Source organism: Chelatococcus sp. XZ-Ab1, from assembly GCF_029309855.1.
Classification (GTDB): domain Bacteria; phylum Pseudomonadota; class Alphaproteobacteria; order Rhizobiales; family Beijerinckiaceae; genus Chelatococcus_A; species Chelatococcus_A sambhunathii.
In genome coordinates, this window is sequence record NZ_JARKII010000006.1 from 1 (window position 1) to 365,193 (window position 365,193).

366 protein-coding genes, 4 tRNA genes, 3 pseudogenes and 2 riboswitches are annotated in these 365,193 nt (G+C 68.6%); of the genes and pseudogenes, 156 read left to right on the plus strand and 217 right to left on the minus strand.

Annotation, left to right across the window (positions count from 1 at the left end):
* Positions 1 to 93, minus strand: a pseudogene (locus P2T65_RS09610) (IS5/IS1182 family transposase); the annotation flags it as partial.
* A 787-nt stretch (positions 94 to 880) separates the two neighbouring features.
* Here P2T65_RS09610 and P2T65_RS09615 point away from each other — a divergent pair.
* The 3 genes from P2T65_RS09615 (at position 881) to P2T65_RS09625 (ending at position 4,858) form a co-directional block, all read left to right on the plus strand.
* Positions 881 to 1,741, plus strand: a complete 861-nt coding sequence (locus P2T65_RS09615; RefSeq protein ID WP_276199671.1) for a pyocin knob domain-containing protein — start codon at positions 881 to 883, stop codon at positions 1,739 to 1,741.
* Positions 1,738 to 2,280 carry a hypothetical protein gene (locus P2T65_RS09620; RefSeq protein ID WP_276199672.1) on the plus strand — a complete coding sequence of 181 codons (543 nt, stop codon included), beginning with the start codon at positions 1,738 to 1,740 and terminating at the stop codon, positions 2,278 to 2,280. Before P2T65_RS09615 ends, P2T65_RS09620 begins: the two co-directional genes overlap by 4 nt.
* Positions 2,281 to 2,638: 358 nt before the next feature.
* A complete protein-coding gene (locus P2T65_RS09625; RefSeq protein WP_276199673.1) occupies positions 2,639 to 4,858 on the plus strand; it encodes a phage tail tape measure protein in 2,220 nt (739 codons plus the stop codon).
* A gap of 765 nt (positions 4,859 to 5,623) precedes the next feature.
* On the opposite strand, the gene P2T65_RS09630 is transcribed toward P2T65_RS09625, so the two are convergent.
* The 18 genes from P2T65_RS09630 to P2T65_RS09715 form a co-directional block, all read right to left on the minus strand.
* On the minus strand, positions 5,624 to 5,818 hold the full coding sequence (locus P2T65_RS09630; RefSeq protein WP_276199674.1) for a hypothetical protein: 195 nt from the start codon (positions 5,816 to 5,818) through the stop codon (positions 5,624 to 5,626).
* A complete protein-coding gene (locus P2T65_RS09635) occupies positions 5,805 to 6,275 on the minus strand; it encodes a hypothetical protein (protein ID WP_276199675.1) in 471 nt (156 codons plus the stop codon). The genes P2T65_RS09630 and P2T65_RS09635 overlap by 14 nt, the downstream gene beginning before the upstream one ends.
* Before the next feature lie 177 nt (positions 6,276 to 6,452).
* Positions 6,453 to 6,947 carry a hypothetical protein gene (locus P2T65_RS09640; protein ID WP_276199676.1) on the minus strand — a complete coding sequence of 165 codons (495 nt, stop codon included), beginning with the start codon at positions 6,945 to 6,947 and terminating at the stop codon, positions 6,453 to 6,455.
* A gap of 14 nt (positions 6,948 to 6,961) precedes the next feature.
* Entirely contained in the window at positions 6,962 to 7,378 is a 417-nt protein-coding gene (locus P2T65_RS09645; protein ID WP_276199678.1) for a hypothetical protein, read from the minus strand.
* Positions 7,375 to 8,487 (minus strand): AAA family ATPase, encoded by a 1,113-nt coding sequence (locus P2T65_RS09650; RefSeq protein WP_276199679.1) that lies wholly within the window; start codon positions 8,485 to 8,487, stop codon positions 7,375 to 7,377. Before P2T65_RS09650 ends, P2T65_RS09645 begins: the two co-directional genes overlap by 4 nt.
* Positions 8,484 to 8,726 carry a hypothetical protein gene (locus tag P2T65_RS09655; RefSeq protein ID WP_276199680.1) on the minus strand — a complete coding sequence of 81 codons (243 nt, stop codon included), beginning with the start codon at positions 8,724 to 8,726 and terminating at the stop codon, positions 8,484 to 8,486. The genes P2T65_RS09650 and P2T65_RS09655 overlap by 4 nt, the downstream gene beginning before the upstream one ends.
* Positions 8,727 to 8,776: 50 nt before the next feature.
* Positions 8,777 to 9,322 (minus strand): hypothetical protein, encoded by a 546-nt coding sequence (locus tag P2T65_RS09660; RefSeq protein WP_276199681.1) that lies wholly within the window; start codon positions 9,320 to 9,322, stop codon positions 8,777 to 8,779.
* 15 nt (positions 9,323 to 9,337) lie between these two features.
* Complete coding sequence (locus P2T65_RS09665; RefSeq protein WP_276199682.1) at positions 9,338 to 9,526, minus strand: helix-turn-helix domain-containing protein; 189 nt, start codon at positions 9,524 to 9,526, stop codon at positions 9,338 to 9,340.
* 100 nt (positions 9,527 to 9,626) lie between these two features.
* The gene (locus P2T65_RS09670) at positions 9,627 to 10,043 is read right to left on the minus strand and encodes a hypothetical protein (protein WP_276199683.1); all 417 of its coding nucleotides are present in this window, start codon (positions 10,041 to 10,043) and stop codon (positions 9,627 to 9,629) included.
* Positions 10,044 to 10,192: 149 nt separating this feature from the next.
* Complete coding sequence (locus P2T65_RS09675; protein ID WP_276199684.1) at positions 10,193 to 11,437, minus strand: integrase arm-type DNA-binding domain-containing protein; 1,245 nt, start codon at positions 11,435 to 11,437, stop codon at positions 10,193 to 10,195.
* A gap of 163 nt (positions 11,438 to 11,600) precedes the next feature.
* Positions 11,601 to 11,676: transfer RNA gene (locus tag P2T65_RS09680), tRNA-Phe, on the minus strand.
* A gap of 271 nt (positions 11,677 to 11,947) precedes the next feature.
* Positions 11,948 to 12,202, minus strand: coding sequence for a DNA gyrase inhibitor YacG (yacG, locus tag P2T65_RS09685; RefSeq protein WP_276199685.1), 255 nt, complete (start codon positions 12,200 to 12,202; stop codon positions 11,948 to 11,950).
* 10 nt (positions 12,203 to 12,212) lie between these two features.
* Positions 12,213 to 12,854: a Maf-like protein gene (locus P2T65_RS09690; protein WP_186438055.1), complete on the minus strand. Its 642-nt coding sequence runs from the start codon at positions 12,852 to 12,854 to the stop codon at positions 12,213 to 12,215.
* A gap of 55 nt (positions 12,855 to 12,909) precedes the next feature.
* Positions 12,910 to 13,128 carry a translation initiation factor IF-1 gene (infA, locus tag P2T65_RS09695; protein ID WP_026014757.1) on the minus strand — a complete coding sequence of 73 codons (219 nt, stop codon included), beginning with the start codon at positions 13,126 to 13,128 and terminating at the stop codon, positions 12,910 to 12,912.
* An 81-nt stretch (positions 13,129 to 13,209) separates the two neighbouring features.
* The gene (gene pssA / locus P2T65_RS09700; RefSeq protein WP_055458994.1) at positions 13,210 to 14,085 is read right to left on the minus strand and encodes a CDP-diacylglycerol--serine O-phosphatidyltransferase; all 876 of its coding nucleotides are present in this window, start codon (positions 14,083 to 14,085) and stop codon (positions 13,210 to 13,212) included.
* A 39-nt stretch (positions 14,086 to 14,124) separates the two neighbouring features.
* Positions 14,125 to 14,838, minus strand: a complete 714-nt coding sequence (locus P2T65_RS09705) for a phosphatidylserine decarboxylase (RefSeq protein ID WP_276199686.1) — start codon at positions 14,836 to 14,838, stop codon at positions 14,125 to 14,127.
* Between the two features lie 190 nt (positions 14,839 to 15,028).
* Positions 15,029 to 16,954 (minus strand): ABC transporter ATP-binding protein/permease, encoded by a 1,926-nt coding sequence (locus P2T65_RS09710; RefSeq protein WP_276199687.1) that lies wholly within the window; start codon positions 16,952 to 16,954, stop codon positions 15,029 to 15,031.
* 122 nt (positions 16,955 to 17,076) lie between these two features.
* Positions 17,077 to 18,534: a LysM peptidoglycan-binding domain-containing protein gene (locus tag P2T65_RS09715; RefSeq protein ID WP_276199688.1), complete on the minus strand. Its 1,458-nt coding sequence runs from the start codon at positions 18,532 to 18,534 to the stop codon at positions 17,077 to 17,079.
* A 195-nt stretch (positions 18,535 to 18,729) separates the two neighbouring features.
* Between P2T65_RS09715 and P2T65_RS09720 the strand changes: the two genes are divergently transcribed.
* Positions 18,730 to 19,335: a TIGR00730 family Rossman fold protein gene (locus P2T65_RS09720; protein ID WP_055458998.1), complete on the plus strand. Its 606-nt coding sequence runs from the start codon at positions 18,730 to 18,732 to the stop codon at positions 19,333 to 19,335.
* 118 nt (positions 19,336 to 19,453) lie between these two features.
* Here P2T65_RS09720 and cimA read toward each other — a convergent pair whose 3' ends face one another.
* Genes cimA through cysS form a run of 3 tightly spaced genes read right to left on the minus strand, consistent with a single transcriptional unit; the run spans position 19,454 to position 23,114 of the window.
* Complete coding sequence (gene cimA, locus P2T65_RS09725) at positions 19,454 to 21,055, minus strand: citramalate synthase (protein ID WP_055458999.1); 1,602 nt, start codon at positions 21,053 to 21,055, stop codon at positions 19,454 to 19,456.
* Positions 21,052 to 21,564, minus strand: a complete 513-nt coding sequence (locus P2T65_RS09730) for a GNAT family N-acetyltransferase (RefSeq protein WP_055459000.1) — start codon at positions 21,562 to 21,564, stop codon at positions 21,052 to 21,054. The genes cimA and P2T65_RS09730 overlap by 4 nt, the downstream gene beginning before the upstream one ends.
* A complete protein-coding gene (cysS, locus tag P2T65_RS09735) occupies positions 21,561 to 23,114 on the minus strand; it encodes a cysteine--tRNA ligase (RefSeq protein WP_276199689.1) in 1,554 nt (517 codons plus the stop codon). The genes P2T65_RS09730 and cysS overlap by 4 nt, the downstream gene beginning before the upstream one ends.
* Positions 23,115 to 23,429: 315 nt before the next feature.
* Here cysS and P2T65_RS09740 point away from each other — a divergent pair, with 315 nt between their 5' ends.
* Positions 23,430 to 23,762, plus strand: coding sequence for a hypothetical protein (locus P2T65_RS09740; protein WP_055459002.1), 333 nt, complete (start codon positions 23,430 to 23,432; stop codon positions 23,760 to 23,762).
* A gap of 36 nt (positions 23,763 to 23,798) precedes the next feature.
* Here P2T65_RS09740 and P2T65_RS09745 read toward each other — a convergent pair whose 3' ends face one another.
* From P2T65_RS09745 to P2T65_RS09755, 3 genes are all read right to left on the minus strand, one after another.
* Positions 23,799 to 24,320, minus strand: coding sequence for a CreA family protein (locus P2T65_RS09745; protein ID WP_055459003.1), 522 nt, complete (start codon positions 24,318 to 24,320; stop codon positions 23,799 to 23,801).
* A 390-nt stretch (positions 24,321 to 24,710) separates the two neighbouring features.
* The gene (locus P2T65_RS09750) at positions 24,711 to 25,103 is read right to left on the minus strand and encodes a VOC family protein (protein ID WP_055459004.1); all 393 of its coding nucleotides are present in this window, start codon (positions 25,101 to 25,103) and stop codon (positions 24,711 to 24,713) included.
* A 194-nt stretch (positions 25,104 to 25,297) separates the two neighbouring features.
* Positions 25,298 to 26,308, minus strand: coding sequence for a fumarylacetoacetate hydrolase family protein (locus P2T65_RS09755; protein WP_276199690.1), 1,011 nt, complete (start codon positions 26,306 to 26,308; stop codon positions 25,298 to 25,300).
* A gap of 256 nt (positions 26,309 to 26,564) precedes the next feature.
* Between P2T65_RS09755 and P2T65_RS09760 the strand changes: the two genes are divergently transcribed.
* From P2T65_RS09760 to P2T65_RS09775, 4 genes are all read left to right on the plus strand, one after another.
* Positions 26,565 to 27,077 (plus strand): MarR family transcriptional regulator, encoded by a 513-nt coding sequence (locus P2T65_RS09760; RefSeq protein WP_055459006.1) that lies wholly within the window; start codon positions 26,565 to 26,567, stop codon positions 27,075 to 27,077.
* A 141-nt stretch (positions 27,078 to 27,218) separates the two neighbouring features.
* The gene (locus P2T65_RS09765; protein WP_055459007.1) at positions 27,219 to 28,373 is read left to right on the plus strand and encodes a DUF2865 domain-containing protein; all 1,155 of its coding nucleotides are present in this window, start codon (positions 27,219 to 27,221) and stop codon (positions 28,371 to 28,373) included.
* 226 nt (positions 28,374 to 28,599) lie between these two features.
* Complete coding sequence (locus P2T65_RS09770; RefSeq protein ID WP_055459008.1) at positions 28,600 to 28,965, plus strand: metalloregulator ArsR/SmtB family transcription factor; 366 nt, start codon at positions 28,600 to 28,602, stop codon at positions 28,963 to 28,965.
* A complete protein-coding gene (locus P2T65_RS09775; protein WP_055459009.1) occupies positions 28,962 to 29,495 on the plus strand; it encodes an SRPBCC family protein in 534 nt (177 codons plus the stop codon). Before P2T65_RS09770 ends, P2T65_RS09775 begins: the two co-directional genes overlap by 4 nt.
* 56 nt (positions 29,496 to 29,551) lie before the next feature.
* Here P2T65_RS09775 and gltX read toward each other — a convergent pair whose 3' ends face one another.
* The 6 genes from gltX to P2T65_RS09805 all read right to left on the minus strand — a co-directional run bounded on the left by gltX (position 29,552) and on the right by P2T65_RS09805 (position 37,280).
* Positions 29,552 to 30,895: a glutamate--tRNA ligase gene (gene gltX, locus P2T65_RS09780; RefSeq protein ID WP_198300561.1), complete on the minus strand. Its 1,344-nt coding sequence runs from the start codon at positions 30,893 to 30,895 to the stop codon at positions 29,552 to 29,554.
* Between the two features lie 424 nt (positions 30,896 to 31,319).
* Positions 31,320 to 33,062, minus strand: a complete 1,743-nt coding sequence (locus P2T65_RS09785) for an NAD+ synthase (protein ID WP_276199691.1) — start codon at positions 33,060 to 33,062, stop codon at positions 31,320 to 31,322.
* A 96-nt stretch (positions 33,063 to 33,158) separates the two neighbouring features.
* Positions 33,159 to 33,953, minus strand: coding sequence for a class III extradiol ring-cleavage dioxygenase (locus tag P2T65_RS09790; RefSeq protein ID WP_210165987.1), 795 nt, complete (start codon positions 33,951 to 33,953; stop codon positions 33,159 to 33,161).
* Positions 33,954 to 34,194: 241 nt separating this feature from the next.
* A complete protein-coding gene (locus P2T65_RS09795) occupies positions 34,195 to 34,539 on the minus strand; it encodes a diacylglycerol kinase (protein ID WP_245280513.1) in 345 nt (114 codons plus the stop codon).
* Between the two features lie 313 nt (positions 34,540 to 34,852).
* Positions 34,853 to 36,238 carry a 3-deoxy-7-phosphoheptulonate synthase class II gene (locus P2T65_RS09800; protein WP_276199692.1) on the minus strand — a complete coding sequence of 462 codons (1,386 nt, stop codon included), beginning with the start codon at positions 36,236 to 36,238 and terminating at the stop codon, positions 34,853 to 34,855.
* 70 nt (positions 36,239 to 36,308) lie between these two features.
* Positions 36,309 to 37,280 carry a DMT family transporter gene (locus tag P2T65_RS09805; protein ID WP_071924422.1) on the minus strand — a complete coding sequence of 324 codons (972 nt, stop codon included), beginning with the start codon at positions 37,278 to 37,280 and terminating at the stop codon, positions 36,309 to 36,311.
* A gap of 351 nt (positions 37,281 to 37,631) precedes the next feature.
* Between P2T65_RS09805 and P2T65_RS09810 the strand changes: the two genes are divergently transcribed.
* The gene (locus P2T65_RS09810; RefSeq protein ID WP_063185650.1) at positions 37,632 to 38,834 is read left to right on the plus strand and encodes an MFS transporter; all 1,203 of its coding nucleotides are present in this window, start codon (positions 37,632 to 37,634) and stop codon (positions 38,832 to 38,834) included.
* 67 nt (positions 38,835 to 38,901) lie between these two features.
* Here the strand turns inward: P2T65_RS09810 and P2T65_RS09815 are convergent, their stop codons facing one another.
* The 3 genes from P2T65_RS09815 to P2T65_RS09825 form a co-directional block, all read right to left on the minus strand.
* The gene (locus P2T65_RS09815; RefSeq protein WP_145979739.1) at positions 38,902 to 39,840 is read right to left on the minus strand and encodes a hypothetical protein; all 939 of its coding nucleotides are present in this window, start codon (positions 39,838 to 39,840) and stop codon (positions 38,902 to 38,904) included.
* 275 nt (positions 39,841 to 40,115) lie between these two features.
* Positions 40,116 to 41,477, minus strand: a complete 1,362-nt coding sequence (gene gor, locus P2T65_RS09820) for a glutathione-disulfide reductase (protein ID WP_276199693.1) — start codon at positions 41,475 to 41,477, stop codon at positions 40,116 to 40,118.
* On the minus strand, positions 41,470 to 42,735 hold the full coding sequence (locus P2T65_RS09825) for an O-antigen ligase family protein (protein ID WP_276199694.1): 1,266 nt from the start codon (positions 42,733 to 42,735) through the stop codon (positions 41,470 to 41,472). The genes gor and P2T65_RS09825 overlap by 8 nt, the downstream gene beginning before the upstream one ends.
* A 187-nt stretch (positions 42,736 to 42,922) precedes the next feature.
* Between P2T65_RS09825 and P2T65_RS09830 the strand changes: the two genes are divergently transcribed.
* From P2T65_RS09830 to P2T65_RS09840, 3 genes are all read left to right on the plus strand, one after another.
* Positions 42,923 to 43,891 carry a tripartite tricarboxylate transporter substrate binding protein gene (locus P2T65_RS09830; RefSeq protein WP_055459019.1) on the plus strand — a complete coding sequence of 323 codons (969 nt, stop codon included), beginning with the start codon at positions 42,923 to 42,925 and terminating at the stop codon, positions 43,889 to 43,891.
* A gap of 82 nt (positions 43,892 to 43,973) precedes the next feature.
* On the plus strand, positions 43,974 to 44,453 hold the full coding sequence (locus P2T65_RS09835; protein ID WP_055459020.1) for a tripartite tricarboxylate transporter TctB family protein: 480 nt from the start codon (positions 43,974 to 43,976) through the stop codon (positions 44,451 to 44,453).
* 12 nt (positions 44,454 to 44,465) lie between these two features.
* The gene (locus P2T65_RS09840) at positions 44,466 to 45,968 is read left to right on the plus strand and encodes a tripartite tricarboxylate transporter permease (protein WP_276199695.1); all 1,503 of its coding nucleotides are present in this window, start codon (positions 44,466 to 44,468) and stop codon (positions 45,966 to 45,968) included.
* Between the two features lie 75 nt (positions 45,969 to 46,043).
* Here P2T65_RS09840 and P2T65_RS09845 read toward each other — a convergent pair whose 3' ends face one another.
* The 3 genes from P2T65_RS09845 to P2T65_RS09855 all read right to left on the minus strand — a co-directional run bounded on the left by P2T65_RS09845 (position 46,044) and on the right by P2T65_RS09855 (position 47,953).
* Entirely contained in the window at positions 46,044 to 46,547 is a 504-nt protein-coding gene (locus P2T65_RS09845) for a DUF2059 domain-containing protein (protein WP_276199696.1), read from the minus strand.
* Between the two features lie 102 nt (positions 46,548 to 46,649).
* Positions 46,650 to 47,351 (minus strand): ribose-5-phosphate isomerase RpiA, encoded by a 702-nt coding sequence (gene rpiA / locus P2T65_RS09850; protein ID WP_071923601.1) that lies wholly within the window; start codon positions 47,349 to 47,351, stop codon positions 46,650 to 46,652.
* A 125-nt stretch (positions 47,352 to 47,476) separates the two neighbouring features.
* Entirely contained in the window at positions 47,477 to 47,953 is a 477-nt protein-coding gene (locus P2T65_RS09855) for a hypothetical protein (protein WP_055459024.1), read from the minus strand.
* Positions 47,954 to 48,046: 93 nt separating this feature from the next.
* Here P2T65_RS09855 and gph point away from each other — a divergent pair, with 93 nt between their 5' ends.
* The gene (gene gph / locus P2T65_RS09860) at positions 48,047 to 48,742 is read left to right on the plus strand and encodes a phosphoglycolate phosphatase (RefSeq protein ID WP_055459025.1); all 696 of its coding nucleotides are present in this window, start codon (positions 48,047 to 48,049) and stop codon (positions 48,740 to 48,742) included.
* Between the two features lie 5 nt (positions 48,743 to 48,747).
* Here gph and P2T65_RS09865 read toward each other — a convergent pair whose 3' ends face one another.
* From P2T65_RS09865 to P2T65_RS09875, 3 genes are all read right to left on the minus strand, one after another.
* Entirely contained in the window at positions 48,748 to 49,353 is a 606-nt protein-coding gene (locus P2T65_RS09865; RefSeq protein ID WP_055459026.1) for an SCO family protein, read from the minus strand.
* 11 nt (positions 49,354 to 49,364) lie between these two features.
* A complete protein-coding gene (locus tag P2T65_RS09870; RefSeq protein WP_055459361.1) occupies positions 49,365 to 49,916 on the minus strand; it encodes a copper chaperone PCu(A)C in 552 nt (183 codons plus the stop codon).
* Positions 49,917 to 50,012: 96 nt separating this feature from the next.
* Positions 50,013 to 50,393 carry a DUF2946 family protein gene (locus P2T65_RS09875; protein WP_276199697.1) on the minus strand — a complete coding sequence of 127 codons (381 nt, stop codon included), beginning with the start codon at positions 50,391 to 50,393 and terminating at the stop codon, positions 50,013 to 50,015.
* Between the two features lie 150 nt (positions 50,394 to 50,543).
* On the opposite strand from P2T65_RS09875, the gene P2T65_RS09880 reads away from it, so the two are divergent.
* Positions 50,544 to 50,618, plus strand: a tRNA-Val gene (locus P2T65_RS09880).
* A gap of 339 nt (positions 50,619 to 50,957) precedes the next feature.
* Here P2T65_RS09880 and P2T65_RS09885 read toward each other — a convergent pair.
* The gene (locus P2T65_RS09885; RefSeq protein ID WP_276199698.1) at positions 50,958 to 51,407 is read right to left on the minus strand and encodes a hypothetical protein; all 450 of its coding nucleotides are present in this window, start codon (positions 51,405 to 51,407) and stop codon (positions 50,958 to 50,960) included.
* Positions 51,408 to 51,691: 284 nt separating this feature from the next.
* Between P2T65_RS09885 and P2T65_RS09890 the strand changes: the two genes are divergently transcribed.
* Positions 51,692 to 52,261, plus strand: a complete 570-nt coding sequence (locus P2T65_RS09890) for a L,D-transpeptidase (RefSeq protein WP_055459029.1) — start codon at positions 51,692 to 51,694, stop codon at positions 52,259 to 52,261.
* A 98-nt stretch (positions 52,262 to 52,359) separates the two neighbouring features.
* On the opposite strand, the gene P2T65_RS09895 is transcribed toward P2T65_RS09890, so the two are convergent.
* Positions 52,360 to 52,734, minus strand: a complete 375-nt coding sequence (locus tag P2T65_RS09895) for a DUF971 domain-containing protein (RefSeq protein WP_055459030.1) — start codon at positions 52,732 to 52,734, stop codon at positions 52,360 to 52,362.
* 143 nt (positions 52,735 to 52,877) lie between these two features.
* Between P2T65_RS09895 and moaA the strand changes: the two genes are divergently transcribed.
* From moaA to P2T65_RS09925, 6 genes are all read left to right on the plus strand, one after another.
* Entirely contained in the window at positions 52,878 to 53,918 is a 1,041-nt protein-coding gene (gene moaA / locus P2T65_RS09900) for a GTP 3',8-cyclase MoaA (protein ID WP_276199699.1), read from the plus strand.
* A gap of 73 nt (positions 53,919 to 53,991) precedes the next feature.
* Entirely contained in the window at positions 53,992 to 55,137 is a 1,146-nt protein-coding gene (gene solA, locus P2T65_RS09905; RefSeq protein ID WP_276199700.1) for an N-methyl-L-tryptophan oxidase, read from the plus strand.
* Between the two features lie 30 nt (positions 55,138 to 55,167).
* Positions 55,168 to 56,100 (plus strand): DMT family transporter, encoded by a 933-nt coding sequence (locus tag P2T65_RS09910; RefSeq protein WP_276199701.1) that lies wholly within the window; start codon positions 55,168 to 55,170, stop codon positions 56,098 to 56,100.
* Positions 56,097 to 57,302, plus strand: coding sequence for a multidrug effflux MFS transporter (locus P2T65_RS09915; RefSeq protein WP_055459034.1), 1,206 nt, complete (start codon positions 56,097 to 56,099; stop codon positions 57,300 to 57,302). The genes P2T65_RS09910 and P2T65_RS09915 overlap by 4 nt, the downstream gene beginning before the upstream one ends.
* Positions 57,303 to 57,557: 255 nt before the next feature.
* Positions 57,558 to 58,160, plus strand: coding sequence for a TRAP transporter small permease subunit (locus P2T65_RS09920; RefSeq protein ID WP_055459035.1), 603 nt, complete (start codon positions 57,558 to 57,560; stop codon positions 58,158 to 58,160).
* A gap of 29 nt (positions 58,161 to 58,189) precedes the next feature.
* Positions 58,190 to 59,857 carry a TRAP transporter large permease subunit gene (locus P2T65_RS09925; protein WP_276199702.1) on the plus strand — a complete coding sequence of 556 codons (1,668 nt, stop codon included), beginning with the start codon at positions 58,190 to 58,192 and terminating at the stop codon, positions 59,855 to 59,857.
* 70 nt (positions 59,858 to 59,927) lie between these two features.
* On the opposite strand, the gene P2T65_RS09930 is transcribed toward P2T65_RS09925, so the two are convergent.
* The 4 genes from P2T65_RS09930 to apbC all read right to left on the minus strand — a co-directional run bounded on the left by P2T65_RS09930 (position 59,928) and on the right by apbC (position 64,910).
* Positions 59,928 to 61,016, minus strand: coding sequence for a TRAP transporter substrate-binding protein (locus P2T65_RS09930; RefSeq protein WP_055459037.1), 1,089 nt, complete (start codon positions 61,014 to 61,016; stop codon positions 59,928 to 59,930).
* Between the two features lie 185 nt (positions 61,017 to 61,201).
* Entirely contained in the window at positions 61,202 to 62,290 is a 1,089-nt protein-coding gene (locus tag P2T65_RS09935; RefSeq protein WP_055459038.1) for a TRAP transporter substrate-binding protein, read from the minus strand.
* 250 nt (positions 62,291 to 62,540) lie between these two features.
* Entirely contained in the window at positions 62,541 to 63,629 is a 1,089-nt protein-coding gene (locus tag P2T65_RS09940) for a TRAP transporter substrate-binding protein (RefSeq protein ID WP_055459039.1), read from the minus strand.
* Between the two features lie 162 nt (positions 63,630 to 63,791).
* Complete coding sequence (apbC, locus tag P2T65_RS09945; protein ID WP_055459040.1) at positions 63,792 to 64,910, minus strand: iron-sulfur cluster carrier protein ApbC; 1,119 nt, start codon at positions 64,908 to 64,910, stop codon at positions 63,792 to 63,794.
* A gap of 215 nt (positions 64,911 to 65,125) precedes the next feature.
* Between apbC and P2T65_RS09950 the strand changes: the two genes are divergently transcribed.
* From P2T65_RS09950 to P2T65_RS09965, 4 genes and pseudogenes are all read left to right on the plus strand, one after another.
* The gene (locus tag P2T65_RS09950; protein ID WP_082464778.1) at positions 65,126 to 65,902 is read left to right on the plus strand and encodes an ABC transporter substrate-binding protein; all 777 of its coding nucleotides are present in this window, start codon (positions 65,126 to 65,128) and stop codon (positions 65,900 to 65,902) included.
* 233 nt (positions 65,903 to 66,135) lie between these two features.
* Complete coding sequence (locus P2T65_RS09955) at positions 66,136 to 66,855, plus strand: ABC transporter permease (protein WP_055459042.1); 720 nt, start codon at positions 66,136 to 66,138, stop codon at positions 66,853 to 66,855.
* On the plus strand, positions 66,852 to 67,562 hold the full coding sequence (locus tag P2T65_RS09960; RefSeq protein ID WP_276199703.1) for an ABC transporter permease: 711 nt from the start codon (positions 66,852 to 66,854) through the stop codon (positions 67,560 to 67,562). The genes P2T65_RS09955 and P2T65_RS09960 overlap by 4 nt, the downstream gene beginning before the upstream one ends.
* A gap of 34 nt (positions 67,563 to 67,596) precedes the next feature.
* Positions 67,597 to 68,484, plus strand: a pseudogene (locus tag P2T65_RS09965) (NAD(P)-dependent oxidoreductase); the annotation flags it as partial.
* 54 nt (positions 68,485 to 68,538) lie between these two features.
* On the opposite strand, the gene P2T65_RS09970 reads toward P2T65_RS09965, so the two are convergent.
* Complete coding sequence (locus P2T65_RS09970) at positions 68,539 to 69,282, minus strand: MBL fold metallo-hydrolase (RefSeq protein ID WP_276199704.1); 744 nt, start codon at positions 69,280 to 69,282, stop codon at positions 68,539 to 68,541.
* Positions 69,283 to 69,595: 313 nt separating this feature from the next.
* Entirely contained in the window at positions 69,596 to 70,129 is a 534-nt protein-coding gene (locus tag P2T65_RS09975; RefSeq protein ID WP_082831640.1) for a thermonuclease family protein, read from the minus strand.
* 392 nt (positions 70,130 to 70,521) lie between these two features.
* Here P2T65_RS09975 and P2T65_RS09980 point away from each other — a divergent pair, with 392 nt between their 5' ends.
* Entirely contained in the window at positions 70,522 to 71,460 is a 939-nt protein-coding gene (locus P2T65_RS09980; protein ID WP_071923591.1) for a LysR family transcriptional regulator, read from the plus strand.
* 16 nt (positions 71,461 to 71,476) lie between these two features.
* Here the strand turns inward: P2T65_RS09980 and cobT are convergent, their stop codons facing one another.
* Positions 71,477 to 72,529 (minus strand): nicotinate-nucleotide--dimethylbenzimidazole phosphoribosyltransferase, encoded by a 1,053-nt coding sequence (cobT, locus tag P2T65_RS09985; RefSeq protein ID WP_276199705.1) that lies wholly within the window; start codon positions 72,527 to 72,529, stop codon positions 71,477 to 71,479.
* A 105-nt stretch (positions 72,530 to 72,634) separates the two neighbouring features.
* Between cobT and P2T65_RS09990 the strand changes: the two genes are divergently transcribed.
* Together P2T65_RS09990 and P2T65_RS09995 are read left to right on the plus strand one after the other, a co-directional pair.
* Entirely contained in the window at positions 72,635 to 73,477 is an 843-nt protein-coding gene (locus P2T65_RS09990) for an adenosylcobinamide-GDP ribazoletransferase (RefSeq protein WP_063187912.1), read from the plus strand.
* 10 nt (positions 73,478 to 73,487) lie between these two features.
* Positions 73,488 to 74,186, plus strand: a complete 699-nt coding sequence (locus tag P2T65_RS09995) for a TIGR02281 family clan AA aspartic protease (protein ID WP_055459049.1) — start codon at positions 73,488 to 73,490, stop codon at positions 74,184 to 74,186.
* A 3-nt stretch (positions 74,187 to 74,189) separates the two neighbouring features.
* On the opposite strand, the gene P2T65_RS10000 is transcribed toward P2T65_RS09995, so the two are convergent.
* From P2T65_RS10000 to dusA, 3 genes are all read right to left on the minus strand, one after another.
* Positions 74,190 to 75,044 carry a sulfite exporter TauE/SafE family protein gene (locus P2T65_RS10000; protein WP_276199706.1) on the minus strand — a complete coding sequence of 285 codons (855 nt, stop codon included), beginning with the start codon at positions 75,042 to 75,044 and terminating at the stop codon, positions 74,190 to 74,192.
* A gap of 86 nt (positions 75,045 to 75,130) precedes the next feature.
* Positions 75,131 to 75,580: a PaaI family thioesterase gene (locus P2T65_RS10005; protein WP_055459051.1), complete on the minus strand. Its 450-nt coding sequence runs from the start codon at positions 75,578 to 75,580 to the stop codon at positions 75,131 to 75,133.
* A gap of 90 nt (positions 75,581 to 75,670) precedes the next feature.
* Entirely contained in the window at positions 75,671 to 76,651 is a 981-nt protein-coding gene (gene dusA, locus P2T65_RS10010; protein ID WP_276199707.1) for a tRNA dihydrouridine(20/20a) synthase DusA, read from the minus strand.
* Between the two features lie 304 nt (positions 76,652 to 76,955).
* Here dusA and P2T65_RS10015 point away from each other — a divergent pair, with 304 nt between their 5' ends.
* The 3 genes from P2T65_RS10015 (at position 76,956) to P2T65_RS10025 (ending at position 78,570) form a co-directional block, all read left to right on the plus strand.
* Positions 76,956 to 77,288, plus strand: coding sequence for a hypothetical protein (locus P2T65_RS10015; protein ID WP_055459053.1), 333 nt, complete (start codon positions 76,956 to 76,958; stop codon positions 77,286 to 77,288).
* A gap of 587 nt (positions 77,289 to 77,875) precedes the next feature.
* Positions 77,876 to 78,184, plus strand: coding sequence for an I78 family peptidase inhibitor (locus tag P2T65_RS10020; protein ID WP_055459054.1), 309 nt, complete (start codon positions 77,876 to 77,878; stop codon positions 78,182 to 78,184).
* Positions 78,185 to 78,204: 20 nt separating this feature from the next.
* Positions 78,205 to 78,570 carry a hypothetical protein gene (locus P2T65_RS10025; RefSeq protein WP_276199708.1) on the plus strand — a complete coding sequence of 122 codons (366 nt, stop codon included), beginning with the start codon at positions 78,205 to 78,207 and terminating at the stop codon, positions 78,568 to 78,570.
* A gap of 161 nt (positions 78,571 to 78,731) precedes the next feature.
* On the opposite strand, the gene P2T65_RS10030 is transcribed toward P2T65_RS10025, so the two are convergent.
* Entirely contained in the window at positions 78,732 to 79,559 is an 828-nt protein-coding gene (locus P2T65_RS10030; RefSeq protein WP_063187846.1) for a deaminated glutathione amidase, read from the minus strand.
* 106 nt (positions 79,560 to 79,665) lie between these two features.
* A complete protein-coding gene (locus P2T65_RS10035; protein ID WP_276199709.1) occupies positions 79,666 to 80,286 on the minus strand; it encodes an FMN-dependent NADH-azoreductase in 621 nt (206 codons plus the stop codon).
* Positions 80,287 to 80,397: 111 nt separating this feature from the next.
* Here P2T65_RS10035 and P2T65_RS10040 point away from each other — a divergent pair, with 111 nt between their 5' ends.
* A complete protein-coding gene (locus P2T65_RS10040; protein WP_055459057.1) occupies positions 80,398 to 81,366 on the plus strand; it encodes a LysR family transcriptional regulator in 969 nt (322 codons plus the stop codon).
* Positions 81,367 to 81,384: 18 nt separating this feature from the next.
* Here the strand turns inward: P2T65_RS10040 and P2T65_RS10045 are convergent, their stop codons facing one another.
* Positions 81,385 to 82,098 (minus strand): NAD(P)H-dependent oxidoreductase, encoded by a 714-nt coding sequence (locus P2T65_RS10045; protein ID WP_055459364.1) that lies wholly within the window; start codon positions 82,096 to 82,098, stop codon positions 81,385 to 81,387.
* Positions 82,099 to 82,227: 129 nt separating this feature from the next.
* On the opposite strand from P2T65_RS10045, the gene P2T65_RS10050 reads away from it, so the two are divergent.
* On the plus strand, positions 82,228 to 83,151 hold the full coding sequence (locus tag P2T65_RS10050) for a LysR substrate-binding domain-containing protein (RefSeq protein ID WP_276199710.1): 924 nt from the start codon (positions 82,228 to 82,230) through the stop codon (positions 83,149 to 83,151).
* A gap of 45 nt (positions 83,152 to 83,196) precedes the next feature.
* On the opposite strand, the gene P2T65_RS10055 is transcribed toward P2T65_RS10050, so the two are convergent.
* Genes P2T65_RS10055 through P2T65_RS10075 form a run of 5 tightly spaced genes read right to left on the minus strand, consistent with a single transcriptional unit; the run spans position 83,197 to position 88,990 of the window.
* Positions 83,197 to 84,150 carry an ABC transporter substrate-binding protein gene (locus tag P2T65_RS10055; RefSeq protein WP_198300610.1) on the minus strand — a complete coding sequence of 318 codons (954 nt, stop codon included), beginning with the start codon at positions 84,148 to 84,150 and terminating at the stop codon, positions 83,197 to 83,199.
* A gap of 53 nt (positions 84,151 to 84,203) precedes the next feature.
* Positions 84,204 to 85,211 (minus strand): ABC transporter permease, encoded by a 1,008-nt coding sequence (locus P2T65_RS10060; protein WP_063187855.1) that lies wholly within the window; start codon positions 85,209 to 85,211, stop codon positions 84,204 to 84,206.
* Positions 85,204 to 86,754, minus strand: coding sequence for a sugar ABC transporter ATP-binding protein (locus tag P2T65_RS10065; protein ID WP_276199711.1), 1,551 nt, complete (start codon positions 86,752 to 86,754; stop codon positions 85,204 to 85,206). Before P2T65_RS10065 ends, P2T65_RS10060 begins: the two co-directional genes overlap by 8 nt.
* A gap of 4 nt (positions 86,755 to 86,758) precedes the next feature.
* Positions 86,759 to 87,928 carry a Gfo/Idh/MocA family oxidoreductase gene (locus tag P2T65_RS10070; RefSeq protein WP_071923585.1) on the minus strand — a complete coding sequence of 390 codons (1,170 nt, stop codon included), beginning with the start codon at positions 87,926 to 87,928 and terminating at the stop codon, positions 86,759 to 86,761.
* Between the two features lie 3 nt (positions 87,929 to 87,931).
* Entirely contained in the window at positions 87,932 to 88,990 is a 1,059-nt protein-coding gene (locus P2T65_RS10075; protein ID WP_055459063.1) for a sugar phosphate isomerase/epimerase, read from the minus strand.
* A 185-nt stretch (positions 88,991 to 89,175) separates the two neighbouring features.
* On the opposite strand from P2T65_RS10075, the gene P2T65_RS10080 reads away from it, so the two are divergent.
* The gene (locus P2T65_RS10080) at positions 89,176 to 90,219 is read left to right on the plus strand and encodes a LacI family DNA-binding transcriptional regulator (protein WP_055459064.1); all 1,044 of its coding nucleotides are present in this window, start codon (positions 89,176 to 89,178) and stop codon (positions 90,217 to 90,219) included.
* Positions 90,220 to 90,452: 233 nt separating this feature from the next.
* On the opposite strand, the gene P2T65_RS10085 is transcribed toward P2T65_RS10080, so the two are convergent.
* Complete coding sequence (locus tag P2T65_RS10085) at positions 90,453 to 90,887, minus strand: VOC family protein (protein ID WP_055459065.1); 435 nt, start codon at positions 90,885 to 90,887, stop codon at positions 90,453 to 90,455.
* Between the two features lie 153 nt (positions 90,888 to 91,040).
* Between P2T65_RS10085 and P2T65_RS10090 the strand changes: the two genes are divergently transcribed.
* On the plus strand, positions 91,041 to 91,502 hold the full coding sequence (locus P2T65_RS10090) for a MarR family winged helix-turn-helix transcriptional regulator (RefSeq protein WP_055459066.1): 462 nt from the start codon (positions 91,041 to 91,043) through the stop codon (positions 91,500 to 91,502).
* A 102-nt stretch (positions 91,503 to 91,604) separates the two neighbouring features.
* Here P2T65_RS10090 and otnI read toward each other — a convergent pair whose 3' ends face one another.
* Both otnI and ltnD read right to left on the minus strand, forming a co-directional pair.
* Positions 91,605 to 92,387, minus strand: a complete 783-nt coding sequence (gene otnI / locus P2T65_RS10095) for a 2-oxo-tetronate isomerase (protein ID WP_276199712.1) — start codon at positions 92,385 to 92,387, stop codon at positions 91,605 to 91,607.
* Positions 92,388 to 92,417: 30 nt separating this feature from the next.
* Positions 92,418 to 93,338 carry an L-threonate dehydrogenase gene (ltnD, locus tag P2T65_RS10100; protein ID WP_055459068.1) on the minus strand — a complete coding sequence of 307 codons (921 nt, stop codon included), beginning with the start codon at positions 93,336 to 93,338 and terminating at the stop codon, positions 92,418 to 92,420.
* Positions 93,339 to 93,463: 125 nt separating this feature from the next.
* Between ltnD and P2T65_RS10105 the strand changes: the two genes are divergently transcribed.
* The 3 genes from P2T65_RS10105 to P2T65_RS10115 are packed head-to-tail and all read left to right on the plus strand — an operon-like array spanning position 93,464 to position 96,519.
* Positions 93,464 to 94,507: a LacI family DNA-binding transcriptional regulator gene (locus P2T65_RS10105; RefSeq protein ID WP_276199713.1), complete on the plus strand. Its 1,044-nt coding sequence runs from the start codon at positions 93,464 to 93,466 to the stop codon at positions 94,505 to 94,507.
* Between the two features lie 33 nt (positions 94,508 to 94,540).
* On the plus strand, positions 94,541 to 95,845 hold the full coding sequence (gene otnK, locus P2T65_RS10110; RefSeq protein WP_276199714.1) for a 3-oxo-tetronate kinase: 1,305 nt from the start codon (positions 94,541 to 94,543) through the stop codon (positions 95,843 to 95,845).
* A complete protein-coding gene (locus tag P2T65_RS10115; RefSeq protein ID WP_276199715.1) occupies positions 95,842 to 96,519 on the plus strand; it encodes an aldolase in 678 nt (225 codons plus the stop codon). The genes otnK and P2T65_RS10115 overlap by 4 nt, the downstream gene beginning before the upstream one ends.
* 6 nt (positions 96,520 to 96,525) lie before the next feature.
* On the opposite strand, the gene P2T65_RS10120 is transcribed toward P2T65_RS10115, so the two are convergent.
* A complete protein-coding gene (locus tag P2T65_RS10120; protein WP_276199716.1) occupies positions 96,526 to 97,365 on the minus strand; it encodes an IclR family transcriptional regulator in 840 nt (279 codons plus the stop codon).
* Between the two features lie 221 nt (positions 97,366 to 97,586).
* Between P2T65_RS10120 and P2T65_RS10125 the strand changes: the two genes are divergently transcribed.
* A complete protein-coding gene (locus P2T65_RS10125; RefSeq protein ID WP_055459073.1) occupies positions 97,587 to 97,907 on the plus strand; it encodes a cytochrome c in 321 nt (106 codons plus the stop codon).
* A gap of 1 nt (position 97,908) precedes the next feature.
* Here the strand turns inward: P2T65_RS10125 and P2T65_RS10130 are convergent, their stop codons facing one another.
* From P2T65_RS10130 to P2T65_RS10160, 7 genes are all read right to left on the minus strand, one after another.
* Complete coding sequence (locus P2T65_RS10130; protein ID WP_055459074.1) at positions 97,909 to 98,697, minus strand: enoyl-CoA hydratase-related protein; 789 nt, start codon at positions 98,695 to 98,697, stop codon at positions 97,909 to 97,911.
* 76 nt (positions 98,698 to 98,773) lie between these two features.
* Positions 98,774 to 99,169 carry a cytochrome c family protein gene (locus P2T65_RS10135; protein ID WP_055459075.1) on the minus strand — a complete coding sequence of 132 codons (396 nt, stop codon included), beginning with the start codon at positions 99,167 to 99,169 and terminating at the stop codon, positions 98,774 to 98,776.
* A gap of 81 nt (positions 99,170 to 99,250) precedes the next feature.
* Entirely contained in the window at positions 99,251 to 100,174 is a 924-nt protein-coding gene (locus P2T65_RS10140) for a sugar kinase (RefSeq protein WP_055459076.1), read from the minus strand.
* A 70-nt stretch (positions 100,175 to 100,244) separates the two neighbouring features.
* Positions 100,245 to 101,162, minus strand: coding sequence for a xanthine dehydrogenase accessory protein XdhC (xdhC, locus tag P2T65_RS10145; RefSeq protein WP_055459077.1), 918 nt, complete (start codon positions 101,160 to 101,162; stop codon positions 100,245 to 100,247).
* A 6-nt stretch (positions 101,163 to 101,168) separates the two neighbouring features.
* A complete protein-coding gene (xdhB, locus tag P2T65_RS10150; RefSeq protein ID WP_276199717.1) occupies positions 101,169 to 103,475 on the minus strand; it encodes a xanthine dehydrogenase molybdopterin binding subunit in 2,307 nt (768 codons plus the stop codon).
* 190 nt (positions 103,476 to 103,665) lie between these two features.
* A complete protein-coding gene (gene xdhA / locus P2T65_RS10155; protein WP_276199718.1) occupies positions 103,666 to 105,141 on the minus strand; it encodes a xanthine dehydrogenase small subunit in 1,476 nt (491 codons plus the stop codon).
* Between the two features lie 216 nt (positions 105,142 to 105,357).
* A complete protein-coding gene (locus P2T65_RS10160) occupies positions 105,358 to 106,413 on the minus strand; it encodes an aldose epimerase family protein (protein ID WP_276199719.1) in 1,056 nt (351 codons plus the stop codon).
* Positions 106,414 to 106,605: 192 nt separating this feature from the next.
* On the opposite strand from P2T65_RS10160, the gene P2T65_RS10165 reads away from it, so the two are divergent.
* The gene (locus P2T65_RS10165) at positions 106,606 to 106,761 is read left to right on the plus strand and encodes a hypothetical protein (RefSeq protein ID WP_156332756.1); all 156 of its coding nucleotides are present in this window, start codon (positions 106,606 to 106,608) and stop codon (positions 106,759 to 106,761) included.
* Positions 106,762 to 106,984: 223 nt separating this feature from the next.
* Here P2T65_RS10165 and P2T65_RS10170 read toward each other — a convergent pair whose 3' ends face one another.
* Positions 106,985 to 107,425 (minus strand): VOC family protein, encoded by a 441-nt coding sequence (locus P2T65_RS10170; RefSeq protein ID WP_055459080.1) that lies wholly within the window; start codon positions 107,423 to 107,425, stop codon positions 106,985 to 106,987.
* A 76-nt stretch (positions 107,426 to 107,501) separates the two neighbouring features.
* Between P2T65_RS10170 and P2T65_RS10175 the strand changes: the two genes are divergently transcribed.
* The 4 genes from P2T65_RS10175 (at position 107,502) to P2T65_RS10190 (ending at position 114,919) form a co-directional block, all read left to right on the plus strand.
* Positions 107,502 to 108,953 carry a cation diffusion facilitator family transporter gene (locus P2T65_RS10175; protein ID WP_276199720.1) on the plus strand — a complete coding sequence of 484 codons (1,452 nt, stop codon included), beginning with the start codon at positions 107,502 to 107,504 and terminating at the stop codon, positions 108,951 to 108,953.
* Between the two features lie 23 nt (positions 108,954 to 108,976).
* The gene (gene pepN, locus P2T65_RS10180) at positions 108,977 to 111,613 is read left to right on the plus strand and encodes an aminopeptidase N (protein ID WP_071923574.1); all 2,637 of its coding nucleotides are present in this window, start codon (positions 108,977 to 108,979) and stop codon (positions 111,611 to 111,613) included.
* 196 nt (positions 111,614 to 111,809) lie between these two features.
* Positions 111,810 to 114,113, plus strand: a complete 2,304-nt coding sequence (locus tag P2T65_RS10185) for a PAS domain-containing sensor histidine kinase (protein ID WP_276199721.1) — start codon at positions 111,810 to 111,812, stop codon at positions 114,111 to 114,113.
* A gap of 518 nt (positions 114,114 to 114,631) precedes the next feature.
* A complete protein-coding gene (locus P2T65_RS10190) occupies positions 114,632 to 114,919 on the plus strand; it encodes a GIY-YIG nuclease family protein (RefSeq protein ID WP_055459366.1) in 288 nt (95 codons plus the stop codon).
* Between the two features lie 177 nt (positions 114,920 to 115,096).
* Here P2T65_RS10190 and P2T65_RS10195 read toward each other — a convergent pair whose 3' ends face one another.
* From P2T65_RS10195 to P2T65_RS10310, 24 genes are all read right to left on the minus strand, one after another.
* Positions 115,097 to 118,072 carry a bifunctional [glutamine synthetase] adenylyltransferase/[glutamine synthetase]-adenylyl-L-tyrosine phosphorylase gene (locus tag P2T65_RS10195; protein ID WP_276199722.1) on the minus strand — a complete coding sequence of 992 codons (2,976 nt, stop codon included), beginning with the start codon at positions 118,070 to 118,072 and terminating at the stop codon, positions 115,097 to 115,099.
* A 133-nt stretch (positions 118,073 to 118,205) separates the two neighbouring features.
* Entirely contained in the window at positions 118,206 to 119,597 is a 1,392-nt protein-coding gene (locus P2T65_RS10200) for an ATP-binding protein (protein ID WP_276199723.1), read from the minus strand.
* A complete protein-coding gene (locus tag P2T65_RS10205) occupies positions 119,581 to 120,264 on the minus strand; it encodes a response regulator transcription factor (protein WP_063187890.1) in 684 nt (227 codons plus the stop codon). Before P2T65_RS10205 ends, P2T65_RS10200 begins: the two co-directional genes overlap by 17 nt.
* 124 nt (positions 120,265 to 120,388) lie before the next feature.
* Positions 120,389 to 121,918 carry a Do family serine endopeptidase gene (locus P2T65_RS10210; RefSeq protein WP_245282609.1) on the minus strand — a complete coding sequence of 510 codons (1,530 nt, stop codon included), beginning with the start codon at positions 121,916 to 121,918 and terminating at the stop codon, positions 120,389 to 120,391.
* 118 nt (positions 121,919 to 122,036) lie between these two features.
* Positions 122,037 to 123,209 carry a M20 family metallopeptidase gene (locus tag P2T65_RS10215; RefSeq protein ID WP_055459088.1) on the minus strand — a complete coding sequence of 391 codons (1,173 nt, stop codon included), beginning with the start codon at positions 123,207 to 123,209 and terminating at the stop codon, positions 122,037 to 122,039.
* Between the two features lie 156 nt (positions 123,210 to 123,365).
* Positions 123,366 to 123,839 (minus strand): cytochrome c-type biogenesis protein, encoded by a 474-nt coding sequence (locus P2T65_RS10220; RefSeq protein ID WP_055459089.1) that lies wholly within the window; start codon positions 123,837 to 123,839, stop codon positions 123,366 to 123,368.
* A 4-nt stretch (positions 123,840 to 123,843) separates the two neighbouring features.
* Positions 123,844 to 125,817, minus strand: coding sequence for a heme lyase CcmF/NrfE family subunit (locus P2T65_RS10225; RefSeq protein ID WP_276199724.1), 1,974 nt, complete (start codon positions 125,815 to 125,817; stop codon positions 123,844 to 123,846).
* A gap of 6 nt (positions 125,818 to 125,823) precedes the next feature.
* Positions 125,824 to 126,303: a cytochrome c maturation protein CcmE gene (gene ccmE / locus P2T65_RS10230; RefSeq protein ID WP_276199725.1), complete on the minus strand. Its 480-nt coding sequence runs from the start codon at positions 126,301 to 126,303 to the stop codon at positions 125,824 to 125,826.
* Positions 126,300 to 127,406, minus strand: coding sequence for a c-type cytochrome biogenesis protein CcmI (gene ccmI / locus P2T65_RS10235; RefSeq protein WP_276199726.1), 1,107 nt, complete (start codon positions 127,404 to 127,406; stop codon positions 126,300 to 126,302). The genes ccmE and ccmI overlap by 4 nt, the downstream gene beginning before the upstream one ends.
* A gap of 87 nt (positions 127,407 to 127,493) precedes the next feature.
* The gene (locus P2T65_RS10240; protein WP_063187904.1) at positions 127,494 to 128,876 is read right to left on the minus strand and encodes an ATP-binding protein; all 1,383 of its coding nucleotides are present in this window, start codon (positions 128,874 to 128,876) and stop codon (positions 127,494 to 127,496) included.
* A gap of 7 nt (positions 128,877 to 128,883) precedes the next feature.
* Positions 128,884 to 129,549 carry a response regulator transcription factor gene (locus P2T65_RS10245; RefSeq protein ID WP_276199727.1) on the minus strand — a complete coding sequence of 222 codons (666 nt, stop codon included), beginning with the start codon at positions 129,547 to 129,549 and terminating at the stop codon, positions 128,884 to 128,886.
* Positions 129,550 to 129,581: 32 nt separating this feature from the next.
* Positions 129,582 to 129,782, minus strand: coding sequence for a PepSY domain-containing protein (locus P2T65_RS10250; RefSeq protein ID WP_141659673.1), 201 nt, complete (start codon positions 129,780 to 129,782; stop codon positions 129,582 to 129,584).
* A 194-nt stretch (positions 129,783 to 129,976) separates the two neighbouring features.
* Positions 129,977 to 130,756 carry a glycosyl hydrolase 108 family protein gene (locus P2T65_RS10255; protein WP_063187909.1) on the minus strand — a complete coding sequence of 260 codons (780 nt, stop codon included), beginning with the start codon at positions 130,754 to 130,756 and terminating at the stop codon, positions 129,977 to 129,979.
* 34 nt (positions 130,757 to 130,790) lie between these two features.
* On the minus strand, positions 130,791 to 134,720 hold the full coding sequence (locus P2T65_RS10260) for a glycoside hydrolase/phage tail family protein (RefSeq protein WP_276199728.1): 3,930 nt from the start codon (positions 134,718 to 134,720) through the stop codon (positions 130,791 to 130,793).
* A complete protein-coding gene (locus P2T65_RS10265) occupies positions 134,720 to 135,163 on the minus strand; it encodes an NlpC/P60 family protein (protein ID WP_055459098.1) in 444 nt (147 codons plus the stop codon). Before P2T65_RS10265 ends, P2T65_RS10260 begins: the two co-directional genes overlap by 1 nt.
* The gene (locus tag P2T65_RS10270; protein ID WP_276199729.1) at positions 135,160 to 136,053 is read right to left on the minus strand and encodes a DUF2163 domain-containing protein; all 894 of its coding nucleotides are present in this window, start codon (positions 136,051 to 136,053) and stop codon (positions 135,160 to 135,162) included. Before P2T65_RS10270 ends, P2T65_RS10265 begins: the two co-directional genes overlap by 4 nt.
* A 22-nt stretch (positions 136,054 to 136,075) precedes the next feature.
* Positions 136,076 to 136,717: a DUF2460 domain-containing protein gene (locus P2T65_RS10275; protein ID WP_055459100.1), complete on the minus strand. Its 642-nt coding sequence runs from the start codon at positions 136,715 to 136,717 to the stop codon at positions 136,076 to 136,078.
* A gap of 10 nt (positions 136,718 to 136,727) precedes the next feature.
* Positions 136,728 to 137,300, minus strand: a complete 573-nt coding sequence (locus P2T65_RS10280) for a phage tail tape measure protein (RefSeq protein WP_055459101.1) — start codon at positions 137,298 to 137,300, stop codon at positions 136,728 to 136,730.
* Positions 137,297 to 137,515: a rcc01693 family protein gene (locus P2T65_RS10285; RefSeq protein WP_276199730.1), complete on the minus strand. Its 219-nt coding sequence runs from the start codon at positions 137,513 to 137,515 to the stop codon at positions 137,297 to 137,299. Before P2T65_RS10285 ends, P2T65_RS10280 begins: the two co-directional genes overlap by 4 nt.
* A 23-nt stretch (positions 137,516 to 137,538) precedes the next feature.
* Positions 137,539 to 137,871: a gene transfer agent family protein gene (locus tag P2T65_RS10290; RefSeq protein WP_276199731.1), complete on the minus strand. Its 333-nt coding sequence runs from the start codon at positions 137,869 to 137,871 to the stop codon at positions 137,539 to 137,541.
* 7 nt (positions 137,872 to 137,878) lie between these two features.
* Positions 137,879 to 138,286: a phage major tail protein, TP901-1 family gene (locus P2T65_RS10295; RefSeq protein ID WP_276199732.1), complete on the minus strand. Its 408-nt coding sequence runs from the start codon at positions 138,284 to 138,286 to the stop codon at positions 137,879 to 137,881.
* A gap of 35 nt (positions 138,287 to 138,321) precedes the next feature.
* Positions 138,322 to 138,738 (minus strand): DUF3168 domain-containing protein, encoded by a 417-nt coding sequence (locus P2T65_RS10300; protein WP_063187547.1) that lies wholly within the window; start codon positions 138,736 to 138,738, stop codon positions 138,322 to 138,324.
* On the minus strand, positions 138,735 to 139,070 hold the full coding sequence (locus P2T65_RS10305) for a phage head closure protein (RefSeq protein WP_071923561.1): 336 nt from the start codon (positions 139,068 to 139,070) through the stop codon (positions 138,735 to 138,737). The genes P2T65_RS10300 and P2T65_RS10305 overlap by 4 nt, the downstream gene beginning before the upstream one ends.
* Before the next feature lies 1 nt (position 139,071).
* Positions 139,072 to 139,626 (minus strand): hypothetical protein, encoded by a 555-nt coding sequence (locus P2T65_RS10310; protein ID WP_276199733.1) that lies wholly within the window; start codon positions 139,624 to 139,626, stop codon positions 139,072 to 139,074.
* Between the two features lie 123 nt (positions 139,627 to 139,749).
* Between P2T65_RS10310 and P2T65_RS10315 the strand changes: the two genes are divergently transcribed.
* Positions 139,750 to 140,493, plus strand: coding sequence for a trypsin-like serine protease (locus P2T65_RS10315; RefSeq protein WP_276199734.1), 744 nt, complete (start codon positions 139,750 to 139,752; stop codon positions 140,491 to 140,493).
* A 196-nt stretch (positions 140,494 to 140,689) separates the two neighbouring features.
* Here P2T65_RS10315 and P2T65_RS10320 read toward each other — a convergent pair whose 3' ends face one another.
* The 8 genes from P2T65_RS10320 to P2T65_RS10355 all read right to left on the minus strand — a co-directional run bounded on the left by P2T65_RS10320 (position 140,690) and on the right by P2T65_RS10355 (position 146,323).
* Positions 140,690 to 141,118: a type II toxin-antitoxin system PemK/MazF family toxin gene (locus P2T65_RS10320; RefSeq protein ID WP_082831630.1), complete on the minus strand. Its 429-nt coding sequence runs from the start codon at positions 141,116 to 141,118 to the stop codon at positions 140,690 to 140,692.
* A gap of 176 nt (positions 141,119 to 141,294) precedes the next feature.
* On the minus strand, positions 141,295 to 142,533 hold the full coding sequence (locus P2T65_RS10325; protein ID WP_276199735.1) for a phage major capsid protein: 1,239 nt from the start codon (positions 142,531 to 142,533) through the stop codon (positions 141,295 to 141,297).
* Complete coding sequence (locus P2T65_RS10330; protein ID WP_245280517.1) at positions 142,530 to 143,090, minus strand: HK97 family phage prohead protease; 561 nt, start codon at positions 143,088 to 143,090, stop codon at positions 142,530 to 142,532. Before P2T65_RS10330 ends, P2T65_RS10325 begins: the two co-directional genes overlap by 4 nt.
* On the minus strand, positions 143,087 to 143,266 hold the full coding sequence (locus tag P2T65_RS10335) for a hypothetical protein (protein ID WP_055459109.1): 180 nt from the start codon (positions 143,264 to 143,266) through the stop codon (positions 143,087 to 143,089). Before P2T65_RS10335 ends, P2T65_RS10330 begins: the two co-directional genes overlap by 4 nt.
* Positions 143,263 to 143,454: a hypothetical protein gene (locus P2T65_RS10340; protein WP_055459110.1), complete on the minus strand. Its 192-nt coding sequence runs from the start codon at positions 143,452 to 143,454 to the stop codon at positions 143,263 to 143,265. The genes P2T65_RS10335 and P2T65_RS10340 overlap by 4 nt, the downstream gene beginning before the upstream one ends.
* 8 nt (positions 143,455 to 143,462) lie before the next feature.
* Entirely contained in the window at positions 143,463 to 144,674 is a 1,212-nt protein-coding gene (locus tag P2T65_RS10345; protein WP_276199736.1) for a phage portal protein, read from the minus strand.
* A gap of 22 nt (positions 144,675 to 144,696) precedes the next feature.
* Entirely contained in the window at positions 144,697 to 145,989 is a 1,293-nt protein-coding gene (locus P2T65_RS10350) for a terminase family protein (RefSeq protein ID WP_276199812.1), read from the minus strand.
* Positions 145,937 to 146,323, minus strand: a complete 387-nt coding sequence (locus P2T65_RS10355; RefSeq protein ID WP_276199737.1) for a hypothetical protein — start codon at positions 146,321 to 146,323, stop codon at positions 145,937 to 145,939. Before P2T65_RS10355 ends, P2T65_RS10350 begins: the two co-directional genes overlap by 53 nt.
* Positions 146,324 to 146,767: 444 nt before the next feature.
* Here P2T65_RS10355 and P2T65_RS10360 point away from each other — a divergent pair, with 444 nt between their 5' ends.
* Entirely contained in the window at positions 146,768 to 147,544 is a 777-nt protein-coding gene (locus tag P2T65_RS10360) for a L,D-transpeptidase (protein WP_276199738.1), read from the plus strand.
* A gap of 56 nt (positions 147,545 to 147,600) precedes the next feature.
* Complete coding sequence (locus tag P2T65_RS10365) at positions 147,601 to 148,059, plus strand: GFA family protein (RefSeq protein WP_055459114.1); 459 nt, start codon at positions 147,601 to 147,603, stop codon at positions 148,057 to 148,059.
* A 57-nt stretch (positions 148,060 to 148,116) separates the two neighbouring features.
* On the opposite strand, the gene P2T65_RS10370 is transcribed toward P2T65_RS10365, so the two are convergent.
* The gene (locus tag P2T65_RS10370; RefSeq protein WP_276199739.1) at positions 148,117 to 148,605 is read right to left on the minus strand and encodes a YcgN family cysteine cluster protein; all 489 of its coding nucleotides are present in this window, start codon (positions 148,603 to 148,605) and stop codon (positions 148,117 to 148,119) included.
* A 192-nt stretch (positions 148,606 to 148,797) separates the two neighbouring features.
* On the opposite strand from P2T65_RS10370, the gene P2T65_RS10375 reads away from it, so the two are divergent.
* The 3 genes from P2T65_RS10375 to P2T65_RS10385 all read left to right on the plus strand — a co-directional run bounded on the left by P2T65_RS10375 (position 148,798) and on the right by P2T65_RS10385 (position 152,221).
* Positions 148,798 to 150,978, plus strand: coding sequence for a PBP1A family penicillin-binding protein (locus tag P2T65_RS10375; protein ID WP_245316332.1), 2,181 nt, complete (start codon positions 148,798 to 148,800; stop codon positions 150,976 to 150,978).
* 116 nt (positions 150,979 to 151,094) lie between these two features.
* Entirely contained in the window at positions 151,095 to 151,664 is a 570-nt protein-coding gene (locus P2T65_RS10380) for a DUF1214 domain-containing protein (protein WP_055459117.1), read from the plus strand.
* Entirely contained in the window at positions 151,661 to 152,221 is a 561-nt protein-coding gene (locus P2T65_RS10385) for a hypothetical protein (RefSeq protein WP_141659674.1), read from the plus strand. Before P2T65_RS10380 ends, P2T65_RS10385 begins: the two co-directional genes overlap by 4 nt.
* A 116-nt stretch (positions 152,222 to 152,337) precedes the next feature.
* Here P2T65_RS10385 and P2T65_RS10390 read toward each other — a convergent pair whose 3' ends face one another.
* Positions 152,338 to 152,568, minus strand: a complete 231-nt coding sequence (locus P2T65_RS10390; RefSeq protein ID WP_055459119.1) for a hypothetical protein — start codon at positions 152,566 to 152,568, stop codon at positions 152,338 to 152,340.
* Between the two features lie 178 nt (positions 152,569 to 152,746).
* On the opposite strand from P2T65_RS10390, the gene P2T65_RS10395 reads away from it, so the two are divergent.
* Positions 152,747 to 153,871: a DUF2336 domain-containing protein gene (locus P2T65_RS10395; RefSeq protein WP_276199740.1), complete on the plus strand. Its 1,125-nt coding sequence runs from the start codon at positions 152,747 to 152,749 to the stop codon at positions 153,869 to 153,871.
* 27 nt (positions 153,872 to 153,898) lie between these two features.
* Here P2T65_RS10395 and P2T65_RS10400 read toward each other — a convergent pair whose 3' ends face one another.
* The 3 genes from P2T65_RS10400 to P2T65_RS10410 are packed head-to-tail and all read right to left on the minus strand — an operon-like array spanning position 153,899 to position 156,733.
* A complete protein-coding gene (locus P2T65_RS10400) occupies positions 153,899 to 154,243 on the minus strand; it encodes a DUF1491 family protein (RefSeq protein ID WP_055459368.1) in 345 nt (114 codons plus the stop codon).
* A 5-nt stretch (positions 154,244 to 154,248) separates the two neighbouring features.
* Positions 154,249 to 154,935, minus strand: coding sequence for a peptidoglycan-binding domain-containing protein (locus P2T65_RS10405; RefSeq protein WP_276199741.1), 687 nt, complete (start codon positions 154,933 to 154,935; stop codon positions 154,249 to 154,251).
* A complete protein-coding gene (locus tag P2T65_RS10410; protein WP_276199742.1) occupies positions 154,928 to 156,733 on the minus strand; it encodes a PAS domain-containing sensor histidine kinase in 1,806 nt (601 codons plus the stop codon). The genes P2T65_RS10405 and P2T65_RS10410 overlap by 8 nt, the downstream gene beginning before the upstream one ends.
* Before the next feature lie 383 nt (positions 156,734 to 157,116).
* On the opposite strand from P2T65_RS10410, the gene P2T65_RS10415 reads away from it, so the two are divergent.
* Both P2T65_RS10415 and P2T65_RS10420 read left to right on the plus strand, forming a co-directional pair.
* Positions 157,117 to 157,461, plus strand: coding sequence for a hypothetical protein (locus tag P2T65_RS10415; RefSeq protein ID WP_276199743.1), 345 nt, complete (start codon positions 157,117 to 157,119; stop codon positions 157,459 to 157,461).
* A 118-nt stretch (positions 157,462 to 157,579) separates the two neighbouring features.
* Positions 157,580 to 158,011: a SufE family protein gene (locus P2T65_RS10420; protein WP_055459124.1), complete on the plus strand. Its 432-nt coding sequence runs from the start codon at positions 157,580 to 157,582 to the stop codon at positions 158,009 to 158,011.
* A gap of 21 nt (positions 158,012 to 158,032) precedes the next feature.
* Here P2T65_RS10420 and P2T65_RS10425 read toward each other — a convergent pair whose 3' ends face one another.
* Positions 158,033 to 158,890, minus strand: a complete 858-nt coding sequence (locus P2T65_RS10425) for a DUF6456 domain-containing protein (RefSeq protein WP_276199744.1) — start codon at positions 158,888 to 158,890, stop codon at positions 158,033 to 158,035.
* A gap of 389 nt (positions 158,891 to 159,279) precedes the next feature.
* Here P2T65_RS10425 and P2T65_RS10430 point away from each other — a divergent pair, with 389 nt between their 5' ends.
* On the plus strand, positions 159,280 to 160,548 hold the full coding sequence (locus P2T65_RS10430; RefSeq protein ID WP_276199745.1) for a GGDEF domain-containing protein: 1,269 nt from the start codon (positions 159,280 to 159,282) through the stop codon (positions 160,546 to 160,548).
* A gap of 139 nt (positions 160,549 to 160,687) precedes the next feature.
* Here P2T65_RS10430 and P2T65_RS10435 read toward each other — a convergent pair whose 3' ends face one another.
* A complete protein-coding gene (locus tag P2T65_RS10435; RefSeq protein WP_055459126.1) occupies positions 160,688 to 161,119 on the minus strand; it encodes a MucR family transcriptional regulator in 432 nt (143 codons plus the stop codon).
* Positions 161,120 to 161,200: 81 nt separating this feature from the next.
* Positions 161,201 to 161,503 (minus strand): hypothetical protein, encoded by a 303-nt coding sequence (locus tag P2T65_RS10440; protein ID WP_141659675.1) that lies wholly within the window; start codon positions 161,501 to 161,503, stop codon positions 161,201 to 161,203.
* On the opposite strand from P2T65_RS10440, the gene msrB reads away from it, so the two are divergent.
* Together msrB and P2T65_RS10450 are read left to right on the plus strand one after the other, a co-directional pair.
* Positions 161,502 to 161,954 carry a peptide-methionine (R)-S-oxide reductase MsrB gene (gene msrB, locus P2T65_RS10445; RefSeq protein WP_055459370.1) on the plus strand — a complete coding sequence of 151 codons (453 nt, stop codon included), beginning with the start codon at positions 161,502 to 161,504 and terminating at the stop codon, positions 161,952 to 161,954. The two genes, P2T65_RS10440 and msrB, sit on opposite strands and share 2 nt — an antisense overlap.
* On the plus strand, positions 161,951 to 164,047 hold the full coding sequence (locus P2T65_RS10450) for a S9 family peptidase (RefSeq protein WP_276199746.1): 2,097 nt from the start codon (positions 161,951 to 161,953) through the stop codon (positions 164,045 to 164,047). The genes msrB and P2T65_RS10450 overlap by 4 nt, the downstream gene beginning before the upstream one ends.
* 121 nt (positions 164,048 to 164,168) lie before the next feature.
* On the opposite strand, the gene P2T65_RS10455 is transcribed toward P2T65_RS10450, so the two are convergent.
* Positions 164,169 to 164,245: transfer RNA gene (locus P2T65_RS10455), tRNA-Pro, on the minus strand.
* Between the two features lie 264 nt (positions 164,246 to 164,509).
* Between P2T65_RS10455 and P2T65_RS10460 the strand changes: the two genes are divergently transcribed.
* Positions 164,510 to 164,584 (plus strand) — tRNA-Gln (locus P2T65_RS10460).
* Between the two features lie 63 nt (positions 164,585 to 164,647).
* Here P2T65_RS10460 and P2T65_RS10465 read toward each other — a convergent pair.
* Both P2T65_RS10465 and P2T65_RS10470 read right to left on the minus strand, forming a co-directional pair.
* Positions 164,648 to 166,072 (minus strand): HTH domain-containing protein, encoded by a 1,425-nt coding sequence (locus P2T65_RS10465; protein WP_346348316.1) that lies wholly within the window; start codon positions 166,070 to 166,072, stop codon positions 164,648 to 164,650.
* A 28-nt stretch (positions 166,073 to 166,100) separates the two neighbouring features.
* A complete protein-coding gene (locus P2T65_RS10470) occupies positions 166,101 to 167,219 on the minus strand; it encodes a Gfo/Idh/MocA family oxidoreductase (protein WP_276199748.1) in 1,119 nt (372 codons plus the stop codon).
* An 86-nt stretch (positions 167,220 to 167,305) separates the two neighbouring features.
* Between P2T65_RS10470 and P2T65_RS10475 the strand changes: the two genes are divergently transcribed.
* From P2T65_RS10475 to P2T65_RS10535, 13 genes are all read left to right on the plus strand, one after another.
* Positions 167,306 to 168,124 carry a MurR/RpiR family transcriptional regulator gene (locus P2T65_RS10475; protein WP_055459130.1) on the plus strand — a complete coding sequence of 273 codons (819 nt, stop codon included), beginning with the start codon at positions 167,306 to 167,308 and terminating at the stop codon, positions 168,122 to 168,124.
* Between the two features lie 190 nt (positions 168,125 to 168,314).
* The gene (locus P2T65_RS10480; protein WP_055459131.1) at positions 168,315 to 169,259 is read left to right on the plus strand and encodes a sugar ABC transporter substrate-binding protein; all 945 of its coding nucleotides are present in this window, start codon (positions 168,315 to 168,317) and stop codon (positions 169,257 to 169,259) included.
* Positions 169,260 to 169,407: 148 nt separating this feature from the next.
* A complete protein-coding gene (locus tag P2T65_RS10485; protein WP_055459132.1) occupies positions 169,408 to 170,505 on the plus strand; it encodes an ABC transporter permease in 1,098 nt (365 codons plus the stop codon).
* The gene (locus P2T65_RS10490) at positions 170,505 to 171,284 is read left to right on the plus strand and encodes an ATP-binding cassette domain-containing protein (RefSeq protein ID WP_055459133.1); all 780 of its coding nucleotides are present in this window, start codon (positions 170,505 to 170,507) and stop codon (positions 171,282 to 171,284) included. Before P2T65_RS10485 ends, P2T65_RS10490 begins: the two co-directional genes overlap by 1 nt.
* Entirely contained in the window at positions 171,284 to 173,197 is a 1,914-nt protein-coding gene (iolC, locus tag P2T65_RS10495; protein ID WP_276199749.1) for a 5-dehydro-2-deoxygluconokinase, read from the plus strand. Before P2T65_RS10490 ends, iolC begins: the two co-directional genes overlap by 1 nt.
* On the plus strand, positions 173,194 to 175,023 hold the full coding sequence (gene iolD / locus P2T65_RS10500) for a 3D-(3,5/4)-trihydroxycyclohexane-1,2-dione acylhydrolase (decyclizing) (protein ID WP_063187583.1): 1,830 nt from the start codon (positions 173,194 to 173,196) through the stop codon (positions 175,021 to 175,023). The genes iolC and iolD overlap by 4 nt, the downstream gene beginning before the upstream one ends.
* 279 nt (positions 175,024 to 175,302) lie before the next feature.
* Entirely contained in the window at positions 175,303 to 176,202 is a 900-nt protein-coding gene (gene iolE, locus P2T65_RS10505) for a myo-inosose-2 dehydratase (protein ID WP_276199750.1), read from the plus strand.
* Between the two features lie 40 nt (positions 176,203 to 176,242).
* Positions 176,243 to 177,043 carry a 5-deoxy-glucuronate isomerase gene (gene iolB, locus P2T65_RS10510; protein WP_055459137.1) on the plus strand — a complete coding sequence of 267 codons (801 nt, stop codon included), beginning with the start codon at positions 176,243 to 176,245 and terminating at the stop codon, positions 177,041 to 177,043.
* Positions 177,044 to 177,167: 124 nt separating this feature from the next.
* Complete coding sequence (gene iolG / locus P2T65_RS10515; protein ID WP_276199751.1) at positions 177,168 to 178,154, plus strand: inositol 2-dehydrogenase; 987 nt, start codon at positions 177,168 to 177,170, stop codon at positions 178,152 to 178,154.
* A gap of 112 nt (positions 178,155 to 178,266) precedes the next feature.
* Positions 178,267 to 179,805 carry a PAS domain S-box protein gene (locus P2T65_RS10520; RefSeq protein WP_055459139.1) on the plus strand — a complete coding sequence of 513 codons (1,539 nt, stop codon included), beginning with the start codon at positions 178,267 to 178,269 and terminating at the stop codon, positions 179,803 to 179,805.
* Positions 179,795 to 180,424, plus strand: coding sequence for a response regulator FixJ (gene fixJ, locus P2T65_RS10525; protein WP_063187593.1), 630 nt, complete (start codon positions 179,795 to 179,797; stop codon positions 180,422 to 180,424). Before P2T65_RS10520 ends, fixJ begins: the two co-directional genes overlap by 11 nt.
* A gap of 136 nt (positions 180,425 to 180,560) precedes the next feature.
* The gene (locus P2T65_RS10530; RefSeq protein WP_019402424.1) at positions 180,561 to 180,938 is read left to right on the plus strand and encodes a response regulator; all 378 of its coding nucleotides are present in this window, start codon (positions 180,561 to 180,563) and stop codon (positions 180,936 to 180,938) included.
* Between the two features lie 178 nt (positions 180,939 to 181,116).
* The gene (locus tag P2T65_RS10535; protein WP_071924411.1) at positions 181,117 to 181,794 is read left to right on the plus strand and encodes a helix-turn-helix domain-containing protein; all 678 of its coding nucleotides are present in this window, start codon (positions 181,117 to 181,119) and stop codon (positions 181,792 to 181,794) included.
* A 365-nt stretch (positions 181,795 to 182,159) separates the two neighbouring features.
* On the opposite strand, the gene hemN is transcribed toward P2T65_RS10535, so the two are convergent.
* Both hemN and P2T65_RS10545 read right to left on the minus strand, forming a co-directional pair.
* Positions 182,160 to 183,509 (minus strand): oxygen-independent coproporphyrinogen III oxidase, encoded by a 1,350-nt coding sequence (gene hemN / locus P2T65_RS10540; protein ID WP_055459143.1) that lies wholly within the window; start codon positions 183,507 to 183,509, stop codon positions 182,160 to 182,162.
* A gap of 87 nt (positions 183,510 to 183,596) precedes the next feature.
* Entirely contained in the window at positions 183,597 to 184,559 is a 963-nt protein-coding gene (locus P2T65_RS10545) for a LysR family transcriptional regulator (RefSeq protein WP_055459144.1), read from the minus strand.
* 263 nt (positions 184,560 to 184,822) lie between these two features.
* Here P2T65_RS10545 and P2T65_RS10550 point away from each other — a divergent pair, with 263 nt between their 5' ends.
* The 7 genes from P2T65_RS10550 (at position 184,823) to P2T65_RS10580 (ending at position 193,225) form a co-directional block, all read left to right on the plus strand.
* A complete protein-coding gene (locus tag P2T65_RS10550) occupies positions 184,823 to 186,346 on the plus strand; it encodes an ABC transporter substrate-binding protein (protein ID WP_276199752.1) in 1,524 nt (507 codons plus the stop codon).
* Between the two features lie 206 nt (positions 186,347 to 186,552).
* A complete protein-coding gene (locus tag P2T65_RS10555) occupies positions 186,553 to 187,470 on the plus strand; it encodes an ABC transporter permease (RefSeq protein ID WP_019402429.1) in 918 nt (305 codons plus the stop codon).
* A 1-nt stretch (position 187,471) separates the two neighbouring features.
* Positions 187,472 to 188,368, plus strand: a complete 897-nt coding sequence (locus tag P2T65_RS10560; protein WP_063187604.1) for an ABC transporter permease — start codon at positions 187,472 to 187,474, stop codon at positions 188,366 to 188,368.
* Positions 188,369 to 188,372: 4 nt separating this feature from the next.
* Positions 188,373 to 189,356 carry an ABC transporter ATP-binding protein gene (locus P2T65_RS10565; protein ID WP_055459147.1) on the plus strand — a complete coding sequence of 328 codons (984 nt, stop codon included), beginning with the start codon at positions 188,373 to 188,375 and terminating at the stop codon, positions 189,354 to 189,356.
* The gene (locus P2T65_RS10570; RefSeq protein ID WP_055459148.1) at positions 189,353 to 190,321 is read left to right on the plus strand and encodes an oligopeptide/dipeptide ABC transporter ATP-binding protein; all 969 of its coding nucleotides are present in this window, start codon (positions 189,353 to 189,355) and stop codon (positions 190,319 to 190,321) included. Before P2T65_RS10565 ends, P2T65_RS10570 begins: the two co-directional genes overlap by 4 nt.
* 12 nt (positions 190,322 to 190,333) lie before the next feature.
* Complete coding sequence (locus P2T65_RS10575) at positions 190,334 to 191,800, plus strand: amidase (protein WP_276199753.1); 1,467 nt, start codon at positions 190,334 to 190,336, stop codon at positions 191,798 to 191,800.
* A gap of 36 nt (positions 191,801 to 191,836) precedes the next feature.
* Positions 191,837 to 193,225, plus strand: coding sequence for a M20 family metallopeptidase (locus P2T65_RS10580; RefSeq protein ID WP_071923544.1), 1,389 nt, complete (start codon positions 191,837 to 191,839; stop codon positions 193,223 to 193,225).
* Positions 193,226 to 193,753: 528 nt separating this feature from the next.
* Here P2T65_RS10580 and P2T65_RS10585 read toward each other — a convergent pair.
* The 14 genes from P2T65_RS10585 to P2T65_RS10650 form a co-directional block, all read right to left on the minus strand.
* Positions 193,754 to 195,256 carry a tripartite tricarboxylate transporter permease gene (locus tag P2T65_RS10585; protein WP_055459151.1) on the minus strand — a complete coding sequence of 501 codons (1,503 nt, stop codon included), beginning with the start codon at positions 195,254 to 195,256 and terminating at the stop codon, positions 193,754 to 193,756.
* 7 nt (positions 195,257 to 195,263) lie between these two features.
* Positions 195,264 to 195,740, minus strand: a complete 477-nt coding sequence (locus P2T65_RS10590) for a tripartite tricarboxylate transporter TctB family protein (RefSeq protein WP_055459152.1) — start codon at positions 195,738 to 195,740, stop codon at positions 195,264 to 195,266.
* Between the two features lie 131 nt (positions 195,741 to 195,871).
* Entirely contained in the window at positions 195,872 to 196,846 is a 975-nt protein-coding gene (locus P2T65_RS10595; RefSeq protein ID WP_276199754.1) for a tripartite tricarboxylate transporter substrate binding protein, read from the minus strand.
* 256 nt (positions 196,847 to 197,102) lie between these two features.
* Positions 197,103 to 197,417: a hypothetical protein gene (locus P2T65_RS10600; RefSeq protein WP_055459154.1), complete on the minus strand. Its 315-nt coding sequence runs from the start codon at positions 197,415 to 197,417 to the stop codon at positions 197,103 to 197,105.
* Between the two features lie 287 nt (positions 197,418 to 197,704).
* Complete coding sequence (locus P2T65_RS10605) at positions 197,705 to 198,376, minus strand: orotate phosphoribosyltransferase (RefSeq protein WP_055459155.1); 672 nt, start codon at positions 198,374 to 198,376, stop codon at positions 197,705 to 197,707.
* Positions 198,377 to 198,406: 30 nt separating this feature from the next.
* Complete coding sequence (gene pyrC / locus P2T65_RS10610; protein WP_055459156.1) at positions 198,407 to 199,474, minus strand: dihydroorotase; 1,068 nt, start codon at positions 199,472 to 199,474, stop codon at positions 198,407 to 198,409.
* A gap of 1 nt (position 199,475) precedes the next feature.
* Positions 199,476 to 200,753, minus strand: a complete 1,278-nt coding sequence (locus tag P2T65_RS10615) for a hydantoinase/carbamoylase family amidase (RefSeq protein WP_276199755.1) — start codon at positions 200,751 to 200,753, stop codon at positions 199,476 to 199,478.
* Complete coding sequence (locus P2T65_RS10620) at positions 200,750 to 201,721, minus strand: dihydroorotate dehydrogenase (RefSeq protein WP_245280518.1); 972 nt, start codon at positions 201,719 to 201,721, stop codon at positions 200,750 to 200,752. The genes P2T65_RS10615 and P2T65_RS10620 overlap by 4 nt, the downstream gene beginning before the upstream one ends.
* Positions 201,715 to 202,557 carry a dihydroorotate dehydrogenase electron transfer subunit gene (locus P2T65_RS10625; RefSeq protein ID WP_055459158.1) on the minus strand — a complete coding sequence of 281 codons (843 nt, stop codon included), beginning with the start codon at positions 202,555 to 202,557 and terminating at the stop codon, positions 201,715 to 201,717. The genes P2T65_RS10620 and P2T65_RS10625 overlap by 7 nt, the downstream gene beginning before the upstream one ends.
* Positions 202,558 to 202,582: 25 nt before the next feature.
* Positions 202,583 to 203,863, minus strand: coding sequence for a TRAP transporter large permease (locus P2T65_RS10630; RefSeq protein WP_245316312.1), 1,281 nt, complete (start codon positions 203,861 to 203,863; stop codon positions 202,583 to 202,585).
* 51 nt (positions 203,864 to 203,914) lie between these two features.
* Entirely contained in the window at positions 203,915 to 204,424 is a 510-nt protein-coding gene (locus tag P2T65_RS10635) for a TRAP transporter small permease (RefSeq protein ID WP_055459160.1), read from the minus strand.
* Between the two features lie 31 nt (positions 204,425 to 204,455).
* Positions 204,456 to 205,478: a TRAP transporter substrate-binding protein gene (locus tag P2T65_RS10640; RefSeq protein WP_055459161.1), complete on the minus strand. Its 1,023-nt coding sequence runs from the start codon at positions 205,476 to 205,478 to the stop codon at positions 204,456 to 204,458.
* A 67-nt stretch (positions 205,479 to 205,545) separates the two neighbouring features.
* A complete protein-coding gene (locus tag P2T65_RS10645) occupies positions 205,546 to 206,451 on the minus strand; it encodes a helix-turn-helix transcriptional regulator (RefSeq protein ID WP_055459162.1) in 906 nt (301 codons plus the stop codon).
* A gap of 95 nt (positions 206,452 to 206,546) precedes the next feature.
* Positions 206,547 to 207,404 carry a helix-turn-helix domain-containing protein gene (locus tag P2T65_RS10650; RefSeq protein ID WP_071923538.1) on the minus strand — a complete coding sequence of 286 codons (858 nt, stop codon included), beginning with the start codon at positions 207,402 to 207,404 and terminating at the stop codon, positions 206,547 to 206,549.
* Positions 207,405 to 207,747: 343 nt separating this feature from the next.
* On the opposite strand from P2T65_RS10650, the gene P2T65_RS10655 reads away from it, so the two are divergent.
* Positions 207,748 to 208,659 carry an MBL fold metallo-hydrolase gene (locus P2T65_RS10655; protein WP_055459164.1) on the plus strand — a complete coding sequence of 304 codons (912 nt, stop codon included), beginning with the start codon at positions 207,748 to 207,750 and terminating at the stop codon, positions 208,657 to 208,659.
* Positions 208,660 to 208,662: 3 nt separating this feature from the next.
* Here P2T65_RS10655 and P2T65_RS10660 read toward each other — a convergent pair whose 3' ends face one another.
* Positions 208,663 to 209,445, minus strand: a complete 783-nt coding sequence (locus P2T65_RS10660) for a DUF1499 domain-containing protein (RefSeq protein WP_055459165.1) — start codon at positions 209,443 to 209,445, stop codon at positions 208,663 to 208,665.
* Positions 209,446 to 209,636: 191 nt separating this feature from the next.
* Between P2T65_RS10660 and P2T65_RS10665 the strand changes: the two genes are divergently transcribed.
* From P2T65_RS10665 to P2T65_RS10680, 4 genes are all read left to right on the plus strand, one after another.
* Positions 209,637 to 210,143 carry a MarR family transcriptional regulator gene (locus P2T65_RS10665; protein WP_055459166.1) on the plus strand — a complete coding sequence of 169 codons (507 nt, stop codon included), beginning with the start codon at positions 209,637 to 209,639 and terminating at the stop codon, positions 210,141 to 210,143.
* A gap of 41 nt (positions 210,144 to 210,184) precedes the next feature.
* Positions 210,185 to 211,612: an amidase gene (locus P2T65_RS10670; RefSeq protein ID WP_276199756.1), complete on the plus strand. Its 1,428-nt coding sequence runs from the start codon at positions 210,185 to 210,187 to the stop codon at positions 211,610 to 211,612.
* A 161-nt stretch (positions 211,613 to 211,773) separates the two neighbouring features.
* A complete protein-coding gene (locus tag P2T65_RS10675; protein ID WP_055459168.1) occupies positions 211,774 to 212,070 on the plus strand; it encodes a hypothetical protein in 297 nt (98 codons plus the stop codon).
* 17 nt (positions 212,071 to 212,087) lie between these two features.
* Positions 212,088 to 212,999 carry a metallophosphoesterase gene (locus tag P2T65_RS10680; protein ID WP_055459169.1) on the plus strand — a complete coding sequence of 304 codons (912 nt, stop codon included), beginning with the start codon at positions 212,088 to 212,090 and terminating at the stop codon, positions 212,997 to 212,999.
* A 6-nt stretch (positions 213,000 to 213,005) separates the two neighbouring features.
* Here the strand turns inward: P2T65_RS10680 and P2T65_RS10685 are convergent, their stop codons facing one another.
* Positions 213,006 to 213,593 (minus strand): L,D-transpeptidase, encoded by a 588-nt coding sequence (locus P2T65_RS10685; protein ID WP_055459170.1) that lies wholly within the window; start codon positions 213,591 to 213,593, stop codon positions 213,006 to 213,008.
* A gap of 200 nt (positions 213,594 to 213,793) precedes the next feature.
* Between P2T65_RS10685 and P2T65_RS10690 the strand changes: the two genes are divergently transcribed.
* Positions 213,794 to 214,726, plus strand: coding sequence for a histone deacetylase family protein (locus P2T65_RS10690; protein WP_063187637.1), 933 nt, complete (start codon positions 213,794 to 213,796; stop codon positions 214,724 to 214,726).
* Positions 214,727 to 214,980: 254 nt separating this feature from the next.
* Here P2T65_RS10690 and ribB read toward each other — a convergent pair whose 3' ends face one another.
* The 6 genes from ribB to P2T65_RS10720 all read right to left on the minus strand — a co-directional run bounded on the left by ribB (position 214,981) and on the right by P2T65_RS10720 (position 221,315).
* Complete coding sequence (ribB, locus tag P2T65_RS10695) at positions 214,981 to 216,282, minus strand: 3,4-dihydroxy-2-butanone-4-phosphate synthase (RefSeq protein ID WP_096335352.1); 1,302 nt, start codon at positions 216,280 to 216,282, stop codon at positions 214,981 to 214,983.
* A 311-nt stretch (positions 216,283 to 216,593) separates the two neighbouring features.
* Positions 216,594 to 217,706 carry a chorismate synthase gene (gene aroC, locus P2T65_RS10700; RefSeq protein ID WP_276199757.1) on the minus strand — a complete coding sequence of 371 codons (1,113 nt, stop codon included), beginning with the start codon at positions 217,704 to 217,706 and terminating at the stop codon, positions 216,594 to 216,596.
* Positions 217,707 to 218,051: 345 nt separating this feature from the next.
* A complete protein-coding gene (locus tag P2T65_RS10705; RefSeq protein ID WP_055459173.1) occupies positions 218,052 to 218,645 on the minus strand; it encodes a histidine phosphatase family protein in 594 nt (197 codons plus the stop codon).
* A complete protein-coding gene (gene fabI, locus P2T65_RS10710) occupies positions 218,642 to 219,472 on the minus strand; it encodes an enoyl-ACP reductase FabI (protein WP_063189624.1) in 831 nt (276 codons plus the stop codon). Before fabI ends, P2T65_RS10705 begins: the two co-directional genes overlap by 4 nt.
* 369 nt (positions 219,473 to 219,841) lie before the next feature.
* Positions 219,842 to 220,768, minus strand: a complete 927-nt coding sequence (locus P2T65_RS10715) for a J domain-containing protein (RefSeq protein ID WP_276199758.1) — start codon at positions 220,766 to 220,768, stop codon at positions 219,842 to 219,844.
* 97 nt (positions 220,769 to 220,865) lie between these two features.
* Positions 220,866 to 221,315 (minus strand): RT0821/Lpp0805 family surface protein, encoded by a 450-nt coding sequence (locus P2T65_RS10720; RefSeq protein ID WP_055459176.1) that lies wholly within the window; start codon positions 221,313 to 221,315, stop codon positions 220,866 to 220,868.
* Between the two features lie 89 nt (positions 221,316 to 221,404).
* Between P2T65_RS10720 and pdxH the strand changes: the two genes are divergently transcribed.
* The 7 genes from pdxH (at position 221,405) to P2T65_RS10755 (ending at position 225,733) form a co-directional block, all read left to right on the plus strand.
* On the plus strand, positions 221,405 to 222,019 hold the full coding sequence (pdxH, locus tag P2T65_RS10725) for a pyridoxamine 5'-phosphate oxidase (protein ID WP_055459177.1): 615 nt from the start codon (positions 221,405 to 221,407) through the stop codon (positions 222,017 to 222,019).
* A gap of 46 nt (positions 222,020 to 222,065) precedes the next feature.
* A complete protein-coding gene (locus P2T65_RS10730; RefSeq protein WP_055459178.1) occupies positions 222,066 to 222,821 on the plus strand; it encodes an SDR family oxidoreductase in 756 nt (251 codons plus the stop codon).
* A gap of 10 nt (positions 222,822 to 222,831) precedes the next feature.
* Positions 222,832 to 223,275, plus strand: coding sequence for an NUDIX hydrolase (locus P2T65_RS10735; RefSeq protein ID WP_063189622.1), 444 nt, complete (start codon positions 222,832 to 222,834; stop codon positions 223,273 to 223,275).
* The gene (locus P2T65_RS10740) at positions 223,272 to 223,685 is read left to right on the plus strand and encodes a TIGR02301 family protein (protein ID WP_063189620.1); all 414 of its coding nucleotides are present in this window, start codon (positions 223,272 to 223,274) and stop codon (positions 223,683 to 223,685) included. The genes P2T65_RS10735 and P2T65_RS10740 overlap by 4 nt, the downstream gene beginning before the upstream one ends.
* A gap of 176 nt (positions 223,686 to 223,861) precedes the next feature.
* Positions 223,862 to 224,119 carry a hypothetical protein gene (locus P2T65_RS10745; RefSeq protein WP_019401472.1) on the plus strand — a complete coding sequence of 86 codons (258 nt, stop codon included), beginning with the start codon at positions 223,862 to 223,864 and terminating at the stop codon, positions 224,117 to 224,119.
* Positions 224,120 to 224,210: 91 nt separating this feature from the next.
* Complete coding sequence (locus tag P2T65_RS10750) at positions 224,211 to 225,092, plus strand: folate-binding protein (protein WP_276199759.1); 882 nt, start codon at positions 224,211 to 224,213, stop codon at positions 225,090 to 225,092.
* A 17-nt stretch (positions 225,093 to 225,109) separates the two neighbouring features.
* Positions 225,110 to 225,733, plus strand: a complete 624-nt coding sequence (locus tag P2T65_RS10755) for a DNA-3-methyladenine glycosylase I (RefSeq protein ID WP_055459182.1) — start codon at positions 225,110 to 225,112, stop codon at positions 225,731 to 225,733.
* Between the two features lie 49 nt (positions 225,734 to 225,782).
* On the opposite strand, the gene P2T65_RS10760 is transcribed toward P2T65_RS10755, so the two are convergent.
* Positions 225,783 to 226,499 (minus strand): hypothetical protein, encoded by a 717-nt coding sequence (locus tag P2T65_RS10760; protein WP_276199760.1) that lies wholly within the window; start codon positions 226,497 to 226,499, stop codon positions 225,783 to 225,785.
* Positions 226,500 to 227,217: 718 nt separating this feature from the next.
* On the opposite strand from P2T65_RS10760, the gene P2T65_RS10765 reads away from it, so the two are divergent.
* The 14 genes from P2T65_RS10765 (at position 227,218) to P2T65_RS10830 (ending at position 240,981) form a co-directional block, all read left to right on the plus strand.
* A complete protein-coding gene (locus tag P2T65_RS10765; RefSeq protein ID WP_055459184.1) occupies positions 227,218 to 227,826 on the plus strand; it encodes an HD family hydrolase in 609 nt (202 codons plus the stop codon).
* Between the two features lie 96 nt (positions 227,827 to 227,922).
* Positions 227,923 to 228,438, plus strand: coding sequence for a tyrosine phosphatase family protein (locus tag P2T65_RS10770; protein WP_276199763.1), 516 nt, complete (start codon positions 227,923 to 227,925; stop codon positions 228,436 to 228,438).
* Between the two features lie 6 nt (positions 228,439 to 228,444).
* Positions 228,445 to 229,434 carry a hypothetical protein gene (locus P2T65_RS10775; RefSeq protein ID WP_055459186.1) on the plus strand — a complete coding sequence of 330 codons (990 nt, stop codon included), beginning with the start codon at positions 228,445 to 228,447 and terminating at the stop codon, positions 229,432 to 229,434.
* A 115-nt stretch (positions 229,435 to 229,549) separates the two neighbouring features.
* A complete protein-coding gene (locus P2T65_RS10780) occupies positions 229,550 to 232,435 on the plus strand; it encodes a DUF2339 domain-containing protein (RefSeq protein ID WP_276199764.1) in 2,886 nt (961 codons plus the stop codon).
* A 128-nt stretch (positions 232,436 to 232,563) separates the two neighbouring features.
* Positions 232,564 to 232,815 carry an exodeoxyribonuclease VII small subunit gene (locus P2T65_RS10785; RefSeq protein ID WP_055459188.1) on the plus strand — a complete coding sequence of 84 codons (252 nt, stop codon included), beginning with the start codon at positions 232,564 to 232,566 and terminating at the stop codon, positions 232,813 to 232,815.
* A gap of 22 nt (positions 232,816 to 232,837) precedes the next feature.
* Positions 232,838 to 233,755: a pirin family protein gene (locus tag P2T65_RS10790; protein WP_276199765.1), complete on the plus strand. Its 918-nt coding sequence runs from the start codon at positions 232,838 to 232,840 to the stop codon at positions 233,753 to 233,755.
* Between the two features lie 93 nt (positions 233,756 to 233,848).
* The gene (gene dxs / locus P2T65_RS10795) at positions 233,849 to 235,756 is read left to right on the plus strand and encodes a 1-deoxy-D-xylulose-5-phosphate synthase (RefSeq protein WP_276199766.1); all 1,908 of its coding nucleotides are present in this window, start codon (positions 233,849 to 233,851) and stop codon (positions 235,754 to 235,756) included.
* A 287-nt stretch (positions 235,757 to 236,043) separates the two neighbouring features.
* Positions 236,044 to 236,313, plus strand: a complete 270-nt coding sequence (locus P2T65_RS10800) for a type II toxin-antitoxin system VapB family antitoxin (protein ID WP_019401460.1) — start codon at positions 236,044 to 236,046, stop codon at positions 236,311 to 236,313.
* On the plus strand, positions 236,310 to 236,711 hold the full coding sequence (locus P2T65_RS10805; protein WP_055459191.1) for a type II toxin-antitoxin system VapC family toxin: 402 nt from the start codon (positions 236,310 to 236,312) through the stop codon (positions 236,709 to 236,711). Before P2T65_RS10800 ends, P2T65_RS10805 begins: the two co-directional genes overlap by 4 nt.
* Before the next feature lie 9 nt (positions 236,712 to 236,720).
* On the plus strand, positions 236,721 to 237,446 hold the full coding sequence (locus P2T65_RS10810) for a TlyA family RNA methyltransferase (protein ID WP_276199767.1): 726 nt from the start codon (positions 236,721 to 236,723) through the stop codon (positions 237,444 to 237,446).
* The gene (locus P2T65_RS10815; protein WP_276199768.1) at positions 237,439 to 238,710 is read left to right on the plus strand and encodes an RsmD family RNA methyltransferase; all 1,272 of its coding nucleotides are present in this window, start codon (positions 237,439 to 237,441) and stop codon (positions 238,708 to 238,710) included. The genes P2T65_RS10810 and P2T65_RS10815 overlap by 8 nt, the downstream gene beginning before the upstream one ends.
* Positions 238,707 to 240,125: an FAD-binding oxidoreductase gene (locus P2T65_RS10820; RefSeq protein WP_276199769.1), complete on the plus strand. Its 1,419-nt coding sequence runs from the start codon at positions 238,707 to 238,709 to the stop codon at positions 240,123 to 240,125. Before P2T65_RS10815 ends, P2T65_RS10820 begins: the two co-directional genes overlap by 4 nt.
* Before the next feature lie 23 nt (positions 240,126 to 240,148).
* The gene (locus tag P2T65_RS10825) at positions 240,149 to 240,580 is read left to right on the plus strand and encodes a GNAT family acetyltransferase (protein WP_055459373.1); all 432 of its coding nucleotides are present in this window, start codon (positions 240,149 to 240,151) and stop codon (positions 240,578 to 240,580) included.
* A 101-nt stretch (positions 240,581 to 240,681) separates the two neighbouring features.
* The gene (locus P2T65_RS10830; protein WP_055459195.1) at positions 240,682 to 240,981 is read left to right on the plus strand and encodes a hypothetical protein; all 300 of its coding nucleotides are present in this window, start codon (positions 240,682 to 240,684) and stop codon (positions 240,979 to 240,981) included.
* A 6-nt stretch (positions 240,982 to 240,987) separates the two neighbouring features.
* On the opposite strand, the gene P2T65_RS10835 is transcribed toward P2T65_RS10830, so the two are convergent.
* Positions 240,988 to 241,743, minus strand: a complete 756-nt coding sequence (locus P2T65_RS10835; RefSeq protein WP_276199770.1) for an SOS response-associated peptidase — start codon at positions 241,741 to 241,743, stop codon at positions 240,988 to 240,990.
* Between the two features lie 139 nt (positions 241,744 to 241,882).
* Between P2T65_RS10835 and P2T65_RS10840 the strand changes: the two genes are divergently transcribed.
* Entirely contained in the window at positions 241,883 to 242,380 is a 498-nt protein-coding gene (locus tag P2T65_RS10840) for a hypothetical protein (protein ID WP_276199771.1), read from the plus strand.
* A 25-nt stretch (positions 242,381 to 242,405) separates the two neighbouring features.
* Here P2T65_RS10840 and P2T65_RS10845 read toward each other — a convergent pair whose 3' ends face one another.
* From P2T65_RS10845 to P2T65_RS10860, 4 genes are all read right to left on the minus strand, one after another.
* Complete coding sequence (locus tag P2T65_RS10845; RefSeq protein WP_276199772.1) at positions 242,406 to 243,410, minus strand: magnesium transporter CorA family protein; 1,005 nt, start codon at positions 243,408 to 243,410, stop codon at positions 242,406 to 242,408.
* Positions 243,411 to 243,636: 226 nt separating this feature from the next.
* Positions 243,637 to 244,491 (minus strand): NAD(P)-dependent oxidoreductase, encoded by an 855-nt coding sequence (locus P2T65_RS10850; protein ID WP_055459198.1) that lies wholly within the window; start codon positions 244,489 to 244,491, stop codon positions 243,637 to 243,639.
* 3 nt (positions 244,492 to 244,494) lie between these two features.
* A complete protein-coding gene (locus tag P2T65_RS10855; RefSeq protein WP_063189592.1) occupies positions 244,495 to 245,361 on the minus strand; it encodes an SDR family NAD(P)-dependent oxidoreductase in 867 nt (288 codons plus the stop codon).
* Positions 245,362 to 245,366: 5 nt separating this feature from the next.
* A complete protein-coding gene (locus tag P2T65_RS10860; RefSeq protein WP_071923523.1) occupies positions 245,367 to 247,160 on the minus strand; it encodes an acyl-CoA dehydrogenase in 1,794 nt (597 codons plus the stop codon).
* Positions 247,161 to 247,349: 189 nt separating this feature from the next.
* On the opposite strand from P2T65_RS10860, the gene P2T65_RS10865 reads away from it, so the two are divergent.
* Positions 247,350 to 248,312 carry an L-threonylcarbamoyladenylate synthase gene (locus P2T65_RS10865; protein ID WP_055459375.1) on the plus strand — a complete coding sequence of 321 codons (963 nt, stop codon included), beginning with the start codon at positions 247,350 to 247,352 and terminating at the stop codon, positions 248,310 to 248,312.
* 48 nt (positions 248,313 to 248,360) lie between these two features.
* On the opposite strand, the gene wrbA is transcribed toward P2T65_RS10865, so the two are convergent.
* Together wrbA and P2T65_RS10875 are read right to left on the minus strand one after the other, a co-directional pair.
* Positions 248,361 to 248,960 carry an NAD(P)H:quinone oxidoreductase gene (gene wrbA / locus P2T65_RS10870; protein WP_055459201.1) on the minus strand — a complete coding sequence of 200 codons (600 nt, stop codon included), beginning with the start codon at positions 248,958 to 248,960 and terminating at the stop codon, positions 248,361 to 248,363.
* Between the two features lie 48 nt (positions 248,961 to 249,008).
* Positions 249,009 to 249,437 (minus strand): DoxX family protein, encoded by a 429-nt coding sequence (locus P2T65_RS10875; RefSeq protein ID WP_055459202.1) that lies wholly within the window; start codon positions 249,435 to 249,437, stop codon positions 249,009 to 249,011.
* 115 nt (positions 249,438 to 249,552) lie between these two features.
* Here P2T65_RS10875 and P2T65_RS10880 point away from each other — a divergent pair, with 115 nt between their 5' ends.
* The gene (locus P2T65_RS10880) at positions 249,553 to 250,506 is read left to right on the plus strand and encodes a LysR family transcriptional regulator (RefSeq protein ID WP_063189589.1); all 954 of its coding nucleotides are present in this window, start codon (positions 249,553 to 249,555) and stop codon (positions 250,504 to 250,506) included.
* Positions 250,507 to 250,716: 210 nt separating this feature from the next.
* Here P2T65_RS10880 and P2T65_RS10885 read toward each other — a convergent pair whose 3' ends face one another.
* Complete coding sequence (locus P2T65_RS10885) at positions 250,717 to 251,706, minus strand: MDR family oxidoreductase (protein WP_276199773.1); 990 nt, start codon at positions 251,704 to 251,706, stop codon at positions 250,717 to 250,719.
* A gap of 149 nt (positions 251,707 to 251,855) precedes the next feature.
* Positions 251,856 to 253,100, minus strand: a complete 1,245-nt coding sequence (locus P2T65_RS10890; RefSeq protein WP_055459205.1) for an MFS transporter — start codon at positions 253,098 to 253,100, stop codon at positions 251,856 to 251,858.
* A 112-nt stretch (positions 253,101 to 253,212) separates the two neighbouring features.
* Here P2T65_RS10890 and P2T65_RS10895 point away from each other — a divergent pair, with 112 nt between their 5' ends.
* The 4 genes from P2T65_RS10895 to nadC all read left to right on the plus strand — a co-directional run bounded on the left by P2T65_RS10895 (position 253,213) and on the right by nadC (position 257,856).
* On the plus strand, positions 253,213 to 254,121 hold the full coding sequence (locus tag P2T65_RS10895) for a LysR family transcriptional regulator (protein WP_276199774.1): 909 nt from the start codon (positions 253,213 to 253,215) through the stop codon (positions 254,119 to 254,121).
* 259 nt (positions 254,122 to 254,380) lie between these two features.
* Positions 254,381 to 255,439, plus strand: a complete 1,059-nt coding sequence (gene nadA / locus P2T65_RS10900; protein ID WP_096335285.1) for a quinolinate synthase NadA — start codon at positions 254,381 to 254,383, stop codon at positions 255,437 to 255,439.
* Positions 255,436 to 256,977, plus strand: coding sequence for an L-aspartate oxidase (locus tag P2T65_RS10905; RefSeq protein ID WP_276199775.1), 1,542 nt, complete (start codon positions 255,436 to 255,438; stop codon positions 256,975 to 256,977). Before nadA ends, P2T65_RS10905 begins: the two co-directional genes overlap by 4 nt.
* Before the next feature lie 21 nt (positions 256,978 to 256,998).
* Positions 256,999 to 257,856, plus strand: a complete 858-nt coding sequence (gene nadC, locus P2T65_RS10910) for a carboxylating nicotinate-nucleotide diphosphorylase (RefSeq protein ID WP_276199776.1) — start codon at positions 256,999 to 257,001, stop codon at positions 257,854 to 257,856.
* Between the two features lie 153 nt (positions 257,857 to 258,009).
* Here the strand turns inward: nadC and P2T65_RS10915 are convergent, their stop codons facing one another.
* The 5 genes from P2T65_RS10915 to P2T65_RS10935 all read right to left on the minus strand — a co-directional run bounded on the left by P2T65_RS10915 (position 258,010) and on the right by P2T65_RS10935 (position 264,019).
* The gene (locus tag P2T65_RS10915) at positions 258,010 to 258,282 is read right to left on the minus strand and encodes a hypothetical protein (protein WP_055459209.1); all 273 of its coding nucleotides are present in this window, start codon (positions 258,280 to 258,282) and stop codon (positions 258,010 to 258,012) included.
* A 106-nt stretch (positions 258,283 to 258,388) separates the two neighbouring features.
* The gene (locus tag P2T65_RS10920) at positions 258,389 to 259,600 is read right to left on the minus strand and encodes a cell wall hydrolase (protein WP_276199777.1); all 1,212 of its coding nucleotides are present in this window, start codon (positions 259,598 to 259,600) and stop codon (positions 258,389 to 258,391) included.
* Positions 259,601 to 259,790: 190 nt separating this feature from the next.
* Positions 259,791 to 260,606 (minus strand): potassium channel family protein, encoded by an 816-nt coding sequence (locus tag P2T65_RS10925; RefSeq protein ID WP_245316310.1) that lies wholly within the window; start codon positions 260,604 to 260,606, stop codon positions 259,791 to 259,793.
* Positions 260,607 to 260,661: 55 nt separating this feature from the next.
* Entirely contained in the window at positions 260,662 to 263,340 is a 2,679-nt protein-coding gene (gene ppdK / locus P2T65_RS10930) for a pyruvate, phosphate dikinase (RefSeq protein WP_276199778.1), read from the minus strand.
* 115 nt (positions 263,341 to 263,455) lie between these two features.
* Entirely contained in the window at positions 263,456 to 264,019 is a 564-nt protein-coding gene (locus P2T65_RS10935) for a MarR family transcriptional regulator (RefSeq protein WP_071923518.1), read from the minus strand.
* A 117-nt stretch (positions 264,020 to 264,136) separates the two neighbouring features.
* Between P2T65_RS10935 and P2T65_RS10940 the strand changes: the two genes are divergently transcribed.
* Positions 264,137 to 265,015: a DMT family transporter gene (locus tag P2T65_RS10940; protein WP_055459213.1), complete on the plus strand. Its 879-nt coding sequence runs from the start codon at positions 264,137 to 264,139 to the stop codon at positions 265,013 to 265,015.
* On the opposite strand, the gene P2T65_RS10945 is transcribed toward P2T65_RS10940, so the two are convergent.
* The 5 genes from P2T65_RS10945 to P2T65_RS10965 form a co-directional block, all read right to left on the minus strand.
* Entirely contained in the window at positions 265,016 to 265,162 is a 147-nt protein-coding gene (locus P2T65_RS10945; protein ID WP_019401147.1) for a DUF3096 domain-containing protein, read from the minus strand.
* A gap of 96 nt (positions 265,163 to 265,258) precedes the next feature.
* Positions 265,259 to 265,423, minus strand: a complete 165-nt coding sequence (locus tag P2T65_RS10950; RefSeq protein WP_157672329.1) for a hypothetical protein — start codon at positions 265,421 to 265,423, stop codon at positions 265,259 to 265,261.
* Between the two features lie 7 nt (positions 265,424 to 265,430).
* A complete protein-coding gene (glyS, locus tag P2T65_RS10955; protein ID WP_071923516.1) occupies positions 265,431 to 267,563 on the minus strand; it encodes a glycine--tRNA ligase subunit beta in 2,133 nt (710 codons plus the stop codon).
* Between the two features lie 7 nt (positions 267,564 to 267,570).
* Complete coding sequence (locus P2T65_RS10960; protein WP_071923515.1) at positions 267,571 to 268,269, minus strand: DUF3800 domain-containing protein; 699 nt, start codon at positions 268,267 to 268,269, stop codon at positions 267,571 to 267,573.
* Between the two features lie 110 nt (positions 268,270 to 268,379).
* Positions 268,380 to 269,294, minus strand: coding sequence for a glycine--tRNA ligase subunit alpha (locus tag P2T65_RS10965; RefSeq protein WP_186438029.1), 915 nt, complete (start codon positions 269,292 to 269,294; stop codon positions 268,380 to 268,382).
* Between the two features lie 256 nt (positions 269,295 to 269,550).
* On the opposite strand from P2T65_RS10965, the gene P2T65_RS10970 reads away from it, so the two are divergent.
* Together P2T65_RS10970 and P2T65_RS10975 are read left to right on the plus strand one after the other, a co-directional pair.
* Positions 269,551 to 269,958 carry a hypothetical protein gene (locus tag P2T65_RS10970; protein ID WP_055459215.1) on the plus strand — a complete coding sequence of 136 codons (408 nt, stop codon included), beginning with the start codon at positions 269,551 to 269,553 and terminating at the stop codon, positions 269,956 to 269,958.
* A gap of 25 nt (positions 269,959 to 269,983) precedes the next feature.
* Positions 269,984 to 270,199 (plus strand): hypothetical protein, encoded by a 216-nt coding sequence (locus P2T65_RS10975; protein WP_055459216.1) that lies wholly within the window; start codon positions 269,984 to 269,986, stop codon positions 270,197 to 270,199.
* 7 nt (positions 270,200 to 270,206) lie between these two features.
* On the opposite strand, the gene P2T65_RS10980 is transcribed toward P2T65_RS10975, so the two are convergent.
* Complete coding sequence (locus P2T65_RS10980; RefSeq protein WP_055459217.1) at positions 270,207 to 271,064, minus strand: S49 family peptidase; 858 nt, start codon at positions 271,062 to 271,064, stop codon at positions 270,207 to 270,209.
* Between the two features lie 173 nt (positions 271,065 to 271,237).
* On the opposite strand from P2T65_RS10980, the gene P2T65_RS10985 reads away from it, so the two are divergent.
* Positions 271,238 to 271,552 carry a hypothetical protein gene (locus P2T65_RS10985; RefSeq protein ID WP_276199779.1) on the plus strand — a complete coding sequence of 105 codons (315 nt, stop codon included), beginning with the start codon at positions 271,238 to 271,240 and terminating at the stop codon, positions 271,550 to 271,552.
* A 3-nt stretch (positions 271,553 to 271,555) separates the two neighbouring features.
* On the opposite strand, the gene P2T65_RS10990 is transcribed toward P2T65_RS10985, so the two are convergent.
* Both P2T65_RS10990 and P2T65_RS10995 read right to left on the minus strand, forming a co-directional pair.
* A complete protein-coding gene (locus tag P2T65_RS10990) occupies positions 271,556 to 272,335 on the minus strand; it encodes a methyltransferase (protein WP_055459219.1) in 780 nt (259 codons plus the stop codon).
* Positions 272,328 to 272,552: a DUF2007 domain-containing protein gene (locus P2T65_RS10995; protein WP_055459220.1), complete on the minus strand. Its 225-nt coding sequence runs from the start codon at positions 272,550 to 272,552 to the stop codon at positions 272,328 to 272,330. Before P2T65_RS10995 ends, P2T65_RS10990 begins: the two co-directional genes overlap by 8 nt.
* Positions 272,553 to 272,698: 146 nt before the next feature.
* Between P2T65_RS10995 and P2T65_RS11000 the strand changes: the two genes are divergently transcribed.
* Entirely contained in the window at positions 272,699 to 273,715 is a 1,017-nt protein-coding gene (locus tag P2T65_RS11000; protein WP_055459221.1) for a polyprenyl synthetase family protein, read from the plus strand.
* Between the two features lie 3 nt (positions 273,716 to 273,718).
* On the opposite strand, the gene P2T65_RS11005 is transcribed toward P2T65_RS11000, so the two are convergent.
* The 3 genes from P2T65_RS11005 to P2T65_RS11015 all read right to left on the minus strand — a co-directional run bounded on the left by P2T65_RS11005 (position 273,719) and on the right by P2T65_RS11015 (position 278,389).
* The gene (locus tag P2T65_RS11005) at positions 273,719 to 274,630 is read right to left on the minus strand and encodes a 4-(cytidine 5'-diphospho)-2-C-methyl-D-erythritol kinase (protein ID WP_276199780.1); all 912 of its coding nucleotides are present in this window, start codon (positions 274,628 to 274,630) and stop codon (positions 273,719 to 273,721) included.
* A 123-nt stretch (positions 274,631 to 274,753) separates the two neighbouring features.
* Complete coding sequence (locus P2T65_RS11010; protein WP_055459223.1) at positions 274,754 to 276,538, minus strand: tetratricopeptide repeat protein; 1,785 nt, start codon at positions 276,536 to 276,538, stop codon at positions 274,754 to 274,756.
* 174 nt (positions 276,539 to 276,712) lie between these two features.
* A complete protein-coding gene (locus P2T65_RS11015; RefSeq protein WP_245280521.1) occupies positions 276,713 to 278,389 on the minus strand; it encodes an electron transfer flavoprotein-ubiquinone oxidoreductase in 1,677 nt (558 codons plus the stop codon).
* Between the two features lie 201 nt (positions 278,390 to 278,590).
* Here P2T65_RS11015 and P2T65_RS11020 point away from each other — a divergent pair, with 201 nt between their 5' ends.
* From P2T65_RS11020 to moaB, 5 genes are all read left to right on the plus strand, one after another.
* Positions 278,591 to 279,436, plus strand: coding sequence for a uracil-DNA glycosylase (locus tag P2T65_RS11020; RefSeq protein ID WP_055459224.1), 846 nt, complete (start codon positions 278,591 to 278,593; stop codon positions 279,434 to 279,436).
* Positions 279,437 to 279,544: 108 nt separating this feature from the next.
* Positions 279,545 to 280,942 carry a cytochrome ubiquinol oxidase subunit I gene (locus tag P2T65_RS11025; RefSeq protein WP_276199781.1) on the plus strand — a complete coding sequence of 466 codons (1,398 nt, stop codon included), beginning with the start codon at positions 279,545 to 279,547 and terminating at the stop codon, positions 280,940 to 280,942.
* A gap of 10 nt (positions 280,943 to 280,952) precedes the next feature.
* The gene (gene cydB / locus P2T65_RS11030) at positions 280,953 to 281,957 is read left to right on the plus strand and encodes a cytochrome d ubiquinol oxidase subunit II (RefSeq protein WP_276199782.1); all 1,005 of its coding nucleotides are present in this window, start codon (positions 280,953 to 280,955) and stop codon (positions 281,955 to 281,957) included.
* A gap of 117 nt (positions 281,958 to 282,074) precedes the next feature.
* Positions 282,075 to 282,962 carry a neutral zinc metallopeptidase gene (locus tag P2T65_RS11035; protein WP_071923505.1) on the plus strand — a complete coding sequence of 296 codons (888 nt, stop codon included), beginning with the start codon at positions 282,075 to 282,077 and terminating at the stop codon, positions 282,960 to 282,962.
* A gap of 30 nt (positions 282,963 to 282,992) precedes the next feature.
* On the plus strand, positions 282,993 to 283,544 hold the full coding sequence (moaB, locus tag P2T65_RS11040) for a molybdenum cofactor biosynthesis protein B (protein WP_063189552.1): 552 nt from the start codon (positions 282,993 to 282,995) through the stop codon (positions 283,542 to 283,544).
* A 24-nt stretch (positions 283,545 to 283,568) separates the two neighbouring features.
* Here the strand turns inward: moaB and P2T65_RS11045 are convergent, their stop codons facing one another.
* Positions 283,569 to 284,072, minus strand: a complete 504-nt coding sequence (locus P2T65_RS11045; RefSeq protein WP_276199783.1) for a hypothetical protein — start codon at positions 284,070 to 284,072, stop codon at positions 283,569 to 283,571.
* A 171-nt stretch (positions 284,073 to 284,243) separates the two neighbouring features.
* Positions 284,244 to 284,325, plus strand: a riboswitch (ZMP/ZTP riboswitch).
* Positions 284,326 to 284,346: 21 nt separating this feature from the next.
* On the opposite strand from P2T65_RS11045, the gene P2T65_RS11050 reads away from it, so the two are divergent.
* The 5 genes from P2T65_RS11050 to P2T65_RS11070 all read left to right on the plus strand — a co-directional run bounded on the left by P2T65_RS11050 (position 284,347) and on the right by P2T65_RS11070 (position 287,771).
* A complete protein-coding gene (locus P2T65_RS11050; protein ID WP_055459230.1) occupies positions 284,347 to 284,964 on the plus strand; it encodes a LysE family transporter in 618 nt (205 codons plus the stop codon).
* 86 nt (positions 284,965 to 285,050) lie between these two features.
* A complete protein-coding gene (locus tag P2T65_RS11055; protein WP_055459231.1) occupies positions 285,051 to 285,251 on the plus strand; it encodes a hypothetical protein in 201 nt (66 codons plus the stop codon).
* Positions 285,252 to 285,396: 145 nt separating this feature from the next.
* Positions 285,397 to 286,590, plus strand: a complete 1,194-nt coding sequence (locus tag P2T65_RS11060; protein WP_169790100.1) for a PA0069 family radical SAM protein — start codon at positions 285,397 to 285,399, stop codon at positions 286,588 to 286,590.
* Positions 286,591 to 286,602: 12 nt separating this feature from the next.
* Positions 286,603 to 287,043 (plus strand): VOC family protein, encoded by a 441-nt coding sequence (locus P2T65_RS11065; RefSeq protein ID WP_055459232.1) that lies wholly within the window; start codon positions 286,603 to 286,605, stop codon positions 287,041 to 287,043.
* Between the two features lie 80 nt (positions 287,044 to 287,123).
* Complete coding sequence (locus P2T65_RS11070; protein ID WP_055459233.1) at positions 287,124 to 287,771, plus strand: ribonuclease HII; 648 nt, start codon at positions 287,124 to 287,126, stop codon at positions 287,769 to 287,771.
* A gap of 35 nt (positions 287,772 to 287,806) precedes the next feature.
* On the opposite strand, the gene P2T65_RS11075 is transcribed toward P2T65_RS11070, so the two are convergent.
* On the minus strand, positions 287,807 to 288,292 hold the full coding sequence (locus P2T65_RS11075; RefSeq protein WP_055459234.1) for a peroxiredoxin: 486 nt from the start codon (positions 288,290 to 288,292) through the stop codon (positions 287,807 to 287,809).
* A 47-nt stretch (positions 288,293 to 288,339) separates the two neighbouring features.
* Entirely contained in the window at positions 288,340 to 289,227 is an 888-nt protein-coding gene (locus P2T65_RS11080; RefSeq protein WP_055459235.1) for a protein-disulfide reductase DsbD domain-containing protein, read from the minus strand.
* Positions 289,228 to 289,354: 127 nt separating this feature from the next.
* Here P2T65_RS11080 and P2T65_RS11085 point away from each other — a divergent pair, with 127 nt between their 5' ends.
* Complete coding sequence (locus tag P2T65_RS11085; protein ID WP_055459236.1) at positions 289,355 to 289,963, plus strand: YqgE/AlgH family protein; 609 nt, start codon at positions 289,355 to 289,357, stop codon at positions 289,961 to 289,963.
* Positions 289,964 to 290,227: 264 nt separating this feature from the next.
* Here P2T65_RS11085 and P2T65_RS11090 read toward each other — a convergent pair whose 3' ends face one another.
* The 12 genes from P2T65_RS11090 to coxB form a co-directional block, all read right to left on the minus strand.
* Positions 290,228 to 293,101, minus strand: a complete 2,874-nt coding sequence (locus P2T65_RS11090; RefSeq protein ID WP_276199813.1) for an EAL domain-containing protein — start codon at positions 293,099 to 293,101, stop codon at positions 290,228 to 290,230.
* Between the two features lie 172 nt (positions 293,102 to 293,273).
* Positions 293,274 to 293,861: a GNAT family protein gene (locus P2T65_RS11095; protein ID WP_276199784.1), complete on the minus strand. Its 588-nt coding sequence runs from the start codon at positions 293,859 to 293,861 to the stop codon at positions 293,274 to 293,276.
* 5 nt (positions 293,862 to 293,866) lie between these two features.
* Positions 293,867 to 295,159, minus strand: a complete 1,293-nt coding sequence (locus P2T65_RS11100) for a pitrilysin family protein (RefSeq protein WP_055459238.1) — start codon at positions 295,157 to 295,159, stop codon at positions 293,867 to 293,869.
* Positions 295,156 to 296,571, minus strand: a complete 1,416-nt coding sequence (gene thrC / locus P2T65_RS11105) for a threonine synthase (protein ID WP_055459239.1) — start codon at positions 296,569 to 296,571, stop codon at positions 295,156 to 295,158. Before thrC ends, P2T65_RS11100 begins: the two co-directional genes overlap by 4 nt.
* 152 nt (positions 296,572 to 296,723) lie before the next feature.
* A complete protein-coding gene (locus P2T65_RS11110) occupies positions 296,724 to 297,467 on the minus strand; it encodes an SURF1 family protein (RefSeq protein ID WP_071923498.1) in 744 nt (247 codons plus the stop codon).
* A complete protein-coding gene (locus P2T65_RS11115) occupies positions 297,464 to 297,838 on the minus strand; it encodes a DUF983 domain-containing protein (protein WP_276199785.1) in 375 nt (124 codons plus the stop codon). Before P2T65_RS11115 ends, P2T65_RS11110 begins: the two co-directional genes overlap by 4 nt.
* Positions 297,839 to 297,952: 114 nt before the next feature.
* Positions 297,953 to 298,807, minus strand: coding sequence for a cytochrome c oxidase subunit 3 (locus P2T65_RS11120; protein WP_055459242.1), 855 nt, complete (start codon positions 298,805 to 298,807; stop codon positions 297,953 to 297,955).
* Between the two features lie 52 nt (positions 298,808 to 298,859).
* Entirely contained in the window at positions 298,860 to 299,459 is a 600-nt protein-coding gene (locus tag P2T65_RS11125) for a cytochrome c oxidase assembly protein (protein WP_055459243.1), read from the minus strand.
* Between the two features lie 10 nt (positions 299,460 to 299,469).
* Complete coding sequence (locus tag P2T65_RS11130) at positions 299,470 to 299,664, minus strand: hypothetical protein (RefSeq protein WP_055459383.1); 195 nt, start codon at positions 299,662 to 299,664, stop codon at positions 299,470 to 299,472.
* Complete coding sequence (locus P2T65_RS11135; protein ID WP_276199786.1) at positions 299,664 to 300,638, minus strand: heme o synthase; 975 nt, start codon at positions 300,636 to 300,638, stop codon at positions 299,664 to 299,666. The genes P2T65_RS11130 and P2T65_RS11135 overlap by 1 nt, the downstream gene beginning before the upstream one ends.
* A gap of 140 nt (positions 300,639 to 300,778) precedes the next feature.
* Positions 300,779 to 302,413, minus strand: coding sequence for a cytochrome c oxidase subunit I (gene ctaD, locus P2T65_RS11140; protein ID WP_063189527.1), 1,635 nt, complete (start codon positions 302,411 to 302,413; stop codon positions 300,779 to 300,781).
* 68 nt (positions 302,414 to 302,481) lie between these two features.
* Complete coding sequence (gene coxB / locus P2T65_RS11145) at positions 302,482 to 303,309, minus strand: cytochrome c oxidase subunit II (RefSeq protein ID WP_276199787.1); 828 nt, start codon at positions 303,307 to 303,309, stop codon at positions 302,482 to 302,484.
* A gap of 438 nt (positions 303,310 to 303,747) precedes the next feature.
* On the opposite strand from coxB, the gene P2T65_RS11150 reads away from it, so the two are divergent.
* The 6 genes from P2T65_RS11150 (at position 303,748) to gcvPB (ending at position 309,753) form a co-directional block, all read left to right on the plus strand.
* Positions 303,748 to 304,275, plus strand: a complete 528-nt coding sequence (locus tag P2T65_RS11150; protein WP_063189525.1) for an invasion associated locus B family protein — start codon at positions 303,748 to 303,750, stop codon at positions 304,273 to 304,275.
* 46 nt (positions 304,276 to 304,321) lie between these two features.
* Positions 304,322 to 304,915, plus strand: coding sequence for a hypothetical protein (locus tag P2T65_RS11155; RefSeq protein ID WP_055459247.1), 594 nt, complete (start codon positions 304,322 to 304,324; stop codon positions 304,913 to 304,915).
* Positions 304,916 to 305,006: 91 nt separating this feature from the next.
* Positions 305,007 to 305,106, plus strand: a riboswitch (glycine riboswitch).
* A 148-nt stretch (positions 305,107 to 305,254) separates the two neighbouring features.
* Positions 305,255 to 306,391, plus strand: coding sequence for a glycine cleavage system aminomethyltransferase GcvT (gcvT, locus tag P2T65_RS11160; RefSeq protein WP_055459248.1), 1,137 nt, complete (start codon positions 305,255 to 305,257; stop codon positions 306,389 to 306,391).
* A 49-nt stretch (positions 306,392 to 306,440) separates the two neighbouring features.
* Complete coding sequence (gene gcvH, locus P2T65_RS11165; RefSeq protein WP_055459249.1) at positions 306,441 to 306,815, plus strand: glycine cleavage system protein GcvH; 375 nt, start codon at positions 306,441 to 306,443, stop codon at positions 306,813 to 306,815.
* 29 nt (positions 306,816 to 306,844) lie between these two features.
* A complete protein-coding gene (gene gcvPA / locus P2T65_RS11170) occupies positions 306,845 to 308,185 on the plus strand; it encodes an aminomethyl-transferring glycine dehydrogenase subunit GcvPA (RefSeq protein ID WP_276199788.1) in 1,341 nt (446 codons plus the stop codon).
* Positions 308,185 to 309,753, plus strand: a complete 1,569-nt coding sequence (gene gcvPB / locus P2T65_RS11175) for an aminomethyl-transferring glycine dehydrogenase subunit GcvPB (protein WP_276199789.1) — start codon at positions 308,185 to 308,187, stop codon at positions 309,751 to 309,753. Before gcvPA ends, gcvPB begins: the two co-directional genes overlap by 1 nt.
* A gap of 159 nt (positions 309,754 to 309,912) precedes the next feature.
* Here the strand turns inward: gcvPB and P2T65_RS11180 are convergent, their stop codons facing one another.
* The 9 genes from P2T65_RS11180 to P2T65_RS11220 form a co-directional block, all read right to left on the minus strand.
* Positions 309,913 to 310,251: a porin gene (locus tag P2T65_RS11180; protein ID WP_063189518.1), complete on the minus strand. Its 339-nt coding sequence runs from the start codon at positions 310,249 to 310,251 to the stop codon at positions 309,913 to 309,915.
* A gap of 170 nt (positions 310,252 to 310,421) precedes the next feature.
* Positions 310,422 to 310,907 (minus strand): ATP F0F1 synthase subunit B, encoded by a 486-nt coding sequence (locus tag P2T65_RS11185; RefSeq protein ID WP_055459253.1) that lies wholly within the window; start codon positions 310,905 to 310,907, stop codon positions 310,422 to 310,424.
* Positions 310,908 to 310,917: 10 nt separating this feature from the next.
* Positions 310,918 to 311,463, minus strand: coding sequence for a F0F1 ATP synthase subunit B' (locus P2T65_RS11190; RefSeq protein ID WP_063189517.1), 546 nt, complete (start codon positions 311,461 to 311,463; stop codon positions 310,918 to 310,920).
* Positions 311,464 to 311,539: 76 nt separating this feature from the next.
* A complete protein-coding gene (locus P2T65_RS11195) occupies positions 311,540 to 311,767 on the minus strand; it encodes a F0F1 ATP synthase subunit C (protein WP_019403690.1) in 228 nt (75 codons plus the stop codon).
* A gap of 56 nt (positions 311,768 to 311,823) precedes the next feature.
* A complete protein-coding gene (locus P2T65_RS11200) occupies positions 311,824 to 312,597 on the minus strand; it encodes a F0F1 ATP synthase subunit A (RefSeq protein ID WP_055459255.1) in 774 nt (257 codons plus the stop codon).
* Between the two features lie 61 nt (positions 312,598 to 312,658).
* Positions 312,659 to 313,033 carry an AtpZ/AtpI family protein gene (locus P2T65_RS11205; protein ID WP_063189516.1) on the minus strand — a complete coding sequence of 125 codons (375 nt, stop codon included), beginning with the start codon at positions 313,031 to 313,033 and terminating at the stop codon, positions 312,659 to 312,661.
* Positions 313,034 to 313,219: 186 nt separating this feature from the next.
* A complete protein-coding gene (locus tag P2T65_RS11210; protein WP_276199790.1) occupies positions 313,220 to 316,678 on the minus strand; it encodes an AAA family ATPase in 3,459 nt (1,152 codons plus the stop codon).
* Between the two features lie 63 nt (positions 316,679 to 316,741).
* Positions 316,742 to 317,386 (minus strand): DsbA family protein, encoded by a 645-nt coding sequence (locus P2T65_RS11215; RefSeq protein WP_055459258.1) that lies wholly within the window; start codon positions 317,384 to 317,386, stop codon positions 316,742 to 316,744.
* A gap of 107 nt (positions 317,387 to 317,493) precedes the next feature.
* Positions 317,494 to 317,988, minus strand: coding sequence for a DciA family protein (locus P2T65_RS11220; protein WP_063189512.1), 495 nt, complete (start codon positions 317,986 to 317,988; stop codon positions 317,494 to 317,496).
* 53 nt (positions 317,989 to 318,041) lie between these two features.
* Between P2T65_RS11220 and mutY the strand changes: the two genes are divergently transcribed.
* Complete coding sequence (gene mutY / locus P2T65_RS11225; protein WP_055459260.1) at positions 318,042 to 319,121, plus strand: A/G-specific adenine glycosylase; 1,080 nt, start codon at positions 318,042 to 318,044, stop codon at positions 319,119 to 319,121.
* Positions 319,122 to 319,369: 248 nt separating this feature from the next.
* Here the strand turns inward: mutY and P2T65_RS11230 are convergent, their stop codons facing one another.
* The 6 genes from P2T65_RS11230 to ispH form a co-directional block, all read right to left on the minus strand.
* Positions 319,370 to 319,792, minus strand: coding sequence for a VOC family protein (locus tag P2T65_RS11230; protein WP_276199791.1), 423 nt, complete (start codon positions 319,790 to 319,792; stop codon positions 319,370 to 319,372).
* A 64-nt stretch (positions 319,793 to 319,856) separates the two neighbouring features.
* Positions 319,857 to 321,251, minus strand: coding sequence for an alanine/glycine:cation symporter family protein (locus P2T65_RS11235; RefSeq protein ID WP_055459262.1), 1,395 nt, complete (start codon positions 321,249 to 321,251; stop codon positions 319,857 to 319,859).
* A gap of 182 nt (positions 321,252 to 321,433) precedes the next feature.
* Entirely contained in the window at positions 321,434 to 322,612 is a 1,179-nt protein-coding gene (locus P2T65_RS11240; protein ID WP_276199792.1) for a site-specific DNA-methyltransferase, read from the minus strand.
* Between the two features lie 227 nt (positions 322,613 to 322,839).
* Entirely contained in the window at positions 322,840 to 323,301 is a 462-nt protein-coding gene (gene rnhA / locus P2T65_RS11245; RefSeq protein WP_055459264.1) for a ribonuclease HI, read from the minus strand.
* Positions 323,298 to 324,263: a homoserine kinase gene (locus P2T65_RS11250; protein ID WP_276199793.1), complete on the minus strand. Its 966-nt coding sequence runs from the start codon at positions 324,261 to 324,263 to the stop codon at positions 323,298 to 323,300. The genes rnhA and P2T65_RS11250 overlap by 4 nt, the downstream gene beginning before the upstream one ends.
* A 4-nt stretch (positions 324,264 to 324,267) precedes the next feature.
* Positions 324,268 to 325,236 carry a 4-hydroxy-3-methylbut-2-enyl diphosphate reductase gene (gene ispH, locus P2T65_RS11255; RefSeq protein WP_055459266.1) on the minus strand — a complete coding sequence of 323 codons (969 nt, stop codon included), beginning with the start codon at positions 325,234 to 325,236 and terminating at the stop codon, positions 324,268 to 324,270.
* A 121-nt stretch (positions 325,237 to 325,357) separates the two neighbouring features.
* On the opposite strand from ispH, the gene P2T65_RS11260 reads away from it, so the two are divergent.
* From P2T65_RS11260 to P2T65_RS11280, 5 genes are all read left to right on the plus strand, one after another.
* A complete protein-coding gene (locus P2T65_RS11260) occupies positions 325,358 to 325,972 on the plus strand; it encodes an HAD family phosphatase (RefSeq protein WP_055459267.1) in 615 nt (204 codons plus the stop codon).
* Positions 325,973 to 326,291: 319 nt separating this feature from the next.
* Positions 326,292 to 328,142 (plus strand): monovalent cation:proton antiporter-2 (CPA2) family protein, encoded by a 1,851-nt coding sequence (locus P2T65_RS11265; RefSeq protein WP_055459268.1) that lies wholly within the window; start codon positions 326,292 to 326,294, stop codon positions 328,140 to 328,142.
* Entirely contained in the window at positions 328,139 to 329,542 is a 1,404-nt protein-coding gene (locus P2T65_RS11270; RefSeq protein WP_276199794.1) for an MATE family efflux transporter, read from the plus strand. Before P2T65_RS11265 ends, P2T65_RS11270 begins: the two co-directional genes overlap by 4 nt.
* A 230-nt stretch (positions 329,543 to 329,772) precedes the next feature.
* Positions 329,773 to 330,420 carry a hypothetical protein gene (locus P2T65_RS11275; protein WP_276199795.1) on the plus strand — a complete coding sequence of 216 codons (648 nt, stop codon included), beginning with the start codon at positions 329,773 to 329,775 and terminating at the stop codon, positions 330,418 to 330,420.
* Positions 330,421 to 330,543: 123 nt separating this feature from the next.
* On the plus strand, positions 330,544 to 331,401 hold the full coding sequence (locus P2T65_RS11280; protein ID WP_276199796.1) for a DUF937 domain-containing protein: 858 nt from the start codon (positions 330,544 to 330,546) through the stop codon (positions 331,399 to 331,401).
* Between the two features lie 55 nt (positions 331,402 to 331,456).
* On the opposite strand, the gene P2T65_RS11285 is transcribed toward P2T65_RS11280, so the two are convergent.
* Positions 331,457 to 331,951 carry a DUF1127 domain-containing protein gene (locus P2T65_RS11285; protein ID WP_276199797.1) on the minus strand — a complete coding sequence of 165 codons (495 nt, stop codon included), beginning with the start codon at positions 331,949 to 331,951 and terminating at the stop codon, positions 331,457 to 331,459.
* 228 nt (positions 331,952 to 332,179) lie between these two features.
* Here P2T65_RS11285 and P2T65_RS11290 point away from each other — a divergent pair, with 228 nt between their 5' ends.
* Positions 332,180 to 333,067, plus strand: a complete 888-nt coding sequence (locus tag P2T65_RS11290) for a LysR substrate-binding domain-containing protein (RefSeq protein WP_276199798.1) — start codon at positions 332,180 to 332,182, stop codon at positions 333,065 to 333,067.
* 6 nt (positions 333,068 to 333,073) lie between these two features.
* On the opposite strand, the gene P2T65_RS11295 is transcribed toward P2T65_RS11290, so the two are convergent.
* The 5 genes from P2T65_RS11295 to P2T65_RS11315 all read right to left on the minus strand — a co-directional run bounded on the left by P2T65_RS11295 (position 333,074) and on the right by P2T65_RS11315 (position 337,895).
* A complete protein-coding gene (locus P2T65_RS11295; protein ID WP_245280522.1) occupies positions 333,074 to 333,232 on the minus strand; it encodes a Flp family type IVb pilin in 159 nt (52 codons plus the stop codon).
* 101 nt (positions 333,233 to 333,333) lie between these two features.
* Positions 333,334 to 334,278, minus strand: a complete 945-nt coding sequence (locus tag P2T65_RS11300; RefSeq protein ID WP_245280523.1) for a DMT family transporter — start codon at positions 334,276 to 334,278, stop codon at positions 333,334 to 333,336.
* A 127-nt stretch (positions 334,279 to 334,405) separates the two neighbouring features.
* A complete protein-coding gene (locus P2T65_RS11305; protein WP_276199799.1) occupies positions 334,406 to 335,776 on the minus strand; it encodes a glutamate--cysteine ligase in 1,371 nt (456 codons plus the stop codon).
* 130 nt (positions 335,777 to 335,906) lie between these two features.
* Positions 335,907 to 337,040 (minus strand): carboxylate-amine ligase, encoded by a 1,134-nt coding sequence (locus tag P2T65_RS11310; protein WP_055459276.1) that lies wholly within the window; start codon positions 337,038 to 337,040, stop codon positions 335,907 to 335,909.
* Between the two features lie 105 nt (positions 337,041 to 337,145).
* Positions 337,146 to 337,895, minus strand: a complete 750-nt coding sequence (locus tag P2T65_RS11315) for a 16S rRNA (uracil(1498)-N(3))-methyltransferase (protein ID WP_276199800.1) — start codon at positions 337,893 to 337,895, stop codon at positions 337,146 to 337,148.
* Positions 337,896 to 338,116: 221 nt separating this feature from the next.
* Here P2T65_RS11315 and P2T65_RS11320 point away from each other — a divergent pair, with 221 nt between their 5' ends.
* Entirely contained in the window at positions 338,117 to 338,587 is a 471-nt protein-coding gene (locus P2T65_RS11320; protein WP_063189479.1) for a hypothetical protein, read from the plus strand.
* Positions 338,584 to 339,531 carry a 4-hydroxybenzoate octaprenyltransferase gene (gene ubiA, locus P2T65_RS11325; protein WP_055459279.1) on the plus strand — a complete coding sequence of 316 codons (948 nt, stop codon included), beginning with the start codon at positions 338,584 to 338,586 and terminating at the stop codon, positions 339,529 to 339,531. The genes P2T65_RS11320 and ubiA overlap by 4 nt, the downstream gene beginning before the upstream one ends.
* A gap of 8 nt (positions 339,532 to 339,539) precedes the next feature.
* On the opposite strand, the gene P2T65_RS11330 is transcribed toward ubiA, so the two are convergent.
* Positions 339,540 to 340,040, minus strand: a complete 501-nt coding sequence (locus tag P2T65_RS11330) for a DUF6101 family protein (protein WP_276199801.1) — start codon at positions 340,038 to 340,040, stop codon at positions 339,540 to 339,542.
* Between the two features lie 295 nt (positions 340,041 to 340,335).
* Between P2T65_RS11330 and P2T65_RS11335 the strand changes: the two genes are divergently transcribed.
* The 5 genes from P2T65_RS11335 to lpxK all read left to right on the plus strand — a co-directional run bounded on the left by P2T65_RS11335 (position 340,336) and on the right by lpxK (position 344,729).
* A complete protein-coding gene (locus tag P2T65_RS11335; RefSeq protein WP_063189475.1) occupies positions 340,336 to 341,157 on the plus strand; it encodes a 3'(2'),5'-bisphosphate nucleotidase CysQ in 822 nt (273 codons plus the stop codon).
* Positions 341,158 to 341,207: 50 nt separating this feature from the next.
* Positions 341,208 to 341,453 (plus strand): DUF4170 domain-containing protein, encoded by a 246-nt coding sequence (locus P2T65_RS11340; RefSeq protein WP_063189473.1) that lies wholly within the window; start codon positions 341,208 to 341,210, stop codon positions 341,451 to 341,453.
* A 15-nt stretch (positions 341,454 to 341,468) separates the two neighbouring features.
* The gene (locus P2T65_RS11345) at positions 341,469 to 342,194 is read left to right on the plus strand and encodes a lysophospholipid acyltransferase family protein (RefSeq protein WP_055459283.1); all 726 of its coding nucleotides are present in this window, start codon (positions 341,469 to 341,471) and stop codon (positions 342,192 to 342,194) included.
* Between the two features lie 154 nt (positions 342,195 to 342,348).
* Positions 342,349 to 343,632, plus strand: coding sequence for a 3-deoxy-D-manno-octulosonic acid transferase (locus P2T65_RS11350; RefSeq protein WP_063189831.1), 1,284 nt, complete (start codon positions 342,349 to 342,351; stop codon positions 343,630 to 343,632).
* A 74-nt stretch (positions 343,633 to 343,706) separates the two neighbouring features.
* Complete coding sequence (lpxK, locus tag P2T65_RS11355; RefSeq protein ID WP_055459284.1) at positions 343,707 to 344,729, plus strand: tetraacyldisaccharide 4'-kinase; 1,023 nt, start codon at positions 343,707 to 343,709, stop codon at positions 344,727 to 344,729.
* Between the two features lie 3 nt (positions 344,730 to 344,732).
* On the opposite strand, the gene P2T65_RS11360 is transcribed toward lpxK, so the two are convergent.
* Both P2T65_RS11360 and xseA read right to left on the minus strand, forming a co-directional pair.
* On the minus strand, positions 344,733 to 344,957 hold the full coding sequence (locus P2T65_RS11360) for a DUF2093 domain-containing protein (RefSeq protein WP_019401296.1): 225 nt from the start codon (positions 344,955 to 344,957) through the stop codon (positions 344,733 to 344,735).
* A gap of 90 nt (positions 344,958 to 345,047) precedes the next feature.
* On the minus strand, positions 345,048 to 346,643 hold the full coding sequence (gene xseA / locus P2T65_RS11365; RefSeq protein ID WP_276199802.1) for an exodeoxyribonuclease VII large subunit: 1,596 nt from the start codon (positions 346,641 to 346,643) through the stop codon (positions 345,048 to 345,050).
* 143 nt (positions 346,644 to 346,786) lie between these two features.
* On the opposite strand from xseA, the gene P2T65_RS11370 reads away from it, so the two are divergent.
* The 8 genes from P2T65_RS11370 to P2T65_RS11405 all read left to right on the plus strand — a co-directional run bounded on the left by P2T65_RS11370 (position 346,787) and on the right by P2T65_RS11405 (position 354,810).
* On the plus strand, positions 346,787 to 347,083 hold the full coding sequence (locus P2T65_RS11370) for a SelT/SelW/SelH family protein (RefSeq protein WP_055459285.1): 297 nt from the start codon (positions 346,787 to 346,789) through the stop codon (positions 347,081 to 347,083).
* 119 nt (positions 347,084 to 347,202) lie between these two features.
* A complete protein-coding gene (purD, locus tag P2T65_RS11375; protein WP_071923483.1) occupies positions 347,203 to 348,483 on the plus strand; it encodes a phosphoribosylamine--glycine ligase in 1,281 nt (426 codons plus the stop codon).
* A 97-nt stretch (positions 348,484 to 348,580) separates the two neighbouring features.
* Positions 348,581 to 349,489 carry an alpha/beta hydrolase gene (locus P2T65_RS11380; protein ID WP_276199803.1) on the plus strand — a complete coding sequence of 303 codons (909 nt, stop codon included), beginning with the start codon at positions 348,581 to 348,583 and terminating at the stop codon, positions 349,487 to 349,489.
* Positions 349,486 to 349,944, plus strand: coding sequence for a GNAT family N-acetyltransferase (locus P2T65_RS11385; RefSeq protein ID WP_055459288.1), 459 nt, complete (start codon positions 349,486 to 349,488; stop codon positions 349,942 to 349,944). The genes P2T65_RS11380 and P2T65_RS11385 overlap by 4 nt, the downstream gene beginning before the upstream one ends.
* A 504-nt stretch (positions 349,945 to 350,448) precedes the next feature.
* Positions 350,449 to 351,951: a histidine--tRNA ligase gene (gene hisS, locus P2T65_RS11390; RefSeq protein ID WP_071923481.1), complete on the plus strand. Its 1,503-nt coding sequence runs from the start codon at positions 350,449 to 350,451 to the stop codon at positions 351,949 to 351,951.
* A gap of 100 nt (positions 351,952 to 352,051) precedes the next feature.
* The gene (locus P2T65_RS11395) at positions 352,052 to 353,176 is read left to right on the plus strand and encodes an ATP phosphoribosyltransferase regulatory subunit (RefSeq protein WP_276199804.1); all 1,125 of its coding nucleotides are present in this window, start codon (positions 352,052 to 352,054) and stop codon (positions 353,174 to 353,176) included.
* A complete protein-coding gene (hisG, locus tag P2T65_RS11400; protein ID WP_071923479.1) occupies positions 353,173 to 354,150 on the plus strand; it encodes an ATP phosphoribosyltransferase in 978 nt (325 codons plus the stop codon). The genes P2T65_RS11395 and hisG overlap by 4 nt, the downstream gene beginning before the upstream one ends.
* 168 nt (positions 354,151 to 354,318) lie before the next feature.
* Positions 354,319 to 354,810, plus strand: coding sequence for an META domain-containing protein (locus tag P2T65_RS11405; protein ID WP_245280524.1), 492 nt, complete (start codon positions 354,319 to 354,321; stop codon positions 354,808 to 354,810).
* Positions 354,811 to 355,029: 219 nt separating this feature from the next.
* Here P2T65_RS11405 and P2T65_RS11410 read toward each other — a convergent pair whose 3' ends face one another.
* From P2T65_RS11410 to P2T65_RS11470, 13 genes and pseudogenes are all read right to left on the minus strand, one after another.
* The gene (locus P2T65_RS11410) at positions 355,030 to 357,132 is read right to left on the minus strand and encodes an ABC transporter ATP-binding protein/permease (protein WP_055459387.1); all 2,103 of its coding nucleotides are present in this window, start codon (positions 357,130 to 357,132) and stop codon (positions 355,030 to 355,032) included.
* Between the two features lie 302 nt (positions 357,133 to 357,434).
* Entirely contained in the window at positions 357,435 to 359,072 is a 1,638-nt protein-coding gene (gene groL, locus P2T65_RS11415) for a chaperonin GroEL (protein WP_276199805.1), read from the minus strand.
* A gap of 43 nt (positions 359,073 to 359,115) precedes the next feature.
* Complete coding sequence (groES, locus tag P2T65_RS11420; RefSeq protein WP_055459295.1) at positions 359,116 to 359,403, minus strand: co-chaperone GroES; 288 nt, start codon at positions 359,401 to 359,403, stop codon at positions 359,116 to 359,118.
* 463 nt (positions 359,404 to 359,866) lie between these two features.
* Positions 359,867 to 360,169 carry a hypothetical protein gene (locus P2T65_RS11425; RefSeq protein WP_063189450.1) on the minus strand — a complete coding sequence of 101 codons (303 nt, stop codon included), beginning with the start codon at positions 360,167 to 360,169 and terminating at the stop codon, positions 359,867 to 359,869.
* Positions 360,170 to 360,257: 88 nt separating this feature from the next.
* A complete protein-coding gene (locus P2T65_RS11430) occupies positions 360,258 to 360,539 on the minus strand; it encodes a hypothetical protein (RefSeq protein WP_276199806.1) in 282 nt (93 codons plus the stop codon).
* 297 nt (positions 360,540 to 360,836) lie between these two features.
* On the minus strand, positions 360,837 to 361,001 hold the full coding sequence (locus P2T65_RS11435; protein WP_157672330.1) for a hypothetical protein: 165 nt from the start codon (positions 360,999 to 361,001) through the stop codon (positions 360,837 to 360,839).
* Between the two features lie 187 nt (positions 361,002 to 361,188).
* Positions 361,189 to 362,028: a DMT family transporter gene (locus P2T65_RS11440; RefSeq protein WP_083585911.1), complete on the minus strand. Its 840-nt coding sequence runs from the start codon at positions 362,026 to 362,028 to the stop codon at positions 361,189 to 361,191.
* A gap of 31 nt (positions 362,029 to 362,059) precedes the next feature.
* Positions 362,060 to 362,797 carry a hypothetical protein gene (locus tag P2T65_RS11445; protein ID WP_276199807.1) on the minus strand — a complete coding sequence of 246 codons (738 nt, stop codon included), beginning with the start codon at positions 362,795 to 362,797 and terminating at the stop codon, positions 362,060 to 362,062.
* Between the two features lie 134 nt (positions 362,798 to 362,931).
* Positions 362,932 to 363,330: a hypothetical protein gene (locus tag P2T65_RS11450; RefSeq protein WP_276199808.1), complete on the minus strand. Its 399-nt coding sequence runs from the start codon at positions 363,328 to 363,330 to the stop codon at positions 362,932 to 362,934.
* Between the two features lie 3 nt (positions 363,331 to 363,333).
* Entirely contained in the window at positions 363,334 to 363,555 is a 222-nt protein-coding gene (locus P2T65_RS11455; RefSeq protein WP_276199809.1) for a hypothetical protein, read from the minus strand.
* Positions 363,556 to 363,645: 90 nt separating this feature from the next.
* Positions 363,646 to 363,909 (minus strand): hypothetical protein, encoded by a 264-nt coding sequence (locus tag P2T65_RS11460; protein ID WP_276199810.1) that lies wholly within the window; start codon positions 363,907 to 363,909, stop codon positions 363,646 to 363,648.
* Positions 363,906 to 364,748: a glycoside hydrolase family 19 protein gene (locus P2T65_RS11465; RefSeq protein WP_276199811.1), complete on the minus strand. Its 843-nt coding sequence runs from the start codon at positions 364,746 to 364,748 to the stop codon at positions 363,906 to 363,908. The genes P2T65_RS11460 and P2T65_RS11465 overlap by 4 nt, the downstream gene beginning before the upstream one ends.
* 317 nt (positions 364,749 to 365,065) lie before the next feature.
* A pseudogene (locus tag P2T65_RS11470) lies at positions 365,066 to 365,193 on the minus strand (IS5/IS1182 family transposase); the annotation flags it as partial.

Consider the following 365,193-nt stretch of genomic DNA (forward strand, 5'->3'; position numbering starts at 1 on the left):
CCGGTCATCCACGCGAGGCACGCCCCGCGACTTGTTGGGAAGGTGAGGCCGGATCGCCTCCCATTCGAAATCCGTCAGATCGTAGCGGCCCATCGCAAAGCTCCCGAAAAGGAGCTTGAATCACAATCGCCACCGTCAGGGAACCCAGAGCCGTTTATGGGTTTACGGCCTAGCGGCAGCCATCGAAGTAACCGCCCAAGATGCCGCAACCGTCGTTCTCGAGGGTGTCTGCCTCGGCCTCATCACGCCTCGAGCGCTATGGGGCGGTGCGCTTATAGTCTATGTCGCGCGGTATTCCTTCATCCAGCCAGACACACCGCGATGGGTGGATGATCCGGACCAGGAGTTCGAGCCACGCGACCCGCTCCACGCGTCCGTGCTGGCCTACATCCGAGAGCATCGGCCGTTCGGCCGCGCAAAGATCATCGTCCGGGTTCCGGACTGACGGAGACATCTGACGCGATATTGGTAGCCGTCGGGACGGCGGCAGCGATCCGCCTCAGAAGCAGCGCCCCGTAGTCGCCGACGCGTCCAACCAGACGGCCAAGAGCCGGGCCAAGGCGCGGTCGCAGCGCTGGCTAGCTGGCCTGTTCGCTCTGCCTTGATCATCTCGACAGTGTTCCGATGAACGCCGACCAGGCGCGCGATCTGCGTCGCCCGAAGATCCGTCGCAGCGAAAATCTGCGGCGGCCCGTCGGATAAGCTCAGCATCCACATAGTAATCGATATCTTCGCGACACCATCAAAGAAAGACAAAACCTATATAGTGATAATATTGCAACAAAAGTGCACAATTGCTATAATTTCTTCTTGCATATCACCTCGTATTATGAGCCAATAACTTCATGATTTCGATGCAACCTCGATCATTGAGGTGTCCATGATGTCTCTTGAGAAGCGCATCAGGTTCGGCCAACTCCCGCCTGCCGGCTCCATCAGGGACGCTGACATTGTTGTTGGCGAGCAGGGCGGCGTGGCGGTCCAATACCCGTTTGGCGCCGTCGGGGCGTACCTCGCCCAACTGCTCAGCGACTTCGTCGTCGCGCCCGATGGAACGGATTTCAACTCGCTGGGCAGTCGCTGCACCTACATCCTCACCAGCGAGCTCAACGCTCCCCTCGCGGGCGCCTCCAATCGATGGGTTGTCGAGGTCATCGACGACCCGGCCGACGAGGATCGCCTGTTCCAGCGCGCGACGCTTCTTGTTGGGGGTACGAAGCTCATCTCGGCGAACCGGCGCAGGCTGTCGGGCGGCGCTTGGGAGCCCTGGGGCATCGGCACGGTCCTTGCCGGGGATGTGGGCTGGATTAATCCGTCGTGGTTCGCGGACAAGACGAACGTGGAAGACGTGATCGTCGACATCGGCGGTTGGCTCTACTCGCTGCAGGGCGAAGTCGATGCGCTGCCGATCGACCGGGAGTTCGTCAGCTCCGAGCAGACGATTACGGCGCTCGGCACGATCACGCTGGCACATGGGCTCGGCGTCGAGCCCCGCATCGCCCAGCCTTATCTCATCTGCAAGACGGCGAACGCCGGCTATTCGGTGGGCGACGTGCTGGCGAGCGCTTCCTATGTCCACACCGAGGCGGGCGTCGGGCACTTCGGCGTCACGATCAAGAAGGACGCCACGAACGTCGTGATCAAGATCGCGAACGGGATCAAGGTGGCCAATTTCGCCAACGGCGCCGGCGACGCCATCACGCTGGGCAGTTGGCGTCTTGTCGTGAGGGCACTCGCATGACGGCGGAAGAGCTTCTCCACTTCGTCGATGAGACCGGCCTGTATATCGGCTCGTTTTACGAAGACGACGCACCGGACGGCGCGATCCAGGTGCCCGATTTGCCGCCGGCGGATGCCCGCGTCTGGAACGGCGCGCAGTGGGTGCCGGCTCGCTACTATGTCGACGATGCTGGAACCTATCTCGGGGCCTTCGTCGGGGCGCTCCCGCCAGTTGGGGCAATCGAGGTGGCCGAGCCGCCCGCCGATGCTCGACAGACGTATGATTTCGGCGCGGAGACGTGGCGGTCGCTCGCCGAGGCGATCCCTGACATCACGCGGCGGCAACTGCGTCTCTGGATGTTCGGCGCGGGGCACGATGACGCTGCTATTCGCGCCGCAATCGAAACGCTCGCCGAGCCGGAACGGTCGCAGGCGCTGATCGAGTATGAGGACGCGACGACGTTCCAACGATCGCATCATCTGTTCGACCTGCTTGGGCCGGCCTTCGGTCTGGCCCCGGCCGATATCGACCTAGCGTTTCGAGAGGCTGCCCGGCTGTGACGCCACACATGCGAAGGCCTTCAACGCAACGGAACTGTTCCCGCAGCAATAGGAGCACCTGATGGCGATCATCCTTGAAGCCGAAGCGGTCTTCCGGGCGCGTGATGCCTCGGGCAAGGCGCTCGCCGACATCGCGAACCGCTTTAAGGAGATCAGCAAGGCGGGGAAGACCGTCGGCGAAGCCGTCTCCGGTATCGGCCGGCAGATCGGCGAGATGAAGGGCAAACTCGACCGCATCGAGGGCTTTCGCGGCCTGCAGCGCGGGCTCTCCGAAACCCGGCAGAAGTTCCGCGCTGCGCAGGAGGAAGTCCAGCGCCTCAGCCGCGCGATGCGAGAGGTCGAGCAGCCGACGCGGCAGATGGAGGCGGCCTATCGTCGGGCGCAGGCGGCCGTCTCTTCAGCCGCCGCGGCTTACCGTGATCAGGCTCGCGCCGCCATCGAGGCGAAGCGTGGTCTCGAGCAGGCCGGTATCCCATTGAACAACTTGCGCGGCCAGCAGGACGCGCTGAAGCGGTCGATCGAGGCGGCGAACAACCAGCTGCAGCGCCAGGCTCAGATCATGGCGCGCGGCGGCCCCTGGGGACGTGGTCCCGTCTCTGGATCCGGCGTTCCGCTGACCCCGCAGACGCATCCGGCACAATCGCAGCGCCCCATGGCGCGGGCCGGCTCGGCCGCCGCGACCGTCGCCGGCACCGCGGCGGCTTACGGCGGCGGCATGGCGTTCCGGAGCGCGTATACCCGCATGATCGAGTTCGAGCGGTCCGTGGCCTATTCGCAGGCGCGCGGCGAGCTCACCGATGAGCAGGCGACGCGCCTGCGCCGCAATGCCCGCGAGCTCGGCGCCGCAGGCCTTGGCTTCTCGGCACGCGATGTTTCTGAGTTGCAGCGCGCCTATGTGCAGGCCGGCTACGAAAACGACGCCGATGCGCTGGCGCGCCCGACCATGAACTTCTCGCTGTTCGGCGATGTCGACCCCTATTCGGCGGCCGACTTCACCGTCTCGGCGCTCGCGGCCTACGGCATCAAGCCCAAGAACCGTGAGGAACTGGTGAACGCGGCGACGCGGTACCAGGACATCATCGCGAAGGGCGCGAACGTGACGCGCCTCGGCGTCGACGACTTCGCGCACGGCTTCAAGTATGCGGCTCCTTTTGCCGCGGCTCTCGGCGTGAGCCAAGAGCAACTCGCGGCGATGATCGCGACACAAGGCCAGGCCGGTCTTCGTGGAGACGAGGCGGGCGTTGCGGTCCGCTCTATGCTGACCCGAACGGTGAAGCCCACCGCCGACAGCCGGCAGGCCATGGCCGAAATGGGCATGCGCTTCGAGGACTATGCTCTCGAGACGAAGCCGGTCTCGGTCGACGACCTACTCTCGGGCCTGCGCAATCAGGGCATCGACGCTTCCAAGATCCGGAAGCGCCTGCAGCGCCGGCTCACGAGCACCGAAAGCGAGGGTGGAGACATCGCGGAGGCGATGACGGACGAGGTCATCTCGGGCCTCGGCATCAAGTCGATCATCGACAAGCGCAAGGTCGCCCGGATGGTGTCACGGTACACCGCATCGCTGGGCGAGCGCCTCGACGTCGATCGGCTCCTCGCGGACTTGCGTGAGCGCGGCGTCACACCTGGCCAGATGTCGCGCATCTTCGACCAGCGTCAGGGCGTCCGCATCGGCACGTTGACGTTCAACGATGATTACGAGCGCTTCCTCAAGATCCTGACCGAGCAATCGGCAGGCTCGTCCGAGCGGGGCGCGGAACTGATGCGGCGCGGGCCTCTCGGGGCTCATAACCGCCTCGTGTCGTCGTTTGACAACCTCATCCTCTCGCTGGCCGAGAGCGGGGTGCTCGACACGGTTGCGAAGAGCTTCGACCACTTGGCATCAGGCATCAATTCGCTGGCCGAAGCGAACCCGAAGCTGCTCGAGTTCGCAACCTATGCCGGCATTGCCGCTGGCACACTCTCTTCTGCAGCGCTGGCGCTCGGGCCCGCTATCGCGCTGCTGCGCTTCACGGGCAGTGGCGCGGCCGGCACCGCTGCTCCGGCCGCTGCAGGCCCAGGGGCTCGCAGCTTCATTGGCACGGGCCTTCGGGGCGGTCTGATCGGCGGTGGCCTTTACTTCGGCGGCCGGACACTGATCGGTGCCGGCCTCGACGCGTTGCCCAAGCCGGCATACCCGGCCGGGTACGACCCCGAGGCCGAGATGAACCTCGGCACGTGGGGCCGCATCAAGCGCATCTGGAACGACTTGCCGTCGCTGCCCAGCGGGCCGGCGGTCGATCCCGCCACTATGGAGCGCGCGCGCCGCGCCGCGGACGAGTTCCGCCGCGATCCGGAAGGGGCGCGCGGCCGCGCCATGATGCGCATGGGACCGGCTCAGATGTCAGTGACCGGCGAGGCAACGGTGCGGAACGAGCTAAAGGTCACGGTCGAGCCGTCGCCGATGTTCGAGGTCCGCATGCACGAGATCGCCAAGGACGCGGCGGCACGCATGCCGTTGCAGGGCGGAACCAACGGGCCCGGGTCAACCGGCGTGTCGATGCCGGAAGCGGCGGCGCCAGCTACGGGCGTTCCTTAGAGCCGCTTGGATCGCTCCTCGCAATTGCGCCGGCGGGATTGTCGCTCCCCGTGGCACGTTCTCGCTCAGCACGGAGGACGGCCGCATCATGCCGTGCCCGCGCCGCGTCAATGCGTGCCTGCCGCCGCGCCAGCGCCCTGACCAGTTCGAGAATGGGATCATCCTCTACCGAGGCCGTCATCTTGCTCTCCGGACCGGGAGTTCGACGGGATCGAACCCCCGATGGCCGATCCCGTCAAGCCCGAGCCGATCAGTTCCCTGGCTTAGCTAGCGCCCTCGCCCGTCTCGACATGTGACGGATGTTCGCAGCACTGCGGCGCAGCGCCCCCCGTACATGTGGCGTCAAATCGACGGCGACCTCTCTGCAGACGCTTCGCTCGATGCACTCGGCAACGTCGACCAGGCTGTCGACGTCGTCGGCAAGTTCATCGATCGTCGCCAGGAGAGCGAGCAGATCCTTAGCGACATCGTGGGACTGAGGGAGGGCAGTTTGTGCGGGGGCAGTCGACATGGTCATGGTCCTTCCGATGGACCCGACCGACAGCTCTCATTCTGGCGGCCGGGCAACAGCGGTTTGAGAGACCGGTGGACCACGAGGGACCGGCGCGCACGAGGCGCCCCGCTGCGCCCGACCATAGAAATAGAAAACGCGCTCGAAAGCGAGTTTCGGCGCGTCGGACGCCGTAGTCCTTTGCGGCTCTCACCCCGCACCAGTGCGCTTTCAGCACCGGCAGGAATGACGTTGCCGCGTGCACGGCCTGCTTGTCAAGATCCGATCTCGGGCTCGGTTTCTTCGCCTGCCGCCGCCTTCAGCAACGCCAGCTTCGCTTGGAATTCGATCATAGCCGATGTCAGTCGTCCGCGTTGGAAGGCCTTGATGTCATCGGCCCGCAGTCGCCGCGCGGCCGCTTCGGCCTCGTCTGCCAGGACCTGGCGGTCTGGAACCTCAGGCATTTGCATCTTCGCCGTCCTCGCGGTCGTTAATCTGCGCCTCGAGCTGCCCAACCGCATCCGCGACATCGGTGCGGATGGCGTCAATCGCGTTTTCGATCTTGCTCCGGAGCGCCGGGTCTCGCGTGACCTGCGCCGGAAGACCCTGCATCCGCGAGATCAGCATCCCGACGATCTCTTGCGTGTAGGCCGTGGCCTCCTGCCACGGCACGAGCTCGCGCTGGTCCCGTGCCGTGCGCAGCTCGATCTGCCGCGCCCGCGCCATGCGGACCGCGCTTTCCCCGGCCGCCTTCGTGCTGCGCCTGTCCTCGTCGCGAAGCCAGTCGAGATAGGTCAGGCGGGCAGTGTCGATATCGGCACCTGCTGGGACAATACCGTCCGCGACGAGTGCCCGGACGCGCGCCCTGGAAAGCCCGAAGTGCTTGGCGAGATCGTTCTGGGAGGCCGGTTTGAGGGCCGTCTTCATGGCATGGCACCCGAATTCTCAGTTTCTGAAATATGCGAAAAGCCGGGGCCTTCGCGTCGTGGCCGGCGCCGCAGCCGGGAGACGGTCCCTTTTCGATCGATGCAACCGACCGCGACCGCATCGACCGCGCGGCCTGGCAAGGCGCGGCGGCTGGCCGTATTGAAGCCTCGCCAGTTCTCAGCACCCACTGCGGCGCGCCTGGTACACTGCCGCCGGGTCTATCTCCACCCCTTTGACGCGGACCGGTTCCCTCCTTGAAGCGGCCGAGACCTGCCGCTGGCGCTCGGCATAAACTTCCGCGGGCGAGAGCGCCGATGGCCTGATGGGTTGAAGCGAAGTGGCAGAGGCAACTGCCGACCTTCCCGCCGCCCGCGTGCCAAGACCAACGGACGAAGGGTCAGTTCGGATCAGCCGATCGCGGGCGCCGGCATCGGCGCTCTCAGCTTCGGCTTGAAGGCGATCCGCGAGGCGCCCGAGCTGCAAGGGATCAGCCAGAGCGCCAGGGTGCCGGAATGCAGAACGAATTGCACGTACGCGAGCCATCGTCGGCTCATTTTCCGTCAGGATCAGGCTATACGCGGCGAGGCGACCTATCGCATCGATCAAGCCGGCGGCAGGATCAGCCTTGAGCAGGCGCTCGGCGGCGGTCGGTTCAATACCTGCAACTGTCATCTCTGTTCTCCAATTCAGAACGGGATTTCATCATTGAGAGGGCGGTCATCGAGTTGCTCGAGAGCAGCTCGGGCGCGTGCCTCTTGGGAACCACTGGTGCGCCGGCGAGGTGCCCGAGGCTCAACAGGGCTCGACGTCTCAGGCGGGCGCGCTTCAGGCGCGCCGCCCGCCTGCTGTGGAGGCGAAGATGATGCACCTGGCTGATCAGGAAGCGGCGAGGTCCGGCGCTCGGCCGGGCGCAGGCCGTTCGGCGATGGCTGGACACTCAGGATCCAAGACATGATCCCACCGCGTGCCGGCTCGGCGTCGGGATCGGCGAGGAGCACGAACTTGAGGCCGCCGACGTAACCGGCGAAGTACCGGTTGCCGCGAGCGCTCACAAATTCGGTGAGCCTGATCCACTCATGGCGGGGGGGATGATCGTAGCTCATGCTGGCACCTTTCGCCGCCGCTCGCGTGTCCGATGCTGCGCTTGCTTGGGGCATCGCGCAGCATCCTCTCCTATGTCCGTCACCTCCGTCTCTTCCGTCACCTTCAAGCCTCCGTCACACTCCTTCTCATCTCTGCCACTCGAGAGAGAGGGGGGAACAGAGGTGACGGTGGGGACGGAAGTGACGGTGGTAGCGTAGAGGCCACGCGACAGTTTCACGGCCTCGCCGGCCGCGGTCATGTCCGCCAGGCGCTTCTTGACCACGCCTTGATCCAGCCCAGCGCGCTTGGCGATCTCCGTGGGGCCGAGCGGCTCGGCAGCATCACGAAGAACGGCGAGAATGGCGTTGCGCGTATCTGAACGCCCGACCTCCGCCTTGTCACCCAGCGTGAGCCACTGTCCTCGATGCGGATCGAACTTGAGCGCCAAATCGAACTCCGCCACATCACGCCCTCGTCCGTACAAGGCGACGCCATCGCGGCTCCGATCGAGGATCAAAATGTGATCCGCTGCGCCAGTCAGGCCGGTCGTTGCACTTACCGCGTCGAGCGGATCATCGGCAGCGTCGCCCTTTCTCGCATGAACGATGGCGACGACCGCGCAGCTGAATTTGTCGGCAATGTCTTTCAGCGGGAGCGCCGCAGCGTAGTCGTCGGCATAGAGGCGCGTGTTTTGCTCTCCTTTTGCTCGGATACGCTGAAAGACATCAACGACGATAAGGCGCGGATCTGGGACGCTCGCCGCCCATTCCCGGATCGCTTGGTCGCCGCCGGCGCGGAGTGTGGGGCAGGACGTGGCGAAGGCCAGCCGCGAAGGAGCGGGCCGTCCGTTGAGGATGACGCGGAGGCGGTCCTGCAGGCGGCGAGGACCATCCTCAAGGGCAAGGTGAAGAACGTCACCCGCTACCCCTGCCTCTCGTCCGAGGACGGAACTCCCCTCTGCAGCCGCAATGGAAACGTTGAGCCCGAGCCATGTCTTGCCCAGCTTCGGGCGCCCAGCGAGCAGCGTCAGGCCTGTCGGCAATAGACCGGGGATTACGGACTTCGGCACTGGGAGCTGTTCGCTCATCAGGCGGTCTGCCGAGATCGTTTCGAGCTTGGGAGCGCTCATTGTTCGCCCCCATCCTCATCAGAGGTCAGATCGTCCGGATCCCGGCCGAGGTCGGAAAGGCTCTCGCCGATGACTTTCCGTAGGGAAGCGGCGAGACCGGGCCTGATATCCAGGCTGGCGTACCGCCCTCTGCCGATTTTTAGTATCAGACGGATAGTTGCTCGGCGACCTGATTGACGAGCTCTTGCGGAAGCGCCTTCGTGCCGGCGCACGGCGAATGTTTCGGGTTCGGCGGCCATGTTGGCCTCCTGTCTGAGGTGCGCCGTCCTCCAACCGGCGCGGCCCTGGATTAGGACGAAAAGGCAAGATCGCTTCGGCGGCGGAGCCGCCTGAAGGCTTCAAGCTCGATCGGCGTCTCGGCGAGGGGGCAAGAGGATGGCTCGGCATCTTCGCCCGGGATTGGCAGCGCTGGCAGCCGGACGAGTTGATGCATGCCGTCAACAGCATCCCGAACAGCATTCAGTTTCGCCGCTGCCGCGTGAAGCTCTGCAACTGCGGCTCGGTATCTCCGGGTGGCGGATGCTTCAAGCGCAGCGTGCTCGGCGTGCAACGACACCCTGCAGTTGTTCCAGGCTGCCTTAGCCATCTCGCCGGCAGCCCGCCAAGCAGCTTCCGCGACGGCCACTGCCTCGGCTGCGGCGTCTCGTTCCTTCTCCGCTGCTACGCGCGCCGCGACCGACCTGGGGTCATTTTCGTCCTCGCGTGCAGCACAATCCCGAGCGGCGTGCCTGGCATCGTCGAAGAGCGATCGCGCTTCCTCAAGTTTCGCTTGGGCACGGTCGAGCGCATCGAAAGCAGCCGTCGCGCTGATGATCGGTGAGGGCTTTTTCGTCATGGTCAGGTCCGCCCCTCAACGCTCGCCGCGGGCAATGGCGCGCACGTCTTCGACATTGAAGCGGGTCGCGCGGCCTATCTTGACCGGCTTCAGGCGGCCAGCGCGGACAAGGCGATAGATTGACGTCGCGCCGCAACCGAGTGCCTGACAAGCGTCTCGAACGGTCACGAGCATCGGCTCAAAGGTCTTGTTGGGGGCTTGCATTGCGATCCTCTCGCGGTTGTTCGCGGCAGAGCGCGATTGACTTCGCAAGAGTGCAGCGCTTCGCCTGCATGCGGCGCGGACAAAAAAATCGATCAAAAATTCAGGGCAAGAGGATGGCTCGGCGAGCGTGGTCGATCATGTGGGAGGGCCATCCAATCCCCGCCAAGAGTAACCGCCCAGCTGACCGCAGTACTTGCGTCTCACCGAACCACATCAAGCGTAAGAACGTAGCGCTGTCCGACACGAAGACCAGATCTGCCGAGGTCATGTTGTCGGCACGCTTCATCGTTCGACGCAAGGCCCGCAACGCGCTGTCGAGCGATGGATCGACAGCAGCTTCTTCTGGCGGCAGGTCCGGCCGCATGAGCAATCGCCATGTGCCCCCCTGCCCCCGGTCCGCTTGACGTTTTGCGAAGGAACGCAGCTCCGGATCGCGATCCTTTTTCTCGACAAACCCTATCTCAGCCTCGCGATCAAAGGCCATCGCGGCCAGAAGCCGCGCTTTGTTTTCGCTCATCCCGCTCGTCGCCAAAGTCAGCACGACGATCGCTTGATACCGCCGGGGGTCGCGGCAAAAGGGCAGAACGGTTCCGGCCGGCCTTCCTCGCGGCCGCACTGGCGCGGCGCCTGTGGGCCGCTCCTTCCGCGGACGACCTCTCCCCCGTTTCATGCTGCGCCTCGCCGTTTGAACGGCCGAACATCGCCATCACGGAGCGCATCGAGATGGTCGGCCCACCACTGCATCATTGCGACCCTCTCGTCCCAATACTCAGCGCGGTGGTACGCCCGCCGGACGTCGTTGGCTTCAACATGGGCGAGTTGCCGCTCGATCGCGTCGGGATTGAACCGCCCGCTTTCGTTCAGAAGCGACGACGCCACAGCCCGGAAGCCGTGGCTGCTCATCTCGTCCGAGCCGTACCCCATGCGTCGGAGAGCGGCGTTCAACGTGTTCTCGGAGATGGGACGCGGCTCGACCGGCTTGCCCGCGCTGCTCCCGCGTCCATAGCCGGGCAGGAGCAGCTTGCCATATCCGGTGAGAGGTTGGAGCTCCCGAAGGACGACGAGCGTCTGCCGCGCCAGCGGAACGGCATGCGGCCGCCGCATCTTCGTTCGACCGGCAGGGATGGTCCAAACGCCCTTGCCGAGGTCGAACTCGTCCCAACAAGCCAGGCGCAGCTCGCCCGGACGAACGAAGGTCAGGGAGAGCAATTGCAGGGCGGCGCTCGTCGTAGGCTGCCCATCATATCCCGCGATGGCGCGCAGCAAGCCACCGAAGGCGTTCGGGTCGGTAAGCGCTGCGCGGTGTTTGACCTGGGGCGCCGTGAGGGCGCCGCGCAATGCAAACGTTGGATCGCTTTCCGCCCGGGCGGTCGCGATGGCGTACCGGAAGACCGAGCCAATGGTGCTGCGCAGGCGTCGCGCTGTCTCGTGACGCCCTCGCCCCTCGACCTTGCGCAGGACATCCAGCACCTCGACCGCGGAAATCTGTGCCACGGGCCGCGCCCCAAGAGAGCCTCGAGCAAAGTCCAGCAGCCACGTCGTCTTGTTGATGGTTGCCTCGGCGCGACCTTCCCGGGCCAGCTTGGCGAGGTACTCGTCGGCCAGTGCGTCGAATGTGTTGGCCGCCTGTGTCGCCGCGGTGAGCTTGGCGAGCCGGGTGTGCTGCGCGGGGTCCTCGCCGCGTTTCAGAACCTGCCGGGCCTGATCACGTTTCTGCCGGGCCTCGGCGAGAGCGACATCCGGATATGCGCCAAGAGCGAGCGTCTTCTGTTTTCCAGCGAAGCGATAGCTCCATCGCCAGAGCTTCCCGCCCGCCGTGGAAACGAGCAGATGCAGACCGCCGCCATCGGATATCTTTCGCGGCGTTGGGCCCGGTTTTAGGGCCCGGATCCCGACATCGGTCAGCGGCATGTTGGTATCGCTCCCCGCCCCTGTTGGTATCAGGGCGAAAATGTACCAACAATTTTCTGGGCTGCCCACGCACGAGCGCACGCTTCGGCGCGCGAAACCACAGACAGAAACGCCCGTTTCAATGGGCTTCTGTCAGGACTGCAATCGAAGGGAAAGAGGTAAATGGTGCCCAGAGCTGGAATCGAACCAGCGACACTGCGATTTTCAGTCGCATGCTCTACCAACTGAGCTATCTGGGCCCACGCTCGCCGCGCCTTGCGGCGCCGCTGCGGACGATGCGCTTATAGAGAGTGCGGCGGCGCCTGTCCAGCCGGGTGATGCGGAGTTCCACAGGCAGGTTGATCCGCATGGGAGAACGGCGCCGTCGATGCCGTCACGCCCGGCGCTTATCCAGGCACCCACGTCCTGTGGAAGCCCGCGACATGCTCCAAGGCGTGGATGGCCGGGACAGGCCCGGCCATGACGAGAGGACCCGGACAAGACTGAAAGGACGGTCGTCGCCGGTCGCGGTCAGTCCTCGCCGGTGCGGCGCCGATCGCCCTCGCCCGCCCCGCCGTCGTCGGGCAGGTCGTCGTCCTCGGCGGCGGGGATGGCGTAGCTGCCGCTCAGCCAGCGGTTGAGGTCCACATCGGCGCAGCGCGAGGAACAGAAGGGGCGCCAGCGCTCGACACGCGGCTTGCCGCAGATGGGACACGCCGGGGCCTTTGCCTCGTCGTTGGCCGGCTTCGTCGCGAAATCCTTGATGGTCCGAACTCCCTGAGGCATCGACGTCCCGTCAGACGGCATTGAGCCAGCTGAGGCGCACGGGATAACCCTCGCCCTCCAGGATGGCGACCGTCTCCTGCAGCGGCAAGCCCACCACGGCCGTGTAGGAGCCGACGAGCTTGACGACAAAGCAGCCGGCCAGGCCCTGGATGGCGTAGCCGCCGGCCTTGCCGCGCCATTCGCCGGAGGCGAGATAGCTCTCGAGCTCGTCGCGCGACAGGTTCTTGAAGCGCACGCGCGTCTCCACCACCCGCTCGCGCAGCTTGCCGGCGGGCGTCGCGACGCAGATCCCGGTGTGGACGCGGTGCACGCGGCCGGAGAGCAGGCGCAGGCACTGTGCCGCCTCGTCCACCACCTCCGCCTTGGGCAGGATGCGCCGGCCGACGGAAACCACCGTGTCGGCGGAGACGAGGAAGGCCTCGGCCAGCTCCTCGCGCCCGCGCGCCACGGCGAGCGCAGCTTCCGCCTTCTCGCGCGCGAGGCGGCGGGCATGATCGCGCGGCTTCTCGCCCCGCCGGGGCGTCTCGTCGAGATCGGCCGGCAGGACGGCATCGGGCTCGAGCCCCGCCTGCTGCAGGAGCGCGAGCCGCCGGGGCGAGCCAGATGCCAGTATGAGCCTGGGGCGCCAGCCGCCGGCCGGGTTGGGCTTCAAGGACAAACCTCTCTCCGCATCGAACGTAGGGTCGGCCGCGCGCGGCGCGTCTGCATCACTTGAAGCGGTAGGTGATGCGCCCTTTGGTCAGATCATAGGGTGTCATCTCGACGAGGACACGGTCACCGGCAAGGACACGGATGCGGTTCTTGCGCATCTTGCCCGCCGTATGGGCGATGATTTCGTGATCGTTCTCCAGCTTCACACGAAACATCGCGTTGGGAAGCAATTCGGTGACGACCCCAGGAAACTCGAGCAGCTCTTCTTTCGACATGCTCTGACCAGCTCTGACAGCGAAACGGCGCGGAAACTAATCGAAAGGTGAAGTCTTGTGAACTGGGCCATTGGATGGATTTCAAGCGCCCGCCGGCCCGCGGCGCGGTGCCTCGCCAGCGGTCTCCCCCGGCGCGGCGGCGGCTTCATCGCCCTTCGAGCGGGCAGCGTCCGCGCGCGCCATGCGGCGGTAGCGCATGACGCCCACCGGGATGAGCGCGAGATAGACGATCACGCCGATGGCGAGAACCTGGAAGGTGAAGCTGACGAGCAGCGCCGCGAAAAGAACGACGATCGCAAAGAGCGGCAGCACCTTCTCGCGCGGCACGCGGCTGCCCAGCGTCTTGCCGGCATAGGTCGGGATGCGGCTCACCATGAGGAAGGCGATGCCGACGAGATAGGCGGCGACGAAAGGGGCAGCGATTCCGTCGACCGGCAGGCCGAGCATGTAGAGATAGATCGGGAGAAGGGCACAGATGGCCCCCGCCGGCGCCGCCATGCCGACAAAGTAGTTCTTCTGCCAGTCCGGCCGGGCCGGGTCGTCGATCATGACGTTGAAACGCGCAAGGCGCAGGGCCGCCGCGATGGCAAAGACGAGCGCCGCGATCCAGCCGATCGACCTGAGCTCGTGCAGCACGAAACTGTAGAGGATGAGCGCCGGCGCCACGCCGAAATTGACGAAGTCCGACAGCGAATCGAGCTCGGCGCCGAAGCGCGAGGTGCCCTTGAGCAGGCGCGCCACACGCCCGTCGATACCGTCGAGGATGGCAGCGATGACGATGGCGATCATCGCCGGCTCGAGCCGCTCCTCGATGGCGAGGCGGATAGCGGTGAGACCGAGGCAGAGCGCGAGCAGGGTGATGACGTTCGGCACCAGCACGCGCAGCGGAATCGGCGTGAAGCGCCGGCGGCGCGCCTCCTCCGGATCCGGCGCGAAGGGCGGGAAAAGATCAGTCATCGCGGGTCATTCTCGGGCAAAGGCGCCGCCGGCACAACCTCAGGCGCTGCGGAAGGCGCGCGGCCCCTCCTCCGACCTCAGGTCGGCGATCACTGTCTCGCCGGCGACGGTGAGCTGGCCTAGTCCGACGAGCGGCTGGATGCCCGCCGGCAGATAGACATCGACGCGCGAGCCGAAGCGGATGAGGCCGAAGCGCTCGCCCGCGACGAGCGTGTCGCCCTCGTGCACGAAGCTGACGATGCGCCGGGCGACGAGCCCGGCGATCTGCACCACGCCGATGCGATGGGGGCCGGACTCGATGACGAGGCCATTGCGCTCGTTGTTCTCGCTCGCCTTGTCGAGTTCGGCGTTGATGAACAGGCCGGGCGTGTAGACGATGCGCGCGATGCGGCCGGGCACCGGGGCGCGGTTCACATGGCAGTCGAAGACGTTCATGAAGATGGAGACGCGCGTGTGCGGCTCCTCGCTCAACGCGAGCTCCGGCGGCGGCACCACCGTGGCGATGCCGCTGACGCGCCCGTCCGCCGGAGCGATGACAAGGCCGTCACGCGTCGGCGTCACACGCTCGGGATCGCGGAAGAAATAGCAGATCCAGAGCGTGATGATGAGGCCGATCCAGCCGAAGGGCGCCCACAGGTGCCCGAGGACGAGCGAGGCCACCGCGGCGATGGCGATGAAGGGATAGCCCTCCTTATGGATCGGCGTCAGCGTCTTGCGGATCGATTCGTAGATGGACATCTCTTGCTCTCGCATCGGCACTGTGCCGCCGGGACCCGGACCCTGTCCCCTTGGCGGAAGTCGTCATCCGGCCGGTGGAAGCCGGTTCCGTCATGAAAACGCAAACCCAGCAGGGGCGCGCCGTCGCGACAGCGACGCTGCTCGCAACCCGCGCCCTGCACGGGATCCGCGTGGCGCAGTGGGATGGCAGGCCTTGGACCGCCCGTCAACCCGCCGTCAGGCTCAGGCGCAGGCTTTCGCCCTCCTCCTCGGCGGCGCGCTTCAACTTCTCGCGGGCCTCGTCGGCCTCGCGCTGGCGGTTCCACATGGCGGCGTAGAGGCCGCCTGCCGCCAGCAGCCCGTCATGGGTGCCACGTTCGGCGATCACGCCCTTGTCGAGCACGATGATCTCGTCGGCGCCGACCACGGTGGAAAGGCGGTGGGCGATCACCAGCGTCGTTCGGCCGCGCGACACCCGGTCCAGCGCGTCCTGGATCTCCTTCTCGGTGAAACTATCGAGGGCCGAGGTCGCCTCGTCGAGCACCAGGATGGGCGGGCCCTTCAGGATGGTGCGGGCGATCGCCACCCGCTGTTTCTCGCCTCCCGAGAGCTTGAGGCCGCGCTCACCGACGGGCGTGTCGTAGCCCTCCGGCAACGATCGGATGAAGGTGTCGATCTGCGCGAGGCGCGCGGCCTCTGCGACCTCTTCCTCATCCGCCTCCCAGCGGCCGTAGCGGATGTTGTAGCCGATGGTGTCGTTGAACAGCACCGTGTCCTGCGGGACCATGCCGATCTTCTCGCGCAGGCTGGCCTGCTGCACGGCGGCAATGTCCTGCCCGTCGATCAGAATACGGCCGCCGCTCGGCTCGTAGAAGCGGAACAGCAGGCGCGAGATGGTCGACTTGCCGGCGCCCGAGGGGCCGACGATGGCGACCGTGCGCCCCGCCGGGACCTCGAAGGAGATGCCCTTGAGGATCTCCCGCTCCGGCACGTAGGAGAAGCGCACGTCCTCGAAGCGCACCGTGCCTTCGCCGACGGCGAGTGGCTTGGCACCGGGCCTGTCGCTCACCTCCGGGTGGCGGGCGAGGATCGAGAACATGTCGTCGATGTCGATGAGTGCCTGCTTGATCTCGCGATAGAGCATGCCCATGAAGTTGAGCGGAATGTAGAGCTGGATCAGCATGGCGTTGACCATGACGAAGCCGCCGACCGTGGTGCGGCCGGCCCGCACGTCGAACACCGCCATGACCATGGCCGCCGTCAGGCCGAGCGTGAAGATGATGGCCTGGCCGGCGTTGAGCACGGCGAGCGAGGTGTAGGTCTCGACGCTGGCGCGCTCGTAACGCTCGACCGAGCGGTCGTAACGGCGGATCTCGCGCTCCTCCGCGCCGAAATACTTCACCGTTTCGTAGTTGAGCAGCGAATCGACGGCCTTGGTATTGGCATCGGTGTCCGATTCGTTCATGCGCCGGCGGATGCCGATGCGCCATTCCGTCGCCTGGTAGGTGTAGGCGAGATAGACGACGACCATGGCGAAGACGACCGCGGCGTAGCGCCAGTCGAACTGCAGCCAGAGGACGGCCATCACCAGCAGGAATTCGATGATCGTGGGCACGAGCTGCAGCACCGCAAGGCGCACCAGTTCCTCGATGCCGGTACGGCCGCGCTCGAGGACGCGCGTCAGCCCGCCCGTCTTGCGCTCCAGATGGAAGCGCAGGGAGAGCTGGTGCATGTGCTCGAACGTCTTGAGTGCCAGGCGCCGCACGGCATTCATGGCCACCGAGGCAAAAACGCCGTCGCGCAATTGCGTGAGCGCGGCCATGAGCATGCGGGTGAGGCCGTAGAGCACCGTGAGTGTCACGGCCCCGGCCCACAGTGGCGCCGTGGTCTGCGCGCCGGCACCCCCGAGTTCGCCGGTCAGCGCGTCCGTCGCCCATTTGAAGCTGTAGGGCATCAGGACGGTGACGATCTTCGCCGCCAGAAGGAGGGCGAAGGCGATGTAGATGCGCAGGCGCAGATCCGCCCGGTCGTGCGGCCACAGATAGGGCCACAGCCGCACCATGGTGCCCGCGATGCCCGGCCGGTGCGACGCTGCGGCAGGCCCCTGCGCGGCCGTTTCCGGCGCGGCGAGGCCGGTTGCTTGGTCAGCCATTCAGAAAGATTCCAGACAGAACGCGCCCCTCATATAGGCCCGGCTGGCCGTTTGTGCACCCTGCCGATGACAGGGTGCTGCAGCGCGCCGCGGCGTTTGCGCTCGAAGGGCCGCCCCACCGCTCACCGTCGGGCGTCGCCGTTGGGCAGCACGAAAACCTGGCCGGGATAGATCAGGTCGGGATTGCGGATCTGCTCCTGATTGGCGTCGTATATCACCGTGTAGCGGATGCCGTGGCCATAGATGCGCCGGCTAATCCGCCAGAGGCTGTCGCCGCGGGAGACAACCGCGGTGCGCACCTCGGGCACCACGACGACTGCCTCGCCTCCGGCGGGCCGGGCCGCTTCGGCTGGCGCGACCTCCCCCTGCCCGGCCGGGACGCTCGATACTTCCGGCGAGGCCGGCCCGGTCGGCGCCGCCGCTCCCTGTGCGGCCGGGGCGGTGGAAACAGCCACGGCCGCTTCCGGCCCCGGCATGGTGAAGGGCACCTCGGCGCGCGACAGCACGGCTCCGGTTCCGGGATCCACATCATCGAGGCGCACGCGGTAGTCGCCCGGCGCCACGCCGCGCTCGACGGAGAAGGACAGGCGCCCGTCGGCCGGTACGTCGCCCGCCGCCAGATAGCTGTCGTTGAGATAGAGCCGCACCGTGGCGCCAGGAGCCCCGCGGCCTGACACGAAGAGCCTGCCCCCGCCTTCCACATCGACCGCATCGATGGCGACGCCGACCCGCTCGGTCGCCTGCCCTGCCGCCGGCGAATCCGCCGTCGCGGGAGTACCGGTGCCGGGCGCCGCAGGCGCCGCGCCTGCGGGCGGCTGAACCTGGTCGGCTTCGCCCCCGGCAGGCCGGGCGGGCGGCGTTTCCTGAACGCCCTGCTGAGCGTTCTGCGGCGCGACCGAAGGTGCCTGAGCGACGGTCGTCTCGGGGCGCGACAGCACCTGCGTCGGTGCGTTCGGGGTGGCGAGGGCCACCATGGGCTGCTGCTTCTTGTCGTCGGCGACGACCACCGTCACCGACTGGCCGGAGTGCTGCGTGCGCCCCTCGGCATCGGTCAGACGCAGGGTCAGTTCGAAGGTGCCGGCCGGCAGGGCCGGCGGTGTCATGGCGAACTGGCCCGCTGCATCGGTCGACGCCTCGGCGAAGGGCTCGCCGTTGCGCAGGAGCTCGACCTTGCCGTTGGGCGCGGCGCGGCCGGCGATGACGGCCTCGCCGCTCGGCTCGACGCGGACGATATCGAAGGATGGCACGACGGGCTGCGAGGCTGCCGGCGCCTGCGGCGCTGCCGGCTGCGCTTCGGCATGCTGCTGCGCCTTGCCCGCCTCCGGGTTCTGGACCGCACCACCCCTGGTCGCCTCGCCGTTGGCCGTGTCGTCCTTGGGCTCATCGCCGGAAGGCCTGTCGCCGGTCGTCGTCGGTGCAGCGGGCGCGCCCCGGCCGGGTACATCGGTTGCGACGACGGGCAAATCACGCTGCGCCCGCTGCCCGGCCTCTCGCGGAATGCCGAAAAGATAGACGATGAGTCCCAGGGCGATAACCCCTGCGACCGCAATGGCAACTTGCGAGTTGCGGGACAGGACCATATGCGACGAACCCCCGATTATCCGATTGCCCAAGCTAGCGGCGTTGACATGCGCTCGCCATATCCTTCTGAGCCGGCGGCACGTTTGCGCTCTCCGGCGACAGTGCTTGCCACATCAACCTTGCCTGTGCCGTTCCGGAACATCTCACGCTTCGTGACTTGACCGGAAGCGCCGGGACAAGCAAACCCCTAGGTCATGAGCAAGATTCGATCCATTTGCGTCTACTGCGGTTCGGCGGCCGGGGACGAGCCTGCCCATGCGGCTGCGGCAAAAACACTCGGCGCAGCCATGGCCGAGAAGGGCATCGGCCTCGTCTACGGCGGCGGCAACATCGGCCTCATGGGCACCGTGGCGCGCGCCGTCCTGGATGCAGGCGGGCGCGTGACAGGCATCATTCCCGAATTCCTCAAGAAGCGCGAGGTGATGCTGACGGACGCGCAGGAGACGATCGTCGTCCCCGACATGCATACGCGCAAGCGCATGATGTACGAGCGGGCGGACGCCTTCGTCGCCATGCCGGGCGGCATCGGCACGCTGGAGGAACTCGTCGAACAGCTCACCTGGGCCCAGCTCGGCCAGCATCGCAAGCCGGTCCTGCTGCTCAACACGCGGGACTTCTGGCGCCCGCTGCTGCAGCTGTTCGCCCACATGCGCAACGAAGGCTTCATCCGCCCCGGCTTCGAAGTGTCCTATCTCGTCGCCGAGAAGGTGGGCGACGTGATACCGATGATCGAGCAAGCGGCTGCCCGCGTCAGCGACGAGGAGCGGGAAGCCAAGATGCCGCTCGGCGAGCGGTTCTGAGGAGCCGCTCCACGCGTCATGGCCGGGCTCGTCATGGCCACCCAAATCACTGACAGCATCAAGGTTCCAGAGGCACGGATGCCCGCGACAAGCGCGGGCATGACGGTGGGGCGTGCCCTCACTCCCTCCCCGCGCCGCTCCTGACGAGCTTGTAGACGACCGAATCCGTCAGGGCCTGGAAAGAGGCATCGATGATGTTGGCCGAGACGCCGACGGTGCACCAGCGTTCGCCGGTCTCGTCGCCGGATTCGATGAGCACGCGCGTCACAGCGTCCGAGCCGCCCTGGAAGATGCGCACCTTGTAGTCGACAAGTTCCAGGCCCTCGATGAAGCGCTGGTACTTGCCGAGGTCCTTGCGCAGGGCGAGGTCGAGGGCGTTGACGGGGCCATTGCCCTCGGCGGCGGAAATGAGGATCTCGTCGCCCACCTTCACCTTGACGATGGCCTCGGCCACGGTGACGAGTTCGCCGATGGCATTGTAGCGTCGCTCCACGTTGACGCTGAAGCGCTCCACCATGAAGAACTCCGGCACCTCGCCGAGCACGCGCTTGGCGAGCAGGAAGAAGGATGCGTCCGCCCCTTCGTAGGCATAGCCTTGGGCCTCCTTCTCCTTCACCGCCTCGAGCAGGCGGGAGATGCGCGGGTCGGCACGGTCGACATGGAGCCCGACGCGCTCCAGACCGGCAAGCAGGTTGGACCGGCCGGCCTGATCGGAGACGAGCACCTGCCTGGCGTTGCCGACGCTCTCCGGCGCCACGTGCTCGTAGGTGCGCGGATCCTTCAGCACGGCCGAGGCGTGGATGCCAGCCTTGGTGGCGAAGGCGCTCGCGCCGACATAGGGCGCGTGGCGGTTCGGCGCGCGGTTGAGGATCTCGTCGAGCGCGCGCGAGAGCTGGGTGATACCTGCCAAAGCCTCCTCGTCGACGCCGATCTCGAAGCGGTCGGCGAAGCCCGCCTTCAGCTTCAGCGTCGGGATGAGGCTGATGAGATTGGCGTTGCCGCAGCGCTCGCCGAGACCGTTGAGCGTGCCCTGCACCTGCCGCACCCCGGCGTTCACCGCGGCGAGCGAATTGGCGACGGCGCAGCCCGTGTCGTCGTGGGCGTGGATGCCGAGATGGTCGCCCGGCACGTGGCGCGCCACATCGGCGACGATGGCAGCGACTTCCTCCGGCAAGGTGCCGCCGTTGGTGTCGCACAGCACCACCCAGCGCGCGCCGGCCTCATAGGCCGCCTTGGCGCAGGCGAGCGCATAGTCGCGGTTAGCCTTGTAGCCGTCGAAGAAATGCTCGCAGTCGAGCATCACCTCGCGCCCGGCGGCCCTCGCCGCGGCGACGCTCTCGCGGATGCCGGCGAGGTTCTCCTCGAGGCTCGTCTCCAGCGCCACGGTGACCTGGTAGTCCCAGGACTTGGCGACGAAACAGATGGTGTCGGCCTTCGCCTCCAGCAGCGCCGCCACGCCCGGATCGTTGGCGACGGAGCGGCCGGCGCGCTTCGTCATGCCGAAGGCGGCGAACTTCGCGCGTTCCGTGCGCCTCGCCGCGAAGAACTCGGTATCGAGCGGGTTGGCGCCGGGATAGCCGCCTTCCACATAGTCGATGCCCAGCTTGTCGAGCAGGCCCGCGATGAGGCGCTTGTCCTCCAGCGAGAAGTCGACGCCCGTGGTCTGGGCGCCGTCGCGCAGGGTGGTGTCGTAGAGATAGACGCGCTCTCGCGTTGTCATGAGGCTGGTCCTTCCCCTGCCGCCGGCAGGGCTTTTTCCATGCGGGTGCTGCCGAGCCATTCCTCGCCGCGCATGACCGTGTTGCGGTGCTGCGCGAGATAGCCGCGCCGTTCGAAGAAAGGCCGCGCCGCATCGCTCGCATCCGTCGTCAGGCGCTTCACCGCGCGGGCGCCGGCGAGCTTCTCCAGCGCGTCGCACAGGGCGTTGCCGACACCCTGGCGGGCGAATTCGGGATGCACGTAGATCATGTCGATGTGATCGGCGCCCTTGAGTGCAGCGAAGCCCACCGGCATGCCGCCGATGGTGGCGACGATGGTCAGCATGCCGGCGAGCATGGTGCCGAAGGCCGCCTCGTCGTCGGCGAGCATCATCCACGCTTCCTGCTGCGCCTCGCTGTAATCCTCGCCGGCCAGTTCCTCGATACTGGCGCGGAAGATCAAGGCGAGCTCCGGCACGTCGGCCGGCAGGAAGGGCCGGAGCGCGGGAGCGGGCAGCGCCTGGGCGCTCATCGCTTCACCTCCCAGGTGGTGACGGGCTCGCCGGTCGCGGGGTCCTTGCCGTCCTTCAGCTGGATGCCCAGGGCGGCGAGCTCGTCACGGATGCGGTCGGACTCGGCCCAGTTCCTGGCTTTGCGGGCGGCGAGGCGGGCGGCGATGAGGGTGTCGATCTCCGCCCGCTCCTCCGCCGTCACCTCTCTCGTCTGCAAATCGATACCGAGAATATCCAGGCAGAATTTTGCCCGACCGGCCATTTCCGACCGCTCGCCAGCTGCCGTAAAACCGGAATATCCGTCACCAAAACCGACAGATCCAATCTGATCATCGGCGGGATCATCCAAATTCGCCCAATACCCCCAATTCATTAGCTCGTTAATACGCTTTATAGCTTCTGGCGTATTCAGATCATCTTTGAGAGCCGCCAAGAATTTCTCGTCCGGCACAGGCACTACGGCTTGGTCGTCGGATAACCGGCGCCGCCACCGCTGCAGCGTCTTCTCCTGCTCCTCCAGCGCCCTCACCGTCCAGTCGATCGGCTGGCGGTAATGGGTGCGCAGCATGGCGAGGCGCAGCACCTCACCCGGCCAGGAGCGGCCGCCGAAGCTATCTGTCGCGAGCAACTCGTTGATCGTGACGAAGTTGCCGAGCGACTTCGACATCTTCTCGCCTTCGACCATGAGGAAGCCGTTGTGCAGCCAGAAGTTGGCCATGCGGCCGGTGTCGAAGGCGCAACAGCTCTGGGCGATCTCGTTCTCATGGTGCGGGAAGACGAGATCGATGCCGCCGCCGTGGATGTCGAAGACGTTCTTCATCGGGTCTTCGCAGGCGAGGCCGCCGCCGAAGGGCTCGAGAAGCTTCGCCATGGCCATGGCCGAGCACTCGATGTGCCAGCCCGGCCGGCCCTTCGCCGCGATGCCGCAGGGGCTCTCCCACCCCGGCTCGCCCTCCTTCGAGGGCTTCCACAGGACGAAATCCATCGGGTCGCGCTTGTACGGCGCGACGTCGACGCGCGCGCCCGCCAGCATCTCGTCGAGCGAGCGGCGGGCGAGCGTGCCGTATTTCGGCGCCTTGCCGCGCGCGTCCATGGCGCCCGGGGAGAAGAGCACGTGGTCCTCGGCCACATAGGCGACGCCGCGGGCGACGAGCCGCTCGATGATGGCCTTCATCTCCTCGATGTGGCCCGTAGCGCGCGGCTCCGCGCTCGGCGGAAGGACGCCGAAGGCGGCGATGTCGGCGTGGAACTGCGCCTCGGTCTTCTCCGTGACCTTCGCGATGGCCTCGTTGAGCGGCAGGTCCGGATAGTCGCGGGCGGCGCGGGCGTTGATCTTGTCGTCCACGTCCGTGATGTTGCGGACGTAGGTGACGTGGTTTTCCCCATAAATGTGCCGCAGCAAGCGGAACAGCACGTCGAAGACGATGACGGGCCGTGCGTTGCCGATATGGGCATAGTCGTAGACCGTCGGACCGCACACATACATGCGCACGTTCGCCGGATCGATGGGGCGGAAGTCTTCCTTGGTGCGCGTCAGCGTGTTGTGGAGCCGCAACGTCTCTTGAGACATGGATAATGATCTCCTAGCCGCCGGCAGGGAGGGCAATCCGATCTTTGCGAGAGAACAGGACGGCTCCAGCCAGCGGAAACGCTAGCTGCAAATAATGATCGGGCGAATGATCGCGGTGGCCGTCGTCATGGCCGTGATGTTTGCCTTTTCGGCGAGAATCCGTCAAGAGACCTCCGCCGTGAATGCGCGGCCCGCACTCCGCTGTGCGGCGGCGCACCTCGCCCCACGGAACTTTCAGGCTTTGTTCAGCTTCATCATGGAGAGTGCCTTCGGGCCTCGTCCCAACCCACCGTCGCCGACAACAGACACGTCCCCATGCGCCGCGCCTTCGTCCTGACCGGTCTTGCCGCCCACCTCATCGCGCTCGCCCTCCTCCTGCCCGCCGCCGTGACGGCACAGCCGGCGGACGAGGCGACGTTCATCATCCCGGCGAGCGACGGCTACGGCGTCGCAGAATGCCTCGCCACGGGCGACGATTGCGCGGCCGGCGTGGCGCAGGCCTGGTGCACGGCCCAGGGCTACGCCCGCGCGACGCATTTCGGTGTGGTCGACCGCCGGGAGGCAACCGGTTCGCTGAAGGAAGAGGTGGCCGTGACGAGCCGCCGGGGCGCCCCGTCCGTCTCCATCACCTGCTCGGTCGCGCCCTGAGCGGGACGCCTGCGGTCCTGGCAAGCCGGGCCAGCGTCAGCTCTTCAGCCAGTCGGCGCAGCGCGGCGCCTCGCTGTCGCCCCAGGGCATGATGGGTACGCTCGAGGTGGAGTTCTTCGGCGAACCCTCGATGATCCTGTCGGAATAGACGAGATAGACGAGCACGTTGCGCTTGACGTCGCAGCCGCGAACGATCTGCATGCGCTTGAACACGAGCGAGCGGCGCTCGCTGAAGACGACCTCGCCCTGCTCGAACTTGCCCTTGAAGCTGATCGGGCCCACCTGCCGGCACGACAGGGAGATGTCCGACACCTCCTCGGCGACCCCGAACATGCCCTTGACGCCGCCGCGCTCGGGCAAGGTGTAGTGGCAGGCAACGCCATCGGCCACGGGGTCGTCGATGCCATAGACGGCGAGCTTGTCGTCCGGCGTCAGCATCTTCCACACGGTCGATTTCTTGAAGATGAGGTCGGGGCCGTCCGCCCGCGCTGGCACCGCGGCCGCGACGATCACCGCCGCACCCGCCGCGGCTGCCATGAGAAACCGACGAAACGCCATGCATGCCCTCCTGCAGAACTGCAGGATCATATGGGCAGCGCATCCGCCCCGCACCAGCCTCTGCCGACGCCATCGCAGAATCACATCGGAAAAAATCTAAACTATTGATTTTGTTTGATTTTCTGCCTCAGAGACGCTAGCCCTGCGGACGGGAGGCAGGCAGAATGACCCTCAAGCAGCCAAGGAGCCATGCATGACGGGAACGTTCGAGATCGTATCGCCGCGGCGTGTTGCACGGGCAGAATGGATTCTCTGCCTGGCCGCCAGCGTCATTGCAGCCGCCGGCCTCGCACTCGTGCCGCACCAGCGCTCCGCCGGCCCGCAACTGACGGTGACGCGGCCGCTACCGACCGCCTTCCCCGTCCAGCCGCGCCAGAGGCTCGTCCCGCCTCAGGCGGGTGCGTGGCAGACGCAGCAGATCTTGTGGCCGTCGAGATCGCGGATGTAAGCCCCGTAGTAGTCCGGGTGATAGTGAGGCCGGAGACCGGGTGCTCCTTCGTCGCTCGCGCCCGCCCCGAGAGCCGTGCGGTGGAACGCATCCACCATGACCCGCGAGGACGCGGCGAAAGCAACCGTGACGCCGTTGCCGACGGTGGGCACGCGACCGTCGATCGGCCGGCCGATCCAGAACTGCGGGAGGCTTTCCGGGCCGGCAGCATAGCCGAGCCAGCCGTGCGCGCGCTCGTCGAACTGGCATGCGATGCCGAGCACCGCGAGCACGGTGTCGTAGAAGCCCTTGGCGCGTTCGATATCGGACGTTCCCAGCGTGACGTGGCTCAGCATGTCGTCTCCTCGCTTATGGGTCGGCAGGATGCCGGTGCATGGACGCTCTAGCGCACCGGGCTTGATCGCGGTTGCGGATTTGCGCGCACCGTCGGCGGGACCGGCGGAGTTCGTCCGCCGCCAGTCTCGCGCGCTTTAGCCGATGCAACCGACAGTAACTGTCCCGGAGCCTGCGTTGCACAGCGCCCGAGCGATCAATCCGGCGCGCGGACCTGCTGCTCGATCGCTCCGAAGATGGAATGGCCGGCGGCATCGCGCATCTCGATGCGGACGGTATCGCCGAAGCGCAGGAAGGGCGTATGCGGCTCGCCGCGGAGGATCGTTTCCACCATGCGCTGCTCGGCGATGCAGGAATAGCCGCGCCCGCCGTCCGCGACAGGGCGCCCCGGCCCGCCGTCGCGGTCCCGGTTCGACACCGTGCCAGAGCCGATGATGGTGCCGGCACCGAGGCGCCGCGTCCTTGCGGCATGGGCGATCAGCGTCGGGAAATCGAAGGTCATGTCCTCGCCGGCGTTCGGGCAGCCGAAGGCCTTGCCGTTGACGTAGGAGGACAGGGCAAGATGCAGCCGCCCGCCGTCCCACGCCGGGCCGAGTTCGTCCGGCGTCACGGCCACCGGCGAGAAGGCGGACGAGGGCTTCGACTGGAAGAAGCCGAAGCCTTTGGCGAGTTCCCCGGGCACGAGGGCGCGCAGGGAGACGTCGTTGACGAGCATGACGAGCCGGATGAGCCCGCGCGCCGCCGCCGCATTGCTGCCCATCGGCACGTCGCCCGTGACAACGGCGACCTCCGCCTCGAAGTCGATGCCCGAAGCCTCGTCAGCCGCCACGATAGCCTCGCGCGGGCCAAGAAGTGCATCGGAGCCACCCTGGTACATCAGCGGGTCTTCCCAGAACGACGCCGGCATCTCGGCACCGCGCGCCTGACGCACCAGTGCGACGTGATTGACATAGGCCGAGCCGTCCGCCCACTGGAAGGCGCGCGGCAGCGGCGCCGCGCAATCATGCTCGTGGAAGCGGAAGGCGGGCACCGAGCCGTGCTCGAGCTGCTCGGCGAGATCCGCGAGGGGCGGCGCGGCGCGCTCCCAGTCGTCGAGCGCCGCCTGCAGGGTCGGAGCGATGAAAAAGGCATCGGTGGCGCGGGTGAGATCCTTCGAGACGACGACGAGGCGGCCGTCGCGGCCGTGCTTGAGCGAGGCGAGTTTCATCTGCTTCGTTTCCTCCCCGGCGAGAACCGTCGCCGACGCGGCTTCTTGCGGATGCACAGCTTAACCCGGTTCGGCGCCGTGCGCGCCGTGTCTCTCGTGCTGCACGCCTTGCCGAGCTTTGCAGCGCCCGCCATCTCGGGTATTCGATCAAATCCTCAGATCTTTCGGACTGCGCAAAGAGGCAGCGGACGAACGCTGTATGCTGCGCGCGTGACCAGCGGACGGGCGACCGGCAAGAGGCAACGACCTGTAGCACATGAAAGCGATTTCGACGGATCCGGCGGCCACCGCCTCGCCTGCGAGGCAGGTCAGGCTCGCGCTCTCCACCTTCCTGCCCTACCGGCTCAACGTCGTGGCCCAGCTGGTGGCCGAGGCGCTGGCCGAGAGCTATGCGGAAACCTTCGGGCTCGGCATCCCCGAGTGGCGCGTCATCGCCACGCTCGGCGAGTATGACGAGATGACGGCGCGCGACATCGGTCGCCACAGCCGCATGCACAAGACGAAGGTGTCACGCGCCATCAGCGCGCTGGACGAGCGCGGGCTCATCGACCGGCGCTCCAACGAGGAGGACCGGCGCGAGGCCTTCGTCTCACTGTCGCGCGAGGGCCGGGAAACCTATGCTGCCATCGTGCCGATCGCGCTCGGCTTCGCGGAGCGGCTGACCGACGGCGTCCCGCAGGAGGACCTCGCCGCCTTCGGCCGCGTCATCGAGCACCTCATGCAGCGCTGCGCCGCCCTGCACGAAGAGCCGCCGGCGATTGATCAGTGAGACGCGCTCGGCTAAGCCATTGACGAGTGCCCGCCGCCGTCCGCATGGCTCCAGACGGCGCCGCGACACACTTTGGTCGATGTCTCGTTGTCCTAATTCGCCGGTTCCACGTCCGCTGTCCCGCCGCCCCGAGAAGGATCGATGGTTGCTCGCTCACTGAAGTTCGCTGTTGCGACCGTCGTCTTCGTCGTCGCCGCCACCTCCGCACTCGCGCAATCGCCGGTCTGCGACCGCTACCGGGCCGAACTCGCCTCCCTGCAGGCGGGGCCAGACCCTCGTGCGCGCCAGTACGAGACGGCGGCTCGGCGCCAGCGGCAGGAACTCGACCGCACGCGCGCCTATTTCGACCAGCTCGGCTGCAGCCGGGGCCGCTTCCTGTTCTTCGGCGATGCGCCGCCGCCCGAGTGCAACGGCCTGGCCGGCCGCATCAGACAGATGGAGAACAATCTCGAGCAGCTGCTGGCCACCGCCGACCGTCTCGGCGGCGGGCCGGGCGTCGAGCAGCGTCGCCGACACCTGCAAGGGATGATCGCCCGCGAGTGTCAGCCGGGTGGGCGCCCGCGCGGCTTCTTCGAAAGCCTCTTCGGTGGCGGCCTGCCCCCGGATGAGCCGGTGCCCGAGATGACCGAGGTACCCCTCGACGAGGCTCAGCGCTTCGGTGGCTCGCGCGCCGTCTGCGTGCGCACCTGCGACGGTTATTTTTTCCCGCTCGGAGCGAGCCCCGGCGGGCGCGAGGGCGGACGCAGCATGTGCCAGGCGCTGTGTCCCGGCGCCGCGACCGATCTCTATTTCATGCCGCAGGGCGGCGCCATCGAGCAGGCCGCGAGTTGGTCCGGCCAGCCCTACACGGCGATGCCCAACGCCGGCCGCTACAAGAAGACCTTCGACCCGGCCTGCAGCTGCAAGAGCCAGAACGAGACCTGGGCCGAGGTGCTGCAGCGGGCCGAGCAAATGATCGAGGGCCGCAAGGGCGACATCATCGTCACGGCCGAGAAGGCCGAGGAACTGTCGCGGCCCAAGCAGGAGGCGCCGCAGCGCAGCCGCACGCAAGAGGCCAAGAAGCCGGCGGATGCGGAAGAAGAAGCGGGCGAATCGGCGAGCGCCCTGCCCACGGGCTCGAGCGAATCGTCGGGCATCGATGCCGGCGCCATCGAGGACACCGGGCCGACGGTGGATCAGCACGAGGGTCCCACGCAGGACGTCACCCGCCCCGACGGCGTGCGCACCCGCGTGCGCATCGTTGCCCCGAACGTCGTCGCCGTGCCAAAGGTCGAAGGGCCGGTGCCGAACAGGTAGGACTGCCTACCCTGCCCCTGCCCTTGGGGCATGTATGGCCTTGGGGCAGGCCCGGTTTTGGGGCAGTCCGTTAGGCCCGCGCTCGTCGCGGGCATCGACGCCTTTCAGCTTGCGCGACTTTTCAAGGCACAGACACCAACAAGGGGCACGCATGCTCCAGCGGACCGACGCAATATCATTCAACCTTTCGGTTGACAGTTAATCTACGTACCCTATATTCAACCATATGGTTGAATTAAACGCCCCCCAACTCGACACCGTCTTCCACGCTCTCGGCGATGCTACGCGCCGGCACATGCTGCACGCGCTTGCCGGCGGCGAACGCACGGTCGGCCAGCTCGCCGAGCCTTTCGCCATCTCGCTCGCAGCGGCCTCGAAACATATCAAGGCGCTCGAGAATGCCGGGCTCATCCGGCGCGAGATCAGGGGCCGCACGCATGTGTGCCGCCTCGATCCCGGGCCGCTCGCCAGCGCCCATCACTGGCTGAGCTTCTACGAGCGCTTCTGGACAGGACGTCTCGATGTGCTCGAGATGCTCCTGCGCGCGGAGGACGCCGGCCGCTCCCCCACCCCCGAAGGAGAGGAACAATGACCGAGCAAGCCACCCTCGACGCCTATGGCATGCTGACCGAACCGGCCACGCTCAAAATCCAGCGTCTTCTGCCGGGCCCAGTGGAACGCATCTGGGCCTATCTTACGGAGAGCGACCTCAGGCGCCGCTGGCTCGCGGCCGGAGACATGGAAATGAGGGTCGGCGCGCCCTTCGAGTTCGTCTGGCGCAACGATGAGCTGACGGATCCGCCGGGCCAGCGGCCATCCGGCTATTCGGAAGAGCACCGGATGCAGAGCCGCCTCACGGAGGTCGATCCGCCCCGCCGACTATCCTTCACCTGGAACGGCAGCGGCGATGTCACCTTCGAACTCGAGCCGCAAGGCGAGGCGGTGCTGCTCACCGTCACCCACCGCCGGCTGCCCGACCGCTCGAGCCTGCTCAAGGTCAGCGCCGGCTGGCACATGCATCTCGACATTCTGGTCGCCCGCGCTTCGGGCACGGAACCCACACCGTTCTGGGACAGCTGGCAGCGCCTGCAGCAGGATTACGACCGCCGGCTGCCCGCCTGAAGCCCATCGCGACGAGATGCAATCCGATCGGGGTCCGGGCCCGACAGGAGCCTTCGTCAGGCCGTGCGGCCCTCGAGCCGCGCGGCCGCCTTGTCCCGGCCGATGAGCGGCAGCAGCGCCGCGAGTTCCGGCCCGTGGTCGAGGCCGGTGAGCGCCTGCCTGAGCGGCATGAAGAGTGCCCTGCCCCGGGCACCGGTCTCGGCCTTCACCTGATCCGTCCAGCCCTTCCAAGTCGCCCCGTCCCACGGCTCGTCCGGCAGAAGGGCGCGCGCCTTGGCGACGAGCGCCGCGTCCGTCACGACGGGCGCGATCTCGCCGGCGACCACCTCCCACCACGTCGCCACATCCGCCAGGCGCACGAGGTTGCCGCGCACCGCTTCCCAGAAGGCGGCGCCGCCACCGACCCCGAGCGCCGCCAGACGCGGCCGGGCCTCATCGTAGGGCATCGCGTGCAGCAGCCTGGCATTGAGGCCGTCGAGCTCGGCCTCGTCGAACTTGGCCGGCGCATGCGACAGGCGGCCGAGATCGGCAAGACCGGCGAGTTCGTCGAGAGAGGCGACGGGCCTGACAGACTCCGCCGAGCCGACGAGCACGGCAAGGCTCGCAACAGCCATCGGCTCGAGACCGCCATCCCGCAGACCCTTGAGCGAGAGATGGCCGAGACGCTTCGACAGCCCTTCGCCGCTCGCCGTGGTGAGCAGGTTGTGGTGGCCGAAGGCCGGCACCGTGCCGCCCAGCGCCTCGATGATCTCGATCTGCACCGCGGTGTTGGTCACATGGTCCTCGCCACGCACCACATGCGTGATGCCGAGGTCGAGATCGTCGACGACGGACGGCAAAGTGTAGAGATAGGTGCCGTCCTCGCGCCGCAGCACGGGGTCGGAGAGGGAGGCACAGTCGACGTGACTGTCGCCGCGCACGAGGTCGTTCCAGTGGACGACGCGGTGTTCGAGCAGGAAACGCCAGTGCGGCCGCCGCCCCTCGGCCTCCAGCTTCGCCTTGTCCTCCGCCGTCAGCTTCAGCGCGGCCCGGTCGTAGACCGGCGGCAGGCCACGGCCGAGCTGGCGCTTGCGGCGGCGCTCGAGCTCTTCCGGCGTCTCGTAGCAGGGGTAGAGGCGGCCCGCGGCGATGAGCCTGTCCACCGCCGCATCGTAGAGCGCCGTGCGCTCCGACTGGCGCACGGTGACGTCCGGCACAATGCCGAGCCAGGCGAGGTCCTCGACAATGCCGTCGGCAAATTCCCGCGTCGAGCGCGCGAGATCGGTATCGTCAAGGCGCAGGACGAAACGCCCCCCCTCCCGCCGCGCCAGGAGATAGTTGAGCAGCGCCGTGCGCGCGTTGCCGATGTGCAGGCGACCGGTGGGCGAAGGGGCGAAGCGGACGACGGGAGCGGGCATCAGATGGACCTTATAGGCTTGCCGCCGCAATGCTCGAAGCGAACGGCAGGACAAGTGGCTTATATCAAATATTGGACTTCGCCATCGTCATGCCCGCGCTCGTCGCGGGCATCCACGCCCTGACGTTGCGCAAGGCGGAAAGGCGTGGATGGCCGGGACGAGCCCGGCCATGACGAACGGGGAGGTTGTACCACGCTCTTCACGTTCCATTTGCGTAACTGTCCCCCACCTTCATGCCCGCGCTCGTCGCGGGCATCCACGCCTTGACACGATGCGCGACGTGGGAAGCGTGGATGGCAACAGCAACGCGCAGGCGCGTTGCGTCTCCTTTAGGATCTCGCAAGTCGGGCGAGCCCGACTTGCGATGACGAGCCCGGCCATGACGATCCGAGGCCATGATGCTGCCGGCGCGGACCGTCCCTGCCCCTTAAAAATCGATGGCGTCGGCACGGGCCGCGCCCCTTGCCCGGTCCATGCCCGCTTCCGGCACGTGCGCCGGCGCGCCGGTGTCGCGGAAGTGATTGACGATCGGGTAGCGCCGGTCGCGGCCGAAGTTGCGGCGCGTCACCTTGACGCCCGGGGCCGATTGCCGACGCTTGTATTCGGCGAGGTAGAGCAGGCGCTCCACCTTCTTCACCGTCGCCTCGTCGTGCCCGCGCGCGACGATCTCGGCGACGCGCAGCTCCTCCTCGACGAGCCCGACCAGAATATCGTCGAGGATGTCGTAGGGCGGCAGCGAGTCCTGGTCCTTCTGCCCCTCGCGCAATTCCGCCGTCGGCGCCTTGACGAGGATGTTGGCCGGCACGACCTCGCCGTCCGGCCCCAGGGCGCCAGACGGCTTCCAGCCGTTGCGCAGGGCGGAGAGGCGATAGACCTCGGTCTTGTAGAGGTCCTTGATCGGGTTGAAGCCGCCGTTCATGTCCCCGTAGAGCGTGGCATAACCAGTCGACATTTCCGACTTGTTGCCCGTCGTCACGACCATGGCACCGAACTTGTTGGAGACGGACATGAGCATGGTGCCGCGGGCCCGGCTCTGCAGGTTCTCCTCGGTCACGCCGCGCGGCGTGCCAGCGAAGAGCGGTGCGAGGGCCGCCTCCAGCCCCTCCACCGCGCTGGCGATGGGCAGGATGTCGTAGCGCACGTTGAGCGCCTTCGCGCAGGCTGCGGCGTCATTGAGGCTCTCGCTCGAAGTGTAGCGGTAGGGCAGCATGATGCAGTGGACGCGCTCCGAGCCGAGTGCATCGACGGCCATCGCGGCGCAGAGCGCGGAATCGATGCCGCCCGACAGGCCGAGCACGACACCAGGAAAGCCGCTCTTCTCCACATAGTCGCGCAGGCCGAGCACGCAGGCGGCATAGTCCGCCTGCTCGCCCTCCTCCACCAGCTCGCGCGGAGCCGCGACGCAGCGCCAGCCTCCCGGCTCGCGGCGCCACTCGGTGAGCGCGACGGTCTCGGCAAAGGCCCTGAACTGGCCGGCGAGGCTCGCATCGCCGTTGAGGATAAAGGAGGCGCCGTCGAAGACGAGTTCGTCCTGGCCGCCGACCTGGTTGAGGTATGCCATCGGCAGGCCCGTCTCGGTGACGCGGGCGGCCGCGATGTTGTAACGCTCCAGCATCTTGTCGTGCCAGTAGGGCGAGCCGTTGGGCACGAGCAGGATCTCGCTACCCGTCTCGGCGAGGCACTCGACCACCTCCTCACCCCAGATATCCTCGCAGATCGGCAGGCCGAGGCGCAGGCCACGCAGGCTGACAGGCCCCGGCAGGGGCCCGGCGGCGAAGACGCGCTTCTCGTCGAAGACGCCGTAGTTGGGCAGGTCCACCTTGAAGCGCACGGCGGCGACGGCGCCGGCATCGAGCGCGGCATAGGCGTTGTAGACCTTGCCGTCCTCGTTCCACGGCAGGCCAACGAGGACGGCGGGGCCGCCGTCGGCGGTGTCGCGGGCAAGATCCTCGCAGGCCCGTCTGCAGGCGTCCTGGAAGGCAGGACGGAGCACGAGATCCTCCGCCGGATAGCCGGCAAGGAACAGCTCGGTGAACATCACCACATCCGCCCCCATGGCGGCGGCCTCGGCACGCGCCTTGCGCGCCATGGCGAGATTGGCCGCGATGTCGCCCATGATTGGGTTCAATTGGGCGAGCGCGAGACGGAAGCGATCGATGGGTGTCGTCATGCCTTCGATTTAGCGCGGCCGCGCCTGCCCGGCAACGGCGGCAAGGCGCAACAGGGATGCGCGGTACACGGCGGGGCAGGCCCTCCGGCGCGGCCTTCAGCCAAACCGGTAGGCGTCCATCATGAGGACGCCATACTGCGCGCTCGCGTGCACGCGCTCGCCACGCGCCTCGCCGGCAGCGCCCATGGCGACGAAGAGCGGCAGGAGATGTTCTTCCGTCGGGTGGTTCTCGAGGCCGAAGGGGGCCTTGCGGCGATAGTCGAGGAGATCGTCGGTGCGCCCCTCCTCGATCGCCGCGCGCATCCATTCGCCGAAGGCCGAGACCCAGTCGGGCGCCGGTGCATCGAGCGCGTAGCCGCGCCCGAACAACTCGTGCAGGTTGTGCGTCAGCGCCCCGGAACCGACGACGAGCACGCCCTCCCGGCGCAGCGGCGCGAGCGCGCGGCCCAGGGCGAGGTGATGGGCCGGCCCGGAGCGCGGCTGGACGGACAATTGCACGACCGGAATGTCCGCCGCGGGATAGAGCAGCGTGAGCGGCACCCAGGTGCCGTGATCGAAGCCCCTGCCCGCGACGGTGCCGGCTGCGAGCCCCGCCTCGCCAAGGAGCGCCGCGGCCCGCGCCGCGAGCGCCGGGTCGCCCGGCGCGGGATAGGTCATCCGGAACAGTTCCGGCTCGAAATTGCCGAAGTCGTAGATCGTCTCGGGCCGGGCATCGGCCGTCAGGGTAGGAGCGGACGTCATGAAATGCGCCGTGGCGACCAGGATGGCGCGCGGGCGCGGCAACGCGGCGCCGAAGGCCTTGAGGAAACGGTGCGCCTCGGTGTTGTGCAGCACGAGGTTGGGCGCGCCGTGCGACAGGAAGAGCGTCGGCATCAGGGTGGCATCCGGCATCGGCGGCTCCTTGGGCCTCTTTGTTCTTTGCTAACGGCTTCGGAGAACGACATTCCTCTCTCGTCATGGCCGCGCTCGTCGCGGGCACCCACGCCTTGATAGCCCCGCAACGTCCAGGGCGTGGACGGTCGGCACAAGCCCGGCCATGACGATGGTGCGACCCGACCGTCGGGATTGAATATAGCGCCGTCGGCCACCCCGCGCCGTTGCAGCGGCGCAAGACATGGTTTGCGGGCTGGCCCTACCAGATGCCGAAGACGGCGCGCTCGACCAGCGTCGCGCCCCAGACAAAGGCCGCGAGCAGACGCGTCAGGAACACCGCGGCCGAAGCGAAGTCCTTGGTGCGCTTGATGTCGGGATTGTGCTCGGGGGTGACGTGGTCGGCGAGTTCCTCGATCGCCGTGTTGAGAAGCTCGACGGCGAGCGCCAGCACGACGACGCAGATGAGCGCCGCGGAAACGAGGGGCGAGAAACCCACGACAAGGGACAGCGGCACCGCCGCCAGCAGCGCCGCGACGAGGATGCGCACGTTGCGGTCGTTGCGGAAGGCGACCTTGAGACCGCTCCAGGAATTCTTGAACGCCACGGCATCGCCTCCCAATTGCCCCTGCGTCAACGCCGGCCGTCAGCCGGCAGTTCCCGCGGGGAGCCTCCTCAGGCGGCCGCGTCCAGCTGACCGCGCGTGGCGAGCGGTCTCACCCCCATCGCCATGGGCGCGACGATCAGGCCGAACGCCGGAGGACGCCGCCCGTCCCCTTCGCGGCGATGAACCCGCCCGCCGACTCGACCGGACACGAGCGGGCGCAACCACATGTCTCGCGGCGCTGCGCCACTTCCTTCGTCTCCAAAAAGGCAAGGGCGGCCCCGGGGCCGCCCTTGCCTTTTCTCGTGACTGAGCCTTACTCGGCCGCCTCGACATGCGGCATGATGCGCGCGGCACGCTCGCGCTTCAGCCGCTCGGCGACGAGGAAGGCCACCTCGAGCGCCTGCTCCGCATTGAGGCGCGGGTCGCAATGGGTGTGGTAGCGGTCGTGCAGGTCCTCGTCCGTCAGGGCGCGGGCGCCGCCGGTGCATTCGGTGACGTTCTTGCCCGTCATCTCGAGGTGAATGCCGCCGGCGTGCGTGCCCTCGGCCTGGTGCACGTCGAAGAAGCCCTTGATCTCGCGCATGATGAGGTCGAAGGGCCGGGTCTTGTAGCCGTTGCCGGCCTTGACCGTGTTGCCGTGCATGGGGTCGCACGACCACACGACCGAGCGCCCGCTCTCCTTCACGGCCCGGACGAGGGCTGGCAGGTGCTCCAGCACCTTATCGGCGCCGAAGCGGCAGATCAGCGTGAGCCGGCCCGCCTCGTTGTCCGGGTTGAGCGTGTCGATGAGGCGCAGAAGCTCATCGGCTTTCAGGGACGGGCCGCACTTGAGCCCGATTGGGTTCTTGATGCCGCGGCAGTATTCGACATGCGCATGGTCGGGCTGGCGCGTGCGGTCGCCGATCCATACCATGTGGCCCGACGTCGCGTACCAGTCGCCCGAGGTGGAATCGACGCGCGTCAGCGCCTCCTCGTAGCCGAGCAACAGGGCCTCGTGGCTCGTGTAGAAATCGGTCGAGCGCATCTCGGGATGCGACTCCGGATCGATGCCGCAGGCGCGCATGAAATCGAGCGCCTCGGTGATGCGCCCGGCGAGTTCCTGATAACGGCCCGACGAGGGGCTGTCCTTCACGAAGCCCAGCATCCAGCGGTGGGCGTTCTGCAGGTTGGCATAGCCGCCGCCGGCGAAGGCACGCAGGAGGTTCAGCGTCGCCGCCGACTGGCGGTAGACCATGAGCTGGCGGCGCGCATCCGGCGTGCGGCTTTCTTCCGTGAACTCGATGCCGTTGATGATGTCGCCACGGTAGCTCGGCAGTTCGGTGTCGCCCACCTTCTCGGTCGGCGCCGAGCGCGGCTTGGCGAACTGGCCGGCGACACGGCCGACCTTCACAACCGGTGAGGCGCCGGCAAAGGTGAGCACCACCGCCATCTGAAGGAAGAGGCGGAAGAAGTCGCGGATGTTGTCGGCGGAATGCTCGGCGAAGCTCTCGGCGCAGTCGCCCCCCTGCAGGAGGAAGGCTTCGCCGGCCGCGACCTTGGCGAGGTCGCGCTTCAACCGGCGGGCTTCCCCTGCAAAAACGAGCGGCGGAAAACCGGCAAGCTGCTGCTCGACGCCCGCGAGAGCATCGGCATCCGGATAGACAGGCACCTGCTGGATGGGCATCTTCCTCCAGCTTGCGGGCGTCCACCGCTCGGTCATCTCACCAACTCCCAACAAGTACAGGGAAAGCCGTCAGGCTCCCTCCATCGTGCCACAACAGAGGTGGCGCTTATAGCTGACAGTCCGCGACAAGGCGAGCGTCTTTGCTGCCCTCCTCCGCACGGCGGAAGGCACTCGCCGCCGCGAAGACGCCGAGCATGAGGAGGCCGGCGCCGCCCACCTCCCCGGGCGTCGGCCAGCGGCCCTCAAACAGGAAGCCGTAGACGAGCGCGAAGACCGTCTCCGAGACTATGAGCTGCCCGGCGAACGCCACCGGCAGGCGCCGCGCCGCGATGATCCAGAGCACCGCACCGACCCAGGAGCTGACCATGCCGAGCAGGACCGCCCACAGGACGAGGCGCAGCCCGTCGGCATTGAAGAGGCCGAGCTGCGGCACACTCGACCAACCGTCGACGGTGAGGAGCGGCACGAGCGGCAGCACGCCAACGAGCGAGCCGACGCCCTGAAGGCTCGTCCAGGCATAGACGCCGTCGCCGGCGAGCGCCCGCGAGGTGCGGGCGTTGACGAGGGCGTAGATCGTCCACACGGCGACGGCGCCGAGGGCGCACAGGCAGCCGAGAACGACGTTGGCGCGCGAAGCGGCGCTGTCCGCGCCGGCGAGCGTCGCGATATTGACGAGCGCGAGGCCGGCGAGGATCAGCCCGAGCGGCATGGCGAGCGTCCGCCAGCGCACCGTCCGCTCCCGCCAGTTGCCGACGAGCGCCAGCACCACCGGCAGCGAGCCGATGACGAGCGGCGGGATGGCCGGCCCTGCAAGCTGCACCGCGCCGGCGGCCAGAAGGTAGTAGACGACATAGCCGGTGAGGCCGAGCACGAGCCCGGCGCCCGCATCCCGCCGCGGCACGATGCCCGCCCGGCAGCGGGGCACCGTCAGCATCAGAACGAGCGAGCCGATGCCGAAGGCGAGATAGCGCGCGACCGTGAGGTCGAGGCTGGTATAGGGCATCACCGCCGCCGGACCGACGAAGACGAGCCCCCACACGGCGCCGGCGGCGAGCCCGGCCAGAAGTCCGATGATCATGGTGCGATGCTGCTTCTTTGCGCTGCGGCGCGGCGACGCGGCGCCTGCCAAGACAGGCTTGCCGGCGCCCCTCCGTGCCTTCGGGACGGAAAAATCGCGCATCGGCAAAGCATTTTGCGCAAAATCGACGCCCATCCGCAGCAGGATATGCGGCGCGGCAGGGCCGATCGCCGCCCGTGCGCTGCCACATTCGCGCAGGATGATCGTTCGCCTGTCGCGGCCCGCAAGGCCCGGGACGCCCTGCCCTGGTTGAATGACTGCAGCGTCGACGAAGCACTTTCCTTTCCCGCCTCTCTTGGCGAAGGTTGGAGATGCGCGCCGACGCGCCCCGCCCGAACACCGGACCCGATCGTGCCGACCGCCATCGTTGCCCTGTCCCCGGTTCTCCTCGCCGTTTTCATCCTCATCGCCGGCAACGGCCTCCTAACCACGCTGGTGCCGCTGCGCGGCGTGCTCGAGGGCTTCTCCCCGACGGAGGTCGGCGTCATCGGCTCGGTCTATTTCGGCGGCATGCTCGCCGGCACCTGGGTGACGCCGGCCATCGTGCGGCGGGCCGGGCACATCCGCGCCTTCGCGGCCTTCGCCGCGGTCGCGGCGGTCGCGTGCCTCGGCTTCGCGATCTTCCTCTCGCCGCTTGTGTGGATGGTGCTGCGCGGGCTCGTCGGCTTCTGCTTCGCCGGGCTCTACGCCATCGTCGAGGCCTGGATCAACGCCAAGGCGCACGACGGCAACCGCGGCCGCATGCTCGGCCTCTACAACATCGTCAACTTCGCCGGCTCCGCCGCGGGCCAGCAGCTGCTGCGCCTCGACAGCGCGCGCTCCTTCAGCCTGTTCTCCGGCGCCTCCGCCTTCCTCATGTTGGCACTGGTGCCGCTCGCCATGACGCGGGCCGAGGCTCCGCCGCTGCCGGCCAAGGGGCGGCTGCGCATCCTGGAGCTCTTCCGCACGACGCCGATCGGCGCCGTCGGCATCCTGCTCGTCGGCCTTGCCAACGGCAGCTTCTGGTCTCTCGCCCCCGCCTATGTGGAGCGGCTCGACCTCGGCGCCGGCGTGGTCGCCAGCTTCATGACCGCCATGATCCTCGGCTCGGCCACCGCGCCCTATCCCGTCGGCAAGCTGTCCGATATCGTCGATCGGCGCGGCGTCATCCTCGGCGTCTCGGCCGTCGCCTGCGTGGTCGAGGTGGCGCTCGTCATCGTCGGGCGCGGCGAGACGGCGGTGCTCTACGCGCTCGCCTTCGCCCTCGGCCTCACCACCTCCGTCATCTACCCCCTGATCTCGGCCCATGCCAACGACCGGCGCTCGCAGGAGGGGGCCGTGCACCTGTCGAGTACCCTCCTGTTCCTCTATTGCGTCGGCGGCATCGTCGGGCCCATCGTCGCCGCGACGCTGATGACGCTCTTCGGCGACGTCATGCTCTTCGTGCATAACGCCGCCATCCACGCCATGCTCGTCGGCTTCGTCGCCTGGCGCATGATGCAGCGCCCGCCCTCCGATGCGCAGCTCGTGCTGGAAGCGCCACCCGGAACAGCGGCACACCATCCGGTGCCATAGCGATCCTGGATGATCGGAAGGGCGCCCCGGCCAGAGGCCGGGACGTCCCCCTCTTTCGCCGATCGGCTCAGGTGGAGAGCAACCGCTGCGCCTCGACATCCGGCGCCGCGGAAGCTGCTTCACGCGGCGCCGGTCGTGCAGGCGCGATGTAATCAGCCAGGAGCTGAGCCCCGCCCGAAGCGATGCCGCTCAGGGAACCTCCGCCCCACAGGAAGGCCGATGTGCGCGCATGCCCGACGGCCCCTGCGTCATCCCCGGCATCCGCAGCCCGCTGCGCATATCCACTCTCGACCGCCGCCGCCAGATTGAGACCCGCGGACAGCAGGGCGAAGGCGTCGCGCGTGAGCAGCAGCCCGCCCCGCAGACCCCGCTGGGACAGGTCCTGCGAAACATCCACGCATGCCTTCGCCGCGCCGGACAACGCATTGACGCCCCAGCCGACCGCATAGGCATAGCCGGCTGCCGAGGACAGCGGCGTATTGCCCAGCAATGTGAAGAGCAGCTTTGCGCGCCCCGCTGTCGTGGCAGCGTAGGTACCCCGACCGGCCAACGCGCCGAGCCGCCCGGAAGCGCCGGCCTCTTCGCTCTGCGGAGCTTCGGGCAGCCGGATGGAACCGCGCCACAGCTCGTTGCTCAGGAAATCGCGACCGAGGCTCACCTGTCCTTCGGCTGACGTCGCCCAGTGAGAGGCGCTCGCGGCCGCCAGTTCGAGCGCTGGTGCCACGACCGGACCGGCATACCCGAGGGCGTCACGGCCGCGCGCCACCGCCCGCCGCATCGGGGCCAGCAAGGTTTCCGCCTGTCTCGCATTCCGATCCGGAGTTGCCGACCGGCGCGCAGACACCGGGCCATTCTGGCCAGCCCGGGCCTCGCGCACGCGCTGCCGGACGACGCTCGGCAATACCGGCGCGCCGCCGCCGCTCCGCACATGATCCGAGAACTCCGCCACGACATTGCCGAGGCGCTTCGCTGCCGCGGCATCCATGCCAGCAATACGGTTATTCATGTCAGCCAATCCATTCCAATAAACAAAATATATGCACCGCGCAATTATCGCTGAACAGCAACACCGGATCATAGTCGCTCAAATCGACACGACAATAACTATCAGAAATATATCGCTTGATGGCGTTGTGCATGAACGCAAGCCAACAAAGCTTCAGGCAGGGATCTCCGCGCGGCAACAGGAGAGCGCAGCCCAGCGCCTTCCCGTTGCGGTCGCCGGGCGAGCGCGGGTGTCGTTCCCCGCAGGTGAAGGCGAATCGAGCTTACGGCTTCCGTTCAGGCCACCGGCGTGCGCATGGTCACGAGTTCCTCCGCCGCCGTCGGGTGGACGGCCATGGTGCGGTCGAAGTCGGCCTTGGTAGCGCCCATGGTGACGGCGATGCCGACGAGCTGGATCATCTCGCCGGCGCCGTCCCCCAGGATATGGACGCCGAGCACCCGGTCGGTGTCGCCGTCGACGACGATCTTCATCAGCACCCGGTCCTCGCGCCCCGACAGGGTCGCCTTCATGGCGCGGAAGCTGGACCGGAAGATCCTGACATTGCCATAGCGCTGGCGCGCGTCGGCTTCGCCGAGGCCGACGGTGCCGATCTCGGGCGAGGAGAAGACGGCAGTCGGGATGACGTTGTGGTCCACGCTCGCCGGGCGGTTTCCGAAGACGGTATCGGCGAAGGCATGGCCCTCGCGGATGGCGACGGGGGTGAGATTGACGCGGTCCGTCACGTCGCCGACGGCGTAGATGCTCGGCACGTTGGTCCGCGACATGGCGTCGACCACGATGGCGCCATTGGAGGCGAGCGCCACGCCCGCCTCCTCGAGGCCGAGCTTCTCGGTGTTGGGCACGCGGCCGGTCGCGATCATGACCTGGTCGACGCGCAACTCGCGCCCGTCCGTAAGGGTGATGAGCAGTTCGCCGTCCATCTTCTCGATGCTCGTCAGGCCACATTCGAGGCAGAGCCTGATGCCGCGCTGCGCATAGGCCTCCCCCAGCGCGTCGCGCACATCCTCGTCGAAGCCGCGCAGCAGCTTCTCGCCGCGGTGGATCAGGGTGGTCTCGACGCCAAGGCCGGCGAAGATCCCCGCGAATTCGACGGCGATGTAGCCGCCGCCGACGACGGCGATGCGCTCCGGCAGCCGCTCGAGATGGAAGGCCTCGTTGGAGGTGATCGCGTGCTCGATGCCGGGCACCGCAGGCACCTTCACCACCCGCCCGCCGGTGGCGACGAGGATGACGCGGGCGCGGATACGCGCGCCGGTCTTCAGGACGCGCACCGTGTGGGCATCCTCGATCACGGCGCGGCTGTCGACGATCTCGACGCCGGCCTTGGTGAGGTTGGTGCGATAGATGCCCTCGAGCCGGGCGATTTCCGCATCCTTGTTCTTGATCAGGGTCGGCCAGTCGAACGCCGCCTTGGGCACGCTCCAGCCATAGCCGGCCGCGTCCTCGAAATCGCCAGCGAAGCGGCTGGCGTAGACGAGGAGCTTCTTGGGCACGCAGCCGCGGATGACGCAGGTGCCGCCCATCCGGTCTTCCTCGGCGAGCATGACGCGGGCGCCGTGGCCGGCGGCGATGCGCGCGGCGCGCACGCCACCGGAGCCCCCACCGATCACGAAGAGATCGACGTCGAAATCACTCATGATCCACCCCCTTGGAAGGCACCGCCCTGTCCGGACGGCGCCGGAACCAGACGACCGCGGCGCCCACAGCCGCGATCCACCAGCCCTGCCAGGCCCCGTGCCCGACGAGCATGACGCCGGCGGCGGAGGCCACGAGCGCGAGCGAAGCAGCCAGCCGCAGCCCCCGCAAGTGCGCCAGCGCACGCATCATGGTCGCAATCACGAGCGCAGCCAGCACGGCCCCGACGGCGCCGAGCTCGACCCATATCTGCAGGAAGGCGTCGTGCGGATGCCCGATCGCCAGCATCTCGCGCAGGTTTTCCGGCACCTCCTGCGCGACCGGATCATCGGCAAGGCGCGGGCTTGCGCCGAAGCCGGTGCCGAGAAGCGGCCGGTGCCGGACGACCTCCTCGAAGCTGCGCCACAGCGCGATGCGCTCGACAGCGTGGCCGCGCTGCTGCACGAGCGCGACGAAGGAGTCTGGCAGCTGCATCGTGAGCGAGCCCTTGAAGGGGGCAATGATGAGACAGGCCAGGAGCCCGGCTGTGACGAGGGCGAGGGCGACCCGCCGACTGAGGAGCGCGATGGCGAAAGTGCCGATACCGCACAGGGCGCCCATCAGCGCCGCCCCCGATTCGCCGACGGCCAGCACGAGGAGCAGGGCGGCCAGAGCGGCGCCTGCCAAAATCCGCCGACTGCCCTCCCACCAGAGGAGGCCGAGCGGCCAGGCCAGCATCAGCAGCGTGATGATGCTGCGGTTGAAGACGAAGCCCCCCGTGGCGCGCAGGCCGAGTTTCTGGCGCACGGCAAGGCCGGTGGCGAGATCGCCGATGACAACTAAGCAGGCCGCGACAAAGGCGGCACCCGCCAGCACCGTGACGATGCCCGGCACGCGGCGCGGCAGGAGGATGGCCGCCACGGTCGCGGCGAAGGCGGGCAGCAGCGCCTCGCCAAAGGTGAAGAGCGAGGCGCGGGGAAGGACGCTCCACGCCATGCTCACCGCCGCATAGGCCGCGAAGGCGGAGACGGCGAGGAGCGCCGGCGCACGCGCGATCGCGCGTGAGGCGAGGAAAAGGCGCATCCGGCCCGGCGGCTCCACGAGCGCCGCGAGAATCGCGAGCGCCGCCGCCACGCCGACCACGAGCGGCGAGGAGCGATTGGCGAGCGCCATCGCCAGCGGCAGCAGCGCCAGCGTGACGAGGGACGCCAGCTCCAGCCGGCGGGCATGAACGGAGGGCGCGGCGCGGAGAGCGGGCATGGCGAGAGGCAAGAAGGGCACTCGCTGGATTCGAAGATGCGACGGTCCGGCTTTAGAAGAAGCCCTGCCAAAGGGAAAGCCGCAAAGGCCCGCGACGGAGCTATTGTTCCGATATAATGTGACGCGATGTTCGCTTGATGGGGGAAGAAGCCGCCGATACCGTCTGCGTCCGATCAGCAAGAACAGATCGTAAAATGGGAGGAACCACATGTTCCATTCGTACAAGATGGTTACCGGCGCCGTCGCCGCGCTCCTCGTGGCCGCGGGCCTGTCCACGGGCGCACTCGGCCAGAGTCTCGAGTTGAAGATCATGGCCCCGGCCGCACCGGGCGGCGGTTGGGATCAGACGGCGCGCGCCATGCAGGCGGCCCTGACCGAAAGCGGCGCGGTCAAGAGCGCGCAGGTGGTCAACGTACCGGGCGCCGGCGGCACCGTCGGGCTCGCTCAATTCGTGAATGCGAAGGGCGACGGGTCGCAGCTCATGGTCAACGGCTTCGTCATGGTGGGCGCCATTCTCACCAACAAGGCGCCCGTGACCCTCGCGCAGACGACGCCAATCGCGCGGCTCACCGCCGAGAACCAGGCGATCGTCGTGCCGGCCAATTCGCCGATCAAGAACGCGAAGGACCTCGCCGAGGCACTGAAGGCCGATCCCGCCAAGGTGACCTGGGCCGGCGGCTCGGCGGGCGGCACCGACCACATCATGGTCGGTCTCTTCGCCAAGGCGGTCGGCGTCGATCCGACCAAGATCAACTACGTGCCCTTCTCCGGCGGCGGCGAGGCGCTGGCGGCGATCCTCGGCGGCAAGGTGACGGCAGGCGTCTCCGGCTACGGCGAATTCGAGGGCCAGATCAAGGCCGGCAAGCTGCGCCTCATCGGCATTGCCGCCGAAAAGCCCGTGCCCGGTCTCGATGCGCCGACCCTGAAGGATCAGGGCATCGACCTCGCCATCGTCAACTGGCGCTCGGTCGTGGCGCCTCCCGGCCTCGACGAGGCCCAGACGAAGACGCTACTCGCGGCCATCGACAAGATGGTCAAGTCGAAGCAGTGGCAGGAGACTCTGAAGGCCAAGAATTGGGACGACGCCTATCTCTCGGGTGAGGCCTTCGCGACGTTCCTCCAGAACGAGCAGGTGCGCGTCGCCGAGGTGCTGCAGTCGATCGGTCTCGTCAAGTAGAGAGACCGACCGCCAATGGCAGAGCGGCGGAGAAAGGTCTTCTCCGCTGCCTCGCCTCATCGGAGGCCATCCGGGGAAGGGCATGACGCAACAAAAAGAGGACCGCAGGATCGCACCTGTCGGCTTCGTCATCGCGGCAGGACTTCTGGTCCTTGCGGCTTTCGTCGCCAAGGACGCCGTCGGTATGGGGGCGGTATCGAGCTATGCCGGCATCGGCCCGAGCGCGGCTTCATGGGCCGTGGCGGCCGGCCTCGGCCTGCTCGCTGCCGGCACCCTCGTCAGCACCCTGCGCGGCGAGGTCCCCACGCCGGAGCCGAGTGATCGCGCCGCCGTCCTCACCATCGTTGCCGGCATCGCCGCCATGATCGCGACCATCAGCGCCGGCGGCGGCTTCATTCCCGCCATGGCGCTGCTCTTCGGTCTGACGGCGCGCGGCTTCGGCCGGCGGGCGCTCGCCACCGATCTCGGCATCGGCGTCGTGCTCGGCCTGATCGTCTATCTCGGCTTCACAAAGCTGCTCGCCCTGTCGCTGCCGCAGGGGCCGATCGAGCGGCTCTTCTGAAAGGCCCCTCCGGTGCTCGATTCCGTCTTCGCGCTGGCGCAGGGCTTTTCCGTCGCCTTGGAGCCGACGAAGCTGCTCTTTGCCCTCATTGGCGTTTTCCTCGGCACCGCGGTGGGCGTACTGCCGGGGATCGGCCCGGCACTCACCGTGGCGCTGCTCCTGCCCGTCACCTTCAAGCTCGACCCGACGGGCTCGCTCATCATGTTCGCGGGCATCTATTACGGCGGCATGTATGGCGGTTCGACCACGTCGATCCTCATCAATACGCCCGGCGAGAGCGCCTCGATGATCACGGCGCTCGAGGGCAACAAGATGGCCAAGGCCGGCCGCGGCGGACCGGCGCTCGCCACCTCTGCCGTCGGCTCCTTCGTCGCCGGACTCATCGCTACCATCGGTCTTGCGCTGTTCGCCCCCTGGCTGGTCGAAATCGCCATCCAGTTCGGACCGGCCGACTATTTCGCCCTGATGATCGTGGCCTTCGTCACTGTGTCGGCAACCTTCGGCGATTCGCCGCTGCGCGGCCTCACCAGCCTCTTCATCGGCCTCATGCTCGGTCTCGTCGGCATCGATGCGCTGAGCGGCCAGGCGCGGCTGACCTTCGGCGTGCCGGAGTTGCTCGACGGCGTCGAGGTGACGACGCTCGCCGTCGGGCTCTTCGCCGTGGGCGAAGCACTCTTCGTCGCCTCACGCACGAAGCACGCGCCCGAGACGATCGAGCCGGTGCGCGGCTCCCTGTGGATGACGCGGGAGGATTGGAAGCGCTCGTGGAAGCCGTGGCTGCGCGGCACGGCGCTCGGCTTTCCCATCGGCTCGCTGCCCGCCGGCGGCGCCGAGATACCGACCTTCCTCTCCTATACCATCGAGAAGAGGCTGACCAAGCATCCGGAGGAATTCGGCAAGGGCGCCATCGAGGGTGTCGCCGGCCCGGAGGCGGCGAACAATGCCTCTGCCGCCGGCACCCTGATGCCGCTGCTCACACTCGGCCTGCCAACCTCGGCAACGGCGGCGATCCTGCTCGCAGGCTTCCAGCAATACGGCCTCAATCCCGGCCCGCTGCTGTTTGCCGAACGGCCGGACCTCGTCTGGGGCCTCATCGCCAGCCTTTTCATTGCCAATGCGATGCTGGTGATCCTCAACCTGCCGCTCATCGGCCTGTGGGTGCGGCTGCTCGCCATTCCGCAGCCCTGGCTCTATGCCGGTATCCTCGTCTTCGCCGCCATGGGGACGATTGCCGCCAACCCCTCGCCCGTCGAACTCGTCATGCTCGCGGTCTTCGGCCTCCTCGGCTTCGTCATGCGACGCTACGACTATCCGATCGCGCCGATGGTCGTCGGCCTCATCCTTGGGCCGATGGCGGAGACGCAGTTGCGGCGCGCGCTGCAGATCAGCCTGGGCGACCCGATGGCGCTCATCGAGAGCCCCCTCGCGGCCACGCTGCTCGCCATCGCGGCACTGGCGCTGGTAGCGCCCCTCCTGTTCCGGGGCCTGTCGCGCTTCAAGGCCGACGAAGACTGACGACGCCGAAGGCGGCCACGAAAAAACCGGCGACTGCGGCGCCGCCGGTTTCCTTCGCGCTGGCGCTTGGACACTTCAGAGCTGGTGGCCGCGCTTGGCCATCTCGGCCCGCACCTGAGTCATCGCCTCCTCGAAGACGCGCCCGGTCCAGTCCTGCATGGCGACATAGAGGTCGTCGAGCACGGCGGGCTGCGCCGCGACATAGGCCTTGCCGGCATCGGAACTGAAGAAGGCGGCGGCAGCCTTGAGATCGGTCTCGTTCATGCGGCTGGCGAGGATCTTGGCCGCCGTCTCCACCAGATCGGCCTTCTTGCTCTCGATGGTGGGCTGCAGCTGCGCCAGCACCTCGTCGAGGTCCTTGGTGATCTCGGGGCGGGTGACATAGCTTTGCTTGATGCGCTGGGCGAAGGTTGGCACGAGCGCCTCGAAGGAACGGTCCATGCCCGAGCCAGTCACGATCTGGCGCGCGGCCTCGACCTTGGCCGGCGTGATGCTGCCCGTGTCCTGGGCAAAGACCGGACCGGCGAGGGCGAAGGCGACGGCGGCGGCGGCCGCGACGTGAATGGCTGTACGCTTCATTGATCGGTATCTCCCTGGCGCCTCGCGCGTCATGCGCATGTCGAGCGGATCGCTGCGATCAGAACGATGGAACTGCGCTCGAAGTCAATATCTTGCCGGGCCTCAGCCAAGCTCGCCAAGTTCCACGAGCCCCGCCTCCGTGGCGATAACGGCGCCGGATGCAAGGCCGAGGAAGAGCCCATGCTCGACGACGCCGGGGATGGCGACAAGGTCGCTGGCGAGCGCCTCCGGCTCCTCGATGCGCTGAAGCGCAGCATCGAGGATGAAATGGCCGCCATCGGTGACGAAGGGGTTGCCGTCGCCCCCCCGCCGCAGGGTCAGCGGGGCCGAGGGCCAGCGCTGCGCGAGAACCTGGGCGATGGCCTCCTGCGTCGCGCGCAGCCCGAAGGGGTTGACCTCGATGGGCAGCGGAAAGCGCCCAAGGACGTCCACATGCTTGGAGCCGTCGGCAATGACGACCATGCGCCGGCTGGCGGCTGCAACGATCTTTTCGCGCAGGAGCGCGCCGCCACCACCCTTGATGAGGCGCAGGCTGTCGTCGAGTTCGTCGGCGCCGTCGACCGTGAGGTCGAGGGCTGGCGTCTCGTCGAGCGTCGTGAGGGGAATGCCTTCCGCCTCGGCCTGCAGGCGCGTCGCCTCCGAAGTCGGCACGCAGACGACCTTGAGCCCGGCCCGCACCTTCTCGCCGAGGATGGCAACGAAATGGCGGGCGGTCGAGCCCGTGCCAAGGCCAAGGCGCATGCCGTCCCGCACCAGCTCTGCCGCCCGCGCCGCCGCGGCGCGCTTCATCTCTTCGGCATTCATCCCAAACAATCCGCCCCGAATCCGCCAGCCGGTGCGCCGCATGCCCGATCGGCCGCCGCCCGTGCCGGTCCGCTTGTCCTGAGCCGCTTTACCATGCGCTTCGGGCAGCGGAAAGGCAGGGCAGATCAGCGGGCACCGGAGCCGCGCTGGCCGCTGTCGCCCGCGGCCGGCTGCTCGCCGCCCTCCCCGCCGGCCGGCGCGGCGCTGGTGGCCTGCGGCGTGCACACGACCTGATCGTTGAAGACGTAGCAGACGCTCATCTCCCCGCTACGGTAATTGACGCGGAAGACGCCCGCCTCCTTCTGGTGATGCGAGGCGACGAGACCATATTCCCCGGGTTTCTGCGGTCCGGCCCCCTCGCCCGCGGGATAGCAGAAGGTGACGCCGATGGTGCCTTCCTTGAGGCCGTACTGGCAGGCGCCGACCTCGCCCGTGACCCGATCGATGCGGTAGATGCGGTTGAGGTCTGTCTGCGGGGCGGCCTTGAACTCGAACTGGTTGGCCTGCGCGGGCAGGACGAGGGCGACAAGCAGGGCAGCGGCGGCGGGCAACTTCACGATGGGCGACATGACAACTCCGATGCGGGCGAATCGCGTCGGCATTCTACCATCGCGCCGCCGGCGAGAACGGGGCGACCTGTGGCCCGACGGCTTGCCGGGCTTGCCCGCGCCGGCGGCATCGGCTAGCGCTCTGCCATGTCCGACACCATCGCGACCATCGTCTTCGACCTCGACGGCACCCTGGCCGACACCGCGCCCGACCTCATCGCGACGCTGAACCTGATCCTCGCCGAGGAAGGTCTCGAGCAACTGCCGCTCAGCGAGGCGCGCGACCTCATCGGTGCCGGCGCCCGGGCACTGCTCGAACGGGGCATCGCGGCGAACGGCCGCAGCGTCGCGCCCGCGCATCTCGACCTGCTCTTCGAGCGCTTCCTCTCGATCTATGCGGGACGCATCGCGGTCGAGACGCGGCTCTTTCCTGGTGTTGCGGCCGCCCTCGAGCGATTCCGTGCCGCCGGCTGGCGGCTCGCGGTCTGCACCAACAAGTTCGAGCACCATTCGGTGATGCTGCTCAAGGCGCTCGGCATTGCCGGGCATTTCCATGCCATCTGCGGGCGTGACACCTTCCCGTTCTCGAAGCCCGACCCGCGCCACCTGACGATGACGGTCGCGGCCGCCGGCGGCGTGCCGGAGGCGGCCCTGATGGTCGGCGATTCGCAGACCGACATCGCGACCGCCAGGGCCGCCGGTATCCCGGTCATCGCCGTGCCGTTCGGCTACACCATGACGCCGGTGAGCGAGCTTGGCCCCGACATCATCATCGAGCATTTCGACGCTCTGTGGGATGCCGCGGCGGCGTTATACCGCCGCAGTTCCCTCGCCGATTCCTGAAGCCTTCAGCCCTCGACGAGCCGGCGCAACTTGCGCATCTGCGTGTCCTGCTGCTCGTGATAGTCGAGCGTGCCGGCGAAATGCCCCTGCCGATCCATGAGATAGACCGAGGCTGTGTGATTGACCGTGTAGCCATCCCCCTCGGTCGGTACGCGCTGATAGGTGGCGCGATAGGCCTTCACCACCGCGTCAATCTCCTCCTGGGTGCCGGTGAGGCCGATGATGCGGGGGTCGAACGACTCGAGGTAGGTCGCCATCAGCTCACGCGTATCGCGCTCGGGATCAACCGAGATAAACAGCACGGTGAGCTTGTCCCCGTCCGGGCCAAGCGCCTTCAGATTCTCCGACATCTCGAAGAGTGTCGTCGGGCACACGTCCGGGCAATGGGTGAAGCCGAAGAAAACGGCGAAGGGGCGCCCGGCGAGATCGGCCGACGACAGCTTCTTGCCGTCGTGCGTCGTCAGGGTGAACGGTCCGCCGATATTGGCGACGCCGCTCGTCCGGACACCCCCCTGGGGCGCCACGAGACGGTCGCCGACGATCCACAGGGCGCCCGCGACCAGCGCGATAACGGCGACGAGGCTCCACAGGATGATGCGCAAACGACTCATGGCGCTGCTCCTCAATGGGTGGTGTGGCTCTTGTGCGCGTCGGTCTTGCCGTCGCCGCGGGCGCCGATGCCCTCCACCTTGAACTCGACCGCGACCTTGCCGGCCTTCTCGAAGACGAGCTCGCCCTTGAAGGCCTCGCCCTCCCTCAGCTGCCGCTGCAAGGGCATGAACATGAGATGGTAGCCGCCGGGCGCGAGCTTCACCGTCTCGCCAGCCTTGATGACGAGCCCTTCGGGGAGCGGGCTCATCTTCATGACGTCGCCTTCCATCTTCATCTCATGGATCTCGCCGCGCGGGGAGATCTCGGCGCTGACGGCGACGAGCCGGTCGTCCGTCTCGCCGGTGTTCTCGATGGTCATGAAGCCGCCGGCGACCGGGGCATTGGCCGGCGTCGCGCGCGACCAGGGATGGCCGATCTTGAGGGCACCGGCCTTGTAGCCGTGCGCCGAGGCGGGGCTGACCAGCGCCGCGAGGCCGACAGCGAGGACCGCCGCACCGACGAGGAAGCGGCGACGGGATGGGGTGCGATGCGCGGCGAGGCCGGCGCGGGAAAGCGATGTCATGAACCTGATCTCCGATGGCGGCGGGCGGGCGACGGATCCCATGTCCGTCAATGGCTCCCACGGACGCCGTGAATGCCTGAAAGCGCTTGATCGGGATCAGATCATCGGCGGCGCACGCGGCGCCGGCTTGAGGCGGGAGAGGTCCCGCCGCGACAGGGGCTCGCCCGCAAGGGGGACCGGTCCGTCGGGAAAGGCGCGTGCGACGGGCGCCGCAGAGGGCACGGCCGCCGGCAGGAGCGCCGGCGAAGGCGTGAGCTGGCCACAGGCCAGGATACAGCGCAGGTCGTGGTGCCCGCCGGGCGCCTCGTCCCCGCTCGCGTGATCGCCGCCCCCCGGCATGCACCAGGCGAGTTCGAGGGGCACGCCGGAACGATCCGCCGCCGCAGCGGGCGTGATGCCCACCGCCCCCGCAAGCAGGGCCTGCAGGGCGAGCGCATAGGCAAGCGCCAGAACAGCGAGGAGGCGCGGCAGCCGCATTCATCCCTCTCGATCGCACATGACACGAGCAGTAGCGCGGCCTTTGCACAGGGGCAACGCGACATTGTGCGCTTCCTCGCTTGACGCCGGCGCGCGGTGCTCATAGAAGGCGCCCTACGAGCCCTGCGGCGGCAGGCGATGCTATGGCTCGGGCGTGTAGCTCAGCGGGAGAGCACTCCCTTCACACGGGAGGGGTCACAGGTTCAATCCCTGTCACGCCCACCATCATTTTCCGCAGAAAAATCGATACGTTAGCGCCGTTCCTGACGCTTGGGCCACTGCCCGACATACACGGTTTGCGCACTTTTTTGCGCACCCATGCGTCGATTGACGCCCACCGTTCGGGGCGATCATCAGCGGGATGGAGCCATGGCCGGCGTTGAGCGCCGCGCCTGCACGCCCTTGGCATGACAGGCCTGACCGGGCTTGCCCCGGCCAACGACTGCTTGCAGTTGCCAAACTTCGCGGCGTGGATGCCCGCGACGAGCGCGGGCCTGACGGCGGTGGCGTATACAGGCCGGTCGGTCGGGCACGCGCCGACGGCGCGCTCCCTCTCCTCTTCCGTCAACGCACCTTGTTCGCGCGCAGCCAGGCGGCGATGCGGCGCGCATCGCCCGAGCGGGCCTCGAGGCGCCGGCCCGCAGCCACGGCGCGGGGCGTGGCGCCGACGGGCGCGGATGACGCCTCCGCCTCGCCTTCGCCATCGGCCGCTCGTCGTGCCCTGACCGCGGCGGCGAGCAGCCTGCCGGCGACCGCCGATGCCTCCTCCGCCACCTCGAGCGCGGCCTGCCAGCCGTCTCCTGCCTGATCCGCGCGCTGCGGCACGCCCAGCGGCCAGGCCGCCCTTTCCATGCGGGCCGCCAGCGCGGCGAGACGGCGCGCCGCCTCCGCCGTGCCGCGCCCCTGCCCGCCCGTCTCGGCGCAGACGAGAGCGCTGTCGAGGCCCACGACGGCGAGATTGGTCGCAAGCGTGCGAATGCGCGCTCCGGCCGCATCGGCCTGCGCGCCATGCATTGAATTCGCCGAATCCGCCATGACGTCTGACCCCATTTTAATCACATACGACTAAAATACGGCATCGAGTGTTGAGTATTCATTTACGCCATGCCAGCAACCCGAAGCCACCGGTGTGGCAAGGCCGCCACGCGGCGGGCTGATCACGATGTTTTGGCCGCAGGAGCGCCACACTGTCGTTGCGCGAAGGCCGAGGTTTGGACACATTGGCCAAACGAGGCGGAACCTTCGACAGCCTTTTGCCATTCTTAAGATCATCCCGCACCCACCCATCGAGGCAACCGATGCGCGGCATTCTCATTGCCATAACCGGTCTCGTGGCGCTCGCGGCCACCCCGGCCGGCGCCTATCAGATAGACCCGCTCACACGTCAGCCGCTCTACGAGGCTGAGCAGTATCAGCCCCAGGCGAGCGGCATTACGCGCGAGACGGTGGCCTACAATGGCCGCCACGCCCCCGGCACCATCGTGGTTTCCACGTCGGAGCGGCGGCTCTATTACGTGCTCGGCAACGGTCGCGCCATTCGCTACGGTATCGGCGTCGGCCGCCCCGGCTTCACCTGGGGCGGCGTGAAGACGGTATCGATGAAGCGCGAGTGGCCCGACTGGCGCCCGCCGCCGCAGATGCTGAAGCGCCGGCCCGACCTGCCGCGCTACATGCCCGGCGGCCCGGACAACCCGCTCGGCGCGCGCGCCCTCTATCTCGGCTCCTCGCTCTATCGCATCCACGGCTCCAACGAGCCCGACACCATCGGCCAGGCGGTGTCCTCCGGCTGCATCCGCATGATGAACGAGGATGTGGTCGACCTCTACGACCGCGTGCGCGTCGGCACAAAGGTTGTGGTGATGCGCTGAGCCGCTGGCTCACTGCCGTTTGTGACGAAGCCGGCCGCCGCGCGACCGGCTTTCGTCCATAAGGCATTCACAGACGGGCGTGCCATAGTCTCCTCCCCTCATCGTCTCCTCACCGGCTCCCGCGACAACCCCTTCTCCTCGAGCTCCGCAAGATAGGCCTGCCACTTCGCCTCGAAGTCGTTGCCCAGTTCGTAGAGGTAGTCCCAGGTATAAATGCCCGTGTCGTGCAGGTCGTCGAAGACGAGCTTGACGGCGTAGCGGCCCACGGGCTCGACGCCGATGATCTCGACGTTCTTCTTACCCGACACCGTCTTGCGGTCGCCCGGCCCGTGGCCGCGCACCTCGGCGGAGGGGCTCGACACGCGCAGGTATTCGGCTGCGAGCGCGAACTGACGCCCGTCCTCAAAGGTGACGAGGAGTTGGCGGCGATCCTTCGCCAGGCGGACCTCGCTCGGCCAGTGGATGCTTTCCATGGATCGGGTGCTCCCACGCGCGGGACCGTGATCGGGCTTCATGCGAGATGCGCCGATCCGGGATTGATGCCTTGGCGATGACACTTAAATTGGTACGGTAAAAGACGCCAGAGCGGCAGCGCCGCTGGAGGGAGGGACCGGCATTGGCCGACACGACCGTTCTCGACCGGGGCGAAGCCCGGCCGACCTTGCCGCTCGTCGACCCGTTCGCGCGCGCCATCACCTATCTGCGCGTATCGGTGACGGACCGCTGCGACCTGCGCTGCGTCTATTGCATGGCCGAGGACATGCACTTCCTGCCGAAGCGCGACCTGCTGACGCTGGAGGAGCTGGACCGGCTGTGCAGCGTCTTCATCCGCCGCGGCGTGCGCAAGCTGCGCATCACGGGCGGCGAGCCGCTGGTGCGGCGCGACATCATGCGCCTGTTCGGCTCCCTTTCGCGCCATCTCGACAGCGGCGCGCTGGAGGAGCTGACGCTGACCACCAACGGCACGCAGCTCGCCCGCCACGCGCGCGACCTCGCCGCCTGCGGCATCCGGCGCATCAACGTCTCGCTCGACACGCTGTCGCCCGCCACCTTCCGCACGCTGACGCGCTGGGGCGACCTCGACAAGGTGCTCGCCGGCATCGATGCGGCGCAGGAGGCGGGCCTCGCCGTCAAGATCAACGCCGTGGCGCTCAAGGGCGTCAACGAGAACGAGATCCCCGCGCTGATGGAATGGGCGCACGGGCGCGGCATGGACCTCACGCTCATCGAGGTGATGCCGCTCGGAGAGATCGAGCCGGCGCGGGTCGACCAGTTCCTGCCGCTCTCCCTCGTCAAGGCGCGGCTCACGGAGCGCTACACGCTCGACGAGCTCGACTATCGCACCGGCGGCCCCGCGCGCTACGTCCGCGTGCGGGAGACGGGCGGGCGCCTCGGCTTCATCACGCCGATGACCCATAACTTCTGCGAGAGCTGCAACCGCGTGCGCCTGACCTGCACGGGCACGCTCTACATGTGCCTCGGCCAGGAGGACGCGGCGGACCTGCGCGCGCCGCTGCGCGCCTCGATGAGCGACGGGCCGGTGGAAGAGGCCATCGAGCGCGCCATCGCCCGCAAGCCGCGCGGCCACGACTTCGTCATCGACCGGCGCCGCCGCCAGCCCGCCGTCGGCCGGCACATGAGCGTCACCGGCGGTTGACGCACAGTCCCTTCTTCGCGATCTATCCCCGAGCTGCCGATCTGCGGCGGCCATCTGATTTGCGGAGGCGCCCATGGGTGCGGGTGAGCGTTACGACGTCATCGTCGTCGGCATGGGCGGCATGGGCAGCGCCGCGGCCTACCAGCTCGCGCGGCGCGGCAAGCGCGTGCTCGGGCTCGAGCGCTTCGACATCGGCCATGGCATGGGCTCGTCGCACGGCGTCAACCGCATCATCCGCCTCGCCTATTTCGAGCATCCCGACTACGTGCCGCTGCTGCGCCACGCCTATCGCCTGTGGCGCGAGACGGAACAGGCACACGGCGAGCAGTTGCTTTTCATCACGGGTTCCATCGACGCCGGGCCGCGCGGCAGCCGCGTGGCGGCGGGCTCGCTCGCCTCGTGCATCGAGCATCGGCTCGACCATGAGGAGTTGACGGCGCGGAACCTCGCCGAGCGCTTTCCCGGCTGGCAACTACCGGAAGGCTATGCCGCCGTCTACCAGCCGGAAGGCGGCTTCGTCGCCAGCGAGCGCGCCATCCTCGCCCATGTCTGGCTGGCGCTGCGCCATGGTGCCGAGATCCGGGGGCGCGAGCCGGTACTCGACTGGTCGTCTGGCGGCGAAGGCGTCTCGGTGCGCACGCCGCAGGGCACCTATCACGCCGAGCGGCTCGTGCTGTCCGCCGGCGCCTGGATGGGCGAGATGGTGCCGGCGCTCGCCGGCAAGGCCGTGCCGGAGCGGCAGGTGATCGGCTGGTTCTGGCCGAAGGACCCCGCCTTGTTCGCGCTCGACCGTTTCCCCGTCGGAAATCTCCTCACTGAGCACGGGCACTTCTACGTCTTCCCGCAATGGGGCATGCCCGGCTTCAAGATCGGCCTCTACCACCATCTCAACGAGACGGGGGCGGCGGACGACCTGCCGCGCGAGGCGAACGCACGCGACGAGGAGGCGCTGCGCGCCGGCATCCGCCACTATTTCCCGGCCGCGGACGGGCCGGTGATGTCGCTGCGCGGCTGCCTCTTCACCAACACGCCGGACGAGCATTTCGTCATCGACACGCTGCCGGGCGACCCGCGCGTGATCGTGGCCTCGCCTTGCTCGGGCCACGGCTTCAAATTCGCCAGCGCCATCGGAGATATACTCGCAGATCTGGCCAGCGGTGCACGCCCTGCATTCGATCTCGGCCTGTTCAAGCTCGACCGGCTGGGCAAAGCGGCGTAATCATCGGCTGTTTCGTCCGAGGAGTTCATCTTGGCCACGGCTGCCGACAACCGGCGCGGCATCGTTGCGATGCTGGGCGCCATGGCGCTCTTCTGCGGCAACGACACGCTGGTGAAGCTTGCCACGGGTGCGTATCCCGCAAGCCAGATCCTTGCCGTGCGCGGCCTATTCGCCGTCATCGCGGCGACGGTGCTCGCCTTCGCCCTCGGCCAGGTCGGCAGCTGGCGCGGCCTTCGCAATCCCATGCTCCTCCTGCGCGCCTTCCTCGAGGCGGCGGTCGCCTTTACCTTCATCACCGCGCTCGCCCACATCCCGCTCGGCAACATCACCGCCATCCTGCAGGCGACGCCGATCCTCATGACCATGATCGCCGCCGTCGTCGGCCTCGAAACCGTCGGCTGGCGGCGGTGGTGCGCCGTCTTCGTGGGGTTCTGCGGCGTGGTGCTCATCGTCAAGCCGGACATGGGCGGCTTCGACGCCTGGGCGCTCGTCGCGCTCGGCGCTGCGGCGCTCGCCGCCACGCGCGACCTCGTCACCCGCCAGATCCGGGCAGAAGTCTCGACCGGCCTCGTCACCATCGCCAGCGCCGCCGCCGTGCCGCTCGTCGGCCTCGCCCTGTCGCCGACCCAGGAGTGGCAGCCGATCGACGCCCGGGCCACGGGCTTCCTCGCCGGGGCGGCCGTGCTCGTCTCGCTGGGCAACTATTGCCTCATCGTCGCCTGCCGCGGCACGGACGTGTCGCTCGTCTCGTCCTTCCGCTACAGCGTGGTCGTCTGGGCCGTCATGCTTGGCTTCCTCGTCTGGGGCGAGTTGCCCGACACGCTCGCCATGGCTGGCACCGGCCTCATCGTCGCTGCCGGCGTCTACACCATCCATCGTGAGCGCGTGCGCATGCGTGAGGCCCGCGCCGCGGCCGCGGCGCCGCAGCCGCAGGCCAAGCCCGTGCCGGCGGCGCAGCCGTGAACCGGCCCTTTCCGCCCCAGGCGGTCACGGCGCCGCCGCGGCCGAGCCTTGCCGTCCTCGTGGCGGTCTCGGCCCTGCAGCCATTCGCGCTCAATGTGCTCGCGCCGGCAACACCGGCGCTGGCGCGCACCTTTGCGACAGACTACGCCACCATCCAGCTCACCCTCGGGCTCTATCTGCTCGCCGTCGCCGTCACGCAGGTGGTGATCGGCCCGATCTCCGACCGGTTCGGCCGTCGGCCCTGCGTCATCGGCGGTGTCGCGCTGTTCACCATCGGCTCCTTCGCCGGAGCCTTTGCGTTCGACACCGTGACGCTGCTCGCCGCCCGCGTCGTACAGGCGGCAGGCGGAGGCACCGCCTTCGCCCTGGCGCGCGCCATCGTGCGCGACACGTCGGAAAGGGACGAGGCGGCGAGCCGCATCGGCTATCTCACCATGGTCATGGTGGTGGCGCCGATGGTGGCGCCCTTCGTCGGCGGCGTCATCGATTCCCACCTCGGCTGGCGCGCCATCTTCGGCGTGAAGACGCTCTTCGGCGTGGCGGTGCTCGCCTATGCCTTTGCCGTACTCGGCGAGACGGCGCCGAAGACGCATCTCACCAGCGTCGGCGACATGCTGCGCGCCTTCCCGCTCCTGCTCGGCGACCGGGGTTTTCTCGGCTATGCGCTCGCCATGTCCTTCACGAGCGCGGCCTTCTTCGCCTTCATCGCCGGCGCGCCCTTCGTCGTGGTGGAGAGCATGGGGCGTTCGGCGGATGTCTATGGCGCCTTCTTCGCGCTCACGGCGCTCGGCTACATGGTCGGCAACTTCGTGTCCGGCCGCTATGCCCTGCGCATGGGCACCGATCTCATGGTAACGATCGGCACCGTGCTCTCGCTCGCCGCCATAGGCGCCGAGGTCGTGCTCATCGCCATGATGCCGTGGACGCCGGTGACGCTGTTCCTGCCGCTCGTCGTCAATGCGGTGGGCAACGGCCTCACCATGCCCGGCGCGACCGCCGGGGCGCTGTCAGCCCGGCCGGAGGCGGCGGGCACGGCCGCGGGCGTCGCCGGCGCGCTGCAGCTCGGGCTCGGCGCGCTCGTCTCCTTCATCACGGGGGCGGCAGTGGTCGCGGCGCCGACGGCGCTCATCGCCGTGATGGCAATCTGCATCGTCGCAAGCTTTGCCGCCCATCGCTACGGCCGCTCCGGACGCAGCCGCTAGAGCCTGTGCCTTAATGTTTGAAGACGGATTGACCGATCAGGTTGGAACACCCTGAAGGCATCCGGCTCCAGGATTCAGACCAGCATCCGACAAGCCCGCCATCCGTGCGGAAAGGCGCGAGCGCCCTGCTTGTATGCGACTGAACGATGCGCTACCACCCGTGCCGGGCGGTGGGCGTCAGACCCATCAATGGCCGCCCTCCAGGGGAAAAACCTCCAGACGAGAGGTAGCGGACGGTCCGGGAAGGGAGTCTACGTGTCGATTCTGCTTGCGATTTCAAGGGCCATTGACGCGATCAATGCGCGCATCGGCCGCTGGGTTGCCTGGTTGATCGTGGTCGCGATCGCCATTTCAGCCGTCAATGCCATCATCCGCAAGGCGTTCGACATGTCGTCGAATGCCTGGCTGGAGCTGCAGTGGGTCTTGTTCGGCGCCGTGTTCCTCGTGTGTGCGCCGTGGACGCTGATCGTCAACGAGCACATCCGCATCGACGTGGTGCACGCTCGCCTCTCGCCGCGCGTGCGGAACTGGATCGAGATCTTCGGCACGGTCTTCTTCCTCATGCCGCTGTGCGTCGTGATGCTGCTGACCTCGATCCCCTTCGCCGAGCGGTCCTATGCCATCAACGAGCAATCGCTCAACGCGGGCGGCCTGCCGCAATGGCCGGCGAAGATGCTGGTGCCGCTCGGCTTTGCCCTGCTGCTGGTGCAGGCTGTTTCGGAGCTCATCAAGCGCATCGCGGTGCTGCGCGGCGACATCGACGATCCCCACGCCGACGCTGAACTTCCGCCAGAGGTGGCCGAAGCGGAGCAGATGATCCACAACCTCGGGCCCGACGCCGGCTCTGGCCGGCCCTGACAATCCGCGAACGCTTCAGGAGCCTCTCCATGGTGGAGTTCTTCATCCACAACATGGCGCCGATCATGTTCGCGGCGCTCGTCATCTTCCTGCTTCTCGGCTATCCGGTGGCCTTCGCGCTGGCAGCCAATGGCCTCATCTTCGGCCTCATCGGCATCGAACTCGGCCTGTTCGTGCCCGACTTCCTGCAGGCCCTGCCGGAGCGCGTCTACGGCACGATGAACAACGATGTGCTGCTGGCCATCCCGTTCTTCACCTTCATGGGACTCATCCTCGAGCGATCGGGCATGGCGGAGGATCTGCTCGATACCATCGGCCAGCTGTTCGGCACGGTGCGGGGCGGCGTCGCCTATGCGGTGGTCTTCGTCGGCGCGCTGCTCGCGGCGACCACGGGCGTCGTGGCCGCCTCTGTCATTTCGATGGGCCTCATCTCGCTGCCGATCATGCTGCGCTACGGCTATGACCGGCGCCTCGCCACCGGGATCATCGCCGCCTCGGGCACGCTGGCGCAGATCATCCCGCCCTCGCTCGTGCTGATCGTCATGGCGGACCAGCTCGGCCGCTCCGTCGGCGACATGTATCAGGGCGCCTTCATCCCGGGTGTCGTCCTGACGCTGCTCTATGCGGGCTACGTCTTCGTGGCCAGCATGGCGAGTCCGAAGATGGCGCCCGGCCTGCCGCCGGAAGCGCAGACGCTCAACGATCCCGACGGCCGCGCGCGGCGCCTGTCGCTGCTCGTCGTGACCGTCATCGCCGGCACGGCCGCCTATCTCGTCATGCAGCGCAGCAACGTGCGCAACCTGGCAGACCTCGTGGTGCTCACCATGACGCTCGCGGTGGCCATCGCCTTCGTGCTCGCGCTCCTCAACAAGCTCCTGCGGCTCAAGCTCTTGTCGCGCATGGCGGAGGAGGTCATCTTCGTCATGGTGCCACCGCTCGCGCTCGTCTTCCTCGTGCTCGGCACGATCTTCATCGGCGTCGCCACGCCGACCGAGGGTGGCGCCATGGGGGCGACCGGGGCGGTGCTGCTGGCGCTGTTCAAGCGCCGGCTGACGTTCGACCTCCTGCGGCAGGCAACGTTCTCGACGGCGAAACTGTCCGCCTTCGTGCTTTTCATCCTTCTCGGCGCGCGCGTCTTCGCGCTGACTTTCTACGGGGTCGACGGGCACAAGTGGGTGGAGGAACTGCTGGTCGCCCTGCCGGGCGGCGAGATCGGCTTCCTGCTCTTCGTCAACTTCCTCGTCTTCGTGCTCGGCTGCTTCCTCGACTTCTTCGAGATCGCCTTCATCATCATCCCGCTCCTCGTGCCGGCGGTGGAGCGGCTGGGGATCGACCTCATCTGGTTCGGCGTGATCCTCGCCATCAATCTGCAGACGAGCTTCCTGACGCCGCCGTTCGGTTTCGCGCTGTTCTACCTGCGCTCGGTGGCGCCGCGGCAGGCCTATCGTGACCGGCTGACCGGCAAGACGACGGCGCCGATCCTGACGAGCCAGATCTACTGGGGCGCCCTGCCCTTCATCCTCATCCAGATCCTCATGGTCGCGATTGTCATGCTCTTCCCCCAGATGGTGCTTCACTACAAGTCGGGCCACGTGGAGCTTGACGAGCAGCAGCTCGAGCAGCAGTTGCAGAATCTTGCGCCGCGGCTCGACCAGTTCGCCCCGCCGATGGACCTCGGTCCGCCAAAGTTCGACTGATCGATGAGAGAAAGAAGAAAGGCCCCGGCGATGCCGGGGCCTTTCTTGCTGATAGCCACGGAAGCCTGCGTCACCCACGCGTGCGATTGCGGATCATGAAGTTGTCGTAGGTGTATTCACACACCTGCCACCACAGATATTCGTCGTTACGGAAGCTCTTCATCGAATCGTAGACACGCTTGAACAGCTCGTTCTTGGCGGCAATCTCGTCGAAGATCTCGTTGGTGGCCTTGAGCGAGGCCTCCAGAATCTCCTGCGAGAAGGGGCGCAGCTGCGCGCCGCTGGCCACGAGGCTCTTGAGGGCTGCCGGGTTTCTGGCGTCGTACTTCTCGATCATATCGGCGTTGGTGAAGGCCGCCGCCTGACGCAGGATGGCCTGGTAGTTCTTCGGCAAGCCTTCCCATTTCGCCTTGTTGATGAAGAAGTGAATGGAGGCGCCGCCCTCCCAGAAGCCCGGATAATAATAGTAGGGCGCGACCTTCTGGAAGCCGAGCTTCTCATCGTCATAGGGGCCGGCCCATTCGGCCGCATCGAGGGAGCCCTTCTCGAGCGCCGGGTAGATGTCGCCGCCGGCGATCTGCTGCGGAACGACGCCGAGCTTGGCGAGCACCTGGCCGCCGAGGCCGCCAATGCGCATCTTGAGGCCCTTGAGATCGTCGGTCGTCTTGATCTCCTTGCGGAACCAGCCGCCCATCTGGGCCGTCGTGTTGCCGCCGGGCAGTCCGTAGGTGCCGAACCTGCCGTAGAGCTCGTTGAGCAGCGTCATGCCGTCGGCATGATTGAACCAGGCATTCTGCTGGCGCGTGTTGAGCCCGAAAGGCACGGCCGTGCCGAAGGCGAAGGTCGGATCCTTGCCGATGTAGAAATAGGGCGCCGAGTGGCACATCTCGACCGTACCGTTCTCGACCGCGTCGAGCGCCTGCAGGCCGGGCACGATCTCGCCCGCCGCGAAGACCTGGATCTGGAACTTGCCGTCCGTCGCCTCGGAGACGGCCCTGGCCAGCACCTCGCCGCCGCCGTAGATCGTGTCGAGGGACTTCGGATAGCTCGACGTCAGGCGCCACTTGATCTCGGGCGCCGACTGCGCGATGGCGGGCGCGGCAACCGTGCCGGCGGCAAGGCCGACCCCGGCCGTCCGCAGAAACTGACGACGCTTCATCGTTCGAACTCCTTAGAATCGTGCCTCCCGTCAGGACGGATGCATTGCCGCCCGGCCCCCGCTGGTGCGCTATCTGTGCTGTCCGGCCGGACAAAGAGCAAGGGCGAAACGATGCCTTCCGAAGCTTCCAAACAAAAGGCCCCGCCAAGGCGGGGCCTTCCTTGCCAGGCTTCCGGCGGTACGCATCACCCCCGGGCGCGGGCGCGAATCATGAAGTTGTCGAATGTATATTCGGCCACCTGGAACCAGAGATATTCCTCGTTCCGGAAGGCCATCATGCTGTCGTAGATCTTCTTGAACTCGGCGTTCTTGGCCGATGTCTCGCCGTAGAGCTCGCCGGAGGCCTCGAAACAGGCGTCGAGCACGGGCTGCGGGAAGGGGCGCAACTGGGCGCCGTTCGCCACCAGGCGTTTCAGCGCCGCGGGATTCTTCGCATCGTACTTGGCGAGCATGTCGACATTGGCGATGCCGGCCGCGGCGTTGAACAGGGCCTTGTAGGTGACCGGCAGTTCGTCCCACTTCGCCTTGTTGATCATGAAGTGAAGGGCGGCGCCGCCTTCCCACCAGCCCGGGTAGTAGTAGTACTTGGCGACCTTCTGGAAGCCGAGCTTCTCGTCGTCGTAGGGGCCGACCCATTCGGCAGCATCGATCGTGCCCTTCTCGAGCGCCGGGTAGATGTCGCCGCCGGCGATCTGCTGCGGCACGGCGCCGAGCTTGCTGAGCACCTGGCCGGCGAAGCCACCGATGCGCATCTTGAGGCCCTGGAGATCGTCGGTCGTCTTGATCTCCTTGCGGAACCAGCCGCCCATCTGGCAGCCGGTGTTACCGCCGGGCAGCGCATGGGCATTGTATTTGGCGAAGAACGCATTCAGCAGTTCCATGCCACCGCCGTGGTAGAACCAGGCGTTCTGCTGGCGCGCGTTGAGGCCGAAGGGAATGGCCGTGGCGAATGCGAAGGTCGGGTCCTTGCCGACGTAGTAATAGGGGGCGGTGTGGCACATCTCGACCGTGCCGTTCTGCACCGCGTCGAGCGCCTGCAGGCCGGGCACGATCTCGCCTGCCGAGAACACCTGGATCTGGAACTTGCCGTCGCTCGCCTCGGACACCGCCTTCGCGAAGACCTCGGCCGCGCCGAAGATGGTGTCGAGCGATTTCGGGAAGCTCGAGGTCAGGCGCCACTTGATCTCCGGCATCGACTGCGCGATCGCGGGCCGAGCAAGAGCACCTGCCGCGAGCCCGGCGCTCGCGGCACCCAGAAATTGACGACGCTTCATACATTTCCTCCCAAGGTTGCGCAGTCCCGGAGCGCCCCTCTGTTTTTTCGCGCACCGAAACCATCTGCGACTGAGGCATATTCGCGGCTCAAGCACAACTGGTAAGAAAGTTCAGTGTGGCGAGTTCCCTTCGAGGCCATGGCGCGGGGCGCCGGCAGGAGAGGAATGGAAACAGAACGCAGAAGCGCCCGGCGGACAGCCGCCGGGCGCTTCCATGGCGAGGGCGAACCTCGATAGCGTGCAGCGAACCTCAGCCCCGCGCGCGCGCGCGGATCATGAAGTTGTCGTAGGTGTATTCCGCGACCTGGAACCACAGGTACTCGTCATTGCGGAAGGCGCGCATGTGGTCGTAGATCTTCTTGAAATCGGCGTTCTTGGCCGAGGTTTCCTCGTAGATCTCGTTGGCCGCCTTGTAGCAGGCCTCCATGACCTCCTGCGGGAAGGGCCGAAGCTGGGCGCCGCTCGCCACGAGGCGCTTGACCGCGCCCGGGTTCTTGGCGTCGTAGCTCGCCTGCATGTCGGCATTGGCGCGCGCCGCGGCCGTCGTCAGTACGGAGCGGTAAACCTCCGGCAGTTCGTTCCACTTCGCCTCGTTGAAGAAGAAGTTCAGCGCCGCGCAGCCTTCCCAGAAGCCGGGATAGTAATAGTACTGCGCGACCTTCTGGAAGCCGAGCTTCTCGTCGTCATAGGGGCCGACCCACTCGGCCGCGTCGATCGTGCCCTTCTCCAGCGCCGGATAGATGTCGCCGCCGGCGATCTGCTGCGGCACGGTGCCCAGCTTGGCGAGCACCTGGCCGGCGATGCCGGCGATGCGCATCTTGAGGCCCTTGAGATCGTCGACCGACTTGATCTCCTTGCGGAACCAGCCGCCCATCTGGGTGCCAGTATTGCCGCCCGGCAGCATGTAGACGCCCGACTTCTTGTAGAACTCGTTCAGCACCTCAAGACCGCCGCCATGGAAGAACCAGGCGTTCATCATGCGGGCATTGAGGCCGAAGGGCACGGCGGTGCCGAGCGCGAAGGTCGGATCCTTGCCGACATAGTAGTAGGACGCGGAGTGGCACATCTCGACGGTGTTGTTCTGCACGGCGTCGAGCGCCTGCAGGCCCGGCACCAGTTCGCCGGCCGCGAAGACCTGAATCTGGAACTTGCCGTCCGTCGCCTCCGACACAGCCTTGGAAAACAGCTCGGCGGCGCCGAAGATGGTGTCGAGCGACTTCGGGAAGCTCGACGTCAGACGCCATTTCACTTCCGGCATGGACTGGGCGATGGCGGGCATGGCAACCGCGCCGGCGGCGAGGCCCGTGCCTGCCGCGGTCAAAAACTGGCGACGCTTCATTTCCGTTCGTCTCCTCTGAGCTCTCCCGTTTGGCCCTGGCGGTTCGTTGCCGCGCTCCCTCTGTGGCGTGTCACATGAAGCCAGTCCGTGCACCGTTTCAAGACGGAATCTCGCCTGCGGGCTCTGGATTTTTGCGCACGGGGCGGCCGGCTGTCGACCGCCTCATTCGATCACGATACGCGGCGCGGCGCGGCCGGCGGCTCCGTCTGCAAGACCGGCCGCGATCTTTCGGGCGATGTCGAGATAGGCCCGGGCATGTGGACCGTCGGGCTCGCTGACGACCACGGGCAGGCCCGCATCGGACTTCTCGCGGATCGTCATGTGCAGCGGCACCTCGCCGAGGAAGGGCACGCCGAGGCGCTCGGCCTCGTGGCGCGCGCCGCCGTGACCGAAGATATCGGAGGCGTTGCCGCAATGGGGACAGATGAAGGTGCTCATGTTCTCGACGACACCGAGGATGGGCACGTCGACCCGGCGGAACATGGCGACGCCCCGGCGCGCATCGATGAGCGCCAGGTCCTGCGGCGTCGAGACGATGACGGCGCCGGCAAGCGGCACGGCCTGGGCCATGGTGAGCTGAGCATCGCCCGTGCCCGGCGGCATGTCGACGACGAGCACGTCGAGATCGCCCCAGGCCACCTCACGCAGCATCTGCTGGATGGCGGACATCACCATCGGCCCGCGCCAGATCATGGCCGCCTCCTCTTCGACCAGGAAGCCGATGGACATGACCTTGAGACCGTAGCCCTCGAGCGGCTTCAGCGTGCGGCCGGAGACGACCTGCGGTCGCCCCTTGAGGGCGAAGAGACGCGGCATCGAAGGGCCGTAGATGTCGGCGTCGAGCACGCCGACGGAAAGGCCGGTGCGAGCGAGCGCCAGCGCGAGGTTACAGGCGGTGGTCGACTTGCCGACGCCCCCCTTGCCGCTCGCCACGGCGATGATGTGCCTGACGCCGGCGACGGCGGCCTTCGCCTGCGCCGCAGCAGCGCGCGGCCCGGGCTGGCGCTGAGCCGGAGCGGAGGGGCCGGAACCTGCCGGCCGGTCAGAGGTCAGGGTGACGATGGCCTGGGCGATGCCCGGCACGGAAGCCGCCGCCTCCTCGGCCGCCCGGCGCATCGCCTCAAGCTCCATGGAGCGGGCGGGGTCGATGGCGATGGAGAAATAGACCTTGCCATCCTGGACGACGATCTCGGACAACGTTCCCGACTGCGGCAGAGGCGTCTTGCCGTCGGGCCCCGCCACGCTCGCCAGCCGCTCCAGAATCGTCTCCCGCGTCACCATCTGCTCCTCCTTAGAACGGGCGCACATTGGGACCGGCGGCAGACCCGGTCAACATCCACGGGGGCGCGCCCCGGCGGGCGGACCAGCGCATCGCCTTGCGGCAAATCATCCACATGCCTTGCCCGAAATGTGGCGATCGTGGAAACATCACGCCAGCGCCCGGCCGGCCGAGAGCCGCCAGGACAACAGAAGAATAGCCGATCGAGGGGTTCATCATGCGATTGACCATTGCCGTTGCCGCCATGCTTCTCGCCCTGACGGGCGCGGCCTCCGCCAAGGAATGGAAGGAAATCCGCATCGCCACGGAAGGCGCCTATCCCCCGTTCAACTTCGTCGGCTCCAACGGTGAACTGCAGGGCTTCGACGTCGACATCGCCAAGGCGCTCTGCGACAAGATCGGGGCCAAATGCACCGTCGTGGCGCAGGACTGGGACGGCCTCATCCCGGCCCTCCTCGCCAGCAAATACGACGCCATCGCCGCCTCGATGTCGATCACCGAGGAGCGCAAGCAACAGGTCGACTTCACGGAGCGCTACGCAAGCGCGCCCGTGTCCTTCGTCGCGCCCAAGGATACCAAGCTGACCGGCGTCACCCCGGCCGACCTCAAGGGTAAGATCGTCGGCGCCCAGTCTTCAACCACCCACGCGACGATGCTCGAGGACGTCTATGGGCCCGAGGGCGTCACGGTGAAGCTCTATCCGACGCTCGACGAGGCCAATGCCGATCTCAAGTCCGGCCGCGTCGACACCGTCTTCGCCGACAAGATCGTGCTGCTCGACTGGCTGAAGAAGGATGGAGCCGATTGCTGCAAGATCCTCGGCGACGTCGACGACAAGCAGTACGCGCGGTATTTCGGCGAGGGCATCGGCCTTGCCGTCCGCAAGGGCGACCAAGACCTCAAGGAGCTCCTGAGCAAGGCCATCGCCGATATCCGTGCCGACGGCACCTACGACACGATCGCGAAGAAGTACTTCGACTTCGAGATCTATTGAGTCGAAAGCCCATGGGGGCGACAAGCGATCTCTCTTCCTTCCGAGAGAGGGATCCGGGGCCGGCCTCATGACTCGAAGCCAGGCATGGCGCGCGGCCGACACGTCCCCGTCTCGTCCTCCGCACGCGGCACGGAAGGGACAGCAGCGCCCGCCCCGCGCGCTGACGGCAGCTTCGACAGCCAACCGCAGGCGCGGGCCCGCCGGGGTCCGGATGCGGCACCGGCGGTGAATGAATGAGCTATTATCTCGACCTACTCTCGTTCGGCCCCGACGGCTGGGGGGATGAACTCGCGCAAGGCGCGCTTGTCACCATCGCCCTCGCGGTGCTCACACTGCCCTTCGGACTCATGCTCGGCCTGCTCGTCGCCCTTGGCCAGCGCTCCGCGAACCGCCTCGCCCGCAATGCCGCCATCGCCTTCACCACCGTCTTCCGCGGTCTGCCCGAACTGCTGACGCTGTTCATCGTCTACTACGGCGGCCAACTGCTGCTGCAGAAGCTGGCATCCGTCGTCGGCTACGGGGCGCAGGTCCAGGTCAATTCCTTCCTCGCCGGCTTCGTCGCTCTCGGGCTGGTGCTCGCCGCCTTCTCCAGCGAGGTGTGGGTGGGCGCGCTCAACGCCATCCCGAACGGGCAGCGCGAGGCGGCACGCGCACTCGGCCTCTCCGCCCGACTCAGCTTTCGCCTCGTCGTCCTGCCGCAGCTCGTCCGCGTCGCCCTGCCCGGCCTCGGCAACAACTGGCTGGTGCTGCTGAAGGATACCTCGCTCGTCTCGACCATCGCCCTCGCGGACCTGATGCGCCAGACGAACATCGCCGTCGGCAGCACCAAGGAGCCGCTGTTCTTCTATCTCGTCGCGTGTCTCGTCTATCTCTTCTTCTCCATGCTGTCGGGCGGGGCGCTCGGCTGGCTCGAAGCGCGGACGAGCCGCGGGCAGGCGCGGAGGCCGGCATGAGCGACATCCTCGGCAGCCTCATCAATCTCGACCTCATGGCGCGCTACGGCCCGCGCTTTCTCGACGGCGTTCTCGTGACGCTGCAACTCGTGGGGATCTCCTTCATCCTCGGCGGTCTGCTCGCCGTGCCGGTGGCGCTCGCGCGTCTGTCGAAGAACAGCGTGCCGCGCGCCCTTGCCTATTCCTATGTCTACTTCTTCCGCGGGACGCCGCTGCTCGCCCAGGTCTTCCTCGTCTATTACGGCGCCGGGCAATTGCGCGACGCCTTCGAGGCGGTGGGGCTGTGGACGTTGTTTCGCGACGCATGGTTCTGTGCGCTCCTGACCTTCACCCTCAACACGGCGGCCTACCAGGCGGAGATCCTGCGCGGCGGCATCCGGGCCGTTCCCGGCGGCCAACGGGAGGCCGCCTTCGCCCTCGGCCTGCCGCGCTGGCTGACCTTCGGCAAGGTGGTCCTGCCGCAGGCGCTCGTCACCGCGCTGCGCCCGCTCGGCAACGAGCTCATCCTGATGATCAAGGCGAGCGCCATCGTCTCGCTCATCACCATCTATGACGTCATGGGCGTGACGCGCCTCGCCTTCTCCCGCAGCTTCGATTTCCAGGTGTATCTGTGGGCGGCAACCCTTTACCTCATCCTCGTCGAAGGGGTACGTCGTCTGTGGGCGGTCGCCGAGCGGCGGCTGACACGGCATCTGAAGCCGGCATGATCAACCGGCGCGGGCCCGGTGCGCACCATCGGCCCGCCAATCATCGGGAGCGGAACACATGAAGGTTGCCTTTCTCGGGCTCGGCGTCATGGGCTATCCCATGGCACGCCACCTCAAGGACAAGGGCCACGAGGTCACCGTCTACAACCGCACGGCCGCCAAGGCCGAGAGATGGGTGGCCGAGAACGGCGGGCGCGCGGCCGCCACGCCGAGGGCCGCGGCCGAGGGCCAGGACATCGTCTTTTCCTGCGTCGGCAACGACGACGACCTGCGCGCCGTCACCATCGGCCCGGACGGCGCCTTCGCCGGCATGAAGCCCGGCGCCATCTTCGTCGACCACACCACCGCCTCGGCGGAAGTGGCGCGCGAGCTCCATGCGAAGGCGAAGGAGATGGGGCTCGGCTTCGTCGATGCTCCGGTCTCCGGCGGGCAGGCCGGCGCCGAGAACGGCGTTCTGACCGTGATGTGCGGCGGCGATGCGGCCGACTATGCCAAGGCCGAGCCGGTCATCGCGAGCTTTGCCCGCGCCTGCCGGCTGCTCGGCCCCTCCGGCGCCGGCCAGCTCACCAAGATGGTCAACCAGATCTGCATCGCCGGCCTCGTGCAGGCCCTCTCGGAAGGCATCCATTTCGCCAAGAAGGCAGGGCTCGACGTCGAGGCGGTGATCTCCGTCATCTCCAAGGGCGCCGCGCAGTCCTGGCAGATGGAGAACCGCTGGAAGACCATGAACGAGGACAAGTTCGACTTCGGCTTCGCCGTCGACTGGATGCGCAAGGATCTCGGCATCTGCCTGGCCGAGGCGCGTCACAACGGCGCCCATCTGCCCGTCACGGCGCTCGTCGACCAGTTCTATTCCGAGGTGCAGCGGCTCGGCGGCAATCGGTGGGATACCTCGTCCCTCATCGCGCGTCTCGACCGCTGACGTCTCCGCCGGGCAAGACGGCCGCCCGGTGCCTCCGGGATTGCCGGGATCGGTTCAGATCTCCCGCGTCAGGCCATCCTCGGCGACGAGGAAGCCCGCCGTCGCGGCCTCATGCTGCGCGGCCAGCATGGCCTCGCTCATGTGGGTCAGCATGATGGCGCGGGCCGTCAACCGGTCGCGGTTCGCGATGAGCGTCCTGAGATCGAGGTGGTTGGAGGTACGCCCGGCCGGGCGGTAGCACTCGACGACGAAGAGGTCGGCGTCGCGGGCGATGTCGACGAGCGCATCGGTCCAGGTCGTGTCGCCCGAATAGGCGAGCACGCGCCCGCCGGCCGTGACGCGCACGCCGGTCGACGGCGCGCCGGAGGCGTGGACGACCTCATGGCTCTCCACCCTCGCCTCGCCGAAGGCCCAGGGCGTGCGCAGGGGCATGTCGATGACCTTGAGCGGGAAGCGCCAGTCGTTGCCGACGGCGCCGGGGTAGAACACCTCCAGCGCCGCCTCCAGCCGCTCGCGCGTGCCCGGCGGGCCGGCGATGGTGAGCGGCGTCTTGCGGCTCGAGGCGAACTGCGCATCGAGGAGGAGGAACGGCAGGCCACCGAAATGGTCGCCGTGCAGATGGGTGAGGACGACAGTATCGATGCCGTTGGGCGAGATGCCGCGCTGCTTCAGGGCGACCAGCGAGGTGGCGCCGAAATCGACCGCCATCGTGGTGCGGCCGGCCTCCACCAGAAGGCAGGTGTTGAACCGCCCGCCCGAACCGAAGGCATCGCCGCTGCCGATGAACGTCAGGCGCATCGTTCAGGTCTCCGGACCGGCTGAACCCGGGCGAATCAGCTCCCGCACAACGCCTTCGCGCTTCATCGTTTCCTCCTGCGGGTCGCTTCGCCCGTTTCGGGCAAGTCGACCATCGCCGCCGGCGCCGGTCAATCGCGGCCGCCCGACCGGCGGCCGGCTCCACAAAAAAGAAGGGCGCGGTGTTGAGCCGCGCCCGAGGAGGGGTCAGGGAGGGAGGTCCTTGATGTCGATAACTGTAGCCCTCCACCTTTGTTCCCGATGTGCGCCAGAACACATGGACGATGGCTTGGTGAAAGACAGGGTTAATCGATCCTCAACGCCGCGCGCGCCAGTCCGTCGGCCGCTCGAAGCGGCCCTGCCATAGGCCGAGGCGCCCTTCGCGCGCCTCCGCCTCCTCGGCCTGGTACCGGCCGCTCGCCACCGCCCAGCCGGTCGCGACGAGGCTGGCGTTGATGTCCTCCTCGCCGACGCTGCAACGCCCGAGCAGGCGGCCGTACCGGTCCTTGCCGCCGACGACGCAGGTGACGTTGGCGCCGGCGACGAGGCGAACGAGGGCGCTGCGCGCGGCCCGGCCGCAGGGATAGGGTCCGGACGGCTTGTCGCAGAGCTGGTCGATCTCGGGCGCATCGATGCCCTCGAGGCGCAGCGGCCGCCCATCGGCCAGCCGCAGCGTGTCGCCGTCGACGACATCGACGGGCCCGGCGACGCGCGTCTCCTCACGCCACAGCAGCAGGCCGAGCGCGACCAGCAGCCCGGTGAGGATAGCTGACGCGCGCACGAGGTCGCGCAGCCGCCGCTCCACATGGCGCTGCCCACCTCGCCCTGTCGCAAGCCTGTCCCTTCGCATGGCCGCTTTCTAGCGGAGCTGTCTGATGAGGACCTTAACGGCAGGGGCCACTACGCCGAAAAGGATTGATCGCGGGGAAACCGGGCGGAAACCACGCGGGGGCGGCTGCATCGCCTGCAGCACGATCGGCAATCGCGGCGAGTCGCACGCGAAATTCACCCCCGCGGAGACTTTCAAAGCTGCCACGGGCGGTCAATGCGAGCACGCACAAATAAAGGAAGATAGTTTTTGGCCTCAAATAATAATTCACACGTCATCAGAAAGAAATATATCCGTAAAATTTTACTAAATGCCGATTTTATGCCATCTAAGGAAACATATAATGGATCGTCTAATAATATACGCCATAAGGAAAATTGTTACTTTTCTATGTTGATTGAAGTGAGGATTTCATGGACAGACTTATGATGATGGCGGTATTTGCCCGCGTTGCCTCCAATGGCAGCTTTGCAGAAGCTGCACGGCATTTTCGCATTTCACCGGCGGCGGCCACCAAACATGTGCAGATGCTGGAAGAGTGGCTGGGCGCCCGGCTGCTCAACCGCACCACCCGGCGCGTCAACCTGACCGAGGCCGGGGCGGAGTTTTATGCGCGCTGCGTGCCGATCCTCGAGGAGGTCAACGACCTGCGCCACGGCGTCAGCTCGATCCAGGATCAGGCCAAGGGCACCTTGCGCATCAACGCGCCAATGACCTTCGGCGTCACCTATCTGATGCCGGTGATCGACAGCTTCCTCCGGGACCATCCGGAGGTGCAGGTCGACCTCACGCTCAACGAGATGATCGTCGACATCATCGAGGAGGGCGTCGACCTCGCCATCCGCATCGGGCGCCTCAAGGATTCCTCGCTCATCGCGCGCCGGCTCGCGCCATGCCGCTTCGCCCTGTGCGCCGCCCCCTCCTATCTGGCGGCGCGTGAAGCGCCTCTGCGGCCGGCCGATCTTTCGCAGCACGCCTGCCTCGACTATGCCTACCGGCAAAGCCAGTCGAACTGGACCTTCCAGGGGCCCGACGGGGAAGAGAGCGTGCGCGTGCAGCCGCGCATCATCGTCAACAACAGCCTGATGCTGCGGGAGGCGGCGCTGCGCGGCCTCGGCGTCATCCTGTCGCCGACCTTCGTCGTCGGGCCGGAGATCGCGAGCGGCACGCTCGTGCCGCTGATGCCCGACTACACGCCGACGGAAGCCGGCATCTACGCCGTCTATCCGCAGGCGCGCTACCTGCCGCTGAAGGTGCGGCTCTTCGTCGACCGGCTCGTCAGCCATTTCGCCGGCGAGCCGGCATGGGACCGGTGGCAGGCGGAGCCGCCGCAGCAGCGCAATGTCGCCTGAGACCGCGCCCCTCGCCTCACTGCAGGCGCTCGGGCCGCTCGCCCTCGTCGGCCGTGTCGACCCCCGCCTGGGCGAAGGTCGCCATGTCATTGTGGCAGGCAACCGCGGCCTTGACGATGCCGGCGGCGAGCGCCGCGCCGGTCGCCTCGCCGAGGCGCATGTCGAGGTCGAGCACCGGGGCGAGGCCGAGCCTGTCGAGCACCTCGCCGTGCGCGCCCTCGGCGGAGCGGTGGCCGGCGAGGCAATGGGCGATGGAGCGTGGATCGATGGCATGCAGGATGGCGGCCGCGGCGGTCACGACGTAGCCGTCGAGGATGACCGGGATGCGCTCGAGCCGCGCGGCGAGGATGGCGCCGGCGATGGCGGCGACCTCGCGCCCGCCGAGCCGGCGCAGCACCTCGAGCGCATCGCCGAGATGGCCGGCATGGGTGGCGAGCGCCTGCTCCACGACCGCCGTCTTGCGGGCAAGGCCCGCATCGTCGAGGCCGGTGCCGCGCCCGACCCAGCGCGCCGCTGGCCCCCCATAGAGTGCGGTGTAGATGGCGGCGGCGATGGTGGTGTTGCCGATGCCCATCTCGCCGAGGCACAGGAGGTCGGTGCCGCCGGCGATCGCCTCCATGCCGAAGGCCAGCGTGGCGACGCAGGCCTTCTCGTCGAAGGCCGCCTCGGTGGCGATGTCCCCCGTCGGCAGGTCGAGCGCGAGGTCGAAGACCTTGAAGCCGAGATCGTAAGCGGCGCAGATCTGGTTGATGGCGGCGCCGCCCGCGGCGAAGTTCTCCAGCATCTGGCGGGTGACGCTCTGCGGATAGGGCGAGACGCCATGGCGCACGACGCCGTGGTTGCCGGCAAAGACGCAGACGAGTGGGCGCGCGACGCTGGGTCGCCCCTTGCCCTGCCAGCCGGCCACCCAGGCGGCGATCTCCTCCAGACGGCCGAGGGAGCCCGGCGGCTTCGTCAGTTCCGCGTCGCGGCGGCGCACGGCGGCGATGGCCGCCTCGTCCGCGTCGGGCAGCATGGCGAAAAGCCGCCGCACGTCGTCGAACGGTAGGCCGGTTGCCGTCGCATCCATCGCAATTCTCCACTATGTCGTTATGGCCGGCCCATGGTCGCGGCTGTCGGGCCCGGAGCTAATAGCATGCCACGCGCCGAGGTGAAGATGACGCAGGACAACGAGATGCCGCAGGCCGAGGCCGGCCCCGGGCCGGGCCCGGCGCTCGCCTTTCTCGCCGATGCGGCCGCGTGCCTGCGCTTCTACTCGCGCCTGCCGGTGCCCGTCCTGCCCTTCGAGGCGGCGCCGCATGCCATGCCGGATTTCTCCCGCGCCGTCAGGGCGCTGCCGCTCGCCGGCGCCGCCATCGGCCTCGTCGGCGCGCTCGCCTTCCTCCTCGCGACGGGCCTCGGCTTCGGGCCGTATCTCGCCGCCTGCGCCGCCGTCGCCGCTCTCATCGTCGCGACGGGCGTCTTTCACGAAGACGGTCTCGCCGATACCGCCGACGGGCTGTGGGGCGGCGCGACGCCCGAGCGGCGCCTGACCATCATGCGCGACAGCCGCGTCGGCTCCTACGGCGCGGCGGCGCTCACGCTCGATCTCATGATCCGCGTCGGGCTCATCGCCGCGCTCGCCGGACGCATGCCGGCGCCGGCCACAGCCCTGGCACTCGTCGCGGCCGCGGCGACCTCGCGCACGGTGGGGCTCTTGCCCTTCCTGCTGCTGGCACCCGCCCGCAGTGACGGCGCCGCGCATGCGGCGGGCCGGCCGACGCAGGCCGCCTTCGCCACGGCGGCCGCGGGCTCCGCCGTCATGGCCTTCCTCCTGTTGCTGCCAGCCGGCTTCGGCTTCCTCCCGATCATGCTCGCCCTTGCCCTTGCGGCGAGCGCGGGTGTGGGCCTCTCCCGCATTGCCCGGGCGAAGATCGGCGGGCATACGGGAGACATCGCGGGGGCGGCCCAGCAGGCGGGCGAGATCGCCTTCCTCGCCGGCCTCCTCGCCCTTGCGCCGCTCGCCGGCGCCTCGTGAAGGAAGAGCCATGCGCGGTTTCGTCGCCCTCGCCGTCATCATCGCCGCCATCGCGGTGCTCGTCCTTTTCGGCGGCAACGAGACCATCCTCGGGCTGCGGCCGGACCTCATTGCCTCGCTCGCCTGGCTCGGCGCCGTCGGCATCCTCGCCTTCGGCTGGGTGGTACAGCACTTTCGCGGCCAGTGGACACGCGCCCTCGAGGCCATCGCCTTCTGGATGGCGATGATCGTCATGCTGGTGGCTGTCTACAGCTATCGCTTCGAATTGCAGAGCTTCGCCAACCGGCTGCTCGGGGAGGTGGCGCCGGGCTACACGGTGACGCTCGCCGGCGGCGAGGTGCAGGTCGCCCGCCATGCCGGCGGCAGCTTCGTCATCGACGGCGCCGTCGACGGCGTGCCGACGCGCTTCATTCTCGACACCGGCGCCTCGGCGGTGGTGCTGACGAGCGAGGCCGCCGCCCGGGCCGGCATCGACCCGGCGACGCTCTTCTACACGCAGCCGGTGATGACGGCGAACGGCCGCACCATGGCGGCTTCCACCACGCTTGGCGAGCTCACTGTCGGCAACATCACCGAGCGGCGCGTGCCGGCCCTCGTCGCCCGCGAAGGCAGCCTCTCGCAGAACCTGCTCGGCATGACCTTTCTCGAGCGCCTCGCTTCCTTCGAGGTGCGCGGCGACAGGTTGATCCTGCGCGGGCGCGGCGGGTGATGCTCAAGTCAGGAGGCTCCAGGCGAAGCGGGCGCAGACGGCAAGGAGGAAGAGGCCGAAGGCAATCTCCAGCCGCCGCTTCGACAAGGCGTGCGCGAGGCTCGCGCCCAAGGGGGCCGTGAAGATGCTCGTCGGCACGAAGAGCGCAAAGCCGATGAGCGAGACATAGCCCAGCGCCATGGGGAACTGCAGGGCCGCGACATCCGGATATTCGGCGGCGCGCGGCCAGCCGGCGTAGATATAGCCGATGGCGCCCGGAATGGAGATGAGGACGCCGAGCCCCGAGGAGGTCGCCACCGCCTGGTGGATCGGCCGGCCGTAGAAGGTCATGAACAGGCTCGACAGCTGCCCGCCGCCGATTCCCATCAGCGACGACAGCACGCCGATGACGACGCCGTAGATGCTCATGACGATCTTGCCGGGCACCTCGGTGCCGAGGCGCCAGTTGTCCTTGCCGAAGAGGAGCCGCACGGCCGAGATGCCCGCGACGACGACGAAGACCGCCTTGAACAGGTCCGCCGGGGCATAGCGGGCGATGAAGCTGCCGATCCCCACACCGAGGACGACCGGGATTGCCCAGACGCGCACGATGGACATGTCGACCTTGCCGCGCGCGCGATGGGCATTGAAGGAGCGGATCGAGGTGGGGATGATCACCGCGAGCGAGGTGCCGACGCAGAGCGGCATGCGCACCTCCTCCGGCACGCCCACGACCCGGAAGAGTTCGTAGAGCACCGGGACGACGACAGCACCGCCGCCCACGCCGAAGACACCCGCGAGGATGCCCGTGACGGCGCCGGCCGCAAGCAGCGCCCCGGCGAGCATGACGAGTTCTGATGTGGGAATGGCGGCGAACATGGCGGCTCCTGCAGCAGGAGCCCTCTCGTGCGCGATCTCGGCCGCCAAGGCAAGCGCCGCCGGGGCATGGCCGCCCGGCGCCGCGCTCAGTCGGCGATACCCTCGCGCCCCTCGAGCGTCACGAGCGTCGCCGTCATCACGGCAACGGTCTTGCGCCGCTCGCCGTCGATGGCCTCCACCTCGGCCTGCGCCACGGTGAGCATGCGCCCTGCCCGCACCACGCGCCCGCGCGCCTCGAGCCTGTCGCCGGCGGCGGGGGCGAGCAGGTTGATCTTGAATTCGGCGGTCAATACGCCGGCCCCGGCCGGCATCAGCGACAGGGCAGCATAGCCGCAGGCCGAATCCGCGATGGTGGAGACGATGCCGGCATGGACGAAGCCGTGCTGCTGGCAGATGTGCGGCGCGACCGCGAGCGCGATCGTGGTCGCGCCCGGCGCGACCTCGGTCATGCGCGCGCCGATCGTCTCCATCACGCTCTGCTTGCCGAAGCTGCGGCGCACGCGCGCCTCGAAATCCGGGTCCTGCGGCCTGTGCATCGCGCCCTCCTCCCCGCCTGCATTTCAGGAAAGAGGAAGAGGAGCAGCAAGACACAGTCACGCAAAACGCCCTTGGCCGTTGCGCACGCCTCAGGCGGCCTCGACCTCGCGGCGCGCCATCTCCCGCCGCACATGGGCGACCGCCTCGACGATGACCTCCGGCCCGGCGCCGCGCTTGCAGGCCTCCGAGGCGAGGTGGCGGCGGAACTGGCGCGCGCCCGGCCGCCCGGGGAAGAGGCCGAGGATGTGGCGGGTGAGCTGGTTGAGGCGCACGCCCTCGCCGAGGCGGCGCTCGACATAGGGCAGATAGGCCTCGACGACGGCGAAGGCGTCCGCGAGCGGCGCCGGCGTACCGAAGAACAGCGGATCGACGCCGAGGAGGATCTCCGGGTTCTGATAGGCCGCGCGGCCGAGCATGACGCCGTCGAGCGCCGGCCCGTCCGCCGGATGCATGGCCGCATGGGCCTCCTCGAGCGTCCGGAGGCCGCCGTTGAGGAGGATCGGCACATGAGGCAGGCGCGCCTTGAGGCGGTGCACGCGGCCGTAGTCGAGCGGCGGGATTTCCCGGTTGTCCTTGGGCGAGAGCCCCTGAAGCCAGGCCTTGCGGGCATGGACGATGAGCCTTTCCGCCCCGGCGGCGACGACGGCATCGGCCAGTTGATCGAGCGCCACCTCCGGATCCTGTTCGTCGACGCCGATGCGGCACTTGACCGTCACCGGCACGTCGACCGCGTCCTTCATCGCCGCGACGCAGGCGGCGACCAGTTCCGGCTCCCGCATGAGGCAGGCGCCGAAACGGCCGCTCTGCACCCTGTCCGACGGACAGCCGACATTGAGGTTGATCTCGCGGTAGCCGAAGGCGGCACAGATGCGCGCAGCCGCAGCGAGTTCCCCCGGCTCGCTGCCGCCAAGCTGCACGGCGAGCGGCTGCTCCGCCGCATCGAAGCCGATCAGACGCTCCCGGTCCCCGTGGAGGACCGCGCCGGTCGTCACCATCTCGGTGTAGAGCAGGGCATGGCGCGTCATCAGCCTGTGGAAGACGCGGCAGTCCCGGTCCGTCCAATCCATCATGGGCGCGACGGAAAATCTGTGGGGCGTGAAGTCAGTCACCTGTTATCAGCTTCCAGCGTCATGCTGTCGATGTCGTGCCGCAGCCGACGTGCCCTGCGGATCGCGGGCGAGGCTGGCTTCGCCACCGCAGCTGCGAGCGAGGGTTGGCTCGACGACCTATCTAGCCCGGATCGCGGCCGAATGCGACAACCACCGCAGCACACCACCCTCCGGCAAGCCATAATCGGTAAAATTCTCAGGATCGCAATTCCGCCATGATCATTGCAGCAACTTGCGCAATCAATAACGACGCTGGGGAGCACACATGACGATCGATGAGCCGAGGCACATGGCGCCGGAAGTAAAGGAAGCCATGCTGAAACTCGTGGTTCATCAGGTTGTCGAAGCCTATTCCCACGCTTTCATCCAGGCGATTGCACGCGACTTCGAATCGGACAGGCAGGCTGCATTCGAGACGTTTGCCTCCGCCGCGCAGGAGAGGGCCCTGATCGTCCTCGGAGAACTGGACGTGGCGATCAAGGCCCGGGTCGCCGAGACGAGCCGCGTCATCATCGACCAGTCGCTCGCAACGATCGCCGAGGGAGCCGGCGTACGTCTCAGCGGCACCGCCGTAGCTCGTCCCGCCGTCACGCACTAGAGCCCGGTCGGATCGGATTACACCGCCATCCCATCCGCAGACCGGCCTCGTTCTCGATGTCTGGAAACCGTCCGCGAGCCCGGGCCCGCGACGGGCTCGCGGACAACGGGAATGGTCGGCTTCCGCCCTACTCCTTCGCGCGTTCCGGCGGGCCCGCATCAACTGCCGGTTGCCCGCCCCGCTGCCCCCGTTCATATTCGGCGCGCGGCCCACGGCCATCGGAAGGAAGATGACCATGCGATCGGAGCGGGGCGATCTCATCTTCGGCGAAGAGCGCGTCGACGGCATCGATCGCGCAATCGTCAGGTCGCTGTCGGCTGACAGGGCACCGGCGATACCGCGGCAGGCCGGGCACCTGTCGGCAGGTCATCCTTCGCGCGTGGCACACGGGCGGACGCGCCTGGGAACCAGCATGGCGCCATGCTCGACATAACATCACTGATGCGCGGAACGGCGCTGTCATTGGCCAGAAACCCGGCCAAATCGGCGCCTTCCCGACGTATTGAGCCGGTGCGGCCGTGCGACGGACCGGGTGAACAGTCCGCCCCCGCCCTTGCGGCGCGACCGGGGCCCATTCCGGAGGCATAATGATGATCAAGGAAAGTCTGTTGCCGGCGGTGGCGGCGGCCCTCCTCGGCATGGCGGTGTCCGCCTGCACGCCATCGCCGGCGACCGACTCTGCGGCACTGGCGCCGGGCCCCTGCAGGCCGGAGGCGACAAGCGGGCTCGTCGGCAAGCCGAAACCGGCCGATGACGAGGCGAAGCAGATCACCGGCGCCACTGCGGTACGACAGATCGCGCCGGGCCAACCGGTCACGATGGACTACGCGCCGGCGCGGGTGACGGTCGAGACAGATCCCCGCACGGGCCGCGTCGTGCGCGCGTTCTGCGGATAGACAGTCGGAGGTTCGGCATCATGCGATCCATCCGTTCGACGGCAGCCATCGCTGTCGCGGCCGCCGCTGGCCTCCTGGGACCGGCCGCGCCGGTCGACGCCGCGAGTTGCGAAGCCAGCCAACCCTGCATTGTCGTGCGGCAGGCCCAATACGGCCTGCCGGGCGGCGGCGGCAAGACGTGCTCGGCCTACTCGTCCGTCTCCAACCTCTGCCTCGGCCGGTCCTCCTGCGAGATCAAGGTGAACAACGAGCTGTGCGGCGATCCCGCCCCCGGCATCCGGAAGACACTGTTCGTCAGTTGGCAATGCGATCCCGACAACCGGGAGTATTTCGACAGCGTCCAGGAATACGCCACCATGACAATCGCCTGCGAGGCACCCCGGTAGCGGCCTTCAGCATCAGCATCGCAGGCGGGGCGGAAAGAACCTTGTCCGGCGAGGTAACGGCCCGTCTCGGGCCCAAGCCGGAGCTGTCGCTCGCCACGGGCGCCCGCCGATGCCGAGAGCCAATTAACGCGAGTGTCGCGCAAGCCATTGCGACGGCAGGCTCACCTGTCGCCGGCCAGTTCCGGCGCCTTGAACCTGCGGTTGGCGAGAACCGGCAGGACGCTCCGCGCGTGCGCGATGCGGGCCGGATCGATGTCGGCAAAGAGAAGGGCCGGCACCTCGCCGGCACGGGCGATGGCGACGCCGAGCGGATCCACCACCATGCTCGCGCCGATGTTGCGCTCGCCGCATTCGCCGGTCGCCACGACGTAGCAGGTGTTCTCGAGCGCCCGGGCCGTGACGAGCACCTCCCAATGCGCCTCCTTGCCGGGTCCGCGCAGCCAGGCGGATGGAGCGGTGATCACATCGGCCCCGTCGAGGGCGAGGCGCCGCGCCATCTCCGGAAAGCGCAGGTCGTAGCAGGTCATGGTGCCGACCTTCAGCCCCGCCACCTCGATCAGCGGCGGGATCTCGTCGCCGGGCGCGACATGGGTCGATTCCTTGACGCGGAAGGCGTCGTAGAGGTGCAGCTTGCGATAGGCGCCGATGATGGCGCCGTCGCGCACGGTGATCAGCGTGTTGAAGACCCGGCCGTTGCCGGCCGGCACGTGAATGCAACCCATCACCGCAAGGTCGCTGCCGCGGCTCGCGGCGAGCACCTCCTGCATGAAGGGCCCGTCGAGCGGCTGCGCCGCCTTCAGGACGATGTCGGGATCGGCGATGTCGCGGGCGAGGATGCCCTCGGGCAGGACGAGCAGCCTGGCGCCGGCGGTGCCGGCCTCGCGCATCAGCCGCACCACCGTCGCCGCATTGTCCTGCCACTCACGTCCGACGGCAAACTGCCCGAGCGCCACCTTGACGACCGGGCGCGTGGACGATGGAGGATTCATGCCGGGCTCCCTGCAGGTCTCGCGTTGCGGCGCGGGGGCGCCAGGCGCGCATGGCACCCGCCAGCGCGGCCCGCCGGCCAAATCAGCGACCATGCGGGCCCCGGCGTCAAGCGGCGAGGCGCTCGCCAAGGCGCAAAAGTTCGCCGCGCGCGGCCGCCACGGCCTCTGCGCTCACCTCCGGGCCGAAGCCCTGCTTCTCGGCGCGCACGAAGGTCACGTCGGTGATGCCGATGAAGCCGAGCATCGTGCGCAGGTGCGGCTCCTGCGAATCCATGGCCTGCGCCGGGCCTTCGCTGTAGAGGCCGCCGCGGCTCACGATGACGATGGCGCGCTTGCCCTTGATGAGGCCTTCCGGCCCCTTCTCGCTGTAGCTGAAGGTGACACCGGCGCGCAGCACGTAGTCGAACCACGCCTTCAGCGTGGAGGGAATGCCGAAGTTGTACATCGGCGCACCGATGACGATCACGTCCGCCTCGCGCAGCTCGCCCACCAACCGGTCCGACAGCGCGAGTGCCGCACGCTGCGCCTCGGTCGCCGTCTCGCCCTTGCGCAGGGCGGCCGTCGTCTCGGCCGTCAGATGCGGGATCGGCTCGCTGCCAACATCGCGCGTGATGACGCGATCGGCACCACCGCTCGCCTTCAGGGCTTCGAGCGCATCCGCAACGAGGCGGTTGGAAACGGATTCGGCGCCCGAGGCGCTGCTGGTGATGGCGAGAACCGTGGTCATATTCAGCTTCTCCGAAACGAATGACAAAGGCATTCCGGAAAGCTGGTGGTTCTTTCGCCGCACCGGTATCCTCTTTATTTGCACCAAGCCGTTGCTGGACGAGGAACGCGGATGCCGGACTTCGACGATCTGAAGAGCTTCATCGAGGTGGTGGACAGCGGCGGCTTCGGCCGTGCCGCCAAGCGGCTGGGCATCGCCAAGTCCATCGTCAGCCGCCGCATCGCGCGGCTCGAGGCGGAGCTCGGCACGCGCCTCCTCACCCGCACGACGCGCGGCATCAGCGCGACCGAGGCGGGGCTCGCGTTCAAGACCCGCAGCGAGCGCATCCTCGCCGATCTTGCCGAGGCGAAGGACGCCGTGGCCCAGCACGGCGGCGGCATCGTGGGCACGCTGCGCCTGTCGGCGCCTCTGTCCTTCGGGGTCAAATATGTGACGCCCATCCTCGCCGAGATGGCGAGCGCACATCCGCGGCTCGGCATCGACGTCGCCTACAGCGACCGCGTCGTCGATCTGATGGCGGAGCGCTTCGATGCCGCCATCCGCATCGGCTCCCTGCGCGATTCGACCCTTATCGCCCGCAAGATTGCGCCCGTCTACGGCATCGTCGCGGCGAGCCCGGACTATATCGCCCGGCACGGCCGCCCCGAGACGCCAGACGACCTGACGCGCCACGAATGCCTCGTCTATACCGCGGCGAGCGAACCTGACCTGCGCTTTCGCCATGGCACGCGCTGGACGAGCGTGCGGCCGCGCGGCCGGCTCCTGGCCGACAACGGCGATGCCCTTCTGCAGTGGGCCCGCTCGGGACTCGGCATCGTGGTGGCGCCGACCTTCCTCGCCGCCGAGGATATCGAACGAGGCACGCTCGTTCCACTGCTGTCCGGCTACGAGATGCCGGAGGCCGGCATCCATGTGGTGCGGCCGCCGGGCGCCTACGTGCCGGCCAAGGTCCGGCTGCTCATCGACACGCTCGTCGCCCATTTCGGTGGCGAGCCCTATTGGGATGCCTGTCTCATGCACCGCATGCGGCAGACCCGTGCCCCCGCGCAGGCCGCCGGCGACAGCGTCTCGGCGGCATGAGCCGCGGCGGGAGCAGCCTCAGGCGGCCGCCTCGCTGGCAGGCCCCCGCTCCTCCTCGCCCACGGCCGCCGCCAGGCGCTCGGCCAGTTCGTCGACGGCGCGTTCGGCTGCGGCGATCGAGGCTGCGAGCCGCTCGTCGGCGAATTCGTCGTATTCGACGGCGACGGACGCGACATTGGTGATGCCGATATAGCCGAAGGCGGTGCGGATGCTCGGCTCGACATGGTTCATGTCGGCGATGCGCTCGCCCTCGCCGTAACCGAAATCGCCGCGCGAGGAGAGGATGACGAGCCGCTTGCCCATGCCGGCGAGCAGCGGCCAGTACGGCTCGCCCCGCCGGGTGCGATCGAAGCCGAAGGTGCGCCCCACGCGCACGATGTTGTCGATATAGGCCTTGAACGAAGCCGGAACGCCGAAGTTGTACATCGGCACCCCGGCCACGATGACATCGGCACCGATCAGTTCGTCGATCAGCATGTCGCTTTCCCGCAGGACGCCATCCATCCACGGCGCACGACGCTCTTTGGGTGTGAAGGCGGCGTGGATCCAGGCGGCGGAGACCGGCGCCGGCGGCGTCAGGCCGACGTCCCGGTAGAGCACCGTGTCCCCGGGCCGCTGATGGCGCCAGCGCGCCACGAAGCGCTTGCTGAGACGGCGGGAATGGGAGCCGAAGGTTGCGAGGTCGGAACCAGCCGGACGGGCGCTCGAATCGATATGCAGAACGGTCGCCATGAGTGACATGCCCTCATCTTCAGGTAGGGTCTCAGAGCCGGCAGGTTCCTTCTTCTACAGGATGATGACAAACGCATAGTTCTCAGCCTATAGATGAGAATAGCTCATCCATAGAGTCGCTGCATTGCCATGACCCAGCGACGCACCCGCCGCCAGCTGCCTCCCCTGCCCGCCTTGCGCGCCTTCGAGGCCGCGGCCCGCCACCTCAGCTTCAAGGCGGCCGCCGAGGAACTGGCGGTGACGCCGACAGCCGTCAGCCACCATGTGCGGCAGCTGGAGGATGCGCTCGCTCTCAGGCTGTTCGTACGCCGCCCCCGGCGCGTGGCGCTGACGCCGGAAGGGCGCGTGCTCTATCCGGTGCTGCGCGACGGCTTCGACGCCTTCGAGGAGGCCATCGCGCAGTTGCGCGGCCAACGGCTCAAGCCCGTCGTCACGCTCTCGGCGACGGTCGCCTTCACGGCGCGCTGGCTCGTGCCGCGCGTCGCGGCCTTCCACGCGGCCAATCCCGGGCTCGATCTCAGGCTGCACGCTTCCGACGAGCCGGTCGACCTGATCAGCGGCACCGCCGATGCGGCCGTGCGCTATGGCCGGGCCGTGCCGGCCGGCCTCGTCGGCGACCTTCTGTTCGAGGACATGTTCGCGCCGGTGTGCAGCCCCGCGCTCGGCCTTCACCATCCGGATGAACTCGCGGAGCACACGCTGATCCATTTCGAATGGCGGCGCCCGCACCGGGACAATCCCGTCTGGGAGCGCTGGCTCGCCGAGGCGGGGCTTTCGGGGCTGGTGCCGCGGGCGGAGCTGACGCTGAGCGACGAAAGCCAGGCGGTGCAGGCGTTGGTCGCCGGCCAGGGTGTCGCCCTCGCCGGGCTCGTCCTGGTGGCGGACGAGATCGCGGCCGGCCGCCTCATCGTGCCCTTCGGACCGCGGCTGCGCGGGTATGACTATCGCCTCCTCTACCCGGCCGAGCCGCCGCATCCCGAACGGATCGCGGCCCTGCGCAACTGGATCCGGCAGGAGGCGGCCGGCGGCCTTGGCCTGCCCGGGCGGACATGAAAAAGCGGCCCCTTGCGGGGCCGCTCCAAGGCACGCCGCTCCTGATCAGAAGGGGCTGTCGGGGAAGTAGAAGTTCTGGGCGTTCTCCTGGGTGATCAGCTCGGAGCCGATGACGAAGCGGCCGGACACCGGCGCGTTGGAGACGAACCGCAGCGCCGTGATCTCGATGGCGGTGGCGATCATCGCCGGCGGATAGGTGACATTGGCCGGCACGCGCTTGTCGCCATCCATGACGCGCTTGATCATCTCCTTCATGCCGGCGCCGCCGAGCACCCACATCTCGTCCTGCCGGCCGGCCTGATTGATGGCTTCGAGCACGCCGACGGCCATGTCGTCGTCCGAGGCCCAGACGGCGTCGATCTTCGGATGCTTCGAGAGGAAGTCCTGCATCACGGTGAAGGCGCTGTCACGGTTCCAGTTGCCGTGCTCCATGCCGATGATCTCGATGCCGCTGCCCTCGATGGCCTTGCGGAAGGCCTCGACGCGCTCGTTGTCGATGGTGGTCGGGATGCCGCGCAGGACGACAATCTTGCCGCCGCTCGGCATCCGCTCGCGGAAGAATTCGCCCGCGACGCGGCCGAAGCCGGGATTGTCGCCGGCGACGTAGAGGTCCTCGATGCCCTCTTCGGCAAGGCCGCGATCGACGACGGTGACCCACTTGCCGGCCTCTGCCACGCGCTTGACCGGGCCGGTGAGCGGCGTCGATTCGAAGGGCAGCACGACGAGCGCGTCGATGTTGCGCGTCGCCATCATGTCCTCGATGTCGCTGACCTGCTTGCCGGGATCGCCCGCTGTCGCGAGGACGAACTTCAGCTGCGGATAGGTCTTCTCAAGGCGCTTCACCGCCTCCTGCGCATGATAGTTCATGCCACCGGCCCAGCCGTGCGTTGCCGCCGGGATGGATACGCCGATGACCTTGCTGTCCTGAGCCTGCGCCGCAGCCGGCGCGGCGAGCGCCGCTGCCAGGGCCAGCGCCTTGAAAGCCTTGACCACTCCCATCGTGCTTCTCCCTCTCTTCATACAGCCCTGTTGCCGGGCATTTGCGCCGCCCTTCAGAGCGCCTTCTTCTGACGCTGCAGAACGACGGCCAGAACGATGATCACGCCTTGGATGGCCCCGTTGAGATAGGGACTCACCAGGTCGGTCAGATTGAGGATGTTCTGGATCAGGTTGAGGATGAGCACGCCCACCACCGTGCCCCAGACACGGCCGAAGCCACCCTTCAGCACCGTGCCGCCGATGATGACGGCAGCGATGGCCTCGAGCTCCCACAGGACGCCGGTTGCCGAGGAGGCGGAGCCGAGGCGCGGCACGTACATGATGGTGGCGAGGCCGACCAGCATGCCGAGCATGACATAGGTGGCGAGCCGCACGCGCTCCACATGCACGGCCGAGTAGCGCGCCACCTGCTCGTTGGAGCCGATGGCCGCGCAATGGCGGCCGAAGGCCGTGTGCCGCATCGCGATCTCGCCGGCGATGGCCACGACGAGGAAGACGATGATCGGCCACGAGACGCCGAGAATGCCGTCGTAATAGACCGGCCGGTAGACGTCCCGCACCTGGAAGTTCAGCGACAGCGTGCCACCGTCGGCGAGCCAGGTGATGAGCGAGCGGAAGATGCCCATGCTGCCGAGCGTGACGATGAAGGCCTCGATGCGCGCCCGCGTGATGAGCAGGCCGTTGCCGAGCCCGGCGAGGAAGCCGAAGACGAGCGCCGCCGCCATGCCGATGAGGATGACCGGCCAGCCGGCGCCGAGCGTGGGCACCAGCGCGTTCATGACGAGGATCATCAGCCCGGCGATGAAGGCTGCCATGGAGCCGACCGAGAGGTCGAGCCCGCCGGAAGTGATGACGAAGGTCATGCCCACCGCGATGATGCCGATGAAGGCTGAGCGGGCGAGCACGTTGGTGACGTTGCCGTAGCTGAGGAAGTTCGGGTTCAGCAGCACGCCGACGACGATGAGGACGGCAAGCGCGACGAGCGGACCGACGACATGCAGGTTGACAGCCGGACGGCGCGGCTTCCGCAACTCCTGCCGGGTGGTCGTCGCGTCAGCCATTGCCGTTCGCCCTCCTTGCCTCGAGGCCCATGGCGAGGCGCACGATGGCGTCCTCGTTGATGTCGGCGCCGCTCAGCGTGCCGGCGAGCCGCCCGGCGCGCATGACGCAGACTCGGGTGGCGAGGCCGATGATCTCCGCCATCTCGGACGAGACGAGAATGATGCTCTTGCCGGCCGCGGCGAGGCGCTGCACGAAACCGTAGATCTGCTGCTTGGTGCCGATGTCGATGCCGCGCGTCGGCTCGTCGATGATGACGATGTCCGGGTCAGCCAGCATGGTCTTGGCGAGCAGCAGCTTCTGCTGGTTGCCGCCGGAGAGGTTGCCGACGGGAATCTCGCGCAGCGGGGCACGGATGTCGAACTCGGCGATGGCCTTGTCGAGCGCCAGTTCCTCTGCCTTGCGGTCGATGAGGAAACGGCCGAAACGAGAGAGCGCGAGCAAGGTGAGGTTCGGACGCATGGCCAGATTGAGCAGGAGACCGCGCTCCTTGCGGTCCTCCGTGAGGTAGGCAATGCCGGCGCGGCGCGCTTCCTCGACGGAGCGGATCCGGACCGGGCGGCCCGCAAGCCTCACCGCGCCGTGCGCCGGCCTGAGGCCGACGAGCCCTTCCATCAGCTCCGTCCGCCCGGAGCCGACGAGGCCGGCGAAGCCCAGCACCTCGCCGCGCGCGAGGGTGAAGGACACGTCCTCGGCAAAGCCCTCGACGCTGAAATTCTCGACCGTCAGCACCGGCGCGGCGGAGGCCGGCTCGGCCCTCGCCGGAAAGAGGTTGGAGAGCTCGCGCCCCACCATGGCCTCGGCCATGGCGTCCTCGCTGAGGGCGCCGCGCGGCGCCGTCACCACATGGCGGCCGTCGCGCAGCACGGTCACCCGGTCGGCGAGCCGCGCCACCTCGTCGAGCTTGTGCGAGGTGTAGAGGATCGCCGCGCCCGCCGCCCTGAGGCGCTCGATCTGGCGAAAGAGCACCTCCGCCTCCTTGCGCGTCAGGACCGCCGTCGGCTCGTCCATGATGATGACGCGCGCCTTGCGCGACAGCGCCTTGGCGATCTCGACCATCTGCTTCTCTGGCACCGAGATATCGGCGACGATCGCCGCCGGGTCGACCGGCGTCTCGAGTTCGGCGAGCAGCGCCAGTGTCGTCTCGCGCATCGCACGATGGTCAAGGAAGGGGCCGCGCTTCAATTCACGCCCGAGGAAGATGTTCTGCTCGACGGAGAGCTGCCGGGCGAGGTTGAACTCCTGGTGGATGAGCACGACGCCGCGCTCCTCCGCCTCCTCGCTCGAGGAAAAGGCCACCGGCGCGCCATCGAGCAGCACCCTGCCCTTCGTCGGGGCGAGGTAGCCGGCCATGATCTTCATCATGGTCGACTTGCCGGCGCCGTTCTCGCCGATGAGGGCGTGCACCTCGCCGGGCTTCAGGTCGAAGTCGATGCCGAACAGCACCTCGACCGGCCCGAAGGCGCGGCCGACACCGGCGAGCGCCAGCACCGGCGCAGCAGCCGGGATGGGGGCAGCCGAGGCGGCGGGAGCAGCCACGGCCATCGCCTCAGAGCGTGACCCAGGCGGCGTTGCGTTTCGACGAGCGCACACAGGCCTCGATGAAGGCAACGCCGGCGACCCCATCCGCGACGGTGGGATAGACGACATCCGGCGGAATCGGGCGCCCCTCGCGGCGGGCAAGGATGGCGCGCGCTGCCTCGGCATAGATATTGGCGAAGCCTTCGAGGTAGCCCTCCGGATGGCCGGCCGGGGTGCGCGTCATGCGCTGCGCCGCCGCGCCGGCGCCCGCCCCGCCGCGGGTCAGCAGCGTCTTGGGCTTGCCGAAGGGCGTGAACCACAGGCGGTTCGGCTCCTCCTGGCACCATTCGATGCCGCCGCGCGTACCGTAGACACGCAGCTTGAGACCGTTTTCGTTGCCGGGCGCCACCTGGCTCGCCCACAGCATGCCCTTGGCGCCGCCGGCAAAGCGCATCAGTACATGGGCGTTGTCATCGAGCCGCCGCCCCTCGACGAAGCTGTCGAGATCGGCGCTCAGGCTCGTGAGCGTCAAGCCGGTAACGAAGGTGGCGAGGTTGAAGGCGTGGGTGCCGATGTCGCCGACGGCGCCCCCCGCACCAGAACGGGCCGGATCGGTGCGCCACTCGGCCTGCTTGGCGCCGGTGCGCTCTAGCGGCTCGGTCAGCCAGTCCTGCACATATTCCACCTGCACCAGGCGCAGGTCGCCCAACTCGCCGGCCGCGATCATCTCGCGCGCCTGCCGCACCATGGGGTAGCCGGTGTAGTTGTGCGTCAGGATGAACAGCGCGTCCGACTTCTCGGCTAGCGCGGCAAGGCGCCTGGCATCGGAGAGCGTCGCCGTCAGCGGCTTGTCGCAGATGACGTGAATGCCGCGTTTGAGGAACTCGCGCGCCGCCTCGTAATGCACATCGTTGGGCGTGACGATGGCGACCGCCTCGATGCCGTTCCTGAGGCGCTTCTCGCGCGCCGCCATCTCGCGGAAGCTGTCGTAGACGCGGTCCTCGGCGAGACCGAGGAGCCGGCCGGATTCACGCGCCCTGGCCGGGGTCGAGGACAGCGCGCCAGCGACCAGCTCGAACTCACCATCGAGCCGCGCGGCGATGCGGTGCACGGCGCCGATGAAGGCGTCCTTGCCGCCGCCGACCATGCCGAGGCGGATGCGCGCGGGCGCGCTCTCACGGGAGGCTTCGATCGCCATCGCTCACCTCTCCAGCCCGAGCATGCGGCGGTTGGCGGCATCATCCGTGCCGGCGCCGGCGAAATCGTCGAAAGCCTTCTCCGTCACGCGGATGATGTGGTGGCGGACGAATTCCGCGCCCTCGCGCGCCCCGTCCTCCGGGTGCTTCAGGGCGCATTCCCATTCGACGACGGCCCAGCCATCGAAGTCGTTGGCCGCCATCTTGGAGAAGATGGCCCCGAAATCGACCTGCCCGTCACCGGGAGAGCGGAAGCGTCCGGCCCGGTCCACCCAGTTCTGGTAGCCGGAATAGACGCCCTGCCTGCCGGTGGGGTTGAACTCCGCGTCCTTGACGTGGAACATCTTGATGCGGTCGCGGTAGATGTCGATGTTCTCGAGATAGTCGAGGCACTGCAGCACGTAGTGCGAGGGATCGTAGAGCATGTTGGCGCGCGGATGGCCGCCGACGCGCTCCAGGAACATCTCGAAGGTGATGCCGTCGTGCAGATCCTCGCCGGGGTGGATCTCGTAGCAGACGTCGATGCCGTTATCCTCGGCATGATCGAGGATGGGACGCCAGCGGCGGGCAAGCTCGTCGAAGGCAGCCTCGATCAGCCCCGCCGGGCGCTGCGGCCACGGATAGACGAAGGGCCAGGCGAGCGCGCCGGAGAAGGAGGCGAGCGTCGAGAGGCCAAGGTTGCGCGAGGCGGTGATCGCCTTCTTCACCTGCTCGACCGCCCATTCCTGCCGGGCCTTCGGATTGCCGCGCACGGCCGGCACCGCGAAACCATCGAAGGCTTCGTCATAGGCCGGGTGCACGGCGACAAGCTGGCCCTGCAGGTGTGTCGAGAGATCGGTGACGACGACGCCGTTCTCCCGCGCCTTGCCGGTGAATTCGGCGCAGTAGTCACGCGAGGCCGCGGCCTTGTCGAGGTCGAACAGGCGCGCGTCCCAGCTCGGCACCTGCACGCCGAGATAGCCGCAGTCGGCTGCCCAGCGGGTAATGGAATCCCAGGAGTTGAACGGGGCCGCGTCGCCGGCGAATTGGGCGAGGAAGAGCGCGGGGCCCTTGATCGTCTTCATCGTTTGTCCTCCCGAGGGCTCGTTGGCCCGGCAGGCGGTCGCTGCCGCCCGTTCTGTTGTAATCGGTTGCAACCAGTCATACGCTAGACTGTAATCGTTTACAAGCGCGTGCGCCGGTGGCCGAAAATGTGTTTGCCTTCCCCGGAAAAGGCGGACAAAAGGCAGCCAGGAGTTGAAGCGAATCCATGAACAAGCCCCTGCCGCGCATCCGGGATGTTGCCCTGGCTGCCGGCGTCTCCACCGCCACCGTCAGCCGCGCGCTGTCGCACCCCGAGCAGGTCTCCCGGGAGACGCGCGAGCGCGTCCTCGCCGCCATCGACGCCACCGGCTACACGATCAACCAGGCGGCGCGGAACCTCCGGCGCCGCCGCACCGGCGCCGTCGTCGTGCTGGTGCCGAACCTCGCCAATCCGTTCTTCTCCAAGATCCTTTCGGCCATCGCCGCCGAGATCGCGCCGATCGGCTACAACGTGCTCGTCGCCGACACGGCCCCGCAGGGGCAGGAGCGCGACGACGAGCGCATGCTCGGTTATCTCAGCAACAACCGCGCCGACGGGCTCATCCTGCTCGACGGCCACCTGCCCGACGAGCTGCGGCGGGATATCGGTGGCTCCGGCTCGCTGCCGCCGCTCGTCTTCGCCTGCGAGTGGATCGAAGGGCTCGCCACCCCTTCGGTGGTCATCGACAACGCCGCAGGAGCGCGCCTCGCCATCCGGCATCTCGCTGAACTGGGGCACCGGCGCATTGCGCACATCATGGGGCCGCCGACGAACGTCCTTACCGTCGAGCGCCGCCGCGGGACGCTGGAGGGGCTGGCGCAGGCCGGCATCCCGGCCCGCGAGGACTGGTTCCTGCCCGGCGATTTCACCATGGAGAGCGGTGCGGCCGCGGCGCACCGCTGGCTCGCCTGCGACGAGCGGCCGACGGGCGTCTTCTGCCAGAGCGACGAGATGGCCTTCGGCTTCATCTCGGAGCTGCATCGCAACGGCCTTTCCGTACCGCGTGACGTCTCCGTCGTCGGCTTCGACGACATCGAGACGGCATCCCGCTACGTCCCGGCGCTGACCACCGTGCACCAGCCGCGCGACGGCATCGGCACCACGGCGGCGCGCATGCTGCTCGCCCTCATGGCCAAAGACGACGAGGCTGCCGTCGCAGTGAATGCGGGGGAACGGCGGCTGCTGCCGGTCGAACTCGTGGTCAGGGAGAGCACCCGGGCCGTGGATTGAACCGGGCGAAAGTGAGGGCAGCAACCGCCGAGCGATGAGCGACCCGTCCCCCTCGCCCGCTTGCAGCGGGGCTAGAGGTGGGGGGAGCCTCCACATGATCGACGACACCCGTTGTCGTTGCTGACAATTCCGAGCGTCCTGCCGAGCGGCACCGCCTCCACCCTGACCCTTCCTACCACTTCGAGGGCGAGGGGATGGCCGTGGCGCCACGCGTCCTGGATGTCGATTAAGCTTCAACCCGTCTGCGCCCCCGGCAGGCGATGCGCCATGCTCCAGGCATGGCCGAAGGGATCGCGGATGCGGGCATAGCGGTCGCCCCAGAAAGCATCCTCCGGCGGCATGGTGACCGTTGCCCCCGCTGCCTGCGCCTTGGCCACCGCCTCGTCGCAATCGGGCACGTCGAGATGCAGAGTCACGGCTGTTCCGCCGATGACGGGCGGCGGGGCGACTTTTTTCTCGCCGCTCGCCTCGGTGCAGAACTCCGGAAAATGGTCGCAGAGATAGAGCTTGGTGCCGTGCACGAGGAGCTCCGCATGCATGAGGCGCCTGCCGTCCTCGGCCGGCATGCGCATCACCTCCTCGGCGCCGAAGGCGCGGCGGTAGAAGTCGATCGCCGCGGCGGCGCCGTCGACGACGAGATGCGGGACGAGTTTCTGCTGCCGGTCCATCCTCTTCTTCTCCCTCCGTCCGGTCTTTATGTCGCGCCACGGCCGTCTTGCCGGCCCTCGGCCCGGCGGCTATGAGCCGATTCAATCGCATTTGGGCAGGCCTGCGGCGATCTTGCCCATTGCTTTTTACGTTGATATCAACATTAATAAGTCATGTCAAAGACGGATGTGCCGGCCGAAACGATACTGCCTTTCGAGGTCACCCTGCACGTGCGCGACAACTGCCTGTGCCTGCACGTGCAGCGCGCGGCGCGCGCGCTGGCACGGCGCTTCGACGACGCTCTTCGCCCCGTGGGGCTGACGAGCGGGCAATTCTCGTTGCTGATGTCGCTCAACCGGCCCGAGCCGCCGAAGATCGGCCAGGTGTCCTCCCTGCTCGCCATGGATCGCACGACGCTGACGGCGAACCTGAAGCCGCTGGAGCGACGGGGGCTTCTCACCGTGAGCGTCGACCCCGACGACAAGCGCAGCCGTCGCCTGAGCCTCACCGACGACGGCCGGCGTGTGCTGGCCGCGGCCTATCCCTACTGGCAGGAGTGCCAAAAGAAGCTCGCCAGCCGCGTCCCCGGCGACGAGGCGGCACGGCTGCTGGCGGACCTGCAGGCGCTGTCATAAGGATTGGCAGTCGGCAGTCGGGCGGATTGCAGGCCGCTGCAACCCTGAGCAACCTCTTCCGATAGCCCTCTTCCGACTGCCGGCTGCCGGCTGCCGGCTGCCCTACTCCCGATTGCCCCGATAGACCTCGAACCAGCCGAGACCGTCCAAGGTCCCGGCGCGCGGGCGGTACTCGCAGCCCACGAAGCCGGTGTAGCCAAGGCGGTCAAGCTCGCCGAAGAGGAAGGGATAGTTCAATTCCCCCCCGTCCGGCTCGTTGCGCGAGGGCACGCTGGCGATCTGGATGTGGCCCGTCACCGGCAGGAGCGCGCGCAGCGCCATGGTGACATCGCCGTGCATGATCTGCCGATGGTAGATGTCGAACTGAAGCTTCACGTTGGGCTGCCCGAGCGCCTCGATGAGAGCGACGGCGCGGCCGAAGTCGTTGAGGAAATAGCCGGGCATGTCGCGGCCGTTGATGGGCTCGAGCATGAGGTCGATGCCCTGCTCGCCGAGCCGGTCGGCGGCGAAGGCGACGGCATCGCGGTAGCGCGCCGCGGCCGCGGGATCGGCGGCATCGGCGAGGCCGCTCATGAGATGCAGGCGCTTCACGCCCGTCGCGGCGGCATAGCGCAGCGCCGTATCAATCGAGGCAAGGAACGCCTCCTCCCGGCCCGCCAAGGCCGCGATGCCCCGCTCGCCCTTGCCCCAGTCGCCGGGCGGGCAGTTGAACAGGGCCTGCGTCAGGCCGTTGTCGGTGAGCGCCCGCGCGACATCCTCCGGCGCGTGCTCATAGGGAAACAGATATTCGACGGCCTCGAAGCCCGCATCGGCCGCCGCCTTGAAGCGGTCGAGGAACGACCATTCGTTGAACATCATGGAGAGATTGGCGGCAAAGCGCGGCATGGCGGCCTCGTGCGTTCGCGGTTCAGAAGGTCAGGACTTTTTGGCAGGCAGCGTCACGCCCGCGGTCTGCGCATAAAAGCGGGCGACGGAGGAATCGTCGTCGCGGCCCATACCGGCGGCCGAGGTCATGGTGAAGAGCTGCAGGGCCGTGGCCGCGACGGGCACCGGGAAATTGCTGGCCCGACTCATGTCCATGACGATGCCGAGGTCCTTGGTGAAGATGTCGACGGCCGAGAGCGGCGTGTAGTCGCCCTCGAGGATGTGCGGCACCCGGTTCTCGAACATCCAGGAATTGCCCGCCGCGCCCGTGATCACCTCGTAGACCTTGCGGATATCGAGGCCGAGCCTGGCCGCGAAGGTGATGGCCTCGCAGGCGGCGGCGATATGCACGCCGGCGAGCAGCTGGTTGACCATCTTGAAGGCGGCCGCCGTGCCGGCCTCGTCGCCGAGCTCGTGCACCGTCCCGGCCACCGCGGCGAGCGCCGGACGGGCCCTCGTCATGGCCGCGGGCGTGCCGGAGGCGAGCACCGTCAGGGCGCCGTCCGCGGCCTTCTTCGCCCCGCCGCTGATCGGGGCATCGAGATAGTGACGCCGCATCGCGGCGACGCGGGCCGCGAGGGCGCGCGCCGCCTCCGGCGCCATGGTGGCGCAGGACACGAACACCGCGCCTTCCGGCAGGGCGGCGGCGGCGCCTTCCGCGCCGAAGAGCACGTCCTCGGTCTGGGCGGCATTGACGACGACCGAGAAGAGCGCATCCGCCCCTTCGGCCGCGGCGGCCGGCGTTGCAGCTGCACGCCCTCCGGCGGCAACGAGCCGCTGCATGGCCTCCCCCGACAGGTCGAAGCCGGCGACGTCAAACCCGGCGCGGACGAGCGATGCAGCCATGCCGAAGCCCATGGCACCAAGGCCGACCACGCCGACGCGCCCCTTCTTCGTCTCCTCCAGCGTCATAAGATGCCTCCCGATACGGCTTGCAGCACCCGACTTGTGCAAGCGCTGTCAACGAAGCATTATAATGGATGACAGCGCTTGCATAGATGCTATCTTGCGCCACTCTACCTGCGCCGGGGCCTGCCATGACCATCCGCCACGAGACCGCGCCGATGCCCGCCTCCCCGTTGCGTCTCGCCGAGGTGGCCGCGCGGGCCGGCGTCAGCGAAAGCACCGTCTCGCGCGTGCTGCGCAACATCGGGCCGATCGCGGAGGCAACGCGCGTCGCCGTGCTGAAGGCCGCCGAGGAGCTCGGCTACGTGCCCAACCGCCTCGCCGGGGCGCTCGCTTCGACGGGCAGCGCCCTCGTCGGTGTCGTGGTGCCCTCGCTCGACAACATCGTCTTCGCCGAAGTGCTGCGCGGCGTCACCGAAAGGCTGGAGGAAGCGGGGCTTCAGGCCGTCATCGGCGTCACGGGCTACGATCTCGCGCGCGAGGAGCGCATCGTCTCGGCGCTGCTTGCCTGGCGGCCGCGCGGCCTCGTCATCGCCGGGATCGACCACACGCCGCGCCTGCGCGATCTGCTCGCCGCCAACGGCACGGCCGTCGTCGAGATGATGGACATCGACGGCGCCGAGCCGGCGCTCGACCGGCGCGTCGGCCTCTCGCACGGAGCGGCGGGCGCGGCCATGGCGGCGCATCTTCTTGCGCGTGGCTATCGCCGCTTCGGCTATGTGGGTCACGATATCTCGCGGGACATCCGGGCGCGCAAGCGCCTCGACGGCTTTGTTGCAGAACTCGCCCGGCGCGGGGTCGCGCTCGTCGCCGAGGAGATGGTGGCCGGCCCCTCCTCCGTCGCCGCCGGCCGTCGCGGGCTCGCCACGCTCCTTGCCGCCCATCGCGACCTCGACGCTGTCTATTTCTCCAACGACGACATGGCGGTGGGCGGCTATTTCCACTGCGAGGCCAACGGCCTCCGCATGCCGGACGACCTCGCCATCGCCGGCTTCAACGGCCTCGACATCGGCCAGGAGCTGCCCCGGCGGCTCACCACCGTGCGCTCGCCGCGCTACCGCATCGGTCAACTGGCGGCCGAACAGATCCTGACACGGCAGGGGGCGGCGGAGGCAGCGGCGAAACCCGCGACCATCGATGTCGGTTTCGAGCTCATCGCCGGGGAGACGGCGTAAGCCTCACCGGCCACGACAAGAGAGGAAAATCCCATGCTTCTCGGCTGCATTGCCGACGACTTCACCGGCGCGAGCGACCTCGCCAATACGCTCGCCAAAGGCGGCATGCGCACCACACAGTTCATCGGCGTGCCGGCGGAACCGGCGGCGGGCGACTGCGAGGCCGGCGTCGTGGCGCTGAAGAGCCGCTCCATTCCCGCCGCCGCGGCCGTGGCGCAGTCGCTCGCCGCGCTCGAATGGCTGCGGCAGCAGGGCTGTCGGCAATTCCTCTTCAAATATTGCTCGACCTTCGATTCCACGCCCCAGGGCAATATCGGCCCGGTGGGCGAGGCGCTCGCGGAGGCGCTCGGCACCAGGGGCGCCGTCGCCTGCCCGGCCTTTCCCACCACGGGGCGCACGATCTACCAGGGCCACCTGTTCGTGAAGGACCGGCTCCTGTCCGAATCCGGCATGGAGAAGCACCCGCTCACCCCGATGACGGACCCGGACCTTCGGCGCTTCCTTGCCCTGCAGACGAAGACGCCGGTCGGCCACGTGCCGTGGGCGACCGTCGATGCGGGCCCTGACGCGGTCAAGACGGCCCTGAAGGAGGCGGCGGGGCGCGGCGAGACCCTCGTCATCATCGACGCGATCAGCGATGCCGATCTCTTCACCATCGGCGCGGCGCTCGCCGAGGCGCCGCTCGTCACCGGCGGCTCGGGCATCGCGCTCGGCCTGCCCGAGAACTTCCGCAAGGCCGGTCTCCTCTCCGGCAAGGGCTCGGCCTTCACGCCCGTCGACGGCCCGACCGTCGTGCTGGCAGGCAGCTGCTCGGGCGCGACGCGCGAGCAGGTGAGGCGCCATGCCGCGCAGCACCCCGGCCTCGCGCTCGAGATCGACAAGATCATGAGCGGCACCCTGACGCCGGACCAGGCCGCCTTCTTCCTGATGGAGCGCATCCGCCTCACGCCGATCTGCTATTCCACGGCCACGCCCGAGGAGGTGAAGGCGGTGCAGGACCGCTACGGCCGCGAGGCGGTGGCCGAGGCGATCGAGGGCTTCTTCGGGGAACTCGCCGTCACCCTCAACAACCGCGGCGTCAACCGCATCATCGTCGCCGGCGGAGAGACGTCGGGTGCCGTCGTCAGCGCGCTCGAGATCGACCGGCTCGACATCGGGCCGGAGATCGACCCCGGGGTGCCGGCGCTGTCCGGCTCGCGCAACGGGCCGCTGGCGCTGGCGCTCAAGTCCGGCAACTTCGGCGCGGCGGACTTCTTCGACAAGGCGGCGGCCGTCCTCGCCGGCAAGGGCGTGGGAGGTATGGGCACAGAAGACAAGAGCGCGGGAGGTGCGGCATGAGCGAGGCGAAACTGCGCGAGGAGATCGTCCGCTTCGCCCGCTCGCTCTTCGAGCGCGGGCTCACCCCCGGCTCGTCCGGCAACATCTCGGTGAGGCTCGACGACGGCGGCTGGCTGGTGACGCCGACCAATGCCTCCCTCGGCTTCCTCGATCCTGCCCGCATCTCGCGTCTCGACGCGGACGGGCGCCTCGTGGGCGGCGATGCGCCGACCAAGGAGATCCCACTGCACGCTGCACTCTACGAGACGCGCGGCAGCGCCCGCGCCATCGTGCACCTGCATTCGACCCATTCCGTCGCGGTGTCCATGCTGCCGGAGATCGATGCCAACAACGTCCTGCCGCCGCTCACCGCCTATTCGGTGATGCGCGTCGGCCGCACGGCGCTGGTGCCCTACTACCGCCCCGGCGATCCGGCGGTGGCGGACGCCATCCGCGGTCTGGCCGGCCGCTACAGCGCGGTGCTGCTCGCCAACCACGGCCCGGTGGTGGCGGGCGACACGCTGGAGGCGGCCGTCTACGCCACGGAGGAGCTGGAGGAGACGGCGAAGCTCCACCTGCTGACACGCGGCCTCAACCCGCGCCTGCTCTCGCCGGCGCAGGTCCAGGACCTCGTCGCGCATTTCAAGCTGGAACCATGGCCCGAGGACGAACACGGGCACGGTCACGACCACTGACCCGTCTCAGGCCCTGCGGACCGCGCGCGCTCTCGTCTCGCGGCCGCGGCCGAAATCGGCCAGCTTCGTCTCGAGACGCCGCGCCTCCTCGTGTAGGAGCGCCGCGACCTCTGCCCGCCGGGCCTCGCCGAGGCGGCTCTCAATGGCCGCGACGCTCAGCGCGCCCACGGGCTGGCCTGCGGCATCGCGCACGGCGACGCCCATGCCCCAGGAGCCCTGCATCAGCAGGCCCGGATTGAGCGCATAACCGGCGGCCCGCGTCTCGGCCACGCTCGTGCGCAGCATCTCCGGCGTGAAGCGCGGGTAGCGCTCGGTCATGACCGCGCTGTTGGCGGCGATCACAGCCTCGACATCCTCGTCCGGCAGTGCCGCCAGGATGGCGAGCGAGCCGGAGCCGACGCCGAGCGGGTGCCGGTCGCCCGGCATCAGCACATGGGTGCGGATGGGGAAGGCCCCCTCCTCCCGGTGCAGGCAGATGGCGTAGTTCTCGCGGCGGATCGAGACGAAGGCCGTGTCCTCCGTGCGGGCGGCGAGCCGCGCCACGCCCTCGAGCGACAGGCGATGCAGGCCGAAGCGCTCCTCCGCCAGGGTGCCGAGCACGTAGCTCTCGGGTCCGAGGTGATAGCGCCCGCCGGTTTCTTCCTGTTCGACGAGACCGGCACGCATGAGCGAGAGCAGCAGGCGGCGGACGGTCGGCTTGTTGAGCCCGCTCTCGGCCACGAGATCGGCCAGACGCGCGCCCTCCCGGCGACGGGCGCCGACCATCATGAGCAGCGCGAGCGCCCGATCGACGCTCTGCGCCCCTTCGGCCTTGCCGTTCGACGCATGATCCATACTGCGGATCATCCTGAACTCCCGCCCCACCCGGAAAGGCGACGAGATTAGCGCCGATTGCGTGCGAGACAACCGAGCATGCTTGAAGTGCGATGCCCGCGGTTCACATATCGGACCACGCAACGACACGCGGCCCGAATATCCACACCCGGCGCATCCCTTCGCCGCGACGCATCGGGGCCATATTGGGCTACCATCGTGCGAATCGCGGCCTGAGACGGGAGCGAAACGCCATGAATGTCCGCTGGTTGATGCTCGGCGTTGCCGCGGCGATGGTCGGCACGGCGGCCATGGCCCGCCCCGGGAACGTGGTGGCGGGTCATGCCCTGGCACAGAAGCACTGCGGCGCTTGCCACGCCCTCGACAAGACGGGCAAGAGCCCCAAGCCGGAGGCGCCGCCCTTCCGCACGCTGCACGAGCGCTATCCGGTCGAGGGCCTCGAGGAGGCGCTCGCCGAGGGCATGGTGACCCTGCATCCCGACATGCCCGAGATCACCTTCGCGCCCGACGACATCGACGATTTCATCGCCTACCTGAAGTCGCTGGAGAAATAGCCTATCGGCCGGTGAAGCGGGGTGCCCGCTTGGCGACGAAGGCGCTGACGCCTTCGGCGAAATCCGCGCTCGCGGCGCAGGTCGTAAAGGCGGAGGCCTCCTCGGCGAGCTGCGCGGGCAGGTCCCTGTCGAGCGAGGTGCGCATCAGCCGCTTGATCCTAGCGTAGGCGAGCGCCGGCCCGGCTGCAAGGCGGGTGGCGAGCGCCTCCGTCTCCGCCTCGAGCCGCTCGCGCGGCACGACGCGGTTGACGAGGTTGAGGCGCAGCGCTTCGGTGGCGTCGACGGTATCGGCGAGCAGCGCCAGCTCAAGCGCCTTGCGCAACCCGACGACGCGCGGCAGGGACCAAGTGGCCGAGCCGTCCGGGCTCGCGCCGATGCGGGCATAAGCGAGCGTAAACTGCGCGTCGTCGGCGGCGATGGCGAGATCGGCCAGCAGCGCGATGCTGAGCCCGGCTCCGGCCACCGGGCCGTGCAGGCTGGCGATGACGGGCTTGGGCATCTCGGCGAGGCGCGCAACCGCCTCGTGAAACGGTTCGATCAGCCGCTGCACCAGCGCCGGCGCCTCAGGCCCCGCGGCATGGAAACGGCTGACATCGCCGCCGGCCATGAAGCCGCGGCCCTCGCCGGAGATGACGACGACCCGCACGCGCTCGTCGCGGGCCGCCGTCTCCACCGCCGCGCGCAGGGCGGCGACCATGGCCTCGTCGAGCGCGTTGAGCACCTGCGGCCTGTTGAAGCGGATGGAGGCGATGCCCTCCGCCCGCGCGAAGATGATGGGGCTGTCGTCCACGCAGGTCCTCCCGGATCGTTCGCGGCAGAATGGCGGCTGGCGGGCGCCGGCGCAATCGCCGTTCGGTCCCGGTGGTCTATTCGGCCACGCGTGTGCCGTCGGCGTTGAAGGTCTTCAGGTAGGCGACGAGGTCGTCGACCTCCTGCTCCTTCTTGAGGCCGGCGAAGACCATCTTCGTGCCCGGGATTTTGGCCCGCGGATCGGCGATGTATTCGCGAAAATTGGCTTCGTCCCAGACGATGCCGGACGCCTTGTTGGCTTCGGAATAGCTGTAGCCGGGCGCCGTGCCCGCGGTGCGGCCGAAGAGCCCGTTCAATTCCGGTCCGACGACGTTCTTCGCCTTCTCGCCGACCTGATGGCAGGCCCGGCACTTGAGGAAGACGCGCTCGCCAGCCTTGGCGTCGCCAGCGGCGGCGGCCGGCGACAAGGTGGTAACGAGAATGGCGATTGCGAGCAGCGGCTTGAGAATCATCGAACGCTCCTTCCATCGGCAAACGGGCGCCGTTATGGCCCGAATGCCGCAGAAGGAGGCGACGACTCTTCGTCGCGGGGCTCAGCCCTTGGCCAGGAAGGCGGCGACGTCCGCCACCCGCGGCATGGGCGCGACGGCGCCATGGCCGAGCGTGGAGAGCGCCGCGGCGGCATTGCCATAGGCAGCAGCCGCAAAGGGATCACCCGAGCGCAGCCATGCGGCCAGAAAGGCGCCGTCGAAAGTGTCGCCCGCGCCGGTCGCGTCCACCGCCTTGACCGGCCGGCCCGCGATCAAGCGCCGCTCGCCCGGCACGGCGACCATGGTGCCGTCCTTGCCGAGCGTGAGCGCGACGATGCGCGCGCCGCCCTTGAGATAGAAATCGCAGATGTCCTCCGGCCGGTCGAGCCCGGTGAGCTGGCGGGCATCGTCGAGGCCCGGCAGGACGATGTCGGCGAGTTGCGCCGTCGCGTTGATGACGGCGCGTGCCCTGTCGAGCGGCCACAGACGCAGGCGCAGGTTGGTGTCGTAGCTGACAGCCACGCCCTTCTCGCGGGCATGGCGCACCGCCGCGAAACAGGTGTCGCACGCCTCGACCGAGATCGCCTGGCTGATGCCGGAGATGTGGAGGACGCGGCTTGAACCGATTAGATCGAGAGGCAAAAGAGAAGGGCGGACGAGGCTCGCGGCGGATCCGGCGCGATAATAGCTGAACTCGTGCCCGTCCGGGCCGTAGCTGATGAAGTAGATGCCGGTGCGCTCGCCGGCCATGGTGATGACGGAGGAGCGATCGACCCCCTCCTCGTCCCACAGCTTCAGGAAGTCGCGCCCGAAGGCGTCGTCGCCGACGGCAGTGAAGACCGCCGTCTTCGCCCCGAGCCGGGCCGCCGCGATGGCGACATTCGAGGTGTCGCCGCCGAAACCGGGCAGGTAGTGCCGCCGCGAATCGTCGAGCTGGGCGAATTCCATCAGGGGTTCGCCGAATGCCAGAATATCGAAGGCAGCCATCAGGGGGTCTCCGGTTGCTCGTCGCCGGCTGTCTAGACCATGGCGTCCGAAAGTGTAAGCGGTTTTCGCCTCAGCGCAGGGCCTCGCGCCGGATCAGAAGATCCGCCGCCGTCGCCGCTGCGATGACGGCCGGCGCCTTGCCCGCGATGCCGGGAATGCCGATGGGGCAGACGAGGCGGGCGATGGCGGTTTCATCGAGCCCGGCCTGGGCGAGCTGGCTGACGAAACGCGCCTTCTTGGTCGCGCTGCCGATGAGGCCGACGTAGGAAATGTCTGCCCGCCGCAGGGCCGCTGCCACGACGGCGAGGTCGAGCGCGTGGTCATGCGTCATGACGAGGACGAAAGCGCCGGCCGGCGCGGCGGCGAACTCTTCGGCAGGATCCGAGAAGACGGCCGGCGTCGCATTGGCCGGGATGTGGGCCGGGAAGGCGTCGGGGCGTGCATCGAGCCAGCGGACGGCGAACGGCAGCGGCGCGAGCGCCAGGACGAGCGCGCGCCCAACATGGCCGGCACCGAAGAGGAGTAGTGGCGTCGCCTGGTCCTCGTAACGCTCGCGCCAGCCGCCGGCCGGGGTCTCCCCGCCGATGCGCCGCACGATGCGCCCGGAGGCGTCGCGAGCCGCCGAGACCGTGAACGGCCCCTCCGTCTCCGCGGTGGCCAAGGCCGCGAGTTCATCCGCATCCTCGCGCCCGAACACCTCGACATGGACGGCGACCCGCCCGCCGCAGCACTGGCCGAGATCGGGGCCGAGCGCCATGTCGAGCCGCGTCAGGGCTCGCCGGCCGGCCGCCATGGCCCGGCGCGCCTCGGCGAGCGCCTCCCATTCGAGCCGGCCGCCCCCGATCGTGCCGTGAAAGGCGCCGTCCGGCCGCACCACCATGCGGGCACCGGCCTCGCGCGGCGCGGAGCCCTTGACGTCGGCGAGGGTGACGAGCGCCCCACGCCCATGGGCGCGCACGAAATCCCGCAATGTCCGCCAAATGGGCATCTCGCCTCACAGCGCGCCGACGATGGCGCGCAACACGGCCTCCGGGGTCGCCGGCGCGTCGAGCGGCGCAAGACCGTCGCCACGCGCGGCGCGCACTGCATCGGATATGGCGCAGAAAACGGAATTTGCCAGCATCAAAGGCGGCTCGCCCACCGCCTTGGAGCGGTAGATGGTCGGCTGGCGATTGGCGCTCGGGAAGAGCGTGACGCGAAAATCGGCCGGCACGTCCGAGGCGACGGGGATCTTGTAGGTGGAGGGCGCATGGGTGGCGAGGCGGCCCTTGCCGTCGAACACCAGCTCCTCCGTGGTCAGCCAGCCCATGCCCTGGACGAAGCCGCCCTCGATCTGGCCGATATCGATGGCCGGGTTCAGGGAGCGGCCGACGTCGTGCAGGATGTCGACGCGGTCGAGCCTGTACTCGCCGGTCATGGTGTCGATGGTCACTTCGGCACAGGCGGCGCCATAGGCGAAGTAGAAGAAGGGCTGTCCCCGCCCCGCCGCCCGGTCCCAATGGATCTTCGGCGTGCGGTAGAAGCCGGTGGCGGAGAGCTGGATGCGGGCCTGATAGGCCTTCTTCACCAGTTCCGCGAAGGCGAGGCTCTCGTTGCCGAAGAAGACACGGTCGTCGCGGAATTCGATCTCGCCCTCGGCGACATCGAAGATCTCGCAGAGAAAATCGACAAGGCGCTGGCGGATGGTGCCCGCGGCGATGCGGGCCGCCATGCCGTTGAGGTCGGAGCCCGAGGAGGCGGCCGTCGGCGAGGTATTGGGCACCTTGGCCGTCGTCGTCGCCGTGATGCGCACGCGCTCGATGCCGACGCCGAACTCCTCCGCCACCACCTGCGCCACCTTGATGAAGAGCCCCTGCCCCATCTCGGTGCCGCCGTGGTTCAGATGGATCGAGCCGTCCTGGTAGACGTGCACGAGCGCGCCGGCCTGGTTGAGATGGGTGAGCGTGAAGCTGATGCCGAACTTCACCGGCGTCAGCGCCAGGCCCTTCTTCAGCACCGGCGAACGCGCGTTGAAGGCGGTGATCGCGGCGCGGCGGGCGCGGTAGTCGCACTCGGCCTCCAACTGCTCGACGAGGGCGGCAAGCACGTCCGTGTCCTCGACGCTCTGGCCATAGGGCGTCTCGTCCCGGCCGGGTGCGTAGAAGTTCGCCTTGCGCACGTCGAGCGGGTCGCGCCCGAGGCGGGCAGCGATCTCGTCCATGACGCGCTCGGCCGCGAGCATGCCCTGCGGACCGCCGAAGCCGCGGAAAGCGGTGTTGGAGACCGTGTTGGTCTTCAGCCGCCGCGAGGCGATGTGCACCGCCGGCAGGAAATAGGCATTGTCGGCATGGAACATGGTGCGGTCGACGACGCCCTGGCTGAGGTCGGCCGAACAGCCGCAGCGGGCATTGAACGTGACGTCGTAGGCCGCGATGCGCCCCTTGTCGTCGAAGCCGACGCGCCAGTCGGCCCGCATGTCGTGACGCTTGCCGGTCACCGCCATATCGTCGTCGCGGTCGAGCCGCAGCTTGCAAGGCTGGCCGGTGGCGCGAGCAGCAAGCGCAGCGATCACGGCCCATTGCGTCGCCTGCGTCTCCTTGCCGCCAAAGCCGCCGCCCATGCGCCTGACCTCGCAGGTGACGAAGGCGTCAGGGATGCCGAGCGCACGCGCCACGATGTGCTGGACCTCGCTCGGATGCTGGGTGGAGGAATGGACGAGCATGTCGCCGTCCTCCCCCGGCACGGCGAGCGCGGCCTGGCCCTCGAGGTAGAAATGCTCCTGCCCGCCGATGCGCAGCACACCCTCGAGGCGATGGGGGGCGTCGGCGAGCGCCGCCTCAACGTCGCCGCGGCCGAAGGCATAGTCCGGCAGCACCGTCTCGCGGCGCGCCAGCGCATCCTCCACCGTCACGCTCGGCGCCTCCTCGGCGATGTCGAAGGCGGCGAGCCGCGCGGCCCGCCGCGCCGCGTCGCGGGTTGTCGCCACCACGGCAAAGACCGGCTGGCCGTGGAAGAGCACCTCGTCCTTGGCGAATACCGGCTCATCGGCATTGGCCGGCGAGATGTCGTTGCGGCCTGGCACGTCGGCGGCCGTCAGGACGGCGACGACGCCGGGGGCGGCATGCACGGCGGCCAGATCGACCCCCGAGAGCCGCCCGCGTGCGACCGGGCTGAGGCCGAGCGCGACATGCAGGGTGCCGTCCGGCTCGCGGATATCGTCGATATAGAGCGCCGCGCCCGAAACGTGGCGGATGCCGGAATCGTGCGGCAGGGGGCGATGGACGTGGCGGAGCGGCGAACCGTCACCGGAAACGCCAGACATCCCGGAGGGCGCCGCGTGATCCTCCCCCGCGGCGGGAGGTGGCGGCCGCAGGCCGACGGAAGGGGCCTGCGCGACCGCCGCTGGGAGCGCCCCACCCGTCTCGCGCCTGCGGCGCGATCCACCCTCCCCTGAAGGGGAGGGATCAGATGCGCCCAACCTGCTTCTAGGCACCCGGAGATCGCCCGATTCTTCATTCTGCCGCATGGCGGACCTCCCGGTGGGCAATGAGGCGCGTTGCGGCATCGTCACCCGTCGCGATCTCCATCAACGCCTTCATGAGGAGATTGCCGGCGACGCGGCGGCGATAGGCGGCGGAGGCGCGGTGATCGGTCAGAGGGGCGAAATCGGCGTCGAGCGCGGCGGCCGCCCGCTCGGCGGCGGCGTGATCGTCGATGGCCGCGCCGGTGAGCGCCACCTCGGCCGCCCGCGCCCGCTTGGGGATGCCGGCCATGCCGCCATAGGCGATGCGCGCCTCGCGCACCGTCCCGTTGTCGGCTAAGTCGAAGCAGAAGGCACCCATGACGGCGGAAATGTCCTCGTCGAAGCGCTTGGTCACCTTGAAGACACGGACGTGCCGGCCGGCGGGCTTCCTCACCGTGACCCCCGTGACGAATTCGCCCGGCTGCCGGTCCTGCTTGCGGTAATCGAGAAAGAAGTCTTCGAGCGGCAGGCTGCGGCGGCCGTCGCCGCGGCGCAGGTGTAGGGTGGCGCCTAGGGCGATGAGGGCGGGCGCAAGGTCGCCGATGGGCGAGCCGTTGGCGATATTGCCGCCGACCGTGCCGGAGGCCCGCACCTGCTGCGAACCGAAGCGGCGCATCAGCTCGTCGAGATCGGGATCGAGCGCGCCGAGCGCCTCGCGCGCCCGCGCCAGCGTCACGGTGGCGCCGAGCGTGAGCGTCCCGTGCTCCTCCGCGACCGCATCGAGCCCGGCGACGCGGCCGAGCCAGATGATCTTCGGCAAGTCGGCGAGGGCTTTGGTCACCCACAGGCCGACATCGGTGGCGCCGGCGACCAGCGTCGCATCCGGGTGGCCGAGATAGAGCCGGGCCAGTGCATCGGTGCTCGCCGGAGCGGCGAAGAAGGAGCGCTCGTCGCCGACGAAAACGTCCGCCTGGTCCCTGAGGGCCGCCAGCGCCTTGGCCACCTGCTGCCGCCGCTGTGCGAAAGGATCAGCCTCGATCCGGCCCAGCGCATCGAACGCCGCCGCGACGATGGGGCGATAGCCGGTGCAGCGGCAGAGATTGCCGGCGAGCGCATCCGTCACCCCCTGCCGGTCCGGTGCCTCGCCCGTCTCGTAGAGTGCGAGAAGGCTCATGACGATGCCGGGCGTGCAGAAGCCGCATTGGGAGCCGTGGCGCTCCACCATCGCCTGCTGCACGGGATGCAGGCGCCCGTCGGCGGCGAGGTCCTCGACCGTCAGCACCTCGGCGCCGTCCACCTGGCCGAGGAGGAGGATGCAGGCATTGACCGGCTCGGACACGAGGCGGCCGTCGACGAGGCGGCGCAGCACGACCGTGCAGGCCCCGCAATCGCCCTCGCCGCAGCCTTCCTTGGTGCCGGTGGACCTTTCTGTCAGACGCAGCCAGTCGAGAAGCGTGGTGCGCGGCTCGACATTCCCGACCTCGACCGTTTCGTTCCGTCTCAGGAAACGGATTGTTCGGCGCATTTTCTGGTTCGTCCCTCTGTTTGCCCGAGTGTGCCCCATTCGGGGGGCCGTGCAACAGGGGAAAAGGCAGGCCGCCGGGAGTGCGGCGCAGACAGGCGTGAGGCGAATCCCGCGCTGCTGCGATGAGGGAGTGTCCCGGGAATGGGCCCGGGCTCAGCGCCGCATCACTACGTGCTGCGGCGCGTCCGGGCACAAAGGCGTACCAGGCCGGTCCCGTCAGCCCGCGTGGAAGCGGAATTCGCTCACCTGCCGGTAGACATCGCCGGGAGTAAGGAGTGTCGAGGGGAAATGCGGCACGTTGATGCTGTTCGGGAAATGCTGCGGCTCGAGCGCGAGGCCTGCGTTGGAGCCATAGGCTGCGCCGTCGAGGCCGGGAATGCCGGAAAGGTCGATCTTGCGCCCGTCGTAGACCTGGAGGCCGGGCGCCGTCGTCCACACATCGAGGGCAAGGTTGTTGCGCAGCGAGGCGACGAGCGCGGCATGGGCGAGCGGCAGGCCGGGGATGCCGGATGGCTCCAGCCGGTTGCGCCGCAGGACGAAGTTGATGTCGTAGTGCACAGGCGCGCCCGTCTCGGCGTCGGGAAAGCGGATCGAGCGGTTGCCGCGGAAATCGTAGGGCGTGCCCTCGACCGAGCGGATCTCGCCGGTGGTGATGAGGTCGGCATCCGTCACGGTGATGAAATCCGCCTCGACGCGCATGCGGTGATCGAGAACCGAGGGCGAGCCGTCGAGGTTGAAATAGGAATGGTGGGCGAGGTTGACCGGCGTCGGCCGATCGGTCGTCGCCGAGAGCTCGATGCGCAGCGTCGCCGGCTCGGTGAGGCGGTAGACGCAGGTGACCGTCACATTGCCGGGGAAGCCGTGGTCGCCGTCCGGGGAGACGAGCGTCAGCGTGACGCTCGAATCATCGTGGTGGGCGAACTGCCACGGGCGCTTGCCGAAACCTTTCGCGCCGCCGTGCAGCATGTGCCGGCCGCTCTGGTTGCGGTCGACCTCGTAGACGGTGCCGTCGATGGAGAAGCGGCCGTGGCCGATGCGGTTGGCGACCCGGCCGGCGATGGCGCCCATGTGCGGGGAATGGGCGATGTAGTTGTCGAGGCTGTCGAAGCCGAGGACGACGCGCTGCAACTCGCCCGACGGCAGGGGCACCTGCATGTCCCTCAACACGGCGCCCCATGTCAGCACCTTGGCATGTGCCTTGCTTTTGGGGGCACGAATGGTGATCTCGCGGACGGGCTGGCCCTCGGCCACACCGAAATCTCTAACGCTCATCGACGCTCCGTTTCTCGCGCGGCCGGTCACCGCTCGTTCCGGCTCAGGTTGACAGCTTTACTCCGGCGGCCACGATCTTGCCAAATTCCGGACCGTATCCCGATATCCGGCCTCGCGCCTTGACCTTGCCGCCCGTCCGGGGCACCTCGCCTCGCGCAAGAGCGAAACGCAACGCATCACAAGGGGATGTCCATGCGCATCATCGTCGTCGCCGCGCTCCTCGGCCTCGTGCTCGCCGCCTGCAGCTCCTCGTCGGGCACGCGCACGCAGCCGGCCCAAGCCTATATGCCGCATCCGGCGCCGGGCCAGCTGATCGACGCCGAGAACGACCCTTACGCCGTGGAATGAGGCAGTCGGCAGTCGGCAGTCGGCAGTCGGCAGTCGGCAGTCGGGCTGATCTCGCACCATCGCCTTCAAGCGCAACCCCGTTTCCCGGGCGCATGCAGCGCAAGCGGAATGCGACCCGGGAACCAGCGCATGAACCGGCCGAAGGCGCCGAATGGCCGGCCCCGGCTCAGCACCGCATCATTTCATGCTACGGTGCATCCGGCGCACACGACCGCCGTTGGCCTCACCACGTCCCGGTATTCGGCATCGAAGCCCAGGGTTCGGCCGGGGGCTTGGGCTGGCCCTCCTGCAGGAGCTCGATGGAGATGCCGTCGGGCGAGCGGATGAAGGCCATGTGCCCGTCGCGCGGCGGACGGTTGATGGTGACCCCCGCCTTCATCAGCCGGTCGCACAGGTCGTAGATGTCGTCGACGCGATAGGCGAGATGGCCGAAGTTGCGCCCGCCCTTGTAGTCCTCCGGGTCCCAGTTGTAGGTCAGTTCGAGCAGGGGGGCCTGGCTCGCCGCAGCGGCCTCTTTGTCCTTCGGCGCGGCGAGGAAGACGAGGGTGTAGCGGCCCTTCTCGTTCTCCATCCGACGCACCTCGACGAGGCCGAGCTTGTTGCAATAGAAGTCCAGCGAGTCCTCGAGATTCGAGACACGCACCATCGTGTGCAGATATCGCATGGGTCACCTCCCGTCTGATGCGGGAGAGGATCGTCGATGCCGCGGGCAAGTCAAACCCGCAAGCGGAATAGGTGCCATGAGCCCACCGTCCATCTCGTCGGAGCGGCAGCGCAACGAACGGCGCAAGGAACGCGCCGCCTTCGTCTCGATCCTGGCGAGCGCCGGGCTCACCCTCGGCAAGGGGGCGGCCGGCTTCGCCACGGGCTCGCTCGCCCTCATCTCGGATGCGGCCAACAGCCTGCTTGACGTCGCGGCGACGACCATGACGTGGCTCGCCGTGCGCGCCGCACACAAGCCGGCCGACGCGCAGCACCAGTACGGCCACGGCAAGTTCGAATCGCTTTCGGCACTCGTGCAGACGGCCTTCCTCTTCCTCCTCTCGGGTGTCATCGCCGTCGAGGGCGTGCGGCGGCTGTCGAGCGGCGAGACGGAAATCCTCCTCTCATGGCCGGCCGTCGGCGTGGTCGTCGGCTCGATCGTCGTCGATGCCTGGCGCTGGTGGGGGCTGACGCGCGTGGCGCGCGAAACGGGCAGCGAGGCGCTCGCGGCGGATGCGCTGCATTTCTCCTCGGATCTCGTCAATTCCGTCTTCGTCCTCGTCGCCTTCGCCGCCGCCCATTTCGGCTATCCGCAGGCGGATGCGCTCATCGCCATCGGCGTGTCGTTCTTCATCGCCTTCGCCGGCTTCCGCCTCGCCCGCCGCACCATCGACACCTTGCTCGACACGGCGCCCAAGGGTCTGGCAGAGCGTGTGACGGGGCTCGCGGAGAAGGTGCCCGGCGTGGTTGGCGTGGATCGCGTGCGCGTGCGCTCCTCCGGCTCGCTGATCATGGGTGAGGTGGGCATCCGCGTCTCGCGCACCTTGCCGCTCGACCGCGTCACCCAGATCAAGGAGCGGGTGCGCAACGCCATCCACGCGGACCTGCCGGACAGCGAGTTCACCATTTCGACGACGCCGGTGCAGATCGACGACGAGACAGTGCTGGAGCGTGTGATGCTCATCGCTGCGCGCCTGCGCGTGCCCGTGCACCATGTCACCGTGCAGAACCTCGCCAGCCGCCTGTCGGTGAGCTTCGACATCGAAGTCGACGCCCGCCTCACCCTCGCCCAGGCGCACGAGGTGGCCAGCCGGCTCGAGACAGCGCTCGTCGAGGAACTCGGGCCGCAGGTGGAGGTGGAAAGCCACATCGAGCCGCTCGTCGTGCAGCATCTCGACGGGCGCGAAGCGGATGCCGAGACCGTCGCCGGCATCGCTTTGTCGCTCGCCAACCATGCGCGCGAATGCAACGGCATCACCGGCGTGCACAGCGTACGCGTGCGCGAGACGCCGGCGGGTTTTGTCGTCAACTACCACTGCCGGCTCGATCCCGGCCTCGACATCGCGACCGTGCACGATATGGTCGACGAACTCGACCGGCGGATGCGCACCGACCATCCCGAGATCGGCCGCATCGTCGGCCATGCCGAGCCGCGACCGGAGACAGCCGGAAGAGACATCGCAGCGGGCGGCACAAGCGGCTATCGTTGAGACAGGATACGGGGAGAGCGTTGATGCGTGACGAGAGCGGGGCCGTCATCCGGCTGGAAGACTACAGGCCGACGGACTACCTGATCGATCGCGCGGAACTCGACATCCGGCTCGACCGTCACGCCACCCGCATCCTCGCCAAGCTCCATCTGCGCGCCAACCCGGCGGGCCGGCCGGCCGTGCCCCTCGTCCTCGACGGGGACGAGTTGCGCCTCGTCTCGCTCGCCATCGACGACGTGCCCGCCTCGCCGCAGGCCTTCGAGGCCTCGCCCGAGCGCCTCGTGGTTCATGCCCCGCCGGCGCAGCCGTTCACGCTGACCATCGAGACCGAGACCGATCCCACGGCCAATACGAAACTGATGGGGCTCTATCGCTCGGGCAGCGCCTATTGCACGCAGTGCGAGGCCGAAGGCTTCCGCCGCATCACCTATTTCCTCGACCGGCCCGACGTCCTCTGCGTCTTCACAACCCGCATCGAGGCGGACCGGCAGGAGGCGCCGGTGCTGCTCGGCAACGGCAATCCGGTCGCCGCGGGCGAAGCCGGCGGCGGCCGCCATTTCGCCATCTGGCACGATCCCTTCCCCAAGCCGTGCTATCTTTTCGCCATCGTCGGCGGGCGCCTCGACAAGGTCGCCGACCGGTTCACGACCATGTCGGGGCGCGCGGTTGACGTCGCGGTCTATGTCGAACCCGGCAAGGCGGCGGACGCGACCTACGCCCTCGATGCGCTCAAGCGCTCCATGGCCTGGGACGAGCGCGTCTTCGGGCGCGAATACGACCTCGACGTGTTCAACGTCGTCGCCGTGTCGGACTTCAACATGGGGGCGATGGAGAACAAGGGCCTCAACATCTTCAACGACAAATACGTCCTCGCCAGCGCCGAGACGGCGACGGACGCCGACTATGCCAATATCGAGGCGATCATCGCCCACGAATATTTCCACAACTGGACGGGCAACCGCATCACCTGCCGGGACTGGTTCCAGCTGTGCCTGAAGGAAGGGCTCACCGTCTTCCGCGACCAGGAGTTCTCGGCCGACGAGCGCTCGCGCGCCGTCAAGCGCATCGCCGACGTGCGCGTGCTGCGGGCACAGCAGTTCGCCGAGGATTCGGGGCCCCTCGCCCATCCCGTGCGGCCGCGTCAGTACCGCGAGATCAACAACTTCTACACGGCGACGGTCTACGAGAAGGGTGCGGAGGTCATCCGCATGCTCAGGACGCTGATCGGCGACGATGCGTTTCGCCGCGGCATGGACCTCTATTTCGACCGCTACGATGGCACGGCGGCGACGATCGAGGAATTCGTCGCCTGTTTCGCCGAAGCGAGCGGGCGCGATCTCGGCCACTTCGCCCAGTGGTACGAGCAGGCCGGCACCCCGACGGTGAACGCCCGCGGCCATTACGACGCGGAGGCGAAGACCTATCGCCTCGCCCTGACCCAGGTGACGCCGCCGACGCCAGGCCAGCCGGAGAAGGCGCCGCAGGTCATCCCGATCCGCCTCGGGCTGGTTGGGGGCAGCGGGGCGGAGATCGCCCTGTCTCCCGCCGCCACGGCCGGCCACATGCCGGGCGTCTTCGTGCTCGACGGCCCATCGGCCACGCTCACCTTCACCAATGTGCCGGAAAAGCCGGTGCCCTCGCTGCTGCGCGGCTTCTCCGCCCCGGTCAGGCTGGAGATCGACCTCGACGAGGACGAACTTCTCGTCCTCTTCCGCTACGACAGCGATGCCTTCAACCAGTGGCAATCCGCCCAGACGGTCGCCACGCGGGCCATCCTGCGCGCCGTGGGCGCCGGGACGCCGCCTGCGCCCGACCGTCGCATGGCCGATGCGCTGCGCCACTTCCTCTCCATGCGCGCCGGCAGCGATCCTGCCTTCGCCGCCCAGGTGCTCGCCCTGCCGACGGAGGCGGACATCGCCCGCGAGATCGGTCACGACGTCGATCCCGATGCCGTTCACCGGGCGCGGCAGCTGGTGAAGGTCGAGCTCGGCGCGGCACTCGCGGCGGAACTGGCGGAGCTCTACAGTCAGTTGAGCTCGCGGGAGCCCTATGTCCCTGATGCAGCCGGAGCGGGCCGTCGGGCCCTGCGCAACGCCTGCCTCGATCTTTTCGCGGCCGGCCGCCCCGCCGAGGGCGAAGATCTTGCCATGCGCCAGTTCCGCGATGCCGACAACATGACGGACCGCTTCGCGGCGCTCGGCGTCCTGTCGCACCTGCCCGGTGCAGCCCGCGAGACGGCGCTTGCCGAATTCTCGGAGCGCTTCCGCAACAATGCGCTCGTCCTCGACAAGTGGTTCTCGCTGCAGGCCATGATCCCCGAGCCCGAGACGCTGGAGCGGTTGCGTGGCCTGATGCGCCATCCCGCCTTCTCGATGGGCAACCCCAACAGGGTGCGCTCGCTCATCGGCAGCTTCGCGATGGCCAATCTCACCCAGTTCAACCGGGCGGACGGCGCCGGCTACGACTTCGTCGCCGACATGGTCCTCGCGCTCGATGCACGCAACCCGCAAGTCGCCGCCCGGCTGCTGACCGCCTTTCGCACCTGGAAGATGCTCGAGCCCAGGCGCAGGGCCGAGGCGGAGAAGGCGTTGCGCCGTGTTGCCGGCACGCCCGGCCTTTCGCCCGACGTCGCCGACATATCGGGCCGCTCGCTATCTTGATATACTAAATGTAGGCAAAAGTAGTCCTGATGGCGCGTGAGCGGAAATGCAGGTGCACAACAAGCATTTACCGTATCGCGTCAACCAATCATAAAGACTCTGGACAAACGGCCCCTTCAGGATTCAGATGTAAGTGATTCGGTGAGATGCGGCACGTCTTCCCGATGAGACGTTTGGACTCCGAAGGGGGCATTCGATGGCGGGCGTCGACGCGACGTACGTGCCCGCGCGCGCGGGCACGATTCTCGGAATTGCGCGCTCCATAGCACATCCCGCCTATAGAAGGCTCGTTCTGGCGGAACCCTGGCTGCGCCTTGCCGTTCCGGCGCTGCTCGTCGTCTTTCTCGTCTCGCTGGTCACGGGAGCCTCGCTGCAGGCCGTCGACGCGCGCAACGAGGCACTCAACGACGCCGCCGCCGAAATTGACACGCTCGCCTCGCTCGCCGCGCGCGTGCTGAATGCCGAGATCGCCCGCGGCGACAGTCCTGCTGCGACGCGCGATCTCGTCGCCGCCTTCGAGCGGCAGATCCCGGCGCCAATGATCGGGAACGGGCGCAGCCTCCTTCTCACCGACGCCACGGGCGCCCTGATCGGGGCCATCCCGGCCCAGCTTGCCACCGGCGAGCCGCTGGTCGATGTCCTTGGTTCGTCCCAACCCCTCACGACCTTCGCCGACCGGGCTGGCGTGCTGCGCCTGACCCTCCCCGGCGGCACCGATGCGCTCGCCACCGTGCGCAATCTCGGTGCCGGCGGCGGCCAGCTTGCGGTAGTGCAGCCCGTCTCGGGTGCACTTGCCCCCTGGCGGGCCCAGACCTGGGGCCAGATGACGCTGATCGCCGCCGCGGCCTTCGTGCTGCTCGCCATCTCCGCCGCCTATTTCATGCAGGCTGGCCGGGCCAAGGCCGCCGACGAGATCTGCGACAAGGTGAAGGAGCGGGTCGACGCCGCTCTCAATCGCGGCCGCTGCGGCCTGTGGGACTGGGACATCGCCCGAGGACGCATCTACTGGTCCGATTCCATGTATGCCATCCTCGGCTACCGCCGGCGCGACGAGTTCCTGTCCTTCGGCGAGGTCAACGGCCTCGTCCACCCGGACGACACGGATCTCTACGGACTCGCCGACATGCTGGCGGCCTCGCGCACCACGGCCATCGACCACGATTTCCGCATCCGAGCCGCGAACGGCGAGTGGGTGTGGATCAATGCCCGCGCCGAGATCGTCGACGGGGACCCGGCGGAGGGCCCGCATCTCGTCGGCATCGCCGTCGACATTACCGAGCAGCGCCGCCTCGCCGAGCGTACTGCGACCGCCGACATGCGCCTGCGCGATGCCATCGAGACCATCTCAGAGGCCTTCGTGCTGTGGGACGCCGACAACCGGCTCGTGATGTGCAACTCCAAGTTCCAGAAGCTGCACGGCCTGCCGGCGGACGCCGCCGCCGCCGGGCGCAGCTATGCCGAGATCATGGATGCGAGCCGCCCGCCCGTCGTCACCACCCAGGCCCTGACGGGCGAGCAGGCCAATATCGGCGCGCGCAGCTTCGAGGCGCGCCTCGCCGACGGACGCTGGCTGCAGATCAACGAGCGCCGCACGAAGGACGGCGGCTACGTCTCGGTCGGCACCGACATCACGGCCCTGAAACGCCACGAGGAGAAGCTGCTCGATTCCGAGCGGCGGCTCATCGCCACGGTGATGGACCTCAAGCGATCCCGCCAGAAGCTCGAGGTCCAGGCCCAGCAGCTCGCCGACCTCGCCGAGCGCTACCTCGAGCAGAAGGCCCATGCGGAGGGCGCCAACCGCGCCAAATCCGAGTTCCTCGCCAACATGAGCCACGAGTTGCGCACGCCGCTCAACGCCATCATCGGCTTCTCCGAGATCATGGAAAGCGGCATCTTCGGCGCTCTCGGCAACGAGAAGTACACGGAGTACTGCCACGACATCCGCCAGAGCGGCCAATATCTGCTCGCCGTCATCAACGACATTCTCGACATGTCGCGCATCGAGGCCGGCCGCCACAAGCTGGAGAAGGAGCGCATCGCCCTCGACAAGGTGATGACGGAGGCCGTGCGCTCGGTGACGGAGGCCGCAGAGGCGAAGAACATCGTGCTCGACCTCGAGACGCTGCCGGCCCAGACGCTCGACGCCGACCCGCGGGCGCTGCGGCAGATCCTCGTCAACCTGCTGCGCAACGCGGTCAAGTTCACGCCGGAGGGAGGCCGGGTGGCGTTGCGCGCGCGCAGCGCGGCGCAGGCCGTCAACATCTATGTCGAGGACAACGGCATCGGCATCCCGGGCGAGGCTATCGGCAAGCTCGGCCAGCCCTTCACCCAGGTCGAGACCGAATACAGCAAGACCTACAAGGGCTCTGGCCTCGGCCTTGCCATCGCCCGCTCGCTGACGGAACTGCACGGGGGCGCCCTGCGCATCCGCTCGACCCCAGGTTCCGGTACCATCGTCATGGTGCACCTGCCCCAGGCGGAGCAGCGCAAGGCGGCGTGAGGCGCAGGAAAGGCCCCTCGCGGGGCCCGCGCCGTCTCGCCCTGCCGGTCAGGCGGCTGTCCGCTGACGGACACGGAAGGTAGAAACGGAGCGGGGAGCCGAACGGAAAACAGCAACGCGCAACCTCTCCACGTCATGGCCGGGCATGTCCCGGCCATCCACGCCTTTTGGCCTGGCGCAATCGTCCCGGCGTGGATGCCCGCGACAAGCGCGGGCAAGACGCGGGGAGAGGTGGCGCCGCGGTGGATATTTCCCTGCCGTCATGCCCGTGCCTAATCGCATAGCCGTCCGTTGGCGGGAACGAACGGGGAGCCACCGCGCAACCTCTTCACGTCATGGCCGGGCTTGTCCCGGCCATCCACGCCTTTTGGCCTGGTACAATCGTCCCGGCGTGGATGCCCGCGACAAGCGCGGGCATGACGCGGGGGGAGGTGGCGCCAAGATTCCCCGGCGGGGCATCCCGGCAATCCCGAAGAGCCGCGCTTGTCGCCGATGTGCATGCCTGCTCTTCTATGAACATGCGGGGCGGCTGGGTTTACATCATGACCAACAGGCCGAACGGCACGCTCTATATCGGCGTGACGAGCAACCTCGCGCGTCGCGCATGGGAGCACCACGAAAGCATGATCGACGGCTTCACCAAACGCTATGGCTTGAAGCAGCTCGTCTATTACGAAGCTTACGAGGATATTCGCAGCGCCATCCAACGCGAGAGCAACATGAAGCACTGGCCGCGCCGTTGGAAGATACGGCTCATCCTCGAAATGAACCCGCAGTGGCGGGATCTCTACGAGACGCTCGCCTGAAGGAGAAGCGCAACGCTTCCCTGTCGTCATGCCCGCGCTTGTCGCGGGCATCGACGCCAGGACCAATGCACGAAGGCAAACGGCGTGGATGGCCGGGACGAACCCGGCCATGACGCGGGGAGAGGTGGCGCTTCACGGCCGTGCAGCGGTTCGCCCGGTCCGCAAGGGGGGAGCGTCCTACCCCTTCGCCTTGCGGGACTTCGCCTTGCCGCCGGCGCCCAGAAGTTCGTTGAAGGTGGCGCGCACCTGGCGGCGCGTGTCGTCGAGCGTCCGGGCCAGCACCTTGTGGTCGGGCAGGCCCACGGCCGTCGCGATGCGCTTCTGGATCGCCGGAGCGACGGCATTGGGGTCGAAGCGGCCCTCCACCGTCAGGCGCTGCCAGTGGAAGACGTTCGACAGAAGGTCGTAGGCGGGACGCAAGACGTCAGCGTGGTCCGGCGCGATGAAACCCTTCTCGGCTGCGCGGGCAAGGACATGGGCCGTGCCGGGCACGATCAGGGCCGGCTCCGTCGCCGCATGGGCCAGCATCAGGAACTGGGCGATGAACTCGATGTCCACCAAGCCGCCCGCGGCGAGCTTGAGGTCACCCGGGTCGTCCTCCCCCTTCTCCTCGGCGATGAGGGCGCGCATCTCGCGGATGTCGGTGGCGAGCTTCTCGCGATCGCGCGCCTCGCTCAGCACCGCCGTGATCGCTTCCTCCACATCGGCCGCGAGGGAGGCGTCTCCGGCGATGACGCGGGCCCGCGTCAACGCCATGTGCTCCCAGGTCTCAGCCTCGTTCTTCTGATAGGCGAGGAAGCCATCGAACTGCGTCGCGACGGGCCCCTTGCGACCCGACGGGCGCAGGCGCATGTCGACCTCGTAGAGCCTGCCGCGCCTCGTCGGCACGGTCAGCGCGCTGACGAGGCGCTGGGTCAGGCGGCTGTAGTAGACGACGGCATCGAGAGGCCGGCGGCCGTCGCTCTCCCGCCTCTCGGCATCGAAATCGTAGATGACGACGAGGTCGAGATCGGAAGCGGCTGTCATCTCGCGCGCCCCAAGGCGGCCGAGGCCGACGACGACCGCGCGCCCGCCGGCCACCTTGCCATGCTCCTCCTCAAAGGCGGCCTGCGCGGCCTCGAGGCTGAGGCGCACGGCGGCCTGCGCCACGGCCGCGAAGGCCTCCCCGGCGCGCGGCGGCGACAGGATATCGGAGAGGAAGCGCGCGCCGACGAGGAAATTCTCCTGCCGCACGGCCTCGCGCAGCCGGTCGAGAAAATCCTCGTAGCTCGCCGGCTTGCCGAGGAGGCCGCGCAGGCGCGCCTCGATCGCCGCCTCGTCGCTCGTCGGATCGAGGAACGTCGGGTCGATGACGGCATCGAGCACGTGCGGGCTGGCGGAGACGACCTCGGCAAGCCGCGGGGCGCCGCCGAGAAGATCGGCAAAGAGACGCAGCAGCCGCTCGTTGGAGCGGAGCATGGAGAGAAGCTCGACGGCGGCCGGCATGCGGCCGAAGGCCTCGTCGAGCGCCGCCAGCGCCGCATCCGGCGCCGCCGTCTGGCCGAGCGCGGTCAGGAGCGCCGGCGTCAGTTCCGTCAGCACCTCGCGCGCGCGGGCGCTGGTGACGGCGGAGCGGCGGCCGAAGTGCCAGCCACGCACGGTCTCCGCGACGCGCGGCGGATCGGAGAAGCCGAGCCGCCGCAGGGTCTCGAGTGTCTCGGGGTCGTCGCTCGTGCCGGTGAAAACGAGGCTGCCGGCCTCCGCCGCGAGTTCCGGCCCCTCCTCGAACAGCATGGCATAGTGGCCCTGCACCTTACGCGCATGGGCTGTCAGCGCCTCGCCGAAAGCTTCCACGGTCGCAAAGCCGCAGAAGCGAGCGACGCACGCCAGCGCCTCGGCGTCGTCCGGCAGGCGCTGCGTCTGTTCGTCCGCCACCATCTGCAACCGGTGCTCGACGGTGCGCAGGAAAATATAGGCCGCCGCCATGTCGTCGCGCGCCTGGGGCGTGATCCACTTCTCCTCGACAAGCGCATCGAGCACCTCGAGCGTGCGGCGCCCGCGCAGCGAGGGGCGGCGTCCGCCGAAGACGAGCTGCTGCGTCTGCACGAAGAACTCGATTTCGCGGATGCCGCCGCGGCCGAGCTTGATATCGTGGCCGGCGACCGCAATGGCCTCGTGGCCGCGCACGGCATGGATCTGCCGCTTCATCGCGTGGATATCGGCGATGGTGGCGAAGTCGAAGTACTTGCGCCAGACGAAGGGTCGCAGGTCGGCGAGGAAGCGCTCGCCGAGCGCGATGTCGCCGGCCACCGGCCGCGCCTTGATGAAGGCCGCGCGCTCCCAGTTCTGGCCGACGCTCTCGTAATAGGAGAAGGCGGCCGGAAGCGACACGGCAACGGCCGTCGAGCCGGGATCGGGTCTGAGGCGCAGGTCGACGCGGAAGACATAGCCGTCGCCGGTGCGCTCCTGCAGGATCTTCACGAGCCCCTGTGTCAGCCGCACGAAGAAGGGCGCCGGCTCCAGCCCCTCGCGCAGCGGCGCCTCGGGATCGAAGAAGACGACGAGGTCGATGTCGCTCGAATAGTTGAGTTCGCGCGCGCCATGCTTGCCGAGCGCCAGAACGACGAAGCCCGGCCCCTCCCCGTCCGCTGCCGTAAGGCGTCCGGCCTGCCGCGCCTCGCGCAGGAGGAAGGCGACCGCCGCCGCGACGCAGGCATCGGCGAAATCGCTGAGCGCGCGCGTGACCTCCGGCAGGCGCCACAGGCCACCGCAATCGCACAACGCGACGAAGAGCGCGAACTCAGCCCTGAGGCGCCGGAGACGGCGCATGATGTCCGCGACCTCCTCCGCCTCCTCCCCGGCACGCTGCACATCGGCGAGGATGCGTGCGCGGATCGCGTCCGGGGGGCCCTCGATCAGGGCCAGGAACCGCTCGGGCTTCGTCGTCGCGAGCCGCCACAGGAAGGGCGAATAGTCGGCGAAGGCGGCGGTGAGGCTCGCAAGCTGCGGATGCGCATCGAGGAGACGGCCAAGGGCGGCGGAGGTGGCGTCCCCTTCGAGGAGGTCGGCGGCGATGCGTGCAACGGCCGGCTTGCCGGGCGGAGCCGGCAGGCAGCGGGCCATGGCTGCGAGAGGCGTTGCTTCCTGCCCTGTCACGTTTTGTTTCTTGCCCATTTTATAACCGGTGTTGAGAGCGACATTTCAGTGCTCGTCATGGCCGGGCCTGTCCCGGCCATCCACGCCCTCGACGTCGTGTGAGCGTCACGGCGTGGATGTCCGCGACAAGCGCGGGCATGACGGCCTGCCTTCATCCCTCGTTTTTCGCCAGCGGCAGCGCGAGGACGGCCCGCAGGCCCGGCCCGTTGTCCTCGAGGCGCAGCGCGCCCGCGTGCAGGCGCGCGACGGCCGAGGCGAGGCTGAGGCCGAGGCCGAAGCCCGGCTTGGAGCGCGCGCTTTCGAGACGCGCGAAGCGCTCCAGCACCCGTTCCCGTTCCCCTTCCGGAATGCCCGGGCCCCGGTCGCTCACCGCGATCTCCACCATGCCGCCGCGGCGCCGGGCGGTGATCTTCACCTCCGGCGTCGTCCGACAGCTTGTGCCGTATTTGAGGGCATTGTCCATCAGATTGGCGACGGCCTGGCTGATGAGCTCACGATTGCCTCTGACCGGCAGGTCGGGCTCGATCGCGGCAACGAGCGGCATGCCCGCCTCCTCGGCGAGCGGCTCGTAAAGCTCCGCCAGGCTGCCGGCGATCTCGGCCGCATCGAAACCGTCCATCGCGGCATTGGCATTGCCCGCCTCGAGCCGCGCGATCATCAGGAGCGCGTTGAAGATGCGGATGAGATTGTCCGATTCGTCGATGATGCCTTCGAGCGCGGTGGCATATTCGTCCAATGAGCGCGCCGTGCGCAGCGCTTCCTCCGCCCTGTTGCGCAGGCGCGTCAGCGGCGTCTTGAGGTCGTGGGCGATGTTGTCCGACACCTCGCGCATGCCGGCCATCAACTCGCCGATGCGGCCGAGCATGTCGTTGAGGTTCTGCGCCAGGCGGTCGAGTTCGTCGCCGGTGCCGGTCACAGTGAGTCGCCCGTCGAGGTCGCCCTCCATGATGGTGCGCGTCGTCTCCGTCATCGCATCGACGCGCTTGAGCACGCGGCGTGTGATGAACCAGCCGCCAAGGCAGGCGAGCACGGTCACGAGGCCGATCGAGAGAACGAGCGCGCGGCGGATGACAGCCTGCAACTGCAGCCGCTCCTCGAGGTCGCGGCCGACCAGCAGGCGAAAGCCCCCGGGCAGCACATAGACGCGCACGAGGGCCCGGAACTCCCTGTCGCCCGTCTCGTCGCTGCGCCGGTAGGCGATCTCGCGCGAGCCAGGCTCGTCGAGAATGCCGAAGGGCACTTCCACCACGTTGCCTGCCAGCCGTTCGCCGGCCATGGTCGTGACGAGATAGAGGGAGGCGCTCGGCGCGCGCGAGCGCCGGTCGATGATGTTGACGAGCCGGCGTATGCCGCCGATGCGGTACTGCTCGGCAAGGCCCTGCAGTTCGGCGTCGATGGTGCCCTGGATCTGGTCGTCGAGCACACGTCGGGCATTCCAGGCCACATAGCCGAGGATGAAGCCGGCGAAGAGGACGAAGACGAGGAGATAGGCCGCCGACAGCTTGAAGGCCGTCGTGCGGAAGAGCTTACCGAGCCCCGTCACGGATCATGTATCCCGCTCCGCGCACCGTCTGGATCAGCGGCACGTCCTGTCCCTTGTCGATCTTCGCGCGCAGGCGCGAGACGTGCACGTCGATGACGTTCGTCTGCGGGTCGAAGTGATAGTCCCACACGTTCTCGAGCAGCATGGTGCGCGTCACCACCTGGCCGGCGTGCTTCATGAGATATTCGAGCAGGCGGAACTCGCGCGGCTGCAGTACGATCTCCTGCCCGGCGCGGGTTACCCGATGCGACAGGCGATCGAGTTCGAGGTCGCCGATCTGGTAGCTCGTGGGCTCGCCGTTCGCCCCCTTGCTGCGACGGGCGAGAACCTCGACGCGCGCCAGCAGCTCGGAGAAGGCGTAGGGCTTCGGCAGGTAGTCGTCGCCGCCGGCGCGCAGGCCCTTGACCCGGTCGTCCACCTGTCCGAGAGCGGAGAGGATGAGCACGGGCGTATCCACCTTCTGCTCGCGCAGGGAGCGAATGAGCGACAGCCCGTCGAGCTTCGGCAGCATGCGGTCGACGACGAGGACGTCGTAGCCGCCCTCGCGCGCCATGGCATAGCCATCGAGGCCGTCGGCCGCATGGTCCGCCACGTGGCCGGCTTCCCGGAAAGCCTTGACCATGTAGGCGCCGGCCTCCTGATCATCTTCGATGACGAGAATCTTCATGGCGCTCATGGTAGCAACTCCGCAACGCAAACGGCAGGCCGGACGCGGGGGTGTCCGACCTGCCGCCATGCGAGGAAGAGCGACGGGCCCGTGGCGACAGGCGGCCCGCCGCCCCTCCCCGAATTCAGGCAAGGGGCAGCGCGACGAAGCGGGCGCCACTCGCCGTCTCGACCTGCATCAGCACGGCTTTGCGCCCCTCCTTGCGCAGCTCCGTGACCGCCTGGCGCACGTCCTGCGGCGTCTCGACCTTCTTGCCACCGACGGTAACGATGACGTCTCCGGTGCGCAGACCGCGCTCCTCGGCCGGGCTGCCGGGCTCGACCCCGACGACGACGACGCCGTCCTTGTCGACGCCGTCGACCGAGCCCGAGGGCGCCAGCGAAAGACCGAGCCTTCCGGCCTGCTCCTCGCCGCTCTCGGCGCTCGCGGTCTTCTCGCCGGGCATCGTCGCCAGCGTGACGGAGATGTCGCTCTTCTTGCCGCCGCGCCAGACGGTGATGTCGACCGTCCGCCCCGGCGCGAAGCCGGCAATGTCGCGGGCGAGCTCGCGGGCGTTCTTCACCTCCTGCCCATCGACGGCGAGGATGGCGTCACCCGACTTGATGCCGGCCTTCGCGGCGGGGCTGCCGTCCTCGACGCGGGCGACGATGGCGCCCTTGGCCTCCTTGAGGCCGAGCCCTTCGGCAATGCCCTCGTTGATCGGCTGGATCTGCACGCCGAGGTAGCCACGGCGCACCGTGCCGTGGTCCTTGATCTCGGCGACGACCTTCTGCACCGTCTCGGCGGGGATGGCGAAGGCGATGCCCACGTTGCCGCCCGACGGCGAAGCGATGGCCGTGTTGACGCCGACAACCTCGCCGGATGTGTTGAAGGTCGGCCCGCCGGAATTGCCGCGGTTGACGGCCGCGTCGACCTGCAGGAAGTCGTCATAGGGGCCGGCGCCGATATCGCGCCCGCGGGCCGAGACGATGCCGGCCGTCACCGTGCCGCCGAGGCCGAAGGGATTGCCGACGGCGAGCACCCAATCACCCACGCGGGGCGTGCCGCTGGCGAAGCTGACGTAGGGGAACTTGCCGCCCTCGTCCACCTTGAGCAGCGCCAGGTCGGTCTTGGGATCGGTGCCGACCACCTTGGCCGAATAGGTCTTGCCGTCGTCAGTCTGGATCTCGACCTCGCGGGCCTTTTCGACAACGTGATTGTTGGTGACGACATAGCCGTCGGCCGAGATGAAGAAACCGGACCCCTGTGCCTCGCCGAAGCGGCGCGGCGCCGGGCGCTGACCGCGCTGGTCCTCCTCGCCGAAGCGGCGGAAGAAGCGCTCGAAGGGACTGCCCTCGGGCAGGCCGAACTGGCGCAGATCGAGCCCTTCGGCGCTCGCGCCCTCGACCGCGACCTTGACGCGCACCGACACGACGGCCGGCTTCACATGGTCGACGACGTCGGCGAAGCCGGCAGGATTGGCGGTCGGCACCTGGGCCGACAGGTTCTGCGCATAGGCCGGCGCCGGGCCGACGTCGAAGGTGCTCTGCAGCAACGCACCGGTCGACAAGGCGCCGAGCGCGACGGCACCCAGCAGCATCGACACGCGCCGGCTGGCGCGCTTCGGCGACTTGATGCGGGCCTTCAAGGCTTCGCTGTGGTCATTCTCGTGCATGGCCATCTCCGTTGGCGAACTTTCGGGCCGAACCCGTTATCGCCGCCGACGATGGCTCGCCGCGCCTTACGACAGCCTCACGAGCGCATGAAAACTTCGTAATGGAGGCGGGAGGCCCTCAGCGACCCGCTTCGCAACGCAGCACCGCGCGCGCCAGAGCCTGGGCACGCGGCACGAGCGAGGCCACCTCCATGTATTCTTCCGGGGAATGGGCCTTGCCGCCCACCGGGCCGAGACCGCACAGCGTCGGCGTGCCGACCGCGGCCGAGAAGCCGGCGTCGGAGCAGCCGCCGGTGAACTCGCCGTCGACGTGAAGGCCGGAATCCGCTGCGGCGGCCTTGTAGGTCGCCATCATGCGCTCGCTCTCGGGCGAGGCGACGAGCGGCAGGAAGTCCCCGCGCGTCGTGAAGCGCGCGTGGGTACCGGGAATGGTGGAAGCCGCGACGATCCGCTCGACCGCCGTAACGAGCGCCGCGCGCTGCTGCGGCGTCACATAGCGCAGATCGACCTCGGCCTCGGCGAAAGGCGCCGTCGTGTTGACGGACTGGCCGCCGCGCACGGTACCCACGTTGACCGTGATGCCGGCCTCGAGATCGGTCAGCGCATGCAGCGCGACGATCTTGTGGGCGAGTTCGCCGATGGCGCTCGCGCCGTCGGCGAAGTTGGCGCCCGAATGGGCTGCCTTCCCGAAGACTTCGAGATGCAGGAAAATGCCGCCCTTGCGGCCGCTGACGATGTTGCCGGAGGCGCGGCCCGGCTCGCCGTTGAAGGCGGCGCGCGCGGCGGCCGCCTCCTCCTCGATGATCGGGCGCGAGAAGGGCGAGCCGATCTCCTCGTCACCCGTCATCAGCGCCACCACCGGGCCGGGGGCAGCGTCCTGCGCCGCAAGCGCGGCGAGGACGAAGGCATTGACGACGAGCCCGCCCTTCATGTCGGCGACACCCGGACCATAGGCGCGACCGTCGACGATCCTGAACGGCCGGCGCCCCGCCTCACCCTTCGGGAAAACCGTGTCGCGGTGCCCCATGAGGAGGACTGGCTTGAGATTGCTGCCGGGGCTGGCGAGCTCGGCGCGCAGGGCGTCGCCATAGGTGTCGCCGCGCCGCCAGGACGTCGGGATGCCATGAACCGCGAAGAAACGGGCGAAGCGCTCGCCGACCGCATCGACGCCGGCCTTGTCGTAGCTGCCGCTGTCGATGTTCACCACCTCTTCGAGGAGGGCGAGCATCTCGCCCTCCCGCTCCGCCAGCCAGCGGCAGACGGCCTCCTCGGCCTCGGTGCCTCGCGTCATCGCTCCACTCCCGTCAGCGGTGCCGCGCGAGGTGAATCACGCAGCCGGTCAGGGGCGGCAGCATGCGCCATCGCGCCCGCCGGCGCATCTGCCGACAGCGCATGGCGAGGGCCGGGGCCATTCGGGAGAGGATGAGCGCGGGCTCCGCGTCCGCGGTCACAGGTCCTTGTCGCGCCACTCGAGGAGAGCGGCGAGCCGGGCTTTTTCCTCGTCGCTGAGCGGCGCCGTGGTCGAGACCTCCACGCGTCGGCGGCGCGCCGCGATGGCGATCGCCACAATGCCGGCGAGGAGCACGAGGAACGGCCCGCCCCACAGCAAAGCGGTCTGCCAGTTGACCGGCGGGCGCAGCAGCACGAAATCGCCGTAGCGCGCCACGACGAAGTCGCGCACCTCGCGATCGCTGTCGCCGGCGGTGAGGCGCTCGCGCACGAGGATGCGCAGGTCACGCGCGAGCGGCGCATCGGAATCGTCGATCGACTGATTCTGGCAGACGAGGCAGCGCAGCTCGGCGGAGATCGCCCGCGCCCGCGTCTCGAGCGCCGGATCGCGCAGCACCTCGTCCGGCTGCACCGCGAGCGCGGGCAGCGACAGGGCGAGAGCGACGACGAAGGCAGGCAGGAGGCGCCGCATCGCCCTACTCCGCCGGAACGAGCCGACCGCGCGCGGCAACGGGCGCGGCGACGCGCAGGCGCCGGTCGGTCAGGGACAGAAGCCCGCCGAGAGCCATGATCACGGAGCCGAGCCAGACGAAGATGACATAGGGCTTCCAATAGATGCGCACGCCCATGCCGCCGGAAGGCTGCGGCTCGCCGAGGCTGACATAGAGCTGGCTCGGCCCGAGCGTCATGATGCCGGCCTCGGTGGTCGGCATGCCGCGCGTCACGTAGATGCGCTTCGAGCCCTCGAGCGTGCCGATGATGCGCCCGTCCCTGAGGACCGTGAAGCGCGCCACGTCCTCGCGGTAGTTGTGGGCGGTGCGCGGGAAGATGGCGTCGAGCCGCAGGGTATAGGCGCCGGCGTTGACGAGATCGCCGCGATTGACCACGGCCAGCGTCTCGGTGCTCCAGGCCTGGGCGGCGATGCCGAGCACGGTGATGCCGACGCCGGCATGGGCGATGGCGGTGCCCCAGGCCGAGCGCGGCAGGCCGGCGGCACGGCGCAGCATGACGCCGGGCGCGACCCGGCCGCCGCCAGCGCGGTGGTAGATGTCGACGGCCGAACCGGCGAGGAGATAGACACCGAGCCCGATGCCGAGGAGGGCGAGCACCGGTCCGCCGCGGACGAGCGCGACGATGATGAGCGCCCCGGCAAGGCCGGCGGCATAGGCGGCCCACAACCGCTGCACCGTGCCGAGCAGGTCCCCCCGCTTCCAGGCGATCGTCTGGCCGATCGGGATGAGCGCGAGGAGCGGCATCACAATCGGCAGGAAGGTCGCGTTGAAGAAGGGCTCGCCGACCGAGATCTTGGCGCCCGTCAGCGCCTCGAGCGCCAGCGGATAGAGCGTGCCGATGAACACGGTGGCGCAGGCGGTGACGAGAAGGAGGTTGTTGGCGACGAGCGCGCCTTCACGCGAGATCGGCGCAAACAGCCCGCCCTGGCGCAGGAGCGGCGCGCGCCAGGCGAAGAGGGCGAAGCCGCCGCCGATGAAGACGACGAGAATGGCGAGGATGAAGGCGCCGCGCGTCGGGTCCGTGGCGAAGGAGTGCACCGAGGTCAGCACACCCGAGCGCACGAGGAAGGTGCCGAGCAGCGACAGCGAGAAGGTGAGGATGGCGAGAAGGATCGTCCAGATCTTCAGCGCATCGCGCTTTTCCATCACGATCGTGGAATGCAGGAGTGCCGTGCCGGCAAGCCACGGCATCAGCGAGGCGTTCTCGACCGGATCCCAGAACCACCAGCCGCCCCAGCCGAGCTCGTAATAGGCCCAGTAGGAGCCCATGGCGATGCCGAGCGTGAGGAAGACCCAGGCCGTGAGCGTCCAGGGCCGCACGGCACGCGCCCAGACGGCGTCGATCCGCCCCTCGATGAGCGCCGCGAGCGCGAAGGCGAAGGAGATCGAGAAGCCGACATAGCCGATGTAGAGCAGCGGCGGGTGAATGGCGAGGCCAAGGTCCTGCAGGATCGGGTTGAGATCCTGCCCCTCGAACGGAGCCGGATTAAGCCGCAGGAAGGGATTGGAGGTGAACTCGACGAAGGCGAGGAAGGCGAAGGCCACCGCCCCCTGCACGGCCAGCGTCAGGTGGCGCAGGCGCGACGGCACGGCCCGGCGCGACAAGGCGACCATGGCGCCGAAGAGGGTGAGGATAAGCACCCAGAGCAGCATGGAGCCCTCGTGGTTGCCCCACACGCCGGTGAGCTTGTAGATGAACGGCTTCAGCGAATGCGAATTCTCGACGACATTGACGAGCGAGAAATCCGATGTCGCATAGGCATAGGTGAGCGCGGCGAAGGCCAGCGTCACACAGGCGAAGGCGCCGAGCGCCGCCGGCGCGGCGATGGCCGCGAGCGCCTCGTCCCGCACCGTGGCCGCCCACAGCGGCATGAGGAACTGCACGAGCGAGAGCCCAAGGGCGAGGGTCAGCGCGTAGTGCCCTGCTTCGACGAACATCGGCCCTCACTCACTCGCGGCGGTCGCACCGCCACCTTGCGCATCCGTCTTGCCGCCGTGCTGCCACAGCCCCTGCTCCTTCAGGCTGTCGGCGACCTCCCGCGGCATGTAGTTCTCGTCATGCTTGGCGAGCACGCTGTCGGCCCGGAACAGCCCCGCGCTCTCGAGCACGCCTTCGGTCACAACGCCCTGCCCTTCGCGGAAGAGATCCGGCAGCAGCCCCGTGTAGCGCACGGTGATGCTGTGGTTCATGTCGGTGACGGCGAAGGTCACGTTCTGGCCCTCGCCCTTCTCGACCGAGCCCTCGGCGACGAGGCCGCCGAGGCGCAGGCGCGTGCCCGGCGTCACCGCCTTGGCCTCGAGATCCGTCGGCGAATAGAAGAACACGATGTTGTCGCGCATGGCGAACAGCACGAGCCCGAGCGCCACCCCAAGCACGGCGAGGGCCGCTGCGATAAGCGTGAGCCTTCGTTGCTTGCGAGTCACTGCGGTGCTCCGGTCGCGTCGGTTTCAAGTGACAGCTGGCGCGCGAGCGCCGCTAACATATCGAGCGAGGCAGGGTCGGCCGCAAGCTGGCTGCGCGCCTTGGCAAGCGCCTCGCGGGCCTTCTCCTCCTCGCCGAGAACGACATAGGAGCGCACGAGCCGCGCCCAGCCGGCCGCGTCCGATCCGTCGGCGTCGAGGCGCGCGGCGAGCCCCTCCACCATGCCGCGGATGGCGAGCGCCTGCTCGCCCTCAGGCAGGGACGTGATCGCGCTCGCGCCCTCGCTCATCGACAAGGCCGCGAGCCGCTGCTCGACGGCGCCGCGCCAGGACGCGTCGGCCGGCGCATCGGCCAGGAGCTTCCGTAACATATCGATCGCCTTGGCGTTGTCGCCGTCCTGGCCCGTGGCGACGGCGAGGTAATACCGCGCCTTGGCATTGGCAGGATCGAGCACGAGCGCCCGCTCGAAGGCTGCGCGGGCCCGTGCGTCGACGATGCCGCCGGCCTCGGCCGTCACGGCCTCGCCGAGATCGGTGAGGCGCGCCGGGCTTTCGCCGAGGATGTCGAGGGCGGACTGATAGGCGCGCGCGGCATCGCCGAAGCGCCCGGCCCGCAGATAGACCGGCGCCAGCACCTCCCAGCCGCGGCCGTCGCCCGGATGCTGCGCAAGATGTGCCTCGATCTTCGCAACCGCCGCACCGACATCGAGCTGGCCGCCGTCCATCCGCGCGGCACGCGGCGCCTGAGGCAGGTGCGGCGAGCCCATGGCCCCATAGATGGCGAGCGCCAGAAGCGGGATCGTCGACAAGGCGATGGCCGAGGCGGCGCGGCGCCGGCGCAGGGCGGGCTCGCCCTCCGGGCCGCTGCGTCCCTCCCCGCGCGCCGCCCGCAGCAGGCGCCGGCCGATCTCGGCGCGCAGCGCCTCTGCTTCACGCTCGGAGACGAGGCCGGCTTCGCGGTCGCGTTCGAGGTCCGCCATCTGCTGGCGAAAGAAAGCGGTATCGCCGGTCTCGACCGCGACGGCCGCTTCGGCGCGCGACAGCGGCCACAGCACCGCGAGCACCGCCGCGCCGGTCATCAGGGCAAAGATCAGCCAGATCAACATGGGCATTGTTTAGCGCAAGGCCCGGGGCCCGCTCATGTCACGATACGGCGACATAAGGTCACGCGGCGGGTGCGGCATTGATCGGCCTCAAATGCGCGGGAGCCGCAGGCTGGCGCGCAGGCCGCCCTCCGGCGCCACGCCCAGCTCCAGAGCACCGCCGTAGAGCCCCGCCAGCTCGCTGACGATGGCAAGGCCGAGGCCGGACCCCGGCTTGCTCTCGTCGAGCCGGCGGCCGCGCTGCACGGCGGCCTGCCGCTCGGCCTCCCCAAGGCCCGGACCGTCGTCGTCGACGACGATCAGCATCACCGGCGGCTCGCTGTCCGGTACCGCGCTCGCACCGATCCGGACCCGTCCGGCCGCCCATTTGCAGGCGTTGTCGGCAAGGTTGCCGACCATGTCCTCGAGGTCCTGCCGCTCACCGCGGAAGCGCAGGCCGGGCGCAACTTCAAGCGCGAGAGAAAGCCCGCGCCGTTCGTAGATGCGCTCCAAAGCCCGCACGAGGCCGGCGACTGCCGGCTGGACCTCCGTCACCGTGCCGAGCGTGCCGGCGAGCGCTGCCGCGCGCGCGCGCTCGAGGTAGTAGTTGACCTGGTCGCGCATCACGAGGGCCTGCTCGCGCACCTTGGCGGCCAGCGCGTCGTCCCGGACGTCGGCCTCGTTGAGGATGACGCTGAGCGGCGTTTTCAGGGCGTGGGCGAGGTTGCCCACCTGCGTGCGCGCCCGCTCCAGAATCTCGCGGTTGCTGTCGATAAGAAGGTTGAGCTCGCCGGCAAGTGGCGCGATATCGTGCGGGAAGGTGCCCGCAATGCGCTCCGCCTCCCCGCGGCGGACGGCGCCGACGGCGCGGCGCAACCGCACGAGCGGGCGCAGGCCGTAGCGCACCTGGAGCAGCGTCGTGAGCCCGAGAACGAGCGCGAGCGTGAGGAACGTGGCAGCCACGACGATTTCGAAGCTGCGGATATCGGCCTCGATGGCATCGGCGGGCGCCGCCACCGCGACGAGAAAGCGCTCGCCCTCGCCGAGGTCGATGACGCGCTCGACCGCCCGCAGCCGGCGCCCGTCCACACCGTCGTAATAGGCCTCGCGCGCACCGCCCTCCCGCGCGGGGGCCCCGAGTTCGGCGAGCGGCGGCAGCCTGCTGCCGAAGAGGGACTTGGAGGCGCGCATCTCCCCCTTGCCTTCCGGATCGACACGGGTCACCTGCCAGTACCAGCCGGAGAGCGGCAGGTCGAAGCGCGGCTCGCCCAAGGTGCCGAGCGACTTGTCGTCGAGCGGCTCGGGACCGGCAAGATCGGCGACGATATCGGTGAGATAGACCTGCAGGCGCTCGTCGAAGGCTCGCTCGCTGGTGCGGCGATAGACCTGCGACAGCGCCAGGCCGCCTAGGAGCAGGACAAGGACCGTCCACAGCGCTCCGAAGAGCAGCAGGCGCGCGGCGATGGAGCGGCGTTCGAAGAAGCCTGCCGGCACGGGGCGGCTACTCCGCCGGCGGCTCGAGCCGGTAGCCGAGCCCCCGCACCGTCTGGATGACATCGACGCCGAGCTTGCGCCTGAGGCGGCCGATGAAGACCTCGATCGTGTTGGAATCGCGGTCGAAATCCTGGTCGTAGAGGTGCTCGACCAGCTCGCTGCGCGACACCACGCGCCCCGTGTGATGCATGAGATAGGCGAGAAGGCGGTATTCGTGCGAGGTCAGCTTGACGAACTCGCCATCGACCGTCACCCGGCTCGCCCGCGTGTCGAGGCACACGGGCCCGCAGACGATCTCGCTCGAGGAATGGCCCGCAGCGCGACGCAGGAGGGCCCGGACCCGAGCAAGCACCTCCTCCATGTGGAAGGGCTTCGTCACGTAATCGTCGGCGCCGGCATCGAAGCCCTGGACCTTGTCGCTCCAGCGGTCGCGGGCGGTCAGGATCAGCACGGGCATGTCGCGACCGGCCTGCCGCCATTTCGTCAGCACCGACTGGCCATCGAGCTTCGGCAGGCCCATGTCGAGGATGATGGCGTCATAGGGCTCCGTCTCGCCGAGGAAGAGGCCCTCCTCGCCATTATAGGCCCGATCGACCGCATAGCCCGCCTGCACGAGCGCATCGGCGAGTTGCCGGTTGATGTCCCTGTCGTCCTCGACAACCAAGAGCCGCACGCGCGCCCTCCCATCAACAAGCCCGCCGACGCTCAGCGCCCTTCCAGAACCCTGCCGCTGCCGCCGTCAACCACGATTCGCGCGACGCGGCCGTCGCGGCGCAGAACCGAGATCCGGTAGACATAGCTACCGCCCTGCCGGCAGAGCTCGGCCCTGACGACCTCGCCACCCGAAGCCGCGTCACGCGCGGCGGACACGGCCCGGGGCGGCGCGACCACCCCCCCCTGTGCCACGGCGGTGCGCGTCTCCTCCGGCGACAGGCACGTGCCCTGAGCCGCCGTTTCGGACGAGGCGAGTCCAGCAACAAGCACGCTCGCGGCAAAGATGGTCCTAGCTCCCCACATGGCGCCGAAATATGGCGGCCAAGGCCTGAACATTCCCTGAATGCATGGCCGCCACGGACCGATCCGGCAGCGCCGGATCGGCCTCATCGTTCGAGGCGATTGGTTGCCATAACGCGGAAGACGGTGGACGCCACGAAGCTGACGCCGGCGACGATCTGAAGGAGCGCGTCGGTCAGCGCACCGGTGTCGACGCCATCCGTTTCAACTCCGAAGAGCGACAGGAGGATGGCAGCCATGCCGACGGCATTGGCCCAGACCGTGCGGCTCGTGAAGATCGATTTCGTATCGGACATGTCGCTTCCTTTCCTTGCTGGGTGACTGGGTATCGTGCCAGGCCCGACGTCGGCCTGCGTGGCAAGCCGCTTCGCCCGCTCCTCGACGCGCTCGACCCGGCGGCGCCAGCCGCGGCCGAAGACGTGGAAATGGCGCAGCCGCTCCAGAAAGCCGAGGCGCGCGGCGCAGTAGCGCTCGATGAGAAGGTGCGGCACCTGCGCCTCGACCGCCGCGAGCGTCACCGGCCCGATGCGGCCGTCCACGGTGACGCCCGCTGCCTGCTGCAGCAGGCGGACAGCGCGGGCGGGGCCGGAGTTGACGGCGGTGTCGAAGACAGCGAGATCGATGCCGGCGGGCAGTTCGTCGGCGCGCACGGCGTGCCAGTAGTGCTCGCGGTAGATCACCGCCGCCTCGTGCCGGGTCAGCGCCATCACCTCGGCAATGGCGACATCACGGCCGCGCGCCCGTTTCAGCGCCGCCCGCGTGATGCCGAACTTGGTGGCGCCGCCGGGATCGAACGGATGGTTGACGTAGCCTCCCTCGAAGCCGAGGACGGCCTCGAGGGCTTCGTCGAAACTCGCGATGGCCATGGCCGTATCTCGCAAAAGGCGGTCCCGGGAAAGCTCAGCGCACGTCGATTTCGCCGCGCCGGGCAAAGCCGCGGCCGACGACGGCGCTGAGCTGGGCGACGGCGATATCGAGACGGTGCTGAGGACCGCCGAAGTCCGCCAGTTCCTGCTCCGCCGCGTAGAAGACACGCTGCTCGGCTGTGCGCAGTCGGCGCACGAGTTCGCCATCCCGGAACAGGTCGATCTCGTAGGCCTCAACATCCTCGCCGAGCGGCACCTCGACGAGTTCCCACCCGTCGCCGTTGGAGCGCGTGCGCCTGATGAAGGAGATCACGATACCCTCGGCCATGCGCCGCGCCTTCAGGTGCACCGGCGCGAAGGGCCGCAGCGCGAGATCGGTCGCCCCCGTGCCGAAGGCAGCATAGGCAGGATCGCCGTGATCGAGCGTTGCCGGGCCGGCGCGGTAGTAGGCAAAGCGGCCAATGTCATCGAGGCGGCTCGTCAGCGGCACGAGGGCACGATCGAGGAGCACGACCGTCGCGCCAGCAGGCACGGTCCTCGCCGCCAGAAGGTCGGAGCCGGCGAGCCCGCGCAGGAGACAGCCAATGCGGTACACATCGGCATCCATCAGTTCGACCTCGGCTGCGGCGATGATTTCCCAGGCACCATCCGGGCCGCGCACGGCCATGAGGTTCGCTCCGGACAGGGCCGCGCCTTCGCCGACGCTGGTGAGGACGCCCCCGCCGAGCCGCATGGTCAGCCGGTTCTGCCGGTCCCAGCGCCAGACCGGGCCGGCCGGCAGCGGGTCGATCGTCTCGCCGATGACGGCAGGAAGATCCGCCGCCAGGTGTGGCGCAAAGCTCGCTCCGTCGCTCGACCGCCAGACGGCCACCTGCCCCGGCCACGGATCGGCGACGGCGGCGAGATATTGCAGAACCGGCGGGTCCTGCATCGCCGCCGGCAGGTCGAGCACCACGACATGCGGTCGGCCGGGCAGCACCGGCGGCGGTTTTCCCGGCAAGGGCTGGAAGACGGCCGGCAGGGAGAAGACGGATGGCTCCAGCCTACGGGCCGCCGCGCGCCGGGCCGTGCCGTCTGTGAGCCTGGTGATCTGGTAGGTGCGCGGCGCCGGCGCCGTCGGCAGGGCGACGATATCACCGACTTCGAGGCCGGCGAGCCGCGGCGAGAGCGAGAACTCCGCGCTCTCGCGCCCCACCCACAGGTCCTGCAGCCAGACCTCGGCGAGGCGGGCCGCTTCGCTTGCGCGCGTGACCAGCGCCAAGTCCGCGCTCGCCTCGCGCTCACTTTCCCCGGCAAGCCGGCGCGACCGGGCGGCAGCACGGCGGAAGTCGCGCTCGCTGTCGCTATAACCAATACGCACCTCGCGCGGCAGTTCCGTCTCCTGCTGGCGGTGCAGGACGATGAGGGCGCCGTTCTCGTCCGGCACCAGATCGTCTTCCCCGAGGGTCGCCGCCACGCGACGCGCATGCATAGCGAAACGCAGCACGCCGCCGCTCGCCAGCGCATCGAACCCGAAGGCCTGCGCCAAAGGCTCCAGCACCTGCCGGGCCGCCATCGTCCGGTCCACCACATAGCCGTCGACCATGCCGTCGATGTCGAGCCGCTGCGGCAGATCGACGGAGAAGTCGCGCAAAACGGCGGCGACGAGCCGGTCGAGCGGCACGCTCTCCAGCCGTCCCGTCAGCCAATGGCCGGTCTGCCAGTTGTGCCCGTCGGACCAGACGCCGGTGAGTTCGGGAAAGGCGGGGAAAGGCCGCGCGTCCCAGGCCCCGACGAAGGCATGGCCGGGCGCGACCATGGTGCCGCCATAGACCGGCGAGAGCGGGTTGGCCTCTCCCGGCGCGCCATAGACGGCGAGCATCGCCTCGACCCCGCGGACCTGGATGAGGTCGTCGCGCCCGCCCGAGGAGAACGGCGGGCGCCCGCCGTCGATGGACTTCGGATCGGGAAAGACGTTCGGCGCATTGGTGCCCTTGTCGACGGCGGGGACGCCGAGCTCCGTCAGCCAGACGGGCTTGGCGCCCGGCTGCCAGGCGGTGCGGCCGGTCTCGACGCCATTGACGCGCTCGACGTGTTCATTCGCCCACCAGCCGGCCAGATCTTTCTGCCGGAACAGCCACGGCTTGCCGTAGGCGCCGTCCGTGATGGGGCTGCGGCGCTGGGAGATGCGATCCGCCTCGCTCGCGTAATACCAGTCGTAGGCCTCGCCGGCGGTGAGCCGTCCGCGCAGGTAGTCGCGGTCATAGATGGCACGCGCCTCTCCCGCATCGGCATGGTCGGTGCCGTCGCGCCAGTCGCTCAGCGGCGGGTAGAAATCGATGCCCACCGCGTCGATGGCGGGCGAGGCCCAGAGCGGATCGAGCGGGAAGCGCACCTCCCTGCCGTCGTCGCGCAAATGAGCGCCGTATTCCGTCCAGTCCGCCGCATAGGTGATGGCGGTGCCCGGGCCGACGACCGCGCGCACCGCTTCGGCCAATGCGATCAGCGCGGATGTCGCCGGATAGTGGCCCGAGGCGGCGCTCAGCCGCGTCAGGCTCACGAGCTCCGAGCCGATGACGAAGCCGTGGACGCCGCCCGCCGCCACCGCGAGATGGGCATAATGCAGGATCTGCCGGCGCAGGGACCACTGCGGCGGCCCTTGGTAGGAGATGACGTCTCCCGAACGGGTGAAATGCTGCGGCTGGGCATGGCCGAAGAAGGCCTGAACCTGTGCCGCGACGGCGGGGCCGCCGTCCGGCGATCCCGGCCGGCCCGGGGCCGGGTGGCACGTGAGGCGCCCGCGCCAGGGATAGGCCGGTTGCCCGGCGGCGCCCGTCCAGGGATCGGGCAGGCCGTTGCCGGCCGGCACGTCCATCATGATGAACGGATAGAGCACGACCTCGAGACCGCGCGCCTTGAGGTGACGGATGAGGGCGATCACACTGTCGTCCGACGGCGTGCCGCCATAGGCCGGCCGGCCGTTCACATGGCTGACAAGACGCGCCGCCTCGCGCGTGAGCGAAGAGACCCGCCACGGGAGCTGGCCGCGCCCGTCCTCGGTCGCCTTGGCCGCCGTCTCGACGCGCGGCGCAATGGTGCAGGAGCCGACGCGCAGGTCGTCGCCGAACCAGCTGACGACGAGCGCGACGCGCTCGAGGTTGGGGCACAGCGCTGTCAGCATGTCGAGCGAGGCGACCACATCCACGCTGTTCATCAGCTGGTGGCGGTTCTCCGAGCGCGACGCGCCGAAGCCGAGCACCTGCGTGACATGGCCGGGCATGTAGCCGAACTCGCTCGCCCCCGGAATGAGGTTGACCGCCCGGATGGCGCTGCCGAGCCCCTCGACCGGCCGCACCACCTCGAAGGAGAATTGCGGAATGCGGTTGCCGTAGGCAGCGAGCGGCAGGTGGTCGAAGACGACATAGGCAAGGCCGCGGTAGGCGGGCGCGTTCGCCGCGCCTTCCTTGGCGATGATGAGCGGATCGGGCGTCTGGCTCTCGCTGCCGCGGTGGACGCGCATGTTGACCCGCGCAAGGTCGATCTCCTTGCCGTCCGCCCAGGCGCGGCGAATGTAGGCGACAGGCCCCTCGCACAGGCCGATCGCGATATTGGCGTAGTAGCTGTAGGTCGTCTCGATCGTTGTCGTCTTCGGGGGCGACCCCTTGCCGCCGGACGAAGGGGTGCGCGTCACGGTGGTGACCGCCTCCTCCTTCAGGCGCGTCGCCCAGATGAGCTGCCCGCCGACGCGGGCCCGGCCGTAGACGCGGGGAATGGGCGCGCCTTCGGTCGAGGTGATGCCGTCGACATCCTGAAGGCGCGGCCCTTCCACCACACGCCGCGTGCCGCCGCCGGTGCGCGAGAGGAGCGCGCCGTCGATGGCGGCCCCGGCGAGGCCGCCGAGCGCCCGCCCGACCATGGCGCCGACGGGCCCGCCGACGAGCCCGCCCAGAGCGGTACCGGCAACCTGCAGGACGATCGTGGCCATCAGTCGGTCACTCCTGGAAAGCGGAAGGCGAAGGCGAGATGGCGCCGCCACCAGCCGCTCAGCGGCACCTCGGCGACGGCGGCGCCGTCATGGGCATGCACCATGCCCGCAGCATTCGTCATGATGGCCGCATGCTTGGCCGGCAGATGCGCGCGCCAGCGGAAGAGGAGGACATCGCCCGCGCCGGCATCCGCAGGGGCGATGCGGATGAAATGGCGCTCGCCGGCCTCGGCCATCATCTCGCGCAGGCCGGCCTCGGCCCAGTCGGGCGCATAAGGCGGCACCGCCTCGGGCTCTTGCCCCACCACCTCGCGCCAGACACCGCGCACGAGGCCGAGGCAGTCGCAGCCGATGCCCTTGAGCGATGCCTGGTGGCGGTAGGGCGTGCCGATCCAGCCGCGCGCCGCGGCGACGATGGCGGCCCGGGCGACGCCCCCGCTCATCGAAAGAAGCTCCCGCCGTCATGCCCCTCGCCCTCGCGCGGATAGGTGACGACGAAGTCGTTGCCCGGCATGTGGGGGAAACCCCGGAAGTTGACGGTGTTGGAGAAGCGGTCCCGGCAGGTGGCATGGCGCTTGTCGCAGCCCGCCGTCACCGTAAAGGCGTCGCCCTCGCCGATGGTCGCCGGCGCCGCGTGCCAGAGCGTCAGGAGATGCACCCCTTGGTCACGGCGATGGTGCTTGACCTCCACGGCGGCACCGGCGTTGGCGCCGCCCGTCCAGACCAGCCGCCCGCCGGTGAACCAGCCGTCGGCATGGTCGCCGAGGTCGCGCGCCTGCACCACGAGGCGCCCGTCCGTCGCCGTCACGGCGCCTTCGGCCCGGAAGGTCGGCAGGGTCAGGTCGACGCCGCAGCGGACATCGCCGAGATCGGCGGCGCAGGCGAGCGAATAGAGCCGCCCCTGGGGCTGATCGAGGCGATGCATGATGCCGCGCAGTTCGGCGAGAAAGGCATGGTCGGTGCGCTTGATCTCGCCGATCGACGCGACGTCGACGAGGAGGCGCTGCGCCTCCGGATCGGCCCAGTTGACGAGCCAGGTCTCGACGGTGGCATCGTCATAGAGCCCGCCGACGATATCGGCCTCGGTCAGCGACACCGCGCTCAGCGCGCCGGCGACCTCGCTCGTCGCGACGGCGAAGCCGAGCTCCGCCGAGACTTCGGACGGCTCGAGCCCGCTGCGCGCCGCGAAGGTGACACCGCCGAAGGCGAGATCGCGGTCGTGATCCGTGAAGCCGAAGACGGCACCGTCGCGGCGCAGCAGCTTCCAGCAATGGCTGAGCGTCGTCGCGCTCGCCGCAAGATGCTCGGCGAAGGCGGGGTCGATGTCGCGCATGGCAATGTCCTTGAAGGCCCTGTCAGGGGACGATCTCGATCACCGGCAGTTGCGGGATGGCGCCGGCGGAGAAGGCCGCGAAATCCACCTCGAGCCGGTCGGTATCGAAGCGGACCGGAACGTCGAACAGATAGCCGGCCGTCACCGCCGTATCCGGCGCCGGAACGCTTCCCTCGGCGAAGGTGACGAGGCCCGTCGTTGCATCGCAGGTGAACTCGAGACCGGCCGTCAGTTCCTGTCCGTCGACGGCAATGCGGACGCTGCCGTCGACGGGTTTGGCGATGGGGCGCACATAGGGCGCATGGGCGCCGCCGTATTGTTTGACGAGCTGGAAGCTCGCCCTCTCCCCGTCCCCGGTCCCGATCGCCTGGTCGGTCGGCGCAGGCTCCTGCGACGGCAGGCACGACTTGAAGTCGAGCCGGTCGCGCCAGCGGAAGCCGTAGAGCCGGCCGCGCCGCTCCTCGAAGAAGGCGACGGCCGCCGCCAAGGCGTCGAGCGTCTTGATGCCGTAGCCGGCCTCGTAGCGCCGGCGCGCGTGGTGCCAGCGCGCATTGCGGCTCTCGCGTCCGGAGCCGAGGAGGACGATGTCCGTGCGCCGCTCCGGGCCGCCGCTGCTCGCAAGCGAGATGTCGACGGGGAACCTGACTTCGTGGAACGAGCTCATCGCTTCTCCCTCACAGCGCACGCTGGCCGCGCGCGACGGCACGGGCGAGCGCCGCGGACACCTGCGCTTCCGAGCGCCGGAAGCTCTCGGCATCGTTGGTGCTGATGTTAACGGTGACCTGCGCCACGGGTCCGCCCTGCGAACCGGCCGCGCGCACGCCGAGCCGGCCGTCCGGTCCGCGCGCCAGCGGCATGATCGCCTCGGCGCCGCGCTCGCCCATGAGGCCGAGCCCGCCGGCGAGCGGGAAATAGGTCGGTGCGGCGACGACGCCGCCCTGGGCGAAGGGCTGCACGAGACCGCGCGAGATCACGCCGCCCTTGGCAAAGGGCAAGGCGCTCGACAGGCCCGAGAACAGGGATTCGAGGCCGCTGCCCAGCGCGCTTTCCAGCGGTTTCGTGGCGGCTTTGAGGGCAATGTCGATGAGGCGCTGGCCGATGCTGCGCAGCACGTCCTCGAAGCGCCGGCCCTCGACGACGCTCGACGAGAAGGCCTTGACGAGCGCCGCGCCGAAGCTCGTCGCCAGCCGGTTGGCCTCGCGCAATTCGTCAAGGTCGATGCGCAGGTCCTGCGGATCACTCGTCATGGCGTTATGGCTCCCGTTGAGGCAGCTTTGTCGGGGAAGGCCCGCATCAGCGCGGCGAGATCCCGACGCGCCGGGGTGGCGCTGCGGCCGAGGCCGAGGGCAAGCGCCGTCGCCGCGATCTCGCGCGGCGTCAGGCGCCAGAAGACGTCCGGGCTGAGCCGCAGGGCACCGAAGCCGAAGGCCTGCACCTCGTCCCACGGAAAGGGCGAGGCCATGGCTTCCTGGTGCCCTGCGGCGGTCAAGGGTTTGGCGGCGTGGCCTCCCCGGGGCCGAAGGTGACGGCGAGCAGCCGGGCGATGATGGCGGCGAGGTTCTCGAGCCCCTGCCCGATCGGCAGGGCTGCGACCTCGCGGTCGCTCATCGCCCGGCCGCCGCCGCGGATGGCGGCGCCGATGAGGCGGATCATGTCGCCGGCCGAAAGCCGCCCACGCGCGAAGCGCTCGCCAAGCCCGGCGAGATCCCCGACACCGAAGGCGTCCTCCAGCTCGGCCAGCGCCCCGAGCGTCAGGCACAGCACGAACGTCTCGCCGCCGATCTCGGCCGTGATTTCGCCGCGTCTCAGATTGGCCATGGCCGCCTCACAGAGCCGAGAAGGCGAGCGCGCCGGCGGATTCGAGCGCGAGTTCGAAGGTGACCTCGCCGGCGTGGTCGCCGCGGTATTCGAGCGCGGTGACCTGGAAAGGCCCCTCGATCGTGCCGAAGTCCGGCACCACGACCTGCCAGGGGCGGATGTCGTCGTCGAAGAAGAGCTCGCGGACATAGGCGTCGGACGCCTCGTCCTTGAAGATGCCGGAGCCGCTGATGCCGGCCCGGCGCACGCCGGCACCGGCGAGCAATTCGCGCCAGCGGCCGGCCGATTCCGCGTGCGTGACGTCCACCGTCTCGGCGTTGAAGGCGATCTGCCGGGCCCTGAGGCCCGCGACCGTGACGAAAGTGCCGCCGATGTCGAGCTTCAGCAGCAGGTCCTTGCCTTTCTGGGCACCCATGTCGTGTCGTCTCCGATTGGTCGATGGCACCGGCGTCACGGCGCCGGCAGGCGCTCCGTCACCGCCCTGAGGCGCAGCGTCACGCGCGAGCGGTCGGCGCGCTCGTCGCGGCGCGCCTCGGTCTCGACGGTGCGCAGGTTCACGAGCCGGTGGCCGTCGAGCGGCAGCGATATTTCGCTGAGCAGCGCGTCGATGCGCCCGGCGCTTTCGAGGGCGCTGCGTGCGCCGCCGGCACGAGCCCAGACGGTGAGCGTGATGTCGTGCTCCTCACCTCGGTCGGTGCCGGTCGACCAGTCGCGCGCCTTCCACGGGCCGATGACGCAGTAGAGCCCGTCGAGGCCGCGCGGCGTCTCGTCGAAGATGCGCGCTCCGCCGAGGCGGGCGACGAGGTCGGCGTCGCCGGTGAGGCGCGAGACGATCGTCTCGCGCAGCGCGATGTGGGACGGCTTCACGGCATCACCTCCTGCAGCATGCACACGAGCCGGCGCCGGCGCCCGTCGGGATCGACGGCCGACAGCACGGCGAAGGACCGCCCGCCGATGGCGAAGCGGCAGGTGCCGTCGACATCGCCGCGCCAGCGCATCTCGGCCCGGAAGCGGGCGGCGAGATCGCGTCGGTCGGCGTGCTCGCGCTCGTCGCTGCCCGCCGTCACGCCATCCAGCGAGCACCACAGATGACCGGCCGGCTCGAAGGCGCGAACCACACCGCCGGTGCCGTCCGGCGTCTCGCGTGGCCGCAGCAGCGCCGCACGGCGGCGCAGGCGGCCGAGGGGAAGGTCGGCCATGTCACAGCCTGATCCGGCGCCAGGGGGCGAGAAGGGCGACGACATCCGGCGGCAAGGGCGGCTTGCCCGCCATCGGCGCGTCGCCCCGGTTCTCGAACCAGTGCGCGGTCAACAGGCGCACGGCCTGGCGCAGCGGCCCGGGCACGTCGTCGGCGCCGCCGTAGCCGAGCCGCACATCAACCTCGACGGCGGCGGGCGAAGCTGCGAGCCGACCGAAAAGAAGGGCGTCGCGCTCGACGGTGGCGGCGGGTGCAACGATGCCGTCCGGCAAGGCGAGCGGGGCACCGCCCGCGTCGCGGCCGTGCACGGACAGCACGGCATCGACCGGGGCCATCGGCAGGCGCAGCACGCCGGCCCCGGGCCAGGCGCCGAGCACGAAACGCCAGGTCTGCGAGACGAGCGCGAGCCCGCTCACGGCCTCGACCGTCAGCCGCGCCGAGGTGACGAGCGCCGCGAGGAGCCCGTCCTCAGCCGTGTCGTCAAGGCGCAGGAAGGCCTTTGCCTCGTCGAGCGGCACCGGCTCCTCGGCCGGCGGCTGCAGCAGAATGGGTGTCATGGAAACCTCAAAACTGTATGCACCCCCTTGCGCCGGCCGGAGCCGCCGCTAAGGCTGGCGCAGCCAACGAAAGGACTGCTCGTGAAACGGCTCTTGCCCCGCGCCGCCCGGCGGCTCATCCGGATGGCCAGCCTCTCCGCCGGCCTGCTGGCCTCAACGCTCATGCCGGCCGAAGCCGTCATCGGCGGGCGGGAGGATGCGGGGCCACTCGCGCAGGCGAGCGTCATGGTGCTGAACGCGCGCGGCGGCGTGTGCAGCGGCATCGTGCTCGCGCCCGATGCCGTGCTGACGGCCGCCCATTGCGTGACGGGGGCCGACGCCTATCGCGTGCATTATCGCGACGAGGCCGGCGAGCCGGTGCTGATCGTGCCGCGGGAGGTCGTCATCCACCCGCGCTACGATCGCGACGCCATCAAGGCCCGTCGGCAGTCGGTCGATCTCGCCCTCGTGCGGCTGCCGGAGCCGCTGCCGGCCACGTTCGCGGCGGCGACCCTGTCGCGCGCGGCGGCGCCACGCGAGGGCGCCCGGATGACGCTCGGCGGCTGGGGCGTCGCCGCCGAGGGCGACCACCGCAGCACCGGCACCTTCCGCGCGCTCGACATGTCCGTCGTGGAGCCCTACGGGCCGGGGCGGATTCTCGTCTGGCTCGGCAACGGGCCGAAGCGCCGCGCCGGTGCCTGCGACGGCGATTCCGGCGGCCCCATCGCCGATGCCGCAGGGCGCGTGGTCGCCGTGACGGGCTTTGCCCGCGGCGAGGGCCGCGACCGCTGCGGGCTGATGACCCAGGGCACGCTCGTCGCGCCCGAGCGTGCCTTCATCGACGGTACGCTCAGGCACTGGGGACGCGAGGCCAACTGGGCCGAGTGAGGTAGCCAGTTTCGCAGGTCGCCGGGATGAGCCGTGATGCCTCTGCTTGCGGCCTGGAAAGGCAAAGCCCCGCCGTGATTAGCGGCGGGGCCTCAAGGTCGTGCAGCGAGCTTGTCATCGCCCGTTCGCACGACCGCCTCCGAAGAGGTCTTGAAAGCCTGATGCCATAGGCAGCGCAGGAACGATGTAAAGATGGCTACTCGGACCGCTTTGTCAATCCGGAAAGCCCGAGAGCGACAAGCACGCAGTGCTGAATTCTCGCCAGTTCCGCCGGGGCAAGCACAGGCGTTAAGTATTTGCGTTTTCCGTATTGATCACGTCCCGTACGGACGAGCTCAAGCCTCTGGAAACCAACCGTATAGAGCATGTCGGCTTTCACCCAAGCGGTCGGTGAATCGAAGGGCTTCGGCAGGGGCGGCTCCATCCGAACTTCGCAATGATAGTCCTCGATGGGATCGGGCGGCGTCGTGCTTAGCGGCACCACGGAAACCAATCCGGTACGCCGTTTCAGCCGCGGGGAAATGACCACAACCGGCCGGCGTTTGACCATTTCAGGCTCGCGAAATCCACTATCGAAGTCGCAAATTAACACTGTACCCGGCTCAGGGTGAAACTTCAGCGGCAAGGCGCCCCTCGACGAATCGAATAAACTATCGCAGCCAGTATGGCTGAAGTCTCACGTTCAATACGAGACAGGTAAACCTCCTGTAACTTGCTCTTCGCCCGCCCCTCAGCTGCGCCGATGATCGGCCAGTTATGCCAAGCGAGGAAGCGGGCGATGCGCAAAACGCGCCTGTCCTCTTACGCCGAGAAGGTCAACAGCTTGATGGCGTCGAAATCCTGCACGCCGCCGCCGACACGCTTCGTCGTGTAGAAGAGCACGTAGGGCTTGGCGGAATAGGGATCGCGCAGCACGCGCACGCCGGCACGGTCGACGACGAGATAGCCGCGCCGGAAGTCGCCGAAGGCGACCGCCGCGGCATCGGCCGCGATGTCCGGCATGTCCTCGGCCTCGACGACGGGGAAGGACATGAGCGACGCCTGCTGGCCGGCACCGGCCGGCGGCTGCCAGAGATACCGGCCCTCCTCGTCCTTCATCTTGCGGATAACGCTCTGCGTCTTGCGGTTGAGCACGAAGGAGGCGTTCTGACGGTAGCCCGCCTTGAGCGCGTGGACGAGGTCGATGAGCACGTCGGCCGGCGCCTCTTCCCAGAAGGCACCGGCGACCCCGGTCGCGACTGTGCCGATGCGGCCCCAGCTCCAGTTCTGGTTGGCGACGCGGTCGTAGGCGAGGAAGCCCTTCGGCTTGTTGATGCCGTCGCCGTTGACGAAGGCCGCCCCCTCCTGCTCGGCGAAGGCCGTCTCCACCTCCTCGGCGAGCCAGGCGTCGACGTCGACCACAGCATCGTCGAGCAGCGTCTGCGTCGCGGCCGGCATGGCGTAGAGCTCCATGGCCGGGAAGGACTGCTCGGCGAGCGTCGGGCCGCTCGTCTGCGGCCGGGGCGCCTCTTCGCCGACCCAGCCGGTGGCCGGCCCCGCCGTGGCAACGGCGCGCTTGTAGGTGCCGGTCGAGATCACGCGCACCGAGGCGATGGCGCGGATGGGGGAGACGGCGGCGAGGCGGCGCAGCACCTCGCTTTCCACCTGCGCCGGCACCAGATAGCCGCCGTCGGGGCCGGAGCCGGCGCTGAGCGCCTTTTCCTCCAGTGCCTTGAGGCCTCCGGCCTCGCCGGTACGGACATAGGCATCGAAGGCGCTCTTGTGCTCGCCCACCAGGGGCGCCGTCGGCTCGCTCGTGCCGCCGAGCGGCGGCCGGCGTGCATCGAGGGCCAGCCGGTCGAGCCGGCTCCGGGCCTCATCGAGCGCCGCATCGATGCGGGCGAGTTTCTCTTCGACGAGCACGTCGACCGGGCGCCGGGTCTCCAGCGCGGCGAGGCGCTGGTCGTTGGTCTCCTTGAAAGCCTCGAAGGCGCGCGAGAAATCCTCGAAGGCCGCGCCGACATCGATGCCGAGCGCCTTCGTTTCCGGAGCGTTGTTCATGCAAGGGTCCTTTCGCTTGGATTGATGCGGCGTGCGGCATCCCGGACAAGGCGCGCGAGGCCGCCGGCATCGGCGCCCTGCGCCGCGGCCTTGTGGTGGGCGGGGCGCGCGATGACCCGCGCCCCCAGTTGCATGGGAAACGTGACGAGCGAGATCTCCCACAGGTCGAGCTCGAGGATGCGGCGCACGCGGCCGGGCGCATCGTTGACGGCCCGTCGTGTGCGGAAACCGATGGAAAGACCGTCGAGAGCGCCCTCCGCGATCAGGCTCGCAATCTCGCGGGCGCGGGCGACACCGGCATTGAGCCGTCCGCGCACGAAGAGCCCGTGCGCGTCCTCGCGCAGGGCCAGCCAAGTGCCGAGCGGCTGGGCGGCATCGTGCTGGAAGAGCATCCGGATGCCGCGTGCGCCGCGCCGGGCGAGGCTCGCCGCAAAGGCGCCGCGCTCGACCACGTCCCGGCCCAGATCCGGCACACCGAAGCGGCTCGCGTAACCCTCGAAGACCAGGGGGGCCTCGTCCGGCCGGGCGCCGCCCTGCACGATCACGCCGGCGCTCACGTGGCCGGTCCCGGTTGGGCAGGAGGCGCCGCGCCGCGGCGACGCGCGCCGTCGAGCCGCTCGAGCGCGCGGACGAACCCGGCGACCGCCTCCTTGAAACGTGCCTCCCCGGCGCGGGCCGTCACCCGCGGCTCGGCGCGCGGGCGGGCTGGGCCGTTCGATCGCTTGCGACTCATGGATCGTCTCCCGAATAGCGTCGGTTGAAGCGCGCGAGTTCGCGCACGAAATGGTCGAAGCGCCGGTTCGCCGCCGCGAGCTCGCGCAGCACGATGGCGAGCATGGCGGAGGCGCCGCTCGCCCACAGAAACAGCGCCAGATGGGCGAGGTCGCCGCGCGCGATGATGCTGTCCGTCACGGCGTCCATCGCAGGCCTCATTCGTTCTGGGGAAGGCGCTCGCGCCGCCCGTAGCCGACGGCCTCGCGCTTCTCGTCCTCGCTCAGGAAATCGGCGGAGGAGATGCGCCGCCACAGGGCCTCGCGCTCGCCCGCCAGGGCGTCGATGCGGTCGAGGTCGATCTCGAAGCGCAGTTCGCCGCCGAAGGCGGGGGCGAGCCAGTGCGCGACGCTCGCCGCCGCGCGCTGGGCGAGCGGGATGACCGTCTGGCGCCAGAAGGAGCGGTTGGCCTCGGCGAAATTCGCGTAGGTGTTGTCGCCGGGCAGGCCGAGCAGCATCGGCGGCACACCGAAGGCGAGCGCGATCTCCCGTGCTGCCGCCGCCTTGGCCTCCACGAAATCCATGTCCTTGGGCGACAGCGACAGCGGCCGCCAGTCGAGCCCGCCGTCGAGCAGCAATGGCCGGCCGGCATTGTCGCGCCCCTGGAACTGCTGCTCGAGCTCGCCCTTCAGGCGCTCGAACTGCGTGTCGGTGAGGCCGACACCGTCCGGCCCCTTGTAGACGAGGGCACCGGAGGGGCGGGCGGCATTGTCGAGCAGCGCCTTGTTCCAGGCGCTTGCGGCATTGTGGATGTCGACGGCCCCGGCCGCCGCCTCCATCGGCGAAAGGCCGTAGTGGTCGTCGACGGGATTGAACAGGCGCAGGTGCAGCACGGGTTCGACGGGGCTGCCCTCGCGGCGCGCCAGGCGCACCGTGCGTCCGCCCACCGTATAGTCATAGGCCGCGGGCCAGCCGTCGCCGCCGGGCACGACGCGCATGCGGTCGGGCCGCAGCACGTAGAGCTCCCGCGGCGCCTCACCGATGCACACCGCCTCCGCATAGGCATTGCCGGCGACGAGCAGGTGGCTGAACAGGCTCTCCAGGAACGAGCCGCCGTCCTCGCGCGGGTTCGGCCGCCGGACGAGATCAAGCAGCGGATGCCGCTCGGGTTCCTCGGCGCCATCGTGCAGGACCCACGGCACCGAGGCGGCGGCCTCCGCCACCAGCTTCACGCAGCGGTGCACGACGGGATTGCGCGAAAAGCCCTCGCGGGCGAGCGCCTCGAACTCGCGCGACGTCCAGACCGGCCGGCCGACGCCGTAGATCGCGAGAAGGGGCGCAACGCGCGAGGCTTTCGTTTCCGGGACGGCGTCGGCAAGGCGCGCGGGGGCGCGCCGCCGCGTCCAGCGGTCGATCCAGGCTGCCATCATGTCGTCTCTCGTCGGGTAACAGTCAGATGCGGCGCACGCGCGGCCCCGAGCCGCTGGCGCCGATGAGGGCGGTCGCCGCCCAGACCATCGCGTCGAGCCGGTCGGGCGAGCGCCCGCTCGTCAGGCCGCCCGGGCCGAAATCGGTCATCTCGTCCTCGAGCGCCGGAAAGGCGCCACAGAATTTCAGCCGTCCCTGCGCCGACAAGGCGGCGATGGGCTCGGCCCGCAGGTACTTGCCGCGCGTCGCCCTGACGCTGGTGACTGGAACTGTTGGATCGACGTCGCGCAGCACGGCGGCGGCCATCTCGCCGCCCTGGTTGACCTCGACGACGAGGGCGTCGGCCTCATGTCTATGATAGGCGGCGATGGCTGCTTCGGCCCAGGCGAGCGGCCTCGCGCGCGGCAGCGTCGCATCCTCCAGCACATAGATCGTCCGCGCGGCATCGCAGCCGGCGGCTACGATCCCGCAGGCATCCGCCCGCCGGCCGGACGAGGCCGGCGGATCGACAGCGACGACCACCCGTTCGAGGGGCGGCGTCGCATCGATGCGCGCAGCCTCGATCATGGCCCGCGACCAGAGGGCGTCCGCCCTCTCCTCAATAAGCTCGCCGTCAAGTTCCTGCCGTCCGAGGCGCGTACCGGCATAGCGGCCGACGACCGCCTCAAGGAAGGCAGGCGCAAGGTTCAGTGCGTTTTCGTGCGTCGCCGCGCGGGAGAGCGCCGTGCGCGCATCGCCCATCAGCCGCTTCAGGAGCGGCATGGCACGGGGCGTCGTGGTGACGACCTCGCGCGGGCGCGTCCCGAGGCGCAGGCCGAACTGCAGCATGTCCCACGTCTCCTCGGCATGGCGCCATTTGCACAATTCGTCCGCCCAGGCCGCGGCGAACTGCGGTCCCCGCAGCGCGTCCGGATCCTCCGCCGAGAAGACCATGGCCACCGCTCCGTTCGGCCATTCGAGCCGGCGGCGGGTGGGGATCCATTGCGGCCGCTCGTCGCGCGGATGCACCGCGAGCAGGCCGGAGACGCCCTCGACCATGACGTCGCGGACGTCGGCCATCGTCTCGCCGACGAGGGCGATCGGCGAGACGGATGCCCCGTTGCGGCCAAGGGCCTGCGCCCTCACCCATTCGGCGCCTGTGCGCGTCTTGCCCGCGCCGCGCCCGCCGAGCACCAGCCAGACCGTCCACTCGCCGGGCGGCGGCATCTGGTCCGGCCGGGCGAAGAAGGGCCAGTGATGCGCGATCCAGCGCAGCAGCGGCTCGTCACAACGGCTGAGCAGGGTCGGCAGCACCCCGCTCCTCGCGCAGTCGATCAAGCTTGCGCGCAAGCTCGCGTCGGAAATCGTCGAACTCGCGGAATGCAGCGCCATCCTCGTCCCTTTCCCGCCCGGCCGCCACGCCGCCGGGCTCGGCAGAGAATTCCGTCAGTTCGCGCAGGGTGCGGGCCAGCGTCGCCAGTGCCCGGGCGTCGCGCTCGGCCCCGGCGGCGTCGCCGCGCACCGTCTTCGCTCGCGCCTCGATCTCGCGCACCTGCCGCTCGGCAGCGCGCCACAGCCGTGCCACAAGCGTCGAGCGCCGCCTCGCCTCGCCGGTACGGCGGCTTCTGCCGGCGCTCCTCCGGCCGGCAGCGTCATCATCATCTGTCGTCATGCAGGTCCTGCCTCCGCAACGATGCTCGACCGCCCCCCGGAGGGCAGCGAAGCGGCATCGGCGATGGGAAAGGAATGAACCGCCCGGAGGAGCGCCGTCGGGCGCAGAACCGGAGCATGCTTGAACACTATCCTATCTCCGCGCGCAAGCCAATGATTAAATTCCTATCAAGCAATCGCGCGTTCACGTTCGGGTGAATCCACGATGGTTTGGACTTGCGCGACGAGCGCGCCGCAAGGTTCGGTCAATGCGCGACGTTCAAAGGTCTTCAGCGCTCGGTGCAATGTCGCGGCATTCGGTGAGGGGCATGGTTCGAGCCGCCACGGCCTGGAACTTTCCCGCGGCGTGGGCCATTCATCATCCCGGCCGGGCCTCCACCCGGCCCCATTGTCGGCATTTTCACGTTCGATACGAACCGAAAGCAATGATCGAGGTGACAATCACATGCATTCCATCAGCCGCCGCTCGTTCCTGATCGGCGCGCCCGCAGCGCTGGCCGCCTGCACGACGACGACTCCGCCTCCCGTCGCTCAAGGGCCCCGCATCGACCCGATGTACTTCGACATGTACGACGAGATCACCACCGAGCCTTATTCGGTTCCGGCGGTCGACCTCACGCAGATCGACCCCATCTTCCTGCGCCAGGTGGTGCCCTTCGCCGGCCCTCAGGAGGCCGGGACGATCGTCGTCGATCCCTATCGCCACTTCCTCTACCTCGTGATGGAAGGCGGACAGGCCATGCGCTACGGCGTCGGCGTGGGACGCGAGGGCTTCGGCTGGAGCGGCAATGCCACCATCCGCCGCAAGGCCGCCTGGCCGACCTGGACCCCGCCCGCCTCGATGATTCGCCGTCAGCCGGAACTCGCCGAATGGGCCAGCGGCATGCCCGGCGGCATGGACAACCCCCTCGGCGCGCGCGCCCTCTATCTCTATCAGGGGGACCGCGACACGCTCTACCGCATCCACGGCACCAACGAGCCGTGGTCGATCGGCCAGTCCGTATCGAGCGGCTGCATCCGTCTCATCAACCAGGATATCATCGATCTGCACCGCCGCGTCCCCATCGGCACGCGCGTCACGGTGCTTGGCTCGGGCAGCCCACGGGTGGCATCGCACGACGCTGTGGCGCCCTTCCCCGGCGACGATGGCGTCAACCCCGACCTCGCCGTCACCGACCTTCCCGAGATCGACGGCCAGGCGCAGATCGCCGTCTGGCGTTGAAGCCGCAGCAAGGTGGCTCGGTAGGCTATACTGGTCGCCCACATCGGGAGATTGCCATGAAACCGATTCCGTTGCCGCTTTCCGGATCGTGCCGCTGTGGGCGCGTGGAAGTCCGCTTGACGAAGCCGCCGCTCGCAACCAGCGCCTGCCACTGTCGGGGCTGCCAGAAGATGTCGTCCTCGGCCTATTCCCTGACGGCAATCATGCCTGCCGACGGCTTCGCGGTAACGAAGGGCGATCCGGTGATCGGCGGCCTGCACGGGCCCGATGTCCACCATTATTTCTGCGGCCACTGCATGACGTGGATGTTCACGAAGCCGGAGGGCATGGACTGGTTCGTCAACGTGCGGCCGACGCTGTTCGACGATACCAGCTGGTTCCGGCCGTTCATGGAAACCTACACATCGGCGAAGCTGCCGTTCGCGGAGACGGGCGCCGTGGAGAGCTTCGAGACCTTCCCGGAAATGGACCGGTATCAAGGGCTGGTGAAGGCCTATGCGGAATGGGCGTCGTGAGGAGGGTCGCAAGCCTTCATGCCGCCTGATTTCCGCGCCGGTCAAGGCGACTTTCCATCATGAGCGCGGCCCGGACCCACGGGCCGCCCTGGGTACGCGCATCGGCCACGTCACGATATGATCGACCATGTCGTCGAGGCTGACGTCGTCCTCGCTGGCCGAGACGCGGCCGCGCACGGAGACGCCGGCCAAGTGCACCGTCTCCGGATCGCCCGAGACGAGCGGATGCCACCAGTAGAGATCCCGGCCTTCGCGCACCAGCCGATAGGCGCAGGTCGGCGGCAGCCAAGTGAGCGTGCGCACCACCTCCGGCGTCAGGCGCACGCAATCGGCGACGATGCCCTGGCGCTGGGGGTAGTTGCGGCACCGGCAGCTCTCACCGTCGAGCAGCGTGCAACCGACATCGGTGAAGAGAATCTTGCCGCTGTCCTCGTCCTCCAGCTTGACGAGGCAGCAGCGGCCACAGCCGTCACACAGGCTCTCCCATTCGCCGGCCGTCATCTCCTCGAGCGTCTTGAGGCGCCAGAATGGCGTGTCGTCCTTCATGCCTGTCCGGCCGGCCTCTGGCCGCCCCCTTCGTTGTCCTGAATGTGCGAATGCACCTTTTGCTTTAGCCTCCGTCGCGCAATACGATTAGCGCTACTGTCAGCAGCATGGGGCGCCCGATCGGCGCCTCCCATCTGCGTCCGGACTTAAGAGTAGACGATCGTGGCATTCTTCGGCGAGACGACGCTTCTGATGCGCATCAAGCGCGCCGCGCTCGCCGTCGATTCGTGGATCGACGCTTCCCTTTACACCGCCGGCCAGCGCGCGGGCGAGGCATGGGTGAATTTTTCCGGCCTCTTCGACCGTTTCGCCGTGCGAGGCGGCTGGCGCCTTGCGTTCGAAGGGGCCAGCGAGGCCGTGAACATCGGCACGGCCGGTTGCGTCGTCATGCTGGCGCTCGCCATACCCGCCTTCCGCGAGACGAGCGAGGACTGGCTTAAGCAGCAGGAGCTCGCCGTCACATTCCTCGACCGCTACGGCAACGAAATCGGAAAGCGAGGCATCCTGCACGACGATTCCCTGAAGCTCGAGGAATTGCCCGACCACCTCATCAAGGCGGTGCTGGCCACAGAAGACCGGCGCTTCTACAGCCATTTCGGCATCGACGTCATCGGCACCATGCGCGCCCTGTCGGCGAACGCCCGCGCCTCCGGCGTGGTGCAGGGCGGCTCGTCCATCACGCAGCAGTTGGCCAAGAACCTCTTCCTCAACAACGAGCGCTCCATCGAGCGCAAGGTCAAGGAAGCCTTCCTCGCCGTCTGGCTCGAGACGCGCCTCACCAAGAACGAGATCCTCAAGCTCTATCTCGACCGGGCCTACATGGGCGGCGGCACATTCGGCGTCGCGGCGGCGGCCGAATTCTACTTCGGCAAGAATGTCAAGGACATCAGCATTGCCGAAGCCGCGATGCTGGCGGGCCTCTTCAAGGCGCCTACGCGCTTTGCGCCACACGTCAACCTCCCGGCGGCACGCGCCCGCGCCAACGACGTGCTCGCCAACATGGTGGAAGCCGGTTTCATCTCGGAAGGCCAGATGCTGTCGGCGCGGCGCAATCCGGCGACCCCCGTCGACCGGCAGCGCGACCTCAGTCCCGACTACTACCTCGACTGGGCTTTCGGCGAAGTGCAGAAGATGGCGCGCGACGGCCTGTTCGGCCATGAGCGCGTGCTCACCGTCAAGACGCCGCTCGACCCGGCCATCCAGAAGCGCGCGGAAGAAGCCCTGGAAAACGGCCTGCGCCAGCACGGCAAGACCTATGGCGCGAAGCAGGGCGCCATCGTCGTGCTCGACCCGGATGGCGCCGCCCGCGCCATGGTCGGTGGCCGGGACTACGGCACAAGCCAGTTCAACCGGGCGACGGATGCCCTCCGCCAGCCCGGGTCCGCCTTCAAGCCCTTCGTCTACACCGCGGCGCTCGCCGCGGGGCTCTACAAGCCGAACAGCACGGTCGTCGACGCGCCGGTGTGCATCGGCAACTGGTGCCCCAACAATTACACCCGCTCCTATGCCGGGGCGATGCCGCTCACTTCGGCCCTGGCGCGCTCGATCAACACCATCCCGGTGCGCATGTCGCTGGCGCTCGGCAAGGGCAATGCCAAGGCCGGGCGCGCCAAGATCATCGAGATGTGCCGGGCCATGGGGCTGACGACCGAGCTGAAGGATACGACCTCCCTGCCGATCGGCGCCGCCGAGGTAACGGTCCTCGACATGGCGGCCGGCTATGCGGTCCTCGCCAATGGCGGCCGACGCGCCCGGCCCTATCCCGCGCTCGACGTGCGCAACAACCATGGCGAGACGATCTGGCGTCACGATGCCAATGCGAAGCCGGCCGAGCAGGTGGTGGCGACATCCGTCGTGGCGGACATGAACTTCATGCTGAACAAGGTGGTGGAGGCCGGCACCGGCCGCCGCGCGATCATCGAGGGCGTGCAGGCCGCGGGCAAGACCGGCACGACCAACGCCTATCGCGACGCCTGGTTCGTCGGCTACACTCGCCGCCTCGTCACGGCCGTCTGGTTCGGCAACGACGACTACACGTCGACCAACCGAATGACGGGGGGCACGCTGCCGGCAATGACCTGGCACGAAGTCATGGCCTTCGCGCATCAGGGAACCGAAACCGGCCCGCTGCCCGGCCTCGAAGGAACGGCGGGCGCGGTCGCCCAGGCTGGCGACAACCGCGACGCGGATGCCGCGCAGTCGAGCGGCGGCAATCTCTCGCGCCGCTCCTTCGAGGTCATCGAGAGCATCGGCAACCTCCTGCGCCGGCCGGCACGTCCCGACCGGCAGGCCACAGGCGGGGGGAACGGATACCCCGCCCAGATCGCCCAGGACGGCGTGCGGGCGCTCGGCGGCCGCATCGCGTTGCCCTGAGAGCTGCGGTGATCACCCGAGCCGATGCCGGAAAGGCCCCTGCGAGGCGGTTGACGAGGAGCCGTTCCACGGGCTGGTATGCGCACCTCTTCGCCGTCCCTCACGCCACGAGACCCGTGCCCGCCATCCTCTGCATCCTCGTCGCTTTCGCGATCGGCGCGCTGACCGGCGTCACGAGCGCGGACTGGGCGACATCTGGCCGCCCGCCGCTGGGCGCCCTGACGATCGGCTCCTGGGTCACGTGGCCCGCCCTCGGCGGGCGCGACGTCGACCCCTATGCTCGGGCGATCACGGTCCGCTCGGGAACGCTGCCGCTCGGTGCCGGCGAGGGCCTTGAGTTTCTCGCCGCACGGGACGATGCGGGACGCCCTCTGCAGGCCTCTTGCAGTTACACGGTCGCCGGCGCCATGCCGGCCGCCCGCGCCTGGACGCTGACCGTCTACGATACCGCCGGCAAGGCATATGGCGAGCGCGCCGGCTTCACGTCGGCAGAGGTGCTGCGGGCGCCAAACGGCGAAGCGCAGATCGTGCTTTCGCGCCGCGCATCTCCGGGCAACTGGCTGCCGCTGCCGGCCATCGGACGCTTCGTCCTCGCCCTGAGGCTCTATGACTCTCCCCAGTCGGCCGATGCAGCGGCCATCGAGCCGGCAACCATGCCGCGCATTATCCGCGGGGATTGCTCGTGAGGCGCCTGGCCGGCTCCCTCGGGATCGCGCTCGCGGCCGGGCTCCTGCTCGGCGGCATGACCCATCTGGCGATCATCCTCGCCATGCCGACGCTGGCAGGCAACAGCGCGTTCGACCGCCATGCCGCCGCCCTGGCACCCGGTGAGACCCGGCTGCTCGCCGCCCAGCAGAACGAGACGGCTGTGCCCTTTGCCGATCCTGCAATGGCAATGGCGGTGTGCGCGTTCGATATCAGCGACGCGCCCTTACGCGTGGAGGCGCCGATGCCCGAGGGCTTCGGCTCGCTCTCCGTCCATGGCCGCGACGGCACCGTTCTTTATTCCGTGACGGACCGCACAGCGGTCGACGGGGTCGTGACCCTCATCGTCATGACGCGCCAGCAGCACGACGAGGCACTGGCCAGAGGGCGGGGCGATGACGCCGGCTCGGAACTGCGCTTTGTCTCGCCGCGAGTGCAGGGGCTGGTGCTGGTGCGAGCGCTCGCCGCCTATCCGAGCGGCCTGCCCGAGGCGCGCGAGCGCGCGGCGGCGATGGAATGCCTGAGCGAGTCGGACTAGACCCGAATCCGATCGGGTTGGGCCAACCTGATCGGTCGATCCGTCTCTGAACGCCAAGAAACAGACCGTTCTGCGGATCGGATTGCACAGCAACGTGATCCGAACGGGCTTACGACTCAAGATCCGCGAACGAGACTGCGCCCGGCCCGCTGCGAGCGACCCGTCGTCGCACCGCCGCCGGAGCGGCCCGCCGGGTCGGCATCGTCGCTGCCCCAGCGGCTGTAGCGCACACCCGTGAACAGCAGGACGGTACCGCACTCCTCAGGCGGAGCCGGAGCCCGTTCGAGGCGGCGCGCCATCGGAAAGGCGACGAGGTTGTCTCCACTGTGGCCGGCGATGTCGCTCATTTCGCCCTCCAGGCCGGTTCGAGGATCCCTACGCCGACATCCTCGGCATTAAGCCTTCGTCAAGGTTAACAAATCGTTGACACGTCTCGTGTGGCAACCGGGCCCGCGATGGTTAACCCGACGCTAAGCAGCAGGCTGCCATTATCGAACGCCGCGTTCACCGTTTTGTTTCACGCTCATGGATAAGGCTTCGCTGCGCGATCGTGACCTGTCGGGCCTGGCCGATCTCGCCGGCTCCGGCGCGGCCGAGGCGCGCCCGACATTGCTGCGTGTTCGTACACGGCTGTTTCTCGACGCTGCCTCCCATTCGCGAGACGACATCGCGACCTTCACCACCCTGGCATGCGGCCTCGTCCCCCTCGTCGACGCCGACACCCGCGCCTTCGTGGCACAGGCGCTCGTCGGCCATCCGGCTGCGCCGGCAGCGGTGCTTGAAGCGCTCCTGCGCAGCGGCGGCGATGCGGCGGCAGCCGTCATCGCGGCGATGCCCACACTGCCGGAACGGTGGCGCGAAGAGGTGCTGGCGTCGGGAGACCGGCAGCTTCTCGCCGCGCTGGCGACGCGCGCCGACCTGCCAACCGCCGTGGTCCGGGACCTTGCCGCCCGGAGCGACGAAGCGATCATGCTGGCCATCGCGCGCAACAGCGCCACGCCTCTGCCCGACGCCGTCATCCGGGACCTGACCATCCGGGCGCGCCGGCACGTCCCGCTCGCCCGCGCCCTGCTCGCGCGGCCCGATCTGCCGGCAATGGACGCAGCCTCGCTTCTGCCCTTGGCTCCAGTCCGCCAGCGCAAGGCCATTCTCACACGGCTCGCCGAACAGGCGCGTGTCGCGCCACGCCGTGCCCGCCCCGCAGGCTCGGCCGTGACCCGGGCGCTCATCGATCACGCCGCCGACCGCGACAGGCTCGGGTTCGGCGTTCTCATCGCGAGAGCCATCGGGCTCGATGCGGAAGGAGCCGCGCGGGTACTGACGGACCCGACCGGCGAGCTTCTGGCGCTGGCTCTCATCGTCGCCGGTCTGACGCCGGACGAGGCAGTGCGCATCTTCCTCACCCTGGAGCCCGCCATCGCCCGTTCGGTGGAAACGGTCTTCACCCTGACGGAGCGTGTTCGCACCACCGACGCCGAAACCGCCCTCCTCGCGCTCGAGGCGTGCCTCGGCAAGCGCCTCGACCGCGCCGGCGGCCGCGGCGCAGGCCATGTGCCGGCGATGGCGCCGTCGCGATCACCGGAGCGCGCGGCGGCAGACGCCTCGCCGTCTGTGAAGGGCGAAAGGGAATCGGTGCGCCGGCAGGGCTGACCGCCCGCGCGTCGCCCGGCGAATGCCTCAGACTTCGACGACGTTGAGGAAATGGCGCCCGGCCCGATCCTCGACCTCGACCACCCACAGGTCGGGATCGAAGGAGATCTCGCGCTGCAGCTTCTCCTCCGCCGCCAGCGCCGGAATGTCGCCCTTGAGCGGCAACTCGACGAAGAGCCGGTCCGCGCCCTTGTCCTCGACGGCATATTGCGGCGCCGGTCCGAAGAGCCGCACCGAGCCGTCGAGCGAATCGAGCTTGATGAAGATGGCGCCGGCCTCCTCCGCACCGCGCCGGCGCAGATAGGCGAAGGCTCCCTCGATGCGGCAGCGGCGCATATAGGCCGAAACCCAGATGTCGCTGCGTAGCCGCACGCCGCTCACCGGCCGGCGTTGCCGGCTGCCGCCGCGAGCAGGGAACGCATCTTGTCGGTGAGCTCCCCGGCCACGGGCAGGCCGCGGTCGCGCTCGAACTGCTCGATGGCCTGACGGGTCTGTGGCCCCCACAGGCCGTCCGGCGTCACGCCGTAGCCGAGCTTGGCGAGCGCTTTCTGGGCGTCGAGAACGGCCGTGTCCCCTCCGCTTGCGCCCGCAAGGCCCGTGCGTATGAGATCGCCGATCGGATCGGCCGGCCGCGGGCGCGGCATAACCTCGCCGGCTCCTTCCATGAGATGCTGCGTCAGGGCCGAGGGGCGCGATGGCGGCGCGGGCTCCGCCACGGCGGCGGGCGTCGGCGCAGCCGTGTCGACGACGGCCGCGGGCTGCGGCGTGGGCCGTGCAGGCGGCGCCATGCGGACGGGCGCTTCGCTTCCCCGTGCCGTGAAGAGTGGCGCCGGATGTGGCCGCGGCTGCATGACAAGCGCATTGACCGCGACGGCAACGGCAAAGCCACCCGCCAGCACGACACCGAAGGTGCGGCTCGGGCGGCGCAGCACGAGCCCCATCAGGCGGCCGGCAAAGGCCTTTCGCTGCGAGGCGGCCACGATCCGCCCGCGCTGCTGCGTCCGCCCCTGCGGGCGCTCATAGAGCACGAAATCGTGGTCCGAACGGGCGAGGGCTTCACGCACTTTTCTTCATCTCTTCCTTGAAGGGGTGAACCGAGCCGCGCGGGCGGGCGAGGGTCTCGACAACGGCCGCCGGCGCAGGCCGGGCGCCTAGGCCGTCGCGCGGCAGCGAGACCGTCACCGTCGTGCCTTCGCCGCTGCGGCTCGTCACCTCGACCGTGCCGCCATGCAGGGCCGCGAGCCCCTGCACCACGCAGAAGCCGAGGCCTGTGCCTTCGTGCGGCCGATCATAGGACGAATGCGCCTGAAAGAAAGGCTTGCCGAGCTGGGTCAGGTCGCTCTCCGCCATGCCGACGCCGGTGTCGCTGACCGTGAGCGTGACATGGGAGCCACGATGGGCGAGCCGCACGGCGACCTCCCCCTGCGGGGTGAACTTGAGGGCGTTGGCGAGAAGATTGAGGAGGATCTGCCGGCAGGCACGCTGATCGGCCACGATCGTGCATGCATCCGTCCCGAGTTCGCGGCAGATCAGCACTCCGGCTGACCGGGCCTTAACCTCCATCATGTCGCAGCATTCGCGCGCGAGCGCGGCAAGGTCGAACGGCTCCGGCGCGATGGTGAAATTGCCCGATTCGATGCGCGAGACGTCGAGCAGCGCATTGACCACGTCCAGCAGGTGCCGGCCGGACCCGGCGATGATGCCGGCATATTCGCGCCGGCGCGCCTCGTCGGCCGGGCACAGCGAATCGCTCGCCAGCATTTCCGAGAAACCGATGATGGCGTTGAGCGGCGTGCGCAATTCGTGGCTGACGACGGCCAGGAAGCGATCCTTGGCCTCGCTCGCCGAAACGGCTGCGCGACGCGCGTCCTCAAGCTCGCGCTCGCGCTGGCGCTGGTCGCTCACGTCGCGCGTCACCGCGATCACGGCGCAGCCGTCGGGCGCCTGCGCATCCGCCGGTGCGGCCCGCATCTCAACCCAGCGCACCGTGGGCGCGCCACACCCTTCGGGGGACGGTGTCATCAGCCGATAGCGGACTTCCACCGGCCGGGCCGTGTGGCGGGCGTCCGCCAGCGCCTTGAGGAAGGCAGGCCGGTCCGCCACATGCACGCGCTCGAACAGGCCACGGCCACCGAGGCCTTCAGGCGCCGCGCCGAGAAGAGACCGCGCCGCCTCGCTGGCGAACACCACCTGCCCGGCGGCATCGTGCCAGGTGACGAGATCGTTCAGCGCACCGAGGACGGCCCGGTCGCGCATGTGACGCGCCGCTTCCCGCCGCCGCCCCTCTCTGTCACGCCCTTGGGCGAGGAGCACGAGGGCGGTGGCGTAGGCGATCGCCGTGGCGGCCGCGAGCGGCCATCCGACCCATGCGGACAGGATGCTGGCGGCGGGACCGGCGAGCGATTCGGCGGCGAGCACGACGCCGGCCGTCGCTGTCGCGATCGCCGCGGCGGCGAGGGCGGCGCCCCGATCGCCCCAGGCGAGTGCCGCGAGCGGCATCAGCGGCAGGAAAATGAGCGCCGGCGAGGCCATCCCGCCCGTACCGCGGCTGACGGTCAGGATGAAGCCGGCAAGCGCCAGCGACGAAATGGCATGGGCGGGCAGAAGCCGTCCGGTGCGGGAGAGGACGGCGGCGGCGACGACCGGCAGCGCAAGACTGGACAGGGCGAGTGCAGCCAGGCCTCCCGGTGCCCCCCAGACGACGAGATAGACCGGCACGAGCGCAAGGGCGGCAAGGCCGGTGGCAAGGCGCGTCAGCATGAAGTCGATGTGGCGCAGACGCTCGGCCTCGTCCTCGACCGCCGGATGGACGAGGACGCCGATGCGCGCCCGAAGGATCGACAGGATCTGCGCTGCAGCCACTCTACACACGTCCGCACGAGACCCCTCGCGCGCTCCTTCCAACTCGTGCCCGCAGCTTGCCACCCTGCGATTAAGCGAACCCTAAAGGCGGCGGCGAAAATGCGCCGCCACGACGGCCGGCCGCGTCACGTTCCTTACGGCGGCGGAATTGGGAATCGGTTGCGGACTCATATCGCTGTTAACGAAGGGTGAACATGCGGGAGATCCTGCCCGACAAGGGATTGGCCAGTACCGCCCGGCCCGCTGCAAGGGCTGTCACCCCAGCGCGGCCAGGATCGGTCGAATTGTAACAATCCCGTTCACCGGCCCTTGCGGAACGGGTGGCAGGCTCGGCGGATCAGCCGCGCGAGACGACGGACACAAGACGACGGACGCATGATCCCATGACCTTCCTGCTGCGCAGCGCGCTCGTCATCGGCGTGATCTTCCTTCTCTCTCCCGTGCGCGACGAAGCCGATGACGGACGCTCCGCCGCAGCGTCGGGTTCGGGATTCCCCGCTGTCGCCCAGCCCCTGCCGGGGCAGGTTGCAAGATCGGCCGACGCGGCCCAGCGGGCGCTCGCCCTTTGGCAGATGCTCGACGACGATACCCGCAGCCGCCTCGTCGAAGCCCTGACCGGCCAGACGGCGACGAAGGCCCCCCCGGCTGCTGCAGCCGGCAGCCGTGACACGCTGAACGAAGGCGATCGCGACGTTCCGTGGCGGGGACCCCACGCCGGCAGGGGTTGACCCCAGTCGCTGCCCGCGACCCTGCGCACCGTGCAATCCGCCGCCGATCGTCTATATAAGTCTCGGTGACAGAAAGCCTGCACCGGATTGTGACGGGCCGGGCAATGGACGATTGGTGATGCAGCCTTCTCTCGACGAGATTCTGGACAATTTCGAACTGCTCGACGAGTGGGATGATCGCTATCGCTATCTGATCGAACTCGGCCGCACGCTCGAGCCCTTGCCGGAAGAGGCGCGCACCGACGCCAACAAGGTGCGCGGCTGCGCCAGCCAGGTCTGGCTCGACACCCGCGTGGTGCGGGAGCCGGGCCGGGAGCCGGTGCTCGACTTTCGCGGCGATAGTGATGCGCATATCGTGCGCGGGCTTGTCGCGCTTGCTTTCGCGATCTTCTCCGGCCGCCCGGCGACGACGATCATCGACACGGATGCGCTCGCCATCTTCAAGCGGCTCGGCCTGTCGGAGCACCTGACGCCGCAGCGCTCGAACGGCCTGCGTTCCATGGTCGAGCGCATCAAGGGCGAGGCCCGCGCCGCGCTGGCCGCCGCCTGAGCGCCGAGCGTCGGCACCGGCCTAGATCGGGGCTGCGGTACCTTCGTCACGCCACAGCCGCAGAGACCGGGCGCGCGCCGGACCCCGCGCCTCCACGGCAAGACCATAGTGCTCCGCGAGACGCGCGAGCGCCATGCCCAGCACGAGCTTGGCGGAGCGCGCCGGCCAGCCTCGCTCGCGCTCAACCGTCTCGAGGCCCTTGAGAAAGCCGCAGACGTCGAACAGGAGATCGGCGAATTCCGGCCCGACCGCCTTCATGGCGCGCCGCACGCGCTGGCGGGCGGCGATGACGGCATCGCTGGCGCTCGCCGGATCGTGCATCCCCCCACCCCCCTGCCCGCCGACGGGATGCCAGCGCGCGCTGACGCTCGGCAGGAGTTGGCCCATGGTGATGTCCCGTCGCAGACGCTCTCCCGCCTCGAGCCCTGCCGTATCGACCAGTGGCGTGCCGCAGCGCCCGCGCCGGCGCGCCAGCGACTGCAGCGGGCTCTCGGCCGCATTCACGCGCAACCGGCGCGCCTCGTCGCCGGCCGCCGGCCGCTCGACCCTCTCGACCAGGTCCCGGTGCTGGGCCTGAAACCCCTCCGCTCCATCGCCGGCCCGCAGGCGCGCGGCGCGGGCGTGACCGGCACCGGTGGCGACCAGCAGGCGGCGACCACGCGACGGGCGCTCCCAGCAGGCAAGGTCTTCCGCTACCAGCCGCTCGGCCGCCGCGATGGGGACACGGCCTGCACCGAGGGTGGTCGCGCCGCGCCGCGCATAAAGCGCGACATGGCCGGCGTCGTCCACGCTCGCCTGGGCGAAGGCGCCCTCCGCCTGCGCGAGGTGCAGGAGCAGGCGCTGACCGGCCGCGCTCAGGTTCTCAACATGTCGGGTCATCATCCGATCCTTCCTGTCAGGAGCAAAGCCAGCCTGCGCCGGTGCGACAGGGAAAGATGCCGCCATCGCTACCGAAACAAGGGCGTTGCGCCAAACCACAGATATGTTCACTATATGTTCTCTCCAACCGCCGCCCGATCGGGAGGAAGGGGAGTGTTTATAGGTATACATTCCTATATTTGTTCAGGCAAGCCCCCGTTGGAAGGCCGCCCGCGGCCGGCCCCGATGGGGCGCGCCGGTGCGAGCCTTTTCATGCCGCGCGGCGGCGCACGCCGTGCTCCATGAGGCACAGGAGACCGCAGAATGCGGCCGGCACCACCGGAGACAGTTGACAGGCGCGCCCGTCACCGTGCTGTAAAGGCATTGCCTTCCTTGCGCAGCCGCAATCCATGTCGGGTACCGTCCTTCTTCTCTCGCAGGCGCTGATCTATTTCGGCGTGATGGCGGCCCTCTTCCGGCTGCGGCACAGGATGGGCCTCGGCGCCTTCCTGTGCGCCCTCGGTGTCATGCACTTCCTCGAGACCTATCTCGCGGCGGTCTTCTTCATCGAGCTACCCTTCGGCCTTCTCTCGCCTGGCTCGACGGTCCTGTTCTCGGGCAAGCTGGCGATCATCCTGCTGTTCTACATCCGCGAGGATGCCGAGACGGTTCGCCAGCCGATCTATGGCCTCCTCATCGGCAATTTCCTGATGGTCGCCCTCGTGGCGACGCTGCGGCTCGCCGGCCCGCCCGTGCCCCTGCCGGGCTACAACCCCGATCTCGTGCTGATAGACCAGATGGGGGCGCTCATGGTGTGGGGCACAACGCTGCTGTTCATCGACGCGATCGCGCTCATCCTGCTTTACGAGAAGATGCGATCAGTCCTGAGGGAATCGGTCGTACTGCGGGCCTGCGCCACCCTCGCGGTGATCCTGACCTTTGACCAGATCTTCTTCTTCATCGGCCTGCGTTTCGTGACTGGTACGCCCTTCGACGCACTAATCGGCGGCTGGATCGCGAAGATGGGCGCCGCTGCCGTCTACAGCGGCCTGATCGGGCTATACCTTGCGCTATTCGAGCGGGAGGCGCGCAGCGTGGCGCCCCAGGCCATATCGGACGTCTTCTACAAGCTCACCTACCGCCACAAGTACGAGGAGCTTCTCGGCAAGACCCGTTATGATGCCCTGACCGGCGCGCTGACGCGCGAGCGCTTCGAGACGCTGGGTCAGGTGATTCTCGACCGCAATGCGGCAACCCGACGGCCCGTCAGCCTGGCCCTCGTCGACGTCGATCATTTCAAGGGCATCAACGACCGCTACGGGCACGTCACCGGCGACGAGGTGCTGCGGCGCGTGGTCGCGTGCCTGCGGGCGGAGATCCGGACCGATGACCTCGTCTTTCGTTACGGCGGCGAGGAATTCGTCATTCTTTGGGAAAACATGCCGCATATGGCGGCCCTGGCCTCGGCTGAACGCATGCGCCTCTCGCTGCATCAGACGCTGGCCCGGGAATTCGCGGCCGCGCCGACTGTCAGCATCGGCATCGCCACCTTTCCCGATGACGCGCACACCGTTCGCGACCTCGTCGCCCATGCCGATGCGCATCTCTACGAAGCAAAGCGACAGGGGCGAGACCGCGTGGTCGGCAATCACCCGCTCGCCCCGGAGCACAGCGCCTGACGCCGCTTGCCGCCGACGCAAGAGACCATGCCGGGCCGTCGGAAAGCACCATCCGACGGACAAAAGCAAACGGGGCAAACCCATCGGTTGCCCCGTCCATTCATTGCCGATCCGCCGCTCGCCGCGCGGCGAAGCCGCATCAGCCGCGGCTCGAGGTGCGCCGCTTGCGGCGCTGCTGGCCGAGGCCCATCTCCTTGGCGAGTTGCGAACGGGCCTTGGCATAGTTCGGCGCCACCATCGGATAGTCGGCCGGCAGGCCCCACTTCTCGCGATACTGCTCGGGCGTCATGTTGTACTGCGTGCGCAGGTGACGCTTCAGCGACTTGAACTTCTTGCCGTCTTCCAGGCAGATGATGAAGTCGGGCGTAACCGACTTCTTGATCGGAACGGCCGGCTTGGGAGCCTCGACCGGCACCTCGACGACACCGCCGGCAACGCGCATCAGTGCGCCATGGACTTCGCTGATCAGCCCGGGCAGGTCCGCGGAGGCGACAGAATTGTTACTCACGTAGGCGGAAACGATATCGGCCGCGAGCTCGATATAGTTCGCTGACGCTGCATTGTCGTTCATTGAACCCGAATTCCTCTCTTTGTCCCGATCATCCGGTTACCAGCCAATGCCGGCAGGTAACCGGCGACAACACCAAACCGCCTACCGTTGCGCCGGCGAGAGCTTGAACAGCCACCCTGCGAACACTGGCATTTTCGTGTTCCAATCACACTCATGAAGTATGGCAAAGTTGAGAATTTCGCAAGACAAGTTTTTCACTTCTTTGAAATTCTCGTAATCAGGCGCAGCTGTGTGAACAACCCTGAATAGCTGAAGCTCCAGCAGGCGCGCGCGCCCCGCGCGTGCACTGTCCCGCGCCGAGCATTGCGAACTTTGCGCGCGCCGGCTTGCGCCGGCCTTGGCGCGGGAACATATCGTCAGCACGATCAAGGAGGGAAAATCCATGCCAGCATCGGACGGCAACGGCAAGGTGGAGAAGAATGCGGCGCAATGGCGCGCCGAATTGTCGCCCGAGCAGTTTCGCATCGCCCGCCTCGGCGGCACGGAGCCACCGTTTTCGAGCCCCTACAATACCGAGAAACGGCCGGGCCTCTACCGTTGCGTCTGTTGCGGCGAGCCCCTGTTCGCGAGCCATGCCAAGTATGAATCCGGTTCTGGCTGGCCGAGCTTCTTCGAGCCGGTTGATCGTCGTGCCATCGCCGAAGCGCCCGATCACAAACTTGCGATGCCGCGCACGGAGATCCGATGCGCCCGATGCGACGCCCATCTCGGCCACGTCTTTCCCGACGGACCGCAGCCGACGGGCCTGCGCTATTGCACCAATGGCAGCGCGCTTGTCTTCGAGCCAGAAGGGACCGAGAGAGGAGCCGGCGAGAAGACACGGAACGAGCGATGACACAGCCCCTTCCCCCCCGTGCGCCGGCCCGACCGGTCACCCGGACAGTCCACGGGACCGACATCACCGACGCCTACGGCTGGCTGCGGGCCGACAACTGGCGCGACGTGCTGCGCGATCCCACTCTCCTGCCGGCCGACATCCGCGACCATCTCCGCGCGGAGAACGCCTATGCGGACGCGATCCTCGCCCCGGCCGGAGACTTGCGGCGCCGGCTCGTGGCCGAGATGCGCGGGCGCATCAAGGAGGATGACTCCTCCGTGCCGAGCCCGGACGGGCCCTACAGCTACTATGTGCGCTTCCGGGAAGGCGGGCAGCATCCGCTCGTCTGCCGCCGGCCACGCGACGGCGGCGAGGAGACGATCCTTCTGGACGCAGATGCGCTGGCGGCCGGCAAGACCTTCTTCGACCTCGCCGAGGCGCAGCATTCGCCTGACCATCGCCTGCTCGCCTGGAGCGCCGACGAGACGGGCGGCGAACTGCACACGATCCGCCTGCGCGATCTGGCGACCGGCGCAGATGCCGCCGGCGCGGTCGAGTGGACAACGGGCGAGGTGGTCTGGGCTGCCGATTCGCGCAGCTTCTACTACGTGCGCCTCGACGAGAACCACCGGCCCTCGCGCGTCTTCCGCCACATCCTCGGGACGGATCCGGCGAATGACGAGGAGATCTACCGTGAGGACGACGCAGGCTGGTTCGTGCACCTGTCGCGCACCCAGTCCGGCGCGTTCGGCCTCATCAGCGTCTCCGACCACGAGACGAGCGAAGTATATCTCATCGACCTCGCCGATCCTTCCGCCCGGCCGCGCCTCGTCGTCGCCCGCGAGACGGGCCACCGCTACAGCGTCGAGCACATGGGCGATGATCTCGTCATCTCGACCAACGCGGACGGGGCGGAGGATTTCAAGCTGGTCACGGCGCCGCTCTCCGCCCCCGAGCGCGAGAACTGGCGCGAGCTCGTGCCGCATCGGCCGGGCATCATGCTGCTGAAGCACACCGCCTTCCGCGACTTCCTGGTGCGGCTGGAGCGGGAGGACGCCAACCCGCGCCTCGTGGTGCGGGCGCTCGCCACGGACGATGAACACGCCATCGCCTTCGACGAGCCGGCCTACGGCCTGCGCTACGAGCCGGGCTACGAATACGACACGCCGGTCGTGCGCTTCACCTATTCCTCGATGACGACGCCGGCCGAGACCTATGCCTACGACATGGCGAGCCGCGCGCGGCAGCTTATCAAGCGGCGCGAGGTGCCCAGCGGCCACGACCCGGCCCGCTACGTGACGAAGCGCCTCTTCGCGACGGCCGCGGACGGCGAAACGGTGCCGATCTCGGTGCTGCACCGCCGCGACCTCGCGCTCGACGGCACGGCGCCGTGCCTGCTCTACGGCTACGGCGCCTACGGCATCGCCATCCCCGCCGATTTCGAGAGCAACCGGCTGTCGCTGGTCGATCGCGGCTTCGTCTATGCGATCGCCCATATCCGCGGCGGCACCGAGAAGGGCTGGCGCTGGTACACGGACGGCAAGCGCGAGAAGAAGACCAACAGCTTCAGCGACTTCATCGCCGCCGGTCGGCACCTCGCGGCGCTCGGTTACACGGCGCCGCGGCGGCTCGTCGCCCATGGCGGCAGCGCCGGCGGCATGCTGATGGGCGCCGTCGCCAACGACGCGCCGGACCTGTTCCGCGCCATCCTTGCCGAGGTGCCGTTCGTCGACGTGCTCAACACCATGCTCGACGACAGCCTGCCGCTGACGCCGCCCGAATGGCCGGAGTGGGGCGATCCGATTCGCGACGAGGCGGCCTTCCGGCGAATCCTCGCCTATTCGCCGTACGACCAGGTGAAACCGCAGACCTATCCCGCCATCCTCGCCGTCGCCGGCCTGTCGGACCCGCGCGTCACCTATTGGGAGCCGGCCAAATGGGTGGCGCGCCTGCGCGAGCGCATGACCGGCGGCGGCCCCGTGGCCCTCCACACCAACATGGAAGCCGGCCACGGCGGCGCCGCCGGACGCTTCGAACGGCTGGAAGAGGTGGCGCGGCTCTATGCCTTCGCCATCGTGCAGACGGGGGCGAGCGAGGAGCCTCTCGCCTGAGAAGGCTTTCGTCTCGGCACGGCCGGCTTCAGGCCGGGCCGGGGCATGGCACCGGCGTGCGCACCCTTGCGAAAGGCGCGTCACCGGGATGTCTGCTGTGATGTCGTGAAGACCTGAAAAATGGTCGGAGTGGCAGGATTTGAACCTGCGACCCCCTCGTCCCGAACGAGGTGCGCTACCAGACTGCGCTACACTCCGACATGTGCCCGTCGGCAGGCGGTCTTATAGACTCGACGCCTGCGGCCGGCAAGCGTCCTCGCGCAACTTCTTTTCATGCATCCACATGCCGCCGTGGGGCAAGTGCTGCAACGGCCGCGAAGCGGGCGCGCGGTCAGTCGCCGTTCCGCTCCGCCCGCCGCTTGTGGACAACGCTAGGCCGGCGCCATCCGCCCGGCCCGGCCGCCGCATCGGCGTTGCGTCAGGCCGTCGCTCGAATTATGGTCCGCCCCGCCTGAGTGCTGTTGGGGCGTCGCCAAGTGGTAAGGCAGCGGTTTTTGGTACCGCCATTCGCAGGTTCGAATCCTGCCGCCCCAGCCAGATCGGCCCGCCAGGCCACGCTGTCCCGCCGCCAGGCGGCGGGACTCATGTTGTTATCCATCCTCAGGCCGCCGACCACGCCTTCTGCGCTTCGAGCTTCTTGACTTCGGTGTCGGCGCGCTCGGCCGCCGGCCGGGAGACGAGCGGCGCGCAATAGGCCTCGAACTCGGGGCGCTTCTCGATCATGCCGACCATCATGCCCCACTGCAGGTGGCTCGCGAGATAGACATCGGCCGCGCTGAAGCGGTCGCCAGCGATGTAGCGCCGCCCCTTGAGCGCGCCCGCCAGCGTCTCGAGGACCATCTCGTAGGAGCCATAGCCGAAGCTGCGCTGCTGTTCCGGCGAGGGATTCCAGCCTGCCGCATGGTTGGAGGCCGCCGGCTCGAGACAGGCTGCAGTGAAGAACAGCCAGCGGTAGTAGGCGCCGCGATGCTCGGGCGCTGGCAGCAGGCCCGCGTCCGGGAAGGCATCGGCGAGATAGGCGCAGATCGCGGCGGCTTCCGTGACGACCTGGTTGCCATGGACGATCGCCGGCACCTTGCCCATGGGGTTGATGGACAGATAGTCCGGCGCCTTCATCGTGGTGCCGAAATCGAGCACCTTGACGGTGTAGGGGCAGCCGACCTCCTCCAGCATCCAGTGCACGATATAGCCGCGCGACTGCGGATTCGTGTAGAAAATCAATTCCTTGCTCATGTGGATCTCCTCGCGGTCTCTGGTGACGTCGGTTGACGTAACCCCACGATAGGACGGCTCACTGACAGTTTTTGTCAGCATGGTTTGCCGCCATTCCTGCACCATCTGCCGGCGCGGCCGCGGCGACCGATCGGGAAGGATTTCAGCGGCGAGCATGCGGTCAGCGCGGAAGCTGCGGAAGGCATTGCGCAGCTCGCACCAGGCCACCAGCACCCGCTTCGTCTCGAAGAAGCCGAGCGTCACGGGCCACACGACGCGCTCGGATTTCGCGCCGGCTTCGTCGACATAGGTGAGCGCCAGCTTGCGCTCGGTATTGAGCGCCTGCCGCAGGAGCGCCAGCGCGACGCCTTTGGGACGTTCCCAGCCGGCGCCGATGACGAGCGCATCGTCGTTCATGCGTTCACCAAGATCCGGCGGAAGGACGGCAGCGAGCTTGGCCATCGCATCGCGCGCCGCCGCGCCCATGCTCTCGTCCGTACGCCCCGCCACCCATTTGAGGCCGAGTGCCAGTGCCTCGATCTCTTCGGGAGAGAACATGAGCGGCGGCAGGAGAAAGCCCGGCTTCAGGACATAGCCCACGCCCGGCTCGCCATCGATCTCGGCGCCCATGGCCTGCAGCGCGGCGATGTCGCGATAGAGCGTGCGCAGGCTGACGCCGGCCTCCTTCGCGAGCGCCGCCCCGCTCACCGGCCGGCGGTGGCGACGGAGCATCTGCAGCAAATCGAACAGGCGGTGCGCGCGCGACATGGCGCCAGCATAGCATCGATGCTGACGGTTTCTGTCAGCATGCATTCCAATCCGCGAGGGCTCGCCGACGATGTTAAATCACCACCCGCCGGTCGGTGTGGGCCGCCTCCGCGATGGCGTGGATCACGCGCTCGAAGGCGAGCGCAGCGACGAAATCAGGCTCGGGCCGGCTGTCTTCGGCGATGGCACGCAGGAGGGCGGCAGCCTCGATGACCTTGAGGTCGTTGAAGCCGAGTTGGTGGCCCGCCGCCGGCACGAAGGCGCCGAAGGGTGGGTGGGCGGGGCCGGTCAGGATGGTCTTGAAGCCCTGCTGCGCGCCGGGGCCTTGATTCTCGTAGAGCTGCAGCTCGTTCATGCGCTCCTGGTCGAAGATCAGCATGCCCCTCGTGCCGTGCACCTCCCAGCCGAGGCGGTTCTTGCGGCCCCAGGCGCTGCGCGAGGTGGCGAGGCTGCCGTGGAAGCCGCCCTTGAATCGCACGAGGGCGGTGGCGACGTCCTCGTTTTCCACCGCCGCCTCGCCCGAGCCGTCGGCGAGCGGGCGCGTGCGGTGGACGGTCTGCATGTCGGCAACGAGGCTCTCGATCGGCCCGGCGAGGCCGTAGGCCATGGAGACGAGATGGCAGCCGAGGTCGCCGAGCGCCCCGAGCCCGGCCTCCGCGTGGCGCGCGCGCCAGGTCCACGGCAGGTCGGGATCGGCCTGATAGTCCTCGTCCACCCAACCGCGGAAGTGGACGATGCGGCCGATGGCGCCCTCCTGCACGAGGCGCTGCGCATGCATGAAGGTGGGGTTCTTGATGTAGTTGTAGCCGACGATGGTCTTGACGCCGGCCGCGCGTGCTGCCGCCGCCATCTCCTCGGCCTGGTGCAGCGTCAGCGCCATGGGCTTTTCGCAATAGACGTGCTTGCCGGCCGCGATGGCCGCCATGGCGATCTCGTGGTGCAGGCGATTCGGCGTCGTGATCGAGACGATGTCGATGGCGGGATCGGCGACGAGCGCGCGCCAGTCGTCGGTCGCACGGGCGAAGCCGAACTGGCCGGCCATGGCCGCCGCCTTGTCGGCCGGCGTCTCGCACAGGAGCTCGAGCCGCGGCGTCGGCACGTCTCCCATCACCGCCTTGACCGCGCCGAAGGCGAGTGCATGGCACTTGCCCATGAAACCCGTCCCGATGAGGCCGATGCCCAGGCTTTCCATTTTCCGGCTCCCCTCCCGAGCAAATGGAATATATATTCCATTCAATCGATGAATATAGAACGACAGTTCTGTCAAGGAACAATGTCATGAAGAAGCCGGCCGCACCCGCCTCCGTCGACGAATTTCAGGAGCGGCTCGTCCAGATCGCGGACACGCTGCCCAAGCGCCTGCGGCAGTGCGCCGATTTCGTGGCACACAACACGGACAGGATCGCCCTCTCCACCGTCGCGGAACTGGCGGCGGGCGCCGGCGTACAGCCGTCAGCTTTCATGCGCTTCTGTCAGTTGCTCGGCTTTGCTGGTTTCAGCGACATGCAGCGCCTGTTCCGCGACAGCTACGGCCAGCGCTGGCCCGATTATGCCACGCGGCTCGACAACCTGCGCGCGGAGGGCGGGCAGAGCCCGTCGGCGCTGCTCGCCGAATTCATCGAGGCGGGCCGGCTGTCGCTGGAGCGTCTGGCTTCGACGGTCGATTCGGAAGCGCTCGATGCCGCTGTGGCCGCGCTCGCCGCTGCGCCCACCATCCACGTCATGGGCATGCGCCGGGCCTTCCCGGTGGCCACCTATCTCAGCTACGCCTTCGAGAAGATGGATATCCCTTCCATCCTGCATGACGGCGTCGGCAAGCTGGGGCGGCGCCACGCCATCCGCCCGGGCGACGTCGTCATCGCCATCTCCTTCGCGCCCTATACGCAGGAGACCATCGACCTTGCCGCCTATGCGCGCGAGCGCGGCAACGAGGTTGTCGCCATCACCGACACCGTCACCAGCCCGCTCAGGCGCCTCGGCGTCCACGCCCTCGATGTCTCGGAAGTGGATGTCGGCTCGTTCCGCGCCCTGTCGGCCACCCTTTCGCTCGCGATCGCGCTGGCCGTGGCCGTGGGGGCGGTGCGGCAATCACGATGATATGGAATTTTTTTATTGCATTCTGATTTTTTTGGAACAAAATTTCCATCCAAGAGCCTGCGAGACGGCCCATGACCAATGGCGGCCGCAGCTCCCGGACGCACGGAGACGCCGCGCCAAGCGGGACTGCGCCGGGCGGGATCCGCGCAAGCTCGATGGCCTGACACTTCTGAAGTCTGGGAGAGGAACCATGAGAAAGACACTTGCGGCGCTCGCCGTCGCATCCCTCGCGCTCGCGGGCAGCCTGGCGACGCCGGCCCACGCGGAGGGCGAGCGCTTCGTCTTCGTCAGCCACGCACCTGACAGCGACAGCTGGTGGAACACCATCAAGAACGCGCTCAAGGTGGCGAGCAGCCAGATGGGCGTGACGGTGGAATACCGCAACCCGCCGACCGGCGACCTCGCCGACATGGCCCGCATCGTCGAGCAGGCCACGGCCTCGAACCCGGCTGGCATCATCTCGACCATCGCCGACTTCAACGTCCTCAAGGGCCCGCTCGCCAAGGCAGTCGAGCAGGGCATCCCGGTCATCACCGTGAACTCGGGCACCATCGAGGAGTCGAAAGACATCGGCGCGCTGCTGCATATCGGCCAGCCCGAATATGCGGCGGGCTTCGCCGCCGGCGAGCGGGCGAAGGCAGCCGGCGTCAAGAAGTTCCTGTGCGTCAACCACTACATCACCAATCCGGCCTCCGTGCAGCGCTGCCAAGGCTTCGCCGACGGGCTGAACGTGCCGCTCGGCAACCAGATGATCGACACTGGCCTCGACCCTTCCGAGGTCAAGAACAAGGTCTCCGCCTATCTGCGTGCCAACGCCGACACCGACGGCATCATCGCCCTCGGCCCCAACTCCGCCGAGCCGACGATCGCGGCGCTCAAGGAGAACGGCATGGCCGGCCAGGTCCACTTCGGCACCTTCGACCTGTCGGCCGGCATCTCTGCGGCCATCAAGGACGGCACCATCGCCTTCGCCATCGACCAGCAGCCTTACCTGCAGGGCTATCTGCCGGTGGTGCTCCTGACGAACTATGCCCGCTACGGCGTCATACCGCCGAACGCGATCAACTCCGGCCCGGGCTTCATCACCAAGGACAACATCGCCCTCGTCGAGAAGCTCGCCGGCGAATACCGCTGAAACATTGGCCGATGCTGCGGGGCGCCGCCGAGCGCCCCGCATGCGAAACACCGCGGCGGGGCGCGTCTCGCGCCCCGGCGTTTGAGGACTGCGGCGGGGCGCGCCTCGCGCCCCGCATGCCAAGCACCATCGAAAACGGGGAAACGTCATGACGGACGAGCGGCTCATGCCCGTCTCTTCGCTGCGCCGCGCCATGATCCGGCCGGAACTCGGGGCGATCTGCGGGGTCATCCTGGTCTTCGCCTTCTTCCTGATGGTCGCGGGCGACAGCGGCATGTTCGCGCCGGCCGGCTTCCAGAACTGGCTCGTCGTCTCGGCACAGTTCGCCATCATCGCGGTCGGCGCCTGTCTCCTGATGATCGCGGGCGAGTTCGACCTTTCCGTCGGCTCCATGATCGGCTTTGCCGGCGTCATCGCCGCCATCCTCACCGTGCAGTGGGGCTGGCCGGCGTGGCTCGCCATCCTCGTCACCTTCGCCGTGTGCATCGGACTGGGCGCCATCAACGGCCTGCTCGTCATTCGAACCGGGCTGCCGAGCTTCATCGTCACCCTCGCCTTCCTCTACATCCTGCGCGGCCTCACGATCTGGCTATCGATCCTGACCACGCGCCAGACCATCATCGGGGGTGTGCGCGAGGCGGCTGAGGGCGACTGGCTCGCTGCCCTCTTCGGCGGGGTCATCTTCAAGGGCTTCTTCCAGTGGCTCGGCGACGTGGGCCTCATCGACACCTTCACGCGCGGCGCACGGGCCGGCCAGCCGGTGGTCGAGGGCGTGCCGATGCTCATCGTCTGGGCGATCGGGCTCATCATCTTCGGCCACTGGCTCCTTGCGAAGACGCGCTTCGGCAACTGGATCTTCGCCTCGGGCGGCGATGCGCAGGCCGCGCGCTACGTCGGCGTGCCGGTCAACCGCGTGAAGGTGCTGATGTTCATGTTCACCGCCTTCTGCGCCACGGTCTTCGCGATGTGCCAGGTGATGGAGTTCGGCTCGGCTGCCGCCGACCGCGGCCTCCTCAAGGAGTTCGAGGCCATCATCTGCGTGGTCATCGGCGGGGCGCTGCTCACCGGTGGCTACGGCTCGGTCATCGGGGCGGCGCTCGGGGCGCTCATCTTCGGTGTCGTGCAGCAGGGCCTGTTCTTCGCCGGGGCGGAGAGCTCGCTGTTCCGCGTCTTCCTCGGCACGATCCTGATCCTCGCGGTCATCATGAACACCTACATCCGCCGTCTCATCACGGGAGAACGCTGATGACCGCTCCCATCATCGAGATGCGCAACATCGAGAAGCATTTCGGCCCGGTGATCGCGCTCGGCGGCGTCTCCTTCGACGTGCGTCCGGGCGAGTGCCACTGCCTGCTCGGTGACAACGGCGCCGGCAAGTCCACCTTCATCAAGACCATGTCGGGCGTGCACAAGCCCTCGCGCGGCACCATGGTGGTAGAGGGTCAGGAGGTCGTCTTCGACAGCCCGCGCGACGCCATGGCAGCCGGCATCGCGACGGTCTATCAGGATCTGGCGATGATCCCGCTGATGAGCGTGACACGCAATTTCTGGATGGGCCGCGAGCCGGAGAAGGGCTTCGGCCCCTTCAAGACCATCGACTTCGCCAAGGCGAACGAGGTGACGATGCGGGAGATGGCGCGCATGGGCATCAACCTGCGCGAGCCGGAGCAGGCGGTCGGCACCCTCTCGGGCGGCGAGCGCCAGACGGTCGCCATCGCCCGCGCGGTCTATTTCGGCGCCAAGGTACTCATCCTCGACGAGCCGACCTCGGCGCTCGGCGTGCGTCAGACGGCCAACGTGCTCGCCACCATCGACCAAGTGCGCAAGGCGGGCATCGGGATCGTCTTCATCACCCACAACGTACGCCATGCCATGGCCGTCGGGGACCGCTTCACCGTGCTCAACCGCGGCAAGACGCTGGGCACGGCCGTGCGCGGCGAGATCACGGCCGAGGCGCTGCAGGACCTGATGGCTGGCGGCCAGGAACTCGCGGTGCTCGAAAGCTCGCTCGGAGGGACCGTGTGATGCTCGATGTCATCACCATCGGCCGCTCGTCGGTCGACCTCTACGGCGCGCAGGTCGGCGGGCGGCTGGAGGACATGGCGAGCTTCCGCAAATATATCGGCGGCTCGCCCACCAACATGGCCGCAGGCACGGCGCGGCTCGGCCTCAAGTCGGGCCTCATCACCCGCGTCGGCGACGAGCACATGGGCCGTTTCATCCGCGAGCAACTCATCGCCGAGGGTGTCGACGTCACGGGCGTCAAGACGGACCCGGAGCGGCTCACCGCCCTCGTCATCCTGGGCATCCGCGACCAGCACCAGTTCCCGCTCATCTTCTATCGCGAGAACTGCGCCGACATGGCGCTGAGCGAGGATGACATCGACCCCGCCTATATCGCCGGCAGTCGCTGCGTGACCGCGACCGGCACGCACCTGTCGCATCCGCGTACCGAGGCGGCTGTGCTCAAGGCCGTGCGGCTCGCGCGGGACAACGGGGCAAAGACGGCGCTCGACATCGACTATCGCCCCAATCTCTGGGGCCTCGCCGGCCACGGCGCTGGCGAGAGCCGCTACATCGCCTCCGCAGCGGTGACACAGAAGCTGCAGTCGACCTTGCATCTCTTCGACCTCATCGTCGGCACGGAGGAGGAGTTCCACATCGCCGGCGGCACGACCGACACGGTCGCAGCGCTCCGCGCCGTGCGCGCCGTTTCCAACGCGACGCTCGTGTGCAAGCGCGGGCCGATGGGCGCTGCCGCCTTCGAGGGCGCCATTCCCGACAGCCTCGACGACGGCATCTCCGGGCCGGGTTTTCCGATCGAGGTCTTCAACGTGCTCGGCGCCGGCGACGGCTTCATGTCGGGGCTCCTGCGCGGCTGGCTCCGCGGCGAGGACTGGGTGACGAGCCTCACCTACGCCAATGCCTGCGGCGCCTTCGCCGTCTCGCGCCACGGTTGCACGCCGGCCTATCCGAGCTGGGAGGAGTTGCAGTTCTTCCTGAAGCGCGGCATCGTCACTCCGGCGCTGCGCCACGACACCGAGCTCGAGCAGATCCACTGGGCGACGACGCGCAAGGGCCAATGGCCGCACATGCGCGTCTTCGCCTTCGACCACCGCATGCAGCTCGAGGACATGGCCGACCAGGCGGGTGCGCCGCGCGAGCGCATCGGCCCCTTCAAGTCCCTGTGCCTCAGGGCGGCGCAGCGCGTCGCCGATGGAAAGGCGGGTTACGGCATCCTGTGCGACGGCCGCCTCGGACGCGAAGCGCTCCATGCCGCCGCCGGCACGGGCCTGTGGATCGGCCGCCCCGTGGAACGGCCGGGGTCGCGTCCACTCGAACTCGAAGCGGAACTGGGGCTAGACTATGGCACGGCGCTCGCCGAATGGCCGGTCGAGCATGTCGTCAAGGTGCTGTGCTTCTATCATCCGGACGACGACGCCGGCCTCAAGGCACGGCAGGAGGAGACGGTGAAGCGTCTCGCCGAGGCGGCCCGGCGCAACAACCTCGAATTCCTGCTGGAGATCATCGCTTCGAAGGCGGGGCCGGTGGACGACACGACCACGGCGCGCGTCATCGAGCGTTTCTACGAGATCGGCGTCTTCCCCGACTGGTGGAAGCTCGAGCCGCTACGCAGCAAAACCGCCTGGCGCAATGCGGTCGAGGCCGTCTCGCGCAACGATCCCCATACGCGCGGCATCGTCGTCCTCGGGCTCGATGCGCCCCTCGAGGAGCTCTCGGCGAGCCTTCGCATGGCGGCGGCCTTCGATCTGGTGAAGGGCTTCGCCGTCGGCCGCACCATCTTCGGCGACGTGGCGCGGCGCTGGCTCGCCGGCGAGACCGGCGACGAGGACGCCGTCACGGAGATGGCCGAAAAATACCGCATGCTCTGCGACATCTGGGACCGCGTCCGCACGCAAGAGGGACAAGCGTCATGAGCACCATCCGCCTCACGGCCGCCCAGGCCATGGTCCGCTGGCTCGCCGCCCAGAAGACGGCCGACGGCGAGCCCTTCATCGCCGGTTGCTGGGCCATCTTCGGCCATGGCAACGTGGCGGGCATGGGCGAGGCCCTGCACGGCGCGGGCGATGCCCTGCCGACCTGGCGCGGCCACAACGAGCAGACCATGGCACATGCGGCCATCGCCTATGCCAAGGCGCTCAATCGCCAGCGGGCGATGATGGTGACGACCTCCATCGGCCCGGGCGCCCTCAACCTCGTCACCGCCGCGGCGCTCGCCCACGTCAACCGCCTGCCGGTGCTGCTGGTGCCCGGCGACGTCTTCGCCAACCGGGCGCCCGACCCGGTGCTGCAGCAGGTGGAGGATTTCGGCGACGGCACGGTGAGCGCCAACGACTGCTTCAAGCCGGTCAGCCGCTATTTCGACCGCATCGCGCGGCCGGAGCAGTTGCTCACCGCTCTCCCCCGCGCCATGGCAACGATGACCGACCCGGTGGACTGCGGGCCGGTGACACTCGCCTTCTGCCAGGACGTGCAGGCCGAAGCCTATGACTGGCCGGAGACGTTCTTCACCCCGCGCACCTGGCACATCCGCCGCCCGCAGCCGGATGCACGCGAGCTCGCCGAGGCGGCCGAGGCCATCCGCGGCGCGCGCAAGCCTCTGATCATCGCCGGCGGCGGCGTGCTCTATTCGCTCGCCACGCAGACACTCACCACCTTCGCCGAGACGCACCAGATTCCGGTTGCCGAGACGCAGGCGGGCAAGTCGTCTCTGCCGTGGGACCATCCGCTCAATCTCGGCGCCATCGGCGTCACCGGCTCTTCCGCCGCCAATGCGGTGGCGGCCGAGGCCGACCTCGTGATCGCGGTGGGCACCCGCCTGCAGGACTTCACCACCGGAAGCTGGGCCCTGTTCCGCAATCCCGACCGGCGCATCCTCGCCGTTAACGTGACGCCCTATGATGCCGGCAAGCACCGGGCGATCCCGCTGGTCGCCGACGCCAAGGTGGCGCTCGAAGCACTGTCGGCAGCGCTCGGCGGGCACAAGGCGGCGGCGCCCGAGCCGCAACTGAAGGCCGAATGGCTGAAGGCGGTCGATGCCGCCACCATGGCGCCCGGCGACAACGTGCTGCCGTCGGACGCGCAGGTCATCGGCGCCGTGCAGCGCAGCGTCGGCGAAGACACCATCCTCGTCTGTGCCGCCGGCGGCCTGCCCGGTGAGTTGCACAAGTTGTGGAAGGCAAGCCGCCCGAACGGCTACCACCTCGAATACGGCTTCTCCTGCATGGGCTACGAGATCGCCGGCGGGCTCGGCGTCAAGATGGCGCGGCCCGACCGAGAGGTCGTCGTCATGGTCGGCGACGGCAGCTACATGATGGCGAATTCGGAGCTCGCGACGGCGGTGATGCTCGGCCAGAAGATCATTGTCGTCGTGCTCGATAACCGCGGCTACGGCTGCATCAACCGCCTGCAGCGCGCCACCGGTGGCGAGAGCTTCAACAACCTGCTCGACACGGCCCGCCATGCGGTACCCTCTGCCATCGACTTCGCCGCCCATGCCGCCTCCATGGGCGCGAATGCGCAGAAGGTGGCGAGCATCGCCGAGCTGGAAGAGGCGATGGCCCGCGCCCGCAAGGCGGACAGGCCGAGCGCCATCGTCATCGACACGGACCCGATGCCGACGACGGAGGCCGGCGGCCACTGGTGGGACGTGGCGGTGCCGGAGGTCTCCGTGCGGCCGGAGGTCAACGCCGCCCGCGCCGCCTATGAAAAGAACCTCAAGAACCAGCGCCCGGCGGATTGACGCCAGGCCTTTCCCGGAGCCTGAGATGAGCGGGGCAGGATCGAGACCGATCGGGCGTGGCGGCGAGCCTTCGACACGGCTCCGTGCGCTGGGCCCCGGCTCGCGTTCCGCTTCGCTCAATGCATCCGGGGAACAGGCTTCTTCTCAAAGCACACCCCCGTTTCCCGGCCCGAATGCGCGAAGCGCAGGCGAGAGCCGGGAACCAGCGGACAACCCGATGCCCGAGAGGGCATCGCCGCAACCACCTTCAGCCAAACCAGCCCCCACGCGGATAGCGCAATGATCCTCTACGGCACCAATCCCATCGCCTGGTCCAACGACGACGACCAGAGCCTCGGCGCCAATATCAGCCTCGAGCAGTGCCTGAGCGAGGCCGGCAAGATCGGCTTCGACGGTATCGAGAAGGGCCACAAGATGCCCACCGAGCCCGCCGCACTGAAGGCCGCGCTCGCGCCGCACGGGCTTTCCTTCGTCTCCGGCTGGCAGTCGCTCAACCTGCTCGCCCATTCGGTGGAGGAGGAGAAGAAGGCGATCAGGCCGCATCTCGACCTGCTGAAAGCCATGGGATGCAAGGTCTGCATCGTCTGCGAGACGTCGAACGCCATCCACGGCAACGACGCGGTGGCGTTGAGCGATCGGCCGGTGCTGCCGGCCGGTGACTGGCAGGCCTTCGGCGCCGCCGTGGAACAGATCGCGCAATATTGCGCCGATGAGGGCATCACCCTCGTCTATCACCACCACATGGGCACCGTGGTGCAGGCGGAGGAGGAGATCGACGCGCTGATGGCGCATACGGGGCCGGCGACGCATCTCCTGCTCGATACCGGCCATTGCTGGTTCGGCGGCGGCGACCCGGCGCGCGTGGCGAAGAAATACATGGGCCGCGTCGCCCATATCCACGCCAAGAACGTGCGCCCCGCCATCCGCGCCGAGGTCGAGAAGGAGGGTCTCTCCTTCCTCGAAGGCGTGCGCCGCGGCGTCTTCACCGTTCCGGGCGACCCGGAGGGCGGCGTCGACTTTCCGCCCGTACTCAGGATCGCCGCAGAGCACGGCTATCAGGGATGGCTCGTCATCGAGGCCGAGCAGGACCCAGCCGTGCGCAACCCTTACGAATACCAGTCGATGGGGCTGAAGGCGCTGAAAGCCATGGCGCGCGAGGCGGGGCTGGACAAGGCGTGATGGCAGGAAGAGACAGCCCGGAACAGGCGGAGACGATGCAATGACCCAGCTCTTGCGCAAGCCCACCGGCACGACGGGCAAGGTGCACGACATCACCCCGACGAGCGCCGGATGGGGCTATGTCGGCTTCGGCCTCTACCGGCTCGTGCCCGGCGAGACGGCGGCGGAGCCGACCGGCGACACCGAGGTGATCCTGGTGCTCGTCGAGGGCAAGGCCGAGATCGGCGTCGGCGACAAAAGCTTCGGCGAGCTTGGCGAGCGCCTGAACGTCTTCGAGGGCACGCCGCCGCACGGCGTCTATGCGCCGAACGGCACCACCTGGTCGGCGCGGGCGACGACGCCTTGCACGCTCGCCATCTGCACGGCGCCCGGCAAGGGCGGGCACGAGGCCCGCGTGCTGACCGGCATCGAGAAGGTCACGCGCGGCAAGGGCGCCAACACGCGCTACATCCATCCCATCGCCATGGAGGACAGCGACGTCGCCGACAGCCTGCTGGTGACGGAGGTGTTCACGCCGCAGGGCAACTGGTCGAGCTACCCGCCGCACCGGCACGACGAGGACCGCTATCCCGAGATGACCTATCTCGAGGAGACCTATTACCACCGCCTCAACCCGGCGCAGGGCTTCGGCATTCAGCGTGTCTTCACCGAGGACGGCACGCTCGACGAGACCATGGCGGTGAGCGACGGCGACGTGGTGCTGGTGCCGCGCGGCCACCATCCCTGCGGCACGCCCTACGGCTACGAGATGTACTACCTCAACGTCATGGCGGGCCCGATCCGCAAATGGCGTTTCCAGAACCACCCGGACCACGACTGGATTTTCCAGCGCGACAAGTGATGCAAACGGCCCTCGCCTCCACCGTCATGGCCGCGACAAGCGCGGGCATGACGGTGGGGAAACAGGGCCGTTGGTGTGGCGGCGCGCCGCCAAGATAGAAGCCCCCGACCCAAGGACGACACCCATGCTCAATATCGGACTGCTCGGCGCAGGCCGCATCGGCATCACCCACGCCCGGGCCGTGATCGCCCTACCCGACGTGCGCATCGCGGCCGTTTTCGATCCCGTCGATGCGGCCGCCGACGCGGCGCAGGCGCTGACGGGGGCGCGGCGCGCCAGCGTCGAGGAGATCATGGCGGACAAGGACATCGCCGCCGTCATCGTGGCGACGCCGACGGACCTGCATGCGACGCAGGTGGAAGAAGCGGCGCGCGCAGGCAAGGCGATCTTCTGCGAGAAGCCGATCGACCTTTCCAGCGCCCGCGCCGAGGCCTGCCTCGCCGTGGTGCGCGAGCACAATGCCAGGCTGATGCTCGGCTTCAACCGCCGCTTCGACCCGAGTTTCGCTCGCCTCAAGGCGGAGGTCGAGGCCGGCGCGGTGGGCAAGGTCGAGCTCGTGCAGATCACGAGCCGCGACCCCGCTCCGCCGCCGGTCGACTACATCAAGCGCTCGGGCGGGCTCTTCCGCGACATGATGATCCACGACTTCGACATGGCGCGCTTCCTGCTCGGCGAGGAGGTGACGGAAGTCTTCGCCACCGGCGCCGCCCTCGTTGATCCTGCCATCGGCGCAGCGGGCGATGTCGACACGGCGACCGCGACACTGAAGACGGCGAGCGGGCGCATCGCCGTCATCACCAATTCGCGCCGGGCGAGCTACGGCTACGACCAGCGCCTCGAGGTGCATGGCGAGAAGGGCATGATCCAGGCGGGCAACGAGACGGCTACGACGCTGACGCGCGCCAATGCGTCCGGCTTCACCAGCGACCCGCTGCTCGACTTCTTCATGCAGCGCTATGCCGAGGCCTACCGGCTCGAGCTCGCGGCCTTCTGCCGGCTGGCGGCTGGCGAAGACATCGCGGTGCCGACGGGCGAGGACGGTCTGGCCGCGCTCAGGCTGGCCGATGCCGCGGTGACGTCGCTGGCCTCCGGCCGGTCGGTCAGGCTCTGATGCGCGCCACGCGTGCGACGCGCCGCCGCAAGGCTGCCACGCACGCGGGACGGTGGCCCCCGGCACCTGAGGGCGTTATACAATCGGCGTGACCGATCATCCGGGGGATCGCTTGACCGACGCCAGCGCCCAATCGGCGCTCGCCGCCTCACGGGGCCGGCGCGCCGAACTTCTGATCGACGCCGTCGCCGACATCGCGCTCTTCGTACTCGACACCGGAGGCGTGATCACGACGGTGAATGCCGGCGCTCGCACCATCACCGGCTGGCGCGAGGACGAACTGCTCGACGAGAACTGGGTGAAGCTGTTCCCGGCCGACGCGGCGGCCGCTGGCCTGCCCGCGGAGGCGCTCGCCGCGGCGGCGGCCGAAGGGCGACACGAATTGCGGCGGCCCTTGCAGCGCAAAGACGGTGGCACCTTCGTCGCGCAGGCCAGCCTGACGCCACTCGGCGACCAGGGCACGCCCATGGGCTTTGCGCTCGTCATCCGCGACATCTCTGCCAGCGCCACGGCGGAGGAAACGCTCAAGGCGCGCGAGGCCCATCTGCGTTCCATCCTCGAGACCGTGCCCGACGCGATGATCGTCATCGACGAGCAGGGCCTGATGCAGTCCTTCAGCGTGGCGGCCGAGCGCCTCTTCGGCCTCTCGGCGGCCGAGGTCATCGGCCGCAACGTCAGCATGCTGATGCCCTCGCCCTACCGCGAGCGGCACGACGGCTACATCGAGCGCTACCTGACGACCGGCGAGCGGCGCATCATCGGCATCGGCCGCGTCGTGGTCGGCCAGCGCAGCGACGGCTCGACCTTCCCGATGGAACTCGCGGTGGGCGAGATGGTGTCAGGCGGAGCGCGTTATTTCACGGGCTTCATCCGCGACCTGACGGAGCGGCAGAAGACGGAGACACGGCTGCAGGAGCTGCAGGCCGAGCTCGTCCACATGTCCCGCTACACGGCCCTCGGCGAGATGGCTTCGACGCTGGCGCACGAGATCAACCAGCCGCTCACCGCCATCACCAACTATCTCAAGGGTTGCCACCGCCTGCTCGGGCAGCTGGAGGGCGAGCGCATCGCGCTGCTGCGCGACGGCGTGAACGAGGCCGCCGAGCAGGCGCTGAGGGCGGGACAGATTATCCGCCATCTGCGCGAGTTCGTCGCCCGCGGCGAGAGCGAGCATCGGCTGGAAAGCCTGCCCAAACTCATCGAGGAGGCGAGCGCGCTTGCCCTCGTCGGCGCCCGGGAAAAGGGCGTGCGCGTGACCTTCGGCCTCGACCCGCAGGCCTCCGAGGTCTTCGCCGACCGAATCCAGATCCAGCAGATCCTGCTCAATCTGATCCGCAACGCCATCGAGGCGATGCAGGATGCCCCTGTGCGCGAGCTTTCGGTCACGACCCGCGCGCTGCCCGACGAGCACCTCGTCGAGATCGCCGTGTCCGACACGGGCACGGGCCTGTCGGAAGAGGTGCGCAACCGCCTCTTCGAGCCCTTCGTGACGACCAAGCAGCACGGCATGGGCGTCGGCCTGTCGATCTGCCGCACGATCGTTGCGGCCCATGGGGGTCGGATCTGGGCAGAGACGGAGGCCGGTGCCGGCACCACGTTCCATTTCACATTGCGGACGGCTGGAGAGGAGGAGTTCATCCATGGCACCTGAGGCGGTGGTTCACGTGGTCGACGACGATCTCGCCGTGCGCCAGTCGCTGTCCTTCCTGCTTGCCTCGGACGGCCTGCCGGTACGCCTGCACGAATCGGCTACCGCCTTCCTCGCGAGCGCCGTACAAGCCCAGGCGGGCTGCATCGTCACGGACGTACGCATGCCCGGGCTCGACGGCATCGCCTTCCTGCAGGAGCTCAGGCGCCGCGGCAGCACCTTGCCGGTCATCGTCATGACCGGGCACGCGGATGTGCCGCTCGCGATATCCGCGATGAAGGCTGGTGCCGTCGACTTTCTCGAGAAGCCGTTCGACGACGACCTGTTCCTCGCCGCCGTCCGCACCGCGCTCGACCGCAATGCCGAAGAGGCGCGCCGCGTGGCAGAGGCGAGCGCCCTCAACGAGCGCCTCTCGACGCTCAGCGAGCGCGAGCGGCAGGTGCTCGCAGGGCTCGTTGACGGCAAGGCCAACAAGGTCATCGCCTTCGAGCTCGGCATCAGCCCGCGCACGGTCGAGATCTATCGCGCCAACGTGATGGCCAAGATGCAGGCGGCGAGCCTGTCCCAACTCGTGCGCATGGTCCTCGTGGGCGAGGGCGCCGGCGAGCGCCGGGATGCGTGAGCCGCGCCGCGGGCGAGGAGGCGAGTAGGTAGATTTCCGTAATTGGAGCATGGCCCGGTCTTGAGGCACATCAAGCCGTTGCTCGCGTCGACGGCGTAGGGTGTTCCCAATCGCCAAGACCATACGGGACGTGTTGATGTCGCTGGTTGGGGGACCTGTCCTCATCGTCGATGACGATGCGGCGGTCCGCGCCTCGCTCAAATTCGCGCTGGAGCTCGAAGGGCTCGATGTGCGCCTCTACGAAAGCGCCCCGCAGCTTCTGGCGGAGAAGGCGCTTCCGCCGCACGGCTGCATCGTGGTCGACTATTCGATGCCCGGCATGAGCGGCCTCGAACTCATCGATGCCCTGCGCCTGCGCCACATCGGCCTGCCCGCCATTCTCATCTCCGGCAAGGTCAATGACGACCTGCGCCGCCAGGCGGAGCGCCACGGCTTCCGCCAGGTGCTGGAGAAGCCGCTCGAAGACAGCCAGCTGCTCGACGGCATCCGCACGGCCCTCGCCGACGCGCCCTGATCCTCCTTCATTCCCTGCGCGAGGCCGGTGCCCGCGTGGCGCCGGCCTGCGCGTGCCATTGGGCTGCGACAGGCGGTCATCAGGGGTTTCCCTTAGGTATCGAGCGGAATTTTCCGCATGCCGCGTCCGGGCTACCCATCATGCAACAAATCATTTGGGTGCCCTCGAGGAGGTGCAGATGCAGATCGTGATGAACACCCCCGCCGCCAGGCACTTCGACGCAGCCGTCCTGTCCCGCGCCGCGGTCGCGCAGGGCCGGCGCCCGGCCGGCGTCGGCTCCGTGCGGACCCTCGACAAGGACGAGGAGCTGTTCGCCGAGGGCGATCCGGCCGTGTCCTTCTACAGGGTCACCCAGGGGGTCGTGCGCACGTCGAAACTCCTCAGCGACGGCCGGCGGCAGATCGACGCCTTCCACTTCCCGGGCGACGTCTTCGGCGTCGAAGCCGGCGCCGAGCACCGCTTCAGCGCCGAGGCGGCCAGCGCCGCCACCGTCGTCGCCTACCGCCGGCGCGATCTCGACGACCTCCTCTTCGACGAGACCTTCTCGCGCGAGGTGCTCGGCGCGATGATGCATGCGCTCGAGCGGGCCCAGCGCCACATGCTGCTGCTCGGCCGCAAGTCCGCCATCGAGAAGATCGCAACATTCCTCGTCGACATGGCCGAGCGGCTCGCCGGCGCCGATGCCGTCGAGCTCCCCATGTCGCGGCTCGACATCGCCGACCACCTGGGCCTCACCATCGAGACCGTGTCGCGCTCGCTGACCGAGCTCGAGCGCAAGGGCATCATCGACGTACCGGCCAGCCGCCGCACGATCGTCCTGCGCGACAAGGCGGCTCTCGCCCGTCTCAACGGTTGACCTCCAGTCCCTCTCGGCTCTGCCGGGCCGGCCCTTGATCGTCCGAAAGGTGGCAGACCCTTTCGGACGATTTTTTTGACTTTCCGGAGCGCTGGCAGCGCGCGGTACCGGCCGCCCACTTTGGAGCCGTGCAGATTCTTGCGCTGGTTCCCGGATCGCATTCCGCTATCGCTGCTGCGTCCGGGAAACGAGGTTGTGCGGCGTAGGCTGCGCATGGTCTGGCCGAAGGGTTGCCCTCCACCACGGAACATCCTCGCCCCCGGACGCACCGCAGCATGAAATGATGCGGTACTGAGCCGGGGTCCACCCGCCGGCGCTTCGCTCAACGCGTCCGGGAAAGGCCTGCGTGCGGGGCGTCCCTCTCCTCACACCGCGCGGCTGTGGGCGCGGCCGCCCTGGCCGAGATAGGCGTCGAAGGCGGCGGCGATGGTGCGCACGAGGAAGCGGGCCTCGTCGGGCACGCGCACGACATGGCCTTCGATGCGGGCGAGCCCGTCGCGGACCACGTCGCCGAGCCGCGGCGCGTTCATGAGCGGCGCCGGATCCGTGCCGTGCCGGGCGCAGATGGCACCCACGTCGACGGCCAAATCGCACATGAGACGCTCGATGATGTCGGCCCGCAGCCGGTCGTCGGCGGTCAGGGCGTAGCCCTTGACGGTGGCGAGGCCCCTCTCCCCAATCAGCCTGGAATAGCGGCGCGGCAGCGGCTCGTTCTGCACATAGCCCTGGGGCAGGCGGCCGATGGCGGAGGCGCCGAAGCCGACGAGCACGTCGCAGGCGTCGCTCGTATAGCCCTGGAAATTGCGGTGCAGGCGCCCTTCCCGCTCGGCGATGGAGAGTTCGTCGTCCGGCAGGGCATAATGGTCGAAGCCGATGCGGCGGTAGCCGCCCGCGCACAGGACCTCGGCGATCGCCTCTGCCTGCCGCCGCCGCTCGGCGCCGTTCGGCAAAGCCGCCTCGTCGATGAGGCGCTGGTGCGGCTTGAAGGATGGAACGTGCGCATAGCCGAAGACGGATAAGCGCGCCGGCCGCAGCGCCAGGCACTGGCGCGCCGTCTCGCGGCAGGATTGCACGGTCTGGTGCGGCAGGCCGTAGATCAGGTCGAAATTGACGGCCGTGATGCCCGCTTCGTGCAGCATCTCGACCGAGGCGGCCGTGACGGCATAGCTCTGCACACGGTTGATGGCTTGCTGCACCACGGGGTCGAAGCTCTGCACGCCGAGGCTGGCGCGGTTGACGCCGCCCTCGCCGAGGGCCTGCGCCATCGGCCGCTCGAGGCGCCGCGGATCGATCTCGACGGCGACTTCAGCATCGGGGCCGAGATCGAAGCGCCGACGCAGCAGTGCCATCAGCGCCAGGAACTCGTGCGGCGCGACGATCGTCGGCGTGCCGCCGCCGAAATGCACGTGGCCGACCGTCAGGGGATGCGGCACGCAACCGGCCACCGTGTCGATCTCTCGGCAGAGCTCGGCGACATAGGCCGAGATCGGCGCATCCGAGCGCATCACGGTGGTGTTGCAGCCGCAATACCAGCACATCTGCCGGCAGAACGGCACGTGCAGATAGAGCGAGGCCGACAGATCCGGCGACAGTTCGCCCAGCCAGCGCGCATAGACGTCTGCCGTCACGGCATCCGAGAAATGCGGAGCGGTGGGGTAGCTCGTATAGCGCGGCAGGCGCTCGTCGCCATAGGCGGACGCCTTGTCCTCGTTCATCGACCAACCTCTCGAACGACTTGCCGGCGCGAAGGCCCGGCGTTGCCCGACCATGACGGCACGCCCGGCGGACGTCCTTGCGGTTGATCAAATCTCGGCTTCCGCCTCCGTATGCGCGAGATAGACGAGGAAGCCGAGCACCTGCGACAGCGCGGCAAGGTCGTTGTCGATATGTTCGCTGAGGAAGGCGACGAAGGCCTCGGCCGCCGTCGGCAGGGTGCGATCCAGCATGGTCTGGATCTCGAAGCGGCGGCGATGAAGGAACTCGGAGCGCACCGGGCGGGCAACGAGACGGCCCGAAAGGAGCCCCGAGACCATCGACAAGGGCGAAGCGACGAGCACCCCGCCCTTCGTCTCGACGAAGCGGCGCTGCGCGGAGACGAAATTGGTGATGAGCACCGGCTCCAGCGCCACACCCTCGTCGGCGCAGGCCATGTCGACGAGCTGGCGCAGCGTCGTGTTTGCCTCCGACAAGGTGACGGGATGGTCGCGCAGGTCGTGCAGCGTCAGACTCTCGCGGACGGCGAGCGGATGGTCCGGCGTCATCACGGCAAGGATCGGCGCCGGCCAGGCGCGCTGCACCTTGACGTCCGGCGACGGCGCGAGGCCGAAGGTGACGCCGATGTCGACATCGCCGTTCTGCACGAGGCGCGTCACCGCCGTGAACGGGACGACCGCGAGGTCAAACCGGATGCCCTCGTAGCGGCGGCGGAAGGCGACGATCGCCTCGGGCATCATGTCGAGCGCGAAGCCCTCCGTCGTCGCGATCCGCACCTCGCCGCGGGCGAGACCCTCGAGCTCGCGGATGCGGCCCACCACCCGCTCGCCTTCCAGCGCCATGCGCCGCGCATAGGTGGCGAGTAGGCGGCCGGCCTCGCTCAGTACCATGCCGCGCGGCCGCCGCTCGAACAGGCGGCTGCCGAGGTCGCGCTCAAGCTTGGCGATCTGCCGCGAGACGGCGGAGGCGGCCACGTTGAGCCGGCTCGACGCCTCGCTCACCGAGCCGGTGCGCACCACCTCCAGAAAATAGCGCAGGGCCGTGCCTTGCATGACGCCTTACCCTCTGCCTTGCCAAATCGGCAATGAAAGTTTCGAAACAATATAATTGCAGAAAGTGTAGTCGTGTTCTGAAAATATGCACTCGGACCGGCTTGGCCGGCTCGCAACGGAGGAGGGCGAAAATGTCCCCTCCAGCCAAGGGAACGGGGAACAGCCGGTCAGAGCCGGTGACGGAGCCGCCGCGCGCGAGAGGCGCAGGCGCTGCGTCATAATTGGCGTCGGGGTTGCCACGTTCCGCCAGAAAGAGGGTGAACATGCGCAACCTGATCAAGCTCACGACCCTTGCCGCGGTCAGCGCCCTGGCGCTCTCCGCGCCGGCCTTCGCCGGCAAGAGCGACAATTCCGTCGTCATGGCCTATGACCAGGCGCCGGAAAGCGTCGATCCGTTCTTCAACAACGTCCGCATCGGCGTGATCATCGGTCAGCACGTCTGGGACACGCTGATCTACCGCGATCCCATCACGAACGACTACAAGGGCCAGCTCGCCAAGAGCTGGAAATGGGTCGACGACCGCACGCTCGAGGTCGAGCTGCGCCAGGGCATCAAGTTCCACAACGGAGAGGAATTCGACGCCGACGACGTCGTCTACACGCTGAACTTCGTCTCGAAGCCCGAGAACAAGGTCACCACCCAGCAGAACGTCAGCTGGATCGAGAAGGCCGAGAAGCTCGACAAATACAAAGTCCGCATCACGACCAAGAAGGTCTTCCCCGCGGCCATCGAATATCTCGCCGGGCCGGTGGTGATCCACCCGAACGAATATTACGAGAAGGTCGGCCCGGCCGGCCAGAACGACAAGCCGGTCGGCTCCGGCCCCTACAAGGTGACGGAATACGTCCCCGGCAAGTCGATCGTGCTCGAGACGAACCCGGATTATTTCGCCGATTCGCCGAAGCCGAAGCCCACGATCGGGAAGGTCGAGATCCGCTTCATCCCGGACCGGCAGACGCAGATGGCCGAGGCCATCTCGGGCGGCGTCGACTTCATCATGCACGTGCCGAAGGACCAGGCCGAGCAGCTCGAGGCCGCGCCCCACCTGCAGGTCGTCTCGGGCGAGACGATGCGCATCGTCTTCATGCAGATGAATTCGCAGGAGGGCACGCCCGCCCCCGCGCTCAAGGACGAGCGCGTGCGCAAGGCCATCATCCACGCCATCGACCGCGAGACGATGGTGAAGGAGATCGTCGGCAAGGGCTCGCGGGTCATCAACACGATCTGCTTCCCCTCGCAGTTCGGCTGCACCGACCACGGCGCGCCGAAGTATCCGTACGACCCGGAGAAGGCCAAGTCGCTCCTGGCGGAAGCGGGCTTTCCCAACGGGCTCGAGCTCGACATCGTCGCCTATCGCGAGCGCAACCAGACGGAAGCCATCATCGGCTACCTGCAGGCGGTCGGCATCAAGGCCAACCTGCGCTTCCTGCAATATGCCGCCATGCGCGAGCAGATCCGCGGCAACAAGGCGATGCTGACGCACCAGACCTGGGGCTCGTTCTCGGTCAACGACGTCTCGGCCTCGACGCCGGTCTATTTCGCCATGGGCGACGACGACATCTCGCGCGATCCTGAAGTGCGCGACGCGCTGAACAAGGGCGACAACTCGGTCGACCCGGCCGTGCGCAACGCCTCCTACAAGGAAGCGCTGACCCGCATCGCCGAGAAGGCCTATGCCGTGCCGCTCTATTCGCTGCCGGTCTATTACGTCGCCACGGCGGACCTCGACTTCCGCGCCTATCCGGACGAGATGCCGCGCTTCTGGGAAATGACCTGGAAGAAGTAAGGACCGCCCGAGTAGCTGGGGACTATTCCAGCTGAACGTCGGAGCGCGCGCCCTGTTCCCTCCCCCCTTGTGGGGGAGGGTTAGGGAGGGGGGTGGTGCCAAACGAACGGCGGCACACTCGCCGGTGACGACCCCCACCCCTACTCCTCCCCACAAGGGGGAGGGGAGTTGGCGCCCAACCGGAGCAAGAGCCCGGAGAACGGCCCATGATCGGCTATATTCTGAAACGGCTGGGGCTGGCGCTGCTCGTTGCGCTCGCCGTCTCGGCCATCGCCTTCTTCCTCTTGCGCATGTCGGGCGATGTCGCCATCGCGATCGCCGGCGAGGGCGCGCGACAGGAAGACATCGAGCTCGTGCGGCGCACCTACGGCCTCGACCGGCCCCTCGTCGTGCAATATGTCGAGTGGCTGTGGAACACGCTCCGGGGTGACTTCGGCACGTCGATCTACTTCAAGACCGATGTCGCCACGCTCGTCTTCGCCAAGCTGCCGACGACGCTGCTGCTCGGCGTCCTCTCCCTCGGCTTCGCGCTCCTCGTCTCGATCCCGCTCGGCGTGCTCGCCGCCGTCTATGCCAACAGCTGGATCGACCGCCTGGCGCTCGCCATCGCCGTCGTCGGCCAGGCGCTGCCCAACTTCTTCTTCGCCCTCATCCTCGTGATGCTGTTCTCCATCACGCTGCGCTGGCTGCCGGTCTCGGGCTCGAAGACATGGGCGAATTTCATCATGCCGACCATCGCGCTCGGCTATTACGTCGCGCCGGCCTTCATGCGGCTCATCCGCGCCGGCATGATCGAGGTGCTGTCGGCGGACTACATCCGCACCGCCCGCGCCAAGGGCCTGCCGACGCGCAAGGTCATCTTCAAGCACGCCCTGCGCAACGCGGTGGTGCCGGTCGTCGCCCTCACGGCCGTGCAGCTCGGCTTCCTGCTCGGCGGCTCGGTGGTCATCGAGACCATCTTCGCCCTCGATGGGCTCGGCTACCTCGCCTACCAGAGCATCACCTTCAAGGATTTTCCCGTGATGCAGGTGATCGTCCTCATGCTCTCCGTCCTCTACGTTCTGCTGACGCTCGCGGCGGATATCGCGAACGCCTGGCTCGACCCGCGCATCCGGGTGGCATGACATGACGAGCGAACCGCTTTCCCTGCCCGCCGCGGCAGAGCCCACCGCCTTCTCCCGCCTCATGCGCCGCGTGCTGGGGCAGAAGGCCTTCGTCATCGGCATCGGTATCCTCGCCGCCATCGTGCTCATCGCGCTCCTTGCGCCGGTGCTCGCGCCGCACGATCCCTATCTGCAGAACCTCAGCGCCCGCAACGTGCCGCCCTTCTGGTACGCCAAGGGCTCCTGGGTCCACCCGCTCGGCACCGACCAGCTCGGCCGTGACTATCTCTCGCGCGTCATCTACGGCGCGCGCATCTCGCTGCTCATCGGCATCAGCGTCGTCATCATCTCCGGCCTCATCGGCACGACGCTGGGGCTCGCGGCCGGCTATTTCGGCGGCAAGGTCGACATGCTCGTCACCTTCCTCGTCACCACGCGCCTGTCGATGCCGGTGATCCTCGTGGCGCTCGCCGTCGTCGCCATGATCGGCGGCTCGCTGTGGATCGTCATCCTGGTGCTCGGCTTCCTGAAATGGGACCGCTTCGCCGTCGTCATGCGCAGCGCGACGCAACAGGTGCGCTCGCTCGACTATGTGGCGGCGGCGGAGGCGGCCGGCGCCTCGACGACGCGCATCGTCCTGGGCGAAGTGCTGCCCAACATCGCCCCGCACCTCATCGTCGTCGCGACTCTGGAGGCGGCGAGCGCCATCCTGCTCGAAGCCGCCCTCTCCTTCCTCGGCCTCGGCGTGCAGCCGCCCCTGCCCTCCTGGGGCCTGATGATCTCGGAGGCGAAGGCCTACATGTTCTTCTCCTTCTGGCTCATCGCCATCCCCGGCACGGCGCTGGCGCTGCTCATCTTCGCCATCAACCTCGCCGGCGACGGCCTGCGCGACATCATCGCCCCCGAAGGACGGAGCTGACGGCATGGCCAATTCCAGCGACATCGTTCTCGAGGTCGACGGCCTCAGCGTCGACATCAGGACCGCGGGCGGCACGCTGCACGCCGTGCGCGACATCTCCTTTTCCGTGAAGCGCGGCGAGACGCTCTGCCTCGTCGGTGAATCGGGCTGCGGCAAGTCCATGACCTCGCTCGCGATCATGGACCTCCTGCCGAAGGCCGCGACGAAGACGGCGCGGCGTCTCGCCTTCGCGGGCGAGGACCTGTCGCGCGCCGGCAAGGGCCGCATCAACGCGCTGCGCGGCAACAGCATGTCGATGATCTTTCAGGAGCCGATGACGGCGCTCAACCCCGCCTACACCATCGGCAATCAGCTTGTCGAAGCCTATTGCCTGCACAAGAAGGCCTCGGAGGTGGAGGCGCGCGAGCGCGCCGTCTTCCTGCTCGGCAAGGTCGGCATCGCCAATGCCGCCGAGCGCCTCGGGCAATATCCGCACCAGCTCTCGGGCGGCCTGCGCCAGCGTGTCATGATCGCCATGGCGCTGATGTGCGGGCCGGAACTGCTCATCGCCGACGAGCCGACGACGGCGCTCGACGTCACCATCCAGGCCCAGATCCTGCGCCTGCTCGCCGACCTGCAGCGGGAGCTCGGCATCGCCATGGTGCTGATCACGCACGACCTCGGCATCGTGGCGCGCATCGCCGACCGGGTGGCGGTGATGTACGCCGGCCAGATCGTGGAGGAGGGCCCGACAGCCTCCCTCTTCAACGCCCCGCGCCATCCCTACACGCAGGGGCTGATCGCGTGTATCCCTGTGCCCGGCCGCACCGAGCCCGGCGGGCGCCTCGGCGTCATTCCCGGCGTCGTGCCCTCGCTCGTCGGGGAGGTGCGCGGCTGCAGCTTCCGTGATCGCTGCACCAAGGCCCAACAGGCCTGCCTCGACGCCCCGCCCGTGCGCGAGACCGCGGACGGCCACCGCTGGCGCTGCATCCTGGAGAACGCGGCATGACGGCTCTCATCGAAGCGCACGACCTCACCCGCTCCTTCGAGGTGAGCCGTGGCATGTTCAAGGGCAAGCGCACGCTCCATGCCGTGAACGGCATCTCGCTCGACATCCGCCAGGGCGAGGTGCTCGCCATCGTCGGCGAATCCGGCTGCGGCAAGTCCACCCTCGCGCGCATGCTGCTCGGCCTCCTGCCGCCGAGTGCCGGCGCGATCACGCTCGAGGGGCAGGACATCCGCAGCCTCGGCCGCAAGGGCATGGCCCGGCGCGTGCAGCCGGTGTTCCAGGATCCCTATTCCTCGCTCAATCCGCGCCGCACCATCGCCTCCATCGTGGCCCTGCCGCTCGAGGTGCACGGCATCGGCACGGCGGCCGAGCGGCGGAAGATGACGATCGAGATGCTCGACAAGGTCGGACTGCCGCAGCGCTTCGCCGACCGCTATCCGCGTGAGCTGTCCGGCGGCCAGCGCCAGCGCGTCGCCATCGCGCGCGCGCTCGTCATGAAGCCCGAGGTGGTCGTCTGCGACGAGCCGACCTCGGCGCTCGACGTGTCGGTGCAGTCGCAGATCCTCAATCTCCTGATGGACCTCAGGCGCGAGCTCAACCTCACCTATGTCTTCATCAGCCACAACCTCGCCGTCGTCGAGCACATCGCGACGCGCGTCGCGGTGATGTATCTTGGCCGCGTCGTCGAGCTCGCCGAGACGGCGGCGCTCTTCAAGGCCCCGCGCCATCCCTACACCAAGGCGCTGCTCGCCTCGGTGCTGACGCCGGAGCCCGGGCTCGGCATCCCGGACACGGGGCTCGGCATCGCCTTTCCCGACCCGCTCAACCCGCCCTCGGGCTGCCCCTTCCACCCGCGCTGCCCCGAGCGGCTGCCGCAATGCGCGAGCGTGGTGCCGCAGATCCTGCGCGACGAGACGGGCGCCGTCGCCTGCCATCTCCACGGGCAAGGCCCGGCGCCCCACTGAAGGAGAGGCGCCATGCGCCTTGCTGCAGCGAACCCGACGGGCGACATCACCGGCAAGGCGCCGGAGCTGTGCCGCCTCGACGCCGGAACGCTCGCCCGTCTCGTAAAGCGGCGGGACGTCTCGGCGCGCGAGGTGATCAGCGCCTTTCTCGACCATATCGCGGCGATCAACCCGACCTACAACGCCATCGTGTCCCTGCGCCCGCGCGCGGACATCCTCGCCGAGGCGGATGCGGCGGACGCCGCGCTCGCCAGGGGCGAGGCGGCGGGTCCGCTACACGGCCTACCGCAGGCCATCAAGGACCTCGCGCCGACGAAGGGCCTCACCACCACCTTCGGCTCGCCGCTCTTCGCCGATTTCGTGCCGCCGGCCGATGCCATCGCGGTGGCCCGCATGCGCGCCGCCGGTGCCATCATCATCGGCAAGACGAACACCCCGGAATTCGGCCTCGGCTCGCACACCTACAACCCCGTCTTCGGCGCGACCCGCAACGCCTATGCGCCCGCCCGCACGGCCGGCGGGTCGAGCGGCGGGGCGGCCGTGGCGCTCGCCACGCGCATGCTGCCCGTCGCCGATGGCAGCGACTTCGGCGGCTCGCTGCGCAACCCGGCTGCCTACAACAACATCTTCGGCTTCCGCCCGTCCCAGGGCCGCGTGCCGAGCCTGCCCGCGCCGGAAGGCTTCTTCACCCAGCTCGGCACCGAGGGGCCGATGGCGCGCAATGCGGCGGACCTCGCGCGGCTCCTTTCCGTCCAGGCGGGGCACGATCCGCGCGCGCCGCTGTCGCTCGACGGCAGCGGGCACGACTACGAAGCCGCGCTCGATACCGACCTCAAGGGCAAGCGCATCGCCTGGCTCGGCGACCTTAGCGGGCACCTTGCCATGGAGGACGGCATCCTCGCCCTGTGCGAGGGCGGCCTGCGGCACCTTGCCGACGCCGGCCTCGTCGTCGAGCCACACGTGCCGGCCTTCGACTTCGAGGCCCTGTGGCAGGCCTTCGTCGCGCTGCGCCATTTCATGGTCGGCGGCAAGCTGAAGGCGCTCTACGACGATCCGGAGAAGCGCGAGCTGCTCAAGTTCGCCGTGCGCTGGGAGATCGAGGGCGGCCAGCGGCTGAGCGCCGATGCGCTCTACGAGGCGAGCACCGTGCGCTCGGCCTGGTACGCGAGCGTGCTCAGGCTCTTCGAGCGCTTCGACTATCTCGCCCTGCCGGCGGCGCAGGTCTTCCCCTTCCCGATCGAGGAGGAATGGCCGAAGGCGATCGCCGGCCGCGCGATGGACAGCTACCACCGCTGGATGGAGGTGGTGGCGCCCGTCACCCTCTCCGGCTGCCCCGCCGTCTCGGTTCCCGTCGGCTTCAACGCGGCTGGCCTGCCCATGGGCATGCAGCTCGTCGGGCGGCCGCGCGACGACCTCTCCGTGCTGCAGCTCGTGCGCGCCTACGAGCAGGTCTCTCCCTTTCCGGCAGTGGCGCCGTGAGCCCCGCCGTTCCACCCGCAAGGAGTGCCAGACACCATGACCCGTGAAGCGGCCATCGCCCGCGCCGAAGACTACTTCGATTCTGGAGCCCTCAAGACCGACCTGGCGCGCCTCGTCGCCATGCCGACAGAGAGCCAGAACCCGGAGCGCGCGCCCGTGCTGCGCGACTATCTCGTCAAGGAGATGGTGCCTGCCCTCGAGGCGCTGGGCTTCGCCTGCCGCCTCCTCGAGCACCCGAAGGCGCGCGCCCCCTTCCTCTATGCCGAGCGCATCGAGGATCCCGCCCTGCCGACCATCTTCGGCTACGGCCACGGCGACGTCATCCGCGGCCTCGACAAAGACTGGAAGGAGGGTCTCTCGCCCTGGCAGTTGACGGAGGTGGGCGACCGCTGGTACGGCCGCGGCGTCGTCGACAACAAGGGCCAGCACGTCATCAACATCGCGGCGCTGAAGGCCGTCTTGGAGACGCGCGGCAAGCTGGGCTTCAACGCCAAGTATCTCATCGAGATGGGCGAGGAGATGGGCTCGCCCGGCCTGCGCGAGCTCTGCGCCGAGCAGAAGGAGCTGTTCAGGGCGGACGTGCTCATCGGCTCGGACGGGCCGCGGCTCAACGCCGAGCGGCCAACGGTCTTCCTCGGCTCGCGCGGCGGCGTGACCTTCGACGTGACGATCGACGCCCGCGAGGGCGGCCACCATTCCGGCAACTGGGGCGGCCTCCTGTCGGATCCCGCCATCCAGCTCGCCCACGCCATCTCCACCATCGTCTCGCCGACGGGGCAGATCCGCATCCACGAATGGGTGCCGAAGGAGCTGCCCGAGAGCGTGCGCCGCGTGCTCGCCGACTGTGAGGTGGATGGCGGCCCGGACGGCCCGACCATCGATCCCGAATGGGGCGAGCCCGGCCTCAGCCCGGCCGAGCAGGTCTTCGGCTGGTGCTCCTTCGACGTGCTCGCCATGAAGGCCGGCAATCCCGAGACGCCGGTCAATGCCGTGCCGCCCAAGGCCTGGGCGCGCTGCCAGCTGCGCTTCGTCGTCGGCGTGGATCCCGAGGAGGTGCTGCCGGCCCTGCGGCGCCACCTCGCTCGGCACGGCTTCACGATGGTCAAGGTCGAGAAGAGCCGCGACGAGATCTTCCACGCCACCCGGCTCGATCCGGAGGACCCGTGGGTGACCTGGGCGGTCGGCTCCATCGCGCAGACCACCGGCAAGAAGCCGGCGATCCTGCCCAATCTCGGCGGCTCGCTGCCCAACGACATCTTTTCCGAGGTGCTCGGCCTGCGCACTATCTGGGTGCCGCACTCCTACCCCGGCTGCTCGCAACATGCGCCGAACGAGCACCTGCCAGTCGCGATCGCGCGCGAGGCTCTCGGCCTCATGGCCGGGCTCTACTGGGATCTCGGCACGGGCAAGACGCCGCCGGTGTGAGGCGACCGGCGAGGAGCCGCCGCCGCGTGATGCCCGCGCCCGCCGCGGGCATCCAGGCCGTGACGCTCGCGCGGGATTGAAAGGCGTGGATGGCCGGGACAAGCCCGGCCAAGACGGGTGGAGAGGTTGTGCCACGCTCCCCGCTCCGTTTGCGCAGCCGTCTCCACGTCATGCCCGCGCTCGTCGCGGGCATCCACGCCGCCGACGCTCGCGCAGCGGGGTTGAAAGGCGTGGATGGCCTCCCTCAAGCCCAATCGATGCGATGATGATCTTCATCTCCCCGAACAGCCTTCGGCGATGTCTCCGGGCTGAACAACGAGCCCGGACGTGACGACCGAGGGGCGACCCGCAGTCGCGCAACCGCGTTTCCCGGACCCATGCAGCGAAGCGGAATGCGAGCCGGGAACCAGCGCAAGAGCTTGCCGAAGGCGCGAATGAACAGGCCCCGGATCGGCGCCGCATCATTTCATGCTGCGGCGCGTCCGGGGCACAAGGTTCTTCTGCTTGGGGAGCCGGGACCCCTCCCCGTCACGCCGCGTTCGCCGCCGGGCGCCGCATGCGCCGCAGCGCCATGCCGATGAGCGGGCTCAGCACCACGAGGATGGTGAAGACGCCGAGCGCGCCGGCAATCGGCCGCTCGAAGAAAGCGAGGAAGCTGCCGTCCGACTTGATCATCGAGGTCACGAAGTTCTCCTCGATCATCGGCCCGAGCACGATGCCGAGGATGCATGGCGCAACGGGAATGTCGTTCTCCTCCATGAGGAAGCCGAGCACGCCGAAGGCGAGCATGATGACGATGCCGTAGGCCGTGTTGTTGACGGCGAAGGCACCAACCATCGAGAAGCCGAGGATGAGCGGCATCAGCACGCGCCGCGGCACGCGCAGGATGACCGTTGCCCCCTTCATGACCGCCCAGCCGAGCGGGATCATGAAGAGATTGGCGAGGATGAAGATGAGGAAGACGGCGTAGATGCTCTCGGGATTGTTGATGAAGAGCGTCGGTCCGGGGTTGAGCCCCTTGATGAAGAGCACACCGATGACAACGGCCGTGATGGAATCGCCCGGAATGCCGAAGACGAGCGCCGGCACCCACGCGCCGCCAAGGGCCGCATTGTTGGCCGACGTGCTCTCGACGATGCCCTCGACATGGCCCTTGCCGAACTTCTCGGGCGTCTTCGAAAACTTCTTCGACATCGCATAGGCGACCCAGGCGGCTATGTCCGCTCCCGCGCCGGGCAGGATGCCGATGGCCGTGCCGAGCGTGTTGCCCCGCACCTGCTGGCGCCAGTAGGTCTTGATCATCCCGCCCCAGTTGCGGAACAGGTTGCCGACCCGGCTCTGCGTCACCTTGAGGTCGGTTGCGCCATGCACCATGGCCCGCAGCACCTCGGAGACCGCGAAGAGGCCGATCATCGCCGGGATGAAGTCGATGCCGCCCATCAGCTCCGTATAGCCGAAGGTGAAGCGCGGCACGCCGGCCGGGTTGTTGAGGCCGACGGTGGCGACCAGCAGGCCGATGAAGAGGCTGATGAGGCCCTTCAGGGGCGAGACCGCGCCGATGAAGATGGCGCAGGTGAGGCCCAGCACCGCGAGCCAGAAATATTCGAAGGACGAGAACCGGAGGGCCACCTCGGCAAGGGCCGGCGCGGCGACGATGAGGACGGCCGTGCCGAACAGGCCGCCGATGGCCGAGAACAGGAGGTTGGCGCCGAGCGCCGTCTCCGCCTCGCCCTTGCGCGTCATGGCGTAGGCCTCGTCCGTATAGGCGGCGGAGGCGGGCGTGCCGGGAATGCGCAGCAGGGTGCTCGGAATGTCGCCGGCGAAGATGGCCATGGCCGAGCAGGCGATCATCGCGCCGACGGCCGGCAGTGGATCCATGAAGAAGGTGATCGGCACGAGCAGCGCGATCGCCATGGTCGCCGTCAGGCCCGGGATGGCGCCGATGACCATGCCGAAGGCCGAGGCGAGCAGGACGGAGATGAGCACGCCCGGCGTGGCGACGAGCCCGAAGGCTTTCTCGATGGCTTGCATGGGCGCCTCAGAGGAACGGTGCGAGCAATCCGCGTGGCAGCGGAACGCGCATCAGAACGACAAAGAGCTGATAGATCACGAGGATCGTTGCCGCACTGACGAGGAGCGCCACCCACCAGCGCACGCCCAGCATGAGCATGCCCACCATCAGCACGATCGCCATCGCGGGAATGAAGCCGATGCGGTCCGCGAACAGGCAATAGCCGACGACGAGCGCTATCGTTGCCAACCCCTTCGTCCAGCCGGCCGACGTGATACCGGCCATGCTGTGCTCCAGATCAACCGCGGCGAGCGAGGCCCTGCGCCGCCAGGCGCCGAAGGCGAGGAGGATGCCGCAGATCGCGAGCGCACCCGCGATCAGCACCGGGAAGACGGCGGCGCCATATTCCTGGCCGGGAATGGCGGGGAAGGACTGCGCGTGCAGGATGACCGCCACCCCGAGCATCGTCAGGATGAAACCGATGATGATGTCCGACTTGACCATGAACGGTAACTCGCGGCGCCTGATGAATGGTGCGGGCCGGATCGAACCGGTTGCCCGTGGCAGGCGCGGGCCATGCCCCGGGCAACCTCGATGACGCGCCTGATTGTGAGGCGCCTGACCCGTCGGGCGCCCTACTTGGCGAGCCCCAGTTCCTTCATGACGGTACCGAGCGATTCGTTGCTCTGCTTCATGAAGGCAACGAACTCGTCCTTGGGCGCCCAGGACACGCCGAAGCCACGGCCCTTCATGAAATCCTGGAACTCGGCGCCCTTGTAGATCTTGTCGAGCGCGGCGACGAGCTTGTCCTGAATGTCGGCCGGCAGCCCCTTGGGAGCGGCGAAGCCGCGCCAGGCGCCGAGCGTCCAGTCGATGCCGGCCGCTTCCTTCAATGTCGGCAGATCGGGGAAGGCGTCGCTGCGCTTGTCGGCCATGATGGCGAGGCTCTTGACGCGGCCTGCGTCGATGAGCGAACGCGCCTCCGGCACTGAGCAGGTGACGACCTCGACGCCGCCGGCCACGAGATCCTGCAGGCCCGGGGCGGCGCCGTTCGAGGGCACCCACGGGGCTGCGTTCGGCGGAATGCCGTCCATTGCCAGCATGCCCGCGAGGGCGAGATGCCAGATGCCACCCTGGCCGGTACCCGAGGCCTTGAACTTGCCCGGGTTCGCCTTGATGGCGGCGAGCAGTTCCTTGACATCCTTGTAGGGCGCGTCGGCACGCACCTGCACGCCGGCGGGGTCGATGTTCATGAGGGCGAGCGGCGTGTAGCTCTCGTAGGTGAGCTGCGTCAGCCCCTGCCAGTGCATCATGCCGATCTCGACGGTGATGATGCCGAGCGTATAGCCGTCCGGCGCAGCGTCGGCGATGGCCGCGTGCCCCACCACGCCCGAGCCGCCCGTGCGGTTGACGACATTGACCGGCTGGCCGAGTTCCTTCTCGAGGAGCGAGCCGACGATGCGGGCCGTCGCATCGGTACCGCCGCCCGCACCCCACGGCACGATCATCGTGATCGGCCGCTCCGGATAGGCCGCCAGCGCCGCGCCCGGCAGGGCGAGCGTTGCCGCGGCCGCCGCGGCGACAAGCGTTTTCAGGAAAGTCCTGCGCATCAAGGTCTCCTCTCTCGAACTGTTTCCGGTCCCGTGGAGCAGCCGCTTACCGGCTCGCCCTTGTCCATCGCCTTCTGGCGAATTGGTTCTTTAAATCGTTACAATAGGGGAGGCGCGAGGTCCTGTTCAAGCGACTTTCGCGAAAATCGCAGCGCCTTGCGTAGGCGTCGTCCCGGCCGCGGCGGTGGCTACCAAAACGCAAGAAGCCGCGCCCGCGGCAGCGGTCACGGCTTCGGCCGAAGGATATTGGAGAAGCTCAGTCAGCAATCTGGCGGAAGGCCAGCCCGTCGAGCGCGGCGACCTTGCCGGCCGCATCCGCCTCGCTTGCCGCCGCAGCTTCCTCGAGCATCTTGAGCGTGTTCTCGCGCGCCGTGCGGGCCACCTCGCTCGTGAAGGGCTCGCCAAAATAGCGGTCGATGAAACCGTCGAGCGCGCAGACGAGGAGCTGTCGCACCGCCGCATCGGGAGCGCCGGGGGCCATGTCCTTGGCACACAACTCGCGCAGGGACGAATAGGTGCGCAGACCCTCATTCTGCTGGCGGAACCACTCAAGCAACGCGCGCGTGTTCATCGCTCCCTCACAGTGCACGTTAAAAAGGGACGCTATCCCAAAAGACGGCACGGATCAAATTTTTTAGACGGCCATCGGCCAGGACGCATGCGCAGCACCCCCAATCGCCCGGGCTGAGCCTTTCCCAGCGTCGTGGCCGGACTTGTCCCGGCCATGACGCGCTAGGGACTGCGCATGGCGTGCTGCATGCGGCGCCTGCCGATCGCCCGACCGCCGGTCGCCCAACTGCCGCTCGCCAGACCGCCTATTTCCGACGGCCGACTGCCCACTCCCAACCGCCGCTCTTCTCAGAAATCCGACTTGCCGCCGTGCCTTGCCGACCATTCGGCCGGGGCGTGCAGGAACTTCTCCACCTCGTCGAGGGTGCTTGCAGCGAAATAGCCGCGCTCGCGCGCCTCGGCGAGCACGTCCCACCAGGTGGCGAGGGCGTGCATCTTGATGCCGTGCTCCGCGAGCGTCGCCGTGCTTTCCTTGAAGATGCCGTAGTGGAAGACGACGAAGGTGTGCTGCACGTCAGCCCCGGCGCGGCGCAGCGCCTCGGCGAAGGCGAGCTTGGAGCGCCCGTCCGTCGTCAGGTCCTCGACGAGGAGGACGCGCGCGCCTTCCTTGATGTCACCCTCGATCTGCGCATTGCGGCCGAAGCCCTTGGCCTTCTTGCGCACGTAGAGCATCGGCAGCATCAGCCGGTCCGCCAGCCAGGCGGAGAAGGGGATGCCCGCCGTCTCGCCGCCGGCCACAGCGTCCAATGATTCGGTGCCGATCTCGGACAGGATCTGCTCGGCGGCGAAGTCCATCAGCCGCCGGCGCAGGCGCGGGAAGGAAATGAGCTTGCGGCAGTCGACATAGACCGGGCTCGCCCAGCCCGAGGTGAAGATGAAGGGCTTCTCGGCGTTGAACTGGATGGCCTGGACCTCCAGCATCATACGGGCCGTCTGTGAAGCGATGAATGACTTGTCCATGGTCCCTCGGCCCCCGGTTTGGTTGTCCAATCAGGCGACGGCAGCCGCGGCGCTGTCCGCGTCGTCAACCGCCCACGACACCGTCTCGCCACCACGGAAGACGTGCACCGCCTCGCCTGCGGGAAGAGCGACATCCTCGGCGACCATCCGCGGCCGGCGCACGAGGGTGATCGTTCCCTCGTTGGCGGGCAGGCCATAGTGGCGCGGGCCGTTGAGGCTCGCGAAAGCCTCGAACCTGTCGAGAGCGCCCTCCTCCTCAAAAACCTGCGCATAGCACGCAAGCGCGACCGGCGCCACGAACAGCCCGGCGCATCCACAGGCCGCCTCCTTCGCGGTACGGGTATGCGGGGCGGTGTCGGTGCCGAGGAAGAAACGCGGATTGCCCGACGTCGCCGCTTGGCGCAGCGCCTGCCGGTGCACCTCACGCTTGGCGATCGGCAGGCAGTAGTAGTGGGGGCGGATGCCGCCCTGGAAGATGGCATTGCGGTTGAAGATGAGGTGGTGCGGCGTGATGGTGGCGCCCACACGCTCGCGCGCGCCGGTGACGTAGTCCACGCCCTCCTTCGTCGTCACGTGCTCCAGCGTGACCTTGAGACCGGCAAAGCGCTGCACCAGCGGGTCGAGCACCGTGTCGATGAACACCGCCTCGCGGTCGAAGATATCGACGTCCGGCCGCGTCACCTCGCCATGGATGAGCAGCGGCACTCCCGCCTTCTCCATGGCGGCGAGCACGGGATGGATCTTCTCGATATCGGTGACACCGAAATGCGAGTTGGTCGTCGCGTGCTGCGGGTAGAGCTTCACCGCGGCGATGCGCCCGCTCTCGTAGCCGGAGAGGACGTCGGCCGGGTCGGTGTCGTCCGTCATGTACAGCGTCATCAGCGGCTCGAAGCAGCTGCCCGCCGGCAGGGCGGCCATAATGCGCGCACGATAGGCATCGGCCATCGCCGTCGTCGTCACCGGCGGCACGAGGTTCGGCATGATAATGGCGCGGCCGAACTGCGCGACGGTGAAGGGCAGCACCGCCTTCAGCATGGCGCCGTCGCGCAGGTGCACGTGCCAGTCGTCCGGGCGGCGGATGGTGATGGTCTCGGTCATCTTACGGCTCCTTCGTCAGGGCCTCATAGAGCAGATCGACGCCGGCAAGGAAATCGGCAATCGCCATCGCCTCGTCCGGATTGTGCGAGCCATGCTCGTTGCGCACGAAGACCATGGCCGCCGGAATGCCGGCATTGGCGAAGACGGCCGCATCATGCCCCGCACCGCTCGCGATGGTCTCGGCCGGCAGGCCAAGACGGCGCGAGGCTTCGACGAGGTGCTTCACCCAGCCCTCGTCCATGCGCCCGGGCGCCGCGTCCTGCCGCCGGTCGAAGACGAACTTCACGCCCCGCTCCCGGGCGATGTTGGCGCATTCCGTCTCGAAGAGCACGTAGAAGGCTTCGAGCGTCTCCCGGCTCTGGCTGCGGATCTCGAAGGAGAAGGCGACCTCGCCCGGAATGCGGGTCGAGGCGTGATCCTCGGGGTTCGTCGCAACGATGCCGACGGTGACGACGAGATCGAGGCCGCGCTCCAGGAGAACGCGCCAATGCTCGTCGAGCCGCGAGACGAGCTCCGCGAGCGCGAAGACCGCATCCTTGCGCAGCCAGCGCGGCACGGCGCCGGAATGGCCGGCCTGGCCCTGGCACAGGATGCGCTGGTGGCGGATGTTGCCGCGGATGCCGGTGACGACCGCCGTCGGCCATGCGCGGGCGACCATCACGGGGCCCTGCTCGATATGCAATTCGAGGAAGGCGGCAATATCGCGCTTGTCGACGAGGGGCGTGCCCTCCCTCACCTTCTCGACGTCGATGCCGACACCGGCGAGCGCCTCGGCGAGGCTGCGCGCGCCGTCCCGCTGCCTGAGGTCGAGGTCCTGCGGCTTCAGCGCCCCGAGCAGGGCCGACGAGCCGATGTAAGGCTTGCCGAACCACGGCGATTCCTCGCCGCGCAGGCCGATGACGCGTACGGGCCGCGGTGGTGTGATGCCCTCGCTCTTCATTCGCGCCAGCACCATGAGCCCGGCGAGTACGCCCGCCACACCGTCGAAATTGCCGCCGCGCGGCACGGAATCGAGATGGGAGCCGACAAGGATGTAAGGCCCGGGCGCCTCGTCGGGCAGAGAGACGACAAGATTGTCCCCGGCATCGCGTGTGGCAAGAAGGCCCTCGCGCCCGGCAAGGCGCTCCATGACAGCCATCGCCGCCGCCTCGCCCTCGCCGAAGGCTTGGCGCGTGATGCCGACCCCATCGAAGCCGAGTTGGTGCAGTTCGGCAAAGACCTCCACGGCCAGCGCCTCCCAGTCGCGCTCGTTGCGCATCGGATGAGCGAGCGGTTTCACAGCACGGCCTCCGCCTCTTCGGGCGCCGTGTTGCCATCAGCGACCGCGCCGACAAGCGCGTTGACATCGGCAATGCCACGGCGGGCGCAGAAGGCCGAGAGCCCCTCGATGACGTCGATCATAGCCGTCGGGCGCACGAAGGTGGTCGTGCCGACCTGCACGGCGCGGGCGCCAGCGAGCAGGAATTCCACCGCGTCCTCAGCGGTGGCGATGCCGCCGCAGCCGATGACGGGAATGGTGAGCTTGTCGGCGCACTGGTAGACCATGCGCAGGGCGATGGGCTTCACCGCCGGCCCCGAGAGGCCACCGAGCACGTTGCCGAGCTTGGGCCGGAAGGTCTCGGTGTCGATGCGCATGGCGAGGATGGTGTTGGCGACCACGACCGCATCCGCACCGCCCACCTCCGCTGCGCGGGCGACGGCGACGATGTCGCCGGTGTTCGGCGTCAGCTTCACCCACAATGGCAGGGCAGTCGCCTTGCGCATGGCGGCCGTCACCGTTTCGGTCAGGCGCGGCTCCATGGCGAAGGAGCGGCCGTCCTCCTCGATGTTGGGGCAGGAGATGTTGGCCTCGATGGCGGCGACACCGGCCACCGTCAGGTCGCGCGCCATGGCGGCGAAGTCGTCCACCGTCGGAGCCGAGATCGAGACGACGAGCGGCGGGGAGAAGGCCCGGTAGAACGGCACCACGTTGTCACGGAAATAGTCGAGCCCCTTCGAGGGGATGCCGATCGAGTTGATCAGGCCCTCGGTGGTCTCGCACACCCGCGGCACGGGATTGCCGGCGCGAAACTCACGCGTGATCGTCTTCGTCACGAAGGCGCCTAGGCGATTGAGGTCGATCACCTTGTCGAGCCCTTCGGCAAAGGTGCCCGAGGCCGGCATGACGGGGTTCGCAAGGCGCAGCCCGCCGACGTCGACGGCAAGGGAGACGGAGGAACCGGCGGGAGACGACATGGCCGTTACCATGAGGTGGCCTCCTTCAGATCGAACACGGGCCCGTCCCAGCACACGCGCTTGTCGACGAGATCCCCGTCGACCTCGAACTTGCGCACGCAGCAGAAGCACATGCCGATGCCGCAGGCCATCTGCTGTTCGAGCGCCACCTGGCCGGCGATGCCCGCCTCGCGGGCAAAGTCCTTGGCGAGGCGGAACAGGCGGTTGGAGCCGCAGGTGAAGATGGCATCCGCCCTTCCCTGGCGGGCCAGCCCGGCGAGAATCTCCCGTACATTCTCGGGCGTACTGGAGCCGTCGCTGTCGAGCACGGGGCGCACGTCGGCACCGACGGCCGCGAAGCGGTCGACAGACATGACGAGATCGGGTCGGCGGGCGCTCAGGATGGCGGTGACGCCGATGCCCTTTTCGGCCGCAGCCTCGGCGAGCGGGGCGAGCGTCGCGAGGCCGACGCCGCGGCCGAGCACGACGATGTGGCGCCAGTCGTCGTCGAGGCTGAAGCCGACGCCGAGCGGGCCGAGCACGCGGAACGGGTCGCCGGGCTTCAAGGTCGCGAGGGCGCGGGTGCCGAGTCCGGCGACCTTGTAGAGGAATTCGAGCGTGCCCGCCTCCGGGTCGGCCTTGTAGGTGCTCATCGGCCGGCGCAGGTAGGGCTTGTCCGCGCCGCTCGCGGGGCACAGGAGGTGGAAGAACTGGCCCGGGGCGGCGAGCGTCGCCGGCCTGCCGGCGCGCAGCACGAGGTGTCGGTACTCGTCGTTGACGGCCGTGTGACTGAGGACCACGGTCTCGGCATCGGCAACGGGGGCATCGTTCGCGGTCCATACGGACCGCGTCTCGAGGCTTTGCAACATGTTTTCTTCTCCCAGGTCTGCCGGGTCAGTAGCCCAGCAGCCGCGGCAGCGCCGTCGATATGGACGGCACGTAGGAGATCACGAGCAGCACGGCGATGTTCGTCAGCACGAACGGCCAGATGCCCGCGATCACCGTCTCAACCGGTTTGCGCAAGGCCGACGACGTCACAAAGAGGTCGAGGCCAAAGGGCGGCGTGATCATGCCGATGCAGATGTTCAGGCAGACCACGAGCCCGAAATGGATGGGGTCGATGCCGAGCGCCGTCGCCACCGGGAAGATGGCGGGCAGCAGGATGACCATGATGGAATTGGGATCGATGAACATCCCCGCGATCAACAGCACGACGTTGATGATCAGCAGGAAGACGATCCAGTTCACCTGCCAGTCGTTGAGCAGCATGAGAAGCTGATCCGGCAGGCGTGCAAGCGTGACGAAATAGGAGAGCAGCGAGCCGACCGCCAGCAGGATGAAGATGGCGACGATGGTGAGCGCGCTCTGTTCGGCAACCTGCATCACGTCCCGCCACCCAAGCTGGCGGTAGATGACCATCTCGACGAGGAGGGCATAGGCGACGGCGACCGCCGCGGCCTCGGTGGCGGTGAAGAAGCCGGAATAGATGCCGCCGAGGATGATGACCGGCATGCCGAGCGCGAGCAGCGAGGCCTTCACCGCCTCGAAGCGCTCCGCGCTGCTCGCCCGCGGGGCGGGCTCGATGCCCGCACGGCGCGTGACGAAGGCGACGTAGAGCATGAAGGCGAGGGCGAGGACCACGCCGACGGCAAGGCCGCCGGCAAACAGCGCCGCGACGGAGGTGCCAGTGAGCCAGGCATAGACGAGGAGCGTGATGCTCGGCGGGATGAGCAGCGCACATTCCGCGCTCGATGCGATGAGGCCGAGCGAGAAGCGCTCCTTGTAGCCGGCGCGCATCAGCTCGGGATGGAGGAAGCGCCCGAGCGCGGCGACGGTGGCCGGCGCGGAGCCGCAGACCGAACCGAAGGCCATGCACGAGACGACCGTGGTGTGACCGATGCCGCCGGCGCGATGGCCGAGGTTCTTCTTGACGAGGTTCATGAGCCGCTCGGCGATGGTGCCGTGCGCCATGAGATCGGCGGCGAAGATGAAGAACGGAATGGCGAGCAGCGTGCCGACATTGACACCGCCGACCATCTTCTGGGCGATGACGATGTCCGGCAGGTTCGGGAATTCCGCAAGGCGGGCGAGCACGCTCGGCACGCCCATGACGAGCAGCATCTCGAACCCGAGAACGAGAAGCAGGGCAGCCAGTATGCAGAGCAGGATCAACACGGGAAAAGCGCCCTCTTCGATACGTCGGACCGTCCGCCGCGGTGGTTGGGTTCAGTGGTCCTGGCCACGGTCGGCGAGCACGAAGCGGTTCTCGACGCCGACAAGCTCAAGCAGGTAGCGCAGGCCCAGCAGCACGAAGCCGACCGGCAGGGCCGCATAGAGCCAGACCATGGACACATCGAGCGTCGGGCTCGTCTGGCCGGAATTGACGATGAAGCGCGCGAAATCGTAGCCGACCTTCGTCAGATAGGCACAGAAGGCAAGGCCGACGGCATTGATGACGAAGGCCACGACGCGCTGCACGCCCGCCGGCATCCGCCGGTAGAGCGCTGTCATGGCGATGTGACGGCCTTTCTCCAGCGTCAGTCCGAGGCCGAGAAAGACGAGCCAGGCGAGCATGAACAGCGCCGCCTCCTCCATCCAGGCGAAATGGAGGGATTGCGAGGGCGCGAAAACACGCACCAGCACGTTGACCACATAGCCGGCCGACATGGCCACGAGCAGAAGGCCGATGATGTTGCGCTCGAAGGTGCGCAGGACGGTCATTGCGGTGCGGAGCATGGGGTCGCGCCCTCGGGTTTCGTCGCAAGGCTCAGTTGGCGAGGCCGAGCTTCTTCGCTTCCGCCTCGTAGACCTCCATGACGGCCTTGCCCTCGGCGCCGGCGCGCTCGAGATAGGCGTCACGGGCGGGCGGGAACATCCTGGCGCGCCAGTCGGCCCGCTCTGCGTCGCCGAGAACGCGCACGTTCACGCCCGCTTCCTTGATCTGGTTGAAGGCCAGCGTCTGCACCTCTTCCTTCAGAGTCTCGACCTGCGGGCGCACCTCGAGGAAGGCCTTGACGATGACGTCTCGGTGGCCTTCCGGCAGGCTGTTCCACCAGGCTGGATTGAAGAGGACGAGGTCCTCCATGGCGCCGTGGTTGGAGACCACGAGGTCCTTCTGCACCTCGTAGTACTTCATGGTCGAGATCGTATCGAGCGGGTTCTCCTGTCCGTCGACGACACCAGTCTGCAATGCCGTGTAGAGCTCGCCGAAGGGAATGGCGATGGCGGCGGCGCCGACGCCCGCGAACTGCTGGATGAGTATCCGCGAATCCATGACGCGGAACTTCTGGCCCTTGAAGCTGTCGACGCCGGCGAGAGGCTTGGCGGAAGTGACGCTCTTGCGCCCGTTCGGCCAGATGGCGATGGCGACGAGGCCGCGCTTGGTGAACGAATCGAGGATCGCCTGGCCGAAGGGGCCATCGCGCAGCGCCTGCGACTTGGCGCGGTCCTCGGGCATGATGAAGGGGATGTCGAGCACCGAGACGACGGGATTGAAGCCGCCGAGGAAGGCGGCCGGCATCACCGTGCCCTCGGACGAGCCGAGCTGGGCGCCCTCGACCATCTGCCGGGCATTGCCGAGCTGCGAGGCGGGATAGAGCTGGAACTCGACCTCGCCATTGGTGCGCTCCTTGACGAGCGCGGCGACCTTTTCGAGCCCCTTGTGACGCGGCTGGGTGGCGGCCTCGAGATGGCCGATCTTGGCGACGTACTTGGCCTGCTGGGCCTGGGCGGCGAAGGTCCCCGCAATGACCAGCCCGGCCGCGAGCAGAACTAATCTGCGCGTGAGCATCCGTTTCTTCCTCCGGCTATACGGAAGCCGAAACGATATCGCTTTTTTGAGTGTTGTCTAATTTTTTTTACGCGTCGCGCACGCCAGCATCGACTCGCTCGACAACCTGCCGCAGGCGCTCGGCGCCTTCCCGGCCTTTTGCTGCCCTGCGCCAGAGAGAGGCGATGAGGTTGTCGAACAGCTGCACGGCGTCCGGTGCCTCGGTGACCATGGCGACGCCATTGCGGATGTTGGGATGGTCGGCGAAGCGGAAGGGGCTCATGGCGACGAAGGTGCGCTCCTTCTGCCGGAAGATCTGGAAGGTCTGCTGCGGCAGGGTTTCCTCGACGATGCCGATCTGGATGCCGATGGGCTCCTCCTCGAGGAGATCGGCGAGACGCAGGATTTCGCGCCGCGCGATCGCCCGCCGTTCGGCCGCCTCCTCCTCCGGCAGGTCGAAACGGCCGATGACGCCGCTGCGCAAGAGCCGTTCGATGTCCTGCAGCCCGACGATGCTGACGATGCCGGGCCGCCGGCGGCTGGCGTGACCGCGCCGCTCGCGCAGGATGCGCACCAGTGCCTCGACCTCGGGAGCGACCTCCTCCTCGCCGACGTCGCCGACCACCGTCTCGCGGATGGCGAGTTCGACGGCATGGGCATATTCGTCCGACGACAGCAGGTACGAGAACGGCGCGAAATGGGCGAGGATCTGTTCGGCCCCCTCCTCCAGCTGGCGCATGCGCTCGAAATAGGCCACCGCGTTGTCGTAATACTCGACGCTGACGCCCAGCAGCGAGGCAACCGAGACATCGAGGAGGTCGGCGATGCGCTGGATCGTCTCGATCTTGACCACCTCGCCCTTCTCCAGGCGGTAGATGGCTGCACGCGACATCTCAAGACGGTCCGCGACCTGCTCCGCCGTGATGCCACGCCCCAGGCGATAGGCGCGCAGGCGCAGGCCAATCTCCAAAAATCGCGAATTGTTCTCTTTCATGAGACACAATTAGCAAAATTGGATATGCTGCGCCAGTTGCGACGCCCCCGAGTATGGGAAGCTGCGCCTCCCACGCCGCCGCGTCGACCACCCCGCTACTGGGAGCTGCGCGGCGAGTAGCCGTATTTGCGCTTGAAGTTGCGGTAGAAGGTCGAGACGTCGTTGAAACCGCTGTCGAAGGCGATGTTGATGATTTTCTTCTCAGACGACGACGCCAGCTCCTTGCGTGCCGCCTCGAGTCTGTAGTGCAGGATGGTGTCGCGCAGCGACAGTCCCGATTCCTCGAAGATCTTGTACAGCTTGCGCTGGGAAATGTTGAACTGGCGGGCGATGCGCCCGGCCCCCAGGTCGTGATTGTCGATGTTCTTCTTGATGTATTCGATGATGTCGTTGGCGAGGCGCGCCTTGTTGCCGCCATCGCTGCGCGCCGTCTGGTCGCGGAGGAACGTCTTGAGCATCTCGACGATGTTCTGGCGGATCGAGACATCCACATAGTCCGAGATATGCGAATTACCATACTTCAGGAGGAAGCGGGAGAAGAACTGCATGTATTCGCGCAACGAAACGGATTCGATGCTCGCCGCCTCCCCCTTCAGCGCCCCGGCGAAATCCGTCATCGACGACAGTTCCAGCCACTGGAAGGTGCACCGCCCGTCCTCACCCGCCATCATATCGATCGACAATAGTGCCCGCGCGTCGAACACAACGATGCGTTCGCCACCCACATCGAACGCGCCATGCTCCAGCGTCAGCCGCATGGCACCGTTCTGTACGGCCGTCATGACGATGCAGGGCGCCTTGCCTGCAACCTGCACCACTTCGCGCAGAAGACGCCCCGGCGGCAACGCCATGCTGCAGACGCGCATGTCGTTATACTTTATCCAATCGATGGCTGCCCTGAACTCACCATCCAGCATGAAATCGCATTTGTCGACCCCGACAAGGGCCGACATATCCGACTGAAACTCGCCATCTATTCTATTATAAGTTGTCCTAATTACGACATTAACATCGCTCAATTCATTTTGTTTTATCATTTTATTTCTCTCGACTGACGTCGTAGCGAAAAGTTACCCCTCAAAACTGAACATCAAATGCTCATACAGCAATGCAACCAGCGCGCTAATAATAGCATTTTATGCAACTTTGCATAGAATGCGAGCCTTCTCCGGCGCCATTCGCATACGGCCTGTAGACCGGCTGATGGCCGATGGTCGCGTTGCCAACCGCTCGTGCTACAAGAGCGCCTCGGGTGATCCGAAAGCCGGTCGCCGCATCCCGGTGAGGGCCGAATCAATGACGCAGGCCATTCCCTTCGAAGAGGAGATGGAGGCCCCGATCGGGCGGACCGAGGCGCTCACGCCGCTCGTGCGGCGGCTCGTCGCGCCGAACGGCGGCCCCTTCACCTATCGCGGGACGTGCAGCTACATCGTCGGCCGCGGCCGGGTCGCCATCATCGACCCGGGGCCCGACGACGCCACCCATGTGGCGCGGCTGCTCGATGCCGTGCGGGGCGAGACGGTGACGCACGTCGTCGTCACGCACACTCACCGGGACCACTCCCCGGCTGCGGCCGCGGTGCGCGCAGCCACCGGCGCCCTCGTCGTCGGCTGCGGACCCCATGTCGCGTCGCGCCCGCTGGCGCTCGGCGAGGCCAATGCGCTCGATGCCTCGGCAGACCACGCCTATGCGCCCGATGTCGTCCTCGCGGACGGCGAGGCCGTGGCCGGCCCGCACTGGACACTCACGGCGCTCGCGACGCCCGGCCACACGGCCAATCACCTCGCCTTCGCGCTGCCCGAGGAGAACACCCTGTTCTCGGGTGACCACGTCATGGCCTGGTCCACCACCATCGTCGCGCCGCCGGACGGGTCGATGCAGGCCTACATGGCCTCGCTCGCGAAGCTGAAGATGCGCGAGGAGACGATCTACCGGCCCGGCCACGGCGGCCCCGTGCGCGAGCCGCAGCGCTTCCTGCGCGCCCTCGTCCACCACCGGCGGCAGCGCGAGGCCGCGATCCTCAACCGGCTTGCGGCCGGCGACGAGACCATCGCCGAGATCGTCCCGTCCCTCTACGAGGGGCTGCCGCCGGCGCTCTTCGGCGCAGCCGGGCTCTCCGTCTTCGCCCACCTCGAGGACCTGGTGGCGCGCAGACTCGTCGCCTGCGATGGCGCGCCGACGCTCACGGCCCGCTACCGGCTGGCGTGACGGTCAGAACTGCGCCGCCCTCGCCTGCAGCTCGAACTCGGTGATGAAGCGGGCGATGCGCTCGGCATTGACGCCGAAATCGTGCACGCCATAGCGGGAAGCCGAGCGCACATCGACCCTCGTCCCCTCTGCGCGCGGCGTCACCCGGATCACAATGTCGTCCGGAAAGCGCAGCAGGAAGGTGTGGTCGACGGCATCGATCTGGCCGCGCCCGGTACGCCCGCCGGGCTGCCGCACCTCCGCGATGTCCCAGCCGAGCGTGCGTGCCACCCTCTCGGCGACCGACAGCGCATCCTCTGGCGACAGCTCGGCATAGATCGGGACGACGTCCGCATAAGCGTCGCGCTGCGGCAAGCGCTCGTCCGCCGCGATCTCGCGGGGCACGTGGCCCGCGCGGGCGGCAAGCACCTGCGCCGAGCGCGAGAAGGCGGGCGGGTCGAGGATATCGGTGCTGATGTCGTTCATCCGCGGCAGGACGACGGCCTTGAAGCCGAGGAATGCCGGCCAGCCGAGCACAACGAGGGCCAGCACGGCGCCCCGCACGGCGAGGGTAAGCCCCTGCTGCCCCTCCTGCCAGATGAAAACGAAGGCCGCGACCGCGAGGGCGAGAGCAACGAGCGCCAGCGCGACCGCGCTTGCGATGACCGACAGGCCGGCGAACCATTCGACGAGGCCGAGGCGGGTCAGCAGCACGCCCGCCGCCGCCACGAGCAGGGCGAACCAGCCGACCCTGCGGCTCCAGACGGCCGCTTGCGACAAAGGCTCCTCGACGATCAGGCGGCGCATAGGACGGCTCGCGGCAGGAGAGACGACGGCAGGAACGGCCGGGACGACCGCGTAGCCATGGATGGCATCGCATGGCGGCGGGCGCAACGGCATCGGCGTCGCGGCGGCATCATCGTGCAGTCGGGCGGTGTTTTCATCGCCGCGCAGATGGGTTAAGGCCTTGGGGCAAGCATGGGGACGGGCCGACACTGATGACAGAAGGCGTTCAGCAGGGCGACGCGCTGATACGAACCTGGCTGCGCTTCGTCCGCATGAACCAGCGGCTCTATGCGGCCATGAACCAGGAGTTGCGCCGGCTCGACCTGTCGATTCCCCAGTTCGACGTGCTATCCACCCTGACCGAGCGCGAGGGCATCACGCAGCAGGAGCTGGCAGAGCGCCTCTATGTGACGAAGGGCAACGTCTCCGGCCTCGTCGACCGGCTCGCGGCGAGCGGCCTCGTCGTGCGCCAGCCCATTGCCGGGGACCGCCGCTCCTATGCGCTCCATCTGACGGAGAAGGGGCGTGCGCTTGCCGAGCGCGGCATCGCCGCCCAGCGCGCCTATGTTGAGCGGACCCTGGGCGTTCTTCCGCACACCGATATCGCGGAATTGGAACGTGTGCTCCTTGCCTGGCGCGATATCCTGCGCCGCGACGAGGAGGACCGGAGCGACCCTGCCGGCAGGCCGGGGCGCATCCGCTCTCCCGCGGCCGAATGAACGGGCCGCAAGACAAGCTCGTATGAACCCTGGGAGGGGCCGTGGATCTCCTGACGCAACCCGCGCATGCCATCCTCTCCTGCCTCAAGCGCGGCGAATTGTCGAGCGTCGCGCTGCTCGACATGACGCTCACGCGCATTGCCACCGAGAACCCGGCGCTGAACGCCATCGTGACACTCGACACGATCGCGGCACGCAGCGCCGCCGAAGAAAGCGACGCCCGCCGGGCCGCGGGCAAGGCCCGCGCACTCGACGGGCTCGTCATCACCATCAAGGATGCCTTCGACGTCGCCGGCATGGTCTCGACCGCCGGGGCGCCGAGCTTCCGCGACCGGGTGCCCGAAGCGGATGCGGCGGCCGTCGCACGGCTGCGCGAAGCCGGCTGCGTCATCCTCGGCAAGTCGAACGTGCCGCTTTTCTCGGGGGATTTCCAGACGTACAACCCCGTCCACGGCACCACCAACAATCCCTGGGACATCACGCGCTCCACGGGCGGCTCGTCGGGTGGGGCGGCCGCTGCCGTCGCGACCGGCATGAGCGCCTTCGAGCTCGGGTCGGACCTCGGCGGCTCGCTGCGCTGGCCGGCGCATGCCTGCGGCGTCTTCGCCCTCAAGCCGACCTGGTCTCTCGTCTCGACACTCGGCCACGTGCCGCCCGCGCCAGGCACGCCCAAGGAGGGCGACCTCGTCGTCGCCGGCCCCCTCGCCCGCTCGGCGGAAGACCTCGCGCTGATCCTGCCCGTCATCGCGCGCGACGGCCGGCCGATCGACGTGCCGCGTCTCGACGGGCGCGGCCTCAGGGTCGCCGTCTGGCTCGAGGAGCCCCTGGCGCCGGTCGATGCCGATGTGGCGGCCGGGGTGGCCCATGCCGCATCCCTGCTGGCCGAGGCCGGAGCCATCGTCGACGAGCGGGCGCGGCCGGGCTTTTCCTTCGCCGAGACCTTCGAGGTCTACGCGCTTCTCAACCACGCCATCGTGGCGGCCGGCCTGCCGCAGAAGGTGCGCGACAGGCTGGCGGCCGATGCCGCCAGCTACGCTCCCGGCGACCTGTCGCACCGGGCCCTGCAATCGCGCGGAGCACGGCTCGACGTCGCCACCTGGCAAAGGCTGCTGGAGCGCCGGCGCGCGCTCAAGGAGCACTGGGCCGTCTTCTTCAGAGACTGGGACGTGGTGCTGTTGCCACCGGCGCCGGTGGCGGCCATTCCGCACGACCAAACGCCGGACATCCACGCCCGCACGATCGCCGTCAACGGTACGGAGCGCCCCTACTTCGACTTCCTCCTGTGGTCCTCGCTCGCGAGCGTTGCGCACCTGCCGGCGGCGGTGGTACCCGTGATGCGCACGGCGGCCGGCCTGCCGACGGGGGTACAGATCGTCGCGGCAGAATGGGCCGATGCGACGGCCATTGCCGTCGCCCGCCTCCTGGAGGAACGCGGCTGCCGCTTCGTGCCGCCCGGCCGGAACGCCTGAAAGACAAGTCCCGGCCTGTCGGAGCGCCAGCGCACATCCCGTGCGGCGTCGGCTGGTTAGCGTCTCGATCCGCACGGCGCTGTTAACCCTGTCGCGGAGTCGATCGCGATATAACACGCCTTTGCCGCAGTGCCGCCAAGCGCCCGACGCGATCGGGCGCGATGGTGACGAACGTCGCGCCGCACGGCAGGCGGCGCACCCAGCCGGCCGGCCGCCGGCAGAGCCATGAGACCGAGCAGATGACCGAGATCCCTTCACGTTCCGAAGATAAGGCCGGGAAGACGGCCGTGGCCACCGCCCGGATCACCCCCGCTTGCCAAGGCAAGGCGGATGCGCCAACGTTTCGTGCCATCGGGATTCCGGCGGTGGCGGCCGCGGTGGAGCAATTCCGCCGTGGCAGGCAGAGGAAGGCCGAGCGGCTGCCCGACTATCTGCGCGACGGACCCTTTGCCAGCTGACAGGACCTTCGTGAAATATGCCGACCCGGCGAACTCTTCTCAAAGCCTTCGCCGGGACGGTCGTTGCAGGTGCCGGGTTCGCCTCCTACGCCTTGGCGGTCGAGCCGGGCATGCGGCTCATCGTCAAGCGCTACTGGATTACGCCGCGCGGCTGGCCGTCGGACATGGAGCTGACGCTGGCCGCCATCGCCGACCTGCACGTCTGCGAGCCGCATATGCCCGCCGCCCGCGTCGCGGAGATCGTCGCGGCGACCAATGCGCTCAAGCCGGACGTGACGGTGCTGCTCGGGGATTACATCGGCACGCACCGTTTCGTGACGCGACGTCTCGAACCGGAGGAATGGGCCGAGCCGCTCGGCCGGCTCGCGGCGCCGCTCGGCGTCTATTCGATCCTCGGCAACCACGACTGGTGGCACGCCATCGCGCCTGGCATGCCAGCGGACGGGGCGCGTACCATGCGGCGCACGCTCGAGGGCGTCGGCATCCCGGTGCTCGAGAATGACGCCGTCCGGCTGAAGAAGGACGGCAGGGCCTTCTGGTTGATCGGCCTCGGCGACCAGATCGCCCACATTCTCGGGCCGGACAGATTCCGCGGTGTCGACGACCTGCCCGCGGCGCTCGCCCAGGTCCACGACACCGCGCCCGTCATCCTGCTCGCGCACGAGCCGGACATCTTCCCCACCGTGCCGGCGCGCGTCAGCCTGACGCTGGCCGGCCATACCCACGGGGGGCAAGTGCGCTTACTCGGCTACTCGCCCGTCGTACCCTCCGCTTACGGCAATCGTTATGCCTATGGCCTCGTGGCCGAGCGCGGCCGCACGATGATCGTCTCCGGCGGCCTTGGCACGAGTATCCTGCCCATGCGCCTCGGTGTGCCGCCGGAGATCGTGCTCATCCATCTCGGCGGCCAGCCGGGGCCGCTGACGTGAGCGCCGCTACTTGACGATGACGCGCGCGCCGACCTTGGTGCGGTTGTAGAGGTCGATCACGTCGATGTTGCGCATGCGGATGCAGCCGGAGGACACGGCCTGGCCGATCTTCTCGGGCTCGTTGGTGCCGTGGATGCGGTAAAGCGTGTCGCGACCGTTCTCGTAGAGATAGAGCGCGCGGGCACCGAGCGGGTTGTTCGGCCCGCCCTCGGTAAAGCGCACGTGCGGCCAGCGGGCCTTCATCTCGGCCGGCGGATTCCAGTTGGGCCACTCGGCCTTGCGGGCGACCTCGGCCGTGCCGGTCCAGCCGTAGGCCTCGTCGCCGACGGCGACGCCGTAGCGGATGGCCTTGCGGTCAGGCAAGACGAAGTAAAGCAGGCGCGACTTCTGGTCGACGACGATGGTGCCGGGGGGTTCGCCGGTTGGATCGTCGATCATGTAGCGGCCGAACTGCGGATCGACGTCTGCCTGGGGAACGAGCGACATCCACTCGCGGTCACGCGCCGAGACATCCGGGTCGGGCACACCCTTGAAATTGCAGCCGGCCAGCGACATGCCGATCACCACGACGGCACCCAACATCCTCAAGAACATGCCAATCGCCCCCAAACGATCATCGATCGGGCGTAAGATGCGATTCGACGCGCCCGATTCGCGGTGCTGTATGGCACATGCGAACGGCGTAGCAACGGCCGCCGACAAGAAAACGACCCCGATCGGCAAATACTCGCCAAGCGTGACATGGACACAACGCCCGCCGCCTGCAAAGCTGCATCCTCTCCTGGGATATCGCCGTGACGACGCTCCTCATCTCCCCCCCTTCCTCGATGGCCCACGCGACCCCGCCAGGCCATCCGGAACGGCCGGAGCGCCTGCGGGCCATCGAGCAGGCGCTGGAGCAGGAGAAATTCGCCGATCTCGTGCGCATCCGCGACGTGCCGGCTGCGGATCGGGATGCCATCTGCCGCGCGCATCCGCCAAGGCACGTGGATGCCCTCATCGCCGCCGCGCCGCGCGAGGGAGTGGTCAGCATCGATGCCGACACGACCATGTCGGCAGGCACGCTGGAGGCCGCCGTGCACGCCGCGGGCGCGGCCATCCTCGCGGTGGACGAGGTGGTGGGCGGCTCGGCCACCAATGCCTTCTGCGCCGCCCGCCCGCCCGGCCACCACGCCGAGAAGGCGACGGCGATGGGCTTCTGCTTCTTCAACAATGCAGCCATCGCCGCGCGACACGCGCAGAAACGGCATGGCCTCCAACGCATCGCCATTCTCGACTGGGACGTGCACCACGGCAACGGCACGCAGGACATCTTCTGGGACGACGCGAGCGTGCTTTACTGCTCGACGCACGAGATGCCGCTCTATCCCGGCACCGGTGCCGCCTCCGAGCGCGGGGCGCACGACAACATTGTCAATGCCGTGCTGCATGCGGGCGAAGGGGGCGAGAGCTTCCGCGAGGCGCTCGAAGTCGCCATATTTCCGCGCATCTCCGCTTTCCGGCCGGACCTCATCATCATTTCCGCCGGCTTCGACGCCCACTGGCGCGACCCGCTCGCCAACATCAACCTGACGGAGGAAGACTTCGCTTGGGCGACGCGCGAGCTCATGGACATCGCCGACCGGCAGTGCGGCGGGCGCATCGTGTCGCTGCTCGAAGGCGGCTATGACCTGCAGGGCCTGGCGGCTTCCGTGGCCGCCCACGTGCAGTGCCTGATGCGGGGGTGAGTTTCGACGGCGCGAGGGACGGCTGTCGGAGCGAGTTGCTTCCCCTCCCCCTTGTGGTCGAGAGGGAGAAGAGCGGTGCCTAGTCCCTCGCCGACGGTCAAAGAAAGGAGACCCGTCATGCGCGCGCCTGTCGCGGGCATCCCCGCCCTGACGTTACGCAAGGCGGAAAAGCGTGGAGGCCGGGACGAGGCCGGCCATGACGCGGGAACGGTGTGTCGTTGTCCTCGCGGGGGAGCGGTGCCCTGCCAGGCCCCTCACCCCTCCAGGATGACCGTATCAGCGATTTCGATGCCGAAGCCGCTGAGGCCGACATAGGCGCGCGAGCTGGAAGCAAGGTTGCGGATCGAGGTGACGCCGAGGTCACGCAGGATCTGCGCGCCGAGGCCGACCTCGCGCCATTGCTGGGTGCGGGCGAACTCGGAGCCGGTCGCATCCTCGCTGACGACGGTCAGCGGCACGCCGGCTGTGCCGTCGCGCAGATAGACGATCACGCCCCGCCCTTCCTTGGCGAACTGGCCGAGCACCTTGTTGAGCGTCCTGCCACCACCAAAGACGTCGGCCACCACATTGGCCCGGTGCAGGCGCGCCGGCACGCCCCGGCCGTCGCCGATGTTGCCGTAGACGAAGGCGAAGTGGTTCACGGTATCGAAAGGCGTGACATAGGCATGGCCGGTCATCTCGCCGATCTCGGTCGTCACCGGGAAGGTGGCGACACGCTCGACCAGCTTTTCGCGCGCCTGGCGATAGGCGATGAGGTCGGCCACAGAAAGGCGCTTCAGGCCGTGCGTCCTGGCGAAATCGTCGATCTCGCGCCCCTTCATCACCGTGCCGTCGTCGTTGGCGAGTTCGCAGATGACGCCCACCTCGGGCAGCCCCGCGAGACGGCAGAGGTCCACCGCCGCCTCCGTGTGGCCCGAGCGGATGAGCACGCCGCCGTCCTTGGCGATGAGCGGGAAGACATGACCGGGGCGCACGAAATCGCCCGCCCCCATGTTGTTGTTGGCGAGGGCGCGCACCGTGTTGCTGCGTTGCTCGGCCGAAATCCCGGTGGTGAGGCCGTGGCGCACGTCGACCGAGACGGTGAAGGCCGTGCCGAGCGGCGCGTCGTTGGCTGCCACCATGGGGTCGAGCCTGAGGCGCCGTGCGTCGGCGCCGGTCAGCGGTGCGCAGACGATGCCGCAGGTGTGGCGAATGATGAAAGCCATTTTCTCCGGCGTGCAGAGCGAGGCGGCGACGACGAGGTCGCCCTCATTCTCACGGTCGTCGTCGTCCGTCACGACGACGATCTCGCCGCGGGCGAAGGCCTCGATCGCCTCGGTCACCGTCTGGGTCATGAAAGCCTCCTCGCGCACCGGAGAACCGCTCCGGGCGTCGATGAAATCGTTGGGAGTGACGGCGCCACGGGTCACCTCGAGAATGAGGCGCGCCGTCTCGCGCGATAGCCAGGCGCCATCGTCGCGGCACAGCTGCGTGACCGCGCCGGGCGTGACGCCGATGCGGCGCGCAAAATCCACGCGCGTCATGTTCTCGCGGATAAGCCAGTCGGCCAGTCTCATGAGGCGACGCTAACGCCGGCGGGATTTTAGTTCAACTAAAATCGCCGAGTTGCGAGGTGGCGCCGACTTGGCTCCCGCCCCTGCTCGCCGTCCTGCCGGTTCTCGTCGCACGGCTGTTGGATCACGCGACAATGATGACGCGATGCTCTGCAACGCAAGCGTTCCGCCGTCATGGCCTGGTTCGTCCCGGCGATCCGCGCCCTTCAGCCTGGCGCATCCGTCGCGGCGTGGATGCCCGCGACGAGCGCGGGTATGACGCGGTGAAAGCGGCGGGCACGACGCGGGGGCGGGGCTCTCCCGTTTAGCTACACTCAATCCATCGGCCAGGGCGTCGTCTCGCCCACCTGGCCGCGGTGGCGCAGGAAGTGGTCGGCAATAACGCAGGCGACCATGGCCTCGCCCACGGGGACGGCGCGGATGCCCACGCAGGGGTCGTGCCGTCCCTTGGTCACCACATCCGTCTCGGCGCCGAAGCGGTCGACCGAGAGGCGCGGCTGCAGGATCGAGGAGGTCGGCTTGACGGCGAAGCGCGCCACCACCGCCTGGCCCGTCGAGATGCCGCCGACGACACCGCCGGCATGGTTGGAGAGGAAGAGCGGCTTGCCGTCGTTGCCGAGGCGCATCTCGTCAGCATTCTCTTCGCCCGTCAGCGCCGCGGCCTCGAAGCCGGCGCCGATCTCGACGCCCTTGACTGCGTTGATGCTCATCAATGCCGCGGCGAGGTCGGCATCGAGCTTGCCGTAGATCGGCGCGCCGAGGCCGGGCGGCACGCCCTCGGCCACGATCTCGATGACGGCGCCGATGGACGAGCCCTTCTTGCGGATGCCGTCGAGATAGTCGGCGAAGAAGGCCGCCGCCTCGGCGTCCGGGCAGAAGAAGGGGTTGCGGCCGGTCTCGTCCCAATCCCAGCGGGAGCGGTCGATCCGGTGCGGGCCCATCTGCACGAGCGCGCCGCGCACGAGGAGCCCCGGCACGACCTTGCGGGCGACGGCACCGGCAGCGACGCGCATCGCCGTCTCGCGCGCCGAGGAGCGGCCGCCGCCGCGGTAGTCGCGGATGCCGTATTTCACGTCATAGGTATAGTCGGCGTGGCCCGGACGATACTTGTTCCGAATCTCGCCATAGTCCTTCGAGCGCTGATCGACGTTCTCGATGGTGAGGCCGATGGGCGTGCCCGTCGTCATCTGCACGCCGGTCTTCTCGTCGGTGAAGACGCCGGAGAGGATGCGCACCTGGTCCGGCTCCTGGCGCTGGGTCGTGTAGCGCGACTGGCCCGGCCGGCGGCGGTCGAGGTCATGCTGGATATCGGCCTCGGTCAACGGAATGCGCGGCGGGCAGCCATCGACGACGCAGCCGATGGCAGGCCCGTGGCTCTCGCCGAAGGTGGTGACACGGAAGAGGTGGCCGAAGCTGTTGTGGGACATGGATCTCGCCGCCGTAATGCTCGGCGCGTCTTACGCGCGCGGGGACGCATCGTCAAACGGCCCGGTCCGGACCACCGGCGCGGCCGGGCCTCCCTACCCTCGCCTGCGGCGGGGAGGGATTGGGGGCGGGGGGGCTCGCCACCCTCGATGGCGTTTCGGATCTTTCTGCGGGTAACGACTGAACGCCTGCCTGCGGCGCCGTCCCCCCACCCCTCCCCCTCCCCGCCACTTCGTGGGGGGAGGGAGAAGAGGGAGCCGACGGTTCATCGTTTCGCGGCTCATCGTTTCGCGACGTGCCTAACCATCAGCACGGCTTCAGACGCGTTGGCCTAGATGCCAGCCCGCTCAGGCCGGCTCCCAGCGGTGGTCGCCGGCGTCGAAGACGAGGATGCGGCCCTGCCAGATGTCGATGTGCGGCGCCTCGTGCGTCGCGACGCGGGAGAGGAGTGTCAGCACGGCGCGGGCGACGCCGCCGTGCGAGACAACGAGGGTGTCGCGGGTCAGGCTCTCGAGGAGCGGCCGAACCCGAGCCGCGACCGCGGCGTAGCTCTCGCCGCCCGGCGGCGTGAAGTGCCAGCAGTCGCGCTTGCGGGCGGCATAGAGGTCGGGCTCGCTCGTGCGCAGCTCCTTCCACGTCCGCCCTTCCCATTCGCCGAACGAGATCTCGGCGAGGCGCGGCTCGAGATGGTAGCCCTGCCGCGGCAGGCCAATGGCGTGGCGCAGCAGTTCCATCGTCTCGCGCGTGCGAGCGAGGGGGCTCGCGATGAAGTCGAGGCCCTCGCAATCGGGCACGAGACCGCGCAGCAGGCGCCCCGCCGTCTGGGCCTGGCCGCGTCCGGTGTTGTTGAGCGCCGTGTCGCGCTTGCCCTGCAGGCGCCCCTCGGCGTTCCAGTCCGTCTCGCCGTGGCGGACGAAGAAGAGACGCGGCCTTGCCGTCATTCCTTGCCGAGCACGATGTCGGGCGCGTCGGGGTTCTTCATGCCGACGACATGATAGCCGGCATCGACATGGTGAATCTCGCCGGTCACGCCGCGCGACATGTCGGACAGGAGATAAGCCGCCGTCTCGCCCACTTCCTCGATGGTCACCGTGCGGCGCAGCGGCGAGTTGTACTCGTTCCACTTGAGGATGTAGCGGAAGTCGCCGATGCCCGAGGCGGCGAGCGTCTTGATCGGCCCGGCAGAGATGGCGTTGACGCGGATGCCCAGCGGGCCGAGGTCGGCCGCGAGATAGCGCACACTTGCCTCGAGCGCCGCCTTGGCGACGCCCATGACATTGTAGTGCGGCATCCACTTCTCGGCGCCGTAATAGGTCAGCGTCAGCAGGGAGCCGCCGTCCGTCATCAGCTTCTCGGCGCGCTGGGCGACGGCCGTCAGCGAGTAGCAGGAGATCAGCAGGCTCTTGGAAAAGTTCTCCTGGCTCGTATCGACGTAGCGACCGGTAAGCTCGTCCTTGTCTGAGAAAGCGATGGCATGGACGAGGAAGTCGAGCTTGCCCCAGCGCTTCTCCACTTCTGCGAAGACAGCATCGATGGTCGCCCCGTCGGTGACGTCGCAATGCCCGATGACCTCGGCGCCGAGCTCCGCCGCAAGCGGCTCGACGCGCTTTTTCAACGCATCGCCCTGGTAGGTGAAGGCGAGTTCGGCCCCATGGGCGTGCGCGGCCTTGGCAATGCCCCAGGCAATGGAGCGGTTGTTGGCCACTCCCATGATGAGCCCGCGCTTGCCGGACATGATGGACGGGCGTGTCGCTGAGTTGTCTGCCATGGCCGTTCGAAATCTGATCTGTCTGAAAGCCGGATGGTCCGGAGCGGACGCGCATCATTAGCCGAGAGCGACGGCGGACGGAAGCCTCGGCGCGCCACTTCGATGTGACAAGCCTTTCGCCTGGGCATAAGCGGCAGAGCCGCGGGCAGCACCCGCCGAACTGATTCGGGTGGCCAGGAGAAGTGGCGATGCCTACGGGCACCGGCGGGTTTTCAAGCTGGGCACGGCCTCCCGTCCCGCTTTGCCGCGTCTGTTCGAGCAACGAGGTCCTCTCGGCGAACGACCTCGCTTCCCGACTGTCGTGCGCGAAGCGCGGGCGAGAGCCGGGAATCAGCACAAAAAGCCGAGCCGAAGGCTTGCCCGTACCGCTCAGCCCTTGGCCGAGGCCGCCTCGCGCCACTTGCGCATGAGCGCGTCGAGCGCCGGGTCGGCGGCATCCGGCAGGATGATGTCGAGCGTGACGATAAGGTCGCCCGGGCCGTCCTTCTGAGGGATGCCCTTGCCGCGCAGGCGGAAGCTCTTGCCGCCGCTCGACATCGGTGGAATCGTCATGCTGACGGCGCCATCGAGGGTCGGCACGCGCACCTTGGCGCCGAGCACCGCATCGGCCAGCGGCACCGGAAGGCGCAGGCGCAGGTTCTTGCCCTCAACCCGGAACTGCGGATGTGGCGCGACATGGACCGTGAGCAGGACATCGCCCGGCTCGCCGCCGAAGGGGCTCGGCTCGCCGAGGCCGCGCAGGCGGATGGTCTTGCCGTCGCTGACACCCTTGGGCAGGTTGACCTCGACCTCGCGGCCGGTGGTGAAGTTGATACGCCGCTTGCCGCCATGAACCGCCTCCTCGAGCGTGACGGTGATGTCGGCCTTCACGTCCTCGCCGCGCGGATGATGGGTCCGGCCGCGACCCGCGCCGGCCGTGCGGCCGGCATTGCGCATCGCCTCGCCGAAAAGGTCCGAGAAAAAGTCCTGCGGGTCGAAACCGGCGCCGGCGCCGGAGCGGCGGAAGTCGAAACCGCCGTGCTGGCCGCGCCCGGCGCCTGCGCCCGAGAACCCGTCGAAACCCTGGAAACGCGGCTTGCCCTCCGCGTCGATCTCACCGCGGTCGAACTGGGCACGCTTCGCCTTGTCGCCGAGGATCTCGTAGGCGGCATTGACCTCGGCGAACTTCTCCTTCGCCTTGGGATCATCCTTGTTCTGGTCGGGATGATAGGCCTTGGCGAGCTTGCGGAACGCCTTCTTGACCTCCGCGTCGCTCGCCGATCTGGCAATACCGAGAATGCTGTATGGATCGCGCATGGATATTCCGTCAGGGAGCGGGGCACCGCAACCAATCCCCTCCCATATGGGGCAACTGTTGCACGGCTGCAACGGTTATTGCGCGATTCCGGGAGCCTCAGGCGGGCTTGCGCCAGGGTTTCACCTCGGTGATGGACCAGCCGCCGCCGGACGGCCGGCAGGCGGTGCCCTGCATGGCTTGCGCGCCGACCTGCAGCGACAGGTCGGCGAGGAAGGCGCGGCACACGTCGCCGTCCTTCACATAGGGTTGCCCGAGCGGCAGGAAGGCCCCCTTGACGCCGGTTTCCGGATTATCCCAGGAGGCGCTGGTGCCGTTGCCGAAGGGGTCGAGCGCGACCTCGAGAGCGCTTCTGGCGCGACGCCAGTCCTCCGCCGTCAGCTCGGGCGAGAGAGGCGATGGCGCGGGCGCGACCGAACTCGTCGTCGCCACGTCCTCGCCAACGAGGGAGCCGAGCGGAAAGGAAATGCTGCAGCCGCCCGCAGCCAGTGCCGCCACGAGCGCGGCAGCGCGTGCGACGCCACGACCCGCGTGAATGCCTTCGCACAACGACGCTGTTCTCTTATAAGAGCTGCGCATATCGCCCCGGGTCACGAGCCGCCTCGCCGATCCATTCGAATCCGTCAGGAATTTAAGCCGTGGAAGCGTTAACGAGCGGTGACTTCGCCAACGAAACCGATCCCTTCGCGCTCTTCGCCCGCTGGCTGGAGGACGCGACGGCGAGCGAGCCGAACGATCCCAACGCCATGGCGCTCGCCACGGTGGACGCGGACGGCCTGCCGGACGCGCGCATGGTGCTGCTGAAGGGCTTCGACGGGCAGGGCTTCGTCTTCTATACCAATGCCGAGAGCGCCAAGGGGCGCGAGCTCGCCGCGGTGCCGAAGGCCGCCCTCCTCTTCCACTGGAAGAGCCTGCGCCGGCAGGTGCGCGTGCGCGGCCCGGTGGAGAACGTCACCGATGCCGAGGCGGACGCCTATTTCGCCTCGCGCCCGCGCGGCAGCCGCATCGGCGCCTGGGCCTCGCAGCAGTCCCGCCCGCTCGAGAGCCGTTTCGCGCTCGAGAAGGCGGTTGCCGTCTACACGGCCAAGTTCGGCGTCGGCGAGATCCCGCGCCCCGACTACTGGCGCGGCTTCCGCGTACGGCCGGTGGCGATCGAATTCTGGCAGGACCGGCCCTTCCGCCTGCACGATCGCATCCGCTTCCACCGGCCGGCGCCCGATGGCGCGTGGCAGCGCGAGCGCCTATATCCCTGAGGGGCGAGCCCCTTCGACGCCCCGATCACCAGCAGGACGAACCGCCATGCCCCCATCCACCAATGCGACCCGGCGCGTGATGCTCCTGACCGGGGCGAGCCGTGGCATCGGCCATGCGACGGTCAAGCGCTTCTCCGCCGCCGGCTGGCGGGTCATCACCTGCTCGCGCCACTCCTTTCCGGAGGAATGTCCGTGGGAGATGGGCCCTGAAGACCACATCCAGGTCGATCTCGCCGATCCCGAGAACACCGTGGAAGCGATCGAGGAGATCAAGCGCCGCCTCGAGCCCGAGGGCGCCGTACTGCACGCGCTCGTCAACAATGCCGGCATCTCGCCGAAGGGGCCGGGCGGCTCGCGGCTCGGCACCATGGACACGCGCCTCGAGGACTGGAAGCAGGTCTTCCAGGTGAATTTCTTCGCCCCCATCATGCTGGCGCGCGGCCTCGTGGAGGAGCTCGCCCGCACGCGCGGCTCCGTCGTCAATGTCACCTCCATCGCCGGCTCGCGCGTCCACCCCTTCGCCGGGGCCGCCTATGCCACGTCCAAGGCGGCGCTCGCCGGACTGACGCGGGAGATGGCAGCGGATTTCGGCCCGCGCGGCATCCGCGTCAACGCCATCTCGCCGGGCGAGATCGACACCGCCATCCTGTCGCCCGGCACGGAGAAGCTCGTTGAGCAGATCCCGCTGCGCCGCCTCGGCACGCCTGACGAGGTGGCCAAGGCCATCTACTTCCTGTGCACGGAGGCTTCCTCCTACGTGAACGGTGCCGAGTTGCACATCAACGGCGGCCAGCACGTCTAGAGCGCTCGGCATGCCCGAAGACCGCCGCTATCCGGCCCGCCCCTTCCTCGCCGCGAGCGTCGCGACCTTCCGCGACGGGCGGGTGCTGATCGCGACGCGGGGCCGCCCGCCGATGGAGGCGTGCTGGAGCCTGCCAGGCGGGCTCGTCGAGCCGGGAGAGAGCCTCCACGAGGCCGCGCTCCGGGAACTGCGCGAGGAGGTGGGCGTCGAGGCCGAGATCGCCGCCTTCGTCGACCATGTCGAGATCATCGAGCGGGACGCGACCGGCGTCGTGCATCATTTCGTCATCGCCGCCTTCGCTGCCCGCTGGCGCGCCGGCGAACCGACCCCCGGTCCTGAAGCAGGCGCGGTGCGCTGGGCCCTGCCGGACGAGGTGGCGCAGTTGTGGACGACACCCGGTCTTGCCGCCATCGTCACCCGGGCCGCCGCCGTTCTCGACGGGGGGCCGCGATGAAAACGGTCGCGCTCGCCGCCTGCGCCGCCATCGCAGCAAGCCTCGCCACGGCCACCTTCTCCCAGACGCTGCCGCCCGCAGCGCAGCCGGAGAGCGGCGTAGAGACGCCCCCACCCTACGATGCCGACATGCAGCGCCTCGCCCGTGTGCTGGGCGTGCTCACCTTCATCGATGGATTGTGCGAAGAAGCCGATGCGCAGCAATGGCGCGAGCGCATGACGGACCTGCTCGATGCCGAAGGCGCGAGCCCGCAGCGGCGCGAACGCCTCGCCGGCGCCTACAATCGCGGCTATCGCAGCTACGCCCTGACCTATCGGCGCTGCACCGATGCGGCGCGGGCGGCGCGCGCTCTGCACGTCGCCGAGGGCCAGCGCCTGACGCGCACCCTGGCGACGCGCTTCGGCCAGTGAGGCGTGATGCTGCCGCCGCCGGGCGCGATCCCGCGCCCAGCCATGTCCCCTGTGGATTGCAGGCATTTTCTCCGCGCTGTTAACCTCGCGTAAAGAAGCCGCTAGAGTGCCGGCCCGCGGCTGCTAGAGTGGGTGGACAGGCGGCAGCGCGCCACGGGTTGCGTAACGGCAGGAACATGGACGAATTCAACCAGCACGATGACGACTTCCTCGGGGCCGCCGAGGAGAAGCGCGCTGCGCTCACCTATCTGAGCGAGGCCTTCGCCGAGGCGCAGCTCGACGGCCTCGACGGAGACTGCGTGGCCCATGCCGCGCTGTTCGCCGCCTTTCAGGAACTCGTGAGCACCTATGGCGAGGAAGCGGTGGCGGATTTTGCGGAGCGCCTGCCGGAGCGCATCCGCGGCGGCGCCTTTTCCACCGCCAGCAAGCACTGATGCGTCCGGCCTGACGGGCATCCTCTCGAAACCGGGTTGAGCGGTGCACGCCCTCCCCCTATCTCTCGAGCGAGATCGGACGGAGGGCTGAATGCCGAGGACTTTTCTGCCGGACAGGGGCGTCGTCAGGGTGACGGGCGAGGACGCCCGCAGCTTCCTCGACGGCATCGTCACCAGCGCCGTCGCGGATCTTGCGCCCGGAACGGCCCGGTGGGCGGCGCTGCTGACGCCGCAGGGCAAGATTCTTTTCGACTTTCTCGTCCTCGCCGTGCCGGAGGGTGACGGCGGCGGCTATCTGCTTGATGCGCCGCGGGCGCTCACGCACGACCTCGTCAAGCGCCTCGCCTTCTACAAGCTGCGCGCCAAGGTGATCATCGCCGACGAAAGCGAGGCGCTCGCCGTCGCCGCCCTGTGGGGCGACGAGACAGCGGCGCCTGGCCAGGTCTACGAAGACCCGCGCCTCACCGCTCTCGGGCGACGTGCCATCGGCCCACGGGCGGACATCGAGGCCTTCGGTGAGGCAGCGCTCGCCGACTACCACGCCATGCGCATCGCGGCGGGCGTGCCGGAGGGCGGCAAGGATTTCACCTATGGCGAAGCCTTCCCGCACGAGGTGCTGATGGACCAGCTCGGCGGCGTGTCCTTCGACAAGGGCTGCTATGTCGGCCAGGAGGTGGTGTCGCGCATGCAGCACCGCGGCACCGCCCGCACGCGCATCGTACCCGTCGTCTTCACCGGGGGATTCGTGCCGGAGGACGGGGCCGCGGTCGTCGCGGGCGAGAAGACGCTCGGCCACGTCGGCTCCTGCGCCCGCGGGCGCGGCCTCGCCATGCTGCGGCTCGACCGCGTGGCGGATGCGCTCGCCGCGGGCCTGACGCCGACCGCCGGCGGCCTCGCCCTCACCCTCGAGAAGCCGGGATTCGCCACCTTCGCCTTCCCCGGCGAATCGGCTCCTGACCCGGCGCGGGGATGACGGTGACGGAGGGGGCCATGAACGACGTGGCGAAGGCGGATCTCATCCTGCACGAGGACGGAAAATGGCGCTGCCGCTGGCCGGGCGTCGACCCGCTCTACGTCACCTACCACGACACCGAGTGGGGCGTGCCGGAGTATGACGACCGCGCGCTCTTCGAAAAGCTGATCCTCGACGGCTTCCAGGCCGGCCTGTCGTGGATCACCATCCTGCGCAAGCGTGACAATTTCCGCAGAGCCTTCGACGGCTTCGATCCCGCGGCCATCGTGCGCTATGACGAAGCGAAGCTCGCGGCGCTGATGCAGGACGCCGGCATCGTGCGCAACCGGGCCAAGATCGCCGGCACCGTGCAGAGCGCCCGCGCCTGGCTCGCCATCATGGAGCGCGACGGCTTCAGCAATTTCCTGTGGGGCTTCCTCGACGGACGGGCGCGGCAGAACAGCTTCTCCGCCATGGCCCAGGTGCCGGCCGAGACGGCAGAATCACGGGCGATGTCGAAGGCGCTGAAACAGGCCGGCTTCAATTTCTGCGGCCCCACCATCGTCTATGCCTTCATGCAGGCGGTAGGCATGGTGAACGACCATCTCGTCGGCTGCTATCGTCGCGAGGAATGCGCCGCGCTCGCCCGCGACACGCGGTGAGCGGCCCGCCCGACGCACCGCCAGGAGCGGCCGCCGGGCTGCCGTCGCCCTAGAACTCCCCCTGCAGGCCGACGCGCGCGGCGTGGGACTTGCCGCCGCCATAGGCATAGCCGGCGGTCAGGGCGATGGGGACCGGTGCGTCGAAGCGATAGGCCAGAGAGCCGCCGAAGGCATATTCGCCCTTGAAGGTGGCGAGGTTCATAGCCCAACTCGCGCGCCCGGGCGCGGACGGCATGGGCGCGGTCGTCATGGCGATGGCAGCGGCGACGCCCTGGCGGGCTTCCCTGCGCGTCTCGAGCACGATCCCCTGAAGGATGTCCATGCGCTCGTTCAACGCCGTTTCCACATCCCGCAACTGGCCGACATTGACCGCATCCGTGCGGTCGACGCCCGCCGCGACATGGACGATGCGCCGCTCGTTCCCGACCGCGCCGACCGACACGGTATTGGCCTGGTCGGCCGCCGAGCCGGCGCCGAGCGCGACCGCTCCTTCCGCCGTCGCTTGCGAACCGGCGCCGAATGCCAGCGCATCGGCCTCGCTCGCCACCGCGCCCGGCCCGATGGCCGCCGCATTGGCGCCGGAGGCCGAGGTCGTGCTGTCCCCGACAGCGAAGTGGTTGGCATAGATCGTCGTGGTCGAATCCGTGTGGCCGGCATCGCCGATCCAGACGTTCGCCTGGTTGGCGTTGTCGGCGTTGCCGACGAAATAGTTGCGCACGGGCTGTCCCGACCCGCCGCCGCGCAATACCATGTTCTCATCGGCCACGATGGAATCGGGATTCGCCGTGAGTGTGAGGCCGTTCTTGGATGGCGGCTCGCATGAATAGTTTGCGCCGTTGGTGCAGGCGAGTTGCGCGCGGGATTCCCCGGGGCTCAAGCAGGATAAAATCGCGACCGACACGACAAGATACCTGAGCGCGATTGCCCGAATCCCTATTCCCTCTCTTCTCGGCAGGAGCACCTGCATCGTGGGGACGAATTCGATCGTCCGCGGCGACGAGCCACGGAAACGCATCTCTGAAAGTTTCATTATGTTTCTCGCCTGATCGCTGCTTCTTCGCGCGACCCCGCTCTCCCCGAGAAGAGAATAAAGGCACCATTGCTTATGGGAATTGAAGCATAGGCGCCACATCGAGCGGCCTTGACCGCCCTGATATATCAATTCTCGGGTTGATCAGGTTCATACGCAAAGTAGTGGCGGGACGATTACAATAATTTTCTATTCGCGCCTCGCAATGTGCGTCGCGGTCGGTGGCAAACGGCGCCCTCTCGTCCGCCTTCGAGGCCGAGCGCCGCCGCCATGCCGCCGCCGGCGTCTTGCCCGCATGCCTCATGGTGCTAGGTAGGGAGCGAGCCGAGCGGTTCCGGCCTGTTTCGGCATGCCTGACGGCAAGGAAGAGGAGATCCCTGTTGCACGGATTGTCGCGAGCGTTTTCTCCGGCCAGCCCGACCGTGGAATGCGTGCCCGCAGCACGTGGTGGGCGATGAGCGGCAAGCCAGCCAAGCCCCCGCGCGCCTGGCAGCGCATGCTGTCCGGGCGGCGGCTCGACCTGCTCGACCCCTCCCCGCTCGATGTCGAGATCGAGGACATCGCCCACGGCCTTGCCCGCGTCGCGCGCTGGAACGGGCAGACCGTCGGTCCCCACATCTTCTCGGTCGCGCAGCATTCGCTTCTGGTCGATGCGATCGCTGGGCACGTCTATCCGGAGCTCGACGCCCGGGCGCGCCTCGTCGTGCTCCTGCACGACGCGCCGGAATATGTCATCGGCGACATGATCTCGCCCTTCAAGGCGGTGCTCGGCGGCAATTACAAGGAGGTGGAGCACCGGCTGGCAGCAGCGATCCACCTGCGCTTCGGCCTGCCGGCGACCACGCCCGCGGCCCTCGTGCGGGTAACGAAGCGCGCCGACAGGATTGCCGCCTTCCTCGAGGCGACGCGCCTTGCCGGCTTTGCCCGGGAGGAGGCGCTGACCTTCTTCGGCCGTCCGGCGCCATTGCCGCCGGCGATCGATGCCCTGCTCGCGCCCTGGTCCGCCGGAGAGGCGGAGACGCGGTTTCTCGCCCGCTTCAACGCCCTTGCTCCCTCGCCCTGATCACTGCGCCGGTCCACAGCTCAGTATCGTCGCCGTCATCGAATCGCCCCACTATCGTTCTGGAGATCGGGGAGCGTTTGCGGAGGTTCGACGACGATGCCGGCCCTTCACGTATGCCCCCTCTCGCGCCTCGCCGAAACGGTCGCTGCCGTGCGCGCGAGCCACGTGCTGACCCTGATCAATGCCGCGACGCCCGTCCCGCGGCCGGACGGCATCCAGCCCGAGCGGCACCTCTTCATCGGCGTCAGTGACATCGTTGAGGCGATGGAGGGGCACATTCTGCCCGGCGAGGAGCACGCCCGGCAGGTCATCGGCTTCGTGCGCGGCTGGGACCGGGCAAGGCCCATGGTCGTGCATTGCTATGCCGGCATCAGCCGCTCCACCGCCGCGGCCTATATCGGCCTGTGCGCGCTGCGGCCCGACCTCGACGAGTTTCTCCTCGCCGAGCGCCTGCGCCAGGCGGCGCCGAGTGCGACGCCCAACGCCCGGCTGGTGGCGGCGGCCGACAAACTGCTGGGCCGGCGCGGCCGGATGAGCGAGGCCGTGGCCGCCATCGGCCGCGGCGTGGATGCCTTCGAGGGCACACCCTTCGCCCTCCTCCTCGACCGCTGAACCGTCATGACCGAGGCCAGCCCTCCCCGCCCGCGGCCTGCCATCGAGATCGGCCTCGCCGCAGCCATCGTGGCCGTCGAGGGCGACATGCCGCAGATCCTCGTCGCGCATCGTCCGGACGCGGAGATGCCGGCCCTGCCGGCGGGGCCGTTCGATCCCCTGGCCCACCGCACCTTCGAGGTCGGCCTGCGCGCCTGGGTGCGGGAGCAGACGGGCCTGGCGCTGGGCTATGTCGAGCAGCTCTACACCTTCGGCGATCGGGGGCGCAGCGCGGCTGCCGGCGATATCGGCCCACACGTCGTCTCCGTCGGCTATCTCGCACTCACCCGAGGGCTCGCCGGCACGGCAGCACCTGCAGGCGACGCCGGCTTCATGCCCTGGTACGATTTCTTCCCGTGGGAGGATTGGCGCACCGGTCCGCCCGCCATCCTGGCAGCGCACATTCTGCCGCAGCTCAAGGAATGGGCCCGGACGCCGCATGCCGACGACGGCCAGATCAGAGCACTCACGCGCGAGGAGCGGCTGCGCCTGTGCTTCGGCTGCGACGGCAGCCCGTGGGATGAGGAAAAGGCGCTGGAGCGCTACGAACTCCTCTACGAGGCCGGGCTCGTCGCCGAGGCGGCGCGCGACGGCCGGCCCGCGGCACTGGCGCGCGCCAGCCTGCCGCCGCTCGGCAGGCCGCTTGCCTACGACCACCGGCGCATCCTCGCAACGGCCATCAGCCGTCTCAGAGCCAAGCTCAAGTACCGCCCCGTCGTCTTCGAGCTGATGCCAGAGCGCTTCACCCTGACGGCCCTGCAGACGAGCGTCGAGGCTATCACCGGCCGGCACCTGCACAAGCAGAACTTCCGCCGCCTCGTCGAGGCGACCTCCCTCGTCGAACCCACCGGCGAGATGATGCCGACGGCCGGGCGCCCCGCCGCGCTCTTCCGCTTCCGCCGGGAGGTGCTGCAGGAGCGACCGGCGCCGGGCCTGCGCCTCGGCACGCGGGCCTGACCCGGAAGCGGCATACGCGCCGCCTGGCCTGAGGTGCGCCTGCGCACAGCGAGCCTTGCTTTGCATCGACGACCATCCCGCGGCAAAGTGCACCGATCTTTCCGGGGGGACCGCCGTGGGCGACGATTCGATCATTGCGCTCATCGTTCTGATCGCGCTTGCGGTACCTGTTGCCGCCATTGCCGGCTTCTTCATGGCGCTCGGGCTACGCGGCCGCACGTCGGCCCTCGAGGCACGGCTGGCGGCGCTGGAACTGAAGCTCGCCGAAGCCGGGATCATGGTGCCGGTTGTCTCCGGCGACGCCTTCTCCGGCACGGAACAGCCAGCCCCCGCCCCGGAAGAAAAGGCGCAAGTCGCGCCGCGTCCCGAGCCGGCGACCGAACCCGAAGGTCCGCTCGTGCCGGAAGAGCCTGCGGAAGAACCCGCTCCCCATCTGGCGCCCGCAGCCGCTGCCACGGCTGCGCCACAGGCCGGGCTCGAGGAGCGGCTTGGCTCCCGCTGGGCCGTGTGGGTCGGCGGCGTCGCTCTGGCGCTCGGCGGCGTCCTGCTCGTGCGCTATTCCATCGAGGAGGGCTATTTCGGGCCGGCCGCGCGTATCTTCGCCGGCCTCGCCACGGCGCTAACGCTGATCGCGGGCGGCGAGTGGCTGCGACGGCGCGAGCATGCCGGGGAGGCGTCCACCCTTTCCACCGGAGGCGTCGTCACCGCGCATGTGCCGAGCGTGCTGACTGCCGCCGGCACCATGACGGCCTTCGCCAGCGTCTATGCCGCCCATGCGCTCTACGGCTTCATCGGCCCGGCCTTCGCCTTCGCGCTGCTCGGCCTCATCGGCGTCGCGACCATGGTCGCAGCCGCCCTGCACGGGCCGGCGCTCGCCGCCCTCGGCCTTCTCGGCGCACTTGCGGCGCCGCTCCTCGTCACGAGCGACGATCCGCAGCCGTGGCCGGTGGTGATCTATCTCGTCGCCGTGGTCGCGGCGGCCTATGGCCTCGCGCGGCTGCGTCTGTGGCGGTGGCTGGCGTATTCGGCAGCGGGCGGCGCCCTGCTGTGGGGCTGGCTCGTCGTGTCCACGGTCGGCAACGCCGACGCCCTGCCCGCCATGGTGCTGGTGCTGGCGCAGACCGTGCTCGCGGTCGTGTTCCTCGTCGCGCTGCCGCACGGCGGCGCCCTTCCCCTCCCGGCGGATGTGGCCGCAGCCGAGACGGAGGGAGAGCCTCCGGCCGAAACCGGCGAGGACGGCGGTGATGCCGAAGGGGCCGCGCCGGCCGAGCCCAAGGCGGACCCGCCCTTCTGGACCTGGCCGCTCGACATTCCGGCCCTCGCCGTGCTCAGCGCCTTCGGCGCGCTCGCCATTCTCGCGGGCGATCTCGCCGGGGGCGGCGGGCGGGCGACCTTCTCGGGCGCGATGGTCGCCATCCTCCTTGCCACCGGCTTCACCTATGCCGCAGCGGCCGGCGCGGGCCTGATCGCGGCCCTCGTCGCGGCGGGCTGCCTCGCCTTCTGGCCCGTCGCGCGCCTCGCCATGCTCGACCCCGGCGGCGCCTCCCTGCCCGGTGGCCCCGCGCTCGCGCCCGGCGAGCAGCCGGCGGCCCTCAGCCTCTATCTCGCCTTCGCCATCGCGGCGGGGGCGGCGCTCCTTGCGGCAGCCGTGCGGCGTCTCATGCGCGGCGAAGACCTACCGCTCGTCGCGGCGGCGTGCCATGCGGCGGCCGGCACCACCGGCGTCCTCGCCCTGCTCGTCATCGCCTACTGGCGCGTCACCGCCTTCGATACGAGCGTGCCCTTCGCGCTTGCCGCGGCCGTCCTTGCGCTTCTCTTCACGGGTGCCGCCCGGCTGCTGCACGGGGATGGCGGCGAAGCCCGGCCGGTCGCGGCGCTCGGCACGGGGGCGATGGCGGCGGCTGCGCTCGCGGCCCTGGCGCTCGGCCTCACCTTCGCGCTCGAAAAGGGCATGCTCACCGTTGCCTTCGCCCTGTCCACACTCGGCACGGCCTTCGTCTCCCAGCGTATCGCGGTGCCGGTGCTGCGCTACGCGGTCGGTGCCACCGGCCTCCTCGTCCTCGGCCGTGTCGTCTGGGACCCGGCCATCGCGGGCGACGCCCTCGGCACCACGCCGATCTTCAACTGGCTGCTGTGGGGCTATGGCGTGCCCGCGCTCGCCTTCGCGCTGGCCGCCCGGGTGCTCGCCATGAGCGGGCGGGACCGGGTGACGCAGTTGTGCGAGAGTCTCGCCATCCTGTTCTGCGCCCTGCTGGTCTTCTTCGAGATCCGCCACGCGCTGCACGGCGGCGATCCCTTCGCGCCCGATTCCGGCTTCGTCGAGATGGGGCTCATGGCGACGGCGGGCCTTGCCTTCTCGATCGTGCTGATGCGGCTCGAGTTGCACCGTGCCGATCCGGTCTACCACTTCGCCGGGCTCGCCTTCGGCGTGCTGACGCTCATCGTCGCCGGCTTCGGGCTCCTCCTCGCCGAAAACCCGTTGTTCACGGACGAGCCCGTCCTCGGCGGCGCCGTCTTCAACACGCTCGTCCTCGCCTATCTCGTGCCGGCCGTCATCGCCGCCGGCCTCGCCTGGCTCGCGCGGGCGCACCGGCCGACCTGGTACGTGCGCAGCGCGCTGGCGCTGGCGCTGCTCCTGCACCTCGCCTTTACCATCAACATCATCCGCTTCCTCTTCCAGGGGCCGCAGATCGGCCTCTGGCGCCAGATGGGCGAGGCCGAGCTGTGGACCTATTCCGCCGCGCTCGTCGTCATCGGCGTCGCCATCCTCGCCGTCGGGCTGTGGCGCAACTGGCGCTTCGCGCGCCTGGCCTCGGCGCCCTATATCCTCATCGCGGTCGTCAAGGTCTTCGTCGTCGACCTGTCGAGTCTCGAGGGCGTGCTCCGGGCCCTGTCCTTCATCGGCCTCGGCCTGGTGCTCGTCGGCATCGGCCTCGCCTACCAGAAGCTGCTGCGCCGGGGCGGCGCCGGCATACCGGTCGCCGATGACACGCTTTCGTGAAGCCTTCGGCGGAAGGGGAACCCATCTTCGGCGTGCAACCTTGGGCTGCTTCAACCCTGATGGGGTTGCCTCGCGCCGGAGGGAACGCGATAACCCTCATCTGGAGCACATGTCCCCGAGGAATCACGATGAGCGACCACGCGCCGTCCGATATCGCGACCCTGCCCTTCGAGCGCGCGCTCAAGGAACTCGAGGAGATCGTCGACCGGCTCGAGAAGGGCAATGTGCCGCTCGACGAATCGATCGCGATCTACGAACGGGGCGAAGCGCTGAAGAAGCACTGTGAGGCGCTCCTGAAGAAGGCCGAGGCGCGCATCGAGAAGATCACCATGGGGCCCGACGGCAAACCCGGCAGCGAGCCGCTCGACGTCGAGGGCTGATCCTTCACGACAGGAGGGGGCAATGAGCTGGCTTCGTGGCAAGGACCCCGTGGCCGGCGATGCGCCGTCCTGCGATGCGGTGGATCTCGTGATCGTGCCGCGGGTGTCGGACATCGGCGGCTTTGCCGTGCGCCGTGCCTTGCCGACTGTGCGCCGGCGCATGGTCGGCCCCTTCATCTTCTGGGACGAGATGGGGCCGGCCGATTTCGCCGTCGGCGACGGGCTCGACGTGTGGCCGCATCCGCACATCGGCCTTGCCACCCTCACCTATCTCTTCGAGGGGGCGATCGTGCACCGCGACAGCCTCGGCAGCGAGGCGATCATCCGGCCGGGCGCCGTGAACCTGATGTCGGCCGGCCGCGGCATCGTCCATTCCGAACGCACCGGCCTCGAGGAGCGCGTCCGCGGCGGACGCCTCGCCGGCATCCAGAGCTGGGTCGCCCTGCCCGCCGAGCGGGAGGAGGATACCCCCGCCTTCAGCCATTACGACGAGAACGCCCTGCCCGACATCGTCGGCGAGGGCAAGCACGTGCGCATCGTCGCCGGCACGCTCTTCGGCGCGACCTCGCCCGTCGCCACGGCGAGCGAGGCGGTCTATGCTGATGTCGCGCTCGCCGCCGGTGCCAGCATTCCGTTTGATCCGGTCGCCGAGGAGCGGGCGATCTACACCGTCTCGGGCGCGATCGACATTGCCGGCGACCGTTTCGAGGCTCACCGCCTGCTCGTCTTCAAGCCGGGCGATGCCATCACCATCACCGCCCTGACGCCGGCCCGCTTCCTCATGCTCGGCGGGGCGCCGATGGACGGCAAGCGCTACATCTGGTGGAACTTCGTCTCCTCGCGCAAGGAGCGCATCGAGGAGGCAAAGGAGGACTGGAAGCTGGGCCGCTTCGCCGGCGTGCCGGGCGACGACGAATTCATTCCCCTGCCCGAGATGTGAGGGACGCGGCAGCGGCGCCTTTGACCCGCGCCGGACAAGGCCCTATGTCCGGTTGCAGCCAACCCGTACCACCCGCGCGCGAGGACGATTGCCGTGCCCGTCGATACGCCGCTGCTCGATACCATCAAGACGCCCGCGGACCTGCGCCGCCTGCCCGAGACGGACCTGCGTCAGGTCGCGGACGAGTTGCGCGCCGAGACGATCGACGCCGTCTCGGTGACCGGCGGGCATCTCGGCGCCGGGCTCGGCGTGGTGGAACTGACGGTGGCGCTGCACCACGTCTTCGAGACGCCGCATGACCGGCTCATCTGGGACGTCGGCCACCAGGCCTATCCGCACAAGATCCTGACCGGGCGGCGCGAGCGCATCCGCACCCTGCGCAAGGGCGGCGGCCTGTCCGGCTTCACCAAGCGCGCCGAGAGCGAATACGACCCCTTCGGCGCGGCCCATTCCTCCACCTCCATCTCCGCCGGGCTCGGCATGGCGGTGGCGCGCGACCTCAAGGGCGAGCGGCGCCACGTCGTCGCCGTCATCGGCGACGGGGCGATGTCGGCCGGCATGGCCTACGAGGCCATGAACAACGCCGGGGCGATGAACGAGCGGCTCATCGTCATCCTCAACGACAACGACATGTCCATCGCCCCGCCGGTCGGGGCCATGTCAGCCTATCTCGCCCGCCTCGTCTCGGGCGGCGCCTACCGCACGTTGCGCGAGGCCGGCAAGCAGCTCGCCAAGCGGCTGCCGAAGTTCTTCTACGAGAAGGCGCAGCGCGCCGAGGAATTCGCCCGCGGCTTCTGGACGGGCGGCACGCTCTTCGAGGAGCTCGGCTTCTACTATGTCGGCCCCATCGACGGCCACAACCTCGACCATCTGCTGCCGGTGCTGAAGAACGCGCGCGATGCCGAGGCGGGGCCGATCCTCGTCCATGTCGTGACGCAGAAGGGCAAGGGCTATGCCCCGGCCGAGGCCGCCGCCGACAAGTATCACGGCGTCGTCACCTTCGATGTCGTCACCGGCGCGCAGGCGAAGCCGAAGGCCAATGCACCGAGCTATACGAAGGTCTTCGCCGAGAGCCTCGTGCGCGAGGCTGAGGCGGACGAGCGCATCGTGGCCGTCACCGCGGCCATGCCGTCCGGCACGGGGCTCGACCTCTTCGGCAAGGCCTTTCCGCAACGCACCTTCGACGTCGGCATCGCCGAGCAGCATGCCGTGACCTTCGCGGCGGGGCTCGCGGCCGAGGGCTACAAGCCCTTCTGCGCCATCTATTCCACCTTCCTGCAGCGCGCCTACGACCAGATCGTGCACGACGTCGCCATCCAGAACCTGCCGGTGCGCTTCGCGCTCGACCGGGCCGGACTCGTCGGCGCCGACGGGCCGACCCACGCCGGCTCCTTCGACATTGCCTTTCTCGGCTGCGTGCCGAACATGGTCATGATGGCCGCGGCGGACGAGGCCGAACTCGTGCACATGGTGGCGACGGCCGCGGCCCATGACGCCGGGCCCATCGCCTTTCGCTATCCGCGCGGCGAGGGCGTCGGCATCGACATGCCCGAGCGCGGGGTGCCGCTCGTCATCGGCCGCGGACGCATCCTGCGCGAAGGGGGGCGCGTCGCTCTCCTCTCCCTCGGCACCCGGCTCGCCGAATGCCTCAAGGCGGCGGAGCAACTTGAGGCGCGAGGCCTTGCCACCACCGTGGCGGATGCGCGTTTCGCCAAGCCGATCGATACCGAACTCGTGCTGCGCCTCGCCCGCGAGCACGAATGCCTCGTGACGGTGGAGGAAGGCTCCATCGGCGGCTTCGGCACGCAGGTGCTGCATCTGCTCGCCCGCGCCGGCGCGCTCGACCACGGTCTCAAGGTGCGCCCGATGGTGCTGCCGGACGTCTTCATCGACCACGACAAGCCGGAGCGGATGTATGCCGCGGCCGGCCTCGATGCTGCCGGTATCGTGGCGACGGTCTTTTCCGCGCTCGGCACCGATGCGGCGGCGCTGAGGGCGTAAGGCCGGGACGGCTGGAGCGCCCACGTTCGCCGGACGCCTGAAGCGAAGCGGAAGGCGATCCGGCGTCCAGCGCGCGATGTCGCCGAAGGCGGCCGTCTTGCCGGCCTTTTCCTGGCCGTCCCCGATTCCGGTCTCGCGCGAGCATGGCGCGCCGGCGCGGTGCGCTCCCAAGGCGCAAGCCGGTCCTTGGTCGCAAGCGCCGCTCGCCCAGGCCGCCGAGGGAAGAACCCTTGTAGCGTCTTCCTTGCGCGCCTATTCTTCCTATCCTGAGATAGGAAGAAACGGCCATGGCCCTCAACATCAAATCCGCCGAGACGGAGCGTCTCGCCCGCGAGGTCGCGGCGCTCACCGGCGAGACGATCACCGAAGCCGTGCGCAAGGCGCTCGAGATGCGCCTCGAACAGGCGCGGGAGGAACGGGAGAAGGAAATCGCGCGCCAGATGGCCGCTTTGCGCGTGATTCAGGAGGATGTCCGCCGCCTCGGTCCGCTGCCGAAGATCACAAAACGTGATTTCGACGAGTTGTGGGGGGAACTTGACGACGGCGAGCAGGAATGATCGTCGTCGATACGTCGGCCTTCATCGCCATGCTCACCAATGAGCCGGAAGCCGAAGCGCTCGCTCTGGCGCTCTATGGCGCCGGCGCCCGCTACGTCTCGGCTGTAACGGTCTATGAAACACGGGTCGTCCTGCTGCGGCGAGGCGATGCTCGCTATTTCGTCCCCTTCGGCAATCTGCTCACCAGCGCCAACCTCGTCCTGCACACCTTCGATACGGCTCAGTCCAATCTCGCGAGCGACGCCTACCGTCGCTTCGGCCGCGGCTCCGGCCATCCGGCACGGCTCAACCTCGGCGACTGTGCGTCCTATGCGCTCGCCATGTCGCTCGACGCGCCTCTGCTCTATAAGGGCAACGACTTCTCGCAGACGGACGTGCGCTCCGCGCTCGCCGCATAAGCTCAACCCATGCGTAGACGCGCCGATCTTCTTCTCGTCGAACGTGGCTTCTTCGACAGCCGCGCCAAGGCGCAGGCGGCCATCGCCGCCGGGGGCGTGACGGCCGACGGGCGCCCCGTGCGCAAGGCGTCCGACGCGCTGCCGGTCGGTGCGGCGATCGCGGCGGAGGCGCCGCACCCCTGGGTGTCGCGGGCCGGCGTCAAGCTCGCGGCGGCGCTCGATGCCTTCGCCATCGATGCCGCCGGGCGTGTCTGCCTCGATATCGGCGCCTCGACCGGCGGCTTCACCGAGGTGCTCGTCGCCCGTGGCGCGGCGAAGGTCTATGCGGTCGACGTGGGTCATGGCCAGTTGCACCCGCGCCTTGCCGCCGATCCGCGCGTCGTCTCGCTCGAAGGGTGCGACGCGCGGGGATTGACGGCGACCGAGGTGCCGGAACCGGTCGGCCTCCTCGTGGCGGATGTCAGCTTCATCTCGCTGAAGCTCGTCCTGCCAGCGGTCACGGACCGCATCGCCGACGGCGGCCATCTCGTCGCGCTCGTCAAGCCGCAGTTCGAGGCCGGCCGAGGGCATCTCAAGAAGGGCATCGTGCGCGAAGAAGCCGTGCGCGAGGCTGTGGTGGAGGATATCGCCACGCTCGCGCGCGATCTCGGGCTCACCGTCCTCGGCACCATGGCTTCCCCCATCGCCGGGGGAGACGGCAACGTGGAATATCTGATCGGGGCACGCCGTGGCTGAAACCTTGACCATCACCCGCCTCGGCGCCCGCGGCGACGGCGTCGCCGAGGGGCCGCGCGGGCCGGTCTACGTGCCCTTCGCGCTGCCCGGCGAGGTCGTCACCGCCGAGGTGGACGGAGAGCGCGGCCGGCTCGTCAGCGTCGAGACCGCATCGCGCGACCGGCAGACGGCCGAATGCCCGCTCTTTGCCCATTGCGGTGGCTGCGCCGGGCAGCACGTGGCGCCGCAACTCTACGGGGCGTGGAAGCGCGACATCGTCGTGCAGGCCCTCGCCCATGCCGGCATCGAGACCGACGTCATGCCGCTCGTCGATGCACACGGCGCCGGGCGGCGGCGCGTGACCTTTCATGCCCGCCTGATCGAGGGCAAGGCCGCCGTCGGCTTCATGGCGGCGCGCAGCCATGCGCTCGTTCCCATAGCCCAATGCCCGGTGCTGGCGCCCGGCCTTGCCGCAGCGCCGGAGAAGGCCCGGGCGCTCGCGGCCCTTCTCCTGCCGCGCGGCAAGCCGCTCGACATCCAGGCCACCGAGACGCTCGGCGGGCTCGACATCGATATCCGCGGCCTCGGCAAGGCCGACGACAGGCTGAGCATGGCGCTCGTCGAGGCGGCCCGCACGCTCGACCTCGCGCGCCTGTCGCTGCACGGCGAGATCCTCATCGAACGCCGCCCGCCCGCCGTCGCGATGGGGCCCGCTGCGGTCGTGCCGCCGCCCGGCGGCTTCCTGCAAGCGACAGCCGCCGGCGAGGCGGCGCTCGCCGCCCTCGTGACCGAGGCCTGCGCCGGCGCGCGCCATGTGGCAGACCTCTTCGCAGGCTGCGGCCCCTTCGCCCTGCGCCTCGCGCGGCAGGCCAAGGTGCATGCCGTGGAGAACGGCGCCGACGCCCTTGCCGCGCTGCAGCGCGCCCTACGCAACACGCAAGGGCTGAAGCCGGTCACCACGGAGGCGCGCGACCTCTTCCGCCGCCCGCTGCTGCCGCTGGAGCTCGAGCGCTTCGATGCCGTCGTCCTCGATCCGCCCCGGGCGGGGGCAGAGGCTCAGGCGCGGCAGATCGCACTGTCCAGGGTGCCGCTCGCCGTCTCCGTCTCGTGCGATCCCGGCACCTTCGCGCGCGATGCCCGCATCCTGGTCGAGGCGGGCATGCACCTGACCCGGGTCGTGCCGGTCGACCAGTTCCGCTACACCCATCATGTGGAGGTCGTCGGCGTCTTCACGCGTCCGGCGAAGCAGAAGCACAAGAACAAAGGCAAGGGAGGGCGCCCGTGAGCAAGGGGACCAACGAGGATTTTCTGGCGGGGCTCGCCGCCGTCATCGGCCCGGGCAACGTGCTCACCGCCCCTGACGACATCCTGCCCTTCCTGCGCGAGCCGCGCGACCTCTTCCGCGGCGAGGCGCTCGCCGTCGTCCGGCCCGGCACGACGCAGGAGGTGGCCGAGGTGGTGCGCCGTGCCCGCGCGGCGGGCATCGCGGTGGTGCCGCAGGGCGGCAACACCGGCCTCGTCGGCGGGCAGATCCCGGATGCGAGTCGGCCGATGGTGGCGCTCAACCTGCAGAAGCTCGACAGGATCCGCGAGGTCGACGCGCTGACCGACACGATGACGGTGGAGGCGGGCGTCACCCTGCTCAGGGCGCAGGAGGCGGCGGAGGCGGCCGACCGGCTCTTTCCCCTGTCGCTCGCCTCGGAAGGCTCCTGCACGATCGGCGGCAACATCGCCAGCAATGCCGGCGGCACCGCCGTCATCGCCTATGGCAACACGCGCGACCTCGTCATCGGGCTCGAGGTGGTGCTGGCGGACGGACGCATCTGGAACGGCCTCGGCAAGCTGCGCAAGGACAACACCGGCTACGACCTCAAGAACCTCTTCGTCGGATCGGAGGGCACACTCGGCATCGTCACGGCCGCGGTGCTCAAGCTCTTTCCGCGCCCGCAGGGGCGGACAACCGCCTTCTGCGGCCTTTCTTCGCCGCAGGCGGCGCTCGACCTGCTCGCCCTCGCCAAGGCCGAGGCCGGCGGCGCCGTGACCACCTTCGAGTTCCTGCCCCGCCTCGGGCTCGAATTCGTGCTGCGGCACGCGCCCGGCACGCGCGACCCGCTCGGCGAGCCGCACGCCTGGTATGTGCTGATGGAATTGTCCTCGGCCGCCGAAGCGGGGCTCGACGACGCGATGGAGCGCATCCTGACGGCGGCGCTCGAGCGCGGCCTCGTCGACGACGCGGCGATCGCGGCGAGCCTCGACCAGCGCAACGCCTTCTGGAAGCTGCGCGAGGCGCTCTCCGAGGTGCAGCGGCACGAGGGTGGCTCGATCAAGCACGACATCGCCGTGCCGGTGGCCCTGGTGCCGCAGTTTCTCGAGGAAGCGACGGCTGCCGCCGAGGCGCTGGTGCCGGGCTGCCGCCCCCTGCCCTTCGGCCATCTCGGCGACGGCAACGTGCATTTCAACGTCAGCCAGCCCGTGGGCGCCGACAAACAGGGCTTCCTCGCCCGCTGGGAGGAGATGAACGAGGCCGTGCACGCCATCGTGCTCCGGCACGGCGGCTCGATCTCGGCCGAACACGGCATCGGCCGCCTCAAGCGGGACCTGCTGCCCGCCGTCAAGGACCCGGTCGCGCTCGATCTCATGCGCAAGCTCAAGGCGGCGCTCGACCCCGAAGGCCTCCTCAATCCCGGAGCGATGCTGTGACGACCCCGCTCGCGGCCGGCCCGATGGCCGAGGCGGAGCTGCCGGCCGTCATCGCCCTGTGGCAGGCGGCCGGCCTGACGCGGCCGTGGAACGACCCGGCCGAGGACATCGCCTTCTGCCGCTCGTCGGGCCATGGCGAGGTGCTGGTGCTGCGCAGGGCGGACGGCGCCATCGTCGCAGCCTGCATGGTCGGCCATGACGGGCACCGGGGCGTCGTCTACTATGTCGCGGTCGACCCGGCGGAGCGGGGCGCCGGCCATGGCCGCGCCATCATGGCGGCCGCGGAGAATTGGCTGAGGGCGCGCGGCGTGTGGAAGCTCAACCTCCTCGTAAGGGCCGGAAACGAGGCCGTGCAGCGCTTCTACGAGCAGCTCGGCTTCGAGGCCCAGCCGCGCCTCTACATGGAGAAATGGCTCGATCCGGGCCGGCGCCCGACGGAACGACAGGAACGATAGGACAGGAGGCCGGCGTACATCGTCCGTTCATCTTGCCAGATGTTTCATGGGCCCCGGCGACAGGCAGAAATGCCCCATGATTCGCGATGCGGAGATTTGTAATGCCGTCTGTTTCCTTCCAGCCCTTTTCCCTGAAACGCTCCTTGTCCTTCGTCCTCGGCGCGGCGGCGGCCGCCTTCGTCACTTTCTCCGGCCCGGCCGTGACATCGGCGGAAGCGCGGACCGTCTGCCGGTCGGAGCGTGTGTGCACCCAGCCGAGGCCGGTGCGCGAGGTCGTCACCAATTGCCGCACGGTGCATCGCCCCGGCGTCGGCCCGCGCCGCGTGTGCGAGAAGGAGGTGCGCTGGGTGCGTCGCGGCCCGCCGCGCTGCACGGTGGAGCGCGTCTGCCGGCGCATCTGACGCGCCTCACACATCCTCGTCGAACAATGACAGCTGGACGTTTGGCGGGCGCTTGCGCCCGCCTTTCTCAGGGCGGCATGCGGGGGTTGACACGGCCTCGCCCGCCGGGCTCTGCACGGTCCCGTCGTCCCGGCGGGCGTCGTTGAGGTTCTGCGACACGGGGCGCATGGTCAGGAGGTCGTCCGGCGCCGGCCGCACGAGGCCGAGCGCGTCGAGGCCGGGCTGGGTGCAGTCGAGCCACAATTCGGCATCGTCCGGGGCGATGATCGCCGGCATGCGCGGATGCAGCGCCGCGAGTGTGCCGTTGGCGTCCGTGGTCACGATGGCAACGGTATCGATCTCGCTGCCGTTCGGGCTCGCATAGGTCTCCCAGATGCCGGCGAAGAGCATGAGACGGCCATCGGCGCGCTCGATCATGAAGGGTGTGCTTTTCGAGCCGTCGCGGCGCCATTCGTAAAAGGCGCTCGCCGGCACGAGGCAGCGGCGATGGCGGGCAGCGGCCCGGAAGGCGGCCTTCTCGCCGATCGTCTCGCCGCGAGCGTTGAAGAGGAGCGGAATCGCCGCCGGATCCTTCGCCCAGGCCGGCACGAAGCCCCAGCGCATCAGCGAAAAATGCCGCCGGCCCGCGGCATCGACCGTGACGACGGCGACGGGCTGCGTGGGGGCGATGTTGTAGCGCGGTGGAAATTCGACCTGTTCCTCATAGCCGCACTGCGACTGCACCTCTTCGGGAAAGAGCGTCAGTGCGAAGCGGCCGCACATGGATCCTGACCGTTACGAATTTGTTTGCCTGATGCTGCCACAGTCTCGTAGCGGCGCCGGCAGGGGCAAGGCGGCTGCGGGCACAATGGCGCGTTGTGCACAGGCAAGACGGGGGTCGGGGGTGGCAGCAGTCATGTCCATGGGCAAGGGGAACGTCGACGGCGGCATGCCCTTCGCGGCGGAGCCCGCGCCGTCGCTGTCCACCGATTTCCTCAACCAGTACAATGAAGTGCTCATGATCGTCGAGCTTGCGGCCGACGATGCCGAGTTGATGGAAACGCTCGACGAATGGCAGCCGCGCAGCTACCGGCAGCACTTCGCCAAACATGCGCAGCTGCGTTTCGCGGACGACGCGCTGAGGGCCTACGAGGCGCTGGCACCCGAGCGGCGCCTCGCCTTCGAGAACCTGCGCCTGGCCATGGACGACGTGGTGATCAGCACCATCCGCGCGTTGAAACAGGCCGGCGAGGCCGAGGAACGCGCGGCGATTGCGGCCGCCTCGTCCTCCCTGCTGCGGCGCATGATCGAGGCCGCCGCCAGCTTCATCCGCACCGAGGGGCGCGACTGGCGCAGCTTCAGCCACACCGAGATGCAGGGCACCATCGACCGGCTCATGGCCCATTGGGGACGAGGCTAGCGGGAACTCTCGCCGCGAGCGGCCCTCACAGCCACCGCTTCCAGCGGAAGAAGAGGTAGGGCGCGATGGCCGCGACCACCATGGCGAGGAGCGCGACGGGATAGCCGAACCACAGCTCGAGCTCCGGCATGTCCTTGAAGTTCATGCCGTAGATCGAGGCGATGAGCGTCGGCGGCATGAAGACCACGGCCATGACCGAGAACAGCTTGATGATGTTGTTCTGCTCCAGGTTGACGAGGCCGAGCGTCGCATCGAGCAGGAACTGGATCTTGCCCGACTGGAAGGTCGCGTGCTCCTCCAGCGACTGCAGGTCGCGCAGGGTCGTGCGCACCTGCTCGCGCAACTCCACCGGCACGCGCGTCGCGCGGTAGACAACGGAGAGGAACAGCAGCAGCCGCTCGATGGAGACGAGGCTCTCCCGGCTCATGGAGATGAGCGTGCCGTAACGGCCGAGGTCGCGCAGGGTCTTCTGGTATTCGCCATGGCGGCCGGTCATCTTGTCGGCCACGTCGAAGACGGCGTGGGAAATTCTGTCGATGCTGCTGCCGGCCGCCTGAAGGACCTCGGCCAGCCGGTCGATGATGGTCTCGATGAGGCCGGCGAAGACCTCCTCGGCGCTCGCGCCGCAGCCGCCCTGCTTGCCGGCCCGGTTGGCGAACATGGCGAAGGCGCGCGGCTCGTCATAGCGCACGGTGACGAGGGCAGAACCCTTGAGGATGAAGGTGACGGCCGTGATGTCCGGCTCGTCGCTGTCGGCGGCGAAGAGCAGGCGCACCGTCATGTAGCGCGCGCCGTTCTCGCTGTAGAGCAGCTCGGAGGGCTCGATGTCCTCCATGTCCTCGCGGGTCGGGATCTCGATGCCGAGGTGCTGCTCGACGAGGCGATCCTCCTCGCGGGTCGGCGCCACGAGATCGATCCAGACCGCATCGGCCGGAAGGGTCTCGCCCGGCGGCAGCACCTGCCGCTCGAGCCGGCAGACATTGGCGTCGTCAAGCTTCATGGGATCGACCATGCGGTAGACGACGATCATGTCCTGCGCTCCGAAAGCCTGTTACAGGCGCTCTCTATCGCATTTCGGGGCGGAGGCGAAATCCGGCGCGCGCCCTGACTCCCTCCCCCTTGCGGGGAGGGGCCGGGGGTGGTGGTCGTGACAAACGATGAGCGGCTTCCAGGCTGTATCACCCTCGCTACCCTCCCCCACAAGGGGGGAGGGTATGACGAATCGTGTGCTCCTGGGCAGGAGCGCCGCTGTGCGCTCAATGCGTCGAGCCCGGCACCGGGGGCGTGTCGTCCGGCACGAAGAAATCCGGCATCAGGGGCTTCGAGGGATCGACGCGGTACTGCTCGAAATCAGTGACGCCCTCGGCGGCGAGCACAAGGTCGTCGATGAGGAACTGGCCCGAAAAGCTGCGTGCGGGCTTGTTGAAGACGGCATAGGCCGCATCGGCCATGATCTCGGGCGTGCGGCTGGCCTCCACCATCGCCTCGCCGCCGAGGAGGTTGCGGACGGCGCTCGTCGCAATGGTCGTGCGCGGCCACAGCGCATTGACCGCGATGCCCTTGGGCCGCAGTTCGCCGGCGAGGCCGAGCACGCACAGGCTCATGCCGTATTTGGCGATGGAATAGGCAAGGTGCGGCGCGAACCATTTCTCCTTCATGTCGAGCGGCGGCGACAACATGAGGATGTGCGGGTTGTCAGCCTTCTCGAGATGGGAAATGGCGTATTTCGACACCATGAAGGTGCCGCGCGTGTTGACCTGGTGCATCAGGTCGAAGCGCTTCATGTCGGTGTCGCGCGTGCCGGTGAGCTGGATGGCGCTGGCGTTGTTGACGACGATGTCGAGGCCGCCGAAGGTCTCAGCCGTCCGGGTGATGGCGGAAGCCACCTCCTCCTCGTTGCGCACGTCGACGACGAGCGGCAGCGCCCGCCCGCCCGCCGCCTCGATCTCGGCGGCGGCGGTGAAGATGGTGCCGGGCAGCTTGGGGTGGGGCGCGGCCGTCTTGGCGGCGATGGCGACATTGGCGCCGTCCCGCGCGGCCTTGAGCGCGATGGCGAGGCCGATGCCACGCGAGGCGCCGGTGATGAACAAGGTCTTGCCCGACAATGACATGGCTCAGGTCTCCCCGTCTTCGGCTTTGTTGTTGATGGAATAGCGCGGCGGGCGGCGGCCGTCCGCATCGGTGAAGCCATAGGCTCCGGCGAGATCCCCGACATGGAGGATGTTGCCCGCATGGCGAACAATGCCGGCATCACATGCGAGCGCCGCCACCGCCCGGCCGGCGTAGAGCGGGGTTTCGCCCGCCTCCGCCGCCAGGGGAGAGCCGGCGACGCGCTCGGTGCGCACGAAACCGGGCGACAGGGCGAGCGCGGTCACGCCATGGGGGGCGAGCTCGTTCGCCATGGCGAACGTCAGTCGCGCCATCGATGCCTTGGCGAGGTCATAGAAGACATCGCCGAGATAGGCGCCGCCGTCGTCGAAGAGCACGGTAACGAGAAGGCCGGAGCCGGCGCCCACCATGGCCGGGGCGAAGGCCTTCGCCAGGAGGAGCTGGGCATAGACGCCGGTCTCGAACACGGTGCCGAGGCGCGCCGCTGGCCGGCGCCAGAAGGGCGTGCCCCAGGCCGAGCCGTCGGGATAGCGCTCGCCGTCGTAGCCCTCGTTGCCGCCCCACACCGCATCGACGACGAGATCGACGCGGCCGAAGCGGCGCAGCGTCCAGGCGGCAAGACCGTCGACCTCGCGTTCGACCGTATGGTCGCATTGATAGGGATGGCCCCGGCCGCCGAGCGCCTCGACGAGGCGCGCCGTCTCCTCGATGGTTTCGGGTCGCCCGTCGGTGCGCGGGCCGGCCTCGCTCGAGCGGCCCGTCACGATCACCGTCGCCCCAGCCTCCGCAAGCCCGCGGGCGATGCCGCGCCCCACGCCGCGGGACGCGCCGGCGACGACGCAGATGCGGCCGGAGAGGGGACCGTCCGCCACGCCACTCAGCCCGCGAGGGCGGCCTCGGCGTCGGCGAGCGCGGACGCGCCCGTCATCACGGTCTGCGCCAGGCCGCGGGCGCCGGTGGCGATGTTCTCGGCGAAGAAGCGGGCGAGCGCGATGCGACCGGCGTGGGCCGGGTTGGCGTCGCCGGCGGCGCGCGCCTCGCTTGCGGCGAGCGCGGCCATCGCAAGCGCCGTGCCGCCCTGGGCTATGCCGAAGAGGCGCAGATAGGGCGTCGCCGCGGCGAGTGCGTCAGCCAGGCTGTGGCCGGCGAGCGCCTTGAGGAGGAATGAGGTGGCATCGTCGAGCGCCTCCACAGCCTCGCGCAGCCGCGCCGCCGTGGCGCCGAAGGCCTCGTCGCGACTCGCGACGAGCCGGGTGCCGACCTTGCGCATCTCGGCGATGGCGCCGCGCACGGTGGTGCCGTCGGCCAGGGGCAGCTTGCGCATGACGAGGTCGATGGCCTGGATGCCGTTGGTGCCCTCGTAGATCGGCGCGATACGCGCATCGCGCAGGTGCTGGGCGGCGCCGGTCTCCTCGATGAAGCCCATGCCGCCGTGCACTTGCACGCCGAGCGACGCGACCTCGCAGCCGATGTCGGTGGAGAAGGCCTTCGCGACGGGCGTCAGCAGGGAGGCGAGCTCGTGCGCCTTGCGCCGGGCCTCGGCATCCGGCGCGAGGCGGCTGCGGTCGATGGCGGCCGCCGTCATCAGGCAGATGCCGCGCGCAGCGTGGGTCGTCGCCTTCATGGTGAGCAGCATGCGCTGCACGTCCGGATGGTCGGCGATGGGACTCATGCCCTCCCCTGCGCCGGGTGCCCGCCCCTGCCGGCGCTCGCGGGCATAGGACAAGGCCTGCTGATAGGCCCGGTCGGCGATGGCGACGCCCTGGGCGCCGACCGCGAGGCGGGCATTGTTCATCATGGTGAACATGCAGGCGAGGCCGCGGTTCTCTTCGCCGACGAGCCAGCCGACGGCGCCGCCGGCATCGCCGTAGACCATGGTGCAGGTTGGCGAGGCGTGAATGCCGAGCTTGTGCTCGATGGAATGGCAGCGCACGTCGTTGCGCGCGCCGAGCGAGCCGTCGTCGTTGACGATGAATTTCGGCACGAGAAACAGCGAGATGCCGCGGGTGCCGGGCGGCGCATCCGGCAGGCGGGCGAGAACCAGATGCACGATGTTGTCGGTGAGGTCGTGCTCGCCGTAGGTGATGAAGATCTTCGATCCGGTGATGCGATAGGTGCCGTCGCCCGCCCGTTCGGCGCGCGTCCTGACGGCATTGAGATCGGAGCCCGCCTGCGGCTCCGTCAGGTTCATGGTGCCCATCCACTCGCCGGAGACGAGCTTTTCGAGATAGCGCCGCTTCAGGTCCTCGCTGGCGTGGGCCGTCAGGGCCTCGACAGCGCCGGCGGTGAGCAGCGGGCCGAGGGCGAAGGACATGCAGGAGGCGTTCCAGAATTCGACGCAGGCGGTCTGCACCAGGGTCGGCAGGCCCTGGCCGCCCCATTCGGGATCGCAGGGCAGCGCGTTCCAGCCCGCCTCGGCCCAGGCCCTGTAGACCTCCCTCCAGCCCGGAGCCGTCGTCACCTGCCCGTCGGCGAAGTGGGCACCCGTCCGGTCCGCCGGCGCGTTGAGCGGCGCGATGCGCTCGGAGGCGAAGCGCCCGGCCTCCTCCAGCACCTGCTCCACGAGTTCCACGGAGAGGTCGGGATAGAGTCCCTCGGCGATGCTCTCCTCGAGCCCGGCCACGTGCCGCATGGTGAAGGCCAGATCCTCGACCGGTGCCCGATAGGTCATCGCCGCTCCCTCGTCTTGTCCGTGCGGCCATTTGAGGCCGCGCATTTAGTGCGTGCCACGCGGCCCGTTGACGCGCATCATAAGCCGCGTCAAAGGCAGGCAGGCAAGACCAGAGATAGTTTAAACGTGAACGATGATCGATCAACGCCCGTCGCGTCCCAAGACGGGCATGGGCAACGCGTCACCGAGCTGCTGACGGCCGACGCCGGCGGCCTGTCGCGCGCCGCCGACCTGCTGCGGCTCGGCGGCCTCGTGGCCTTCCCGACGGAGACGGTTTACGGCCTGGGAGCGGACGCGACAAACCCGCGGGCGGTGGCCGGCATCTACGCCGCCAAGGAGCGCCCCTCCTTCAACCCGCTCATATCGCACCTGCCGGATATTGCGGCAGCGGAGCGAGAGGGGGTGTTCGGACCGGATGCGGCGCGGCTCGCGGCGGCCTTCTGGCCCGGGCCGCTGACGTTGGTGGTGCCGCGGGCGGAGATGTCGCGCATCTGCGACCTGGCGACGGCGGGACTCGATTCGGTTGCGCTGCGTGTGCCCGGCCTGCCACTGGCGCGGGATCTGCTCACGCTCGTCGGCCGGCCGGTGGCGGCGCCCTCGGCCAACCGCTCGGGCCGCATCAGCCCCACCCGCGCGGACCATGTGCTCGCCGACCTCATCGACCGCATCGACGCGGTGATCGACGGCGGCGGCACCAATGTCGGGCTCGAATCGACCATCATCTCCTGTCTCGACGGCGAGATGCGCCTACTGCGCCCGGGCGGCGTGCCGCGCGAGGCCATCGAAGAGGTGCTGGGGCGCAAGCTCCTCGACGGAGCCGCCCCGACGGACGAGGAGGCGCCACTCGCGCCGGGCATGCTCGAATCCCACTACGCCCCGCGGGCGATGGTGCGCCTCGATGCCGAGGAGGTGCGGCCGGGAGAAGGCGCCCTCCTCTTCGGGCGCAAGCGGCCGCCGGGAATAGAGACCGCAGGCGCCATCCGCAATCTCAGCGAAAGTGGCGACCTCGTGGAGGCGGCCGCCAATCTCTTCGCCCACCTGCGCGGGCTCGACGATGCCCGGGTGCCGGCCATCGCGATCGTCCCCATCCCGGCACACGGCCTTGGCGAGGCCATCAACGACCGGCTGCGGCGGGCGGCGGCGCCGCGATAAAAAAGACCCGGCCGAGCCGGGCCTTTTCACGCAGCCTCTGCGAAACGCTCAGCCCTTCAGCTTGGCTGCGATCCCAGCGACATGGCGGCCCTGGAAGCGGGCTCCCTCCAGCTCCACGGCGGAGGGCTGGCGGCTGCCGTCGGCGGCGGCGATGGTGGAAGCGCCGTAGGGCGAGCCGCCCTTGATCTCGTCGAGGCCGCTCTGGCCGGCGAAGGAATAAGGCAGACCGACGACGACCATGCCGTGGTGCATCAGTGTGGGGATGAAGGTCAGGATGGTCGATTCCTGGCCGCCGTGCTGGGTGGCGGAGGAGGTGAAGACCGAGCCGACCTTGCCGATGAGCGCGCCCTTGGCCCACAGGCCGCCGGTCTGGTCGAGGAAGTTCCGCATCTGCGCCGTCATGTTGCCGAAGCGGGTCGGCGTGCCGAAGATGATGGCGTCGTAGTCGGCCAGTTCCTCCACCGTGGCGACCGGCGCCGGCTGGTCGAGCTTGAAACCGGCGTTCTTGGCCACCTCCGCCGGCACCAGTTCCGGCACGCGCTTGACGACGACCTCGGCGCCGGCTGCCCGGGCGCCCTCGGCCACGGCCTGCGCCATCTGCTCAATGTGGCCGTAGGACGAATAATAGAGAACGAGAACCTTGGTCATGGCGACATTCCTCTCATGATTGTCGGACGGGTTTGCACGCGGGGCGGATCAGCGTGCCGCAACGGGCCGCGCCGCGATCGGGGAAGGCGAGGCCTTGAGGGCGAAGGCACCATCACCCGCAAGGGCCTGAACGGCAGCGGCGACGACGAGGAAGGCGGGATATTCCCAGCCGCCGTTCGGCGCCGTGAAGAGCCAGCCGTTCGGCACGTGCACCATCAGCGCGCCGAGCAGGATCGGCACGAGCGCAGCCGAGACATAGCGGGCATAAAGGCCGAGAATGAGGGCGGTGCCGCCGATGAGCTCGGCGAGAAAGACCGGCCAGGCGAAGAAGGTGGGAAAGCCAACCTGGCCGAGAAAGCCGGCGAAGCCGGGGATGGTGAAGACGACATACTTCAGGAGCGCGTGGGCGATGAACATAAGGCCGAGGGAAACGCGCAACAGGAACAGCCCATAGGGCGCGGTGCGGGGATCGATCACGAAGAGGCTCCGGGTCTTTAGGTTTTCTGGTAGTACAACGTGAGGGGGATTTTGGGTTTCCCGCCGCGCAAAGCCAGCAGTATGATCGCAAGCTGAAGATTGCACGGGCGCAAGGATGCCGACCGAAACCACCCTCGTCTCCACGGCCGCCGTCCATCAGATCGCCTGGGACGACATCCGCCTCGTGAAGGCCATCGCCGAAGCGAAAGGCATGGCCGGAGCCGCCGAGCGGCTCGGCATCAACCATTCGACGGTGTTTCGCCGCCTGGGCCAGTTGGAGAACCTGCTCGGCGTCAAGCTGTTCGAGCGGCACCGGGCCGGCTATGCGCCGACGCCGCCGGGCGAGGAGATCACGGCGCTGGCCGAGCGCATCGAGGAGGATCTCGCCGGCGTCTCCATGCGCCTTGCCGGCTGCGCCGTCTCACCGGCCGGCGAATTGCGCGTCACCACCAACGACACGCTGCTGATGCACCTGCTGACGCCGGTCTTTGCCGCTTTCCGCGAAGCCTATCCCAACATCCGGCTCGACATCGTCATCGGCAACCAGGCGCTCAATCTCTCCAAGCGCGATGCCGATATCGCTATCCGCGCCACGGACAATCCGCCGGAGACGCTCGTCGGCCGGCGCCTCGCCTCCATCCACTGGGCGCTCTACGGTCGGCGCGAGGCCTTTCCCGACGGCGGGCGCGATCTCGACCTCCTTTCCCTCTTCGAGCAGCCGTGGGTGGCGCTCGGCGACAACTTCTCCACGATGCACGTCGCGCGCTACGTGCGCGACAAGGTGCCGGCGGACAGGATCGTCTACAAGCTCAACACGGTGCTCGGCCTCGCCGAAGCGGTCGAAGCCGGTATCGGCATCGGCCACCTGCCCTGCTTCATCGCCGATACGCGCCCGGCTCTCGTGCGGCTGACGGCCCCGGCGCCGGAATTCGCCGCCGGACTGTGGCTGCTGACCCATCCGGACCTGCGCCATTCTCCGCGGGTGCGCGCCTTCCTCGATTTCTGCGGCGCCGAGATCGCCCGCCGCCGCATCGTCATCGAGGGCGAGAAGCTGCTGCCGGCGGAATAGCGGAAAGGCCAGGCGCCGTCCTGTTCCCCTCCCCCCACGCAGTGGTGGGGAGGGGCTAGGGGGTGGCTCCGCAGGCAGGCGGCGGTCAAATAAGAGCTTAGCGGCGTTTCGCGTCGCGCGGGCGGCACCGCCCCCCCAGCCCTCGCCACCACAAGCGGGGGAAGGGAGCGTGTCGCGCTTCGCCCTACCCGACGAGACGACCTGCTGCCCCTACCCCATCTCCACCACCAGGCGGCCGCGCACCTTGCCGGCGAGAATCTCCGGGGCGACGCGCATGAGGTCGTCGAAGCCGATGGTCTCGGTCATTGTTGCGAGCTTTGCCTTGTCGAGATCGCGGGCGATGCGGTCCCAGACGGCAATGCGGCGCTCGCGGCTCGCCAGCACGCAATCGACGCCGAGAAGCGCCACGCCGCGCAGGATGAAGGGTGCCACCGTGGTGGGCAGGTCCATGCCGCCGGCGAGGCCACAGGCGGCGATGGCGCCGCCGTAGCGCGTCATGGACAGGACATTGGCGAGCGTGGTGGAACCGACCGAATCGATGCCCGCTGCCCAGCGCTCCTTGGCAAGCGGCTTCACCGGCCCCGACAGCTCCGCCCGCTCGATGATCTCGCTCGCGCCCAGGCCCTTGAGGTAATCGGCCTCCTCGGGCCGGCCGGTGGAGGCGATGACGTGCCAGCCGGCCCTCGCCAGAAAGCTGATGGCGGTCGAGCCGACGCCGCCGGCCGCACCCGTCACGATGGCCGGTCCGTCGGCGGGCGTCGCGCCGTGCTTCTCCAGCGCCATCAGGCACAGCATGGCGGTGAAGCCAGCCGTCCCGACGGCCATGACCTCGGCTGCGGAGAGGCCAGCGGGCAGCGGGATGAGCCAGTCCCCCTTTATCCGCGCCTTGTCGGCATAGGCGCCGTAATGCGTCTCGCCGCAGCCCCAGCCGTTGAGGAGCACGGCATCGCCCGGCTTGAGCGCCGGGTGCTCGGACCTTTCCACGACGCCGGCGAAATCGACGCCGGGGATCATGGGGAAGCGCCGCACCACCGGCGCGCGGCCGGTGATGGCGAGGCCGTCCTTATAGTTGACCGTGGAATGGGTAATGCGGACGGTGACGTCCCCCTCCATCAGATCGGCCTCGTCGAGCCGCGTCACTGCCGCCCGGTAACCGCCGGCGGCATCCTTGTCGACGAGGATCGCCCTGATTTCACCCATGCTCGCTTCTCCTCCTTGGAACCCGGTCGCCATCAGTGTCGCGGCGGCGGCGGCAACGGGCAAGTGTGCCACGCCTCAGCCCTTCGGCTAGGGCGAGCGGCGTCAATGCCCGCGACGAGCGGCATCACGCGGGAAGCGGCGCCCTCTTGTCACGCCGCCTGCGGCACCGGGCGCTCCACCGGCCGCTCCTTGATGGGCAGGTTGATGATCGCCGAGGCGACGCCGAGCGCGACCGATAGCCACCAGACAAAGGTATAGGAGCCCATGCTCTCGTAGAGGATGCCGCCGAGCCACACGCCGAGGAAGCCGCCGACCTGATGGGAAAAGAACGCGAAGCCGTAGAGCATGGCCATGTAGCGCGTGCCGAACATCAACATGACGAGCGCCGAGGTGGGCGGCACCGTCGACAGCCACAGGAGGCCGATGGTGATGCCGAAGGCGATCGCCGTCACCGGCGTCGCCGGCAGGAGGATGAAGGCGGCGATGGCGACCGAGCGGCCGAGATAGATGAGCGAGAGAAGCCAGCGCTTCGACATGCGCGAGGACAGGAAGCCCGAATAGAGTGAGCCCACCGCATTGGCGAGGCCGATGACGGCGAGCGTCCAGCCGCCGACCCATACCGGGAGCCCGGTATCCTTCAGATAGGCCGGCATGTGCGCCGTGATGAAGGCCAGTTGGAAGCCGCAGGTGAAGAAGCCGAGCACGAGGAAGACATAGCTCGGGTGACGGAAGGCCTCCGCCAGCGCCTGCGCGATGGATTGCGAAGGCCCTGCATTGACCGCCGCCGTCGCCGCCGCGCCTCGGGTTGCGAGCGCCAGCGACAGGGGCAGGACGAGCAGCACGCTCGCCGCAAAAACGATCAGCGCCATCTCGAAGCCGAAGGACTGGATGAGGGCGTTGCCGATGGGCGGGAAGAGGAACTGGCCAAAGGAGCCCGCCGCCGTGCCCGCACCGAAGGCGAGCGGACGCCAGCGTTCCGGCAGGAGCTTGCCGAACGCGCCGAGCACGAGATTGAATGAGCAGCCCGACAGGCCGAAGCCGATCATGATGCCGGCACCGAGGTTGAGCAGGCCCGCGGAGGTTGCATAGGCCATCACCACGAGGCCCGCGGCATAGAGCAGCGCGCCGATGCAGATAACCCGCACGGCGCCAAACTTGTCGGCGACGGCGCCGGCGAATGGCTGGCCGAGACCCCACAGCAGGTTCTGCACGGCAATCGCCAGGCTGAAGACGTCGCGGCCCCAGCCATAGGCCTCCGTCATGGGGATCTGGAACAGGCCCGCCGCCGCGCGCGGCCCGAAGGTGATGAGGGCGATGAGGCAGCCGGCGAGAACGATGATTTCCGGCGGGATGGCACGCTGCCCTTCGCGCAACACGGCACTCGTTTGAGTCATGGAAAGCTCCGGAAGACGGGCGACGCGACGCGCCGCAGCTTGTGCGGCAAGCTAGCGCTTCCGGCATGATAATGATATTGAATGTTTATCATCTTGAACATGATGAAATAGCATGAATCTCGAAGACCTGCGCGCCCTCATCGCCGTGGCCGAAACGGGTTCCCTCGCCCGTGCGGCGAGCCGTCTCAATATCACGCAGCCAGCCGTGACGCGGCGCCTGCAACGGCTGGAGGCGGAGCTCGATGCCCAGTTGCTCGACCGGGAGCAGAAGCCGGCCCGGCTGACGGCGGCAGGCGAGCACGCGTACCGCGAGGGCGTCAAGGTGGTGAGCGCCGCCGACCAGTTCGCCAGCGAGTTGCGCGCGAGCCACATCAAGCCGCCGCTGCGCATCGGCATCAGCAGCGGCATCGCCGATTCGGTACTGTGTCTCGGCATCGATGCCGTACGGCGGACGGTGCCGCAGGCGAAACTGGTCGTCGTGGTCGACTGGACGGAGCGGCTCATCGGCAAGCTCGCCGCCCAGGAGCTCGACGCCGTCATCGGCATGCGGCGCGGCAGCGCCGCCGATCTGCCGGAGTTGTCGCTGCGGCACATCGCATCCGAGGAGGTGGTCGTCGTGGCGCGGGCCGACCATCCGGCCAGCGGGCGCATTTCCATCGCCGCCCTTGCCGGCGATCCCTGGGTCATCAATCCGGACGGCTGCGGCTTCCGCCATCTGCTCGACAGGGCGCTCGCCGCAACCGGCCACACGCTCGATGTGGCGGTTGAACTGTGGGGCGTCGATGTACAGCTGTCGCTCGTCGCGCGTGGCATCGGCCTAGGCCTCGTTCCGGCCCGCCTCGTCACCGCCAGCCCCTGGCGGGACCAGCTCAAGGTGCTCGACGTCTCCGATTTCAACGCCCGCCTCGCCGTCTGGATGATCGCCCGGCGCAACATCGCCCCTTGCACGGCCCATGCCCTCGCCCGGCTGGAGGAAGCCATCGTCGGCGATCTCGGTCCGGTCGTGGCCGCGGCGGAGTAGAGCGGCGGACAAAATGGGTCGCACGCCGCTACAATTCGGGAACAGACCTCGTGTCCCGGATGCATGCAGCGATGGCGCAATGCGATCCGGGGTACGAGCGTGCGCCCGGGCGACGAACGACCCACGAGCCGCTCTCCCTAGCCAGTCCGGGCCACTTCTGCTAAGATAGTTATGCTCATATTGAGCAAATAAGGAACCGCTTCGGCGGTCATTTGTGTACCATCAATATGCTCAACTTGAGCATATAAGGAGACCTGCCATGCACGCGGAAGTCGCGATCCGGGAGACGATCCGCCACGGTTCACCGCTTGCCTTCACGCCTGAGGTCGAGCGCGCCACGGCCCATCTCTACGAGCGCGTGCGCCACATCGTCACGCCGGCCGAGTGGCCGCTGCATGCGCCCTATGTCAAGGCGATCAACGACCTGAAGCGGGAGCGCGGCGCCGTTATCCTCGCCCACAACTACCAGTCGGCCGAGATCTACAACTGCGTCGCCGACATCGTGGGCGATTCCCTGCAGCTCGCGCGCGAGGCAGCCCGCGTCGAGGCCCGCGTGATCGTGCAGTGCGGCGTGCATTTCATGGCCGAGACCGCGAAGCTGCTGAACCCGGACAAGACGGTGCTGATCCCCGACCGGGAGGCCGGCTGCTCGTTGGCGGAATCGATCACGGCTGCGGACATCCGTCTGCTGCGCCAGCGCTATCCCGGCGTGCCGGTGGTCGCCTATGTCAACACATCGGCCGAGGTGAAGGCGGAAGTCGACATCTGCTGCACCTCTTCCAACGCCGTTCACGTCGTCGAGAGCCTCGGCGCGCCGCGCGTCATCTTCCTGCCCGACCGCTACCTCGCCGCCAATGTGGCGGCGCAGACGAAGGTCGAGATCATCGCCTGGCACGGCGCCTGCGAGGTGCACGAGCGCTTCACCGCCGAGGACATCGGCGCCCTGCGCGAGATGCACGAGGGCGTCCGCATCATCGCCCATCCCGAATGCCCGCCCGATGTGGTCGCGGCCTCGGACTTCGCCGGATCGACGGCGCACATGATCGACTGGGTCAAGCGCGAGCGCCCGCGCCGCGTCGTGCTCGTCACCGAATGCTCGATGGCCGGCAATGTCGAAGCTGAAGTGCCGGACGTCGAATTCGTGCGGCCCTGCCACTTCTGCCCGCACATGCAGCGCATCACTTTGCCGAAGATCCACGCCTGCCTGCGCGATCTGACGGGCGAGGTCACGGTCGATCCCGACATCGCCATGCGCGCGCGTCGCGCCGTGGAGCGCATGGTGGCGCTGGGCGTAAGGCCCGCGGCGGTGGCGCCGTGAGCGCGCCCGTTCTCATCGTCGGCGCCGGCCTTGCCGGGCTCTTCACCGCGCTCAGGCTGGCACCGCGGCCCGTCCTCCTCGTCTCGCCCGGCCCGCTCGGGGAAGGCGCGGCCTCGGCCTGGGCGCAAGGCGGCATCGCCGCGGCTGTTGGTGCGGACGACGGGCCGGAGCTGCACGCCGAGGACACCATCGCCGCCGGAGCAGGGCTCGTCGTCGAAGAAGCGGCCCGTGTCCTCTGCGCGGAGGCCCCGGCGCGCATCGCCGACCTCATCGCGCTCGGGGTGCCCTTCACCCGTTCCGGCGACGGCCGGCTGAAGCCCTCGCGCGAGGCTGCCCACAGCCGCGCGCGCGTTCTCGCCGTCGATGGCGACCGCAGCGGCTTTGCCGTCATGCAGGCGCTCGTCGCCGCCATCCGCCGCACGCCGTCGGTCACGGTCATCGAGGGGCATCTGCTCGACGATCTGATCGTCACGGGCGGGCGCGTGCGCGGGGCGATCCTTCGCGCCCGCGATGGCGGGCCCGGCCTTGCCGTCACCGCCCCGGCCACGGTGCTCGCCACCGGCGGCATCGGCGGCCTCTATGCGGTCACCACCAATCCGCCCGGCGCCATCGGCGCCGGCCTTGCCGTCGCAGCGCGGCACGGGGCGCTCATCGCGGATCCGGAATTCGTGCAGTTCCATCCCACCGCCCTCGCCATCGGCCGCGATCCCGCGCCGCTCGCGACCGAGGCCCTGCGCGGCGAGGGTGCCGTGCTCGTCACCCGGGACGGGCGCCGGCTGATGCAGGGCGTGCACCCGGCCCTCGACCTCGCGCCGCGCGACGTCGTGGCGCGCGCCGTCCAGGCCGCCATCCTCGCCGGCGAGGGCGCCTTCCTCGATGGCCGCACGGCGCCCGGCCCGGGCTTTGCAACGCATTTCCCCACCGTCCATGCCGCCGCTGCCGCCGCCGGGCTCGACCCCGCACGCGACCTGCTGCCCGTTGCGCCCGCCGCCCATTTCCACATGGGTGGTCTCGCGACAGACCTTTCGGGCCGCACCAGCCTGCCCGGTCTGTGGGCCGTCGGCGAGGTGGCGGCGACGGGCGTGCACGGCGCCAACCGCCTCGCCTCCAACTCCCTGCTCGAGGCCGTCGTCTTCGGCGCCCGGGCGGCGGAGGCCATCGGTCGCGCGTTGCACGATGCAGGGCATGCCGACGCCGCCATCACCACTTTGCCGCCGGGCCCGCCGGCAGCGTCCGATCCAGTCGCCATCGCCGCCTTGCGCCGGACGATGCAGGAGCGTGTCGGCGTCGTGCGCGACGGCGAAGGCCTTGCGGCGGCCCTCGCCGAGATCGGCCCCATGCGGGCCGGAGCGGACCCCGTCCTTGCCGCCATGGCCGATTGCGCCTTCCTGATCGCCGCTGCGGCGCTGCTCAGAGAGGAAAGCCGGGGCGGCCACTACCGCGTCGACCGGCCGCTCGCCGGCCGTACCCGGCGCACCCTGACGACGATGACCGCGCTCGACGATGCCCTGGTGCCGCGGCAGCGGCGAGCCGTCTGACGCGCCAACGAGGACACTTCCATGCAATTCGGCAATCCCCTTCTCCTCATCGATATCGTGCGCGCCGCACTCATCGAGGATCTCGGCCGGGCCGGCGACATCACCAGCGCCGCGTGCATTCCCGCGCAGCGCACCGCCACCGCGCAGCTTGTGGCACGCAGGGCCGGCCGCCTCGCCGGGCTCGCGGCAGCCGAGGCCGCCTTCCGGCTGACGGATGAGCGCATCCGCTTCACCGCGCATCGCCATGACGGAGACGCCCTCGCCGCCGGCGAGGCGATCGCCACCGTCGCCGGGCCCGCCCGCGCCGTGCTCGCCGCCGAGCGGGTGGCGCTCAACTTTCTCGGCCGCCTCTCGGGGATCGCCACGCTGACCGCGGCCTATGCGGCCGAGGTGGCGCACACGCGTACCCGCATCTGCGATACGCGCAAGACGACGCCAGGGCTGAGGGCGCTGGAAAAACATGCTGTCGCCTGCGGCGGCGGGCTCAACCACCGCTTCGGCCTCGACGACGCCATCCTCATCAAGGACAACCACATCGCCGTCGCCGGCGGGGTACGACCGGCGCTCCGGGCGGCAAAGGCCGCCGCCGGCCATCTCGTCAAGATCGAGATCGAGGTCGATACGCTCGACCAGCTCGCCGAGGTGATCGCGGAAGGGGCGGATGTCGTCATGCTCGACAACATGGCGCCCGGCATGCTGGCCGAGGCGGTCGCCATGGTCGGCGGGCGCATGCGCACCGAAGCCTCGGGCGGCGTCGACCTCACAAGCGTCCGCGCCATCGCCGAGACCGGCGTCGACGCCATCTCCGTCGGCGCCCTCACCCATTCGGCGCCGGTGCTCGACATCGGGCTCGATATCGCCGTGGACGCTGCGGGTTGAGGTTTCCCCTCCCCCTTGAGGGAGGGGCCAGGGGGTGGGGGTCGTGACGCAAGAGCACAGCCTCAGGCTTTTTGCGCCCCCCTCCCTACCCTCCCCCACAAGGGGGGAGGGAATGCCGCCGCGGCGCACGCACCGGGCAGCGAAGGCAAAAAGCTACCGCGGGCCGTAAATGATCCGCGGCGGTGCCGATTTCGAGACGATGCGATGCCGGTGATACGGGCGGTGTGCCGGCCAATAGTCCTGGGCATAGACCACCCCACCCGAATAATGGACATTGGGTCCGCCACCGCGCCACGCGGCAACGGGCCATTCCTCGTCCATCACGACGCAATGGCGGCAGCCGTGCTCATAGAAGCCGCCGGCGAGGGCCGCGCCGGGCGCGGTAAGGCAGACGGCGAGTGCCGCAATTCTCACATGCACGATCATCGACGCCTCCGGCCGGGCCTGGAGCCCGTTGCGCGTTCCTGTTCTCGCAACGAAAGGCCGAAAGCCGCGCCGGCGCAACGATAACGCGCCGTTAAGGTAAAGCCGCTCAGCGCTGGCCGGGCCGGAGCTGGTAGAAGACGTGCCGGCCAATGACGTCCTTCTTCTTCAGGCGCTTGGCCCAATAGGGGCGCACGTAATCGGCGTGGTAGTGCGTCGCGCCGCCGACATCGGCGAGATAGGTCGTGCCCTCCGTGACCTCGCGGGCGACGCGCACCGCCCGTCGCCACGGGGCGGCCTCGGTGATGCGCAGGGAGCGGCCCTCGCAGGCGAAGGAGAACTGGCACGCCTTGTAGCGGTGGCGGTTTTGATAGACGACGCCGCAGACGGTGGAGGGGTAGAGGCCCGAGCGCACACGGTTGAGCACAACCTGGGCCACCGCGGCCTGCCCCGCCTCGCTCTCGCCACGGGCCTCGAAATAGATGGCTTCGGCGAGGCAGCGCTGCTCGCTCGACATCCGCTCGGGATCGATCAGATCGGCATATTGCGGACGCTCGTCGTTCTTCTCGACGATCGACAGGCCGTCGCCGACACGCACAGCGGCGTAGGACACCGGCGCCCCGGCGATCTCCATGGGCGTCGCATCCGCCGGTGCCGGCGTCGCAGAGGCGAGGCTCTCGGCGCGGGCGACGGCGGGGGTGGCACCGTCGACGACAGTGATGCCTGTGCCGGCGCTGGCTGCGACCGCGGGCGAGCGGGGCGCGAAGGAGCGCTCGGTCATCGTGTCGCTCTCGCTCGACCACGGCTCGAAAGCCGCCATCTCGTCCGGCGAGGGGATGTCGAGCGCGCCTGGCATGAGAATGGTGGCGGGCAGCAGGCGCTCGTCGCGCGACAGCAGCATGCGCGACAGCATGGCGGCGCGCCCTTCCCGCTCGCTGCGGCCGAGGCGGCTGAGGCTCGGCCGCAAGGCGACCGGCGGATCGCCCTTGAGGTTGCGATCGACCTCCGGATAGCCCGGGGGCTCCGCCTTCATCTCGTCGCGCGGCGGAGCCTCGAGCGCAGCATCATCCGGCTGCGGATCCGACAGATCGAGAGCGGCGATATCGAAAAGATCGCCCGCGCCGCCGGCCGGCCCGCGCAGCAGCGCCTCGCCGAGCGCGGCGGAGGACGGCACGAGGTTGCCGAGCCTGGGGGCGAGGACGGGCGCGAGCGGAGCGGCGCTGATGCCGCTCGACAGGTCCTGCCCGGCGCTCGCGGTGAAGGAGACGAGCATGCCGCCGGCGAGCGCCCACGGCGCCACCGTGCCGCAGATCCACGCCATTCTCGACCGTCGCCAACGCACACGACGCAAACGCATGTCACCCAACGCCGCTCATGACCACCAGGCAAGGACGGACAAGCGTTGCGGCTCCGCCACAGGCAAATGCCCGCCCCTCTCCCGAAAAGTTATCGCGTCGTAACGTTGAGAGACGGTTAAGCGGCGCCCGAGCGATCTGTGCCAAAGCGGACGGTCAGTCGGAAAACCCCTCCGAGGCGATGTTGAGGACGCGCCCGCAGTGCTTGCAATGCACCGCGTCGGCATCGTGCCGCTCGAGCCCGCAGGATGGACAGGCGTGATAGACCTTCGTGGGCCGGAACAGAGCCCGCGCGAGGTTCACGAACATGGCGACGCCGACAACCATTGTGACCACGGTCAGCATCCGCCCGACCGTATCGGTCATGATGATGTCGCCGAAGCCGGTCGTCGTCAGCGTTGTGACGGTGAAATAGAGGGCGTCGAGATAGTTGTTGATGCCCGGATTGCGGCCGTATTCCCACACGAAGACGACCGACGTGATCATCAGGATGAAGACGGCGAGGTTGACGCCCGCCCTCACCGCCTCCTCGTTCTCGCGGTAGGCGGGGAAGATCGCCGTGATTTCGCGCGACATGTAGGGCGACTGCAGGAAGCGCGAGATGCGCAGGAGGCGCAGGAACGCGAAGTTGTTGGCGAGCACCGGCACCACGAGCGAGAAGATGACGATCGCGTCGACAAGCGAGGCCCCGCGCAGCGGGAACCGCCAGGGCGTCGGCGCGATCGCCATGCGTGCCGCGTAGTCGACGGTCAGCACCGCCGCCACGAGATAATCGATCCAGTGGCGGTCCCCTTCCGGATAGATGACCGTGGCGATCAGAAAATAAAGGATGGTGACCGCATCGAAGCCGATCAGCCCGAGCCGGAACCAGAAGCTCGGCCGGCTGTCGCCGAAATAGAGGATGGCGAGGCGTCGGCGCCATTTCGCGCGCGGGGGCGAGACGGTTTCGGCGAGGGGACGCCGCCGTGCCACCTCCTGCGGTCGGCCTGCGCCTCTCTTCCTCGCCCCGCCCTGCGCCATGACGCCGTCAGGCCTGGCTCGCCGCCCTCGTGCCGAGCGCCGCCTGCGCCGCCGCAAGGCGAGCGATCGGCACGCGGTAGGGCGAGCAGGAGACGTAGTCGAGCCCGGCGCCCTCGCAGAAGCGGATCGAATCGGGGTCGCCGCCGTGCTCGCCGCAGATGCCGAGCTTGAGGTCGGAGCGCGCCGCCCGGCCGCGCTCGGCCGCGAGCTTCACGAGTTCGCCGACGCCCTCCTGGTCCAGCGTCACGAAGGGATCGGCGGGCAGGATGCCACCGGCCGTGTAGGTGCCGAGGAAGGACGCGGCGTCGTCGCGACTGATGCCGAGTGTCGTCTGGGTGAGGTCGTTGGTGCCGAAGGAGAAGAAGGCCGCCGTTTCGGCGATTTCGCCGGCGCGCAGCGCGGCCCGCGGCAGCTCGATCATGGTACCAACCTGATAGGGCACGGCGACCCCAGTCTCGGCCTTCACAGCCGCGGCCATGGCGTCGATGCGGCCCTTGACGAGGTCGAGCTCGGCCCGCGTCATGACGAGCGGCACCATGACCTCGACGGCGACGGGCTCGCCCGTGCGCCTGCCGGCTTCCACCGCCGCCTCGAAGATGGCCCGCGCCTGCATCTCGGCGATCTCGGGATAGCGTACCGCGAGGCGGCAGCCGCGGAAGCCGAGCATCGGGTTGAATTCGGAGAGTTCGCTGGCGCGGCGGCGCAGCTTGTCCTCGTCCACCTTGAGGCTCGCGGCCACCTCGGCGATTTCCGCGTCGGTGTGCGGCAGGAATTCGTGCAGCGGCGGGTCGAGCAGCCGGATCGTCACCGGCAGGCCCTGCATGATGGTGAAGAGCTCGACGAAATCGGCCCGCTGCATGGGCAGGAGCTTGGCGAGGGCGGCGCGGCGGCCGGCCTCGTCATCCGCGAGGATCATCTCGCGCACGGCGACGATGCGGTCGCCGTCGAAGAACATGTGCTCGGTGCGGCACAGGCCGATGCCCTCGGCGCCGAAGTTGCGCGCGGTCTTCGCGTCGAGCGGCGTTTCGGCATTCGCCCGCACCTTCATGCGGCGCACGCCGTCCGCCCAGCTCATGAGGGTGGCGAACTCGCCGGAGAGCTCGGGCTCGAGCATCTTCACCTCGCCCGCGAGCACCTGGCCGGTCGAGCCGTCGATGGTGACGACGTCGCCCTTGCTGAAGGTCTGGCCGGCGGCGAGCATCACACCGTTCCGGTAGTCGACGCGAACGGAGCCGGCGCCCGAGACGCAGGGCTTGCCCATGCCGCGGGCGACGACGGCGGCATGCGAGGTCATGCCGCCGCGGGTCGTGAGAATGCCCTCGGCCGCGTGCATGCCGTGGATGTCCTCCGGGCTCGTCTCGACACGCACGAGGATAACCTTGCGACCGGCCTTCTTCGCCTCCTCCGCGTCTTCGGACGAGAAGACGATCTCGCCGCAAGCCGCGCCGGGCGAAGCCGGCAGGCCGCTCGCGATGACGCGGCGCTCTGCCTTGGGGTCGATGGTCGGGTGCAGCAACTGGTCGAGCGCGAGCGGGTCGATGCGCGTGATCGCTTCCTCGCGCGAGATGAGGCCTTCGCTGGCGAGATCGACCGCGATCTTGAGCGCGGCTTTCGCCGTGCGCTTGCCCGAACGCGTCTGCAGCATCCACAGCTTGCCTTCCTCGACAGTGAACTCGAGATCCTGCATGTCGCGGTAGTGCCGCTCGAGCAGTTCGTAGATACGAACGAGCTCGGCATAGGCGGCCGGCATCGCCTGCTCCATCGACGGCCTGTCGGAGCCGGCGGCGAGGCGCGCCTTCTCGGTGATGTCCTGCGGCGTGCGGATACCCGCCACCACGTCCTCACCCTGGGCGTTGATGAGGAACTCGCCGTAGAGCTCCTTCTCGCCCGTCGACGGGTTGCGGGTGAAGGCGACGCCGGTCGCCGAGGTCTCGCCGCGGTTGCCGAAGACCATGGCCTGCACGTTGACAGCCGTGCCCCAGGAGGCGGGGATGGCGTGCAGCTCGCGGTACTTGATGGCGCGGTTGTTCATCCAGGAGCCGAAGACGGCGCCGATGGCGCCCCACAGCTGTTCCTTCGGATCCTGCGGGAAGGGCTTGCCGAGCTCCTTCGCCACGATCTCCTTGTAGCGGGCGACAAGCACCTGCCAGTCCTCGGCGAGGAGATCCGTGTCGAGGTCATAGCCTCTGCGCGCCTTGTAGTCCTCCAGCGCCTCCTCGAAATGGTGGTGCTCCACGCCGAGGACGACGTCGGAATACATGGTGATGAAGCGGCGGTAGCTGTCCCAGGCAAAGCGCGCATCGCCGGCCGCAGCGGCGACGGCAGCGACCGTGACGTCGTTGAGGCCGAGGTTGAGCACGGTGTCCATCATGCCCGGCATCGAGGCGCGGGCGCCGGAGCGGACCGAGACGAGCAGCGGGTTGCGTGCATCGCCGAAGGTCTTGCCGGTCAGGCGGCCGACATGGGCGAGCGCCTCCTCGACCTGGGCCGCGAGGTCGCCGGGATAGCTGCGCTCGTGATCGTAGTAATAGGTGCAGACTTCGGTGGTGATGGTGAAGCCGGGCGGCACCGGCAGCCCGAGGTTCGACATTTCCGCAAGGTTGGCGCCCTTGCCGCCGAGGAGGTTGCGCATCCCCGCCTCGCCTTCGGCCGTGCCATCGCCGAAGGTGTAGACCCATTTCGTCATCACCGACCCCGTTCGTGGTCACTCTTCGCGCCTGCAGCACAGGCGCTGAAGGCTTGGCCCATCCGGGCGCAAAAGGCAATGCGCCGAAGGACGGGTGAGTTCCTGCCGCTGCCGCTCAAATCGATTTTGACGGCGGCTCCGCATTGCGCGCTTTCGCCGCAGGCGCGCCCCCCTCCGCCTGGCCCAGCGCGACGATGAGGCGGGCGAGAAGCTCGGACAGTTGCTCGACCTCTCCGGGCGAGAAGGCGGAAAGGATGCGCCGCTCGTTGGCGACATGGTCGACCACGGCCGCATCGACCGTGGCGAGCCCCTTGTCCGTCAGGCGGACGATCACGGCACGTCGGTCCTGCGGCGACGGCTCGCGCGTGATGAAACCGTTCTTCTCCAGCCGGTCGAGACGGCTCGTCATGGTGCCGGAGGTGAGCATGAGCTGCGACCACAGCGCCGTCGGCGTCAGCGCATAGGGCGCCCCGGAGCGGCGCAGCGAGGCGAGCACGTCGAAATCGCCCCGGCCGAGGCCGTGATCGCGGAACACCGCCGCCAGCCGCTCGGAGAGCAGCTGCGCCGCCTGCGACAGCCGGCCGAGCGGCACCATCGGCGAAGGGTCGATGTCCGGCCGCTCCCGCCGCCACTGCTCCGCGATGCGCTCCGCACGCTCTGGCCCGATCGCCTCGTCCATCCCGTTTCACCCGCTTGACAGTTATCTTGAGTTCAAGATTATTAACTCAAAGATATTCTGCCGTCCGTGGCCGCCCTGCGCAAGGGCGCCCGATGACGCACTGCTCGAGGAACCCGCATGTCCACCGCACTCGCGCTGCTCGTCAGCGTCGGCTTTCTCATCGCCCTGACGGTCAATCTTGCCAAGGGCGCCGCTGCCATCGGCATCACCGGGCCGGAATTCGCCTTCTGGATGGCGCTCGGCGCGGGCGTCGTGCTGCTTGTGCTCGCCGCCGCCCGCGGCGAACGGCCGGCCCTGACGCGCGAACATCTCGTCTATTACGCGCTCGCCGGCCTTCTCGCCGTCGCGGCACCCAACTATATCGGCTTCGAGGTGGCGGCCCGGGCAGGTGCAGCCTATGCCTCGGTGCCCTATGCCCTGTCGCCGCTGATCACCTACGCCCTCGCCGTGTCCGTCAGGATCGACGCGCCGTCCGGCAAGCGCATCGCGGGACTGGTGCTCGGCTGCCTCGGCACGGCGCTCGTCGTCGCCAACATGATCGCGCGGGCCGACGGCACCTCGCCGGCCTGGCTGTTCGCCGCTTTGCTGGTGCCGCTCTCCGTCGCCTTCGGCAATGTGCATCGCACGCTCTACTGGCCGAAGGGCTCCGCGCCGATGGCGCTCGCCGCCGCCATGCTGCTCGCCGGCGCGCTGTGGCTCTCGCCCTTCGTGGCCGTCAACGGCACGCAACTCCTGGCACGCGGACCGGCGAGCGGGTCCGGCGCCATCATCGCGGCGCAGGTCGGCGTCTCGGCGCTGATGTACGTGCTTTACTTCCAGCTGCAGCGTGTCGCAGGGCCGGTCTATCTCAGCCAGATCGGCTATGTCGCGGCCGGCTTCGGCGTGGCCATCGCGGTCGCGGTCTTCGCCGAGACGGTGACGCTCGCGATGCTCGCCGGCCTCGCGCTCATCGCCGGCGGCGTCTTCCTCGTCACGCCCAGGCGCAGCCCGGCCTGATCAGAGTCGGCCGCCGAAGAGCCCGAGGATGCCGACGAGGATGAGGTAGAGCGCGACGATATAGTTGAGCAAGCGCGGCACGATGAGGATCAGCACGCCGGCGATGAGGGCGACCAGCGGCTGGATGACGATGAGATTGGCGGTCATGGCGCTCTCCTGTCAGGGCGTAGTGTCAAGCCCGACAGGCAACGCCGCGCAATCGCCGGTTGTTCCGGCGGTGGCCTTCAGTCCGCCGAACCGCCCTCACGCATCATGCCCGCGCTCGCGGGCGTTCAGCCCCAGGCGCGCATAAGGCGTGGATGGCAACAGCACCGCGCATGCGCGTTGCGTCTCCTGGAAGGGCCGCAAGTCGGACAAGCCCGCCTTGCGTTGAACAAGCCCGGCCATGCCGGCGGCGATCGAGGGCATTCGGTGATCAGCCCTCGATCCTGGAGAAATCCGCCACCTCGCGGGTCGCCTCGCGGATGGCGTTGAGCAGCTTCAGCCGGTTCTCGCGCAGGGCGGGATCCTCGGCATTGACCGTCACCTTGTCGAAGAAGGCATCGACCGCGGGGCGCAGCGCCGCGAGCGCCCGCATGGCGCCCTCAAAATCCTCACGCGCAACGGCTGCAGAGGCGTCGCGCCGCGCCGCATCGAGCGCCACGGCAAGGCCCTTCTCTTCGATCTGGCCGGCCCGGGCAATGAGCGCAAGGTCGGGCGCCCCGCCGTAGCTGCGCCCGTCCTTCTTCTCCTCGATGCGCAGGATGTTGGCGGCCCGCTTGTAGCCGGCGAGCAGGTTCCTGCCGTCCTCGGTGTCGAGGAAGCGGCCGAGCGCCTCCACGCGCCGGACGATGAGCACGAGGTCGTCCTGGCCCTCGAGCGCGAAGACGGCATCGATGAGGTCGTGCCGCGCACCCTTGTCACGCAGATAGACCTTGAGACGGTCGGCGAAGAAGGCGAGGAGGTCCTCGAGCGTCGAGACCTTCGGCGTGCCGGCCGGCAATTCGTAGCTCGACGTCAGCCGGCCGACGACGACGAGATCGTCGAGGAACTGCACGAGCTTCAGCCGGACGCCATTCTCCAGCACCAGCCGGATGACGCCGAGCGCCGCGCGCCTGAGCGCATACGGGTCCTTCGAGCCGGTCGGCTTCTCGTCGATGGACCAGAAGCCGACGAGGGTGTCGAGCTTGTCGGCGAGGGCCACCGCGATGCTGACCGGCGCGTCCGGCACTCGGTCCGACGGGCCCTGCGGCTTGTAATGGTCCTCGACGGCGGCGGCGACCGCCGCATCCTCGCCCTGCTCGGTGGCATAATAGCGACCCATGAGGCCCTGCAGTTCGGGGAACTCGCCGACCATCTCGCTGACGAGATCAGCCTTGGCGAGGCGTGCGGCCCGCTCGGCCTTGTCCGCATCGGCCCCGACGATCGGGGCAAGCTCGCGCGCCAGCGCGGCGAGGCGCGCGACGCGCTCGCCCTGGGTGCCAAGCTTCTCGTGGAAGACGATCGAATCGAGCTTCGGCAGCCGGTCTTCCAGCCTCGTGCGCTTGTCCGTCTCCCAGAAGAACTTGGCGTCCGACAGGCGGGCGCGCACCACGCGGCCGTTGCCGGCGACGATGGCCGCGCCGCCGTCCTTCGCCTCGACGTTGGACACGAGGATGAAGCGGTTGGCGAGCTTGCCCGTCTTGCCGTCGCGCAGCACGAAACATTTCTGGTTGGCGCGGATGGTGGCGCGGATCACCTCCGGCGGCACGGCGAGAAAGTCCTCGTCGAAGGAGCCCATCAGCACGACCGGCCACTCGACGAGGCCGGCCACCTCTTCCAGCAGCCCCTCGTCCTCGACGAGCTCGAGCCCCTGCGCGAAGGCGAGATTCCTCGCCTCGTTGAGGATGATGTCCTTGCGCCGGTCAAGGTCGAGCACGACCTTGGCCTGTTCCAGCGACGTGACGTAGTCGTCGTAGCGGCGCACGAGGATGAGGCCCGGCGCCATGAAGCGGTGGCCGAAGGTCACGTCCGAGGAGGCGATGCCGCCCACCTCGAAGCGCACCACGTCCGGCATCTCGGTCTCGGGGCCGAAGGTGCACAGGATGGAGTGCAGCGGCCGCACCCAGCGCAGCGCGCCCGGCTCCGCGGAGGCTTTGCCCCAGCGCATCGACTTCGGCCAGGGGAAGCTGCGGATGACGTCGGGCACGATCTCGGCGACGACCTCGGGCGTGTCGCGGCCCGGGCGCTCGATGACGGCGACGTAGAACTCGCCCTTCTTCGGGTCGGCGACGACCTTCGCCTCGTCGAGAGAGACGAGGCCGGCGCTGTTCAGGAAACCCTGCACGGCGCTCTCGGGCGCGCCGACGCGAGGGCCCTTCTTCTCCTCGCGCACGTCCGGCTGCCGGGCCGGCAGGCCGACGACCTGCAGGGCGAGCCGGCGCGGCGTCACATAGGCCCTGGCGCCCTCATAGACGAGGCCACGCTCGACGAGCGCGTCGGTGACGAGCTTCTTCAGGTCCTCCGCCGCCTTGCGCTGCATGCGGGCAGGGATTTCTTCGCAGAAGAGTTCGAGGAGAAGATCGGGCATAGTTCCGTCAATCTTGCCGCTTCACGAGGAGGCCATGGGTAACACCACCTTCGGCAGCGAACATGCCGTCGATGACGTCGTAAAATTCACTGTCGTCTTTCTCGTATCTGCGCCAAAGCGCATATGACACGAGATCGGCGAACTGAACGAGACACGAGGCAGCCGAGTCGACGAAAAACGGCACATCTGCAAGGTTGTGTAACTTGCCATTGCGATGCCCGGAAAATCGGAACTCGGTCGTCAGCGCCTGAATGCGCGTCTCCATTGTCGACTTGTCGAAGACGATGAGCCCGCGCTGGGAATTGCCGTCGAGATGCATGCGCCGGAGTGTCTTGTCAAAGCGAGATGCAATCTCTTCAAAAGCATATTCCACCGGATCTTCGGGGCTCACGGCTGCCTTATCGACGACAACACCGAAAAGCGCCCATTGCCCATAGAGCCTGCGAACGCAGGCGAGCGCATCCAGCAGCACGGTGCGGCGACGGCTCTGGGGAAATTTCCGCCAGTAACCGCGCCCGGCAAGAATCTGATTGCCGTGAAATTCGAGCTTCTTCGGCTCGGGGTGGTCGAGCGTCGCGGCGAGCTTGTCGAGCTCGGTTTCAAGATAGAAGGTCTGGCGCTCGAAGACGCTCACCCCCGCCAGAACGAAATGTCGCTCGGCGGCATTCTTGGGTGATCCGGCGTCGTCGAGATAGAGGATGTGCATAAGAAAAGCAGCCGAGTGAACACCTGGTTCAGCGGACCGCATAGGGCAGCCCTCTCGACCGCATGTCTGATATGACGACAGACGGTCGAGAAATCAAGGGACGTTGTATCTCACATTCCGCCCCCTTCCGTCGCCAGCCATGCCGCGCCGCAAGCCTTGGCGAGCTCGCGCACGCGCAAGATGTAGCTCTGGCGCTCGGTGACCGAGATGACGCCGCGAGCGTCGAGCAGATTGAAGACGTGGCTCGCCTTGATGCACTGGTCATAGGCCGGCAGGGCGAGCTTGTGGCGCCTGTCGTTGTCGCCGTCGCCCGCCGTGCCCGCCGCGATCAGGCGGCGGCATTCCTCCTCCGCGTCCTTGAAGTGGCGGAAGAGCATCTCGGTGTCGGCATGTTCGAAGTTGTGGCGCGAATATTCCTGCTCGGCCTGCAGGAAGATCTCGCCATAGGTGACCTTGTTCGCCCCCTCGCCACCGTTGAAGTTGAGGTCGTAGACGTTCTCCACGCCCTGGACATACATGGCGAGGCGCTCGAGCCCGTAGGTCAGCTCGCCCGCCACCGGCGCGCATTCGAAGCCCGCCACCTGCTGAAAGTAGGTGAACTGGCTCACCTCCATGCCATCGCACCAGCACTCCCAGCCGAGGCCCCAGGCGCCGAGCGTCGGGCTTTCCCAGTCGTCCTCGACGAAACGGATGTCGTGCAGCGCCGGATCGATGCCGATGGCATAGAGCGACTGCAGGTAGAGGTCCTGCAGGTCCTTCGGGCTCGGCTTCAGGATGACCTGGAACTGATAGTAATGCTGCAGGCGGTTGGGGTTTTCGCCGTAGCGCCCGTCCTTAGGCCGGCGTGAGGGCTGCACGTAGGCCGCCCGCCAGGGCTTGGGGCCAAGCGCCCTCAGCGTCGTCGCCGGATGGAAGGTGCCGGCTCCAACCTCCATGTCGTAGGGCTGCAGGATGACGCAGCCGCGCTCCGCCCAGAAGCGCTGCAGGGTGAGGATCAGCCCCTGGAAGGATCGCGCGGGGCTCATGTGGCTATCAGTCATCCGTTCGGCCGCGCTCATCGCCGCCCCTTCATCGAGAACATCCGTCCGCCCGCAGGCGGGATCGCGGCAACCTAGCCGCCAGACCTTTCAAGTCAACGGCTTCCTCTGCGCATGAAGGCACCTTCCCCCGGCTCACCCCATGGTTGCAGGCCAGGTGCAGCGGCGCACATCGCCAGGACGAGGCGCAGGGCATGCTCCTGTCGTCGGCGGAACGAACCGCCTACGGAACCGGAGAACGGCCATGACGACCATGACGGAGACCACGCGGGCCACCATGCTCGCCCTCGCCATCGCCACAGGCGCCGCCGGGATGCTCACCCTCAACGCCGCGTCCCCTACCCTCGCCCAGTCCGCCGGCGGCGGACAGGGCGGTGGCGGCGGTGGCGGAGCCGGCGGCCTGGGCAGCTCCGGCGAGGGCGGCAACGATCATGAGATCTACCGTCGCATCCTGGCGCGAGACCGCCTCACCCGCGCCAGCAGTTCCAATTGCCAGCCGGGCGCGGCCTGCAACAGGCGCGTACCGCCGCGTCGACCGCCGCAGCTGCAGGCCGCAAGCGCCGACGATAGCTGCGGCATGCCGCTGCGCGTCGTCTATGACCGCAACGGCCATGCCCTCTGGTACGCCTGCCAACCTCTCCCGCAGCGCTGAACAATCGGAAATCGGGGCCCCCGCCATGCGCACGTTGCTCGCCATCACCGCCCTTGCCGCGCTTTCCGCGGCGCTGACACCCCTCGCCGTCAGCGCCATGGGCAGGGGGCCAGTCATGACGGAGACCGACGGCTCGCCGGCGGTCTCCCGCTCCGGACGGTCGCAGACCGCACCGTGCCTCAAGCCGATCCGGGTGGTCTATGGCGGCTACGGGGAGCCGGTGGTCTGCCGCGACCGCTGAGCGGCCTCTAAAGGCCGAAGCGTCCCCAGCGCGCCCGCTCCTCCAGCGCGGCGACAACTTCGGCAGGATCGACGAAGGCCGAGGCCTCAGACCTGCCCAGGAGCCCACGTGAGAACAGCGATCGCCGGTCGGCGACCAGCGGCAGGCGCACGTTGTCGCCGAAGCGCTGGCGCATCACCGAACGGAGATCGCCGATGCCGTCGATGATGCCAAGGTCGAGGGCTTCCTGCGCCGACCAGAAGGCGCCCGAAAAGAGCTCGTCGTCGCTGCCATGGAGGCGGGCGCCGCGCCGCTCGCGCACGATGGCGATGAACTTGCGATGGATCTCGGCCTGGATGTCCTTGAGGCGTGCCACGTCTTCCGGCCGCTCGGGCCGGAACGGGTCGAGGATCATCTTGCGGTCGCCCGCCGTGTAGACGCGCCGCTCTATGCCGAGGCGCTCAATGAGCCTGTCGAAGCCGAATCCAGCCGAGACGACGCCGATGGAGCCGACGAGCGAGAAGGAATCGGCGAAGATCTCGTCGGCCGCGAGCAAAAGCATGTAGCCGCCCGAAGCGGCGATATCCTCGGCGAAGGCGAAGACCGGCACTTCCTTCTCGTCGGCCAGGGCGCGCACACGCTGCATGATGAGATGCGACTGCACCGGTGACCCACCCGGCGAATTGACGATGAGGGCCACCGCCGCGACATCGCCGAAGCCGAACGCCGTCTCGAGCGATCTCGCCACGGATTCGAGGGTGATGTTGGAGCGCAGCGGCATGGGCATGCCGATGGTGCCCTGCAGGCGCACGACCGGTACCAGCGGCTGGCGGGCGCGGAAGCGTGCGGGCAGGAAGCGTCTCAGAAACAGGGGCGCTGAAACCATGGCACCTTGCGGGATGGCAGTGCAGGGCCGCCAGCATAGCCGCCCCCCGGGGGGAAACAAGGCGCGGATGTTTCCATACATCGTCGGTTCATGTGCCATCACCCATGATGTCCGGGATTTCGCCGGAAAGGCTCCGCCCGAAGCCGGCGAGGAAGGAGGAAGTGATGTTCCGCATGAGCAGGATCGGTGCAGCGGCGCTGTTTGCCGCTCTTCTCGGCCTGACGGCCGCCCAGCCGGCAGCGGCAAGCCCGCTCGCCACCTCGCAGGGCGCCAGCCAGCTGGCCACGACGGCGACAGGCGTCGAGAAAGTGCAGTACTACTACGGCCCGCCACGCCGCTATTGGGGACACCCGCGATATCACCGCCGCCACTGGCGCGGGCATCGCTGGCGCGACGGCCGCTACTGGGGACCGCCGCCGCGGTCGCGCGTCGTCTGCCGCACCGTCTTCACCGATTGGGGACCGCGCCGCGTTTGCCGCAGGTGGTGACCATCAGCCCATCGCGACGGACGCCCTGCCCCGATGCACGGCGTCCGCCTCCGGCGTGAAGCGTCCATCCGGCTCGTGGAGCACGAAGCCGGGCAGCAGCCGCAGCGGGGCGCGACTGCCCCTGCGGGCAGCGACGAGCAGCCGTACGGCAGGCCTGTCAGGGCGGGGGTGGACCGGGCGCACGACAATGTCACCGAAGCGGCCTGCCAGCGCCGCAAGGAGCCCGGCGAGCCCGTCCGCCCGGTGAATGAGAACGAGGCGTCCGTCCGGCACGAGCACGTCTGCAGCGGCGCGCAACCATCCCACAAGAGCGGCGTCGGCCATGACGTGCGCTGCCCGGCGCGCCGCATCGGGCGAGTTCCGCACCCGCCCCGCGGGCCAGAAGGGCGGATTCGTCGCCACGAGATCGGCCGAACATGCGGACAGTCCAGCCTTCCGCCGCATGGCGGCCGGCGCAAGGATATCGGCCTCGCATACCGAGAAGCGGCCTTCGAACCCGTTGAGCACAACATTGCGCCGCGCCAGCGCAGCGAGCGCCGGATCGTTCTCGACGAGCACGACGCGGCAAGACGGGTGAAGCGCCGCGACCATGAGGCCGACGGCACCGACGCCGGCACCGAAATCGGCCACCGTCTCCGCGCCCACCGCACCGCACGCCGCCGCCAGCAGCACGGCATCCGACCCGGCCCGGTGACCCTTGCGAGGCTGCACGAGCCGCAGGCGCCCGTCGAGCATGGCATCCTCGGTCACGTCGCCGCAAGCGGCCGGCTCCCCGTCATGCATCGCGCAGCTCTGCCGCAAACCCCGCATCGCCGAGAAGGCGGCGCGCCCGGACCTCCTCGTCATCGGCAACGAGCAGGCGCCGCTGGAAGGCGCCGATTGATCCCTCGAGGATGCTCATATGCGCATCGGCGACGAAACAGGGGATGTCGGCGGCCTTGAGAAGCGCCTCGGCAGCCCCCAGAAGCACGATATCGTTGGTGCGCATGAGTTCCTTCATTCCCCCGCCTTCCTGCGCCCGGGAGCCTGGCCGGTCCCGCCTTGCGGCAACGGGGCCCGTTGCGGCCCGTCATTGGTGCGTGCAAGGTGCAGCAAATATCGCTATTTGTCGCGGCTGCTGGTGGCGTCAAGTTGGAGGAAGAGAGCGTGGGTGTCGTCGTCCCCATGGAGGAGCGCACGCGGGAGCAGACCGGTATAGACAGGCTGGTGGCGCTGGTCTCCCCCGGCATGGCCCGCGTCAACCAGATGATCCTGTCGCGGACAGGTTCGGACGTGGCGATGATTCCCGAGGTCGCCAACCATCTCATCTCTTCCGGCGGCAAGCGCCTGCGCCCGATGCTGACGCTCGCCACCGCCCAGCTCTGCGGCTACGAAGGCGACGGCGATGTCAAGCTCGCCGCGAGCGTCGAGTTCATGCATACCGCGACGCTGCTGCACGACGACGTGGTGGACGAGAGTGACATGCGCCGCGGCAAGCTCGCCGCCCGCATGGTGTGGGGCAACGAGGCGAGCGTGCTCGTCGGCGATTTCCTGCTCGGCCAGGCCTTCAAGATGATGGTCGAGGTCGGCTCGCTCGATGCGCTCGCCGTGCTCGCCGATGCGGCGGCCGTCATCGCCGAGGGCGAGGTGTGGCAGCTGTCGGCAGCCAAGAACCTTGCCACCACCGAGCAGGGCTATCTTGCCGTGGTGGAGGCGAAGACGGCCGCGCTCTTTGCCGCCGCCTGCGAGGTCGGCCCCATTCTCGCCGCCCGCCCGGCCCATGAGCGGGCCGCCTGCCGCAGCTACGGCACCAGCCTCGGCATCGCCTTCCAGCTCATCGACGACGCGCTCGACTACGGCGGCTCCAGCGCCAGCCTCGGCAAGAACGTCGGCGACGACTTCCGCGAGGGCAAGATCACTCTGCCCGTCGTGCTCTCACTCGCGCGGGGCGACGAGGCCGAGCGCGCCTTCTGGCACCGCACGCTGGAGAAGGGCGAGGTGCGCGACGAGGACCTCGCCGAGGCGCAGCGCATCATGCGCCGCCACGGGGCCATCGACGACACCATCGCGCGGGCCCGCACCTATGGCGATGCTGCTTGCGAGGCGCTGTCCACCTTCCCTGACGGGCCGATGAAGACGGCGCTCCTCGACGCCGTCGCCTTCTGCATCGCCCGCGCCTACTGACCGTCAGCGCAGAGAGGTCGCGCGCGCCCACCAAGCCGGGCGCGCGGCGGCGATCGCGCGGCGCCCACGCGCTGCGGCACGGCAATCGTCGAACAGGCCGAAGACGGTCGCGCCCGAGCCTGACATGCGGGCGAGCCGGCACTCCGGCAGGCTGCGCAGCAGGGCGAGAGCTTCCGCGATCGCCGGCGACAGCGACCTCGCCGGCGCCTCAAGATCGTTGCGCGCCTTGGCGAGCACGGCGAGAACCTCGCTCCGGCCACATCCGTCAGCCGGCGCCACCGGCTGCAGTGTCGGCTCCCTCATCGTACCGGCACGAAGCCCGAGGCCGCGAAAGACGTCGGCCGTCGCCACCGGCGTGCGCGGATTGACGAGGACGGCGAAGAGCCGCGGCAGGCCGAGCGGCGGTGCGAGGACATCGCCGATGCCGGCCATGACCCGCGCCCGGCCGTCGAGGCAGACGGGCACGTCCGCGCCCGTCGCAACGGCGGCGGCGCGGATGGCCGGGTCGTCGAGGCCGAGGCCGTTGAGCCGCGCCATGAGGCGCAGCGCCGCCGCCGCGTCGGACGAACCGCCGCCGAGGCCGGCCGCAACCGGCAGGCGCTTGTCGAGATGGAAATGTCCGGCCACGAGGCCCGGCCGCCGGGCCATGAGATGGTGCACGGCCCGCAGCACGAGGTTGTCCTGCCCGCCACCCGCAGCCTCCGCGCCCGGGCCGGAGACCGTGAGACCGAGCGGCCGGACGGGATCGAGCGACAGGCGGTCGCCGCAGCCGGCGAAGGCGACGAGGCTTTCGAGCAGATGATAGCCATCCGCCCGCCGGCCGGTGACGTGCAGCGACAGGTTCACCTTGGCCGGCGCACGCTCGACGAGGAGATGGCCGGCGGGAGTGGGAGGAAGGTGCGGCTGCACGGTCATGAGCGGTTATCGGACTGCAGCCGGGTTCCTATTTCCTGAGGGAGTACTGACGCTGACATCTCCCTCTCCGCCGGCCGGGAGAAGGAGACGTACCACGGCGCCGTCATCCGAAAGCCCGTCCACTCACCCGCCGTTCTTCGGCTTCTCGACGGCCTCGGCGGCCGCGGGCTTTTCTTCGTCAGGCAGGCCCTTCTCGATCTTCTCGAGGATCTTGACGAGGTCCTCGGGCTCAGGGTCGAGGTCGCGCGCGTGGTTCCACTGGAACTTCGCCTCGAGCTTGCGGCCCGTGCGCCAGTAGGCGTCACCGAGGTGGTCGTTGATCGTGGGGTCGGACGGGCGCAGCTCGATGGCGCGCTCCAGCTCACGCACCGCATCGTCGTAGCGCCCGAGGCGGTAATAGGCCCAGCCGAGGCTGTCGACGATATAGCCGTCCCGCGGCCTGAGCTCGACGGCCCGCTTCAGCATCTCGAAGGCCTCGTCGAGGTTCATGTGCCGGTCGACCCACGAATAGCCGAGATAGTTGAGCACGAGCGCCCGGTCGCTGCCGACGCTCTCGGGCGCGAGTTCCAGCGCCTTCTTGAAGTCCGCTTCGGCCTTCGGCCATTCCTTCGAGCGCTCGTAGGCGATGCCGCGGAAGTAGAAGAGCGTCCAGCGCGACTGGTCGGGCGTGCCGATGGCCTCGACGGCGCGGGTGTAGACCTCGGCCGCCGCTGCGAAGTCCTTGCGCGAGCGCAGGAGGTTGCCGAGCGCGATCAGGCCCTCGACATCGTCCGGATTGGCGGCGATCAGTTCCTCGAGATGCTTCTGGGCCCTGTCCTTCTCGCCCATGAGCTCCAGCGAGACGGCAATCTGGATGTCGATGCTCGACCTGAGCGGCGAGTTCGCCGGCATCGTCTCGAAAACCTCGATGGCCGAAGCATATTGCTTGAGCCGCTCCAGCATGTCGCCGAGCGTGACGATGGCAAGCTCGTGCTTCGGTGCGAGGAAGGTCGCAAGGCGCAGATAGATGAGCGCCGCAATCTCATCGCCTTGGCTGTTGCCCGCAGCCCCAAGGCCGTAGAGCACCTCGGCCGCTCCCTCCTGGGTGTTGGCGATGAGCGACGACAGGCGCTCCCCGGCCTCGAGCCGCTGCAGCGCGTCTTGCACGATGGGGTTGCGGGGGAGCAGCCGGTCGAAGGCCTCATAGACGCGCCGGGCCTCCTCCGCCTCGCCGCGCACGGACAGAAGCCGCCCGTAGGCATCGACGACGCGCAGCGTCGTGCGCTCCACGTCGTAGGCCGCCTTCAGCCGGTTTTCCGCCTCTCGGCGATTGCCGCCGACAGCGGCGATGAGGCCCGCGTGATAGTCGCGGAAGACGTTGTAGGAATTTTCGCCCTTGAGCCGCTCGACCGTGTCGAGCGCGCGGCGCAGGTTGCCCGAGCCCACCCAGGACCAGGCCGACAGCAGGGTCGCCGTCAGGTCCGCCGCGCGGCCGCGCCCGCCGCTGCCGAGATACTTGCGCGCGGTGACATAGCGCCGCGCCTTCATCGCCTCGACACCGAGGGCAAGGCGCGCAAGGCCGTTGTTGGCGTCGCGCTGCAGCAGCTGGCGCGCGGCCGAGAAGGCCTCCTCCATATCGCCGTTGGCGAGCAGCGCGACGAAGGCGCGCTCCAGGAGTTCCGGATTGCGGGGATCGTCCCGCAACGCCTCGCGGAAGTAGAGCGCCGCCGCCCGCGTGTCGCGCGCCGATCCGGCGACCACTGCGGCGAGATAGTTGCCCTCGACGCTCTCGGCCGGCCCGGGCAGGCTGTCGATGGCGAGTTCCACGTCCTCAGCCTTGGCCGAGAGCGTGCCCGGCTGCCCGAAGGCCATGACGGAAAAGATGCAGCAAGCCGAAATGGCAATGCGCGAGAAGCGCCTGAAGGTCATGTGAATCACGTGTTCTCTTGCCGCCCTTGCGCCGCTTGCGGGGGAAGCGCGGCGCCTTCTTCTATCACCGCGCAACATGACCTTTTTGCGGTGCATCGGCAATAGCGGCGGGTAAACGAACGACCCGTCGGCATCGAGCCGGGCGCGACGGCCACGGCTCGATGCCGAATGGCCTCACATGTTCGGATAGTTGGGTCCGCCGCCGCCTTCCGGCGTCACCCAGGTGATGTTCTGGGCCGGGTCCTTGATGTCGCAGGTCTTGCAGTGCACGCAATTCTGCGCGTTGATCACAAATCGGGGATTGGTCCGCGCCGCCGCGTCGTCATACACCACCTCGTAGACCGCCGCCGGGCAGTAGAGGCGCGCCGGCTCGCCGTAGAGCGGCAGATTCCGCTCCACCGGAATCGTGGGATCGGCCAGCTTGAGGTGGACCGGCTGGTCCTCCTCGTGATTGGTGTTGGACAGGAAGACGGACGAGAGCTTGTCGAAGGATACGATGCCGTCCGGCTTCGGGTAGGTGATCGGCTTGACCTCGTCGATTCGCTTCAAGGTCGCGTGATCGGGCTTGCCGTGGCCGAGCGTGCCAAAGAGCGAGAAGCCGAGGAGTTCGTTCGTCCACATGTCGATGCCGCCGATGGCGACGCCCGCCATGGTGCCGAAGCGCGACCACAACGGCTTGACGTTGCGCACCTTGTGCAGGTCGCGGCCGATATCGGAGCCGCGCCAGCCGGTCTCGTAGCCGGCGAGTTCGTCGTGCTCCCGCCCCTGGCCGAGCGCCGCGAAGACGTTTTCGGCACAGAGCATGCCGGACAGGATGGCGTTGTGCGAGCCCTTGATGCGCGGCACGTTGACGAAGCCGGCGGCACAGCCGATGAGCGCCCCGCCGGGGAAGACGAGCTTCGGCACCGACTGGAAGCCTCCTTCCGTGATGGCGCGCGCGCCGTAGGCAATGCGCTTGCCACCCTCCAGCATGCCCCGGATCATCGGATGGGTCTTGAAGCGCTGGAACTCGTCGAACGGCGACAGGGTCGGGTTCGAATAGTTGAGGTGCACGACGAAACCGATCGAGACCAGGTTGTCGTCGAAGTGGTAGAGGAAGGAGCCGCCGCCGGTGCTGTTGTCGAGCGGCCAGCCGAAGGAGTGCTGGACGAGGCCGGGCTCAAATTTCTCTGGCGGGATCTGCCACAATTCCTTGAGCCCGATGCCGAATTTCTGCGGCTCGCGGCCCTCGTCGAGCGAGAAGCGCCGGATGACCTGCTTCGACAGCGAGCCCCGCGCGCCCTCGCCGAGGAGAGTATACTTGCCGCGCAGCTCCATGCCGCGGGTGAACTCGGCCTTGGGCTCGCCATTCCGGCCGACGCCCATGTCGCCGGTGGCGATGCCGACGACCTCGCCCTTGTCGCCGTAGAGCACCTCGGCGGCGGCGAAGCCCGGATAGATCTCGACGCCGAGCGCCTCCGCCCGCGCGGCGAGATAGCGCGCCACATTGCCGAGCGAGCCGACGAAATTGCCGTGGTTGTTCATGAGCCGCGGCATCAGGGCATTGGGCAGCCTGACGCCGCCCGCGGGGCCGAGATAGAGGAAGCGGTCGGCTGTAACCTGCGTCTTCAGCGGCCGCTCGGGATCCTCGCGCCAGTCGGGCAGCAGCCGGTCGAGGCCGACGGGGTCGATCACCGCGCCCGAGAGAATGTGGGCGCCGACCTCGGAGCCCTTCTCCACGACGACGACGGAGACGTCCCGGTCCGCCTCGGCAGCGAGTTGCTTGAGGCGAATCGCAGCAGCAAGGCCGGCCGGGCCTGCGCCGACGATGACGACGTCGTAGTCCATTCGCTCCCGTTCGGGCAGATCCATCAGGCCACTCCTTGGCTTATCAGCACCCCGGCGGATTTTTTATTTGTATACGAACAATTCCATATGTGCTGCAATCATCGATACGCGAAGTCTTCGACCCGTTCCAGACTGCATGTTGCACTGCGGGCGCGACCTCTCGAAGCGGAGGACGGCGGCGATCCGGCACTGGCAAGGTGCCGGTGGCGCCTCTAGAATGCCGGCATGTCGCATCCTCCCGCCGAGATCGGAGCCCGCGAGGCAGCGCTCGAAGCGCTCCTTGCCTTCTATGTCGATGCCGGCGTCGACCTGGCGCTCGACGAGGCGCCGCACGACCGCTTCGCCGAGCCGGACCGGCCGCAGCCGCGCGGGGAACAGGCGCGCCCGGCCCCCGCGCCGTCGGAGCCGCGGCAGCCGGCCGCTCCGGCCTTTGCCGCTGCGGCCTCGGCGGACGAGACGGCGCTTGCCGCCCGCGCCACGGCCCGCGGGGCGACCAGCCTCGACGAGCTGCGCGAGGCGCTCGCGGCCTTCGACGGCTGCGCCCTGAAGGCGACGGCGAAGAACCTCGTCTTCGCCGACGGCACGCCAGGCGCCCGCGTCATGCTGGTCGGCGAGGCGCCGGGGCGCGAGGAGGATATCCAGGGCAAGCCCTTCGTCGGCCGCTCGGGACAATTGCTCGACAGGATGCTCTCGGCGATCGGCCTCGACCGCGGCAGCGTCTACATCGCCAACATCGTGCCGTGGCGCCCGCCCGGCAACCGCACGCCGACGCCGCAGGAGGCGGCGATATGCCGCCCCTTCATCGAGCGCCAGATCGAGCTGTGTGACCCGGACGTGCTCGTCTGCCTCGGCGGCCCGTCGGCCCAGGCGCTGCTCGGAGTGCGCGAAGGCATCCTGCGCACGCGCGGCAAGTGGTTCGACTACGAGACGGGCCGGCGCACCATCCGGGCCCTCGCGACGCTCCATCCCGCCTATCTGCTGCGCCAGCCGGCGCAGAAGCGGCTTGCGTGGCGCGACCTGCGCGCCCTGAGGAAGGTGCTCGACGAGACGGCCGGCGCCCCCCGGGGCTGAAACCGCCCGCCGCGGCGGCCGGCGGTGCTTTCGTGGCGAAACCTGCACAATTGTGATGTAATATCTCGCGTCATTCCGAATCGAGGCACGATCCCCGGAGGTGACGACATGGATCTCGACGCGACGATGCTGGCGCGCATCCAGTTCGCTTTCACGGTCACCTTCCACATCATTTTCCCCGCCTTCACCATCGGCCTTTCCGCCTTCATCACCACTTTGCTGGGCCGCTGGCTCTATACGGGCGACGAGCATTACCGCACCCTCGCCCGCTTCTGGACGAAGATCTTCGCCGTGTCCTTCGCCATGGGCGTCGTGTCCGGCATCGTGCTGTCCTACCAGTTTGGCACCAACTGGAGCCGCTTCTCGGTGGTGGTCGGCAACACCATCGGCCCGCTCATCGGCTACGAGGTGCTGACAGCCTTCTTCCTGGAAGCAACCTTCCTCGGCATCATGCTCTTCGGCTGGAACCGGGTGCCGCCGGCACTGCACTTCTTCGCTGCGCTCATGGTGGCGGTCGGCACCTGCATGTCGGCCTTCTGGATCATCTCGGCCAACAGCTGGATGCAATATCCGACCGGGCACGAGGTGCGCGACGGCATCGCCTATCCGGTCGACTGGCTCGCCATCGTCTTCAGCCCCACCTTTCCGCTGCGCCTCGTGCATATGGTGGCCGCGGCCTATCTCACCACGGCCATCGTCGTTCTCGCCGTCGGCGCACGCTACCTGCTCGCCGGGGTGCACGAGCGTCATGGCCGCACGATGATCGGCATGGGTCTCGGCATGACCTTGATCCTCGCGCCGCTGCAGGCCGTCATCGGTGATGCGCATGGCCTCAAGACGGCCAAATACCAGCCGGTGAAGCTCGCCGCGATGGAGGGACACTGGCCGGAGAGCGAGGTGGCCCCGCTCGTCCTCTTCGCCTGGCCGAACGAGCGGACCGAATCGAACGACTTCGAGATCGCCATTCCCCATCTCGGCAGCCTGATCATCACGCACGACTGGAACGGCATCTACCCCGGCCTGAAGGCCTTCCCGTCCGAGGACCGGCCGCCGGTGGTGCCGGTGTTCTTCTCCTTCCGCGTCATGGTCGGCCTCGGTTTACTCATGATCGGGCTCGCCTTCTGGGGCGGCTATCTCTGGCTGCGCGGCCGGCTGTTCACCTCCCGCACATTCCTCCGGGCAGCGTCATGGGCGTGGCCGACTGGCTTCATCGCCATCATCGCCGGCTGGTTCGTAGCCGAGATCGGCCGCCAGCCGTGGGTCGCGACGGGCATCCTGCGCACGGCCGACGCCCGTTCGCCAGTCGCCATGGAGACCGTCGCCTTCACGCTCGCGCTCTTCCTGGTCGTCTATGGCATCGTTTTCACCATGGGCATCCGCTACATCAATCGGCTCATCGTAAAGGGACCGGCACCGGAGGTCGCCGCCGAGCCGAGGGGGCTGCCCAACCGGCCGCTGTCGGCAGCCGAGGAGGCGGCCCGCGCCGCCATGCAACCCGGACAATGAGGAGCGTGCCATGGAGTGGTATCTGCCGATCATCTGGGCCGGGCTGATCGCCACGGCCGTCGCGCTCTACGTCATCCTCGACGGCTTCGACCTCGGCATGGGCATCCTCTTTCCCACGACGCAGGAGGAGGCGCGCCGCGACGAGATGATGAACTCCGTCGCCCCCTTCTGGGACGGCAACGAGACGTGGCTCGTCCTGGGCGGCGGCGGCCTGTGGGTCGCCTTCCCGCAGGCCTATGCCGTCATCATGCCGGCGCTCTACCTGCCGGTCATCGTGATGCTGCTCGCCCTCATCTTCCGCGGGGTGTCGTTCGAGTTCCGCTGGGTGTCGAAGCCCCGGCACCGCATGTGGGATCTCGCCTTCTCCGGCGGCTCCATCGTCGCGGCCTTCGCCCAGGGCGTCATCCTCGGCGGCCTCCTGCAGGGCATCAGGGTGGAGAACGGGGAGTTCGCCGGCGGCTCCTTCGACTGGCTGGCGCCGTTCCCGCTGCTGTGCGGGGTCGGCGTCGTCGCCGGCTACGGCCTCATCGGCTGCTGCTGGCTGATGATGAAGACGGAGGGCCCGACCGCCGACCATGCCCGCCGGCTGGCGCCCGGCTTCCTCATCGCCGTCGGCATCTGCGCGGCGCTCGTAAGCATCTGGACGCCGGCCTCGTTCGAGCGCATCGCCGACCGCTGGTTCGCGGCGCCGAACATCTACTTCCTGTGGCTCCTGCCGGCGGCCACGGCCGTGCTCGGCCTGCTCGCCTGGCACGGCACGCGCCAGGGTCGCACGGCCCTGCCGTTCTTCAGCACGATCGGCATCTTCCTTCTGTGCTACGCCGGGCTCGCCATCTCCAATTTCCCCTATCTCGTGCCGCCGACCCTGACGGTGTGGGACACCGCGGCGGTGACGGCGGCGCAGATCTTCCTCCTCATCGGGACCCTGCCGCTCCTGCCCATGATCCTCGGCTACACGGTCTTCGTGTACTGGACCTTCCGCGGCAAGCTGAAGGAGGGCGAGGGCTACCACTAGCGCGGCGTTTACCGCTGCCACGGCATGGCGCAGCCGGTCGTTGGCCGGCGCGGCGGGGCGGGCTATGCTGGTCGGCCTGCCGCTGCAGGCAAGTGAGGCGTCGACGGAAGGCAAGACATGCGCTGGGGTGATTTCCGCCGGTCCGAGAATGTCGAGGACCGGCGCGGCGGCGGTGGAGGCTTCCACATCCCCGGCGGGGGACGCGGCGGCGGCATCGGCATTGGCACCATCCTCGTGCTCGGCCTCATCGGCTGGGCGCTCGGCATCGATCCGCGCATCCTCATCGGCGGGGCCGAGATGCTGTCGGGCGGCGGCTCCTCCTACGAGCAGTCGCAGCCGGGCACGCGCGGCGCGCCGCAGGACGAGGCCGGCCAGTTCGCCGCCGCCATCCTCGGCAATACGGAGGACGTCTGGACGACCGTCCTGCCGCAGCAGGTGAACGTCGCCTACAAGAACCCGCGCATGGTGCTCTTCTCCGGCGCCACCCGGTCGAACTGCGGCTTCGCGCAGGCGGCCATGGGGCCGTTCTATTGTCCCGTCGACCAGACGGTCTACATCGACCTCAGCTTCTTCGACGACATGCGCCGGCGCTTCCGCGCGGGCGGCGATTTCGCCTATGCCTATGTCATCGCTCACGAGGTCGGACACCATGTGGAGAACCTGCTCGGCATCCTGCCCAAGGTGCAGCAGGCGCAGCGCCAGGCCTCGCAGCGGCAGGCGAACGAATTGTCCGTGCGCGTCGAATTGATGGCCGACTGCCTCGCCGGCGTGTGGGCCAATCACAGCGAGCAGCGCTGGAAGGCGCTGGAGCCCGGCGACGTGGAGGAGGCGATGAACGCGGCCGAGGCCATCGGCGACGACCGCCTGCAGAGGGCCGGCCAGGGCTATGCCGTCCCCGAGACCTTCACCCATGGCTCGTCCGAGCAGCGCGTGCGCTGGTTCATGACCGGGCTCAAGGAAGGCCGCGTGCAGGCGTGCGATACCTTCGGCGCAAGCAGGCCCTGACGGTCCGGCACCACCTCATCAGGCAGACTCATGTCCCGTATCGACGAAACGCGCCCTTTCATTCCGCTCTCCATCGCCGTGCTGACCGTATCCGACACGCGCAGCCTCGCCGACGACAGATCCGGCGACACGCTGGTTCAGCGTCTCGAAGCGGCCGGCCATCGCCTTGCCGCCCGCGCCATCGTGCCGGACGAGATCGACGAGATCCGCGCCACCGTGAAGGGCTGGATCGCCGATCCCGGCATCGATGCCGTCATCACCACGGGCGGCACGGGCTTCACCGGCCGGGACGTGACGCCCGAGGCCATCGAGCCGCTGTTCGAGAAGCGCATGGACGGCTTCTCGGCCGTCTTCCACCGCATCTCCTACGACAAGATCGGCACCTCGACCCTGCAGTCACGGGCGACCGCGGGCGTCGCGGGCGCAACCTACATCTTCGTGCTGCCGGGCTCCCCCGGCGCCTGCAAGGACGCCTGGGACGGCATCCTCGCCGCGCAGCTCGATTATCGCCAACGGCCGTGCAATTTCGTCGAGATCATGCCGCGGCTCGACGAGCATCTGAGGCGTGGAACCGGCAGCTGAAAGGACGGGGATCACGCCCCGGTCTCAACCGGCCGCCTCGAAGGCGACCGGCAGCGCCGGCAGCATCATCGGCCGGCGATGGCCGGCGACGACATGAGCCTTCGACAGCAGCATGCGCGGGCCGAGCGGCGCGCGGCCGAACAGCCCCTGGGCCACGTGCCGCAAGCGGCCGAGCGGCACGATGCACGAGCCGCCGAGCCACAAGCCCGTCGTCTGGCCGCCTTCGCGGCGCAGGAAGCGCTCCATCACGGCGATCCAGTTCGCCGTCGGCACGTCGCCGGCCTTGAGCAGCATCAGCCAGGGGCCACGCGCCTCGCGCACCCCCTCGCGCCAGCCGGCTTCGCCATCCCCGGCCCGCACGAGCGAGGCGCCGACGGCCTCGGCGACGCGCGCGGCATCCCTGTCCTCGCCGCAATCGATGATGATGGCCTCGCGCACGACCGCCGCCGCGACGCCGGGCACCAGGGCCGCCAGCGTCGCGCCGAGCCCTTCCGTATCGCCATTGGCCATGATCAGGACGGAAATCATGCCGGAAGCCTAGCGCAGGCACCTCGCCATGACGCTGCGGCACGCTGTCTTAGCGGCAGGAGCACGGACGGCCCGAATCCTCGGTGGCAGGCGCGAGCCCGCCGGCGCTGGCCGCGCCCAACATCCCGATGCATGCGGCTTGCCCGCCGGGCGAGCGGTCGATACGCTCGCATCGTGCTGTGTGACTGGCGGGATGAGATGGGGAACCATCGGGGAGCGCAGCACTGTTCCGCCGTCCGCCTGGGCCAACTCCAAGATCGCGAGTGGAGGCCCCATGGACGCTGTGCTCCTGTTTCTTCTGACATCGCTCGCGCTCGTCGGGAGCCCCGGACCCAACACGCTCAGCCTGGCGGCGCTCGGGGCTGCCTTCGGCATGCGTCGCGTGGTGCCGTACATGCTCGGGCTCGATCTCGGAATGGTCGCCGTCGTGGCTTTGGTCGGCTCGGGCCTCTGGGCGGCGGTGCTTTCCTCTCCCCGGATCGCGCCGGTCGTGACCTTTGCCGCGAGCGCCTATCTCATCTTCCTGGCCTACCGGATCGCCACGGCGCCGCCGCTGAGGACGGCCGCCGCAGGATCGGCCGCGCGTCCCCCTCGCTGGCATGCGGGCGCGACCCTGTCTCTGGCCAACCCGAAGGCCTATGTCGCCGTGGCGGCTGCATTCTCGCGATATTCCGTCTGGCCCGACAGCACCATCGGCGATCAGTTGCTGAAGGGAACGCTGCTGCTCGCGACAGTCGTTCTCGTCAACATCCTTTGGCTTGCTGCCGGCTCGCTGCTCGCGCGCCCCATGGACAACCCCCGGGCGAGGCGTGTCTTGAACATGTCCTTCGCGGGCTTGCTGATCCTTTCCGTAGCCGTGCCGTGGGTGCTGTCACCACCCGGCAAGCCTTGAATTGAGATTTTCGGCACGCCCGTTTGACGATGGCCGCTCCCGTCACTCCTCTTGATGCTCCGCTGCACGACGAAAGGAGAACGCGAATGCCGCAGGAGATCAGACCACAGCCAGGCGTCTTCCCCGGTTCGCATATGCCGGTCAGCAGCCTCAACGCCCGCCTCGATGCGTGGCAACAGGGGATCACCTTGCCGATGCCAGCGCCACCGCAACCCGCGCGGGACCAACCGCCGGCGGCGCCCGGCACCGCGGCCGACGCTGCGGAAGCGCCGCAGAACCAGGACTAGACGATCGAACGTCGGCTTCTGTTTCGGCACGCGGCTTGTGCCGTTGCTAACCTTGCGCCTCGACCACAGCCACCACTGGACACGGGAACAATTTTGTTCTCTATATGTTCTCAATCGATGATCGCTGCTGGAATCGGAGGCGCCCATGCGGGCCCGAGCCGTCTCTCATTCACCCGCCCCTGCCACCCCGCCGCGCACCGGCCGGGGGCGCGATCTGCTGAAGGAGGTGCCGCAGGTCGGCCCGGCGGATCCGCTCGCCCTTGTCGGCCATCGCATCGACCCGGAGCGGCGGCGCGGACGCGGGGCCGTCGGCAACCCCGTGGCGCGCTACGAGCCGACTCACCGGGAGGATGTCGACGACGGCTGGGAGGGCCTTGCCGAGCTGCCGCCGTTCAAGACGGAGGTGCAGACGGAGAAGGCGCGCACCATCATCACGCGCAACGATTCGCCCGACATCTCCTTCGACCGCTCGGTGAACCCCTATCGCGGCTGCGAGCACGGCTGCGTCTACTGCTTCGCCCGGCCGACCCACGCCTATATGGGCCTGTCGCCGGGGCTCGACTTCGAATCGAAGCTCTTCGCCAAGCCGGATGCGCCGGCGTTGCTCGAGAAGGAACTATCCGCCTCCAGCTACGTGCCACGCACGCTCGCCATCGGCACCAATACCGATCCCTACCAGCCCATCGAGCGCAAGTTCCGCCTCATGCGCGGCATCCTGGAGGTGCTGGGCAGGACCGGCCATCCGGTCGGCATCGTGACCAAATCGGCCCTGGTGACGCGCGACATCGACCTCCTCGCGCCTATGGCGGCGCGGGGCCTCGCCAAGGTGGCGATCTCCGTCACCACGCTCGACGCCAAGCTCGCCCGCACGATGGAGCCGCGGGCGGCGACGCCGCAGCGCCGGCTCGACACCATCCGCCGGCTCAGCGAGGCTGGCATCCCCGTCACCGTGCTCGTTGCTCCCATCGTGCCGGCCGTCAACGATGCGGAGATCGAGAACATCCTCGCCGCGACGCATGCCGCAGGCGCGCGCGAGGCGGGCTACGTCATGCTGCGCCTGCCGCTCGAGGTGCGCGACATCGTGCGCGACTGGCTGATGAGCAACTATCCCGACAAGGCCCGGCACGTGCTGTCGCTCATCCGCTCGACGCGCGGCGGCAAGGACTACGATTCCAGCTGGGGCCAGCGCATGGTGGGCTCCGGTCCCTATGCCTGGATGATCGGCCGGCGTTTCGAGATGGCCGCCGAGCGCCTCGGCTTCAACAAGCGCCGCACGCGGCTCAGGACGGACCTCTTCTCACCGCCCCGTCGCGGCGCCGAGCAGCTCAGCCTCTTCTGAAAGGATAGCCCGATGACCGCGACCGTTCCTGCGCGCGTCAACCTCATCACGCTCGGCGTCACGGACCGCGCTGCCAGCCAGCGCTTCTACGAGAAGCTCGGCTGGCGGCCGAAGGCGCGGGCCCACGAGGCGTCGATCACCTTTCTCGCCCTCGACAATGTTGCGCTCGCCCTGTGGGACCGGGACAAGCTCGCCGAGGACGCGAAGCTCCCGCTGACGCCACCGGGCTTCGGCGGCTTCACTCTCGCCATCAACCTGCCGGACGAGAAGGCGGTGGACGCGGCGCTCGACGCCGCGGTCGCCGCCGGCGGGCGCCTGCTGAAGCCAGGCACCAAGGCGGACTGGGGCGGCTATTCGGGCTATTTCGCCGATCCCGACGGCCATCCGTGGGAGGTGGCCTTCAATCCCTTCATGCCGCTCGACGCGCGCGGGCTGATGGTGCTGCCGGACTGACGGCGGCTTTCGCAGCCCCCGCAGGCGAGCCTTCTCGAATCGAGCCTTGAGCCTGCGCGCCTGCGCGCCATGATGGCCGCATGAAGCGCATCGACGATACTGATTCGCCGGCAGGTTCCGACCTCGCGTCGGCATCCTTCCTGCGCGAGGGAGACTGCCGCCGGCGCGGCCTCTGGCCCGTTGCCGGCGTGGACGAGGTAGGCCGCGGCCCCCTTGCCGGCCCGGTCGTTGCGGCGGCTGTCGTGCTCGATCCCGACCGCATCCCCGAGGGGCTGACGGATTCGAAGAGGCTCACGCCCGCTCGGCGCGAGGTGCTCTATGCCTTCATCCTCGACAGCGCGGCCGTGTCGGTAGCGAGCGTGCCGGCCCGCATCATCGACAGCATCAACATCCGCCAGGCGACGCTGGCTGCCATGACGCGGGCCCTGCGCGGCCTGCCGGTGCGGCCGGTGCATGCCTTCATCGACGGCAACGACTGCCCGCCCGATGCCCCCTGTACGACGGAGGCGGTCATCAAGGGCGACCTCACCGTCGCCTCGATTGCGGCGGCGTCGATCGTTGCCAAGGTCACGCGCGACCGGCTGATGGCGCGGTTGTGCCGACAGTTCCCGGCCTATGGCTTTTCGTCCCACGCCGGCTACGGCACACCGGGGCATCTCGAGGCCATTGCCGCGCACGGGCCGTCGCCCTTCCACCGCATGAGCTTTGCGCCGATGCGGTTGGAATAAGCCGGGCGCCTCACAAGGAACCGCCCGGCCTCGCGTCAGAGCTGCGCGAGGAGGTGCGCCGCGCCGGAGACGTCCGCCTTGCCCGGCGCGTCCTCGACGTTGAGCTGCGTGACGACGCCGTCCTCGACGACCATCGAATAGCGCTGCGAGCGCGTCCCGAGGCCGAAACCCGAACCGTCGAAGGCGAGCCCGACCGCCTTGGCGAAATCGCCGTTGCCGTCGGCCAGAAACTCGATGACGCCTTCGGCGCCTGACGACTTGCTCCACGCATCCATGACGAAGACGTCATTGGCCGCCGTCACCGCGATGGCGTCGATGCCGCGGGCCTTGATCTCGTCGGCCTTGGCGAGGAAGCCCGGCAGATGGTTCTTGTGGCACGTGGGCGTGAAGGCGCCGGGCACGGCGAAAAGAACGACCTTGCGGCCCTTGAAGATGTCGTCCGTGGTGCGCGCGGCCGGCCCGTCGGGCGTCATGACGCGAAAGGTTACGGACGGCAGACGATCACCAACTGCAATGGCCATGACAACGCTCCTTCCAGGGAAAGTCAGCCGAGAGGCTGCCCCCTGAGTTAGCGTGCCTTGGCCACCGCGTCGAGCCTCGCAGCAACGGATATCGCGCCGGCCTTGCCGACGACCGTGAGCTTCGCGGCCGTTGGGCCCGCGGCCGCCTTCGGCCGGTCGGCGACCGGGACGCGGGCAAGAGTGCGGCCGTCGTCCTGGCGCGTCAGCTCGGCCTTGTCGAAGTACCAGCCGCTCTCGCCCTCGACGAAGACGTCCTCCAGCCCGCCGCCCGCGATGCGGGCGACGACGGCGATGTCGTCCCCCTTGCGCTCGATGGCCGCAGTCTCGACCGCAAGGCCGGCGGCCTCCTCGCCCACTGCGACCTCCCGCGGGACGCGGGCGACGAACGGAGCAAGCGCCGCCGCGTCCTCAGCCGATTCGGTGAGTTCCCGCGCCACGTGGCCGCCCGTCGGGATGCAGAGTTTTTCGCACACCGCGTAATCGAGCTTGAGATCGAGCACGACGGGCGCGCCGGCATCCTGCGCCACGACGCGCAGCGGCAGCACGACATCGTCCTTGTAGCCGATCGACCAGCCGACGCCGTCGAAGAAGCGGCGGGGTGCCGGCCATTCCACCTCGACGCGGGCGACATTGCGCGAGCCCGACCAGTCGAAAACCGGCGGCACGCCGGAATCGCCTGGATCGCGCCAGTAGGTCTTGAAGCCCGGTTCGAGGGCGATGCTCAGGCCGGCCCGCCAGGCTCCGTCCGGCATGCGCCCGGCGGAGAGGAGCGCAATGGAGGAACGCTCGCCCTTCGCATTCGCCGAAGGCGCGGGTTCCGCGACGGCAGGGCCCGCCAGGCCTGCCGTGACAAACAACGCGGCGGACAGTGCCAGCGCGCCGCAGATGATCGCGGCCCGGCCGGCCGTCCCGTCCTTGAAGCATCCGATCGACATGGCGCCGGAATACCCTCCTGCCGCGCTCCTGGCGAGCCACGAAGCCGTGAAGCGCAACAAGGAGGCAGCAAAAAGCATTGAAAAGCTATGGGCTCGCCGTAGCATGTTGTTGAGAGAAGGAGAGCTGATGTCGCTCGAGCGAAAGTCGGCCGAGACCGGCAAGGATTATCTGGACGGCCAGTTGCTGCTCGCCATGCCGGGCATGCGGGACGAGCGGTTTGCGCGTTCGGTGATCTATGTGTGCGCCCATTCGGAAGAAGGCGCGATGGGCATCGTCGTCAACAAGCGCGCGACGGAGCTCAATTTTCCCGATCTCCTCGTCCAGCTCGACATCATCAATGCCGAGGAAGCGATCCGCCTGCCGCAGCGCGACCGGGTGCTCGTGCTGCGCGGCGGGCCGGTTGAGACGGGACGCGGCTTCGTGTTGCACTCGCCCGACTTCTTCATCGACAATTCGACCCTGCCCATCGACGACGAGATCTGCCTGACGGCGACGATCGACATCCTGCGTGCCATCGCCCGCGGCCAGGGCCCGCACAGCGCCCTTCTGGCGCTCGGCTATGCCGGCTGGGGCGCCGGGCAGCTCGAAAGCGAGATCCAGGCCAACGGCTGGCTGAACTGCCCGGCCGATCCGGAACTGATCTTCAACGTGCCGCTGGAAGCCAAATACGACCGCGCCCTGCGCATGCTCGGCATCGATCCGGGGATGCTCTCCGGCGAGGCCGGGCACGCCTAGGGCGTCCTCCGGACCGGCTGGTCAGGCCGGCTTGCCTCGCTCCCGCTCAGACGCCGGAACGCGTGCTCCAATCGTCCTGGCCGGGCTTGGCCATCCACGCCTTTCACATTGCAATGCCGCAACGCGTGGATGCCCGCGACAAGCGCGGGCATGACGGGGAGCGTTGCGCACCGGGCCTTGCGCTGCAAACCGCGCAGACCTTGGCGGTCGAGCCCTACCTCAAGCGGACGGGCGATCCCGAAGCGTCTTCGTCAGCCCTGAACGTTACGCCGCCTCGTGCGCCGCGCCGACAAGCTTGCGCGCCTCGAGCGCGCTCATCGGCTCGCCGAAGGCATAGCCCTGGGCGTATTCGCAGCCGAGCTGCAGCAGCGCCACGGCATCCGATTCGTCCTCCACCCCCTCGGCGACGACGTCCATGCCGAGGTCGTGCGCCAGGGTGACGATGGAGCGCAGGATGACCGGACGCCCGCCGTTCGCCATCTGCCGCACGAAGGACTGGTCGATCTTGATGGTGTCGAAGGGGAAGCGCTGCAGGTAGGACAGCGCGGAATAGCCGGTGCCGAAATCGTCGAGCGACAGACCTGCCCCGAGGTCGCGGATGCGCGCCAGCATCTGCGCCGCATATTCCGGGTTCTCCATCACGAGGCTCTCCGTCAGCTCCAGCTTGAGCGAGCCCGGTTGGACGGCGAAGCGGGCGAGTACGGTCTTGACGTCGTGCAGCAGGTCGTGCCGCAGGAGCTGGCGGCTCGAGACGTTGACGCTGGCGAAGATCGGCGGCTCGACATCGAGCGCCCGCTGCCATGCGGCGAGCTCACGCGCCGTGCGCTCCAGCGCGAAGAGACCGAGATCGACGATGAGCCCCGTCTCTTCGGCAATGGGAATGAAATCGTGTGGCCCGAGACGACCGTGGCGCGGATGGTCCCAGCGCAAGAGGGCCTCGAAGCCGGCCACCGTCCGATCGTCCAGCCGCACGATGGGCTGGAAGAAGACCTTCATCTCGCCGCGGTCGAGCGCCCGGCGCAGGTCGCTCTCGATGGTGAGCTTGTCGGAACGCTCGGCGCGCATCGTCGGTCGGAACACCTCGATGCGATCCCCGCCCTGCTTCTTGGCGTGGATCATGGCGATCTCGGCATTCTTCAGCATCTCCTCGCCGCGCGCCTCGGCCTGCGGATCGTGCAGGGCGATGCCGATGGAGGCGGTGAGGAAGATCTCGCGCTCGGCGAAGGTCACGGGCGTCGTGACCGCCCGGCGGATCATGCCGGCAAACGAGATGATGCGATCGGGCTCGCGCTCGGAGACGAGGATGATGGCGAGCTCGTCGCCGGAGATGCGGGCGAGCGTGTCCTGCGGGCGCAGGAGGCGCCCGAGCCGCCGCGAGATGGTGAGCAGGATGGAATCGCCGGCCGAGAGGCCGACCGATTCGTTGACCTGCTTGAAGCGGTCGAGGTCGACGACAATCACCGTCGGACGGATGCCGTCATCGCCCTGGGCATAGACGAGCGCCGCCTCGAGCCGGTCGTAGAACAATTCGCGATTGGGCAGGCCGGTGAGATTGTCGTGCACGGCATCGTGCAGCAGCCGCTCCTCGGCCGTGCGCGCATCCGTCACGTCCGCCAGGGTGCCGACGACGCGGATGACCTCGCCGTCGGAGCCGACGACGGGCCGCGCCTTGAGGTTGAACCAGTGGTACTGGCCGCTCGCCGAGCGCAGGCGGAAATCCTGCACCACCCGGCCGCGCCGCTGCTCCAGCACCGCATCGAGGGTGGCGCGATAACGGTCGCGGTCGAAGGCGTGCATCACGTCGAGCCAGGCGGACGCCGGGCCTTCGAGGGACCCGCGCTTCAGTCCCAGCTGAAGCTCGACCTCCGGGCTGACATAGATCTTGTCGGCCATCACGTCCCAATCGAAGACGATGTCGCCGGCCCCGGCGAGCGCCAGTGCCTTGCGCTCCGTGTCGCTGACGAGGCCCTGCGCGATGGCGCCGCCCGAGAAGGCGTGCTGCATCACCGTGAAGCCGATGAGCATGACGATGAGCACCAGTCCGCCGATCAGCGCCGGTGGCACGAGGTCGCGCGAGATCTGGCCGAGCACGGTGAAGGCGGCCGCCGTCACCCAGACCAGCAGCAGGAGCCAGGTGGGGATGAGCATCACCGCCCGGTCGTAACGGTGACTGGCGAGATGGATGACAAGCGCGAAGCCGATGGCCGCCACCGCCGCGATGGAAATGCGCGCAACGCCGGCCGCGACCGGCGCATCGAAGACGGCGAGCCCCACCAGGGCGGCGAGGAAGACGAGCCAGCCGGCCGTGACGTGGCTGTAGCGCACGTGCCAGCGGTTGAGGTTGAGATAAGCGAAGAGGAAGACGAGCAGCGTCGCGGCGAGCACGGCCTCCGCCGCCGCGCGATAGATGCGGTCCGCCGAGGAGGTCGCCGGAAAGATCTGCTGCAGGAAGCCGAAATCGATGCACGCATAGGCGAGCACCGCCCAGGCGAGCGCCGCCGCCGCGGGAAAGATCACGGCCCCCTTCACCACGAAGACAATGGTGAGGAACAGGGCGAGTAGCCCCGCGATGCCGATGATGATGCCCTTGTAGAGCGTGAGGCCGTTGATCTTCTTCTTGTAGGCCTCCGGCTCCCACAGATAGAGCTGCGGCAGGTTCGGCGTGCGCAGTTCGGCGACGAAGGTCACCGTCGTGCCAGGGTCGAGCGTCAGCGTGAAGATGTCGGCGTCGGAGCTCTCCTCGCGCTCGGGACGGATGCCTTGGCTTGCCGTGATGGCGGTGATGCGGGAGGCGCCGAGATCGGGCCAGATGACACCGGAGCCGACGAGGCGGTAGTGAGGTGCGACGAGCAGCCGGTCGATCTGCTCGTCCGTGTCGTTGGTGAGCGCAAAGACCATCCAGTCCGGCCGCGTGCCGCCGTCGCGCGCCTTCACCGCGATGCGGCGGACGATGCCGTCCGGCCCCGGCGCGATGGGGATCTGGATAAGATCGCCTTCCGACTTGTAGAATTCGACCGCGGGCATCAGGTCGATGGCCTGGGCATCGAGCGTGACGCGCACCGACTCCACCGCCCCCGCCGGCACCGCCAGGGCGGCAAGGGCGACGAGGGCCGACAGGAGAAGCGTCAGTCTACGCAGGAAATGCAACGCAGGTATCTCGCGGATGAGCGCATCGGAAGGCCGCCCAGTCGTATCGGGCCGGCCGGACGAGGGCAAGAGGCGCGGCACGAGGCGAGACAGGCCTCGCGGGGCCGCCCCCTGCAAGGCGGCGCCCCGACGCCGCCCGCCCTCCGGCCGGCCTCTGTCGCACTCACGAGACGATATCATCACTCAACAGGGCATAGAGGAGATGGTCCTGCCACGTGCCCGCAATGCACAGGTAGCGGCGGGCGTAGCCTTCACGGCTGAATCCGACCTTTTCGAGGAGACGGATGGAGGCGGCGTTGGACGGCAGGCAGGCCGCCTCCACACGGCGCAGGGCGAGATTGCGGAAGGCGAAGCCGACGGCGGCCCGCACCGCTCGCGTCATGTGCCCCTGGCCGGCATGGCGCTCGCCGATCCAGTAGCCGAGCGTGCAGGTCTGGGCGACGCCGCGCCGCACGAAGCCGAGCGTCAGCCCCCCCAACAGAACGTCGTCGGCCTGTCGGAAGATGAGGAAGGGATAGGCCGTATCGCTGGCAATCTCCTGGGCGTAGCGACGCACCCGGCGGCGGAAGGCGCTGCGCGTCAGGTCGTCGGCCGGCCACAGCGGCTCCCATGGCTCGAGGAAGCGGCGGCTTTCCGCCCTCAGGGTGGCCCACTGGGAAAAATCGGCCATCTGCGGTGCCCTGAGGTACAGCCCGTCGCCACGTACGGCCGGCAGGGCCTCGTTGTGGGGCGTGAAGCGGAACAGCACCATAGCGTTCACTTTCCGGCGAGCATCGCCTGAACGGCGGCAGACGCCGGCAGATCCGCGACCGGCCCGAGCCCCACGACGACGGGATGGCATTCTAGCAGGCTGCGACCGGCGGCACGTATGTCATCAACCGTCAGGGCGTCGAGCCGGGCGACGACTTCCTCGCGCGGGACGATGCGCCTGAAGGCCAGCATCTGCCGTGCCAATTGATCCGCCCGGCCCATGGCCGATTCGCTCGTCGTGAGCAGCGCCACCTTCATCTGCGCCCGCGCGCGGGCAAGTTCCTCCGGCGTTGCGGCGAGCGCTGCATCGCGCAGGCAGGCGAGCGCCACCGGCACGAGCTCGGCAACATCCTCCGGCGCCGTGCCGGCCGCAAGGCCGAAGACACCCGTGTCCAGGAAGGGCCAGTGAAAGGCATCGACCGCATAGGCGAGGCCGCGCTCCTCGCGCACCTCCTGGAAGAGACGCGAGGACATGCCCCCGCCGAGCAGATTGGCGAAGACCTGCAGGGCATAATGTCCGTCGTCGCCAAGCGCCCTGCCCGGCCAGCCGAGCATGAGCTGCACCTGCTCAATGGCGCGCTCGACCCGCAAGTCGCCGGGCGTGAAGCGGGCCGGTTCCGTCACGGAGCCCAGGCCGCCGCTGATGCCGGCAAAATGCCGCTCGACACCCGCGACGAGGCGAGCATGGTCAACGCTCCCCGCCGCGGCGACGACCATGCGGGAGGCGCGATATTCCCGCGCAAGATAGCCGACGAGCCGTTCGCGGGTGAAGCCGCGCACGCTCTCGGCGGTGCCAAGGATGGGACGACCGAGCGGCTGGCCGGAGAACGCACAGCTCATGAACAGGTCGTTGACGAGATCCTCCGGCGTGTCCTCGACGGCGCTGATCTCCTGCAGGATCACCGACTTCTCGCGGGCGATCTCTTCGGGCGCAAAGCGAGAGCGGGTCAGGATGTCGGCGAGAATGTCGAGCGCAAGATCAAGGTCCTCCGGCAAGAGGCGGACAGTGTAAGAGGTGTGCTCGATGCCTGTCTCGGCATTGAAATCGCCGCCCGCCGCCTCGACGGCCTCGGCGATGGTGCGGGCCGAGCGGCTCTCGGTGCCCTTGAAGGCCATGTGCTCGATGAAATGCGAGAGGCCATGCTCCTGCGGCCGCTCGTTGCGCGCTCCCACGCCGACCCACACGCCGACCGCTACCGTGGCGACGTGCGGCATGCGCTCGCTCACCACTGTCAGGCCGCTGGCAAGCGTCGAAACCCCCAGTGTGTTCTCCCCGGCCGCTGCGGCGGCTGCCTTCATGCGGCGGCTCCCCGCGCGGCGCGGGCCCGCGCACGCACGAATGTCTCGACGGCGGCGATGTCGTTGGCGACCACGTCGAACCGCTCCGGCCGACTGTAGAGGTCGGCCAGATGGGGCGGCAGCGGCGGGCGCACGCCGCTCGCAGCCTCGACCGCATCCGGGAACTTGGCCGGGTGCGCCGTCGCCAGAACGACCATCGGCGTCCCGGCATCCTCCTTCAGCGCCCGCCGGGCCGCCACCATGCCGACGGCGGTATGCGGATCGAGGAGATAGCCGGCCTCGAGCCATGTCGTGCCGATCTCGGCCGCGACCTCGGCCTCGTCCGCCCGCCCGGCAAAGAAATCGCGGCGGATCGCGGCGAGCAGCGGCTCTTCGACGGTAAAGGCACCAGACTGGGCGAGCGCCGTCATCATGCGCCGGACAGCGGCAACATCGCGCCCCCCGGCCTCGAACAGCAGGCGCTCGAAATTCGATGACACCTGGATGTCCATCGACGGAGAGGTGGTGGCCGCCACCTCGGCGGTCTCGTAGCGGCCGGTGGCGAAGGTGCGCACGAGGATGTCGTTGACGTTGGTGGCGACACCGAGCCGACCCACCGGCAGGCCCATCCGCTTCGCCACATAGCCGGCGAGGATATCGCCGAAATTGCCCGTCGGCACGGTGAAGGAGACGGGCCGGTGCGGCGCGCCGAGCGAGACGGCGGCGGTGAAGTAATAGACCACCTGCGCCGCGATGCGGGCCCAGTTGATGGAATTGACGCCGGACAGCGCCAGTTCGTCTCGGAAACGGTGATTGTTGAACAGGCCCTTGAGGATGCCCTGACAGTCGTCGAACGTGCCCTCGAGCGCGATGGCGTGCACGTTGGGCGAGGCGACGGTGGTCATCTGGCGGCGCTGCACTTCCGACACCCGCCCGTGCGGATAGAGGATGAAGACGTCGACCTGGTCGAGCCCGGCGAAGGCCTCGATGGCCGCCGAGCCGGTGTCGCCGGAGGTCGCCCCGACGATGGTCGCCCGGGCGCCACGCTGCTTCAGCACGTGGTCCATGAGCCGCGCGAGCAGCTGCATGGCGACGTCCTTGAAGGCGAGCGTCGGCCCGTGGAACAGCTCGAGCACGAAGAGATTGTCGCCCACCTGGTTCAGCGGGCACACCGCCGGATGGCGGAAGGTGGCATAGGCCTCGGCGATCATCGCCGAAAGGGCATCGGCCGGTACGTCGCCGTCGACGAGGGCACCGACGATCTCGTTCGCCGCGGCGGCATAGGACTTGCCGGCCAGGGCGGCGATCGCCTCGCGCGTCAACTGCGGCCAGGTCTCGGGCACATAGAGCCCGCCATCCCGGGCAAGGCCCGCCAGAAGCGCTTCGTTGAAGGCAATCGCGGGCGCCTCCCCGCGGGTCGAGACGTGCAGCACCGAACCTATCTCCTCATGGGACGGCGGACAGTAAGCCCCGAAGGATGGCGAGACAAGGACGACGCTTGCGGGGCTGGAACCGGGCAGTCCTTCTCCCCTCCCCCTTGCGGGGAGGGGAATGCCGCGCACTCTCCGCACGTCCCGCCTTAGCTCTACGTCCCCTTCAGCCGCTTTGTGGCGAAAACGGCGAAGACGCCGAGAAGCCCGATGGCGAGGCCGAGCCATGTCAGGGCATATTCGAGGTGGTTGTTGGGGAAGCTCACGCGCGTCAGCCCGCCGCGCGGCAGGCCGCCGGGATTGGATGCCCCGTCCGCCTCGACGATGAAGGGAGCGACGCGCGCGAGGCCGAAGGCGGCGGCGATCGCGGCCGGATCGCGCGTGAACCACTCGCCCTTGGCCGGGTCGTCGGCGGGCAGGAACCAGCCCCGCTCCTGCGGCGCGCGCATGACGCCGCTCACGACCACCTCGCCCTCGACCTGGCCGGGGGCGCGGGTCGCCGGATCGCGGTTCTCGAGGGGCACGAAGCCGCGGTTCACCACGACGATCGAGCCGTCCGGGCGGGCGAGCGGGGTGAGCACGTAGTAGCCGGCGAAGACGCGGCCGCGCTCGTCGCGCGGGGTGTTGCCGTGGACGAGCACCTCCCTGTCGTGCAGGAAGCGGCCCTCCACCGTGACGCGGCGGTATTCGTCCTCGTCCGCCCGCCAGGCCGGCCAGTCCGCCTCCGGCGGGACAGGGACCGGCGCCGCATCGATGCGGGCCTCGATGCGGGCGAGCAGCGCCTCCTTCCAGCCCATGCGCGAGAACTGCCACGCGCTCAGCGACAGGAGCACCGCGAGCACGAGGAGCGTCAGGACACCGGGAAGGATGAGGCCACGCCAGCGTGCCGCCACGATCATTTCTCCAGCCGGCCCTCCTCGGCCTTGTGATGATACTGCAGGGCGATGAGCACGCCCTTGAGCGGGCGCAGCATGCCGAGGCAGACGACGAGCGCCAGTGGCAGCGACACGACGAGATGGACCCAGAACGGCGGCTCGTAGGCGAGTTCCAGCCACAGCGCGAAGCCGCAGACGATGAAGCCGCCGATGAGCATCACGAAGACGGCTGGCCCGTCCGCCGAATCGGCGAAGGAAAAGTCGAGCCCGCAGGCGTTGCACTTCGGCGCGACTGTGAGGAAGCCACTGAACATGCGCCCCTGCCCGCACCGGGGGCAACGACCGGCAAGGCCCGTCGGGACGGGCGACTGCGGCGCGTGGTCTTCGTGGGCCATGTCTCATCCTCCATGATCCGCGCCTTTCGGCGCGCAGACGCCCTTCTAACGTAAAAGGGGCGGCTGCGGCCGCCCCTTGGTGTCGCATCACCGGCTGCGTGCACCGCCGGCGGGTCAGTGGGCCGCAGGCGTACCCGCACCCCAGACGTAGATGGCGGCGAAGAGGAAAAGCCATACCACGTCGACGAAGTGCCAGTACCAGGCGGCGAATTCGAAGCCCAGATGCTGCTTCGGCGTGAAATGGCCGAGGTAGACGCGCAGCAGGCAGACACCAAGGAAGATGGTGCCGACGATGACGTGGAAGCCGTGGAAGCCGGTCGCCATGAAGAAGGTGGCGCCGTAGATGTTGCCCGAGAAGTCGAACGCGGCGTGCGAATACTCGTAGGCCTGCACGATCGAGAAGAGCACGCCGAGGGCCACCGTCAGCCACAGGGCCTGCTTCACGCCGGCGCGGTCGTTGTGCAGCAGTGCATGGTGCGCCCAGGTCACCGTCGTGCCCGAGGTGAGCAGGATCAGTGTGTTGAGCAGCGGCAGGTGCCAGGGATCGAACGTCTCGATGCCCTGCGGCGGCCAGTGCCCGCCGGTGAACTCCGCACGCTGGAACTGGATGGCCTCGCCGGGAAACAGGCTGACGTCGAAATAAGCCCAGAACCAAGCGTAGAAGAACATCACCTCCGAGGCGATGAACAGCAGCATGCCGTAGCGGTGGTGCAACTGCACGACGCGGGTGTGGTCGCCCCGCTCCGCCTCGCGCACCACGTCGGTCCACCAGCTGAGCATGGTGTAGAGCACGCCGATGAGGCCGGCGCCGAAGACGTAGGGCCCCGCCTTGAGGCCTGCCATCGACAGGTCCTTCATCAGCATGATGGCGCCGCAGGCCATAACGAAGGCGCTGACCGAACCGAGGAGCGGCCAGGGACTCGGATCGACGAGATGGTAGTCGTGATTCTTGGCGTGAGCTTCGGCCATTTGTGTTGTCTCCGGGTCCCTCGGTCCTTGCTCGCGTGGGCAGGTTAAGCGTTCAGAGGCTTGGCTTGTCCACCGCCTGGCTGGCCGCCGTCACCGGCGCGCCACCCTTGGCGGGAAAGACGGTGTAGGAGAGCGTGAGCGTGCGGATGTCCGCGATGTCACGCTCGTTGACGATATCGGGATCGACATAGAAGACGACGGGCGCTTCCACGGTCTCACCCGGCTGAAGCGTCTGCTCGGTGAAGCAGAAGCACTGGATCTTGTTGAAATAGGCCCCGGCCAGTTCCGGCTGGACGTTGAAGGTGGCGATGCCGGTGGTCGGACGGTCGCTCGTGTTGGTGAACTTGTACATCACCGTCTTCGTCTCGCCGAGCTTGACGGTGACCTCGCGCGCCTCGGGCGTGAAGCGCCAGGAGATGCCCGGCGCGACATTCGAATCGAAGCGCACCGTGACCTCCCGCTCGGAGCGGCGCGCCGACGGCCCGTCACTGATCTGGGGCGTGCCGCCATAGCCGGTGACGCGGCAGAAGAGATCGTAGAGCGGCACGGACGCATAGGCGAGGCCGACCATGCCGACGACGACGCCGGCGCAGATGACGGCCGTGCGGCGCACGGCCGCCTTCACCTTCGGGTCCTGTCCGTTGCTGCTCATGCCCCAGCCCTCACATCGGCCTGTTCATGACGTTCTCGCCGAGTCGCGCGATCGTCATCGCGTAGAACAGGATGACGAGCAGCCCGAGAACGACGGCGATCGCGATGTTGCGTCCGCGGCGGCGCCTCGCCTCGTCGGGCGACATCCTCGGCGGGCCCCCTTCCACGGCGCGCTCCTTGTCGTCGGTGCGGTCCTTGTCCCTCATCAGCGCCCCCACCCGGCGAAAAGGCTGCCGAAACCGAGCGCCTGCTCGGCGAGCAGCGTCGCGAACAGAAGGAAGAGGTAGAGGATGGAAAAGGCGAAGAGCTGCTGCGCCGCCTTGACGGCCGCCTCCCCCTCGCGCCGGCGCAGCACGCGCCAGGCGAGCGCCACCATGCCGAGCCCGGTGACGCCGGCGACCGTCGCATAGACCGCGCCGCCGAAGCCGAGCGCCACCGGCGCAAGGCCCGCCGGGGCGAGCAGCAGCGTGTAGAGCATGATCTGCCGGCGCGTCGCGTCGGGACCGGCGACGTTCGGCATCATGGGCACGCCGGCGCGGGCATAGTCGCCTGCCTTGACGAGGGCGAGCGCCCAGAAATGCGGAGGCGTCCACAGGAAGATGATGGCGAACAGCACGAGCCCGTCGAGGCTGACGTGGCCGGTCACCGCCGCCTCGCCGATCATGGGCGGGAAGGCCCCGGCCGCACCGCCGATAACGATGTTCTGCGGCGTCGCCCGCTTCAGCCACATCGTGTAGACGACCGCATAGAAGAAGATGGTGAAGGCGAGAAAGGCCGCCGCGAACCAGTTCGAGGCGAGGCCGAGCACCAGCACCGAGCCAACCGACAGCGTCATGCCGAAGGCGAGCGCCTCGCCCGGCGCGATGCGGCCCGCCGGGATGGGGCGCCTGGCGGTGCGCGTCATCACCGCATCGATGTCGGCGTCCCACCACATGTTGAGGCAGCCGGAGGCGCCGGCGCCGATGGCGATGGCGAGCAGCGAGGCGAAGCCGAGCACCGGGTTGACGTGACCGGGCGCGATCACCATGCCGACGAGGGCAGTGAAGACGACGAGCGACATAACCCGCGGCTTGAGGAGCGCGATGTAGTCGCCGACGCTGCCTCCGGAGACCGACACCTGCGCCGCACCGGCCGCCTCGCGGCGGCCCGTCTCGGCCAGTCGGTCGCTGATCATCGCCATAACGCCCTACCCGTTCGGTTCGTCACTCAACGGCACCGTCGGTGCCTTCGCTTCTCGGCGAGGGGCCGCCCTGTACGGCCTCCGGCGGAGAAGCGGCGGCCGGGACCTGCCCGGCCGCACGCCTGTTTCATGCCGGACGATCAGTGGCCGGAGCTCGTGATCTTCGGCAGAGTCTCGTACTGATGGAATGGAGGCGGCGAGGACAGCGTCCATTCCAGCGTCGTCGCGCCCGCGCCCCACGGGTTGTCGCCGGCCTGCTGCTTGCGGACGAAGGCGAGCGCCACGCCGTAGAAGAAGATCAGGAGGCCGACGGCGAAGATGTAGGAGCCGATCGAGGAGATCAGGTTCCAGTGGGCATAGGCGTCCGGATAGTCCGCATAGCGGCGCGGCATGCCGGCGAGGCCCGAGAAGTGCATCGGGAAGAACAGGAGGTTCGCGCCGATGAACGACACCCAGAAGTGGAGCTTGCCGATCCAGTCCGGGATCACGTAGCCCGACATCTTCGGGAACCAGTAGTACCAGCCCGCGAAGAGGGCGAAGACCGCGCCGAGCGACAGCACATAGTGGAAATGCGCCACCACATAGTAGGTGTCATGCAGCGCGCGGTCGACGCCGGCGTTGGCAAGAACGACACCCGTCACGCCGCCGACCGTGAACAGGAAGATGAATCCGATCGCCCAGATCATCGGCGAGGTGAAGCGAATGGAGCCCCCCCACATCGTCGCGATCCAGGAGAAGATCTTCACGCCCGTCGGCACCGCGATGACCATCGTCGCGAAGACGAAGTAGCGCTGCGTGTCGAGCGACAGGCCAGCCGTGTACATGTGGTGCGCCCACACGATGAAGCCGACGACGCCGATCGCCACCATCGCATAGGCCATGCCGAGATATCCGAAGATCGGCTTCTTGGCGAAGGTCGACACGATATGGCTGATGATGCCGAAGGCCGGCAGGATCATGATGTACACTTCGGGGTGGCCGAAGAACCAGAACAGATGCTGGTACAGGATCGGGTCACCGCCGCCGGCCGGATCGAAGAAGGTCGTGCCGAAGTTGCGGTCCGTCAGCAGCATGGTGATGGCGCCCGCCAGCACCGGCAGGGCCAGCAGCAGCAGGAAGGCTGTCACCAGCACGCCCCAGGCGAAGAGCGGCATCTTGTGCAGCGTCATGCCCGGCGCGCGCATGTTGAGGATCGTGGTGATGAAGTTGATGGCGCCGAGAATCGAGGCAGCGCCGGCGAGGTGCAGCGACAGGATGCCGAAATCGAGCGCCGGGCCCGGATGACCCTGCACTGCGAGCGGCGGATAGACCGTCCAGCCGCCGCCGAAGCCCGTCGAGCCGGGCGCCCCCTCCATGAACAGCGATACGATCAGCAGGCAGAAGGCCGCGACCGTGAGCCAGAAGGAGATGTTGTTCATGCGCGGGAAGGCCATGTCCGGCGCGCCGATCATCAGCGGGACGAACCAGTTGCCGAACCCGCCGATGAGCGCCGGCATCACCATGAAGAACACCATGATGAGGCCGTGGCCGGTGACGAAGACGTTGAACGTCTGCGGGTTGGAGAAGAACTGCATGCCCGGCTCCTGGAGCTCGAGCCGCATACCGATGGACAGGGCTCCGCCGACCAGACCCGCAAAGAGCGAGAAGATCAGATAGAGCGTGCCGATGTCCTTGTGGTTCGTTGAATTCATCCAGCGCTGCCAGCCCCGCGGCAGGTCATGGGCATGATCGTGGGCGTGGTCGTGCGCTTGATGGGATGTTGCCGGCGAAGCCATTTGCTCAGCTCCTCGTCAGGCCATTGCTTCTTGTTGTCGGCCGGAATGGGCCGGGACGGTTCGACGGATCACTCGGCCGCGAGAGCGCGGCTCGCCACCGTCACAGGGCGGGCACCGGTTGCGGCGAACCTCTGCCGGGCCTCCACGAGCCAGGCGGCATACTGCTCCTCGCTCACCACGCGGATGGCGATGGGCATGAAGGCGTGGTTCTGCCCGCACAGCTCGGAGCACTGGCCGTAGTACATGCCCTCCTGCTCGGCGCGGAACCAGGTCTCGTTGAGGCGGCCCGGCACGGCGTCGACCTTGATGCCGAAGGACGGCATGGCAAAGGCATGGATGACGTCTGCCGAAGTGACCTGCACCAGCACGTTCTTGTTCACCGGCACGACCACCTCGTTATCGGTGGCGAGCAGCCGCGGCTGGCCCGGCTTCAACTGGTCTTCCGGCACCATGTTGGCGTCGAAGGTGAAGCTCTCGCCCTCGTTGCCGGGATATTCATAGGACCAGTACCAGGCGTGGCCCGTCGCCTTGATGACGACATCGGCCTGCGGCGGCACGAGCTGAAGCTTGAGCAGCCGGAAGGACGGCACGGCGATGACGATGAGGATGAGGACCGGCACCACGGTCCAGACCACCTCGATCAGCGTGTTGTGCGTCGTCTTGGAGGGGGTCGGGTTCGCCTTCTCGTTGAAGCGCACCATCACGTAGATGAGCAGCGCCAGGACGAAGAGCACGACCGCGCCGATGAGCCACAGGAGACCGTTGTGGAACCAGTCGATGTAGCGGGCGACCTCGGTCACCGGCGTCTGGAAGGTCATCTGCCAGGGCGAGGGCTGGCCCGTGCCCGCAAGCGCCGGCTGCGCCAGCGCGGCGGAGGCGAGCGTCAGCGCAAACATGGGCCGAAAACGAAGAAAATCGATCCGCATCGGTCGTCCGGAGCTCCCGTGATCGGCGGGGCGCGGTTCCCGGTCTCTCGCCTCGACGAACCGTCCGCCATCGTTCCGTAGGTACGCAAAACGACAGGCGGCGCTTGGCGCACCCCCTGTCTTTGATCCAGAGCAAAGACCACAACCCGGCGTGCGGCGCAACGGTGTCGTTAAAATCATTCCATGCGGCATAAACGCGCGAGCCACGTTCTCCCCGCATTTTCGCGCCGCTTTCGCCAAAGTGCCCCCGCGCGCCGTCTGTGCAGGTCAGCCGTTCTTGACAGCTGCGGGCAAGGCGTGTTCGGAACATCCTCCAGCGATTATCGCAGGCGCGGCCGCTGGCTGCGCGAATCGTTCGCATGCGGCCGCAATATCCGGCCCGAACCGTTTCGAGAGAAAGCCACGCGAATGTTGCGCCGTTCACCCGCCCCGCGTTTCCTGCCCCGCGCCGCAGCCATGGCCGTCGTGCTCGCGGGCACCCTTCTGGGCGAGCCGGCAGCCCTTGCCCAGGGCGCCGTCAAGGATACGACAGGCCACTGGCAGACGCGCTGCGAGACGCCGCCCGGCGCGCAAAAGGAACAATGTGCCATCGTGCAGAGCGTCGCGGCCGAGGATCGGCCCAACGTGACGCTGGTGGTCATCGTCCTCAAGACAGCCGATGGCCAGAGCCGGCTGCTGCGGGTGGTGGCGCCGCTGGGCGTGCTGCTGCCGGCAGGCCTCGGCCTCAAGATCGACGAGACAGATATCGGCCGGGCCGGGTTCGTGCGCTGCCTCAACACGGGCTGTATCGCCGAGGTGGTGATGGACGACAACCTGCTCGGCCAGTTGCGCGGCGGCAAGACGGCGACCTTCGTCGTCTTCCAGACGCCGGAGGAGGGCATCGGCATCCCGGTGTCGCTCGAAGGCTTCGGCGCCGGCTTCGACAAGCTGCCCTGAACGGGAGCAGCAGCACGGACACATGAATCAAAGACGGGTGGAAGCGATGCGCTCTTCGGTTTTGCTGGTCTCCCTCGCGGGTCTGCTTGCGGCATGCAGTTCAACCTCCGGAGACGGCGGCGCGGCCCAGGGCGGCGGCTCCTCGCTCGGCAATCTCCTGCGCTATGGCAGCACCACCTTGCCAGAGCGGCGCGAAGCCCCGCCGGACGAGGTGATCTGCCCCTATGTCTTCGTGTCGGACGGCGGCGCGGCCGTGCGCGCGGGCGGTGAGAGCAATGCAGGCTTGCGCTACCAGCTCACCATTTCCGAGACCGCGCGCGAGTGCACGGCCTTGCCGGGCGGCGGCATGACCATCAAGGTCGGCGTGCAGGGCCTCGCCCTCCTCGGCCCGGCCGGCGCGCCGGGCACCTTCTCATCCCCCTTCCATGTGACGATTCGCGAAGGCAACCGCGTCTATGCCTCGCGCACGCGCACTGTGTCCGCCACCGTGACGCGCGGCGAGACGCAGGGCGAGTTCCTGTTCGTGGAGGAAGGCTTCACCCTGCCACCCGACGCCACGGGCGACAATGTCATCATCGAGGTCGGCTTCGGCCGCGGCCCGGCCCAGGCGGCCCCGACGCGCGGCGCGCGCCGGCGCTGATCGCCGGAGGCGGAGCACGCCCTGTCGCGGGGCCGCACGGCGCCCGTTGACAGGACGGGCGTCCCGCTTCATGACTGGCAGGTCAACGTCGATGATCCCCGCGGGAGAGTTCGCCGCGTGCTTGGCACGTGCGCGACGCCGAAGGCGCAACCGCCCCGGACACGCTCAGGCCCAAGGACCGCGCGGGAGCTGACACTCTGGAGAGCGGGCCTGCCCAGCGGCAGGCCCCACCGAAGGGGGTAACCCGGCCTTGCCGGGGAAATCTCTCAGGTTCCCGGACAGAGGGGGCGCGAGCGGGCATTTGCCCGATCGCGAACCCTGTCGCGCGAGGAACCGTCGATGGCGTCTTCATCCCCGGGCTCAGGCCCGCTCCGGCATACGCCGCTGCACAGCCGGCACGTGGAACTCGGCGCCCGCATGGTGCCCTTCGCCGGCTATGACATGCCGGTGCAATATGCCAAGGGCATCATCGCCGAGCATCAGCACACGCGCAAAGCTGCCGGGCTGTTCGACGTGTCGCACATGGGCCAGATCGCCCTCGCGGGGCCTGACCATGAAAGCGTCGCGCGCGCCCTCGAGGCCCTCGTGCCGGCCGACATCCTCGGCCTGGCGCCCGGCCAGCAGCGCTACACCCAGCTTCTCAACGACCAGGGCGGCATCATCGACGATCTGATGGTGACGCGGCCGGCCGACGGCGATGGCCGCCTGCTCCTCGTCGTTAACGCCGCCTGCAAGGATGCCGACATCCGCCACATCCGGCACCACCTGCCCGATGGGATACGGCTCGAGGTCTTCGATGACCGTGCCCTGCTCGCCCTGCAGGGCCCGGAGGCCGAGGCCGTGCTTGCCCGCCATGCGCCGGAGGCGGAGAGCCTCGCCTTCATGAGCGCCGCCGCGATGAAGGTGGCGGGCATCGCCTGCCATGTCTCGCGCTCCGGCTATACGGGCGAGGACGGCTACGAGATCTCGGTGCCGGCCGACCGGGCCGGCGCGCTGTGGGACCTGCTCGTCGCCGAGCCCGAGGTCGCGCCCGTCGGGCTCGGCGCGCGCGATTCGCTGCGCCTCGAGGCAGGGCTGTGCCTCTATGGCCATGACATCAACGAGGAGACGTCGCCGGTCGAAGCGGCGCTCGCCTGGTCGATCCAGCGGCGCCGGCGGCAGGAGGGTGGCTTCCCCGGTTCGCACCGCATCATGGAGGAATTGGCGCACGGGCCGCTGCGCAAGCGCGTCGGCCTCCTGCCCGAGGGCCGCATGCCGGCCCGCGAGGGCACCGAGATCAAGGACGCGGCGGGTGAACTCGTCGGCGAGGTGACGTCCGGTGGCTTCGGGCCCACACTCGGCGCCCCCGTCGCCATGGGCTATGTGGCGAGCGACTTCGCGCGCGACGGCACGGCGCTCACCCTCCTCGTCCGCGGCAAGGAGATTCCGGCACGGGTCGTGCCGATGCCCTTCGTGGCGCACCGCTACAAGCGCTGACTTGAGACGTGGCTCGCAGGGGCCGCACCGGCTTTCAGGGAAACGAGACATGACCACCTACTACACCAAGGACCACGAATATATCCGCGTCGAGGGCGACACCGGCACGGTGGGCATTTCCGACTATGCCCAGAGCCAGCTGGGCGATGTGGTCTTCGTCGAGCTGCCCAGTGTCGGCAAGGCGCTGACGAAGGGGGCCGAGGCAGCCGTCGTCGAGAGCGTCAAGGCGGCGAGCGAGGTCTATGCGCCGGTCTCCGGCGAGGTCGTTGCCGTCAACGGCGCCATCGAGGAAACGCCCGCCACCGTCAATGAGGACCCGCTCGGCAACGGCTGGTTCGTCAAGATCAAGCTGAGCGATGCCGGCGAGCTCGACGGGCTGATGACCGAACAGCAGTACGACGACTATCTGAAGTCGATTTCCTGACCCGAAACGGGCGATTGGGACGAAGCCGCATGCGCTATCTACCGTTAACCGACGCCGACCGCCGCGAAATGCTCGCGCGCATCGGCGTCGCCACCGTCGATGAGCTCTTCACCGACATTCCCGAGCGCATGCGCATGGCGGCCCCGGCCGACCTGCCGCGCGCCAAGGGCGAGATGGAGGTGGAGCGCCACCTCGGCGCCATGGCGGCACGCAACGTGTCGGCCTCGTCCGTGCCCTTCTTCATCGGGGCCGGCGCCTACAAGCACCATGTGCCGGCAACGGTGGACCATCTCATCCAGCGCTCGGAATTCCTGACGAGCTACACGCCCTACCAACCGGAGATCGCGCAGGGCACGCTGCAGTACCTCTTCGAGTTCCAGACGCAGGTCGCCATGCTGACCGGCATGGAGGTGGCCAATGCCTCCATGTACGACGGCTCGACCGCCGCGGCAGAAGCCGTGCTGATGGCCCACCGCGTGACGCGGCGGCGCAAGGCCGTGCTCTCCGGCGGCATTCACCCGCATTATGCCGAGGTGATGACGACGCTGTCCGACCTCGCCGGTGACGAGGTGGTGCGCCTCCCGCCGGACGTCACCGCCACCGAGGACCTTCTCGCCGCCATCGACGACAGCGTCTCCTGCGTCGTCGTGCAGACGCCGGACGTCTTCGGCAACCTGCGCGACCTCAGGGCCGTCGCCGACAAGGCGCATGCCCACGGCGCGCTCCTCGTCGCCGTCTTCACCGAGGCCGTGTCGCTCGGGCTCGTCGAGGCGCCCGGCGCCATGGGCGCCGACATCGTCGCCGGCGAGGGCCAGTCGATCGGCAACGCCCTGTCCTTCGGCGGGCCCTACGTCGGCCTCTTCGCCACGCGGCAGAAGTTCGTGCGCCAGATGCCGGGCCGCCTCGCCGGCGAGACGGTGGACGCGGACGGGCGGCGCGGCTTCGTGCTGACGCTCTCGACGCGCGAGCAGCACATCCGCCGCGACAAGGCGACGTCGAACATCTGCACCAACTCGGGTCTGTGCTGCCTCGCCTTCACCATCCACATGTCGCTGCTCGGCGAAGCCGGGCTGGCGCGCCTGGCCCGCGTCAACCACGCCAATGCGGTGAAGCTCGCCGAGGCGCTCGCCGCCGTGCCGGGCGTGAAGGTGCTCAACGAGACCTTCTTCAACGAGTTCACGCTGCGGCTGCCCAAGCCAGCCGCCGCCGTGGTCGAGGCGATGGCCGACCACCACGTGCTCGCCGGCGTGCCGGTGCCGCGCCTCCTGCCCGGTGCCGGCCTCGACGACCTCCTCCTCGTCGCCTCCACCGAAGTGAATACCGACGCCGACCGGGCCGCCTTCGTCGCCGCCCTTACGGAGGTGCTGTGATGCTGAATCGCCAGGGACGTCCCACCACGCCGGGCGCGGGTGTTGAGAGTGCCCACCCGACCTTCACCGGCAACCGCGCCCTCCAGCAGGAGGAGCCGCTGATCTTCGAGTTCGGCCGCACGGATGTGACCGGTGTCGATCTCGACGAGCCGGCGCCCGTGGCTGACCGCCTCGGCGGCCTCAAGCGCAAGGACACCATCGGCCTGCCCGGCCTCTCGGAGCCGGAGGCGATGCGCCATTACGTGCGCCTGTCGCAGAAGAACTACGGTATCGACACCGGTCTCTTCCCGCTCGGCTCGTGCACCATGAAGCACAATCCGCGCCTCAACGAGCGGATGGCGCGGCTGCCGGGCTTTGCCGACATCCACCCGCTGCAGCCAGCCTCCACCGTGCAGGGGGCGCTGGCGCTCATGGATGAACTCGCCCACTGGCTGAAGGAACTGACCGGCATGCCGGCCGTGACGCTGTCGCCCAAGGCCGGCGCGCATGGCGAACTCGCCGGCATGGCGGCGATCAAGGCGGCCATCGCGGCCCGGGGCGAGACGGCCACGCGCAACGTCGTGCTGGTGCCCGATTCGGCCCACGGCACCAATCCCGCCACCGCCGCGCTCATCGGCTTCACGGTGAAGGCGGTGCCGGCGCGAGAGGACGGCACGGTCGATCCGGCCGAGGTGGCGAAGCTCGCGGGGCCCGACACCGCCGCCATCATGCTGACGAACCCGAACACCTGCGGGCTCTTCGAGCGCGATGTCGTCGAGATCGCTCGCGTCATCCACGAGGCGGGCGGCTATTTCTACTGCGACGGGGCGAACTTCAACGCCATCGTCGGCAAGGCGCGGCCCGGCGACCTCGGCGTCGATGCCATGCACATCAACCTGCACAAGACCTTCTCGACGCCGCACGGCGGCGGCGGGCCGGGCGCGGGGCCGGTGGTGCTGTCGGACCGGCTCGCTGCCTTCGCCCCCCTGCCCTATGTGAGGCTCGATGACGGGCGCTTCTCGCTCGTCGAGCACGCGGCGGTATCGGACCAGTCCCCGCTCGGGCGGCTCACGGCCTTCCACGGCCAGATGGGCATGTTCGTGCGCGCGCTCGCCTTCATGCTCTCGCACGGGGCGGACGGGCTGAAGCAGGCCTCGGAAGATGCGGTGCTCAACGCCAACTATGTGCGCGCATGCCTCGCGGACCTGATGTCGCTGCCCTTCGGCAACCGCGCCTGCATGCACGAGGTGCTGTTCGACGATGCCTGGCTCAAGGGCACGGGGGTGACGACGCTCGACTTCGCCAAGGCGATGATCGACGAGGGCTACCACCCGATGACGGTCTATTTCCCGCTCGTCGTGCACGGGGCCATGCTGATCGAGCCGACGGAGAGCGAATCGAAGGCCTCCCTCGACCTCTTCATCGCCACGCTGCGCGACCTCGCCTTCGCCGTGCGCGACGGGGACACGGCACGTTTCACCGGGGCCCCCTATCTGGCCCCGCGCCGGCGCCTCGACGAGACCCGTGCGGCGCGCCAGCCGGTGCTGCGCTGGACGGCGCCCGCGCCGGTCGCGGAAGCGGCGGAGTAGGCCGTCGGCGGCCTGTCACCTCGCCCCTGAGTCGGGCGTCTTCTCCCCTCCCCCTTGCGGGGAGGGGCGAGGGGGCAGGGTCGTGACGCAGAACACGGTCTCCTGCATGCTGCGCCCCACCCCTACCCCTCCCCGCAAGGGGGGAGGGAAATCGCGGGCTCAGTTCCCGTTCACCGTGCCGCTGACATAGCCACGCATGGGGCCGAGACCGGTCGGCACGCGCACGTCGAGCGTGGCGCGCCCGCCGGCCATGGTACCGGTCGCCCCGTTGCGGGTCATCCCCTCGGCCCGCACCCGCCCGCCGAGGCGCACGCAGGTGCTCGTACCGGCGATCTGCACGAAGCCCGGGCCGTGGACGGCGCAATGGCCGACCGAATCCCCACGTGACGGCGGGGGCAGCTGCATGCGCTCGTCGGCAGTGGCGGCAGCCGAGAGCCCTGCGGCGAAGGTTGTGCCCGTGACGAGCAGTACCGCGATGCGGCGAGCCGTGCGTGCCATGACCGTCTCCCGAGCGATGGAGGGGCCATCAATCCACAGGGCGGCGGCGCGATCAAGGCATGCCCTACCCCGCGTGACGTTTCTTCCCATAGCTGCATCGATCAGAGCATGGCCCCAAAAGGAACGGCCGCCCGAAGGCGGCCGCTCGATCGTTGATCCGTCCCGAGGGCTCAGTTGAGTTTGCCCTTCACCTCACCGAGCCCCTTGGCGAAGATGTCTTCGGCCAGCTTGCCCTTGACCGTATCGCGCAGGATCTGCTCGGCCGCCTTGACGGCAGCGTCGGCCGCAGCGGCACGGACTTCGGCAGCAGCCTGGGCCTCGGCCTGGGCGATCTTGGCCTCCGCGGCGGCGGTGCGGCGGGCGACGAACTCGGCGACCCGCTCATGCGCCTCCTTGGCCACGCGTTCCGCTTCCTCACGGGCGCTCGTCACGATAGCCGCCGCCTCGGCTTCGGCCGCCTGGCGCTTGGCCTCGTACTCCTTGAGCAGGGCCTCGGCCTCGCCGCGCAGGCGAGCCGCTTCCTCGAGCTCGGCCTTGATACGGTGGCCCCGCTCGTCGAGCGCCTTGCCGGCGATCTTGTGTGCGCCGGCGCGCAACACGATCGCGAAGAAGATGACGAAGGCGACGGCGACCCAGAAGGTGGTGTTTTGGAGCATCAGACCGCCCTCACTGCGCCATGGCCTTGCCGACGGCCGTTGCCACCGCGTCCCTCGCCGGGGCCTGACCCGTCAGGCGCTCGACGATAGCCGCCGCGGCATCGCCGGCGATGGCCTCGACATTGCCCATGGCCTTCTCCTTGCCCGCAGTGATGCGGGCCTCGGCATCGGCCAGGTTGCGCGCCAGCTCCGCCTCGAGCGCAGCGCGCTTTTCCGCCGTCTCGGCCGCGAGCTTGTCGCGCGTCTCCTGCGCCAAAGCCTGGGCCCGGCCGCGCGCCTCTGCCAACGCCTTCTCGTAGGCCTCGCCGGCCTCCTCGGCCCGAGCCTTCGATTCAGCGGCGATCCTGAGGTCACCGGCGATCCGGCTGCGGCGATCCTCCAGGATGCCGGAGAGCCGCGGCACGATCACCCGCGACATCAGCAGATAGAGGACGGCGAAGGTGATCGCCAACCAGAGGAGCTGTGAGCCGAAGGTATTGACGTCGAAAGGCGGGAAGTTCGCACCTTCGCCCTCGATGCCTGGCACTTCGGCATGCGCGGTGATCGGTTGAGCCATGGCGGTTCAGTCTCTCAAGCGAAGGGCGCACGAGGCGCCCTTCCAACCCGTTGATCGGCAGGTCGGCTCAGCCGCGTTACGCGACGAAGAGCAGGACCAGCGCGACGACGAGCGCGAAGATGCCGAGACCTTCGGCGAGAGCGGCACCGATGAAGGTGCGGCCGAACTGCGAATCGGCGGCCGACGGGTTGCGCAGGGCGCCCGACAGGTAGTTGCCGAAAATGTTACCCACGCCCATGGCGGCAAGCCCCATGCCAAGGCAGGCGAGGCCAGCGCCGATGTACTTCGCAGCAACGGGATCCATCACAAGGTCTCCTGAGGTTCGTATGAGGCTGGTTTCAAGACTACCGACGCGCCCTGTCAGTGCCCCGGGTGCAACGCGTCGTGAAGGTAGATGCAGGTCAGGATCGTGAAGACATAGGCCTGCAGGAAGGCGACGAGGAACTCGAAAGCCGTGAGCGCCACCGCCATCGCGAGCGGCAGCGCCGCCCCCGCAACGCCGAGAACGCCCGTCATGCCGCCGCTGGCGGCCAGACCACCGAGGGCGACGATGAACCCGGCGAAGACCTTGAGCGCCACGTGGCCGGCGAGCATGTTCGCGAACAGACGCAGCGACAGCGAGATAGGGCGCGACAGGAAGGAGATGAGCTCGATCACCACCATGAATGGCAGCAGCCAAGCAGGCACGCCCGAGGGCACGAAGAGCCCGAGGAAGTGGGTGCCGTGCTTGACGAAACCGTAGACGATCACGGTGCCGATGACGAGGATCGCCAGGGCAAAGGTGACAATGACATGGCTCGTCACCGTGAAGAAGCCCGGGATCATGCCAAGCATGTTGCAGGTCAGCACGAACATGAAGAGCGAGAAAACGAAGGGAAAGAACTTCATCCCCTTCTCGCCCGCCGATTGCCGCAGCGTGTTGGCGACAAACTCGTAAAGCATCTCGGCCGCCGCCTGGGCACGGCCCGGCACCAGCGAGCGGCCCGCCGTCGCGGCCGTGAAGCCGAGCGTAATCAGCGCCACCGCGCCGACCATGAAGAGCGCCGAGTTCGTGAAGGCGATCTCCTGCCCGCCGATATTGCCGAGGGGGATGAGATTCTTGATCTCGAACTGCTCGATCGGGTTCGCAGCCATCGCCGACCTTCTGTCCCTGCGCGGATCGCCCGGCGGCGGACGCCGACGGGCCTTGGAAACGTCACTTCTGCCCGCCCTTTCCACCCCACCCGGGGAACGCGCCGGAGGCGCGCGCCAGATTGAGCATGCCGGCGCAGAAGCCGAGCAGGAGGCAGACAATCAGACCCCACGGTGCCGTGCCGGCCAGACGATCGATGATCCAACCGAGCAGTCCGCCGGCGATCACGCCCGACACGAACTCGGCGGACAGGCGGAAGGCCTGCCCGAGTGCGCTCTGGTTCGACATCGACCCCGACGCAGGCTCCACATCCTTCGGCTGATGGGCGGCAACGCGCCGGAGCCCTTCATCCAGATGCCTGAGCCTTGCCGAAAGATCGGCCGGTCCACCGTCGGCCGGCTTTCCGGCACCATCCTTCCGCTCGTCGGGTTTCGCCACGCGATCCTCCCGTGCGGTTGAAAGTGCACCGAAAATCCGGCCTGGAAGCCGGGCGCACCATATTGTCGTGCCCCACCCCTGTCAAGAATGCGGCAGAAACAATCAATTATTTGATATTCAAGGAAAATTCCGATCCAGACGGCCATGTGCCACCACTCATGAACAATTGGCGCGCCAATTGCCGGGTCAAACCGCCTCCAGAATTTGCTCGGCGGCCGCAAGATCGACGGACACGAGCTGCGAGACGCCGCGCTCGGCCATGGTCACGCCGAAGAGCCGGTTCATGCGCGCCATGGTGATGGGATTGTGAGTGATGACGAGGAAGCGCGTCTGCGTCTGACGCACCATGTCCTGCAGGAGATCGCAGTAGCGCTCGACATTGGCGTCGTCGAGCGGGGCATCGACCTCGTCGAGCACGCAGATGGGCGAGGGATTGGTGAGGAAGACGGCGAAGATGAGCGCCGTCGCGGTGAGGGCCTGCTCGCCGCCCGAAAGCAGCGTCATCACCTGCGGCTTCTTGCCGGGGGGGCGTGCGAAGATCTCGAGCCCGGCCTCCAGCGGATCGTCGGAATCGACAAGTGACAATTCGGCCGAACCGCCGCCGAACAGCGTCGTGAACAGGCGCTGGAAATGGCCGTTGACCACGTCGAAAGCGGCAAGCAGGCGCTCCCGCCCCTCCTTGTTGAGGCTGGCAATGGCCTGGCGCAGGCGGCGGATGGCCTCGGTCAGGTCGTCGCGTTCCTTGACGAGCGCCTCGCGCTTGGCTTCCGCCTCCTCGAGCTCGATGTCGGCACGCAGGTTGACGGCACCGAGCCGCTCCCGGTCGGCCTTGAGCTGGGCGACGCGCCCTTCGACGTCACCGGCCGGCGGCAGGGCGGCATCGGCGACGACGCCCGCTAGCTCGTGCAGCCCCGCGGGAGTCGAATCGAGGGCCTCGCCAATGTGACGCACGACATCGGCCAGGCGCGCCCGCGCCGCCTCGAGCCGCGCTTCCGTTCCGGCCCGCGCCTCGCGCACCGCCGACAGCTGTTCCAGCGCCGCCCGGGCCGCCCTGTCGGCCTCGGCGAGCTTCGTCTCGCCCTCGGCCAGCTGATCGCCCGCCTCGCGCCGGCGCTCCTCCGCCGCCTCGATCTCAGCCACGAGCGCGCGGCGGCGCAACTCGAAATCTTCGGGCGCCTCCGCCAGTGTAGCCTGCTCGATCACCGTCTCCTCGATCCGGTGCTCGATCTCGCCGATGGCGGACAACGCCCGCGTGCGCCGCTCCTTCCAGGCCCGGACCTCGGCGGCGATCGCCTCGCGCCGGCGGGCGCGCAACTCGGCCTCGCGCTGCAGCGTCTGGGCGGCGGCGCGGGCCTCGGCGGCGGCGCTGCGCCGCTCGGCGACCCGGGTGCGCGCCTCCAGCACGTCCTTCTCGACCGCAGCGACATCGCCGCTACGCGCCAAGGCCTCCCGCGCCTCCGCGATCCGGCGGCGCGCCTCCTCCTCGTCGGCGACGATGCGGCTCAGCGCCTCGTCGAGGGCGGAGCGGCGGGTCGCGACCTGTGCCGCCCGGCGCTCGGCGGCGGCGAGCTGCTCGCGCGCGCCGTCGAGGGCGCGCCGCGCGGCGCGCGCCGCTTCGAGCGCATCGCCCTCGCGCTGGGCCGCCTCGCGAATCGCCGCCTGGGCGCGGTCGAGCCCGGCGCGGTGCATCTCCGCCTCCTCACGCGCTTCGGCGGCAGCGGCGAGAAGGTCGTTGAGCCGGTTGCGCTCGGCGAGGCGACGCGTTGCCGCCTTCGGCGCACCGGCCTCGGCGACGAGGCCGTCCCAGCGCCATACCGCGCCATCGGACGAGACCAGCGTCTGGCCCGGCTTCAGCTCCCGGCTGAGGCGCTCGCCGTCCGCTTCCGCGACGAGGCCGACCTGTGACAGGCGGCGCGCAAGCTCGGGCACGCCACGCACATGCGCGGCAAGAGGCCGGGCCTCCGCCGGCAGGACCGGATCGTCCGGGGCCGCGGCGGGGGTCGTCCAGCGGGCCGGCGCGGCCGGATCCGTCGACAGGTCGAGATCGTCGCCGAGCGCGGCGCCGAGGGCCGCCTCGAAGCCCTTGTCGACGGCAAGCGCGTCGACGACCGGGGCAAAGGTGCCTTCGGCGGGCGCGGCGAAGAGCTTGGCGAGCGTCGCCGCCTCCGCCTCCAGCCGGTCGGCCTGGCGGCCTGCCTCGCTCGCGGGACCGCGCAGGCGGGCCTCGGCCTCGCGCGCGGCGGCCAGGGTCTCGCGCGCCTCGGCGGCGGCGATTTCCGTCTCCTCCAGCCGCTCCTCGGCGATCGCGAGCTCCTCGGCGAGACGGGCGATCGCCTCCGGCTCGGTGCCCTCGGTGTCGAGCGCGGCGCGCTCGGCCTCGATACGCCGGCGCTCGCCGGCCAGGCGCTCGGCCCGGGCGGCTTCCTCGCGCTCGGCCCGTTCGAGGCCGGCACGATGGGCGTTGAGGTCCGACACCTGCTGCTGCAGGGCAGCGAGCGCCGCCTCGGCCTCGACGAGGTCGCTGTCGAGATCGACGAGCGCGGCCTGCGCCTCCTCGACGAGGACGGCACCGTCCTCGCCCTCCGCGGCGAGGGCCGCATCCTCCTCGCCGAGGCGCTCGGCGGAGGCGGCGGCATCGGCGGCGAGCGCCGTCTCGCGCGCAAGGTCACGGTCGAGCTCGGCCTTGCGGCGCACCAGCTCGGCGGCGCGGTCCCTCGCCCGGCGCTCCTCGTTGTCGAGCTCGGTGCGGGCATTGACGAGGCGCTGCAGCACGGCGCCCGCCGCGGCGGCGGCCTCGCGCAGCTTCGGCATCTCGTGCGCGGCGATGGCCTGGAGCCGCGCCGTCTCGGCCTGCACGCGCGTCGCCTCGGCGACGTCGCGCACCTGAGCCTCCAGCTCCCGCTCGGCGGCGGCCGCCTGGTCACGCGCCTCGCGATAGGCGATCAGCGCCAGCATCGCCTCGAGCTTGCGGATGTCGGCCGAGAGCGCGCGATAGCGCTGCGCCTGCCGGCCTTGGCGGCGCAGGCCGTCGATCTGCCCACCGATCTCGCCAAGCACGTCTTCGAGACGCTGCAGGTTGTCCTCCGCCGCGCGCAGGCGCAGCTCGGCCTCGTGGCGCCGGGTGTGCAGGCCGGCGATGCCCGCGGCATCCTCGAGAATGCGGCGGCGCGCCTGGGGCTTGGCCGCGATCAGCTCACCGATCTGGCCCTGGCGCACCATGGCCGGCGAACGGGCGCCGGTTGCCGCATCGGCAAAGAGGAGCTGCACGTCACGGGCACGCACCTCGCGGCCGTTGATGCGATAGGTCGATCCCGACTCGCGCACGATCTTGCGCGACACCTCGAGCGTATCCGCGTCATTGAAGGCGGCCGGCGCGATGCGCTCGCCATTGTCGATGGTAAGCGTGACCTCGGCGCTGTTGCGCGCCGGCCGGTTGCCGGAGCCGGCGAAGATGACGTCATCCATGCCCGAGGCGCGCATGGACTTGTGCGAACTCTCGCCCATCACCCAACGCAGGGCCTCGACGAGGTTCGACTTGCCGCAGCCGTTCGGGCCGACGACGCCCGTCAGCCCCGGCTCGATATGGAAATCGGCCGGCTCGACGAAGGACTTGAAGCCCACGATCCTGAGGCGCGTGAGCTTCATGGGGGGGAACCTGCGGAAACGTGTAGGCCGGTGGCGCGCAGGCGCGCGGCCGGCGCGGCCCGATCAGCCGCCAACAAGAGGCGTGAGGATCTTGTCGAGTTCCTCAACAGTCAGCGCCCCCGACTGCTTCTGGCCATTGATGAAGAAGGTCGGCGTGGCGTTGACGCCAAAGGTCTCGACCCCGCGGTTCTTCACCGCGTTCACGGCATCATAGACCTTCTGGTCCTTCAAGCAGGCCTCGAAACTTTCCTGTGTGAAACCCGCCTGCTTCATGAGCTGCAGCAGCGCGTCGAGCGGCTTGTCGGAGAAGGCCCACACCTGCTGCTTGTCGAACAGCATGTCGGTGACGGGGTAGTATTTGTCGTTGCCGGCGCAGCGGGCCAGCATGAAGCCGGCGGTGGCCAGCGGATCGAGCGGGAACTCGCGCAGGATGAAGCGCACCTTGCCCGTATCAATGTATTTCGCCTTCAGGGTCGGGAAGGTGTTGGCATGGAAGGTGGCGCAGTGCGAGCAGGTCACCGACGCATATTCGATGATGGTGACCGGCGCGTCCGCCTTGCCGAGGGTGACATCGCCGAGCGGACCGGCGACGTCGAGGTCGCTCGGGCTGAAGGACTGGGCGAGTGCCGGCAGGGCGACCAGCCCGCCGAGGGCGGTGACAACGGCGCCAGCCGCCAGGTTCAGGATCACACGACGCCTGGTCGTCATCTCGTCAGTCTCCCGAATGAACGCGCCGGCGAAGATGCCCGGCCGAAAGGTCGCGACACCATAAGGACGGCGGCGAATGTGGCAAGAGATACGTGGCCGCCCGGCTTTCACGCCTTTGTGTCCCGCCCCTGCGACAGGACGGCGCAGCCGAGCCGCTCCAGCGCCGCGCGCAGCTTGTCGTCCGCGACGTCGCCGATATCGCGGGCGACGCTCGCCCGAGTCGCCTCGTCGACGGCCGGCGCGGGCTGGCGCGGCGCCGGACGCGCGATCGGCCCTTGGCGCAGGGCGAGGCGGCCGACGCAGCGCCAGCCGAAATGAGCGTTGACGCGCTCGACCACGACGGGGGCCATGTGCTGCAGGTCGAGCGCGAAGCTCGAGGCGACGCGCACCACCAGCGTCGCCGGCTCGGAGCGCTCGTCGGGCGCCATGTGACGGTGGCGGCGCGGCCATTCGAGCCGCATCGGCTCGGTGAAGCGGGCAAGGCGCTCGCCAACGATCTCCGGCCAGGCGAGGACGATATCCGAGGAGGCGAAGCCTTGCGCGGCAAGCGCCGGAGCAATGCAGCGCTCGACGAGGTCGGACAGGTGCTTGGGAGCCGCCATGGAATCTGATGCCGATGCTTGCGCCGCGCGGGCGGCCGGTTATGAGAGGGGCCATGGTATCCGTCCTCGACGCGCCCTCCAAGACCGACAGCACCGAAAGCGCCGCCGCGCTGCTGGCGTGGTACGACCGCCACAGGCGCATTCTGCCCTGGCGGGCCCTGCCCGGCGAGACGCCGGACCCTTACCGCGTCTGGCTGTCCGAGATCATGCTGCAGCAGACGACAGTGACGGCCGTGAAGCCCTATTATGAGCGCTTCCTCGCCCGCTTCCCAACCGTCGAGGCGCTGGCGCAGGCGCCGCAGGAGGCGGTGATGCAGGCCTGGGCGGGCCTCGGCTATTATTCGCGCGCCCGCAACCTGCACGCCTGCGCCAAGATGGTCGTCGCCGTGCACGGCGGGCGCTTTCCCGCCGAGGAGAAGGCGCTTCTTTCCCTGCCGGGCATCGGCGCCTATACGGCCGGGGCGATCGCGGCGATCGCCTTCGGCAAGGTCGCGGTCGCCGTCGACGGCAATGTCGAGCGCGTCATGAGCCGCCTCCACGCCGTCACGGAGCCGCTGCCCAGCGCCAAGCCGCTCATCCGGGAGCTGACGCTGGCGATGGTGCCGCAGCGCCGGCCGGGCGACTTCGCCCAGGCGCTGATGGACCTCGGCGCCACCATCTGCACGCCGAAGAAGCCGGCCTGCGTCCTCTGCCCCCTCGCCTTGCCATGTCGCGCCCGCGCCGCGGCGTTGGCCGAGACCTTCCCGCGCAAGGAGACGAAAACCACCGGGCGGCTGCGCCGCGGCGCGGCCTTCGTCGCGCTGCGTGCGGACGGCCGCGTGCTCCTGCGCACGCGGCCGCCGAAGGGCCTGCTCGGCGGCATGGCTGAAGTGCCGGTGAGCGACTGGCGGCACGATTACGCAATCAGCGAGGCGCTGCGGGACGCGCCGCTGGCGGGCCCCTGGCGCCGGGCACCGGGCACGGTGCGGCACGTCTTCACGCATTTCCCGCTGGAGCTCGCCGTTTTCACGGCGACGTTCGGCATCGATACCGCGCCGCCCGCCGGCGGGCGCTGGGTGCCCCGGCACGATCTTGCCGGCGAGGCGCTGCCCAATGTCATGCGCAAGGTGCTGGAGAAGGCGCTGGGGGGCTGAGCGCCGTCATCGGCGCGGAGTACGTGGCGTGGCGATAGACATGAGGCGAGCCTTCGGCTCGGCTTCGCGCGATGGACCCCGGCTCGCCTTCCGCTTCGCTCCATGCGTTCGGGGAACGAGGTTCCTCTAGGGAACGAGGTTCCTCTCAAAGCACGCCCTTGTTTTCCGGCCCGCATGCGCGAAGCGCAGGCGAGAGCCGGGAACCAGCGCAAGAAGCCGATGCCCGAGGAGGGCATCGCCGCATCTTGTCACCCACCGTCCGCCTGCGGCGCGTAGGTGCCGAAGCTCCACAGATTCCCTTCGAGGTCGCGGGCCGTGTATTCGCGCGAGCCGTAAGGCTGGTCCTTGATGTCGAGGACGATCTCGGCGCCGGCTGCCTTCGCGCGGGCATAATGGGCGTCGGCATCGTCGACGACGACATAGATGCCCTGGTTGACGGCGCCAAGCTCGGCCGGCGTGCGCATGCCGAGGGCGTCGTCCTTCATCTCGCCGAGCATGATGAAGCCGCCGTCGTAGGACAGCTCGGCATGGGCGACCTTGCCGACCTCATCCTCATAGACCGCATGGCGGGCCAAGCCGAAGGCCTCGCACAGCCAGCCGATAGCCTTCTGCGCATCGCGATAGCGCAGGAAGGGGATGATGCGTGCCTTGCCCTGCCGTTCCGTCGTCATGGCCACCTCCGCAAGCTCGTTGAAGTGCTATCGTGGAGCGCCACGATGGCAAAGGCGTGGCTCGTCAGCCGCGCGCCGGCCAGACCTCGCGGTCGATGTCGAGATCCGGGAAGCGGCTCGAATCGAAGACGGGGTTGTCGATGCCCTCGGCAATCTGCCGGTCGTAGTCCCGCATGACGCGCAGGCCGGTGCGGAACAGGAGCGCGACGGCGACGAGGTTGACGACGGCGAGCAGGCCCATGGTGATGTCGGCGAAGGCGAAGACGGTGCTGAGATCCTGCACCGATCCCCAGAAGACGAGCGCCATCACCATGATGCGGAAGACGGTAAAGACGGTGATATCGTTGCCGGAGAAGAAGTCGATGCTCGTCTCGCCGAGGTAGTAGTTATAGATGATCGAGGTGAAGACGAAGAGCATCAGGGCGATGCTGACGTAGATCCGCCCCCATTCGCCGACGAAACCCGCCACCGCCTGCTGGGTGAGCGCAACGCCCGCCGGCTCCCCGCCCGGCGCAAAAGCCGGCGACAGGAGGATGATGAAAGCGGTGCAGCTGCAGATGACGATGGTGTCGATGAAGACGCTGAACGCCTGCACGATGCCCTGTGAGGCAGGGTGCGGCACATGGGCGACGGCCGCAACGTTCGGCGCGCTGCCGAGCCCCGCCTCGTTCGAGAAGAGGCCGCGCTTGACGCCGAGGAGGATGGCCGCCCCCATGCCCCCGCCGATGGCTGGCTCGAGGCCGAAGGCGCTCTTGACGATGAGCGCGAAGACGGCAGGCACTTCGCCGAGATGGGTCACGACCACGAAGAGCGCGAGCAGGATGTAGCCGCCGGCCATCACCGGCACCAGCACGTCGGCTACCTGGGCGATGCGCTTGACGCCGCCGAAGATGATGATGCCGAGCACCACGGTCAGCGCCGCCCCCGTCCAGTGCGGGGCGATGCCGAACGAATCGGCCAGGGAGGTGGCGACCGTGTAGGACTGCACTGCGTTGAAGCCGAAGCCGAAGGTGACGAGCAGCAGCACCGAGAAGACCATGGCGAGCCAGCGCTGCCGGAGGCCGCGGGCGATGTAGAAGGCCGGCCCGCCGCGATAGCTGCCGTCAGGCTCGGGCTGTTTGTAGAGCTGGGCGAGCGTGCACTCGAAATAGCTCGTCGCCATGCCGATGAGCGCGACGATCCACATCCAGAAGATGGCGCCGGGCCCGCCGAGCGTGATGGCCACCGCCACGCCCGCGATATTGCCAGCGCCGACCCGCCCGGCAACGCTCAGCATCAGTGCCTGGAAGGAACTGAGATGCCCCGGCTGCCGGCGCACCGCCTCGCCGAGCACGCCGAACATGCGCCCGAAATAGCGGAACTGCACGAAGCGCGAGCCGACGCTGAAGACAAGGCCGAGGGCAATCAGGCCGACGACGAGAACCTTCCCCCACAGAAGGTCGTCGAGAAAAGCGAGCATTCCCATTCTCCTCCCTGTGATGGCGGCTGCAGCTGCCGCCCTACTGCCAGGCGTCCGGACACCCTGTTGTTGGACCTCTTCTTGGCGGCAGCCGAACGATGAGGCCGGGGAGTGCGCGGCGGGGGGTGGAATGTCAACGGGCAGGATGTGCCGGGCGTCTCGCCGCCCCGGCAACGGGTGCCTCAGGCGGCCTCCGCCATGGCCGCCCTGAGCGCGCTGCGGAAGGTGTCGATGACAACGAGTTCGCCGTTCTGCTCGGCGTGCCAGAAGGTCCAGCCGTTGCAGGACGGCAGCCCCTGCACGAGGGCGCCGATCTTGTGGATGGAGCCGACGGCCGGCGGGACGCTCAGCGTGCCATCGGCGCGCACCGTCGCCCGCCAGCGGCGCCGCGCATCCGTCAGCACGGTGCCGGGCGCAACGAGACCGGCCTCGACGGCTGCGAGGAAAGGCACGCGCGGCTCGGTGCGCTTGGCCGGGGCGGCGGCAAAAGCCGCGGCATCGACGGGCTGCGCCGCGGCGATCCGTGCCTCGGCGGCGGCGGCATAGGCCGGCTCGCGTTCGATGCCGATGAAATGGCGACCGAGCTTCTTGGCCACGGCCCCGGTCGTGCCGGAGCCGAAGAAGGGGTCGAGCACCACGTCGCCCGGGTTGGTAGCGGCGAGCAGCACGCGCGCGAGCAGGGCCTCGGGCTTCTGCGTCGGGTGCAACTTGCGTCCGTCGGCGTCCTTCAGGCGCTCCTCGCCGGTGCACAGCGGGATGAACCAGTCCGAGCGCATCTGCGTGTCTTCGTTGCCCGCCTTCAGAGCCTCGTAGTGGAAGGTGTAGTTCTTTGCCTCGGGCCCGCGTGCCGCCCAGATCAGAGTCTCGTGCGCATTGGTAAAGCGGCGGCCGCGGAAGTTCGGCATCGGGTTGGCCTTGCGCCACACGACGTCGTTGAGGATCCAGAAGCCGATGTCCTGCAGCGCCGTGCCGACGCGGAAGATGTTGTGGTAGGAGCCGATGACGAAAAGCGTCGCGTTTTTCTTCATCACGCGCCGGCACTGGGCGAGCCAGGCACGTGTGAAGGCATCGTATTCGGCGAAGCTCCCGAACTTGTCCCAGTCGTCGTCAACGGCATCGACGAGGCTGTTGTCGGGACGCGTCAGCGCCCCCTCGAGCTGGAGGTTGTAGGGCGGATCCGCGAAGACGAGGTCGACGCTCTCGTCCGGCAGGCTGTACAGCCCGGCGAGACAATCGTCGAGGATGATCCGGTCGAGGGGCACGCCTGCCCTGTTCACCCGACCCGACGGCGCGGGCGCCCCGGTACGCGAGACCTTGATCCGGGGCGCGGCGCCGACGGCACCGGTACGCGAAATACCCATGTCGTCTTTACCGGTTACGCTACTGACGAACCGGATCATGCAGACGATCGGTAAAGGCGAGGTTGAACGTGGTTAATGGTGCAATGTGTCGTTTTGGGGCTGCAATTTTTGCCCAATCGGAAAGACAGTCGGCTGCCGCTGGTGGGCAGTCGGCAGGGGGCATGAACGCGTGATCCACCGGCGCGCCGCGTGGATGCGGGCCCAGGCGCCCACCGATAAGCCAGGGCCTACTGCCGGACCGGCTCCAGCCCCTTGAACGGTGCCATGCCGGCGCGCGCGAGGGCATCGACGCGCTCGTTCTCCGGGTGGCCGGCGTGGCCCCGCACCCAGTGCCAGGTGACGTCGTGGCGCTGGCGGGCCGTGTCGAGACGGCGCCAGAGATCCTCGTTCTTCACCGGCTTCCTGTCGGCCGTCTTCCAGCCGCGGGCCTTCCAGCCGTGCATCCACTGGGTGATGCCGTGGCGCACATATTGCGAATCGGTGAAGAGGTCGACCGCGCAGGGGCGCTTGAGGGCCTCGAGCGCCATGATGGCCGCCATCAGCTCCATGCGGTTGTTGGTCGTTTCGGGCTCGCCGCCCGACAATTCCTTCTCTTTGCCCTGATAGACGAGGAGCGCGCCCCAGCCGCCGGGGCCAGGGTTGCCCGAGCAGGCACCGTCCGTATAGATCGCCACCCTGTCCCTGGTCATCGGGCGAGGCCGTATTCGGCCGCGCTCGCGACACGGCGGTGGAACGAGAGCTTGCGGTCGTATTCGAGCGGGTCCTTCGGCTTCACCAGCGCCCCCGGGGGGACGTCGAGCCAGTCGACGAGCCGCGTCAGCATGAAGCGCAGGGCCGCGCCCCGGCACAGGATGGGGAGCGCCGCGACCTCGGCGTCCTCGAGCCGGCGCACGCGCTCATAGGCCGTGAGCATCGCCTGGCCCTTCGTCAGGTTGAACGAGCCGTCCGCCTCGAAGCACCAGGCGTTGAGGCAGATGGCGAGGTCGTAGGCGAAGGCGTCCGTGCAGGCGAAGTAGAAGTCGATGAGGCCGGACAGCCGGCCGGCGATGAAGAACACGTTGTCCGGAAACAGATCGGCATGGATGACGCCGCCCGGCAGGCCTACCGGCCAGGTGCGTTCCAGATCGTCGAGGGCTGCAAGCGTGCGCGCGGCAAGGCCGGGCGAGACCGTGTCGGCTCGCCCATCCGCCTGCATGAATAGCGGCCGCCAGGCGGGCAGCGACAGCGCATTCTCGCGCCGCATCGCGAAATCGGCGCCGGCCAGATGCAGGCGCGCCAGCGCCTCGCCGACACCGTCGCAATGGCCGGCCGTCGGGCGCTTCACCCACATGCCGTCGAGGAAGGTGACGATGGCCGCGGGCCGCCCGGCGAGGCGGCCGAGCGCCTCCCTCTCCCGGTTCAGAACCGGCTGGGGGCAGGTGATGCCGCGCTGGGCGAGATGGCGCATGAGACCGATGAAGAACGGCAGGTCCTCCTCCTTCACCCGCTTCTCGTAGAGGGTGAGGATGTAGAAGCCGCGCTCGGTGTGCAGCAGGAAGTTGGAGTTCTCGACCCCCTCGGCGATGCCCTTGACGGCGAGCACCGCGCCGATGTCGTAGCGGGCGACGAAGGCGGCGAGTTCCTCGTCGGCAACCTCGGTATAGACTGCCACGCGCCTACTCCGCCGCTTCCCCGCGCAATTCGCGCGGCAGGGGGAAGAAGACGCTCTCGTCCGCCGTCGAGACGGTCTCGACGCTGACCGCATAGCGTTCGGCGAAGGCGTCGATGATCTCCTCCACCAGCACCTCCGGCGCAGAGGCGCCCGCAGTCAGCCCGAGGCGGCGGATGTTGCCGAAGATCGACCAGTCGATGTCGTCGGCGCGCAGCACGAGGCGTGCGGCCGGACAGCCGGCCCGCTCCGCCACCTCGCGCAGGCGTTGCGAGTTCGACGAGTTGGGCGAGCCCACCACGATCATCGCGTCCACCTGCGGGGCGACGCGCTTGACCGCCTCCTGGCGGTTGGTCGTCGCATAGCAGATGTCCTCCTTGTGTGGACCGACGATGGCGGGAAAGCGCGCCTTCAGCGTCTCGACGATCTCGCGCGTGTCGTCGACCGACAGCGTCGTCTGCGTCACATAAGCGAGCCCGCCGTCATCGGGGGCCGTGAAGGCTGCCACATCGGCCACCGTCTCGACGAGGGAAATCGCACCTTCGGGCAACTGACCCATGGTGCCGACGACCTCCGGATGGCCGGCATGGCCGACGAGCACCACATGGCGGCCGCGGCGAAAGTGCACCTCCGCCTCGCGGTGCACCTTGGTGACCAGGGGGCAGGTGGCGTCGATGGCGAAGAAATTGCGCCGCCCGGCATCCTCGGGCACCGCCTTGGGCACGCCGTGTGCCGAGAAGATGACGGGCGCGCTCGTCGGCGGGATCTCGTCGAGCTCGTCGACGAAGACGGCGCCCTTCCGGCGCAGGCTCTCCACGACGTATTTATTGTGGACGATCTCGTGGCGCACGTAGACCGGCGGTCCGTAGAGCGCAAGCGCCTTCTCGACGGCATCGATGGCGCGCACGACGCCCGCGCAGAAGCCGCGCGGGGCACAGATCAACACGCTCAGGGGTGGCTTTTCGGCAACGCTCATCGAAACACCGGTCACGATCGTGCGGGGGATGTGGCGGCAGGCGGGTACTCATGTCAAGAACGGCATCGCCGCTGCGACGACGCGCGACGGAAGCTGCAGCCCCCGACGATCCGACCGAGCCATGCCGTCCCCCATCCGCCTCGCCATCTTCGACATGGACGACGTGCTGTGCCACTACGACCGCGACCGGCGCCTCGCCGAGCTGTCGCGCCTGTCGGGGCGGAGCATCAACGAGATCCTGACGGATATCTGGGCGAGCGGCTTCGAGGACCGGGCCGACGCCGGGGCGATGGATGCCGAGACCTATCTTTCCGGTTTCGGCGAGCGCCTGGGCTATGCCATCACGCGTGACGAATGGGTGGAGGCGCGCCGCCTCGGCATGGTGCCGTTCCCCGACAGCCTGGCGCTGCTCGCCCGCGTGAAGGAGAAGGCGACCGTCGCGGTGCTCACCAACAACGGCTTCCTCACCGGCGAGGAGATCGACCGCCTGTTCCCGGGGCTGCGCCACCTCGTCGACGACCGGGTGTTCGTGTCCGCCCGCTTCGGCACGAAGAAGCCCGATCCTGAGATCTACCGGCGCCTGTGCGCCGAGTTCGGCGTCGCCCCTGAGGAGGCCTTCTTCACCGACGACAAGCCGTGGAACGTCGCGGGGGCGGTGAAGGCCGGCCTCGAGGGTCACGTCTTCGACGGTGCCGAGGGCCTGCGGCGCGCACTCAACCGCCTCGCTCTGGTGTGAGGCCATGCCGCCGGGCCTTGTGCCGGATACGCCTATGGCGTGACCAAATGGCCCAGCGGGGCTGCTCACCTCTCCGAAACGTCGCGGAGGGCGAGAGAAGAGCGGTTGGCTTCCGCGACCTGCGCTCGACCCGCGTCTGTTCGCCTCTCTCGGCCTGTATCCTCCGCCGACATTCCGCTTGCGCTCGGCATGTTCTAGTTGTTCATGAAGTGCGCTCCGGCGATGGTGCCTTGCGGATATTTGGCCAGACGCTGGCCGACCATTGCTCCAGGGCGTTTTGCCCGCATCGCCACGGCCGCGGGCCAGCCAAGAGTTTCCCATGGCCGACGCCGCCGAACATGCGAGTTTCCTGCCGCCGATCCTGACCTTCTGCGCCGCGGCCGTGATCGCCGTGCCGCTCTTTCGCAAGCTCGGGCTCGGCGCCGTGCTCGGCTATCTCATCGCCGGCATCGTCATCGGCCCATCGGTGATGGGCCTCGTCGGCGAGGCGGAGAACGTGCGCGGCGTCGCCGAGCTCGGCGTCGTGCTGCTGCTCTTCATCATCGGCCTCGAACTGAAGATATCGAACCTCTTCGCCATGCGACGCGACATCTTCGGCCTCGGGCTGGCGCAGATCGTCCTGACCTGTGCGCTGATCGCGACGGTTGCCGCCCTGCTCGGCCACAGCGCGCGCGGCATGATCGTCACAGGGCTTGCGCTGTCTCTGTCCGCAACGGCCATCGCGCTACAGGTGCTCGAGGAGCGGCGCGACCTCGCCACCCGCTATGGCCAGCGCACCTTCTCCATCCTGCTGTTCCAGGACCTGTCCATCGTCCCCATCCTCGCGCTCGTGCCGCTGCTCGCCAACACCGAGGCGCTCGGCAGCGGCCAGGCGCTGGCGGGCGCGGCCGGCGCCTGCGCGCGGGCCTTTGCCGCCGTCGCGCTGGTCGTGATCGTCGGCCGCTATCTGCTCAATCCGCTGTTCCGGCTGCTCGCCGCAAGCGGCGCCCGCGAGGTCATGACCGCCGCCGCGCTCCTCGTCGTGCTCGGCGCCGCCATGCTGATGGAACAGGTCGGCCTGTCCATGGCCATGGGCGCGTTCCTCGCCGGGGTGCTCCTTGCCGAGTCGAATTTCCGCCACCAGCTCGAGGCCGACATCGAGCCTTTCCGCGGCCTGCTGCTCGGCCTCTTCTTCATGAGCGTCGGCATGTCGCTCGATGCGAACTACGTGCGGCAGAACGCGCTGCTGCTCCTCGTCCTCGCCCCGGCGCTCGTCATCGGCAAGAGCCTCATCGCCGCCGCTCTCGCCCGCGGCTTCGGCTCCTCCTGGCCGGATGCGCTGCGCATCGGCGCCCTGCTCGCCCCGGCAGGCGAGTTCTCCTTCGTCCTTGTGCCGCTGGGCGGCGAGGTGGGGCTGCTGACGGGCGAGCGCGTGCAGGTCATCACGGCGCTCGCCGCCCTCACCATGCTGCTCGGGCCGCTGTTCGCCAAGCTCATCGAGAGCCAGCTCGCCCTCAGGTCGGGGGGCGAGGAGCCGGCGCCGGACGACCTGCCCGCCGGCGAGGCCGGAGGCAGCGTCATCGTCATCGGCTTCGGCCGCTTCGGCCAAGTGGTCAACCAGGTGCTGCTCGCGAACGGGGCCGACGTGACGGTGATCGACCGCAACATCGACAGCATCCGCAGCGCAGCCCGCTTCGGCTTCAAGGTTTACTACGGCGACGGCACGCGCCTCGACGTGCTGCGTGCGGCGGGGGCAGGCTCGGCAGATGTCGTCTGCGTCTGCGTCGACGACGCGGCCGCCGCCCTGAAGATTGCGGAGATCGTCCATGCGGAGTTCCCGCGCGCCCGCACCTTCGTGCGCGCGATCGACCGGCCGCATGCTATCGCGCTCATGAACCGCGAGGTCGACTTCCAGCTTCGCGAGACCTTCGAATCGGCATTGCAATTCGGCCGCGCCACGCTCGAGGAGCTCGGGGTCGACGCGGAAGCGGCCCGGCTCGTGACCGAGGACGTGCGCCGGCGCGACATCGCCCGGCTCGTGCTGCAGCGGAGCGACGGCCTCCTCGGCGGGCAGGATCTGCTGCACGGCGTGAAGGTGAAGCCCGAGCCGCTGACGCCGCCGAAGCGCAAGGCGGCCGGCCTCAGCGCCGAGACGCGCGACCTCGTCGCCGACGCCGAGGCGCGTCCGTGAGCATCGATGGTGCGAAGACGGGCGACGCCGCACAGCGCGAGCGTGCCTGTCCCGGCCCGGCGTCCGCAGGCAGCGAAGCCGGAAAGTTCACGCAAGGCTCGACGCTGCGCCACGTCCTCGTGATGACGGCCGCCGGGGCTGTCGGGCTCGTCGCGGTCTTCGTCGTCGACTTCCTGTCGCTCCTCTACATCTCCTGGCTTGGGAAGCCTGCGCTCACCGCCGGCGTCGGCTTCGCCACCATCGTCCTCTTCTTCGCCACCTCCATCAACATCGGCCTCATGATCGCGGTCGGCGCCCTCGTGTCGCGCGCCCTCGGCGCGCGCGACCGGGAACGGGCGCGGCGGCTCGCGGCCTCGGCCATGGTGCAGACGGGTTTCGTCGCCGGCCTCGTCGGCCTCGGCGCCCTGCCCTTCCTCGAGCCCCTGCTCGCCCTGCTCGGCGCCGATGGCGAGGCACGGGAGGCGGCCATCCGCTTCCTCATGATCGCGCTGCCCGCCAATGTCTTCATGGGCCTCGGCATGGCACTCTCGGGCGTGCTGCGCGCCGTCGGCGACGCGCGCCGCTCGATGTATGTGACGCTGTCGGGCGGGCTCGTGACGGCGGTGGCCGACCCCGTCCTCATCCTCGGCCTCGGCTGGGGCGTTGAGGGCGCAGCGACTGCCACGGCGCTGTCGCGCCTCGTCTTCCTGGCGGCGGGGCTCCACGGGGCAGGTCATATCCACGGCCTCCTCGCGCGGCCGCGGCTCGCCCATGTCGTCGCCGACATCAGGCCGACGCTCGCCATCGCGTTGCCGGCCATCCTCGCCAATGTAGCGACGCCGGTGTCGAACGCCTTCGTCGCCAGCGTCATGGCACGTTTCGGCGACGAGGCCATGGCGGCGGTGGCCATCGTCGACCGGCTGGTGCCGCTGTGCTTCGGCGTTGTCTTCGCCTTGTCCGGCGCCGTCGGGCCCATCCTCGGACAGAACTGGGGCGCGCGGCGCTTCGACCGCATGCGCCGCATCCTGCGCGACGCTTTGTCCCTCGTCGTCGTCTATGCCGGCACCATGGGGCTGACGCTCGCCCTCGTCGGTGATGCCGTGCCGATGCTGTTCAACGTTGGCGGCACGGAGACGGGGCGTCTCGTCGCCTTCTTCTGCGTCATCAGCGGCTTCCTGTGGCTGTTCAACGGTCTGTTGTTCGTGGCCAATGCCTCGTTCAACAATCTCGGCTTTCCGCTGCTGTCGACCGGCTTCAACTGGGCCAAGGCGACCGCCGGCACGGTGCCCTTCGCCCTCGCCGGCGCCCATCTCGGCGGACCGGAAGGCATCCTCGTCGGCATCTCCCTAGGCGCGGTCGTCTTCGGCCTCGCCGGCATCCTCACCGCGTTCTGGACGATTGGGCTTCTTGCCCGGCGATAGCCACGGGCCAATGGCACGGCAGCGGTCGGCATGCAGGCCGGATCTCGGGGACGACGTCCGCGCGGGCGCAACCGGAAACTTTGGCGCAGATCACACGGTTTGCCGCCACCGAAGGCGTAGTTGAGCGAGGGCCCCGGGGTACAGGCGCCATTTTCGCGAAATTGCCCGATGTTAACTTCGCACCACGAAGCTCGTCCCGCTTGGAAATTGTCTGAGGTGGACCTTTTCAGATGATGCACAGTTGCGAAGATGGTCGGGCAGAGGCCACGAAGCTGAATGTTTTTATCAAGTTCTACGGCCTTTTCTGGCGCAAACATGCCGTCGATTGGAACAGCCGGCAGCTTCTCGGCCAACCGCAGGGCTGGCTCGGCAAGGGAAACAAGAGGAGCAACATCGATCTCGAGACGATCCAGATGAATTTCTATCGGCAGAAGGGTGTCTACATCCTCTACAGCGAGGCCCTGCAGCCGGTCTATGCAGGCCAGGCGGGGCTTGCGCGCCGGAACACGACCGGCGGGCAGACCATCGGCGACCGGCTCGCCGCCCACAGCCGCGGCATCTATCGGAACGGCTGGTCGCTGTTCTCCTGGTTCGGCTTTCTCGATACGGAACGCTCTCCGCTCACACGCATGGCGGACGAGCAGCGGCTCAACCCGATCTGGATGCTGCCGGCCGGCCCGCCCTCCGCCCCCGACGCTGCGCTCAACACATTGCTCGCCTCCTTCGAGGCCATCCTGATCGAGGGCTTCACGCCGCGCTTTAACGCCCGCGGAGGCGACCTGCCGCACGCGGTCGTCGTCCACCAGTATGAGCCGGGCCGTCATTGTGCCGATCAGGGCCAGCGCCGACGCGAGGCGGCGTCGCCCTTTCTCAAATGACTGCGAGGCGACGAGCCGCCACCTGCCGCCGCACCGCTCCTGCGGTCTATCGGGCGCGGGCGACAGCCTCTAGAGTCGGAGCTTGCAGCCACGCCCACGAGAGGCGACCGGGAGGAGCGCGCCATGTTCAACCTGTTCGAGATCATCCAGTCGGCCCAGGGCGGCACGGCCTTCGATAACATCGCCCGGCAGTTCGGCCTGTCCAACAAGGAGGTCGAGCGGGCCGTCGAGGCGCTCCTGCCGGCCTTCACGGTCGGCCTGCAGCGCACAAGCCAGGATCCATCCGGCCTCATGGGCATGTTTGGCCTCATGAGCGGCGGGCGCTATCGCGCGCCCTTCGAGGACGCGGCGCAGGCCTTCTCGCCCAAAGGCCGCAGCGAGGGCAACGATGTGCTGGCGCAGATCTTCGGCTCGCCGGATATCAGCCGTCAGGTCGCCGCGCAGGCGGCTGCCGTCAGCGGCGTGAGCCAGGAGATCATCAGGAAGATGCTGCCCATCCTCGCCGCCATGCTGATGGGCGGGCTGGCGAAGGGCGCCAGCAATCAGGGCTTCGGCGGCATTCTCGAGCAGTTCGGCAGGATGTTCGGAGCGCCTGAGACCTCGGCCGACAGACGGCCGCCCTCCGGCAGCCCCGATCTCTTCGGGCAGTTGAGCGAGATGATCCAGCGCGGCGCGTTGCCCGGCATGCCGGGCTTCCCGCCGGCCGCGCAGCCTCAGCGGCGCGAGGAGCCGAGCGCTCCGCCCGAGCCACGCAACCCGTACGAAGAGCTGTTCCACGCCTTTCTCGGCGGCCTCGCCGGCAGGCCCGCGGGTGCCGCAGACACACGTGCCGAGCGGGCCGCGTCCGAACCGGAGCAGCCCGTCGCGCCGTTCGATCGCGAGACGATCGGCCGGATGTTCGAGGCCGGGCGCGACATCCAGGAGCAGCAGATCGCCACCATGCGCGCCATTCTCGACAGCTTCTCCAGGAACCGCGGGTAATCCCCGCGCCCGCGGGCGCCCCGGAGAGGAGCGGAGCGCCCGCGGCAGGAGCCCGTCAGCAGCAGGCGCCGGCTGCCGGCGGCTGGATGGCGGCGGGCTTTAGGGCGCTCCGGCGGGTACGGCCCTGCAGGCGCGACCAGGTGATGCGGTGAATCTGCGCCGTCACGAGGGCGCCCTCGGGCGCATCGTCCGTCATGGCGTTGCCGTCCTCAGCGTCCCGCTCCGAGCGCGCGCGCGCGAGATTCACCAGAGCCGCGGTTCTTGCGCGCGCACGTCGATGATAGGCCCTCTCGGCGAGAAGGGTTGTCGGATCCCGGTAGAAGGGCTCCGCCAGGGCGCTGTCGATATCCGTCCTCAAGAGGCCGATGTCCTTCAGCGTGCGGTCATCGAGCTCGGCGAGGCGATAGACCGTGCGGCGATGGAGAAGCGCCCGGGCGGCGGTCTTCACCCTGTCCCAGAGGCTCCGATCGGCGCGACGCGCGCCGGCGGTCCCGAGGGTCGGGGCACTCGTCGGGGCGAACGTCCCCTTCGGCGTCATCAGTTCGCTCATCGTCGTCCTCCAGCAGTGAATGCTCACGCTGCCGCTCCGCGGCCCATAAAAGGGACCCCGTCGCGGATCCGCCCCTTCAAGGGCGGCCACCGACGCGGAACAGTCTGCGAATGCGTGAACTCGAGGAGACTATGACGCAATCCATCCAATCATTGAAACGAATGTTTATGATTGCAAACATCACAGGGTGTGATTGAATATCGTTCACCCGGATGGAGGAGCGACGCCATGGCCCATATGCTCGACATCGATCAGTTGCGCACCTTCGTCGCCATTGCCGATACTGGCTCCTTCACCAAGGCGGCCGACCTCGTGCACAAGACGCAGTCCGCCGTGTCGATGCAGATGAAGCGCCTGGAGGAACGGCTCGGGCGGGCCATCTTCGAGCGTGACGGGCGCTATTCGCGCCTGACCGAGGACGGGGACCGGCTGCTCGATTATGCCCGCCGCATCGTGCGGCTGAACATGGAGTGTCTCGCGAGCTTCGGCGACGTCGACCTTGCGGGCCGCGTGCGGCTCGGCGTGCCGGACGATTACGCCGACCGCTACCTGCCAGAGATCCTGGCGCGTTTCTCGCGCTCCAACCCGAAGGTGGAGGTGACGGTCGTCTGCGAGCCGACGCCGATGCTGGTCGAACGGGTCAATTCCGGCGACATCGACCTTGCCATCATCACCCACGTCGACGGCAAGAACTATTCGGCCGAGATCATCCGCGTCGAGCAATTGCTATGGGTGACGTCGGCGCGCCACTGCGTGCATGACGAGACGCCCGTCCCGCTCGCCCTCGGGCGACCGAACTGCAACTGGCGGCAGAGCGCGACCGAGGCGCTCGAAAAGGCCGGGCGGCCTTTCCGCGTGCTCTATTCCAGCTGGAACTCGACGGCCGTGGGGGCCGCGGTGCTCGCGGGCCTCGCCGTCTCCGTGCTGCCGGAGAGCGCGGTCAGGCCCGGCATGCGGGTGCTCGGCCCCTCGGACGGGATGCCGGCGCTGCCGGCGTGCAAGATCGGCCTCGTGCGCAACCATCACGACCCGACGGCGCTCGCCAATGCGCTCGGCGAACACATCGTCCAGAGCCTCGACAACCTCAACGTCAACCGCCTGCAGGCGGCGGAATAGTGGCCGCTACTGCATCAGGCCGGAATGGGTGTCGGCGAAGATCCGCGACAGGCTGTCGCTGATCAGCGAGGCGTTGACGACGATGCCCAGCATCACGAAGAGCGCGATGAGGCCGTATTCGACCGCCGTCGAACCGCTCTCGTCCTTCAGAAACGCCTTCAGCATGACCGCCTCCATTTGCCCTGCAGCTTGGCGGGGCGGCCTCACCGGGAGGTTAACACCGGCATGGTCGGCGGGGCGGGCGTCACGGCAGGGTGAACCGGGGGTTAATCGTCGGGCGGGCGGACCGGGCGCGTCAGCACGGCAAGATTGCCGGCGAGAACGAGCACGAGGCCGGCGAGCGCCGCGAGCGACCAGACATAGTCCTCGAGCAGTGTGGAGACGCCGAGCGCGACAACCGGGAACATCACTGTCGCGTAGCCCGCGCGCGCCGCACCGATGCGGCCGAGGAGCGTCAGGTAGGCGAAGAAGGCCAGCACCGTGGCCGAGAGGCTGAGAAAGACGAGCGAGCCGAGATAGCGCGCCGTCCATTCCACGGTGAAGGTCGCCCCGGTCATCCCGGCGACAACGGCGGCCCAGGCCGTGCCGTAGAACATGCCCCAGGCCGAGGCGGGCAGGACCGCGATGCGCCGCTTCTGCAAACGGGCCGAGACCATGTTGCCGAGGCAGAAGCACAAGGTCGCCGCGGCGCTGAAGCCGAGGCCGGCGAGCACACCGGACGCGCCCTGCGCGGCGGCAAGGTCGGGCAGGAACATCAGGCCGACGCCGCCCGCCCCCATCAGCGCCGCGAGCGCCACCCGCCCCTCGATGGGCTGGCCGAGGAGGAGCGCGCCGAGGATGAGATTGATGATGGAGGTGAGCGAGAACACCACCGACACGAGACCCGACGTCAGCAGGCCCGCGCCGTAATAGGCGAGGATGAAATTGGTGGAGAACATCAGCACGCCCATCAGCGCGAAGCGGGCGTGGTCGGCGAGCGGATAGCGAAGGCGCATGCCGCGCGCGGCAGCCCAGGCCAGCATCACCGGCGCCGCGATGAGGAAGCGCCAGACGATCGATACTTCCGGCGCGACGACGCCGACCTGCAGTTTCATGGCATACCAGCTCGTGCCCCAGCAGAAGACGAGCAGGGCGTAGAGCGCGAGCGTGCCGCCCGCGAGGCCCTGGCGACCCGCCGGCACACTGGAAATGGTCGTTTCGCTGGAAGGCAAGGCCTGGCTCCATATGCGCCGCCCATGCTAGCGGCCTCCGCATGGCCCGACCAATGCGGAGGGCTGATGCAAGCCATGCGCGGCGCTGATGGTCGGGCCGCGGGAGAGGCCGTGGGGCCCTGCCCGGTCAGTAGGCGTATTCGGAGAAGACGGGATCGACCGAACCCTGCCAAGGCCCGTGGTAACGGACCAGGAGGTCCTCGGCGAGCGTGCGCCCTTCCCCGGCGATCCTGTCGAGCGGGGCGAGGAAATGCGTCTCGTCGCGCCCGTCCGCATTGAGCCGCCCGCGGCGGGCGAGACCGGTGCGGGCGATGGCCAGCACCTCGCGGCCAATTTCAGCGAGGCTGCGCCCGGCAATCGTCGCGGCAAGGCCGAGCCGCGGGGCCGCCTCGCGCAGCGCCTGCCGGTCCGCCGCGCTCCAGCCCTTCACGACGTCCCACGCGGCCGTCAGGCAGTCCTCGTCATAGAGCAGGCCGACCCAGAAGGCCGGCTCGGCGCAGAGCATGCCGGTCGGTCCGCCGTCGGAGCCGCGCATCTCGAGGAAGCGCTTGAGGCGCACCTCGGGAAAGAGCGTCGAGAGGTGGTTCGCCCAGTCCGACATCGTCGCCCGCTCGCCGGGCAGCTGCGGCAGCCGGCCGGCGAGAAGGTCGCGGAAGGAGGCGCCGGCGACGTCGTGGTAGGTATCGCCGCGCTTGACGAAATACATGGGCACGTCGAGCGCCCAGTCGACATAGCGCTCGAAGCCCATGCCATCCTCGAAGGCGAAGGGCAGCATGCCTGTGCGGTCGCGGTCGGTGTCGAGCCAGATATGCGAACGCATGGAGAGAAAGCCGTTGGGCCGACCCGCGGTGAATGGGGAATTGGCGAAGAGCGCGGTGGCAAGCGGCTGCAGCGCCAGCGCCACGCGCAGCTTCTTCACCATGTCCGCCTCGCTCCCGAAATCGAGATTCACCTGCACGGTGGCGGTGCGGAACATCATGTCGAGCCCGAGGCTGCCGACCTCGGGCATGTAGCGGCGCATGATGCCGTAGCGGCTCTTCGGCATCACGGGCGTTTCCTCCCGTGTCCACTTGGGGCTCATGCCGAGGGCGAGGAAGCCGATGCCAAGCGGGCGCGCGATCTCCTTGACCTGGGCGAGGTGGGCGTGCAACTCGCAGCAGGTCTGGTGCACGGTCTCGAGCGGCGCGCCGGAGAGCTCGAACTGCCCGCCGGGCTCGAGCGAGATGGCACCGCCGCCGGTCACGTCGTAGAGGCCGATGGGGTGGTCGTCCTCCATGATCGGCTCCCAGCCGAGCAGGCCCTGCATGCCTTCCAGCAGCCGCCGCACACCGCGCTCGCCCTCGTAGGGCACCGGCGCCAGATCGGCGGTGTAGAAGGGAATCTTCTCGTGTTCCGTGCCGATCCGCCACGCGTCCTTGGGTTTGCAGCCGGCTTCCAGGTAGGCGACGAGATCGTCGCGCGAGCCGATGGGAGTTGTGTCGGACACGTCGCGAGCCATGCGCTGTCTTTCTCAAGAGACGCCGCGGCGAGGCGGCGCTGGGGTTCGAGGTCGGCTCTAGATAGGCTGCCCGTCCCGCCCCGACAATGCTCCCGCACAACAATCGTGGCGAGATCTGGGCGGAGCCATCTCACGCGGCTGCGACGTTCACGGTTTCGCTCACCAGCCAATCGACCACGCTGACAAGCGCGGCGTGCTTATCAAGCCCGCGGCCGACGCCGTCGAGGTAAAGCGCGAGTTGCCGGTCGGCGCTCGTGCCGCGGCTGACGATGGTGCGCGTGTGGGCGATCTCCGTCTCGCAGCCGAGGGCCGCGGCATCCTCCGCGACGCGCGCGATGACATCCTCCAGCACCTCGCCGAAGCTGCGGGCGCCGCCACCGGCCTCGTCGACGAGCGAGCCGTGCACGCCGTAGCGCTGCGCGCGCCAGCAGTTCTCCGCGGCGATGGCCCGGTCGGCTCCGGAGAGGCCCGCCATGACATTCACGTTGCGGTCGAGATGACGCACGAGGGCGCGATAGAGCGCGGCGATGGCGATGGCATCGTCGAGGCTGGTGCAGCAGTCGCTGACGCGCAGCTCCAGGGTGCCGAGCCGGGCCGCCGGCCGCACCACCCACCAGACGAAACTCTCGTTGGCGATGGCGCCAGCGGCGACGAGCGCATCGATGTAGCGGCGGTAGTCGGCGGCATCGGCGAACAGGTCCGGCAGCCAGGTGCGCGGTAATTCGCGATAGGCGGCTAGCCGATAGCCGAGCAGCCCGGTGCGCCGTCCCTGCCAGAACGGGGACGAGGTCGAGAGGCCAAGCAGCAGCGGCACGAAGGGCAACAGCCGGCCCATGAGGTTCACACGCCGCTCCGGGCAGGGCACCGCCACGTGAACATGCAGGCCGCACAGCATGTTGCGCGTGCCCAGCATCTGCAGGTCCCGCATCAGCCGGTCGTAGCGCTCGGCATCCGTGTGGCGCTGGTGAGCCCAGACGGCCGTGGGGTGCGTGCCGGCAGCCACGATGACGAGGCCGTGGTTGCGGGCGAGCGCGCCAAGTTCCTGCCTGAGCCCGGCGAGCGCGGCCCGGGCCTCGCCCATCGTGGTCGAGGGCGGCGTCGCGACCTCGATCTGGCTCTGCAGCATCTCCGTGCGCACCGCTTCGCCGATCCTGACCTTGCATTCGTCGAGGAAGGCGCGCGCCGACTTGCGCCGGGGGCGACGCGACAGCGCGTCGCACAGGAAATATTCCTCCTCGATGCCGAAGCCGTAGCCGCAATCCATCCACCCATCCTTCCGAGACCACCGAATCGCGCCATCATCGGTCCGGAATGGGGAAACACTCGGGAGCACGCTGCTGCCGCCCGCCACTGTCCCCACAAAACCGCCTCAGGCGCGCGGCCCCCAGTCGCCGATGCTGGCCTGAACGAGCGCGAGCGCCGCGACCGCAGCCGTGTCCGCCCTCAGGATCCGCGACCCCAGCGACAGGATCAGCACGTTCTCGCGTTGCGCCATCAGCGCGCGTTCCTCCTCGCCGAAGCCCCCTTCCGGGCCGATGACGACGGCAAGCGGCCCGCGCCGAGCGCGTGCGAGGGCCGCGAGCGGATCGGCAAGGGGCGCGGCCTCGTCGCAGAAGACGACGAGCCGTTCCGGCTCAAGGGCCGCGATGGCCGCGGCGAGCGGCTGGGCCTCGGTGATCTCGGGCAGTGTGAGAATGCCGCATTGCTCCGCGGCCTCGATGGCGTTGGCACGCATGCGCTCGATGTTGACGCGGCTCACCTGGGTGTGACGCGTAATCACCGGGCGGATGGCCGTGGCGCCCATCTCCACCGCCTTCTGGACCATGTAGTCGAGCCGGGCATGCTTCAGGGGCGCAAAGAGATAGTAGAGGTCGCCCGACGCCGGCTGGGGGCGCAGGCGGCCGACGATCGCGAGCGCCTCCGGCCGGCGCCGGCCGGCGAGGACCTTCGCATGCCACTCCCCTTCGCGTCCGTTGAAGACGAGGACGTCGGCGTTGGCGCCGAGCCTGAGCACGTTGCCGATGTAGTTGGCCTGAGCCTTGTCGAGCGGCACCATCCGCCCCTCGGCCAGCGGGCAATCGACGAACAGGCGCGGCGCACGTGCGGAAATGTCAGACAATTTTGATCTCCCCCGGCTGGATATGCCCCAGCAATACGTGATAAGTCGGCTTGAACGCCACCCGCGAGCAAAGCCGCCACAATTGCCTGTTATGGGCAAGCTGCCGGCGGCGGACCTGAAGACGCGGCAGCAATGTCCGCTCGTACTGCCGGGTGGCGGCTGAATGTGTCGCGGCGGGCGCCTATCCGGTCGGCCTGCCGTCAGCGGGAAGGAAGACAGTCATGGCACGCAGCTTTCGGGCGCGTCTCACGATGGGCGTGATGGCCGCAGCGGTGGTCGGTGCTCCACTCACGCTCGGCCTCGGCGCCTCTCCGGCAGCCGCGCAGGCCTCCGGCTGCGAGCAGATCACGAGCTTCCTCAACGAACGCAAGTCGATCGTCGAGCGCGTCAACAAGCTCGGCAAGCAGCCGAAGGCAGCGGATGCCTGCGCTCTGCTCGGCCGGCTGGCCAACAACGGCAACGAAACGATGAAGTGGGTCGAGGCCAACAAGGACTGGTGCCAGATCCCGCAGAACTTCATCGACGGGCTGAAGGCCGATCACGGCAACGTGACCAAGGTGCGCGGCCAGGCCTGCAGCGTCGCGGCCAAGCAGGCCCAGATGGAAAAGCAGGCGCGCGAGCAGGGGCTCCTCGGCGGCGGCGGTGGCGATATCCTCACCGGGCCGATGCGCATTCCCCAAGGCGCCCTATGACCGCTGCGCCGCAGCCGCTCGACCAGCCGGTCGCCGATGCTGCGACCGGCAATTGGGTGGACCGCTACGCGCCGGCTGCATCGAGACCCTACCTGCGCCTCGCGCGCATCGACCGGCCGATCGGCTGGTGGTTGCTGCTGCTGCCGTGCTGGTGGTCGCTCATGCTCGCGGCCATTGCGACGAACACCGTCCCGAGCCTCTGGTACGCCCTGCTTTTCCTCGTCGGGGCGGTGGCCATGCGCGGAGCCGGCTCGACCTACAACGACATCGTCGACCGCGACCTCGACGCCAAGGTGGCCCGCACGCGGATGCGCCCCTTGCCCTCCGGCCAGGTCAAGGTCGCGGCGGCGGTCGCCTTCCTCGCCCTGCAGGCGCTCGTCGGGCTCGCCGTGTTGCTGCAGTTCAACGGCTTCGCCATCCTCATCGGCTTCCTGTCGCTCGTCCCGGTTGCCTTCTACCCGTTCATGAAGCGCTTCATGTCGATGCCGCAGCTCGTGCTCGGCCTCGCCTTCGCTTGGGGCGGCCTGATCGGCTGGGCGGTGGTGACGGGCACGCTCGCGGCACCCGCCTATCTCGCCTATGCGGCGGCCATCGCCTGGACCGTGGGCTACGACACGATCTACGCCCTGCAGGATATCGAGGACGATCCGATCGCCGGCATCAAGTCCTCGGCACGGCTCTTCGGCAGCGAGGCGGCGACAGGCGTCGCAGTGTGCTATGCGGTGGCGGTGGTGCTGGTCGGGCTTGCGGCACATGTTGCGGGCGGCGGGCTTATCGCCTTCGTCGCGGTCGGCGCCTTTGCGCTGCACCTCGCCTGGCAGGTGCGGTCGATCGAGCTCGACAATCCGCATAAAGCCCTGCGGCTCTTCAAGTCGAACCGCGACGCCGGGCTGATCCTCGCCCTCGGCCTCGCCGCCGACGCCCTCTTGCGCGTCGTTCTCTGAGCATTCTGTTAATCGCGCGCCATCATGTCCCGGCCGTGGACCCGTACCGGGCGCACCAGCGGCTTGCCGGTCTTGCGCCGCACGAGGAAACGCGGCCGGCGGCCGTTCAACAGGCCGTGACGGCGGCGGATGCGGATCCGGCCGAGTTGCAGCCGCCCGATCTGCGGCCGCGGACAGACGATGACCCCATCCTCGCGCTCGAGCAGCAGCGGCAGACCCGAGGTCGCGGCGACGCTGCGCCAAACGGCGGCGATGTCGCCGTCATCCCACCGGCCGATGACAAGATCCCGCCGGCGGTCGTGGCCGACGAGGACGAGTTCGAACATCTCGGCATTACCCTCCTCCGGCACGAAGCGCACCGCCACCCCCGCGAAGACACCCGCGGCAGCGGGGAGGATCGCCCGGACGCCAGGAAGTCTCATCACGATATCGTTGAAGGAAATGGCTTCGCCGGCGGCGGGTTGCCCATGGCAACCCGCCCCGGCGGCCGAGTTCTTGCCTGCCGCCATGTCGACGCCTCTTGTTCTGACGCTCCCGCGCGGCGCTCTCTTGGTCCGGAGCACTCGCGCCTTATGTCGTCACTATTGCGCACCCACGACCCCAAAGGCCTTAACGGGTTGGGTTAAGGCCTTCTTGCCGGCCCCGTTTCGGCGCGGATGCTCAACGAAACCTTTCCGCAACCGGAGGGCGCCCCGGCCCGGCATGCGCGCGTTTGCACCATCAAGTTGCCCGGCTATTGCAGCGGTCGCGGGGGGCCTTTACAAGACCGGCCATCCAGGAACGTCAAGAGAGCCTGCGGGGACGATGCTCGCCTCCCATCCGGACATGGCTGCCAAGCTGCGCGTCCTCCTTCGCGAGACGGCGCGGGAGGCCGGCCTTGCGGCGCTCGCCTATTTCCGCGCCGGCCAAGCAACGCGGGCCGACGTGTGGTCGAAGGCGGGCGGTTCGCCGGTGACGGAGGCGGACATTGCGCTCGACCGACTCATCGCCGAGCGGTTGCGCGACGCCATGCCGGAAGCCGGCTGGCTGTCGGAGGAGACTGCGGACGACCCGGCTCGGCTTTCGAAATCTTTGGTCTTCGTCGTCGACCCCATCGACGGCACGCGCGCCTTCATGCAGGGCGGCTCGGACTGGGCGATCTCCATCGCCCTCCTCTGCGACGGCGCGCCGCTCGCCGCCATCCTGCACGCGCCGGCGCTCGGCGTGACCTACGAGGCCCAGCGCGGCCGGGGGGCGCTGCGCAACGGCGAGCCGTTGCCCTTGAGGGCAGCGGCCGCGTCAGCGCATGGGCCCATGCGCGTCGCCGGCCCGGCCATGCTCACCAAACGCCTGCTGCCCTCCTTCGGCGCCATCGACGTGGTGCCCAAGATCCCGTCGCTGGCACTTCGCCTCGCGCGGGTCGCGGACGGCACCCTCGACGTCGGCATCGCCTCCGCCAACGCCCACGACTGGGACATCGCGGCGAGCGATCTCATCCTGTCGGAAGTCGGTGCGGCGCTGACCGGCCTCTCTGGCGAGCGCCCCGGCTTCAACCGGCCGAGCCCGGTGCACAGCCCGCTCGTCGCCTCGCCCGGGGCGCTCCACCCGCGCGTGCTCGACGCGCTCGCGGAGGGGGCGACGGCGTGACGGTGGCACAACATTTGATCAACCTCGACCATCACGGGACCTGAGAGACCATGAGCGAGACGGCACCGAACAAGCAGCTTCTGCACCTCGTCTTCGGCGGCGAGCTGGAAAGCCTCGAGGGCGTCACGTTCCGCGATCTCGCCCATCTCGACATCGTCGGGATCTACCCGAACTACGCCAGCGCCCACGCGGCCTGGAAAGCCAAGGCGCAAGCCACGGTGGACAACGCCCACATGCGTTATTTCATCGTCCACCTGCATCGCCTGCTCGACCCCGAAACCGGCAAGCCGGCCTGAGACGGGCCGGGCGCCATGGCGCTTCTCAAGCGGATCAGCCGGTCACGCCCGGTGCAGGCGGCCCTCGGGCGCCTGCTCGCCGGCTACCTGCGCCTCGTCGAGCGCACGAACCGCTTCGTCATGGAGCCGGCAGACATCTACGACCGCGTCGGGCCGCAGATGCCCGTCATTGTCGCCATGTGGCACGGACAGCACTTCATGGTGTCCTTCGCCCGCCGGCCGCAGGACCGCGCGGCCGCGCTCGTCTCGCGCCACGGCGACGGCGAGTTCAATGCCATCGCCCTCAGCCACCTCGGCATCCGCGCCATTCGCGGCTCCGGCGCACGCGGCAGCAAGGTGCGCGAGAAGGGCGGCGCCGCCGCGGTGCGCCACCTCCTGCGCGCCCTCAAGGACGGCGAGATGGTGGTGATGACCGCGGACGTGCCGAAGGTGTCGCGCATCTGCGGCGAAGGCATCATCCTGCTCGCCAAGCTGTCCGGCCGGCCGGTGGTGCCGGTCGCCGTTGTCACCAGCCGCCGCATCGACTTCAACAGCTGGGACCACGCCTCCATCGGGCTGCCCTTCGGGCGCGGGGCTATTGTCATCGGCGAGCCAATCCACGTCGCGGCCGAAGCCGACCCTGGCGCCATGGAGGACGCGCGGCTTGCGGTCGAGCGCAGCCTCGATGCCGTTCACGCCCGCGCCTACGCCCTCGTCGGCGACCGCGATCCGGGCGCCAAGCCGGCGGAGGCACCCCGATGACGGCGTTGTCCACGGTATGGCGCTGCTCCAGCCCTGCAGCGTGTACGCGGCTTACGATCCTGCCGCCGGCGAGCGTCGAAATGCCATGTTCGCAGGATGGCAATGGCGTCGGCGACTGTTGGTCGCCGCGGGAGCCACAAGGATGGGCGGCCGCATGACGCTGCCTCTGACACTCTACCGTATCGGCATGACGCTGCTGGAGCCTGCGGCCGCCAGCCTGCTCGTCTCGCGCCGCAAGAAGGGCAAGGAGGATCCCGAGCGCATGGGCGAGCGCCGGGGCCTCGCGGGGCGTGCCCGGCCGGCCGGGCGCCTTGCCTGGGTGCACGGTGCGAGCGTGGGCGAGGTCGTCTCGCTAATGCCAATCGTGGAGCGGCTGACGCGGCGCGGCTTCCGCGTTCTCGTCACCTCCGGCACACTCACATCGGCGGCCGTGCTCGCCCAGCGCCTGCCGCCGGGCGCGGCGCACCAGTTCATGCCGCTAGACGTGCCGCGCTATCTGCGCCGCTTCCTTGACCACTGGCTGCCGGACCTCGTGCTCTTCGCCGAATCCGAGATCTGGCCGAATGCGGTCTTCGCGGTGCGCGCGCGCGGCATTCCGCTCCTCCTCGTCAACGCGCGCATGTCCGAGCGCTCTTTCCGCCGCTGGCGGCAGGCGCCGAAGAGCGCGCGGACGCTGCTCGAGCAGTTCGACCTGTGCCTTGCCCAGTCGCAGGCGGACGGCGAACGGCTGGCGCGCCTCGGCGCGCCCCGCGTCGGCATCGCCGGCAATCTCAAGTTCGACGTGCCCGCGCCGCCGGCCGACGCGCGCACCGTCGCGAGCCTCTCCGGCATCATCGCCGGGCGGCCGGTCTGGGTCGCGGCGAGCACGCACGGAGGCGAGGAGGAGATCATCTCGCTCGTCCACCGCGCGCTCATGGAGCGGCGGCCCGGCCTCCTCACCATCATCGCGCCGCGCCATCCCGAGCGCGGCGAGGCCGTCGCCGATATCGCCCACCGCGCGGGGCTCAACGTCGCCCTGCGTTCCGAGGGCGCCCTGCCGGAGCGGGACGTCGACGTCTATGTCGCCGACACCATCGGCGAGCTCGGGCTCTTCTACCGCCTCGCGCCCATCGCCTTCATCGGTCGCTCGCTGGTGCCGCTCGGGGGGCAGAACCCGATCGAGCCGGCAAAGCTCGGTGCGGCGATCCTGCACGGGCCGCACGTCTACAATTTCGCCGACATCTATGCGGCGATCGACCGTGCGCACGGCGCCCTGCCCGTGGCCGACGCCGAGAGTCTCGCCCAGGCGCTCGCCATGCTGCTCAAGGACACGGCGCGCACCCGAGCCATGGCGCGCGCCGCGGCGCAGACCGTCGAGAGTCTCGGCGGCGCCCTGGAGCGCACGATGCGGGCCATCGAGCCCTATATCCTGCACATGGACCTTCGCCACAACGGCTGACCCGCACCCGTTCCTCCCTTGCGCCGCCGTGATCGAAGGGCAATCCTGCACCGAGCGGAATCGCGGGGGAGGCAATGAAGGCACCGGCATTCTGGTGGCAGGCGCGCCCGTCGTTCGCGGCATGGGCCCTGAGCCCGCTCGGCACGCTCTACGGGGCTGTCACGGTGCGCCGCATGGCGCAGGAGGGCGAGCCGGCGCCCCTGCCCGTCATCTGCATCGGCAATTTCACGGCCGGCGGCGCCGGCAAGACGCCGAGTGCCATCACCATCGCCCGTATCCTCGCCGGGCTCGGCGAGCACCCGGCCTTCCTCACGCGCGGCTATGGCGGCAGCCTGACGGGACCGGTCGCCGTCGCCCCCACGCACACGGCCGCCGAGGTCGGCGACGAGCCGCTGCTGCTGGCGCGCCATTTCGTCACCATCGTCGCCGCCGACAGGCCGGCCGGCGCGCAGGAGGCGGACAGGCGCGGCGCGACGGTGGTCGTCATGGACGACGGGCTGCAGAACCCGTCCCTCGCCAAGGATCTGACCTTCGCGGTGGTCGATGCCGCCTTCGGTCTCGGCAACGGGCTGTGCGTGCCGGCCGGGCCGATGCGGGCGCCGCTCGACCGCCAGCTCGCCCATGCCCACGCCGTCATCCTGATCGGCGCGGGGGAGCGGGGCGTCAGGATCGCGCGGGCCGCGGCCGCGCGCGGGCGGCCGGTCCTGCGCGCCCACATGGTGCCGGATCCGGCGGTCGCGGCGAGCCTCGCCGGCCGGCGCGTCCTCGCTTTTGCCGGCATCGGCATGCCGGAAAAATTCTTCGCTACCCTGCGCGGCCTCGGCGCCGACGTCGCCGTGGAACGCGCCTTCGCGGACCATCAGCCCTTCGATGTCGCGACTGTCGAGGCGCTCGTCCGGGAAGCGGAGGCCAAGGGGCTGATGCCCATCACCACGGAGAAGGATGCCGTCCGGCTCATGGGGATCGCCGGCCGGACCGAGGTCCTGTCACGGATCGGCACCTTGCCGGTTACGCTACAATTCGAGGCGCCGGACGAGGTGGCGCAACTGCTGCAGGCGGCGATCAGCCACTGGCGCGCGCAACAGGACGGTACCTGACGTTCAGCCGCGCTCCGGACCTTTCTGGATGCGCTGCAGCACCGCCTCAGGCGAGGCATAGGCCTCCTGCAGGTCGACGCTCCAGTAGCGCAGCTCGTCGAGCGGTATGGGCTTGCCCGTCACGGCGCAGCGCACGAAGGCGCCGGGGCGCAACACGCGAAAGTCGGCGTCGAGATACTGCACGACGGCTTCACCGCCCATGGGCAGGCGCGGATCGTGGCGGTTCATGGCACTCACCTTGTTGCGGGGCGCTGCCCCTCTTTCCGTCATTAAGGACAGAACGGGCCGGGTTCAAGGCGAAGCGGCCACGGCAGCATCTCAAGGATCGAACAGTGAGGCCTGGCGTGCCGCCGGAATGGCACCTTCGCGCGCCTTGCCCCGCGGGCGGGATGCCGTGCGCGCCGGAGCGGCGCCCTCTTCGTCCGCGATGGTGGCGCGCCGTTCGCCATCGGCGAGCTGCAGGCTGACGGCCATCCCCTCCGACAGATCGGCAACCGAGCGGACGGGCCGGCGCGCGTTGTCCAGCACGACCGCATAGCCGCGGGCGAGCACGCCCTTGTGGCTGAGGCTTTCCAGCAGCTTCCAGCAGGCCTGCAGGCGCTCGCGCCGCTGCACCAGCGACGCCTCGTAGCAGCGCCGTGCCCTGATGCCGGCGAGGGCGAGGCGCTCGCTGGCATTGCCCCAGCGCTCCTTCACCGGGCGGAAGGCGAGCCGCGAAGCGGACCGCTCGAAGGCGCCGCGCCGCCGCAGGGTATTGGCGGCGAGCCCCGCAACAAGCCGCCGCTCGAGGCCCTGCAGCACCGCCGAACGCTCCGCAAGGCGCGCCTGCGGCGACAGGCGGGCGAGGCGCTGGGCGAGGCGGTTGAGCTCGACCTCGTGCCGGCGGGCATTGGCGTTGAGGCCATGGCGCAGGCGGCCGGCGGCGAGATCGAGCCGCTGACGAGCACTCGCCGTCAGGTCCTCGGCCCGCGGCAGGGCACGCGCCAGGGCGCGCACGTCGGCCCGGCGCCTCTCCAGGAGCCGGTGCATGGCGCCGAGGTGGCGGCGCGCCAGCGTGTCGACCTGCGCGATGAGTTCGGACCGCACCGGCACGACCTTCTCGGCCGCGCCGGTCGGGGTCGGCGCGCGCAGATCGGCGGCAAGATCGATCAGCGTCCAGTCCGTTTCGTGGCCGACGGCCGAGACGAGCGGAATGTCGCTTTCCGCCGCCGCGCGCACGACCACTTCCTCGTTGAAGCTCCAGAGGTCCTCGAGCGAGCCGCCACCGCGCGCGACGATGATGACATCCGGCCGCGGCACCACGTCGCCCGGGCCGATGGTGTTGAAGCCGCGAATCGCGGCCGCGACCTCGGCCGCGCTCGTCTCGCCCTGCACGCGCACGGGCCAGACGAGCACGTGGCGGGGAAAGCGGTCGGCGAGGCGGTGCAGGATGTCGCGGATGACGGCACCGGTCGGCGAGGTCACGACGCCGACGACCTCCGGCAGATAGGGCAGCACCTGCTTGCGCCGCTCGTCGAACAGCCCCTCGGCCGCGAGCTTGCGGCGCCGCTCCTCGAGAATGGCCATGAGCGCGCCGACGCCGGCCGGCTCGATGGTCTCGACGACGATCTGATATTTCGACGAGCCGGGGAAGGTGGTGATGCGCCCCGTCACCACCACCTCGAGCCCCTCCTGGGGCTTGACCTTGAGGCGGCTGAACACGCCTTTCCAGATCACCGCGTCGATGCGCGCGCCCTCGTCCTTCAGCGAGAAATAGCAGTGGCCGGAGGAATGCGGGCCGCGGTAGCCCGACACCTCGGCGCGCAGGCGCACGAAGCCGAAGGCGTCCTCAAGGGTACGCCTCAGCGCGCCGGACAGGGTGGAGACCGTCCATTCCTGCACGTTGGAGGGGGGATTCGGATCCGGCTGATTCATGGGCGGCAGGATAGGCGTTCGTGCCGCAAAGTGAAACGCCGCGCCGGCGGCCGTCCCCCGCGTGGCTGCCTTCAGCGTCGGCGCTCTCCCGGTTGACAGGGCGCACGCGACGCCGGTTTGCTGCGCGCCGGAGGATGAGCGACATGAGCGACGACACGACCGCGCCCGCGAAGCCACGCATCGTCATCACCTATTGCACCCAGTGCAATTGGCTGCTGCGCGCCGGCTGGATGGCGCAGGAACTCCTGTCCACCTTCGCCGCCGACCTCGGCGAGGTGGCGCTCGTTCCCGGCACGGGGGGCCTCTTCCACATCACCTACGACGGCGAGACCATCTGGGAGCGCAAGCGCGACGGCGGCTTCCCGGACGTGAAGACGCTGAAGCAACGCGTGCGCGACAGGCTCGCCCCGCAGCGCCATCTCGGCCACATCGACCGCTGAGGCGCCTCGCCGGTTCCGTGCCTGCGCGGCCGGATGCCCGGCAACGAGGCATTGCCATGGGCCGCCGCAGCCGGTAGGAGGCGCGGCAAGATCAATCGGCGCCAAGCAGGGGCGAACCCATGAACCTCCTCCTCATCGGATCGGGCGGGCGCGAGCACGCGCTCGCATGGAAGCTCTCGGCAAGCCCGCTCTGCGACCAGCTCTTCGTCGCGCCCGGCAACCCGGGCACGGCCACCTGCGGCGAGAATGTCGCGCTCGACGTGGCCGATCACGCCGCCGTCGTCGCCTTCTGCCGCGATAAGGCCATCGATCTCGTCGTCGTCGGTCCGGAAGCGCCGCTCGTCGCAGGGCTCGTCGACGATCTCGCGGCTGCCGGTATCAAGGCCTTCGGCCCGCGCCAGGCGGCTGCCCGGCTCGAAGGCTCCAAGGCCTTCACCAAGGAGCTGTGCCGCGAATTCGGCATCCCGACCGCGGCTTTCGCCCGCTTCACGGACGAGGCCACCGCCCGCGCCCATGTGCGCGAGACGGGGGCGCCGATCGTAGTGAAGGCGGACGGGCTCGCTGCTGGCAAGGGCGTCGTGGTCGCCGAGACGGTGGAGGAGGCCGAGGAGGCCATTGCAATGATGTTCGCCGGTGGGCTCGGCGCCGCCGGCGCGGAGGTCGTCATCGAGGAATGCATGGTCGGCGAGGAGGCGAGCTTCTTCGCCATCGCCGACGGCAGGACCGCGATCCCGCTCGCCTCCGCCCAAGACCACAAGCGCGTCTTCGACGGCGACCGCGGCCCGAATACTGGCGGCATGGGCGCCTATTCGCCTGCGCCGGTGATGACGCCGGCCCTCGAACGGGAGGTGATGGAGCGCATCATCCTGCCGACCGTCGCCGGCCTCGCCGCGCGCGGCACGCCTTATGTCGGCGTGCTCTATGCCGGGCTGATGATCACCGCCGAGGGGCCGAAGCTCATAGAATACAATGCCCGCTTCGGCGATCCCGAATGCCAGGTGCTGATGCCGCGCATGAAGAGCGACCTCGTGCCCGTACTGCTCGCCGCCTGCGACGGCGTGCTCGCCGACGTCGACGTGCGCTGGTGGGACGAGGTGGCGCTCACCGTGGTCATGGCCGCGAGGGGCTATCCCGGCACCGCTGAGAAGGGTTCCGTCATCCGCGGCCTCACCGAGGCCGAGGCGCTCGAGGACGTCCTCGTCTTCCACGCCGGCACGAAGGACGACGGCGGCCGGATCGTCGCCAATGGCGGGCGCGTGCTCAATGTCACGGCGACGGGCCGTACGGTGAAGGAGGCCAAGGCCCGCGCCTACGAGGCAGTTTCACGCATCGACTGGCCGGAAGGCTTCTGTCGCTCGGACATCGGCTGGCGGGCCGTGGCGCGCGAAGAGGAGGCGTGAGGGCGCCATCCTGTCGGCACACGGCGACATCGCCTGAATGCCGTTTCTCTCCCCGTGCGGTGCGGCCTATAACCGATCGTGTGACAGGAGACTCGTCATGCCCGATCTCGCCGACCTCTTTCCCGGCTTCCAATCGCACTGGATCGACACCGAGGCGGGGCGCATTTTCGCGCGCTCCGGCGGCTCGGGGCCGCCGCTCGTGCTGGTGCACGGCTTTCCGCAGACGCATGTCGCCTATCATCGCATCGCGCCCAAGCTCGCCAAGCACTTTTCCGTGGTGCTGATGGACATGCGCGGCTACGGCTGGTCCTCGGCACCGAAGGGCGACGGCGGCCGCGAAACCTATACCAAGCGGGCCATGGGCCGCGACGTCGTCGCCGTCATGGAGGCGCTCGGCCACGTGCGCTTCTCCTTCGCCGGGCATGACCGCGGCGCGCGCGTCGGCTATCGGCTGGCGCTCGACGAGCCGGGCCGGCTCGACAAGCTGGTGCTGCTCGACATCCTGCCCACCTTCCATGTCTGGAAGCTGATCGAGGCCGGCAAGAGCCCGGCCGCGCACTGGGAGTTCCTCGCCCGCCCGGCGCCGGAGCCGGAAACCGCCATCGGCAAGGATCCCCTGCCCTATTTCGAGGATCTGCTGGTCCGCTGGTCGAAGACCAAGGACCTCAAGGGCTTCGATTCCCGGGCGCTCGCCCACTACCGCGCCAACTGGAACGAGCCGACCCGCATCCACGCCTTCTGCGAGGACTATCGCGCCGGCAGGACGACGGACGTTGCGCAGGACGAGGCCGACCTTGCGGCGGGCCGGACCATCACCGTGCCCACCCAGCTCATCTGGGGCGAGTTCTATCTCGTCACCACGGACAAGAGCCCGCTCGACGTCTGGCGCGAGACCTTCGCACCAAAGGCCGTCGGCACCAAGGTCAACGCCGCCCATTTCGTGGCCGAGGAGGCGCCGGACGAGGTGCTCGCGGCGATGATCCCCTTCCTCGAGGGCAAGGCATGAGGTTCCGCGACGCGACCGGGGCGGACCTTGCGGCGATCGTCGCGCTGCTCGCCGACGATCCGCTCGGCGCAACGCGCGAGGCACCGGCGGTAGAGCTGCCTTCCGCCTATGCCGAGGCCTTCGCAGCCATCGCCGCGGATGCCAACAACCGCCTGATCGTGGCGGATGATGGCGGGGCGGTCGTCGGCTGCCTGCAACTCACCTTCATCCCGGGCCTCACCTATACCGGCGGCTGGCGGGCGCAGATCGAGGGCGTGCGCATCGCCCAGAGCCAGCGCGGCCGGGGCCTCGGGCGGGCGATGTTCAATTGGGCGATCGAGCAGGCGCGTGCCCGCGGCTGCCGGCTCGTGCAGCTCACCACCAACAAGGCGCGGCCGGACGCCCTGCGCTTTTATGAAAGCCTCGGCTTCACCGCCAGCCACGAGGGCATGAAGCTCGACCTCGAGGCCGCCTGAGCCGCGCCGCAACGCGGGCCCGTCCGGCCCTGCTCCTTTATCGTCGCGCTGCCCCTAGCCCCGGCCAGGAATGGAGCCAACGCCTCCGCTCGTCATGGCCGGGCTCGTCCCGGCCATCCACGCCCTTCGGCCCGGCGCAGGCGGCACGGCGTGGATGCCCGCGACGAGCGCGGGCATGACGGCGGGAGTGTGGAAGCCGGCGTGCTTTCCCATCGTGCTCGCGATGCCGATGGCGAGACAGCTATGCGCCGGGGATGACGTCCCCCGTCGCCTCCGCTCGTCATGGCCGGGCTTGTCCCGGCCATCCACGCCCTTTGGCCCGGCGCAGGCGGCACGGCGTGGATGCCCGCGACGAGCGCGGGCATGACGGCGGGAGCGTGGGGGCCGGCGCGCTTTCCCATCGTGCTCGCAGTGCCGATGGCGAGACAGCTATGCGCCGGGGATGACATCCCCCGTTGCCTGCGCTAGGACGCGGGGCAACGTCAGAAGGTTCGCTTTTCCGCCATGTCCGACAAGCCGAAGACCAGCAACAAGCTCCTCGCGCGCCTGCCGCGCGGCCTCGTCGACCGTGCGCCGGGTGACATCGCCGCGACCGACCGGATGCTCGCCGCCATCCGCGAGACCTACGAGCTCTACGGCTTCGAGGCGGTGGAGACGCCGCTGATCGAATATACCGACGCGCTCGGCAAGTTCCTGCCCGACCAGGACCGGCCGAACGAGGGCGTCTTCTCCTTCCTCGACGACGACGAGCAGTGGCTCAGCCTGCGCTACGACCTCACGGCGCCGCTCGCCCGCTATGTCGCCGAGAACTTCGACACGCTCGCCAAGCCCTATCGCAGCTATCGCTGCGGCTGGGTGTTCCGCAACGAGAAGCCCGGCCCCGGCCGCTTCCGCCAGTTCATGCAGTTCGACGCCGACACCGTCGGCACGGCGAGCGTCGCGGCGGATGCCGAGATCGCCATGATGATGGCCGATACGCTGGAGAAGGTCGGCATCGGGCGCGGCGACTATGTCGTCAAGATCAACAACCGCAAGGTGCTCGACGGGGTGCTGACGGCCATCGGCCTTGCCGGCGAGGAGAATGCCGGCAAGCGCCTCGGCGTGCTGCGCGCCATCGACAAGCTCGACAAGTTCGGGCCGGAGGGCGTGCGCCTGCTGCTGGGCGAAGGCCGGCGCGACGAGAGCGGCGATTTCACCAAGGGCGCCGGCCTCGAGACCGCAGCCATCGAGCGCGTCATCGCCTTCACGGCCGCCAAGGGCGCCGATGCGGCGGCGACCATCGCCAATCTCGCTGCCGTCGTCGGCGATACCGCGCAGGGCAACGAGGGCGTCGCCGAGCTCGAGCAGATCGGCGCGCTCGTCGCTGCCGCGGGCTATGACGACGGGCGCGTCGTCATCGACCCCGCCGTCGTTCGCGGGCTCGAATATTACACCGGCCCGGTCTTCGAAGCCGAGCTCACCTTCGACGTGCCCAACGAGAAGGGCGAGGTCGTTCGCTTCGGCTCCGTCGGCGGCGGCGGGCGCTACGACGGGCTCGTCTCACGCTTCCGCGGCGAGCCGGTGCCCGCCACGGGCTTCTCCATCGGCGTCTCGCGCCTGTTCGCGGCGCTGAAGGCGATCAAGAGCCCGCTCGTCACGGATGCCGCGGGCGCCGGTCCGGTGGTCGTGCTCGTCATGGACCGCGACGAGATCGGCCACTACCAGCGCATGGTCGCGGCGCTGCGCCAGGCCGGCATCCGGGCCGAGCTCTATCTCGGCACCTCGGGCATGAAGGCGCAGATGAAATATGCCGACAGGCGCGCCAGCCCCTGCGTCGTCATCCAGGGCTCCAACGAGCGCGCAGCCGGCGAGGTCACCATCAAGGACCTCGCCCTTGGCGCCGAGCTCGCCGGCCTCGGCAAGGACCGCGACGACTACCTGCAGAAACAGGCCGAGGCCCAGTTCTCCGTCAAGGAGGCGGAACTGGTCGATGCCGTCAAGCGCGTGCTGGCACGGCGGACAGCGTGAGGCGGTTGCCGCCCTATCCTTCCGTTCACCCTTCAGCGCGAAAGCGGTCGCATCCGGCCCGCGCGCTTGCTAAAGACCCTGCCTGACAGGCAGGAAGGCCATGGTGACGACGACGCATTCGCGCGCGATGGCGCGCACCGACGAACTGATGGGGCTTTTCGCGCGCGAGGGCTATCAGCGCCTTGAGCCGCCCGTGCTGCAGCCCGTCGACGTGTTCCTCGAGCTCTTGGGCGAGGACCTGCGCCGCCGCCTGTTCCTGACGCAGGATGCGGCCGGCAGCGAGCTGTGCCTCAGGCCCGACTACACCATTCCCGTCAGCCGGGCCTATCTCGCCTCCCCCGCCGCCGGCAGTGCGGCGAGCCTTAGCTATCACGGCCCCGTCTTCCGCCAGCGGGCCGGCGAGATCGGCGAGATTGCGCAGGCCGGCATCGAGAATTTCGGCCGTACCGACCGCGAGGCGGCCGATGCCGAGGTGCTGGCGCTGGCCATGGAGGCGGCCGGGCTCTTCGGCCTTGCGGCGCCGGTCGTGCGCCTCGGCGACATGGGCCTGCTCGCGGCCGTGCTCGATGCCCTGAGGCTCGCGCCCGCGACGCGGCGCCGGGTGCTGCGCGCCATCACCCAGGGCGAGCCGGTCGATGCACCGAAAACCGCGGCGAACGGCAACGGCAACGACGACCATGCGGGCCTCCTCGCGGCCATCGCCGGGCAGGACGCCAAGGCGGCGCGGGCCTTCGTCGAGGACGTGCTGGCGATCGCTGGCATCAGCAAGGTCGGCGGGCGCACGGCCGGCGAGATCGCCGAGCGCTTCCTCGCCCGCGCCGAGGCGAAAGCCGGCGAGCTCTCGGTCGAGGCGCATGCAACGCTCGCGCGTTTCCTTGCCGTCGAGGGCGACCCCGACAGTGCGGCCGCGGCGCTACGCGCCCTGGCGCGGGACACGAACCTCGCCATCGATGCCGCCATCGACACCTTCGAGGCGCGCACCGGCTTCATGGCCGCGCGCGGCATCGACGTCACGCGCCTCGCCTTCGCGGCAAATTTCGCGCGCAACCTCGACTACTACACTGGCTTCATCTTCGAGCTGCACGACCCGGCGCGGCCGGAGGAAAAGCCCATCGTCGGCGGCGGCCGCTACGACAACCTCCTGTCGCAGCTCGGGGCTGCCGAAACGATTCCGGCCGTCGGCTGCTCCATCTGGATCGAGCGCATCAACGGAGCCGCATCATGAGCGACACCCCGCTCGTCCTCGCCGTGCCGTCGAAGGGCCGGCTGCAGGAGAACGCCGCCCGCTTCTTTTCCCGCGCTGGTCTTGAGGTGGTGCAGTCGCGCGGCGCGCGCGACTATCGCGGGCGCCTCGCCGGCGTGGCGGGCGTCGAGATCGCCTTTCTCTCCGCCTCCGACATCGTCGCACAGCTCGCCTCGGGCGGCGCCCATCTCGGCGTGACGGGCGAGGACCTGGTGCGCGAGGAGATCCACGACGCGGAAGAGGCGGTCGAACTCCTGGCGCCGCTCGGCTTCGGCCATGCCAATGTGGTCGTCGCCGCGCCGCAGGCCTGGATCGACGTGCGCACCATGGCCGATCTCGACGATGTCGCCGCCGACATGCGCGTGCGCCACGGCCGCAAGATGCGCGTCGCCACCAAATACATCAATCTGACGCGCCAGTTCTTCGCCGGCCACGGCATCGCCGATTACCGCATCGTTGAGAGCCTCGGCGCGACGGAGGGGGCACCCGCGACAGGCGCGGCCGAGATCATCGTCGACATTACGACGACGGGCGCAACACTCGCCGCCAACGCGCTCAAGGTCCTCGACGACGGCATCATCCTGCGCTCGGAGGCGAATCTCGTCGCCTCGCTCAAGGCACCGTGGAGCGAGACGGCCCGCGCCGCCGCGCGCACCATCCTCACCCGCATCGCGGCGGAGGAGGAGGCGCGCACGATGCGGGAGCTGACGGCGCGGGTGGGGACGCTCGATGCGGCACTGGAGCGCGAGATCATCGAGGGGCACGGCGGCCGTCTGCCCTTCGGGGGCCCGGACGAGCGTGGGCTCCTCACCGTGCACTGCCCGACCGACCGGGTCTTCGCGCTCGCCGCCCTGCTGACGGACAACGGCGCCGAGCCGGTTACGGTGCGTGCGCTCGACTATGTCTTCCGCGCCAGCAACGCGCTAAGCGAGCGGCTGTTCACGCGCCTTGGCTAGTGGCGCAGCCGCCACGCCTTTGCCATCAACGCGCATAGATTGGTTGGGTGACACCGGCCATTGCAGGCGCCCTGCGCCGCGTTTATGGTCGCGCCGATCCATGGATCGTCGGCTCGATGACGGTGCCCGCGAAAGGGCGCCGCATCATACCGGTGAGGGGGAGAGCAAGTGTTGTCTCGTTCGTCCGTTCGTTTCTGCGTGCTCGGCGCAATCGCGCTCGCCATGGCCGCTCCCGCGCTCGCGCAGACGCGGTCCGGCCAGCCGAACAATGCGGCCCAGGCGGCGCGCGAGAAGGAGCGGCAGACCAACGTGCCGCAGCAGGCCGAGAAGCAGTTCCCCGTCGGCACGAGCTGGGTGGCCATCAGTCTCAACGACAAGCCCTATTCCGGCGACCGGCCCGGCTTCGCCCTCGATGCCCAGTATCGCGCCCGCGGCTTTGGCATGTGCAACACCTATTCGGCCACGGCCTATCCGCTGCGCGACCAGGGCTTCGCCGTCGGCCCGCTGGCCATGACGAAGAAGGATTGCGGCAAGCAGGTGATGGCCGCCGAGCGCGCCTTCCTCGTCGCCCTGCGCACGGCGCGCAAGTGGGACCTCGTCAACGGCCAACTGGTGCTGACCGGCGAGAGCGGCACGCTGCGCTTCGAGCGGGTGCTCTGAGCGGCATCGGATGCGCTGGAGGCAACGGTGGCGCCGAAGAGGAATACCAGTCGCCGCTTCCCGGCATGATCGAAAGAAGGGCGACACGCCGGCGGCGGAAGCGAGCGTGAGGCATGGAGGCCCCCGGCACGGGTGAGGACGACGAGGCATGCCGAATCGCGGCTGCGCTTCATGCAACTGTCCGCGTCGGCTCGTGCCGGTGCACCCTTCCCGGACCGATCAGCCGACGGGCACCGGTTCACGCGCGAGATCGACCGGCCGCGCCACACCATCGTCCATCGGTTGCAGATCGATACGCCGGTCATGGAAGGCGGCAAGTGTCGAGCGATGGCCAATGGAGACGATCGTGGTGTCCGGCAGGGCCGCCGCAATCGCCTCGTAGAGGACCCGCTCGCTCTTCTCGTCGAGCGCCGAGGAGGCTTCGTCGAGGAGCAACCAGTCCGGCTTTGCGAGCAGCGCCCGCGCGATGGCGAGACGCTGCTGCTCGCCGCCCGACAGACGCTGCCCCCAGTTGTCGTCATCGTCCAGCCGGTTCACCAGCGCCGGCAGGCCGACGGCGATCAGGACCGCCCTGATGGCCGCGTCGTCATAGGCCCCGGCCACGGCCGGATAGGATATGGCGGCACGCAGGTTGCCCTGCGGGATGTAAGGCCGCTGCGGCAATAGCATGACGCTGCGCCCCTCGGGCACGTCGACCTCGCCCGAGCCGTAGGGCCAGATGCCGGCGAGCGCGCGGAACAGTGTCGACTTGCCGGAACCCGACGGCCCGTTGACCAGCACCGGCTCCCCGGCCCTGAGGTCGAGCCGGTCGATCTCCACGATCCTGACGCCGTGCGGCAGGTCGACCCTGAGGTCGCGGATCACCAGCGCATTCTCCGGCGCGGTCTTGCGCTCGATGTGAGGCGGCACGGTGCCGATCACTTCGGCGCGACCCATGGCATCCTCGAAGGTCACCAGACGGTCGATCGTCGCCTTATAGGCGGCAAGGGTCGTATAGGCCGAGATGAAGAAGGAGAGCGAGGCATTGACCTGGCCGAAAGCCTGCGCGCCCTGTTGCAGCTGCCCGAGCGTAATGCGATCGAGGAAGAAATACGGCCCCATGAAGAGATAGGGGAAGGCGACGCTCATCTGCTGCCACGAGAAGCGGAAGCCCTCGATCTTGAGGCGGCGTTTGAGGATGTCGATGACATTGGTGATGACCTGCGCGAAGCCGCCGCGCAGGTTCGCCTTCTCGGCATCGGCGCCGCGCAGCAGCGCGACCTGCTCGCCATATTCACGCAGGCGCGCCAGCGAGAAGCGGAAATTCGCCTCGAACTTTTCCTGCAGGAAGTCGAGCCGGATGAGCGGCCGGCCAATGAGATGCGTCAGGATGGTGCCGACGAGCGAATAGGCGACGGCGACCCACACGAGAAGGCCGGGAATGACGACGGCAGTGCCCGGGAAGGTGAAACCCTCGGAGAGGCCCCACAGCAGCACCGTGAACGAGACCAGCGTGGCGAGCTGCGCCATCATCTGCGTTGACAGGGTCATGGTGCTCGAGATGAAGGCGGCGACGTCGACCGAGATGCGCTGGTCAGGGTTGTCCGCGTTCTGCCCGGCGACCCCCATCTTGTAGTGCGTCGAGCGGTCGAGCCAGCGCGAGAAATAGCTCTCCGTCAACCATTGCCGCCAGCGGATGCGGAAGATCGTGTCGATGGTGAAATCGAGCAGCTGGAAGATGATCCAGAACACCAGCAGCGGGATGAACACCCACCAGATCTGATACCAGAAGGCGTCCGCATTCTTGTTCTGGAGCGCGTCGAACAGGTCGCGGTACCAGAGGTTGAACTTGATGTTGAGGCCAACCTGCACAAAGTTCGTGGCGATGATGGCGGCGACCATCGCGACCGCCGCCCGCCCTTCGGAGCGGAAGAGCCGGCCGAACCAGCTGAAGTTCTCTTCGCCGCTGCGGATGGAATAGAAGTAGGGGTCGGCAAGGTTCGTGATCGTGCGCACGACCGGGATAAACGAGACGCCGAAGACGAGACCTGCGAAGCAGACGGAAGCGGTGGCCATGAAGGCCGGCGGCACGAGCGCCGCCAGCGTCTGCGGCACGAGGCCGTAGCTGGCGAGTGTGTTGGCCGCCGCGATCAGCAGATAGCCGAGCGCATACATGCCCATGAAGATGCGCAGGAAGATCGAGATGTCGCGCGCCAGCCACAGGATGGCCGCGAGCACGAAACCGCTGACCGGCACGAAGAGCGGCAGGGCGTTCGCCTGCCCCTGCGACAGCGCCAGAAAGGCTGCGGACGCGGCCGCAACGACAATGGCTATGAGCTTCATGAAGTCCGCTTGTCCCGCCAGAAGGGCCGGCACCGCCGGCATCCGAAATCCGCCTCGTCTCCTACAGGAATTCGACAGGCGCTGCACCTAACGCTTTTGTAAAGCGGCAGAAAGACGGCGGAAACAGGTACAGGGATCGCCGGCGGAATCGCCCCTTAGCGCCTGGCCAACGAAAAAGGGCCCGGCGGCGATGCCGGGCCCTTCCGTCTCTGGCCGAATGGACTTCCTCAGAAGTCCATGCCGCCACTTCGGCCGATCCAGTCGGCCGAAGCACTTGCCTCAGCTTGGGCGGATGGACTTCCTCAGAAGTCCATGCCGCCCATGCCACCGCCCGGCATGGCGGGCGCGGCCGCTTCCTTCTTCGGCTTGTCGGCGACCATCGCCTCCGTCGTGATGAGGAGCGAAGCGACCGAGGCGGCGTCCTGCAGGGCCGTGCGCACGACCTTGGCCGGATCGACGATGCCGGCCTCGAGCATGTCCACGAACTCTTCAGTCTGCGCGTTGAAGCCGAAGGTCTGCGACTTGTTCTCGGAGATCTTGCCGACGACGATCGAGCCCTCGACGCCGGAATTCTCGGCGATCTGGCGGATCGGCGCCTCGAGCGCGCGCAGGACGATATTGATGCCGGCCTGTACGTCGGCGTTGTCGCTCTTGAGCTTCGCCACGGCCGCCTTGGCACGCAGGAGGGCTGTGCCGCCGCCCGGGACGATGCCTTCCTCGACGGCCGCGCGCGTGGCGTTGAGGGCGTCGTCGACGCGGTCCTTCTTCTCCTTCACTTCGACCTCGGTGGCGCCACCGACGCGGATGACGGCCACGCCGCCCGCGAGCTTGGCAAGACGCTCCTGCAGCTTCTCACGGTCGTAGTCCGAGGTGGTCTCCTCGATCTGCGCCTTGATCTGCTGCACGCGGGCCTCGATGTCCTTCTTCTTGCCGGCACCGTCGACGATCGTGGTGTTCTCCTTGTCGATCCGCACCTTCTTGGCGCGACCGAGCATGTCGAGCGTCACGTTCTCGAGCTTGATGCCGAGGTCTTCGGAGATCGTCTGGCCGGCGGTGAGGACGGCGATGTCCTCGAGCATGGCCTTGCGGCGGTCGCCGAAGCCCGGCGCCTTCACCGCCGCGACCTTGAGGCCGCCGCGCAGCTTGTTGACGACGAGCGTGGCGAGCGCCTCGCCCTCGACGTCCTCGGCGACGATCAGAAGCGGCTTGCCCGTCTGGACGACCGCCTCGAGCACCGGCAGCATGGCCTGCAGCGAGGAGAGCTTCTTCTCGTGGATGAGGATGTAGGGATCCTCCAGCTCCGCGACCATCTTCTCCGCATTCGTGATGAAGTACGGAGAGAGGTAGCCGCGGTCGAACTGCATGCCCTCGACGACGTCGAGCTCGGTCTCGAGGCTCTTGGCCTCCTCGACCGTGATGACGCCCTCGTTGCCGACCTTCTGCATCGCCTCGGCGATCATCTCGCCGATGGAGCGGTCGCCGTTCGCCGAGATGGTGCCGACCTGCGCGACCTCGTCGGAGGACTTCACCTTCTTGGCGCGCTTCTCGATGTCCTTGATGACCTCGGCCACAGCCATGTCGACACCGCGCTTGAGGTCCATCGGATTCATGCCGGCGGCGACCGACTTGGCGCCTTCCTTCACGATCGCCTGGGCGAGGACCGTGGCCGTCGTGGTGCCGTCACCGGCCAGATCGTTCGTCTTCGAGGCCACCTCGCGCACCATCTGCGCGCCCATGTTCTCGAACTTGTCCTCAAGCTCGATTTCCTTGGCGACCGTCACGCCGTCCTTCGTGATGCGCGGCGCGCCGAACGACTTCTCGATCACCACGTTGCGGCCCTTCGGGCCCAGCGTCACCTTCACCGCATTGGCGAGAATGTCCACGCCGCGCAGCATCTTCTCGCGCGCGTCAGCCGAAAATTTTACGTCCTTGGCAGCCATGTGCTCAACTCCTGCCTGAAACTCAAGATGGGGGAGGGGCGGCTCAGCCGATCACGCCCATGATGTCGGACTCCTTCATGATAAGGAGGTCCTGGCCGTCGATCTTCACCTCGGTGCCCGACCACTTGCCGAAGAGCACGCGATCGCCCTTCTTGACATCAAGGGCAACGAGCTTGCCATTGTCGTCGCGGGCGCCGGGACCGACGGCGACGATCTCGCCCTCCTGCGGCTTTTCCTTGGCCGTGTCGGGGATGATGATGCCGCCCTTGGTCTTCTCTTCGCTGTCGAGACGGCGGACGACCACGCGGTCGTGCAGCGGACGGAACTTCATGAGACGTGTCCTCTCAAAGAAAGCAGCGAAACGCGCTGATCATGCGGGGCCTGTTAGCACTCGACAGAAGCGAGTGCCAAGGCTCGGGCGGAGATAGGCAGGCGGCGCTGGAGAGTCAAGGCACGGTCGCGACAAATTCGCCGTCACGCTGCACGCTGCCTTCGCGCGGGCGGCCTCTCAGCCGGGATGGTTAACGGGCCGGCACCGCCGGCGCCACCATGCCGGGCATCGGCGGCTCTGCCCGCCTCGCTGCGCGCATGATCACGCGCCGACACGCCAAGAGCGGGACCTCCTCACGAAGGCCCCGCCCTTTTCTGCGACGCACCATGATATCCTGCAGGGCGGCGAGTGAGAGCATTGCCCCGCGATTGCGGATGGGCGCGGCGCCAGTCGCGGCGAACCGGGGGCGAGACCGCTTGCGCGCATCCCTGCCACGAGGACAGCGCCCTCGTGCCGGCATGTACTATCCGCGATCCCGCGGCGGATCGTTCATCAGCTGGGCCAATTGGTTCATCAGGTGGTCCAGCCGCGCCATCTGCTGCCCCTGCAGCGCCGGCTGGTCCGCCATGTCACGCAGCAGCCACGCCATTTCCCCGGCCAGCCGCGCGATCGCAGCCTCCTGCGCCCCCTGCCGCCCTGCGAGCATCCTCGTCAGCTGCCCGACCTGCTCCCTCGCAAGCTGTATGACATCCGGAAGATCGCCGCCGCCGTGCTCATTCCATTGATCCGTCGATCGGTCGGCAGATCCCGAAAGCATGTCCACCATGACGCGGTTCCTCAAGCGTGATGGGCAGCCGGCCGCACCGGCCGGGCATATGGCACCGTGGCTGGCGCGGCCGGGCAGGCCCGAGCGTTCAGAACGCTTCGGATGTCCCCGACAGCCCGAAATTGGCCGTCAGTCCGGTCAGCCTGAGATCGCCGTAGCCTTGATCGTTGCCGCAGCACGGCGGCTGCTTCTGGCCCTGGCCGTTGCCGCAGCACGGCGACTGACCCTGCCCCAGGAACTGCTGCAGCTGTTGCAGCAGCTTGACCAGCTGCATCATCTGCTGCAGCTGTTTCAGGGTACCCATGAAATCATTCTGGCCAATATTGCCGATAAAGCTGCCCTGACCGTTGGGCTGGATTCTGTATGACATTCTGAACCTCACCGATAGATCGATCATATTCCGCCCGGTAACGGGCAAGCACCTGCACCTGAAAAGCACGCGCTGATCCGCGCTCATCCGCCCGATGCAACGGCCGCGGCATGCGGCCCTGTGCGATCGGCAACGAGGATTCGGCAGCGCCGCCGGTCTGCAGCGCTCCTCACCCGGAGCCGGGGACAATCCGCGGCTCCGGGGGAGTCGTCGCGACATGTTACGACAGGGTGACGCAGCTGATCCGGGCCGAAACGTCGGTCACGATCCGAACCAATTCACCATCACGGCACGATGTCACTTCTGGATGTTCTGGGACTGCTGCGCCTGCATTGCCACTTGCGCCAGCATCTCCTGGAAATCATCCGCGGAGCGCTTCTGCTTCTGGGCGTCCTGCACACCGGCGGCAGAGGCCGCACCAGCATTCGAAGCCCCATTCTTCTGACAGCACGAGCAAGCCATGATATACCTCCAAAATATCAATATACGGGCCGATAATGCCCCAAAAAACGAGCGATATTTCGATTATGATATAGATATACAGTCATCATCGCTCACAAGATATGATGCAAAGACCAACTGAACAGCGCAACTGCTATGACGTTGCTATTTCTAAACTCACAATTTCCCAACCATCTCCCGCCCGCCGTCAGCGGCGGACTGTCGCAAGCGCGCCGAGGACGATCAGGGCACCGCCGGCGAGCGTCTGCAGCGAGGGCACCTCGCCGAAGAAAAGATAGCCGAGTGCCACCGCCCAGATGAGGGCGGTGTATTCGAGCGGCGCGAGGCGCGCCGCCTCAACCCGGGCGAAGGCCGTGGCGAGGATGAGATGCCCGATGGCGCCGAGACAGCCGATGGCGAGGAACAGCGACAAGTCGGACACGTGAGGCGGCACCCAAACCGCGCCGGCGGGCGCGGCGAGCACGAGTGCCGGCCCGATGTTCTGGAAGAAGACGATGGTCTCGACGCGGTCGCGCGTCGCCCGCGCCCGCAGCATCACCATCGACAAGGCGTAGGTCACGGCCGCGGCGAGCGCCGCCGCGATGCCGTCCCACGAACGCGCGCCGCCCGAGGTGCCGGAGCCGTGGACGATGATCACCATGCCGGCGAAGCCGGCCAGCAGGGCGACGACGATGCGCCCGTCGATGCGTTCGCGCAGCAGCACGACGCCGAAGAAGGCGATGAAGACCGGGGCGAGGAAGGCGAGCGCCTGCGCCTCCGCCAGCGGCAGGCGGCCGAGCGCGTAGAAGAAGGAGGTCGCGGTGACCACGACGAGCAGGGCACGCCAGCTGTTGGCAACGACTGTCTCGCGCGTCGGCCAGCCGGGTCTGCGCACGGCGAGCACCGCGCCGGCGACGAGCGTGCCGCAGGCGAAGCGCAGGAAGGTGATCTCGAAGGTGGGGTAGCGCGCCGCCACCGCCTTGATGAGCGCATCCATGGCCGACAGGAGCGCAATGCCCAGAACCGCGCGGCCGAAGGCGCCCGTCATCACCCTCTCCATCTGCGCCGACGCTGAGGGGCTATTCGAAATAGCCGTCGATCTCGTTCTGCCGCAGGTGCCCAGGCGCGCCTGCAACGGCAGGACCGTTGAGCAGCTGCGCGTCGTTGGCGGCCCTGCGGGCCGCCATCTGCCGCGGCGCCACCTGCACGATCGCTGCCAGTTCGTCGAGATGTGCCGCCAGCCCTTCGAGGTGGCGGCGGATCTTGGCGACGCGCTGCTGTGTTAGATCCTGATAATTGCAGGCCTCGTAGAGCTTGATGAGCTGGCCCATGATGCTCTCGGCCGAACCGACGTTCTCCGGCTCACCACTTTGCTTGAGTCTGCGCGCCTCCGCGGCGATGACCTCGGCAGCGCCGAGGATGTCGCCGGCAGCATGGGCCGTCTCGTCGCCCACCGCGCTCAGTTCCGTCAGGGCGATACGGGCGACGGAGCTATCACCCGTGCCGTGACCGATGGCGGCGAGTTCCTGCCGCACAGCGGCAACCGTCCCCTGCAGGCCCGCCACCTCCTGGCTGAGGCGCGCCACCTCCGCCGCCTCCCGCCGGTAGTCGTCCATGAGGCCCAGCGCCTGGCGCTGCATGGGGCGGAAGATCTCCAGCATCTCCCGGATATCGTCGAGCGCGGCCATGATCTCGGCGCGGCTCGTGTCGACGCGCGGCATGCGGCGGTCCGCCAGCACACGCTCGCGCCGGTCGATGCGCATGACGTCGAGGGAGGTCACATTGCGATAGCGCGCACGTGCGGGAAGCGTCGACATGGCCTGCTCATCCGGGATGCGGCGAATGTGTCGCCGCGATGCAAAGACACCGATTGGTAGCCGACCGAGTTAAATCCATCGTTAACAATAAGCTACTGAAACGAAACAAGTTCGTTCCGGGCCAGCGACAGTGATCACGCCTCGCCCTTCATCAGCCCCAGCGCAACAAGCGCAGACCGGATGGCGGTCAACAGCTTGTGAACGCCGAGTATGTCGGCCCGGAGTTCGTTCACCCGAGCGACGAGGTTGTTGAGATCCGACTGCGACGCGAAGCCCCATGGGCTCGACTGCGTTCCGGTGATGGTGAGCGTTGCGCCGACGGTGAGCGTGTAGCTCGCCTGATCGGCATGCGCCGGCTGCGTGATGGGCGAGGCACCGAAGAAGCCGCGCGCCGATCCGCTGTAGCCATTGATGTAGGGCACCAGCGTCGAGAGCGGTCGGCGAACGTTGCCTTCGACGGGATGCACGGCCCAGATATATTCGGCATCGTTGACCGCGGTTGGAGCCTGCGGCTTCTCAGCAAGCGTGCTCATGCTTCACCTCCGCTCGAGGCGCTCAACGCGACCGAGCAGCGATTCATATCGCTCCTCGAGACGGACGGATTGCAGGACCACCGTGCCGAGCCGATCCACTTGCCGCTCGACGGCCGACAGGCGGTAGTCGGTAAGCACGTAGAAGCCGCCGAACGAGAACAGCATGGTGCCGGCCATCACGAGGTGGCCGAAATTGAATGTCCAGTCGAACCGCGGCCTGTTCATCTCGTCATCCCGCTTCTCGTCCAGCATCCCGCCGCCACCCCAGCTTCAAAAATCTCATCGACCGCCTGCCGTTCGACGGCCGACTGCAGTTCATTTCCCAGCGCCCTGCACTGCGGCTCGACATTGGCCGGACGCACGGTCCCACAGGCCGCCGCCAGCGTAGCAAGCGCGCACGCGCTCACGAGCCGCAGCCATCGCATCGACTGCATCGCGTTGCTCCCGAATGATCCTGTCCGCCGTCTCAACCCCGCCGACCTTCTGGCCGACCTCGTAGACGCGCCACGTGTAGAGGCCGCCGGCAGCAAGCGCGGCGACCACAAGGCTTAGCAGGATGTAGATGCGCCACCCCGTCATGCCGGCCGCCTCCCGATGGTCACGCGGCCGGTCAGCACGAGCCACGCTCCGATGCCGCCGGCGGCAACGAGAAGCGCCAGGGCAGCCACGGCCGGCCACGAGTTGATGCCGTTGAGGAAAGCCAGCCCGCCGCCGCCCGTGACGAACGACAGCAGGATGGACCAAAGGCTCTTGCTCTCGGCAGTCGGCACATCGTCGGGCGTGGCGGCTTCCGGCGACACGTCGAGCGGCTGCGGCGTCGCGTCGTCGGCGGCCTGCAGCGCGCCAAGAAACGCCTCGAAGTGGGACGCGATGAGATTGGCCTTGTCGGTGCCGTTGACAATGCGCCGGGCGCCGACGGGATCGCTGGTTTCGCCGTTGAAGTAGTCGGAGAGCTTCTTGCCCGTGAACAGGCCCTCGTTCATGCCGACGACTGCGATTTGCGCGCCCGTGTCAAGTTCGAGCGCAAGTGCCGGGTTCTTGTCGAGCGGGATGCCGAGACGCTGGCCCATCCGCGCATAGTTCGCGCGGTGCGTGATCTGGATCTGACCCCGGCCGAACCATCCGTCCCGCCAGTAGGGTTCCTTCACCCACTTCAACTTGCCGGCGCGCCATGCCGCTTCGAGGCGGTCCATCGCCTGCCGGTCGCTGGTCGCGAAGGTCTCGCGCACCGGAACCATTCGGCCGCCGGTCTCGTGGAAGACCGAGGCGAAGACATAGGCGACGCGCCGAAGGTCGGTCACGCCCTCCCTCCGGCAGGCATCCAGCAGCGCCTCACAGCCCTCAACCTGTTCGGTCGAGAGGCGGCCGCCGAAGGGCGCGCGCCGGGCGTAGGCGAAGAACGTCGTGCGGTTGATCATCGGACACCTCGCGAGAGATGCCCGGAGGATGGCGGCAGACCCTATCAGGCGCACCGCACAGCCGCCGCGACGGCCGTATCATTCGTGAGCGCGTCAGGCGGCGCGCAGAGAGCGTCGCTGCATTGCGCGAACGCAGGCTGCACCGAGACGGATCGAAGGCCGCTCGATAAGCAGGTAGGTGACGCAGGCTATCGCCACAGAGACGGCCACTGCGATTGGGAAAAGCGGGATTGGAGCAGACACGAAGTTCTTAGCGAAATTGATTGCGAAGAGGTGGAACAAATAGACGCTGTAACTCACGGTGCCGATGAGCAGCACTAGGCCGTAGACTCATAACCGCGTAGCCAGATGCGGATGGACGCGAGCTTCACGGCGGCGAGGAAGTTTTCCGCCGTCTTGTCGAAGCGGGTGGCGATACGGCGGAAGTGTTTGATCTTGTTGAAGA

Excerpts from the sequence above, each read along its gene's own strand:
- P2T65_RS11340 (WP_063189473.1), top strand. The coding sequence starts at position 341,208 with ATGAGCGAGACGGCACCGAACAAGCAGCTTCTGCACCTCGTCTTCGGC.
- P2T65_RS11330 (WP_276199801.1), bottom strand. The coding sequence starts at position 340,040 with ATGGCGGCAGGCAAGAACTCGGCCGCCGGGGCGGGTTGCCATGGGCAA.
- P2T65_RS10480 (WP_055459131.1), top strand. The coding sequence starts at position 168,315 with ATGAGAAAGACACTTGCGGCGCTCGCCGTCGCATCCCTCGCGCTCGCG.
- lpxK (WP_055459284.1), top strand. The coding sequence starts at position 343,707 with ATGAAGGCACCGGCATTCTGGTGGCAGGCGCGCCCGTCGTTCGCGGCA.
- P2T65_RS11435 (WP_157672330.1), bottom strand. The coding sequence starts at position 361,001 with ATGGCTTGCTCGTGCTGTCAGAAGAATGGGGCTTCGAATGCTGGTGCG.
- gcvPB (WP_276199789.1), top strand. The coding sequence starts at position 308,185 with ATGCTGAATCGCCAGGGACGTCCCACCACGCCGGGCGCGGGTGTTGAG.
- P2T65_RS10175 (WP_276199720.1), top strand. The coding sequence starts at position 107,502 with ATGAGCCCACCGTCCATCTCGTCGGAGCGGCAGCGCAACGAACGGCGC.
- P2T65_RS10365 (WP_055459114.1), top strand. The coding sequence starts at position 147,601 with ATGAAACCGATTCCGTTGCCGCTTTCCGGATCGTGCCGCTGTGGGCGC.
- P2T65_RS11395 (WP_276199804.1), top strand. The coding sequence starts at position 352,052 with ATGGTGACGACGACGCATTCGCGCGCGATGGCGCGCACCGACGAACTG.
- apbC (WP_055459040.1), bottom strand. The coding sequence starts at position 64,910 with ATGGTGACGCGGGAGACGATTCTGGAGCGGCTGGCGAGCGTGGCGGGG.
- P2T65_RS11025 (WP_276199781.1), top strand. The coding sequence starts at position 279,545 with ATGGATCTCGACGCGACGATGCTGGCGCGCATCCAGTTCGCTTTCACG.
- P2T65_RS11260 (WP_055459267.1), top strand. The coding sequence starts at position 325,358 with ATGCCGTCCCCCATCCGCCTCGCCATCTTCGACATGGACGACGTGCTG.
- P2T65_RS10205 (WP_063187890.1), bottom strand. The coding sequence starts at position 120,264 with ATGAAGATTCTCGTCATCGAAGATGATCAGGAGGCCGGCGCCTACATG.
- P2T65_RS09635 (WP_276199675.1), bottom strand. The coding sequence starts at position 6,275 with ATGAAGACGGCCCTCAAACCGGCCTCCCAGAACGATCTCGCCAAGCAC.
- P2T65_RS09955 (WP_055459042.1), top strand. The coding sequence starts at position 66,136 with ATGAGCTATTATCTCGACCTACTCTCGTTCGGCCCCGACGGCTGGGGG.
- P2T65_RS10765 (WP_055459184.1), top strand. The coding sequence starts at position 227,218 with ATGAGCGGCAAGCCAGCCAAGCCCCCGCGCGCCTGGCAGCGCATGCTG.
- P2T65_RS10995 (WP_055459220.1), bottom strand. The coding sequence starts at position 272,552 with ATGAAGGAACTCATGCGCACCAACGATATCGTGCTTCTGGGGGCTGCC.
- iolC (WP_276199749.1), top strand. The coding sequence starts at position 171,284 with ATGCTCGATGTCATCACCATCGGCCGCTCGTCGGTCGACCTCTACGGC.
- cobT (WP_276199705.1), bottom strand. The coding sequence starts at position 72,529 with ATGGATGCGACGGCAACCGGCCTACCGTTCGACGACGTGCGGCGGCTT.
- P2T65_RS10825 (WP_055459373.1), top strand. The coding sequence starts at position 240,149 with ATGGCCGAGGCGGAGCTGCCGGCCGTCATCGCCCTGTGGCAGGCGGCC.
- fabI (WP_063189624.1), bottom strand. The coding sequence starts at position 219,472 with ATGGCAGACAACTCAGCGACACGCCCGTCCATCATGTCCGGCAAGCGC.
- iolG (WP_276199751.1), top strand. The coding sequence starts at position 177,168 with ATGCTCAATATCGGACTGCTCGGCGCAGGCCGCATCGGCATCACCCAC.
- P2T65_RS10075 (WP_055459063.1), bottom strand. The coding sequence starts at position 88,990 with ATGAAGACGATCAAGGGCCCCGCGCTCTTCCTCGCCCAATTCGCCGGC.
- P2T65_RS10935 (WP_071923518.1), bottom strand. The coding sequence starts at position 264,019 with ATGGACGAGGCGATCGGGCCAGAGCGTGCGGAGCGCATCGCGGAGCAG.
- P2T65_RS09960 (WP_276199703.1), top strand. The coding sequence starts at position 66,852 with ATGAGCGACATCCTCGGCAGCCTCATCAATCTCGACCTCATGGCGCGC.
- P2T65_RS11110 (WP_071923498.1), bottom strand. The coding sequence starts at position 297,467 with ATGATCGTGGCGGCACGCTGGCGTGGCCTCATCCTTCCCGGTGTCCTG.
- P2T65_RS10755 (WP_055459182.1), top strand. The coding sequence starts at position 225,110 with ATGAACGACGTGGCGAAGGCGGATCTCATCCTGCACGAGGACGGAAAA.
- nadC (WP_276199776.1), top strand. The coding sequence starts at position 256,999 with ATGCAATTCGGCAATCCCCTTCTCCTCATCGATATCGTGCGCGCCGCA.
- P2T65_RS10255 (WP_063187909.1), bottom strand. The coding sequence starts at position 130,756 with ATGGCCATCGCGAGTTTCGACGAAGCCCTCGAGGCCGTCCTCGGCTTC.
- msrB (WP_055459370.1), top strand. The coding sequence starts at position 161,502 with ATGCCAGCATCGGACGGCAACGGCAAGGTGGAGAAGAATGCGGCGCAA.
- P2T65_RS10800 (WP_019401460.1), top strand. The coding sequence starts at position 236,044 with ATGGCCCTCAACATCAAATCCGCCGAGACGGAGCGTCTCGCCCGCGAG.
- P2T65_RS11210 (WP_276199790.1), bottom strand. The coding sequence starts at position 316,678 with ATGAAGCTCACGCGCCTCAGGATCGTGGGCTTCAAGTCCTTCGTCGAG.
- groES (WP_055459295.1), bottom strand. The coding sequence starts at position 359,403 with ATGAAGTTCCGTCCGCTGCACGACCGCGTGGTCGTCCGCCGTCTCGAC.
- P2T65_RS10270 (WP_276199729.1), bottom strand. The coding sequence starts at position 136,053 with ATGCGCGACATCGACCCCGCCTTCGCCGAGCATCTTGCGGCGAGCGCG.
- pyrC (WP_055459156.1), bottom strand. The coding sequence starts at position 199,474 with ATGACCGAGACCATCACCATCCGCCGCCCGGACGACTGGCACGTGCAC.
- P2T65_RS11095 (WP_276199784.1), bottom strand. The coding sequence starts at position 293,861 with ATGGTGCTGTTCCGCTTCACGCCCCACAACGAGGCCCTGCCGGCCGTA.
- P2T65_RS09715 (WP_276199688.1), bottom strand. The coding sequence starts at position 18,534 with ATGGTCCTGTCCCGCAACTCGCAAGTTGCCATTGCGGTCGCAGGGGTT.
- P2T65_RS11155 (WP_055459247.1), top strand. The coding sequence starts at position 304,322 with ATGCGCTCTTCGGTTTTGCTGGTCTCCCTCGCGGGTCTGCTTGCGGCA.
- P2T65_RS10140 (WP_055459076.1), bottom strand. The coding sequence starts at position 100,174 with ATGGCTGCCTTCGATATTCTGGCATTCGGCGAACCCCTGATGGAATTC.
- P2T65_RS10055 (WP_198300610.1), bottom strand. The coding sequence starts at position 84,150 with ATGGGAGTGGTCAAGGCTTTCAAGGCGCTGGCCCTGGCAGCGGCGCTC.
- infA (WP_026014757.1), bottom strand. The coding sequence starts at position 13,128 with ATGTCGAAAGAAGAGCTGCTCGAGTTTCCTGGGGTCGTCACCGAATTG.
- hemN (WP_055459143.1), bottom strand. The coding sequence starts at position 183,509 with ATGAACGAGGACAAGGCGTCCGCCTATGGCGACGAGCGCCTGCCGCGC.
- ctaD (WP_063189527.1), bottom strand. The coding sequence starts at position 302,413 with ATGGCTTCGCCGGCAACATCCCATCAAGCGCACGACCACGCCCACGAT.
- P2T65_RS10620 (WP_245280518.1), bottom strand. The coding sequence starts at position 201,721 with ATGGTAACGGCCATGTCGTCTCCCGCCGGTTCCTCCGTCTCCCTTGCC.
- P2T65_RS10880 (WP_063189589.1), top strand. The coding sequence starts at position 249,553 with ATGCCGACCGAAACCACCCTCGTCTCCACGGCCGCCGTCCATCAGATC.
- P2T65_RS10265 (WP_055459098.1), bottom strand. The coding sequence starts at position 135,163 with ATGAGCGGGGGCGTCGCCCGGGCCGCCATCGTCGCCGCGGCGCGCGGC.
- cydB (WP_276199782.1), top strand. The coding sequence starts at position 280,953 with ATGGAGTGGTATCTGCCGATCATCTGGGCCGGGCTGATCGCCACGGCC.
- gor (WP_276199693.1), bottom strand. The coding sequence starts at position 41,477 with ATGAGTGATTTCGACGTCGATCTCTTCGTGATCGGTGGGGGCTCCGGT.
- P2T65_RS09745 (WP_055459003.1), bottom strand. The coding sequence starts at position 24,320 with ATGGCGTTTCGTCGGTTTCTCATGGCAGCCGCGGCGGGTGCGGCGGTG.
- gph (WP_055459025.1), top strand. The coding sequence starts at position 48,047 with ATGTCCGACACCATCGCGACCATCGTCTTCGACCTCGACGGCACCCTG.
- P2T65_RS09640 (WP_276199676.1), bottom strand. The coding sequence starts at position 6,947 with ATGACAGTTGCAGGTATTGAACCGACCGCCGCCGAGCGCCTGCTCAAG.
- P2T65_RS11290 (WP_276199798.1), top strand. The coding sequence starts at position 332,180 with ATGGCCCATATGCTCGACATCGATCAGTTGCGCACCTTCGTCGCCATT.
- P2T65_RS11230 (WP_276199791.1), bottom strand. The coding sequence starts at position 319,792 with ATGACGACGGAACGGCAGGGCAAGGCACGCATCATCCCCTTCCTGCGC.
- P2T65_RS10570 (WP_055459148.1), top strand. The coding sequence starts at position 189,353 with ATGACGGCTCTCATCGAAGCGCACGACCTCACCCGCTCCTTCGAGGTG.
- P2T65_RS11195 (WP_019403690.1), bottom strand. The coding sequence starts at position 311,767 with ATGGATCCCGTTGCTGCGAAGTACATCGGCGCTGGCCTCGCCTGCCTT.
- P2T65_RS10125 (WP_055459073.1), top strand. The coding sequence starts at position 97,587 with ATGAATGTCCGCTGGTTGATGCTCGGCGTTGCCGCGGCGATGGTCGGC.
- P2T65_RS10025 (WP_276199708.1), top strand. The coding sequence starts at position 78,205 with ATGCGATCCATCCGTTCGACGGCAGCCATCGCTGTCGCGGCCGCCGCT.
- P2T65_RS10090 (WP_055459066.1), top strand. The coding sequence starts at position 91,041 with ATGTCAAAGACGGATGTGCCGGCCGAAACGATACTGCCTTTCGAGGTC.
- iolE (WP_276199750.1), top strand. The coding sequence starts at position 175,303 with ATGATCCTCTACGGCACCAATCCCATCGCCTGGTCCAACGACGACGAC.
- P2T65_RS10530 (WP_019402424.1), top strand. The coding sequence starts at position 180,561 with ATGTCGCTGGTTGGGGGACCTGTCCTCATCGTCGATGACGATGCGGCG.
- P2T65_RS10160 (WP_276199719.1), bottom strand. The coding sequence starts at position 106,413 with ATGAGCGTTAGAGATTTCGGTGTGGCCGAGGGCCAGCCCGTCCGCGAG.
- P2T65_RS11015 (WP_245280521.1), bottom strand. The coding sequence starts at position 278,389 with ATGGATCTGCCCGAACGGGAGCGAATGGACTACGACGTCGTCATCGTC.
- rnhA (WP_055459264.1), bottom strand. The coding sequence starts at position 323,301 with ATGACCAGGGACAGGGTGGCGATCTATACGGACGGTGCCTGCTCGGGC.
- P2T65_RS09875 (WP_276199697.1), bottom strand. The coding sequence starts at position 50,393 with ATGCGGCTGCCGCGCCTCCTCGCTGTTCTGGCGCTTGCCTATGCGCTC.
- xdhB (WP_276199717.1), bottom strand. The coding sequence starts at position 103,475 with ATGTCTGGCGTTTCCGGTGACGGTTCGCCGCTCCGCCACGTCCATCGC.
- P2T65_RS10740 (WP_063189620.1), top strand. The coding sequence starts at position 223,272 with ATGAAAACGGTCGCGCTCGCCGCCTGCGCCGCCATCGCAGCAAGCCTC.
- P2T65_RS10985 (WP_276199779.1), top strand. The coding sequence starts at position 271,238 with ATGAGCAGGATCGGTGCAGCGGCGCTGTTTGCCGCTCTTCTCGGCCTG.
- P2T65_RS09650 (WP_276199679.1), bottom strand. The coding sequence starts at position 8,487 with ATGAGCGCTCCCAAGCTCGAAACGATCTCGGCAGACCGCCTGATGAGC.
- ppdK (WP_276199778.1), bottom strand. The coding sequence starts at position 263,340 with ATGACGAAATGGGTCTACACCTTCGGCGATGGCACGGCCGAAGGCGAG.
- P2T65_RS10565 (WP_055459147.1), top strand. The coding sequence starts at position 188,373 with ATGGCCAATTCCAGCGACATCGTTCTCGAGGTCGACGGCCTCAGCGTC.
- P2T65_RS10785 (WP_055459188.1), top strand. The coding sequence starts at position 232,564 with ATGAGCGACCACGCGCCGTCCGATATCGCGACCCTGCCCTTCGAGCGC.
- P2T65_RS09800 (WP_276199692.1), bottom strand. The coding sequence starts at position 36,238 with ATGACCGAGCGGTGGACGCCCGCAAGCTGGAGGAAGATGCCCATCCAG.
- P2T65_RS10575 (WP_276199753.1), top strand. The coding sequence starts at position 190,334 with ATGCGCCTTGCTGCAGCGAACCCGACGGGCGACATCACCGGCAAGGCG.
- P2T65_RS10045 (WP_055459364.1), bottom strand. The coding sequence starts at position 82,098 with ATGGCGACCGTTCTGCATATCGATTCGAGCGCCCGTCCGGCTGGTTCC.
- P2T65_RS10685 (WP_055459170.1), bottom strand. The coding sequence starts at position 213,593 with ATGTTCTTGAGGATGTTGGGTGCCGTCGTGGTGATCGGCATGTCGCTG.
- P2T65_RS10650 (WP_071923538.1), bottom strand. The coding sequence starts at position 207,404 with ATGTCGGCCCTTGTCGGGGTCGACAAATGCGATTTCATGCTGGATGGT.
- P2T65_RS10210 (WP_245282609.1), bottom strand. The coding sequence starts at position 121,918 with ATGCACGAGAATGACCACAGCGAAGCCTTGAAGGCCCGCATCAAGTCG.
- P2T65_RS09660 (WP_276199681.1), bottom strand. The coding sequence starts at position 9,322 with ATGACGAAAAAGCCCTCACCGATCATCAGCGCGACGGCTGCTTTCGAT.
- P2T65_RS11005 (WP_276199780.1), bottom strand. The coding sequence starts at position 274,630 with ATGACCGTGCAGCCGCACCTTCCTCCCACTCCCGCCGGCCATCTCCTC.
- P2T65_RS10775 (WP_055459186.1), top strand. The coding sequence starts at position 228,445 with ATGACCGAGGCCAGCCCTCCCCGCCCGCGGCCTGCCATCGAGATCGGC.
- P2T65_RS10605 (WP_055459155.1), bottom strand. The coding sequence starts at position 198,376 with ATGGACAAGTCATTCATCGCTTCACAGACGGCCCGTATGATGCTGGAG.
- P2T65_RS10115 (WP_276199715.1), top strand. The coding sequence starts at position 95,842 with ATGAGCGAGGCGAAACTGCGCGAGGAGATCGTCCGCTTCGCCCGCTCG.
- glyS (WP_071923516.1), bottom strand. The coding sequence starts at position 267,563 with ATGCCCGATCTTCTCCTCGAACTCTTCTGCGAAGAAATCCCTGCCCGC.
- P2T65_RS10280 (WP_055459101.1), bottom strand. The coding sequence starts at position 137,300 with ATGACGAGTGATCCGCAGGACCTGCGCATCGACCTTGACGAATTGCGC.
- P2T65_RS10020 (WP_055459054.1), top strand. The coding sequence starts at position 77,876 with ATGATGATCAAGGAAAGTCTGTTGCCGGCGGTGGCGGCGGCCCTCCTC.
- P2T65_RS11265 (WP_055459268.1), top strand. The coding sequence starts at position 326,292 with ATGGCCGACGCCGCCGAACATGCGAGTTTCCTGCCGCCGATCCTGACC.
- P2T65_RS09935 (WP_055459038.1), bottom strand. The coding sequence starts at position 62,290 with ATGAAGCGTCGTCAATTTCTGGGTGCCGCGAGCGCCGGGCTCGCGGCA.
- P2T65_RS11130 (WP_055459383.1), bottom strand. The coding sequence starts at position 299,664 with ATGAGGGACAAGGACCGCACCGACGACAAGGAGCGCGCCGTGGAAGGG.
- P2T65_RS10070 (WP_071923585.1), bottom strand. The coding sequence starts at position 87,928 with ATGGCGATCGAAGCCTCCCGTGAGAGCGCGCCCGCGCGCATCCGCCTC.
- P2T65_RS09645 (WP_276199678.1), bottom strand. The coding sequence starts at position 7,378 with ATGAGCTACGATCATCCCCCCCGCCATGAGTGGATCAGGCTCACCGAA.
- P2T65_RS11345 (WP_055459283.1), top strand. The coding sequence starts at position 341,469 with ATGGCGCTTCTCAAGCGGATCAGCCGGTCACGCCCGGTGCAGGCGGCC.
- P2T65_RS09815 (WP_145979739.1), bottom strand. The coding sequence starts at position 39,840 with ATGAATAACCGTATTGCTGGCATGGATGCCGCGGCAGCGAAGCGCCTC.
- P2T65_RS09870 (WP_055459361.1), bottom strand. The coding sequence starts at position 49,916 with ATGACATCGCTTTCCCGCGCCGGCCTCGCCGCGCATCGCACCCCATCC.
- P2T65_RS11050 (WP_055459230.1), top strand. The coding sequence starts at position 284,347 with ATGGACGCTGTGCTCCTGTTTCTTCTGACATCGCTCGCGCTCGTCGGG.
- P2T65_RS10285 (WP_276199730.1), bottom strand. The coding sequence starts at position 137,515 with ATGGCCTCGCCCTTTCCGTGGGACGAGGTGCAGGCCTTCGGCTTCGGT.
- P2T65_RS10050 (WP_276199710.1), top strand. The coding sequence starts at position 82,228 with ATGACCCAGCGACGCACCCGCCGCCAGCTGCCTCCCCTGCCCGCCTTG.
- P2T65_RS10080 (WP_055459064.1), top strand. The coding sequence starts at position 89,176 with ATGAACAAGCCCCTGCCGCGCATCCGGGATGTTGCCCTGGCTGCCGGC.
- P2T65_RS09630 (WP_276199674.1), bottom strand. The coding sequence starts at position 5,818 with ATGCAAATGCCTGAGGTTCCAGACCGCCAGGTCCTGGCAGACGAGGCC.
- P2T65_RS09885 (WP_276199698.1), bottom strand. The coding sequence starts at position 51,407 with ATGCATGGCGCGCAGGCCGATGCGGCCGGAGCGCGCATTCGCACGCTT.
- P2T65_RS10340 (WP_055459110.1), bottom strand. The coding sequence starts at position 143,454 with ATGGACGCCGTGACGGACAGCATCATCGCGCGCGGCGACCTCGCCCAT.
- P2T65_RS10550 (WP_276199752.1), top strand. The coding sequence starts at position 184,823 with ATGCGCAACCTGATCAAGCTCACGACCCTTGCCGCGGTCAGCGCCCTG.
- P2T65_RS09615 (WP_276199671.1), top strand. The coding sequence starts at position 881 with ATGATGTCTCTTGAGAAGCGCATCAGGTTCGGCCAACTCCCGCCTGCC.
- P2T65_RS10965 (WP_186438029.1), bottom strand. The coding sequence starts at position 269,294 with ATGAGCCCCGCGCGATCCTTCCAGGGGCTGATCCTCACCCTGCAGCGC.
- P2T65_RS10450 (WP_276199746.1), top strand. The coding sequence starts at position 161,951 with ATGACACAGCCCCTTCCCCCCCGTGCGCCGGCCCGACCGGTCACCCGG.
- P2T65_RS11010 (WP_055459223.1), bottom strand. The coding sequence starts at position 276,538 with ATGACCTTCAGGCGCTTCTCGCGCATTGCCATTTCGGCTTGCTGCATC.
- P2T65_RS09765 (WP_055459007.1), top strand. The coding sequence starts at position 27,219 with ATGGTTGCTCGCTCACTGAAGTTCGCTGTTGCGACCGTCGTCTTCGTC.
- P2T65_RS09675 (WP_276199684.1), bottom strand. The coding sequence starts at position 11,437 with ATGCCGCTGACCGATGTCGGGATCCGGGCCCTAAAACCGGGCCCAACG.
- P2T65_RS10850 (WP_055459198.1), bottom strand. The coding sequence starts at position 244,491 with ATGTCATTGTCGGGCAAGACCTTGTTCATCACCGGCGCCTCGCGTGGC.
- P2T65_RS11080 (WP_055459235.1), bottom strand. The coding sequence starts at position 289,227 with ATGTCGATCGGATGCTTCAAGGACGGGACGGCCGGCCGGGCCGCGATC.
- coxB (WP_276199787.1), bottom strand. The coding sequence starts at position 303,309 with ATGTTTGCGCTGACGCTCGCCTCCGCCGCGCTGGCGCAGCCGGCGCTT.
- P2T65_RS11440 (WP_083585911.1), bottom strand. The coding sequence starts at position 362,028 with ATGACGGGCGCCTTCGGCCGCGCGGTTCTGGGCATTGCGCTCCTGTCG.
- P2T65_RS09670 (WP_276199683.1), bottom strand. The coding sequence starts at position 10,043 with ATGAGCGAAAACAAAGCGCGGCTTCTGGCCGCGATGGCCTTTGATCGC.
- P2T65_RS10640 (WP_055459161.1), bottom strand. The coding sequence starts at position 205,478 with ATGCTCACGCGCAGATTAGTTCTGCTCGCGGCCGGGCTGGTCATTGCG.
- moaB (WP_063189552.1), top strand. The coding sequence starts at position 282,993 with ATGTCCCGTATCGACGAAACGCGCCCTTTCATTCCGCTCTCCATCGCC.
- P2T65_RS09655 (WP_276199680.1), bottom strand. The coding sequence starts at position 8,726 with ATGGCCGCCGAACCCGAAACATTCGCCGTGCGCCGGCACGAAGGCGCT.
- otnI (WP_276199712.1), bottom strand. The coding sequence starts at position 92,387 with ATGCCGCGCTTTGCCGCCAATCTCTCCATGATGTTCAACGAATGGTCG.
- P2T65_RS09665 (WP_276199682.1), bottom strand. The coding sequence starts at position 9,526 with ATGCAAGCCCCCAACAAGACCTTTGAGCCGATGCTCGTGACCGTTCGA.
- P2T65_RS09990 (WP_063187912.1), top strand. The coding sequence starts at position 72,635 with ATGCCGCAGGCCGAGGCCGGCCCCGGGCCGGGCCCGGCGCTCGCCTTT.
- P2T65_RS10215 (WP_055459088.1), bottom strand. The coding sequence starts at position 123,209 with ATGACGCGAGGCACCGAGGCCGAGGAGGCCGTCTGCCGCTGGCTGGCG.
- iolD (WP_063187583.1), top strand. The coding sequence starts at position 173,194 with ATGAGCACCATCCGCCTCACGGCCGCCCAGGCCATGGTCCGCTGGCTC.
- P2T65_RS10940 (WP_055459213.1), top strand. The coding sequence starts at position 264,137 with ATGTCCACCGCACTCGCGCTGCTCGTCAGCGTCGGCTTTCTCATCGCC.
- P2T65_RS10920 (WP_276199777.1), bottom strand. The coding sequence starts at position 259,600 with ATGGCGTGGATCTGCGGCACGGTGGCGCCGTGGGCGCTCGCCGGCGGC.
- P2T65_RS10275 (WP_055459100.1), bottom strand. The coding sequence starts at position 136,717 with ATGAGCTCGTTCCACGAAGTCAGGTTCCCCGTCGACATCTCGCTTGCG.
- P2T65_RS10790 (WP_276199765.1), top strand. The coding sequence starts at position 232,838 with ATGAGCTGGCTTCGTGGCAAGGACCCCGTGGCCGGCGATGCGCCGTCC.
- P2T65_RS11310 (WP_055459276.1), bottom strand. The coding sequence starts at position 337,040 with ATGGATTGCGGCTACGGCTTCGGCATCGAGGAGGAATATTTCCTGTGC.
- P2T65_RS09790 (WP_210165987.1), bottom strand. The coding sequence starts at position 33,953 with ATGCCGGATGCCACCCTGATGCCGACGCTCTTCCTGTCGCACGGCGCG.
- P2T65_RS10840 (WP_276199771.1), top strand. The coding sequence starts at position 241,883 with ATGGGCAAGGGGAACGTCGACGGCGGCATGCCCTTCGCGGCGGAGCCC.
- P2T65_RS09895 (WP_055459030.1), bottom strand. The coding sequence starts at position 52,734 with ATGGAAAGCATCCACTGGCCGAGCGAGGTCCGCCTGGCGAAGGATCGC.
- P2T65_RS11425 (WP_063189450.1), bottom strand. The coding sequence starts at position 360,169 with ATGGTGGACATGCTTTCGGGATCTGCCGACCGATCGACGGATCAATGG.
- P2T65_RS11465 (WP_276199811.1), bottom strand. The coding sequence starts at position 364,748 with ATGATCAACCGCACGACGTTCTTCGCCTACGCCCGGCGCGCGCCCTTC.
- P2T65_RS11215 (WP_055459258.1), bottom strand. The coding sequence starts at position 317,386 with ATGACGACCAGGCGTCGTGTGATCCTGAACCTGGCGGCTGGCGCCGTT.
- P2T65_RS10085 (WP_055459065.1), bottom strand. The coding sequence starts at position 90,887 with ATGGACCGGCAGCAGAAACTCGTCCCGCATCTCGTCGTCGACGGCGCC.
- rpiA (WP_071923601.1), bottom strand. The coding sequence starts at position 47,351 with ATGAATGCCGAAGAGATGAAGCGCGCCGCGGCGGCGCGGGCGGCAGAG.
- P2T65_RS11410 (WP_055459387.1), bottom strand. The coding sequence starts at position 357,132 with ATGAAGCTCATAGCCATTGTCGTTGCGGCCGCGTCCGCAGCCTTTCTG.
- P2T65_RS10135 (WP_055459075.1), bottom strand. The coding sequence starts at position 99,169 with ATGATTCTCAAGCCGCTGCTCGCAATCGCCATTCTCGTTACCACCTTG.
- P2T65_RS11305 (WP_276199799.1), bottom strand. The coding sequence starts at position 335,776 with ATGGCTCGCGACGTGTCCGACACAACTCCCATCGGCTCGCGCGACGAT.
- gcvPA (WP_276199788.1), top strand. The coding sequence starts at position 306,845 with ATGCGCTATCTACCGTTAACCGACGCCGACCGCCGCGAAATGCTCGCG.
- P2T65_RS09975 (WP_082831640.1), bottom strand. The coding sequence starts at position 70,129 with ATGCGAAGGGACAGGCTTGCGACAGGGCGAGGTGGGCAGCGCCATGTG.
- P2T65_RS09625 (WP_276199673.1), top strand. The coding sequence starts at position 2,639 with ATGGAGGCGGCCTATCGTCGGGCGCAGGCGGCCGTCTCTTCAGCCGCC.
- P2T65_RS11445 (WP_276199807.1), bottom strand. The coding sequence starts at position 362,797 with ATGTCGACGCTTCCCGCACGTGCGCGCTATCGCAATGTGACCTCCCTC.
- P2T65_RS11285 (WP_276199797.1), bottom strand. The coding sequence starts at position 331,951 with ATGAGCGAACTGATGACGCCGAAGGGGACGTTCGCCCCGACGAGTGCC.
- P2T65_RS10395 (WP_276199740.1), top strand. The coding sequence starts at position 152,747 with ATGGATAAGGCTTCGCTGCGCGATCGTGACCTGTCGGGCCTGGCCGAT.
- P2T65_RS10555 (WP_019402429.1), top strand. The coding sequence starts at position 186,553 with ATGATCGGCTATATTCTGAAACGGCTGGGGCTGGCGCTGCTCGTTGCG.
- P2T65_RS10810 (WP_276199767.1), top strand. The coding sequence starts at position 236,721 with ATGCGTAGACGCGCCGATCTTCTTCTCGTCGAACGTGGCTTCTTCGAC.
- P2T65_RS10890 (WP_055459205.1), bottom strand. The coding sequence starts at position 253,100 with ATGACTCAAACGAGTGCCGTGTTGCGCGAAGGGCAGCGTGCCATCCCG.
- P2T65_RS11280 (WP_276199796.1), top strand. The coding sequence starts at position 330,544 with ATGTTCAACCTGTTCGAGATCATCCAGTCGGCCCAGGGCGGCACGGCC.
- P2T65_RS10295 (WP_276199732.1), bottom strand. The coding sequence starts at position 138,286 with ATGGGTGCCCAGAAAGGCAAGGACCTGCTGCTGAAGCTCGACATCGGC.
- P2T65_RS10190 (WP_055459366.1), top strand. The coding sequence starts at position 114,632 with ATGCGGGGCGGCTGGGTTTACATCATGACCAACAGGCCGAACGGCACG.
- P2T65_RS10830 (WP_055459195.1), top strand. The coding sequence starts at position 240,682 with ATGCCGTCTGTTTCCTTCCAGCCCTTTTCCCTGAAACGCTCCTTGTCC.
- P2T65_RS10980 (WP_055459217.1), bottom strand. The coding sequence starts at position 271,064 with ATGGTTTCAGCGCCCCTGTTTCTGAGACGCTTCCTGCCCGCACGCTTC.
- P2T65_RS10705 (WP_055459173.1), bottom strand. The coding sequence starts at position 218,645 with ATGACGGCAAGGCCGCGTCTCTTCTTCGTCCGCCACGGCGAGACGGAC.
- P2T65_RS11120 (WP_055459242.1), bottom strand. The coding sequence starts at position 298,807 with ATGGCCGAAGCTCACGCCAAGAATCACGACTACCATCTCGTCGATCCG.
- P2T65_RS10860 (WP_071923523.1), bottom strand. The coding sequence starts at position 247,160 with ATGACCTATCGGGCACCGGTCGAGGATCTGGCCTTCACCATGCGGCAC.
- P2T65_RS11055 (WP_055459231.1), top strand. The coding sequence starts at position 285,051 with ATGCCGCAGGAGATCAGACCACAGCCAGGCGTCTTCCCCGGTTCGCAT.
- P2T65_RS10220 (WP_055459089.1), bottom strand. The coding sequence starts at position 123,839 with ATGCGGCGCCTCCTGCCTGCCTTCGTCGTCGCTCTCGCCCTGTCGCTG.
- P2T65_RS10975 (WP_055459216.1), top strand. The coding sequence starts at position 269,984 with ATGCGCACGTTGCTCGCCATCACCGCCCTTGCCGCGCTTTCCGCGGCG.
- P2T65_RS10675 (WP_055459168.1), top strand. The coding sequence starts at position 211,774 with ATGGTGACGAACGTCGCGCCGCACGGCAGGCGGCGCACCCAGCCGGCC.
- P2T65_RS10950 (WP_157672329.1), bottom strand. The coding sequence starts at position 265,423 with ATGCCCTCGATCGCCGCCGGCATGGCCGGGCTTGTTCAACGCAAGGCG.
- P2T65_RS10060 (WP_063187855.1), bottom strand. The coding sequence starts at position 85,211 with ATGGCTGACGCGACGACCACCCGGCAGGAGTTGCGGAAGCCGCGCCGT.
- P2T65_RS10225 (WP_276199724.1), bottom strand. The coding sequence starts at position 125,817 with ATGTTCGTCGAAGCAGGGCACTACGCGCTGACCCTCGCCCTTGGGCTC.
- P2T65_RS10000 (WP_276199706.1), bottom strand. The coding sequence starts at position 75,044 with ATGTTCGCCGCCATTCCCACATCAGAACTCGTCATGCTCGCCGGGGCG.
- P2T65_RS09865 (WP_055459026.1), bottom strand. The coding sequence starts at position 49,353 with ATGAGTCGTTTGCGCATCATCCTGTGGAGCCTCGTCGCCGTTATCGCG.
- P2T65_RS10035 (WP_276199709.1), bottom strand. The coding sequence starts at position 80,286 with ATGACCACGGTTCTCGCCATCACCAGCAGCGCCTCGGGCGCCGAATCC.
- P2T65_RS11335 (WP_063189475.1), top strand. The coding sequence starts at position 340,336 with ATGCTCGCCTCCCATCCGGACATGGCTGCCAAGCTGCGCGTCCTCCTT.
- P2T65_RS11060 (WP_169790100.1), top strand. The coding sequence starts at position 285,397 with ATGCGGGCCCGAGCCGTCTCTCATTCACCCGCCCCTGCCACCCCGCCG.
- P2T65_RS10120 (WP_276199716.1), bottom strand. The coding sequence starts at position 97,365 with ATGATCCGCAGTATGGATCATGCGTCGAACGGCAAGGCCGAAGGGGCG.
- P2T65_RS09930 (WP_055459037.1), bottom strand. The coding sequence starts at position 61,016 with ATGAAGCGTCGTCAGTTTCTGCGGACGGCCGGGGTCGGCCTTGCCGCC.
- P2T65_RS09730 (WP_055459000.1), bottom strand. The coding sequence starts at position 21,564 with ATGAGCGCCCAGGCGCTGCCCGCTCCCGCGCTCCGGCCCTTCCTGCCG.
- cysS (WP_276199689.1), bottom strand. The coding sequence starts at position 23,114 with ATGTCTCAAGAGACGTTGCGGCTCCACAACACGCTGACGCGCACCAAG.
- P2T65_RS09970 (WP_276199704.1), bottom strand. The coding sequence starts at position 69,282 with ATGCGCCTGACGTTCATCGGCAGCGGCGATGCCTTCGGTTCGGGCGGG.
- P2T65_RS10390 (WP_055459119.1), bottom strand. The coding sequence starts at position 152,568 with ATGAGCGACATCGCCGGCCACAGTGGAGACAACCTCGTCGCCTTTCCG.
- P2T65_RS10370 (WP_276199739.1), bottom strand. The coding sequence starts at position 148,605 with ATGAAGGACGACACGCCATTCTGGCGCCTCAAGACGCTCGAGGAGATG.
- P2T65_RS10660 (WP_055459165.1), bottom strand. The coding sequence starts at position 209,445 with ATGCGCCGCCTGATCGTCGAGGAGCCTTTGTCGCAAGCGGCCGTCTGG.
- P2T65_RS11190 (WP_063189517.1), bottom strand. The coding sequence starts at position 311,463 with ATGGCTCAACCGATCACCGCGCATGCCGAAGTGCCAGGCATCGAGGGC.
- P2T65_RS09740 (WP_055459002.1), top strand. The coding sequence starts at position 23,430 with ATGCGCCGCGCCTTCGTCCTGACCGGTCTTGCCGCCCACCTCATCGCG.
- gcvH (WP_055459249.1), top strand. The coding sequence starts at position 306,441 with ATGACCACCTACTACACCAAGGACCACGAATATATCCGCGTCGAGGGC.
- P2T65_RS11035 (WP_071923505.1), top strand. The coding sequence starts at position 282,075 with ATGCGCTGGGGTGATTTCCGCCGGTCCGAGAATGTCGAGGACCGGCGC.
- P2T65_RS10325 (WP_276199735.1), bottom strand. The coding sequence starts at position 142,533 with ATGAACAACGCTCCGGAAACGAAGGCGCTCGGCATCGATGTCGGCGCG.
- P2T65_RS11220 (WP_063189512.1), bottom strand. The coding sequence starts at position 317,988 with ATGGCGGCTCCCAAGCACCTGTCCGACCTCGTCGAGCGCTGCATTGCT.
- P2T65_RS10430 (WP_276199745.1), top strand. The coding sequence starts at position 159,280 with ATGTCGGGTACCGTCCTTCTTCTCTCGCAGGCGCTGATCTATTTCGGC.
- P2T65_RS09755 (WP_276199690.1), bottom strand. The coding sequence starts at position 26,308 with ATGAAACTCGCCTCGCTCAAGCACGGCCGCGACGGCCGCCTCGTCGTC.
- P2T65_RS09890 (WP_055459029.1), top strand. The coding sequence starts at position 51,692 with ATGCGCGGCATTCTCATTGCCATAACCGGTCTCGTGGCGCTCGCGGCC.
- P2T65_RS11045 (WP_276199783.1), bottom strand. The coding sequence starts at position 284,072 with ATGATTTCCGTCCTGATCATGGCCAATGGCGATACGGAAGGGCTCGGC.
- P2T65_RS10990 (WP_055459219.1), bottom strand. The coding sequence starts at position 272,335 with ATGCATGACGGGGAGCCGGCCGCTTGCGGCGACGTGACCGAGGATGCC.
- P2T65_RS10945 (WP_019401147.1), bottom strand. The coding sequence starts at position 265,162 with ATGACCGCCAATCTCATCGTCATCCAGCCGCTGGTCGCCCTCATCGCC.
- P2T65_RS10030 (WP_063187846.1), bottom strand. The coding sequence starts at position 79,559 with ATGAATCCTCCATCGTCCACGCGCCCGGTCGTCAAGGTGGCGCTCGGG.
- P2T65_RS11320 (WP_063189479.1), top strand. The coding sequence starts at position 338,117 with ATGGCACGCAGCTTTCGGGCGCGTCTCACGATGGGCGTGATGGCCGCA.
- P2T65_RS10845 (WP_276199772.1), bottom strand. The coding sequence starts at position 243,410 with ATGATCGTCGTCTACCGCATGGTCGATCCCATGAAGCTTGACGACGCC.
- otnK (WP_276199714.1), top strand. The coding sequence starts at position 94,541 with ATGCTTCTCGGCTGCATTGCCGACGACTTCACCGGCGCGAGCGACCTC.
- P2T65_RS11455 (WP_276199809.1), bottom strand. The coding sequence starts at position 363,555 with ATGAACAGGCCGCGGTTCGACTGGACATTCAATTTCGGCCACCTCGTG.
- P2T65_RS10465 (WP_346348316.1), bottom strand. The coding sequence starts at position 166,072 with ATGCATGCTGACAGAAACCGTCAGCATCGATGCTATGCTGGCGCCATG.
- P2T65_RS11450 (WP_276199808.1), bottom strand. The coding sequence starts at position 363,330 with ATGAGCACGCTTGCTGAGAAGCCGCAGGCTCCAACCGCGGTCAACGAT.
- P2T65_RS10885 (WP_276199773.1), bottom strand. The coding sequence starts at position 251,706 with ATGGGTGAAATCAGGGCGATCCTCGTCGACAAGGATGCCGCCGGCGGT.
- P2T65_RS10335 (WP_055459109.1), bottom strand. The coding sequence starts at position 143,266 with ATGAGTCGCAAGCGATCGAACGGCCCAGCCCGCCCGCGCGCCGAGCCG.
- ubiA (WP_055459279.1), top strand. The coding sequence starts at position 338,584 with ATGACCGCTGCGCCGCAGCCGCTCGACCAGCCGGTCGCCGATGCTGCG.
- P2T65_RS10970 (WP_055459215.1), top strand. The coding sequence starts at position 269,551 with ATGACGACCATGACGGAGACCACGCGGGCCACCATGCTCGCCCTCGCC.
- P2T65_RS10590 (WP_055459152.1), bottom strand. The coding sequence starts at position 195,740 with ATGGTCAAGTCGGACATCATCATCGGTTTCATCCTGACGATGCTCGGG.
- P2T65_RS09770 (WP_055459008.1), top strand. The coding sequence starts at position 28,600 with ATGGTTGAATTAAACGCCCCCCAACTCGACACCGTCTTCCACGCTCTC.
- P2T65_RS09710 (WP_276199687.1), bottom strand. The coding sequence starts at position 16,954 with ATGGCTGACCAAGCAACCGGCCTCGCCGCGCCGGAAACGGCCGCGCAG.
- P2T65_RS11370 (WP_055459285.1), top strand. The coding sequence starts at position 346,787 with ATGAGCGACGACACGACCGCGCCCGCGAAGCCACGCATCGTCATCACC.
- P2T65_RS10005 (WP_055459051.1), bottom strand. The coding sequence starts at position 75,580 with ATGCACAGGCCGCAGGACCCGGATTTCGAGGCGCGCGTGCGCCGCAGC.
- P2T65_RS10105 (WP_276199713.1), top strand. The coding sequence starts at position 93,464 with ATGACCATCCGCCACGAGACCGCGCCGATGCCCGCCTCCCCGTTGCGT.
- P2T65_RS11020 (WP_055459224.1), top strand. The coding sequence starts at position 278,591 with ATGTCGCATCCTCCCGCCGAGATCGGAGCCCGCGAGGCAGCGCTCGAA.
- P2T65_RS10835 (WP_276199770.1), bottom strand. The coding sequence starts at position 241,743 with ATGTGCGGCCGCTTCGCACTGACGCTCTTTCCCGAAGAGGTGCAGTCG.
- P2T65_RS10310 (WP_276199733.1), bottom strand. The coding sequence starts at position 139,626 with ATGACACCCATTCTGCTGCAGCCGCCGGCCGAGGAGCCGGTGCCGCTC.
- ispH (WP_055459266.1), bottom strand. The coding sequence starts at position 325,236 with ATGAGCGTTGCCGAAAAGCCACCCCTGAGCGTGTTGATCTGTGCCCCG.
- P2T65_RS10065 (WP_276199711.1), bottom strand. The coding sequence starts at position 86,754 with ATGGCCGTGGCTGCTCCCGCCGCCTCGGCTGCCCCCATCCCGGCTGCT.
- P2T65_RS11350 (WP_063189831.1), top strand. The coding sequence starts at position 342,349 with ATGACGCTGCCTCTGACACTCTACCGTATCGGCATGACGCTGCTGGAG.
- cimA (WP_055458999.1), bottom strand. The coding sequence starts at position 21,055 with ATGACAACGCGAGAGCGCGTCTATCTCTACGACACCACCCTGCGCGAC.
- P2T65_RS11180 (WP_063189518.1), bottom strand. The coding sequence starts at position 310,251 with ATGGCACGCACGGCTCGCCGCATCGCGGTACTGCTCGTCACGGGCACA.
- P2T65_RS10040 (WP_055459057.1), top strand. The coding sequence starts at position 80,398 with ATGCCGGACTTCGACGATCTGAAGAGCTTCATCGAGGTGGTGGACAGC.
- P2T65_RS11240 (WP_276199792.1), bottom strand. The coding sequence starts at position 322,612 with ATGGGTATTTCGCGTACCGGTGCCGTCGGCGCCGCGCCCCGGATCAAG.
- P2T65_RS11115 (WP_276199785.1), bottom strand. The coding sequence starts at position 297,838 with ATGGCCCACGAAGACCACGCGCCGCAGTCGCCCGTCCCGACGGGCCTT.
- P2T65_RS11065 (WP_055459232.1), top strand. The coding sequence starts at position 286,603 with ATGACCGCGACCGTTCCTGCGCGCGTCAACCTCATCACGCTCGGCGTC.
- P2T65_RS11075 (WP_055459234.1), bottom strand. The coding sequence starts at position 288,292 with ATGGCCATTGCAGTTGGTGATCGTCTGCCGTCCGTAACCTTTCGCGTC.
- P2T65_RS09705 (WP_276199686.1), bottom strand. The coding sequence starts at position 14,838 with ATGCGAGAGCAAGAGATGTCCATCTACGAATCGATCCGCAAGACGCTG.
- P2T65_RS10375 (WP_245316332.1), top strand. The coding sequence starts at position 148,798 with ATGCGCATCAAGCGCGCCGCGCTCGCCGTCGATTCGTGGATCGACGCT.
- P2T65_RS10770 (WP_276199763.1), top strand. The coding sequence starts at position 227,923 with ATGCCGGCCCTTCACGTATGCCCCCTCTCGCGCCTCGCCGAAACGGTC.
- aroC (WP_276199757.1), bottom strand. The coding sequence starts at position 217,706 with ATGTCCCACAACAGCTTCGGCCACCTCTTCCGTGTCACCACCTTCGGC.
- P2T65_RS10600 (WP_055459154.1), bottom strand. The coding sequence starts at position 197,417 with ATGAACACGCGCGCGTTGCTTGAGTGGTTCCGCCAGCAGAATGAGGGT.
- P2T65_RS11385 (WP_055459288.1), top strand. The coding sequence starts at position 349,486 with ATGAGGTTCCGCGACGCGACCGGGGCGGACCTTGCGGCGATCGTCGCG.
- nadA (WP_096335285.1), top strand. The coding sequence starts at position 254,381 with ATGCACGCGGAAGTCGCGATCCGGGAGACGATCCGCCACGGTTCACCG.
- P2T65_RS10750 (WP_276199759.1), top strand. The coding sequence starts at position 224,211 with ATGCCGAGGACTTTTCTGCCGGACAGGGGCGTCGTCAGGGTGACGGGC.
- P2T65_RS09995 (WP_055459049.1), top strand. The coding sequence starts at position 73,488 with ATGCGCGGTTTCGTCGCCCTCGCCGTCATCATCGCCGCCATCGCGGTG.
- iolB (WP_055459137.1), top strand. The coding sequence starts at position 176,243 with ATGACCCAGCTCTTGCGCAAGCCCACCGGCACGACGGGCAAGGTGCAC.
- P2T65_RS09940 (WP_055459039.1), bottom strand. The coding sequence starts at position 63,629 with ATGAAGCGTCGCCAGTTTTTGACCGCGGCAGGCACGGGCCTCGCCGCC.
- P2T65_RS09775 (WP_055459009.1), top strand. The coding sequence starts at position 28,962 with ATGACCGAGCAAGCCACCCTCGACGCCTATGGCATGCTGACCGAACCG.
- P2T65_RS10425 (WP_276199744.1), bottom strand. The coding sequence starts at position 158,890 with ATGACCCGACATGTTGAGAACCTGAGCGCGGCCGGTCAGCGCCTGCTC.
- P2T65_RS10895 (WP_276199774.1), top strand. The coding sequence starts at position 253,213 with ATGAATCTCGAAGACCTGCGCGCCCTCATCGCCGTGGCCGAAACGGGT.
- P2T65_RS11380 (WP_276199803.1), top strand. The coding sequence starts at position 348,581 with ATGCCCGATCTCGCCGACCTCTTTCCCGGCTTCCAATCGCACTGGATC.
- P2T65_RS10560 (WP_063187604.1), top strand. The coding sequence starts at position 187,472 with ATGACGAGCGAACCGCTTTCCCTGCCCGCCGCGGCAGAGCCCACCGCC.
- xdhC (WP_055459077.1), bottom strand. The coding sequence starts at position 101,162 with ATGCCCATTTGGCGGACATTGCGGGATTTCGTGCGCGCCCATGGGCGT.
- P2T65_RS09720 (WP_055458998.1), top strand. The coding sequence starts at position 18,730 with ATGAGCAAGATTCGATCCATTTGCGTCTACTGCGGTTCGGCGGCCGGG.
- P2T65_RS11100 (WP_055459238.1), bottom strand. The coding sequence starts at position 295,159 with ATGAAGGCAGCCGCCGCAGCGGCCGGGGAGAACACACTGGGGGTTTCG.
- P2T65_RS11295 (WP_245280522.1), bottom strand. The coding sequence starts at position 333,232 with ATGCTGAAGGCGTTTCTGAAGGACGAGAGCGGTTCGACGGCGGTCGAA.
- P2T65_RS10665 (WP_055459166.1), top strand. The coding sequence starts at position 209,637 with ATGACAGAAGGCGTTCAGCAGGGCGACGCGCTGATACGAACCTGGCTG.
- P2T65_RS10490 (WP_055459133.1), top strand. The coding sequence starts at position 170,505 with ATGACCGCTCCCATCATCGAGATGCGCAACATCGAGAAGCATTTCGGC.
- P2T65_RS11185 (WP_055459253.1), bottom strand. The coding sequence starts at position 310,907 with ATGCTCCAAAACACCACCTTCTGGGTCGCCGTCGCCTTCGTCATCTTC.
- P2T65_RS10535 (WP_071924411.1), top strand. The coding sequence starts at position 181,117 with ATGCAGATCGTGATGAACACCCCCGCCGCCAGGCACTTCGACGCAGCC.
- pssA (WP_055458994.1), bottom strand. The coding sequence starts at position 14,085 with ATGACTGATCTTTTCCCGCCCTTCGCGCCGGATCCGGAGGAGGCGCGC.
- P2T65_RS10165 (WP_156332756.1), top strand. The coding sequence starts at position 106,606 with ATGCGCATCATCGTCGTCGCCGCGCTCCTCGGCCTCGTGCTCGCCGCC.
- P2T65_RS10730 (WP_055459178.1), top strand. The coding sequence starts at position 222,066 with ATGCCCCCATCCACCAATGCGACCCGGCGCGTGATGCTCCTGACCGGG.
- hisG (WP_071923479.1), top strand. The coding sequence starts at position 353,173 with ATGAGCGACACCCCGCTCGTCCTCGCCGTGCCGTCGAAGGGCCGGCTG.
- P2T65_RS10545 (WP_055459144.1), bottom strand. The coding sequence starts at position 184,559 with ATGCAAGGCACGGCCCTGCGCTATTTTCTGGAGGTGGTGCGCACCGGC.
- P2T65_RS10625 (WP_055459158.1), bottom strand. The coding sequence starts at position 202,557 with ATGTTGCAAAGCCTCGAGACGCGGTCCGTATGGACCGCGAACGATGCC.
- P2T65_RS09805 (WP_071924422.1), bottom strand. The coding sequence starts at position 37,280 with ATGATCATCGGACTTCTGGCCGGGCTCGCCGCCGGCGCCGTGTGGGGG.
- P2T65_RS10420 (WP_055459124.1), top strand. The coding sequence starts at position 157,580 with ATGCAGCCTTCTCTCGACGAGATTCTGGACAATTTCGAACTGCTCGAC.
- P2T65_RS10185 (WP_276199721.1), top strand. The coding sequence starts at position 111,810 with ATGGCGGGCGTCGACGCGACGTACGTGCCCGCGCGCGCGGGCACGATT.
- P2T65_RS09830 (WP_055459019.1), top strand. The coding sequence starts at position 42,923 with ATGTTCCATTCGTACAAGATGGTTACCGGCGCCGTCGCCGCGCTCCTC.
- P2T65_RS10435 (WP_055459126.1), bottom strand. The coding sequence starts at position 161,119 with ATGAACGACAATGCAGCGTCAGCGAACTATATCGAGCTCGCGGCCGAT.
- P2T65_RS11430 (WP_276199806.1), bottom strand. The coding sequence starts at position 360,539 with ATGTCATACAGAATCCAGCCCAACGGTCAGGGCAGCTTTATCGGCAAT.
- P2T65_RS09620 (WP_276199672.1), top strand. The coding sequence starts at position 1,738 with ATGACGGCGGAAGAGCTTCTCCACTTCGTCGATGAGACCGGCCTGTAT.
- solA (WP_276199700.1), top strand. The coding sequence starts at position 53,992 with ATGGGTGCGGGTGAGCGTTACGACGTCATCGTCGTCGGCATGGGCGGC.
- ltnD (WP_055459068.1), bottom strand. The coding sequence starts at position 93,338 with ATGACGCTGGAGGAGACGAAGAAGGGGCGCGTCGGCGTGGTCGGCCTT.
- P2T65_RS10015 (WP_055459053.1), top strand. The coding sequence starts at position 76,956 with ATGACGATCGATGAGCCGAGGCACATGGCGCCGGAAGTAAAGGAAGCC.
- P2T65_RS09750 (WP_055459004.1), bottom strand. The coding sequence starts at position 25,103 with ATGCTGAGCCACGTCACGCTGGGAACGTCCGATATCGAACGCGCCAAG.
- P2T65_RS11135 (WP_276199786.1), bottom strand. The coding sequence starts at position 300,638 with ATGGCGATGATCAGCGACCGACTGGCCGAGACGGGCCGCCGCGAGGCG.
- xseA (WP_276199802.1), bottom strand. The coding sequence starts at position 346,643 with ATGAATCAGCCGGATCCGAATCCCCCCTCCAACGTGCAGGAATGGACG.
- fixJ (WP_063187593.1), top strand. The coding sequence starts at position 179,795 with ATGGCACCTGAGGCGGTGGTTCACGTGGTCGACGACGATCTCGCCGTG.
- P2T65_RS10715 (WP_276199758.1), bottom strand. The coding sequence starts at position 220,768 with ATGCGCGATCCATACAGCATTCTCGGTATTGCCAGATCGGCGAGCGAC.
- P2T65_RS11360 (WP_019401296.1), bottom strand. The coding sequence starts at position 344,957 with ATGAACCGCCACGATCCGCGCCTGCCCATGGGCGGTGAAGCCGTCGTG.
- P2T65_RS09925 (WP_276199702.1), top strand. The coding sequence starts at position 58,190 with ATGGTGGAGTTCTTCATCCACAACATGGCGCCGATCATGTTCGCGGCG.
- P2T65_RS10595 (WP_276199754.1), bottom strand. The coding sequence starts at position 196,846 with ATGCGCAGGACTTTCCTGAAAACGCTTGTCGCCGCGGCGGCCGCGGCA.
- P2T65_RS10290 (WP_276199731.1), bottom strand. The coding sequence starts at position 137,871 with ATGGCCAATCTGAGACGCGGCGAAATCACGGCCGAGATCGGCGGCGAG.
- P2T65_RS09855 (WP_055459024.1), bottom strand. The coding sequence starts at position 47,953 with ATGCCGACGCGATTCGCCCGCATCGGAGTTGTCATGTCGCCCATCGTG.
- P2T65_RS10680 (WP_055459169.1), top strand. The coding sequence starts at position 212,088 with ATGCCGACCCGGCGAACTCTTCTCAAAGCCTTCGCCGGGACGGTCGTT.
- P2T65_RS10475 (WP_055459130.1), top strand. The coding sequence starts at position 167,306 with ATGAAGAAGCCGGCCGCACCCGCCTCCGTCGACGAATTTCAGGAGCGG.
- P2T65_RS11200 (WP_055459255.1), bottom strand. The coding sequence starts at position 312,597 with ATGGCTGCGAACCCGATCGAGCAGTTCGAGATCAAGAATCTCATCCCC.
- P2T65_RS09950 (WP_082464778.1), top strand. The coding sequence starts at position 65,126 with ATGCGATTGACCATTGCCGTTGCCGCCATGCTTCTCGCCCTGACGGGC.
- P2T65_RS10580 (WP_071923544.1), top strand. The coding sequence starts at position 191,837 with ATGACCCGTGAAGCGGCCATCGCCCGCGCCGAAGACTACTTCGATTCT.
- P2T65_RS10655 (WP_055459164.1), top strand. The coding sequence starts at position 207,748 with ATGACGCAGGCCATTCCCTTCGAAGAGGAGATGGAGGCCCCGATCGGG.
- P2T65_RS09980 (WP_071923591.1), top strand. The coding sequence starts at position 70,522 with ATGGACAGACTTATGATGATGGCGGTATTTGCCCGCGTTGCCTCCAAT.
- P2T65_RS09835 (WP_055459020.1), top strand. The coding sequence starts at position 43,974 with ATGACGCAACAAAAAGAGGACCGCAGGATCGCACCTGTCGGCTTCGTC.
- P2T65_RS11460 (WP_276199810.1), bottom strand. The coding sequence starts at position 363,909 with ATGACGGGGTGGCGCATCTACATCCTGCTAAGCCTTGTGGTCGCCGCG.
- P2T65_RS10485 (WP_055459132.1), top strand. The coding sequence starts at position 169,408 with ATGACGGACGAGCGGCTCATGCCCGTCTCTTCGCTGCGCCGCGCCATG.
- P2T65_RS09785 (WP_276199691.1), bottom strand. The coding sequence starts at position 33,062 with ATGACGACACCCATCGATCGCTTCCGTCTCGCGCTCGCCCAATTGAAC.
- P2T65_RS10260 (WP_276199728.1), bottom strand. The coding sequence starts at position 134,720 with ATGGCCACGATCGTCCTGCAGGTTGCCGGTACCGCTCTGGGCGGGCTC.
- P2T65_RS10645 (WP_055459162.1), bottom strand. The coding sequence starts at position 206,451 with ATGAAAGAGAACAATTCGCGATTTTTGGAGATTGGCCTGCGCCTGCGC.
- xdhA (WP_276199718.1), bottom strand. The coding sequence starts at position 105,141 with ATGCGCCGAACAATCCGTTTCCTGAGACGGAACGAAACGGTCGAGGTC.
- P2T65_RS10440 (WP_141659675.1), bottom strand. The coding sequence starts at position 161,503 with ATGGATTTTCCCTCCTTGATCGTGCTGACGATATGTTCCCGCGCCAAG.
- P2T65_RS10960 (WP_071923515.1), bottom strand. The coding sequence starts at position 268,269 with ATGCACATCCTCTATCTCGACGACGCCGGATCACCCAAGAATGCCGCC.
- P2T65_RS10915 (WP_055459209.1), bottom strand. The coding sequence starts at position 258,282 with ATGATCGTGCATGTGAGAATTGCGGCACTCGCCGTCTGCCTTACCGCG.
- P2T65_RS10805 (WP_055459191.1), top strand. The coding sequence starts at position 236,310 with ATGATCGTCGTCGATACGTCGGCCTTCATCGCCATGCTCACCAATGAG.
- P2T65_RS10470 (WP_276199748.1), bottom strand. The coding sequence starts at position 167,219 with ATGGAAAGCCTGGGCATCGGCCTCATCGGGACGGGTTTCATGGGCAAG.
- P2T65_RS11070 (WP_055459233.1), top strand. The coding sequence starts at position 287,124 with ATGAAGCGCATCGACGATACTGATTCGCCGGCAGGTTCCGACCTCGCG.
- P2T65_RS10360 (WP_276199738.1), top strand. The coding sequence starts at position 146,768 with ATGCATTCCATCAGCCGCCGCTCGTTCCTGATCGGCGCGCCCGCAGCG.
- P2T65_RS10745 (WP_019401472.1), top strand. The coding sequence starts at position 223,862 with ATGGACGAATTCAACCAGCACGATGACGACTTCCTCGGGGCCGCCGAG.
- P2T65_RS10735 (WP_063189622.1), top strand. The coding sequence starts at position 222,832 with ATGCCCGAAGACCGCCGCTATCCGGCCCGCCCCTTCCTCGCCGCGAGC.
- P2T65_RS11150 (WP_063189525.1), top strand. The coding sequence starts at position 303,748 with ATGTTGCGCCGTTCACCCGCCCCGCGTTTCCTGCCCCGCGCCGCAGCC.
- P2T65_RS11125 (WP_055459243.1), bottom strand. The coding sequence starts at position 299,459 with ATGAGCAGCAACGGACAGGACCCGAAGGTGAAGGCGGCCGTGCGCCGC.
- P2T65_RS10315 (WP_276199734.1), top strand. The coding sequence starts at position 139,750 with ATGGCCAGCCTCTCCGCCGGCCTGCTGGCCTCAACGCTCATGCCGGCC.
- ccmI (WP_276199726.1), bottom strand. The coding sequence starts at position 127,406 with ATGTTGATCTGGCTGATCTTTGCCCTGATGACCGGCGCGGCGGTGCTC.
- P2T65_RS10635 (WP_055459160.1), bottom strand. The coding sequence starts at position 204,424 with ATGCTCCGCACCGCAATGACCGTCCTGCGCACCTTCGAGCGCAACATC.
- gcvT (WP_055459248.1), top strand. The coding sequence starts at position 305,255 with ATGGCGTCTTCATCCCCGGGCTCAGGCCCGCTCCGGCATACGCCGCTG.
- pepN (WP_071923574.1), top strand. The coding sequence starts at position 108,977 with ATGCGTGACGAGAGCGGGGCCGTCATCCGGCTGGAAGACTACAGGCCG.
- groL (WP_276199805.1), bottom strand. The coding sequence starts at position 359,072 with ATGGCTGCCAAGGACGTAAAATTTTCGGCTGACGCGCGCGAGAAGATG.
- P2T65_RS11085 (WP_055459236.1), top strand. The coding sequence starts at position 289,355 with ATGTCGCTCGAGCGAAAGTCGGCCGAGACCGGCAAGGATTATCTGGAC.
- P2T65_RS10345 (WP_276199736.1), bottom strand. The coding sequence starts at position 144,674 with ATGATGGCAGCCTGGATCGACCGCTGGACGCGGCGGCGCGCCCCCGCG.
- P2T65_RS10355 (WP_276199737.1), bottom strand. The coding sequence starts at position 146,323 with ATGACGACAGATGATGATGACGCTGCCGGCCGGAGGAGCGCCGGCAGA.
- mutY (WP_055459260.1), top strand. The coding sequence starts at position 318,042 with ATGGTATCCGTCCTCGACGCGCCCTCCAAGACCGACAGCACCGAAAGC.
- hisS (WP_071923481.1), top strand. The coding sequence starts at position 350,449 with ATGTCCGACAAGCCGAAGACCAGCAACAAGCTCCTCGCGCGCCTGCCG.
- dusA (WP_276199707.1), bottom strand. The coding sequence starts at position 76,651 with ATGATGGATTGGACGGACCGGGACTGCCGCGTCTTCCACAGGCTGATG.
- P2T65_RS11235 (WP_055459262.1), bottom strand. The coding sequence starts at position 321,251 with ATGCTCGCTTTTCTCGACGACCTTCTGTGGGGGAAGGTTCTCGTCGTC.
- P2T65_RS09760 (WP_055459006.1), top strand. The coding sequence starts at position 26,565 with ATGAAAGCGATTTCGACGGATCCGGCGGCCACCGCCTCGCCTGCGAGG.
- P2T65_RS10415 (WP_276199743.1), top strand. The coding sequence starts at position 157,117 with ATGACCTTCCTGCTGCGCAGCGCGCTCGTCATCGGCGTGATCTTCCTT.
- wrbA (WP_055459201.1), bottom strand. The coding sequence starts at position 248,960 with ATGACCAAGGTTCTCGTTCTCTATTATTCGTCCTACGGCCACATTGAG.
- yacG (WP_276199685.1), bottom strand. The coding sequence starts at position 12,202 with ATGCCTCAGGGAGTTCGGACCATCAAGGATTTCGCGACGAAGCCGGCC.
- ribB (WP_096335352.1), bottom strand. The coding sequence starts at position 216,282 with ATGAGACTGGCCGACTGGCTTATCCGCGAGAACATGACGCGCGTGGAT.
- P2T65_RS10195 (WP_276199722.1), bottom strand. The coding sequence starts at position 118,072 with ATGGGCAAGAAACAAAACGTGACAGGGCAGGAAGCAACGCCTCTCGCA.
- P2T65_RS11275 (WP_276199795.1), top strand. The coding sequence starts at position 329,773 with ATGATGCACAGTTGCGAAGATGGTCGGGCAGAGGCCACGAAGCTGAAT.
- P2T65_RS10170 (WP_055459080.1), bottom strand. The coding sequence starts at position 107,425 with ATGCGATATCTGCACACGATGGTGCGTGTCTCGAATCTCGAGGACTCG.
- P2T65_RS09845 (WP_276199696.1), bottom strand. The coding sequence starts at position 46,547 with ATGAAGCGTACAGCCATTCACGTCGCGGCCGCCGCCGCCGTCGCCTTC.
- purD (WP_071923483.1), top strand. The coding sequence starts at position 347,203 with ATGAACCTCCTCCTCATCGGATCGGGCGGGCGCGAGCACGCGCTCGCA.
- P2T65_RS10305 (WP_071923561.1), bottom strand. The coding sequence starts at position 139,070 with ATGGCCGACCTTCCCCTCGGCCGCCTGCGCCGCCGTGCGGCGCTGCTG.
- P2T65_RS10585 (WP_055459151.1), bottom strand. The coding sequence starts at position 195,256 with ATGCAAGCCATCGAGAAAGCCTTCGGGCTCGTCGCCACGCCGGGCGTG.